Annotated in this window: 416 protein-coding genes, 3 tRNA genes, 1 other RNA gene and 1 pseudogene (2 of these 421 running past the window's edge); 176 read left to right on the top strand and 245 right to left on the bottom strand. The window is 69.0% G+C overall.

Annotation, left to right across the window (positions count from 1 at the left end):
* The 12 genes from AB4Z18_RS15995 to ffs form a co-directional block, all read right to left on the bottom strand.
* Window positions 1-881, bottom strand: partial view of a malate:quinone oxidoreductase gene (locus AB4Z18_RS15995; RefSeq protein ID WP_441783727.1) — the 5' portion only. 595 nt of this gene lie to the left of the window's left edge; 881 of the gene's 1,476 nt are visible here — the first part of the coding sequence; the start codon lies at window positions 879-881; its stop codon lies beyond the left edge, outside the window.
* A gap of 118 nt (window positions 882-999) precedes the next feature.
* A complete protein-coding gene (locus AB4Z18_RS15990; RefSeq protein ID WP_441783726.1) occupies window positions 1,000-2,085 on the bottom strand; it encodes an aspartate-semialdehyde dehydrogenase in 1,086 nt (361 codons plus the stop codon).
* A 74-nt stretch (window positions 2,086-2,159) separates the two neighbouring features.
* Window positions 2,160-3,446 carry an aspartate kinase gene (locus tag AB4Z18_RS15985; protein WP_441784016.1) on the bottom strand — a complete coding sequence of 429 codons (1,287 nt, stop codon included), beginning with the start codon at window positions 3,444-3,446 and terminating at the stop codon, window positions 2,160-2,162.
* A gap of 120 nt (window positions 3,447-3,566) precedes the next feature.
* A complete protein-coding gene (gene recR, locus AB4Z18_RS15980; RefSeq protein WP_441783725.1) occupies window positions 3,567-4,163 on the bottom strand; it encodes a recombination mediator RecR in 597 nt (198 codons plus the stop codon).
* A gap of 4 nt (window positions 4,164-4,167) precedes the next feature.
* Window positions 4,168-6,564: a DNA polymerase III subunit gamma and tau gene (locus tag AB4Z18_RS15975; RefSeq protein WP_441783724.1), complete on the bottom strand. Its 2,397-nt coding sequence runs from the start codon at window positions 6,562-6,564 to the stop codon at window positions 4,168-4,170.
* 48 nt (window positions 6,565-6,612) lie between these two features.
* Entirely contained in the window at window positions 6,613-7,860 is a 1,248-nt protein-coding gene (locus AB4Z18_RS15970) for an acyl-CoA thioesterase/BAAT N-terminal domain-containing protein (RefSeq protein WP_441783723.1), read from the bottom strand.
* A complete protein-coding gene (locus AB4Z18_RS15965; protein WP_441783722.1) occupies window positions 7,857-9,131 on the bottom strand; it encodes an acyl-CoA thioesterase/BAAT N-terminal domain-containing protein in 1,275 nt (424 codons plus the stop codon). Before AB4Z18_RS15965 ends, AB4Z18_RS15970 begins: the two co-directional genes overlap by 4 nt.
* Before the next feature lie 26 nt (window positions 9,132-9,157).
* Window positions 9,158-10,474, bottom strand: a complete 1,317-nt coding sequence (locus tag AB4Z18_RS15960; RefSeq protein ID WP_441783721.1) for an acyl-CoA thioesterase/BAAT N-terminal domain-containing protein — start codon at window positions 10,472-10,474, stop codon at window positions 9,158-9,160.
* 49 nt (window positions 10,475-10,523) lie between these two features.
* Window positions 10,524-11,759 (bottom strand): acetate/propionate family kinase, encoded by a 1,236-nt coding sequence (locus AB4Z18_RS15955; RefSeq protein ID WP_441783720.1) that lies wholly within the window; start codon window positions 11,757-11,759, stop codon window positions 10,524-10,526.
* Window positions 11,756-13,891: a phosphate acetyltransferase gene (pta, locus tag AB4Z18_RS15950; protein WP_441783719.1), complete on the bottom strand. Its 2,136-nt coding sequence runs from the start codon at window positions 13,889-13,891 to the stop codon at window positions 11,756-11,758. The genes AB4Z18_RS15955 and pta overlap by 4 nt, the downstream gene beginning before the upstream one ends.
* A gap of 1 nt (window position 13,892) precedes the next feature.
* Window positions 13,893-15,251 (bottom strand): DUF1254 domain-containing protein, encoded by a 1,359-nt coding sequence (locus tag AB4Z18_RS15945; protein WP_441783718.1) that lies wholly within the window; start codon window positions 15,249-15,251, stop codon window positions 13,893-13,895.
* 113 nt (window positions 15,252-15,364) lie between these two features.
* Window positions 15,365-15,461: signal recognition particle sRNA small type (gene ffs / locus AB4Z18_RS15940), an RNA gene on the bottom strand.
* Between the two features lie 104 nt (window positions 15,462-15,565).
* Here ffs and AB4Z18_RS15935 point away from each other — a divergent pair.
* The 4 genes from AB4Z18_RS15935 (at window position 15,566) to AB4Z18_RS15920 (ending at window position 17,723) form a co-directional block, all read left to right on the top strand.
* A tRNA-Ser gene (locus tag AB4Z18_RS15935) sits at window positions 15,566-15,653 on the top strand.
* Between the two features lie 106 nt (window positions 15,654-15,759).
* Window positions 15,760-16,263: a hypothetical protein gene (locus AB4Z18_RS15930; protein ID WP_441783717.1), complete on the top strand. Its 504-nt coding sequence runs from the start codon at window positions 15,760-15,762 to the stop codon at window positions 16,261-16,263.
* A gap of 33 nt (window positions 16,264-16,296) precedes the next feature.
* Window positions 16,297-16,737, top strand: a complete 441-nt coding sequence (locus tag AB4Z18_RS15925) for a MerR family transcriptional regulator (protein ID WP_441783716.1) — start codon at window positions 16,297-16,299, stop codon at window positions 16,735-16,737.
* Complete coding sequence (locus tag AB4Z18_RS15920; protein WP_441783715.1) at window positions 16,734-17,723, top strand: NAD-dependent epimerase/dehydratase family protein; 990 nt, start codon at window positions 16,734-16,736, stop codon at window positions 17,721-17,723. The genes AB4Z18_RS15925 and AB4Z18_RS15920 overlap by 4 nt, the downstream gene beginning before the upstream one ends.
* Window positions 17,724-17,738: 15 nt before the next feature.
* Here the strand turns inward: AB4Z18_RS15920 and AB4Z18_RS15915 are convergent, their stop codons facing one another.
* Entirely contained in the window at window positions 17,739-18,863 is a 1,125-nt protein-coding gene (locus AB4Z18_RS15915) for an L-dopachrome tautomerase-related protein (RefSeq protein ID WP_441783714.1), read from the bottom strand.
* 109 nt (window positions 18,864-18,972) lie between these two features.
* Window positions 18,973-20,082, bottom strand: a complete 1,110-nt coding sequence (locus tag AB4Z18_RS15910; protein WP_441783713.1) for a GNAT family N-acetyltransferase — start codon at window positions 20,080-20,082, stop codon at window positions 18,973-18,975.
* A gap of 126 nt (window positions 20,083-20,208) precedes the next feature.
* Between AB4Z18_RS15910 and AB4Z18_RS15905 the strand changes: the two genes are divergently transcribed.
* The 9 genes from AB4Z18_RS15905 to AB4Z18_RS15865 all read left to right on the top strand — a co-directional run bounded on the left by AB4Z18_RS15905 (window position 20,209) and on the right by AB4Z18_RS15865 (window position 31,670).
* Window positions 20,209-21,390: a flavin-containing monooxygenase gene (locus AB4Z18_RS15905; RefSeq protein ID WP_441783712.1), complete on the top strand. Its 1,182-nt coding sequence runs from the start codon at window positions 20,209-20,211 to the stop codon at window positions 21,388-21,390.
* Window positions 21,387-22,622 (top strand): glycoside hydrolase family 27 protein, encoded by a 1,236-nt coding sequence (locus AB4Z18_RS15900; RefSeq protein ID WP_441783711.1) that lies wholly within the window; start codon window positions 21,387-21,389, stop codon window positions 22,620-22,622. Before AB4Z18_RS15905 ends, AB4Z18_RS15900 begins: the two co-directional genes overlap by 4 nt.
* A gap of 121 nt (window positions 22,623-22,743) precedes the next feature.
* The gene (locus tag AB4Z18_RS15895; RefSeq protein WP_441783710.1) at window positions 22,744-24,138 is read left to right on the top strand and encodes a purine-cytosine permease family protein; all 1,395 of its coding nucleotides are present in this window, start codon (window positions 22,744-22,746) and stop codon (window positions 24,136-24,138) included.
* A gap of 41 nt (window positions 24,139-24,179) precedes the next feature.
* On the top strand, window positions 24,180-25,733 hold the full coding sequence (locus AB4Z18_RS15890) for a hydantoinase/oxoprolinase N-terminal domain-containing protein (protein ID WP_441783709.1): 1,554 nt from the start codon (window positions 24,180-24,182) through the stop codon (window positions 25,731-25,733).
* On the top strand, window positions 25,730-26,824 hold the full coding sequence (locus tag AB4Z18_RS15885) for a DUF917 domain-containing protein (RefSeq protein WP_441783708.1): 1,095 nt from the start codon (window positions 25,730-25,732) through the stop codon (window positions 26,822-26,824). Before AB4Z18_RS15890 ends, AB4Z18_RS15885 begins: the two co-directional genes overlap by 4 nt.
* Window positions 26,821-27,939 carry a DUF917 domain-containing protein gene (locus tag AB4Z18_RS15880; RefSeq protein ID WP_441783707.1) on the top strand — a complete coding sequence of 373 codons (1,119 nt, stop codon included), beginning with the start codon at window positions 26,821-26,823 and terminating at the stop codon, window positions 27,937-27,939. Before AB4Z18_RS15885 ends, AB4Z18_RS15880 begins: the two co-directional genes overlap by 4 nt.
* A 53-nt stretch (window positions 27,940-27,992) precedes the next feature.
* A complete protein-coding gene (locus AB4Z18_RS15875) occupies window positions 27,993-29,021 on the top strand; it encodes a DUF917 domain-containing protein (RefSeq protein WP_441783706.1) in 1,029 nt (342 codons plus the stop codon).
* Window positions 29,018-30,532 (top strand): PucR family transcriptional regulator, encoded by a 1,515-nt coding sequence (locus tag AB4Z18_RS15870; protein ID WP_441783705.1) that lies wholly within the window; start codon window positions 29,018-29,020, stop codon window positions 30,530-30,532. The genes AB4Z18_RS15875 and AB4Z18_RS15870 overlap by 4 nt, the downstream gene beginning before the upstream one ends.
* A 169-nt stretch (window positions 30,533-30,701) precedes the next feature.
* The gene (locus AB4Z18_RS15865) at window positions 30,702-31,670 is read left to right on the top strand and encodes an FAD-dependent oxidoreductase (protein ID WP_441783704.1); all 969 of its coding nucleotides are present in this window, start codon (window positions 30,702-30,704) and stop codon (window positions 31,668-31,670) included.
* A gap of 38 nt (window positions 31,671-31,708) precedes the next feature.
* Here AB4Z18_RS15865 and AB4Z18_RS15860 read toward each other — a convergent pair whose 3' ends face one another.
* The gene (locus AB4Z18_RS15860) at window positions 31,709-32,734 is read right to left on the bottom strand and encodes an LCP family protein (protein WP_441783703.1); all 1,026 of its coding nucleotides are present in this window, start codon (window positions 32,732-32,734) and stop codon (window positions 31,709-31,711) included.
* A 219-nt stretch (window positions 32,735-32,953) separates the two neighbouring features.
* Between AB4Z18_RS15860 and AB4Z18_RS15855 the strand changes: the two genes are divergently transcribed.
* The 5 genes from AB4Z18_RS15855 (at window position 32,954) to AB4Z18_RS15835 (ending at window position 37,762) form a co-directional block, all read left to right on the top strand.
* A complete protein-coding gene (locus AB4Z18_RS15855; protein ID WP_441783702.1) occupies window positions 32,954-33,553 on the top strand; it encodes a hypothetical protein in 600 nt (199 codons plus the stop codon).
* 118 nt (window positions 33,554-33,671) lie between these two features.
* A complete protein-coding gene (locus tag AB4Z18_RS15850; RefSeq protein WP_441783701.1) occupies window positions 33,672-34,415 on the top strand; it encodes a YcnI family copper-binding membrane protein in 744 nt (247 codons plus the stop codon).
* A 2-nt stretch (window positions 34,416-34,417) separates the two neighbouring features.
* Complete coding sequence (locus AB4Z18_RS15845) at window positions 34,418-35,071, top strand: copper resistance CopC family protein (protein WP_441783700.1); 654 nt, start codon at window positions 34,418-34,420, stop codon at window positions 35,069-35,071.
* A gap of 151 nt (window positions 35,072-35,222) precedes the next feature.
* Window positions 35,223-37,226, top strand: coding sequence for a DUF6777 domain-containing protein (locus AB4Z18_RS15840; protein WP_441783699.1), 2,004 nt, complete (start codon window positions 35,223-35,225; stop codon window positions 37,224-37,226).
* A 32-nt stretch (window positions 37,227-37,258) separates the two neighbouring features.
* Window positions 37,259-37,762 carry a hypothetical protein gene (locus AB4Z18_RS15835; protein ID WP_441783698.1) on the top strand — a complete coding sequence of 168 codons (504 nt, stop codon included), beginning with the start codon at window positions 37,259-37,261 and terminating at the stop codon, window positions 37,760-37,762.
* A 22-nt stretch (window positions 37,763-37,784) separates the two neighbouring features.
* Here the strand turns inward: AB4Z18_RS15835 and AB4Z18_RS15830 are convergent, their stop codons facing one another.
* The gene (locus AB4Z18_RS15830) at window positions 37,785-38,459 is read right to left on the bottom strand and encodes a winged helix-turn-helix transcriptional regulator (protein ID WP_441783697.1); all 675 of its coding nucleotides are present in this window, start codon (window positions 38,457-38,459) and stop codon (window positions 37,785-37,787) included.
* Window positions 38,460-38,538: 79 nt separating this feature from the next.
* On the opposite strand from AB4Z18_RS15830, the gene AB4Z18_RS15825 reads away from it, so the two are divergent.
* The 7 genes from AB4Z18_RS15825 (at window position 38,539) to AB4Z18_RS15795 (ending at window position 44,159) form a co-directional block, all read left to right on the top strand.
* Complete coding sequence (locus tag AB4Z18_RS15825; protein WP_441783696.1) at window positions 38,539-40,044, top strand: MDR family MFS transporter; 1,506 nt, start codon at window positions 38,539-38,541, stop codon at window positions 40,042-40,044.
* A gap of 281 nt (window positions 40,045-40,325) precedes the next feature.
* Entirely contained in the window at window positions 40,326-40,622 is a 297-nt protein-coding gene (locus AB4Z18_RS15820) for a DUF2277 domain-containing protein (RefSeq protein ID WP_441783695.1), read from the top strand.
* An 80-nt stretch (window positions 40,623-40,702) separates the two neighbouring features.
* Window positions 40,703-41,269, top strand: coding sequence for a VOC family protein (locus AB4Z18_RS15815; protein WP_441783694.1), 567 nt, complete (start codon window positions 40,703-40,705; stop codon window positions 41,267-41,269).
* Window positions 41,270-41,278: 9 nt separating this feature from the next.
* Window positions 41,279-41,728, top strand: coding sequence for an iron chaperone (locus AB4Z18_RS15810; RefSeq protein ID WP_441783693.1), 450 nt, complete (start codon window positions 41,279-41,281; stop codon window positions 41,726-41,728).
* 103 nt (window positions 41,729-41,831) lie between these two features.
* Complete coding sequence (locus AB4Z18_RS15805) at window positions 41,832-42,398, top strand: hypothetical protein (RefSeq protein WP_441783692.1); 567 nt, start codon at window positions 41,832-41,834, stop codon at window positions 42,396-42,398.
* Window positions 42,399-42,501: 103 nt separating this feature from the next.
* Window positions 42,502-43,332: a helix-turn-helix domain-containing protein gene (locus AB4Z18_RS15800; RefSeq protein ID WP_441783691.1), complete on the top strand. Its 831-nt coding sequence runs from the start codon at window positions 42,502-42,504 to the stop codon at window positions 43,330-43,332.
* Entirely contained in the window at window positions 43,329-44,159 is an 831-nt protein-coding gene (locus AB4Z18_RS15795) for an aminoglycoside phosphotransferase family protein (protein WP_441783690.1), read from the top strand. The genes AB4Z18_RS15800 and AB4Z18_RS15795 overlap by 4 nt, the downstream gene beginning before the upstream one ends.
* Window positions 44,160-44,174: 15 nt before the next feature.
* Here the strand turns inward: AB4Z18_RS15795 and AB4Z18_RS15790 are convergent, their stop codons facing one another.
* The 13 genes from AB4Z18_RS15790 to AB4Z18_RS15730 form a co-directional block, all read right to left on the bottom strand.
* Window positions 44,175-46,085 carry a helicase HerA-like domain-containing protein gene (locus AB4Z18_RS15790; protein ID WP_441783689.1) on the bottom strand — a complete coding sequence of 637 codons (1,911 nt, stop codon included), beginning with the start codon at window positions 46,083-46,085 and terminating at the stop codon, window positions 44,175-44,177.
* A 10-nt stretch (window positions 46,086-46,095) separates the two neighbouring features.
* Window positions 46,096-46,815 (bottom strand): phosphatase PAP2 family protein, encoded by a 720-nt coding sequence (locus AB4Z18_RS15785; RefSeq protein ID WP_441783688.1) that lies wholly within the window; start codon window positions 46,813-46,815, stop codon window positions 46,096-46,098.
* Between the two features lie 62 nt (window positions 46,816-46,877).
* On the bottom strand, window positions 46,878-48,107 hold the full coding sequence (locus AB4Z18_RS15780) for a multidrug effflux MFS transporter (protein WP_441783687.1): 1,230 nt from the start codon (window positions 48,105-48,107) through the stop codon (window positions 46,878-46,880).
* Window positions 48,108-48,317: 210 nt separating this feature from the next.
* A complete protein-coding gene (locus AB4Z18_RS15775) occupies window positions 48,318-49,496 on the bottom strand; it encodes an ROK family transcriptional regulator (RefSeq protein ID WP_441783686.1) in 1,179 nt (392 codons plus the stop codon).
* Between the two features lie 85 nt (window positions 49,497-49,581).
* The gene (gene yicI / locus AB4Z18_RS15770; protein WP_441783685.1) at window positions 49,582-51,828 is read right to left on the bottom strand and encodes an alpha-xylosidase; all 2,247 of its coding nucleotides are present in this window, start codon (window positions 51,826-51,828) and stop codon (window positions 49,582-49,584) included.
* Window positions 51,829-51,844: 16 nt separating this feature from the next.
* Complete coding sequence (locus AB4Z18_RS15765) at window positions 51,845-52,741, bottom strand: carbohydrate ABC transporter permease (protein ID WP_441783684.1); 897 nt, start codon at window positions 52,739-52,741, stop codon at window positions 51,845-51,847.
* Entirely contained in the window at window positions 52,741-53,721 is a 981-nt protein-coding gene (locus AB4Z18_RS15760) for a carbohydrate ABC transporter permease (RefSeq protein ID WP_441783683.1), read from the bottom strand. The genes AB4Z18_RS15765 and AB4Z18_RS15760 overlap by 1 nt, the downstream gene beginning before the upstream one ends.
* Before the next feature lie 112 nt (window positions 53,722-53,833).
* Window positions 53,834-55,144, bottom strand: a complete 1,311-nt coding sequence (locus tag AB4Z18_RS15755) for an ABC transporter substrate-binding protein (RefSeq protein WP_441783682.1) — start codon at window positions 55,142-55,144, stop codon at window positions 53,834-53,836.
* A gap of 196 nt (window positions 55,145-55,340) precedes the next feature.
* Window positions 55,341-56,540: an ROK family transcriptional regulator gene (locus AB4Z18_RS15750; protein WP_441783681.1), complete on the bottom strand. Its 1,200-nt coding sequence runs from the start codon at window positions 56,538-56,540 to the stop codon at window positions 55,341-55,343.
* A 34-nt stretch (window positions 56,541-56,574) separates the two neighbouring features.
* Window positions 56,575-57,672, bottom strand: a complete 1,098-nt coding sequence (locus tag AB4Z18_RS15745) for a Gfo/Idh/MocA family protein (protein WP_441783680.1) — start codon at window positions 57,670-57,672, stop codon at window positions 56,575-56,577.
* A complete protein-coding gene (locus AB4Z18_RS15740) occupies window positions 57,657-58,349 on the bottom strand; it encodes a ThuA domain-containing protein (protein ID WP_441783679.1) in 693 nt (230 codons plus the stop codon). The genes AB4Z18_RS15745 and AB4Z18_RS15740 overlap by 16 nt, the downstream gene beginning before the upstream one ends.
* The gene (locus AB4Z18_RS15735) at window positions 58,346-59,551 is read right to left on the bottom strand and encodes a Gfo/Idh/MocA family protein (protein WP_441783678.1); all 1,206 of its coding nucleotides are present in this window, start codon (window positions 59,549-59,551) and stop codon (window positions 58,346-58,348) included. Before AB4Z18_RS15735 ends, AB4Z18_RS15740 begins: the two co-directional genes overlap by 4 nt.
* Before the next feature lie 88 nt (window positions 59,552-59,639).
* A complete protein-coding gene (locus AB4Z18_RS15730; RefSeq protein ID WP_441783677.1) occupies window positions 59,640-60,665 on the bottom strand; it encodes a LacI family DNA-binding transcriptional regulator in 1,026 nt (341 codons plus the stop codon).
* A 134-nt stretch (window positions 60,666-60,799) separates the two neighbouring features.
* Here AB4Z18_RS15730 and AB4Z18_RS15725 point away from each other — a divergent pair, with 134 nt between their 5' ends.
* Window positions 60,800-61,771, top strand: coding sequence for an acetylxylan esterase (locus tag AB4Z18_RS15725; RefSeq protein WP_441783676.1), 972 nt, complete (start codon window positions 60,800-60,802; stop codon window positions 61,769-61,771).
* A gap of 40 nt (window positions 61,772-61,811) precedes the next feature.
* Here AB4Z18_RS15725 and AB4Z18_RS15720 read toward each other — a convergent pair whose 3' ends face one another.
* On the bottom strand, window positions 61,812-62,183 hold the full coding sequence (locus AB4Z18_RS15720; protein ID WP_441783675.1) for a DUF805 domain-containing protein: 372 nt from the start codon (window positions 62,181-62,183) through the stop codon (window positions 61,812-61,814).
* 367 nt (window positions 62,184-62,550) lie between these two features.
* Entirely contained in the window at window positions 62,551-63,549 is a 999-nt protein-coding gene (locus AB4Z18_RS15715) for a LacI family DNA-binding transcriptional regulator (protein WP_441783674.1), read from the bottom strand.
* A gap of 111 nt (window positions 63,550-63,660) precedes the next feature.
* Between AB4Z18_RS15715 and AB4Z18_RS15710 the strand changes: the two genes are divergently transcribed.
* From AB4Z18_RS15710 to AB4Z18_RS15685, 6 genes are all read left to right on the top strand, one after another.
* Window positions 63,661-64,950, top strand: coding sequence for an extracellular solute-binding protein (locus tag AB4Z18_RS15710; protein ID WP_441783673.1), 1,290 nt, complete (start codon window positions 63,661-63,663; stop codon window positions 64,948-64,950).
* An 11-nt stretch (window positions 64,951-64,961) separates the two neighbouring features.
* A complete protein-coding gene (locus AB4Z18_RS15705) occupies window positions 64,962-65,996 on the top strand; it encodes a carbohydrate ABC transporter permease (protein ID WP_441783672.1) in 1,035 nt (344 codons plus the stop codon).
* A complete protein-coding gene (locus tag AB4Z18_RS15700) occupies window positions 65,993-66,889 on the top strand; it encodes a carbohydrate ABC transporter permease (RefSeq protein ID WP_441783671.1) in 897 nt (298 codons plus the stop codon). The genes AB4Z18_RS15705 and AB4Z18_RS15700 overlap by 4 nt, the downstream gene beginning before the upstream one ends.
* A 32-nt stretch (window positions 66,890-66,921) precedes the next feature.
* Entirely contained in the window at window positions 66,922-69,246 is a 2,325-nt protein-coding gene (locus tag AB4Z18_RS15695; RefSeq protein ID WP_441783670.1) for a beta-glucosidase, read from the top strand.
* Window positions 69,247-69,326: 80 nt separating this feature from the next.
* Window positions 69,327-70,517, top strand: a complete 1,191-nt coding sequence (gene xylA, locus AB4Z18_RS15690) for a xylose isomerase (RefSeq protein ID WP_441783669.1) — start codon at window positions 69,327-69,329, stop codon at window positions 70,515-70,517.
* A 103-nt stretch (window positions 70,518-70,620) separates the two neighbouring features.
* Window positions 70,621-72,051, top strand: a complete 1,431-nt coding sequence (locus AB4Z18_RS15685) for a xylulokinase (protein ID WP_441783668.1) — start codon at window positions 70,621-70,623, stop codon at window positions 72,049-72,051.
* A 107-nt stretch (window positions 72,052-72,158) separates the two neighbouring features.
* On the opposite strand, the gene AB4Z18_RS15680 is transcribed toward AB4Z18_RS15685, so the two are convergent.
* The gene (locus AB4Z18_RS15680; protein WP_441783667.1) at window positions 72,159-72,650 is read right to left on the bottom strand and encodes a gluconokinase; all 492 of its coding nucleotides are present in this window, start codon (window positions 72,648-72,650) and stop codon (window positions 72,159-72,161) included.
* Complete coding sequence (locus AB4Z18_RS15675) at window positions 72,647-74,059, bottom strand: GntP family permease (protein ID WP_441783666.1); 1,413 nt, start codon at window positions 74,057-74,059, stop codon at window positions 72,647-72,649. Before AB4Z18_RS15675 ends, AB4Z18_RS15680 begins: the two co-directional genes overlap by 4 nt.
* 142 nt (window positions 74,060-74,201) lie before the next feature.
* Between AB4Z18_RS15675 and AB4Z18_RS15670 the strand changes: the two genes are divergently transcribed.
* Window positions 74,202-74,894, top strand: coding sequence for a FadR/GntR family transcriptional regulator (locus AB4Z18_RS15670; RefSeq protein ID WP_441783665.1), 693 nt, complete (start codon window positions 74,202-74,204; stop codon window positions 74,892-74,894).
* A 48-nt stretch (window positions 74,895-74,942) separates the two neighbouring features.
* On the opposite strand, the gene AB4Z18_RS15665 is transcribed toward AB4Z18_RS15670, so the two are convergent.
* The 5 genes from AB4Z18_RS15665 to AB4Z18_RS15645 all read right to left on the bottom strand — a co-directional run bounded on the left by AB4Z18_RS15665 (window position 74,943) and on the right by AB4Z18_RS15645 (window position 82,238).
* A complete protein-coding gene (locus tag AB4Z18_RS15665; RefSeq protein ID WP_441783664.1) occupies window positions 74,943-76,331 on the bottom strand; it encodes an MFS transporter in 1,389 nt (462 codons plus the stop codon).
* A gap of 79 nt (window positions 76,332-76,410) precedes the next feature.
* The gene (locus AB4Z18_RS15660; RefSeq protein WP_441783663.1) at window positions 76,411-77,421 is read right to left on the bottom strand and encodes a LacI family DNA-binding transcriptional regulator; all 1,011 of its coding nucleotides are present in this window, start codon (window positions 77,419-77,421) and stop codon (window positions 76,411-76,413) included.
* A 68-nt stretch (window positions 77,422-77,489) separates the two neighbouring features.
* Complete coding sequence (locus AB4Z18_RS15655; protein WP_441783662.1) at window positions 77,490-78,830, bottom strand: APC family permease; 1,341 nt, start codon at window positions 78,828-78,830, stop codon at window positions 77,490-77,492.
* A gap of 49 nt (window positions 78,831-78,879) precedes the next feature.
* Window positions 78,880-80,949 carry an ArnT family glycosyltransferase gene (locus AB4Z18_RS15650; RefSeq protein WP_441783661.1) on the bottom strand — a complete coding sequence of 690 codons (2,070 nt, stop codon included), beginning with the start codon at window positions 80,947-80,949 and terminating at the stop codon, window positions 78,880-78,882.
* A complete protein-coding gene (locus AB4Z18_RS15645; protein WP_441783660.1) occupies window positions 80,946-82,238 on the bottom strand; it encodes a glycosyltransferase in 1,293 nt (430 codons plus the stop codon). Before AB4Z18_RS15645 ends, AB4Z18_RS15650 begins: the two co-directional genes overlap by 4 nt.
* Before the next feature lie 153 nt (window positions 82,239-82,391).
* Here AB4Z18_RS15645 and AB4Z18_RS15640 point away from each other — a divergent pair, with 153 nt between their 5' ends.
* The 3 genes from AB4Z18_RS15640 to AB4Z18_RS15630 all read left to right on the top strand — a co-directional run bounded on the left by AB4Z18_RS15640 (window position 82,392) and on the right by AB4Z18_RS15630 (window position 84,498).
* Complete coding sequence (locus tag AB4Z18_RS15640; protein ID WP_441783659.1) at window positions 82,392-83,978, top strand: Na+/H+ antiporter; 1,587 nt, start codon at window positions 82,392-82,394, stop codon at window positions 83,976-83,978.
* A 70-nt stretch (window positions 83,979-84,048) separates the two neighbouring features.
* Window positions 84,049-84,210: a hypothetical protein gene (locus AB4Z18_RS15635; protein WP_441783658.1), complete on the top strand. Its 162-nt coding sequence runs from the start codon at window positions 84,049-84,051 to the stop codon at window positions 84,208-84,210.
* A gap of 81 nt (window positions 84,211-84,291) precedes the next feature.
* Window positions 84,292-84,498 (top strand): hypothetical protein, encoded by a 207-nt coding sequence (locus AB4Z18_RS15630; RefSeq protein ID WP_441783657.1) that lies wholly within the window; start codon window positions 84,292-84,294, stop codon window positions 84,496-84,498.
* Between the two features lie 32 nt (window positions 84,499-84,530).
* On the opposite strand, the gene AB4Z18_RS15625 is transcribed toward AB4Z18_RS15630, so the two are convergent.
* Both AB4Z18_RS15625 and AB4Z18_RS15620 read right to left on the bottom strand, forming a co-directional pair.
* Complete coding sequence (locus tag AB4Z18_RS15625; RefSeq protein ID WP_441783656.1) at window positions 84,531-84,800, bottom strand: hypothetical protein; 270 nt, start codon at window positions 84,798-84,800, stop codon at window positions 84,531-84,533.
* A gap of 85 nt (window positions 84,801-84,885) precedes the next feature.
* The gene (locus tag AB4Z18_RS15620) at window positions 84,886-85,998 is read right to left on the bottom strand and encodes a glutamate--cysteine ligase (RefSeq protein ID WP_441783655.1); all 1,113 of its coding nucleotides are present in this window, start codon (window positions 85,996-85,998) and stop codon (window positions 84,886-84,888) included.
* A 222-nt stretch (window positions 85,999-86,220) separates the two neighbouring features.
* Between AB4Z18_RS15620 and AB4Z18_RS15615 the strand changes: the two genes are divergently transcribed.
* A complete protein-coding gene (locus tag AB4Z18_RS15615; protein ID WP_441783654.1) occupies window positions 86,221-86,475 on the top strand; it encodes a hypothetical protein in 255 nt (84 codons plus the stop codon).
* Window positions 86,476-86,489: 14 nt separating this feature from the next.
* Here AB4Z18_RS15615 and AB4Z18_RS15610 read toward each other — a convergent pair whose 3' ends face one another.
* The 3 genes from AB4Z18_RS15610 to AB4Z18_RS15600 are packed head-to-tail and all read right to left on the bottom strand — an operon-like array spanning window position 86,490 to window position 89,475.
* Window positions 86,490-86,909 (bottom strand): VOC family protein, encoded by a 420-nt coding sequence (locus AB4Z18_RS15610; protein ID WP_441783653.1) that lies wholly within the window; start codon window positions 86,907-86,909, stop codon window positions 86,490-86,492.
* A gap of 20 nt (window positions 86,910-86,929) precedes the next feature.
* The gene (locus tag AB4Z18_RS15605) at window positions 86,930-88,075 is read right to left on the bottom strand and encodes a cystathionine gamma-synthase (protein WP_441783652.1); all 1,146 of its coding nucleotides are present in this window, start codon (window positions 88,073-88,075) and stop codon (window positions 86,930-86,932) included.
* 35 nt (window positions 88,076-88,110) lie between these two features.
* A complete protein-coding gene (locus tag AB4Z18_RS15600; protein WP_441783651.1) occupies window positions 88,111-89,475 on the bottom strand; it encodes a cystathionine beta-synthase in 1,365 nt (454 codons plus the stop codon).
* A 65-nt stretch (window positions 89,476-89,540) separates the two neighbouring features.
* On the opposite strand from AB4Z18_RS15600, the gene AB4Z18_RS15595 reads away from it, so the two are divergent.
* Entirely contained in the window at window positions 89,541-90,212 is a 672-nt protein-coding gene (locus AB4Z18_RS15595) for a metal-dependent transcriptional regulator (RefSeq protein WP_441783650.1), read from the top strand.
* 30 nt (window positions 90,213-90,242) lie between these two features.
* Here AB4Z18_RS15595 and AB4Z18_RS15590 read toward each other — a convergent pair whose 3' ends face one another.
* From AB4Z18_RS15590 to AB4Z18_RS15580, 3 genes are all read right to left on the bottom strand, one after another.
* Complete coding sequence (locus AB4Z18_RS15590; RefSeq protein ID WP_441783649.1) at window positions 90,243-91,487, bottom strand: Nramp family divalent metal transporter; 1,245 nt, start codon at window positions 91,485-91,487, stop codon at window positions 90,243-90,245.
* 331 nt (window positions 91,488-91,818) lie between these two features.
* Window positions 91,819-92,172, bottom strand: a complete 354-nt coding sequence (locus AB4Z18_RS15585; protein WP_441783648.1) for a nuclear transport factor 2 family protein — start codon at window positions 92,170-92,172, stop codon at window positions 91,819-91,821.
* 33 nt (window positions 92,173-92,205) lie between these two features.
* Window positions 92,206-94,095 (bottom strand): ABC transporter ATP-binding protein, encoded by a 1,890-nt coding sequence (locus AB4Z18_RS15580; RefSeq protein ID WP_441783647.1) that lies wholly within the window; start codon window positions 94,093-94,095, stop codon window positions 92,206-92,208.
* Between the two features lie 154 nt (window positions 94,096-94,249).
* Here AB4Z18_RS15580 and AB4Z18_RS15575 point away from each other — a divergent pair, with 154 nt between their 5' ends.
* From AB4Z18_RS15575 to AB4Z18_RS15555, 5 genes are all read left to right on the top strand, one after another.
* A complete protein-coding gene (locus AB4Z18_RS15575) occupies window positions 94,250-95,536 on the top strand; it encodes an ABC transporter substrate-binding protein (RefSeq protein WP_441783646.1) in 1,287 nt (428 codons plus the stop codon).
* Window positions 95,537-95,619: 83 nt separating this feature from the next.
* Window positions 95,620-96,660, top strand: coding sequence for a carbohydrate ABC transporter permease (locus AB4Z18_RS15570; protein WP_441783645.1), 1,041 nt, complete (start codon window positions 95,620-95,622; stop codon window positions 96,658-96,660).
* Window positions 96,660-97,574: a carbohydrate ABC transporter permease gene (locus tag AB4Z18_RS15565; RefSeq protein ID WP_441783644.1), complete on the top strand. Its 915-nt coding sequence runs from the start codon at window positions 96,660-96,662 to the stop codon at window positions 97,572-97,574. Before AB4Z18_RS15570 ends, AB4Z18_RS15565 begins: the two co-directional genes overlap by 1 nt.
* A gap of 4 nt (window positions 97,575-97,578) precedes the next feature.
* Window positions 97,579-97,818, top strand: coding sequence for a hypothetical protein (locus AB4Z18_RS15560; protein ID WP_441783643.1), 240 nt, complete (start codon window positions 97,579-97,581; stop codon window positions 97,816-97,818).
* A 14-nt stretch (window positions 97,819-97,832) separates the two neighbouring features.
* Window positions 97,833-98,843, top strand: coding sequence for a LacI family DNA-binding transcriptional regulator (locus AB4Z18_RS15555; RefSeq protein ID WP_441783642.1), 1,011 nt, complete (start codon window positions 97,833-97,835; stop codon window positions 98,841-98,843).
* 197 nt (window positions 98,844-99,040) lie between these two features.
* On the opposite strand, the gene AB4Z18_RS15550 is transcribed toward AB4Z18_RS15555, so the two are convergent.
* The 4 genes from AB4Z18_RS15550 to AB4Z18_RS15535 all read right to left on the bottom strand — a co-directional run bounded on the left by AB4Z18_RS15550 (window position 99,041) and on the right by AB4Z18_RS15535 (window position 102,243).
* Window positions 99,041-100,279: an MFS transporter gene (locus AB4Z18_RS15550; RefSeq protein WP_441783641.1), complete on the bottom strand. Its 1,239-nt coding sequence runs from the start codon at window positions 100,277-100,279 to the stop codon at window positions 99,041-99,043.
* Between the two features lie 61 nt (window positions 100,280-100,340).
* Window positions 100,341-100,805, bottom strand: a complete 465-nt coding sequence (locus AB4Z18_RS15545; protein WP_441783640.1) for a MarR family winged helix-turn-helix transcriptional regulator — start codon at window positions 100,803-100,805, stop codon at window positions 100,341-100,343.
* Window positions 100,806-100,836: 31 nt separating this feature from the next.
* Entirely contained in the window at window positions 100,837-101,484 is a 648-nt protein-coding gene (locus tag AB4Z18_RS15540) for a methyltransferase domain-containing protein (protein ID WP_441783639.1), read from the bottom strand.
* Window positions 101,485-101,493: 9 nt separating this feature from the next.
* A complete protein-coding gene (locus tag AB4Z18_RS15535; protein WP_441783638.1) occupies window positions 101,494-102,243 on the bottom strand; it encodes an SDR family oxidoreductase in 750 nt (249 codons plus the stop codon).
* A gap of 80 nt (window positions 102,244-102,323) precedes the next feature.
* On the opposite strand from AB4Z18_RS15535, the gene AB4Z18_RS15530 reads away from it, so the two are divergent.
* Window positions 102,324-103,196 carry a sigma-70 family RNA polymerase sigma factor gene (locus AB4Z18_RS15530; protein WP_441783637.1) on the top strand — a complete coding sequence of 291 codons (873 nt, stop codon included), beginning with the start codon at window positions 102,324-102,326 and terminating at the stop codon, window positions 103,194-103,196.
* A gap of 62 nt (window positions 103,197-103,258) precedes the next feature.
* Here AB4Z18_RS15530 and AB4Z18_RS15525 read toward each other — a convergent pair whose 3' ends face one another.
* The 7 genes from AB4Z18_RS15525 to AB4Z18_RS15495 form a co-directional block, all read right to left on the bottom strand.
* On the bottom strand, window positions 103,259-103,402 hold the full coding sequence (locus AB4Z18_RS15525) for a hypothetical protein (protein WP_441783636.1): 144 nt from the start codon (window positions 103,400-103,402) through the stop codon (window positions 103,259-103,261).
* A 235-nt stretch (window positions 103,403-103,637) separates the two neighbouring features.
* Window positions 103,638-104,024 (bottom strand): 50S ribosomal protein L7/L12, encoded by a 387-nt coding sequence (gene rplL / locus AB4Z18_RS15520; RefSeq protein WP_441783635.1) that lies wholly within the window; start codon window positions 104,022-104,024, stop codon window positions 103,638-103,640.
* A gap of 54 nt (window positions 104,025-104,078) precedes the next feature.
* Complete coding sequence (rplJ, locus tag AB4Z18_RS15515; RefSeq protein WP_441783634.1) at window positions 104,079-104,594, bottom strand: 50S ribosomal protein L10; 516 nt, start codon at window positions 104,592-104,594, stop codon at window positions 104,079-104,081.
* Window positions 104,595-104,817: 223 nt separating this feature from the next.
* Window positions 104,818-106,416: an ATP-binding protein gene (locus AB4Z18_RS15510; protein WP_441783633.1), complete on the bottom strand. Its 1,599-nt coding sequence runs from the start codon at window positions 106,414-106,416 to the stop codon at window positions 104,818-104,820.
* Complete coding sequence (locus AB4Z18_RS15505) at window positions 106,413-107,186, bottom strand: response regulator transcription factor (protein WP_441783632.1); 774 nt, start codon at window positions 107,184-107,186, stop codon at window positions 106,413-106,415. Before AB4Z18_RS15505 ends, AB4Z18_RS15510 begins: the two co-directional genes overlap by 4 nt.
* A gap of 55 nt (window positions 107,187-107,241) precedes the next feature.
* A complete protein-coding gene (locus tag AB4Z18_RS15500) occupies window positions 107,242-108,138 on the bottom strand; it encodes an RNA polymerase sigma-70 factor (protein ID WP_441783631.1) in 897 nt (298 codons plus the stop codon).
* A complete protein-coding gene (locus AB4Z18_RS15495) occupies window positions 108,135-109,400 on the bottom strand; it encodes an NAD(P)/FAD-dependent oxidoreductase (RefSeq protein ID WP_441783630.1) in 1,266 nt (421 codons plus the stop codon). Before AB4Z18_RS15495 ends, AB4Z18_RS15500 begins: the two co-directional genes overlap by 4 nt.
* Window positions 109,401-109,515: 115 nt before the next feature.
* Here AB4Z18_RS15495 and AB4Z18_RS15490 point away from each other — a divergent pair, with 115 nt between their 5' ends.
* Together AB4Z18_RS15490 and AB4Z18_RS15485 are read left to right on the top strand one after the other, a co-directional pair.
* Complete coding sequence (locus tag AB4Z18_RS15490) at window positions 109,516-111,057, top strand: ABC transporter permease (protein WP_441783629.1); 1,542 nt, start codon at window positions 109,516-109,518, stop codon at window positions 111,055-111,057.
* 28 nt (window positions 111,058-111,085) lie between these two features.
* On the top strand, window positions 111,086-111,757 hold the full coding sequence (locus tag AB4Z18_RS15485) for an ABC transporter ATP-binding protein (RefSeq protein ID WP_441783628.1): 672 nt from the start codon (window positions 111,086-111,088) through the stop codon (window positions 111,755-111,757).
* 22 nt (window positions 111,758-111,779) lie between these two features.
* On the opposite strand, the gene AB4Z18_RS15480 is transcribed toward AB4Z18_RS15485, so the two are convergent.
* A complete protein-coding gene (locus AB4Z18_RS15480; RefSeq protein ID WP_441783627.1) occupies window positions 111,780-112,376 on the bottom strand; it encodes a pentapeptide repeat-containing protein in 597 nt (198 codons plus the stop codon).
* Between the two features lie 71 nt (window positions 112,377-112,447).
* On the opposite strand from AB4Z18_RS15480, the gene AB4Z18_RS15475 reads away from it, so the two are divergent.
* The 4 genes from AB4Z18_RS15475 (at window position 112,448) to AB4Z18_RS15460 (ending at window position 115,435) form a co-directional block, all read left to right on the top strand.
* Complete coding sequence (locus AB4Z18_RS15475; RefSeq protein ID WP_441783626.1) at window positions 112,448-112,999, top strand: isochorismatase family protein; 552 nt, start codon at window positions 112,448-112,450, stop codon at window positions 112,997-112,999.
* Between the two features lie 50 nt (window positions 113,000-113,049).
* Window positions 113,050-114,027, top strand: coding sequence for an RNA polymerase subunit sigma-70 (locus tag AB4Z18_RS15470; protein ID WP_441783625.1), 978 nt, complete (start codon window positions 113,050-113,052; stop codon window positions 114,025-114,027).
* A gap of 79 nt (window positions 114,028-114,106) precedes the next feature.
* Complete coding sequence (locus AB4Z18_RS15465) at window positions 114,107-114,700, top strand: dihydrofolate reductase family protein (protein WP_441783624.1); 594 nt, start codon at window positions 114,107-114,109, stop codon at window positions 114,698-114,700.
* Window positions 114,701-114,760: 60 nt separating this feature from the next.
* Window positions 114,761-115,435 carry a DedA family protein gene (locus tag AB4Z18_RS15460; protein ID WP_441783623.1) on the top strand — a complete coding sequence of 225 codons (675 nt, stop codon included), beginning with the start codon at window positions 114,761-114,763 and terminating at the stop codon, window positions 115,433-115,435.
* On the opposite strand, the gene AB4Z18_RS15455 is transcribed toward AB4Z18_RS15460, so the two are convergent.
* Window positions 115,405-116,367, bottom strand: a complete 963-nt coding sequence (locus AB4Z18_RS15455) for a helix-turn-helix transcriptional regulator (protein WP_441783622.1) — start codon at window positions 116,365-116,367, stop codon at window positions 115,405-115,407. The genes AB4Z18_RS15460 and AB4Z18_RS15455 overlap by 31 nt on opposite strands.
* Window positions 116,368-116,462: 95 nt before the next feature.
* Here AB4Z18_RS15455 and AB4Z18_RS15450 point away from each other — a divergent pair, with 95 nt between their 5' ends.
* Window positions 116,463-116,948, top strand: coding sequence for a VOC family protein (locus AB4Z18_RS15450; protein ID WP_441783621.1), 486 nt, complete (start codon window positions 116,463-116,465; stop codon window positions 116,946-116,948).
* Between the two features lie 16 nt (window positions 116,949-116,964).
* Here the strand turns inward: AB4Z18_RS15450 and AB4Z18_RS15445 are convergent, their stop codons facing one another.
* The 4 genes from AB4Z18_RS15445 to AB4Z18_RS15430 are packed head-to-tail and all read right to left on the bottom strand — an operon-like array spanning window position 116,965 to window position 120,964.
* Window positions 116,965-117,993: a sugar phosphate isomerase/epimerase family protein gene (locus tag AB4Z18_RS15445; protein ID WP_441783620.1), complete on the bottom strand. Its 1,029-nt coding sequence runs from the start codon at window positions 117,991-117,993 to the stop codon at window positions 116,965-116,967.
* The gene (locus AB4Z18_RS15440; protein ID WP_441783619.1) at window positions 117,990-119,135 is read right to left on the bottom strand and encodes a Gfo/Idh/MocA family protein; all 1,146 of its coding nucleotides are present in this window, start codon (window positions 119,133-119,135) and stop codon (window positions 117,990-117,992) included. Before AB4Z18_RS15440 ends, AB4Z18_RS15445 begins: the two co-directional genes overlap by 4 nt.
* A 12-nt stretch (window positions 119,136-119,147) precedes the next feature.
* Complete coding sequence (locus AB4Z18_RS15435; protein WP_441783618.1) at window positions 119,148-120,245, bottom strand: Gfo/Idh/MocA family protein; 1,098 nt, start codon at window positions 120,243-120,245, stop codon at window positions 119,148-119,150.
* Window positions 120,242-120,964, bottom strand: coding sequence for a sugar phosphate isomerase/epimerase family protein (locus tag AB4Z18_RS15430; protein ID WP_441784015.1), 723 nt, complete (start codon window positions 120,962-120,964; stop codon window positions 120,242-120,244). The genes AB4Z18_RS15435 and AB4Z18_RS15430 overlap by 4 nt, the downstream gene beginning before the upstream one ends.
* 167 nt (window positions 120,965-121,131) lie before the next feature.
* Between AB4Z18_RS15430 and AB4Z18_RS15425 the strand changes: the two genes are divergently transcribed.
* From AB4Z18_RS15425 to AB4Z18_RS15405, 5 genes are all read left to right on the top strand, one after another.
* A complete protein-coding gene (locus tag AB4Z18_RS15425; protein ID WP_441783617.1) occupies window positions 121,132-122,322 on the top strand; it encodes an ROK family protein in 1,191 nt (396 codons plus the stop codon).
* A gap of 66 nt (window positions 122,323-122,388) precedes the next feature.
* Window positions 122,389-123,531 carry a Gfo/Idh/MocA family protein gene (locus tag AB4Z18_RS15420; RefSeq protein WP_441783616.1) on the top strand — a complete coding sequence of 381 codons (1,143 nt, stop codon included), beginning with the start codon at window positions 122,389-122,391 and terminating at the stop codon, window positions 123,529-123,531.
* 3 nt (window positions 123,532-123,534) lie between these two features.
* On the top strand, window positions 123,535-124,263 hold the full coding sequence (locus AB4Z18_RS15415) for a ThuA domain-containing protein (protein WP_441783615.1): 729 nt from the start codon (window positions 123,535-123,537) through the stop codon (window positions 124,261-124,263).
* Between the two features lie 28 nt (window positions 124,264-124,291).
* The gene (locus AB4Z18_RS15410) at window positions 124,292-125,335 is read left to right on the top strand and encodes a Gfo/Idh/MocA family protein (RefSeq protein WP_441783614.1); all 1,044 of its coding nucleotides are present in this window, start codon (window positions 124,292-124,294) and stop codon (window positions 125,333-125,335) included.
* Window positions 125,332-126,186 carry a YqaJ viral recombinase family protein gene (locus AB4Z18_RS15405; protein ID WP_441783613.1) on the top strand — a complete coding sequence of 285 codons (855 nt, stop codon included), beginning with the start codon at window positions 125,332-125,334 and terminating at the stop codon, window positions 126,184-126,186. Before AB4Z18_RS15410 ends, AB4Z18_RS15405 begins: the two co-directional genes overlap by 4 nt.
* Before the next feature lie 50 nt (window positions 126,187-126,236).
* Here the strand turns inward: AB4Z18_RS15405 and AB4Z18_RS15400 are convergent.
* A pseudogene (locus AB4Z18_RS15400) lies at window positions 126,237-126,677 on the bottom strand (DUF998 domain-containing protein); the annotation flags it as partial.
* A 382-nt stretch (window positions 126,678-127,059) separates the two neighbouring features.
* Here AB4Z18_RS15400 and AB4Z18_RS15395 point away from each other — a divergent pair.
* Entirely contained in the window at window positions 127,060-128,028 is a 969-nt protein-coding gene (locus AB4Z18_RS15395; protein WP_441783612.1) for an NADP-dependent oxidoreductase, read from the top strand.
* A gap of 12 nt (window positions 128,029-128,040) precedes the next feature.
* Here AB4Z18_RS15395 and AB4Z18_RS15390 read toward each other — a convergent pair whose 3' ends face one another.
* From AB4Z18_RS15390 to AB4Z18_RS15350, 9 genes are all read right to left on the bottom strand, one after another.
* Window positions 128,041-128,586, bottom strand: coding sequence for a GNAT family N-acetyltransferase (locus tag AB4Z18_RS15390; protein WP_441783611.1), 546 nt, complete (start codon window positions 128,584-128,586; stop codon window positions 128,041-128,043).
* Between the two features lie 118 nt (window positions 128,587-128,704).
* On the bottom strand, window positions 128,705-130,699 hold the full coding sequence (locus tag AB4Z18_RS15385) for a S53 family peptidase (protein ID WP_441783610.1): 1,995 nt from the start codon (window positions 130,697-130,699) through the stop codon (window positions 128,705-128,707).
* Window positions 130,700-130,938: 239 nt separating this feature from the next.
* A complete protein-coding gene (gene rplA, locus AB4Z18_RS15380; RefSeq protein ID WP_441783609.1) occupies window positions 130,939-131,628 on the bottom strand; it encodes a 50S ribosomal protein L1 in 690 nt (229 codons plus the stop codon).
* A 72-nt stretch (window positions 131,629-131,700) separates the two neighbouring features.
* Entirely contained in the window at window positions 131,701-132,132 is a 432-nt protein-coding gene (gene rplK, locus AB4Z18_RS15375) for a 50S ribosomal protein L11 (RefSeq protein ID WP_285114089.1), read from the bottom strand.
* Window positions 132,133-132,253: 121 nt separating this feature from the next.
* Complete coding sequence (gene nusG, locus AB4Z18_RS15370) at window positions 132,254-133,174, bottom strand: transcription termination/antitermination protein NusG (protein WP_441783608.1); 921 nt, start codon at window positions 133,172-133,174, stop codon at window positions 132,254-132,256.
* Between the two features lie 53 nt (window positions 133,175-133,227).
* Window positions 133,228-133,500: a preprotein translocase subunit SecE gene (gene secE / locus AB4Z18_RS15365; RefSeq protein ID WP_441783607.1), complete on the bottom strand. Its 273-nt coding sequence runs from the start codon at window positions 133,498-133,500 to the stop codon at window positions 133,228-133,230.
* A gap of 43 nt (window positions 133,501-133,543) precedes the next feature.
* Window positions 133,544-133,616 (bottom strand) — tRNA-Trp (locus AB4Z18_RS15360).
* 199 nt (window positions 133,617-133,815) lie between these two features.
* A complete protein-coding gene (locus tag AB4Z18_RS15355) occupies window positions 133,816-134,490 on the bottom strand; it encodes a LuxR C-terminal-related transcriptional regulator (protein WP_441783606.1) in 675 nt (224 codons plus the stop codon).
* Window positions 134,487-135,713 carry an ATP-binding protein gene (locus AB4Z18_RS15350; RefSeq protein ID WP_441783605.1) on the bottom strand — a complete coding sequence of 409 codons (1,227 nt, stop codon included), beginning with the start codon at window positions 135,711-135,713 and terminating at the stop codon, window positions 134,487-134,489. The genes AB4Z18_RS15355 and AB4Z18_RS15350 overlap by 4 nt, the downstream gene beginning before the upstream one ends.
* Window positions 135,714-135,828: 115 nt before the next feature.
* On the opposite strand from AB4Z18_RS15350, the gene AB4Z18_RS15345 reads away from it, so the two are divergent.
* The 3 genes from AB4Z18_RS15345 to AB4Z18_RS15335 all read left to right on the top strand — a co-directional run bounded on the left by AB4Z18_RS15345 (window position 135,829) and on the right by AB4Z18_RS15335 (window position 139,611).
* Window positions 135,829-137,085: a PspC domain-containing protein gene (locus AB4Z18_RS15345; protein ID WP_441783604.1), complete on the top strand. Its 1,257-nt coding sequence runs from the start codon at window positions 135,829-135,831 to the stop codon at window positions 137,083-137,085.
* 28 nt (window positions 137,086-137,113) lie between these two features.
* Complete coding sequence (locus AB4Z18_RS15340) at window positions 137,114-137,422, top strand: hypothetical protein (RefSeq protein WP_441783603.1); 309 nt, start codon at window positions 137,114-137,116, stop codon at window positions 137,420-137,422.
* 98 nt (window positions 137,423-137,520) lie between these two features.
* Window positions 137,521-139,611, top strand: coding sequence for a RecQ family ATP-dependent DNA helicase (locus AB4Z18_RS15335; RefSeq protein ID WP_441783602.1), 2,091 nt, complete (start codon window positions 137,521-137,523; stop codon window positions 139,609-139,611).
* Window positions 139,612-139,686: 75 nt separating this feature from the next.
* On the opposite strand, the gene AB4Z18_RS15330 is transcribed toward AB4Z18_RS15335, so the two are convergent.
* From AB4Z18_RS15330 to AB4Z18_RS15305, 6 genes are all read right to left on the bottom strand, one after another.
* Window positions 139,687-140,508 (bottom strand): hypothetical protein, encoded by an 822-nt coding sequence (locus tag AB4Z18_RS15330; protein WP_441783601.1) that lies wholly within the window; start codon window positions 140,506-140,508, stop codon window positions 139,687-139,689.
* A gap of 122 nt (window positions 140,509-140,630) precedes the next feature.
* On the bottom strand, window positions 140,631-141,770 hold the full coding sequence (locus AB4Z18_RS15325) for a UDP-N-acetylmuramate dehydrogenase (protein ID WP_441783600.1): 1,140 nt from the start codon (window positions 141,768-141,770) through the stop codon (window positions 140,631-140,633).
* Window positions 141,767-142,192 carry a MaoC family dehydratase gene (locus tag AB4Z18_RS15320; protein WP_441783599.1) on the bottom strand — a complete coding sequence of 142 codons (426 nt, stop codon included), beginning with the start codon at window positions 142,190-142,192 and terminating at the stop codon, window positions 141,767-141,769. Before AB4Z18_RS15320 ends, AB4Z18_RS15325 begins: the two co-directional genes overlap by 4 nt.
* Complete coding sequence (locus AB4Z18_RS15315; protein ID WP_441783598.1) at window positions 142,192-142,638, bottom strand: FAS1-like dehydratase domain-containing protein; 447 nt, start codon at window positions 142,636-142,638, stop codon at window positions 142,192-142,194. Before AB4Z18_RS15315 ends, AB4Z18_RS15320 begins: the two co-directional genes overlap by 1 nt.
* A gap of 597 nt (window positions 142,639-143,235) precedes the next feature.
* Complete coding sequence (locus AB4Z18_RS15310; RefSeq protein WP_441783597.1) at window positions 143,236-143,892, bottom strand: HAD family hydrolase; 657 nt, start codon at window positions 143,890-143,892, stop codon at window positions 143,236-143,238.
* Entirely contained in the window at window positions 143,885-145,129 is a 1,245-nt protein-coding gene (locus AB4Z18_RS15305; protein WP_441783596.1) for an ROK family protein, read from the bottom strand. Before AB4Z18_RS15305 ends, AB4Z18_RS15310 begins: the two co-directional genes overlap by 8 nt.
* Before the next feature lie 118 nt (window positions 145,130-145,247).
* Between AB4Z18_RS15305 and AB4Z18_RS15300 the strand changes: the two genes are divergently transcribed.
* The 5 genes from AB4Z18_RS15300 to AB4Z18_RS15280 are packed head-to-tail and all read left to right on the top strand — an operon-like array spanning window position 145,248 to window position 149,793.
* Window positions 145,248-146,249 carry an SIS domain-containing protein gene (locus tag AB4Z18_RS15300; RefSeq protein WP_441783595.1) on the top strand — a complete coding sequence of 334 codons (1,002 nt, stop codon included), beginning with the start codon at window positions 145,248-145,250 and terminating at the stop codon, window positions 146,247-146,249.
* Window positions 146,239-147,165 (top strand): ROK family protein, encoded by a 927-nt coding sequence (locus AB4Z18_RS15295; protein ID WP_441783594.1) that lies wholly within the window; start codon window positions 146,239-146,241, stop codon window positions 147,163-147,165. The genes AB4Z18_RS15300 and AB4Z18_RS15295 overlap by 11 nt, the downstream gene beginning before the upstream one ends.
* Window positions 147,162-148,049 carry an amino acid ABC transporter permease gene (locus AB4Z18_RS15290; protein WP_441783593.1) on the top strand — a complete coding sequence of 296 codons (888 nt, stop codon included), beginning with the start codon at window positions 147,162-147,164 and terminating at the stop codon, window positions 148,047-148,049. The genes AB4Z18_RS15295 and AB4Z18_RS15290 overlap by 4 nt, the downstream gene beginning before the upstream one ends.
* Complete coding sequence (locus AB4Z18_RS15285) at window positions 148,046-148,825, top strand: amino acid ABC transporter ATP-binding protein (RefSeq protein WP_441783592.1); 780 nt, start codon at window positions 148,046-148,048, stop codon at window positions 148,823-148,825. Before AB4Z18_RS15290 ends, AB4Z18_RS15285 begins: the two co-directional genes overlap by 4 nt.
* A complete protein-coding gene (locus AB4Z18_RS15280) occupies window positions 148,822-149,793 on the top strand; it encodes an ABC transporter substrate-binding protein (protein WP_441783591.1) in 972 nt (323 codons plus the stop codon). The genes AB4Z18_RS15285 and AB4Z18_RS15280 overlap by 4 nt, the downstream gene beginning before the upstream one ends.
* 108 nt (window positions 149,794-149,901) lie before the next feature.
* Here AB4Z18_RS15280 and AB4Z18_RS15275 read toward each other — a convergent pair whose 3' ends face one another.
* From AB4Z18_RS15275 to AB4Z18_RS15255, 5 genes are read right to left on the bottom strand one after another with little or no spacing between them, the layout of a single operon-like run.
* On the bottom strand, window positions 149,902-150,678 hold the full coding sequence (locus AB4Z18_RS15275; protein WP_441783590.1) for an amino acid ABC transporter ATP-binding protein: 777 nt from the start codon (window positions 150,676-150,678) through the stop codon (window positions 149,902-149,904).
* On the bottom strand, window positions 150,675-151,655 hold the full coding sequence (locus AB4Z18_RS15270; RefSeq protein WP_441783589.1) for an amino acid ABC transporter permease: 981 nt from the start codon (window positions 151,653-151,655) through the stop codon (window positions 150,675-150,677). Before AB4Z18_RS15270 ends, AB4Z18_RS15275 begins: the two co-directional genes overlap by 4 nt.
* A complete protein-coding gene (locus AB4Z18_RS15265; protein ID WP_441783588.1) occupies window positions 151,652-152,593 on the bottom strand; it encodes an ABC transporter substrate-binding protein in 942 nt (313 codons plus the stop codon). The genes AB4Z18_RS15270 and AB4Z18_RS15265 overlap by 4 nt, the downstream gene beginning before the upstream one ends.
* A 2-nt stretch (window positions 152,594-152,595) precedes the next feature.
* On the bottom strand, window positions 152,596-153,528 hold the full coding sequence (locus AB4Z18_RS15260) for an N-acetylglucosamine kinase (RefSeq protein WP_441783587.1): 933 nt from the start codon (window positions 153,526-153,528) through the stop codon (window positions 152,596-152,598).
* Complete coding sequence (locus AB4Z18_RS15255; RefSeq protein ID WP_441783586.1) at window positions 153,525-154,556, bottom strand: SIS domain-containing protein; 1,032 nt, start codon at window positions 154,554-154,556, stop codon at window positions 153,525-153,527. The genes AB4Z18_RS15260 and AB4Z18_RS15255 overlap by 4 nt, the downstream gene beginning before the upstream one ends.
* 129 nt (window positions 154,557-154,685) lie before the next feature.
* Here AB4Z18_RS15255 and AB4Z18_RS15250 point away from each other — a divergent pair, with 129 nt between their 5' ends.
* Window positions 154,686-155,888 (top strand): ROK family protein, encoded by a 1,203-nt coding sequence (locus tag AB4Z18_RS15250; protein ID WP_441783585.1) that lies wholly within the window; start codon window positions 154,686-154,688, stop codon window positions 155,886-155,888.
* Between the two features lie 25 nt (window positions 155,889-155,913).
* Here AB4Z18_RS15250 and AB4Z18_RS15245 read toward each other — a convergent pair whose 3' ends face one another.
* From AB4Z18_RS15245 to AB4Z18_RS15225, 5 genes are all read right to left on the bottom strand, one after another.
* Window positions 155,914-157,011: a glycoside hydrolase family 172 protein gene (locus tag AB4Z18_RS15245; RefSeq protein WP_441783584.1), complete on the bottom strand. Its 1,098-nt coding sequence runs from the start codon at window positions 157,009-157,011 to the stop codon at window positions 155,914-155,916.
* A 28-nt stretch (window positions 157,012-157,039) separates the two neighbouring features.
* A complete protein-coding gene (locus AB4Z18_RS15240) occupies window positions 157,040-157,942 on the bottom strand; it encodes a carbohydrate ABC transporter permease (RefSeq protein ID WP_441783583.1) in 903 nt (300 codons plus the stop codon).
* Complete coding sequence (locus AB4Z18_RS15235; protein ID WP_441783582.1) at window positions 157,939-158,868, bottom strand: carbohydrate ABC transporter permease; 930 nt, start codon at window positions 158,866-158,868, stop codon at window positions 157,939-157,941. The genes AB4Z18_RS15240 and AB4Z18_RS15235 overlap by 4 nt, the downstream gene beginning before the upstream one ends.
* 73 nt (window positions 158,869-158,941) lie before the next feature.
* Window positions 158,942-160,276, bottom strand: a complete 1,335-nt coding sequence (locus AB4Z18_RS15230) for an ABC transporter substrate-binding protein (protein ID WP_441783581.1) — start codon at window positions 160,274-160,276, stop codon at window positions 158,942-158,944.
* A gap of 119 nt (window positions 160,277-160,395) precedes the next feature.
* Entirely contained in the window at window positions 160,396-161,430 is a 1,035-nt protein-coding gene (locus tag AB4Z18_RS15225; protein WP_441783580.1) for a LacI family DNA-binding transcriptional regulator, read from the bottom strand.
* Window positions 161,431-161,661: 231 nt separating this feature from the next.
* Between AB4Z18_RS15225 and AB4Z18_RS15220 the strand changes: the two genes are divergently transcribed.
* The 10 genes from AB4Z18_RS15220 (at window position 161,662) to AB4Z18_RS15175 (ending at window position 174,148) form a co-directional block, all read left to right on the top strand.
* The gene (locus tag AB4Z18_RS15220; RefSeq protein ID WP_441783579.1) at window positions 161,662-162,663 is read left to right on the top strand and encodes a LacI family DNA-binding transcriptional regulator; all 1,002 of its coding nucleotides are present in this window, start codon (window positions 161,662-161,664) and stop codon (window positions 162,661-162,663) included.
* A gap of 38 nt (window positions 162,664-162,701) precedes the next feature.
* Entirely contained in the window at window positions 162,702-164,369 is a 1,668-nt protein-coding gene (locus AB4Z18_RS15215; RefSeq protein WP_441783578.1) for an ABC transporter substrate-binding protein, read from the top strand.
* Between the two features lie 84 nt (window positions 164,370-164,453).
* Window positions 164,454-165,857, top strand: coding sequence for a GH32 C-terminal domain-containing protein (locus AB4Z18_RS15210; RefSeq protein ID WP_441783577.1), 1,404 nt, complete (start codon window positions 164,454-164,456; stop codon window positions 165,855-165,857).
* On the top strand, window positions 165,854-166,960 hold the full coding sequence (locus tag AB4Z18_RS15205) for a glycoside hydrolase family 172 protein (RefSeq protein WP_441783576.1): 1,107 nt from the start codon (window positions 165,854-165,856) through the stop codon (window positions 166,958-166,960). Before AB4Z18_RS15210 ends, AB4Z18_RS15205 begins: the two co-directional genes overlap by 4 nt.
* Complete coding sequence (locus AB4Z18_RS15200; RefSeq protein WP_441783575.1) at window positions 166,957-167,934, top strand: ABC transporter permease; 978 nt, start codon at window positions 166,957-166,959, stop codon at window positions 167,932-167,934. Before AB4Z18_RS15205 ends, AB4Z18_RS15200 begins: the two co-directional genes overlap by 4 nt.
* Window positions 167,935-167,938: 4 nt before the next feature.
* Window positions 167,939-168,883, top strand: coding sequence for an ABC transporter permease (locus tag AB4Z18_RS15195; protein ID WP_441783574.1), 945 nt, complete (start codon window positions 167,939-167,941; stop codon window positions 168,881-168,883).
* On the top strand, window positions 168,880-170,700 hold the full coding sequence (locus AB4Z18_RS15190) for a dipeptide ABC transporter ATP-binding protein (protein WP_441783573.1): 1,821 nt from the start codon (window positions 168,880-168,882) through the stop codon (window positions 170,698-170,700). The genes AB4Z18_RS15195 and AB4Z18_RS15190 overlap by 4 nt, the downstream gene beginning before the upstream one ends.
* Window positions 170,697-172,175: a glycoside hydrolase family 32 protein gene (locus tag AB4Z18_RS15185; protein ID WP_441783572.1), complete on the top strand. Its 1,479-nt coding sequence runs from the start codon at window positions 170,697-170,699 to the stop codon at window positions 172,173-172,175. The genes AB4Z18_RS15190 and AB4Z18_RS15185 overlap by 4 nt, the downstream gene beginning before the upstream one ends.
* A gap of 9 nt (window positions 172,176-172,184) precedes the next feature.
* Window positions 172,185-173,210, top strand: a complete 1,026-nt coding sequence (locus AB4Z18_RS15180; RefSeq protein WP_441783571.1) for an aldo/keto reductase — start codon at window positions 172,185-172,187, stop codon at window positions 173,208-173,210.
* Window positions 173,207-174,148 carry a carbohydrate kinase family protein gene (locus AB4Z18_RS15175; RefSeq protein ID WP_441783570.1) on the top strand — a complete coding sequence of 314 codons (942 nt, stop codon included), beginning with the start codon at window positions 173,207-173,209 and terminating at the stop codon, window positions 174,146-174,148. The genes AB4Z18_RS15180 and AB4Z18_RS15175 overlap by 4 nt, the downstream gene beginning before the upstream one ends.
* 78 nt (window positions 174,149-174,226) lie before the next feature.
* On the opposite strand, the gene AB4Z18_RS15170 is transcribed toward AB4Z18_RS15175, so the two are convergent.
* The 3 genes from AB4Z18_RS15170 to AB4Z18_RS15160 all read right to left on the bottom strand — a co-directional run bounded on the left by AB4Z18_RS15170 (window position 174,227) and on the right by AB4Z18_RS15160 (window position 176,632).
* Window positions 174,227-175,030, bottom strand: a complete 804-nt coding sequence (locus AB4Z18_RS15170) for an SDR family NAD(P)-dependent oxidoreductase (RefSeq protein WP_441783569.1) — start codon at window positions 175,028-175,030, stop codon at window positions 174,227-174,229.
* Window positions 175,031-175,062: 32 nt separating this feature from the next.
* Window positions 175,063-175,734: an SDR family NAD(P)-dependent oxidoreductase gene (locus tag AB4Z18_RS15165; protein WP_441783568.1), complete on the bottom strand. Its 672-nt coding sequence runs from the start codon at window positions 175,732-175,734 to the stop codon at window positions 175,063-175,065.
* 76 nt (window positions 175,735-175,810) lie between these two features.
* Window positions 175,811-176,632 carry a helix-turn-helix transcriptional regulator gene (locus AB4Z18_RS15160; protein ID WP_441783567.1) on the bottom strand — a complete coding sequence of 274 codons (822 nt, stop codon included), beginning with the start codon at window positions 176,630-176,632 and terminating at the stop codon, window positions 175,811-175,813.
* A gap of 169 nt (window positions 176,633-176,801) precedes the next feature.
* Here AB4Z18_RS15160 and AB4Z18_RS15155 point away from each other — a divergent pair, with 169 nt between their 5' ends.
* Together AB4Z18_RS15155 and AB4Z18_RS15150 are read left to right on the top strand one after the other, a co-directional pair.
* Window positions 176,802-176,981 carry a hypothetical protein gene (locus tag AB4Z18_RS15155; RefSeq protein ID WP_441783566.1) on the top strand — a complete coding sequence of 60 codons (180 nt, stop codon included), beginning with the start codon at window positions 176,802-176,804 and terminating at the stop codon, window positions 176,979-176,981.
* A 3-nt stretch (window positions 176,982-176,984) separates the two neighbouring features.
* Window positions 176,985-178,040, top strand: a complete 1,056-nt coding sequence (locus tag AB4Z18_RS15150) for an MFS transporter (RefSeq protein ID WP_441784014.1) — start codon at window positions 176,985-176,987, stop codon at window positions 178,038-178,040.
* A 111-nt stretch (window positions 178,041-178,151) separates the two neighbouring features.
* Here AB4Z18_RS15150 and AB4Z18_RS15145 read toward each other — a convergent pair whose 3' ends face one another.
* From AB4Z18_RS15145 to AB4Z18_RS15135, 3 genes are read right to left on the bottom strand one after another with little or no spacing between them, the layout of a single operon-like run.
* The gene (locus AB4Z18_RS15145) at window positions 178,152-179,033 is read right to left on the bottom strand and encodes a helix-turn-helix domain-containing protein (protein ID WP_441783565.1); all 882 of its coding nucleotides are present in this window, start codon (window positions 179,031-179,033) and stop codon (window positions 178,152-178,154) included.
* A 49-nt stretch (window positions 179,034-179,082) separates the two neighbouring features.
* Entirely contained in the window at window positions 179,083-179,703 is a 621-nt protein-coding gene (locus tag AB4Z18_RS15140) for a GNAT family N-acetyltransferase (protein ID WP_441783564.1), read from the bottom strand.
* 59 nt (window positions 179,704-179,762) lie between these two features.
* A complete protein-coding gene (locus tag AB4Z18_RS15135; protein WP_441783563.1) occupies window positions 179,763-180,713 on the bottom strand; it encodes a quinone oxidoreductase family protein in 951 nt (316 codons plus the stop codon).
* Window positions 180,714-180,782: 69 nt separating this feature from the next.
* Between AB4Z18_RS15135 and AB4Z18_RS15130 the strand changes: the two genes are divergently transcribed.
* Both AB4Z18_RS15130 and AB4Z18_RS15125 read left to right on the top strand, forming a co-directional pair.
* Window positions 180,783-181,226, top strand: a complete 444-nt coding sequence (locus AB4Z18_RS15130; RefSeq protein WP_441783562.1) for a MarR family winged helix-turn-helix transcriptional regulator — start codon at window positions 180,783-180,785, stop codon at window positions 181,224-181,226.
* A gap of 68 nt (window positions 181,227-181,294) precedes the next feature.
* A complete protein-coding gene (locus AB4Z18_RS15125) occupies window positions 181,295-182,077 on the top strand; it encodes a FadR/GntR family transcriptional regulator (RefSeq protein ID WP_441783561.1) in 783 nt (260 codons plus the stop codon).
* Here AB4Z18_RS15125 and AB4Z18_RS15120 read toward each other — a convergent pair.
* The 10 genes from AB4Z18_RS15120 to AB4Z18_RS15075 form a co-directional block, all read right to left on the bottom strand.
* Window positions 182,062-182,895 (bottom strand): amidohydrolase family protein, encoded by an 834-nt coding sequence (locus AB4Z18_RS15120; protein ID WP_441783560.1) that lies wholly within the window; start codon window positions 182,893-182,895, stop codon window positions 182,062-182,064. The two genes, AB4Z18_RS15125 and AB4Z18_RS15120, sit on opposite strands and share 16 nt — an antisense overlap.
* A complete protein-coding gene (locus tag AB4Z18_RS15115; RefSeq protein WP_441783559.1) occupies window positions 182,892-183,230 on the bottom strand; it encodes an L-rhamnose mutarotase in 339 nt (112 codons plus the stop codon). Before AB4Z18_RS15115 ends, AB4Z18_RS15120 begins: the two co-directional genes overlap by 4 nt.
* The gene (locus tag AB4Z18_RS15110; RefSeq protein ID WP_441783558.1) at window positions 183,227-184,405 is read right to left on the bottom strand and encodes a mandelate racemase/muconate lactonizing enzyme family protein; all 1,179 of its coding nucleotides are present in this window, start codon (window positions 184,403-184,405) and stop codon (window positions 183,227-183,229) included. Before AB4Z18_RS15110 ends, AB4Z18_RS15115 begins: the two co-directional genes overlap by 4 nt.
* Before the next feature lie 28 nt (window positions 184,406-184,433).
* Window positions 184,434-185,336, bottom strand: a complete 903-nt coding sequence (locus AB4Z18_RS15105; RefSeq protein ID WP_441783557.1) for a carbohydrate ABC transporter permease — start codon at window positions 185,334-185,336, stop codon at window positions 184,434-184,436.
* A 2-nt stretch (window positions 185,337-185,338) separates the two neighbouring features.
* Window positions 185,339-186,280 (bottom strand): carbohydrate ABC transporter permease, encoded by a 942-nt coding sequence (locus AB4Z18_RS15100; RefSeq protein WP_441783556.1) that lies wholly within the window; start codon window positions 186,278-186,280, stop codon window positions 185,339-185,341.
* A gap of 1 nt (window position 186,281) precedes the next feature.
* A complete protein-coding gene (locus tag AB4Z18_RS15095) occupies window positions 186,282-187,655 on the bottom strand; it encodes an ABC transporter substrate-binding protein (protein WP_441783555.1) in 1,374 nt (457 codons plus the stop codon).
* 99 nt (window positions 187,656-187,754) lie between these two features.
* Window positions 187,755-188,705, bottom strand: coding sequence for a sugar kinase (locus AB4Z18_RS15090; RefSeq protein ID WP_441783554.1), 951 nt, complete (start codon window positions 188,703-188,705; stop codon window positions 187,755-187,757).
* The gene (eda, locus tag AB4Z18_RS15085) at window positions 188,702-189,316 is read right to left on the bottom strand and encodes a bifunctional 4-hydroxy-2-oxoglutarate aldolase/2-dehydro-3-deoxy-phosphogluconate aldolase (RefSeq protein ID WP_441783553.1); all 615 of its coding nucleotides are present in this window, start codon (window positions 189,314-189,316) and stop codon (window positions 188,702-188,704) included. The genes AB4Z18_RS15090 and eda overlap by 4 nt, the downstream gene beginning before the upstream one ends.
* A complete protein-coding gene (locus tag AB4Z18_RS15080; RefSeq protein WP_441783552.1) occupies window positions 189,313-190,074 on the bottom strand; it encodes an SDR family oxidoreductase in 762 nt (253 codons plus the stop codon). Before AB4Z18_RS15080 ends, eda begins: the two co-directional genes overlap by 4 nt.
* A complete protein-coding gene (locus AB4Z18_RS15075; protein ID WP_441783551.1) occupies window positions 190,071-191,087 on the bottom strand; it encodes a zinc-dependent alcohol dehydrogenase in 1,017 nt (338 codons plus the stop codon). Before AB4Z18_RS15075 ends, AB4Z18_RS15080 begins: the two co-directional genes overlap by 4 nt.
* A 77-nt stretch (window positions 191,088-191,164) precedes the next feature.
* Here AB4Z18_RS15075 and AB4Z18_RS15070 point away from each other — a divergent pair, with 77 nt between their 5' ends.
* A complete protein-coding gene (locus tag AB4Z18_RS15070) occupies window positions 191,165-192,169 on the top strand; it encodes an aldo/keto reductase (RefSeq protein ID WP_441783550.1) in 1,005 nt (334 codons plus the stop codon).
* A gap of 152 nt (window positions 192,170-192,321) precedes the next feature.
* Complete coding sequence (locus tag AB4Z18_RS15065) at window positions 192,322-194,937, top strand: right-handed parallel beta-helix repeat-containing protein (RefSeq protein WP_441783549.1); 2,616 nt, start codon at window positions 192,322-192,324, stop codon at window positions 194,935-194,937.
* A gap of 89 nt (window positions 194,938-195,026) precedes the next feature.
* Here the strand turns inward: AB4Z18_RS15065 and AB4Z18_RS15060 are convergent, their stop codons facing one another.
* Window positions 195,027-196,007 (bottom strand): aldo/keto reductase, encoded by a 981-nt coding sequence (locus AB4Z18_RS15060; RefSeq protein WP_441783548.1) that lies wholly within the window; start codon window positions 196,005-196,007, stop codon window positions 195,027-195,029.
* 102 nt (window positions 196,008-196,109) lie between these two features.
* Between AB4Z18_RS15060 and AB4Z18_RS15055 the strand changes: the two genes are divergently transcribed.
* Entirely contained in the window at window positions 196,110-196,985 is an 876-nt protein-coding gene (locus AB4Z18_RS15055; protein WP_441783547.1) for a helix-turn-helix domain-containing protein, read from the top strand.
* A gap of 26 nt (window positions 196,986-197,011) precedes the next feature.
* Here AB4Z18_RS15055 and AB4Z18_RS15050 read toward each other — a convergent pair whose 3' ends face one another.
* A complete protein-coding gene (locus AB4Z18_RS15050) occupies window positions 197,012-197,908 on the bottom strand; it encodes a DUF5996 family protein (RefSeq protein ID WP_441783546.1) in 897 nt (298 codons plus the stop codon).
* Window positions 197,909-197,941: 33 nt separating this feature from the next.
* Here AB4Z18_RS15050 and AB4Z18_RS15045 point away from each other — a divergent pair, with 33 nt between their 5' ends.
* From AB4Z18_RS15045 to AB4Z18_RS15035, 3 genes are all read left to right on the top strand, one after another.
* Entirely contained in the window at window positions 197,942-198,643 is a 702-nt protein-coding gene (locus tag AB4Z18_RS15045; RefSeq protein ID WP_441783545.1) for a YoaK family protein, read from the top strand.
* 10 nt (window positions 198,644-198,653) lie between these two features.
* Complete coding sequence (locus AB4Z18_RS15040) at window positions 198,654-199,646, top strand: class I mannose-6-phosphate isomerase (RefSeq protein WP_441783544.1); 993 nt, start codon at window positions 198,654-198,656, stop codon at window positions 199,644-199,646.
* A 92-nt stretch (window positions 199,647-199,738) separates the two neighbouring features.
* Window positions 199,739-200,230 carry a GIY-YIG nuclease family protein gene (locus AB4Z18_RS15035; RefSeq protein WP_441784013.1) on the top strand — a complete coding sequence of 164 codons (492 nt, stop codon included), beginning with the start codon at window positions 199,739-199,741 and terminating at the stop codon, window positions 200,228-200,230.
* A gap of 220 nt (window positions 200,231-200,450) precedes the next feature.
* Here AB4Z18_RS15035 and AB4Z18_RS15030 read toward each other — a convergent pair whose 3' ends face one another.
* Window positions 200,451-202,031, bottom strand: coding sequence for an MFS transporter (locus tag AB4Z18_RS15030; protein WP_441783543.1), 1,581 nt, complete (start codon window positions 202,029-202,031; stop codon window positions 200,451-200,453).
* Window positions 202,032-202,186: 155 nt separating this feature from the next.
* On the opposite strand from AB4Z18_RS15030, the gene AB4Z18_RS15025 reads away from it, so the two are divergent.
* The 4 genes from AB4Z18_RS15025 to AB4Z18_RS15010 all read left to right on the top strand — a co-directional run bounded on the left by AB4Z18_RS15025 (window position 202,187) and on the right by AB4Z18_RS15010 (window position 206,800).
* On the top strand, window positions 202,187-202,753 hold the full coding sequence (locus AB4Z18_RS15025) for a TetR/AcrR family transcriptional regulator (RefSeq protein ID WP_441783542.1): 567 nt from the start codon (window positions 202,187-202,189) through the stop codon (window positions 202,751-202,753).
* A gap of 38 nt (window positions 202,754-202,791) precedes the next feature.
* Window positions 202,792-204,519, top strand: coding sequence for a cation:proton antiporter (locus tag AB4Z18_RS15020; RefSeq protein ID WP_441783541.1), 1,728 nt, complete (start codon window positions 202,792-202,794; stop codon window positions 204,517-204,519).
* A 306-nt stretch (window positions 204,520-204,825) separates the two neighbouring features.
* Window positions 204,826-205,260 carry a Fur family transcriptional regulator gene (locus AB4Z18_RS15015; RefSeq protein WP_441783540.1) on the top strand — a complete coding sequence of 145 codons (435 nt, stop codon included), beginning with the start codon at window positions 204,826-204,828 and terminating at the stop codon, window positions 205,258-205,260.
* A gap of 46 nt (window positions 205,261-205,306) precedes the next feature.
* Complete coding sequence (locus AB4Z18_RS15010) at window positions 205,307-206,800, top strand: catalase (RefSeq protein ID WP_441783539.1); 1,494 nt, start codon at window positions 205,307-205,309, stop codon at window positions 206,798-206,800.
* Between the two features lie 68 nt (window positions 206,801-206,868).
* Here AB4Z18_RS15010 and AB4Z18_RS15005 read toward each other — a convergent pair whose 3' ends face one another.
* Complete coding sequence (locus AB4Z18_RS15005; protein WP_441783538.1) at window positions 206,869-207,561, bottom strand: PhzF family phenazine biosynthesis protein; 693 nt, start codon at window positions 207,559-207,561, stop codon at window positions 206,869-206,871.
* 62 nt (window positions 207,562-207,623) lie between these two features.
* On the opposite strand from AB4Z18_RS15005, the gene AB4Z18_RS15000 reads away from it, so the two are divergent.
* Window positions 207,624-207,848, top strand: coding sequence for a three-helix bundle dimerization domain-containing protein (locus AB4Z18_RS15000; protein ID WP_441783537.1), 225 nt, complete (start codon window positions 207,624-207,626; stop codon window positions 207,846-207,848).
* 30 nt (window positions 207,849-207,878) lie between these two features.
* Here the strand turns inward: AB4Z18_RS15000 and AB4Z18_RS14995 are convergent, their stop codons facing one another.
* Window positions 207,879-209,369 carry an NAD-dependent succinate-semialdehyde dehydrogenase gene (locus tag AB4Z18_RS14995; protein WP_441783536.1) on the bottom strand — a complete coding sequence of 497 codons (1,491 nt, stop codon included), beginning with the start codon at window positions 209,367-209,369 and terminating at the stop codon, window positions 207,879-207,881.
* A complete protein-coding gene (gene gabT / locus AB4Z18_RS14990; protein WP_441783535.1) occupies window positions 209,366-210,727 on the bottom strand; it encodes a 4-aminobutyrate--2-oxoglutarate transaminase in 1,362 nt (453 codons plus the stop codon). The genes AB4Z18_RS14995 and gabT overlap by 4 nt, the downstream gene beginning before the upstream one ends.
* 91 nt (window positions 210,728-210,818) lie before the next feature.
* Here gabT and AB4Z18_RS14985 point away from each other — a divergent pair, with 91 nt between their 5' ends.
* The 6 genes from AB4Z18_RS14985 (at window position 210,819) to AB4Z18_RS14960 (ending at window position 216,140) form a co-directional block, all read left to right on the top strand.
* Window positions 210,819-212,270 (top strand): PucR family transcriptional regulator, encoded by a 1,452-nt coding sequence (locus AB4Z18_RS14985; protein WP_441783534.1) that lies wholly within the window; start codon window positions 210,819-210,821, stop codon window positions 212,268-212,270.
* A 157-nt stretch (window positions 212,271-212,427) separates the two neighbouring features.
* Complete coding sequence (locus AB4Z18_RS14980) at window positions 212,428-213,360, top strand: aldose 1-epimerase family protein (RefSeq protein ID WP_441783533.1); 933 nt, start codon at window positions 212,428-212,430, stop codon at window positions 213,358-213,360.
* 444 nt (window positions 213,361-213,804) lie between these two features.
* Window positions 213,805-214,200, top strand: a complete 396-nt coding sequence (locus AB4Z18_RS14975) for a hypothetical protein (RefSeq protein WP_441783532.1) — start codon at window positions 213,805-213,807, stop codon at window positions 214,198-214,200.
* Window positions 214,197-215,426 (top strand): hypothetical protein, encoded by a 1,230-nt coding sequence (locus AB4Z18_RS14970; protein ID WP_441783531.1) that lies wholly within the window; start codon window positions 214,197-214,199, stop codon window positions 215,424-215,426. The genes AB4Z18_RS14975 and AB4Z18_RS14970 overlap by 4 nt, the downstream gene beginning before the upstream one ends.
* Window positions 215,427-215,442: 16 nt before the next feature.
* The gene (locus AB4Z18_RS14965) at window positions 215,443-215,808 is read left to right on the top strand and encodes a hypothetical protein (protein WP_441783530.1); all 366 of its coding nucleotides are present in this window, start codon (window positions 215,443-215,445) and stop codon (window positions 215,806-215,808) included.
* On the top strand, window positions 215,805-216,140 hold the full coding sequence (locus tag AB4Z18_RS14960; RefSeq protein ID WP_441783529.1) for a hypothetical protein: 336 nt from the start codon (window positions 215,805-215,807) through the stop codon (window positions 216,138-216,140). Before AB4Z18_RS14965 ends, AB4Z18_RS14960 begins: the two co-directional genes overlap by 4 nt.
* Window positions 216,141-216,176: 36 nt before the next feature.
* On the opposite strand, the gene AB4Z18_RS14955 is transcribed toward AB4Z18_RS14960, so the two are convergent.
* The 6 genes from AB4Z18_RS14955 to AB4Z18_RS14930 form a co-directional block, all read right to left on the bottom strand.
* Entirely contained in the window at window positions 216,177-217,781 is a 1,605-nt protein-coding gene (locus AB4Z18_RS14955; protein WP_441783528.1) for an alpha-amylase family glycosyl hydrolase, read from the bottom strand.
* 34 nt (window positions 217,782-217,815) lie between these two features.
* Entirely contained in the window at window positions 217,816-218,826 is a 1,011-nt protein-coding gene (locus AB4Z18_RS14950) for a LacI family DNA-binding transcriptional regulator (RefSeq protein WP_441783527.1), read from the bottom strand.
* A gap of 52 nt (window positions 218,827-218,878) precedes the next feature.
* Window positions 218,879-219,736, bottom strand: a complete 858-nt coding sequence (locus AB4Z18_RS14945; protein WP_441783526.1) for a carbohydrate ABC transporter permease — start codon at window positions 219,734-219,736, stop codon at window positions 218,879-218,881.
* Window positions 219,733-220,671, bottom strand: a complete 939-nt coding sequence (locus AB4Z18_RS14940; protein ID WP_441783525.1) for a carbohydrate ABC transporter permease — start codon at window positions 220,669-220,671, stop codon at window positions 219,733-219,735. The genes AB4Z18_RS14945 and AB4Z18_RS14940 overlap by 4 nt, the downstream gene beginning before the upstream one ends.
* A gap of 85 nt (window positions 220,672-220,756) precedes the next feature.
* Window positions 220,757-222,079, bottom strand: coding sequence for an ABC transporter substrate-binding protein (locus AB4Z18_RS14935; protein WP_441783524.1), 1,323 nt, complete (start codon window positions 222,077-222,079; stop codon window positions 220,757-220,759).
* A gap of 37 nt (window positions 222,080-222,116) precedes the next feature.
* A complete protein-coding gene (locus tag AB4Z18_RS14930; protein ID WP_441783523.1) occupies window positions 222,117-224,252 on the bottom strand; it encodes a glycoside hydrolase family 36 protein in 2,136 nt (711 codons plus the stop codon).
* A 243-nt stretch (window positions 224,253-224,495) separates the two neighbouring features.
* Between AB4Z18_RS14930 and AB4Z18_RS14925 the strand changes: the two genes are divergently transcribed.
* On the top strand, window positions 224,496-227,204 hold the full coding sequence (locus AB4Z18_RS14925) for a CBM35 domain-containing protein (RefSeq protein ID WP_441783522.1): 2,709 nt from the start codon (window positions 224,496-224,498) through the stop codon (window positions 227,202-227,204).
* 53 nt (window positions 227,205-227,257) lie between these two features.
* On the opposite strand, the gene AB4Z18_RS14920 is transcribed toward AB4Z18_RS14925, so the two are convergent.
* The 3 genes from AB4Z18_RS14920 to AB4Z18_RS14910 form a co-directional block, all read right to left on the bottom strand.
* Complete coding sequence (locus tag AB4Z18_RS14920; protein WP_441783521.1) at window positions 227,258-228,031, bottom strand: isocitrate lyase/PEP mutase family protein; 774 nt, start codon at window positions 228,029-228,031, stop codon at window positions 227,258-227,260.
* A 63-nt stretch (window positions 228,032-228,094) separates the two neighbouring features.
* Window positions 228,095-228,469: a DUF2255 family protein gene (locus AB4Z18_RS14915; protein WP_441783520.1), complete on the bottom strand. Its 375-nt coding sequence runs from the start codon at window positions 228,467-228,469 to the stop codon at window positions 228,095-228,097.
* Window positions 228,466-229,356, bottom strand: coding sequence for a helix-turn-helix transcriptional regulator (locus AB4Z18_RS14910; protein WP_441783519.1), 891 nt, complete (start codon window positions 229,354-229,356; stop codon window positions 228,466-228,468). The genes AB4Z18_RS14915 and AB4Z18_RS14910 overlap by 4 nt, the downstream gene beginning before the upstream one ends.
* Window positions 229,357-229,497: 141 nt before the next feature.
* Between AB4Z18_RS14910 and AB4Z18_RS14905 the strand changes: the two genes are divergently transcribed.
* Genes AB4Z18_RS14905 through AB4Z18_RS14895 form a run of 3 tightly spaced genes read left to right on the top strand, consistent with a single transcriptional unit; the run spans window position 229,498 to window position 231,310 of the window.
* Window positions 229,498-230,520: a zinc-dependent alcohol dehydrogenase family protein gene (locus AB4Z18_RS14905; RefSeq protein ID WP_441783518.1), complete on the top strand. Its 1,023-nt coding sequence runs from the start codon at window positions 229,498-229,500 to the stop codon at window positions 230,518-230,520.
* Window positions 230,521-230,570: 50 nt separating this feature from the next.
* Window positions 230,571-230,978 carry a (R)-mandelonitrile lyase gene (locus tag AB4Z18_RS14900; RefSeq protein ID WP_441783517.1) on the top strand — a complete coding sequence of 136 codons (408 nt, stop codon included), beginning with the start codon at window positions 230,571-230,573 and terminating at the stop codon, window positions 230,976-230,978.
* On the top strand, window positions 230,975-231,310 hold the full coding sequence (locus tag AB4Z18_RS14895) for a carboxymuconolactone decarboxylase family protein (protein WP_441783516.1): 336 nt from the start codon (window positions 230,975-230,977) through the stop codon (window positions 231,308-231,310). The genes AB4Z18_RS14900 and AB4Z18_RS14895 overlap by 4 nt, the downstream gene beginning before the upstream one ends.
* A 192-nt stretch (window positions 231,311-231,502) precedes the next feature.
* On the opposite strand, the gene AB4Z18_RS14890 is transcribed toward AB4Z18_RS14895, so the two are convergent.
* From AB4Z18_RS14890 to chvE, 4 genes are all read right to left on the bottom strand, one after another.
* Window positions 231,503-232,420: an NADP-dependent oxidoreductase gene (locus AB4Z18_RS14890; RefSeq protein ID WP_441783515.1), complete on the bottom strand. Its 918-nt coding sequence runs from the start codon at window positions 232,418-232,420 to the stop codon at window positions 231,503-231,505.
* A 57-nt stretch (window positions 232,421-232,477) separates the two neighbouring features.
* Window positions 232,478-233,653 carry a multiple monosaccharide ABC transporter permease gene (mmsB, locus tag AB4Z18_RS14885; RefSeq protein ID WP_441783514.1) on the bottom strand — a complete coding sequence of 392 codons (1,176 nt, stop codon included), beginning with the start codon at window positions 233,651-233,653 and terminating at the stop codon, window positions 232,478-232,480.
* Entirely contained in the window at window positions 233,650-235,194 is a 1,545-nt protein-coding gene (gene mmsA, locus AB4Z18_RS14880; protein WP_441783513.1) for a multiple monosaccharide ABC transporter ATP-binding protein, read from the bottom strand. The genes mmsB and mmsA overlap by 4 nt, the downstream gene beginning before the upstream one ends.
* Before the next feature lie 68 nt (window positions 235,195-235,262).
* On the bottom strand, window positions 235,263-236,390 hold the full coding sequence (chvE, locus tag AB4Z18_RS14875) for a multiple monosaccharide ABC transporter substrate-binding protein (protein WP_441783512.1): 1,128 nt from the start codon (window positions 236,388-236,390) through the stop codon (window positions 235,263-235,265).
* A gap of 254 nt (window positions 236,391-236,644) precedes the next feature.
* Between chvE and AB4Z18_RS14870 the strand changes: the two genes are divergently transcribed.
* Window positions 236,645-237,736: a LacI family DNA-binding transcriptional regulator gene (locus tag AB4Z18_RS14870; protein WP_441783511.1), complete on the top strand. Its 1,092-nt coding sequence runs from the start codon at window positions 236,645-236,647 to the stop codon at window positions 237,734-237,736.
* Between the two features lie 224 nt (window positions 237,737-237,960).
* Here the strand turns inward: AB4Z18_RS14870 and AB4Z18_RS14865 are convergent, their stop codons facing one another.
* From AB4Z18_RS14865 to AB4Z18_RS14850, 4 genes are read right to left on the bottom strand one after another with little or no spacing between them, the layout of a single operon-like run.
* Window positions 237,961-240,063 carry a beta-galactosidase gene (locus AB4Z18_RS14865; protein WP_441783510.1) on the bottom strand — a complete coding sequence of 701 codons (2,103 nt, stop codon included), beginning with the start codon at window positions 240,061-240,063 and terminating at the stop codon, window positions 237,961-237,963.
* Window positions 240,064-240,077: 14 nt separating this feature from the next.
* Window positions 240,078-240,974: a carbohydrate ABC transporter permease gene (locus AB4Z18_RS14860; protein ID WP_441783509.1), complete on the bottom strand. Its 897-nt coding sequence runs from the start codon at window positions 240,972-240,974 to the stop codon at window positions 240,078-240,080.
* 17 nt (window positions 240,975-240,991) lie between these two features.
* Entirely contained in the window at window positions 240,992-241,933 is a 942-nt protein-coding gene (locus AB4Z18_RS14855; RefSeq protein ID WP_441783508.1) for a carbohydrate ABC transporter permease, read from the bottom strand.
* A complete protein-coding gene (locus AB4Z18_RS14850; RefSeq protein WP_441783507.1) occupies window positions 241,930-243,261 on the bottom strand; it encodes an ABC transporter substrate-binding protein in 1,332 nt (443 codons plus the stop codon). The genes AB4Z18_RS14855 and AB4Z18_RS14850 overlap by 4 nt, the downstream gene beginning before the upstream one ends.
* A 199-nt stretch (window positions 243,262-243,460) precedes the next feature.
* On the opposite strand from AB4Z18_RS14850, the gene AB4Z18_RS14845 reads away from it, so the two are divergent.
* On the top strand, window positions 243,461-244,090 hold the full coding sequence (locus AB4Z18_RS14845; RefSeq protein WP_441783506.1) for a TetR family transcriptional regulator: 630 nt from the start codon (window positions 243,461-243,463) through the stop codon (window positions 244,088-244,090).
* A gap of 7 nt (window positions 244,091-244,097) precedes the next feature.
* On the opposite strand, the gene AB4Z18_RS14840 is transcribed toward AB4Z18_RS14845, so the two are convergent.
* From AB4Z18_RS14840 to uidA, 6 genes are read right to left on the bottom strand one after another with little or no spacing between them, the layout of a single operon-like run.
* A complete protein-coding gene (locus tag AB4Z18_RS14840; RefSeq protein ID WP_441783505.1) occupies window positions 244,098-244,931 on the bottom strand; it encodes an SDR family NAD(P)-dependent oxidoreductase in 834 nt (277 codons plus the stop codon).
* 43 nt (window positions 244,932-244,974) lie between these two features.
* Window positions 244,975-246,600, bottom strand: coding sequence for a hypothetical protein (locus AB4Z18_RS14835; RefSeq protein ID WP_441783504.1), 1,626 nt, complete (start codon window positions 246,598-246,600; stop codon window positions 244,975-244,977).
* Complete coding sequence (locus AB4Z18_RS14830) at window positions 246,597-247,145, bottom strand: gluconokinase (RefSeq protein WP_441783503.1); 549 nt, start codon at window positions 247,143-247,145, stop codon at window positions 246,597-246,599. The genes AB4Z18_RS14835 and AB4Z18_RS14830 overlap by 4 nt, the downstream gene beginning before the upstream one ends.
* Window positions 247,135-248,508, bottom strand: a complete 1,374-nt coding sequence (locus AB4Z18_RS14825) for an MFS transporter (protein WP_441783502.1) — start codon at window positions 248,506-248,508, stop codon at window positions 247,135-247,137. Before AB4Z18_RS14825 ends, AB4Z18_RS14830 begins: the two co-directional genes overlap by 11 nt.
* A gap of 49 nt (window positions 248,509-248,557) precedes the next feature.
* A complete protein-coding gene (manD, locus tag AB4Z18_RS14820; RefSeq protein ID WP_441783501.1) occupies window positions 248,558-249,796 on the bottom strand; it encodes a D-mannonate dehydratase ManD in 1,239 nt (412 codons plus the stop codon).
* Window positions 249,793-251,625, bottom strand: coding sequence for a beta-glucuronidase (uidA, locus tag AB4Z18_RS14815; RefSeq protein ID WP_441783500.1), 1,833 nt, complete (start codon window positions 251,623-251,625; stop codon window positions 249,793-249,795). The genes manD and uidA overlap by 4 nt, the downstream gene beginning before the upstream one ends.
* 125 nt (window positions 251,626-251,750) lie before the next feature.
* Here uidA and AB4Z18_RS14810 point away from each other — a divergent pair, with 125 nt between their 5' ends.
* Window positions 251,751-254,387 carry a family 78 glycoside hydrolase catalytic domain gene (locus tag AB4Z18_RS14810; RefSeq protein ID WP_441783499.1) on the top strand — a complete coding sequence of 879 codons (2,637 nt, stop codon included), beginning with the start codon at window positions 251,751-251,753 and terminating at the stop codon, window positions 254,385-254,387.
* A 436-nt stretch (window positions 254,388-254,823) separates the two neighbouring features.
* On the opposite strand, the gene AB4Z18_RS14805 is transcribed toward AB4Z18_RS14810, so the two are convergent.
* The 3 genes from AB4Z18_RS14805 to uxaC are packed head-to-tail and all read right to left on the bottom strand — an operon-like array spanning window position 254,824 to window position 258,799.
* A complete protein-coding gene (locus tag AB4Z18_RS14805; protein WP_441783498.1) occupies window positions 254,824-256,041 on the bottom strand; it encodes a glycoside hydrolase family 1 protein in 1,218 nt (405 codons plus the stop codon).
* Window positions 256,038-257,408: a mannitol dehydrogenase family protein gene (locus AB4Z18_RS14800; RefSeq protein ID WP_441783497.1), complete on the bottom strand. Its 1,371-nt coding sequence runs from the start codon at window positions 257,406-257,408 to the stop codon at window positions 256,038-256,040. Before AB4Z18_RS14800 ends, AB4Z18_RS14805 begins: the two co-directional genes overlap by 4 nt.
* A complete protein-coding gene (uxaC, locus tag AB4Z18_RS14795; RefSeq protein ID WP_441783496.1) occupies window positions 257,405-258,799 on the bottom strand; it encodes a glucuronate isomerase in 1,395 nt (464 codons plus the stop codon). Before uxaC ends, AB4Z18_RS14800 begins: the two co-directional genes overlap by 4 nt.
* A 182-nt stretch (window positions 258,800-258,981) precedes the next feature.
* Between uxaC and AB4Z18_RS14790 the strand changes: the two genes are divergently transcribed.
* On the top strand, window positions 258,982-260,007 hold the full coding sequence (locus AB4Z18_RS14790; protein WP_441783495.1) for a LacI family DNA-binding transcriptional regulator: 1,026 nt from the start codon (window positions 258,982-258,984) through the stop codon (window positions 260,005-260,007).
* Window positions 260,008-260,059: 52 nt separating this feature from the next.
* Window positions 260,060-262,015, top strand: a complete 1,956-nt coding sequence (locus AB4Z18_RS14785; protein WP_441783494.1) for a potassium transporter Kup — start codon at window positions 260,060-260,062, stop codon at window positions 262,013-262,015.
* Between the two features lie 6 nt (window positions 262,016-262,021).
* Here the strand turns inward: AB4Z18_RS14785 and AB4Z18_RS14780 are convergent, their stop codons facing one another.
* The gene (locus AB4Z18_RS14780; RefSeq protein WP_441783493.1) at window positions 262,022-262,954 is read right to left on the bottom strand and encodes an NADP-dependent oxidoreductase; all 933 of its coding nucleotides are present in this window, start codon (window positions 262,952-262,954) and stop codon (window positions 262,022-262,024) included.
* A gap of 91 nt (window positions 262,955-263,045) precedes the next feature.
* Between AB4Z18_RS14780 and AB4Z18_RS14775 the strand changes: the two genes are divergently transcribed.
* From AB4Z18_RS14775 to AB4Z18_RS14760, 4 genes are all read left to right on the top strand, one after another.
* Window positions 263,046-263,546, top strand: a complete 501-nt coding sequence (locus AB4Z18_RS14775; RefSeq protein WP_441783492.1) for a MarR family winged helix-turn-helix transcriptional regulator — start codon at window positions 263,046-263,048, stop codon at window positions 263,544-263,546.
* Window positions 263,543-264,091: an RBBP9/YdeN family alpha/beta hydrolase gene (locus tag AB4Z18_RS14770; protein WP_441783491.1), complete on the top strand. Its 549-nt coding sequence runs from the start codon at window positions 263,543-263,545 to the stop codon at window positions 264,089-264,091. Before AB4Z18_RS14775 ends, AB4Z18_RS14770 begins: the two co-directional genes overlap by 4 nt.
* Window positions 264,092-264,364: 273 nt before the next feature.
* Window positions 264,365-264,958 (top strand): hypothetical protein, encoded by a 594-nt coding sequence (locus tag AB4Z18_RS14765; RefSeq protein WP_441783490.1) that lies wholly within the window; start codon window positions 264,365-264,367, stop codon window positions 264,956-264,958.
* A 177-nt stretch (window positions 264,959-265,135) separates the two neighbouring features.
* The gene (locus AB4Z18_RS14760; RefSeq protein WP_441783489.1) at window positions 265,136-265,735 is read left to right on the top strand and encodes a nuclear transport factor 2 family protein; all 600 of its coding nucleotides are present in this window, start codon (window positions 265,136-265,138) and stop codon (window positions 265,733-265,735) included.
* A gap of 164 nt (window positions 265,736-265,899) precedes the next feature.
* Here AB4Z18_RS14760 and AB4Z18_RS14755 read toward each other — a convergent pair whose 3' ends face one another.
* Entirely contained in the window at window positions 265,900-266,769 is an 870-nt protein-coding gene (locus AB4Z18_RS14755; RefSeq protein WP_441783488.1) for an SDR family oxidoreductase, read from the bottom strand.
* Window positions 266,770-266,862: 93 nt separating this feature from the next.
* On the opposite strand from AB4Z18_RS14755, the gene AB4Z18_RS14750 reads away from it, so the two are divergent.
* A complete protein-coding gene (locus tag AB4Z18_RS14750; protein WP_441783487.1) occupies window positions 266,863-267,264 on the top strand; it encodes a winged helix-turn-helix transcriptional regulator in 402 nt (133 codons plus the stop codon).
* Between the two features lie 28 nt (window positions 267,265-267,292).
* Here the strand turns inward: AB4Z18_RS14750 and AB4Z18_RS14745 are convergent, their stop codons facing one another.
* From AB4Z18_RS14745 to AB4Z18_RS14735, 3 genes are read right to left on the bottom strand one after another with little or no spacing between them, the layout of a single operon-like run.
* Window positions 267,293-267,892: a DUF1349 domain-containing protein gene (locus tag AB4Z18_RS14745; protein WP_441783486.1), complete on the bottom strand. Its 600-nt coding sequence runs from the start codon at window positions 267,890-267,892 to the stop codon at window positions 267,293-267,295.
* Window positions 267,893-267,937: 45 nt separating this feature from the next.
* Window positions 267,938-269,566 (bottom strand): amidohydrolase, encoded by a 1,629-nt coding sequence (locus AB4Z18_RS14740; protein WP_441783485.1) that lies wholly within the window; start codon window positions 269,564-269,566, stop codon window positions 267,938-267,940.
* Window positions 269,563-270,993 carry a purine-cytosine permease family protein gene (locus tag AB4Z18_RS14735; RefSeq protein WP_441783484.1) on the bottom strand — a complete coding sequence of 477 codons (1,431 nt, stop codon included), beginning with the start codon at window positions 270,991-270,993 and terminating at the stop codon, window positions 269,563-269,565. Before AB4Z18_RS14735 ends, AB4Z18_RS14740 begins: the two co-directional genes overlap by 4 nt.
* A gap of 84 nt (window positions 270,994-271,077) precedes the next feature.
* On the opposite strand from AB4Z18_RS14735, the gene AB4Z18_RS14730 reads away from it, so the two are divergent.
* The gene (locus AB4Z18_RS14730) at window positions 271,078-271,707 is read left to right on the top strand and encodes a TetR family transcriptional regulator (protein WP_441783483.1); all 630 of its coding nucleotides are present in this window, start codon (window positions 271,078-271,080) and stop codon (window positions 271,705-271,707) included.
* A 17-nt stretch (window positions 271,708-271,724) separates the two neighbouring features.
* Here the strand turns inward: AB4Z18_RS14730 and AB4Z18_RS14725 are convergent, their stop codons facing one another.
* Window positions 271,725-272,768, bottom strand: coding sequence for an aldo/keto reductase (locus AB4Z18_RS14725; protein ID WP_441783482.1), 1,044 nt, complete (start codon window positions 272,766-272,768; stop codon window positions 271,725-271,727).
* Window positions 272,769-272,926: 158 nt separating this feature from the next.
* Between AB4Z18_RS14725 and AB4Z18_RS14720 the strand changes: the two genes are divergently transcribed.
* A complete protein-coding gene (locus AB4Z18_RS14720) occupies window positions 272,927-273,841 on the top strand; it encodes an AraC family transcriptional regulator N-terminal domain-containing protein (RefSeq protein WP_441783481.1) in 915 nt (304 codons plus the stop codon).
* A 24-nt stretch (window positions 273,842-273,865) separates the two neighbouring features.
* Here AB4Z18_RS14720 and AB4Z18_RS14715 read toward each other — a convergent pair whose 3' ends face one another.
* On the bottom strand, window positions 273,866-274,585 hold the full coding sequence (locus tag AB4Z18_RS14715; protein ID WP_441783480.1) for an SDR family oxidoreductase: 720 nt from the start codon (window positions 274,583-274,585) through the stop codon (window positions 273,866-273,868).
* A 116-nt stretch (window positions 274,586-274,701) separates the two neighbouring features.
* Here AB4Z18_RS14715 and AB4Z18_RS14710 point away from each other — a divergent pair, with 116 nt between their 5' ends.
* Window positions 274,702-275,568 carry a LysR family transcriptional regulator gene (locus AB4Z18_RS14710; RefSeq protein ID WP_441783479.1) on the top strand — a complete coding sequence of 289 codons (867 nt, stop codon included), beginning with the start codon at window positions 274,702-274,704 and terminating at the stop codon, window positions 275,566-275,568.
* A 10-nt stretch (window positions 275,569-275,578) separates the two neighbouring features.
* Here the strand turns inward: AB4Z18_RS14710 and AB4Z18_RS14705 are convergent, their stop codons facing one another.
* The 11 genes from AB4Z18_RS14705 to AB4Z18_RS14655 form a co-directional block, all read right to left on the bottom strand.
* A complete protein-coding gene (locus AB4Z18_RS14705) occupies window positions 275,579-277,576 on the bottom strand; it encodes a beta-galactosidase (protein WP_441783478.1) in 1,998 nt (665 codons plus the stop codon).
* Window positions 277,573-278,514: a carbohydrate ABC transporter permease gene (locus tag AB4Z18_RS14700; RefSeq protein ID WP_441783477.1), complete on the bottom strand. Its 942-nt coding sequence runs from the start codon at window positions 278,512-278,514 to the stop codon at window positions 277,573-277,575. The genes AB4Z18_RS14705 and AB4Z18_RS14700 overlap by 4 nt, the downstream gene beginning before the upstream one ends.
* Entirely contained in the window at window positions 278,507-279,460 is a 954-nt protein-coding gene (locus AB4Z18_RS14695; protein WP_441783476.1) for a carbohydrate ABC transporter permease, read from the bottom strand. The genes AB4Z18_RS14700 and AB4Z18_RS14695 overlap by 8 nt, the downstream gene beginning before the upstream one ends.
* 72 nt (window positions 279,461-279,532) lie before the next feature.
* Window positions 279,533-280,891 (bottom strand): ABC transporter substrate-binding protein, encoded by a 1,359-nt coding sequence (locus AB4Z18_RS14690; protein ID WP_441783475.1) that lies wholly within the window; start codon window positions 280,889-280,891, stop codon window positions 279,533-279,535.
* Between the two features lie 28 nt (window positions 280,892-280,919).
* Window positions 280,920-283,031, bottom strand: coding sequence for a beta-galactosidase (locus AB4Z18_RS14685; RefSeq protein ID WP_441783474.1), 2,112 nt, complete (start codon window positions 283,029-283,031; stop codon window positions 280,920-280,922).
* A gap of 132 nt (window positions 283,032-283,163) precedes the next feature.
* Entirely contained in the window at window positions 283,164-284,162 is a 999-nt protein-coding gene (locus AB4Z18_RS14680; RefSeq protein ID WP_441783473.1) for a LacI family DNA-binding transcriptional regulator, read from the bottom strand.
* A 37-nt stretch (window positions 284,163-284,199) separates the two neighbouring features.
* Window positions 284,200-284,973: an SDR family NAD(P)-dependent oxidoreductase gene (locus AB4Z18_RS14675; RefSeq protein ID WP_441783472.1), complete on the bottom strand. Its 774-nt coding sequence runs from the start codon at window positions 284,971-284,973 to the stop codon at window positions 284,200-284,202.
* Between the two features lie 55 nt (window positions 284,974-285,028).
* Window positions 285,029-285,265 (bottom strand): hypothetical protein, encoded by a 237-nt coding sequence (locus tag AB4Z18_RS14670; protein WP_441783471.1) that lies wholly within the window; start codon window positions 285,263-285,265, stop codon window positions 285,029-285,031.
* Window positions 285,266-285,378: 113 nt separating this feature from the next.
* On the bottom strand, window positions 285,379-285,795 hold the full coding sequence (gene panD / locus AB4Z18_RS14665; RefSeq protein WP_441783470.1) for an aspartate 1-decarboxylase: 417 nt from the start codon (window positions 285,793-285,795) through the stop codon (window positions 285,379-285,381).
* A gap of 146 nt (window positions 285,796-285,941) precedes the next feature.
* On the bottom strand, window positions 285,942-286,952 hold the full coding sequence (locus AB4Z18_RS14660) for an aldo/keto reductase family protein (protein WP_441783469.1): 1,011 nt from the start codon (window positions 286,950-286,952) through the stop codon (window positions 285,942-285,944).
* A 178-nt stretch (window positions 286,953-287,130) separates the two neighbouring features.
* Entirely contained in the window at window positions 287,131-290,490 is a 3,360-nt protein-coding gene (locus AB4Z18_RS14655; RefSeq protein WP_441783468.1) for an RICIN domain-containing protein, read from the bottom strand.
* Between the two features lie 292 nt (window positions 290,491-290,782).
* On the opposite strand from AB4Z18_RS14655, the gene AB4Z18_RS14650 reads away from it, so the two are divergent.
* The 7 genes from AB4Z18_RS14650 (at window position 290,783) to AB4Z18_RS14620 (ending at window position 300,330) form a co-directional block, all read left to right on the top strand.
* On the top strand, window positions 290,783-291,799 hold the full coding sequence (locus tag AB4Z18_RS14650) for a LacI family DNA-binding transcriptional regulator (protein ID WP_441783467.1): 1,017 nt from the start codon (window positions 290,783-290,785) through the stop codon (window positions 291,797-291,799).
* A gap of 731 nt (window positions 291,800-292,530) precedes the next feature.
* On the top strand, window positions 292,531-293,538 hold the full coding sequence (locus AB4Z18_RS14645) for a LacI family DNA-binding transcriptional regulator (protein WP_441783466.1): 1,008 nt from the start codon (window positions 292,531-292,533) through the stop codon (window positions 293,536-293,538).
* Between the two features lie 85 nt (window positions 293,539-293,623).
* Window positions 293,624-294,874, top strand: a complete 1,251-nt coding sequence (locus AB4Z18_RS14640; RefSeq protein WP_441783465.1) for a sugar ABC transporter substrate-binding protein — start codon at window positions 293,624-293,626, stop codon at window positions 294,872-294,874.
* Between the two features lie 32 nt (window positions 294,875-294,906).
* Window positions 294,907-295,875, top strand: a complete 969-nt coding sequence (locus tag AB4Z18_RS14635; protein WP_441783464.1) for a carbohydrate ABC transporter permease — start codon at window positions 294,907-294,909, stop codon at window positions 295,873-295,875.
* Window positions 295,872-296,690, top strand: coding sequence for a carbohydrate ABC transporter permease (locus tag AB4Z18_RS14630; RefSeq protein ID WP_441783463.1), 819 nt, complete (start codon window positions 295,872-295,874; stop codon window positions 296,688-296,690). The genes AB4Z18_RS14635 and AB4Z18_RS14630 overlap by 4 nt, the downstream gene beginning before the upstream one ends.
* A gap of 2 nt (window positions 296,691-296,692) precedes the next feature.
* A complete protein-coding gene (locus AB4Z18_RS14625) occupies window positions 296,693-298,414 on the top strand; it encodes an amylo-alpha-1,6-glucosidase (RefSeq protein WP_441783462.1) in 1,722 nt (573 codons plus the stop codon).
* Complete coding sequence (locus AB4Z18_RS14620) at window positions 298,411-300,330, top strand: glycoside hydrolase family 127 protein (protein WP_441783461.1); 1,920 nt, start codon at window positions 298,411-298,413, stop codon at window positions 300,328-300,330. Before AB4Z18_RS14625 ends, AB4Z18_RS14620 begins: the two co-directional genes overlap by 4 nt.
* Here AB4Z18_RS14620 and AB4Z18_RS14615 read toward each other — a convergent pair.
* The gene (locus tag AB4Z18_RS14615; RefSeq protein WP_441783460.1) at window positions 300,327-300,794 is read right to left on the bottom strand and encodes an MSMEG_6728 family protein; all 468 of its coding nucleotides are present in this window, start codon (window positions 300,792-300,794) and stop codon (window positions 300,327-300,329) included. The two genes, AB4Z18_RS14620 and AB4Z18_RS14615, sit on opposite strands and share 4 nt — an antisense overlap.
* A 23-nt stretch (window positions 300,795-300,817) precedes the next feature.
* On the bottom strand, window positions 300,818-301,444 hold the full coding sequence (locus AB4Z18_RS14610) for a TetR/AcrR family transcriptional regulator (protein ID WP_441783459.1): 627 nt from the start codon (window positions 301,442-301,444) through the stop codon (window positions 300,818-300,820).
* A gap of 71 nt (window positions 301,445-301,515) precedes the next feature.
* Here AB4Z18_RS14610 and AB4Z18_RS14605 point away from each other — a divergent pair, with 71 nt between their 5' ends.
* The 3 genes from AB4Z18_RS14605 to AB4Z18_RS14595 all read left to right on the top strand — a co-directional run bounded on the left by AB4Z18_RS14605 (window position 301,516) and on the right by AB4Z18_RS14595 (window position 304,392).
* Window positions 301,516-303,060 carry an MFS transporter gene (locus tag AB4Z18_RS14605; RefSeq protein WP_441783458.1) on the top strand — a complete coding sequence of 515 codons (1,545 nt, stop codon included), beginning with the start codon at window positions 301,516-301,518 and terminating at the stop codon, window positions 303,058-303,060.
* A 417-nt stretch (window positions 303,061-303,477) separates the two neighbouring features.
* Window positions 303,478-304,233, top strand: coding sequence for a hypothetical protein (locus AB4Z18_RS14600; protein WP_441783457.1), 756 nt, complete (start codon window positions 303,478-303,480; stop codon window positions 304,231-304,233).
* 9 nt (window positions 304,234-304,242) lie between these two features.
* Window positions 304,243-304,392: a hypothetical protein gene (locus AB4Z18_RS14595; RefSeq protein ID WP_441783456.1), complete on the top strand. Its 150-nt coding sequence runs from the start codon at window positions 304,243-304,245 to the stop codon at window positions 304,390-304,392.
* Window positions 304,393-304,849: 457 nt separating this feature from the next.
* Here AB4Z18_RS14595 and AB4Z18_RS14590 read toward each other — a convergent pair whose 3' ends face one another.
* The 5 genes from AB4Z18_RS14590 to AB4Z18_RS14570 all read right to left on the bottom strand — a co-directional run bounded on the left by AB4Z18_RS14590 (window position 304,850) and on the right by AB4Z18_RS14570 (window position 310,247).
* Window positions 304,850-305,248 (bottom strand): hypothetical protein, encoded by a 399-nt coding sequence (locus tag AB4Z18_RS14590; RefSeq protein WP_441783455.1) that lies wholly within the window; start codon window positions 305,246-305,248, stop codon window positions 304,850-304,852.
* Window positions 305,249-305,327: 79 nt separating this feature from the next.
* On the bottom strand, window positions 305,328-307,106 hold the full coding sequence (locus tag AB4Z18_RS14585; RefSeq protein ID WP_441783454.1) for a DEAD/DEAH box helicase: 1,779 nt from the start codon (window positions 307,104-307,106) through the stop codon (window positions 305,328-305,330).
* Between the two features lie 36 nt (window positions 307,107-307,142).
* Window positions 307,143-309,056 carry a Na+/H+ antiporter NhaA gene (locus tag AB4Z18_RS14580; protein WP_441783453.1) on the bottom strand — a complete coding sequence of 638 codons (1,914 nt, stop codon included), beginning with the start codon at window positions 309,054-309,056 and terminating at the stop codon, window positions 307,143-307,145.
* A 1-nt stretch (window position 309,057) separates the two neighbouring features.
* Window positions 309,058-309,525 carry a GNAT family N-acetyltransferase gene (locus AB4Z18_RS14575; RefSeq protein ID WP_441783452.1) on the bottom strand — a complete coding sequence of 156 codons (468 nt, stop codon included), beginning with the start codon at window positions 309,523-309,525 and terminating at the stop codon, window positions 309,058-309,060.
* Window positions 309,526-309,614: 89 nt separating this feature from the next.
* Window positions 309,615-310,247: a TetR/AcrR family transcriptional regulator C-terminal domain-containing protein gene (locus AB4Z18_RS14570; RefSeq protein ID WP_441783451.1), complete on the bottom strand. Its 633-nt coding sequence runs from the start codon at window positions 310,245-310,247 to the stop codon at window positions 309,615-309,617.
* 86 nt (window positions 310,248-310,333) lie between these two features.
* Here AB4Z18_RS14570 and AB4Z18_RS14565 point away from each other — a divergent pair, with 86 nt between their 5' ends.
* Window positions 310,334-310,525 (top strand): DUF7489 domain-containing protein, encoded by a 192-nt coding sequence (locus AB4Z18_RS14565; RefSeq protein ID WP_441783450.1) that lies wholly within the window; start codon window positions 310,334-310,336, stop codon window positions 310,523-310,525.
* Complete coding sequence (locus AB4Z18_RS14560) at window positions 310,522-311,118, top strand: dihydrofolate reductase family protein (RefSeq protein WP_441783449.1); 597 nt, start codon at window positions 310,522-310,524, stop codon at window positions 311,116-311,118. The genes AB4Z18_RS14565 and AB4Z18_RS14560 overlap by 4 nt, the downstream gene beginning before the upstream one ends.
* Here AB4Z18_RS14560 and AB4Z18_RS14555 read toward each other — a convergent pair.
* Both AB4Z18_RS14555 and nirD read right to left on the bottom strand, forming a co-directional pair.
* Window positions 311,081-311,830, bottom strand: a complete 750-nt coding sequence (locus AB4Z18_RS14555) for a sirohydrochlorin chelatase (RefSeq protein ID WP_441783448.1) — start codon at window positions 311,828-311,830, stop codon at window positions 311,081-311,083. The two genes, AB4Z18_RS14560 and AB4Z18_RS14555, sit on opposite strands and share 38 nt — an antisense overlap.
* A complete protein-coding gene (gene nirD / locus AB4Z18_RS14550) occupies window positions 311,827-312,198 on the bottom strand; it encodes a nitrite reductase small subunit NirD (RefSeq protein ID WP_441783447.1) in 372 nt (123 codons plus the stop codon). Before nirD ends, AB4Z18_RS14555 begins: the two co-directional genes overlap by 4 nt.
* A 220-nt stretch (window positions 312,199-312,418) precedes the next feature.
* On the opposite strand from nirD, the gene nirB reads away from it, so the two are divergent.
* From nirB to AB4Z18_RS14515, 7 genes are all read left to right on the top strand, one after another.
* Entirely contained in the window at window positions 312,419-315,007 is a 2,589-nt protein-coding gene (gene nirB / locus AB4Z18_RS14545) for a nitrite reductase large subunit NirB (RefSeq protein ID WP_441783446.1), read from the top strand.
* Complete coding sequence (gene cobA, locus AB4Z18_RS14540) at window positions 315,004-315,783, top strand: uroporphyrinogen-III C-methyltransferase (RefSeq protein WP_441783445.1); 780 nt, start codon at window positions 315,004-315,006, stop codon at window positions 315,781-315,783. The genes nirB and cobA overlap by 4 nt, the downstream gene beginning before the upstream one ends.
* 1 nt (window position 315,784) lies before the next feature.
* Window positions 315,785-316,915 (top strand): uroporphyrinogen-III synthase, encoded by a 1,131-nt coding sequence (locus AB4Z18_RS14535; protein WP_441783444.1) that lies wholly within the window; start codon window positions 315,785-315,787, stop codon window positions 316,913-316,915.
* Window positions 316,916-317,204: 289 nt separating this feature from the next.
* Window positions 317,205-317,498, top strand: coding sequence for a hypothetical protein (locus AB4Z18_RS14530; protein WP_441783443.1), 294 nt, complete (start codon window positions 317,205-317,207; stop codon window positions 317,496-317,498).
* Window positions 317,495-318,724 carry a hypothetical protein gene (locus AB4Z18_RS14525; protein WP_441783442.1) on the top strand — a complete coding sequence of 410 codons (1,230 nt, stop codon included), beginning with the start codon at window positions 317,495-317,497 and terminating at the stop codon, window positions 318,722-318,724. The genes AB4Z18_RS14530 and AB4Z18_RS14525 overlap by 4 nt, the downstream gene beginning before the upstream one ends.
* 22 nt (window positions 318,725-318,746) lie before the next feature.
* The gene (locus tag AB4Z18_RS14520) at window positions 318,747-319,103 is read left to right on the top strand and encodes a hypothetical protein (RefSeq protein ID WP_441783441.1); all 357 of its coding nucleotides are present in this window, start codon (window positions 318,747-318,749) and stop codon (window positions 319,101-319,103) included.
* Entirely contained in the window at window positions 319,100-319,450 is a 351-nt protein-coding gene (locus AB4Z18_RS14515) for a hypothetical protein (RefSeq protein WP_441783440.1), read from the top strand. Before AB4Z18_RS14520 ends, AB4Z18_RS14515 begins: the two co-directional genes overlap by 4 nt.
* A gap of 1 nt (window position 319,451) precedes the next feature.
* Here the strand turns inward: AB4Z18_RS14515 and AB4Z18_RS14510 are convergent, their stop codons facing one another.
* Genes AB4Z18_RS14510 through AB4Z18_RS14500 form a run of 3 tightly spaced genes read right to left on the bottom strand, consistent with a single transcriptional unit; the run spans window position 319,452 to window position 324,579 of the window.
* Window positions 319,452-321,059: an FAD-dependent oxidoreductase gene (locus AB4Z18_RS14510; protein WP_441783439.1), complete on the bottom strand. Its 1,608-nt coding sequence runs from the start codon at window positions 321,057-321,059 to the stop codon at window positions 319,452-319,454.
* On the bottom strand, window positions 321,056-323,155 hold the full coding sequence (locus AB4Z18_RS14505) for a molybdopterin oxidoreductase family protein (RefSeq protein WP_441783438.1): 2,100 nt from the start codon (window positions 323,153-323,155) through the stop codon (window positions 321,056-321,058). Before AB4Z18_RS14505 ends, AB4Z18_RS14510 begins: the two co-directional genes overlap by 4 nt.
* A gap of 14 nt (window positions 323,156-323,169) precedes the next feature.
* Window positions 323,170-324,579: an MFS transporter gene (locus AB4Z18_RS14500; RefSeq protein ID WP_441783437.1), complete on the bottom strand. Its 1,410-nt coding sequence runs from the start codon at window positions 324,577-324,579 to the stop codon at window positions 323,170-323,172.
* A 220-nt stretch (window positions 324,580-324,799) separates the two neighbouring features.
* Between AB4Z18_RS14500 and AB4Z18_RS14495 the strand changes: the two genes are divergently transcribed.
* Window positions 324,800-326,035 (top strand): molybdopterin molybdotransferase MoeA, encoded by a 1,236-nt coding sequence (locus tag AB4Z18_RS14495; RefSeq protein WP_441783436.1) that lies wholly within the window; start codon window positions 324,800-324,802, stop codon window positions 326,033-326,035.
* Between the two features lie 21 nt (window positions 326,036-326,056).
* On the opposite strand, the gene AB4Z18_RS14490 is transcribed toward AB4Z18_RS14495, so the two are convergent.
* The gene (locus tag AB4Z18_RS14490) at window positions 326,057-327,133 is read right to left on the bottom strand and encodes a fatty acid desaturase family protein (RefSeq protein WP_441783435.1); all 1,077 of its coding nucleotides are present in this window, start codon (window positions 327,131-327,133) and stop codon (window positions 326,057-326,059) included.
* Window positions 327,134-327,255: 122 nt separating this feature from the next.
* On the opposite strand from AB4Z18_RS14490, the gene AB4Z18_RS14485 reads away from it, so the two are divergent.
* Together AB4Z18_RS14485 and AB4Z18_RS14480 are read left to right on the top strand one after the other, a co-directional pair.
* The gene (locus AB4Z18_RS14485) at window positions 327,256-327,585 is read left to right on the top strand and encodes a hypothetical protein (RefSeq protein WP_441783434.1); all 330 of its coding nucleotides are present in this window, start codon (window positions 327,256-327,258) and stop codon (window positions 327,583-327,585) included.
* 37 nt (window positions 327,586-327,622) lie between these two features.
* Window positions 327,623-327,976 (top strand): DUF7882 family protein, encoded by a 354-nt coding sequence (locus tag AB4Z18_RS14480; protein ID WP_441783433.1) that lies wholly within the window; start codon window positions 327,623-327,625, stop codon window positions 327,974-327,976.
* Here AB4Z18_RS14480 and AB4Z18_RS14475 read toward each other — a convergent pair.
* Both AB4Z18_RS14475 and AB4Z18_RS14470 read right to left on the bottom strand, forming a co-directional pair.
* Window positions 327,973-329,862 (bottom strand): alkyl/aryl-sulfatase, encoded by a 1,890-nt coding sequence (locus AB4Z18_RS14475; RefSeq protein WP_441783432.1) that lies wholly within the window; start codon window positions 329,860-329,862, stop codon window positions 327,973-327,975. The genes AB4Z18_RS14480 and AB4Z18_RS14475 overlap by 4 nt on opposite strands.
* An 84-nt stretch (window positions 329,863-329,946) precedes the next feature.
* Window positions 329,947-330,915 carry a zinc-binding dehydrogenase gene (locus tag AB4Z18_RS14470; protein ID WP_441783431.1) on the bottom strand — a complete coding sequence of 323 codons (969 nt, stop codon included), beginning with the start codon at window positions 330,913-330,915 and terminating at the stop codon, window positions 329,947-329,949.
* 82 nt (window positions 330,916-330,997) lie between these two features.
* On the opposite strand from AB4Z18_RS14470, the gene AB4Z18_RS14465 reads away from it, so the two are divergent.
* From AB4Z18_RS14465 to AB4Z18_RS14435, 7 genes are all read left to right on the top strand, one after another.
* The gene (locus AB4Z18_RS14465) at window positions 330,998-331,582 is read left to right on the top strand and encodes a TetR/AcrR family transcriptional regulator (protein WP_441783430.1); all 585 of its coding nucleotides are present in this window, start codon (window positions 330,998-331,000) and stop codon (window positions 331,580-331,582) included.
* A gap of 167 nt (window positions 331,583-331,749) precedes the next feature.
* Complete coding sequence (locus tag AB4Z18_RS14460) at window positions 331,750-332,076, top strand: DUF7882 family protein (RefSeq protein ID WP_441783429.1); 327 nt, start codon at window positions 331,750-331,752, stop codon at window positions 332,074-332,076.
* Between the two features lie 85 nt (window positions 332,077-332,161).
* Window positions 332,162-333,541, top strand: coding sequence for a ferredoxin reductase family protein (locus AB4Z18_RS14455; RefSeq protein ID WP_441783428.1), 1,380 nt, complete (start codon window positions 332,162-332,164; stop codon window positions 333,539-333,541).
* Window positions 333,538-334,056, top strand: coding sequence for an FMN-binding protein (locus AB4Z18_RS14450; protein ID WP_441783427.1), 519 nt, complete (start codon window positions 333,538-333,540; stop codon window positions 334,054-334,056). The genes AB4Z18_RS14455 and AB4Z18_RS14450 overlap by 4 nt, the downstream gene beginning before the upstream one ends.
* A 29-nt stretch (window positions 334,057-334,085) precedes the next feature.
* Entirely contained in the window at window positions 334,086-334,811 is a 726-nt protein-coding gene (locus AB4Z18_RS14445) for an FAD:protein FMN transferase (RefSeq protein ID WP_441783426.1), read from the top strand.
* A gap of 47 nt (window positions 334,812-334,858) precedes the next feature.
* Window positions 334,859-335,527 carry a response regulator transcription factor gene (locus tag AB4Z18_RS14440; protein ID WP_441783425.1) on the top strand — a complete coding sequence of 223 codons (669 nt, stop codon included), beginning with the start codon at window positions 334,859-334,861 and terminating at the stop codon, window positions 335,525-335,527.
* A complete protein-coding gene (locus tag AB4Z18_RS14435) occupies window positions 335,524-336,738 on the top strand; it encodes a sensor histidine kinase (protein WP_441783424.1) in 1,215 nt (404 codons plus the stop codon). The genes AB4Z18_RS14440 and AB4Z18_RS14435 overlap by 4 nt, the downstream gene beginning before the upstream one ends.
* Before the next feature lie 249 nt (window positions 336,739-336,987).
* Here the strand turns inward: AB4Z18_RS14435 and AB4Z18_RS14430 are convergent, their stop codons facing one another.
* The 7 genes from AB4Z18_RS14430 to AB4Z18_RS14400 all read right to left on the bottom strand — a co-directional run bounded on the left by AB4Z18_RS14430 (window position 336,988) and on the right by AB4Z18_RS14400 (window position 344,216).
* Window positions 336,988-338,217: an ABC transporter permease gene (locus AB4Z18_RS14430; protein ID WP_441783423.1), complete on the bottom strand. Its 1,230-nt coding sequence runs from the start codon at window positions 338,215-338,217 to the stop codon at window positions 336,988-336,990.
* Window positions 338,214-338,912, bottom strand: a complete 699-nt coding sequence (locus AB4Z18_RS14425) for an ABC transporter ATP-binding protein (RefSeq protein ID WP_441783422.1) — start codon at window positions 338,910-338,912, stop codon at window positions 338,214-338,216. The genes AB4Z18_RS14430 and AB4Z18_RS14425 overlap by 4 nt, the downstream gene beginning before the upstream one ends.
* Complete coding sequence (locus tag AB4Z18_RS14420) at window positions 338,912-339,940, bottom strand: hypothetical protein (RefSeq protein ID WP_441783421.1); 1,029 nt, start codon at window positions 339,938-339,940, stop codon at window positions 338,912-338,914. Before AB4Z18_RS14420 ends, AB4Z18_RS14425 begins: the two co-directional genes overlap by 1 nt.
* Window positions 339,941-339,975: 35 nt before the next feature.
* Window positions 339,976-341,256, bottom strand: coding sequence for an FAD-binding oxidoreductase (locus tag AB4Z18_RS14415; protein WP_441783420.1), 1,281 nt, complete (start codon window positions 341,254-341,256; stop codon window positions 339,976-339,978).
* A gap of 9 nt (window positions 341,257-341,265) precedes the next feature.
* A complete protein-coding gene (locus tag AB4Z18_RS14410) occupies window positions 341,266-342,033 on the bottom strand; it encodes an SDR family oxidoreductase (RefSeq protein ID WP_441783419.1) in 768 nt (255 codons plus the stop codon).
* Entirely contained in the window at window positions 342,030-342,521 is a 492-nt protein-coding gene (locus AB4Z18_RS14405; protein WP_441783418.1) for a MarR family winged helix-turn-helix transcriptional regulator, read from the bottom strand. The genes AB4Z18_RS14410 and AB4Z18_RS14405 overlap by 4 nt, the downstream gene beginning before the upstream one ends.
* A gap of 228 nt (window positions 342,522-342,749) precedes the next feature.
* Window positions 342,750-344,216 (bottom strand): MDR family MFS transporter, encoded by a 1,467-nt coding sequence (locus AB4Z18_RS14400; protein WP_441783417.1) that lies wholly within the window; start codon window positions 344,214-344,216, stop codon window positions 342,750-342,752.
* A gap of 228 nt (window positions 344,217-344,444) precedes the next feature.
* Here AB4Z18_RS14400 and AB4Z18_RS14395 point away from each other — a divergent pair, with 228 nt between their 5' ends.
* A complete protein-coding gene (locus tag AB4Z18_RS14395; RefSeq protein ID WP_441783416.1) occupies window positions 344,445-345,563 on the top strand; it encodes an epoxide hydrolase family protein in 1,119 nt (372 codons plus the stop codon).
* Between the two features lie 13 nt (window positions 345,564-345,576).
* Here AB4Z18_RS14395 and AB4Z18_RS14390 read toward each other — a convergent pair whose 3' ends face one another.
* The gene (locus AB4Z18_RS14390) at window positions 345,577-346,218 is read right to left on the bottom strand and encodes a TetR/AcrR family transcriptional regulator (protein ID WP_441783415.1); all 642 of its coding nucleotides are present in this window, start codon (window positions 346,216-346,218) and stop codon (window positions 345,577-345,579) included.
* 84 nt (window positions 346,219-346,302) lie between these two features.
* On the opposite strand from AB4Z18_RS14390, the gene AB4Z18_RS14385 reads away from it, so the two are divergent.
* Entirely contained in the window at window positions 346,303-347,049 is a 747-nt protein-coding gene (locus AB4Z18_RS14385; protein WP_441783414.1) for an SDR family NAD(P)-dependent oxidoreductase, read from the top strand.
* Window positions 347,050-347,115: 66 nt separating this feature from the next.
* Here AB4Z18_RS14385 and AB4Z18_RS14380 read toward each other — a convergent pair whose 3' ends face one another.
* Entirely contained in the window at window positions 347,116-347,601 is a 486-nt protein-coding gene (locus AB4Z18_RS14380; protein WP_441783413.1) for an SRPBCC family protein, read from the bottom strand.
* A gap of 115 nt (window positions 347,602-347,716) precedes the next feature.
* On the opposite strand from AB4Z18_RS14380, the gene AB4Z18_RS14375 reads away from it, so the two are divergent.
* Window positions 347,717-348,469, top strand: coding sequence for an SDR family oxidoreductase (locus tag AB4Z18_RS14375; protein WP_441783412.1), 753 nt, complete (start codon window positions 347,717-347,719; stop codon window positions 348,467-348,469).
* A gap of 32 nt (window positions 348,470-348,501) precedes the next feature.
* Window positions 348,502-349,239: an SDR family oxidoreductase gene (locus AB4Z18_RS14370; RefSeq protein ID WP_441783411.1), complete on the top strand. Its 738-nt coding sequence runs from the start codon at window positions 348,502-348,504 to the stop codon at window positions 349,237-349,239.
* Window positions 349,240-349,274: 35 nt separating this feature from the next.
* Here the strand turns inward: AB4Z18_RS14370 and AB4Z18_RS14365 are convergent, their stop codons facing one another.
* From AB4Z18_RS14365 to alr, 4 genes are read right to left on the bottom strand one after another with little or no spacing between them, the layout of a single operon-like run.
* Window positions 349,275-350,372 (bottom strand): CapA family protein, encoded by a 1,098-nt coding sequence (locus AB4Z18_RS14365; protein WP_441783410.1) that lies wholly within the window; start codon window positions 350,370-350,372, stop codon window positions 349,275-349,277.
* On the bottom strand, window positions 350,372-351,478 hold the full coding sequence (locus AB4Z18_RS14360; RefSeq protein WP_441784012.1) for an acyltransferase family protein: 1,107 nt from the start codon (window positions 351,476-351,478) through the stop codon (window positions 350,372-350,374). The genes AB4Z18_RS14365 and AB4Z18_RS14360 overlap by 1 nt, the downstream gene beginning before the upstream one ends.
* A gap of 8 nt (window positions 351,479-351,486) precedes the next feature.
* A complete protein-coding gene (locus tag AB4Z18_RS14355; protein WP_441783409.1) occupies window positions 351,487-352,485 on the bottom strand; it encodes a D-alanine--D-alanine ligase family protein in 999 nt (332 codons plus the stop codon).
* Window positions 352,478-353,620 (bottom strand): alanine racemase, encoded by a 1,143-nt coding sequence (gene alr, locus AB4Z18_RS14350; protein WP_441783408.1) that lies wholly within the window; start codon window positions 353,618-353,620, stop codon window positions 352,478-352,480. The genes AB4Z18_RS14355 and alr overlap by 8 nt, the downstream gene beginning before the upstream one ends.
* A gap of 193 nt (window positions 353,621-353,813) precedes the next feature.
* Between alr and AB4Z18_RS14345 the strand changes: the two genes are divergently transcribed.
* Both AB4Z18_RS14345 and AB4Z18_RS14340 read left to right on the top strand, forming a co-directional pair.
* Window positions 353,814-354,428 (top strand): MBL fold metallo-hydrolase, encoded by a 615-nt coding sequence (locus AB4Z18_RS14345; protein WP_441783407.1) that lies wholly within the window; start codon window positions 353,814-353,816, stop codon window positions 354,426-354,428.
* 206 nt (window positions 354,429-354,634) lie between these two features.
* A complete protein-coding gene (locus AB4Z18_RS14340) occupies window positions 354,635-356,743 on the top strand; it encodes an NPCBM/NEW2 domain-containing protein (RefSeq protein ID WP_441783406.1) in 2,109 nt (702 codons plus the stop codon).
* Between the two features lie 53 nt (window positions 356,744-356,796).
* Here AB4Z18_RS14340 and AB4Z18_RS14335 read toward each other — a convergent pair whose 3' ends face one another.
* From AB4Z18_RS14335 to AB4Z18_RS14315, 5 genes are read right to left on the bottom strand one after another with little or no spacing between them, the layout of a single operon-like run.
* Window positions 356,797-357,711, bottom strand: coding sequence for an aldose epimerase family protein (locus AB4Z18_RS14335; protein WP_441783405.1), 915 nt, complete (start codon window positions 357,709-357,711; stop codon window positions 356,797-356,799).
* Window positions 357,695-359,833, bottom strand: coding sequence for an alpha-galactosidase (locus AB4Z18_RS14330; RefSeq protein ID WP_441783404.1), 2,139 nt, complete (start codon window positions 359,831-359,833; stop codon window positions 357,695-357,697). The genes AB4Z18_RS14335 and AB4Z18_RS14330 overlap by 17 nt, the downstream gene beginning before the upstream one ends.
* A gap of 5 nt (window positions 359,834-359,838) precedes the next feature.
* On the bottom strand, window positions 359,839-360,732 hold the full coding sequence (locus AB4Z18_RS14325; RefSeq protein WP_441783403.1) for a carbohydrate ABC transporter permease: 894 nt from the start codon (window positions 360,730-360,732) through the stop codon (window positions 359,839-359,841).
* Entirely contained in the window at window positions 360,729-361,634 is a 906-nt protein-coding gene (locus AB4Z18_RS14320; RefSeq protein ID WP_441783402.1) for a carbohydrate ABC transporter permease, read from the bottom strand. Before AB4Z18_RS14320 ends, AB4Z18_RS14325 begins: the two co-directional genes overlap by 4 nt.
* The gene (locus tag AB4Z18_RS14315; protein ID WP_441783401.1) at window positions 361,631-362,920 is read right to left on the bottom strand and encodes an ABC transporter substrate-binding protein; all 1,290 of its coding nucleotides are present in this window, start codon (window positions 362,918-362,920) and stop codon (window positions 361,631-361,633) included. The genes AB4Z18_RS14320 and AB4Z18_RS14315 overlap by 4 nt, the downstream gene beginning before the upstream one ends.
* Before the next feature lie 114 nt (window positions 362,921-363,034).
* Between AB4Z18_RS14315 and AB4Z18_RS14310 the strand changes: the two genes are divergently transcribed.
* Window positions 363,035-363,943, top strand: coding sequence for an AraC family transcriptional regulator (locus AB4Z18_RS14310; RefSeq protein ID WP_441783400.1), 909 nt, complete (start codon window positions 363,035-363,037; stop codon window positions 363,941-363,943).
* Here AB4Z18_RS14310 and AB4Z18_RS14305 read toward each other — a convergent pair whose 3' ends face one another.
* On the bottom strand, window positions 363,944-367,330 hold the full coding sequence (locus tag AB4Z18_RS14305; RefSeq protein WP_441783399.1) for a DUF5107 domain-containing protein: 3,387 nt from the start codon (window positions 367,328-367,330) through the stop codon (window positions 363,944-363,946). It abuts the gene before it with no gap.
* A gap of 193 nt (window positions 367,331-367,523) precedes the next feature.
* On the opposite strand from AB4Z18_RS14305, the gene AB4Z18_RS14300 reads away from it, so the two are divergent.
* Together AB4Z18_RS14300 and AB4Z18_RS14295 are read left to right on the top strand one after the other, a co-directional pair.
* Window positions 367,524-367,967 carry a DUF6325 family protein gene (locus AB4Z18_RS14300; RefSeq protein ID WP_441783398.1) on the top strand — a complete coding sequence of 148 codons (444 nt, stop codon included), beginning with the start codon at window positions 367,524-367,526 and terminating at the stop codon, window positions 367,965-367,967.
* Window positions 367,968-367,983: 16 nt separating this feature from the next.
* On the top strand, window positions 367,984-368,190 hold the full coding sequence (locus AB4Z18_RS14295) for a hypothetical protein (RefSeq protein ID WP_441783397.1): 207 nt from the start codon (window positions 367,984-367,986) through the stop codon (window positions 368,188-368,190).
* A gap of 23 nt (window positions 368,191-368,213) precedes the next feature.
* Here the strand turns inward: AB4Z18_RS14295 and AB4Z18_RS14290 are convergent, their stop codons facing one another.
* Window positions 368,214-370,802 (bottom strand): LuxR C-terminal-related transcriptional regulator, encoded by a 2,589-nt coding sequence (locus AB4Z18_RS14290; RefSeq protein WP_441783396.1) that lies wholly within the window; start codon window positions 370,800-370,802, stop codon window positions 368,214-368,216.
* 123 nt (window positions 370,803-370,925) lie between these two features.
* Between AB4Z18_RS14290 and AB4Z18_RS14285 the strand changes: the two genes are divergently transcribed.
* Window positions 370,926-371,177: a hypothetical protein gene (locus AB4Z18_RS14285; protein ID WP_441783395.1), complete on the top strand. Its 252-nt coding sequence runs from the start codon at window positions 370,926-370,928 to the stop codon at window positions 371,175-371,177.
* Between the two features lie 30 nt (window positions 371,178-371,207).
* Here AB4Z18_RS14285 and AB4Z18_RS14280 read toward each other — a convergent pair whose 3' ends face one another.
* The 3 genes from AB4Z18_RS14280 to AB4Z18_RS14270 form a co-directional block, all read right to left on the bottom strand.
* Window positions 371,208-373,577, bottom strand: coding sequence for a sulfatase-like hydrolase/transferase (locus AB4Z18_RS14280; RefSeq protein WP_441783394.1), 2,370 nt, complete (start codon window positions 373,575-373,577; stop codon window positions 371,208-371,210).
* Between the two features lie 129 nt (window positions 373,578-373,706).
* Complete coding sequence (locus AB4Z18_RS14275; protein WP_441783393.1) at window positions 373,707-374,594, bottom strand: formylglycine-generating enzyme family protein; 888 nt, start codon at window positions 374,592-374,594, stop codon at window positions 373,707-373,709.
* A gap of 95 nt (window positions 374,595-374,689) precedes the next feature.
* Entirely contained in the window at window positions 374,690-375,643 is a 954-nt protein-coding gene (locus AB4Z18_RS14270; RefSeq protein WP_441783392.1) for an SDR family oxidoreductase, read from the bottom strand.
* A gap of 77 nt (window positions 375,644-375,720) precedes the next feature.
* On the opposite strand from AB4Z18_RS14270, the gene AB4Z18_RS14265 reads away from it, so the two are divergent.
* Window positions 375,721-376,368 (top strand): TetR/AcrR family transcriptional regulator, encoded by a 648-nt coding sequence (locus tag AB4Z18_RS14265; RefSeq protein WP_441783391.1) that lies wholly within the window; start codon window positions 375,721-375,723, stop codon window positions 376,366-376,368.
* A gap of 8 nt (window positions 376,369-376,376) precedes the next feature.
* On the opposite strand, the gene AB4Z18_RS14260 is transcribed toward AB4Z18_RS14265, so the two are convergent.
* Complete coding sequence (locus AB4Z18_RS14260) at window positions 376,377-376,841, bottom strand: MarR family winged helix-turn-helix transcriptional regulator (protein WP_441783390.1); 465 nt, start codon at window positions 376,839-376,841, stop codon at window positions 376,377-376,379.
* A gap of 55 nt (window positions 376,842-376,896) precedes the next feature.
* Between AB4Z18_RS14260 and AB4Z18_RS14255 the strand changes: the two genes are divergently transcribed.
* Complete coding sequence (locus AB4Z18_RS14255) at window positions 376,897-377,805, top strand: alpha/beta hydrolase (RefSeq protein WP_441783389.1); 909 nt, start codon at window positions 376,897-376,899, stop codon at window positions 377,803-377,805.
* On the opposite strand, the gene AB4Z18_RS14250 is transcribed toward AB4Z18_RS14255, so the two are convergent.
* Window positions 377,789-378,226 carry a MarR family winged helix-turn-helix transcriptional regulator gene (locus AB4Z18_RS14250; RefSeq protein ID WP_441783388.1) on the bottom strand — a complete coding sequence of 146 codons (438 nt, stop codon included), beginning with the start codon at window positions 378,224-378,226 and terminating at the stop codon, window positions 377,789-377,791. The two genes, AB4Z18_RS14255 and AB4Z18_RS14250, sit on opposite strands and share 17 nt — an antisense overlap.
* Window positions 378,227-378,276: 50 nt before the next feature.
* Here AB4Z18_RS14250 and AB4Z18_RS14245 point away from each other — a divergent pair, with 50 nt between their 5' ends.
* A complete protein-coding gene (locus AB4Z18_RS14245) occupies window positions 378,277-379,053 on the top strand; it encodes an alpha/beta fold hydrolase (protein WP_441783387.1) in 777 nt (258 codons plus the stop codon).
* Here AB4Z18_RS14245 and AB4Z18_RS14240 read toward each other — a convergent pair.
* On the bottom strand, window positions 379,050-379,799 hold the full coding sequence (locus AB4Z18_RS14240; RefSeq protein ID WP_441783386.1) for a sugar phosphate isomerase/epimerase family protein: 750 nt from the start codon (window positions 379,797-379,799) through the stop codon (window positions 379,050-379,052). The genes AB4Z18_RS14245 and AB4Z18_RS14240 overlap by 4 nt on opposite strands.
* A 99-nt stretch (window positions 379,800-379,898) precedes the next feature.
* Here AB4Z18_RS14240 and AB4Z18_RS14235 point away from each other — a divergent pair, with 99 nt between their 5' ends.
* A complete protein-coding gene (locus tag AB4Z18_RS14235) occupies window positions 379,899-380,516 on the top strand; it encodes a M23 family metallopeptidase (protein WP_441783385.1) in 618 nt (205 codons plus the stop codon).
* An 82-nt stretch (window positions 380,517-380,598) separates the two neighbouring features.
* Window positions 380,599-381,180: a dihydrofolate reductase family protein gene (locus tag AB4Z18_RS14230; RefSeq protein ID WP_441783384.1), complete on the top strand. Its 582-nt coding sequence runs from the start codon at window positions 380,599-380,601 to the stop codon at window positions 381,178-381,180.
* Between the two features lie 13 nt (window positions 381,181-381,193).
* On the opposite strand, the gene AB4Z18_RS14225 is transcribed toward AB4Z18_RS14230, so the two are convergent.
* On the bottom strand, window positions 381,194-382,222 hold the full coding sequence (locus AB4Z18_RS14225; RefSeq protein ID WP_441783383.1) for an NAD(P)-dependent alcohol dehydrogenase: 1,029 nt from the start codon (window positions 382,220-382,222) through the stop codon (window positions 381,194-381,196).
* Between the two features lie 88 nt (window positions 382,223-382,310).
* On the opposite strand from AB4Z18_RS14225, the gene AB4Z18_RS14220 reads away from it, so the two are divergent.
* The 3 genes from AB4Z18_RS14220 (at window position 382,311) to AB4Z18_RS14210 (ending at window position 385,217) form a co-directional block, all read left to right on the top strand.
* The gene (locus AB4Z18_RS14220) at window positions 382,311-382,988 is read left to right on the top strand and encodes a TetR/AcrR family transcriptional regulator (RefSeq protein ID WP_441783382.1); all 678 of its coding nucleotides are present in this window, start codon (window positions 382,311-382,313) and stop codon (window positions 382,986-382,988) included.
* 99 nt (window positions 382,989-383,087) lie between these two features.
* Window positions 383,088-384,317, top strand: a complete 1,230-nt coding sequence (locus tag AB4Z18_RS14215) for a hypothetical protein (protein WP_441783381.1) — start codon at window positions 383,088-383,090, stop codon at window positions 384,315-384,317.
* 15 nt (window positions 384,318-384,332) lie between these two features.
* Entirely contained in the window at window positions 384,333-385,217 is an 885-nt protein-coding gene (locus AB4Z18_RS14210) for a PhzF family phenazine biosynthesis protein (RefSeq protein ID WP_441783380.1), read from the top strand.
* Between the two features lie 16 nt (window positions 385,218-385,233).
* Here the strand turns inward: AB4Z18_RS14210 and AB4Z18_RS14205 are convergent, their stop codons facing one another.
* The 12 genes from AB4Z18_RS14205 to AB4Z18_RS14150 all read right to left on the bottom strand — a co-directional run bounded on the left by AB4Z18_RS14205 (window position 385,234) and on the right by AB4Z18_RS14150 (window position 397,452).
* A complete protein-coding gene (locus tag AB4Z18_RS14205; RefSeq protein WP_441783379.1) occupies window positions 385,234-385,716 on the bottom strand; it encodes a hypothetical protein in 483 nt (160 codons plus the stop codon).
* The gene (locus AB4Z18_RS14200; RefSeq protein WP_441783378.1) at window positions 385,700-386,434 is read right to left on the bottom strand and encodes an alpha/beta fold hydrolase; all 735 of its coding nucleotides are present in this window, start codon (window positions 386,432-386,434) and stop codon (window positions 385,700-385,702) included. Before AB4Z18_RS14200 ends, AB4Z18_RS14205 begins: the two co-directional genes overlap by 17 nt.
* Before the next feature lie 82 nt (window positions 386,435-386,516).
* Window positions 386,517-387,590, bottom strand: a complete 1,074-nt coding sequence (locus tag AB4Z18_RS14195; protein WP_441784011.1) for a DNA glycosylase AlkZ-like family protein — start codon at window positions 387,588-387,590, stop codon at window positions 386,517-386,519.
* Between the two features lie 92 nt (window positions 387,591-387,682).
* A complete protein-coding gene (locus AB4Z18_RS14190; RefSeq protein WP_441783377.1) occupies window positions 387,683-388,123 on the bottom strand; it encodes a VOC family protein in 441 nt (146 codons plus the stop codon).
* Between the two features lie 62 nt (window positions 388,124-388,185).
* Window positions 388,186-389,091, bottom strand: coding sequence for an NAD(P)-dependent oxidoreductase (locus tag AB4Z18_RS14185; RefSeq protein ID WP_441783376.1), 906 nt, complete (start codon window positions 389,089-389,091; stop codon window positions 388,186-388,188).
* Between the two features lie 28 nt (window positions 389,092-389,119).
* Window positions 389,120-390,139 (bottom strand): LacI family DNA-binding transcriptional regulator, encoded by a 1,020-nt coding sequence (locus AB4Z18_RS14180; protein ID WP_441783375.1) that lies wholly within the window; start codon window positions 390,137-390,139, stop codon window positions 389,120-389,122.
* Window positions 390,140-390,152: 13 nt separating this feature from the next.
* Window positions 390,153-391,697, bottom strand: a complete 1,545-nt coding sequence (locus AB4Z18_RS14175; protein ID WP_441783374.1) for a sugar ABC transporter ATP-binding protein — start codon at window positions 391,695-391,697, stop codon at window positions 390,153-390,155.
* Between the two features lie 61 nt (window positions 391,698-391,758).
* Window positions 391,759-392,778, bottom strand: a complete 1,020-nt coding sequence (locus AB4Z18_RS14170; protein WP_441783373.1) for an ABC transporter permease subunit — start codon at window positions 392,776-392,778, stop codon at window positions 391,759-391,761.
* A complete protein-coding gene (locus AB4Z18_RS14165) occupies window positions 392,775-393,821 on the bottom strand; it encodes an ABC transporter permease (RefSeq protein WP_441783372.1) in 1,047 nt (348 codons plus the stop codon). The genes AB4Z18_RS14170 and AB4Z18_RS14165 overlap by 4 nt, the downstream gene beginning before the upstream one ends.
* On the bottom strand, window positions 393,818-395,311 hold the full coding sequence (locus AB4Z18_RS14160; protein WP_441784010.1) for a sugar ABC transporter ATP-binding protein: 1,494 nt from the start codon (window positions 395,309-395,311) through the stop codon (window positions 393,818-393,820). The genes AB4Z18_RS14165 and AB4Z18_RS14160 overlap by 4 nt, the downstream gene beginning before the upstream one ends.
* Before the next feature lie 92 nt (window positions 395,312-395,403).
* The gene (locus tag AB4Z18_RS14155) at window positions 395,404-396,381 is read right to left on the bottom strand and encodes an ABC transporter substrate-binding protein (protein ID WP_441783371.1); all 978 of its coding nucleotides are present in this window, start codon (window positions 396,379-396,381) and stop codon (window positions 395,404-395,406) included.
* Between the two features lie 237 nt (window positions 396,382-396,618).
* Complete coding sequence (locus tag AB4Z18_RS14150; RefSeq protein WP_441783370.1) at window positions 396,619-397,452, bottom strand: helix-turn-helix transcriptional regulator; 834 nt, start codon at window positions 397,450-397,452, stop codon at window positions 396,619-396,621.
* Window positions 397,453-397,555: 103 nt separating this feature from the next.
* Here AB4Z18_RS14150 and AB4Z18_RS14145 point away from each other — a divergent pair, with 103 nt between their 5' ends.
* A complete protein-coding gene (locus AB4Z18_RS14145) occupies window positions 397,556-398,236 on the top strand; it encodes an SDR family NAD(P)-dependent oxidoreductase (RefSeq protein WP_441783369.1) in 681 nt (226 codons plus the stop codon).
* An 11-nt stretch (window positions 398,237-398,247) separates the two neighbouring features.
* Here the strand turns inward: AB4Z18_RS14145 and AB4Z18_RS14140 are convergent, their stop codons facing one another.
* The 8 genes from AB4Z18_RS14140 to AB4Z18_RS14105 are packed head-to-tail and all read right to left on the bottom strand — an operon-like array spanning window position 398,248 to window position 411,854.
* Window positions 398,248-400,470 (bottom strand): alpha-galactosidase, encoded by a 2,223-nt coding sequence (locus tag AB4Z18_RS14140; RefSeq protein ID WP_441783368.1) that lies wholly within the window; start codon window positions 400,468-400,470, stop codon window positions 398,248-398,250.
* Window positions 400,471-400,504: 34 nt separating this feature from the next.
* Window positions 400,505-403,639, bottom strand: coding sequence for a glycoside hydrolase family 2 TIM barrel-domain containing protein (locus AB4Z18_RS14135; protein WP_441783367.1), 3,135 nt, complete (start codon window positions 403,637-403,639; stop codon window positions 400,505-400,507).
* A 10-nt stretch (window positions 403,640-403,649) separates the two neighbouring features.
* Window positions 403,650-406,673, bottom strand: a complete 3,024-nt coding sequence (locus AB4Z18_RS14130; RefSeq protein ID WP_441783366.1) for an alpha-mannosidase — start codon at window positions 406,671-406,673, stop codon at window positions 403,650-403,652.
* 2 nt (window positions 406,674-406,675) lie between these two features.
* Complete coding sequence (locus AB4Z18_RS14125) at window positions 406,676-407,491, bottom strand: ThuA domain-containing protein (RefSeq protein ID WP_441783365.1); 816 nt, start codon at window positions 407,489-407,491, stop codon at window positions 406,676-406,678.
* A complete protein-coding gene (locus AB4Z18_RS14120) occupies window positions 407,488-408,651 on the bottom strand; it encodes a Gfo/Idh/MocA family protein (protein WP_441783364.1) in 1,164 nt (387 codons plus the stop codon). Before AB4Z18_RS14120 ends, AB4Z18_RS14125 begins: the two co-directional genes overlap by 4 nt.
* An 8-nt stretch (window positions 408,652-408,659) precedes the next feature.
* On the bottom strand, window positions 408,660-409,568 hold the full coding sequence (locus tag AB4Z18_RS14115) for a carbohydrate ABC transporter permease (RefSeq protein WP_441783363.1): 909 nt from the start codon (window positions 409,566-409,568) through the stop codon (window positions 408,660-408,662).
* Window position 409,569: 1 nt separating this feature from the next.
* Window positions 409,570-410,514, bottom strand: a complete 945-nt coding sequence (locus AB4Z18_RS14110; protein ID WP_441783362.1) for a carbohydrate ABC transporter permease — start codon at window positions 410,512-410,514, stop codon at window positions 409,570-409,572.
* Entirely contained in the window at window positions 410,514-411,854 is a 1,341-nt protein-coding gene (locus AB4Z18_RS14105) for an ABC transporter substrate-binding protein (protein ID WP_441783361.1), read from the bottom strand. The genes AB4Z18_RS14110 and AB4Z18_RS14105 overlap by 1 nt, the downstream gene beginning before the upstream one ends.
* Before the next feature lie 242 nt (window positions 411,855-412,096).
* Here AB4Z18_RS14105 and AB4Z18_RS14100 point away from each other — a divergent pair, with 242 nt between their 5' ends.
* From AB4Z18_RS14100 to iolD, 6 genes are read left to right on the top strand one after another with little or no spacing between them, the layout of a single operon-like run.
* Window positions 412,097-413,308: an ROK family transcriptional regulator gene (locus tag AB4Z18_RS14100; protein WP_441783360.1), complete on the top strand. Its 1,212-nt coding sequence runs from the start codon at window positions 412,097-412,099 to the stop codon at window positions 413,306-413,308.
* Window positions 413,309-413,345: 37 nt separating this feature from the next.
* Window positions 413,346-414,320: a 5-dehydro-2-deoxygluconokinase gene (gene iolC, locus AB4Z18_RS14095; protein WP_441783359.1), complete on the top strand. Its 975-nt coding sequence runs from the start codon at window positions 413,346-413,348 to the stop codon at window positions 414,318-414,320.
* Complete coding sequence (locus AB4Z18_RS14090; protein WP_441783358.1) at window positions 414,307-415,287, top strand: class I fructose-bisphosphate aldolase; 981 nt, start codon at window positions 414,307-414,309, stop codon at window positions 415,285-415,287. The genes iolC and AB4Z18_RS14090 overlap by 14 nt, the downstream gene beginning before the upstream one ends.
* Window positions 415,284-416,789, top strand: coding sequence for a CoA-acylating methylmalonate-semialdehyde dehydrogenase (locus AB4Z18_RS14085; RefSeq protein ID WP_441783357.1), 1,506 nt, complete (start codon window positions 415,284-415,286; stop codon window positions 416,787-416,789). Before AB4Z18_RS14090 ends, AB4Z18_RS14085 begins: the two co-directional genes overlap by 4 nt.
* Before the next feature lie 4 nt (window positions 416,790-416,793).
* On the top strand, window positions 416,794-417,711 hold the full coding sequence (gene iolB / locus AB4Z18_RS14080; protein WP_441783356.1) for a 5-deoxy-glucuronate isomerase: 918 nt from the start codon (window positions 416,794-416,796) through the stop codon (window positions 417,709-417,711).
* On the top strand, window positions 417,708-419,603 hold the full coding sequence (gene iolD / locus AB4Z18_RS14075; RefSeq protein WP_441783355.1) for a 3D-(3,5/4)-trihydroxycyclohexane-1,2-dione acylhydrolase (decyclizing): 1,896 nt from the start codon (window positions 417,708-417,710) through the stop codon (window positions 419,601-419,603). The genes iolB and iolD overlap by 4 nt, the downstream gene beginning before the upstream one ends.
* Window positions 419,604-419,630: 27 nt before the next feature.
* On the opposite strand, the gene AB4Z18_RS14070 is transcribed toward iolD, so the two are convergent.
* The 3 genes from AB4Z18_RS14070 to AB4Z18_RS14060 all read right to left on the bottom strand — a co-directional run bounded on the left by AB4Z18_RS14070 (window position 419,631) and on the right by AB4Z18_RS14060 (window position 422,055).
* The gene (locus AB4Z18_RS14070; protein ID WP_441783354.1) at window positions 419,631-420,392 is read right to left on the bottom strand and encodes a GntR family transcriptional regulator; all 762 of its coding nucleotides are present in this window, start codon (window positions 420,390-420,392) and stop codon (window positions 419,631-419,633) included.
* A 67-nt stretch (window positions 420,393-420,459) separates the two neighbouring features.
* Window positions 420,460-421,326, bottom strand: coding sequence for an NAD-dependent epimerase/dehydratase family protein (locus AB4Z18_RS14065; protein WP_441783353.1), 867 nt, complete (start codon window positions 421,324-421,326; stop codon window positions 420,460-420,462).
* 132 nt (window positions 421,327-421,458) lie between these two features.
* Complete coding sequence (locus tag AB4Z18_RS14060; RefSeq protein ID WP_441783352.1) at window positions 421,459-422,055, bottom strand: TetR family transcriptional regulator; 597 nt, start codon at window positions 422,053-422,055, stop codon at window positions 421,459-421,461.
* 85 nt (window positions 422,056-422,140) lie between these two features.
* Here AB4Z18_RS14060 and AB4Z18_RS14055 point away from each other — a divergent pair, with 85 nt between their 5' ends.
* Complete coding sequence (locus AB4Z18_RS14055) at window positions 422,141-422,899, top strand: SDR family NAD(P)-dependent oxidoreductase (protein WP_441783351.1); 759 nt, start codon at window positions 422,141-422,143, stop codon at window positions 422,897-422,899.
* Between the two features lie 21 nt (window positions 422,900-422,920).
* Here the strand turns inward: AB4Z18_RS14055 and AB4Z18_RS14050 are convergent, their stop codons facing one another.
* A complete protein-coding gene (locus AB4Z18_RS14050; protein WP_441783350.1) occupies window positions 422,921-423,496 on the bottom strand; it encodes a TetR/AcrR family transcriptional regulator in 576 nt (191 codons plus the stop codon).
* A gap of 55 nt (window positions 423,497-423,551) precedes the next feature.
* Here AB4Z18_RS14050 and AB4Z18_RS14045 point away from each other — a divergent pair, with 55 nt between their 5' ends.
* Window positions 423,552-424,412 (top strand): SDR family oxidoreductase, encoded by an 861-nt coding sequence (locus AB4Z18_RS14045; protein ID WP_441783349.1) that lies wholly within the window; start codon window positions 423,552-423,554, stop codon window positions 424,410-424,412.
* Between the two features lie 16 nt (window positions 424,413-424,428).
* Here AB4Z18_RS14045 and AB4Z18_RS14040 read toward each other — a convergent pair whose 3' ends face one another.
* The 9 genes from AB4Z18_RS14040 to AB4Z18_RS14000 all read right to left on the bottom strand — a co-directional run bounded on the left by AB4Z18_RS14040 (window position 424,429) and on the right by AB4Z18_RS14000 (window position 434,309).
* Window positions 424,429-425,070 carry a hypothetical protein gene (locus tag AB4Z18_RS14040; RefSeq protein ID WP_441783348.1) on the bottom strand — a complete coding sequence of 214 codons (642 nt, stop codon included), beginning with the start codon at window positions 425,068-425,070 and terminating at the stop codon, window positions 424,429-424,431.
* A 47-nt stretch (window positions 425,071-425,117) separates the two neighbouring features.
* Window positions 425,118-426,311, bottom strand: a complete 1,194-nt coding sequence (locus AB4Z18_RS14035) for a Gfo/Idh/MocA family protein (protein WP_441783347.1) — start codon at window positions 426,309-426,311, stop codon at window positions 425,118-425,120.
* Window positions 426,308-427,273 (bottom strand): BadF/BadG/BcrA/BcrD ATPase family protein, encoded by a 966-nt coding sequence (locus tag AB4Z18_RS14030; protein WP_441783346.1) that lies wholly within the window; start codon window positions 427,271-427,273, stop codon window positions 426,308-426,310. The genes AB4Z18_RS14035 and AB4Z18_RS14030 overlap by 4 nt, the downstream gene beginning before the upstream one ends.
* Complete coding sequence (locus AB4Z18_RS14025; protein ID WP_441783345.1) at window positions 427,270-428,439, bottom strand: SIS domain-containing protein; 1,170 nt, start codon at window positions 428,437-428,439, stop codon at window positions 427,270-427,272. Before AB4Z18_RS14025 ends, AB4Z18_RS14030 begins: the two co-directional genes overlap by 4 nt.
* Entirely contained in the window at window positions 428,432-429,745 is a 1,314-nt protein-coding gene (locus AB4Z18_RS14020) for a D-tagatose-bisphosphate aldolase, class II, non-catalytic subunit (RefSeq protein ID WP_441783344.1), read from the bottom strand. Before AB4Z18_RS14020 ends, AB4Z18_RS14025 begins: the two co-directional genes overlap by 8 nt.
* Window positions 429,746-429,851: 106 nt before the next feature.
* Entirely contained in the window at window positions 429,852-431,186 is a 1,335-nt protein-coding gene (locus AB4Z18_RS14015; RefSeq protein WP_441783343.1) for a family 4 glycosyl hydrolase, read from the bottom strand.
* Window positions 431,187-431,200: 14 nt separating this feature from the next.
* Window positions 431,201-432,034 carry a carbohydrate ABC transporter permease gene (locus tag AB4Z18_RS14010; RefSeq protein WP_441783342.1) on the bottom strand — a complete coding sequence of 278 codons (834 nt, stop codon included), beginning with the start codon at window positions 432,032-432,034 and terminating at the stop codon, window positions 431,201-431,203.
* Entirely contained in the window at window positions 432,034-432,984 is a 951-nt protein-coding gene (locus AB4Z18_RS14005) for a carbohydrate ABC transporter permease (protein ID WP_441783341.1), read from the bottom strand. Before AB4Z18_RS14005 ends, AB4Z18_RS14010 begins: the two co-directional genes overlap by 1 nt.
* Complete coding sequence (locus AB4Z18_RS14000) at window positions 432,981-434,309, bottom strand: ABC transporter substrate-binding protein (protein WP_441783340.1); 1,329 nt, start codon at window positions 434,307-434,309, stop codon at window positions 432,981-432,983. The genes AB4Z18_RS14005 and AB4Z18_RS14000 overlap by 4 nt, the downstream gene beginning before the upstream one ends.
* A 72-nt stretch (window positions 434,310-434,381) precedes the next feature.
* Between AB4Z18_RS14000 and AB4Z18_RS13995 the strand changes: the two genes are divergently transcribed.
* The 3 genes from AB4Z18_RS13995 to AB4Z18_RS13985 all read left to right on the top strand — a co-directional run bounded on the left by AB4Z18_RS13995 (window position 434,382) and on the right by AB4Z18_RS13985 (window position 437,313).
* Window positions 434,382-435,263, top strand: coding sequence for a DeoR/GlpR family DNA-binding transcription regulator (locus AB4Z18_RS13995; protein ID WP_441783339.1), 882 nt, complete (start codon window positions 434,382-434,384; stop codon window positions 435,261-435,263).
* Window positions 435,264-435,348: 85 nt separating this feature from the next.
* On the top strand, window positions 435,349-436,647 hold the full coding sequence (gene melA / locus AB4Z18_RS13990; protein ID WP_441783338.1) for an alpha-galactosidase: 1,299 nt from the start codon (window positions 435,349-435,351) through the stop codon (window positions 436,645-436,647).
* A 9-nt stretch (window positions 436,648-436,656) separates the two neighbouring features.
* Window positions 436,657-437,313: an NADPH-dependent F420 reductase gene (locus AB4Z18_RS13985; RefSeq protein WP_441783337.1), complete on the top strand. Its 657-nt coding sequence runs from the start codon at window positions 436,657-436,659 to the stop codon at window positions 437,311-437,313.
* A 17-nt stretch (window positions 437,314-437,330) separates the two neighbouring features.
* Here the strand turns inward: AB4Z18_RS13985 and AB4Z18_RS13980 are convergent, their stop codons facing one another.
* Genes AB4Z18_RS13980 through AB4Z18_RS13950 form a run of 7 tightly spaced genes read right to left on the bottom strand, consistent with a single transcriptional unit; the run spans window position 437,331 to window position 444,173 of the window.
* The gene (locus tag AB4Z18_RS13980; RefSeq protein WP_441783336.1) at window positions 437,331-437,966 is read right to left on the bottom strand and encodes an alkylhydroperoxidase domain protein; all 636 of its coding nucleotides are present in this window, start codon (window positions 437,964-437,966) and stop codon (window positions 437,331-437,333) included.
* On the bottom strand, window positions 437,963-438,559 hold the full coding sequence (locus AB4Z18_RS13975) for a CMD domain protein (RefSeq protein WP_441783335.1): 597 nt from the start codon (window positions 438,557-438,559) through the stop codon (window positions 437,963-437,965). The genes AB4Z18_RS13980 and AB4Z18_RS13975 overlap by 4 nt, the downstream gene beginning before the upstream one ends.
* A 28-nt stretch (window positions 438,560-438,587) precedes the next feature.
* Entirely contained in the window at window positions 438,588-439,613 is a 1,026-nt protein-coding gene (locus AB4Z18_RS13970) for a putative FMN-dependent luciferase-like monooxygenase (RefSeq protein ID WP_441783334.1), read from the bottom strand.
* Window positions 439,610-440,338, bottom strand: a complete 729-nt coding sequence (locus AB4Z18_RS13965) for an ABC transporter ATP-binding protein (protein WP_441783333.1) — start codon at window positions 440,336-440,338, stop codon at window positions 439,610-439,612. Before AB4Z18_RS13965 ends, AB4Z18_RS13970 begins: the two co-directional genes overlap by 4 nt.
* Window positions 440,335-441,192 (bottom strand): ABC transporter ATP-binding protein, encoded by an 858-nt coding sequence (locus AB4Z18_RS13960; RefSeq protein ID WP_441783332.1) that lies wholly within the window; start codon window positions 441,190-441,192, stop codon window positions 440,335-440,337. Before AB4Z18_RS13960 ends, AB4Z18_RS13965 begins: the two co-directional genes overlap by 4 nt.
* Window positions 441,189-442,991 (bottom strand): ABC transporter permease, encoded by a 1,803-nt coding sequence (locus AB4Z18_RS13955; RefSeq protein WP_441783331.1) that lies wholly within the window; start codon window positions 442,989-442,991, stop codon window positions 441,189-441,191. The genes AB4Z18_RS13960 and AB4Z18_RS13955 overlap by 4 nt, the downstream gene beginning before the upstream one ends.
* Window positions 442,992-443,012: 21 nt before the next feature.
* Complete coding sequence (locus tag AB4Z18_RS13950; protein WP_441783330.1) at window positions 443,013-444,173, bottom strand: ABC transporter substrate-binding protein; 1,161 nt, start codon at window positions 444,171-444,173, stop codon at window positions 443,013-443,015.
* Window positions 444,174-444,391: 218 nt separating this feature from the next.
* Between AB4Z18_RS13950 and AB4Z18_RS13945 the strand changes: the two genes are divergently transcribed.
* On the top strand, window positions 444,392-445,573 hold the full coding sequence (locus tag AB4Z18_RS13945; RefSeq protein ID WP_441783329.1) for a MalY/PatB family protein: 1,182 nt from the start codon (window positions 444,392-444,394) through the stop codon (window positions 445,571-445,573).
* Here AB4Z18_RS13945 and AB4Z18_RS13940 read toward each other — a convergent pair.
* The 7 genes from AB4Z18_RS13940 to AB4Z18_RS13910 all read right to left on the bottom strand — a co-directional run bounded on the left by AB4Z18_RS13940 (window position 445,554) and on the right by AB4Z18_RS13910 (window position 454,791).
* Window positions 445,554-446,852, bottom strand: coding sequence for an O-acetylhomoserine aminocarboxypropyltransferase/cysteine synthase family protein (locus AB4Z18_RS13940; protein ID WP_441783328.1), 1,299 nt, complete (start codon window positions 446,850-446,852; stop codon window positions 445,554-445,556). The genes AB4Z18_RS13945 and AB4Z18_RS13940 overlap by 20 nt on opposite strands.
* 58 nt (window positions 446,853-446,910) lie before the next feature.
* Window positions 446,911-449,214, bottom strand: a complete 2,304-nt coding sequence (locus AB4Z18_RS13935; protein ID WP_441783327.1) for a glycoside hydrolase family 3 N-terminal domain-containing protein — start codon at window positions 449,212-449,214, stop codon at window positions 446,911-446,913.
* Window positions 449,211-450,290 (bottom strand): ABC transporter permease, encoded by a 1,080-nt coding sequence (locus AB4Z18_RS13930; protein ID WP_441783326.1) that lies wholly within the window; start codon window positions 450,288-450,290, stop codon window positions 449,211-449,213. The genes AB4Z18_RS13935 and AB4Z18_RS13930 overlap by 4 nt, the downstream gene beginning before the upstream one ends.
* Before the next feature lie 2 nt (window positions 450,291-450,292).
* Window positions 450,293-451,384 carry an ABC transporter permease gene (locus AB4Z18_RS13925; RefSeq protein WP_441783325.1) on the bottom strand — a complete coding sequence of 364 codons (1,092 nt, stop codon included), beginning with the start codon at window positions 451,382-451,384 and terminating at the stop codon, window positions 450,293-450,295.
* The gene (locus tag AB4Z18_RS13920) at window positions 451,381-452,193 is read right to left on the bottom strand and encodes an ABC transporter ATP-binding protein (protein ID WP_441783324.1); all 813 of its coding nucleotides are present in this window, start codon (window positions 452,191-452,193) and stop codon (window positions 451,381-451,383) included. The genes AB4Z18_RS13925 and AB4Z18_RS13920 overlap by 4 nt, the downstream gene beginning before the upstream one ends.
* A complete protein-coding gene (locus AB4Z18_RS13915) occupies window positions 452,190-453,014 on the bottom strand; it encodes an ABC transporter ATP-binding protein (RefSeq protein WP_441783323.1) in 825 nt (274 codons plus the stop codon). Before AB4Z18_RS13915 ends, AB4Z18_RS13920 begins: the two co-directional genes overlap by 4 nt.
* Window positions 453,015-453,111: 97 nt before the next feature.
* Entirely contained in the window at window positions 453,112-454,791 is a 1,680-nt protein-coding gene (locus tag AB4Z18_RS13910; RefSeq protein WP_441783322.1) for an ABC transporter substrate-binding protein, read from the bottom strand.
* Between the two features lie 149 nt (window positions 454,792-454,940).
* Here AB4Z18_RS13910 and AB4Z18_RS13905 point away from each other — a divergent pair, with 149 nt between their 5' ends.
* Window positions 454,941-455,603 (top strand): TetR/AcrR family transcriptional regulator, encoded by a 663-nt coding sequence (locus tag AB4Z18_RS13905; protein ID WP_441783321.1) that lies wholly within the window; start codon window positions 454,941-454,943, stop codon window positions 455,601-455,603.
* Window positions 455,604-455,682: 79 nt separating this feature from the next.
* Here the strand turns inward: AB4Z18_RS13905 and AB4Z18_RS13900 are convergent.
* Window positions 455,683-455,756 (bottom strand) — tRNA-Met (locus tag AB4Z18_RS13900).
* 65 nt (window positions 455,757-455,821) lie between these two features.
* On the opposite strand from AB4Z18_RS13900, the gene AB4Z18_RS13895 reads away from it, so the two are divergent.
* Window positions 455,822-455,920 carry the 5' portion of a hypothetical protein gene (locus AB4Z18_RS13895; RefSeq protein ID WP_441783320.1) on the top strand. 48 nt of this gene lie beyond the right edge of the window, so the window shows 99 of its 147 coding nt (coding positions 1-99); the start codon lies at window positions 455,822-455,824; its stop codon lies beyond the right edge, outside the window.

Raw genomic sequence — 455,920 nt, 5'->3', positions numbered from 1 at the left:
GGAGCGCCGACGGCGGCCTTGCCGTAGACCTTGGCCTGGTGCAGCGCGACCAGCTTCGGGTCGGTAGTGCGCAGGAACTGGCCGGAGATCGGGAACCCGCCGAAACCCTTGATCTCCGGGATGCCGGACTTCTGGAGCAGGTGCAGCGCTCCGCCGCCGGCGCCCACGAAGACGAACCGAGCGGTCGCGACGTGCGACGTGTGGCCGACCTCGTGGCGGACCGAGAGCCGCCAGAGGCCGTCCTTGGTTCGCTTGATGCTGCGGACGCTGTGGTTGAGGGCGAGTTCGGCGCCATTCTCGACCAGGTTGTCGATGAGGGAGCGGGTCAGCGCACCGAAGTCGACGTCGGTGCCCGAGGTCTGGCGGGTGGCGGCGATGCGCTGCCGGGGGTTGCGCTTCTTCGTCAGCAGCGGCGTCCACTCGCCGATCACCGCCGGGTCCTCCGAGTACTCCATGCCGGCGAACAGCGGCTGGTCCTTCAGCGCCTCGTAGCGCTTGCGAAGGTAGCGGACGTTGTCGCGCCCACGCACGAACGTCATGTGCGGCGTGGAGTTGATGAAGGTCTGCGGCTCGGGGAGATCGCCCGCCGCGACCAGGCTCGCCCAGAATTGGCGACTGAGCTGGAACTGCTCGTTGATGCTGATCGCCTTGTCCGGGTCGACGGTGCCGTCGGAGGCCTCAGGCATGTAGTTCAGCTCGCAGAGGGCAGCGTGGCCGGTGCCCGCGTTGTTCCACGGGTTCGACGACTCCTGGGCGACTTCGCCCAAGCGCTCGTAGATGCGGATGCTCCAGTCGGGCTGCACACGCTGGATCATTGCCCCCAGAGTGGCACTCATGATGCCGCCGCCGATGAGGACGACGTCGATGGGAGAATTGCTCACCCGACAATCCTATGATGCGCCGGCACGCCGGGGGTCCTGGCCGCGTCCGCCCACGCGCGCGAGCGGGAAGTTGTCTCGATATCGAGACAACTAGCGCGTCGCGGGTCGCGGGTGCGGATCAGGCGGTGACGGGGTTCGACAACCGCTCGGCGACGAGCTCGGCGATCTGAACGGCGTTGAGCGCTGCACCCTTGCGGAGGTTGTCGTTGCTGATGAAGAGAGCGATGCCGCGGCCCTCCGGCGCTCCCTCGTCGGCGCGGATGCGGCCGACGAAGCTCGGGTCGCTCCCCGCCGCCTGCAGCGGAGTCGGGACGTCGGTCAGTTCAACGCCCGGTGCGTCCGCCAGCAGCTCAGCGACACGCTCAGGACTGATCGGCCGCGCGAACTCGGCGTTGATCGAGAGCGAGTGGCCCGTGAAGACCGGGACGCGCACACAGGTGCCGCTCACCAGGAGCTCGGGGACACCGAGGATCTTCCGCGACTCATTGCGCAGCTTCTTCTCCTCGTCGGTTTCGTTGAGCCCGTCGTCGACGATCGAGCCGGCGAGCGGGATGACGTCGAACGCGATCGGGCGGACGTACTTGACCGGCGCGGGAAGCGTTACGGCCGAGCCGTCGTGGACCAGGTCGAGGAGGTGCTCGTCGGCGACCGCCGCACGCGCCTGCTCGGCCAGCTCTTCCGCTCCGGCGAGTCCGGAGCCGGACACGGCCTGGTAGGTGCTCACGATGAGCCGCGTCAGACCGGCCTCGTCGTGCAGGGGCTTCAGGACGGGCATGGCCGCCATGGTGGTGCAGTTCGGGTTGGCGATGATGCCCTTGCGCGCCTCGGCGATGGCGTCAGGGTTCACCTCGGAGACCACGAGCGGGACGTCGGGGTCCATGCGCCAGCCGCTGGAGTTGTCGATCACGATGGCGCCCGCCTCGGCGAACCGCGGGGCGTGCGCCTTCGAGCCGGTCGCCCCGGCCGAGAACAGGGCGATGTCGATGCCGGAGACGTCGGCCGTCGCGACATCCTCGACCGTGATCTCCTGGCCCTTGAACGGCAGGGTCGTGCCCGCCGAGCGGGAGGAGGCGAAGAAGCGGATGCTCTTCACCGGGAAGGCGCGCTCCTCCAGCAGGCGGCGCATGACGCTGCCCACCTGGCCGGTCGCGCCGACGACGGCCAGCCGCACGCCGTTGCTGTCGAAATCAGTGAACTGGCTCATGTCAGCCCCTTCGGGTCGTTTGGAGAGGTGAACCGGCTGAGCCCGGCGACCATTCCCCAGAGGTGTGGATCGGCCTAGCGACCGGTGCCCGCGTAGACAACGGCCTTCTCGTCGCCGTCGAGCCCGAACGCGGTGTGGACCACCCGGGCGGCTTCCGCGACCGTGTCGGCGCGCGTCACGACCGAGATGCGGATCTCGCTCGTCGAGATCATCTCGATGTTGATGCCTGCGTCGAACAGCGCCTCGAAGAGCTTGGCTGAGACGCCGGAGTTGGTGCGCATCCCTGCGCCGACCAGGGCCAGCTTGCCGATCTGGTCGTCGTACTGGAGCGACTGGTAGCCGACCTCGTCGCGCTCCGCGGTCAGGGCGGTCAGCACGCGCTGGCCCTCCGACTTCGGCAGCGTGAAGGAGATGTCGGTGAGGCTCGTCGCCGCAGCGGAGACGTTCTGCACGATCATGTCGACGTTGGCGTTGGCCTTCGCCACGATCTTGAAGATCTGCGCAGCCTTGCCGGGGACGTCGGGAACACCGACGACGGTGATCTTGGCCTCGCTCAGATCGGTGGCCACGCCGGAGATGATGGGCTCTTCCACGGTTCCATCCTTCTTGGCGGCCTCGGCGGCCGCGGCTTCGTTGAGCACGTAGGTGCCCTCTTTGTTCGAGAACGACGAGCGGACGTGCAGCGTCACGTTGTGGCGGCGCGCATACTCGACCGCGCGGATGTGCAGCACCTTCGCACCGGCGGCCGCGAGCTCCAGCATCTCTTCGCTGGTGATGCGGTCGATCTTGCGCGCGAGCGGCACCTGCCGCGGGTCGGAGGTGAACACGCCGTCGACGTCGGTGTAGATCTCGCAGACCTCGGCGTTCAGTGCCGCCGCGAGGGCGACCGCCGTCGTGTCCGATCCGCCGCGGCCGAGGGTGGTGATGTCGCGCGACTCGCGGCTGAAGCCCTGGAAGCCGGCGACGATCGCGATCGCGCCCTCGCTCAGCGCATCCTGGATGCGGCCGGGCGTGACGTCGACGATGCGGGCGGAGCCGTGCTGCGCGTCGGTGATCATGCCCGCCTGGCTGCCTGTGAACGACCGGGCGTCGTAGCCCATGCTCTTGATCGCCATCGCGAGCAGCGCCATCGAGATGCGCTCCCCCGCCGTGAGCAGCATGTCGAGCTCGCGCGGCGCCGGGATGGGCGTGACCTCATGTGCGAGATCGAGCAGTTCGTCCGTCGTGTCGCCCATCGCGGAGACGGCGACGACGACCTCGTTGCCGGCCTTGCGCGTCTCGACGATGCGCTTCGCGACGCGCTTGATGCTCTCAGCTGTCGCGACGGACGAACCGCCGAACTTCTGGACGATGAGGGCCACGGACACTCCTGAACTCACGGGCTTCCCATCCTACCGGCCGGGATATCACCGTTCCTTCATGTGACAACGGCCTGTGGAGAACGCCCGATCGGTGGAGAAAAGCGCCGGAGTCGAGCAGGGTCAGGAGACCTGACGACGCCCCTCGAAGGCGCGGCCGAGGGTGACCTCATCGGCGTATTCGAGGTCGCCGCCCACGGGGAGGCCCGAGGCCAGCCGCGTCACGCGGAGCTCGAGCGTGGTGAGCAGGCGGCTCAGGTAGGTCGCGGTCGCCTCGCCCTCGAGGTTCGGGTCGGTGGCGATGATGACCTCCTGCACGGTGCCGTCGGCGAGGCGCTGCATGAGCTGACGGATGCGCAGGTCGTCAGGGCCGACGCCGTCGATCGGGCTGATCGCACCGCCGAGCACGTGATAGAGGCCACGGAACTCGCGTGTGCGCTCGATCGCCACGACATCCTTCGCCTCCTCCACCACGCAGATCAGCGTCGGGGTGCGGCGCGGGTCGCGGCAGATGGAGCAGGTCGCCTGCTCGGAGACGTTGCCGCAGATCTCGCAGAAGCGGACCTTGTCGCGCACTTCGAGCAGCACCTCGGCCAGGCGCGTGACGTCGAACGTCTCGGTCTGCAGGATGTGGAACGCGATGCGCTGGGCGGACTTCGGGCCGATGCCCGGCAGTCGCCCGAGCTCGTCGATCAGCTCCTGGACGATTCCTTCGTACACCGGGCTACCTCATTCCCGGGGTCGGAGGCGCGGGCTGCTCCTCGATGAAGGTGGCGCCGAGGATCTCACGCACCACGGCCTCCCCGTAGCGCTGGGGCTGCTGGAAGGTGGGCGTGCGGGAGCCTGCGGCGGGTGTCGCCGTGGGGCGAGACGACCGGGCGGCGGGTTGCGCGGCCGCGGGCTGAGCGGCCGGTGCGACCACTCGGGCCGGCGCGGCAGGACCGTCATTCCAGCCATCGGTCGGCTCGTCCGGAACCGGCGGCTCGAACGGGGGCTCCGTCTCGGGCGGCGGGACGTCGTCGAAAGGCGGCTCGTCGGTTGCAGGGGCCGGGGAGGGAGCAGTCCGCTCGACGGCCGCCGGAGTGGGCTCGGCCGGGCGCTCCATCGTCGCCACTGCGGCGGTCGCGACTTCCGCAGCAGGCTCGGCCGTCGTGGACGGGATGCTCACCGTTGCCCACTCGGTCACCAGCGCGGCCGGGGAACCGACGGAGGTGGTGTCCTCCGTCCGGGTGGCCGGGGTCTCGCGCCGGGCCGGCGTCGCGGCGGGCGTCGTCGCCTCGGCGGGCGCTGACGCCGTCGCCGGGGAAGCCGATGGCTCGGCGCCCGGCCAGGTCTCGGCGGTCGGTGCGGTCGGAGCACCGGCCGACGGTCGGGGAGATCCGCCGGACCCGCCGGCCGAGTCGGCCCGGGCGATGAACTTCACGCGGATGCCGAGGACGTCGACGATCGCCTGCCGGAGGTACTCACTGACCCCGAGCGATCCGCCCGCGTCGGGCTGCCGGAAGCTCTGCACGTCGTTGTCGCTCGGGAAGGAGAGCGACAGCACGTCTCCGCTCAACGACCGCACCTGTGCCGTGAACACGACCATCCACGCGCTGCGCTTGGCGCGCTGCACGGCGTCGAGGATCTGCGGCCACGCATCCTTGACCTGCTGCGTGGTCACCGGCCCGACCGGGGCGGCGGTCGCCGCCGAGGGTGCCCCAGAGGTGGATGCGTCAGAGCTGGATGCGACCGAGCCGGATGCGTCAGAGCTGGACGCGACCGGCGTCGCGAGCTCGTCGGCCGGCGGTGTCGCCACCGGCTCTGGCGAAGGCGCGACCGGCGCGGCGGAAGCGGGCGCAACGGACGGTTCCGCAGACGGAGCAGCCGCCGCAGCAGGCGCGACGGGCTCTCGCTTGGCGGGCGCCGCAGGCGCGCGCGGCGGCACGGATACGGCGGGCGCCTCGACGGCATCGCTCACGCCGACCCTGCGCTCCAGCCGCTCCACGCGCGCCAGCGCACCCCGCTCGCTCTCGTCGCTCGACGGCACCAGCACGCGGGCGATCATCAGTTCCAGGTGAAGGCGCGGTGACGTCGCGCCCGTCATCTCGGTGAGGGCCGCGTTCACGATGTCGGCGGCCCGGCTCAGCTCGGCAGCGCCGAACTTCATGGCCTGCACGCCCATCCGGTCCAGTTCGTCCTGCGGGACTCCGCGCAGCACGGCTGCCGCACCCTCGACACTCGTCGCGGCGACCACGATGAGGTCGCGGAGCCGTTCGAGGAGGTCTTCGACGAACCGCCGTGGGTCCTGTCCGGTCTGGATGACGCGGTCGACCGCGGCGAAGGCGCCCGCCGCATCCCGAGCCGAGATGGCGTCGATCACGTCGTCGAGCAGCGCCGCGTGCGTGTACCCGAGGAGAGCGACTGCGCGCTCATACACGATCGCGTCGCCCTCCGACCCGGCCATCAGCTGGTCGAGCAGCGACAGGGTGTCGCGCGGCGAACCGCCGCCCGCACGGACCACGAGCGGGAGGACGCCCGGCGCGACGGTCATGCCCTCGCTGTCGCACAGCGACTGCACGTACTCGAGCATCTGGGCCGGAGGCACGAGTCGGAACGGGTAGTGGTGCGTGCGCGAGCGGATCGTGCCGATGACCTTCTCGGGCTCGGTGGTCGCGAAGATGAACTTCACGTGCTCCGGCGGCTCCTCGACGATTTTGAGCAGCGCGTTGAAGCCCTGCGGCGTCACCATGTGCGCCTCGTCGAGGATGAAGATCTTGTACCGATCGCGGGCGGGCGCGAAGATGGCGCGCTCCCGGATGTCGCGCGCGTCGTCGACGCCGTTGTGGCTGGCCGCGTCGATCTCGACCACGTCGAGGGAACCGCTGCCGTCGCGGCTCAGCTCGATGCAGCTCGAGCACTTGCCGCACGGGGTGTCGGTGGGGCCCTCCGCGCAGTTCAGGCAGCGGGCCAGGATGCGCGCGGACGTCGTCTTGCCGCAGCCGCGCGGACCCGAGAAGAGGTAGGCGTGGTTGACCCGGTTGGTGCGCAGCGCGGTCATCAGCGGATCCGTCACCTGGGACTGACCGATCATCTCGGCGAAGGTGTCTGGCCGATAGCGGCGATACAGGGCGGTTACCACTTACTCATGCTACTTGTCGCCGCCGACATTCGGTTGGGGGCGGGGTCCTCAAGGTCCCCGGACATTCAGCGCCCGCCCGATCGCCGACCACAGCGCCACGCGGGCGTCTTCCGTGGGCTGTGCCTGCGGCGCGGGCGGCAGATCGAGCGGCGTGTACGGCGGGAGGTAGAAGGTGTGCGTCGCGCGCGGCGCCCGCACGTACGCGTCGCCGCCGCGCGCCGGACGCACGCCGGCCGCGGCCTCCAGCCAGCGGCATCCGTTGCCCAGCTGCTCGTCCTGACCCGCGCATCCCAGCACCACCGGCCCGGAGATGCGATCAAGCGAGAGAACCGCGGCCGGCGTCACCTCCCTCGTGCCGCTCACGCACGGCACCCAGGCCCCGCCGACCGTCACCGCCGGCCCGGGGACGGGCGACGGGCACACGAGCCCGGTCGTGCCCGCCGGCGCGATCGCGCCGTACACCAGCTCGGGATGCGCGACCGCAGTCCAGAGCGCCAGCTGCGCTCCCCGCGAGGTGCCGAACACGAAGACCCGTCGCGCATCCACCCCTGGCTGAGACCGCAGCCAGTTGAGGGCTGCCACGACCCGCTCGGCCGGCAGCGTGCGTACGGGTCCCAGCTGCCCCGCCGAGCCGTAGGTGGAGAGCGCGAGCGCCGGATATCCCATCGCCGAGAGGGTGGATGCGGCCAGCACTCCCGTCTGCACATCCGGCTCGGTGCCGTCGAACACCAGGACGGCCGGCCGGAGGGCTCCGACCGCCGACGCCGGCTGGAAGTAGTCGCCGGTGATGCCGTCGTCGAACACCGCGCGCGACGGGGCGACCGACGACAGCCCGATGCGGTGCAGTCGCCGCGCCGCGACCCTCCGGCCGTCGACGATCGCATCCAGGTCGACGGTCACGGTCGCGCCGCCCCACTGCTGCGGCGACGTCGCCTCAGCGCCCTGGTCGCTGCGCAGGGACCAGAACAGCCCCATGCCGTCCGCCCCCGCGAACGGCGCCTCCACCGGAACCTCGCGGTCGAGGTCGACGACGCCGGTGGACGGCACGACGTAGACCGCCTGCGAGCTCCACGTGTCCGGCTTCGCCCCTGGCGGCGTCGCCGGGCGTGCGCTCGCTCGCACCGTCACCCTCCCGCCGGGCGGCAGCGACACGAGCCGCAGGTGGACCGGCTCCCACACTCCGCTCGGCTCCTCGGTCACCTCGATGCGCGGCCCTCCGACGCTCGGCGGCGCGCTGCAGGCCGCGAGCGCGACCAGCACCGCCGTGAGCACCGCTCCCGCCACGCTGCGCCTCACGGCCGGATCGCCCCCGTCAGCTTCGCGATGACGGTCTGCCAGAAGGCGACGCGCGCGGCCTCGGTCGCCTGCGCGGTCGCCGGCGGCAGGTCGCTGAGGCCGATCGGGAGCTGCGGCGGCGTGGTGATGTCGTGCCCGGCACCGTCCGCGTACAGGAATGCGTCGCCGTCGGCGCGACCGCGCACCTCCTCGCCCGCCCGAGTCCAGTCGCACGCCGTCGGGAGGAGCCGGTCGGCGAGCCCGCACGCCAGCACGAGCGGACCCGAGATGCGCTGCAGCGGCAGGATGTCCGTCCCGGCGATCGTGCGCTCCGGGTTGGCGCACGGCAGCGCCCGCCCGTGTTCGATGAGGAGCGGGCTGCCGGCCGCGCTGGTGCACTGCAGGGCCGTCGCCCCTGCGGCCGCGAAAGCGCCGTGGATGCGGTATGGGTCGTTGGCAGCGAACCAGAGCGCGAGCGACGAGGCGCGGCCCGTGCCGTAGACGAACACCCTCCCCTCGTCCACGACCGGGAGGGAAGCGAACCAGGTGAGTACGGCGTCGAACGTCTCCACCGAGAGCGCGGCGGAGCCGGGGATCCGACCGGCCGGAACGAACGCGGGCAGCACGAACACGGGGAACCCGGCGGTGGCGATCATCCGTGCGGCGAAGGCGCCAGAGGCACCACCGTCGTCGCCGTCGATGATGATGACGCCCGGCCGGAGATTCACCGGCGTCGGGTTCGAGTCGATCAGCGTGCCGACCCGGGCGGTGGGCGCGAGGCCGGACGCCTCGGGGTCGCCGGTCGCCTGCAGGTCGCTGCCGGTCACATCCCGGGCGACCGTCCCTGCCGCCAGCGGCGCCCGGTGCAGCACGTCGGAGGCGACCATCCGGCCCTCCTGCTCGGCGGAGAATCGGATGTTCAGGCCGCGGAACACCCACTGCTCCTCGAGTTGCTGCTGACTCAGCGACGGGCCCGTCATGCTCCACAGGAGGCCCGAGCCGTCCGGCTGCGCGTACGGCGCGGCGAGCGGCTCCTCGGTCCACAGCTGCACCCGCCCGCTCGGAGGGACTGCGTACACGGCACGGGATGACCACCAGCCCGCGGCCGTGTGAGCCCGCGCGGTGAGCACCACGGGCTCACCCGGCTGCAGGCCCGCCACCTGGATGCCGACCGGTTCGGTGATGCCGTCCCCGAACCGGCTCAACACGAACCGGGCGCCTCCCCCGCCGGTCGGCGCGCAGCCGGAGACCAGGAGGGCCAGCAGCACGACGAGCACGGAGGCCCGCAGCATCCGTCGCCCACCCCTCGACGGCCGGGTCATTCGAGCACCGCCCGCAGGATGGCCCGGCCGACCGCGTTCCAGAAGGCGATGCGGGCCTTCTCGGTCGGCTGCCCACCGGCGGCAGGAAGGGCGAGCGGCAGCCCGGGAGGCACCGACACGGGATGCGTGGCGCCCTCCGCATAGATCGTCACGTCGCCGATCCGAGGGCCCCGCGTCGCGGCGAGCGCGCGCTGCCAGGCGCAGGCGTTCGTCAGCACGTCATCCCGGACCCCGCAGGCGAGGACGACCGGACCGGAGACGCCGTCGACCGGCGGGATGGAGGACGGGACGACGGTTCCGGCGTCCGCCAGGCAGGGCAGCCCGGTCGAGTCTTCGAAGGCCGGCGCGATGCGTGCGGCGGGGAGGCAGAGCAGCGCGGGGCTGCCCCCGGCGACGAACAGCCCGTGGACCAGCGACGGGAAGCGGGTGGCCGCCCAGACGGCGAGCTGCTCGGCCACCCCGGTGCCGTAGACGAAGACGCGGTCGTGCTCGATGTCCGGACGCGCCTGGAGCCAGTCGAACACCGCCTGCACGGTGGTGTCCGAGATGATGCCGGTCGAGCGGATGCCGTCCGCCGCCGCAGGCACTGGAACGCGCAGCACGGACGCACCGAACGCGGCGATGAGCGGCGCGGTGTAGTCGGCCGACGCCCCCGGCGTCGGGTCGTCGAACATCAGCACGGCCGGCACCCGGGGCCTCTCCAGGCTGGCCGCGCTGTAGAACGTGCCGAGGGGGACGTCCTCGTGCGTCTGCCGGGGCAGCCGCGGGTCGATCGCCGGTCGCAGGTCGCGGGTGTAGATCGTGCGGACGGCCAGGGATGCGGCGAGCCCCGACAGCTCGAACCGCCGGGAGGCGACCACCCGGTCGCCCTGCGAAGCTCGCACCGTCACATGGGTCGTCTCCCGCATCCACTGGCGTGCCGCCGCCGGATCGGGGAGTCGTGGTCCGCGCAGGGACCAGAACAGTCCGGCCGAATCGGGCTCGGTGAAAGGGGCGAACTGCGGCCGGGCGCTCGCCAGGTCGAGCGTTCCGGACGCGGGAACGGTGTAGGTGGCGGCCGACGTCCACGACCCTCGGGAGGTGGTCAGTTCCGAGGTCAGCCGGAGACGCGCGCCCGGCTCGGCGCCGACCAGCTCCAGCGGCACCGGCCAGAGCACGGCCGAGTAGCGGACCAGCGGCGGCGTCTCGAAGTGGGGTCCGGCGCCCTGCCCGACGGAACTGCACCCCGTAAGAACGGCGGTCGCAAGAAGCAGGGATGCGCTGACAGCCGCCATGAGTCGGGCGAAGGGCGCACGGGCGGGCGGTCGCGGCATCCCGTGCCGTTCGCCTGTGCCGCGCCATCGCCGCATGGCTCCGCTCCCGTCAGCCTCCGCTGGTCGCCGTGGTTCCCGTCCCGCTGCTTCCAGTGTCGCCCCGGACGGCCTGCAACGACTGTCGGGAGATCTCTAGCTCCTCGTTCGTCGGCACCACCAGCACCGTCACGGCGGAGTCGTCGGTGGAGATGACGCGCGCCTCGCGCGACGAGCCGGCGTTCCGCTCGGGGTCGAGCCGGATGCCGAACACCTCCAGTCCGGTCAGGACCTCGGCACGCAAGGGCACGCTGTTCTCGCCCACGCCCGCGGTGAAAGTCAGCACATCGAGGCCGCCGAGCGCAGCCGTGTACGCGCCGATGTAGTGCTTGAGGCGGTGGACCGTCACATCCAGCGCCAGCCTGGCCGACTCGTCGCCGCTGTCGGCCGCCTTGCGCACGTCGCGCATGTCACCGCGGCCCGAAAGACCGAGCAGGCCGCTCCGCCGGTTCAGCAGCTCGTCGAGATCGTCGGTGGAGAGGTGCGCCCGCCGGGCGAGGTGGATGAGCACCGCCGGGTCGAGGTCGCCCGAGCGGGTGCCCATCACGAGGCCTTCCAGCGGCGTCATGCCCATCGAGGTGTCGACGGACCGGCCGCCGTCGATCGCGCACGCCGACGCTCCGTTGCCCAGGTGCAGGACGATCTGGCGCAGCTCGCCGAGCGGACGGCCGAGGAAGGCGGCAGCCGTCTCGGACACGTACTTGTGCGACGTGCCGTGGAAGCCGTACCGGCGGACCCGGTGCCGCTCTGCCAGACCGGCGTCGATCGCGTACGTGTAGGCGGCCGGCGACAGCGTCTGGTGGAACGCCGTGTCGAAGACGGCGACGTGCGGGACGTCCGGGAACGCCCGCTTCGCCGCGCGGATGCCCTCCAGGTTCGCCGGGTTGTGCAGCGGTGCCAGGTCGGAGAGGTCCTCGATGTTGATCTCGACGAGCGGGGTGATGATGGTCGGCTCGAAGAAGCGCTTGCCGCCGTGCACCACCCGGTGGCCCACGGCATCAAGCGGGTTCTCGTCGAGGCTCGGCCCCTCGGCGGCGAACGCGTCGAGCATCGCCCGGAATCCGGCGGTGTGGTCCGGGATCTCGAGCGTGCGCTCGGTCGTGCCGTTCGGTCCTCGGTGCTCGGTGCGACCGCTGGCCTCGCCGATCCGCTCCACCAGGCCCGACGCGAGCGACTCCTCGGTGTCGCTGTCGATCAGCTGGTACTTGAACGACGACGATCCGCTGTTGACGACCAGGACGGCGCTCATGACAGCGCCGCCTGGATCGCCGTGATGGCCACGGTGTTGACGATGTCGTCCACCGTCGCACCGCGGGACAGGTCGTTGATCGGCTTGCGCAACCCTTGCAGGACCGGGCCGATCGCGACGGCGCCGGCGCTCCGCTGCACCGCTTTATACGTGTTGTTGCCGGTGTTGAGGTCCGGGAAGATGAACACGGTGGCGCGCCCGGCCACCTCCGACCCGGGCATCTTGGCCGCGCCGACCGCCGCATCCGCCGCCGCGTCGTACTGGATGGGCCCGGCCACCGCGAGCTCCGGCGCGCGCTCCCGCACGAGCTCGGTCGCGGTGCGCACCTTCTCCACATCGGCGCCTGCGCCCGAGTCGCCCGTCGAGTACGACAGCATGGCGACGCGGGGCTCGATCCCGAACTGGTCGGCCGTCTTCGCCGACGAGATCGCGATGTCGGCGAGCTGCTCCGACGTGGGGTCCGGGATGACGGCGCAATCCCCGTAGACGAGCACGCGGTCGGCGAGTGCCATCAGGAACACGCTCGACACAACGGAGACCCCGGGTGTCGTCTTGATGATCTCGAAGGCGGGCCGGATGGTGTGAGCCGTCGTGTGGGCGGCGCCCGACACCATCCCGTCGGCGAGTCCCAGGTGGACCATCATCGTGCCGAAGTAGGACGCGTCGGTGACCGTGTCCGACGCCTGGTCGACCGTGATGCCCTTGTGGGCGCGCAGGCGTGCGTACTCGGTCGCGAACCGCAGCCGCAGCACGTCGTCGAACGGGCTGACCACCTCCGCGCCCGACAGGTCGAGCCCCAGCTCGATCGCCCGCGACCGCACCTCGAACGGCTCGCCGAGGATGGTCAGTCGGGCCACCCCACGCGCCAGCAGCGTGTGCGCGGCGCGCAGGATGCGGTCGTCCTCGCCCTCCGGGAGCACGATGTGCTTCTTCGCGGCGCGAGCCCGCTCGATCAGGTCGTACTCGAACATCAGCGGGGTGACCACGTCGTGGCGAGACACATTGAGGCGCGCGAGCAGCGCGGCCGCGTCGACGTGCCGCTCGAACAGCGCGAGGGCGGTGTCGTACTTGCGCTGGGAGTCGGCGGCGAGCCGGCCCCTCGCGTGCGTGATCCTGACCACGGTCTCGTAGGTGTCGAGGCCGGTCCGCACGATCGGCAGCGGCGAGCGGAGGCCCGCGAGCAGGCGCTCGATCGGCTCCGGGAGGTCGAACCCGCCGTTGAGGACGATGCCGGCGATCGACGGGAACGTTCCCGACGCGTTCGCCATCAACACCGCGAGCAGCACCTCGGTGCGGTCGCCGGGGACGACGACCACCGCGCCGTCCACCAGCCGGGGCAGCACGTTGTTCATCGACATTCCGGCGACGACGACGCCGAGCGCCTCCCGTGCCAGCAGCGCCTCCTCGCCCGCCAGCAGGGTCGCTCCGGTCTCCTCCATGATCGAGCGGATGCTCGGGGCGACCAGGAACGGGTCCTCCGGGATCGCCCACACCGGCGGCCGGTCGGAGCTCCCCGCAGCGACGGCGGCGGCACCGACGACCGAGCCGACGGCCGTGACGATCTCCTCCAGCATCCCGCCGTCCGACCGATTGGCGACGACCGCGAGCAGGCTCGCGTGCTCAGCCCGCAGCTCGGCGACGGCGATCTCGGCGAGTTGACGCAGCTCCTCGGCCGAGCGCGGGTCCGCCTGGCCGAGCCGTTCGCCGAAGCCCTGGCCGATCCGTCCGCCCAGCACCAGCAGCACCGGCGCTCCCAGGTTTGCGGCGATGCGGGCGTTGTAGCCGAGCTCGGTGGGGCTGCCCACGTCCGTGTAGTCGGAGCCGAGGATCACGACCGTGTCGCAGCGCGCCTCCACTGCCCGGAACCGCCGCACGATCTCGCCGAGGGCGACGTCGGCATCCGCGTGGACATCCTCGTACGTGACGCCCAGGGCCTCCTCGTAGGTGATGTCCGCGGTGTTCCGCTGCAGCAGCAGCTCGAGCACGTAGTCGCGCTCGTCCGTCGACCGCGCGATCGGACGGAAAACGCCGACACGGCCGACCGAGTGCCGGAGCGACTCGAGCACGCCGAGCGCGATCGTCGACTTGCCCGTGTGTCCCTCGGCGGAGGTGATGTAGATGGAGCGGGCCACGTCAGGCGATCCGCTCGATCGCCGGGATCGCGTACTGCCCGTCGAGCACGTCATCGCCCGGGAGGTACAGCCTCAGGATGGGGCGGAAACCGCCGGCGGGCGCAGGAAGCCAGTTGGCCGCCGCCTTCTCGTCGTCAGGTCGGGTGGCGCTCATCGTGATGGTCAGTCCTCCGTCGTCGTCGTACACGAGCCCGCGGGTCCGGTCACCCACCGAGTAGCGGTCGATGGGGTTCCGGACCAGGTAGTAGTGCGGAAGGTCGTACATGGTCAGCGACCAGAACGCCTTCACCGGCGGCGTCGGGCTCAGCCGCAGCCGGTAGGTGTGCTCACCGTTCAACGGCTCGCCGTCCGCATCCTCGTAGGTCATGAAGTAGGCGGCCTCGTACGCGTGGTTGCCCCACAGCCCGCCGAGCGCGGCGGCGGCGCGCTGGGCGTACCGGGTGCGCCGGTCGCTCAGCTTCCACTCGGGGGCGTCGATCGCGCCGAGTTCGAAGAAGTCGAGGTTGTAGTCGAACACGTGGAGGTTCACCAGCCAGTGGTCGACCAGCGCGCCGGAGGTGCGGAGCGCGGATTCGAGCGCCTCCTTGCCGAGCGTGTAGCCGGCGACGAGCGCCTCGCGGACACCCTCCGGCTGCTCGCCGATCGTGTAGGGGCTGACGAGGCCGAGCGGAGCGTACGACTCGAGCGCCGCCCGGTCGCGCTCCGCCGGCGGAAACGCCTGCGACCAGACGCGCAGCTTCTCGAAGAAGTCGAGCGCCTCGCCCTCACTGGGGCCGACAGCGGGGACTCCCTCGGGCGTCGCTGCGTCCGTACTCAGCGGCGTCAGGGTGAGCGCATCCTGCAGTGCCCGCACGGCGGGAAGATCGTCGGCGCCGTCAACGGCCCAGCGGCCCACGATGGTGGCGACGCGGGTCGGGAAGCGGATGGTGCGCACCGTCGCATCCACGTCGACGTCCGTGCCGGTGTCGCCCTCGCCCTCGCTCTCGGCGTCCGGCGGGAGCAGCAGGAACTCGCCCGCCGCTCCCCCGGTCGCGCGAGTCCCGAGGTACGCGAAGTTGTTGCTCCAGGCGTCGACGAACTGCAGCACGTAATAACGGTCGCCCGCCTCGGGCACGCTCAGCCGCACCGGTCCGGCACCGAGGTCGACCTGAGCGATCGAATAGACGGTGTCATTGTTGATCGACACGAACTCGTCATCCGGGCCAGAGAGCTCCCGCGCGTGCCCGAAGGCGTTGAACGGCGTCGGAGGGATCGCACCGACCCCGTCCTCAGCGAAGCGCACCACCTGCTCCAGGTCGAACACCAGGGGAAACCCGACGACGTACGCCTCAGTCGCCAGTTCGGTCAGTTGCTCGGACACTGCGACACCCGTCCATCCGTGATCCAGGGAAGGCTGGAATCATTCTACAAGACGTAGAAGACCCGGCGTTGCTGGCCACAATATACGCGGTGCGGATGACGCGCGGCTGGACATGAGAAGACTCCCCACGCACCCGCCAGAGCCCGGTTACCCTTGCTGCGTTTCCGCCCTGGGGGAGTTGGCCTGGATGGCGCCACGTGGGGAGCCGGAAACCAGTGTAGCGGGTGCGGCCGAGAGGTGCGTGCGCTCGGGCCCCCCGAGGATCAAGTAGGATACTGTGAGCCGCCGGCCGCGACAGCGGAAGGCGAGCCCAAGGAGAATTCGCCTAGTGGCCTATGGCGCACGCTTGGAAAGCGTGTTGGGTGCAAGCCCTCGGGGGTTCGAATCCCCCATTCTCCGCCATTTTTCCTCGCCCGATATTTCGCATCGCGGGACGTTGCCCGCGTACCGGGGACCGCGTCTCTCGCCTGATCTGGTGCCGTGCCGCCGTGGCTGAGAGGATGCGGGGATGCGAGAAGGCGAACTCGATATCGTGAGCGGGCCGCAGCTGGAGCGGCGTCCTGAAGTTCCCACTCTTGGCATCCGCGAGACCGTACCGTTTCGTACGATGCTCTCCAACCGAGACCGATTGCTTGCCGAACTGATCGAGTGGCTGGCAGACCACGACGTTGAACCGGACGGGCCCTTCTTTCTGCGCCTCCACGTTGTGGACATGTCCGATCTCATGGACATCGAGGTCGGAGTCGTCGGTGCGGCCACTTCCCTCGACGCGAGGGTTCGGCCGGGGGCACTTCCCGCCGGAGACTACGCCGTGCTGGCATATCGGGCTAAGTCGATGGCAGCGAACCGCTTGCTGCATCGCTGGGTGCAGGAACAGGGACTCGTTCTGGATACACGACCAGACGCTCACGGCGAAGCGTTCGCTTCTCGATGCGAGATCTATCTGACGGACCCTCGCACGGAGAAGCGGAAGACGAGATGGGTTGTCGAGCTGGCATTCCTGACCGCTTGACTTCAAGCGCTTGAAGTCTGTTCTGATGGGGACATGACCACGTTGACCATCCAGGACGTCTCCCGACAGAGCGGGCTGAGCGAGCCGACGCTGCGCTACTACGAGGACGTCGGACTGCTCGGCCCCATCGCCCGCGACGACCGCAGCGGCCACCGGCGGTACGCCGAGGGCGACCTCGACGCCGCCCAGGTGCTCGCCTGCCTGCGCGCCATGGGCGTCGGGATCGAGGATATGCGCACATATCAGGCGAACCGTCGGCGCGGGCGCGAAGCGGCCGGTGAACAACGCGACATCCTGCTGCGTCACGCCGAACGCGTCGAGGAGCAGATCGCCACGCTCCGTGTGCACCTCGAATACCTACGGGTGAAAGCCGCCCTCTGGGATGCGCGCGACCAGGCGGACACCGCCGCCGAGGCTCAGGCGCACGCCGAGCTCGAATCCATCCTTCCCCGACTCGAGGAGACGTTCCGATGACCACAACCAACCCGACCATCCTCGTGACCGGCGGGACCGGCTACCTCGCCACGCGTCTTCTCGCCGATCTGCTCGCGTCCGGCGCCGCCGTCCGCACCACCGTCCGCTCGCCCGACCGCGCGGACGAGGTCCGCGAGGCCGTCCGCCGGGCGGGCGTCGACGACGCCGGTCTGTCGTTCGTCGCCGCATCCCTCACCGATGACGACGGCTGGGACGACGCACTCGCGGGCATCGCGGAGGTGCACCACACCGCCTCGCCGATGATCCAGACCACGGAGCCGCACGAGGTCGTCGTCCCCGCTCGCGACGGCGCCCTCCGAGTACTCCGCGCCGCACGGGATGCCGGAGCGCGACGCGTCGTGCTCACGTCATCTTTCGCCGCCGTCGGATATTCGCCCAAGCCCGTCCGCGACTACGACGAGAGCGACTGGACCGACCCCTCCATCCCCGGCCTCCCTGCCTACCCGCTCTCGAAGGCGGTCGCCGAGCGCGCCGCGTGGGACTTCATCGAGCGGGAGGGCGCAGGCCTAGAGCTGGTCGCCCTCAATCCGACGTGGATCGCCGGCCCGACCCTGACCGCCTCCGCGCGCTCGTCCCTCGCCCTGTTCACCGGGATGCTCGACGGCACGATGACGGCCGTCCCCAGGCAGCGCTTCGGCATAGCGGATGTGCGGGACGTCTCGGCGGCCCACCTTGCCGCCATGCACACCCCGGCCGCCGCAGGCAACCGCTACCTGGTACTCGCCGACGGTCCGACGATGACCTTCCTCGATGTGGCCAACGTGCTGCGAGCGCAGCTCGGCGACCTTGCTGCCGATGCCCCCACCGAGGAGCTGCCCGGAGACGAGCCGGCGCCACTCGTCATCCACAACGAGCGCGCGAAAAGAGAGCTGGGCCTCCGCCCGCGCCCCGCCGTCGAAACGATCGTCCAGACCGCCGAGAGCCTGCGCGACCTCGGGCTGCTGGCGGACCGCTCCCTCCGGTAGGCAGCCTCAGACCGGTTAGCGGAGCAGAACCGGCCCGGCGTCGATCTTCACCCGGAACAGGGAGTACGGATACTCCCGCAGGTCTTCGCCGCCCTGATACTTGGCCTGCCGCTGCAGCTGATTGGCCGTCACGTATAGATACCCGTCGGTCGCCACCGACATCGTGTCGGGCCAGAGCAACCGCGGGTCGTGCACGAGCGTCTCCATGGTGCCGTCGGGGAGGCGCCGTAGTACCGCGTTGTGCTCCCAGTTGGTGGAATAGAACCGCCCCTGGTCGTCCGTCTCCAGGCCGTCGGCGGCCCCTCCCTTGTCGCCTTCGTCGCGCACGAGCTCGGAGACCCGGGAGTCGGGGAGGTCGCGGTCCCGCAGCGCCTCGGTCGGCACGCTGTACCAGCGTCGCGACAGCAGCGGGCAGTACCAGAGCCGCTCCCCGTCGGCGGAGATCGCGATGCCGTCGGAGCCCATGGTCACCGGCTTCGGCGGGCAATCGGCCGGCCGCTCGGCGAAGACCCGCCCCTCCACCACCGGTGTCAGCTCGGGCGGGGTGAGTGCCTTGGTGGAGGGATGGTCGTGCAGCCTGCGCCACGCCTCCCCGCTCTCCAGGTCGACCACGATGATGCCGTTCGGACCCTGGTCCGACGAGTCCGTGATGTAGGCGACACCGTGCCGCAGGTCGAACCTCACGTCGTTGACGTACGTGGTGGGCAGGGCGACATCGGGTTCGAACACGATGGCCTTCGCCACGGTGTCGGTCTGTAGGTCGACGCAGACGAGCTTCGGGCCTCCCCGCTTCACCGGCTGCATCAGCGGACTGCCGGTGTCGAGGATCCAGAGCCGATCGGCGGGGTCGACGACGATGCTCTGCACCGACACCAGCCGTTCGGGATCGTCATCTCCCCGCGGCTGGTTGATCTCCTCGCTGGGGAAGGGGACCGGATGCCCGCCCTTCAGCTCCACCACCGTCGCCGGCACCTCGTCGCCCCACTTGGGGAAGTTCACGAAGATGCGGCCCGTGTGCGAGACGCTCACGCCGGTCGGCATGGGGCCATCGTCGAAGCTGTGGACGAGCTCGAGCACACCGGTGGGCGTGTCGACGGGATACGCGGCCACTGCGGGGTTGGTGTCGTGCGGATCGGTCATGGATTCCTCCTTCGTTCGCTGTCGCACCCACCCGACGCGGCCCGCCACGGCGCGTCAAGGGGTGCCGGCCGATCCGGCGACGTATCGCCGGATCGGGACAGTGGACGCGTCAGGCGAGGTCTTTGCGCCAGCTCGCGCTGTAGCTGACGGGACGGAAGCCGACCTCCTCGTTCACGTCGAGCATCGGGCGGTTGTCCTCGGCATTCATCGTCTCGACGCTGCGAGCCCCCGGGAACCGGGCAGCGAGTTCGAGCAGGTTGGTGAGCTTCAACAGCATCCCGAGTCGATGGCCCCGGTGGTCGGCGAGAACCAGGGTGTCCAGCTGGTCCACCGGGCGCTCGAGGTTGGGCGGCACATCCAGGTCCGTGTATCCGGCCGGCAACCCCGTGGCCTCGTGGATCGCAATGGTCGTGAGCACGGTGCGGGGACTTTCTTCCCAGAGGTCGTCGACCGATCGCACGCGGTCCGCAGTCCACACGTCCTCGGTCTGCACGATGCCGGCGTTGGGTGTGTCGGTGCTCATCCGGGTGCGCATGAGGGCGAGGTCGTCCAGGCGTGCATCGGGCGTACGGCCCTGCCAGCTCTCCGTCCGATATCCCTGAGCCGCGGCAGTCGCTGTGGCGAGAAGGGACGACAGCCGTCCTGGATCCAGTGGCAGAGGGATCCTGCTCAGGCGTCCCACCTGCTCGAGCGAGAAACCGTACCGCTGGAGGAACCGCGTTGAGGCCAGAGCGAGCGGTACGGTCCCGAAACCGGTGGGAGCCGCGACGCTTGCGCCTCCCACTCCCGCGGGGAAATCGATCTGCGTCTGGATGATCGTGCGCCCAAGGTGCAGCGCCTGCCGCTCGAGCTGTTCGTAGAGCGCCGGGCCGATGCCGCGGCCGCGGAACTCGGGGAGCACTCCGACCGCTCCCCAGCATTCGCGCGCGCCCACCGGCAACGCCAGATTGCCTCGCCCGACGACACGTCCGCCGACCTTGGCGACGAGCCCCCACATCGGATGGGTCTCGTCCTTCCAATTCGGCAGAAGTTCCGCCGCGGCCGAGCTGTGGTCGATCGAGTCCCCCTGATCCGAGCCTCGCAGTTCGGCTTCGATCACGGATCTGACCTCGGCCAGTCCGATGAAATCCGCGGCGTCAGGGGAATCGAGCCGGTCGGGCACGACCACTTCGGAGATCGTGAAAGTCGGATGAGTGCTGATGTGATGTGACGTAGACATACAGAAGTCCTTCGCGTACGCAGGATCGATCACCTCACCTACGGCGTAGGGAGGACGGACAATCGCTGCTAGCGGATCACGGGGGCAGTCTTCCACAGCGCGCTCGGAGCAGGCAAGGTTGCTTCCGTGAGCGACGACGCCCTCCCTTCTCGGATTCGCACGGTGGTCATCGGGGCCGGCCCCGGCGGCCTGGCCGCCGCCGCTGAGTTGAGGCGTGCGGGCGTCGAGGCTGTCGTCATCGACAAAGCCGACCGGGTCGGCGCGAGCTGGGCCGGCCACTACGACCGTCTCCACCTGCACACGTCGCGCGGCCTCTCCGGGCTGCCCGGCTTCCGTATCCCCCGCCGCTACGGTCGCTGGGTCGCGCGCGACGACGTGCTTCTCTACCTCGACCAGTACGCCGCCGTGCACGACCTCGACGTCCGGTTGGGAGTTACGGCTACGTCCGTCGAGCGCGCCGAGGGCGACTGGCGGGTCCCCTGGAGTCGAGGCGGCGAGCACGGCGTCATTGCGGCGGACACCGTCGTCGTCGCGACGGGCTACAACCACAGCCCCAAGACCTCCGGCTGGCCCGGGCTCGGCGCGTACACGGGCACGGTCCTGCATTCGAGCGCATACCGGAATCCCGAGTCCCTCGGCGCCCGCGACGTGCTCGTCGTCGGACCCGGCAACAGCGGAGCGGAGATCGCTGCCGACCTCGCTGAGGCGGGTGCCACTGTCTCATTGGCGGTGCGCACACCTCCGAACATCGTGCGCCGCGCGGTGGTCGGCATCCCCAGCCAGGCCCTCATCCTGTCGATGGCGCCATTACCCCTGAAGGTGCAGGACGCGCTCGCCGGCGCGCTGCAACGCGTGGCCGTCGGCGACCTGCGCGCGTACGGCATCCCGAAGCCACCGCGCGGGATCGCCACCCAGCAGGCCCGCGACGATGTCACGCCGACCCTCGACGTCGGTCTGCTGCGCGCCCTCAAGGCCCGTCGTGTCACGGTGGTGGCGGCGGTCTCGAGGTTCACCCCGGATGCCGTCGTGCTCGCCGACGGCACCGAGCTGCGCCCCGACGCGGTCGTGCTCGCGACCGGGTTCCGCCGCGGCCTCGAGCCGCTGGTCGGCGAGCTCGGCGTCCTCGCCCCCAACGGTCGTCCGCTGGTCAACGCGGAGGAGCAACTGCCCGCGCATCCCGGCCTCTTCTTCCTCGGGTACTCGAATCCCCTGACCGGCAACCTTCGCCAGCTCGGAATCGACGCCAGGAAGATCGCGATCGTGATTTCGCGCGCGTCCACGAGGCAAGGGGCGAAGCTAGGGCCGTGACACTTCTCCGGCTGAAGCGGTCGATCTCGCTCGCGATCATCGCGGTGATCACCGCGAGCCTGGTGCAGGCGTGCGCCTGGTCGGAGGCGGCACCCGCGTCGACCGGGAGTGCCGGCGCCCGAGCGGCCGCCACTCCCCCGATGGGCTGGAACAGCTGGAACCATTTCGGATGCTCCGTCACCGAAGACGACGTGATGTCCGCGGCACGCGCTCTCGTGGATGACGGTCTCCTGGCGGCGGGCTATCGGTACGTGAATCTCGACGACTGCTGGCAAGCATCCCACCGGACCAGCACCGGTGAGCTCACCGCGGACCCGCTGCGGTTCCCCCACGGGATCGCCGCGCTGAGCGCGTACGTTCATGGGCTCGGCCTGAAATTCGGCCTCTACGCCACTCCGGGCCGCTACACCTGCGGGAATCTGTACAACGACTATCCGGGCCGGCTGGGCAGTCTGGGCCAAGAGCAGACCGACGCTCGAACGTTCGCGCGCTGGAAGGTGGACTACCTCAAGTACGACTGGTGCAAAGCCGACCACGACGGCGTGCACGCTCAGCACGCTTTCACACTGATGCGGGGAGCGCTCGACGACACCGGACGCGCCATCGTCTTCAGCATCCACACCGTTCCCGAAGTGCCCGTGTCCTCGTGGAGGGCCGGCACCGCCGACCTCTGGCGCACCACCCGAGACATCAAGGACGACTGGGCGTCGATGATCTCGATCGCCCGAACCAACCTGGCTCTGGCCCGCTTCGCCGGCCCCGGCCACTGGAACGACCCGGACATGCTCGAAGTGGGCAACGGCGGGATGACGGAGCCGGAATACCGCACCCATTTCAGCCTGTGGTGCATGATGGCGGCGCCGCTCCTCCTCGGCAACGACCTCGGACACATGGACCCTGCCACCCTTCGGCTGGTCGCCAACCGTGCCGCCATCGCGGTGGATCAGGACCCTCTCGGCAGCCAGGGGCACGTCGTGGAGCAGGGCCGCTCGCACTCGGTGATCGTGAAGCCGCTGGCCGACGGGGATGTGGCGCTCTCGATCACGAACGAGTCCGCATCCGTGCAGGCAGTGTCCCTGGTCCAGGGAGAACTCGGCCTGCCGAATGTCCCAACGCGGGTCCTCGACATCTGGACGGGAGAGAGCCGCTCCTGGACGACCGGGCCCCTGACCACGACGGTGATGCCGCACGACACCGCCATGTACCGACTCTCGGGCGCGTCTCGACACTGAAGCGCTGTGCGGACCGCACAGCACGCCCGCAATCTCGTGCGCATTGCACATTCCAAGGACATACGGGGGTGATTACGGTTTTCGCAACCGTCCCCTTTCCCACCCGTCAGAAGGACTCCCAATGGCACGCACAGCTCATGCCGACGACTTCGCCCTCTCCCGTGTGACCCCCGACGCGCGCAAGCCGTGGTTCGGGATCGCGGTGCAGCGCTTCGGCCAGGTCTCGGCTCTCTCGCAGTTCCTGCTCGGGGCGACCCTGGGCTACAGCATGACGTTCGGGGAGGCGGCACTCGCCCTCCTCCTCGGCTCGATCATCCTCGAGGTGCTCATGTGCATCGTCGGCGTCATCGGGCAGAAAGAGGGGCTGAACACTGCTCTCCTCGCCCGCTGGACCGGCTTCGGCGAGATCGGCGCCTCCCTCGTCGGCCTGGCGATCGGGATCAGCCTCATCGGCTGGTTCGGCATCCAGTCCGCGATCTCGGCCCAGTCGCTGAACGTCCTCATGCCGGGCGTGATGCCGACGTGGCTGTGGAGCCTCCTCTTCGGCCTGGCCGTCACCGCCATCGTCGCGTATGGATTCGTCGGGATGCAGTGGCTCGCCAACATCACCGTCCCGCTCTTCCTCATCCTCGTCGGGTGGTCGATCATCAGCGAGCTGAGCAAGCACTCGCTCGGCGAACTGATCACCTCGCCCGCCCCCGGCCCGACGATGTCGGTCTGGCAGGGAACGGGGATCGTGGCCGGCGGCCTCATCGTCGGCGCGATCATCACCGCCGACATGACCCGGTTCAACCGCAGCCGGGCGGATGTCGTGAAGCAGACCGTGCTCGGCGTGACGCTCGGCGAATTCGTCATCGGCCTGGCCGGGGTGCTGCTCGCCCACGCGGCTGCCAGCGGCGACATCGTCGCGATCGTGACGTCGTCGATCGGCTTCGTCGGCCTGATCATCGTCATCACGGGCACGCTCAAGATCAACGACTGGAACCTGTACTCCTCGACGCTCGGGCTCGTGAACTTCATCTCCACGGCGTTCTCGAAGAACCTGCACCGCGTGACCACGACGATCGTGCTGGGCATCGTCGGCTCCGTGCTGGCGGCAGCGGGCATCCTCGCCCAGTTCACCGGCTTCCTCACGATCCTCGGCGTCGCCTTCCCGCCCATCGCCGGCATCATGGTCGCGGAGTACTTCTTCGTCCGCCGGTGGCGGGGCGACCTCGACTCCACCCGAGCCAGCGGGCGCCTGCCCGAGCACGCGCCGCGCATCGTGCCCGTGACCCTCGCGGTGTGGCTGGTCTCGTCGGTCGTGGGCTACTTCGTAACCTGGGGCATCCCTGCGATCTGGTCGCTGCTGCTCTCGGTCGTGCTGTACACGGCCGCCGGCAAGCTCGGCTGGGTCCGGGGCGTCGGCCGGGCGACCACCATCCAGCCGCCGGCCGATGCGACCATCGCCGAGAGCGGCTCGACGGCACCCGCGGCCGACGGACCCACCGGACCCGGGGCCCTCGCCTCCAACTGACACCACCCCTCGAACAGCACCACCACAGAAAGCGACACAGAATGCATATCGGCATCGACGTCGGCGGCACCAACACCGACGCGGTCCTCATGGACGGCCGCACCACCCTGGCCGGGGTGAAGAACTCGACCAGCCCGGATGTCACCAGTGGCATCGTGAGCGCGATCGAGGCGCTGCGGGAGGCGCAGGACTTCCGGGGCGATGAGATCCACGCGGTGATGATCGGCACGACGCACTTCATCAACGCGCTCGTCGAGGCCAAGCGGCTGGCGCCCACGGCGGCACTCCGTCTCGGCCTGCCGGCGACCAGGGCCCTTCCCCCGCTGGTGGACTGGCCGGAGTCGCTGATCGCCGCGATCGGCGGACGAGGCTACCTGGCGCACGGTGGCTACGAGTTCGACGGCCGCCCGATCTCGCCCATCGACGTCGCGGAGCTCAAGGGCATCGCGGCGGACATGGCGGCGAACGGCGTGCGCTCGGTTGCGATCTCCTCCGTCTTCTCGCCGGTGAACCACGACGTGGAGACGCAGGCAGCGGCCATCCTCGCCGACGAGCTGGGCGACGGTGTGGCCATCTCGCTGTCGCACGAGATCGGGCGCATCGGCCTGCTCGAGCGCGAGAACGCGACCATCATCAACGCGGCACTGCGCGAGCTGGCCTCCGAGATCGTCGACGGCCTCACCTCCGCAGTGCGCGCGCAAGGGATCGACGCGCCTATCTTCCTCAGCCAGAACGACGGAACGCTGATGGATGAGGACTACGTGCGCCTCTATCCGGTCGCCACCTTCGCGTCCGGACCGACCAACTCGATGCGCGGAGCCGCACTCACCAGCGGACTGGAGACCTGCGCGGTCGTCGACATCGGCGGCACGACGGCCGACATCGGCCTCCTGGTGAACGGCTTCCCCCGCGAGACGGCCAACGAGGTCAAGGTGGCCGGCGTCCGCACCAACTTCCGGATGCCGGACGTGCTCTCGATCGGCATCGGTGGAGGCTCCATCGTGAACACCGAGACGGCGGAGGTCGGGCCGGAGTCGGTGGGGTACCGGCTGACCAGCGAGGCCCTGGTGTTCGGCGGCTCCACGCTCACGGCGACCGATATCGCGGTGGCAGCGGGCCGAGCCGTGGTGGGCGACCCCGCCCGGGTCGCCCATCTCGACCCCGCGTTCGTGCAGCGCGTCCTGGACCGCATCGCCGAGCGCGTGGCGGAGGCCGTAGACCGGATGCGCACCTCCCCTGACCCCATCCCCGTCGTCGCGGTGGGCGGCGGATCCATCCTGCTGCCGGATGAGTTGCCGATCTTCGGCGCCGTTCACCGGCCCGAGAACTATGCCGTCGCCAACGCGATCGGCGCATCCATCGCACAGGTCGGGGGCGAGATCGACAAGGTCTACGCCATCGAGCCCGGCCGCCGCGAAGAGGCCATCGCCGCCGTTCGGGCGGAAGCGGTGGACAAGGCGATCGCGGCCGGCGCCTCCCCCACGTCGGTCGCGATCGTCGACTTCGACGAGGTGCCCATCCCCTACCTGCCCGGCAACGCGACCCGCATCCGGGTCAAGGCGGTCGGCGACCTGGCGATGGAGGTGCGGGTATGAGCTGGACGCTGACCCCCGAGCTGATCGGCGAGCTGGCGCGCGGAGCCGCGGTGCTGGGCACCGGAGGCGGCGGCGACCCTTACATCGGATCGCTGCTCGCCAAGCAGGCACTCGCCGAGCACGGACCCGTGACGGTCGTCTCCCTCGACGAGGTGCCCGACGACGCGCTGGTGCTCACCGTGGCGATGATGGGCGCTCCGACCGTCATGGTCGAGAAGCTGCCCAGCCTGGACGAGGTGATCGCGCCCGTCCACGCGCTCGGCACCTACCTCGGCCGGCCGGTGACGCATGTGGCGTGCGCCGAGATCGGTGGGGTCAACTCGACCATCCCGGTCGCCGCGGCCGCCGCGCTCGGACTGCCGCTGATCGACGCGGACGGCATGGGCCGTGCGTTCCCCGAACTGCAGATGGTGCTTCCGACCCTGTACGGCGTCACCGCGTCCCCGCTCGCATTCGGCGACGAGAAGGGCAACGTCGGCGTGCTGAACACCGTGGACAACCACTGGACCGAGCGCATCGCCCGCGTAGCGTGCGTCGAGATGGGCTGCTCCATCATGATCTCGGGCTTCCCGATGAGCGGCGCCGTCGCCCGCGAGGCCCTGGTGCCCGGTTCTCTGCAGCACTGCCTGTCCATCGGGTCCGGGATCACGGCGGCGCGTGCGGCCAAGACGGACCCGGTCTCCGAAACCGTCGAACTGCTCGGCGGCCGGGAATTCTTCTCGGGCAAGGTTGTGGATGTGGAGCGCGGCACCACCGCCGGGTTCGCCCGCGGTCGCGCCGCCATCGAAGGGACTGAGGCGACGCTCGACCTCGCCTTCCAGAACGAGCACCTGATCGCACGATCGGGCGACGAGGTGTTCGTCACCACGCCCGACCTCATCATCGTGCTCGACGCGGAGAGCGGAGAGCCGATCACCACCGAAGGCCTGCGCTACGGGCAGCGGGTGCGAGTGATCGCCGCCCCCAGCGATCCGCGCTGGCACAGTGCCGAGGCCCTCGCCATGGTGGGTCCCGGCTACTTCGGGTACGATCTGCCGTCTCACCGCTTCGACGGCACGCCGGAGCGCATCCTCGAGGGGGTGGACGCGTGAGCTGGACGCTGACGGCGGCCGACCTCCCCGACCTCGCCCGCGGGGCGACCCTTCTCGGGACGGGCGGAGGCGGCGACCCGTATATCGGGCAGATGCTCGTCGCCCGCGTCCTGCAGGATCGGGGCCTGCAGGGCATCAGCATCCTCGACCCGGACGACCTCGCCGACGACATGTTCGTCATCCCGACGGCCCAGATGGGCGCGCCGACCGTGATGATCGAGAAGATCCCGGCAGGCACCGAGCCGACATTGGCCTTGCGGACCCTGGAGGCGCATCTCGGCCGGCGCGCGGACGCCACCATGCCGATCGAGTGCGGCGGAATCAACTCGATGATCCCCCTGATCGTCGCGGCGGAGACCGGACTTCCGGTCGTGGATGCGGACGGCATGGGCCGCGCATTCCCCGAGCTCTCGATGGAGACCTTCGCCGTCTACGGGGTTCACGGGTCGCCGCTGGCCTTGGCGGGAGAGCGCGGAGAGACCGTCGTGATCGACACCGGCGACGACGACCGGCAGATGGAGTGGCTGGCGCGCGGCGTCACCATCCGGCTCGGCGGCGTCGGGCACATCGCGGAGTACGCGATGAGCGGCGCCGATGTGAAGCGCACCGCTGTGCCGCGCACCCTCTCGATGGCGCTCGCCCTCGGCCGGGCTATCCGGGAGGCGCGGGAGGAGCACCGCTCCCCGTTCGAGGCGATCGCGCGGACCCTCTCGACCACCCTGTACCCGGAGGTCCGGGAGCTCTTCGCCGGGAAGGTCACGGACGTGGAGCGCCGCACCACGGAGGGCTTCGCCAAAGGACGCGCCACGATTTCTTCACTGGATGGCTCGGGCTCGGGCGCCGCGCTCGAGATCCGCTTCCAGAACGAGAACCTCACCGCCCACCGCGACGGCCGGCTCGTCGCGATCGTGCCGGATCTGATCTGCGTCACCGACATCGAGTCGGGGGAACCGATCACCACGGAGGGTCTGCGCTATGGACAGCGTGTCCGCGTTCTCGGCATCTCGACGCCGGAGATGATGCGGACGCCCGCGGCACTCGCCGCCTTCGGTCCGCGCGCCTTCGGGCTGAGCGAGGAGTTCATCCCGGTCGAGACGTCTCAGGCGCTGGTCTGACGCTGTCGCCCCGGCCGTCTCCGCCTAGTCTCTGTCCGCCTAGTCTGGGGGGCATGAGAACTCTCGGCCCGGAGAGCCTCACGGCTCTCGCCCGGGGATTCTCCCTGCTCGGTTCCGGGGGCGGCGGCGCGACCACGATGCTGGAGCTCATGGTCCAGGATGCCCCGGTCTGGCCGATCAGCCTGCGGGAGCCCCACGAGTTCGAGCCGTCCACCCCCTGCGTCGCTGTGGCCTTCGCCGGCTCGACCTATCTGCTCACCGAGCGCCTCCCGGCCGCTGACGCGTTCGGGCCGCTGCTGGCCGCAGCGGAGCGGTGGACGGGCGTGCGCGCCAGCGCGGTCTGCGGCCTCGAGGGTGCCGGGATGAATGGGCTCAGTCCGCTGCTCCTGGCGGATCGCCTGGACCTCGTGGATGCGGATCTCATGGGCCGCGCGCTCCCCCGGCTGGATCAGGTCTCGCTGCTGGTGGACGACCTCCCGGGCGTGGTGACGGTCTGCGACACGGGCGGCGGGGTCGTGGTGATCGACACGGCTCGGCGGGCGGATGTCGAGAGCCAGGTGCGCTCCGCCATCGTGCAGGCCGGCGGCGCTGGAGCGGTGCTGATCGCCGGCTTCACGGTCGGCGACCTCGCGGCGCACGGGGTGCTCGGCACCGTGACACGTGCTCTCGGGCTCGGTCTGGCCGCAGCCGACCGGACCCTCCCGCCTGCCGCTCTTGCGGAGGCGCTCGACGCGCGACTGCTCGGCACCGGCCGGGTGACCGGCGTCGAGGCGTCGGTCGAGGATCCGTACGTGAGCGCCATTCAGCTGGACGACGACGACGGCGCACTGCTGCGGCTGGTCGCCCGCTCCGAACTGCTGGCCGTGATGCGCGACGGCCGAACCACTGCCGCGAGCCCGGAGATCATCGTCGCGCTCGATTCGGTGTCGGGCGACGTGCTGCAGGTCGACGAGATCACCCTCGCCCGCAATGTGATCGTGCTGGCACTGGAGGCCCCGACCTGGTGGACTTCCTCCCCCGACCGCGAATGGCACATTACCCCGGCCGGGTTCGGACTGGCCGGGCTGGAGGTGGACGCGTGAGCGACGGGCTCGACCTCGGCGCGCTGTTCGCGCATCCCGCGAACGGCGGACTGCGCGGCGTCGCCGGAGCGGAGCCATCGATCATCTGGCGCGAGCTGGTCGTCGCCGCCGTCGAGGGCGGACTCCCGGACCGAGGCGACGGGAGGCTCGCGGTCCTCACCGTCCCGCCGCCCGCCACGCCGTGGCAGCAGGACGCCTTGGTGCGGCGGGTGCGCGACCGCGGGTACCGCGGGCTGGTGCTCCCCGAAGCGGAGGGGTTCGGCGCCGGGACGCGCTCGCTCGCCGTCCGCCTGGGTCTCGCCCTCCTCAGCGCGACGGACCCGATGGCACTGGCCCGGGCCGGGTGGGAGCTCCGTGAGGGGCGGGATGCCCTGACGCTCGGGTATGTCCGTCGCGTCGCGCAGTCGATCGAGTACCACGCGGACAACCTCGCGGACCTCCTGCGGCACCTCTCCGCCAGCGTCGGCCACGGCGTCGCCCTTATCGATGCGGAAGGGGTACTGCTGGAGGCGGGCGGGCCGCTTCCTCCCGCCGTCCATGCCGCCGTCGACTTCGGCCCGTGGATCAGCACGGTCGAGCTGCCGGAGGGCTCCGCCGCCTCCGTCCGGGTGGACAGCCCCAGCCGGGCGGGCCTGCGCCTGGCCGTCTTCGGGAAGGGTCTCGGCGTCGTGCAGCTGAGCGCCCTCGCTGTGGCGGCCGAGGTTGCCATGCCCGCGGTCGCCGCGCGCATCCTCATCGACGAGGTCGCCGATGTGAACGACGCGGCCGTCGCCTCCGGCCTGTTGCGCGACTTCCTGGAGCTTCGCGACAGCCGCGACTCCGAACTGGAACAGCGGATGCTGGAGCGCGGTTGGCGGACGTCGGGATACCACCTCGGCTTCCGGCTGGTCGGCCGCTCCCGCGTCGACACGCTCCAGCTGCTGCGATTGGTCGCCCGCGAGCTGACGTCGCTGCCCGTCGACTCCCACGCCGCAACCAGCGGTCGCGGTGTGACAGGGTGGCTCAGCTTCTCGACGCCTCCCCCACCGAGCCGCGTCGAGGAGAGCGTGCGTGCGCTGCTCGCGGTGCACTCGGCCGCACGCCGGGTCTTCAACGTCGCGACCGGGGTCGGGACGCTGGAAGGCGGCGCCACCGGGCTCGTCGCCACGATCGACGGCGCCGCGGACGCCGCCCGCATCGCCGCCGGACGCTCGGCGACCGGCTACTTCGTGCGGATCGATGCGCTCGGCCTGGAGCAGCTGCTGCTGTCATGGACCGAGAGCGACACGTTCGTCCCGGCGGCCGAATCCCTGCTGGCCCCGCTGATCGCGCGCGGACCCGAGCTCGTCGAAACGCTCGCGGCCTACCTCGATCATGAGTCGGGTGTGGCCGCGACCGCTCAGGCGCTCGGCCTCCACCGCAACACCGTCTCCACGCGTGTCCTCCGCGCCCAGGAGCTGCTCGGACTGGACCTCGGCGACCCGGAGACGCGCCTTGCCGTGCACCTCGCGTGCCGGGCCCTGCGCCGTTGACGCTTGGGTGTGAATGCGAGAGGCCGACGGTAGAGCCGGGCGAGCGGGAGCAGATGCTCCAGCTAGGGATGCCGGCCAGCGGACACCAGCCGCGAGAGGGTGCTGACGGCGATGCCCGAGGCTGGCACCCTTCGTTGTCAATCCAACGCGGATCCCTCACGATGAACCCATGAACAGCACTCAGAGCGACGTCGACACCGACGTGGTCGTCGTGGGTGGTGGACCGGCCGGCCTCAGCGCCGCGCTTTCGCTTGGCCGCGCACGTCGACACGTCCTGGTCGTGGACCAGGCGCGACCACGCAACAGGACGGCGCCCCACATGCACGGCGTGCTGGGGCACGACGGACTCCCGCCCCTGGAACTGCTCGAGAAGGGGCGGAGGGAGCTCGCAGGCTACGGCGTCCGCGTGGTCGTCGACGACGTCGCCTCGGCGCGAGCGGGCGAGGAGGGCGTCGAGGTCACGACGGCCTCCGGTGTCATGCGGGCGCGTCACCTCATCGTGGCGACCGGCCTGACCGACGAGTTGCCCGAGATCCCGGGCCTGCGCGAGCAGTGGGGCACAGGGGCCGTGGTGTGCCCGTACTGCGACGGCTGGGAGCATCGCGAGCACGTCATCGGCGTTGTCGCCACATCACCGCAGAGCGTCGGGCAGGCGCAGCTGCTTCGCCAATGGTCGGATCGCGTCGTCTACTTCCCCAACGTCGTCGGTGAACCCGATGAACCAGAGGCGGACGCCCTCACGCGTCGCGACATCCGGGTGGAACGGGGTGCCGTCGCGGAGTTGGTGACCGCGAACGGCCGGCTCGAGGGCATTCGCCTCGAACAGCGGACCGTGCCCGTGGACGTGGTCTTCACCGGTCCCACCCTCAGGCCCAATGACGCCCTCCTTCGCTCACTGGGCGCGGCGACGACGAATGGTCCCGCCGGCTCGTGGATCGCCGCCGACCGGGACGGACGAACCTCCGTTCCCCGGGTGTGGGCGGTCGGGAATGTCGTCGACCCGCGCGCGAACGTCTCCGTCTCGCTCGGGCTCGGCTCGCTGACCGCCGGTGCGGTGAACGCCGACCTCGTCCAGGAGGACATCAGCCGCGCGCCCGCGGCGGAACCGACGTCTCGGGCGTCCGTGGACCCTCGCTGACGGTCTCGAGGAGCGGGGAAGGTAGCCGTGACCGATCGCTACTTCGCGAAGTCCGCGAGCGTGTCGTTCGCCAGAGACGTCCGAAGCTGCGCGAGGGCAGCCTGGTCGACGTTCACGATGGACTGGCCGTCGGCCGATGTGCCGGTCCCCGCGGTCGGAAGGGTGAACGTGTGGATGCTCGAGAGGCCGGAGAGCCGCATGCTGGCGGCCAGCCCGAGCATCGTCTGCAGCCCGAAGCCCTGGTCCACGCTCACGTAGGAGCCGGTGGTGGCCGCGAAGGAGGTGAGCTTTCCCGGATCGGTGAGCAGTGCAGAGCTCACGAGTTTGGAGCCGAAGGCGCGCATCAGGGCTTGCTGGTTGGCCACCCGCTGGTAGTCCGCGGTGGGGAACGCATACCGCTCCCGGGAGAAGGCGAGGGCCTGGTCGCCGTCGAGGTGGTTCATTCCCTTGACGAAGCTGTAGTGCGGCGATTTGACGGTGGTGAAGGCGATGGGATTGTCCACATCCACCCCTCCGATCGCGTTCGTCATGTCCTTGAGGCCGGTGAAGTCGATGATTGCGACGTGGTCGATGCGCGTTCCGAGCAGTTGCTCCACCGTCTGGACCACGAGCGGAGTGCCGCCCCACGCGAGCGCGGCGTTGATCTTGGCCGTCCCGTTTCCGGGGATCGGCACCCACAGGTCGCGCATGATCGACATGACGTAGACATTGCGGCGGTCGGCATCGACGTGCACGAGCATCATCGTGTCCGCACGCTGATTGGAGACGCCGGTCTCACCGACACCCGTGGGCGCTCCGCGCGAGTCCGACCCGAGAAGCAGGATGTTCATCGCACCGGTCGAGGTGACCGCCGGGCGCGTTGCGGCCGCCGGGAAGGCACGCTGGATGTGCGTGACGTGCGAGTCGAACGACGACGCGACGGAACCGGCGTAGATCGCCCCGCCGCCCACGACCACTGCGACCACCGCCGCTACGGCGATGACGACGGCGGCCAATGCGACGAACCACCAGTGGTGGTGGCCCCGCGGCGTGTGGCGGTTGTGGTGAACGGCGTAGGAGACCATGACCCTCGCCCTCCTTCGCGTCTGATCGGGGACGCATCGTCAGGTGTTGAGGTGAGCTTTGCTCATCTATTAGTTAGCGTACGACTGTTTCTGGGATTTTGTCCGTGCTTTGGAGGACATATTTGTACCCCAGTTCGCGGGCCAACGTCGGCGGGACGATCGGCCGCTGGCGACGATCCGGGTCGATAGACTCGGTGCCATCCCCTATCCCGGAGTGACATGTCATCGCGCGGCGTTCGTGTAGCTCGCGGTCTGGCCGCGGCCGGATTCGCGACCTTCGTCGCTGCGCTGTTCCACGTCGCCGGGGGCGGCCTGCCGCCGAGTGCCCTGGCTGTGACGGTCAGCCTCACCTTCTCGGGGCTGGCGTGCATCGCCCTCGCAGGAAAGCGCTCTTCCTGGTGGCGGCTCATCGCCTCGGTCGCCGTCAGCCAGTTCCTGTTCCACGCGCTGTTCGTCCTGAGCCCGTCCGGTCACTTCGCCGGGGCGGCCGGCCACCTCCACACGGGTGCGCATCTGACGCTGGTGCCGGGACCAGCCATGCCGATGAGCCCGGACGGCGCCGGCATGTGGGGTTCGCACGTCGTGGCAGCGGCGCTGACGATCGCAGCCATCCGGTATGGGGAGCGTTCGTTCCGCGCGGTGTGCGAGTTCACCGCGTTCCAGCTGCGCCACCTGTTCAGCGGCGCCCGCATCGGCCCGGTCCGAGTGCTGTCGCGCCGTTCGCGCATCGACACCGTTCCGGTGACCCTGCCCGCTCCAGCGGTGCTGCTCGGGCGGCTCCGGCATCGCGGTCCGCCCGCTGCGGGGTCCCCGGCCTGAGCCTGCGGGCTCGAGGCGGGAGAAGAGTTCCGAACCGAGTTCATCCATCGGTCGACTCGGTGTTCTCACCCCTTGCGTACCCGGCCGCTCGACGCGGCCGAGAATCGGATCATCACTCATGAACAAGCGTTTCCTGACGCGCGCGGCTGTCGCCTCCGCCGCCGCTGTTGCCCTCGCCCTCTCCGCTCCGCTGGCTGCCAGCGCGCACGTCCGGGTGGACCCGGATCAAGCTGCGACGGGCAGCTACGCCACCCTCACCTTCAAGGTGCCCACCGAGTCGGCCACAGCCGGCACGGTCAAGCTGGAGGTCGACCTGCCCACCGACACCCCGCTGGGTTCCGTCTCCTACCAGCCTCTGGCGGGATGGACGACTCAGGTGGTCACCGAGAAGCTCGCCAAGCCCGTCAAGACCGACGACGGCACCGTCACCGAGGCACCGACGAAGGTGATCTGGACGGCGGACTCCGGCGTGCAGATCGCCCCGGGCCAGTTCCAGCAGTTCGTCATCTCCGCCGGAGCCATGCCCGACACGGGCAGCATCCTGCTTCCGACCCACCAGTACTACTCGGACGGAACGGTCGTGGACTGGGATGAGAAGACCCCGGCGTCGGGCAAGGAGCCGGAGCACCCGGCGCCGACCGTGTACATCAAGGACGCTCCCCCGGCCGGAGAGGGCACCCTGGCGACGCCGAGCGTGACGGCGGCGCCTGCCGCCGCATCCACGTCGTCGAATTCGAGCGCGAGCGACGCGGTCGCCATCGGGCTGGGGATCGCGGGGCTGGCGCTCGGCGCGATCGCGCTGGTGCTCGCCGTGTTCGCGGTCACGCGTCGTGGCCGGGTAGCCCCGAGCGCGAAGAAGTAGCCGTGCTCGCGTCGGTTCACCCGTCGCGGTTCGGTCGAAGCGTGCTCCTCGCCGCCCTCGGGGCGGCGGTCGTCGGCGTGCTGGCGTTGGCCCCCGCGGCCAGCGCCAGCGCGCACGACTACCTAGTGGAGAGCTCACCGGCCGCAAACTCGACCCAGACGACGCCGCTGAAGACGGTGTCGCTGACCTTCAACGACCGCGTTCTCGACCTGTCCGGCGACGGTTCGTCGGCGCTCGTGCAGGTCATCGGTCCCGAGCGGAAGCACTTCGAGACGGGCTGCGCATCCATTCTCGACCGCACCGTGAGCGCGCCGGTTGCCCTGGGCGCCGCCGGCACCTACGAAGTGACGTGGCAGATCGTCTCGGCCGACGGGCACACCGTGTCCGGCTCCTTCGGGTTCAGCTACGCTCCGCCGGCCGGAACGACCCCGGCCGACGGCCAGGCGAGCCCGCCGGCCTGCGGAGGTGGCGGGTCGTCGGCAGCGGGAGTGCCGACCGCGGCATCCACGCCGGCATCCGATGGGGACGGGCTGGGTCTCGTGATCGGTATCGGAATCGGTATCGGTCTGCTCGCGATCGCCGGCGTCGTCGCGGTGCTTCTGACCGCACGCCGTAGCACCCGCGGGTCGTCCCAGGCGCCGGCCGCCGACGACTGACTCCAACGGGTGAGCCGACGGTCGCGTCTTCTGGCGCGACCGTCGGCATCCACAGCGTGGTCAGGATGCATCTGTTGCAGCACCGTAGAGATGAGCTATCCTCACGTCATGCCGCGCAGAGGCCGGCCGGTGAACGGCAGGCGAGAGTGAGATGCCGGCGCCGCAACCGCGAAGACGCCGCACCTGGTGGATCGCGGGATCAGCGGGCGCCGCTGTCCTGATCGTGGTCGTCGCGGTCGTGGCCGGTGTAGCCATCGGGCGTTCCTCCGGCACAGGTCCGGTCGCACTCATTCCGGCGACCGAAGCGGGGCCGAATCCCTTCACCGCATCGGCCGCCAGCGAAAGCCTCCCCGCGCTCTCCGATTCGATCGCAGGCAAGAGCGCCCAGCTGCGCACCGGCATGCCGGTCGCCGAAGACACCCACATCCCTGTCGCACAAGGAACGACGCCCGGTCTGTATGGGGGCAGCGGCGAGCGGCAGGTGTGCGATCCGGAGAAGCTCGCCGGTTTCCTGAAGGCGAATCCCGCCAAAGCGAAAGCCTGGGCCGGCGTCCTCGGAATCTCTCCCTCGACAATAGAGACATACCTGACCACACTGACGCCCGTGCTGCTGAACAACGACACGCTGGTCCAGAACCACGGCTATCGTGCCGGCAAGTCGACGTCCTTCCCCGCCGTGCTGCAGGCCGGTACGGCAGTGCTGGTCGATGCACGAGGTGTTCCTCGCGTCAAATGCAACTGCGGAAACCCGTTGAGCGAGCCAACCCTCGTTACCCCACCCACACCATCCGGTGCACCATGGGCGGGCTACTCCGCCGGCTCGGTCGTCGCAGTGCGACCCGGCACCGCTTCGGGCACCCTGTCCCTCGTGGATGTGTCGAGCGGCACGCTCTACCAACAACCGACAGGTGCGAGTTCATCGGTGTGGGTCGCCACCACCTACAGTTCTTCGGCGGGGATCGGCCTCACGGACCAGTCCGATGTCTGGACCAGCCGCGACGGCGCCACGTGGACCCGGGTCTCCACGGTGCCGGGTGCCTTCCTCGTCGGCCTCGCATGGGGTGCCGGGCGTTGGGTGGCGGTGGCGCAGCACGGAGACAGCTCAGCGATCTCCTCCGACATCGTCACCAGCAGCGACCTGAAGACCTGGACCGTCGCCACCACGGTCGCCGGCAGGCTGCGGAGCATCGCCTACGGCGACGGGCGCTTCGAAGCGGTAGGCGAACCGAACGGGACCGAGGATTACAGCCAGGGCCTGCCCGCCCCGAGCGGGACGGCGATCGTCTACACCAGCCAGGACGGGATCGACTGGTTGGAGCCCTCGACTGTCCCGACGGACGGCGTGGACGGCTTCCAGTCGATCGCCTACGGCGACGGCCGATGGAATGCGGTGGCCGGCAACACCATGGCTGCTCCGACGGCCGTCTACGGAAGCAGGGACGGCCAGACGTGGACACTTTCGAGCAGCTTCCCGGATCAGGTCGGAAGCGATCTCGCCTACGGATCCGGCCTCTGGCTGCTCGGCGCCGATTCGGACCGCCCCTTCGACGCCCAGACGAACGGCCCGGCCGACAACGACGTCATCCTCGACCGCACCAGCAACGGTACGGAGTGGACGACCTCCACGCCCGCCGCGCTCCGGCACCAACTCGTCTACGCGCTGGCGTTCGGCGGCGGGCGATGGCTGATCGGGACGGAGGACGCGACCCTGCCGAACCCCGGAAACTCGGTCGTGACGTCTCGGATCTCGGCGAGCGCCGACGGGAAGGCCTGGTCGTCGACCGGCCGGCTCGAGGGCCCCATCGCGGCGCTCGCCTACGGGAAGGCGGTTTTGGCAGCTCCCCCGGCGGCGGCCGGTTCGACCGCGTCCGCCACCCCCGGCGCTTCCGGCGCGACTCCGAGCGCGACCGACTGCACGGCCGACGCGCTCCAAGCGGCGTTGACCACCGCGGGATCGACCGGCACGATCGGGACCGGTTTCCTGTGCAGCGGCAGCTGGGCGACAGCCCCGGTCATCCACACGGACACCAAGTCCGAGACGACCGCTGTCTTCGAGTGGACAACCGGCAGGTGGAACGTTCGCGACCGCACCACCGTGTGCTCCGGGGGCACGCTTCCGCCCGATATCGTTCAGCCGGCGTGCAACAGCAACTGACCAATCGCCGCCGGGTGGGGTAGCTTTCCGGGATGACGGTGACCTCGGTGCACTGGCTGTTCATCGCGCTTCACGCGGGGTTCGCGGTGGCCGGATTCGCGCTGGGCTGTGCCGTGCTCATCCGGATACCCACTTCGGTGACTTCGCGCCGCGTCGCGTGGTTCGGCTGGTGCGTGATCGCGGCAATGGTCCTGCTCGTCACGCTGGTGGCCGTCGACTGGGCCCGGCTCACCTCCACCAAGCAGATCGCCTTCGGGATACTCTCGCTCCTGGCGGTCTACATGATCGTACGTGTCGCCCAAGCGCGTCGAGCTCTGGTCAGGCAACGGACCGGGTGGCGCAAGGCCTTCATCGGTCACGTCGGCTTCGTCATGATCTCGCTGTTCGACGGGTTCTGCATCGTGAGCGCCATCGACCTGCGACTGCCGCCCGCGGCCATCGTCGGGGTCGCCGTTCTCGGTGTCGTCGTCGGTGTCGTCGTGATCCGGGCGCTGGTGCGCCGGGACGCCGCAGGCGAGAATGTCCGGGCGGCCTAGGGCCGCTCCGGCAGAGACGCGGTCAGGCGCCGGCAGGGACGTTGGGGCTGTACGGCACCCGCAGGCTGTCGGCGAAGCGGGCGAAGAGGGATGCATCGCCCTCGAGCTGTACGGCGCCTGAGGCCACGGCCGTGTCCGCATCCAGCTCTCCGGCGAGCAGGTCGCGGATCTCGGGACCTGCTATGACGACGAGGTCGGGCGCCTCTGCGGCGCCCGGCCCGACCGTGATGACGCCGTCGTGCATGAGCACGTGCGCCTCGATGTCGCCGACGCGAACCGTGTACGCAGTGTCCCAGTCCGCAGGGACCACGCCGTCTCCGGCGGCCACGCGCAGGGCTGCGGTGATGGATGCGGTGGTCACGATCTCGCCCTCACGGGGCGTCCGCATCCCACCGGCGCCCCAGCGCGAGAGCGCATCCAGAGCCGGACGCAGTTCCTCGCCGCGCGGCGTGAGCACGTAGACGACAGCGCGCTCACCAGCGGTGGGGGCCAGTCGCGCGATCAGGCCCTCCTCCTCCAGCTCCTTCAGGCGTGATGCCAGCGTGTTCGTCGGGATGCCGGGCAGGCCGGTGACCAGCTCCGAGTAGCGACGGGGTCCGACGCTGAGGTCGCGCAGGATCAGCAGCGTCCAGCGCTGGCCCACGATCTCCGCTGCGCGCGCCAGTCCGCAGAACTGGCCGTAATGCTGGTTCGTCATGAATCTCACTTTACCACTTGACTTCATTAATTGCAGTGTGCTTTATTTTTTGAAGTAGACAGAACCGAAGGAGACCGACATGACCGACACCATCGACCAGGCGGAGCTCACCGTCGAGCGAGCACCGGCCCCGGATGCCGCCCGCAACCGCACCGCGCTCGCCCTGCTTCTCGCCGCCGTCTTCGTCGTGTTCCTGAACGAGACGATGATGGGTGTCGCGCTCCCGCGCATCCAAGAGGCCCTCCACATCGACGCCACCCAGGGCCAGTGGCTGACGACGGCCTTCGCGCTCACCATGGCCGTGGTCATCCCGATCACCGGCTGGCTGATGCAGCGTCTCAACACCCGGCCTGTCTTCGCCGTCGCGATGTCGAGCTTCACGATCGGCACGCTCGTCGCCGCGCTCTCGCCGACGTTCGAGATGCTCGTCGTCGGCCGTGTCATCCAGGCGGTCGGCACGGCGATCATGATGCCCCTGATGATGACCACGGTGATGACGATCGTCGCCGCCGAGCAGCGCGGCCGTGTCATGGGGCGCGTCTCGATCGTCATGTCGGTCGCGCCCGCGGTCGGTCCGATCGTGTCGGGCGCGCTCATCCAGGTCCTGCCGTGGCAGGGGCTGTTCTGGGTGATGCTGCCAATCGCCGTCACGATGCTCGCGATCGGGCTGCGCAAGGTGCCGAACGTCTCGGAGACCCGGAAGGTCCGGCTCGACACGCTCTCGGTCATCCTCTCGGCCCTCGCGTTCTCCGCTCTCGTCTTCGGCCTCAGCCAGATCGGCGCGGCCGCCGTCGGCGAGGCGGCCGTGCAGCCATGGATTCCGATCGTCGTCGGGCTGATCACGTTGGGCTTCTTCGGCTGGCGACAGGTCGTGCTGCAGCGCACGGATTCGGCTCTGCTGGATCTGCGGACCTTCCGCTCCCGCGACTTCGCCGTCTCCATCGCCATGATGACGGTCGCGATGGTGTCGCTGTTCGGCGCGTTCATCGTCCTCCCCCAGTTCGCCCGGTACACGCTCGGCCTCGAGCCGCTCTGGGTGGGCGCGATCCTGCTGCCGGGAGGCCTGCTCATGGGTCTCGCGGGTCCGACCGTCGGCAAGCTCTACGACCGCTTCGGTCCGCGGCCGCTGGTCGTGCCTGGCTCGATCGGCCTCGCCGTCTCGCTCTGGACGTTCGCGCTGGCCCTCGGCGAAGGCTCGTCCTGGGTGGTGCTGCTCGGTGCGCACGTGCTGCTGATGCTGTCGCTCGCGTTCCTGTTCACGCCCGCCTTCAGCTCCTCCCTCGGCTCGCTCCCGCCGAAGCTGTACTCGCACGGCAGCGCCACCATCGCCACGCTGCAGCAGGTCGCGGGCGCCGCCGGAACGGCGATCTTCGTCGCTCTCTACGCCACGGGCGTCGCCGGAACCGGGGACGCGAACCCCGATCTCCCGTCCGCCGCGGCCGCGGCCGAGGGCTCGCATCTCGCGTTCCTCGCCGGCGGCATCCTGTCGCTCGCGGTGATCGTGCTCGCGCTGTTCGTCCGCAAGCCCGGCGTGCCGGCGGACATTGCGGAGTCTGCCGAGCCCGCTGAGCAGCCGGTGCAGTAAGCCCGACTGCGCCCTGCGGGTCCTGTTTTCAGGAGCGCGTGTCTCGGCCCTGTATTCAGGAGATCGGGCGAGGTCGGTGAAGCTATGTCCTGAATACAGGGCATAGCTTCACCTCTGCGCGCGATTCTCCTGAATACAGGACGCGGAAAGCGGCGACGTCCTGAATACAGGGGCCGCCGAGCGGGACGGTGCACTGAGCCCGACCACCCCCTGCGCGCCACGTCCGGCCGGACACTCGCGCAGGGGGTGCGTCGCGTGCGCAACCGGGTTATCGTCGCCACATGTGCCGCAACATCCGCTGCCTTCACAATTTCGAGCCGCCGACGACGGAGGACGAGGTGCGCGAGGCCGCGCTCCAGTTCGTCCGCAAGGTCAGCGGATCCACGCACCCCTCCCGCGCGAACACCCCCGCCTTCGAGCAGGCGATCGACGAGATCGCTGAAGCGACCAGGCGGATGCTCGACCAGCTGGTCACCAACGCACCGCCCAAGAGCCGCGAGCTCGAGGCGGTCAAGGGACGCCAACGGCACGAGAAGCGGATGGAGCGCGAGGTGAGGATTCGCACCGCCTCGGCCTGAGTTGAGCCGCGGTCCCGATAGCGGACGAGAACTGACCGCATTCCGTTCGATGCTGGAGGTATCAACGGAAGGGGACCTCAATGGGACTGCACGCACCGGACGGGTACACCGACGTCGCCGCCTGGGTGGTCAACGACGACACCGGCGCATTCCTGGACTTCGTCACCGCAGCGTTCGAGGGCGAGGAGCTCGCCCGCGTCCCTGTCGAGGACGGCACCATCGGCCACGCGGAGATCCGCGTCGGCGACACCGTGCTGCTCGCCTTCGACCGCCGCCCCGACTGGCCGGCGATGCCCTCGCTTCTGCGGGTGTTCGTCCGGGATGCGGATCAAGCCATGACACGAGCGGTCGAACTCGGCGCTCGGGTCGTCACGCCACTCGCCGACAGTGCGTTCGGGCAGCGCGGCGGCCGCGTGCGCGACCCGTTCGGCAACATCTGGTGGGTGATCGCACAGACCGAGGCCGTCGGCGAGGAGGAGATGTGGCGACGGCTGCAGGACCCGCTGTACGCCGAGCAGATGCGGATCGCGCAGGAGACCCTCGACGCGGAACTCAGCCGCGGCGGTTCCCGAGGCGGGTGGAGCAGCGCGCCCGTCGCTCCGAACGGAGCAGTTTCGGAGAAGCCAGCGGGAGGGGCAGAGCCCTAACGTGTGGGTATGACGAAGTCGAACGAGAACACGACCACTGCTCCGGCCTTCACCGACGAGGAGCGCGCCGCTATGAAGGAGCGCTCGAAGGAGGTCAAGACCTCCCGGCGCGGCAAGGGCTCGCGTGAGCAAGACACTGCCGACCTGCTCGCGAAGATCGCCGAGCTCCCGGAGCACGACCGCCGGCTGGCGGAGCGCATCCACTCGATCGTCACCGAGACGGTCCCGGAGGCGTGGCCGAAGCTCTGGTACGGGCAGCCGGCGTACGCGATCGACGGCAAGACGGTGTGCTTCTTCCAGCCGTCGTCGAAGTTCAAGACCCGGTACTCGACCCTCGGGTTCAACGACCCGGCGAAGCTCGACGACGGGAGCATGTGGCCGGTCGCCTTCGCGATCGTCGAGCTGACCGAGCAGGACGAGCAGCGCATCCGCGAACTGGTCGGTCGCGCAGCAGGCTGACGCTGGTCGCGCGCTGCGGCGTGCGTTCGCGTCCGCGCCCCACGAACGGGTGTCCCCCAAAATGCCGCTACCGGGCGCCCCGATGATCGGTCAGGCTCATGAGGTGAGTGAGCAGACCGACGTGGACAGGGATGCGGGATCAACCCGCGAGACCGTCCTGCGCCCGCACCGTCACCTGTTCATGCGCGGGATCGTGGCCGTCCTCGCCCTCACCACCCCTGTCTTCGCGGTGGTCTACTGGCTGACCATCCCGTCGAACGCCTGGCCGTTCGTGCTGGTCGCCCACCTCGTGGTGATCGCGGCGACCGTCATCGGCGTCGCGTCGTTCCTGAACACGACGATCATCGTGAGCCGTGCCGGCGTTCGTGAACGCGGGTTCTTCGGTCGGACGGTGCGGGTCGTGCCGGGTGAGGCGGGCGCCGTCATCCTCGTGCAGGTCTACGAGGGCAGCACGCTCGATGTGCTGCCCCAGCTTTTCGTGGCGTCGCGCCAGGGCAGGCTGCTGATCCGCATGCGGGGCCAGTTCTGGTCGGTCGAGGACATGGAGCGGGTCGCGGAAGAACTGGATGTGCCCGTCACCCGGCCGGAGGAGCCGATGACCCTCAACCAGCTGCGGCGCGCCTGGCCGCGCCTGCTGTACTGGTTCGAACGCATCCCGTTCGATCGCTGACGCACTGACGCGCTGACGCACTGACGCGCTGACGCACTGACGCACTGACGCTCTGGCACCGTGACTCTCTGGCGGCCGCGTTCCGTCGTGGCAGGATGGCTGCGTGACCACCCGCAGCGACGCCGAGCCGCGCAGCAAGGGGCTGCTCACTCCTGAGCGGGCGATGCCCGGTGTGGGCGACGCGCCCGTGACCATCACGCGACGGGCACCGGGTGAGGCAGCCGCGGCGTTCGTCCGCCACTACTGGATGCCGCGCTGGCAGCTGCTGGCCGACGGCAGCCTGCGACAGGACGTCCTCGAGTACCCCACCGCGAACCTCGTCGTGGAGGCCGACTCGGCCGCCCTGTACCGTGCGCACCGCGGCCTGACCTCGCGCACATTGGAGGGTTCGGGATGGGCGTTCGGCGTCCTCCTGAATTCAGGAGTCGCACGCGGGTGGGCTGGCGCCTCTGTGCGCACGCTGCCCTCCGCCCTGCCGCTCGACCGGCTGCCGCTCGCCGGGACGGCGGGGATGGTCGCAGCAATCCGTGGTCGCATGGCGCAGGGCGACGAGTCCGGCGCCGTCGAAGCTTTCGAGAGCTGGCTGAGCGGTCTGCCCGAGCCGGACGACGACGCCCGGCTGGTCGACCGCATCGTCGCCGCGGTCGAAGCCGACCGCTCGCTGCTCCGCGTCGAGCAGCTGGCGGAGCGCTTCGGGCTCGGCATCCGCCACCTGCAGCGGCTCGTCGCCGGTCACATCGGGTTCGGCCCCAAATGGCTGATCCAGCGGTACCGGCTGCAGGAGGCGGCGGCCGCCCTGCGCTCGGCCGATCCGCCGCAGCTCGCCGCCCTCGCCGCCGAACTCGGCTACGCCGACCAGGCGCACTTCAGCCGCGAATTCGTCGCGGTCATCGGCTCCACCCCGGGCGGTTACGCCGGGATGGGGCGGTCGTGACCGGTGCGGATGCGGCGCTCGCGCCCTGGCGCGAACGCTGGCGCCTCGAGGCCGACGGCGACGCGTTCGTCACGCCGTCGAGCATCCTCCAGCCCGTGCGCCGCGACGACGAGCCTCTCTTCCTCAAGGTCGCGACCTCGCACGAGGAACGCGCGGGCAACACGGTGCTCGCCTGGTGGAGTGGCCGCGGCGCGGCCGGCGCGATCGAGCACGAGGGCGACGCCGTGCTGCTGGAACGTGCGGGCGGACTGCGCGACCTCGCCGCACTCGCCCGGAGCGGTGCGGCCGGCGACGACGCGGCGACGCGCATCCTGTGCCGCACCGGCCTACGCCTGCATACCGCGGGTTCCGGACCGAGACCCGAGGGCCTGTTCAGCCTGAGGCGGTGGTTCCGGGACCTGCTCGACGAGAGCCATCATCCGGTAGGAGCCTCGGCCCTCTATGCCGACGCCACGACCGTGGCGGAGGACCTGCTCGCGCATCCCGCCGGCGACGTGGTGCTGCACGGGGATCTGCACCACGGCAACGTGCTCGACTTCGGGTCGCGCGGCTGGCTGGCGATCGACCCGAAACCGCTGCACGGCGATCCCGGATTCGACGTGGCGAACATCCTCTGCAATCCGGATGCGGCGATCGCGCTCGCGCCCGGGCGGCTGGAGCGGACGGTCATCGTCGTATCGGACGAGACCGGGATGCCGGTGCGCCGCGTGCTGCAGTGGACGTTCGCGTGGAGTGCGCTCTCCGCGATCTGGTCGGAGCAGGATGGCACGGACGCCTCGCCGGCGGCCGGCATCGCGCAGCGCGCGCGGGCGCTGCTGACCGGCTGAGCGCGACGCCGAACCCTACCGCCGGCGCCGCGTCCCGAAGATGCCCTCGACGACGCTGCCGAGGATGTCGCGCGTCGCCTTCGAGCCGAGCACCTGCTCCAGCACGGTCTTGTCGCTCCGGGATGAGGACGAGGACGAGGTGCGTCGCGCTGTCGTGCGCGGAGCCGTCTGGCGCAGGATGCGCTCGTACTCCTTCTGCGCCTTCTCCGCCGCCTTCGCCGCGTCCGCGTCCGCCTTCGCCGCCGCCTTCGCGGCTTCTGCGTCCGCCTTGGCCTTCTCGGCGGCGGCCGTAGCGGCGCTCGCCTCGGCCGCTGCCGCATCCAGCTTGCGCCCGAGCATCTCGCGGGCCGAGTCACGGTCGAGCGCTGTTCCGTACTTCGCCTGCAGCGGCGACGCGGCGACCGTCGCTTCCACCTGCTGCTCCGGCGCGGGCGACATCGACCCTTGCGGCGCGCGGAGCCGAGTCCAAGCCACCGGCGTCGGCGCTCCCTTCTCGCTCATGACGGTGACCACCGCCTCCCCGGTCCCGAGCGACTGCAGCACCTGTGCCAGGTCGTAACCGGAGGTGGGATACGTGGACACGGTCGCCTTCAGCGCCTTGGCGTCGTCAGGCGTGAAAGCGCGGAGCTGGTGCTGGATGCGGGAGCCGAGCTGGGCGAGCACGTCCGACGGCACATCCTTGGGCGTCTGCGTGACGAAGAAGATGCCGACGCCCTTCGACCGGATCAGGCGCACCGTCTGCGTGATGGACGCCAGGAAGTCCTTCGACGCATCCCGGAACAGCAGGTGCGCCTCGTCGAAGAAGAACACGAGCTTGGGCCTGTCCAGGTCGCCCACCTCTGGCAGGTCGTTGAACAGGTCGGCGAGCAACCACATCAGGAACGTGGAGAACACCGCCGGCTTGTCCTGCACGCCCGGCACTTCCAGCAAGCTGACGATCCCGGTGCCGTCGGGCGCCAGCCGCAGGAACTCGGCTGTGTCGATCTCCGGCTCGCCGAAGAACGCCTCAGCGCCCTGGTCGGCGAACGCGATCAGCTCGCGCAGGATGACGCCGACGGTCGCAGCGGACAGGCCGCCGAGCCCCGCGAGCTCCTGCTTCCCTTCGTCGCCCGCGAGATACGTGAGCAGCGCGCGGAGGTCGGCCAGATCGAGCAGGGGAAGACCCTCCTGCTCGGCGTAGTGGAACACCAGCCCGAGGCTCGACTCCTGCGTCTCATTGAATCCGAGCACTTTCGACAGGAGCAACGGCCCGAAGCCGGCGACGGTCGCCCGGACCGGGATGCCACGGCCGACGCCTCCCAGCGAGAAGAACTCGGTGGTTGCGGCGTGCGGCATCCAGTCCTGACCGATGCCGCGGGTGCGCTCCAGGAGCTTGTCGTTCGCTTCGCCCGGCGTAGCGATTCCCGACAAGTCGCCCTTGATGTCGGCGGCGAAGACGGGGACGCCTGCCGCCGCGAGCTGCTCGGCCAGCACCTGGAGCGTCTTGGTCTTGCCTGTCCCGGTCGCGCCCGCGACCAGGCCGTGCCGGTTCGTCATGCCGATCGGGATGCGGATCGGTACGTCGCTGGGCGCGTCACCGTTCACCAGCGCGCCCAGCTCGAGGACCGCGCCGTCGAAGGCGTATCCGGCGCGCACCGCATCCACTTGGGCCGGATCGAGGGGGGCGTTGAGCGTCGTCGACTCCGTGGTCGGTGCAGGCGCCACGGGTGTCGCCCGGTGCGCGGCCGTTGCCTGTTCGTCGGCCGCCTGCTCCGCCGCCGCCCGCGCCGCCTCGGCCCGGGCTTCCGCGGCCCGAGCCTCCGCCGCGGCAGACGCCTCTTGCGCCTTCCGCACCGCCTCCGCTGCCTCGGCCTGCAGCCGCTCGGCCTCCTCGGCCGCCGCCTGGGCCTCAGCCTGCGCTGTCGCCAGCGCATCCGCGTCGCTCATGCGGCACACTCTACTGGCGCGCGGTACGGGCCATGAAGAACGGATGCGGTTCCGCCGCCTCGTGCGCCAACCGGTGGGCGAGCGGCGTCCAGACGATGACGGCGATGGCCGCGCCCAGCAGGAGACCGCCGATCGTGTCGCTGATCCAGTGCGCCCCCAGGTAGGTGCGACTCGCGGCCATCAGGAGTGCCCAGGCGACCCCGAGAACCCATACCCAGACACGCGGGAAGAGGATACCGAGGACCACGACCATGGTGGCCGCGTTGGCTGTATGCCCCGACGGGAATGAACCGGTGTCGGCATGCACGAGGATCTCCGTCGGGCGCGCTCGTCCCACGGTGTGTTTGATCAGTTGCACGCAGATCACGGACACGATGCTGGCGATGGCGAAGAACGCGGCGCCCCAGGGTCGCCGGAAGGCGAGGAGCGCCAAGAAGATGAGCAGCGGGATCACGATGGATCCGAAGATGGTCCCACCCGCGTAGTTGAAGAACAGCGCCGGGCCCAGCCACAACGGCGAGCGGTGCTCGACGATCTCGCCCATCCACTCGCGGTCGACGGCGAACGGCTCCCCCGGGCGAAGGGCGAGGATGACGCCGAGGCCGACGACGAGCAGCACGGCGACCGACCGGGCGATGACCGGCCACCTCCGGGTGACGCGAGCGGCCTTGACGACGTCGTGGCCCTCGGCGTCCTCCGGTGGGACGGCGGCGGGATGCGGTTCGGTCATGCCGTCAACGTACCCGTCGCGGCATGCGCCTACTAGGGACGGCCCCGTGCTTGAGGAAACGCTCAGTGCGCGAGTTCGGGGACCGTACGCGGACGGACGACGATCCACAGCGACGCGATCGAGATCAGGGCGCAGATCGCCATGACCGTGCCCATGGGCGCTGCGCTTCCCACGCCCAGGATGCCGACGATCGGCGAGACGATGCCGGCGATACCGAAGTTGAGGGCCCCCAGCAGGCTGGCGGCGGTTCCCGCCTCGTGCCCGTGGCCGGCCAGGGCGAGCACCTGGACGCAGGGGAAGCCGAAGCCGCACGCGGCGATGAAGAACCAGAGCGGGATGACGATGCCAAGGAGTCCGACGTGCGCCTGGTCGAGCGCGACGATCGTCGCAGAGGACAGGAACATCACGATGGTCGAGCAAGCCAGGATCCACTGCGGTCCGACGTACTTGGTGAGGCGCGCGGCCGACTGGACGCCGATGATGATGCCGATCGAGTTGATCGCGAACAGCAGTCCGTACTCCTGTGCGTTGAAGTGGTAGATCTCCTGGAAGATGAACGAGCTCGACGACAGGTAGGAGAACAGTCCGGTGAAGTTGGCGGCTCCGACGATCGCGATGCCGACGAAGACGCGGTCGCTGAGCACGTTCTTGTAGCGCTGCCCGACGGTGGAATGCCCGGCGTCATGGCGCCGTGCCTTAGGAAGCGTCTCCACGATCCACAGGGCGACGCAGATGATGACGAAGAGGCCGTACACGGCGAGGACGACGAAGATGCCCCGCCACGGCATGACCAACAGCAGCGTGGAGCCGAGCACCGGCGCGAGCACCGGCGCCAGGCCGTTGACCAGGGCGAGGCGGCTCAGCATCCGCACCAGGGGGCGGCCGCCGAAGAGGTCGCGGACCATGGCCATCGCGACGACACCGCCGGCCGCTGCGCCGATGCCCTGGAGCGCACGGCCGACGCCCAGCAGCTCGACGTTGGGCGCGATCGCGGCGGCCAGGCAGGCGATGATGTGCACGCCGGTCGCCACCATGAGCGGGGTGCGGCGACCGATCTTGTCCGACCAGGGCCCGACGAGCAGCTGACCGACGCCGAAGCCGATCGTCGTGGCCGTCAGCGTGAGCTGGATCGCCGCGGTCGACACATTGAAGTCGCCCTGCAGCGTCGGCAGCGCCGGCAGGTAGGTGTCGATCGTGAACGGACCCAGTGCGGTCAGGGCGCCCAGGATGAGGATGTAGGCGAGGCGCTGGCGGCCGGAGAGCGAGTCTCCGGGATGCACGACGGTGGTCACGAGAGGGGTCCTTGGCAGATCGGGGCGGTGAGGGGGCCGCGTCCGCCGTTGGACGCACGAGCGCCACCTCGACGGGTGGCGCGGAAGCAGCACGACCTCGAATCGATTCGATTGACCGGCTACAAGGATCCTATACGCACCTGGCCCGGAATGTGAACGTGCGCATTCGTATTGCGGCCATCGCACCGACCTCGACCTGCATCGCGGCCGTCAGGATGCCGGCGAGGCCAGCAGCGGACCGAACGCCAGCTCCGCCGCACCGATCATGAGGATGTCGGAGCCCAGCCCCGCACGCACGATCGCAAGCCGCTCCGCGCTCGCGGCGAGCGCCTGCTCCCCCACCAGCCGCGGCAGCCGCTCCGGGTCGAGCGCGTGCAGCGCCCCGAGGAACCCACCCAGCACGATCAACTCCGGGTCGAAGACGTTCGTCGCGGTGCGGAGGGCGGTGGCAAGGAACCCGATCTGACGCTCCACCTCGCCGACGACGTCCGCGTCACCCGCGGCGACGGCCGTCGCGAGGGCTCGGTCCAGCTCCTCCGGGTCGGCGGCGTCCATCCCGAGCACACGCAGCAGTGCGCTCTGACTCACCTCGGTCTCCAGGCAGCCGATCGCGCCGCAATGGCAGCGGACGCCCGCCGAGTTGACAAGCGTGTGGCCGAGCTCGCCGGCGTACCCGCTGATGCCGGTGAGCGGTGCACCGCTGACGATGACGCCCGCGCCGATTCCCGACGCGCCGCCGTTCAGGTAGACCAGGTCGCTCGCGCCGCGGCCCGCGCCGAAGAGGCGCTCAGCGTTGGCGCCGAGGCTCGCATCGTTGGCTGCGAGCACCGGATAGCCTGTGGCCGCGGCGAGGTCGGCCGCGAACGGCTCCTCCGCCCACTCCAGATGCGGTGCGAGCCGGACCACGCCGTCGCTCTCACGGACGAGGCCAGGGACAGCCACGCCGATCCCGACCACCCGAGTCAGCCCGGCAAGGTGCGGGCGCAAGCCGTCGATGACGGCGGCCGCGATGGCCACGGCTTCGGCGGCGGTCGGGATGCGGCCGGTCGGATAGCGCACGCGGCGGTGGACGGTCGCATCCAGTCCGACGACCCCGACGGTCACCGCGTCGATCTCCGGGTTCAGCGCGATCGCGACGACGCGTCCATCCGGTGCGACCAGCGGAGACGGACGGCCGACGCGATTGCTCAGCCCCGGCTCGCGCTCCTGCACGAGACCGAGCTCGACGAGTTCGCCGACGAGAGCGCCGACCGTGGAGCGGTTCAGGCCCGTCGCCGTGGTCAGCGCCGAGCGGGCCAGCGGCCCCTCGCGGTGGACGAGGCCGAGCACGGTGGCAAGGTTGTGCCGCCGCACCGTGTCGAGGTTCGTCCCCGTCGCCCTGCCGTCCATTTTCCCCGTAACTGTACCGTCGAGTCGGGCTCCCAGTGGTGCAGGCGCCAGGCGAGCACCCGCACCACCGGCAGCGGGACCGGATTCAGTCGAGCGTCGCCGTGCCCGACACCGATCCCGCCGTGCGGCCGCTCACGGCGTCCCGGAGCGTGAAGGGATGCGCGACCGGACCGGTCGCGGTGAGCGATCCGCCCGAACGCGTCACGGTGTACTCCCCGACCTCGCCCTCGGGCGTCGTCACCGTCACCGTCTTCTCGCCGTCCGGCCCCGGATACACCGCGAGGGTCAGCCCGTCGCGGTAGTCGTAGTCCGGACGGTCGTCGCGCCCGCCGATGGGGAGCACCGCCCCTTCGCGCACATACAGCGGGAGGCTGTCGAAGCCGTGCGCCTCGCGCAGCCAGCGTCCGCCCTCGACCGTGCGACCGGAGAAGTACTCGGTCCAGGTGCCCGCGGGCAGGTAGAACTCGACCTCCGACGGCGAGAACACGGGTGCTACCAGGAGGTCGGCGCCGAGCATGTACTGCCGGTCGAGGTAGTCGGTCGCCAGGTCACCGGCGAACTCGAGCTGCATCGGCCGCATCACCGGCGTCCCGGAGGTGTGCGCCTCCTGTCCTGCGGCGAAGAGATACGGCATGAGCCGCAGCTTCAGCTTCGTGAAGAGGCGCGTGACCTCGACAGCCTCCTCATCGAACGCCCACGGCACCCGGTACGAGTCGCTGCCGTGCAGGCGGGAGTGGCTCGACAGCAGTCCGAACGCCGTCCAGCGCTTGAAGACGCCCGGGTCGGGCGTTCCCTCGAACCCGCCGATGTCGTGGCTCCAGAAGCCGAAGCCGCTGAGCGCCAGCGACAGTCCGCCGCGCAGCGTCTCGGCCATCGACTCATAGCTGGAGGTGTTGTCGCCGCCCCAGTGCACCGGCAACTGCTGGCCGCCGGTCGTCGCCGAGCGGGCGAACAGCACGGCCTCGCCCTCGCCCTTCGCCTCCTGCAGCACCTCGAAGACGGCCTCGTTGTAGAGCTGCGTATACAGGTTGTGCATGCGCTCCGGGGAAGAGCCGTCGAAGTACTCCACCTCCAGCGGGATGCGCTCACCGAAGTCCGTCTTGAAGCAGTCGACGCCCTGGGCGACGAGCGCCCGCAGCTTGTGCTGGTACCAGCGGGTCGCGTCCGGATTCGTGAAGTCGACCAGGCCCATCCCGGCCTGCCAGAGGTCCCACTGCCAGACGTCGCCGTTCGCGCGCTTCACCAGATATCCGGCGTCTGCGGCCTCGGCGAACAGCGGCGAGCGCTGACCGATGTACGGATTGAGCCAGACGCAGACACGGAGGTCCTTCTCGTGCAGGCGCGCGAGCATCCCCTCCGGGTCCGGGAAGGTGCGCGGATCCCACTCGAAGTCGCACCAGTTGAACTCCCGCATCCAGAAGCAGTCGAAGTGGAACACCGAGAGCGGGAGGTCGCGCTCCGCCATCCCGTCGATGAAGGAGGTGACGGTCTCCTCGTCGTAGGCGGTCGTGAAGCTCGTCGACAGCCAGAGCCCGTACGACCAGGCCGGCACGGAGGCGGGGCGGCCGGTCAGCGCCGTGTACCGCTCCAGGATCTCCTTCGGCGTCGGGCCGTAGATCAGGTAGTACTCCAGGCTCTCCCCCGGCACCGAAAACTGCACGCGCTCGACGGACTCCGAGCCGATCTCGTACGAGACGTGACCCGGATGGTTCACGAGCACCCCGTAGCCGCGGTTCGTGAGATAGAAGGGGACGTTCTTGTAGGCCTGCTCGCTGGAGGTGCCGCCGTCCGCGTTCCAGACGTCGACCACCTGGCCGTTCTTCACCAGGGGGCCGAAGCGCTCCCCCAGGCCGTAGACGAGCTCGCCGACGCCGAGCGCGAGCTGCTCGTGCATGTACGTGCCGTCGCCGGCGACGGTCATGTGCCCGAGGGACTTGTGACCGCTGGAGGTGAGCACCCGGTCGCCCGCCGAGAAGGTCAGCGACCACGGCGCGCCGCGCTTCACCGTGGCGGTGAGGCCGCCGGTGGTCAGCACGCCCGCCTCGTCGTCGACGGACACGGCCGCGTGCCCCTCCTCCACCCGGAGGTCGAACCCACGCTGCGGCCGGACCCCCTGCCAGTGGTCGACCTTCACGCCGACGATCCCGGGAAGCGGAGAACTGAGGGTGACGGTCAGGGTCGGGCGGTTGAGGGTGTCGCCGCGGCGCTCGATGACCTTGGCGGGCGCGGTGATCGTGAGGGTGCCGTCGCCGGCGGCCACGTCGTACGCCTCCTGGGCGTAGATCGGCGTGACGCCGTCGCGCAGCATCCAGAAACCATCGGTGAACTTCATGAAGGGGATGCTCCGGTTATTTGACCGCGCCGGCGGTGATGCCGCGGGTCAGGGTGCGCTGGAAGATGAGGAAGAAGATGAGCGTGGGGATGAGGCCGAGGAGCGCCGATGCGGATGTGGTGGTCACATCCATCAGGCGGTCGCCCTGCAGCGCGCTGATCGCCACCGGCACGGTCTGGTTGTCGTTGGACACCAGGAAGGTCAGCGGGATCAGGAACTCGTTCCACGTCCAGATGAAGAAGAAGATGAGCAGGACACTCAGCGTCGGGCGCGAAATCGGCACGACGACCCGCCACAGGATGCGCCAGCGTCCCGCACCGTCGAGGGATGCGGCCTCTAGCACCTCCTTCGGGAAGGTGCCGTAGACGCTCGAGAGCAGATACGTGCCGAACGCGCTCTGGATCACCGTGAAGATGATGATGACCGCCCACACGTTGTCGTACAGGCCGACCTGCTTGAACATGAAGTACAGCGGGTAGAGCAGGGCCTCCTGCGGCAGCATGTTCGCCAGCAGGAAGAGCACGATGATCCAGGTGCGCGCCTTCACGCGGCCGATGCCCAGCGCGTACGCGTTCAGCACGGAGAGCACGACCGAGAGGATCGCGACCATGCCGGCGATGAAGAACGAGTTCCACAGCTTCTCCGGGAAGTTCACCCGGTTCCAGAAGTTGACGATCCCGTCGGTGTAGAACGACGTCGGCAGCTGCAGCGGACCGCCCGCGTTGTAGTCCGCCGGGCTCTTGAACGAGTTCAGCAGGATGAGCAGGAACGGGAACGCGATGGCGACCCCGATCACGATGGCGACGATCAGGATGACCCAGTCGGTCACGGTCTTGCGCGGCTTCTGCCGCTTGAGCCGGCGCGGCTCGGTCGTCGTCGTCGGGGCGCTGGGTCGGGTGAGGGTGGTCGACATCAGATCTCGTTCTCCCTGCGCTCGGCGCGGTTCTGGGCGATGATGAAGAGGATGGAGACGGCGATGATGACCACCGTCAGCGCGGTCGCGATCGTGGCGCCGTATCCCACCTGCTGGCTCTGGAAGAACTCGCTGTACGAGTAGACGCTGGGCACCATCGTCGCGTTGCCCGGGCCGCCCCGGGTGAGCGTGTAGACGGGTCCGAAGACCTTGAGCGCCGCAATGGTGCAGGTCAGCGTGACCACGAAGATCTCCGGCCGGATGATGGATACGGTGATCGAGCGGAAGCGCTGCAGCCAGTTGGCCCCATCCAGCTCTGCCGCCTCGTACAGCTCAGGGTCGACCCGCTGCAGGGCCGCCATGAAGATGACGACCGGGTAGCCGAGCTGCACCCACACCATCACCGCCATGATCGAGGCGAGCGCCGTATCCGGGCTGCCCAGCCAGTTGTGGGCGAACTGCCCGAGGCCGACCGCCTGCAGCATGGTGTTCAGCGCGCCGTTGTCGGGGCGGAGGATCCAGCCGATCACGATCGCCGCGATGACGACGGGCAGGATCTGCGGGAGGTAGTAGGTGGCCCGCAGGAAGCTGGCCAGCTTGCCGCCGAACTTCTTGCCGATCAGGTCGAAAAGCATGGCGGCGAGGATCAGGCCGACGAGCGTCGGGATGACGACCATCGCGATGACCATCGCGATCGAGTTGCCGAACGAGGTCCAGAACTTGTCATCGCCGAACAGGCGGACCCAGTTGTTGAGCCCGATGAATTTCGGCGGACGGATGCCGCGGTAGCTGGTGAAGCTGAGGTAGATGTTCCACAGCAGTGGCACCAGGACGATCACCGTCAGCAGGACGAATCCCGGCAGCAGGTACCACCAGAACCGGCCGTGGCCGCCTCCGGGCATCAGCGAGTCGCTGCGTCCGCGCTGCCTGCGCCGCTGCGGCGCCCGCTCCTGCGGCGCCGCCACGCTCACGTCGACCATGCGTTGCTCCTAACGTTCTCCCGCCGCCATCCGCTCCGGGCTTTTTCGGGCCGACACGCGGGTCGGGGGGCGAAAAAGTCCGGAGCTGACGGCTTGGGGCTGGGGACTTCTGTTACTGGTTGACGATCTCGTCTACGCCGGACTGGTACTCGGAGCCGAGTTCCTTGTTGACGGCGGCGGGATCCTTCGTGCCGTTGATGAGCTCCTGCAGGCCGGCGTTGAGCTGGTCGTAGAAGGTGGGCGTCGGCCAGTCGGGGTAGTACGCGATGCCGTCCTCACCCGTGAGGGTGTTGAAGTTCGCGATGAGCTCCTTCGACTTCTCGTCCGTGATGTCGCTGGTCTTCGCCGCGACCGGAACGCCGCCGTTGTTGCCGATCAGCGCCTGGATCTTCGGGGTCATCGTGATGTCGATGAACTTCTCCGCGAGGCCCTTGTTCTTCGCCTTCTCCGGGACGACCCACATGTTGCCGGCCGATCCGGGCGACAGCTTCGTGCCGGGGAACAGGAACGTGCCCCACTGGTAGTCCTTGATCTCGGTCTGGAAGCGGCCGTACCACCAGCTGCCGGAGAAGAAGATCGGGTACTTGCCCGAGATGAACGACGTGCCGGCGTCTTCGGCCTTGAGGCCCGAGGCGTCCTTGGAGATGTAGCCCTTCTGCACCCAGTCGTCCACGGTCTTGGTGGCGCCGGAGAGCTCACTGCCCTGCCAGTTCACCTTGCCCTTGTAGAGCTGGTAGTCGTCGACGAACTTGCGGTCGGCCTTGTTGAGCGCGAGCTGGTACCAGAGCTGGCCGAGCGGGTACTCCGCCGCAGATTCGGCGAGCGGCGTGACGCCGGCGTCCTTGAACTTCTGCAGGGCGGCGACGAACTCCTCGTAGGTCTTGGGGACCTCGACGCCGTACTTCGTGAACATGTCCTTGTTGTAGTAGACCTCGACGTACTCGCCGTAGTTCGGGATGCCGTACCAGGAGCCCGAGCCCATGATGCCCTTGTCGTCGTACTTGGCCGTGGTCTGCAGGCTCGGGGCGAGCTTCTTGTCCCAGCCGTACTTCTTGACGGCGTCGTCGAGGTTGGAGAGCAGGCCCTGGCTGGCGAGGAGGCCGGCGGTCGCGTTGCCCTTGTTGTACTCGAGGATGTCGGGTGCCTGGTCGGAGTTGAGGACCTGGGAGGCCGTCGAGCGGATCTGCTCGAACGCCTTCGCCTCGAACTTCACCTTGGCGCCGGTCTCGGACTCGAACTCCTTGATGGCCTCGTTCCAGGCTTTGCCCATGGCGGAGTCTTCGCTCTCGAAGTGCCACAGCGTGAGGGTCTTGCCTTTTCCGTCAGTGCTGTCGGACGACGAGCCGGACGTGCCCGAGCAGCCGGCGAGCAGCAGCGCACCGGCGGCCAGAACGGCGCCGATCGCGAGGTGCCTCTTGCGCATCTGTTACCTCCTTGTAGTGGAGTGGACGCGCGTCTGCAGGCCTCGCAGCCACTCCGATGCAATTTGTTGACGATCACAACATAAGTGAGGCTGAGGCCGATTGCAAGTTGTTTTTTGGATGTGGAGCCCGGCTACCGCTGGAGCGGCGGGTTAGTTCGGACCGGCAACAATCACAGCGCCCAGCCCGGCGAAAAGCTCAGGCCGCGAGGGCCCGCGCCGGATCGGCGATCAGCTCGGAGAAGACCAGTTCGGCCGCGCCGATCAGCAACTGGTCGGATCCCAGTTCCGCCTCGGCCACCGAAACGCCCTCCCGCGAGGAGTGGACGACGTCGGCCAAGAGGTCCGGAGCGCCGTGCGCCCGCGCGCCCCGGTACAGCGCCGCAAGGAAACCGCCCAGCACCAGCGACGACGGATTGAAGACGTTGACGGCGTTACGCGCCGCGACCTGCATCAGCGCGTAGTCCCGCTGGATGACCGAGAGAGCCGCCGGGTCGTCCGTGGCGACGAGGCGGTCGCCGAGCGAACCGGCCTCCGTCGACGTCAACCCGACCGAAGCGAGAAGCTCCGCCTGGGTGACCTCGGCCTCCAGGCACCCCCGCGATCCGCAGGAGCAGTGCCGGCCATCGGAGCGGACGAACGTGTGCCCGAACTCCCCCGCGTACCCCGCGGCGCCGGTCAGCAGCCGTCCGCCGCCGACCGCCCCTCCGCCGATTCCCGAGGCGCCGCCGATCATGTACACGAGGTCGTCGACCCCACGGCCGGCGCCGAATGCGCCCTCCGCCCGAAGGCCCAGTACGGCCGCATTCGCGGCCCACACCCGGTACCCGGTCGCCTCCGCGAGCATGCGCCCGAGGGGCTCGTTCACCCAGCCGAAGTGGGTCGCCTCCCGGACCATGCCGTCCGACAGGCGCACCTGCCCGGGAACCGCGACGCCGAGTCCGGCCACGCGGATCGTCGTCTCGCCCGCGAGCATCCCCGCGATCCCCGCCGACGCGAGCGTCACCGTCTCCGCCGCCGATCGCGCCGAAGCGGTCTCGATGCGGACGCGCTTGAGCACCCGGCCACCCAGGCCGACGAGACCGACGATGATCGCATCCACCTCGGGGTTCACGGCGACCGCCGCGACGTTGTCCGAGGCGCGCACGACGGGGCTCGGCCGGCCGGCGCGACCGCCGCCGGGCGCCTCGTCGACGTCGACCAGCCCGAGGGCCGCCAGTTCGGTGACCAGATCGCCCACCGTGGAGCGGTTCAGCCCGGTCAGCCGGGTCAGGTCGCTGCGCGACAGCGCGCCTTCGCGATGGACGAGCCCCAGTATGGTCGCGAGGTTGCTGCGGCGCAGCGCATCCGTCGCCCCGCCCGAGGAGGGGCGGACCGTGCTCAGGTCGGGTGCGGACATGCAATGACCATAACGCGCGTCGTGCTGTCCCTCGTCACCAGGTCTCGGGTCGCGCCCCCAGCGGCACCGGCGCCGGCCTCTCGACCGTCGACGTCAGCTCCACCACCGTGTGCGTCGCACCGGCGCACAGGACGGACTCCATGATCTCCAGCACGTGGAAGGCCAGCTCGCCGGAGGCCCGATGCGGCCGACCGGTCTCGATCGCGCGCGCCATGTCGGCCAGGCCGTAGCCGCGGCCAGCGTCCGCGTACCCCGCGGCGACCGGCACCTCGCGGAACTCGCGGTCCGCAGCAGTGGCGACCTCGACGGGATCCGAGAACATGTTCGGGTCCGGGACGGCGATGGTCCCGTCCGTGCCGTACACCTCGAACTTCGGCGTGCGCGTCGCCCAGACCTCGAACGACACGGTGACGGTCGAGACGACCCCGGAGGCGTGCTCCAGGATGGCGGTGACGTGCGTGTCCACATCCACCGGGATGGTGGATCCGGCCAGCGGGCCGGTCGCGACCGTCCGCTCACGGGTCGAACGACCGGTGGTTCCCGAGACGCGGACAACCGGACCGAAGAAGCTGACGAGGCTGGTCAGGTAGTACGGACCCATGTCGAAGAGCGGGCCGCCGCCGGGCTGGTAGTAGAAGGCGGGCGCGGGATGCCACAGCTCGTGGCCGGGCGCACTCCATGCGACCGCGGCCGCTACCGGGTCGCCGATGCGCCCCTCGTCGAGCAGCGCGAGGGCCGTCTGCACGCCGGTTCCGAGCACGGTGTCTGGAGCGCTACCGACGCGCAGGCCCAGCGCGGCGGCGCGTTCGAGCACCGGCCGCGCCTCCGCGGTCGAGAGGGCCAGCGGCTTCTCGCCGTACACGTGCTTGCCCGCGGCGAGCGCCCGCAGCGCGATGTCGGCGTGCGCCTTCGGAATGGTCAGGTTGAGCACCGCATCCACTCGCGGGTCGGCGAGCAGGTCGTCCACCGAGAGGGCGACGACACCCTGCTCGTCAGCGACGGCCGACGCGCGGTCGAGGTCGAGGTCGGCGACCGCGGCAAGTCGCAGGTTCGGCAACTGAGGGAAGTGCTCGAAGTATTGCCGGCTGATGACGCCGACTCCGATCACGCCGATGTTCAGCGGGACGCCCACAGCATCCCCCTCTCGATGATGGTGCGGACGGGCTGGCTCTCGACGATCTCGAGCCGGTGGCCGGGGGCCGAGACGAAGATGCGGCCCTTGCCCCACTGGCGGGTCCAGATGGCGGGCGCGGTCACCGGGCGGTTCCACGCATCGAACGGACGCGCTTCCTGCGTGGTCGTCGCCAGCACGTCGTTGTACTCGTCGCTGAGCACCCAGTACTGCTCGGTGACGAGGTCGAAGTCCTCGATCCCAGCGGTGATGGGATGCGTCTTGCCGTACTCGGTGATGTGCACGGTGTACGGGATGTAGTTGTCCGACTGGTCGCCGACACGCTCGGCCGGATCCTTGCCCGCGTGGTGGGCGAACTGGCCGCCGATCATGTGCAGATAGTCGGCGTTGTTGCGGTACGAGTCGGCGATTCCGCCGTGCCATCCGGCCATCCCTGTGCCGTTCAGGACCGCGCGCTGCAGGCCCCGGAACTCATCCGACTCGATGGTGTTCATGGTGTTGACCTGCACGACGAGGTCGACGGAGTCCATGACGGCGTCGTCCGCGTACACGGCCGAGCCCTCCTCGACCCGCACGTCGAAGCCGTTCTCGCGGAGGAACGGAATGAAGAGTTCCGTCGTCTCGACGGGCATGTGCCCGTCCCATCCTCCGCGGACGATCAGTGCCTGCTTGCTCATGCTTCCTTCCGGGTTGCGGGGATCGCGGTCCAGGCGCTGCCGGTGGCCGCGCTGCGCTCGACGGCGTCGAGGACGCGCTGGATGTGGAGGCCGTCGGCGAACGACGGCTCGGGGTCGGTGCCCTCCCCGATGGCGGTGACGAAGTCGACGACCTCGTGGCTGAACGCGTGCTCGTAGCCGATGGCATGACCGGTCGGCCACCAGTTCGCCATGTAGGGATGCTCGGGCTCGGTGACGATGATGCGGGTGAACCCCTGCTCGCCCGCCGGGGCGGTTGCGTCGTAGAACTGGAGCTCGTTCATCTCCTCCAGGTCGAACGCGATGGCCCCGAGTGAGCCGCTCAGCTCGATCCGCAGGGCGTTCTTGCGGCCGGTCGCGTAGCGGGTCGCCTCGAAGGCGCCGATCGCGCCGTCGGCGGCTCCCCCGTCCAACCGGGCGGTGAACCAGGCGGCGTCGTCGACCGTGACGTGGCCGCGCTCGGCCGAGGCCGTACCGGAGAGCCCGACGCCCTCGCCGAGCAGCGGACGCTCCTCCACGAAGGTGGTCAGCGTCCCGGAGACGCCGCTCAGGCTCGAACCGGTGAGATGCTCGACCAGGTCGATAGCGTGCGCGCCGATGTCGCCGAGGGAGCCGGACCCCGCGGACGCCTTGTCGAGCCGCCACGTCATGGGGCCGTCCTCGTCACGCAGCCAGTCCTGGAGGTAGAGGGCCCTGACCTGGCGGATCCGGCCGAGGCGTCCCTCCTGCACCAGGGATCGGGCGAAGCCGATCGCAGGGACCCGACGGTAGCTGAAGCCGACCATCGAGCGGATCCCGCGCGCGGCTGCCCGCTCGGCTGCAGCGGTCATCGCCTCGGCCTCGGCGACCGTGTTCGCGAGCGGCTTCTCGCAGAGGACGTGCTTGCCCGCATCCAGCGCCGCGATGGCGATCTCGGCGTGGCTGTCGCCCGGCGTGCAGATGTCGATCACGTCGATGTCGGGGTCCTCGACCACCGCGCGCCAGTCGGTCTCGGCGCGCTGCCAGCCGAACCGGCGGCGGGCATCCTCGACGCGTGCGGCGTCGCGGCCGACGATCACATCCATCATGGGCTCGGCAGGAAGGTCGAAGAAGCGGGGGGCGGTGCGCCAACCCTGGGAATGGGCGGCGCCCATGAACCCGTAGCCGATCATGGCGACCCTCAGCTGCGGCTTGTCGTCGGTCATCGTCGTCCTCACGTCTGCTGTACCCGTGCGACGGTAGTTCGGTATCCCGGAGGCGGGCAAGTTTCTTGAGGTGGTTGGAAAACTTTCTCTAGGCGGTCGGTGCCGCAGGCGTGGCCGGCGGGGCCGTCGATCCGCGCTCGATCAGGGTGGTCGCCAGTTCCAGCCGGGTGTTGTCGACCTCGCCCGCGCGAAGCCGCAGCGCCAGCTTGGTCGCCTCCTCCGCCATCTTCTGCAGCGGCTGGTGGATGGTCGTCAGCGGCGGGCGCGCCCACGCGGCTGACGGCGCGTCGTCGAACCCGACGACCGAGAGGTCGCGCGGCACATCGAGTCCGAGAGCGAACGCGGCGTCGTAGACGCCGAGCGCCTGCATGTCGTTGCCGCACACGATCGCGGTGGGGCGCTCGGCGGCCTCCAGCAGCCGCCGCGCCTCCTGCTCGCCGGCCGCGCGGGAGAAGGCAGCGCTGCGGACGGCGCCGGGCGCGACCGGGATGCCCGCCTCCTGCAGCGCCGAGTGATAGCCGGCGATTCGTGCCCGAGAGCACATGAGCTCCTCAGGACCCCCGATGGCGGCGATCCGGCGGTGGCCGAGCGCCAGCAGATGACGGGTCGCCGTCACCCCGCCCGCCCAGTTGGTCGCGCCGATGGCGGGGACCTCCGGTGGAGGATCGCCCGCGGGGTCGACGACCACGAACGGGATGTTGCGGGTGCGCAGCTGACGGCGGTGGTCGGCTGTCAGGTTCGAGAACTGCAGCACGATCGCGATCGGTTTGCGCCGGAGGACGCCGGTGATCAGGTGGTCTCCGACCGCGTGATAGTCGCCGATCGTGGAGAGCGTCATCGACAGGCCGTTCTCGCGGGTCACTCGCTCGACACCGCGGATGACCTCCACCGACCATTCGCTGGCCAGGTTCTCGATGACCAGCTCGACCGCATCACCGCGTTCCGCATCCACCCCGCGGCGTGCATACCCCGAGTCGTGCAGCAGCTCCTCGACCCGGCGACGTGTCACCGACGAGACGCCGGGGCGGCCGTTCAGCACCTTCGACACCGTGGACAGCGAGACGGACGCCTCACGGGCGATCGCCTCCAGCGTCGGTCGAGCGGGAGCGGGCATGCAGCCACTGTCGCACATGCGACGGCGCTCACCCTCACGTGCTCGTGGTTGCTGTGCCACAATGACGCCCAGCCGCCTCCGATCCACCGCGATCCACTGCGACGCACTCGAAAGCCGTTCTGAAAGCGAGTCCGATGCCGCTCACCGACCTGACCCACGCCGAATTGCTCACCTTCCGCCCGGAAGTGCAGGAGCCGGCCGATTTCGACCAGTTCTGGGCGCGGACGATCGCCCAGGCCCGGGCGGCAGGCGGAGTCCCGGAGCTGACCCCCGCCGACTCGCCCGTGACGCAGCTCCTCATCGACGATCTGGTCTTCCCCGGGTTCGGCGGGGAGCCTGTGCGCGCCTGGGTGTCACGCCCGCTGAATGCCGCCGGGCCGCTGCCCGCCGTGGTGCAGTACCAGGGCTACGGCGGCGGCCGCGGACTTCCCGGCGAGAACGTGGTGTGGGCGCTCGCCGGATACGTGCACGTGTTCGTCGACACGCGCGGCCAGGGCAGCGGTTGGGGCAGCGGCGGCGACACTCCCGACCCGCACGGGTCGGGACCGGCGACGCCCGGAGTGATGACCCGCGGCATCCACTCGCCGGAGACGTACTACTACCGGCGGGTGTTCACGGATGCGGTGCGCGCGGTCGACGCGGCCCGGGCGCTGCCGTTCGTAGATGGCGATCGGATCGCCGTGACCGGCGGGAGCCAGGGCGGCGGGATCGCGCTCGCGGCCGCTGCGCTGGCCGGCGGCGTCGCGGCGGCGATGCCCGACGTCGCGTTCCTCTGCGCGTACCGGCGGGGCGCGGAGGTCGCGGCGGGAGGTCCGTTCCTCGAGCTCGCGACCTACCTGTCGGTGCACCGGGACGAGGTCGCCGACGTCTTCCGGACGCTCAGCTACTTCGACGGTGTCAACTTCGCCCGACGCATCCACGCGCCCTCGCTGTTCTCGGTCGCGCTCATGGACACGGTGGTGCCGCCGTCGACGACGTTCGCCGCGTACAACCACCTCGCGGCGTCCGACCGCGCGATCGAGGTCTACCCGTTCAACGACCACGAAGGCGGCGGCGGCGCGCACTGGCGGGCGCAGGCGGCGTGGCTGGCGGCGCGGTTCGGGTGACGCGGGCGTCCTGTTTTCAGGAACCGGTTGCGTCCTGTTTTCAGGACGGGGCCTGGCCGGCGGTCTGGGTGCTCACACGGTCGCGCGCGGGCTGCGCCCAGAACACGATGAGCACGATCACGCCCGCGATCGGCACCAGCAGCCAGAAGATGTGACCCCAGCCGTACCCCGCGTCGCGCAGCCGTCGGACGCCCACAGCGAGCGTCGGCAACAGCACCGCGATGCCCCACAGGCTCGACAGGATGGCGCCGAGCGACGACGTCTCGCCGATGCGGATGACGCCGAACACGTTCAGGGCGCTCGCGACGAGGACGTAGAACAGCATCCACCACCAGAATTCGGGGCGCGACGCACGTCCTCCGAACTCCGCATACTTCCGGAGTACGGTCCCGATCGCCTCGCCGAACGTCATGGCGCCAGTGTAGGGCGCGCCGCGCGCCCCCTGTATTCAGGATTTTCGCGCGACGGATCGGCGTCGAGGGGTGAGTTGTTGCGCGTATCCCGCGCGAGTTGCGACAACTGCTCGCACCTCGGCGGCGTCCTCTCCCGAATTCAGGACTCTCCCGGGTGTGCGTTGCGCCATGCCCTGAGTTCAGGGGATAGCTGCACGCGGGCACGCGAGAGTCCTGAATACAGGAGCGACGACCTTCCGGTAGCCAGCGATCGCCCACGAGGGGTGAGTTGTTGCGCGTATCCCGCGCGAGTTGCGACAACTACTCGCACCTCGGCGGCGGGGCGGTCCTGAAAGGCGGGGCGGTCCTGAAAACAGGACCAGCGCATCAGGCAGGCGCCGCCGTCGTGGCGCGACGCACCAGCCGCGTCGGCAGCCGCAAGTGGATGCGCTCCGGCGTCTCCCCGCCCATCAGCGAGACCAGCAGGTCGGCCGCCGCCGCGCCGAGGCTCTGCATCGGCTGCCGCACGGTCGTCAGCGGCGGGTTGTACTGCGACGCCTCCGGGACGTCGTCGAACCCGATCACCGACAGGTCGCGCGGCACATCCAGCCCCAGCTCCGCGGCCACCTCCATGACCGCGATCGCCGAGATGTCGTTGGCGGCGAAGACGGCCGTCGGCCGGTCCGCCCGGGAGAGCAGGGGCAGCGCGACCTCCCGCACGGTGTCGTGCTCGTAGCGGCCGACGGCCACCAGGGACGGATCGAAGGGGATGCCCGCCTCGCCGAGCGCGCGGCGGTACCCCGCGTCGCGCAGGTTCGACGACCGCAGGTCGGGACGCCCGGCGACGAAGGCGATCCGCCGGTGTCCGAGCCCGATCAGGTACGCGGTGGCGTTGCGCGCGCCGCCGAAGCTGTCCGACTCCACCGTCGGCACGTCGGCGCGACCCGTGTGCGGATCGATGGCCACGATGGGCACGTCGGCATTCGCCTTCACGACGGTCGGCGTCACCATGATCACCCCGTCGATCAGCGTTCCGCTGAGGCGGCTGAGGGAGCGCCGCTCCCATCCTTCGCTCGACGGCTGCCGAGATCCGCTGTACGCGAGGAGGTCGTAGCGGGAATCGTGGAGGGCCGCGCCGACGCCTTTGAGGATCTCGGCAGAGAACGGTTCGAAGTCGGCGACGAGCACCCCGATCACGCCGGTCCGGCGCGATCGCATGCTGCTGGCGACGAGGCTCGATTCGTACCCGAGCTCCTGAACCACCTGCAGAACGCGCTCCACCGTGGAGGTCGCCACGCCGTAGCGGCCGTTCACCGCTTTGGACACAGTCGCGACGGAAACGCCGGCCGCTTCGGCCACGTCATTGATCGTCGGACGCCGTCCCATGGAGACAAACCATAGCGTAGAAAAGGTTTTCGAAAACGTTTGACACCGGTCGGGAGCGCTTGCGACACTTCCGTCGTCCCCACCTCAACGAAGAGAACAGGTTGGAATCACATGAAAGGCACCAAGCTCCTCACCGGGGCCGCCGTCGTGATGGCCGGCGCGCTCGCCCTCACCGGGTGTAGCGGCGGCTCCGACAGCTCCAGCAGCAACGGCAAGGTCAGCATGACCCTCTGGCAGAACTCGACAACTGGCCCCGGCCAGCAGTTCTGGAAAGACGCCGTCGCCGCTTTCGAGAAGGCGAACCCGAACGTCACCATCAAGGTCCAGTCCATCCAGAACGAAGACCTGGACGGCAAACTGCAGACCGCACTCAACTCCGGCGACGCACCCGACATCTTCCTGCAGCGAGGCGGCGGAAAGATGGCGGCGATGGTCAACGCCGGCCAGTTGATGGACATCACCGGCAAGGTGTCGTCCGAGACCAAGAAGAACATCTCCGAGGGATCCTTCAAGGCGGAGACCTACCAGGACAAGGTGTGGGCGATGCCCATCGCCGTGCTGCCGGGCGGGCTCTTCCACAGCCAGGACCTGTTCAAGGCCGCCGGCATCACCGAGGCACCGAAGACGATCGACGACCTGAACGCCGACGTCACCAAGCTGAAGGCCACCGGGGTCGCCCCGATCGCCCTCGGCGCCAAGGACGCCTGGCCGGCCGCCCACTGGTTCTACTGGTTCGCTCTGCGTGAGTGCGCCGGCTCGACCATGGAGAAGACCGCTGACTCCAAGTCGTTCAGCGACGGATGCTGGCTGAAGGCCGCTGAGGACCTGCAGAAGTTCTCGGACACCAAGCCCTTCAACGATGGCTTCCTCACCACCTCCGCCCAGCAGGGCGCGGGCAGCTCGGCCGGCCTCGTCGCGAACCACAAGGCCGCGATGGAGCTCATGGGCGCCTGGGACCCGGGAGTCATCGCGTCCCTCACCCCCGACCAGAAGCCCCTGCCCGACCTCGGCTTCTACCCCTTCCCCGAGGTTTCCGGCGGCAAGGGCGAGCCTGGCTCGATCATGGGTGGCGTCGACGGGTACTCGTGCTCGGTCAAGGCTCCGAAGGAGTGCGCCGACTTCCTGAACTTCATCGCCACCACCCCGCAGCAGGAGGCCTACTACAAGGCCTTCAACGCTCCGCCGGTGAACTCCGAGGCGCAGAAGGTTGTCACCGAGCCTTACCTGAAGGATGTGCTGAAGGCCTACAACGCCGCCCCGTACGTCTCGCAGTGGCTCGACACGGTCCTCGGACAGAACGTCGGCAACGCGCTCAACGTTGCGGTCGTCGACATGCTGGCCGGCAAGAGCGACCCGAAGCAGCTCATCCAGGCGGCAAACGACGCCGCTAAGAAGGGCTGAGGACTGAGCTCGTGAGCAACACCCGCGAGAACACGTCCACCGGCGTCAAGCCGCAGTCGGACCTCGCGCAGCACGACGGGAGCGGCGCAGTCGCGTCGCTCCCGTCGCGGCCGCGCCGCAAGCGCACCGGCTGGGCGATGCGCCTGGAGATCCTGCTCCTTGCCGGCCCTGCGGCGATCGTCTTCCTGGCGTTCGTGATCTTCCCGGTCGTGATCGCCGCCTACTACGGATTCTTCCGCTGGCAGGGCTACGGACCGGCGACGGATTTCGTCGGACTGCAGAACTACGTCACCATCCTTGAGGACTCCGCCTTCCAGCAGGCGCTGATGCACAACGGGCTGATCGTGATCGGCTCGCTGGTCCTGCAGGGGCCGGTCGCCATCCTGCTGGCCCTCCTGCTCAACCGCAAGATGCGCGGACAGTCCATCATCCGCGTCCTGATCTTCGTGCCATACGTCATCGCCGAGGTCGTCGTCGGCACCGGCTGGAGCCTGATGCTCGCCACGAACGGCGCGCTGAACGGGTTCCTGAAGAACATCGGCATGGGCTTCCTCGCCCACGACTGGCTGTCCGACCCGAGCATCGCCATCTGGACGCTGCTGGCCATCCTGACCTGGAAGTACGTCGGCTTCGCCGTCATCCTCTTCCTCGCCGGGCTCCAGGGCATCCCCGAGGAGCTGTACGAGGCGGCCGCGCTCGACGGGGCGTCCTACTGGCAGATCCAGCGCCGAATCTCGCTTCCGCTGCTCGGCCCGACGCTGCGGATCTGGGCGTTCCTATCGATCATCGGAGCGCTGCAGCTGTTCGACCTCGTCTACATCATCTGGGGCCAGTACGTGGCCTCGACCGCCGGCACCTCGACCATGGCGACATACATGGTCGCCAACGGCCGCAACGCCGGCAACTTCGGCTACGGAAACGCCGTCGCCGTCGTGATCTTCCTGATCTCCCTCATCGTCGCGCTGTTCTACCAGCGGTTCGTGCTCCGGCGCGACACCGAGGGCGCGATCACGGGTGACAGGCGCAGAGGAAGGAAGAACCGATGAGCGCGTTCGTCGTCATCCCGGACGCTCCCGACGCCCCCGGCGTCCTGAAGGCCCCGGATCGCAAGAAGGCGAAGTCGCTGCCCTGGGGTTCCCCCAGCGTCTACTTCATCGCCCTCGTCGTGATCGCGCTGATGCTGACCCCGATCGTGTACATCGTGCTCGGCGGCTTCCGCACCAATTCGCAGATCACGGTGGACCCAGCCGGGTTCCCCAACCCGTGGAACGTGCAGAACTACATCGGCGTCCTCACCGGCGGAACCTTCTGGGCCGAGGTCGGGAACTCGACGATCGTCGCGGTCGTCACCACGATCGGCGTCATCATCCTCGGGCTCATGGCCAGCTACGTGCTCGCCCGCTACCGCTTCCGCGGCCGCGGCATCCTGTACGCGCTGTTCGCCGCCGGCTTGATGTTCCCGATCACGGTGGCCATCACGCCGCTGTACATCGTGGTGCGGAACCTGGGCCTGATGAACTCGCTGGTCGGCGTCATCCTGCCGCAGATCGCGTTCGCGCTGCCGACGACGATCATCATCCTGGTGCCGTTCCTTCGGGCGATTCCGGATGAGATCCAGGAGGCCGCGTTCATCGACGGCTGCAGCCGGCTCGGCTTCTTCTGGCGGATGGTGCTGCGGCTGTCGATGCCCGGCGTCATCACCGTGGGCATCCTGGCCTTCATCGCGAGCTGGAACAGCTACCTGCTGCCCCTCTTCCTCCTCAACAACGAGGCGACGTTCACGCTGCCGCTCGGAGTGCAGGCGTTCTCGTCGCAGTACTCCGTCGACACAGCCAAGGTGCTCGCGTTCACGTCGCTGTCCATGATCCCGGCGCTGATCTTCTTCAGCCTGTTCGAACGCCGCATCGTCGGCGGGCTGACCGGCGCCGTCAAGGGCTGACGCCCGACCATCTCGAGAAGTGTGAGATCGACATGACCGAATCCCTTCCGCGCCCTTTCGCGCCCTCCGACCGTGTCCGCGGGATCCTCGCCGACATGACGCTGGATGAGAAGCTCGCCCAGCTGGTCGGCTTCTGGGTCGACAAGGGCGACGAGCTGGTGGCGCCGATGGCCGGCGAGATGGGCAACCCGGGCGCCTACGCGGATGTCACCGCGCACGGTCTCGGGCAGCTCACGCGGGTCTACGGCACCCGGCCGGTCGACCCCGCCGAGCGCGCAGCCTGGCTGTGGGCCGAGCAGCGCCGCCTGAAGGAGGAGACGCGGCTCGGCATCCCGGCGCTCGTGCACGAGGAGTGCCTGACCGGGCTCGCCGCGTGGAAGGCCGCGACCTTCCCCACTCCGCTGGCGTGGGGCGCGTCGTTCGACCCGGAGCTCGTGGAGCAGATGGCCGCCCTGATCGGTCTCTCGATGCGCGAGCTGGGCATCCACCAGGGTCTTGCGCCGGTGCTGGATGTGATCCGCGATCCGCGCTGGGGCCGCGTCGACGAGTGCATCGCCGAAGACCCGTACGTGGTCGGAACGCTCGGCACCGCGTACGTGCGCGGGCTGCAGGGTGCTGGCGTCCACGCGACGCTGAAGCACTTCGTCGGGTACTCAGCGTCGCAGGCCGGACGCAACCACGCCCCGGTGCACGCCGGACCGCGCGAGGTGCGCGACACCCTGCTGCCGCCGTTCGAGATGGCGCTGCGGGATGGCGGGGTGCGGTCGGTCATGAACTCGTACGCCGAGATCGACGGCGTCCCCGTCGGGGCGAGCCCCGAGTACCTGACCGGCATCCTCCGCGACGAGTGGGGATTTACGGGAACGGTGGTCTCCGACTACTTCTCCGTCGCGTTCCTGCACACGATGCACGGCGTCGCCGCCGACCTCGGCGAGGCGGCGGAGCTGGCCCTCGAGGCCGGGATCGATGTGGAGCTGCCCACCGGCGACGCCTTCCTCGAGCCGCTCGCCTCCCGCATCCGCTCGGGTGAAGTGGATGAGGCACTGGTCGACCGCGCGGTGCTGCGCGTGCTTGCGCAGAAGGAGGAGCTCGGGCTGCTGGATGCGACCTTCGACGAGCCGCCGACCTCCATCGACCTGGACACGCCCGCGCATCGGGATGTGGCGCTCCGCCTGGCGGAGGAGTCGCTCGTCCTGCTGACCAACGACGGCACCCTGCCCCTGGCGGGCGCACCGAAGCGGATCGCCGTACTCGGCCCGAACTCGGACGCGCCTGAAGCCCTGATGGGCTGCTACTCGTTCGCGAACCACGTGCTCGCGCACCACCCGGAGGTGCCGCTCGGGTTCGAGCTGCCCTCGGTGCTGGAGGCGGTGCGGGAGGAGTTCTCGTCGGCGACGGTCTCGCACGAGCGCGGCTGCGCCGTCGAGGGCGACGACCGATCCGGCATCCCCGCAGCCGTCGCCGCGGCGAGCGCCGCCGATGTCGCAGTGGTCGTCGTCGGTGACCGCGCCGGCCTGTTCGGCCGCGGAACCGTCGGCGAAGGAAACGATGTCGAGAGTCTGGAGCTTCCGGGCATCCAGCGCGAACTGGTCGAGCGGGTCGTCGCGACCGGCACCCCGGTCGTGCTCGTCGTACTCTCCGGCCGTCCCTACGCGATCGCTTGGGCGGTCGAGGGCGTGACCGCCCCTGCGGCAGTGCTGCAGGCGTTCTTCCCGGGCGAGGAGGGCGGACGCGCCCTCGCCGCCGTGCTCTCGGGTCGCGTGTCGCCCTCCGGACACCTCCCGGTGTCGCTCCCCCGTTCGGCGGGCGCGCAGCCGTACTCCTACCTGCACCCTGTACTGGGCGGTCCGAACGAGATCACCAGTGCGGACAGCACACCGGTGCTGCCGTTCGGGCACGGGCTCTCGTACACGAGCTTCGAGCACACCGAGCTCACTGTGGAGCGGGAGGTCGCGGCCGGCGGGACGTTCAGCGCGAGCGTGCGCGTCCGGAACACCGGCGACCGGCCGGGAACCGACCTGGTGCAGCTGTACGCGCGGGATGTGCACGCCAGTGTGACGCGCCCCGTCGCCCAGCTGCTGGGTTACCGTCGCGTCGAGTTGCAGCCCGGCGAGGAGGCGATCGTGCGCTTCGCGGTGCCGACCACTCGCCTGGCGTTCTCTGACCGGTCGTTGCGTCGCATCGTGGAGCCGGGACTGGTCGAGATCTGGGCCGGCCCTTCGTGCGACCTGCGCGAGACGTCCGACGAACTGACCATCACCGGCCCGGTGCATTACGTCACCGCATCCGACGCCCGCCTCGTGACCTCGGAGGTCGAGGCGGCTAGCGTGGGTGCCGTCTTCACCGACGCGCTCTGAACCGGGACTCGCGCACGACGCGAGACTGCTGTATAAGTTTATTGAAACAACAAATCACCGACGACGCTGAAGGAAACACCATGAGCCTCACCCCCACCCGCGCCGACAAGTTCTCGTTCGGTCTGTGGACCATCGGCTACAACGGCACCGACCCGTTCGGCGGCCCCACCCGTCCCCAGCTCGACGTGGTCGAGGCCGTACACAAGCTCGACGAGCTCGGCGCCTACGGCCTCACCTTCCACGACGACGACCTGTTCGCCTTCGGCTCGACCGACGCCGAGCGCCAGAAGCAGATCGACCGGCTCAAGCAGGCCCTCGCCGACACCGGCATCATCGTGCCGATGGTCACCACCAACCTGTTCAGCGCTCCGGTCTTCAAGGACGGCGGCTTCACCTCCAACGACCGCGCCGTGCGCCGCTTCGCGCTCCGCAAGGTGCTCCGCAACATCGACCTGGCCGCCGAGCTCGGCGCCAAGACGTTCGTGATGTGGGGCGGTCGTGAGGGCGCCGAGTACGACGCCGCCAAGGACATCCGCTCGGCCCTGGAGCGCTACCGCGAGGCCGTCAACCTGCTCGGCGACTACGTCACCGACAAGGGCTACGACATCCGCTTCGCCATCGAGCCGAAGCCCAACGAGCCGCGCGGCGACATCCTACTCCCGACGCTCGGACACGCGCTCGCCTTCATCGAGTCGCTGGAGCGCCCCGAGCTCGTCGGCCTCAACCCCGAGGTCGGCCACGAGCAGATGGCCGGGCTGAACTTCGCCGCAGGCATCGCCCAGGCGCTGTATCACGGCAAGCTCTACCACATCGACCTCAACGGGCAGCGCGGCATCAAGTACGACCAGGACCTCGTCTTCGGTCACGGCGACCTGCAGAACGCGTTCGCGCTCGTCGACCTGCTCGAGAACGGCGGCCCCGACGGAGGCCCGGCCTACGACGGCCCGCGCCACTTCGACTACAAGCCGTCGCGCACCGAGGACATCACCGGCGTGTGGGAGTCGGCCGCTGCCAACATGCGCACCTACCTGCTGCTGAAGGAGCGGGCGAAGGCGTTCCGCGCCGACCCCGAGGTGCAGGAGCAGCTGGAGGCGTCGCGCGTCATCGAGCTGACCCGTCCGACGCTGGGTGAGGGCGAGTCGTACGACGACCTGCTCGCCGACCGCAGCGCGTACGAGGACTTCGACGCGAGCGCGTACTTCGGCGGCAAGGGCTTCGGCTTCGTCCGCCTGCAGCAGCTCGCCCTGGAGCACCTGCTCGGAGCACGCTGACCCACATCCCCTCTCCCATTTCCGCGAGGTGCTCGTAGGTGCTCCCCCGACCGGCGTGTCGGCGGCACCTGCGAGCACCTCGATTCTCTGAAAGGACACCCGCGTGACACTGGTCGCCGGCGTCGACTCCTCGACCCAGAGCTGCAAGGTGGTCGTCCGCGACCTCGAGACGGGGGCGCTCGTGCGCTCGGGGCGCGCCGTGCATCCCGACGGCACCGAGGTCGACCCCGCCGCCTGGTGGTCCGCGCTGCAGGAGGCCCTGGACGCGGCCGGCGGGCTCGACGATGTGGCGGCGATCTCGGTCGCCGGCCAGCAGCACGGGATGGTGGTGCTGGATGCGGACGGCCGCGTCATCCGCGACGCCCTGCTCTGGAACGACACCCGCTCGGCGCAGGCGGCCCGCGACCTGATCGACGAGGTGGGGGCGGACGAGTACGCCGCCCGCGTCGGCGTGGTGCCGGTCGCCTCCTTCACGGCCACCAAGCTGCGCTGGCTGCGCGACGCCGAACCGGAGAACGCCGCGCGCGTCGCGGCCGTCGCCCTCCCCCACGACTGGCTCACCTGGCGCCTGCGCGGCTACGGCCCGGCTGGCGAGAGCGAGCTGGGTCCGGACCTCGACGCGCTGACCACCGACCGCTCCGACGCCAGCGGCACGGCGTACTGGGGCGCGGCGACCGGCGCATACGACTTCGACCTGTTCCAGCGAGCGCTCGGCCGGCCGGGCAGGGAGGCCGGCTCGCCCGCTGACGGGTCGGTCGTCGTGCCGCGCGTGCTGGGCCCCTCCGAGGCAGCTGGGCGCACGCCGTCCGGCGTGCTGGTCGGCCCCGGCGCCGGCGACAACGCAGGAGCCGCCCTCGGGCTCGGCGCCGCGGAAGGCGACGTGGTCGTCTCGATCGGCACCTCGGGGACCGTCTTCGCGGTCACGGATGCGCCGATCGCGGACGCCACCGGAACCGTCGCCGGCTTCGCCGACGCGTCAGGCGTCTCCCTACCCCTGATCGCCACCCTCAACGCGGCCCGGGTGCTCGGCTCCGTCGCCGGACTGCTCTCGGTCGACCACGACGGTCTCTCCGCCCTGGCGCTCTCCGCGGAGCCGGGGTCGAGCGGCGTGGTGCTCATCCCCTACTTCGAGGGCGAGCGGACGCCGAACCTCCCCGACGCGAAGGCCGCGATCCACGGCCTCACCCTCGCCTCGACGACGCCGGCCAACCTGGCGCGCGCGGCGATCGAGGGGATGCTGTGCGGCCTGGCCGACGGGCTGGATGCGGTGCGCTCCGTCGGTGTCCGTGAGCGGCGCATCCTGCTCATCGGCGGTGCGGCGCAGAACCCGGCCGTGGCGCAGGTGGCCGCGCAGGTCTTCGATGCGCCGGTCGAGGTGCCGGTGCCGGGCGAGTACGTCGCCGACGGCGGCGCCGTGCAGGCCGCCTGGGCGCTGACGGGCTCGCGCCCGTCGTGGACCGTCGAGACCTCGGCCGCCCTCCCGGTCGACACCCGCTCCGTCATCCGCACCCAGTACGCCGCCGCGCGCCCCTGACCCGGCACCCCTGTCTCTCCCTCCCCAAGCCAACAGCTCCTGAGTTTTTCCGCCGACGCGCCGCGTGTCGCGGGAAAAACTCAGGAGCAGTTGGCTTGGGTCGGGGGTTAGAGGGCGGCGGCGGCGCGGGCGGCCAGGGCGGCGGGCGTCTCGGCGATGTCGAGGGTGAGGTGGTGCTCGTCGGGCCCCGGCGGCTCCAGGAGGTCGAGCTGCGACTGCAGCATCCCGGACTTCATGAAGTGGTGCTCGCGCGACGCCAGGCGCTCGGCCAGCAGGCCTGACGAGCCGGTCAGGTGCAGGAACACCACCTCGTCGCGGCGCAGCACGTCGCGGTAGCGCCGCGCCAGGGCGGAGCAGGCGATGACGACCGAGCGGCCGGCCTGCAGGCGCTCGTCCATCCATGCCGCCACGGCGGCGAGCCAGGGCGCGCGGTCGTCGTCGGTGAGCGGGATGCCCGCCCCCATGCGCTCGACGTTCGCCGCCGGGTGCAGGGCGTCGCCCTCCAGCAGCTCCCAGTCCAGGCGCTCAGCGAGCAGCTCGGCGACGGTCGACTTGCCGCACCCCGCCACCCCCATCACGACGACCGCGCGGGCGCTCACCCCAGGCCGCCCACGAACAGGCTCAGCAGCAGCACGCCGGTCAGCCCGACGAGCGAGATCAGGCACTCGAGCACCGTCCAGCTCTTCAGCGTCTGCGGGATGCTCAAGCCCAGGTACTCCTTCACCAGCCAGAACCCGGCGTCGTTCACGTGCGAGAAGAACACCGAACCTGCGCCGATCGCGAGCACCATGAGGGAGACCATCGGCGTCGACAGGTGCTCGGTGAGCGGCAGCAGGATCCCGGCGGCGGTGACAGTCGCGACCGTTGCGGACCCGGTGGCGACGCGGATGAGCGCCGCGACCGTCCACGCGAGCAGCAGCACGACGATGCCGCTGGCGCCCGTCGCCCAGCCCGCGATGACCTGCCCGATGCCGGTGTCGACGAGGACCTGCTTGAAGCCGCCGCCGGCGCCGACGATGAAGATGATCCCGGCGATGGGCGGAAGCGACGCTCCGAGGCTGGTCGAGATCGCCTTGCGGTCCATCCCGCCGCCGACTCCGAGCAGCAGCAGACCGGCGAGGACGGCGACGGTCAGCGCGATGACCGGCGTGCCGAGGAAGTCGAGCACGACCTTCCACACCGGCGAGGCGGTCGGCGAGGCGATGTCCGCGACAGCCTTGCCCAGCATGAGCACGACCGGCAGCAGGATGCTGACGAGCGCCGCCGCGAAGCTCGGGCGCCGACGGGTCTCACCCTCTTCGGGGACGAACAGCGCGGGGACGCCGACCGGAACCCACTTCGCCGCCAGTCGGCTGAAGAGCGGTCCCGCGATGGCGATGGTCGGGATGGCGACGATCACGCCGAAGGCGAGGGTCAGCCCGAGGTTGGCGCCGAGGGCGCCGATCGCGACGAGCGGTCCGGGATGCGGCGGCACGAGGCCGTGCATGGCGGACAGACCGGCGATGGTCGGAAGCGCGATCCGCATCAGCGGGAGCCCGGACCGGCGCGTCACCAGGATGATGACCGGCATGAGGAGCACGAGGCCGACTTCGAAGAACATCGGCAGGCCGATGATCGCTCCGACCGCGCCCATCGTCCACGGAAGCAAACGTGCGCTGGTCCGCGACACGAGCGTGTCGACGATACGGTCGGCACCGCCCGAGTCGGCCAGCAGCTTGCCGTACATCGCGCCGAGGCCGATGAGCACGCCGACGCTGCCCATCGTGTTGCCGAAGCCGGTGATGAAGCTGGCGACCGCGGCATCCGCCGCCATCCCGCCTGCAATGCCGGCGACCAGGGAGCCGAGCAGGAGCGAAAGGAAGGGGTGCAGCTTGAGCCAGGTGATGAGCACCACGATCACGGCGATGCCGGCGATCGCGGCGATGATGAGCTGCCCCTCGGGGGCTGTCGGTTGGGGTGTTGGTGCGGGGGCCGCTGCGGTCAGCAGCGTGAGCATCGATGTAGTCATGAACGTCCTCGGTCGTGATGCGGGTAGGGCACGAACACTCTAGGAATAAATCTGATTTGTGTCTAATCAATGAACGTATTAGCTGACGTATCGCTGCGGCGAGCCGCTTTGACCTGACGTGTCCAGCCGCCGATAATGAGGTGTGACCCAGCCAGCGCCCGGCTCCCTGCACGAGCAGGCCATCGCGTCGCTGGGCGCCCGCATCGTCTCCGGCGACATCCCGGTCGGGACGGTCCTGACGCCCGAGGGGCTGGGCATCTCCCGTACCGTGCTCCGCGAGTGCATCCGCGTGCTCGAGTCGCTGGGCCTCGTTCAAGCCCGCCGCCGTCGCGGCACGGTGGTCATGCCCGCCGGCCAGTGGCAGGCGCTCGATCCGCGCATCCTGGGCTGGCGTCTGGCAGGGCCGGACCGTCTCGACGCGCTGGGCGACCTCAGCGAGTTGCGGCTCGCCGTCGAACCCGTCGCCGCGCGGCTGGCGAGTTCGCGGGCGACACCCGACCAGTGCGGCGCCCTCACGGCGGCGATCGTCGGGATGTCGGCGACGCAGCGCTCCGCCGACCGGGACGAGTACCTGGCACACGACCGCGACTTCCACCGGATCCTGCTGGAGGCATCCGGCAACCCCGTGTTCGCGGCGCTCAACAGCGCGGTGGCGGAAGCGCTCAACGGACGGACAGCCCACGCCCTCATGCCCCACAACGCCAACCCGGAGGCGATACGGCTGCACGAGGAGGTCGCCGCGGCCGTCCGCCGGGGGGACGCGGCCGCCGCGGAGGATGGGATGCGGGCCATCGTCGAGGAGGCGGACGCCGCGGTGCAGCGGCTGGCGCGCTGACCCGGCGCTCGTAGAGTCAGACGCGGCCGCGCGTCCCGCGGCCGCCCCTCAGCGACGCCGCAACCGCGGACCGATGACCCAGGCCGCCAGACACAGCACCGCAGCGACGGCGAACGCCCCGGCGAACGGCCAGCCGCCGGGAAGCCCGCGCAAGGCCGCGAACACGATCGCCGTCGCGGCCAGAGCCACCGCGGATCCGGTGGCGTCGGCGATGGACAGCGCCGAACTGTTGAAGCCCTGATCGTCAGGGTTCGAATACTCGAGAGTGAGGACACCGAGCCGGGGGTACAGGATGCCCATGCCGGCCCCGGCGAACGCCCAGCCGACGACGACGACCGCCGGGTTGAGGTGCCACACGGCCGTGGCGATGAGGGAGGCGAGCGCGATCGTCAGACCGAGTGCGCCGAGCCGGGCGGCCATCCCGTTACCGATCCCCGGGAACCGGCCCTGCACCCACGACGCGCCCGACCACGTCAGCCCGGCCGCGGTCAGCGCGAGCCCGGCGATCGCCGCCGACAGTCCGTACTGGGTGACCATGATCAGCGGGACGTAGACCTCGGAGGCGAAGAACGTGCCCGCGACGACGGCGCGCATCAGGATCACGCTGGGCAGTCCTCGGCGGGCGAGCAGCGTTCCGCGCGGGATCAGCGGCCGGATGGCGAAGACGGCCACCGCCGCGGCCAGAACCGGCACGATCCACTGCACCGGACCGGTGGCCTCCGCCGCGAGTGTGAGCGCCAGCACGGCGCACGCCAGCAGCACCGCCCAGAGCAGCCGGCCGACCCGGAACGGACCGCCGTCCCCGTGCGGGAGCACTCCGCGCATGACCGGGACCACCATGAGCATCGCGAGGGCCACTAACGCGACCACGCCCAGGAAGACCCACCGCCAGCCGACCGTCTCGCTGAGAATGCCGGCGATGAACGGGCCGATCAGCGACGGGATCACCCACGCCGCTGCGAAGCCGGCGAAGATCCGTGGATGCAGCACCGGCGGATAGACGCGGGCGACGATCACGTACAGCACGACCGTCAGCGCTCCGCCCCCGAGACCGTGCACCAGCCGCCCCGCGACGAACACGCCCATCGTCGGGGCGGTCCCGGCGACGAGGAGCCCCGCGGCGAACAGGACGACCGACGCGATCAGAGCGGCTCGCGGACTGCCGCGGTCTGCCCAGGCGCCCGCCGACACCATCCCGACCACGCTGACCGCGAGTGGGCCGGCGAAGGCGAACGCGTAGAGCGCGGCGCCGTCGAGCTCGCGGCTGACCGTCGGCATGATCGTCGTCACGGCCAGCGCCTCGAACGCGGCCAGCATGATCAGGAGGCACATCCCTATGCTCGTCCAGCGGTACCGCGGGCTCAGCACGCCGCCCGGCGGCGCGAGGTCGGGGGATGCGGAGGCCGCGGACACCGAATCCAGGTCGCGCGAGCTCATGGGGAACAGCCTAGGCCGCGCCACCGACGTCAGCAGGGGCGCCTCAGGTGCGCGGGGCGCCTCAGGCGCGCGGGGCGCCTCAGTCCCGCGGGGCGGTGGAGGCGCGCACGATGAGGTCCGGCAGCAGGCTGACGGCTTTCGGCTCCAAGCCGCCCTCGATCTCGGAGACCAGGCTCTCGACACTGCGTCGCCCCAGGTCGGTGAAATCCTGCAGGACCGTCGTGAGCGGCGGCCAGAAATGGGCGGCCTCCGGGATGTCGTCGAAGCCGACGACGCTGACGTCGCCGGGGATGCTCCTGCCGAGCTCATGCGCCGCGTGGTACAGCCCGAGCGCCATCTGGTCGTTGGAGGTGAAGACGGCCGTCACGCCCGGATCGCGGAGCACCCCCAGCCCGACGCGGTAGCCGGACTCCGCCGTCCAATCCCCCTCGGCGGCGGGCTCCGGCTCGAGTCCCGCTGCGGCCAGCTCGGCGCGGTAGCCGTGGACGCGCGCCTGGGCCTCGAACCACTCGAGCGGTCCGGAGATGTGGGCGATCCGGCGGTGTCCGAGCGAGACCAGGTGACGGGTGGCCGCCCGCGCGCCGGCCACCTGGTCCACGGTCAGCTCGCGCTGAACGGTCGACGGCCCGCCCTGCAGGGTCACGTAGGGGACGTCGAGGGCGGCGGTCTCGAGCTGCTCGATCACCACCTCCTGCGGCGCGATCACCACGATGCCCTCGACGGACTGGGCGAGCAAGTGGTCGAGGCCGGCCGCGATCGAGTCGCCGCTCAGGTCGGCAAGCTGCGACACCGCGACGTAGTAGCCGGCCGCACGTCCGGCATCCTGGATCGCGTTGATGCTGGACACCGGACCGTAGAGGGCGGCGGCCGAGGTGGAGAGCACACCGATCGTTCGCGAGCGGGCCGTCACCAGGGCCCGGGCGGCGCGGTTGGGGCGGTAGTGAAGCTGTGCCATCGCGTCGCGAACCCGCTGCCGCGTGGACTCCCGGATGTTGGCGTGCCCGTTGATCACGCGGGAGACGGTCTGGTGCGAGACGCCCGCAAGCGCCGCGACGTCACGCATGCTGGCGGCGCGCGCATGCTCGGTCACTGCGCCCCCTCTCTGCGTCGCGGCCGTCCGGCCGCGCGATCACGGCCCCGGCGCCGCGACTGCCCCCATTATGCGGGATCGCGCTGCGTGCCCCGCGTTGTGCGCCGCGCGATGACACCGACCACGAGCGCGATGAGAGCGACGCCCGCCGGGAAGACGAGGTGCCATCCCGCCAGCACCAGGAGCCCCGCCGCCAGCACACAGGAGATCAGCGCCATCCACCATCCGGCCGAGCGGACGGGGAGTAACCGGAGTGCCGAAGCGACCCCCAAGCCGTAGACGGCTGCCGCGATGCTGGTGTGCACGAGGATGAACGGCGGCAGGTCGCCACCCGCCAGCACGACGACCGAGTAGAGCGCCATGACGACCGCGGAGAGCAGCAGCCCCCGCCGCGCGACCGCCCCGTTCTCCACACCGCGGCCGAACCAGGCGGGCAGGTCGCCATCGCGTCCCATCGCCGCCCCGAGCTTGCTGAAGGCGGCGAGGTAGGCGTTGAAGACTCCGGTCACGACGATCGCGGCGATGACCGCGACCACCACACCGCCGCCGGAGCCCGTCGCGACCTCGACGAGGTCGAGCAGCGGGACTGCGCTCGACGCGGCGCCGTCACCGAGCACGGCGACGGTGACGGTCTGGATGGCGAGGTAGGCCACCGACACGATCACCAGGGCGAGGACGGTGGCGCGCGGGATGTCCCGGCGCGGGTTGCGGAACTCGCCACCGATCCCGGCAACCGCCTCCCACCCGGCGAACGCCCAGATGTAGAGGCTCATCGCGAGGCCTACGCCGCCCCAACCATGCGGGAGCAGGGGCTCCAGGTTCTGCGGATGCGCATGCGGTGCGGCCGCCGCGAGGACGAATACGAGCACGGCGATCAGCGCACCGGAGAGCACGAGCTGGACCGACGCGGCGAACCGGACGCCGAAGGCGGTGACCACGATCGGGATCACCATCAGCCCGACCGCGATGAGGGTGGTGCTGACTGCGTCGCCGCCGATCACAGCGACGACGTAGCGCGCCGTCATCAGGGCGGCGATCGGAGCACCGATCGGGGTGCCGAAGAAGAACCAGTAGCCGATGATGCGCGCGGCGTCCGGCCCGAAGGCCCGCCGGGCGAAGGTGGCAACGCCTCCCGCGTCCGGATGCCGCCGGGCGAGGGCGGCGAAGGTGGCCGCCAGCGGGATGGAGATGAGCGCCAGCGCCGCGACCGCGATGATCGCGCCGGGGCCTGCCGCCGCGGCGGCGAGGGCGGGCAGCACCAGGATGCCGGTGCCGAGCACTGCGGCGATGTACAGCGCCGCTCCGCCGGCGACCCCAAGGCGCCCGTGCGGCGCCTGTGGCACCCGCGGATCGGGCAGCTCGGGCTCCGGACCGGGGGCGCGCGTGGTCGAGGGCCCGCGTTCCGTCATGGTCTCATGATGGCGCGGACCCCCGACATCGGCGAGGTGGTGCGAGCGGTCACTGCGTCAGGTCGTAGACCGTCACCCCGTCCACCGTCTGCGCGGTGAACGTGTCCGCCACCCAGGCCGCGATCGCACTCGACGCACTGCTGCCGCCATTCGCCTGACCGCCTACGCCTCCCGCGATGAAGTAGTGGATGCGCCCGTCGGCCACGTACTGCTTGAACTGCGCCAGTGTGGGCGACGGGTCCGAGCCGTTGAAGCCGCCGATCGGCATGACGGCCTGCTGCGTCGCCAGCTGGTAGCCGGCGGCGGAGTTCGATCCGACGGCGGCGGCCACCCAGGTGTAGTCCGAGGCGTCCGTCGCGAGCAGCGCCGCCAGCTTCGAGCCGACAGTCCCCGCCCCGAGCAGCGAGCCCATGCCGCCGCCCGCGGCAGCGCCCGTCCCGCCGGTCGCCGTACCCGCTCCAGGCGCCGCTCCCGCCCCCGGCGCACCGTTCGGCGGCGTGCCGCCTGCCGCACCCGTCCCCCCGGGCGCGTTCGCCCCGCCCGGGGCACCACCGCCGAAGCCCCGTCCCCCGCCGGGCCCGCCCATAGCGCCCGCGACGGTGGGCCCGGCGGTCACGATCGAGCCGGTGTGCGCGGTGGTCACCGTTTGCAGGGTGTACGCCAGCGGCCCGAGCAGTGCCGCGACGAGGGTGACCCCGATGGTGACCGCCGCCAGCGTCCGGCGCGGCGGGAGCAGCAGCAGCGCCGCCGCGATGACCGACGCCACCAGGACCACGACCTTCAGCCATGGGAGCCAGTCGGCCGCCCGATCCAGCAGCACCCAGGCCCACACGCCCGTCCCGAGCACGGTGGCGGCGGAGAGGATGCGGACCGCAAGGAGCCGACGCGCGCCCCATGCAGCCGCGGCACCGATCGCGACCGTCCCGGCCAGGGCCGGCGCAAGGGCGACCGTGTAGTACGCGTGGAAGATGCCCGCCATGAAGCTGAAAGCGACGGCGGTGACGACCAGCCAGCCGCCGAAGAGCAGCAGCGTGGCGCGCCGGCCATCGGCGCGGGGTCTCCGCCGGCCGAGAACGAGCGCCAGCGCGAAGAGCACGAGGGCCGCGGGCAGCAGCCACGAGATCTGGCCGCCGACTTCGTTCTCGAACATGCGCAGGATGCCGGTCGAGCCCCACATCCCACCGCCCGCCGTGGCGCCGCCTCCGCCGGTCACCGAGCCGGTCTCGTTGCCGGTCAGCCGTCCGAGCCCGTTGTAGCCGAAGGTCAGTTCGAGGAAACTGTTCGTCTGCGATCCGCCGATGTACGGGCGCATCGACGCCGGCACGAGCTCCACGATCGCCACCCACCAGCCGGCCGAGACGATCACCGCGCCGAGGGCCGCGAACAGGTGACCGAAGCGCTTCCGCCACGACAGCGGCGCCGCCGCCAGGTAGACCCCGGCGAGCACGGGCAGGATGAGGAAGGCCTGCAGCTGCTTGGTGAGGAAACCGAAGCCGACTGCCACCCCGGCCCACACGACCCAGCGGATCCGGCCGCTCTCGATGCCCCGGAGGGTCAGGTAGGTGGCGAGCGTCAGCAGCAGAACGAGCAGTGCGTCCGGGTTGTTGAACCGGAACATCAGCGCCGCCACCGGGGTGATCGCGAGCACACTGCCCGCGAGCAGGGCGGTACGCGCGGTGAAGTGACGACGGACCGTCGCGTATACCAGTCCGACGGTCGCGACGCCCATCAGCGCCTCCGGCACGAGGATGCTCCACGAGCTCAACCCGAACAGCCGGACCGAGAGCGCCATGATCCAGAGGCTCGCGGGCGGCTTGTCGACGGTGATGGAGTTGGCCGCGTCGCTGGAGCCGTAGAAGAACGCCTCCCAGTTCACGCCGCCCGCCTGCACAGCGGCGGAGTAGAAGGAGTTGGCGTATCCGCTGGCCGCGAGGTCCCAGAGGTAGAGGAGCGCCGTCATGGCCAGCAGGACGAGCAGAGCGGGTCGCTCCCAGGCGGCGGCGCTTTCTCGCCCGCGGACAAGCTGACGGAGCGCGCCACGCAGGCGGCCCGGAGGTGCAGCCGTGTTCCGGGAGGTCGGAGGGGCGGCGGGGGTGACGGTAGTGGACATGGCGATCACTCGCTTTCGGTGGAGGTCAGGGACACAGGCGTGGGTTCGGTCGAACGGGGAGGCGCCGGCCGACGCTCCGCCGGATGCCCGGCCGCGGCCGATCGCGGCGGTCTGCGGAACACCCACAGCCGCAGCAGTACGAACCGGATCAGGGTGGCCGCCAGGTTGGCGGCCGTCAGCACGAGGAGTTGCACGTGGGCGGAGGCGTGCGGAGCCGCGGCATGGAGGACCGCGAGCGACCCGCTGGTGAGCGCCCAGGCGATACCGAAGACGACGAGGCCCTGAAACTGGTGCCGCACCATCCCGGGCCCGTTCACGCCGAACGTGAATCGCCGATTCGCCCCGGTGTTGGCCACCGCGGTGATGAGCAGCGCCGCCAGGTTGGCGACCTGCGCGGTCAGTATGCCCTGGAGGAGGAGGTAGAGCAGGGCGTACGCGGCGGTGGAGAGCACCCCGATCACGCCGAACCGGAGCACCTGCCCGAAGAAGCCGGGAGGCGTCGGCGGCGCGAACGGCCGCCGACCGAGCTCCGCGTACACGGCTTCGAGCGGGATGCGCCCCCGGGCCAGGTTGGTGCCGACCCGCAGCATCCCCTTCATGTCGTCGGTGGCGGTGCGCACGATGTCCACCGAGCTGTCCGGGTCGTCGACCCAGTCGACCGGGATCTCGTGGATGCGCAGCCCGGCACGCTCGGCGAGGATGAGCAGCTCGGTGTCGAAGAACCAGCCGTCGTCCTCGACCAGCGGGAGGAGGCGCTGGGCGACATCCCGGCGGATCGCCTTGAATCCGCACTGAGCATCGCTGAAGCCGACCGACATCGCCCGCCGCAACAGCAGGTTGTAGCTGCGCGAGATGAACTCGCGCTTGCCTCCGCGGGCCACGCGGGAACTGCGGCCGAGCCGGGTGCCGATCGCGAGGTCCGAGTGGCCGGAGAGCAGCGGCGCGACCAGCGGGGGAAGCGCGGCGAGGTCGGTGGAGAGGTCTTCGTCGAGGTAGACGAGCACCTCGGCGTGCGACTCGCCCCACACCTGCTTGAGGGCGCGCCCGCGCCCTTTCAGAGGCAGGTGCACGGCGACGACGTTCGGCAGCTCCGTCGCGAGCGCGTCGGCGAGCGCGGGCGTCGCGTCGGTGCTGGCGTTGTCCGCGATCGTGATGCGCCAGCTGTAGCGCAGCGCACCGGAGAGGTAGTCGTGCAGCCGGCGGATGGACGTGTCGAGCGTCGCCTGCTCGCTGTAGACGGGCACGACGACGTCGAGCGCCAGAGGCAGCGTCGGTGGGTGGGAGGGTTCGTGCGTCATGCCGACACCCTCGCGTCGTTACCTCTTCGTGACCTTTTCCGTATCTATGCGCCCCGCATGCCTTTCCCGCGGGATTCCTATGCCCTGCACATCCGCCCCCTGAGGGTTACGGCCCACCCGCCACCGCGGGAGGATGTGTCAGAAGGAGGTCCAGTGCTCGGACTCGAACTCGTGGTCGTGATCGGCGTCACCACGCTGTTGACGAAGGTCATCGCCCGCAAGACCGGGATCGCCCAGCCGCTGCTCCTGGTCGGCATCGGCATCCTGATCGGCCTGATCCCGCTCTTCGGGAAGGTCGAGCTCGCGCCGGAGGTGGTGCTGTTCCTGTTCCTTCCCGCGATCCTCTACTGGGAGAGCCTCACCACCTCGCTGCGGGAGATCAAGTCGAACCTGCGCGGCATCATCCTGATGAGCACGCTGCTCGTCGTCCTCACTGCTGCCGTGGTCGCCGTGCTTGCCCACGCGCTCGGGCTGCCATGGGGTCCGGCGTGGGTCCTGGGCGCAGCCATCGCTCCGACCGACGCCACCGCGATGACGTCATTCACTCACGCTCTGCCGCGGAGGAACGTGACGATCCTGCGCGCCGAGAGCCTGGTGAACGACGGGACCGCCCTGGTCCTCTGGTCGCTGGCGGTCGGCTTCACCGTCGGCGATGCGGATGTGAGCTTCGGAGGCGTGACCGTCACCTTCCTGATCGCGTACCTCGGCGCAGCAGCGGTCGGCGCACTCGTCGCCTGGCTCGCGATCCAGGCGCGCAAGCGGATGCGCGACGCCATCACGCAGAACATCGCGATGTTGCTGACGCCCTTCGTCGCCTACCTGCTGGCGGAGTTCATCCACGCGTCAGGGGTGCTCGCTGTTGTGGTGGCGGGCCTCATCATCAGCCAGGTCGGTCCGCGGATCGGCGTGGCCGAGGGACGGCGACAGTCGGACGCTTTCTGGTCGTTCTCCACGTTCCTCCTGAACGCGAGCCTGTTCGTCCTCGTCGGCATCGAGCTGCCGCGTTCGACGACGGAGCTGGCGACCCGCGACCTCGGGATGGGACTGGTCGCCATCGTCGCCGTCACCCTCGCGATCGTCGGGGTGCGGTTCGCCTTCCAGTTCGGCTCGGTCTTCCTGATCCGCCTCCTCGACCGTCGCCCCCAGCAGAAGGCGCGGCGGATGAGCAGCCGCTGGCGGGTCGTCAGCAGCTTGTCCGGTTTCCGCGGCGCCGTCTCGCTGGCCGCCGCCCTGGCCGTGCCCGCCACCATCGGTTCCGGTCAACCCTTCCCCGAGCGGGACTTCATCGTCTTCGTCACCACCGGTGTGATCGTGGTGACGCTCGTGGTCCAGGGCCTCATCCTGCCGTCGGTGGTGCGGTGGGCGAAGCTCCCGGCCGACGAGTCGGTCGGGCACGAGCTGCGGCTCGCCGAGACGAGCGCGACCCGGGCCGCCCTTGACGAGCTCCCGGAGCTCGCCCGCCGGCTGGGCGTCGATCCCGAGCTCAGCGAACGCATCCAGGGCGAATTCGAGGAGCACCTGGAACTGCTCGACGCCGAGGACGAGTCGAAGGAGGGCGACGACGCCGTCGAGCGCAGCCGTCAGGACACCGAACTGCGCCTCGCGCTGCTGAACTGCAAGCGCGAGGAAGTCCTCCGCTTGCGGGACGAGGGCGAAATCGACGACATCGTGCTGCGGGATGTGCAGCGCCGGCTCGACGTGGAGGAGGTCCGGCTGACCGGCCGCGAGCCCGGCGAGTGAGGCCGGCCCTTTCCCGCGCCCGACCAGCCGTCTACCATCGCGCTCAGAGCATCCACGGAAGGGGCGCACCATGAGCGACGCCAAGGAGAACTGGCCGGAGACCGCTTCGGGCGAGCCGGTCGACACCGACGCCATCGCCGAGGGAGGGGACACGGGGCCGTACGACGCGGACGGCGTCTTCGAGCCGGAGCACGATGAATACGATCCGCTGGAGGACGACAGCGGCAACTGATCCGCCGCACCTCTTGTCCCCCGGTCGTGTACCCCGCTAGGGTCATGCCTAGACAGGCCGCACCAGGGGAGGAAGTGCAGCGTGACGACATTCGAAGCACCGATCGGGAACGTTCCGAAGGCGGGCCAGGACGTGCACTTGGTGCGCTGGATCCGTTCGGCAGACGGCTGGACCAGTCAGACACTGTTGTGCACCTACCTGGGCTGCACTCCGGATCACTGGATCGTGGACTCGCGCGGCGAGCAGGTCTCGCTCGCCCGTGACGAGTGGTCGCAGTTCGCTTTCTGAGCGCGCCGCTGGATGCCGACCCCGGTCGGCCGTCAGAGTCCCGCCTGCCCGGCGAGCACCTCCACAGCGACCCGCCAGTCGGACGCGGGGATGCCGTCGCCGGCCTCCTCCTCGCCCGGAAGCCGGGCCACGAACGCCGGCCACAGCTCGCCGGTGCTGTGCACCTCCTCGATGAGCCCGAGGTACTCGCCCCCGTAGTACACCTCCCAGGCCGCGGTCGCGGTCGGGCTGTACATGAGCGTCAGCGGCAGCGAGCCGTAGGTGTAGACGGCGTGCTGGTGGGCGAGCTCCTTCTCCGTCATGACCGCAGAATAGGCGCGATCCAGCACGCACGGAAGGGCGCGTGAACCTGCATGACCGGCGTCCGCCACAACCGTTGCCCGGGCGTCATGCGACGACTTGGTCGTCGTCCTCCGACTGCTCGTGCGTGGCAGCCACGGCGAGCGCGACGACATCACGAATCCGCCCGCGCTTGCCGAATGCTGCACGCTGACGGCCCGCACCGCCGCCGGTCGCGTGGATGCGCGCCAGACCCTTGCGGACCAGGGCCAGGTCGCCGTTCGCCTCCAGCGCCGCCCAGGTGTGCGCGAGCAGCGCATCCACCGCCTCCACCGCGGAGACCTCGAGCCAGGTGACGGGATGCGGCAGCGAGCCGGCGACGCCGGTCAGCGCGGCCTGCCATTCGGCGAGGCGTAGGGCGGCGGAGGGGACGGGCGCGGGTTCGACACCCGCACGCCACTCGTCGGCGGCGGTATCGACCAGGGCGCGCACCAGCGCGGCGATCACCGCGGCGTCCCGGGCATCGAGGCAGACATCGGCGACGCGGATCTCGACCGTCGGCTGCTTGTGCGAGACGCGCGCGTCGAGGTACAGCATCCCCGTGTCGAGGATGACGCCGGTGTCGACGAGCAGACGCTCGAAGCGGTCGTACGCCTCCACCGAGCCGAAGACGTCGGTGGGGCCCGCGCTCTGCCACTGGTGCCACGCGGCGAAACGGTAGCTCGCGTGACCGGTGTCCGCCCCAGCGAAGTACGGCGAGTTCGCGCTCAGCGCGAGGAGCGTCGGAAGCCAGGTGCGGATGCGGTCGATGACCCCGACCCCTTCGTCGCGCGAGTCGATGCCGACGTGCACGTGGTAGCCGCAGACGAGCGTCCCCCGCGCGGTGAGCCCGTAGCGCTCGATCATCTTCGCGTACCGCGGATCGTCCGTGACGTGCGGCCGCAGCCGCGTCGGCGACATCCCCACCGCGATCGCGCGCGCCCCGTGGAGCTGCGCCAGGCTGTCGGCGAGCTCCCGTCCGCCGACGATGTCGAGCAGGAGGTCGCGGGTCGCCAACTGCGGACGCGTCTGCGTCTCGATCATCTCCTGATTGAACTCTGCGCTGACCGACGGACCGTCGATCACCGGCGGTGCGTCCGCGAGCACGAGCGGGGCAACGGGCGACGCCACGCCCCGCGCGTCGACCAGGAGAAGCTCCTCCTCCACCCCGAAAGTCCTCACCCTTCAACTATCGGTGAGGCGCGGCGAGCGGACAATACCCGGATCGCCGTGAATGTTCCGTATGCGGCTCGGGAATCCGAAAGCCGATCCGTTGCGGCATAGGCCGCGCGAACGGCGATAGGCGTCGTATACCATTTGCCGCGCGCCGAACCATGTCCTATAACTGACTCTGCGGCGCAAGAAATCGTCGCAGCGCACCGGAGCGAGACACGAGGAGTCGCCATGTGGGATACGAAGGCCCGGATCCCCTTCGATGCGTCACTCCTCACCGAGCGCAGCGACCCGGCGGCGCGCGATCGGCTCCTGACTCTCATCGCTGAGCGCCCCGGCATCACCGTGGACGAGTTGCACGCCCTGCGGCTGCCCGGCCTCTTCGCCGACCTGCGCGCCTTTCACCGCGACGGCGTCATCCGCACCTCGACCGAGCCGCCGCGCTTCTTCGAGCGCGGCACCCGCATCTACCCCGCCCTCGACTGACGGGAGGCGGGCGCTCACGCCACGGTGAGCGAGCCGTCCTCCGCGATCGTCCACCCCGGGTTGTACGCGACCTCCCAGACGTGGCCGTCGGGGTCGGCGAAGTACCCCGAGTAGCCGCCCCAGAACACGCGCTCCGCCGGTTTCAGGATGCGCGCACCGGCCGCCTCCGCCTGCTCCAGCACCCGGTCGACCTCCGCCTCCGAGCGCTGGTTGCAGGCGAGGGTGATGCCGCTGAACGTGCCGTCGATCGGCAGCCGCGCATCCTCCGCCAGATCATCCCGGCCGAACAGGCCGAACGCCATCCCGGGCAGCTGGTAGAACACCACGCCCTCTGGCGCGTCGGCCGGTTGCCAGCCGAGGCCGCCCTCGTAGAAGGTGCGGGAGCGGTCGAGGTCGGCGACGCCGAGGGTCACGAGGCTGATGCGTTGGTCCATGCGCCCGAGGCTAGCGCCGACTACCGACGGAGGGCCTGCTGCACGTCCTCCAGCAGGTCGTCGACATCCTCGATGCCGACCGACAGCCGCACGATGTTGTCGGGCACCTCGAGCGGCGTCCCGCGGACCGAGGCGTGCGTCATCTCCGACGGGTAGCCGATCAGCGACTCGACGCCGCCGAGCGACTCCGCGAGCTGGAAGACGCTGGTCGACTCCGCGAACCGGCGCGCCGCCTGAGCACCGCCGGCCAGCGCGACCGACAGCATCCCGCCGAAGCCGCTCATCTGGCGTGCGGCGAGTTCGTGGCCGGGGTGATCCGGCAGGCCCGGGTAGTACACGGTCTCGATCGCAGGGTCGCCGACGAGCGCCTCGGCGATGGCCTGCGCGTTGGCGCTGTGCTGGCGCACCCGCACCTGCAGCGTCTTGATCCCCCGCGTGGTGAGCCACGCATCCATCGGGGAAGACACCGCGCCCGCCGCGAACTGGAGGAACTGCGCCTTCTCGGCCAGCTCCTCGTCGGCGAAGATCAGGGCGCCGCCGATCACGTCGGAGTGGCCGCCCAGGTACTTCGTGGTCGAGTGGACCACCACGTCCGCGCCGAACGACAGCGGCTGCTGCAGGGCCGGCGAGGCGAACGTGTTGTCGACGACGACGACCGCGCCGACCGCGTGGCCGAGCTCCACGAGGGCCGCGATGTCGCTGATCTTCATCAGCGGGTTGCTCGGCGTCTCGATCCACAGCATCCGCGTGCCATCGGTTCCGAGCGCCGCACGCACCGCGTCGAGGTCGGCCAGGTCGACCGTCGTGTTGCGGATGCCCCACTCGCTGTGGATGCGGTCGATCAACCGGTGCGTGCCGCCATACGCGTCGTTGCCGAGCACGATGTGGTCGCCGGAGCGGAGCGCGGCGCGCAGCAGCGCGTCCTCCGCGGCGAGCCCGGAGGCGAAGGACAGCGCACGCACGCCGCCCTCGAGCGACGCCAGCAGCGTCTCCAGCGAGGTCCGCGTCGGGTTGCCCCCGCGACTGTATTCGTATCCGCCGCGCAAGCCGCCGATGCCGTCCTGGACGTAGGTCGAGGTCTGGTAGATCGGCGGGATGATCGCGCCGGTCGTCGGGTCGAACTCCTGACCCTCGTGGATGGCGCGCGTCGCGAAACCGTGTGTCATTGTCGTCTTCCTGTGTGGCCGTCGTGCCGGCGGCGTCAGTCGCTGAAGTAGTTGAGGAGGTCCTGCCGGGTGAGCACCGCGACGGGCTTGCCGCCGTCGGTCACCAGCAGGGCGTTGGTCGTGGCGAGCGCGGCGCGCGCGGCCGTCACCGGCTCGTTCACCCCGATGAGCCCGAGCGGCTCGCCCAGGTGCTTGCCCACCGAGTCACTCATCTCGGCGTGCCCGCTGAACACGGCATCCACCAGCGAGCGCTCGTCGAGCGCCCCGGCGACCTCGCCCATGACGACCGGCGGTTCGGCCGTCAGGACGACGAGCTGCGAGACGCCGTAGGTGTTCATCGTCTGGATGGCGTCGCGCACCGTCTCGGACGGGTGCGTGTGGACCAGGTCCGGCAGCGCGCCGCTCTTCGTCTTGATGATGTCGTGCACCGTCGACTCGTCGGGGACCTCACTGAAGCCGTAGGACTGCATCCACCGGTCGTTGAAGATCTTCGCCAGGTAGCCGCGGCCGCCGTCCGGGAGGATCACGACGACGATGTCGTCAGGCCCGAGGTCTTTCGCCGCGCGCAGGGCCGCCTCGACGGCCATGCCGCTGGAGCCGCCGACGAGGATGCCCTCCTCGCGTGCGAGCCGCCGGGTCATGCGGAAGGCGTCGGCGTCGCTGACGGCGATCACCTCATCCACCACCGTCGGGTCGTACGCGCCCGGCCAGAAGTCCTCGCCGACGCCCTCGACGAGGTACGGACGCCCGGTGCCCCCCGAGTAGACGGAGCCTTCGGGGTCGGCGCCGATGATCCGCACGCCGCCCTCCGACACCTCCTTGAGGAAGCGCCCGGTGCCGGTGATGGTGCCGCCGGTGCCGACGCCTGCGACCAGGTGCGTGATCCGACCGTCGGTGTCGCGCCAGATCTCCGGACCGGTGGTCTCGTAATGGCTGCGCGGACCGTTCGGGTTGAAGTACTGGTTGGGCTTGAACGCCCCCGGGATCTCCGCCGTCAGACGGTCCGAGACCGAGTAGTAGGAGTCGGGATGGTCGGGCGGCACCGACGTGGGCGTCACCACGACCTCCGCGCCGTAGGCCGTGAGGACGTTGATCTTGTCCTCGCCGACCTTGTCGGGGAGGACGAACACGCACCGGTACCCGCGCTGCTGCGCGACCAGGGCGAGCCCGACTCCGGTGTTGCCGCTCGTCGGTTCCACGATGGTGCCGCCGGGCTTCAACAGCCCGTCGCGCTCCGCAGCGTCGATGATGCGGGAGGCGATGCGGTCCTTCGACGAACCTCCGGGGTTCAGGTACTCGAGTTTGACGAGCACCGTCGCCGCGATCCCGTCGGTCAGCCTGTTGAGCTTCACGAGCGGGGTGTCGCCGACCAAGTCGATAATGGTCTCTGCGTACTTCACCCGACCCACCTTAACAGCGCCGGTCGGCCAGGACGACTGTGTGACGGCCGCCCTAGAATCGCGTCATGCCGGTGTCCGACCTGTCCTCCGTCGCGCAGGACTACCTGAAGATCATCTGGTCGGCGACGGAATGGTCCGACGGGCCGGTGACGGTCAAGCTGCTGTCCGAGCGGATGGGTGTGCGCGCGGCGACCGTTTCGGACGGCGTCCGGCGCCTCTCTGAGCAGGGGCTCGTGGAGCACGAACGGTACGGCGGCGTCGCCCTGACTGAGGCCGGTCGGCGCCACGCGGTCGCGATGGTGCGGCGGCACCGCCTGATCGAGACGTTCCTGGTGCAGGAGCTCGGCTACGGCTGGGACGAGGTGCATGACGAAGCGGAGGTGCTGGAGCACGCCGTGTCGGACGAACTGGTGGAGCGGATGGACCGCAGGCTCGGCTTCCCCGCGCGCGATCCGCACGGCGACCCCATCCCGACCTCCGATGGCACGCCGCGGCGTCCGGACGCGATGCCGCTGCTGGAGGCGGAGGCGGGCGCGCCGGTGACGGTCGTCCGCATCTCGGACTCCGACCCGGCCGTGCTGCGTCTGCTCCGCGACCTCGGCATCGGCCTCGACACCGCTGTGACGGTCGAGGCACACGGCCCGTCCACCGGCCCCGTGACGGTGCACGTCGGTGGTGCGACGGTGTCGCTGAGCGAGACCGCGGCCGGCGCCGTGTGGGTCGCGGCGCACCTGTGACGCGACGCCGCCGTCACGGCGGAGGGGACCTCAGGCGCCCGAAATCGTCAGCACGACGAGGGCGAGGTTCAGCACCACGACCAGCGCCGCCACGGTTCCGCCGAGGATGCGCACCCACAGCCGATCGGCGGACTCCCCCATCACCGCGCGTGACGCGGTGAGCCGGAGGAGCGGGATCATGGCGAACGGGATGCCGAGGCTCAGGAACACCTGCGACAGCACCAGCGCCCAGGTCGGGTCGACACCGAGGGCCAGGATGGCGATCGCCGGGATGAGCGTGACGACCCGCCGGACCAGCAGCGGGACCCGGAACTTCAGCAGGCCGCCCATGATCGTGGCCCCCGCGTAGCTTCCGACGGAGGTCGACGCCAACCCCGAGGCGAGAAGCCCGACGGCGAAGACCACCCCGACCGCAGGTCCCAGGGCGGAGGAGATCGCGGCGTGGGCGCCCTCGATGGTGTCGGTCCCGTCGACGCCGCGCAGGGCGGACGCCGCGACGAGCAGCATCGCGATGTTGACGGCGCCGGCGAGGACCAGCGCGAGCACCACATCCACTCGGGTCGCCCGCAGGAGGGTGCGGATGCGGCCGCCGTCCCCTGGGGCGCCGTGACGGTCGCGCGCGAGGGCCGAATGCAGGTAGATCGCGTGCGGCATGACCGTCGCGCCCAGCATGCTCGCCGCGAGCAGCACCGTCGGGGCGCCGTCGAATCGCGGGACGAGTCCGCCGACGGCTTCCGCCCAGTTCACCGGGCTGACGAACAGTCCGGCGAGGAAGCCGATGGCGATGACGGCCAGGAGCCCCAGGATGACGGCCTCGAACGGACGCTGGCCGCGGCGGGACTGGAGCGACAGGATCGCGATGGCGACGACGCCGACGATGAGGCCGCCGAGGGGCAGCGGGAGTCCGAAGAGCAGGTTGAGGGCGATGGCGCCACCGATGACCTCGGCGATGTCGGTCGCGGCCGCGACCAGTTCGGCTTGCACCCAGTACGCGCGGCGGGTTCCGGTGCCGAGCCGCTCGCCCAGCAACTCGGGAAGGCTGCGGCCGGTGACGATGCCGAGCTTCGCCGACTGGTACTGCACGAAGACGGCGATCGCGTTCGCTGCGACCAGGACCCAGACGAGCAGGTAGCCGTACCGCGCGCCGGCGGTCAGGTTCGCGGCGACATTGCCGGGGTCGACGTAGGCGATGGCGGCGACGAAGGCGGGGCCGAGGAGCAGGAGCAGACGCGCCGGCGCGGCGCGGGACGGGCGCTCACGGACCTCGACGCTCATCGCACCTCCCGGACCGGAAAGTTAGACCGGCCTAACTCTCCAGGAGTCTAACCCCGCCGAGGCTGTGGTGGGAGTGGCGGAGGCTGTGCCCGGCGTCCTGTTTTCAGGAGATCGCGCAGGACCGGTGAGGCTATGTCCTGTTTTCAGGAGATAGCTTCACGCAATCTCCCCAAAGTCCTGAAAACAGGACCCGGGCTCGGGGATTCGCCGAGAAGGGGGTGCCCCCGTATTCAGGAACTGGGGTGACGGAGGTGCAGCCAGGTCCTGAAAACAGGGCATAGCTGCACGTCATGGCGCCGAAGTCCTGAAAACAGGACCGGCAGGACCGGGGTCAGCTCGCGAGCAGCGTCCGCAGCGACGCGATGCGCCCGTCACGCACCTCGACCACATCCACCCCTCGCGCGACCGGCTCGCCCTCCGGGCCGAACGTCCAGGCCAGCGCCCCAGACGCCGCCCCGAGATACACGGGTCCGGCGTCGGCGAACACGAACGACGACGGTGCGCCGTCGATCAGGCCGGCGGCCTTCGCCTCCAACGCATCCCATCCCGTCACCTCGCCCTCGGGGTCGGCGAACACGACGTCCTCGGTGTAGGTCCGTTCGATGGCCGCGCGGCGCGAGCCGGGGTCGCGGTTGCCGAAGACCTCGAGCAGGTTGGCAGTCAAGAGTTCGGTGATCGTCGGCACAGGGGTCCCTTCATCGTTCCAGTGACAGGTGCGTCACTCCTCCACGACAGCGCTCTCGGACTGCTCACGGTAGAGGCGCGAGTACACGCCGCCCTCCTCGAGCAGCTCCCGGTGCGTGCCGCGCTCAACGACCTGCCCGTGGTCGATCACGAAGATGACGTCGGCGGCGACGATGGTGGAGAGCCGGTGGGCGATGGCGATCGTCGTGCGCCCACTGGATGCGGTGTCCAGCGCCTGCTGCACGACCCGTTCCGAGATGGTGTCGAGAGCGCTCGTCGCCTCGTCGAGGATGAGCACCTCGGGGTCCTTCAGCAGCACCCGCGCGATCGCGATGCGCTGCTTCTCGCCGCCGGAGAGCCGGTAGCCACGCTCCCCCACGATCGTGTCGTAGCCGTCGGGGAAGCTGTCGATCGTCTCGTGGATGTTGGCGCGCTTGGCCGCATCCTCGAGCTCCTCCTGTGTCGCGTCGGGCCGGGCGTACCGCAGGTTCTCGGCGATGGTCGCGTGAAACAGGTACGTCTCCTGGCTCACCACCCCGATGTGCGACACGAGCGAGTCCTGCTGAAGCTCCCGCAGGTCGGTGTCGCCGAACAGGATGCGGCCGCTGGTCGCGTCGTAGAACCGCGGGATGAGGTACGACACCGTGGTCTTGCCCGCGCCACTGGGGCCGACGAACGCCGCGAACTCGCCCGGCTCGATGACGAAGGAGACGTCGTCGAGGGTGTTGCGCTCGCCCTCGCGGGCATCCGGGTAGCGGAAGACCACGTGGTCGAACTCGATGCGGCCGAGGTCGCGGGCGGGGTCGACGGGGACGGCGTCGGGCCGGTCGGCGATGGCCGGCTTCAGGTCGAGGTACTCGAAGATGCGGGCGAACAGCGCGCTTGAGGTCTGCAGGTCGAGCGAGACCCGCATCAGCGCGAGCAGCGGGAACAGGAGGCGCGCCTGCACGGTGGTGAACGCCACGATGGTTCCGGCGGAGATGTCCGCCGCGCCGCCGAGTATCAGCCAGCCGGACACGAGGTACACGATGGCGGGGATCGACGACAGGAAGATGTTCACCATGGCGAAGAACCACTGTCCGCTCATCGCCTGCGACACCTGCAGCCGGATCTGGTTGCGGTTCTCGCCGGAGTAGCGCTCCACCTCGGTGCCCTGACGGTTGAAGCTCTTGGACAGCAGGATGCCGGAGACGCTCAGCGTCTCCTGCGTGATCGCCGTCATGTCCGAGAGCGACTCCTGCGTCTTCGTCGCGATCCGCGCACGCACCTGCCCGACGCGCCGCTGGGCGATGACCAGGATGGGCATGAGCACCACAGCGACGATCGTGAGCTGCCAGTTGAGCAGGAGCATGGCGACCAGGGCGGCGATCACGGTGACCGTGTTGCCCAGGATGCTCGAGATCGTGTTGGTGAGGACGTTCGCGACACCGCCGACATCATTCTGGAGCCGCGATTGGATGATGCCGGTCTTGGTATGCGTGAAGAAGCTGAGCTCCATCGACTGCAGGTGCGAGAACAGCCGCACGCGCAGCGCACCCATCACCTTGTTGCCCACCGACGCCGTCAGGTAGGTCTGCCACACCCCGAGCAGAGCGGAGGAGACGAAGACGACCAGCATGATCACGACGATCTCGACCAGCACCGGGAGGTTCGGCTCGCCGCCCGGCGGGAAGAGCCCGTCGTCGAATGCGCGCTCCGTCAGCAGCGGAGGGATGACGGTGAGCGCCGCCCCCGCGAGCACCAGCACCATCGTGACGATGATCGCCGAACGGTGCGACGCGAACAGCTCCACGATGCGGCGGAACAGGTGCGGGATCTTCGGCGCGCTCGCGTTGAGCGCGCGCTGCGCGTCCGCATCCCCGCCGCTGACGCGCCCCCGGCCGCCGCCGCCTCCGGCTGCAGCCATGCCGCGCATCCCGCTCATGGACTCAAGCGTAACCCCCTTGGAGGGGTCGACCGACGTGACGCAACCGTGATGCAAGCGCTTGACGTAAACGCTTGCATACGGCGCGAGCGTGGGGGTACCGTGATCGCGGGCGCACACCTGCGCCCGCACCAAGAGCTCAACGAGGAGTGAAATGAAAGCAGCACGTCTCTCCGTGATCGCCGGGGTGGCCCTCGCAGGCCTCGCGCTGGCGGGATGTACTGGTGGCGGCGGGTCGGGTAGTAGTGGTGGCGGCGACGCCAACTCCAACACCGACAGCAAGGGCCCCATCACCTACGTGCAGGGCAAGGACAACTCGAACGTGGTCCGTCCCCTGATCGAGAAGTGGAACAAGGCCCACCCGGACGAGAAGGTCACCTTCAAGGAGCAGACCGACCAGGCCGACCAGCAGCACGACGACCTCGTGCAGCACTTCCAGGCCAAGGACGCCAACTACGACGTCGTCGATGTCGACGTCGTGTGGACCGCCGAGTTCGCCGCGAAGGGCTGGCTCCAGCCGCTGACCGGCAAGTTCAAGATGGACAACTCGTCGCTTCTGGAGCCCACCGTCAAGTCGGGAACGTACAACGGCACGCAGTACGCGGCGCCGCAGACCTCCGACGGCGGCATCCTGTACTACCGCAAGGACCTGGTCTCCACGCCGCCGAAGACGTGGGATGACATGCTCAAGGACTGCGACATCGCCAAGGCGAAGGGCATCGGCTGCTACGCCGGCCAGTTCGCCCAGTACGAGGGCCTCACCGTGAACGCCGCCGAGGCGATCAACACCAACGGCGGCACCATCGTCGGCGAGGACGGCAAGAAGGTCACCGTCGACAGCTCCGAGGCGAAGGCGGGTCTGACTCGCCTGGTGGACGGCTTCAAGAACGGGCAGATCCCGGCCGAGGCCATCACCTACCAGGAGGAGCAGGGTCGTCAGTCGTTCGAGGCCGGCAAGCTCATGTTCCTGCGCAACTGGCCGTACGTGTACAACCTGGCCAAGACGGACGGTTCGTCCACGGTGAAGGACACCTTCGGGATCGCGCCGCTTCCGGGCGTCACTGCGGACAAGCCGGGCGTCTCGAGCCTGGGCGGTCACAACGCGGCGATCAGCGTGTACTCCAAGCACAAGGCCACCGCATTCGAGTTCCTGAAGTTCCTGCAGAGCGAAGACACGCAGAAGTTCTTCGTGACGCAGGGCTCGCTCGCGCCGGTCGTGGCTTCGCTGTACGACGACGCGTCGCTGAACAGCCAGCTGCCGTACCTGTCCACGCTGAAGACGTCGATCGCCAACGGGGTACCCCGTCCGGTGTCGCCGTTCTACCCGGCCATCACCAAGGCCGTGCAGGACAACGCGTACGCCGCCCTCAAGGGCGACAAGTCGGTCGACCAGGCGCTGAAGGACATGGCGACGGCGATCAACACCGCCAGCGCCGGCTGACCCCGGCCTGAAACGGTTGCCGGGCGGCGGGAACTCTCCCGCCGCCCGGCCCTATCCCTTCCGACAAGCATCCGGAGGCACACATGTCAACGTCGAACGTCGTCGCCCCCTCATCCACCCAGACCGGCAAGAACGGCAAGACGCCGATCCGCGCGGGAGCCAAGAGGCAGCGCGCCCAGCAGAGTCGCTGGGCCTTCTATCTGATCATCCCCACCCTGATCCTCCTGGCCATCGTCATCGGCTACCCCGTGGTCAGCGCCATCGTCATGTCCTTCCAGAAGGACGCCGGCCTCGACCCCGCCACCGGACTGTTCGTCCAGGGCGGCTTCGCCGGGTTCCAGAACTACGCCCACTGGCTGTTCCAGCAGTGCCAAGGGCCGAACGGCACCACGATCTCGTGCCCGCCCGGTAACCTCGGCTCGACCTTCTGGAGCGCCGTCTTCGTCACGTTCTTCTTCACCGTGACCACCGTCATCCTCGAGACCGGCCTCGGCCTCTGGTTCGCGCTGATCATGAACCGCGCGTTCCGCGGCCGCGGCTTCGTCCGTGCGGCCATCCTGATCCCGTGGGCCATCCCGACCGCCGTCACCGCGAAGCTGTGGTTCTTCATCTTCTCGGTCGCCGGTGTCGCTAACGCCGTTCTCGGAGCCCACATCCTGTGGACCTCGGACGAGTGGGCATCCCGCTTCGCGGTGATCATCGCGGACACCTGGAAGACGACCCCCTTCATGGCGCTGCTGATCCTCGCCGGACTGCAGATCATCCCGGAGGACGTGTACGAGGCCGCGAAGGTCGACGGCGCCAGCACCTGGCAGCGGTTCTGGCGCGTCACGATGCCGCTCCTGAAGCCCGCGCTGATGGTCGCCATCCTGTTCCGTGTTCTGGATGCCCTCCGCATCTACGACCTGCCGCAGATCCTCACCGGCGGCGGAGGCGGTACAGGCCATGCCACGACGACCCTGTCGATCCTGGTGGTCGATCAGATCAGGCAGGGCTTCAACAGCGCTGCCGCCCTCTCGACCATCACGTTCATCATCATCTTCCTGATCGCCTTCATCTTCGTCCGATTGCTTGGAACGAATGTCGTGCGAACACAGGAGACTCAGCAGAAGGGGGCGAAGTGATGACCGCCGTCGCCGGACAGGCAGCAGCGACCGCCGAGGCGGGAGCGCTCCCCCGTACCCAGACCAGGAACCGCACGAAGCAGCGTCGCCGCAACGCCGGGCTGCGCACCGGCATCCAGGCACTCGTGATCGTGCTGTGGTGCCTGCTCCCCTTCTATTGGATGGTCGTCACCTCGTTCCGCGAGGTGGGCTTCACCAGCGACAACACGCCGTGGTTCACCCACGTGACGCTCGACAACTACGCGACGGCACTGTCGACGCAGCTGGGCAACAACCTGCCCGGCGCGCTGCTGAACTCGCTCTTCATCGGCGTCTGCGTCACGGCGATCTCGCTGGTGGTCGGCATCTTCGCCTCCTACGCGCTGGCGCGGCTCGACTTCAAGTTCAAGGGCATCGTGCTCGGCATCATCCTCGCAGCGTCCATGTTCCCGGGCGTCGCGCTGATCACGCCGCTCTTCCAGCTGTTCACGAACATCGGCTGGATGGGCACCTACCAGGCGCTGATCATCCCGGAGATCTCGTTCGCACTTCCGCTGACGGTCTACACGCTGAACTCGTTCTTCCGCGAGATGCCGTGGGACCTGGAGGAGGCGGCACGGATCGACGGGTGCACGCAGGCGCAGGCATTCCGGAAGATCATCCTCCCGCTCGCAGCTCCTGCCGTGTTCACGACGGCGATCCTGGCGTTCATCTCGTCCTGGAACGAGTTCCTGATCTCCAGTCAGCTGTCGAGCGACCGGACGCAGCCGGTCACCGTGGCCATCGCCTCCTTCACCGGCAGCCAGCCGCACCAGGAGCCGTACACCGCGATCATGGCCGCTGGGACGATCGTCACGGTGCCACTGATCATCCTGGTGCTGATCTTCCAGCGCCGGATCGTCGCTGGGCTCACCGCCGGCGGCGTGAAGGGCTGATCACATGCGCTGGAGCGATTCCCGTGAAGTGGTCGACGTGGGCCTCGGCTTCGTCGGGTTCTTCGGACTCGCTTTCCTGGGGATCACGCTCTTCTGCGAGCTGACCGGGCAGCCCGCCCTCGGGTGGGCGCTCACCCTGCTGGTCCTCGTGCTCGCCTTCATCGGCCTCCTGCAGTTGCGCCGTCGCATCATCGCGCGGCGGCAGGAGGCCGAGGAGGCGCAGCTCGAGCACCAGGATTTGTGAACCGGGGTCCCGATATGGCGGGTATCGAGGAGGTTGCGCGCGCAACCGGGGTCTCGACGGCCACCGTCTCGCGTGCGCTGCGCGGCCTCCCGAACGTCTCGGACAAGACGCGGGCGGCTGTGCGGCGGGCGGCCGACGAGCTGGGCTACGTCGCCTCGTCGAGTGCTTCCGGGCTGGCCAGTGGACGCACGCTGGCGATGGGCGTCGTCGTCCCATCGGTGAGTCGCTGGTTCTACACGCAGGTGCTGGAGGGGGTGGATGCGGAGCTGCGCGGCGTCGGCTACGACATGATCCTGTTCAACCTCGGCGGCCATCGCGGCGACCGGGAACGCGTCTTCCACCGCAGCATCCTCCGCAAGCGAACGGACGCGCTGCTGGCGCTCTGCCTCGACTTCACGACGGGTGAGCGCGAGCAGCTCGCGACGCTCGGGCACCCGACGATCGTGGTCGGCGGCCCGGTGAAGGGCCTCCGCAGCGTGGGCATCGACGAGACCTCGACCGCGTACACGGCGACCTCGCATCTCATCTCGCTGGGACACACGGACATCGCCCACCTCGGCGGCGAGGACGAAGAGGGCCTGAACAGCCAGGTCCCGATCGGCCGGTTGCACGGGTTCAAGGATGCGATGCGGGACGCGGGGCTGCCCGTGCGGCCCGAGTGGGTCATCCCCGGCGGATTCTCGCTTCCGGAGAGCCGCGCGGCGATGAACCGGCTGCTCGAACGGCCCGGCCCGTTGCCGACCGCCGTCTTCGCGGGCTCCGACGAGATGGCGTTCGGCGCCATCCTGGCCGCAGGCGACCACGGCCTCCGGGTTCCGGATGACCTCTCCGTCATCGGCATCGACGATCACGACTACGCGGCCGGCTTCGGCCTCACGACCATGGCGCAGGATCCGTTCGAGCAGGGGGCGACCGCCGCGCGCATCCTGCTGGACGAACTCGGCGGCGCGGAACCCGCGACGCGTTCGGTCCGCTCCCCCGTCAGCCTGGTGGTCCGATCGTCGACGGCGCCACCGCGCAGATGATGCGAGAAAACGCTCTCACGTTCTGAGAGAATAGGTGTCGCGATCATCCGGTTGAGCGCGCCTTTCGGGTAGGCACGACCAACTGATGGGGTCGTCCGTCGGGCTATCGGGGCCCACATGACGGGAGGAGCCGCCCTGGCTAGGACAGGGCGGCTCTTCGAACCGGCGGCGGTGTTTCCCGCCTCAGTGGTAGCGGGTCAGTCGGCGTCGGCCAGGCTGAGCACCTCGGCCTCCTGCTGCGCCGTCTCGGTGGGCGCATCCACTCGCTTCAGGTGCTTGTGGCCGATGACGATGAGCGCGGCAGCGATCAGCACCGAAATGGCTCCACCGTAGAACGGCATGGCCGGCCCGACGACAGCCGCGAGCACGGTGGCGGCAGGCGGGGCGACGGCGCCGCCGAGGAACCGCACGCCCGAGTACGCGCTTGATGCGACGGAACGCGGCAGGTCGGTCGCCTCCATGACGCACTCGGTGAGCACGGTGTTCAGGATGCCGAGGAGGAGTCCACCGACGATCACGCAGACGATGAGAGCGGCAAGCGACGAGACCAGCAGCCCGGCGGCCAGCAGGTCGAGGGCGAGGAGGGGCATCACCAGCCACAGCACGCGCGTGCGCGGCAGCCGGGAGGTCAGCAGCGGAGCGACCCAGACCGAGGTCAGAGCCAGCCCGACTCCCCAGCCGAAGAAGATGAGGCCGAGCGTGATGGCATCCTCGACGCCCAGGCTCGCGAGCGCGAACGGGGTGTAGGCCAGCAGCGCGAAGAAGCCGATGTTGTAGAACAGTGCAGCGGCGGCGAGGAAGCCCAGCGCAGGCTTGGCGAGCGCGCGGAACGGCGCGGACAGCCGCGTCGGGGTGGGCTTCTCCGGGTTCTTCCGCAGCAGCACCACGATCGCGACGAATCCGATCGCCATGAGGGTGGCGGTGCCGAAGAACGGTCCGCGCCAGCTCCAGCTTCCGAGAAGTCCACCGAGCAGCGGTCCGATCGCGATGCCGAGCCCGAGCGCCGCCTCGTACAGGATGATCGCAGCCGATGTTCCGCCGGACGCCGCACCGACGATGGTCGCCAGAGCGGTCGAGATGAACAGCGCGTTGCCGAGCCCCCAGCCCGCGCGGAAGCCGATGATCGACTCGACGTTCTGCGAGAGGCCGGCCGCGAGGGCGAAGACGACGATCAGCGCGAGGCCGATCAGCAGCGTCTTCTTGGCGCCGATGCGGCTCGAGATGTAGCTGGTGAAGAACATCGCGATGCCGGTGATCAGCAGGTAGCTGGTGAAGAGCATCTCGGTCTCGGTCGGCGTCGCCTGCAGGCTGTGCGCGATCGCAGGGAGGATGGGGTCGACCAGGCCGATGCCCATGAAGGCGATGACGGAGGCGAAGGCGACGGCCCAGACGGCGGTCGGCTGTTTGAGGATGCTGGTGGGGCGTTCGTGGGACATGGAGGGGTGACGGCTCCTTGAGCGATCGGTGTGCGGGAAGTGGATGTGGAGGGGGCGCGGGTCAGCGAGTGCCGGCGAGCGCGGCGGAGGCCGCCGCGGAGAGGTCGACGCGTGAGCCGATGATCTCGACAGCGGCGCGCATGGCGGCGAGCTCGTCGTCCGACAGGTCCGAGAACATCGGGACCAGGGCGGTGGACAGTTCGTCGCGCCAGGTCTGCAGTGCGTCGGCGCCTTTGGCGGTGATGGCGATCTGCCACGCGCGGGCGTCGTCGGTGTCGGCGATGCGCTTGACCCACTCGGCGTCGACGAGGTTGCGGACCAGCTTGGTCATCGTCGGCTGCGACACCCGGCTCTGCGCCGCGAGCTCGCCGAGGCGCATCGGCCCGACGGTCTGCAGCACGCTGAGGGTGCGCCAGGTCGCGGGCGATTCGGTGCTGCCCGTCACGCGCGCGGCGAGGCGGGTGAGGCGATGGGCGGCCACGACCAGGTCGCCCAGGATCTGACGAAGTTCGGGAGTCTCTGGCATGCTCCCATTATATATAGCTTGCCTATGTTTATCAAACGCGCTGCGCGAGGACGTAGCTCTGCGGCGACTTCTCCGGGCCGACCGGCTGCCGGATGAATTCGGCGCGCAGCGCGAAGCCCGCCTCGCGCAACCGGTCGCGCACCCGCTCCGGCCGCTGCCGACGGGTGTGCAGGTCGAGGTCGTGCCCGTACGCGTGCGTCAGGTGGACGACATCCTCGCCCACCTGGAATGCCAGCAGCAGACGCCCGCCCGGCCGGACGACGCGCGCGAACTCGGCGTAGAGCTCCCCCTGCCTCTCCTCCGGGGTGTGGATGACGGCGTACCAGGCGAGCGCGCCTGCGAGCTCCGCATCCCGGAACGGCAGGTCGGCCATCGACCCGACCTCGAAACGCACCCCGGGATGATCCCGGCGGGCGACGTCCACCATCCGCGGCGACAGGTCGACACCGACCACGTCCATCCCGAGTCCCGCCAGGTGGCCGGCGATGCGCCCGGGCCCGCAGCCCAGGTCGCCGACGAGGCCGCCACCGTCGCGCCGCACCTGCTCGGAGAACACGCCCAGCATCGCGCGGTCGTACTCGCTGCCGGCGAGGTCGTCACGCAGCAGGTCGGCGTAGTCCTCGGCGACGGTGTCGTAGGCGAGGCGGGTGGCGGTCACATCGTCCGGTTCTGTGGTCACGGTCGGAGTCTAGGGTCGGCGGACGAAGTCCGACCAGGTGCGTTCGCCGCGCACCGCCGACGCATCAGCGAGGTTGTCCCCCTCTCGGTAGGCTCGCCCGATGGCGCCGGCCAGCGGCACACGCACCGTCGAACGGGGACGTCCGGCGAAGGCCGCCACCAGGGCTGCGACGTCGAGCACCTCCGGACCGGCGAGGTCGGGCACGCGCCCCGCGGGTCTAGACAGCGCGAGCTCCGCGAGCCGGGCGGCCACCTCCGCCCGGTGCACCGGCTCGAACCGCAGCCCCCGCGGCGCAGGGGTGATCGGCAGACGAGAGAGCCCGCGGACCAGCGGGAGCACGAACTCGTGCAGCTGGGACACGGCGAGGATGCTCCACGGCACACCCGACTCCTCGATGATCCGCTCGGCCTCCGCCTTCGCCCGGAAGTACCCGATCGGCATGCGCGCAGCGCCCACCACCGAGATGAGGATGAGGTGCCCTGTCCCGGCACGTCGTGCCGCCTCGGCCACGTTCCGTGCGGCCCGGTCGTCGCCTCGCGCGCCGCCGGCCAGGTGCAGCACCGTCCCTGCGCCGGCGAAGGCGGCATCCAGTCCGCGGCACTCGACGGTGTCGCCCTCGAGCTGCTGCACACCAGGGTCGTCCGTCGCCTGAGGGTGACGCGACAGCACCCGCACCTCGCGCCCCGCCGCACGGAGCAGCGGAACCACCTCGCGTCCGATCCTCCCCGTTCCCCCGGTCACCAGGATGGTGTCGTTCATGGTCGTTCTCCATTCGACGTGTCACACGAGCCGCCTCCGGCTCGTCGATAGGGTGACGACCGGAAGGGACGGGATGTGACATGACCGACACGGAAGCGATCGCGGAGCGGTTCCAGGACGCGCGGCCCCGGCTGATGGCGATCGCCACTCGGCTGCTCTCCTCGCGAGCGGATGCGGAAGACGCGGTGCAGGAGACGTGGCTACGCCTGAGCCGAGCCGACGCCGGCACGATCGAGAACGTCGACGCGTGGCTCACCACCGTCGTCTCCCGGGTGTGCCTCGACCAGCTGAAATCGCCCCGGCGCACGCGGGAGCGGTCGTGGGAGGTGACGCCGTGGGACGAGCCGGCGTCGACTCTCGGCGACCCCGCCGCGGAGGCGGAACGCGGTGACACCATCGCGGCCGCCCTGCTGCTCGTCCTGGACTCGCTCAGCCCGGCAGAGCGGATCGCCTTCGTGCTCCACGATGTCTTCGGACGGCCGTTCGAGGAGGTGGCGGATGCGCTGGGTCGCTCGCCGCAGGCGGCCCGCCAGCTCGCCTCGCGGGCGCGCCGCCGCCTGCACGGCTCCCCGGAACCGGCGCGACCGGACCCCCGTCGGGCCCGGCCCCTCGTCGACGCGTGGCTGGCCGCCGCTCAGCACGGCGACATCGACCGGCTCCTCACGCTCCTGGATGAGGATGCCGTGCTTCACGCCGACTATGGAACGACGCAGCAGGACGTGCTCGGCGCCACGCAGATCGCCGCGCAGGCCGTGCTGTCCGCGCGGCTGGCTGCGCACTCCACGCCGGTCCTGATCGGAGGGCGCCCGGGTGTTGCCGCCGTGCTGTCCGGCCGAGTCGTGTCGGTCATGGCGTTCGACATCGCCGACGAACGGATCATCGGGCTCGACGTGCTCGCCGATCCCGACCGCCTCCGCGAACTGGGCGTCGCCCGGGTGCTCGGCCTCGACTGACGACGAAACGACGGACGACGAAACGCCCCCGGCCGGGTCGGCCGAGGGCGTTTCGGGGAGTGTTACCGCAGGTACCTGTCGTAGAGCAGGGTCCTGCGGCACAGATCCGGCGGGTGGCAGCCGCTGTCGCGGTCCTCCCCGTGGAGCATCGCGTGGCCGAAGCCGCGCAGTGCGGAGGCGTAGGCACGCCATTTGCTGGTACTCATCGTGGATTCTTCTTCCGGTTGTGCGTCCTTGCACACCGATGCACGCTTGCGGGCGCGATCGGACGCGTGGATGGGTGAGCATCCGCGTCCGTGCGCCGTTAAACGCACGGAGGGCGTCGCCCCGTTGCGGGGGCGACACCCTCCGCAACGCGGACACTCTCAAATAGGGAGGAGTCCGCGTCGCGATCAGACGGCTGTCAGCCTGTCAGTAAGAAGAGCCCCGATGGGGCGCTGATTACTTAAGGGTGACGGTGGCGCCAGCCTCTTCGAGCTGAGCCTTCGCCTTCTCTGCGGTCTCCTTGTTGGCGCCCTCGAGCACGTTGCTCGGTGCACCGTCAACGAGGGCCTTCGCCTCACCGAGGCCGAGGCTGGTGAGGGCGCGCACCTCCTTGATGACCTGGATCTTCTTGTCACCAGCAGCCTCGAGGACGACGTCGAAGGAGTCCTTCTCCTCGACCTCTTCCGCGGGGGCGGCAGCGCCGGCACCGGCCGCAGCAACGGCGACGGGGGCGGCGGCGGTGACCTCGAAGGTCTCCTCGAACTTCTTCACGAACTCGCTGAGCTCAATGAGCGTGAGCTCCTTGAACGCGTCGAGCAGCTCCTCAGTCGTAAGCTTCGCCATTTTTCTCTCCTTAGTGTGTGTGGTTACTCACCGCTGATCTGGGTCCGTATGGACTCAGGCAGCGGACTCCTGCTTCTCACGCAGCGCGTCGACCGTGCGAACGGCCTTCGACAGCGGTGCGTTGAACAGATATGCGGCTCCGAACAGCGAGGCCTTGAAGGCGCCGGCCAGCTTGGCCAGCAGAACCTCACGGGACTCGAGGTCGGCGAGCTTGCCTACCTCTTCTGCGGTCAGCGGGTTACCGTCGAAGTAACCGCCCTTGACCACAAGCAGAGGGTTTGCCTTGGCGAAGTCACGCAGCGACTTCGCGACGGCGACAGGGTCACCGTGCACGAAGGCGATCGCGGACGGCCCTGCGAGCTCCTCGTCAAAAGACGAGATTCCCGCATTGTTGGCCGCGATCTTGGTCAGCGTGTTCTTCACCACGGCGTAGGTCGCGTGCTCACTGATCGACGTGCGCAGCTGCTTGAGCTGAGCGACAGTGAGACCGCGGTACTCGGTCAGCAGAACGGCGGCAGAGTTCTCGAACAGGTTCTCGAGCTCGGCAACCGTGGCTTCCTTGTTCGCCATGGCCTACTCCTCAATCTTCTTCGTCGCACACCGCGGGAGCGGTGTGCCACCAGAACCCGCTGGGCAAAGAAAAAAGCTCCGGCGCAGAGGCACGGAGCTGGAGGCCGAGAAACTGTGAGTCACAGTGACTGCGGAACTTGCTTCATACACCTGCGCGGGCCCCACCTGAGTGGATCTTCGGTCATGCACGCATGACAACCAGCGGTCTTTGGCTCCGTACAGGTTACGGGATGCGCGGTGCCTCGCGCAAATCGGGCTCGGAACCGACCCCAGGCAGGGTCTCGGCGGCGGTCCCTGCCGCGACCGGCAGGAGCGGAAGCGACACCGTGAACACCGTATTGCCCGGCTCACTGCTGACCGCGACGTCTCCGCCGTGCGCCTGCACCACCGCATCCACGATCGCGAGACCCAGGCCGGTGGATCCGGTGGCCCGGTTACGGGAGCCGTCGCCGCGGGCGAACCGCTCGAACAGCGTGCTCTGGAGGTGCTCCGGGATGCCCGGGCCGTCGTCCGCGACGGTGATCACCGCGCGCTGGGCCTCCGCATCCACTCGGAGCCCGGCGGTGACGCGAGTCCCCTCGGGGGTGTGGACGCGCGCATTCGCGAGCAGATTCATGAGCACCTGGTGGAGGCGCGGGGCGTCGCCGACGACCTCGACCGGCTCGTCCGGCAGCTCCAGCGTCCACTCATGGTCGGGGCCTGCGGCGTGCGCGTCGCTGAGCGCATCCACGAGGAGGAGCGAGAGGTCGACCGGGTCGCGGTCGAGTTCGCGGCCCTCGTCGAGGCGGGCGAGCAGCAGGAGGTCCTCGACCAGGGAGGTCATGCGGGTCGCCTCGGACTCGATCCGGCCGAGCGAATGCGTGACATCCGGCGGCAGCTCGTGCGGCGCCCGCCGGGTCAGTTCCGCGTAGCCGCGGATCGACGCGAGCGGCGTGCGCAGCTCGTGGCTCGCGTCGGCGACGAATTGGCGTACCTTCTGCTCGCTGGCCTGCCGGGCGGTCAGCGCCGAGGCGACATGGCCGAGCATCCGGTTGAGCGCCGACCCCACCTTGCCGACCTCCGTGTGCGGGTCGGTGTCCTCCTCGGGCACTCGGACGCTGAGCGCGACGTCGCCGCGGTCGAGCGGGAGCGAGGACACCTGCTCGGCCGTGCTCGCCACCCGCTCCAACGGACGCATGGCGAGACGCACCACGACGCTTGCGAGGAGGAAGGCGAAGACGAGACCGGCGAGTGTGACCAGGATGATCACGAGCGTGAGCTGCGCGACCGTCGCATTCACATCACTCAGGGGCAGTCCGATGATGACGCTGTCGCCGTTGGAGAGCTCGGCGGCGGCGATCCGGTACGAGCCGAGCGAAGGGCCCAGATCGATCGTGCGGGGGTGTCCGTCGGACGGCAGACCGAGCAGCGCAGTGGTCGCGATCGGCACCCGCTGCGGTGCGACCGGTTGGTCGGGCGAGGTGCTCTGGGGGCGCTCCGAGAGGATCACGGGGTAGAGCAGCATGTCCCCGCTGCGGATGACACCGAACGTCCCGGTCTGCTGGCCAGGGGTCTGCACGATGCCGATGACGTCCGGCCCGGTGGGCTGGTCTCCGTAGATCCGGTCGGCCGCGTGCTGACCGCGCTCGAGCGCGGACGTGAGCTGCCCATCCAATCGCTGCATCAGGTAGTTCTGCAGCGCGAAGACGCTGACGGTGCCGATCACGGCTCCGAGGACGGCGAGCATCGCCACCACCACGAGCACCACGCGGCTGCGCAGCGTCCAGGAGCGGAACGGGCGGATGCGAGGGAACCGGCTGCCCGCTGAGCGGGCGGTGGTCACTGCGCGGCCTTCACCATGTAGCCCGCGCCGCGGACCGTGTGGATCATCGGGGCGCGGCCGGCGTCGATCTTCTTGCGCAGGTAAGAGATGTACAGCTCGACGACGCTCGACGAACCGCCGAAGTCGTAGCTCCACACCCGGTCGAGGATCTGCGCCTTGCTCAGCACGCGTCGGGGGTTGCGCATGAGGAAGCGCAGCAGCTCGAACTCGGTGGCGGTGAGCTGGATGAGGTCGCCGTCACGGTGCACCTCGTAGCTGTCCTCGTCGAGCACGAGGTCGCCGACGATGAGGACCGGGTCGTCGTGGTCGGCGACGGCAGCGCGGGAGCGGCGCAGCAGCCCGCGAAGGCGGGCGACGAGCTCCTCGAGGCTGAACGGCTTCGTGACGTAGTCGTCGCCTCCGGCGGTGAGGCCGGCGATGCGGTCGTCCAGCGAGTCCTTCGCGGTGAGGAAGAGGACGGGCGCCTCGTTGCCGTCGGCGCGCATCCGGTTCAGCACCTGCAGCCCGTCGATGTCGGGCAACATGATGTCGAGCACCACCACGTCCGGCTTGAACTCGCGCGAGAACTGAAGCGCCTGCTGCCCGTTCGAGGCGGTCTTGACGTCCCAGTCCTCGTAGTGGAGCGCCATCGCGAGCAGGTCCGTCAGCGTGGCCTCGTCATCCACGACGAGGACACGGATGGAGCTGCCGTCCGCCCGGCGCAGAAGCGTGCGGGGCTGGCTGCTGGACGTGGGGCTGGCGGCACGGGCGTTGATGGTCACCTTTCTCATTATGAGGTGCGGGATGGATGCTGTCTTTGCGCAACCTATGAACTGTCTGAGCGCCTCAGCGCAGCGCCAGCGTGACCTCTTCGGTGAGGCGGGTGAGCTTTTCCGGGTTGCGGACGAAGTACAGGCCGGTGATGCGACCGTCCTGGATGCGCGCGGTGAGAACACCGTCGAGCTCGCCCCCGACGCTGAGCGCCAGCGCCGGGTTGCCGTTCACGACGGTGGCCTCGGCGGTCACCACGGCTCCGGCCTTGCGCATGCCTCCGACGATGAACCGCGCCACCTTGTCGGCGCCGACGATCGGGCGCAGTGCCGCCTGTTTGACTCCCCCGCCGTCGCTCATCAGCACGACGTCCGGTGCCAGCACGTCGAGGATCGCCTGGGGGTCACCGGTCTCCACCGCCACGCGGAACCCGTCGAGGGCGGCACGCGCCTCGGCTGCGGTCACGGCCACGCGCGGACGCCGCGCCTCGACGTGCGCGCGAGCCCGATGGGCGATCTGGCGCACGGCCGCCGGCGTCTTATCGAGCGTCGCTGAGATCTCGTCGAACTCGAAGCCGAAGATGTCGCGCAGCACGAAGACGGCCCGCTCCGTCGGACCGAGCGTCTCCAGCACCACCATCAACGCCAGGGACACGCTCTCAGCGAGCTCCACATCGTCCGCCACGTCGGGCGTCGTGAGCAGAGGCTCCGGAAGCCACGGTCCGACGTACGACTCCCGCCGCCGCTGCGCGCTGCGCAGCCGGTTGAGCGCGAGGCGCGTCGCGATGCGGACGAGGTACGCCCTCGGTTCCCGCACGTCGGCCTGGTCCACCTTCACCCAGCGCAGCCACGTCTCCTGGAGCACGTCCTCCGCGTCCGCGGCCGAACCCAAGATCTCGTAGGCGACTGTGAAGAGGAGATTGCGGTGGGCGACGAAGGCCGCGGTCGCCGCATCCGGCTTCTTCGCGCTCATGACCGCCCCGCTCCCCCGCTCGACACTGCGCTGCTGGTAGCGAGCATACGGCGTCGCTGCGGATCGCCGAAGGCCGCGGGGAGTCGCGTCGACCCCGGGTGCCGCGCCTCCAGGGAGAGCTGCTCGATCGTCCCCCAGCACACCAGCTGCTTCACCGCAGCACCGGCTCTGCCGCCGATGTGCACCCGCGTCGCGCGGTCGTCCCGGTGCTCGAACTGGAAGACACCGTGCTTCCGGCCGAGGCTGATGCAGAGGCCGACGAAGCCCATCACGAACGGCGCCGGCCGTTCCCCGGCGATCCGCCGGAGCACCGTGTCGGCCGAGTGGCCCCCGAGCGGCCCGGCCGCCTGGCAGCTCATCCGCAGCGGACGGCCCGAGGGTGCCGCCGAGTCGCCGGCGGCGACGATGCGGTCGTCGTCCACACTGGTGAGCGTCTCGTCGGTCAGCAGACGGCCCAGGGCGTCCGTGCTCAGCCCGCTGCGGCGGGCGAGCGCGGGGACGCCGAAGCCGGCGGCCCAGATCGTGACGGCGCTGGGGCGCGTGCTGCCGTCGGCGAGCTCGACCGCATCCCGCCGCACCGACACGACGCGCGATCCCGGGCCGTCGAGCACCGTCGCGCCGAGGGATGCCAGAGAACGGGCGACGGAACGGCGTCCGCGCGAATGCAGCGAGGGCCCGAGCGGACCGCCGCACAGGAGGGTCACATCCCGCCCCTGCTCGGCGAGCTCGGCGGCCACTTCGATGCCCAGCGGGCCACCGCCGACGACCGTGACGGGTGCCGCCGGCCCGGCCGCGGCGAGCGCATCCCGCAGCCGCTCGGCCTCACCGAACTCCGCGACGGGTAGCGCGTGCTCCGCAGCGCCCGGCACGTCGGGAGCGGCGCGCCTGCTGCCGGCCGCGTAGACCAGGTAGTCGTAGCCGAGCGTCTCACCTGACGACAGGGTGACCCGCCGCTCGGGTGCGTCGATGCGGTCGGCGGTGTCGACGACGAGGCGGACCTCCGGGGCCAACACCTTCTCGAACTCGAGAGTCGCGTCATCCGATCCCGCGACCAGCTGATGAAGCCGGATGCGCTCCACGAAGATCGGCCGCGGGTTCACCAGGGTGACGCTCACGCCGTCCTGACCCGTGAGCCGGTTGGCCGCGGCCACGCCCGCATAGCCTCCGCCGATGACGACGACGTGCGCCGTGTGCTCCATAGGACTGTCCTTCCGCTCGATGTGCTCGACCTTCAGACACCGGCCGACCGGATCCTGTGACATCCCGAGCCTTGCGGGATCGGTACACGGCGCATGCATAGGTTCGCCACAGCGCCCCGAAAACGGTGGTCCTTAACCTCCCGCAAGAAGTTCATCCGACAGCACAGTTTGGAAGCCAATGTTCGGGACCTACCTGCGGCGCGAGCTGCTCAACCGCCGCAAGCAGACGATCATCATCGCGATCGGCATGGCGCTCGCGATCGCCCTCGTCATCATCGTGAACGCCGTCTCCGCGGGCGTGCGCCAAGCCCAGGAGAGCGTCCTGCAATCCGTCTACGGCGTCGGCACCGACATCACGGTCAGTCAGCCGGCCACCACCCAGAACGCCACGACGCAGCAGGGAGCCGGCGGCGGTCCGCGCTTCGACTTCGGCGCCCAGGCCGGCACCGACACGGGCACCGCCCGGCAGGTGAACACGTCGCGCCTGGAGCCGACCCGAGGCGCGACCGTGATGGACGCATCCACCCTTGCAACCGTGCAGAAGGTCGACAAGGTGGCCGCTGCCGCCTCGGTGCTCTCCCTCACCAACACCAGCTTCAGCGGGACGCTGCCGAACTTCCAGCAGCTGCGACAGGAGCGCGAGAGCGGCCAGGCGGCACAGCCGACCGCGCCGCCGACCGGCGGTTCCGACGGGGCGGGCGGCAGCTCGTTCACCGTGGACTCGTTCTCCGTGCTCGGGCTGGAGCCGGGCGGAAAGTCGGTCGGTCCTCTCGCCTCGGTGACCCTGACGGGCGGCCGGAGCTTCACCGCAGCAGACGCGGGCAAGGACGTCGTGGTGCTGGACGCCAGCTACGCCAAGACCGCGAGCAAGGCGGTCGGCGACACGATCACCATCGGCGGCACGGACTTCTCGGTGATCGGCATCGTCACAGCGACAGGCTCGGACGCCACCACGGCGGCCAACGCGTACATCCCGCTGGATGTGGCGCAGAAGCTCTCCGGGCAGACCGGCAAGATCTCGTCGGTCTACGTGAAGGCCGCCTCCTCCGGCGACATCGCCCAGCTCAAGACCGACCTCACGAAGACGGTCTCCGGCGCCACGGTGAGCACGCAGGCGGACCTCGCCTCCACCGTGTCCGGCTCGCTCGGCAGCGCGGGTGAGCTCATCGCGAACCTCGGGACCTGGCTCTCGGTGATCGTGCTCGCCGCCGCGTTCCTCATCGCCATCCTCTTCACCATCTCCGGCGTCACCCGACGCACCCGCGAGTTCGGCACCCTGAAGGCGATCGGCTGGTCCAACCGCCGCATCGTGGGGCAGGTCGCCGGCGAGTCGGTCGTGCAGGGTGTCATCGGCGGCGTGATCGGCGTCGTGATCGGCCTCCTCGGAGTGTTCGTCGTGAACCTGATCTCGCCCACCCTGACCGGCAGCATCGGACGTGGCTTCGCCGATGCTGCCGGTCGGGCAGGCACCGGCACGGCCGGCGGGACCGGCGGCGCGACCGGAACGGGGACCGGCGGCGGTTTCGGCGGCGGGGCCTTCGGAGCGGCCCGGGAGGCCGCCACCACGTCGGCGAACATCGCACTGCATGCGCCGGTGACCCTCTGGATCATCGTCGGCGCGGTCGCCCTCGCCGTCCTCGGCGGACTGCTCGCCGGCGCCATCGGCGGGTGGCGCGCCGCCCGCCTCCGCCCCGCGGCAGCCCTGCGCTCCGTCGCCTGAACCGCTTCACAAACCTTAAGGAGTCACCGTGTACACCCTCGCCGATGTCACCAAGAAGTACACCCAGTCCAAGCGCCAGGTGGTCGCCCTCGACGATGTCAGCCTGGAGATCCCGGACGGCCAGCTGGTCGCCATCCAGGGCCCCACCGGCGGCGGCAAGTCGACCCTGCTCCAGATGCTCGGGGCGCTCGACCGCCCGACCTCGGGTTCGGTGCAGCTCGGGGCGGACAGTCTCTCGCAACAGCGCGACGGGAAGCTGGCGAAGATCCGCGCGAAGGAGATCGGCTTCGTCTTCCAGGGCTTCAACCTCATCCCGACGCTCACGGCTCAGGAGAACGTCGAGACGGCGCTCGCCCCCCTCGGCGTGAGTGCCGCCGATCGCAAGCGGCGTGCGGCCGAAGCCCTCGCCTCCGTCGGGCTCGCCGACCGCGGCAACCACCTCCCGTCGGAGCTGTCCGGCGGCCAGCAGCAGCGCGTCGCGATCGCCCGGGCTCTGGTGAAGGATCCGGAGGTGCTGCTCGCCGACGAGCCCACCGGCAACCTGGACGAAGAGACCCGCGACGAGATCATGGACCTATTGGAGGGGCTGTGGCGCGACCGCGGCCTCACGGTGATCATCGTCACGCACGACACCGCGGTCGCGAAGCGCGCCCAGCGCCGGCTGCACATCAAGCACGGCCGGGTGCAGGACGTGGCGTAGGTGTCAGGCCGGCCTGCAGCGGTCAGGGCGTAGGCACGACGACCATCCCGAGCGCCTCGGCCAGCACGACGGCCTGACGCTCGTCGATCACCGTTCCCCGCAGGACCACCTCGGTCGGGTCGACGCCGGTCAGGTCGCTCCCCACGATGCTTGCGGCACTGAAGTCGGCCGCGGTCAGGGTGGCGGCGCTCAGGTCGCATCCCTCGAACCGCGCCTCCTGGCACCGGGCGCCTGACAGGTCGGCCTCCCGGAAGCGCACGCCCTCGAACCGCGCACCGCGAAGCTCGGCCCGGCCGAACCCGGTGAACGACCAGTTGCCGCCTTCCACTTTCAGCAGAGCGAACTCGCACCCGTGGAAGGTGCTGCCGGTCAGCTTGCAGCGCCGGAACGTCGCGTCGAAGAAGTTGCACGTCTCGAACCGGCAGTTCACGAACGCCGACTCCGTGTGCTCGCTCACGTTGAACCGCACGCGCCGGAAGACGCACTCGGTGAAGGTCGCGCCGGAGCTCTGAAGCTCCGTCATGTCGACGTCGTCGAACACGACCCCGGTGTATTCGACGCGGTCGAGCTCGCGTCCGTACCAGTCCTCGCCCTTGATGGCGTCGTCTGCGCTCGTCACCCGCCGAGCCTAGCCCGGCCCTGTCCCTGGTGCAGCCGGCGCGGGTAGCATCGCACGCGGGGAGGGTGGCGATGACGACACTGGATGGGCGGACGGAGACCGCGCTGCTCGTGATCGACGTGCAGAACGGCGTGATCGGCGGCGCACACCGACGGGATGAGGTGGTCGCGACGATCGGCTCGCTCGTCGATCGAGCTCGCGCCGATGGCGTGCCCGTGGTGTGGATCCAGCACTCCGACGAGAACATCGTCGAGGGCAGCGCCGACTGGGAGTACGTCGACGAGCTGCAGCGCGCCGACACCGAGGCGCTTGTCCCGAAGCGCTACGCCGACGCCTTCGAAGACACGTCGCTGGAGGCGGTGCTCGCAGACGCGGGTGTCGGCCGGATCGTCGTGACGGGCTCCCAGACGGATGAATGCATCCGCTCGACCATCCACGGCGGGCTGGTCCGCGGCTACGACGTCAGCCTCGTCGGCGATGCGCACACGACCGAGGACCTCAGCGAGTGGGGCGCGCCCACGCCCGACCTCGTCATCGCCCACACCAACCTGTACTGGTCGAATCAGCGCGCACCGGGCCGGGTCGCCGAGGTCGTCGACGCCGCCGACGTCGCCTTCCGCTGAAGCGAGACCCCTCTTGCGCGGCGGCGCACCGGCCGGGAGGATGCGTCCCGATGCCCACCACCGACGCCACCGCTCTCCTCGACCGCGCCCGGTCGGGCGACGATCGTGCCTTCGCCCAGCTCGTGACCCCTCATCGCCGGGAGCTCGAGTTGCACTGCTACCGCATCCTCGGGTCCCGGAGCGAGGCGGAGGACGCGGTTCAGGATGCCCTGCTCGCCGCGTGGCGCGGTCTCGCCGGCTTCGAGGGCCGTAGCTCCCTCCGCGCCTGGCTGTATAGCATCGCCACGCGCGCCAGCCTTCGGGCGGCCGAGCGGCGACCGCCCCGGATGCTCTCCTGGGATGTCTCCCCGGCGCGCGACCCACTGGGCGACCTCGGCGAGCCGGACTCGTCCACCTCCTGGCTGGAGCCGTGGATCGGCCGATCGGACGACCCGGCCGATCTCGCCGCCCGACGGGAGACCGTGTCGCTCGCGTTCCTCGCCGCCCTCCAGCGCCTGCCGCCCAACCAGCGGGCCGTGCTGATCCTCCGAGATGTGCTCGACTTCTCGGCGGCCGACACCGCCGCTGCGTTGGAGACCAGCGTCGCGTCGGTGACCAGTGCCCTGCAGCGGGCCAGGGCGACTCTGGCCGTTCGGGCCGAGATCGAGTCGGATGCCGCTGCCGGGCCCGACCAGGACCGCATCGTGGAGCAGTTCGTCGCCGCCTTCGAGGCGGCCGACGTCGAGGGGATCGTCTCATTGCTCGCCAAGGACGTGCGATTCACGATGCCGCCACTTCTGGCGTGGTTCGACGGGGCCCGCGATGTCGGCGCCTTCTTCGCACACCGCTCGCTGGTGACACCGTGGAGGGTGCGCCGCCGCGTGACGGTGAACGGCCTCCCGGCTCTCCTGGCCGATCAGCGGATGGCGGACGGCTGGCGACCGGGAGCGCTCATGGTGCTCAGCGTGCACGGTGGCCGGATCGTGTGGATCGCCTCGTTCCTCGATCCGGCGATCCTCGTTTCCGAGGATGTGTCCGCGGACCGATGAGTTTCCGCCGCCGGGCGTCTCTCATCAGGTGAAGGCAGCTCCGCCGACACCGAAAAGGCTCCCACCGAAAGGACAGCACATGCGCTCACTCATCGTCTCCACTGCCGTCACCCTCGACGGATTCGCCGCCGGCCCCGGGGGCAACCCGCTCGTACTGAACCTCGATGCGGCGTTCGACGCGCACAACCTCGAGCTGATGCGCGGCGCGGGCACCATCCTGCTCGGCCGGGCCTCGTTCGAACTGTTCAGCTCGTTCTGGCCGCTCGTCGCCGATGCGCCCGAGGACCCGGCCAACCCTGCGCTCAGCGAGGTGAATCGGGAGTTCAGCCGCCGCTACCGCGAGATGCCGAAGCTCGTCGTGAGTGACGGCTACGAGGTTCCGGCTGAGAACCCCTGGCACGGGACGACGCAGGTGGTGCGCGGCGGCGACCTTCGTCGCACGCTTGAGGCGGAGAAAGCCGGCAGCGGCGGCGACATCGTGGTGTTCGCCAGTCATGTGCTCTGGAATGGGCTCCTCGCCGACGGCCTCGTCGACCGCCTGGACCTCGTGGTGGGACCGGATGCCATCGGGGAGGGCGAGCCGGCGTTCATTCGTCCCGTCCGGCTCTCGCCTCTCGACAGCCGAGTGCTTCCGGACTCCCGCAACGTCCTCAACCGCTACGTCCCCGCGTGAGGCTGCCCTCTTGAGGGCAGCGACCGGCTCACGCACGGGGTCGCCCGATACGCTCGGAGCATGGCCCACGACCTCGCGAACTTCCTCGGCGATGTCGGCCCCTTGTTCTTCTACGTGGCGGTCTGGGGCCTGGTGTTCGCCGGGACCGGGCTCTTCGTCGGCGTCTTCATCCCGTTCATCACCGGCGACTCCCTGCTGTTCGGTGCGGGCATCCTGACCGGGACCAATCCGGAGCTCTCCATCTGGGTGCTCGCCATCGGGGTCGGCGTCGCGGCCGTGCTCGGCGACCAGGTCGGCTTCTGGCTCGGGCGACGCCTGGGGCGTCCGTACCTGACGAGGCGCGGCGGCCGGTGGGTGCAGGCGGGCGTTCGGCGAGCCGAGCGGTTCTACGAGCTGTTCGGCTGGTGGTCCGTGGTGATCAGCCGGTACATCCCCTGGGGTCGGGTGTTCATCCCGCCGATCGCCGGGATCAGTGCCATGCGGTACTGGAGGTTCCTCACGGCGAACATCGTGGGCGCGCTCAGCTGGGGCGTGCTGATCACCGTGATCGGCTACTTCGCGGCGGTGAACCCGAACGTGCGGCCCCTGGCCTACATCGTCGCCGGCGTCGTCATCGTGGCGTCGATCGTCGCCGGGATCCGCGCCTGGGTGCTCGACCGCCGGTCACGGGCGGGTGTCGTCGACGCCGGCGACGGGGCTGATCGTCACGACGGCGCCGGCGGCGACGCCGACTGAGCCGACCGCAGTCGTTCGGCGAGCACGGCCGCCGCCTCGGCAAGCGGCTGCGGACCGACGACCTCGAACGGCGCGTCGAAGCGGGTGAGCGACGCGAGCACGCCCATCCACGACCAGGAGCCGACGACGAGGCGGCTGCGGCCATCCCCTAGGTCGGTGACGTCGCCGTCCTCGATCCAGGGCCGCACCTCTCGGGCGGAGAGCTGGATGACGACCTCGCCGACGCACGGCCAGCGGTCCTCCTCGGCCGAGCCCTTGAAGCGGGCCGCGACGAAGCCGACGGCGTCCCCACTGGGGATGGCTCGGGGCGCGAACCTCGGTCCGGCCGGAGTGCGCGGGACGAGCCGATCGAGGCGGAACACCCGCCAGTCGGCGCGGTCGAGGTCCCAGGCGACGAGGTACCAGCGGGCGTCCCGCGCAACCAGACCGTGAGGTTCGGCGCGACGTGGCGGACCGTCGACGTCTCCGTAGCCGAAGCGCAGCACCAAGCGCCTGGTGACCGCGTCGCTGACCGCCTCGAGCACCGCCGCATCCACTCGTGCGCCCGCATCCGCTCGCTCGAACCGGATGCCGTCCACGCGCTGACGCAGGCGTGACGGCATGACCTGCCGCACGGTGGCCAGCGCCCGGGCGGCCGCCTCGTCGATCCCCGCCCCGGAGGCGCCGGCATTCTGCAGCGCTATCGACACGGCGACCGCTTGCTCCTCGTCGAACAGCAAGGGCGGAAGTTCGGACCCGGCGGCGAGCCGATAGCCTCCCGCGGGACCCTTGATCGCGTCGATCCGGTAGCCCAGCTCCCGTAGCCGGTCGACGTCGCGCCGCACCGTTCGGGTACTGATCCCGAGCCGGTCGGCGAGCGCCGAGCCGGCCCACTCCCGGCGCGCCTGCAGCAGCGACAGCATCGAGAGCATGCGCGACGAGGTTCCGGACATGGAAGAAGTCTGCCGCAGGTAGAGGACCGAAACCGTCCTCTTCTCCTGTGACCCTGACTGTGCCGGGATGGACCCGGCGACGAGAAAGGATCACGATGACCATCACGACCACGACCCACCTGAACTTCCGCGGCGGCGAGGCGCGGGAGGCGCTCGACTTCTACGCGTCGGTGTTCGACGGAGAGGCGACTGCGGCCACCTATGAGGACTTCGGGATGCCCGCCGAACTGCCCGATGCACGGAATGTCGTGTTCGGCCAGGCGTCGTCAGCGGACGGGTTCCGCCTGATGGCATACGACGTGCCCGTGCCCGCGGCCCCGACCGAGGCCGACGGCCGGCCAGCCGCTGACACGCAGGCGCATCAGAGCGGGCCCACGCGACGGGAGAACGGCGTCACGATCACCGAGCAGCCGTTCTTCGTCAGCGTGCGCGGCACGTCCCTCGACGAGGTATCCCGCTACTGGGAGCGGCTCACCGTCGGCGCCACCATCATCGAGCCGCTGGCGGCATCCGCCTGGTCGGCGGGGTTCGGGATGCTGACGGACCGCTTCGGCGTCACCTGGATTCTCGACGTGGCGTGACCGCCGGGAGCCGCCGTCAGCCCTGGTTGCTGAAAGCGGCGTCGAAGGATGCGGTGGGCTGCTTCCAGAGCAGCGAACGGATGTAGCCGACCGCCTCCTTGGCGCCGTGCAGGCGATCCATGCCCGCGTCCTCCCACTCGATCGAAATCGGGCCGGTGTAGCCGATGGACTCGAGCGCGCGGAACGCGTCCTCCCAGGGCACGTCCCCGTGTCCGGTGGAGACGAAGTCCCAGCCGCGGCGCGGGTCGCCCCAGGGCAGGTGCGACCCGAGCACGCCGGCACGCCCGTTCTTGGGGCGCAGGCGCGTGTCCTTGCAGTCGACGTGGTAGATGCGGTCCTGGAAGTCGACGATGAACCCGACCGGGTCGATGTCCTGCCACATCATGTGCGACGGGTCCCAGTTGAAGCCGAAGGCCTCCCGGTGGTCGATCGCCTCGAGGGTGCGCACGCTCGTCCAGTAGTCGTACGCGATCTCGGACGGATGCACCTCGTGCGCGAAGCGGACGCCCTCGCCGTCGAACACGTCGAGGATGGGGTTCCAGCGGTCGGCGAAGTCCTGGTAGCCGCGGTCGAACACCTCGGCGGGGACGGGCGGGAACTGGGCGACGTACGGCCAGATGCTGGAGCCGGTGAAGCCCACCACGGTGTCGACCCCGAGCTTCCGGGCCACCTTCGCGGTCAGCTTGAGCTCTTCTGCGGCACGCTGACGGACGCCTTCGGGATCGCCGTCGCCCCACACCTTGGAGCCGACGATCGCCTGATGACGGAAGTCGATCGGGTCATCGCAGACGGCCTGCCCCTTGAGGTGGTTGGAGATCGCCCAGACCTTGAGCCCGTACTTGTCGAGGATATCGAGGCGGCCCTGCAGGTACGCGTCGTCCTCGGCTGCGCGCCAGACGTCGAGGTGCTCGCCGGAGCACGCGATCTCGAGACCGTCGTACCCCCAGTCGCTCGCGTACTTAGCCACCTCCTCCAGCGTGAGGTCAGCCCACTGGCCGGTGAACAGGGTGACCGGGTGCGTGCGACCCGACTCGGCGTCCGTCATTCGTTGGTTCCCATCTCGATCCAGGTGCCCGACTCGGCCGAGTCGATCACGGCGTCGGTGATCCGGACGGCGCGCAGGCCATCCGTGAAGCGCGGCAGCCCCTCGGGGCTCTCGCCCGCGACCGCCGCATAGCTGTCCGCGACGAACGCGTTGAAAGCGTCCTGGTAGCCCTGCGCGTGGCCCGAGGGGACGACGCAGAGACGCGCGGCGTCGTCGCTCAGCTGGTCGGCATCCCGAGGGATCAGGAGGCTGCCCTTACGGCGGCCCACCCAAAGCGTCTCGGGCTGCTCCTGATCGAAGGCCACGCTTTCGGAGCTGCCCGCGATCTCGAGCCACAACCGGTTCTTGCGACCCGGTGCCACCTGCGAGACCAGCAGCGTACCGAGGGCGCCGGAGCGCGTCTCGATGACCACCGCGACCGCGTCTTCCGTGGTGATGCCGGCGTGCGACGCCCGCTCGGCGAAGACCGTGCGCTTCGTGGCGGACACCCGGCTCACGCGGTCGCCGCTGACGAACTCGACGAGATCGACCAAGTGCGAACCGATGTCGGCGAACGCACGCGACCGGCCGCCCTGCGCCGAGTCGACCCGCCAGTTGTCGTCGTCCGTGCCGAGCAGCCAGTCCTGCAGGTACGACGCGTTGATGCTCAGCACCCGACCGGCTTGCCCGGAGGCGAAACGCGCGCGCGCCTCGCGCACCATCGGATGGAACCGGTACACGAACGGGACCGTCGCCGTGCGGCCTTCCGCGTCGGCGACGAGCCGCTCGGCGTCGGCCACGGTGGTCGCTAGCGGCTTCTCACAGATGACGTCTTTGCCTGCGGCCAGGACGGCTGACGCCTGGTCGGCATGGAGGGCGTTCGGCGTGGTGACGTGCACCACATCGACCGTGTCGTCGGCGAGGAGGTCGTCGAGCGAGCCGTAGGCGCGGCCGATTCCCAGCCGTTCGGCGGCAGCCTGTGAGCGCTCAGGACTCGACGAGACGATCCCCGCCAGCTCCGCACGCGCCGCGCGGGCCGCACGCGAGTGCACCTCCGCCATGAATCCGCCGCCGACGATGGCGACCCGGAGGCGTGCCCCCGCCGAGCTTCCTTCGCGGCGCGTGAGTCCGCCGCTGGTGGCCGCCGCGTTTCCGTCTGTCATGTCGCCCGCCCGTTACGCGAGCGTCGCCGCGCGCGGGTTCCAGTCTTCAGGAAGCGCTGGGGCGACCTCTACGGTGCTCTCGACCTCGACCGGAGTCCGCGACTCCCCCGCCTCGATCGTCGACACCATGACGTCGAGCACGTGGTATGCCTGCTCGCCGGAGGCGCGCTCCGGTACACCGGCACGAATCGCGCGCGCCAACTCCACCACGCCGATGCCGCGCGTATCGGTGGTGCCGGTCGAGGGCAGCGTCTCGATGCCGTCGGCGCCATGCACCAGAAGTTCCCCCTCGAAGGTGTTCGGGTCGGGCACCACCAGGGTTCCGTCAAGGCCCGCGACCTCGAACTGCGTCCGGCCGAGCTTCGAGTCGAAACTGAACACCGACTGCGCCGTCTGACCGCTCTCGAACTCGAAGAGCGCGCTCACGTGCGTCGGCACCGTCACAGCGAACTCCTCGCCCGCACGCGGACCGGAGCCGATCACGCGGGTCTCGCGGGCGCGGGAGGCGGTTGCGCTGACCCGGGCGACCGGCCCGAAGATCTGCACGAGCGCCGTCAGGTAGTACGGTCCGATGTCGAACAGCGGGCCGGCTCCCTCCTGGAAGAGGAAGTCGGGGTTGGGATGCCACGACTCGGGGCCGGGGCTCTGCAGCAGCGTCAGCGCGGTCAGCGGCGCTCCGATGTCACCATTCTCGATAAGGCGCCGGGCCGACTGGATGCCCGAGCCGAGGAACGTGTCGGGCGCCGTGGCCACCCGCAGGCCCTTGGCATGTGCGGCATCGAGCAGCGCACGGCCGCTGGCGCGGTCGAGCGAGAAGGGCTTCTCGCTCCAGACGTTCTTGCCCGCCTCGAGCGCCCGCAGCGCCACCTCGACGTGCACCTTCGGGAGGGTCAGATTGACGACGATCTCGATACCGTCGTCCGCCAGGAGCTCCTCGACCGTGCCGGAACCGGCCACGCCAAACTTCTCGGCCTGGGCCTTCGCGCGCTCCAGGTCGATGTCGGCGACGAAGCGGACGTCGAGATCGGGGAACGCGGTGAGGTTCTTGAGATATTCGTTGCTGATGACACCGGCGCCGATGACGCCGACTCCGACCGGCCCGCCGCTCATGCGAGGCCCTTGGAGGTGAGGAAGGCGAAGCTGTCGGCGACGGCCTCGAAGCGGTCGCCGCGCGAGTCGTCGAGCTCGATGACGCGCAGCGCGTCGGGCGCGGCGGCGATGATCTGCTCGATAGGGAGCGAGCCCTGCCCGACCGCCACCTGATCCTTGGTCTCGGTGGTACCGGGGCCGTCCTTGATGTGGAGGGCGACCACCCGGTCGCCGAGCTTCGGAAGGAACTGGACCGGGTCGGCGCCACCGACCGCCACCCAGTAGGTGTCCACCTCGAGCACGACCTCCGGGGCCAGCTTGCCGGCGAAGAACTCGAGCGCGGTCGCACCCTCGATGGTGCTCTCGATCTCGTGCGCGTGGTTGTGGTACCCGACACGCACGCCGTGACGGGCGGCGACCTCGGCGGCCGCGTTGAGCTGCTCGGCGATCTGGGCCACATCATCCGCCGTCTGCCAGCGGTCCGGCGCCACGAACGGGTCGATCACCGTCTGGATGCCCAGCTCCTTCGCGGCGCCGAAGACCTCGTCGAGGTCGCCGCCGATGAAGCCCTGGTGGGTCGTGGGCGCAGCGAGGCCCGCCTCGGCGAGGCCCTGACGAAGCGCGTCACCGAAAGAAAGGAACGCGAAGGGCTCGACCTGGGTGAACCCGATCTCTGCGATGCGCTTGAGCGTGCCGACCGTGTCTTCGGTCAGGAGTTCGCGGACCGTGTACAGCTGCACGGAGACTTTTGACGTCGACACTGTTCTCCTCGTCGAGTTCTGGGAATTGGGAGCCGCCGAAGGGCGTGTCTCCATTCAAACGGCACTTCTGCCGGAAGTCAATCAAAAGTCGCACGTTCGGAAAAGAACTTTGAGCGTCCCGACGGCACTGTGGTTCAATACCCTCTATGACCGACAGCGCGCGAGACTCGGTGCTCGTCGCCGCAGACGCCGCGGAGCTGCTGGCGATCCTGCGCGACGGCATCCCGCGAACGCGCGCGCAGCTGGCCGAGTTGACCGGGATGGCACGCTCGACGATCGCCTCCCGGATCGACACGCTGACCGCCGCAGGCCTCGTCGCCCCCGCTGGCGACGACGTTTCCTCCGGGGGCCGGCCGCCCTCCCGCATCCGCTTCAGTCCGGAGTCGCGCGTGATCGTCGCGATCGACCTCGGCGCCACCCACGGCGTCGTGGCCCTCGCCGATCTCGCAGGCAACATCACCGCGAGCGCCTCCCGCCGCCTGCGAATCGCCGACGGCCCGCAGCCCGTGCTCGACTGGGCAATCGAGACCGCGTCTGAGCTCTACATCGCCAGCGGCAGGCAGCCGGAGGAGCTCATCGGTGTCGGCGTCGGCGTGCCGGGACCGGTGGAGCACTCCACGGGCCTGCCCGTGAACCCGCCGATCATGCCCGGCTGGGATCGCTTCGACATTCCGGCGTACATCCGCCGGGTGTTCGATGTCCCCGTGCTCGTCGACAACGATGTGAACCTGCTGGCCCTCGGCGAGCAGGCTTTGATGTGGCCGGATGAGACGGACCTGCTGTTCGTCAAGGTCGCCACCGGAGTCGGCGCCGGCATCATCAGCGGCGGCCGGCTGCAGCGCGGCGCCCTCGGTTCGGCCGGAGACCTCGGCCATGTGCGGGTGCCGTTCGGCAGCGACACCCCGAGCCATGGCGAGCAGGATGCGGACCTCGAATCGCTGGTGAGCGGACCGGCCATCGCCCGAGCCCTCGCGCAGGCGGGGCTTCCGGCGGAGACGAGCGACGACGTCGTGGCCCTCGCGCTGACCGGCAATCCGGCCGTCCAGAACGCGATCCGGCAGGCCGGCCGCGACCTCGGTGCGGTGGTCGCCACCTGCGTCAACCTCCTGAATCCGTCGATGATCGTCGTCGGCGGCAGCCTCTCCCGCGTCGGCGAACAACTGCTCGCCGGGATGCGCGAGGTCGTCTACCAGCGGTCCACTCCCCTGGCGACGCAGCATCTCACCATCACCCAGTCGCGCTCCGGCGAGACGGGCGGCGTGATCGGTGCGGCCATCATGGTCGTGCAGCGCGCCCTCGATCCGGAGGCGGGCACCCCGCGGTCGCTGTTCCGCTGACCGTCGGCGGTTCCCCTCCCCCACATCCACCATCGAATCGATTCGAATCCACCTGAAAGGAATGCCGTGAGCACGACCAGCGAATCCCCCGCCCGTCCCCTCCGGGCCGGAGTGATCGGCCTCGGCTGGGCCGGCCAGCAGCACATGGCGGCGTACGACGCCCTCCCCGGCGTCGAGCTCGTTGCCATCGCCGGGATGGAGGACGGCCCGCGCGCCGAACTCGGTAAGACGTACGGGCTCACCCGCCTGCACCGCGACTGGAAGGACCTCGTCGCCGAGGGCGACCTCGACATCGTCAGCGTCGCCGTCCCCACCTTCCTGCACGCCCCCATCGCCGTCGGAGCACTCGACGCCGGCATCCACGTGCTCAGTGAGAAGCCGATCGCACGCACGGCGGCCGAGGCGCAGACGATGGTGGATGCGGCCCACCGCGCCGGCCGCGTCCTCGAAGTCGCCTTCAACCACCGCCGCCGCGGAGACATCGAGGCCCTGAAGGCGGCGATCGACGACGGCCAGATCGGCCGGCCGTACCACGCGCGCGCCGTCTGGCTGCGCCGCGCCGGCATCCCCGCGCTCGGAAGCTGGTTCACCAACCGCGAGATGGCCGGCGGCGGCCCGCTGATCGACATCGGCGTCCACGTGCTCGACTACGCCCTGCACCTGTTCGGCGAACCGCGCGTGGAGGCCGTCTCGGCGGTCACCCACTCGGAGCTCGGAGTGCGCGGGCGCGGTGGGGCCGTCTCCGACAAGCAGCACGTCGGATCCGAGTACGAGGTCGAAGACCTGGCGAGCCTCCTGCTGCGCCTGGAGGGCGGCGGCTCGATCGTCATCGAGACCAGCTGGGCGGCATACCGGCCCGCGGGCGACGAGTTCGGGATCACGCTCTACGGCACCGAGGGCGGAGCGGACCTCCGCGTCGTCGACTACGCACCCTCGGGCGAACTGACCATCTTCACCGGCGACGGGGAGCAGAGCGAGGACATCACGGTCACGGCCGACCCCGGACGCGGCCACCTCGCCGTGGTGGAGACGTTCCTCGAGCACGTCGCCGACCCGGCGGCCTGGTCGAATTGGGACGGATCCCTCGCCCTCGATCGGGCGCGCGTCATCGACGCGGCCTACGAATCGGCCCGGATCGGCGCGGAGGTCCGGCTGTCCGCCGCGACCGACGCCGCCAACGAGCCGGCCACCGCCACGAAAGGAGCATGACCCATGGCACTGAACGTCACCGTCTGGAACGAGGGCGTCCACGAGGCGACCCAGCCCGAGATCGCCGCGATCTACCCGCACGGCATCCACGGCGCCATCGCCGAGGGGCTGAGCGAGCTGCTCGGCGACGAGGTCGCCGTCCGCACCGCCACCCTCGACGACCCGGAGCACGGACTCAGCGAGCAGGTGCTGGAGCAGACCGACGTGCTGCTGTGGTGGGGCCACATCGCCCACGACCGGGTGTCGGACGACGTGGTCGAGCGCGTCCGCCGACACGTCCTCAGCGGGATGGGACTGATCGTCCTCCATTCCGGACACTTCTCGAAGATCTTCATCCGGATGCTCGGCACGACGTGCTCGCTGCGCTGGCGCAACCCCGAGGGCGGCGAGCGGGAGCTCGTCTGGAACGTGAACCCGACGCATCCCATCGCGGAGGGCGTCGAGCAGCCCATCGTGATCGACGCGCAGGAGATGTACGGGGAGTTCTTCGACATCCCCGCCCCGGACGACCTGGTCTTCATCAGCTCGTTCACCGGCGGGGAGGTCTTCCGGTCGGGCGTGACCTTCACGCGCGGCCGCGGGAAGATCTTCTACTTCAGCCCGGGCGACCAGGAGTACCCGGTCTACTTCCACCCGCAGGTGCGGCGCGTGCTGGCCAACGGCGTGAAGTGGGCCGCTCCCGTCGCGGGCGCGCGGCGGGCACCCGAAGTCTCCAACCCGCAGCCCGTCTGAGCCCGCACGACCCGAGGAGACCGACCGCATGACCGACGCACTGACCTCGCTTCCCGAGCCGCGGCATCCCGACCCCGCCGACGCCCCGCCTCTTCGCTGGGGCGTGCTCGGCCCCGGCGGGATCGCCGCCGACTTCACCGATGCGCTGCACCGGCACTCGCGCCAGCGGGTCGTCGCCGCCGGCTCGCGGTCCGCCGAGCGCGCAGCCGCCTTCGCCGCCGCTCATGGCGTGGAGCGGTCGCACGGTTCGTACGAGGCCCTCGTCGCCGATCCCGAGGTCGACGTCGTGTACGTCGCGACGCCGCACAGCGAGCACCTCGAGCACGCGCTGCTCGCGATCGCCGCCGGCAAGAACGTCCTCATCGAGAAGCCGATGGCCGTGACCGCCGCCCAGGCGCGGCAGATCGTGGCAGCGGCCCGAGGGGCCGGGGTCTTCGCGATGGAGGCCATGTGGACGCGCTACCTGCCGCAGACCGACATCGCCCGGCAACTGCTCGAACGGGATGCGCTGGGCGAGGTCCGGGTGGTCACGGCCGACTTCGGCGGCCGCGCCGCCTACGACCCGTCGAGCCGCCTGTGGAACCCGGAGCTCGCGGGCGGCGCCCTCCTCGACCTCGGTGTGTACACCGTGTCGTGGGCGTCGTTCGCGATCGGCGCCCCGGCGGGCATCATCGCCAGCGGCACGCTCGCGCCGACCGGCGTGGACGACCAGGCGGCGCTCGTGCTCTCATCGGCGAGCGGCGCACACGCGCTCCTCAGCACGACCCTGCGCGCGGGCACACCCTCCCTCGCGACGATCTGCGGCAGCGAGGGCCGCATCGAGACCGACAGCCCGTTCTGGGGACCGAGCGGCCTGCGCGTATTCCGCGCCGACGGCACACTCGCCGCGCACTGGCGCGACCCCTACGGCCGGCCGTACCGCGACGGGATGGCGTACGAGGCGGCAGCGCTCGCCCGCTACGTCGCCGAGGGCCGGACCGAGTCACCGGTGCATCCGCTGGCCGAGGCGGTCGACACGCTCGCAACCATCGACGAGGCGCGCAGGCAACTCGGGGCGACGCGCGTGGAGTGACGGCGATGGTCGGCGGGAGGCGGCACAATGGAGAGGTGCTCGACTCCGCTCCATACCGCAACGCCGATCTGTACCGGCCGGGCGTGCTCGCGGATCTGAGTCCCGCTCGACCCGCCCCGGTGCCCGTGATTCCGGCGGTCCCCGGCCAGACCGGGCACCTCGCCCGCGTCGTCGCGCGGTCGAGCGACCGGGTCGGCTGGCTGCGGGCGCGCAGCCGGGGCATCACCGCGACCGACGTCGCGAAGCTCACCAGCCCGCGCTCGCTTCGTGCGGCCGTTTACGACAAGCTGCACGGCACCGGTTTCAGCGGCAACAGCTACACCCAGCACGGACGCTCCCGCGAGCCGGAGATCGCCGCCTGGGTCGCGGCGACGCACGGCATCGAGCCGTCCGACTACCTGTTCCACGCCGAGCGCGACCGTCGCCACCTCGCGACACCGGATGGTCTGATCGCTCGCACGGGCGGCCGGATCGAGCTGTGCGAGATCAAGACCACCAACAAGCCGTTCCGCAGCATCCCCCGCCCGTACCTCCGCCAGATCTGGTGGCAGCAGTACGTGCTGGGCGCCGAGCGCACCCTGTTCGTCTGGGAGCAGCACGACGGCTTCGTCCCGCTCCGCGATGAGCCGGAGTGCCGCTGGGTGGACCGTGACGAGGCGGAGATCGCCAAGCTGGTCGCGCTGGCAGCCGACCTGATCGAGCTGTTGCGTCAGGCCACTTCGGCGGGAGCACCTGCCGGGGCTGTACCCGCCGCCGCGACACCGGCGCCCGCCTCGGCTGCAGCGACGCCCGTGTCCCCTCCGGCCGCATCCACGATCCCCACCGGGATGCGCGTCAGCGCCACGGCGTAGACCGCGATCCAGGCGACGGCTACGGTCGTCCCGATCAGCTCGAGCCATGCTCCGACGTCGGCCCCCACACGGACGATCGCGAGCAGCCCTCCGACGATGGTGATGACGGCGACAGCGCCGCAGCTCACCCGGGAGAGCCGTGACAGGCGCGGGAGCCCGCGGCTGAATCCGACCTGCAGCATGGCGAGGCACGCGGCGGCGAACCCGACGACGGCCGAGACGGTGTGGACGAGATCCTGGATGGTCGACTTGGGGTCGACGATCGGGACCGGGCAGTACGCGGTGCAGGTGACCTGCGACGCCAGTACGAAGCACAGTGCGGCGAAGCCGAGCGTGATCGCCGGCGCCCAGCGGCGGAGGACCGGCGCCGACGAGCGCACATGCCCGCTCGCCAGCGCGATCGAGAACCCGCCCGCCGCGATCAGCAGCAGAGCGAGAGCGAACGGGCCGGCCGTCGCGGCGCCCCTGGCCCCGAGTTCGCTGACGTACACCGGGTACGGGACGGTCAGCCGCGCTGCCCAGATGATGGTGAGCCCGCCGAGCACGCACACGGTGCCCAGCGCCAGGAGGACCGGCACCGCACGCTGCCAGCCGCGCGCCGGCAGCGGGACGCCGAAGGGCTCGCGGGCGATCTGCAGCAGTCGTCGCACCTGTGGCTCCCTCGGGTCCGCCCGTCGTCGTGTTCGTACCCTCGGCTCGGGCAGGCCCGGGTCGAAGCAGCTTACCCAACGCAACCCTGGGAAACGTCCTGGGGGTATGCGAAACAGACTGTTCACATGCAGTGACCCGGCCGTAACACCGGTGAATCATCGGCAGGCTTGACTGAAGGTCGGCCCCGCCGCCGCAGGCAGGCCACCGACGAGGGGACGACGAATGCCGAAGACCATGCGGGCCGCGCTGCTGGACTCCCCCGGAGAGCCCGAGGTGCTGCGCATCGGCGAGACCGCGTACCCCGACCGCGTCAACGCGGAGTTCCTCGTCAAAGTGGTCGCCTCCAGTGTCAATCCCATCGACGCGAAGACGCGGGCCGGTCGCGGGGTGTTCGGCGCCATCCACACCCTGCCGGCAGTGCTCGGCCACGACTTCAGCGGGGTCGTGGTGGAGTCGCCGTTCAGCGCGCATCCCATCCGCCCGGGCGACGAGGTGTTCGGGATGGTGATGGTCCCCCGGCTCGGCGGCAGCTACGCCGAATACGTCTCGGTGCCGTCGCTCAGCGTCGTGCGGAAGCCCGCGACGCTCAGTCACATCGAGGCCGCCGCCGTACCGCTCGCCGCTCTGACCGCGTGGGGCATGGTCGTCGAGGTGGCGAAGGCGCACGAAGGCCAGCGGATGCTCATCCACGCGGGCAGCGGAGGCGTCGGCCACTTCGCCGTGCAGTTCGCGTCGTACTTCGGCGCGCACGTCATCGCGACGGCGTCCGGCTCGAAGGCGTCCTGGCTCCGCTCGCTGGGCGCATCGGAGGTGATCGACCACACGACCACGCGCTTCGAGGACGTGGTGCACGACGCCGACGTGGTCATCGACCTGGTCGGCAACGTGCACGACGACACCGGCACGCGGTCGCTCTCGGTGCTCCGCCACGGCGGTCTCATCGTGAACGTCCCGACCGGCAGCTGGCCGGGCTTCGCGGAGGACGCAGCAGCCGCGGGGGTTCGGGGCACGGACTACAAGGTCGCGCCGGACGGCAGCACCCTCGCCGTCATCGCGCGGTTGCTCGAGGCGGGGAACGTGCGCGTGCACGTCGACCAGATCTTCGCCCTGGAGCAGATCGCCGAGGCGCATCGTGCCATCGAGGGCGGCCACACCCGCGGCAAGATCGCGCTCAAGGTCGCAGAGGGCTGACCGACTGACCGGCTACCCGGCCGGGGTCAGCGCACGCTCCATCACCCAGTCGTCCTCGTACCGGTCGCCGACCAGAAAGCGCTTGCTGCCCACCCGCTCGAACCCATGCTTGCCGTAGAAGCGCTGGGCGCGGCCGTTCTCCTCGTTGACCCCCAGCCACATCCCCTGGGCGCCGACCTCCGCGCCGACCCGCAGACTCTCCGCCATGAGCCGTCCCGCCACACCCTCGCCGTGGTGGCCGGGCAGCACGTAGCACTTGCTCAGCTCGGCGGTCGGCCGGGCGCGCAGGCACGCGCGCACATCGTCATCGGCCGGCTCGCCCAGGTTGACCATGGTGTAGCCGATGGCGGACCCGTCCGAATCCTCGGCCACCAGTAGCCGACGGGATGCGTCGGCCAGGTACTCGACGAAACGCTGCTCGGAGAGCACGGAGGCGATGAACGCCGCCTTCGCCTCCTCCGTGGTGTGCGGCGGGCAGGCGAGCGGGAAGGTCGCGGCGGCGACCGCCGCGAGGGCCGCGGCGTCGCCGGCAGCGGCCGGGCGGATGGTGACGGTCACCAGCCCAGCCTAGCCAGCGCATCCACCCGCCAGCGACGAGCCCTCCGCGCTGCACGCAGCGGACCGGCCGCCTCCGATCGGGAGACGGCCGGTCCGTGGTGCGGAGAGCGGGAGTCGGCTAGTGCCGGCCCTGCGCCACCCAGCTGAGCAGGTCGAACGAGACACCGCCGAGGCCGGTGACGTCGTCGTATCCCTTCGCCGTCTTCAGCGAGGTGTCCTGATCCATCGACACCAGGTAGGTGTTGCCGCTGATCTTGCTGGTGTACACCAGCGCCTGCGTCGGGTTCTGCGGCAGCACGTCGCGGAACGCGTTCGGCAGGATGCGCTTCACGCCGTACAGCGTCGGGTTCGCGAACCCGATGGTGGCGTGGGTCGCCTGCTGCACGATCGCGATCTGCGCGGCGACGATCGGCGAGGCCAGCGACGTGCCGCCGTAGGTCTCGTTGATGTAGTCGCCGGTCTCCAGCGTCGTGTCGTCAATGATCGGGCGGATGCCGATCAGGAACCCGGTGTACGGGTCGGCCAGCGCCGCCACGTCCGGCGAGACGCGCTTGCCGTTCGCCAGGGCCGCAGGGACGATCCCGCGCTGGTAGTCGGGCTGCGCGAACACGGCGCTCACCCCGCCGCCGGCGCCGCCGACGAACCGGGTTCCGGGCAGCGGCTGGGCGTAGCTCAGCGTGCCGTCCGCGTTCTTGACGATCTGGTCGAACTGGTCGCCCCAGCCGGTCTCCCACGCGATCTTGCCGTTCTTGTCGATCCCGGTGCTCGTGCCGCCGACCGAGGTCACCCACGGCGAGGACGCCGGGAAGTCCGGGGACGGGTAGCCGAGGTTTGCGACCTCGTCACCGTTGTCACCGCTCGAGAAGTACAGGCCGATGCCCTCGCCTGCCGCCTGGAGCTGCAGGTTCACCTCGCCCTGGATCACGTCGGCCGGAACCGCTTCACCCACGTTGCCGTAGCTGTTGCTGACGATGTTGGCAAGCTTGTTGTCGAGGATCTTCGACATCGCGACGTCGAGGCCGCCACCGCAGTTGAAGCCTCCGACATACAGGATGCGCGCCCCGGGAGCGATGCCGTGCACCGACTCCACGTCGAGCGTCTGCTCACCCTGCCATCCACTGGGGTACTGGCACAGTGCCTGGTCGACGAACTCGCTCGGGCTCGGAACGAGCTGCTGGTAGCTGGAGTTGGTCAGGCCGGGCTCGCCGTTCTGCTGCGAGTAGCTGTTGACGTCCTTGACGATGGTCGGGCTGGCGTACGCGTCGATGATCGCGACCGTCTGTCCGGAGCCGTTGATGCCACGCTTGCCAAGGTCGGTCAGACCGTAGGCGCTGCGGAGCTGCTGCGGCGTGTAACCGCAGTTGTAGGTGCTGTACTGCGTGTTGCCGTTGTACGCAGGCGGCACCGTCACCGTGTGCTCGCCGACATAGTGCGAGCAGGGCGTGTCGATCACCGGTGCGGCGGCCGCCTTGCGCGAGAGCTGCGGCGTGCCCGAGGGTCCGAGGTCGCCCTGCTTGATCGAGTCAGGGCGGGTCAGGGTGCGCGACTGCTCGATGCTGACACCGGACACCTTGGCGCCGATCGACGTCGGCAGCGACGGCGCGGAGGCCGGAGCGACGAGCTGACGGCCCGCGTAGCTGAACGAGTGCAGCGACGTGCCGAAGATCGATCCGAGCTGATCAGGGGTACCGCGGAACACCACGTACTGGCGACTGTCCGGAACGGCGGAGATGGTCAGTCCGGCCGCCTTCAGGAAGCTGACGACCGCATCCGAGTCGGCCTTCGACGGCGAGAACCGGTTGATCCACTGCTTCGGGGTGAGGGCCTTGCGGTACCCGCGATCGAGCGGGTTCGAGACGGCTTTCGCGAGAGCCTCCGCGCCGCGCTGATCGCGCAGCGGCAGGTAGATCTCGCCCTCGACCGTCTCGTCGGCTGGGGCGGCGCCTGCGTCGTTCGCCGCGGTCGCCCACGAGGGGACGGAGCCGGCGTAGGTCACGCGGTCGGCAGCGTTCGCCGCCGACGCACCCGCCAATGACAAAGCCACCACGGCAGACGTGGTGGCGATGATTCCGAGGGCCCTCTTGTGAAGGGATCCCGTGGTGCGATGTGCCATGAATGTCATCCTTAGCTCGGACGGACTCTACTGTGAGCCATCGCGCTCGGAGCGCGATAGAAGCGACCCTAGACCGCGCTGTTCTACCACCACAAGAGGGGGTAGAACCTTCTGTTGCGATGCTTTGCAGAGGTGAACGATCCTCACCGGCCGCAGGACTCGTCCGCCCGGGGAAAACGCCGACGGGGCCGGGACCGGCAAGCGGTCCCGACCCCGTCGGGAGTGTTCGTGAAACGAACTCAGATGGCGTTGACGTCCAGCGGGATGCCCGGGCCGAACGTGGTCGACACGGCGCCCTTCTGGATGTAACGGCCCTTCGAAGCGGACGGCTTCAGACGCACGACCTCTTCGAGAGCGGTCGTGATGTTGTCGTTCAGCTGCTCAGCGGTGAAGCCCGCCTTGCCCACGACGAAGTGCACGTTGGAGTGCTTGTCGACGCGGAACTCGATCTTTCCGCCCTTGATGTCGGAGACGGCCTTGGCCACATCCGGGGTGACCGTTCCGGTCTTCGGGTTCGGCATCAGACCACGCGGGCCGAGCACCTTGCCCAGACGACCGACCTGGCCCATGAGCTCCGGGGTGGAGACGGCCGAGTCGAAGTCGGTGTACCCGCCGGCGACCTTCTCGATCAGCTCGGCGCCGCCGACCTCGTCCGCGCCGGCGGCGATGGCCGCCTCAGCGGCCGGGCCGGTCGCGAACACGATGACGCGGGCGGTCTTGCCCGTACCGTGAGGAAGAATGACGGTACCGCGGACCATCTGGTCCGCCTTGCGCGGGTCCACGCCCAGCTTCAGCGCGACCTCGACGGTCGAGTTGAACTTGGCGGAACCGGTCTCCTTCGCCAGAGCGACGGCCTCTTCGGGGGTGTAGAACTTTCCGGCCTCGATCTTCTCGGCCGCGGCCCGGTAGGCCTTTGACTTCTGTGCCATGTGATTTCTCCTAACGAGAATGTGGTGCGAGCCTGGCCGGCTCTTCCACGAGATGTCCTGAGGGGGTCGGGCTTACGCCTCGACCGTGATGCCCATCGAGCGGGCGGTGCCTGCGATGATCTTCGACGCCGCGTCGATGTCGTTGGCGTTGAGGTCGACCATCTTCTGCTCGGCGATCTGGCGCACCTGCTCCTGGGTCAGCTTTCCGACCTTGTTGGTGTGCGGGACGCCGGAGCCCTTGGGGACTCCTGCAGCCTTCTTGATCAGCTCGGCCGCCGGCGGCGTCTTCAGGACGAACGTGAACGAACGGTCCTCGTAGACGGTGATCTCGACGGGGATGACGTTGCCGCGCTGCGACTCGGTCGCCGCGTTGTACGCCTTGCAGAACTCCATGATGTTCACGCCGTGCTGACCCAGGGCCGGGCCGATGGGCGGGGCCGGGTTGGCGGCGCCGGCGTTGATCTGAAGTTTGATCAGACCGGTGACCTTCTTCTTCGGTGCCATGTCTCTTCCTTCTTTGTGTGTTCGAGCGGCTCAGGCGGCAGCCCTCGTCGCTCTCCCGGTTTCTCGGCCCTTCCGAGACCCGGTGTTCTTGGGAAAACAGTGGGGACGCTCTGGATGTTCCCTAGAGCTTCGTGACCTGGTCGAAGCTGAGCTCGACCGGCGTCTCGCGCTCGAACAGGGAGACGAGCACGGTGAGCTTGCCGCTCTCCGGCTTGATCTCGCTGATGGAGCCGGGGAGGCCCGCGAACGAGCCCTCCTTGATGGTGATGGTCTCGCCGATCTCGAAGTCGACCTCGGCGGGGATGACGCGCGCGGTGGTCTTCTGACCCTTCGCGGCACCCTTGGCGGGGGCTGCCTCGACCTGCACGAGGCTCTTCAGCATCGAGAAGGCCTCTTCGAAACGCAGCGGGGTCGGGTTGTGGGCGTTGCCGACGAACCCGGTGACACCCGGGGTGTGGCGGACGACCGACCAGCTGTCCTCGTTGAGGTCCATGCGAACCAGGACGTAGCCGGGGATGCGCACGCGGTTGACCATCTTGCGCTGGCCGTTCTTGATCTCGACCACGTCCTCCATGGGGACCTGCACCTCGTAGATGTAGTCCTCCATGTTCATCGAGACCATGCGGTTCTCGATGTTGGACTTCACGCGGCGCTCGAAGCCCGCGTACGAGTGGATGACGTACCACTTGCCGAGCTTGGCGCGCAGTTCTGCGCGGAACTCCTCGTACGGGTCGGTGGAGACCTCTTCCTCGTCCTCGACGGCTTCGAGCGCCGCAACGGCCTCGTCTTCGCTGTTGACCTCGAGGGCCTCGTCGACCGCACGGTCGGCTTCGGGGTCCACGGCCTCCGCCATGGCGTCGAGGACTGCGTCGAGATCGATCTCGGTGCCGTCGTCGGCCACGACGTGCAGCGCTTCGTGCTCGGCGGAGTCGGACGCCTCGTCCTCGCTGGCGAGGACGTTGCCGGTCTGCGCCTCGTCGTCCTCGGAGGACTGCTCAGCAGCGGGCGCCCAGTCCACGTCGTCGCGATTCGTCTCAGACACTGAATTCATTCCATTTCTTGTCGGGGAGGCCGGTGCGGCCTGATCGACGTCGTCTACTTCGGGTTTCCGAACACCCAGACGACACCCATGCCGAACACCCAGTCAAGGAGTGACACGAGAGCCATCATGATCACCACGAAGACGAGTACGACGCCGGTGTAGCTGAACAGCTCTTTGCGGGTCGGCGTGACGACCTTCTTGAGCTCGCCGATGACCTGCCGGATGAACAGGGCGATCCGCGCGAAGGGGTTGCGCCGTTCAGCGCGGTCCTTCTTCGCGTTGGCGACGATCTCCTCGCTCGGCTCGTCGATTACCTTTCGGGCCACCTCGTTACACCTTTCGTGGATCGGCACCAGTGGTGCCGACTTGCAGGGCGGACAGGAATCGAACCTGCAACCTGCGGTTTTGGAGACCGCTGCTCTGCCAATTGAGCTACCGCCCTAAGGAAGCGAACCACCGGCTTCCTGCGCTGGCTCCTAAAGGCTAACCGATCGCGCATCCGAACGTGCTGCGGATGCCCGGCCGGAGCGAGGCAGTGCTGCCATCGCCACACCGAAAAAGGGCGCAAAAAAGCTTGGCAGATTCAACCACCGCGTCAAGTGTACGGGACGCAGCAGCCCGGCCGCAAAGCGGTCACGTCGCTACAGGAGTTTGCGCTCCAGCGCCCACGCCGTCAGCTCGTGCCGGGACGACAGCTGCAGCTTGCGGAGCACCGCGGAGACGTGCGTCTCGACCGTCTTGATCGAGATGAACAGCTCGGCGGCGACCTCCTTGTAGGCATACCCCCGGGCGATCAGACGCATCACCTCACGCTCGCGGGCCGAGAGGCGGTCGAGCTCGTCGGTGGATTCGGCCTGCTCGCCCGAGGGGGCGCCGAAGGCGTCAAGGACGAAGCCGGCGAGGCGCGGGGAGAACACGGCGTCACCGCCCGCGACGGCGACGACGGCGTCGCTCACCTGCCCACCGGAGCTGCCCTTGGTGAGGTAGCCGCGGGCGCCGGCGCGGATCACACCCACCACATCCTCGGCGGCGTCCGACACGCTGAGCGCCAGGAACCGGGTCGACGTCGTCTCCGCGGCCGTGCGGCGGACCACCTCGGCTCCGCCGCCTCCCGAACCTCCCGGGAGGTGCACGTCGAGGAGCACCACGTCGGGGCGCGTCGCCAGCACGGTCGCTACCGCGGCATCCACATCGGCGGCCTCGCCCACCACCTCGAGCCGCCCGTCGAGGTCTGCGCGCAGCCCGGAACGGAAGATGGAGTGGTCGTCCACGATCACGACCGTGACGGGACGGCCTGCGCCTGCGGGTTCGCTCATGTCGTCGTCTCGCTCGCGATGTCGATGGTCAGCTGGATCTCGGTGCCGCTCTCCCGCGCCGATACGGTCGCCTGACCGCCGGCACGGCGCATGCGGCCGATGATCGATTCTCTGACACCGAGCCGCCCTTCGGGAAGGGAGCCGAGGTCGAAGCCCGGTCCGCGGTCGCGCACGAACACATCCACCCGGTCGCCGGCGTGCTCGACGTAGACGGACACGTCTCCGCCGGCATGGCGGGCCGCGTTCAGCATCGCTTCGCGGGCGGCCGCCCCCAGTTCCGAGGGCGCGCGGCGAACGGGCTCCCCCACCGAGACGATGTCGAAGTGGACGGCGTGCTCGACCTCCAGCGCCGCGGCGACCTCGCGAAGCTCGGCGGCGAGGTCGCGCTCCTGGGCGTCGGTGGCCGCACGGGCGTCCGTGAACAGCCACTCCCGCAGCTCGCGCTCCTGCGCCCGCGCGATGCGGCCGACCTCGCTCGACGCGCCCGCGCGGTTCTGGATGAGCGCGAGCGTCTGCAGTACAGAGTCATGGAGGTGCGCCGCCATCTCGGCGCGCTGCTCCTCCTTGATGCGCGCGGTGCGCTCGGAGATGAGCTCCCGCCACAGCCGGAGGCCCCACGGTGCCACCAGCACGGCCGCACCGGCGAACGTGGTGATCAGGATGCCCACCCACAGCATCCCGGACCCACCGACGTTCTGCGTGAGGGCGAGGGCCAGCGCTACCGCGACGAGGAAGGCGCCGCACGAGATCCGGAAGGCGGACGGCGAGAGGGGTGCGAAGGCGGCGGGCTCCTCATCCGCAAGCTGCTCCCAGGCGACAGCGACCACGAGCAGCGCCGCGCAGGCCGCGAGGGCGCCGAAGGCCGGCCCGAGCGCCCCGCCCGCGGCGAGCACCACCGCGGCGATGCCGGCCGCGGCGCCCGCGCCCGCGAGCACCCAGGGCACGTTCACGCGGCGGCGCACGCCGTCGGCCGGGTCGTCGGCGGACGGCGGCCGCAGGGGCGTCAGAGCCCAGAGCCACAGGTAGAGCAGGATGCCGGCCCCTCCGAGGAAGGCCGAACCGACGAAGATCCAGCGCACGGCGGCGACCGGCCAGCCCAGGTGGTCGGCGAGCGCGACGCTCACGCCGCCGACCGCGCACGACCGCGGGCGCGCCAGCGGCGGGCGCTGGGCTCCCGGCCGCTGGGCGCTGGTCCGGGGACCGGCGGGTGCTGTCGACGACATAGCCACGATCCAAGCAGACCCCGACCCGACCCGCACGAGGAGAGCGGCACAATCAGGGTCCGGTCAGGGGTTCACCGGATACCCGGGCCGCCCGTGCGCCGCCAGGATGACGAACATGTCACAGAACGATTCGACTCCCCCGCTGGGTACGCCGGCGAACCCGTACGGCGGTCCGCAGACCGGATTCTCCGGCCGCGGAACCCGATTCTTCGACTGGATGCGCAGCCTCGGCGTCGTTCGCGCCGACGGCTGGCTCGGCGGCGTGTCCGCGGGCGTGGCGTACCGGCTCGGCATCGATCCCCTGATCGTGCGCGGGATCATCGTGGTGGCCGGCATCCTCGGCGCTCCGGTGCTGCTGCTGTACGCGGCGGCGTGGGTGCTGCTCCCGGATCGCGAGGGGCGCATCCACCTGCAGCAGCTGTTCGACGGCGACTTCCAGCCGCCCATCGTCGCCATCGGCGTCATGGTGCTGCTGTCGCTGCTGCCGTGGACGAGCGGGGGTTGGTGGGCGGTCGGTCCGTTCTGGGATCTGCCCGCCTGGGGCGACGTGATCGGCCGGGTGGTGTGGACGCTGGTCGTGATCGGGGCCGTGGTCGCCTTGATCGTGGTGGCGGTGCGGAACTCGGACGCGCGTGCCGCGAGGGGCGGGATGCCGATGGGCAGTCCGACGACGGGGAGCGGCGGGGCGGCGGCGAGCGCTGGGACGGCGGATGCTGCTTCGGCGGCGAACGCTGCTTCGGCGACCCCGACGACGACGGTTACGCCGACGACGGCTGACGCGCAGACGGCGTCGGCGGCCACAGTACCGCCGGAGCCGGTGCTCGACATCGCTGCGGAACCGGCGGCTCCTCCCGCGCCAAAGCTCGGCGCCTCCCCCGACGAGGTCGCGGACTGGCAGCAGCGCCAGGCGCAGTGGCGTGCTGAGCACGCGGCGTGGAAGCAGCGGCTCGCGGCCGACATGCGCGCGGTGAAGGCTCAGCGGTCGGCCGAACTCCGCACCCAAGTCAGCGTGGCGACGGCCGAAGCGGCCGCGCGGCGTGAGGCCTACCGGGCGGCCAATCCTCGCGTCGGTGCCGCCATCGGCTGGCTGACCGTGGGCCTCGCCCTGGTGGCGGGATCCCTGGCCGCGATCGTGTGGCCGCAGCTGGCCGATGTCGGCCGCTACACCACAGCCGCGGGGCTCGCGGCGGCGACCCTCGTCGTCGGAGTCGTCGTGCTCATCGCCGGGATCGCGCGCCGCCGCAGCGGCTTCCTCATCTTCCTCGGGATCCTGCTCGCCGTACTGACCGGTGCCGCTCTGTTCCTCGCGGGGGACGGCGTCGCCGGCATCAACATCACCACCGAGGGCCTTCCGGTCCTCTTCCAGCGCTGACACCTGAGAACGAGCAGGAGACCTCACCATGACCGAGCCGCAGCTCTCGTCCAACACCGCCCCTCTGTACCCCGCATCCGCTTCCACCGGGCCCTCCAGCCCTGCGCCCGTGCGCTGGGGTGGAGTCGTCTGGGGCATCCTGCTGACGCTCTTCGCCGCCGGAACGCTCTTCGTGCTTTCGTCGTCCGAACGGACCGCGAACGTCGCGTCGTGGCTCGGATCGCTGACGGCTCCATCGGCGTGGGCGCTCGGGGCCGCACTGCTCGGCCTCGTCATCGTCGTCTCGGCGCTGCTCGGCGGGATCCGCTCCGCGCAGCGTCGCCGTGTGCGTCTCTGAGCCGGAGCCGATCCGCTCACAGCTGCCGCGGGTGCGGGTTCCTCCACAGTTCCCGCCGCCGTGGAGCGGGCGTCGGGCGTCCCTGAGACGATGGCTCCATGACCACAGCAACCGATGCCCTCAGCAGTCTCCGCGCCCTCGTCGGGCGACCGGAGGCCGAATTCCACGACGGGCAGTTCGAGGCGATCAGTGCTCTGGTCGACGATCATCGGCGAGCGCTGGTGGTGCAACGGACGGGCTGGGGCAAGTCGGCCGTGTACTTCGTGGCCACGATGCTCCTGCGGGCGCGCGGGGCCGGGCCGACCATCCTCGTGTCTCCTCTTCTCGCCCTCATGCGCGACCAGGTGGCCGCGGCCGAGCGCGCGGGCGTCCGGGCGGTGACGATCAACTCGGCCAACCGGCACGAATGGGAAGAGGTGGCGGCGAAGCTCCGCGATGACGCTGTGGATGTGCTGCTCGTCTCGCCCGAGCGGCTGAACAATCCGGAGTTCCGCGATACGCAGCTTCCCGCGCTCGTCGACCGCAGCGGCCTGCTCGTGGTCGACGAGGCGCACTGCATCTCCGACTGGGGCCACGACTTCCGACCCGACTACCGACGGCTGCGCGACCTCATCGCTCTCCTGCCGGAGGGAGTGCCCGTGCTGGCGACCACGGCCACGGCGAACGAGCGCGTCGTCGCCGATGTGGTGGAGCAGCTCGGCACCGGTCGCGAAGCCGACGTGCTGACGATCCGCGGTCCGCTCGCGCGCCGGTCTCTGCGCCTCGGGGTGCTCCCCCTTCCGGATGCCACGAGTCGGCTGGCCTGGCTCGCCGGCCACCTGGGCGACCTCCCGGGCAGCGGGATCGTCTACACGCTGACGGTTTCGGCGGCGGAGGACACCGCACGGGTGCTCCGGAGAGCCGGCCACGAAGCGCATGCGTACACGGGGCAGACCGACACCGCCGAACGCGAAGACCTCGAAGGGCGACTCAAGCGCAACGAGGTGAAAGTGCTCGTCGCGACCAGCGCCCTCGGCATGGGATTCGACAAGCCCGATCTCGGTTTCGTGGTCCACCTCGGGGCGCCGTCGTCTCCGGTGGCGTATTACCAGCAGGTGGGTCGCGCGGGCCGGGCCACGGACAACGCGGACGTGCTGCTGCTTCCCGGTCCGGAAGACCAGGCGATCTGGCGCTACTTCGCCACCGCATCCATGCCCTCCCGGGAGAAGGCGGCCGCCGTGCTGGAGGCACTCGGTTCAGCGCCCGTGTCGACGCGCGTCCTCGAGAGCCGTGTCGACCTGCGTGCGTCGACGCTCGAGTTGCTGCTGAAGGTGCTGGACGTCGACGGAGCGGTCCGTCGTGTGAGCGGCGGTTGGGTGGCGACCGGCTCTCCGTGGGAGTACGACGAGGAGCGCTACCGGCGCATCGCCGCCGCCCGGGAAGCCGAGCAGCAGTCGATGCTCGAGTACGAATCGACCGACGGCTGCCGGATGGAGTTCCTGCAGCGCGCCCTCGACGATCCGGACGCCGGTCCGTGCGGACGGTGCGACAACTGTGCCGGCGTCTGGTACCCGTCGGAGATCGACGGCGGCACCGCGAGCGAGGTCGGATCGCTGCTCGACCGCGTCGGGGTCGAGATCGAGCCGCGCAAGCTCTGGCCGACCGGGGCCGACTCGCTCGGCGTGCCCGTCCGGGGCAAGCTCCGCCCCGAGCAGCAGCTGCGGTCGGGGCGCGCGCTGGCCCGGCTCACGGATCTCGGGTGGGGTGGGCGCCTGCGCGAACTGTTCGCCGACGACGCACCGGACCAGGCCGTGCCGCCCGCCGTCCTCGACGCCTGTGTGCGGGTCCTCGCCGACTGGGACTGGGATGCGCGGCCCGGCGCGGTCGCGGCGATGCCGTCGCGTCGCCGCCCGCTGTTCGTGGAGTCGCTCGCCCGCGGGCTCGCGGGGGTGGGCCGGCTACCGTTCGCCGGCACGCTCGGCTGGCGCAGCGGGCCGCCGAGCGGCGCTCCTGGCGGCAACAGCGCCTTCCGGCTGGCGTCGGTGTGGGATCACTTCTCCGCCGACGGCCTGGAACTCCCGGTCGGCGTTCCTGTGTTGCTCGTGGATGACCTCGTCGACAGTCGGTGGACCGTCACGGTTGCGGGGCAGGAACTCGTGCGCGCGGGGGCGAGCGCTGTGCTGCCGTTCGCCGCAGCGCTCCGCAGCTGAGGGGCCGGCCACGTGCCGCGCCCTGTGCGGCGCGGATGCGGGTGCGCGCACGCTCTAGGCGCGCACCCGCACTGCTCAAATGAAGTCGCCGCCTCCGCCGAAGTCACCGCCGCCGCCGAAACCGCCCCAGTCGCCGCCACCGCCTCCGAAGTCGTTGCCGCCCCAGCCGTCGCCGCCGGACCCGGCGCCGCCGCCGTCCCAGCCGCCCGCGTCGACGGAGCCGTCTCCACCGGATGCGTTCTCGACACCCGAGCCGCCGTCGCCGCCCTGATCGCCGCCGGAGCCGCTGTCGCCGCCCTGGTCGCCGTTCTGGTCGTTCGTGTTCTGGTTGTCGCCGTTCTGGTCGCCCGAACCGTCCGCTTGGTTGTCGCCGGGGCCCGGCAAGAAGGTGCTCACGAGCGCGGACCCGATGACGTACCCGGCCACGCTTCCGAGAAGGGAACTCGCGAACATCCCGCCGAGGCCAGGGCCGCCGTACCCGCCGCGGCCTGCGCCGCCGCCGAGTGCGCGCTCGAGGGTCCCGGGCTGACGGAGCTCCGAGCGGGTGGCCGCCTGCGCGAGCGAGCGCGGGTCGTCGCCGCGCGGCTGCTCGCCCGCGGGGGCGCTCTCGCTCAGCTGCTGGAACAGCAGGCGCCGCTGATCCGGCGACAACCGGGCGAAAGCCTCCTCGTGCACCTGCTCGATCGTCTCGGGCGGCGCTGTGCGAAGCAGGTAGCGGTAGCGCTCGACCGCGATCTCATCCTCACTGCGGGTCTGGCCGCCGGTGGGTGCTTGACCGGCGGCAGGCGCTCCGCCCGCGGGCGGCTGGCCGCCGTACGGCTGGTAGGCGGCGTTCTGCGTCTGAGAGCCGTTCGGGTGCGATTCCTCGCGTCCGAAAAGGCGGTCCAGGAATCCCATGTCGTTTCCTCCGGTCCGGCATGGCGCGAGCGCGCCGTGATGCGCCCAGCTTATGGAGCGCGACGTGAGAATACTCTCAGAGTTCGTCGAACGTCAGCCCTGCGTCCGCGGGGAGTCCGCCCTCAGAGTTCCAGTCCCACCAGCATGGGCTCGGGCTGCAGAACGACACCGAACTCGGCCTGGACGCGCGACTGGATGAACGTGGCCAGTTGCGCGACATCCGCTGCGCTGGCGCCCCCGCGGTTCACGATGGCGAGCGTGTGCTTCGACGAGATGGCCGCGCCGGAGCCAGGGAGCGAGAACCCGCGACGGATCCCTGCGTTCTCGATGAGCCAGGCCGCGCTGAGCTTGACCGTGTACTCCGCTGCAGCGAGCGGCGGCACGTCGAGCGGATACACACCGCCGGCCGGGATGCTGAAGACGGTGTCGGGCTCCAGCGGATCCTGCGGCCAACGCGGTGCATTGGCCGGCAGCGACCGTGCGAACTCCTCCGAGACGATCGGATTGGTGAAGAAGGATCCGGAGGAGACGGAGTCGGGGTCCGCCGGGTCCAGCACCATGCCCTTCGACGAACGCAGGGCGAGTACTGCACGCCGCAACTCGGCGACGGGAACGCGCGAGCCAAGGGGAACGCCGAGCGCGTCGGCGAGCTGGGCATACGCGACCGGCGCGCTCAGCGGCGCACCGATGTCGCCGAGCACCGTGTTGTCCGTGAGTTCCAGATCCACCGACAGCACTACTCCGCGCCGACCGCGCTTCAGAGTCGACGTCCGATATCCCAGACCCAGGTCGCGACGAGCGAGGTACACGACCTCACCGCTCTGGTCGTCCAAGAACTCGAGGCCGATGAGTGCCGACTCGATCTCCTGGCCGTACGCACCGATGTTCTGCACCGGCGCGGCGCCCGTCGATCCGGGGATGCCGGAGAGGGCTTCGATCCCCGACCAGCCGTTCCTCACGGTGAGCGCGACCAGGTCATCCCAGGGCTCGCCCGCTTCCACCCGCAGACGCACCCGCCCCTCGGGAGCGTCGAGCCGCTCGACCCCACGGGTGCGGATGTGGATGACGGTCCCGTCGAAACCCTCGTCGCTCGCGACCGTGTTGGACCCGCCGCCCAGCAGCAGCCAGTCCTCGCCGGTGTGGCGCGCCTCGAGGACGGCGTCCACGAGCACGTCGCGGCTCTCCGCCGGTACGAGTCGTTGCGGCACCCCGCCGACGCGGATGGTGGTCAGGTCGGCGAGCGCCGGGAACGTGTCGGTCATGCCAGCCGTACGCGGACCTGCGCCTTGCCGAGCACGGTCGAGCCGTCGAACGTGGTGGTCAGGTCGATGCGGGCGACGCGGGCCTCCGCATCCAGCTGCCCGACCTTCGCGGAGACGGTGACCGTCGCTCCGGTCGCCGGGTCGACGACGACGGGGCGGGTGAACCGCACCTGGTAGTCCTCGACGAGGGCAGGGTCGCCCGCCCAGTCGACGACCGGCTGCACCGAGAGACCCATGGTCAGCATCCCGTGCGCGATGACTCCGGGCAACCCGACCGAGGTGGCGACGTCGTCGCGGTAGTGGATGGGGTTGAAGTCGCCGGAGGCTCCCGCGTAGCGGACCAGCGCGTCGCGGCTGAGCTCGACCGTGCGCTCGGCGACCACGTCGCCGACGGACAGGCTGTCGAAGTCGGGAGCGGCCATCATTCGTCTCCTCGCACGACCAGGGTGGAGGTGGCGGTCACGACGTGCTGCCCGTCCGCGTCGACGATGGTCGACTCGGCGGTCACCATCGAGTGGGCACCGAGAGACTTGACCGAGGTGACCCGCAGGGTCGCGGTGAGCTCGTCGCCGGCCACCACCGGACGGGTGAACATGAAGCGCTGGTCGCCGTGCACCACGCGGGTGAAGTCGATGCCCGCATCCGGTTCGGCGAGCAGCTGGGCGAGCGTCGCCTCCTGCACGACCACCGGGAACGTGGGCGGCGCGACGAGGTCGGGGTGACCCGCGGCGCGCGCCGCGTCCACCTCGAAGGAGATCGGTGACGTCGCGAACACGGCCCGCGCGAACTCGCGGACCTTCTCGCGCCCGACGAGGTATGGCGGGGTCGGCGGGAACTCCCGCCCCTGCAGCTCTGGGTTCACTGGCACCCGACGATTCTACTGACCCCCGACTGGGCGCCCCCGGACGGCAGAAGACCCCGGAGGCCTTGCGGCCTCCGGGGTCTTCACGCTCGGTGCTAGCGCCTTACTGGCAGCTGTCGCACTGCAGCAGGTCCATCGGGTCGACGGGAACCGAGTAGCCGCCAACGCTGTCGTTTTCGTAGTCCATGATGGCCTCCCCTAGAAGTCTTGGTGAGCCGCGTTCCCGCGGTGTTCACCCACTATATAACCCGAATGACACGATTGTCATTCCACTAGATGTTGTGTTTTGGGGTTTTTTTCTTCTTCCCCCAAAACTAGGGGGAACCACCGACATCGACGGCTCGCACGAGTCCTGACATCCCCATCGCTATTGATGACATTTCTCGCTCGCCACCGGCCGGTTTGGCCACTAGCGGGCTGGTTGACACCGGGCCGGCGTGGGTCATCGCCGAAGCGGGCATCTTTCAAAGACGCGTTGCCTCGGGAGACTCACCGGCGTGTCGGGGACCGAGCTCCGTACTTGGCACCGGCGAAGAACGCGCGCCTCCACTGCCATAACGGCATAATCGCCATCCTCGAGAAGGCACCCACAGGTTGAGGGCGTCACAGCAATTGCGGCACCTCGTCCATCGACGTGAAAGTGATGGCGCCCGCGGCGCGGAGCGCCCGGCCCGGCGTAAGCCCGTCGACGAAGCCGAGCACCCGCATGCCGGCGGCGCGGGCGGCCCGCACTCCCGTCGAGGAGTCCTCGATGGCGACGCACGCCGAGGGCAGGACCCGCAGCATTCCGGCGGCCTTGAGGTAGACATCGGGTGCCGGCTTGCCATGCGGGACGTCCTGGGCGCTGACGATCCGTCCGTCGAAGTAGTCGAGAAGACCCACTCGCTGAAGGGAGCGCCGGATCCGCGGGTGCGCGCTGTTCGAAGCCACCGCTGTCGGTACCGTGAGTCCAGCCACCACCTCTTCCACGCCGGGGATCGCCCGCAGGTCCTCCCCCAGGGCACGCTCGTAGAGCGGGCGATACGGCTCTCTCCAATCCGCCGGCAGAGTTCCGACCAGCTGCTCCACTTCGGCGAGGTAGGCCGCCTCCGTCATGCCGACGAAGCGGGCGTGGATCTCCTCCAGCGTGAGCTCGACACCGAAATCCGCGAGCATGCGCTGGTCGATCGACACGATGGGCGCTTCGCTGTCGACGAGGACCCCGTCGCAGTCGAAGATCACCGCCGCCGTGCAGGACGTAACCCCCCTCTGCTCAGACAAGCGACGGGTCCTTGTCGCTGACGACGCTGGGGTGGGCGACCTCCGGAGCGGGCGACCACTCGCGGTGCCGTCGGGCGATCTCGAAGCCGAGACCCGGTCCGACCAGCCCGTCCAGTGCCATCTCCCGCGCCAGCGATACTGCGCCTGCAACTGTCGCGGAGTCGCGCAGCACTCCCGGCTCCAGCAGCACTGAGAGCCCCATGCGCGAGATGCGTTCCGCCACCCGTTCTGCGATCGCCGGGGCCTGACCGATTCCGCCACCCAGAATTACCTTGGTGGGGTTGGCGACGGCAACAAGAGCGGCGACGAGTAACGCCACACCGTCCGCCTGCCGATCGAGCACCTCCACCGCGGTGGGCGAGCCGTCGGCGGCTCGCGCGACGATGTCCTCCACCGACCGCGCCGGCGGCTCGCCTGCACCCCGGACGGCGTCGAAACGCTCGATCATCCCGGCCGCGTCGAGCGCATTCTCGGCGGACACGTACTCGCCGGGGTGCAAGGGCGACGGGAGGTAGCGCAGCTCACCCGCCTGGCCGCGGGAACCGCGCACGAGCCGGGCGTCGGAGACGATTCCGGCGCCAATGCCGACGCCGACCTGCAGATACGCGAAGTCGGGCTCCTCCTGTCCGGCGCCGCGGCGCAATTCCCCGAGCGCCGCGCAGTTCACGTTGTTCTCCGCGAAGAAGGCGGCCTCCTCCGGGATGCCCAGGCCGCCCAGAATGCGCTGCAGGTCGCCGGGGAACATCTCCCCCGGCTGCACCCGGTTCCAGTCCCGGAGTGTGGGCACCGCGCGGGACAGTGCGACGCAGGCGGCCAGCAGCCTCCGCCCCTCCTCGCTGACGCGCTCGATGAACCCGGCGATGGCCATCCGGGCGTCCTCGGTGAAGTCGGCGTTGGCGGTGTTGACCGGCTGACTCACCGCTACGTCCTCCTCATGGAGCACCTCGCCCCCCAGCGAGGTGGCGGCGAGCCTGATGTGGGTCGAACCGAAGTCGACGCCGAGCAGCCAGCCGGAGCGACGACCCAGGTCGTAGACGGAGGCCGCACGACCGGTGGGTCCCTGGTGCACGCTCGTCGGCTCCACGAGTTCCTCCGCGACGAGTTCCTCGACGGCAATCGAGATCGTCTGCTTCGACAGCTCCGTCGCCGCACTCAATTGCGGGCGGCTCGACGGCCCCATCGCCAGCAGCGCCGCCAGGGTCTTCCGCGCGCTTTCGCTCAATTCCGGCAGCGTCATCAGGGCTCCCCTCCCATCCAGCCACCTCTTGCGGCAACTTCGTTCGTTCGGCTACCATACTAAATCAGTTAGTTCGGTCGCTTGACGAACTAACCAGATATCGACCAGAAACGGAACAATGGACTTCGCTCAGCGCTTCTCCCACATCCCGTCCACCCTCGACGAGATCGCCGCCCGGCCGCTCTCCCCCGAGGCAGCCGAGCTCGCCCGTAGTGCGGGACGCGTCCGAATTGCCGCCATGGGCGGTTCGTACAACGCGTCGGTCGCCGCGGTCGAGCGCTTCCTGGAGCGCGGCATCGACGCCCGCGCCGAGCTCGCCTCGCACCTGGTTCACTCGAGCGCCGACACCATCGGCGCAGACGAGCTCGTCATCCTCATCTCCTACAGCGGCACCTCGGTCGAGACGATCCGCGCGGCCCAGGCGCTGAAGGAGCGCAACATCCGCACCCTGTGCATCACGAACGCGCCCGACAGCGAACTGGCCGAACTGTGCGATGCGACAGTCGACCAGGGGCTCACCGAGCTCACCCATACCCCGTTCGGCCCCTGGACGGCGACCTACCTCACGCTGTTCCGCATCGCCGCAGCCGCCGCCGGCGTGGACGCCATCCCCGCCGGCGATCTCGGCGCCGCGGCCGCCGCCGTGCTGTCCGCCGCAGACGGCATCCTGGCCCTGCAGCCCACCGCGCCGGCATATGCGGAGTTCTTCGGCCGCGGCGCCCTCGCGGCCACAGCCGTTCAGGCGACCCTCATCGTGCGCGAGATCGCGCGCGTTCCCGCCGCGGCGTGGGAATCGAGCACCTACCGTCACGGCCCCATCGAGGCCATCGCTCCTGAGCAGCTCTCGTTGGTGTTCGCCGCACGAGAGGGCCGTGCGGCCGATCTCGACGCCTCGTTCGCCGATGCCATTCGCGAAATCACCGGCCGAGTCGTCGTGGTCGGACCCGACGGCGCCGATGTGGCCGTCTCGATCGCCGACGAGTACCTCCCACTGGTGTCGCTCGTCGTGCCGTCAGTCCTCGCCTACGCCTGGGGCGAGCAGGCCGGCATCCCCGCGGGCGAGTTCCGGTACACCTCACACTCGATCACGGACGAGGCGGAACTGACCCGTGAGAACTGAGCACGCCTCCGGCATGGTGGGAGTCGACGTGGGCGGCACCAAGATCGCCGCCGGCTACATCGACGCCGCCGGCCGGCCCGTCGAGGTCGGCGTCCTGCCGACCACGCCGGGCGACGGCGCTGCCAACCTCGCCGCCGTCGCCGCACTCCTGGAGCGCCCCCAGCTCTCCGACGCACGGGTGGTGGGCGTCTCGATGGCGACCACCATCGACGCCGACGGCCGCCTCCGCGACCCTCACGGCTGGTTCGGCTGGCGCGGACTCGACCTCGAGCAGGCGCTGTCCGTCGACGGACGCACCCATATCGTCATCGCGGACGCCGAGGCCGGCGCCATCGGCGAGCACAGGTTCGGCGCCGCCCGTGGCACGACCCGTCCCCTGTATGTGACGGCGGGCACGGGCCTGGCCCACGCGTACATCGAGGCCGGGACGCCGTTGGAAGGCGCACACCGCTCGGCCTACTTCAGCGGCTACACCATCCCAGCCCGCTGCCCGTGGGAGCGCTGCGACGCGGCGAATGTCGAACGCATCTCGTCGGGCACCGCGATCGCGGAAGCATACTTCGGCGATGCCCGATCCGACGCCCGCCAGGTGTTCGCCGCCGCGGCAGCCGGAGACGAGCGGGGCGCCGACGTCATCGAGCACGCCGCCTGGCACCTCGGCGTCCTGCTGGCCGACCTGATGCTCATCTACGACCCCGAGGCGGTCGTCCTCGGCGGCGGACTCGGCAGCGGAGGCGCCGGCTACCTGGAGCGCGCGGACGCCATCGCCCGCGAGCACATCTCGGTCGAGCACACGCGCCGCATCCCGATCCTGCGCGCACAACTCGGTCCGGCCTCCTGCTGGGCGGGCGCAGCCGCCATCGCGGGCTCCCGCTCCCGAGCGACCGGCGAGACAGAAGGAGTGGTCCTGACATGACCGTCAACCGCACCGCCCCTGTGGCGATCCACCACGGGTCGACCGTCGAGGTCATCCCGCTCAAGCACTGGGGACGCCTGATCGGCGCGATCGTCGCGATCGCGGCCGTCGTCGCGCTGCTCTGGGTGTTCGCCACCAGCCGCAACGTGGACTGGGTCGCGGTCATCGCCTACCTACCGAACGCCGACATTCTTTCCGGGCTGCTGATCACCCTGGAGCTGACGGTGCTCGCCATGGTGCTGGGCGCCGCCCTCGGCACGGTTCTCGCCGTCATGCGCCTGTCGACGAACCCGGTACTCCGCTCGGTGTCCACCACCTACGTGTGGTTCGTGCGGAGCATCCCGCAGCTGGTGCAGATCTTGTTCTGGTTCAACATCGCGCTGTTCATCCCGACGCTGACCATCGGGGCCTGGTCCGTCTCCACCAACACCATCGTGACGCCGATCGTCGCCGCGACGCTGGGCCTCGGACTCAACGAGGCGGCATATATGTCGGAGATCGTGCGGGCCGGCATCCTCTCCATCGACCCGGGACAGCGCGAGGCCGCATCGGCGCTCGGCTACCGGCCCGGTCAGATCATGGGCCGGATCGTGCTGCCGCAGGCGATGCGGGTCATCATCCCGCCGTCGAGCAACGAGGTGATCGGGATGCTGAAGGCGACATCCCTGGTCTCGGTGATCGGCGCGGCCGATCTGCTCACCCGGGCGCAGTCGATCTCGTCCTCGAACTTCAAGGTCATCGAGCTCCTCTTCGTCGCGAGCTTCTGGTACATCGTGGCCACCACGCTCGCCAGCATCGGCCAGTACTACCTCGAGAAGCGGTTCGCCGCCGGCTCCCGTGCCGGCCGGCGCTCCGCCAAGCTCCGGACGGAGACCGAACAATGAGCATCCCCGACAAGGACGTCGTCGTCCAGGCGATCGGTGTCGAGAAGCGCTACGGCGACCACCACGTGCTCAAGGGCATCGACTTCGTCGCCCGGCGGGGCGAGGTGACGTGCATCCTCGGTGCGTCCGGCGGCGGTAAGTCGACCTTCCTGCGCTGCATCAACCACCTCGAGAGCATCGACGGCGGCGAGCTGCTCGTCGACGGCGAGCTGGTGGGGTACCGCGAGTTGAACGGCAAGCTCTACGAGATGCGGGAGCGGGAGACCGCGGAGCGGCGGGCGCGCATCGGCATGGTCTTCCAGCAGTTCAACCTGTTCGCCCACCTGAGCATCCTCGAGAACGTGGTTCAGCCGCAGCTGGTGGTCAAGAAGCGCTCGCGCTCCGAGGCCCGGGCCACCGCCGTCGAGCTGCTCCAGCGTGTCGGCCTCGGTGACAAGCTCTCGGCCTACCCCCGCGAGCTCTCCGGCGGCCAGCAGCAGCGGACGGCCATCGCCCGCACCCTGGCGATGAAGCCGGAGCTCATCCTGTTCGACGAGCCCACGTCCGCCCTGGACCCCGAACTCGTCGGCGAGGTCCTCGATGTGATGAGAGACCTCGCCGCATCGGGCATGACGATGATCGTCGTCACCCACGAGATCGGCTTCGCCCGCGAGGTGGCCGATCAGATCGCATTCTTCGACGATGGACGGCTCGTCGAAACCGCACCACCGCACGAGTTCCTCACCTCGCCGTCGACGGAGAGAGCCCGCAACTTCCTGAGAAAGGTCCTGTCATGACAACACGAAAACTTCACCCGCTCGCCCTCGCGGCGAGCGCCACCCTCGCGCTCCTCGCCCTCGCCGGCTGTAGCGCGCCGAGCGCGGGAGGAGCGGCCGGCACAGCGGGCGCGTCCTCCTCGTCCACCGACTGCACTGTCGAAGGGAAAAAGGTCGACCAGGTCGCGTCCCTGCGCTCGCAGGTGCCCGACTCCATCCTGTCCACCGGCCACCTCACCATCGCGACCGCCGGCGACGGGCCGCCCTACACCTACAAGGACGGTGGCAAGCTCGCCGGCCTCGAGATCGACCTGGGTCGCGCGATCGGCTGCACGCTCGGTCTCCCCGCCGACTTCAAGACCGTCGCCTTCGCCGGCATCCTCACCGGCATCCAGGGCGGCCGCTACGACCTCGGGATGTCGACCATCAGCGACACCTCCGAGCGCGAGAAAGTCATGAACTTCGTCAGCTACCAGACCGAGGGCACCGCGCTGGTCGTGGCCAAGGGCAACCCACACAAGGTCGACTCCATCGCCGATGCCTGCGGGCTCCGCGTCGCTGTCACCCAGGGCGGCATCACCCAGCAGCTGGTCGAGAAGCAGAACGCCCTCTGCTCGAGCAAGATGACCGTCACCCCGCTGCCTGCGGCGGCCGACGGCTACCTGGCCATCCGCAGCGGCCGTGCCGACGTCTTCCTCGACACGTTCGGCACCGCCATGTTCACCAGCGAGAACGGCAACGGAACCGGGGACCAGCTCGAGGTGGTGAAGGGCAAGCGCTACGGCGTCGGCTACCAGGCCATCGCGCTGCCGAAGAACGCGGACGGCACGAAGCTGACCAAGGCCATCGCGGCGACCGTCGACCACCTCATCGAGACCGGCGTCTACGGATCCCTGTACAAGGCGCGCGGCCTCGAACAGAACGAGATGAAGAAGGTAGCGATCAACGACGCGAAGAAGTACGAGAGCAGCTTCCTCGACCTCGACTGAGGCTTGAGCGCAGCGACCAGCGGGGCGGATCGATCGATCCGCCCCGCTGTGCTGTTCGCCCGGGTCGACAGCCGCAGCGAAGGTCGAGAAGGGCGCGGGCTGTGCTGCCTACGAGAACTTGCGCAGGAAAGCCTGTGTCCGGGAGTGCTGCGGTCGGTCGAACACCGCCGAGGGCGGCCCCTGTTCGACGATCACTCCGCCGTCCATCACGACGACACGGTCGGCGACGTCGCGGGCGAATCCCATTTCGTGCGTCACGACGATCATCGTCATCCCGTCGTTCGCCAAATCCCGCATGACATCCAGCACTTCACCGACGAGTTCGGGGTCGAGGGCGCTGGTGGGCTCGTCGAAGAGCATGAGCTTCGGCCGCATCGTGAGCGCACGGGCTATCGCGACACGCTGCTGCTGGCCGCCGGAGAGCTCGCCCGGGTACGCGTTCTCGCGTCCGGCCAACCCAACGCGCGCCAGCATCGCTGACGCACGCGGGGTCACCTCATCGCGAGGCTCGCGAGCCACGATGACCGGGCCTTCGAGGAGATTCTGGAGGACCGTGCGGTGGGGAAACAGGTTGAACTGCTGGAACACCATCCCCATCCCCGCGCGCTGGCGGGCGATCTCTTTCTCGGAACGCTCGACGAGATGATCGCCTCGCTCCTGATAGCCGACGATCTCACCGTCGACCACGATCCGGCCGGCACTGATCTTTTCCAGATGATTGACGCACCGCAGGAAGGTCGTCTTGCCCGATCCCGAGGAGCCGAGAAGACACACCACCTCGCCGGGGAACACATCCAGATCCAGCCCTTTGAGGACCGGCGTGATGCCGAAGTGCTTGTGGACTCCTGTCGCCGACACCATCGGCGTGCGAGAGGAAGTACTCATGTTCGGTCTCCACTTGTGATCGCGGTCGCAGCGGTCACCGGCTCCCGGGTCCCCGGCGGTTCGACGGCATGGACTCGCACCGCTTTGCGGAAGAACTCCATCACGGTGTTGGTCGGACCCGATGGTCCGCGCACCTGGTAGTGGCGCTCGATGCGCATCTGGATGATCGTCAAGATCGTGGTGACGATCAGGTACCACAGGCTCGCCACGATCAGGAGCGGGATGATCTGGTAGGTGCGCGCATAGATGATCTGTGCGCTGTACAGGAGTTCGGGCATCGCGAGCACACTGACGACGGACGTGGTCTTCAGCATGCCGATCGTCTCATTGCCGAGCGGCGGGATGATGACGCGCATGGCCTGCGGAAGGACGACGCGGCGCATGGTCACCAGCCGTGTCATCCCGATCGAAGCGGCGGCGTCCAACTGTCCCGCGGGTACGGACAGTATCCCGGCGCGGACGATCTCTGCCGTGTACGCGGCCTGGTTCAAGCCCAGGCCGAGCAGCGCGGCAGTGAAGGGAGAGATCACCGCGTTCGTGCCGACCTGGCCGAACAGGACGGACGTGAACGGGACACCCCAGCGCAGAGTCGGGTAGAGAGAGGAGAGATTGAACCAGAAGATCAGCTGCACGAGAAGCGGGGTTCCGCGAAAGAACCACACATACACGCCTGCTGCAGAGGCGACGATAGGGTTGTCCGCTCCTCGCATGACGGCGAGGAGCGTTCCCAGCGCTACGCCGCCCAGCATCGAGAAGAAGGTCAGCTCGATGGTCCACACCAGGCCCGACAGGATCTGCGGCGAGAAGAAGTACGCAGCAACGACATCCCACTGGAAATTCGGGTTCGTCACCAGCGCCTGCACCACCATCGCGGCGACGATCAGTACGATGACGCCCGCGATCCAGGATCCCGGCTTGAACCGTGCTCGCACTCGCAGAGGCGTGTACACCCCTGCCGTTCCGGCGGCAGAGCTCACGGCTGGTCCGCCTTGCCGCTCGTCGCCGGGTTCACATACGAGGTGGAGATCTTGCTCTTATCGAGCCCCCACTTCGCCAGGAGCTTCGCGTAGGTGCCGTCCTTGATCAGGGCGTTGACGGCGTCGGAGACAGAATCCGCCAGGCCCGTGCCCTTCTTCATGAAGTGGCCCTCGAGCCCGGCGCGGTAGATGGGTCCGACAACCACGAACTTCCCGTTCGACTGCTTCGCCTGGTAGGCCGACCCCGGGGTGTCGAGGAACGCCGCGTCGACGCGTCCGCTGCTCAACGCCAGGTTCAACGACGACGCATCGGGGAAGAGCGAGGTATCGATGGCCTTCTTGCCCTCGGCGGTGCACTTGGCACTCTGGTCGGCGAGGTCCTGCACCTGGAGCGAACCCTTGATCGCACCCGCCGGCCGGCCGCACAGCGAGCTGATGTCCTTGATCGTGCCCGCCGATTCCTTCTTGACGAGAAGGGATTCGCCGGAGCGGTCCACGCTGACGAAATCGACGACCTTCTCACGCTCGAGCGTGGGCGCTGCGGACGACGCGACGTAGTCGTAACGACCGTTCTGCACGCCCGGGAGCAGGGAGTCGAAGCCGCTGTTCACGAACTTCATCTTGATGCCCAGGACATTGCCGATCGCGTACGTGAGATCGACGTCGAATCCCTCGAAAGTCTGACCGTCGGCGCTCATGAACTCCTTCGGCGGCATGGTGGCGTCGGTACCCACGGTCAGCGTGCGGCCCCGGAAATCTGCGGGGACCGAATCCGCCAGATGCGCGACCGTGGCGACGGTGCCGATGCCGGCCACGGCGTTGAGGGATTTCGCCTCGTCCTTCGGACCGGCGGCGGACGTGCTGCAAGCCGACAACGCTGCCGCGATGCCGAACGCGACGAGCGCTACTGCCGCCGTCTTGCGAGGTGTGGTGTTCATGGTCATCCTTCGGGGTTGGAGTTGCTGGGGACGGGATACGGTGCGACCGCGATCGAACGTGCAAGCTCAAGAGCCCCGGTCACAGGAGACTCGGTGAGGATGGTTACTGAGGTACGTGGACTCGCCGCAAGGATGCGCGAGGCGATCCGCGCGGCATAGCTGCGCTGTGCGGAGGCGACGCCACCACCGATCACCAGGTTCTCGAGGGCGGCGCCCTTCTGTCCGACGGCGAGCACGAGCGCGGCGAGAGCATCGATCGCGTTCTCGAGGACCGTAGCGGCGACAGGCGATCCGTCTTCGGCCGCCGCGAAGATCGCCGGCGCCAACAGCGCCCACTGCTCGGCGCGGTCGAGCATCATCCGGTGCGACAACTCACCGACGGACTCCTGGCCGGAGGCGGCGATCAGGGCTCGCTCCAGAATCTGGTCGGGAACGCCGCCGTCGGCGGCGAGGAGCACAGCCCGCACGCCCTCGCGCACGAGGCCCGCCGCTCCCCCGTCGTCGCCCACCAACCAGCCCCAACCGCCGGCGTGCACTGTCCCGCCGTCCGGCCTGCTTCCGACCGCGATCGCGCCCGTGCCGACGATCAGTCCGACGGCATCCGGCCTGCCGGCTGCATGCGCGAGCAGACCGGCGTCATTGACCACACGGACGGGCACGTCCAGCCGGAGCGAGATCTCCTGGGCCAGGGCGGCGCACTGCTCATCCGTGTCACAACCGTGAGCTCCCACCGCCACAGCCTCGATGTGGCCCGTGACCGTGTCGGCGATCAGTCGCGTCAGCACACGCGCCTTGCCCGCCCAATCCTCGCCCCGCCAGCTGTCGGTCTGGACCACGACGTCCGTCACGACGAACCCCTCCGAACCGATGGCTCGGAGCGCGGTCTTGGATCCGCCTACGTCGATGCCGACGATGACGGCGTTCACGGCGCTCACACGGTACCGTCCACGACCTGCTGGACCGAGTCCACCTTGGTGTCGTAGCGCGTGAAGGCGCGCTCTTCGATGTCCTTGCCGATGGCTGCCGCAGTCAGCTGCACGAGCCGCTGGAGAAGCACGACCTCGACGTAGGCGCGTTGAGTGGCCGGCATGCGGGGGATGCGGACGATGGACGCGGGTGCACTCACGTCATCGTCGGCGATCAGCAGGATGGGGACCTCCTTCTCTGCCAGCTGTTCCGCGAGCAGTGCCTCCCGGCCCCCGCCGAGCAGGACGTGGCTCGTCGCAGGTCCTGCGCAGTCCATCGGGCCATGCAGGTAGGAACGCGTGTCCATCGCCATGGACGGCAGAGCCGGACCCTCCCGGAACAGAAGCCCTCCCTGCTCTGCCGCGGTCAGCTCTGCGGGACGGGCGACCACGTCGACGTACCCGCGCTCCGCGATCTCGGTTGCGAATCGTGCCAGCGTGCCCTCATTCGCCGCACAGATGTCCGCTGCGCGGGCCCCGATCCCCGCCCACGACGAATCATGGGGCTTCCCGGTCAGCCGCTCGACGAGGAGCCCGAGCGCGACGACCGTCGCGCTGAAGCCGATCGACGACATGCTGCTGTCGATCAGGTCACCGAGGCCGAGGACGCTCCCAGAGGCGGACGCCAGCGGCGAATCGGCCGCGTTGACGACCGCCAGCCGCATCTCGCGCGGGACCGTCAACAGCGCCTGGATGGTCTCCCTGCTGCGGCCTCCCTGCGAGATGCCGACGTACGCATCCGCAAGCGCGGCGGACTCGTCCGGGATGTCGGAGCACGCGGACCTCAGGGCGGTCACCCCGGCGGCTCGAAGTTCGTGCGTGGGTGTCGCGGCGGCCGCGTAGCTCGCGCCGATCCCGGCGAGCAGGATGCTTCGCCCGCGCAAGTGGTCGACGTGCCCTTGCTCGAACCAGTCCAGAACGGCCGGCGTCGCTCCGTCCACGACACGGGCCTGGGCGGCGACGCCCTCTTCGAACGTGAGCCACTTCTGGTGCGCCATACTTCTTCTTCCTCCATGCGTAAGCTGCTTTTTTAAAGTAGATTGCGTTAATAATGTGGACCGCGGCAGCACGCGTCAAGCCCTGAGCGCGGTTTTGGCAGAATTGAAGAAATCGAAGGGCGAGCACGGATGCAGACCGAACACGGGAGCGCGCTCTCGGATACCGAGCAAGCGGTCCTGGCCGCCGTTCTCAACGAGGGAGAAGCGACCCGCCCGGCCGTTCGTCAGCGGCTCGGTCTTTCCGCCCCCACCGTGGCCTCGGCGATGGTCAGATTGGCGGAAGTCGACCTGATCGCCGCCCTCAGCGCCAGACAAGGAGCCCTCGGCCGCGCCGCCACCGTCTACGGCGTGACATCCTCGGCTGGATGGACCCTCGGGCTCGACCTCGGATCCACCCAAGTGCACGCCCACGCACGCGGCCTGAACGGCCAGCGGATCTTCGAGTCCACCGTGACGTTGGCGCGGCAGGACGTCGACGACAAAGTTGCCGCCATCCGCACCCTGATGTCGCGCGTTCGGCGCGCCGTGAGCGACACGAACGGACCCCTATATACCGTCGGCATCGCCCTTCCACGGATCGTCTCCGACTACCTCGAGACCGGCGTCTCCGACTCGCACGGCACACCCGACATCGGTAGCCTCATCCACTCGGTGGGAGCCGACCCCGGGATTCCGATCCTCATCGAGAACAACGTGAACTGCGCCGCCCTGGCCGAGATGGACGGCGGTATCGCCCAGCGCACCGACGATTTCGGCTACCTGCAGATCGGAGTCGGAATCGGTGCCGGCATCGTCGCAGGAGGACGCGTCCTGCGGGGGGCCCACGGTGGAGCCGGCGAGCTGTCCGCGATACCGAACGGCTGGCCGGCGCGGCATGGGCAAGACCCGTTCGAGCTCGAGCGGTACCTCGGATCCGACGGGCTCCTCCGGCGATGCATCGGCGCGTGGACGGACGAGAGCGTCCCCGCCCCTCGAACGGTCCCCGAGCTTTTCAGCCTTGCAGGGCAGGGCCACGCCACGGCGATGCAGGTGATCGACCAGCACGCGGCCGACATCGGCCAGCTTGCCCTGACACTCGTGGCGGTGACCGACCCGGACCTCATCGTCCTGGGCGGCGGCGTAGGAAGAAACCCCGCCCTGACGCAGGGTGTTCGAGAAGTGGTTCGCCGGGTTCAGCCGCGGATCCGCGTCGAAGCCAGCGAACTCGGAGACACGGCGACCGTTGCCGGCGCAGCCGCACTGGCACTCGACCACGCACTGAGCGGCCTCCTGGGCCGTCACCATGAACGCCGCCTCGACATCAGGGCTTCCCACGTGGTCAACACGGCCTGACCGGGCCGGCAACGCGGCGGGACTTCTAGCGGGGAACGCGTCCCGCGGCGTCGGGCAGCTCCGGGAACGCTGTGTGCGGCTCGGTCTGGTACCAGTAGGCCACCGAGAACACGTCGTCGGTGCGCTCGAAGAGGCCCTTGTCCCAGACCCCGATCTGCTGCAGGGTGGCGCGGAAGTCGCTCTGGAACCAGACGGGGTCGGGCAGGTGCCACCGGTACACGGCATGCATCGGCGCGGTCGACTGGATGAAGGTGGCAGCGCCGGTCACATCCCGCGTGCTGAAAAAGGGGTACCCGCAGTAGGGCGCACTGAAGGTGAGCGGGACCGGTTCCGGATCCTTTCGCAGCTCATCCTGGAACGCCCAGGCGCCGCCGGCATAGTCCTCGAGACCCGTGCTGCACAGAGTGGGCAGGTCGGTGTCCCCGTCGACGAAGTACTTCACCTCGCCTTCCCCCCACCAGTAGCGCGAGAGGGCGGCCAGCCCGATGTAGGTGCCGAGGTAGCGGCCGCGGCCGGTCACGCCGTCCAGGATGACGTGGTCCTCCCCCAGCGCCGTTGTCCCGTTCGAGCGGCGCCACTGCGCGTGGAAGTACGGGGCGTCCGAGGGCACGTCATCGCCGACCGTGTAGTCGACCTGGAAGAACACGTGATCGATGGAGGCGGCATGCTCGCTGTCGAGCACGATGCGCGCCCTGCGGCGGAACGGCATGGGGAGGTACGAGTTCATGCCCCCGGTGGGTGCGACCACAATCGGCTCGGAGGTAACGAGTGCGCGCGCAGCGAAGCCGTTGCAGAAGAAGTCGCCGAGCGGCACCTCGACCGAAGGCCGCTCCTCGTCATCCCAATACATCCGCAGCACCAGGTCGCGCAGCACGAACGGCCCGCCCTCGGTGCGGTCGGGGACCGTGATCCATATGTGCCGGATCACGCCCGGCCCTTCGATGTCGGCCAACGTCAGCCTCTCGCCCGCCGGGAGCGGGAGGTACGCGCTGCCCTTCCGGCCTGGTCCGAGGTGGGAGCTCGCCGCCGCAGCGCTGGCGGGCTCACCGGTCGGGTTCTCGGCGTTGATGGATCGGGAGCTCACGCCTGCAGGGGCGACGAGGTCGGACAGGGTGGAAAGCACTGATTCTCCTTGGGTTCTGCGTGTGCGGTCACTTCACCGAGCCGACGGTCACGCCGCGGCTCAGTGTGCGTTGGAAGATGATGAAGAAGACGAGCGTCGGCAGCAGGGACAGCAGCGAGCCGGCGTTGAGCAGGGTGATGTCGATGGAGTTCTGGCCCTGCAGGGTCGCCAGGGCGATCGGGATCGTCTGCACGGACTGGTCGGACAGCAGGATCAGCGGGATGTAGAACTCGTTCCAGGTCCAGACGAAGAAGAACACCATCAGCACCGAGAGCGTCGGCCGCATCACGGGGTACACCACCGACCACAGGATGCGCCACCGACCGGCGCCGTCGAGGGCGGCCGCTTCGAGCAGCGAGGGCGGCAGCGTTGCCATCACGCTGGAGAGCAGGTAGGTGCCGAACGCCGCCTGCAGCACGGTGAAGACGATGATGACGCTCCACACGGTGTTGAAGGTGCCCGTCGCCTGCGCGCCATAGAACAGCGGATAGATCAGCGCCTCCTGCGGGAGCATCGTCGCCAGCAGGAAGACGGCGAGAAGTGCGGTGCTCCCGCGGACGCGTCCGACTCCGATCGCGTACGCGCTGAGCAGCGAGACCAGCGACCCGAGTACTGCCACCAGAGCCGAGATGAGCACGGAGTTCCACAGCGCACGCAGAAAGTCCACGCGGTCGAGATAGTTCTGGAGCGACTGCAGGCTCCACTCGGTGGGCAGCGCGAGCGGACCGTGCGCCGAATAGTCGCCACTGGTCTTGAACGCGTTCAGAACCAGCAGCACCAGCGGCGCCAGCATCACCAGCGCGATCAGCACTGCACCGCTGAGGATCACCCAACGCAGCGGACCGCGTCGCCGCTTCCGTCCCGCGGGGACGCGGTCCGTCGACCCCTGCACTCCTCGTGTCGTAGTCGGTTGTGGTGCGGTGGTGGTCATCCGGCGTTCTCCTCTCGGGCGCTTCGCCGCTGGAGCCAGAGCATGACGCCCGCGACGAGGAAGATGACGAGGGACATGGCTGTCGCGATTGCGGAGCCGTAGCCGACCTTGGAGAGTTCGAAGAAGTTCCGATACGAGTAGTACGAAGGCACGACCGTGGAACCCTCCGGACCTCCCCCTGTCAGGATGAGCACCGGCGCGAACACCTTCAGCGCGCCGACCGTCGCAGTGATGACCACGACGAATACCTCCGGGCGGATCTGGGGAACGGTGATCGCACGGAACCGTCGCCACCACCCGGCGCCGTCGAGAGAGGCGGCCTCATACAGTTCCGGGTCGACCCGTTGCAAGGCGGCCATGAAGATGACGACCGGGTAGCCGAGTTGCAGCCAGATCAGCATCAGCATGACCGCGTAGATCGCGATGCTCGGGTCGCCGAGCCAGTCCGGCGGGCTGGTCACCCCGATCGTCCGGATGACGCTGTTCAGGAGTCCGTTCTGTGTAGCCAGCACCCAGCTCCAGATGAAGCCGGCGACGGCGATCGGCAGGATCTGCGGCAGATAGTAGGTCGCCCGCAGGAACGCGGCGGTCTTTCCGCCGAACTCGCGGCCGATGTAGTCGAAGAGCATCGCCGCCAGCAGCAGCCCCAGAAGGGTGGGGATGACGACGATGCCGACGATCATGAAGATGGTGTTCTTGAAGGCGAGCCAGAACTGGGCGTCGTTCAGCAGGTCGACGTAGTTCTGCAGGCCGTTCCAGCGCATCGGGGCGATGCCGCCCTTCCACCGGAAGAGGCTGATGAACACGTTCACCCCGAACGGAAGGAGCACGATCAGGATCGTGCCTGCGATCATCGGGATGAGGTACGGCCAGTAGCCGGCGGTGCGCGGCCGGATGCGCCGGTCGAGAGGCGTGACAGTCGTCATGTGGTGGTCTCCGGATCCTTCTGCGGGAGAGGTGGATGCGGGAGCCCTGGGTTCCGCGGCTCCCGCATCCTGGTCAGCCCTGGTCGGTGGCCTTCTTGCCGTCGTCGTAGAACTTCTGCAGCTTGGCGATGTACTCGTCGGCCGTCTCGTTCTTGTTCGACATCGCGGACATGTTGGTCTGGATGAAGTCCAGGAAGCCGGGCACCGGGTAGTCGGGGTAGAAGGTGAGCGTGTCGTCCTTGACGATCTGGTCGAACCGCTCGGTGTAGGCGCGGGTCACCGGGTCGGTGATCTTCGACGAGTCGCCGGCCAGCGGGAGGCCGCCGAGCCCGCCGATCTTGTTCTGCACCTCCGGGCTCAGGGTGGTGTTGATCCAGTCGTAGGCGAGGTCTTTGTTCTTCGCCTTCGCCGGAACGCCCCACAGATGGCCGGACGAGCCCATCGACATGTTCGCCCCGGGCAGAGTGAAGTAGCCCCACGGGAAGTCCTTCTGATCCTTCACCCGGGAGAAGACGCCGTTGTTCCAGATCAGCATCCCCGTCTTTCCGCTGAGGAAGTTGACGTTCGCCTGCTCGAAGGTGAGACCGGCGAGGTCCGTGCCCAGGTAGCCCTTGTCGATCCAGTCCTGGAACTGCTGGGTGCCCTTCTTCCACGGGTCTGCGGAGAAATCGACCTTGCCCTTCAGGAACATGAAGTCGTCGATCTGCTTCCGGTCCGCATATGCGGACACCAGCGAGTACCAGACCCACATCTGGTTGAAGCCTTGGTTGGTGGACGCCGAGGAGGATACTGGGGTGATGCCCGCGGCCTGGAGCTTCTGCATGGCGGCCACGAACTCATCCATCGTCTTCGGCTCAGCGGTGATTCCGGCCTTCGCGAACAGGTCCTTGTTGTAGTACATCGTGACGTACTCGCCGATGTTCGGGATGCCGTACCAGTCGCCCGAACCCGCGCGGCCCTGCTCGTCGTACTTGGCGAACGACTGCATGCCGCCGGTCACCTTCTTGTCCCAGCCGAACTTCTTCACGGGATCGTTCAGCGAGGACAGCAGGCCCTGGCTGGCCAGCTGGCCGCCGTCCGCGTTGCCCTTGTTGAACTCGATGGCGTCGGGGACCTTGTTGCCACCCAGCAGGAGCTTCGCGTTCTTGCGGACCGCGTCGAAGCTCGTCGTCTGGAAGTCGACCTTCACATCGGGGTGCTTCTTCTTGAACAGTTCCAGCGCGAGCTGCCAGCCCTGGCCCTGCGCGCTCTTGGGGTCCTCGTACTGCAGGATCGTGAACGTCTTGCCGGCGTCTCCGCCGCCACCGCTGCTGCAGGCGACGAGCCCTGCAGCGGCGACGGCCATCGCCGCCGCTGCGGCCGCGAGCCGGGTCAGCCGGCGGCCGGTCTGCTTCCTGTTCGATTTCATGCGTTTGCTCCTTTGCATCGGGTGGTGAGGGGTGGTCGAGGCACGACGGCGCGAGGGCAGGCTCGCGCCACCGGTGCCTCCGGTGGTGGTGCGGGATGGTGGAACGAGGTGCCTCGGGATCAGCGGTCGGGAGGTGGACCTATCGATTCGCGAACGACGGGCGCGCATGGCATGAGGTAGCCTTCGCGGTCGGCGACACCCAGCGAGCCGTCGAGTCTCCCGAGGATCCGACGCACCGCCCACTCCCCCATCTCGCGGTGCGGAAGTTGGACGGTCGTGAGCCCCGGGTCGAGCGCTTCGGCGACGAATTCCTGATTGTCGAAGCCTGCCAGGGACAGGTCTCCGGGAATGCTGAGACCGAGTCGACGGGCCACTGCGTAGAAGCCCATCGCCGTCTGATCACTGAAACAGAACACCGCTGTGGGCGGGTCGTCGCGGTCCAGCAGCGCCCGGGCGGGCTCGATCGCGTAACCCGTGGCCGCGTACTCGGCGACGACCGTGAGGGTCGGATCGGGCCGGATCCCACCCTCCTCCAGAGCGCGGCGGTAGCCTCGCTGTCGCAATGTCGAGGCGATCGGATAGGCCGAGACGTTGCAGAAGCCGATCCTCGTGTGGCCGGCCTCCACGAGCATCCTGGTCGAGGTGTAGGCGCCGAGTTCCTCGTCCGGAACGACGTAGTCGACCGTCGGATGGGCGTCGTCCGCCGGCCGGCCGTCCAGGATGACGACCGGCATCGTCGGCGGAACGAGCGGGACGCCGACGACCCGGTGATAGTTCGAGGCCACGATCAGCGCCTCGATGTTCCGCTGCAGCAGGGACTGCACAGCGGGTGTCTGCACCTCGTCGTTGCCGGAGGTGTCGATCAGCATCAGCATGAAGCCGCTCTCCCACGCCGCCTGCTGCGCGCCGGCCAGCATATGTGTGGAGAAGGGCACGGTGGCGACCTGGTCCGAGACGACGCCGAGGGTACGACTCTGCTTGGTCTTCAGCGATCGCGCGAGCTGATTGGGGACGTAGCCGAGTTCGTCGGCAACCTGCCGGATGCGTTGCGCCACACCGGCATTGACGCGTCCTTCACCCCGGCCGCTCAGCACGAGGCTCACGCTGGACACGGACACACCGACGTGCGACGCGATGTCCTTCATCGTCAGCATCGGGGCTCCTTCGTCCGTCAATCGGTTGACTTCGACCAGTTGTCGGCACGCTAAGAGCGTCAAACGCGTTGACGCAAACGGCCGTTACCAACCTGTTATCGATGGTCGACGGGCCGTCCGACACGGCTGTGAGGCCGTCGAGAAGTTTTGTTGACGATCGGTTCTAACGCGTGTTAGTCTCCCACCGGACTCGCTTCTAACGCGAGTTAGTTACTCGAAAGGAACACCGCGATGACGCGCCCCGTGACCATGAGAGACGTCGCAAGCGCGCTTGGGGTGTCTCGGTCAGCGGTTTCCTTCGCGCTCAATAACGAGAATCAGGTTTCAGAGGAAACGCGCCGCCGCGTGCTCGAGAAAGCTGCCGAGCTCGGCTACCGCCCCAACGCTGGCGCGCGCGCCCTCGCGTCTCAAACCACCGGGCTTTACGGCCTTGTCACCGACATCATCACCACACCCTTTGCGGCGGACTTGATCGCCGGCGCCCAGGAGGCGTTCTGGCGTCAGGGGAAGTCCTTGATCATTGCGGGCACCAAGACGCCGGATCGACCTGATCGCCGGTCGCTGGAGATGATGCTGGAGCATCGTGTCGGTGGCGTGCTGATCGCGACGACGGTGAATCGAACTATCAAGGTCCCGGACGTGCTGGATGGCATTCCCATGGCTCTGGTGCACTGCACCGACGACAAGGGCCGCTACCCCTCCGTGTTGCCGGATGAATATGCCGGCGGCTACGAGGCCGGCTCGCTCCTCGTGAGCAACGGCCGACGCAGGATCGCGATGATCAACCTTCCGTCCGAGCTTCCCGCCGCTGCCGAACGTCGTGCCGGCTTCGAACAGGCGTTGAAAGATGCCGGCGTCAGCGTGGATCCGGCCCTGATCGTGACCGGCGGAAGCGAAGCCACGGATGGGTACGTGGCCGCCGCCGATCTGCTAGCGGGCGCCTCGGCCCCGGACGGTATCTTCTGCGCCAATGACCGACTTGCGATGGGTGCCTACGACGCACTTCGTGACGCTCATCTCAGCATCCCGCAGGATGTCGCCGTGGTCGGTTTCGACAATCAGGAGATCATCTCAAGCTTCCTTCGCCCGGCGCTGACGACGATTGCTCTCCCGTTCCGGGAGATGGGTCGGATCGGCGCTGAGCTCCTCATGAAGATGGAGCGCGGCGAGGAAGGCCCTCGCGAGCCGGTCGTGGTCAACTGCCCGACCGTGATCCGAGAGTCCACCCCCTAACAAGCAGCACATTCCCCTTCAAAGACGAAAGGCAATCAATGAAAACCACCCGCACGCGTCGCTTCTGGCGCGCGTTAGTAATGAGCGTTGCGCTCGCGGTGGGCGCAACCGGCGCCCTCGCAGCGTGCTCATCGACACCGACCAAGGGGACCAGCCAGACCCTGCGGATCGCGGCGATCGGCAACGCGTCGTTCGTCCGCAACTTCAACCCGTTCTCCCCCACCGCGTTGGGCATGACGACCCACGCCGTGTACGAGTCGATGATCGTCACCAACCTGGCCAAGGGAAACGTGGTTCCCTGGCTGGCCAAGTCCTACGAGTGGAGTTCGGACGGGCTGAGCCTGACGTTCAACCTGCAGCCCGATGCGACATGGTCCGACGGCCAGAAGCTCACCGCCGACGACGTCGTCTACACGTTCGGCCTGGCTCGCAAGGTCCTCGGCCCGACCACGTTCGACTACGTCTCGGATGTGAAGGCCAAGGACGACAGCACCGTGGTCTTCACCCTGAACCGGAAGTACACCCCGGGGCTCTACGAGCTGGGGCAGCAAGTCATCGTCCCGAAGCACATCTGGGAGTCCCAGAAGAATCCGTCCACCTGGCAGAACCCGAACCCCGTCGCATCCGGACCGTTCACCCAGGTGTCGAACTTCTCCGCACAGTCCTTCGACCTGTTGCGCAACCCGCACTACTGGCAGAAGGACAAGGCCAAGTACGCCGGCATCCGGCTGATCGCCTACTCGGGCAACGACGCGGCGAACATCGCCGGCATCAACGGCCAGCTCGACTGGGGTCTCGGCTACATCCAGGACGTTCAGAAGACCTACGTGGACAAGGATCCGAAGTACCGTGGTTACTGGTTCCCGCCGGTGGGCTCCACGATCGCTCTCACCCTGAACACCACCGTCGCCCCGTTCAACGACGTCAATGTTCGCAAGGCGATCAGCATGGCGATCGACCGCAACGAGGTCGTCAAGACCGGCATGAGCGGCTACGCCCACCCGGCGAACTGCAACGGCCTCAGCGATGCCTACAAGTCGTGGCTGGACCCGCAGGTCGCCGGCGACTGCACCTGGACGAAGGAAGACGTCGCAGCAGCCAACAAGCTGCTGGATGACTCCGGCTACCCGAAGGGCTCCGGCGGCATCCGCACGGACAAGAGCGGCAAGCCGATCAGCTTCACGATCGGTGTCGGCTCGGCCTCTACCGACTGGATCTCGGTCGCACAGGTCATCTCCCGCAACCTGAAGCAGATCGGTGTCGACGCCAAGCTGAACGTGAAGGACTGGTCGCAGATCAACACCGCGCTGTTCGGTGGAACGTTCACCGGCAACATCGCCTGGAGCCAGGCCGGCGTGACCCCGTTCGAGTACTACCGCAGCGCGATGTCGTGCCAGACCGTGAAGCCGGTCGGCGAGCAGACCTCGCAGAACTTCCAGCGCTACTGCAGCAAGGAAGCCGACGACCTGCTCAACCAGTTCGCCGCTGCGACCTCGGAAAGCGACCAGCACGCGATCATGAACAAGCTGCAGGCTCTCTACAACGAGCTCGCGCCGACGGTTCCGCTGTTCCCGGGTCCCGACTGGGGCATCTACAACAGCAAGAACTTCACCGGCTGGCCCAGCGAGAAGAACCCGTACGCGACTCTCTCCCCCGGTGAGTCCAGCACGGTGCTGGTGCTGACCAACCTCAAGCCGCGCGGCTGAATGAGCGGTGCCGCGGCCGCTCGTACCGGCCGCGGCACCCTGGCCATTCTTCTCCCCTTCTCTCACTCACGCAGAAAGACAACGATGACCCGCTTCTACAAGCCCGTCGGGGCTCGACTGGGAGACACCATCCCCTTCTTCTGGGACGGCGTGTTCCACGTCTTCTTCCTGAAGCGCTTCGCGGACGACACGCATGACCGGGTCGAAACCGACTGGTGTCACATCTCCACCACCGATTTCGTCGAGTTCGAGGATCACGGCGTCGCCATCCCCCGGGGGACCGCCTCCGATCCGGACTTCTCCGCCGCAACCGGCAGCGTCGTCCGCGTCGGCGACGAGTTCCACGCCTACTACACCGGCTTCCGCAAGTGGGATGGAAGCAGTGAGGGCCGCCATCAGACCGTCCTCCGCGCCCGCAGCACCGATCTCGTCGCCTGGACGAAGGATCCCGGCTTCGCGCTCGTGTCCGACGAGAAACACTTCAACGCCGACGAATGGCGCGACCCCTTCGTGTTCTTCGACACCGACGCACAGCGCTACCGGATGCTCGTCGCCAGTCAGACGCTCACAGGGCCGAGCCTCCGACGTGGTGCCTCGGTGCTGGCGGAGTCCGAGACGACCGACAGCTGGACCATCGACCCGGAACCGTTCTGGGCTCCCGGGATCTTCTCGATGCACGAATGCCCCGACCTGTTCCGCATGGGCGACTGGTGGTACCTGGTCTACTCGACGCTGACCGATCGCACCGTCACCCGCTACCGGATGAGCCGCTCCCTGGAAGGCCCCTGGGTCAGCCCGGCCGACGACGAACTGGACGGGTTGGGACTGTACGCGGCCAAGACGATCTCCGACGGCGACCGCCGTTACCTCGTGGGCTGGGGCACGAACAACATCGCGGGGCAGGACGGCGCCGGGTGGCTCTGGGGCGGCAACCTCATCGTGCATGAACTGGTCCAGGAAGCTGACGGCACGCTCTCCGTCCGCCAGCCTGAGATCACTCGCGCCGTTCAGGAATCCCGTGCGGAGTCGCGCATCCCGATCGCCGCAACACAGGTCGGATCGGCTCACGAGTTCGCGACGACCACGCTCCTGCAGATGCCGCACGCGGGCCTCGTCGACCTCACGCTCAGTGCAGAGCCCGAGACGAAAGCGTTCGGGATCGAACTGCGTGCCACAGCGGAACGGGACCACGGCTACTCCGTGACGTTCGAGCCTGAACTGAGGCGCGTCGTCGTCGACCGCCTCGACCGTTTCGGTGCCGACCGGCCCTACGACATCCGCCCGTACAGCGGGGCGACCCAGGTCCGCTTGAACGTCGAATTCGACGGCGAGCTGTACCTGATCTACATCAACGGCGAGCAGGCGATCACGCTACGTGGATACGACCGCACCGGAACAGAACTGGGCGTGTTCGCTTCGGAAGGCGAAATCGTCGTCTCCGACGCCGAGCTGATCGTCACCCAGAAGGACGAGGAGGTCCAGCGATGAACAGCGATTGGGTCGACAACATCCATGACGCGATCCAGCGTGGCGAGCAGTCCGCCTCGATCACCGCGGAGAACCCGACCGGGGCACGAGGAGCGGGCGGCCGCGAGGCGTCGGCGCTCGGTCCCGGGCGCAAAGGCCGACCGTGCATCACCCTGCCGGCGGGCGAGACTACCGAGCTGGCGAACATCGAGGGAGCCGGGTCCATCCGCCACATCTGGATGACCGTGGCCACCCACACGGAGGCGATCGGATTCGTGCTCCGCGACCTGGTGCTCCGCATGTACTGGGACGACGCCGACACTCCCGCCGTCGAAGTTCCCCTGGGCGATTTCTTCTGCAACGGCAACGGAGAACGCGCACTGGTCACCTCCGACCTGGTCGTCGTCGCGCCGACCGGCGGCATGAACGCCTACTTCACCATGCCGTTCCGCGACGGCGCCCGGATCACCGTCGAGAACCAGCACCCGGTCGATGTCGGCGGCCTGTTCTACCAGATCGACTTCGTCCGGACACCCGACCCGGCCACCGTCACCGACCTGCGTTTCCACGCCAGCTGGCGACGGGAGAATCCCACCACCCCTGGGCAGGACTTCACCATCCTCGAGACAGGGCAGGGGCAGGGCGCCTTTCTCGGCACCTACCTGAACATCGTCGCCCTCGAGCGGTATTGGTACGGCGAAGGCGAAGTCAAGTTCTTCATCGACGGTGACGACCCGTACCCGACGATCTGCGGAACCGGAGTCGAAGACTACTTCGGCGGGGCCTGGGCCTTCCAGGACCGGCTCTCCTCCGAGTCCGAACCCGAGGTTCTCACCTTCTCAGCGCCCTACTGCGGCTATCCCACGTTCTCGACCCGCGACACGTCCAAGCAGGCCCTCTACTACACGTCGATGGCGCCGGTGCACGGGATGTACCGCTGGCACGTGCAGGACCCGATCCTCTTCTCGGAGAACCTCCGGGTGACCGTCCAGCAGATCGGCCAGGTCGGAGCGGACATCGTGGAACGCTCCGACGACGTCTCCGCCGTCGCCTACTGGTACCACAACGCACCAGCAACCAACCGCACCCCTATCGCCTCACGAGAGCTAAGGAGGCCCCGATGATCTTCATCCTGCGCCGATTGGGTTACTACCTGATCGCATTCTGGGCATCCCTGACGCTGAATTTCCTGCTGCCACGACTGATGCCTGGCGACCCGGTCGGCCGGATGCTCTCCTCGATGAAGGGCACCCTCGACGACTCGCAGATCGCCGGCTACCGCCACCTGTTCGGGTTGGACAAGGCGCCGATCTGGCAGCAGTACTTCCGATACATCGGCGATGTCTTCACCGGCAACCTCGGAATCTCCATCTCGAAATTCCCGACGCCCGTGAGCACGGTCATCGGATCGCAGATCGGCTGGACCATCCTGCTCGGCGGCACCGCGCTGATCATCGCCGTCGTCGTCGGCAACCTGCTCGGTGTGTTCGCCGCGTGGCGTCGCGGCGGGGTGCTCGATTCGATGCTGCCGCCGATCCTGGTGTTCGTCGGATCGTTCCCGTACTTCTTCGTCGCCATGGCAGCCCTCTACCTGTTCGGTGCGGCCTTGGGCTGGTTCCCGATCGGCCAGGCCTTCACCCTCGGGACGACGCCAAGCTTCACCTGGGATTTCGTCGCCGACGTCGCCTACCATCTGGTGCTCCCGGCGGCGACGATCGTGATCGTCACCATCGGCGGCTGGATGCTCGGCATGCGCAACACCATGATCGCCACGGCGGCCGAGGACTACATCACCATGGCCCGGGCCAAGGGGCTCAAAGAGGGCCGCATCATGTTCCGCTACGCCGCACGCAACGCGATGCTGCCCTCGGTCACCTCGTTCGGCATGTCGATCGGATTCGTCGTCGGCGGCGCCCTCCTGACCGAGGTCGTGTTCGCCTATCCCGGGATCGGCTACCAACTGCTCACCGCCGTCCAGGCGTTGGACTATCCGCTGATGCAGGGCATCTTCCTGACGATCACCGGCGCTGTGCTGGTGGCCAATTTCTTCGTCGACATCGTGTACGTGCGGCTCGACCCGCGCGTACGAGTGAGGTGACATCATGACCATCCAGAACCAACTCCAACCCCTGGTCGACGAAGAGATCCAAGAATTCGAGACCACTCCTGACCGCACAACGCCCAGCCGGCGTCGTGGCAGCCTCTGGCATCGGCTGCTCCGCGACAAGAAGGCGGTCTTCGGCGCGATCGTGATCCTGATCTTCGTGGTCCTGGCGTTGATCGCACCGTTGATCTTCCCCGGCGACCCCACCAACCCGGTCGCCAACGGATCCAACCCTCCCTCGCCGCAGCACTGGCTGGGCACTACCTCCAAAGGTGAGGATGTCCTCGCGCTCACGGTGTGGGGATCCCGCAGCTCCCTGAGCATCGGCTTCGCCGTCGGCCTGGTCGCCACGATCGTCGGATTGCTGGTCGGCCTCGCCTCCGCCTACTTCGGCAAGGCGATGGATGACATCCTCTCGGTGGTCACCAACATCTTCCTGCTGATTCCCGGCCTCCCGCTGCTGATCATCCTCGCCGCGTTCCTCCCGCCCGGGCCCGGCACGATCGTCCTCGTCCTCGTCGTCACCGGCTGGGCGGGCTCCGCCCGCGTCATCCGCTCACAGGCGCTCTCCCTCCGCGGCAAAGACTTCATCGACGCCGCCATCGTCACCGGGGAACGACCGGGGTATGTCATGTTCCGCGAGATCCTCCCCAACATGGCCTCCGTCGTGATGAGCACCTTCCTCGCCTGCGTCATCTTCGGGATCGGCGCACAAGCGGGCCTCGAGTTCTTGGGTCTCGGGGACCTCGCCTCCGTCAGCTGGGGCACCAACCTCTACTGGTCGAACAACGAAGGCGCACTCATCACGGGCGCTTGGTGGACATTCGTCCCCGCCGGTACCTGTATCGCCTTGGTCGCGTTCGCTCTGGCGATGATGAACTACGCCGTCGATCAGATCACCAACCCCCGCCTGGGCCGACGTCGGAAGGCGAAGAAAGCATGACCGAGCACGACGTGATTCTGGATGTCCAGAACGTCTCCATCGCGTATGACACCGACAACGGGCCCTTCCTCGCCGTCGACGATGTCTCGTTCACCATCCGCCGCGGAGAAACCTTCGGGCTGGCAGGCGAGTCCGGCAGCGGCAAGTCGACCATCGCCAACGCCGTCCTCGGGCTCCTCGCCGGCGGTGAGATCACCTCGGGCCGGATCCTGTTCGAAGGAACCGACGTGTCCACGTTGGCGGGTGAGGAACTGCGCAACTTCCGCTGGAAGAGCGTGGCGATGGTGTTCCAGAGCGCCATGAACGCCCTCAATCCGGTGATGACCATCGGAGACCAGATCGTCGACGTGTTCACCACGCACACCGACCTGTCCCGACGTGAAGCGAAGGTCAAGGCCGCCGAACTGCTGACTCTGGTCGGGATCGATCCGAAACGCGTCAGCGCGTTTCCCCACCAGCTCTCGGGTGGGATGCGACAGCGTGCCGTGATCGCGACAGCGCTCGCCCTCAACCCGGCGCTGCTGATCATGGACGAGCCCACGACCGCGCTCGACGTGGTGGTGCAGCAGGAGATCATCCAGGAGATCCAGGATCTCCAGGAGAAGCTCGGTTTCGCCATCCTGTTCATCACCCACGACCTGTCGCTGATGGTCGAAGTCACGCAGAAGCTCGGTGTCATGAGAAAGGGTGAGCTGCTGGAGATGGGGCCCTCTCACGAGGTGTACCGCAATCCGCAGCACCCGTACACCAAGCAGCTCATCGCCGCTTTCCCACCCGTCAGCCGGACGACCGCTCCCCGGGGCGGGTCCACAGGTCGCAGCACGAAGACCGAAAGCGAAGCGGTGATCTCGGTACGTGGCCTGTACAAGGCCTTCCGCCAAGGCGGGCCCTTCTCGCGCACCGAGAACGTGGCCGTGAACGACGTCAACTTCGACCTGCATAAGGGAGAAATACTCGCCCTGGTCGGCGAGTCCGGGAGCGGGAAGAGCACAGTCGCGCGCATCCTGGCGCGGCTGGAGACCCCCAGCGCAGGGTCCATCCTGCTCGAGGGAACGGACGTCCTCCAAACCGAACCCAAGCGTGCTTCACGCCGCTACCGCGGAGCAGTGCAGATGGTGTTCCAGGACCCGTTCGGGTCGCTGAACCCCTCGCACCGCATCCGCCACTTCCTGGAACGGGCCGTCACCATCCATTCCGGGCGGAAGTCCCGGGCAGACATGGACGCCATCCTGTCCGAGCTGTTGACCTCGGTGGAGCTTGATGGGACCTTCCTGGACCGTTACCCGCACGAACTCTCGGGCGGCCAACGGCAGCGCATCTCCCTCGCCCGAGCACTGGCCGCAGAACCGCGCGTGATCCTTGCGGACGAGCCCACATCCATGCTCGACGTCTCGGTGCGGATGGGGGTGCTGCAACTGATGAAGAAGCTCCGCGATAACCGCGGCATCTCCATCCTGTACATCACCCACGACCTGGCTTCCGCCCGGTTCATCGCCGACAACACCATCGTCATGCTGCGCGGATCCTTCGTCGAAGGCGGAGCCAGCGCCGCCGTCATGGACGACCCGGTCCACCCCTACACCCAGTTGCTGGTCTCAGCGGCACCGGACCCCGAGCGGACCAGCCGCTACGAGAAGGACGAGCGCGCGAAAACCCGCGCCACCATCTCCGACCTGATCGCGAACCGCACGCCCACCGCGTGGGTCAAAGCAGTACGAACCAGCGCGGACCTCGACCGCACACAGATCAGCGCCGACCACTGGGTCGCCACCAGCGACCTCTCGGCAACCCAGACACCCTCAGGAGCACACACGTGACCGACCGCGCCCACGCGCCCCGCCGCCTCAGCTACGACGACGACCGCGCTCGTCCGCGCTACCACTTCGGCGCCCCGACCGGCTGGCTCAACGACCCCAACGGCCTCTCCCAATGGGACGGCACCTACCACCTCTTCTATCAGTTCAACCCAGACGCCCCCCGCCACGCGAACATCCTCTGGGGACATGCCACCAGCACCGATCTGGTTCGCTGGGAAGATCGTCCCATCGCCCTCACGCCGGACGCCGACGGTCCCGACCGCGACGGGTGCTGGTCCGGGGTCCTCGTGAACGACAACGGCACGCCGACCATCGTCTACTCCGCCCATGCCGACGACGCTCAGCTGCCCAGCATTGCGATCGGAGACAGCACCCTCGACACCTGGACCAAGGATCCGGCCAACCCCGTGATCGCCGGACCCCCCGCGGGCACCGACACGACCGCGTTCCGTGACCACTGCGTCTGGCGCGACGGAGACACCTGGTACCAGCTGATCGGCAGCGGATTCCGGGGCATCGGCGGCGCGGCGCTGCTGTACGAGTCCCCGGACCTCCGCAGCTGGACGTATCGGGGACCGATCCTCGTCGGCAATGCCTCCCAGGCAGAACCGATCTGGACGGGAACGATGTGGGAATGCGTCGACCTGTTCGAGCTCGACGGCACGCACATCCTCGTCGCATCCGTCTGGGATGAAGGGGACACCCACTACCCGATCTACTTCACCGGCAGCTACACCGACGGCGTGTTCACCCCCGATGTCGTGCGGCCGCTCGATCTCGGCCTGCGCCACTTCTATGCGCCCCAGAGCTTCCTCGACGACAGTGGCCGCCGCATCATCGTCGGCTGGATGCAGGAGGGACGCGACGACCAGCAGACCATGGATGCCGGATGGGCGGGCGTGCTCAGCGTCCCTCGCGTCCTCACCCTGACGCCGTCGGGGCGCCTCCATCACGCCCCCGTGCCGGAACTCACGCGCCTCCGCGGTGAGCACACCGGCGTCGCCGCGGGACCCGTGAGCACGGGCCAGGACCTCATCCTCGACGGCATCGGAGACGTCGTCGATCTGGAACTGCAGCTGACCGGCGAGCCCGGCACAACGCTGCAACTCGAGGTCCTCCGCAGTCCCGATGGCGCCGAGTCCACCATCCTCACCATCGACTGGGATCAGCGCACCATCGGCCTGGATCGCAGCGTCAGCTCCAACGACAGGACCGACACCACACCGCTCGGCGGTGACATCGAGATCCTCGACGGATCGCTGCACCTGCGAGTCCTGATCGACCGCTCCGCGATCGAGATCTTCGCCAATGGGACCCCGCTCGCCGCACGGGTGTACCCGACCCGGTCCGACGCCACTGGTCTCCGACTCCGCGCCGTCGACGGGAAGGCTCGTATCGACCGCTTCGACGTCTGGCAGCTGCACGCGGCCGGCCACGCAGACGAAGCCGACCTTTCCCTGACCGCCGAACTCTGAAAGAGCCCCATGCGCTACCGCACTCTCGGCAACTCGGGCACGATCGTCTCCGAACTCGCCCTCGGCACCATGACCTTCGGCGCTGAAAGCGACGAGAACGAGTCCACCGCCATGCTGAACCACTATCTGGACGCCGGCGGCAACTTCATCGACACCGCAGATGTGTACGCCGGCGGCCGCAGCGAAGAGATCATCGGCCAATGGATGAAGTCCAGTCCCGCGCGCGGGGACGCGGTCGTCCTGACCACCAAGGCCCGCTTCCCCACCGGTGACGGCCCTAACGATGTCGGCGTCTCTCGCCGGCACCTCGCCCGAGCGCTCGACGCCTCGCTCCAACGGCTCGGCGTCGACCACATCGATCTCTACCAACTCCATGCGTGGGAGCAGCTCACCCCCATCGAAGAGAGCCTGCGCTTCCTCGACGACGCCGTCCGGGCCGGCAAGATCAGCCACTACGGGTTCTCGAACTACACCGCTTGGCAGCTCACCAAGGCCACGGACCTCGCCGCCCGCAACGGCTATACGCCACCCGTGACCCTCCAGCCCCAGTACAACCTGCTCACCCGGGGCATTGAGCTGGAGATCGTCGATGCGGCACTCGACGCAGGTCTGGGGCTTCTGCCCTGGTCTCCATTGGCCGGAGGGTGGCTCACCGGTAAATACCGCCGCGGAGCCGAACCGACCGCCGGTAACCGCTACGCCAAACCGCAGGACCGCGCGGTCAGAGACCAACGGGACAACGACGAGCGGGTGTGGGAAGTGATTGCGACTCTCACCTCGATTGCCGACGCGCACTCCTCGGCCCCGGTTCAGGTCGCGCTCGCCTGGCTGCTCGCCAAGCCGGCAGTCACATCGGTCATCCTCGGCGCCCGGACCATCGACCAACTCGTCGACAACCTCGCGGCCACCGACGTCCACCTGAGCGAGGCGGAGCTGGCCGACCTGGACCGCGTCAGCGCGCCCCGTTTCGATGAGTACCCGTACAGCGCCTGGGCACGCCAGGACAGGCACCGACGCCTCGAAGGCGGACGATGACACCCGCATTCACCTCGCGTCCCGACGTCCTCGTCATCGGCGAAAGCGTGATGGACATCATCTCCGACGGGCTCGAGGAGCTCCATCGGCCCGGCGGCAGCCCCATGAACGTCGCTGTGGGCCTTGCCCGACTCGGCCATCGCACCGAACTGCTCACGCAGCTGGGCGACGACGCTGAAGGAGACGCGATCCGTCAACACCTGACCGACGCCGGGGTGACGATCCATCCCGGATCCATCACCGCCGCTCCGACGTCCACCGCCATCGCGACCCTTCAGGCCGACGGCTCGGCGAGCTACGAGTTCACCATCGAATGGAACCTGGCGGCGACGCACGTCGATCCGCCTCGCCTCCTTCACACCGGTTCGATCGGAGCCATCGTGGAGCCGGGAGCCCGCGAAGTCCGCCGCATCATCGAGCAGCAGGACCACGCCCTCATCAGCTTCGACCCCAATATCAGGCCAGCCATCATGGGGTCACGTGACCATGTCAGGCGACTCGTCGAAGGCCTCACCGCACACGCCCATGTCGTGAAGATGAGTGACGAAGACACCGCTTGGCTCTACCCCGGCGCAAGCACCAGGGCCGTGCTCGACGCGCTGATCGCGGCCGGCGTCGCACTCGCGATCGTCACCCTCGGCGCGGACGGATGCGCACTCATGACGCCGAACCTCTTCCTTCGCCTCCCAGCCGTACCCACAACCGTCGTCGACACCGTCGGGGCCGGCGACTCGTTCACCTCCGCACTGCTGAGCGAAATCCTCCGTCTGGACCTCGTGGAGACCGTGCGCGCGGGCGCGCTCAGCTCCACGCAGGCGTCCCGCCTCGCCCAGAGTGCTCTGAGTGCGGCAGCGATCACTGTCAGCCGGCAGGGAGCACAACCGCCGACCACGGACGATCTGGCCGATCCTGCCCAGTTGTCGGGCCGGATCGGATGAGGCCGCACAGGCCTCGGATATCGCCCGACCTTTCCGGGGGAACATCGGTGACCAAGAGCAGCCCTGGTTGAATCACGCCTACGCAGAAACACTCAGCTGTTTCCACTTCGCCCACTCGGCGAGCCTGCGCTCGTAGATTGCACTGGCGATCTCGACGGCCTGCGCGCCGAAGATGACGCGCAGTGGCGGCTCCTCGGTATCAGCCACAGCGAGCAGGGCTGTTGCAGCAGCGTCTGGTTTCCCGGCTGCTTGACCGCCGCGGCGCGCTGCCGCGGCTTCCCTGATGGGTTCGTATTCCGGCAGCGGTATGGAGTGACGTGAGGACGCGCTGGACCAGTCGGTCTCGTAGCCGCCCGGCTCGACGATCGTGACGGCGATACCGAAGGGCGCAACCTCGAGAGCGAGTGATTCCGAAAACGCTTCAAGCGCCCACTTCGAGGCGTTATACGCGCCGAGATTCGCAAATGCGCCGATTCCGCCGAGGCTGGAGATCTGGATGATGTGCCCATATCCCTGGGATCTCATGATGGGGACGGCCGCCTGGGAGACCCACAGCGCACCGAACACGTTCGTCTCGAACTGGTCTCGGATCTCCTGCTCGGAGAGCTCTTCGATAGTGCCGAAGTGGCCGTAGCCGGCGTTGTTGACGACCACATCCAGGCTGCCCATTATTGCCGTGGCCCTGTCGACGACTGCGGCGGCGGCGGCGTGCTGGGTGACATCAAGTGCGAAGGGATACAGCCGATCAGGGAATCGAACGCGAAGATCGTCAAGTGCACTGACGTCTCGCGCGGTCGCGGCGACAATATCCCCCCGGTCGAGGGCTGCCGTGGCGAATGCACGGCCGAGTCCGCGGCCGGCGCCAGTGATGAACCAGGTCATACTCATGGTCTTCTGTCTCTTTCTGTGTTGAGTCAGCGCAGCACGCTGAGCGATTCGGTGTGTGGACGGTTGAGGGCCCACAAGGCGTCTGCCACCTGGGCTGGTTCGTGAACCTGGCCCGGGCCGATCGCGCCGACGACGACGAGTTGGGCTACGACGATTCCCGACGGTGCCAGTGCCTCGTGGAGGAGGCTCACGTAAACCGTCTCGGCGGCGGTGGTTACAGCGCTGGCGGCGCGGCTCGCGGATGGATGGAGAGCTCCGCTGCCCGTCGTGAAGAGCAGGCTGCCCCTGCCGGAATCGAGCATCGCGGGCAGAACTTCTGCAACGGCGGCAGCGGCTCCCCCGACGTTGAGGGCCAACGACTCCGTGAGCTCCTCGGCTTGCGTCTCGAGAACCGGCTTGATCAGCTCGATGGCGGGCAACGGGCTGAAGCACAACGTCTCGATGGGTCCGATTCGGTCACCGATCGTCTGAATGGCAGCGCGAAGTTGCATCGGGTTCGTCGCATCCGCGCTGGCCCATGCTGCTTGGATTCCTTCAGAGTCGAGCGTGTGGGTGAGTTCGGTGAGACGAGCCGCGGAGCGTGAGATCAGACCGACAGCGCCCCCTGTCCGGCCGAAACGACGGGCGATGGCCAATTCCAAGCCGGGGCCCGCTCCCACGATCAACATCGCTGCACGAGGCGATTCCTGCTTCTTCATTCCTCAAGACTGCCGAGCGTTGCACGGCTAAGGAAGGTCGCAACGAACCCCGGTGTACGGCACCCCCCAGGGGCGGTCAGTCAGCCTGTGAGGAGGTGAGGGACCGACCGAGTCGGGCGAGGGCAGCAGCCGAGGTTGTTCCCGGTTCGGCCCGGTAGACGATCAATTCCTGCCCAGGCGCGCTGCGTACGTCGAAGGTCTGAATCTGTAGTTCGAGGTCGCCGACAACAGGATGCCGTAGTCGCTTCACGGCCAGGCGTCGCCCCCGAGCCAAATGATCGGACCACATCGACCGGAACTCCGGGCTTCCCGATTCGAGCCGCTGAAGCACATCTCGAATCCGCGTGTCGTCCGGTTGTGCGGCGTGGAGGAGCCGGAACCCAGCAACGGTGTTGGCAGCCGTCTCTGTCCAGTCTCGATACAGGGCGTGCGATGCGGAGTCGAGAAACATCGACTCGATGAGGTTCCTCCTCGGCGGGAATCCTAGGAAGAGCGCTTCAGCGAGGGAGTTTGCCGCAATGACGTCGAAGGCGTGCCCGAGCAAGACAGTCGGATACTCGGCCCACTCCGTCATCAATGCCCACAGGGTCGGATCGACCACGTTCGTCGTCGCGGGACCCCGCCTCGGTGTGAGCCGAGCCAACCGATAGAGATGAGCCAACCCGTGTTCGTCAAGCAGAAACGCCCTGCCCAGTGCATCGGCAACCTGCGCAGATGGGGAGAGCTCCCGTCCTTGCTCGAGCCGAGAGTAATAGTCAACGCTGACGCCGATGATTTGCGCAACTTCCTCGCGTCGCAGCCCCGCAACGCGCCGTCGACCGCCCACGGCAATGCCGACATCGGCCGGACTGGTGCGACTTCTGCTCGACTTGAGAAATTCGCCCAACTCTGAGGTCACGGCACAAACTTTAGCGTCCGGGCGTAGTCCGAATGTGAGAAGCGATCATTCTGAGCATCCTGAATTCAGGACGGGTGATCGTGCTCGCGCGCCGGGATTCCGGACGGAGGATCAGGCACCCCGGACGATCGGTTCGGCGCAGCCGCGTGCAGCCGACCACGATCGAAGGATGAGCGTCGAAACGTCCTCCCCCTCCGATACGTCGTCCGTCCCCGCGGTCTCCGCCGCGTCCGCCCGCTCCGCCGCCCCGACACCGGAGCGCCACGCATCCTGGGGCGGCGTGGTCGCCCTCATGGTGGGAGTCTTCGCGCTCGTCACCGGCGAGTTCCTCCCGGCGAGCCTGCTGTAGCCGATCGCCTCGGGGCTGGGCGTCAGCGAGGGAACGGCCGGGCAGGCGGTCACCGCGACGGCACTCATCGGTGTGATCGCGGGGCCGGCGATCGGGCCCCTGTTCCCCCGGCTCGACCGGCGCATCCTGCTTGTCGGGCTCGCGGTGCTCGCTGCGGTCTCGAACATCCTCGTTGCCGTGGCTCCGCAGTTCTGGCTGCTGCTGGTGGCTCGAGTGCTTCTCGGCGTCGCGATCTCCGGCTTCTGGTCCATGGCGGTCGCGGTCGCCGCGCAGCTGGTGCCCGCCGAGCATCTCGGACGGGCCATGATGATCGTCAACACGGGCGTTTCGCTGGCGACGGTGGTCGCCGTACCGCTCGGCGCCTTCCTCGGCGCCCTCTGGGGATGGCGCGCCGTCTTCCTCCTCGTCGCGGCGATGTCCGTCGCAGCCGCGGTGGCGCAGATCCTGCTTCTTCCGCGTGTGGCCCCGGCGAAGGGGTCCGGCGTGCGGACGCTCCTGGCCGCCGTGCGCGCGCCGGTCATGATCGTCGGGCTGCTGGGCATCGCGCTGCTCGCGGGCGGACACTTCGCCGGGTTCACCTACATCCGGTTGGGTGCCGCCGATATCCCGGGCCTCACCGCAGGCGGGCTGGCGATCCTGTTGGCGGCGTACGGCCTCGGCGGCTTCGCCGGCAACATCATCGCCGGAATCGTGTCCGACCGACGGCTGCGGACGGCCCTGGTCGTGATGCCGGCCGTGCTGGGAACTGCGGTGACGGTGTTCGCCCTGGTCCCCGACTTCGTGCCGCTCGCCTTCGCTGCCGTCGTGCTGTGGGGCTTCGCGTTCGGCGGCGTCCCGACGCTCGTGCAGACCTGGGCGGCTCGCGTGGAGCCGGAGCGGATGGAGGCCGCCGGCGGACTCGTCGTCGCGGCCTTCCAGCTGGCGATCGCGCTCGGTGCCGCGGTCGGCGGGGTGCTCGTCGACGGAGCAGGCGTGAAGGCGGCGCTGGTCACCGGGGGCGTGGTCGCCGTCCTCGGCGGTGTCCTGCTGGGCTCCGCACGGAGACGCAAGGCGCTCTAAACGGCGGAAGCAGCCGCCCTGCCGGGCAAGGGAAACCGGCAGGGCGGCTCGAGGACGATCGCACTGCGGGCACGCTCGCTCCTCACCGAGATAGACGAGGGATTCCGCTTGTTATGACGCCATCGCCGACTCGCGACGCCAGCTTGCCGGGCTGGTCCCGGTGTGGCGGCGGAAGGCGCGGCTGAAGGCGACGTCCGACCCGTACCCGAGCCGCAGCGCGACCTCGCCGACGCTGAGCCGGCCGTCACCCAACAGCTGCTTGGCCTGATCCATCCGGAGCCCGGTGAGATAGCGGCTCGGGGAGTCGCCGACGACTTCGCGGAAGCGTTCGGCGAACACGGTCCGCGAAGCGCTGGCCACGTGGGCCAGCCGATCCACCGTCCACTGCTCGCCCGGTGACTGCTGCATCGCAGCGAGGGCGCGTGCGATGTGCGGGTCGCTCACGCGCACCAGCCACTGGTCCGGCGCGCAGCCGTTCTCGGCCCAGGCCCGCACCGCCGCGGAGGCGATGATCGTCGCGATCCGGCTGGCCATCACGCAGGTGCCGGCGCGCATCCCGCCGTATTCGTGACTCAACGTCTCGATGAGGGGTCCCATGTGGGGTTCGCGCACCACGAAACCGCAGGCGACGAGCAGCTCGGGCAGCGCGAGGACGAACGGCACGCCGGCGGCGGTCGCCGCTTCCAGCTCACCGGAAGCGAGGACCGTCTCCTCCGTGGCGAGGATGCGGTGGGCGCCGGCCCGGGGCAGCATCAGGAAGTCGCCCGCAGCGAGCCGCAGCGGCGAGTCGCCGCCCGACACCTCGACCGCCCCCTCGACCACGTAGTGGAAGCGCACGTTCCCGCCGGGGATCGCCGCGAGAGCTCCGGCGACCAGCTCACGCCGGCTGAAGTCGAGCAGCGTCCACTCGAGCCGAGCCAGCATCCGCCCCAGCTCGCCGATGGTGGCCGGCTCGGGGGTCACCGCGCGAGTGACGGGGAGAGTCAGGGTCATGGAGTAGCGAACCGCCCAACGACGACGGTCATTCCCCCCGGCACGGTTCTCAGCCGAAGGCGAGAAAGGTCCCCGCTTTGCCCGGCTCCCGCAACTCGAACCTGAGCCGAAGGCCCGCCCCACGGAGCAGCTCCACCTGCTGCACGAACTGTTCGTTCGTGACGAAGACGAAACTGTGCACCGCCCACTCCTGGGCGAACCAGTTCCGGAGGGCGTCGAGCAGGCGCTCATCCATCCCCGTCCCCATCCTGCTTCGACGGACCCAGAAGTAGGCGACGACGTCGAGGTCGGCCCAGCGCTCTGGTCCGAGAGGAGTCACCGTGGACTTCGCGAGGAACGTGGCGCCCGGCGGAAAGACGTAGACGCATCCCAGGCACTCGTCGCCGTCCGGATCGAGCACCGTGAACGTGAACGCCCTTCCCTCGGCATGGCGCGCTTCCAGTCCGGCGAGGTCTTCGCGGTCCGCCTCCACGGTGAAGTCGTCATCCGGCCACGACGACTGCTCCCACAGCCGCAGATAGTCGCGCGACTCCATCACGGCGGCATGGTCCCTCTCCGCATCCTCCTCGGTGATCGGGCGGAGGACGAACTCCGCTGTCCGAAGCTGGATGGGCACGGGCCCCTTCGAGTAGACGGCCGTCATCCATGCCTCCTCTCGCGTGCGGGTCACGCCGAGGATAGGACAACCGGACTCCGGGCAGTAGTACGGGCCCGACCGAGCCGATCAGTTCACGGGATGACGACCGTCCGCTCGCCCCGGGCATCCGAGTGCTCCCACGCCTCCTCGATGTCGCTCAGCGCGACGACGCGGGGCCGGATCGCGAGAACGCCGGAGGCGACTGCCGCGGCGAGTTCCGGCAGCCGCGCCTTGCCGAGGTCGGCGGAGCCGAGCCCGCTTCCGCTGACGCGAAGCGCGTTCGACCGAAGCCACGCGCCGTCCAGAGTGATGGCAGGGCCGCCCATCCCCCCGACGTGCACCCAGTCGAGCAGCTGGGTGTGGTCGCGACGCGCGCTCAGGATCGCCAGCATGGCGCGCTCGGCCGGCGCACCCCACACATAGTCGAGAACGATGTCGACGTCCGCCGCGGCGTCCGCGATCGAGGTGGCGGTCGCCTCCTCATCGGAAGACAGCACCACCCGGTCGTCCGCTCCCTCCGCGAGCAACTGGTCGAGTCGTCCGGCGTCGCGTCCGGCCGCGATGACGCGCCCCGCCCCGAGGTGACGTGCCGCCTTGACGGCCATCGAGCCTGCGGCCCCGGTGGCGCCCAGAACGAGCACCGACTGCCCTTCGGCGAACGGCACCCGCGAGGTGAGGACGACCCAGGACGACATGGCGGGGTTCATGGATGCGGCCACGGTCGCCGGGTCCGCATCCTCAGGCAGCGCGACGGCCCTGCCCGGATCGATCAGGATGCGCTTCGCCATGGTGCCGCCGACACCGCCGACGTAGGCGAGCGAGCCATCCGCCCGCCGGACGACGCCGTCGATTCCGGGCACCAGAGGAAGCACGCCGGAGCTCGCATAGTGCCGCCCCGCGGCGATGCCCCTGGTGACCGGGTGGATGCCGACGGCGAGCACGTCGGCCAGTTCGCGCCCGGCTTCCGCGCGGGGTGCGGGGATGGAGCGGTACCGCGGTGATTCGCCGAACGACTCGACGAGGGCTGCTTCGATGGTGTCCACGAGACCTCCTGTTAGTACGTGTTACGCACTAATATAGTACGCGTTGCGGACTATCGCTAGACTGGGTTCATGAGCGAGGAAGATCACCGGACGGCGCTCGAGCTTCTCGCGCAGCTCTCCTTCGAGACGAGCGAGCGCCTGCAAGAACGGGCCGCCGAGGCCGGGATGTCCATGCAGCAGGCGCGCCTGCTCGGCATCCTGAGGGACCGCGAACCCACGATCAACGACCTCACCACGCACCTGCGGCTGGACAAGTCCAGCGTCAGCGGCCTGGTGATCCGCGCCGAACGCCGGGGACTGGTCAGCCGCATCCAGCACGAGAGCGACGGGCGCGCCGTGCGGGTCCGGTTGGAGCCTCCCGGTCGCGCGCTGATCGACGCGGCCAACGCGCGATTCGAAGAGGACATGCGCGAGTTCTTCACGACGCTGGACCATGCCGAGCGGACGCAGTGGACGGCCATGACCGCCCGGCTCCTCACCGCCGAAGCAGAACGGCGACGCTCCACTCTGTAAGGCCCTGGCCGCATGACGGACGTCGAACCCACGGCCATTGCCGACTGCCGCGCGCTAAGGTCATACCTATGACGCCAGACTCCACGGCCGCGACACGGCTCATCCCGCAGCGGCTGCCCGCCGAGCGGCTCGGAGTGGCGGTCGTCGCCGAGCTCGTCGAGATCATCGTGACCGGTCAGCTCAACGAGGGCGACCTCCTGCCGCCGGAAGGCCCGCTCAGCGAGCACTTCGGCGTGAGCCGGACCGTCCTCCGCGAGTCGGTGAAGCGCCTGGAGGAGAAGGGACTCGTCATCGTCTCCCAGGGACGCGGCACGCAGGTGCAGGCGCCCGGGTACTGGAACATGCTCGATCCGATCGTCCTCTCGGCCCTCATCGACAACGACGAGAGCCTCGGTGTGCTCGACGAGTTGACGGTCGTCCGCGCGAGCCTCGAATCGGCGATGGCGGGAGCTGTCGCCCGTTCCCACTCGTCGGAGGAGCTGCGCCGCCTCGAGAACGCGCTCACCGCGATGCGCGAGAGCGAGTCGGAGACCGACTCCTTCCGGCAGGCGGACGTGGTCTTCCACTACGCGCTGATGGAGATCTCGGGCAACCGGCTCGCCGAGAACATCGCCAAGCACCTGTACAAGCGCGCCGTCGAGTCCAGCCGCTACCAGGGCATCAACCCGCCGGATGCGGTCGCCCTGACGCTCGACGAGCATGCGGCGATCGTGGAGGCCATCGCGGGCAACGATCCGGCGGCAGCCGAGAAGGCGATGCACGACCACATCCACGTCTCGTGGGAGCGCCGACGCCTTCCCGACCACGCGCCCCGCACGCGCAAGAGCACGAAGGCTCAGGCCGCCGAGTAGACCCTCGCGGCCGTCCCGCCGAGGACGGCGTCGCGTTCCGCTGCCGAGAACCCGGCCGTGAGGATGTCGAACGCCTCCCGCCAGGCCGGGGCGCCGCCGCCCAGTTCGGCGAGCGGCCAGTCGGAGCCGTACAGCAGACGGTCCGTGCCGAAGGCATCGACGGCGACCTCGACGACCGACCGCAGGTCCTCCGCCGACCACTCGCCAGGCGCGAGGCCGGAGCTCAGGCCGGACACCTTGGCCGTCACGTTCGGCCGGCGCGCGAGCTCGCGGAGCCCTGCCTCCCAGCGCGCCGGGTCGGCGTCCTCCGCGAGCGGACCGCCGAGATGGTCCAGCACGAAACGGACGCCGTCGTGTCGGGCAGCCAGGTCTGCGGCCTGCCCGAGCTGCCAGTCGCGGATGACGAGGTCGAACGCGAGCCCCTCGCGACCGAGCGCCGCGAGACCCTGCGACACGTCATCCCGGAGCAGCCATTCGGGGTCCGGATCGATGTGCGCGAGATGCCGCACGCCGACGACCGGAACTGTGCCCGCCCGCACGCGGGCGAGCTGCGCAGCGACATCGCCGGTCAGGTCCACCCAGGCGACCAGCCCAGCCACGACGGCCGGGTCGGATCGCGAGAGCCGCTCGCTCTCCGCCAGGCTGTTGCTCGCCTGCACGAGAATCGCCCGGTCCATCCCGGTGGCCGCCAGCATCGCGCGCAGCTCGTCGCCGCCGAAATCGCGGTCGATCGCGGCCATCCTGGCCGGGTCGATCCAGTCCTGCGGATCGGTCCGGCGGTTCCAGAGGTGCACGTGAGCGTCGATGCGTCCCGTCATCGCTGGCGCCACACCTCGTCGATGGGCTGCCAGAGCGCCCCCGGGTCGCGCTCCTCGGCGATCCTGACCTGGCACGGGTCGGTGTGCGTCCACCACTCCTGCGACACCGGATCTTCGCCGATCCGGCGCAGGTCGGCTGCGTGATCCTCCCCGATGTACTCGTAGTGGGCGAAGAGGATGTCGCCGAAGACGAAGATGCTGTAGTTGCGGATGTTGCACTCCGTCAGCTTCGCCTCCACCCCGGGCCACACGGCGCGGTGGAGCTCGAGGTACTCCTCCCGCTTCTCCGGCCGAACCCCGACGACCAAGGCGAACCGTTGCGGCTCCCCGCTCACGAAACGGTCCTCACCGGCACGGTCGGGTCGTCGTTCACGTCCGGCTCGGCGACCAGGCGCAGCGCCGCCCGCTCGGGCCGGATATGCGGCCCGGTCGCAGGCGGAGCACCCTGGGCGCCTGCGGCCGTCAGCAGTGACTCGTCGACGATGATCCCGAGCCCCGGACGGTCGCCGAGGACGATGCCTCCGTCGTCGAACGTCTGGTCCACATCCAGCCCCCGGGGGAAGGCGAGGTCCTGCACCTCGTGCGTCAGGAGGTTCGGCACGGCGGCCGCCGCGTGCGCGATCGGGTTGGCGTTGTAGGCGACCGGGCTGACGGGCAGATCGTGCCCGTGCGCAAGGGTGGCGACACGGAGGAAGTGCGTGATCCCCCAGACGTTACCGACCTGGACGACGTCGACGGCATTGGCATCCAGGAGCGGACGGTACTGCTCCAACCCGGTGAGGTTCTCACCGCTGGCGACGGCCGCCTTGATCTTGCCGCGCAGCGCGGCCATCCCCGCCGCATCCCACCGGCGCAGCGGCTCCTCCACCCAGGTCAGGTCGAGGCGCTCTTCGATCGCGCCGACATACCTCGCCGCCTGTGCGTGGTTCCACGACTCGTTCACGTCGAACATGATCGCGGGATGCCGGGAGTTGCGGCTCAGCACATCCCGCATGATCTCCAGCCGCGGGAGGTCGCGGTCGAGATCGCGACCGCCCTTGAGCTTGCCCGCCTTGAATCCGCGGTCGGCGAACCGCCCGTACAGCTCGGCCAGCTCTTCGTCGGTCTGCCCGTACTCGAGCCCCGACGCGTAGCCGGGCACGAAGCGCTCACGGGCGCCGAGCGTCCGCCAGAGCGGTTCCTCCGCCGCCTTCGCCTTCAGATCCCAGAGCGCCATGTCGATGGCCCCGATCGTCCCGAAGGTGGAGCCGGAGTGGCCGGCCTTGAAGACCCAGTCGAGCATGCGGTCGTAGAGCGCGACGACCGCACGCGGGTCCTCGCCCTCGACCGCGGGGAAGACCCGGGCGATGTCATCGTGGGCGCCGAGCCCGACACCCTCCAGACCGCTGTCCGTCTCGAGGATGAGCACGGGGACGGGCGTCGTGTTGCCGACCTGGACCCCGTTGACGTCGCCGGTGACACGTCCCCAGTCGTGGACGGTGGTCAGGCTGCGGTAGCCGGTGATCTTCATGGGCGGTTCTCCTTCGGTGCGGGCGTGATCATTCCTTGGTTCCTCCCGCCGTCATGCCCGCGACGAGGAAGCGCTGGGAGAAGAGGAAGACGATGAGCACGGGGAGGATCGAGACGATGGTCGCCAGCGCCAGGGTGGGCAGCTGGACCGAGTCGGATCCCGCCGAGCTGGGGTTGAACGCGGGGGTCGCGGCGAGCAGCGACGTCAGGCCGACCTGGACGGGGTACCCGTCGCTCGAGGGCAGCATCACGAACGGCAGGAAGAAGTTGTTCCAGTTCTGCACGAAGCTGAAGAACGCGACCAGGGCGACGACCGGCGCGGCGAGCGGCAGCGCCACCCGGGCGAACACCTGGAACTCCGTGCAGCCGTCGATGCGTGCCGCGGCCAGGAGGTCCCGCGGGATGCTCGTCGAGAAGTAGATGTAGGTCAGGTATACGCCGAACGGGAAGAACGACATCGGCAGGATGACCGAGAGCGGGCTCCCGATCAGGCCGACCGTGTTGAGCTCCAAAAAGATCGGCAGCACCAGGGCGGTGCTCGGGATCAGCATGACCACCAGGGTCAGCACGAGAAGCGCCTTCCGCAGGCGGAACTCGGTGAGAGCCAGGGCGTATCCGGCCGGGATGCTCACCAGCAGGGTGATCACGAGCGCGCCGATGGAGTACAGCGCCGAGTTGCCGATCCACAGGGTGACGGCGCCGTCCTGGAAGCCGAACAGCTGGTTCCAGTTCGCCGTGAAGTCCGCCCACGATCCGATCGCGAACGGGTTGTCCACGATGAGCGCCTTGGACGACTTGGTGACGGCGAACAGCAGCCACACGATCGGGATGGCGAAGAACAGGACGAAGACGGCCAGGACGACGCCGGCGATGGTGCGGCCGCTCCACCCGCGGAGGCTCGCGCGGCGACGCTCGCCGGTGAGTGCAGTCATTGTCATTCCTTTTCGAAGAGGCCGCCGCGGGTGACGAACACCCAGGAGAGCAGAAGCGCGACGATCAGCAGGAGGAGCGAGATCGCGGCAGCGCCGTTGAAGTCGTTCTGCTGGAACGCGTACTGGTAGGCGAGCTGGTTCAGCGAGTAGTCGTTGGGCACCACCGCGTTGCTCGCCTGGCTGAGGAGTTGCGGTTCGACGAAGAGCTGCGTGCCCGCCGCCAGCGACATCACGCCCATGTAGGCGATCCACTTGCGCAGCATCGGCAGCTGGATGCGGATGGCGATCTGCGCGGCGTTCGCGCCGTCGATCCGCGCCGCCTCGAGGATGTCGGTGCTGATGTTGTTCAGCGCTCCGTACATGATGACGATCCAGCCGCCCGCGCCCGTCCAGAAGGCGATGATCGCGAAGATCGCCGGGAGGTTGCCGGGCTGGATGACCTGTACGAAGCTGTTCAGCCCCATCAGCCGGAGCAGCCCGCTCACCGGGCTCGCGGTCGGGTCGAGCACGAACAGCCAGAGCAGCACACTCGACGCACCCGCCAGGGCGCCGGGGAGGTAGTAGACGAAGCGGAGCGTCGTGCTGGCCCAGCGGACCCGGAGGGCGTGCACTACCAGCGCGAGCAGTACTACGAAGATCACCAGGCTGATCAGCCAGATCACGAGGTAGATGGTGACGTGGAGCACCGCCGGCCAGAACCGGAAGTCGGTGACGACCTTGATGAAGTTGTCGAAGCCGGCGAATCCGCCGTCGGCGTTGGTGAAGGCGAGCAGCACCGCGTAGAGCGCGGGGATGATGCCGAAGGCGATGGCGAGCAGGGCGTAGAGCGAGACGAAGACGTAGCCGATGGGCGTGCGTCCTGGCGCCCGGCTGCTCCGCCGGGCCGACCGCCGGCGCGCGGAGGCGCCGGCGGTCAGCTGGTCGCTCGGAGGAGCGAGGGTCATGTCAGTTCACCTTGTATCCGTCGACCTTGGCCTGGTTCTCGATCGCCTGCTGCCAGGTCGGGAGCAGCTCCTTGATCGTCTTGCCACCGGAGATGGCCGGGGTCATCGTCTTCGCCCAGACGGCCTCCTGGCTGAAGATGCCGTAGCCCCAGCCGTCCCACACCTGCGAGGCCGCGGTGGCGACGGGAGCAAGCGACGTGGCGAAGTACTTGCTCGCCTCCTGCTTCTCCACCCACTTCTTGGCGGCGGGAGCGTAGGCCGGGTATCCGGGAGCGACGTTCACCTGGTAGTCGTCGGAGGTCGTGACGAACTGCGCGAACTTCTCGGCGGCCTTCAGGTTCTTGGAGTGGCTGGAGATGAACCAGGTTCCGCCGCCGACGTTTCCGGTGACGGCCTTGTCCTCGCCCTTCCACGGCAGGGGCGCAGCCACACCGAGTTCACCGGCGGGCACGTTGAGCGACTGCGGGTTGTTGAAGATGGCGCCCGCGTACCACGCCGGGCCGGGCATCATCAGGACCTTGCCCGCGTAGCTCTTGACGAACTCCGGGGTGAAGACGCTGATCGCAGGCACGGTGCCGTTCTCGCGAAGGGTGTCGAGCAGGGATGCCGCACGTGCGCACTCGTCGCTGTCGGTCTTCACCGTGACGGACTTCGGCCCGGTGATGTCGTTGGCCTGGCACTTGCTGGCCCACATGAACACCTCGGGCGTCCACGCGTCTCCGGCGGTGCCGATGATGTAGCCGGGGTGCTCCTTGGCGACCTTCTCGCCGAGGGCCTGGTACTCCTCCCACGTCGTGGGGACGGTGTAGCCGAACTTGTCCAGCTGCGCCTTGTCGTACCAGAGCACCGCCTGCGCGAGGTCGTTGCGGAGGCAGTACACCTGCCCGTTCACGGTGCAGGGGTTGAGGGCGCCCTCGGTGAAGTTGTCGAGGGTGTCCTTGGGCACGAGGCCCTTGTCGAGAACGGCCGCGAACGCCTGCTTGCCGTTGCTCTTCTGGCTGGCCCAAGCGGCGTCGTTGTTCTGGCTGGAGAAGACCACGTCCGGCCAGCCGCTTCCGGCCCGGTCGAACAGCTGCATCTTCGTGCGGAACGAGTTGGACCCGTTCGCGGAGCCGTCGTAGGTGACGACCTTGATCTTGGTGTCCGGGTTCGCCTTCTCGAATGCCTTCGCCGCGGCCTGACGGTCCGCGTCCACCCAGACGGTGATCGTCGAGGAGGTGTCCTGCTTGGCTTCGGGAAAGCCGTACGACCCGTTCGCCGAGCTCCCACCGGTACTGCAACCGGTGAGGGCCAGGAGCGCCGTCGCGGCGCCAAGTGCGGCGACGGTCAGCACCGACGTACGGCGTGAACGCACCACAGTGTGGATTCCGACCATGAGATGTCCTTGTCTTGTCGACTTCGTTGACGACTCCGAGGAGGCGTGTTCTGACTATAGGGCATACGTATGATGTTTGCCAACAGCGCGTCGGGGCGGCTAGCGCGACACCGGATCGCCGTCGCCGAGCAGCTCCAGTTCCTCCGAACGAGGCATGCTTTCCCAGTCCCCCCAGCCCATGCACGCGAAGGCGCCACAGGCGTTGGCCGTGGTGAGGCAGTCGCCCAGGCTCTCGCCACGAAGGCGGCCGGCGAGAAAGCCCGCGACGAAGGCGTCGCCTGCGCCGACGGTGTCCACGACCGGGACGCGAAGAGCCGGATGCTCGACCAGCGCGCCCCCGTCGGAAGCGAGGCTGCCGAGCGCTCCGCGCTTGAGGACCGCCGTGGAGGGCCCCAGCTCCCGCATCCCCTCCACCGTCGCTGCGGCGTCGGCATCCGGCCGGCCGAGCAGCAGCGCCGCCTCGTCGTCGCCGGCGAAGATCACATCCGCCCTGGCCGCGATATCGCGGTACACCTCCGCCGGATCGCCGGTCGTCCACAGCGCGCTGCGGTGGTTCACGTCGAAGGAGACGGGGATGCCGTTCTCTCGTGCGATCTCGAGCACGCGGTGGACGGTCTCCCGCCCGGAGTCGGAGATCGACGCCGTGATGCCTGTGACGTGCACGAGCGCCGCGGTCTCGATCAACCGCCGATCGATGTCGCCGGGCTCGAGTCGGCTGCCGGCGCTGCCCGAGCGGTAGAACCAGACCTTCGTCGTGTGCGGAGTCCGCTTCTCTTTCACCATCAGGCCGGTGGGATGGTCGGCGTCCACGACCGGATGCGCATCCACCCCCTGGCCGAGGATGTCCCGCACCACCCGCCGCCCCAGGCCGTCGGCGCCGACCCGGCCCACCCACGCCGTCGCGATCCCGAGCCGGCTGAGGCCGATGGCGACGTTGCTGTCCGCTCCGCCTGTCCCGATCCGCGCCGTGTCGATGTCGGCGAGGCTTCCGACTTCCGCCGCGCGGAACAGCCCCATCGTCTCGCCGAAGGTGAGGACGTGGCCGCTCATGGTGCGGCCTCGACCGCCTGGACCGCGTGGCGGCAGAGCGACTCGATCGCCGCGAAGTCGCGCGCGGAGAGGGCGGCTCGCGGCACCATCCAGCTTCCGCCGACCGCGACGACCGACGGCAGGGCGAGGTACTCCGCGGCGCGCGCCGCGTCGATGCCGCCGGTCGGGACGAAACGGATCTCCGGGAACACGGAGGACAGCGCAGCGACCGCGGCGCGGCCTCCCGAGGCCTCGGCCGGGAAGAACTTCAGAGTGCGCAGCCCGAGAGCGCGGGCGCGCATGACCTCGGTGGCCGTGACGACGCCCGGCACCGCGGGCACGCCCCGCCGGGCGCAGACCGCGATGACCGCGTCGGCCAGCCCCGGGCTCACGACGAACGACGCTCCTGCGTCGATCGCGGCCTCCGCCTGGTCGGCCTCCAGCACGGTTCCTGCGCCCACCCGCAGCCCGGGCACCGCGCCCATCCTGCGCAGGGCGTCGAGGGCCGCGGGCGTTCGGAGGGTGACCTCGGCCTGCCGGATGCCTCCGGCGACGAGCGCACGGCCGAGGCTCTCGGCGGCGTCCGCGTCGTCGATCACGACGACCGGGAGGATCGGCTCGAATGCGATCATCGCCCGAGCCAGCCGCCGTCGACGGGCAGGATCGCTCCGGAGATGTAGCGCGCGGCGTCGGAGGCGAGGAAGACGGCCGCTCCCCCGATGTCCTCCGCGCTCCCCCAGCGGCCCGCCGGGATCCGGTCGAGGATGGCGCGCGACCGTTCCGGGTCGTCCTGGAGGGCCTGCGTGTTGTCCGTCGCGATGTAGCCCGGGGCGATGCCGTTCACGGTGACGCCGCGTCCCGCCCACTCGTTCGAGAGAGCGCGCACGAGACCTGCGACCCCCGATTTCGCCGCGGCGTAGCCCGGAACGGTGATGCCGCCCTGGAAGGACAGCAGCGACGCCGTGAAGACGATCCGGCCGCCGCCTTCCTGCAGCATCCGGCCGCCGAGCGCCTGGCTGAGCACGAACCCGCTGGTCAGGTCGACCTCGAGCACCTCGTCGAACCAGTCGAGGGGATGCTCGGCCGCGGGCGCGCGGCGGATCGTTCCCGCGTTGTTGACGAGGATGTCCACGGGTCGCTCCTGCGTCCCCAGACGCAAAGCCAGCTCTATCACTTGCGCACGGTCGGCGAAGTCGACCCGGTGGCCCTCGAAGCTCCGCCCCAACTCGCGCACCCGGTCGCCGATCGCGGACGACGCCGGGTCGAGCGTGGCCGATACCCCCACGATGTCCGCCCCGGCTTCGGCGAGCGCCTCGGCGATCGCGAACCCGATCCCGCGCTTGGCGCCGGTGACGACCGCGAGTCGGCCGGTGAGGTCGAATGCGGTCATCGTGCGACCTCCACGAGCAGCTTCATGGCCTGCCCGGCTTCGAGCGTCTCGAACGCCGACGCGACCTCGGGCAGAGGCACGACGCGGGTGATCAGGCGGTCGGCCGGGATCTCGCCCGCGGCGACCAGCTCGACGGCGCGCTCGAAGTCGCGACGCTCGTAGACCCGGGCGCCGAGGATGCGCAGCTCCCGCCAGAAGAGGCGGTGCAGGTCGATCGGGCGCGGCTGCGAGTGGATGGCGACCACCACGAGCGTGCCGCGAACCTTCGCCAGCGAGGTCGCCCCGAGCACTGCTGCCGCGGCGCCGGAGACCTCGAAGACGACGTCCGCCCCGGCCCCTCCGGTCCACTCCTCCACCCAGGCCACCTGGTCGACCGCCGACGGGTCGAGCGTGCGCAGCCCCATCTCCTCGGCAGCGGCCCGGCGATTGGGATCGATCTCGGCGACCACGACCTCCGCCCCGAACGCCGCGGCGACGGTGGCGATGAGGACCCCGATGGGGCCGGCGCCGATGACGACCGCCTTGTCGCCGGGCGCGAGTTCGGAACGGCGGACGTCGTGGACGGCCACCGCGACCGGCTCGACGAGCGCCGCATCCCGGAGCGAGACGCCGGAGGGGAGCCGGACGAGGGTCGACGCCGGCACGTTCCACAGCTCCTGCAGGGCGCCCGCGCTGTCGATGCCGATGAAGTCGAGGTTCTGACAGATGTGCTGGTTGCCGGCGAGGCAGGCCGGGCAGGTGCCGTCCCAGTCGAGCGGCATGACCGTCACGGCATCGCCGACCGCCCAGCCGTCGACCTCCGGCCCGAGTTCGACGATGGTCCCGGACATCTCGTGCCCGATGGTGGCGGGCATGGTGACCCGCGAATCCATGTCTCCGTGGAAGACGTGGAGGTCGGTCCCGCAGATGCCCACGTAGGCGACCGCGAGGCGCACCTCCCCGGGATTCAGGGGTTGTGGTTCGCGCTCCTCGATCGTGATCGTCCGGTCGCCTACATAGTTCGCCGCCAACATCGCCGGGGTGTCCCTTCTTCGAAACTCTCGTGGGTATCCAAACATAATACGTATGCTGAGTGGAATAGACTGCCGCAATGATTCAGCCCCTGCCCACCCGCGCCCTGCGCACCGGGACCGAGCTCACCGAACTCGGATTCGGAGCCGCGCAGCTCGGCAACCTCTTCCGCGAGACCACCGACGAGGAGTCGGCGGCGGCCGTGTCCACCGCCCTCGAGGGCGGGATCCGCTACCTCGACACGGCCCCGCACTACGGGTTGGGACTGTCCGAACGCCGCCTCGGCGCCGCGCTGAGGGAGGTTCCGCGCGACACGATCGCTCTCTCCTCGAAGGTCGGGCGGCTGCTCGTCGACAGCCCTGAAACAGCTGACCGGCTCGACGACGACGGGTTCCTCGTCCCGGCCGCGACCACGCGGGTCTGGGACTTCAGCCGCGACGGCATCCGCCGTTCGGTCGAGGAGTCGCTCGGGCGACTCGGCACCGATCACCTCGACATGGCCTACCTCCACGACCCCGACGAGCACTGGCAGGCGGCATCCACCACCGGCATCGACGCCCTGATCGAACTGCGGGACGCGGGGGTCGTCAGAGCCATCGGCGCGGGAATGAACCAGTCGACGATGCTCGCCGAGTTCGTCCGGCGCACCGACGTGGATGTCGTGATGGTCGCCGGCCGTTTCACCCTGCTCGACCAGTCGGCGCTCGACGATCTCCTGCCGCTGGCGCAGGAACGTGGGGTCGGGGTCGTCGCCGCGGCCGTGTACAACTCGGGGCTGCTGAGCAGCGAGACCGTCGACCGGACCGCAAAGTTCGACTACGGCACAGCTCCAGAGGCCGTCGTCGATCGCGCCGTCCGCGTCGCCGAGGTCTGCGCACGGCACGGGGTGAGCCTTCCGGCGGCTGCCATCCAGTACCCGCTGAGGCATCCCGCTGTCGTGTCGGTCGTGACGGGGATGCGCACCGCAGCACACGTGAACAGCACGATCGACCGCTACAGGGCGGCGATTCCCGAGTCGCTCTGGGAGGAACTGGACGCCTCCGGCCTTGCTCCCGACCCGGCTCGGACCGACGCGAGGCGCTGAGCGAACGCAAACGTCATACGTCTCTTGCTGTAAACGTCATACGTCTCTTGCTGTAAACGTCATACGTATGATAACTCTGTTGCGGGGGCATCGACGCTCCCCACGACAGGAAGCGATCCAACATGACATTGACGTCAGAAACGGGGCGTTCGATGACGAGGCGAAAGGGGAGGTCGGCACTGCTGGCACTCCTCGGCGCAGGCGTCGTCATCGCGTCGGCGCTCATCCCGCTCAAGGCGGAAGCCGCTCCATCGACCATCTTCTACGCAGCACCCGACGGTAAGGACGCCGGGCACTGCAGCCAGAGCATGCCGTGCTCGCTCGAACGCGCACAGCATGTCCTCCGTCCCTCCATCAAGCACGGGGATGTGACCGTCCAGCTCGCCGACGGCACCTACCGCCTCTCCAAGCCGCTGAGCTTCGATGCGGGCGACGGCGGAGGCACGAACACGGTCCACTGGACCGCCGCCCCGGGCGCCCACCCCGTCATCAGCGGAGCTTCGGACGTCACCGGATGGTCGCAGTCCGACGCAGGCGCCGGCATCTGGGAGGCCCCGACGCCCTCCGGGCTCGATACCCGGCAGCTCTACGTGAACGGCACCATCGCGCCCCGCGCGGCCATCCGGCTCGCCAACGCCGACGTCACCCCGACCGCCACGGGACTCACGATCAAGAACCCCGCCCTCGCCTCCCTGGCAAACCTGCCGGACCAGGGACGCATCGAGTTCGAGTCGCTCGGCGACTTCACCAACCGGTATTCGCCCGTACAGAGCATCAGCCCCACCGAGATCACCATGGCGCAGCCGGCCTGGGACAACAACACCTGGGGCTGGGACACCGTCCAAAGATCCTTCCTCGCCGGCCCCAGCTGGTACCTCGACAACTCGCTCGCCTTCCTCACGCAGACGAACCAGTGGTACATCGACCCGAGCGGCGGGAAGCTCTACTACAAGCCCGCCGCGGGCGTCGACCCGAACAAGCTCGACATCGAGTTGCCGCGCCTGCAGTCGCTGATCAGCATCGGCGGCACGTACGACAAGCCGGTCAGCGGACTGTCGTTCGAGGGCATCCAGTTCTCGGGAACCTCCTGGCTCGGCCCGTCCACCGACGGCTACGCCGACCAGCAGAACGGGCTGTTCTTGAAGGGGACGTACGACTACCGGCCCGCCGACGCGTTCACCAGCTGCTCCCGCGGCTGCGAGATGTTCGAGCGCGCGCGCACCAGCTGGTTCCAGGAGCCGTCAGCGGTCCAGGTCTCGGCGGCCAGCCACATCTCCTTCACCGGCAACACCTTCACCAACCTGGGCTCCACGGCGCTCGGCATCGGGAACGATGCCAACGCCACGGTCACCGGCGTCGGCTACGGAGCAAGCAGCATCGACGTGGTCGGCAACCGGTTCACGGAGGACAGCGGGCACGGTGTCGCCGTCGGCGGAGTACTGCCGGATGCGCACCACCCGAGCGATGTGCGGATGACCAACCAGGACATCCGCATCCAGGACAACACGATCGACCACGTGTCGGTGGACTACAAGGACAACAGCGGCATCCTGAGCACCTACGTGACGAACGCGCAGATCCTGCACAACGAGGTGTCCAACGTGCCGTACGACGGCATCGACACCGGCTACGGCTGGGGCATCAACGACGCGGGCGGCTCGAACGACTACGTCGACCGCGGCTACTACAAGTGGAACACCCTCTACACGACCCCGACGACGCTGAAGGACAACCGCGTCGAGGGCAACCTCGTGCACAACACGAAGGCCCGCTTCGCGGACGGCGGATCTGTGTACAACCTGTCCGCCAGCCCGGGCAGCGTCGTGGACAAGAACTACCTGTTCAACATCTCGGGAGTCGGCCTGTACCTCGATGAGGGATCGCGCTCGCTGACCTACGAGAACAACGTGGTGCAGGGCGGCTCGTTCGTCTTCACCAACGCCTCCAGCCTCCGGAACAACACCAGCGACAACACCATCCAGAACAACTGGTACAACTCCGGTGGCGTCTCGGCGCCTAACGCGGCCGCGCACAACAACAAGCTGATCAACAACGTCAAGGTCACCGGCGCGAACTGGCCGCAGGGTGCTCGAGACGTGATCTGCGCAGCCGGGGTGGCGCCTCAGTACCGCACCTCGCTCAACGCCAACCAGTTCGGCTTCACCGGGTGCCCGGTGACCGCGCCGGTGGGTGCCGGATTCGCCACGACCGGGGCCTCGGCCGTCAGCTCGTACTTCGGGCAGGCGGGCGGAGCGTTCGGGATCGCCGCGGCCGGAGCGGACGTGTGGGGCGCCGGCGGTCAGCACTCCGACCAGTTCGGCGCGATCTACAAGGACGACTCGTTCGGTTCGGCGTCGAGCGTCTCGGCCCGGGTGGTGTCGGTGAACGACGCCAACGCCTCCGCGAAGTCCGGTGTGATGGTCCGCAACGACATCACGAAGGCGGGCGCCTCCGCCGGCTACGCGGTCGTCGCGGTCACCGCCCGCAACGGGGTCGTCTTCGAGTGGGATGCGAACGGCGACGGCTACCTGGACTCGGAGGCGAAGGCCTCCGTGGACGTGTTCCGCCCGATCTGGGTGCAGCTGACCCGGAGCGGCTCGTCGTTCACCGCGTCGTACTCGTACGACGGCGCGAACTATGTGCCGATCGGGTCGCCGGTCGCGCTGGCCTCGGCCGCGGTGACGCAGGATGCGGGGCTCTTCTCGACCTCGCACGACGTCACGCAGTCGGCGATCAACCAGTTCGACGGGTTCACGATCACGCCGTGATCCGCTGAATCCTGGAGCGCTGAATCCTGGAGCGCTGACGACAGCGGGGGCGACGGGCCGAACGGTCCGTCGCCCTCCTTCGTTTCTGCTCACCGATCGATGGACGCCATGTTCTGCTCGTCGTGACGCGCTCCGGAGGCCGGGGTCAGCGCATCCAGCCGGGCGAGTTGGTCCGGCGTCAGTTCGATCGCGTCGGCGGCGATGTTCTCCTCGACGCGCGCCACCCGCCGTGTCCCGGGGATGGGAGCGATGTCGGTGCCGCGGGTGAGGAGCCAGGCGAGGGCGGTCTGGGCGGGCGTCGCTCCCGCTTCAGCGCCGATGCGTGTCACCTCGTCCACGATCGCCAGATTCCGGGTGAAGTTCTCGCCGACGAATCGTGGATTGGTCTTGCGCCAGTCGTCGTCGGCGAAGTCCTCTACGGTCCGGATCCGGCCGGTGAGCAGTCCGTGCCCGAGCGGCGAGTACGGCACGAAGCCGATGTTCAGCTCTCGGAGGAGAGGGAGGATCTCCTCCTCCACATCGCGCGTCCACAGCGAGTACTCGGTCTGGACAGCGGTCACGGGGTGGATGGCGTGGGCGCGACGAATGGTCGCAGGACCGGCTTCCGACAGGCCGAAGTGCAGGACCTTGCCCTCGGCGACCAGGTCCGCCACCGCCTGCGCGGTCTCCTCGATGGGCGTCTTGGGGTCGACGCGGTGCTGGTAGTACAGGTCGATGTGGTCGGTGCCGAGGCGCTTCAGAGAGCCCTCGACCGCGGCCTTGACGTTCGCCGCGCTGCTGTCTGTCGTGCCCGGGCCTCCCCCGGAGTGCGAGACCAGGCCGAACTTGGTGGCGACCACGACATCCTCGCGCCGACCGGCGATCGCCCTTCCGACCACCTCTTCGCTATGGAACGGGCCGTAGATCTCGGCGGTGTCGATGTGCGTGACACCCAGATCGAGAGCCCGGCGGATGGTGCGGATCGATTCGGTGTCGTCGAGGCCGCCTTCGGACGTGTACGTTCCGGCCATGGTCATCGCGCCGAGGCCGATGCGCGAGACGGTAAGGCCGCCAATGTGTGCGTTCTTCATGGGTACGAGTCAACGACCCCGCGTCCGTACGAGCCAGTCACGCTCGACAGGGTTAATGACGGTGACCCCCTCCCGAGCCCCGGTGTGACGTAGGTTCGTCACATGGATGCGCGAACCGACATCCGCGAGTTCTTGACGTCGCGCCGGGCCAGGCTGACGCCGGCCGATGTGGGCCTGCCGGATTTCGGAGGGCGCCGGCGGGTGCCAGGGCTCCGCCGCGAAGAAGTCTCCTTGCTCGCCGGGATCAGTGTCGAGTACTACGTCCGTCTCGAGCGCGGCAACGCGACCGGGATCTCGGACAGCGTGCTCGACGGCATCAGCCGGGCGCTCCGGCTCGATCGGGCCGAGCACGACCATTTCCGTGACCTGGTCCGTGCCGCGAATCTGGGGCCCCGGGCCGAGCGACGCCGCCCGGCCACCCGCGCGCAGCAGGTCGGCACGGGTACGCAGCGGCTGCTGGATGCGATGACGGCTTTTCCCGCGATCGTCCAGAACACGCGCATGGACATCGTGGCGAGCAACGCCCTGGGCCGCGCCCTCTTCTCTGAGCTCTTCGTGCCCGGGGAGCACACCGCGAACTTCCCGCGGTTCGTCTTCCTCGATCCACGCGCTCGTGTCGCCTACCGGGATTGGGACGACTCGGCGGAACAGCTCGTCGCCCTCCTGCGTGCAGCCTCCGGCCGCACTCCGTGGGATGCGGGGCTCCACGAACTGATCGACGAGCTGAACGACCGCAGTCCGGACTTCCAGAGACTCTGGCGTGCGCACGATGTGCGGGTGCATCTCGCGGGCATCAAGCGCTTCCGGCATCCCGAGGTCGGCGACCTCGACCTGTTCTACGAGGCGATGCAGCTCGCCACCGATCCCGGGCTCCAATTCGTCGGTTTCACGGCCGAGCCTGGCTCACCCTCCGACGACGGCCTCCGACTGCTCGGCAGCCTGGCGGCGTCGGCAGCGTCTGCCGATCGCCAGGTCTGAGCGCACGGTCTGGACGCGGAGCGCTCTCACGCTCGCCCGCGGGGCGCCCCCTGCGCCAGCGGCCACTCCCCCAGCCGGGCGGCCGCGGCGTAGGTGGCCTCCAGAAACTCCAGCACCAGCGCGTCCGGGTCCGGCGAGCGCCGCACCGTCTCGTACGGGAGCAGGAACTCGCCGAACTCCTCGCTGAAGAACGCGCCATCGGGCACCGGCGCCTCAGCGAATCCGGCGGGAGCCGGGTACGCGTAGGAGTAGTACGCGCCCTCCGCACCACCGCCCGGCCAGAATCCGGCGCTGCTGATCTCGTGCGAGTAGCCCTCGACCATCACGCGGTCCGGGCAGTTCGGTACGCCGCCGGGATGCGCGGGCGCCGTCCGCCCCGAGAACCGGGTGACCGCCAGATCCATCGCGCCCCAGAAGTAGTGCACCGGACTCACCTTGCCGACGAACCCGGAGCGGAAACGCTGCAACAGGCGCTGCGCGTCGATCAGCTGCCGCCAGAACGCCTGCGCCTGCTCGGGGACGTACGTGCAGTGCGTGGTGTCGTCCGCGAACGGGATCGCCACCTCCACCTCGTTCGGCACCGGGTGGATGGACACATCCACGCCCAGGCTGCCGAGCGCGGCGAGGGTCTCCTCGTAGAACTGCGCGACCGACTTCCCCGCCAGCGGGAAACTGTGCCGGCCGCCGTCGCTCGTGCGCAGCACCAGTTCGTGCTCGAGGAAGTCGAACTCGATGTCGAGGATCCCGCCCGCGACGGGTATCGGCCCGGTGCTTAGGCCCCGCGCGCTCAGGTACAGCGTGACGTGCCACCAGTGATTGACCGGCGGGGTCAGCGCCATCCGGATCTTGCCGACGACCTGCGTCCACAGATGGAGGGTGTCGCGGGTGGCCTGCCAGGAGGCGACGGTGAGCTCGGTCCGCACACGTGAGATCCTATCCAGCGCAGGAGGCGACGAATGGCAGAGATGGACAACCGGCAACGAGACATGACCTTGGTGCTGATGCTCGCGCTCACTTTCTCCACGGGGATCGTGGATGCGGTGGGCTACCTGGGGCTGGACAAGGTGTTCGCGGGCAACATGACCGGCAACGTGGTGATCCTCGGCATGGCCTTGGTGGGTGCAGAGGGGCTGCCGTGGGTGGGGCCGCTGATCGCGCTGGTCGCCTTCATGGCCGGCGCCGTCGTCGGTGGCCGTACCCTGCGGCGCGAGAGCACAGGCTGGAACACCCGGACCAGCTGGTCGTTCACCGCGGTGGCGGCCGCGCTGGCGGTGCTCACCACCGTGACGACGATCACGGGAGGCGTTCCCCCGAAGCCGTGGGAGCTGGCGATCACGACGCTGCTCGCGGCCGCGATGGGGTTCCAGGCGGCGGTCGCGCGGCATCTCGCCGTGAAGGATGTCACGACGGTCGTCGTCACCTCCACGATCACCGGACTCGCCGCGGACTCGGTGCTCGCCGGCGGCAGCGGCCAGCCGTGGCGGAGGCGCGCGGCCGCCGTCGTGCTCATCGCCGTCGGCGCGCTGGTCGGAGCGCTGCTGCTCCGGCTCGGCATCGCGTTCCCGCTCGGTCTCGCCACGGTCGTCACCGGGGCCGCGGCAGTCGTCGGGCACCTCGCGGCCCACGAGACGCGCGCCGCGCATCCGGTGCACGACTAGATTTCTGACCGTGAGCACTCCGACACCGATCCTTCTCGGCCCGAACCAGCCTCTCGACCGCCCCTACCGCGGCGGAGCAGGCATCGCCCGCTTCCGCGGTACCGCCCAGCCGAGCCCGTTCACGCCGGAGGACTTCGTCGGCTCCACCACGGAGGTCTTCGCGGGCCGGGGCGTCGGCCTCACCGTTCTCCCGGACGGCCGAACGCTGCGGGATGCCGTCGCCGCCGACCCGGTCTTCTTCCTGGGCGAGCGGCACGTCGAGCGGTTCGGCGCCCGCACGATGCTGCTCGTCAAGCTCCTGGACACCGCCGAACGGCTGTTCGTGCACTACCACCCGGACGACGCCTTCGCCGCGCGCCACCTCTCGAGCCCGCTCGGGAAGACGGAAGCGTGGGCGATCATCGACGCGGCTGACGACGCCTACGCATCCCTCGGCTTCCGGCGGCCGGTATCGCCCGACGAGGTGCGGGCCTGGTGGACGGGGCAGGACGCGGACGCCATGCTCGACGCGATGAACCGGGTGCCGTTGACCGCAGGCGACACCCTCCTGGTGCCCGCCGGCCTCGCCCACGCGATCGGTCCGGGCGTCACCCTCGTCGAGCTGCAGCAGCCCACCGACCTCTCGGTGCTGCTGGAACGACGCACCCTGACCGAGGCGGAGGCGCTGCTCGGGCTGGACTTCGACACCGCGGTCGGCGGACTTGTGCGCGAGGTCACGCCGGAGGAGCGCATCCACTCGCTGCGCCAGGGCCGGGGCGAGGAGACCCTGTTTCCGGCCGACGCCGACCCGTTCTTCGCGGCCGAGCGCATCGCGGTGGACGGCAGCCGCGAACTGGAGCCGTCCTTCTCGGTGCTGGTCGTGCTCGACGGCGAGGGCACGCTCGAGACGGACGCGCGATCGCTGCCCATGCGTCGCGGCGCGACCGTGCTGACCGCATACGGCGACGGACCGGTCGGCCTCAGCGGCCGGCTGGAGCTGATCCGCTGCCGGCCTCCGCGCTGAGCGGCGTCACCACTGTCACCGGCTCCGGTTACGCTGACCCGGTGACCAGCCCGTGCGCCGTCTGCGGGGCCTCTGCCCACGCCGGGGCTCCGATGGCGCTGTGCCTGCCGCACCTGCTGGAGGCCCATGACTGGGTCGACGGCGAGTTCGGCGTGACCGACGTTCTGCCGTCACCCTGCGCCTTCTGCGGATCGCGGCTTGGCGTGCGTTATCCGTCTGGCTGGCTGTGCGCCGTGTGCGAGTGGCGCGTCGGCGAGCCGCCGCCGGACGACACGACCATCACCCGGGTCGACGTCGTCTACTACCTCCGCTACCGCGACCGCATCAAGATCGGCACGACGGCGAACCCTGCGCAGCGGTTCGCCGCGCTCCCCCACGACGAGGTGCTGGCGTTCGAACGGGGCGACAGAATGCTCGAGCACCGCCGGCACGAGCAGTTCGCGCACCTGCGCATCCCGGGCACCGAGTGGTTCGAGACCGACGCGGCGCTACTGGAGCACGTCGAGCGCGTACGCGAGGGCGCCCGCGAGCCGTGGGCGTTACTGGCCCGCTGGCGCAGCGAGGCAGCGGCGCTCCACGGCTGAACACTGGTGATGCCATCGTCGGGGAAAGTGCCCCGCGTCTCCGACGGACCGCGGTGCCGGTGGAGATTCCGCGCAGAAAGGCTCGGATCTCCGACGATAGGCGGCGGATCTCCGACGATGACCATCACGTGAGGGCTGGACCCGGGGACGGTGAAGGCCCGGATCCGGCGAAGGCCCGGATCCGTGTGGATCCGGGCCTTCGTGAAACCGACGGGCGCGCTCAGGCGACCTCGAGGCTCTCGCGCCGGCCGCTGTGGACGGTGACTGGCAGCTCCCCGTCGACCTTCGCTGCGAGGCGCGCCATCTCGTCCGCCTCCGCCTCCGCAGAGGAGACCACAGCCATGACGATGGCGGGGGTGGCGGGCTCGAGGGTCTCCACCGATGCGGTGGCGACCAGTTCCTCGGCCTCAGCCACGGCCGAACGGCGAGCGGCCCGCATGATGCCGGCCGCGACGACCGTCACGATGCCCGCCGCGAACGCCAGGATGCCTGCGGTGGCGAAGCCCTCGGTGTAGCCGGACTCGGCCGGGAGACCGTCCGGCGCGATGGCTCCGGTGACCAGCGCGGTCATCACGGCCGCCCCGACCGCCGAGCCCACCGTGCGCAGGTTGGCGTTCATCCCGCTTGCGATGCCGGTCTGCGTGGCCGGCACGCTCTGCACGACGACGCTGGTGATCGCCGCGTAGATGAGGCCCAGGCCGAGGCCGAACACACCTGAGGCTGCAGCGACCGCCAGCAGGGAGCCGTGCATGAACGCGAGCGACAGGCTCGCCGCGCCCATGAGCACCGCCGAGACGACGATCTGCGCCCGGAACCCGATCCAGCGGGCGAGGGGGCCGCTCAGGAACCCGGTCACCGCCATGGTCACGAGCATCGGGAGCATCAGCATCCCCGACTCCGCCACGGACGCGCCCAGGCCGTAACCGGTGGAGGTGGGTGTCTGCACGAACCGCGGGAAGAAGGCGAACACCGCGAACATCGACGCGCCGATGAAGACGGCCGCCGCGTTCATCGACCAGACGCCCGGGTCGCGCATGAGCCGCATATCCACGAGTGGATGCCGCGAACGCAGCTCGACGAGGATCCAGGCCGCGAGGAGAATCGCCGCGAGGAGGAACAGGCCGATCACGACCGGAGAGGACCATCCCCACTGCGCGCCGGTGCTGAGCGGCAGCAGCAGCGCGATGAGCCAGCCGGAGAGCAGCAGGCCCGCCCACGGGTTCACGCCGCCGGTCGCCCGGGTGGGCGATTCGGGGATGAAGATGAGGGCAAGGACGGCCGCCGACACGGTGAGCGCGACAGGCAGCAGGAAGAGTCCACGCCAACTGAGCGCATCGGCCAGCGGGCCGGCGAGCACGGTGCCGAGGCCGCTGCCGATCGCGATGATCGACGCGATGGCGCCGATGGCGGAGGGCAGTCGACGGGCGGGGAACTCGTCGCGGATGATGCCGAAGGCGAGCGGGAACATTGCACCGCCGAGGCCCTGGATGACGCGGCCGGCGATGACGACGCCGATGGTCGGCGCTACGGCGGCGACCACGCTTCCGAGCGCGACGGCGAGGAGGGCGAGGACGAGGATGCGGCGCTTGCCGACCAGGTCGCCGACGCGACCGAGCAGCGGCGTTGCGACCGCGGCGGCGATGAGCCACGCGGTCATGGTCCAGGTGACACCCGCGGTGGTGGTGTGCAGGTCGGACTGGATGACGGGGAGGACGGGGACGACGAGCGACTGGAGGGTCGCGAAGGAACCGACGCTGAGCGCCAGGATGGCGAAGGTCAGTCCAGGGTGGGATCGAGACATTGTCGGGAGTTTTCCGTTTCTCGAGGTGATGCCGGAAAGGCGCTAGAATTGGAGGGAGGCTCCGTTCGGAGGGTTCCTCCGGTTAGCTCCTACAGTACCGGAGGCGGCCTCCGCTTCGCAACCCCGGCTTTCCCGACCCGAGAGGACCCATCGCCGTGACCGGCACCCAGACACCCGTCGTGGGCGTCGTCCGCCCCCAGCGGGCGGATGCGCGCCGCAACTTCGACGCGCTGCTCGCCGCCGCGCGCGAGGCGTTCGCAGCGCAGGGACCGAGCGCACCGCTCGAGGACATCGCTCGCCGCGCCGGCGTCGGGATCGGGACGCTGTACCGCAACTTCCCGACTCGGGATGCGCTGGTCGAGGCCGTCTACATCGACGAGGTCGCAGCGGTGGTCCGCGCTGCAGACGAGGCCGGATCGCTCGACCCGTGGGAGGCCGTCCAGGCGTGGCTCCGCCGCTTCGTGACCTACGTCGGCACCAAGCGCGCGCTGGTCGAGGGCCTCAACAAGGAGTCGCCGGTGCTGCTCAGCTGCCGCACCTCCCTGTACGACGCGGGCGAGCCGCTTCTTCAGCGCGCACAGGCGGCCGGCGAGCTCCGCGACGACGCCACGATCGGCGATGTCATCCGTATGGTCTCCGGCATCGCGGGCGTCGCCTTCGACGACGACGAACAGCGCGATCGCGTGATCGCCATGGCGATCGACGGGCTCCGCACCCGCTGAACCCGGCCGTCCGCGTGACCTCCCCGTAGGCTTGGGGAATGGAGCTGGGCGTCTATGCGGTGATCGCCGTGGCGGTCATCGTCGGCGTGGCCGCCTTCGCACGCAAGCTCGGCGTCGCGGCCCCGATCATCCTGGTGATCGTCGGAGTGACGCTCTCCTTCCTGCCCGGGGTGCCCGAGATCGAGGTGCCGCCGGAGATCATCCTGGATGGGCTGCTCCCGCCCATCCTGTACGCCGCGGCGATCAGCGTCCCGCTCACCGACTTCCGTCGCAACCTCGCGCCGATCGCCGGGCTCTCGGTGGTGCTCGTCGTGATCACCGCGTTCGCCTCGGGCTTCGTGCTCTTCACGATGCTGCCGGACCTGAACCTGGCGGCCGCGATCGCCCTCGGCGCGATCATCAGCCCGCCGGATGCCGTCGCGGCCACCTCGATCGGCCGGAAGCTCGGCCTTCCTCCGCGCCTGCTCACCGTGCTGGAAGGCGAGGGGCTGGTCAACGATGCGACGGCCCTCGTGCTGCTGCGCACGGCCCTGGCTGCGGCGCTCGGCACACTCGCCACGCCCTGGGCAGGTGTCGTCGACTTCTTCTCGGCCGTGATCATCGCGATCGTCGTCGGCCTCGTCGTCGGCTTCATCTCGGTCTGGGTGCGCTCGAAACTCAACGACCCCGTCCTCGACACGGCGCTGTCGGTCGTCGTGCCGTTCGCCGCGTTCGCCCCCACCGAAGCGCTGCACGGGTCGGGCGTGCTGGCCGTGGTGATCACCGGCCTCTACACCGGCCACGCGGCGCCGTCGCAGTTCAGCGCGCAGGCCCGCATCAGCGACCAGATCAACTGGCGCACGATCCAGTTCCTGCTCGAGAACGGCGTCTTCCTGCTGATCGGCCTCGAACTGCGCACTCTCGTCGCCGACGTGCAGAATCCGGAGATCCTGAGCGTCTGGAACGCCGTCGGCCTGGGGCTCATCGCCGTGGTGTCCCTCATCATCATCCGTTTCATCCTCATCGTGCCGCTGATCTACGGCTTGCGAAGACGCGCGGAGCTCGCTGAGCGCTCGGTGCTGCGGGAGTGGCTGATGATCAGCTTCTTCCGCGACCATCCCGTGCGCTACCGCTGGCAGGCGCTGCGGAAGCAACGGGCGGAGCAACGGTACCTCCGGCACCGCACCGACCTCGAGGAGTACCGCCAGGAGGCCATCGACTGGAAGGGCGGAGTGGTTCTCGGCTGGGCCGGGATGCGCGGCGTTGTCACGCTCGCGGCCGCGCAATCCCTGCCCTCCGACATCCCGTACCGTCCGCAGCTCATCCTGATCGCGTTCACGGTCGCGTTCGTCAGCCTCGTCGTGCAGGGAGGCACGCTTCCGTGGCTGATCCGCACCCTCGGGCTCCAAGGGGCGGATGCGAAGGAGGACCGTCGCCTGCTCGCACAACTGCTCGACGACCTGAGCGAGGCGGGGCTCGCCGTGCTCGACGATCCGGAGACGGCAGCCGGGGCCGCCACCCCGATCGACCCGGAGGTGGTCGAACGGGTGCGTCAGTCCTCCTATCTGCGTGCGGAGTCGGCGTGGGAGCGAACGCTGCTGAGCGACTCCCCGCAGGAGAGCAGGCCGCACCACATCTACCGGACCCTGCGGCTCGCGGTGGTCGACGCCGAGCGCACGCGCCTGCTGCTCGAGCGCGCCCGCGGCTCCTACCCCTCGCGCGTCCTGACCGAGGCGCAGTCGCTCCTCGACCTCGAGGAGACTCGGCTGCGGTCCCGTTCGCGCTGATCCCGCGGTCTCTCGTCATGACCGGCCGGCTCCTTCGTCTCTAGTGATGAGACCCGCGCAGGGGGCGGGAGGAAGGGGAATCATGGAGCTCACCGTGATTCGCAGCGAAGACCGGCGCCGCATGGTCGTGTCGGTCGAGGCGACAACAGAGACAGAGGCTCTCCAGACCATCGGCAAGGCCATGGGCCCGGTCACGCTGGCACTGAGGCAGCTCTCCGTCCGCAAGCGGCGCGGGCCCAGCGGAGACCAACACGCCCGACCTCCCGGTAATTTTAGTTATTCAAAATAACCGACTAGGGTCGAGCCATGGACACGGCACGGCTCGAAAGCATCCTGCGGGAGGCCGGCCTGAAAGCGACGAGAGGCCGGGTCGCCGTCCTCGAGACGCTGACCGCACGGCCGCACGCCGACGCGGAGACGGTCTTCCGCGCGTTGGGGCCGGTGCTTCCGGGCACCTCGATCCAGAACGTGCACAACGTCCTGGGCGACCTGACGGCCGCCGGGCTCGTGCGACGCATAGAGCCGGCCGGGTCGGCCGCTCTCTACGAGCGGCGGATCGGCGACAACCACCACCACGTGGTGTGCACCGGGTGCGGTGCCGTCGCCGACGTCGACTGCGTCGTGGGGCACGCGCCCTGCCTGCATCCGTCGGATGCGGGCGGGTTCGAGATCAGCACCGCCGAGGTCACGTTCTGGGGCCTGTGCCCGTCCTGCCAAGAGCGCACCGCGCTCGCTCAGTAATCCGAGCGCCCGCCATGGCGCGCGCTCAACCGACACCGGGAGAAGTATGTCCGACGACTACACCACCACCCAGACCGGAACGCCGGTCGCCAGCGACGCCCACTCGCTGACGGCAGGGCGCGACGGAGCCACCGCGCTGCACGACCGCTACCTCGTGGAGAAGCTCGCCCAGTTCAACCGGGAGCGCATCCCCGAGCGCATCGTGCACGCGAAGGGCGGTGGCGCGTTCGGCCGGTTCGTCGTGACGGGCGACGTGACCGCCTTCACCAAGGCGGCCGTCTTCCAGCCGGGCACCACGACCCGCACGCTGCAGCGCTTCTCGTCGGTCGCCGGTGAGCAGGGGTCGCCCGACACCTGGCGCGACGTGCGCGGCTTCTCGGTGAAGTTCTACACGACCGAGGGCAACTACGACATCGTCGGCAACAACACCCCGGTCTTCTTCATCCGCGACGGCATCAAGTTCCCCGACTTCATCCACTCACAGAAGCGCCTCCCCGGCTCAGGTCTCCGCGACGCCGACATGCAGTGGGACTTCTGGACGCTGTCGCCGGAGTCGGCCCACCAGGTGACCTACCTCATGGGCGACCGCGGCCTCCCGCGGTCGTGGCGCACCATGCCCGGCTACGGGTCGCACACCTACCAGTGGATCAACGCGGCCGGCGAGCGCTTCTGGGTGAAGTACCACTTCCACTCGCTGCAGGGCAACGAGGAGATCACTGGCGTCGAGGCGGAGAAGCTCGCGGGCGCCGACGCCGACTACTACCGGCGCGATCTGTACGAGGCGATCGAGCGCGGCGAGTTCCCGGCCTGGCGCGTCTCGGTGCAGGTGATGCCGTACGAGCACGCCAAGGACTACCGGTTCAACCCGTTCGACCTGACCAAGGTGTGGCCGCACAGCGACTACCCGCTGATCGAGGTCGGCATCCACACGCTGACCGAGAACCCGCAGAACTTCTTCGCCGAGATCGAGCAGGCCGCCTTCTCGCCGGCGAACACCGTGCCGGGCATCGACATCAGCCCGGACAAGATGCTCATGGCCCGCGTCTTCTCCTACCCGGACGCGCAGCGGTACCGCGTCGGCACCAACTACAACGAGCTGCCGGTCAACCGCCCGGTCGCCCCGGTCAACAACTACTCGCAAGATGGCGCCGGCCGTCACGGCTTCAAGCCGGCAGACGCGCCGGTGTACGCGCCGAACTCGTTCGGCGGGCCGGCTGCCCAGCCGGAGCGCGCGCGTGAGGGCTCGTGGGAGTCGGACGGTGCGCTGGTCCGCTCCGCGGCGACGCTCCACGCGGAGGACGACGACTTCGGTCAGGCCGGCACCCTCTACCGCGAGGTGTTCGACGACGCCGCCCGGGCGCGCTTCCTCGACACGATCGCCGGGGCGGTCGGCGGCGTGAAGCGCGAAGACATCCGCGAGCGCGCCATCCAGTACTGGACGAACGTAGATGCGGCCCTCGGTCGTGCGCTCCGCGACCGCCTGGAGTCGGGCGCGCAGACTCCCGACGAGGCCGCCGAATACGTCGGCGTCGCCGAGTAACGAAACCAGTTGACGCAACACGCCGTCATCGCCCTGGCGATGGCGGCGTGTTGCGTCAAGCAGACGGGCTAGAGGGTCGCTTCGATGGTGCGGTCGTAGACAGTCGTGCCGCCGACACGCACCCGACCATCGTCGAGCAGCTCCGTCTGGAGCTGGGACCCCTCGCCCTGCAGGATGCTGAGCGAGCGGCCCAGCCGGGCCGTCAGCGCGATCGCCGCGGCGCCGGTCGCCTCGTCCTCGATGATGCCCATCTCGGGGGCGAACATGCGGGAGCGCAGCGTGCCGGCCGCTTCGTCGATCCAGGCGTACGCGTAGTGCTGACCGGACGGGAAGGCGAAGGGGTCGAGTGCGTCGACGTCGTCCGGCGACTGGAGGAGCAGCCACTCGAACTCGGGCGCCCACTCCGGGCGGGCGGTGATCCAGGCGGTGTCGTCGTCGACCGTCACCTCGACATCCCCGGCGCGCTCGATGAGCACGTCGACCGGCGTGCGGCGATCCGAGAGCCACCACGCGGTGCCGACGCTGGGATGTCCGGCGAACGGCAGCTCTTTCGCGGGCGTGAAGATGCGGAGCGCCGCGTCGCGCGCGCTCTCATCCACCCCGTCGAGGAACACCGTCTCGCTGAACCCGAGGGCCGAGGCGATCTCCTGCTCCCGTGAGGCTGTCGCCTCGGAACTGCGCACGATGCCCAGCTCGTTGCCGTTGCGCCCGCTCTCGTCGGTGAACACCCGTACTACGACTACCTCGATGGTCTCGTCCATGCCCCCAGACTGCCAGAACCCACCCATACCGCGCGTTAACTATGCGGGTGCATAATCTCGGCATGACGACCGACGATCGCCAGAAGGCTGCAGAAGAGGACCTCGCCGTGGAACACGCTGCCGAACGGCTCGCCGACCGCTACCCCGGGGTGCCGCGCGAACGCATCGACGAGCTGGTCGAGAAGTACCACGAGGAGTTCGACGGGGCGCCCGTGCGCGACTTCGTCCCCGTGCTGATCGAGCACGACGTCAAGCGCGAGTTGAACGCGGAGAAGCGCGCCGACTGAATCAGATCGGCGCGCTCCCCGCTGCTCCGGTCAGGCCGGGATCAGCGTGTACTTGGTGCTCAGGTACTCGTGGATGCCCTCCAGGCCGCCCTCGCGGCCGAGGCCCGACTGCTTGACGCCGCCGAAGGGTGCGGCCGCGTTGGACACGAGACCTGTGTTGAGCCCCATCATCCCGGTGTCGATGCGGTCGATCATCCGCTGACCGCGGGCGAGGTCCGCCGTGAAGACGTAGCCGACCAGTCCGTACTCGGTGGAGTTGGCGGCAGCGATCGCCTCGTCCTCGGTCGAGAAGGTGCTGATGGCGAGGATCGGCCCGAAGATCTCCTCGCGGAGGAGGTCGCTGCCGGGCTGCACATCCACGATCACGGTCGGCTCGAAGAAGAACCCGTCGCCCTCGGGTGCGTTTCCGCCGGTGAGCACGCGTGCGCCGCGGGCCACCGCATCCTGAACCAGTGCCGACATGGATGCGACCGCGCGATCGTCGATCAGCGGGCCGATGGTCACGCCGTCGTCGGTGCCGCGACCGATCCGCAGCGCCTCGACCTTCTCGGTGACGCGCCGCGCGAACTCCTCGGCGACGGACTCGTGCACGAGGAACCGGTTGGCTGCGGTGCACGCCTGCCCGATGTTTCGGAACTTGGCGAGCATCGCTCCGTTGACCGCTGCATCCAGGTCGGCGTCCTCGAACACCACGAAGGGGGCGTTGCCGCCGAGCTCCATGGAGGTGCGGAGCACGTTCTGGCCTGCCTGCGCGAGCAGCGAGCGGCCCACCGGTGTGGAGCCGGTGAATGACAGTTTGCGCAGCCGGGGGTCGGCGATGATCGGCTCGGACACGGTCCGCGCGGTGCTCGTCGGCACCACGTTGACGACGCCTGCAGGAACGCCCGCGTCGGCGAGCAGCTGCGCGAAGAACAGAGTGGTCAGCGGCGTCAGCTCGGCCGGCTTGACCACGACGGTGCAGCCCGCGGCGAGCGCCGGGGCGATCTTGCGGGTCGCCATCGCGAGCGGGAAGTTCCACGGCGTGATCAGGTAGCACGGCCCGACCGGGCGCTGCGAGACGACCATGGTTCCGGTCCCCTCCGGGTTCTGCCCGAAGCGGCCCGAGATGCGCACGGCCTCCTCCGAGAACCAGCGCAGGAACTCGCCACCGTAGGTGACCTCGCCGTTGGCCTCGGCGAGGGGCTTGCCCATCTCCAGGGTCATCAGCAGGGCGAAATCGTCTCGGCGCTCCTGCAGCAGGTCGAACGCGCGGCGGAGGATCTCGGCACGGACGCGCGGCGGGGTGGCGGCCCACTCGTCGGCGGCGGCAACAGCAGCGTCGAGCGCGCGCATCCCGTCCTCCGGCGTCGCGTTCGCGATGCGCTTGATCACGCGGCCGGTGGCCGGATCCTGCACCTCGATCGGGTCGCGGCTCCCGGCCTCCCACTGTCCCGCGATGAAGAGTCCGTCGGGGACGCGGGAGAGCAGGTCGGCCTCGCGTGCGGCCGTGGTCGTGTCTGCGGTGGTGTCGACGATGGTCATGCGCCCGCCACCGCCTCCGCGACGACGTCGAGACCCTCGATGAGGAGGTGGTCCGGAATGCTCAGCGGCGGGAGGAAGCGGATGACGTTCCCGTAGGTGCCGCAGGTGAGCAGGATGACGCCGGCGGCGTGGGCGGCCGCAGCGACCTTCGAAGTGAGGGCCGCATCCGGCTCTCCCGTGGCGGGGTCCACGAGCTCGATTGCGACCATCGCGCCGCGTCCGCGCACCTCGGCGACGCGCGGGTCGGCGTCGCGCAGGGCACCGAGCTTCTCGAACAGGATGTCGCCGATCTGCCGGGCACGAGCGGACAGGTCCTCCTGCTCGTAGGTCTCGATCGTCGCGAGGGCGGCGACGCAGGCGAGCGGGTTGCCGCCGTAGGTGCCGCCGAGGCCGCCGACCTGCGGGGCGTCCATGATCTCCGCGCGGCCGGTGACAGCGGACAGCGGCAGGCCGCCGGCGATGCCCTTGGCGGTGACGATCAGGTCGGGGGTGATCCCGAACTGCTCGGAGGCGAACATGGTCCCGGTGCGGGCGAAGCCGGTCTGCACCTCGTCCGCGATGAAGACGACGCCGTTGGCGTTCGCCCACTGCTGCAGGGCCGGCAGGAAGCCGTCGGCGGGGACGATGAAGCCGCCCTCGCCCTGGATCGGCTCGATGATGAGCGCGGCCAGGTTGGCGGCGCCGATCTGCTTCTCGATCATCGAGATGGCACGCGCGGCAGCCTCGGCGCCCGAGAGGCCGCCGTCGCGCAGCGGGTAGCTGAGCGGTGCGCGGTAGATCTCGGGAGCGAACGGGCCGAACCCGTTCTTGTACGGCTGGTTCTTGGCGGTGAGGCCCATCGTGAGGTTCGTGCGGCCGTGATAGGCGTGGTCGAACGCGACGACGGCCTGCTTGCCGGTGTAGTGGCGCGCGATCTTGACCGCGTTCTCGACCGCCTCGGCGCCGGAGTTGAACAGGGCGCTGCGCTTGGCGAAGTCGCCGGGCGTGAGGCGGTTGAGCGCCTCCGCCACGTCGACGTAGGAGTCGTACGGCGCGATGGTGAAGCAGGTGTGCGTGAAGGCGGCGACCTGGGCGGTGACGGCCTCTACGACGCGGGGGGCGGAGTTGCCGACGCCGGTCACCGCGATGCCCGAGCCGAGGTCGATGAGGGAGTTACCGTCCACATCCACGAGCACGCCGCCGCCCGCGGCGACCGCGTACACCGGGATGGTGGTGCCGACGCCGGCCGCGACGGCCTGCGCCTTGCGCTCGGCGCGCTTGCGCGACTCCGGGCCGGGGATCGGGGTGACGAGCCGGCGCTCCTGCGGGAGCGAGGGTCCGCCGACGGGGGCGTCGATGGCGGTGTCGAGGATGGTCATGGTTCGAATGTAGGAACCCGACGCGTGATCAGGGCTGGACACGACGTACAATCACTCCGCCGGGGATCGACACCCTGGCGGATGGAGCCCCATGCCCGCGACTCTCACCCAGCTCCTGGCGCGAGCCGAGTTGGGCCTGCGCCTGCTGACACCGCCCACCGTCGGCGACCTGGACGCCCCGCTGGCCTGGGCGCACAGCTCCGACCTGCCGGACCCGACGCCGTTCCTCGCGGCCGGTCAGGTCCTGCTGCTGACCCAGCCGCCGGAGGACGTCGAGCCCTACGTCCGGCGGCTGGCGGACCATGGCATCGCCGCGCTGGGGTTCGGAACGGAGGTCGTCCGCGACGGGACGCCGGCAACGCTCGTCGAGGCGTGCTCGCGCCTCGGGCTGCCGCTCTTCGAGGTGCCGTACCGCACACCGTTCATCGCCGTGGCGCGCTTCGTCGCCGATCGCGTCGCCGCCGACGCATACGCCCGGAGCACCTGGGCGTTGCGGGCGTCGCGTGCGATCTCCCTCGCGGCGCTCCGACCGGATGCGCTGGGCGCTGTGCTCTCCGAGCTCTCGCGCCAGATCGAGCGGCCGGTAGCTCTCGTGGGCAGCGACGGCGCCGTCGGGCGCAGCTACCCCTCGGGTGCGCTCGATGCCCGCGCCCGCCGGGCTCTCGCGGAGGCGGCCGACCCGCTGCTGCGGAGCGGACGGCGGGCAGCGGGCACCGTCGGCACTGATGCCGGTCCGTTCGCCCTGCAGACGCTCGGTGCCGCCGGGCGCCTGCGCGGTGTCCTCGCCGTCGGATCGGAGGGACTGGATGCGCCCGCCCAGCAGGTCGTGACCGGCGTGGTCGCGCTCGCGGGCCTCGCGCTCGAGCAGTCGCGGGCGGCGGATGCGGCACGCGCGCGGCTGCGGACCGCCGTCTGGCGGGCGCTGCTGGCCGGCGACACGGCGGTCGCCGCGTCCATCGCCGAGCCGGTGCTGGGCGTGCTGCCCGCATCCCCGCTCCGGGTCGCGGTGCTGACCGGACCGGCCGTCGCCGCCGCGCTCGACTGGCTGGAGGCGAACTCCGACGGGTTCTTCGCCCGTGACGGTTCGGATCTCGTCGTGGTCGGCGACGACGCGGCCGCCACGGCACTCGCGAAGCGCTTCGAACTGCGCGGGGGAATCTCCTCCGACACCACACTGGATGCGCTCGGCGCGGCTCTCGAGCAGGCGCACGCGGCGCGCAGCCGGGCCTCGGCCGACGAGCCGGTCCCCTCGTTCGACGACGTCGCGTCGGCGGGCATGCTGGCGCTGCTGCACACACCGGACGCCCGCGCGGTCGCGGCGACCGCGCTGCAGCCGCTGGTCTCCTCCGATCCGTCGCTGCCGGGCGTGCTCCGCACCTGGCTCGACGCCGACGGCGTCTACGACGTGGCCGCCCGGCAGCTCGGCATCCACCGCCACACCCTGCGCGCCCGGGTGGCGGAGGCGGAACGCCTGCTGGGCCGCGACCTCGGCTCCTTCGCCGCCCGCGCCGACCTCTACGCCGCCCTCCGAGCCACCGCCTAGTTCCCTCCCGCATCCCGCTGTCCTGTTTTCAGGAGATCCGGCACTGCAGTGGTCGCTATGCCCTGTTTTGAGGACATAGCTGCACCATGAAGCCGCCATCTCCTGAAAACAGGACCGGGACTCGACGGTGGGCGCAGGGGTTGGAGACAATGGGCGGATGAACACACCCATCTCCGGAACCCACTTCGGCCTCACCGCGGGCGACTACCACGCGACCATCGCGTCCGTCGGTGCGACGCTTCGCACGCTGCAGTTCGACGGTCGCGACCTCGTCGTGCCGTTCGGCGCAGACGAGGTGCGCCCCGCTTTCCGGGGCGCAACACTCGCGCCGTGGCCGAACAGGGTCGTCGATGGGCGGTACGCGTTCGACGGTTTCGAGCAGCAGCTCGCGCTCACCGAGCCCACCCGGGGGCACGCCCTCCACGGCCTGGCCGCGTGGCTCGACTTCGCCGCCGTCGACCGCGCTGCGGACAGCGTGACGTTCGCGGCCACCATCGAGGCGCAGCAGGGCTACCCGCACCGCGTAGAGGTGAGCGTCGCCTTCACCCTCGACGAGGAGGGACTGCACACGACGGTCACCGGCACGAACACCGGCCCGACCCGCGCGCCGTGGGGCACCGGGCCGCATCCCTATCTGGTGGCGGGCGACGGACACGTCGATGACTGGACGCTGACCCTCCCCGCCGATGAGGTCCTCACGGTCACCGAAGACCGGCTCGTCCCCATCGGGCTGGTCGATGTCGCGACGGAGCGGGACGGCGTCTGGGACTTCCGCACCGCGCGGGTGATCGGCGACACCTTCATCGACCACGCGTTCACCGGGCTGCAGCGCACCGCAGACGGCGCCGCCACCGTCCGGGTGACCGCCCCCTCCGGGACCGGAGTGGAGCTGGTGTGGGGCGAGGACTGCCCGTGGGTGCAGATCCACACCGCCGACCAGCCGGTGCCCGAACTGAACCGTCTCGGCCTTGCCGTCGAGCCGATGACCTGCCCGCCGGACGCCTTCAACTCCGGCACGGACCTCGTCGTGCTGGAGCCCGGCGAATCGGCGTCGGCCTCCTGGACCATCCGCGCGGTGGCGGCAATCTAGCGCCCGATCTAGGCGGACAGCCAGGCGAAGCCGTACCCGCCGAGGGTCCGGCCGTCCCACCGCTCGGCGAGCACGTCCTGGACGTCCTCGTCGAGCTGCACCTCGACATCGTCCGCCGCCCGGTTGTGCGGGGTGAATCGAAACGAAGCTGCAGGCCAACGGCGGGTCGAACACGCCCGCGGGGTGGGTAGGCGAGACCTTCCGGCGCACGTGGCAGGGCTCGGCGAGGCATCGCTCCACGGGAGGCACCGTGGGCGCGCCACGGCGTCACCCCTCGCGCCTCTGGGCGGTGAGCTTAGCGACGGCACATTAGGGCTGTAGCGATTGTGTACGACTGGCGTCACGATGTGAGTCTCCGTTACGTCCTCATGGGTAGACGGGTTAGTGAACCCGTGGTCGTGCGCCTTCGCTAGGTCACGGAATGACATCGAATGAAGGAGTGCTGTGACGCTTGCCCGGGCTTTTGGTGTCCTCGTGCTGAGCGCCGCGCTCCTCGCGGGTTCGACGGGTTGCGCGATGAGAGGAATTGGCGGGATGAGTCAGACGACGGAGAAGACGAATCTGGAGTTGCAGAGGGAATCGGCACTGAAGTTTCGCAGCGAATGGTCGCAGGTCGAGATGATGCGATTCACACAGGAAGGTAGTAGGCCGGGGTTCGGCGCCCCCTGGAGCGTCAATGCTGTGGCCACCGTTGCTGGCGTGGAGTACCAGGTGATCATCGGACCGACCTCACATGGAGGATTCCCGACCGGGGATGTCCCGCCAGATGCTCCTGTGTTGCCCACACCTGAGCCGATGACGGTGATTTATAGCAATGGGACGTCGGAGGTGCTGCCATGACAACCGACGAGCAATACATGGATATTTCCACTGAGGTCTATGCAGTAGATCCGCTGAAGAGGAATCCTCCGTACACAGTCGGCAGTCGGTTCTCTGTCGGCAGCCGACCAAATAGACAACTGTACGAAGTAGTCGATGTCGAGACCAATCCGTTGAATGGTTTTCAGGCGGCGGCGGTTGCGCCGGTGGTGAACGATCGTGCTGATACGTCGCGGATCACGGTGGCGTTTGCGGGGACGAATCCGAATCATCGGGCGGATGTGCTTGCGGATGTGCAGTCGGTGGTGGGTGGTTTGCAGGGGCCGGGGACGCAGGTGGAGGACGCCAGGCTGTTCGCGGACCGGGTGAGCAAGAAGTATCAGGGCGCGTCGATGACGCTGACGGGGCATTCGCTGGGCGGGTTTCTGGCGTTGCTGGTCGGGGCGGAGAAGCACTGGTCGGCGACGACGTTCAACGGCCCTGATCCGTGGGAGTGGTTGTCGCCGGAGGCGAAGGCGTGGCTGCAGGCGGAGATCGCGGCCGGGCGTAACCCGTTGCGCAATTTCGTCAACGAGTGGGATGTGGTCGGGAACATCTACGCCAACCAGACCGGGGCTGCGATCTATGTGAAGGACCGCCCGGGCCGGGCTGCGTTCGACTATCACAACATCGAGAACCGTGAGGCCTTCAAGGTCAACCAGGACGGTTCGATCGCGGGCGCCGGGGCGAAAGCGCACAGTCTGAAAGAGATCGTGACGAACGTCCTGGACACGTGCGCGCCCGGCATGGCAGAGGCGCTCGGCCCTGCGCTCCTGGGACTGGTGGCAAGTCTGCGGAACCCCGGCTTCATGAAGAAGGTGGGCACGAATCTTGCCGGCCTGATCGTCGCTGTGAACACGGTGTCCGCGGTGAGTCTGGCGGCGAGCATCGCCGGCACGGCTCTCTCCCTGACCGAGATCAAGCTCGCGAACGGTCGGCTCATCCCCCGGATGGAGGAGGGGCTGCTCGCCGCACAGAACGCCGCCGCCATGCTGCCCTATATCACCAGCGCCGACATTGACGCCTGCGTGGACATGAACCGCCTGCGTGTGCACCACAACATCGACACAGAGGCGGTGCATGAGATCGACCGGCTGGTCGACGAGCAGATCGCCCGGGTCCACGAGATCGCTGACGGCATCAACCGCTCGGTCGTTCAGGCGGCAACCCAGGACGCCCAGTGGGCGCTCGCCTTCGGCACCCGGTAGACAGGAGAGAGCAGTAATGACGAGCCACGGCCACGACGACCCGGAATCGTTTCTGGAGAACCTGATGGACGAACTCAACCAGGAGGTTCAGAGCGGTGTGAAAGGCGCACAGGACTGGATCGAGGGTCAGATTCACGGTGTAGCGGTGGGGCTGTTGCACAGCATGCTGCCTCCGCTGGTCCACGGGAACAACGCGGCGGTTAAGACCAGCGAATCGACCACTGTGGTCGCGGCGTCAGGCGTGGTCGATATCACCCTCGGGTCGGCGGATTTCGGCAATGGGGTGCTCGCCGGCGCCGTCGCCGACAAGGTGAAGCAGGGCATCGACGGTCTCCGCCACAACAACGACTACACCCGCGGGGTGAACAGCATCGCATGGTGAATCACACATCCCTGGGAGACCTCGAGGATGCCCAGGATCAGGAGAGCCGGCACGCGAGGCAGCGGATCGAACTGGCCGAGGAGTACATCGCGTACTACCGCTCTCGGATCCATCAAGTGCAGGAGAGCTTCTACTCACTCAGCGCACACAATGGAGTCGCCGAAGATCCTCATTTCCGGGAAGAACTCCAGCGCGTCACCGCTCGGGTCGATGAGAATGTCGGCAGGGTCGGACGCAAGGTCGCGGAATTGGAAGAGGACCGCGAAGCGATGACGAGGCGGCACTCCGAGGAGCGCGAAAAGTACATCGCAGAACAGCGAAAGGACCAGTGAACACGGGGCTTCCTCCGCGCTCAAGCACCTGACCGCTCAGTCCGAGAGCCAGGCGAAGCCGTACCCGCCGAGGGTCCGGCCGTCCCACCGCTCGGCGAGGACGTCCTGGACGTCCTCGTCGAGCTGCACCTCGACGTCGTCCGCCGACAGGTTGTGCAGGGTGATCAGCCCGTCGCGCCGAAGGGCGAGCACGGAGGGCTGCCCCACGTCGAGCACCGTCCATCCCCCGGCGTCGGCGTGCTTGTCCCGTCGCACGTCGGAGATGCGACGCACGAGCGACAACAGCGAGTCCGGGTCCGCGGCCTGCGCCCGGACGTTCACCGTACCGGAGCCGAACGGCCCGCTTGCCTGCGCCGGCAGGGTGAGCGGCGAGGCCTCGGCCGAGGTGAAGCCGCCCCAGCGGGAGTCGTCCCACTGCATCGTGGTGCGCGCCGCACCGCGCCCCTCGATCGTGAGGTCGTCGCCGACCCCCAGCTCCTGCCCGGCCAGCAGCAGGGGCACGCCGGGGAGGGCGTACAGCAGGCTCACCGTCATCCGGAGTCGCTGCTGCGGCTGCATCATCGGCGCCCAGCCGCGACGGATGCCGCGCCCGTAGATCAGCATGGCCTCCTCCGGCGCGAAGTGGTCGAAGGCCTCCGCCCGTTCCGCGTCGGAGAGCTGCTGCAGGTCGATCTCGTCGGCGTTGTGCAGGAAGTTGAGCCGGGCGACCGGCGGGATGCTGTCATCCAGCCGGCTCAGCGCATCCACCACCGGCCGGGCCTCGCCCCGCGTGAGCGCCAGGACCACCGCATTGTTGAGCGTGAAGTCGATGACCGCCTCGAACCGGCCGTTCTCGACCAGCGCCGCCATCAGCTCCGGCGACTCGTCGGCCTCAGCGATCAGCGCGACGTCGTGCCGCACCTCCCGCAGCCGCGCGCGCAGGTGGTCGAAGAAGGAGCCGTCCTCCACATCGGTGTCCGGCCGGCCCTTGCCCTGCACGATCAGCAAGGCCGCGTCGATCCGGAAGCCGTCGACGCCCACCTCCAGCCAGAAGCTGAGCACCTTCACGATGGCCTCGAAGACGTCAGGGTCGGTGGCATTGAGGTCCGGCTGGAACGCATAGAACTGGTGGTGGAAGTAGCGGCCCGCGCGCTCGTCGAACCGCCAGACCTCGTCGTCCTCGCCAGGGAACATGGGATGGTCGCCCGGCTCGATCGAGTCGTCCTCGCTCCAGACGAAGAACCGGCCGGCCTCGCCGTCGGGGTCCTCCCGCGCGGCGAGGAACCACTCGTGCCGGTCGGACGTGTGGTGCAGGACGGCGTCGATGAGGACGCGCATCCCCCGCTCATGGGCAGCGGCGAGGAAGGCCCGCACATCGTCGAGGTCGCCGAACCGCGGGTCGACGGCCAGGTGGTCGTCGACGTCGTAGCCGTTGTCGCGCCGGGCGCTCGCGTAGAACGGCAGCAGCCAGATCCACGTCACCCCGAGCGACGCGAGGTAGTCGAGGTGCTGCATCGCCCCGGCGAAGTCGCCGAACCCGTCGCCGTCGCCGTCCGCGAACCGCGAGAGGTCGAGTCCGTAGACGAGTTCGCCGGGGTCGCCCGCCCAGCCGTTCTCCCATCCACGGGCAGGATCGTGCCGGACGTCAGGAGTTGTGTTCATGTCCCACTAATACGCCCCCGAGTCGACGCGCGGCTCAGGATGGCGGCGGCGCGGTGCTCTCGCGGATGACGACCGTGGGGCGCTCCGAGGAGAACTTCCGCACCCGGCCGCCGGCCATCACGCCTTCGAGCAGGTCGTAGGCGCGCGAGCCGAGGCCCACGAAATCCTGGTCGACGGTGGTCAGCGGCGGCGTCCACATGCGCGCGAGGGGATGGTCGTCGAAGCCGACGACGCTGACGTCGTCCGGCACCCGCTTGCCGCTCTCCACCAGTCCCCGGATGACGCCCATCGCGATCTCGTCATTGCCGCAGAACACCGCGGTCACCGCCGGATCCTCGGCGAGCGCTCGCCCGATCTCGCGGCCGGACTCCGGCTCCCACGTGGCGTCGATCGGCGTGGGGACGGGCGCCCCGTGCGCGACGAGCGCCCGCTTCCAGCCGGTCGTGCGGCCGTCCTCCTTGCGCGACGGCGGCACTCGGACGTGCTGGACGGTGGCATGGCCGAGCTCCAGCAGGTAACCGACGACCTCCTCGGCCGCGTCCGCCTCCGCGAGCACCGCCTGTGGGACGCCCGATTCGCGCACGCCCGAGATCGAGACGGTGGGGATCGACTTCGGGAGCCGGTGCAGGGCTGCGACGCCGGGCGGGTCGAACTTGAGCACGACGAGCCCGGCGATGGGCTGCTCGAGCACGAGCGACACGGCGGTGTCGATCGTCTCGTCGTCGGCCGACTCCACCACCGTGATCGTCACCGTGTAGCCGGCGGCACGCGCCCGCTCCTCGATGCCGCGGATGGTCTCGGCGTAGCCGTACCGGGAGGTGTTGCCCGCGATGACGGCGATCAGCTTCGGCTGCCGGGCGACCAGGGCACGCGCGGCCGCGGACGGCCGGAAATCGAGCTCCTGGATGGCCTGCATCACCCGCGACCGCTTCTCGTCGGAGACGTAGGCGGCACCGTTCAGGACGCGCGACACGGTCGGCACCGAGACCCCGGCCCGGCGCGCGACATCGCTGATCACGGGCGGTTTCGGCGCGTTGTTCGGCATCGCCCTCAGCATAGCCAGGTGCTCCGCAGGATCTTTCGACCGCTCCGCTGCATCATTTGACTGCCCCGCTGGTGATGCCGGAGATGATGCGGCGCTGCATCACCGTGAAGGTGATGAGCAGCGGCAGGCTCATCAGGATGATGTAGGCGAAGATCAGGTGCCAGTTCTGCAGGTACAGCCCCGCGCTCGCCACCTGGTACAGGTTGAGGGGGAGCGTGTCGAGGCGGCCGCCGATCACGAAGAGCGCGTAGAAGACGTCGTTCCAGATATACAGGCAGATCAGGATGGTCGCCGTCGCGAGCGTCGGAGTGAGCAGCGGCAGGATGACGCGGAAGAAGACCTTGACCGGGCCTGCGCCATCCACTCGTGCGGCCTCCTCCAGCTCGACCGGAATCGTCCGGACGAAGCCGGTCACGAAGAAGATCACGGTGGACATGTACATGCCCATGTAGACCCCGATCATGCCGACCGCGGTTCCGGCGAGGCCCAGCTGCCGCAGCAACAGGACGATCGTCACCACCGCGGGCGGCAGCACGATGCCGCTGATCCCCAGCGCGTACACGAAGGCGATGCCGCGACCGCGGCGCCGCCCCAGGATCCACGAGGCCATGGCGCCGAGGAGCAGCACCCCGAAGACCGACGGCACCATGATCAGGAGGCTGCCGAAGAACGCGGGAACCATCCGCCCCTGGTCGAGGACCGTGGCGAAGTTCTGCAGGAGGCGCCAACTGGTCGGCAGGGCGAGGCTCGGGTTGAGGGCTTCCGCCTGGTCCTTCCCGGCCGTCACGACGACGAGCCAGAACGGGACGCCGAGGAGGAGCACCACGAGCACGATCGCGAGGATCGGCTGGAGGATGCGCGACGGCTTCAATGCCCGCCGGCGACGACTAGTGGAGGCGAGCGCGCTCACAGCACGTTCTCCCTTCTGCGCAGCAAGTAGATGACGGGGAACGCGAGGATCGCCACCATCAGGAAGAGGGCCAGGCTCATCGTTGTCGCCTGGGCGAACAGTCCCTGCCCGAAGGTGCGGAAGATGAAGATGTTGAGGAGCTCCGTGGTACCGCCCGGCCCGCCGCCGGTGGTCGCCTGAACGATGTCGAACCCGTTCATCGACCCGAGCAGCGCCGTCGCCACGTTGAAGGTCACCGCGGGCGCGAGCAGCGGGAAGCGGATGGTGCGGAAGGTCGTCCACCAGCCCGCGCCGTCGAGGCGGGCCGCCTCGAGGATGTCCTCGTTGATGGTCTTGAGCCCTGCGAGGAAGATCAGCATCGAGAGCCCCATCCACTTCCACGCGTGGATGAGCGCGACGACCACGATGGTCCAGGTGGTGCTGCCCAGCCACGCGACGGTGACGTGCTGGCCGGTGAAGAAGCCGAGGATCTGGTTGAGCGCACCCTCCGGCTTCAGCATCGCCTGGAAGATGTAGCCGACCGCGAGTGCCGACATCACGACCGGCACGAAGAAGGCGACCCGCGCGAACCGGTTGATCGCGGTGTCGCGCTCCAGCACGAGCGCGAGAACAAGGCCGAAGAGGTTCTGGAACACGGCGACCAGCACCGCGTAGACGAGCGTGATGCGCAGATCGTTCAGGAGGCTGCCGTTGCTGAACAGCGACGCGAAGTTGTCGAAGCCGACGAAGCCGATGTCGCTGTGGAAGCTGGACCAGTTCGTGAACGCGTAGACGAAGTTGAAGATCGTCGGCACGAAGAAGAAGACGACCAGCACCAGCAGGGCGGGCACGAGGAACCAGGCGGGGTGGTCCTGGCGCCGACGCGGACGCGGGGTTCGCTGGCGGGCCGGCGGCGGCGCCGTGGTGGGCGCCGGCGGGGCGAGTTGTGCGGTCACGGTGTCTGCCTTCCTTCGTGATCGGCGGGTGCAAGAGGGCCGGGAACCGCCGGGGCGACGTCAGCGCCGCCCCGGCGTCCGGAGGTTAGAAGCCCTTCACTCCCTGGGCCTTGGCGAGCTGGGCGAACTGCGCCTGCGTCGCCTCCGCGACCTGGGCAGGGGTCTTGGTGCCCTGGATCATGTCGGCGAGGTTCAGGTACAGGTCCGGGTTCGCCACGGCGAGCGCCTGCATCGACCCGACCGAGCTGTCGAGCGAAGCGGCCACGTCGGTCAGGGCGGTCGGAACGGTGCTCGGGGTGTCGACGCCCTTGATGAGGGAGACGGTGGACTGCGCCTTCACGAAGTCCGCATACCCGTCGCCGAGCCAGTAGCTGAGGAACTGGCGTGCCGCAGCCTCCCGCTTGCTGTCACCGGTCTTGAACGCGACGAGAGCGTTCGACTGGTCGGGGATGTAGGTGCCGACGTTGCCCTTCGGCGAGATCGGGAAGAAGCCGATCTTCTTGTTCAGCTCCGCCGTGTTCGAGGTCGCCTGCAGCTCGCCGAAGAACGAGTTGACCTGCATCGCCATGGCGGCTTTGCCGCCCAGCAGCGCGGTCCCCTGGTCGACGAAGGTCGCCGTCTTGATGTCGGAGTTGAAGAGTCCCTGCTGGATCAGCTTCTGGTAGTTGTCGATGGCGCCCTGGATGGTCGGGTCGGTGAACTTCTCCTTGTTCTGGTTCACCTTGTCCCACAGACCGTCCTTGGCCGCGTCCGCCAGCTGGGCCTGCACCCACCACTGGGTGGCCCACTTGTCGCCGCCCATCTCGTAGAACGGGTCGACGCCCTTGGCCTTCAGCTGCTCGGCCAGGGCGATGAACTCGTCCCAGTTCTTCGGGGTCGTGGTGATGCCGTTCGCCGCGAAGACGTCCTTGTTGTAGTAGACGCCGATGACGGCCGGGGTGGTGACGAGCGCCGCGTAGCGGGTGCCGTCGAGCTTGCCGGTCATGTCGGCCAGGTTGCCCGTGTAGTTCTTCACCCAGGGAGCGCCTTCCAGCGACTGCAGGTTCTGGGTGGCGTTGAGGGCGGTGAGCTCGGAGGCGGTGGGCTGCCAGAAGGCGAGATCCGGCTTGTCACCGGTCGCCACCTTCGTCTGCACACCCTGCTCGTACGGGTCGGGGATGGTGACGACTTTGACCTTGGCACCGGTCGCCTTCTCGAAACCGGAGATGACGCTCTCCGGGGTCTTGTTCGAGTTCTGCGCGGCCCAGATGGTGAGGCTGACGCCGTCGAGTTTCGTGTCCTGTGCCGGCCACGACGCGCTGCCCGCGCCGCCGCCTCCGGAGCCGGGGTCGCTGCACCCCGACAGAACGAGCGCCGCGGCGGCCGCGATGGCCGCAATCGAGGCGGCTCCCTTCCAAGCGATCTTCATTGAACTGCTCTCCTTGTGTGACGTAGCGACGGTAGCGCTACTGGCTCGGTGTTGCGGAATGCGTTGCGGACGCGACGTTCGTCGCGGCCTCGAGGCGGAGAACGCGCGCGCCGACCTCGCCGAGGGGGCTGGCGACGTGGAGCTCTCCTGTACCCGCGTCCCAGTGGAACTGCCACTCGGGAAGGGATCGCGGGAAGACGGTGGTGACGGACACCTCGCGCCCGGCGAGGGCCGGAAGCGAGAGTGCGGTCTCCGGGGCCGATGGGTCCCGGTTCCAGACGGTGACGAGCGCGCCGCGGTCGACGGCGAGCCCGAGCGAGGTCCACGCGGCATCCCAGGTTGGGATGCCGAGGGGCCAGAACGGCGTGGATGCGGCAAGCTCGCCACGCAGCTCCTTGGCGACCGCCACGGCGTCGGACACCAGCGCGAGGCGCGCGTCGTCCATACGGGCGAGGTGACCGGACACGTAGTAGCGGCCGAGCATCCCTGTCGCGAGGCAGAAGGCGACTTCCTCCGGGGTCATCTCGGGCTGGGGATACGCCCAGCTGGCCGCCTGCTCGGGCAGCATGGCCGCCGGGGCGCTCGCGGCGATCGGCGGGTACTTGAGGAAGTCCTGCTGGTCGGAGGTCGACTGCATCTGCAGGCGCGACAGCATGGCGAAGTCGGAACGCATCGCGCCGGACGCGCAGTTCTCGAGCACGAGCCCGGGGTGCCGGTCGAGGACGCCGTCGAGCCAGTCGAGGTGGGCGCGGTTGTGCGCGAGGAGTCCGGCGCCGACGCTGTCCGCGTCGCGGTCCGTGCCGGGGCCCGGGTTGATGTTGTAGTCGAGTTTGAAGAAGCCGATGCCGAACTCCTCGATCAGCCGGTCGACCACCCCATCGAGGTGCTCGCGGGCCGCCGGGTGGCGGAGGTCGAGGTGGTAGCGGTGGTGCTCGACCACGCGCTCTCCCTTGCGCTGGAGGAACGCCTCGTCCGGCAGGCGCTGCGCCATCGGGCTGTTCACGCCGATGACCTCGGGCTCCAGCCAGAGCCCCGGCACCATCCCCGCGTCCCGGATGTGGTCGATCACCTCGGAGAGGCCGCCCGGGAAACGCGTGGTGCTCGGCGCCCACTCCCCGACCGTGTCCCACCATTCGCCGCTGTCGTCGTACCAGCCGGCGTCGATGCAGAACACCTCAGCGCCGGCCCGGGCCGCCACGTCGATCAGGGGCAGCAGCTTCTCGGTGGTGGGATCGCCGTTGAGCGTGTTCATGTAGTCGTTGAAAACGACCGGCATCGCAGTGTTGTCGGGATGCGCGCGGCGGCGGGCCCGGCGGTATGCGGTGAGCTGCCCGACCGCGGAGGTGACGTCGCGCGCCAGGGCCAGCGCAGCCGGGACGGTGGTGAACGAGTCGCCCGGTCGGAGTTCCTCGCTCCACTGGTGGTCCGTGTCGGTGGGGCCGGAGAGGGAGAGGTAGCCGCTCGCAGTGTCCTCGCCGAGTTCCCAGCGCCACGCTCCGTTGTGCTCGATCTGCCAGGCCCAGGCGGCGCCGAGCCGCGTCGAGCGGATCGCGGCGACCGGGAGGTGCTTGCCGGTGGACCAGGTCCCGGAGGAGATCACGCTGAACTCGCCACGGGGGTTGTGGTTCGTGAGGTGCTGCTCGAGGCGCGGGAAGCGGACGCCGTTCAGCGGCTCGCGCACCCACCGCCCCTCGCCCAGCCAGTCGCTCAGCGCGTGGTACACCTCCCATTCGCGGATGCTGCTCCGGCCGTTGCCGCCGAGGTAGAGGGCGAGCGAGGGGATGGAGCGCAGCACGACCGGCTCGGAACCGCCGTTGACGACGGTGGCGGTCGAGCGCAGGACGGAGAGCCCGTCGGTGAGCTCCAGCCGGAGCTCGATCGCGAGTCCGCTGGCGGCGTGCGCCAGCCGGAACCGCAGCTCGTCTCCGTGGTCGGTCCGTCCCTCGTCATGGCCGGCATAACGGAGGTCGTGGCCGATGGCCGTGTGGACGAGACGATCGCTGGCGAGGGAGTGCCCGTGGCTGACCGCGAGCACGTCGACGAGCGGGAGCCCCGGCGGCATCTCCAGCCGGAGACCGTCGGTTTCGATCGCGGCCACGCGCGGTGCGGAGTCGGGCGACCATTCGACCTCGACGGTCAGCGTCGCACTCCCCCAGCTCAGGCGCTCGGTCATCGGTCTCCTCGTCGTCGCGGATGGTCACGGCCGGTCGCCGCGTCGGTTCATGATAGCGCTATCAGAACGTTTTGCAACTCGATCCTGATAGCGCTATCAGATCAATGATCATATGACTTCGACCAGCTCTTGTGCCGAATGGCGAAATCGCTATCATGATAGCGGTTTCAGAAAATGCGCTCCACGGTGGAGACCCGACGCGAGCCCGGAACCGTCCAACCGATCCGTACGAAGGAGTACCGCGTGAACGGAACACCACGCAGGCACCGCCTGCGAAGCATCCTCCCGCCCTCGATCGCGCTCGCCGCGGGGCTCGCCCTCGCGTCGGGCGGCCTCTCCGCCCTCCCCGCCGCGGCCGCGGGAGTCGACCACCTCGGAGTCGACCTGTCGCAGACGACCGGCGCGTTCCGGGGCGGCGCCACCGGCACGCTCTACGGTCTCGGCGACGACGGGGTGCCCAGCCAGTCCGTCCTCGACGGCGCCCACATCACCAACACGTCGCAGAAGCCGCCGTTCGGCGCCCAGCACCCGAACGGCGACGCGCTCCAGGTCGAGTCGTCATTCTTCGCGGGCGGCGGGCAGGATCTGTACGTCTATGCGCAGGACATGTACCCCGACTGGCCGTACAACGCGGGCAAGCGTCCCGGCGACGCGAACGGCGACGGCGTGTGGGACTACCTTCCTGTGCTGAAGAAGGTCGTCGAGGATGTGGCGACCACATCCAAGCATCCGGAGAAGTACGTCTTCATCCCGTTCAATGAGCCGGACGGCGGCAACTGGTACCCGAACTGGTCCACGCAGAAGGACCAGTTCCTCGCCGACTGGTCGGCGGCCTACGACGTGATCCAGGCCGTGTATGCCGAGCACGGGCTGGGCCACGCGCGCGTGGGCGGCCCGGGCGACTCCGTCTGGCACGCCGACCGCAGCACCGACTTCCTGACCTACGCCAAGGCGCACTCCGAACTGCCCGACATCTTCATCTGGCACGAGCTGGGCACCAACAACCTGGCGACCTTCCGCGGGCACCACGACGAGTACACCGCGCTGCTCCAGCGGCTCGGCATCGCGCCCATCCCCGTCAACATCACCGAGTTCGGGATGCTGCGCGACATGGGCGTTCCCGGCCAGCTGGTGCAGTGGATCTCGATGTTCGAGAGCGAGAAGGTCGACGCTCAGACCGCCTACTGGAACTACGCGGGCAACCTCTCCGACAACTCCTCGCGCAACAACGGCGCGAACGGCGGCTGGTGGATGTTCAACTGGTACGGCGACCTCGCCGGCTCCCAGACCGCGCAGGTCACTCCCCCGCAGCTGAACAAGCCCGACACCCTGCAGGGTCTCGCCGCGCTCGACAGTGACGCCCGGACGGCGACCGTGCTCTTCGGCGGAGGCACCTCCGATGTGAGCGTCGACGTGAAGGGCCTGGACGCCTCCACCTTCGGCACCACCGTGGATGTCCGCGTGCGTGCCGATCGCCTGAACGGCGCCGAGGGCGCCTCGCTGCAGCCCCCGGTCATCCTCTCGACGACGGCGAAGGTCGACCACGGCACCATCTCGGTCACCGTTCCGAACAGCGACCGCTACTCGGCGTACCAGCTGCAGATCACCCCGCAGTCGACCGACCCGCAGCCGGTCGCCGCCGACCTGGTCAACAGCACAGAGGCCGAGAACGCGACGCTCTCGAACGCCACCGTCTACACCCAGGATCCGTCGCGCGAGTGGTCCTTCATGGCCTCCGGCGGCAAGGACGTCGGCTCGTTCAACCGCGCGGGGTCCTCGGCCACCTGGAATGTTACCGTTCCGACGACCGGCGACTACCGGCTCCAGGTGTTGAGCGGGACGAACGCGACGCCGGGCAAGCACGCCCTCTTCGTCGACGGCACGCTGAATCAGCTCGTGAAGTACTCGGCCGACCTCAACTGGGGCTACCGGGGCACGGCCGACGCGACCATCCACCTGTCCGCCGGAACGCACGCTCTCTCCCTTCGGGCCAGCGCGGACGGCACGGCGGTCCTGCCCGGCGCGGACATCACGCTCGACCGGTTCGACCTGTACGACGTCACCTCGGGTGAGCGTGCGACCTACCCGGCCGTCGACGCACGGCTGGCCGGTGGAGCGGCGCTGTCGTGGAAGCAGCCCGCAGCACGCGGCTACGCGTCGGTGAGCGGAGGCGGCAGCGCCACCTTCTTCGCCGCCACCGCGGAGACCGGGTACTACGACGTGACCACGCAGTTCGCGGCGACAGGGAAGGGCGGAACGCCCGTCCTCGTCGTCAACGGCCGCAGTGTCGCGCTTCCCGCATCCACGGGTCCGGGCGTCTTCGACGCCACCGTCCGGCTGTTCCTGCCGCAGGGCGTCAACGAGCTGTCCGTCCGCGCGGCGGCCGGCACTGTGCTCGTCGGGGACGTGTCGACGGTGCGCGGGGCGGAGCAGAAGGCGGCCGACGCGGATGCGTCGCTCGTCTTCCGCAGCGAGGCGGAGGCCCTGCCGCTGGCAGGGGCGGCAAAGGTGCAGACCGACCCGGCAAACTCGAACGGCTCGGCGGATGCGCAGGGCGTCGTGCGCGACGTCGGCTACCTCGGCAACGGTGCGGCCAACACCCTCACGGTGCCGCGGCCCAGCGGGTTCGCGGCGGGCGAGTATCAGCTGGTTCTTGGAGCGGCGAACGCCGATAAGTCGGCGGCGATCAACTACAACCCGCAGGTGATCAGCCGCTTCCTCGACGTGACCGAGGCCGGTGGCGCGACGACCCGCGCGGCCTTCCGCCACAACTACTCGTGGAACAGCTACTGGGACAAGACCGTCCCGCTGACGCTGACGACGGGTGGAGGCGCGCTCACGCTCGGCAACGCCACGGCGTACGGCCCGAACCTCGACACCGTCACGCTTGCGAAGTTCGTGGGCGGGTCGGCGTCGATCACCCGGCTCCAGACGGGGCTCGGAAACAAGTAGTCCCGCGCGAGGGCGCCGGAGGTTCGCCTCCGGCGCCCTCGTCGTGTCACGGGTCAGCGGTGCGTGCGCTGCGAGAAGTCGATCAGCCGCTGCTGCGACTCGGCGTACGAGGTCGCTGCCGGCACCTCCCGGCCGTCGCGGACCGCGGTCGCCACCCCGACCGCGGCGTCGATCGCGACGCGGTACGGCAGGGAGCCCGTGCTGACGCGCCGCACGCCCAGCTCCCCCAACTCGGTCAGGCTGAGCCCCGGCACGACGAGCACGTTCAGGGGGAGCGGGATGGATGCGGCCAGCTGCTCCAGCGTCGCGGGATCGGCTGCGCCGGGGACGAAGACCCCGTCGGCACCGGCGTCGGCGTACGCCTTCGCCCGGTCGCGGACCGCGTTCACCGTGGCCTCCTCATGGAACCAGTACGAGTCCACGCGCGCGTTGACGAAGACCTCGGGCGCCACCTTCTTGATGGCGGCGATCTTCGCAGCCGGGATGGCCGGGTCGACCAGGTGCCCGCCCGCGGAGTCCTCGAGATTCACACCCGCGACACCGAGACCGGCGACGAGGTCGGCGACCTCACTCGCATCGTCGCTGAAACCGTCCTCGATGTCAGCGGAGATGTACACCGGGAGTGCGGTGATCAACGCGACCAGGGCCAGCGTGGCCTCGCGGCTCGCCCCGTCGGAGTCGGGCCGGCCCGTCGAGGCGTTCACCCCGAAGCTGGTCGTTCCGACCGCCTCGAACCCGGCCTCGGCGAAGGCGATCGCGGAACCCACATCCCACGCGTTGGGCAGCAGGAGCGGCTGGTCGGCGGCGTGCAGCTCGCGGAACGACATCGTGCTCCCTTCCTGACCGGAGGATAGCGCTGCCCGACGGCGGCGGCACCCGTCATCCGGGGTTCAGCGCGGATCGACGCGAACGGTCGCCGCCCGCGTCTTCGCCGTCACCATCGGCGGGAAGTACGGGCTGTCGCCGTACTTCGCCTCGTAGGCGGCGTCCACGCGGTCGTTGACAGCGCCATCCTCGACCGGGGTGAAGACGACATCCTTCTGGATGCCGCCCGCGGTCACCCGGCCGGCGCCCTGCGCTCGCGCCGCCCGGTACCAGCGCGAGGCGGTGCCGTTGTAGGCGCGGACCCAGACGGTGTCGTCCACGACGACCGACCAGATCCAGGTCGGAGTGCCGAGCGTCGTCCCGTCCTCGCGAAACGGTGAGATGTGGAAGTCGTCGGAGGAGGCGATGGCGCGCAGCTCCTCGGGAGTCCAGCCGGTCATGCCTCCGAGATCCTCTCCGTCTGCTGGGCAACGGGATGCTCCGCCGCCCAGGACGCGAGCAGGCGCAGCTTCTGCGCCGAATCGGAGCCGGGCTCCGCGGTGTAGACGAGGACCACGTGCCCGGGTTCGGCGGTGACCGCCAGCTCCTCGAAGGCGAGAGTGACGTCGCCGACGATCGGGTGGTGGAAGCGCTTCGTGCCCGCGCCGTGGGTGCGCACGTTGTGCGCGCCCCAGAGCCGCCGGAAGGTGTCGCTGCGGGTGGACAGCTCCCCGACGAGTTCCTGCAGAGCCGGATTGTGCGGGTCGCGGCCCGCCTCGGCGCGCATGACGGCGACGCACATGTCGGCGAACAGGTCCCAGTCGGGATAGAAGTCGCGGGACGCCGGATCGAGGAACTGGAAGCGGGCGAAGTTCGGCGTGCGTCCGCCGTCTCCGATCATGGGCGCGTAGAACGCCCGCCCGAGCGCATTGAAGGCGATCACATCCGACTGGACGTTGCGGACGACGGCGATACCCTCGGTGACGGCCTCGAGCATCCACTGCAGGCTCGGCCGGGAGACGGGGTTGCGCGTGCTGCGTCGACGGGACCGCCCGGAGGTGGGGATGCCGTCGGCCGCGCGGGCGAGGTCGAGCAGGTGCGCGCGTTCGGCGTCGTCGAGCTGGAGCGCCTGCGACACGGCGTCGAGGACGGCGGCGGAGGCGCCCGAGATCGAGCCGCGCTCCAGCTTCGCGTAGTACTCGACGCTCACCCCGGCGAGCATGGCGACTTCGGAGCGGCGCAGGCCGCTGACGCGCCGACCGTCGCCGGCGGGGAGCCCCGCCATCTCGGGGCGGAGCCGCGCGCGCCTGCTCATCAGGAACTCGCGTACCTCTGCTCGGTTGTCCATGGCATCGAGAGTACGTCCGTGCGGCCGGTGGAGGGGTTCCCTCTCAGTACACGTCACACCAGTGCACGTCACACCAGTGACTCCCCCGCCCGCCGCCGAGCGGGTGTCATGGATGCGTACCCAAACGGAAGGACCTCGCACATGCGTGGAGTAGTCATGTACGCACCCCGGGACGTCCGCGTCGAAGAGCGTGACGACCCGACCATCCAGGAGCCCACGGACGCGATCATCCGCGTCCAAGCCGCCTGCATCTGCGGCTCAGACCTGTGGCCGTACCGGGGAACGGACCCGGTGGACCGGCCGACCCCCATGGGACACGAGTACGTGGGCGTCGTCGAGCAGGTCGGCGACGCCGTCTCGACCCTCTCCGTCGGCGATTTCGTCGTCGGCTCCTTCTTCGCCTCCGACAACACCTGCGAGATCTGCCAGGCCGGCTACCAGTCGCGCTGCGTCCACGCCGTCCCGATGGGCGCCATCGGCACGCAGGCGGAGAAGCTGCGCGTCCCGCTCGCCGACGGCACGCTCGTCGTCGTCCCTGGCGAACCCGACGAGAAGCAGGTTCGCGGTCTGCTCGCCGCCTCCGACGTGCTCGGCACGGGATGGTTCGCCGCCGTCGCCGCTGAAGCCGGGCCGGGGAAGACGGTCGCCGTGGTCGGCGACGGCGCGGTCGGGCTGCTCGGCGTGCTCGCCGCGAAGCAACTCGGCGCCGAGCGCATCATCGCCATGGGCCGCCACACCGACCGGCAGGCGCTCGCACGCCGCTTCGGCGCCACCGACATCGTCGAGGAGCGCGGCGACGCAGGCGTTCAGAAGATCAAGGAGCTCACCGACGGCCTCGGCGCCCACTCCGTCATCGAGGCCGTCGGCACGCAGGAGTCGATGATGCAGGCCATCCGCGCCTCCCGCCCCGGCGGACACGTCGGCTACGTCGGCGTCTCGCACGACGTCGAGCTGCCCGGCCTCGAGCTGTTCTTCTCCGGCGTGCACCTGCACGGCGGACCCGCGCCCGTGCGCCGGTTCCTCCCGGAGCTGATCGGGCTCATCATGGACGGCGAGATCGACCCCGGGCTCGTCTTCGACCTCACTCTTCCGCTGGAGGACGCGGCCGAAGGCTACCGGGCGATGGATGAGCGCCGCGCCACGAAGGTCCTGCTCACCCTGTGATCGGTCTGCCGTCTATCCACAGACGCGATTTCTGACAGAAAGGACGCGCGATGAACATCGAGCCCCGCATCCCCACCATCCTGAATCCGCCGGAGCAGTTCGCCGGCGAGGTCTGGGTGGACCCGATCGCCGGCCCGCACGAGGACGACCAGCGCATGACGGTCGCACTCGTGCGGTTCGCTCCCGGCGCCCGCACAGCGTGGCACAGCCACGCGCGCGGCCAGTACCTGCGGGTGACGGCCGGGGTCGCCCGTTTCGGCGACCGCGACGGCACCATCATCGAGGTGCATCCGGGCGAGACCCTGTATACGCCGCCCGGCCAGGACCACTGGCATGCCGCGGCGCCCGGCTGCTTCATGGAGCACATCGCGATGCTGGAGTCCGCGGACGACCCCGCGGAGACCACCACCTGGAAAGAGCACATCACCGACGACGAGTACGAAGGGCGCAGCGCATGAGCGACGAGACGACAGGATGGACGGGCGGGCAGCGCGCCTTCGGCGACTTCGCGCCGGGGCTCGTGCACTACACCGACCGGGTGCTCTTCGACGAGGTGTGGGAACGGCCCGAGCTGTCCAAGCGCGACCGGAGTCTCGTGACGGTGGCCGCGCTGCTGACCGGCGGGAACGTCGAGCAGCTGCGCTTCCACCTGGCGTTCGCGCGCGACAACGGCGCGACGGAGGCGGAACTGGTCGAGGCGATCACGCACCTCGCGTTCTACGCGGGCTGGCCGAAGGCCATGTCGGCGATGGCGGTCGCCAAGGAGGTCTTCGCGCCCGGCGGGGACTAGGGGGCCGGCGGGGCCCGTTTTCAGGACGCGTCGCCTGCGCGGCGTGCATCACGTGGGTGCAGGCCTGTTTTCAGGATAATCGGCTCCTCAGGTTCAGCTATGCCCTGTACTCAGGACATAGCTGCACGTCGCATCCCGGATCTCCTGAAAACAGGAGCGGCCGGTCCTGAAAACAGGAGCCGGAACCACGCGCTAGTCCTCCGCGACCCGGACTATCGTCTTGCCTCCGCCGCGCGGGCCGCTTCCGCTGAACGCCGCAGGCGCCTCGCTGAGCGGCACCTCCGCGCCGACGAACGTTCGGAGCTCTCCGCGGCGCACGCGCCCCACCAGCTCGACGAGCTCCGCCCGGCTCGGCTCCACCACGAAGAACACGGACCGCACGCCCACGCGCGAACCTTCGGGCGGCGCCGCGATCGAGATCAGCGTTCCACCCTCACGGACCAGCGCCGCGGCCTGCGCCCCCAGCTCTCCGCCGAGGACGTCGAAGACCACATCCACTTCGCCCACCTGCGCAAGGTCCGACACTTCGGCGAACGCATGTGCGCCCGCTTCTTCGGCGCGCGAACGATGCCCCGCCCGTCCGACGCCGATCACCCGAGCCCCCGCGGCCCGCGCCAACTGCACCACGACCGAGCCGACGCCGCCGGCCGCGCCGGTGACGAGGACGGTCTGCCCAGACTGCACCCCGCCGTGCAGGAAGAGTCCCTGCCAGGCGGTCAGTCCTGAGATCGGGAGGCTGGCTCCCGTCACGAAGTCGATGTCGGCGGGGAGCGGGGCGAGGTTCCGCGCCTCCACCGCGACGTACTCCGCGAGGGTGCCGTCGCGCGTCCAGTCGGCCAGCCCGAACACGCGCTGGCCGACCGTCAGGCCGGTCGTGCCGTACCCGAGCTCCGTCACCACTCCGGCGAGCTCGTGCCCGGGAACGGTGGGGGTGCGGTCGCGGCCGGCCCGGTCGGTCCAGGTGGCCGGCCACGACAGCTCCCCCGGCGTGAAACCGGCGGCGTGCACCCGCACGATGACGTCGTTCTCCGAGGCGTGGGGATGCGGACGCTCGTCGAGCCGCATCCCCGCGGCGCCCGCCGCAGCGTCGGACACAGTGATCGCTTTCATGGGACCTCCTCCGTCAGCCTCAGGCTTACCAAGATGGTCCCGCCGCGACAACCCGCCCTACTGCCCCACCGACCGCCGCTTGTTGTACACGTCGAAGGCGACGGCGGCGAGCAGCACCAGACCCTTGATGAGCAGCTGGTAGTCGCTGTCGATGCCGAGGATCGACATGCCGTTGTTGAGCACGCCGATGATCAGACCACCGATGATGGCGCCGGTGACCGTTCCGATTCCTCCGGTGACCGCCGCCCCACCGATGAAGACGGCGGAGATCGCATCCAGCTCGAAGCTCGTTCCGGCGCTCGGACTCGCCAGGTTGAGCCCCGCGGTGAACACCAGGCCCGCGACCGCGGACAGCACGCCCATGTTGACGAACAGCAGGAACGTGACGCGCTTGGTCTTGACGCCCGAGAGCGCCGCCGCCGCCAGGTTGCCGCCGATCGCGTAGATGTGCCGGCCGAAGACGGAGCCGTTCATGATCGCCGAGTAGCCGATGACCAGCACTGCCAGGATGATCAGCACGATCGGCGTGCCGTTGTAGCTGGCGAGCAGCACCGTCATGACGAGCACGAGCGCGATGAGGAACACGAGCTTGATGATGAACCACCACAGCGGCTCGTCCTCGAGGTCGTACTTGCGGCGCACGGCCCGTTGCCGCAGCGACGACGCCAGGATGGCGATGCTCGCGAGCAAACCCAGAATCATCGTGAGCGGCTCGTAGCCGGTGGTCCCGAACGCGGGCAGGAAGCCCGACCCGATCGCGCGGAACTCCTTCGGGAAGAACGAGATCTGCTGGTTGCCGAGCGCGATCTGTGCAGCCCCGCGGAAGGCCAGCATGCCGGCGAGCGTGACGATGAACGCCGGGATGCCGAAGTACGCGATCCAGAATCCCTGCCACGCGCCCACCAGCGCACCCAGCACCAGGCAGAACACGATGGCGAGCGGCCAGGGCAGATGCCAGTTCGAGATGAACACACCGGCCATGGCGCCGATGAACGCCACCACACTGCCGACCGACAGGTCGATGTGGCCGGCGATGATGACCATCACCATGCCGATCGCGAGGATCAGGATGTAGCTGTTCTGCACGATCAGGTTCGACACGTTGATCGGCGCCAGGGTGATGCCGCCTGTGGCGATCTGGAAGAAGACGACGATGGCGATCAGGGTGATGAACAGCCCGATCTGGCGCAGCTGCCCGGTCAGGTAGTTCAGGGCTTTGGTGAGCGGTTTCATGCGGTGTTCTTCTCGCGTTCCTGGGTCATGAATTGCATGAGGTATTCGGCGGTGGCCTTCTCGCGCGGGACGTCGGCGGTGATCCGGCCCTCGCTGAGGGTGTAGATGCGGTCGCAGATTCCGAGCAGCTCGGGCAGCTCGGAGGAGATGACGACGATGCCTTTCCCCTGGTCGGCGAGCCGGTCGATGATCGTGTAGATCTCGTACTTGGCGCCGACATCGATGCCACGGGTGGGCTCATCGAGGATGAGGACCTCCGGGTCGGAGTACATCCACTTCGACAGCACGACCTTCTGCTGGTTGCCGCCGGAGAGCTTGCCGGTGAGCGTCAGGACGTTGGGCGTCTTGATGTTCATGCTCTTGCGGTACTGCTCCGCGACCAGCGACTCCCGCTGCTCGTTGATGAAGCGGAACCAGTTGGCAAGCTTGTCGAGCGCGGCGATGGAGATGTTGCGCTGGATGTTGTCGATCAGGTTCAGCCCGAAGTGCTTGCGGTCCTCCGTGGAGTAGGCGATGCCGTTGGCGATGGCCTTGGACACTGTGCTCACCGAGATCGGCTCGCCGCGTTTGTACACGCGCCCGCTGATCCCGACGCCGTAGCTGCGGCCGAAGATGCTCATGGCGAGCTCCGTGCGTCCGGCGCCCATCAGGCCCGCGATGCCGACGATCTCTCCGGCGTGGACCTTGAAGCTCACGTTGTCGACGACCACGCGGTTGCGGTCGAGCGGGTGGTGCACGGTCCAGTCCTCGACGCGGAGCAGCTCCTCGCCGATGTGCGGCACATGATCGGGGAAGCGGCTGGCGACATCCCGGCCCACCATCCCCTTGATGATGCGCTCTTCGCTGGTGCCCTCCTTGCCCATCTCGAGCGTCTCGATCGTCCGTCCATCGCGGATGATGGTCACCCGGTCGGCGATCGCTTTGATCTCGTTGAGCTTGTGGCTGATGATGATCGACGTGATGCCGTGCTCCTGGAGCTGACGGATCAGGTCGAGAAGGTGCGCCGAGTCGTCGTCGTTGAGGGCGGCCGTCGGCTCGTCGAGGATGAGGATCTTGACCTCTTTGGACAGCGCCTTGGCGATCTCAACCAGCTGCTGCTTGCCGACCCCGATGTCCTTGATCTTGGTGATCGGGTTGTCGTGCAGGCCGACGCGCTTGAGCAGTTTCGCCGCTTCGAGGTTCGTCTCGTTCCAGTCGATGAAGCCGCGCTTCTGCCGCTCGTTGCCGAGGTAGATGTTCTCGGCGATCGACAGGTACGGCGACAGCGCCAGCTCCTGGTGGATGATGACGATGCCCGCCGCCTCCGAGTCGTTGATCGACCGGAACTCGACGGGTTCGCCGTTCATGACGATCTCGCCCTCGAAGGTGCCGTGCGGGTACACGCCCGACAGCACCTTCATCAGCGTGGACTTGCCCGCGCCGTTCTCGCCGCAGATCGCGTGGACCGATCCTTCCTCGACACTGATCGAGACGTCCTGCAGCGCTTTCACGCCGGGGAAGGATTTCGAGATGTTCCGCATCTCGAGAATCGTGTCAGCCATGGTCTCCCTTGCTCGCAGTGGTCCGGGCGGGCGCTGGATGCGCACCCGCCCGGACCGTCAGGCCGGCGCTACTTGAGGTCGGATTCCTTGTAGTAGCCGCTGTCGACCAGGATCTTCTGGTAGTTGTCCTTGGTGACGACCACGGGCTGGAACAGGTAGCTCGGGACGACCTTCACCTTGTTGTCGTAGCTCTTGGTGTCGTTGACCTCGGGCTTCTTGCCGGAGAGCAGGTCGTTCGCCATCTTGGCGGCCTCGTTCGCCAGCTGGCGGGTGTCCTTGTAGATGGTCGAGTACTGCGTGCCAGCGATGATCTGCTTCACGCTGGCGACCTCGGCATCCTGACCGGTGATGACCGGCAGCTTCTTGCCGCCGGAGCCGTAGCCGGCGCCTTCGAGGGCGCTGAGGATGCCGTCGGAGAGGCCGTCATAGGGCGACAGCACGCCCTGGACCTCGGTGCCGGTGGAGTACGACTTGGCGACCAGGTCCTGCATGCGGGCCTTGGCGGTCGCCGGATCCCAGCGCAGGATGGCGACCTGGTTGAAGTTGGTCTGGCCGCTCTTGACGACCAGCGTCCCGTCGGCGATGTACGGCTTCAGGGTGTCCATCGCGCCGTTGTAGAAGAACGTGGCGTTGTTGTCGTCCGGGCTGCCGGCGAACACCTCGATGTTGTACGGCCCCTTCTGCCCGGTCGGCTTGCCGTCGGCGTCGAGGACGCCGAGCCCGGTGAGCAGCGACTTGGCCTGGTAGACGCCGACCTTGTAGTTGTCGAACGACACGTAGTAGTCGACGTTCTTGTCGCCGGTCAGCAGGCGGTCGTACGAGATGACCTTGATGCCGGCCTTGGCCGCCGCGTCGAGCTGGTCGGTGAGCGACCCGCCGTCGATGGAGGCGATGATCAGCACTTTGGCACCCTTGGTGATCATCGTGTTGACCTGCTGCACCTGGGTCGGGATGTCGTTGTTGGCGTATTCGAGATCGACCTTGTAGCCGTTCTTCTGAAGGTCCGACTTGACCGCGTTCCCGTCCGCAATCCAGCGCTCGGACACCTTGGTGGGCATGGCGACGCCGACGAGGGCGCCCTTGTTGTCTCCGCTTCCCGTAGCGCTTCCGCCTCCGCGGCCTCCTCCTGAGCAGGCGGCGAGCGTCACCGCGACGCCGAGCGCTGCTACGGCGAGTGCGACTTTCCTGAACTTCACTGTGATTCCCTTCGAGCGTTGTGGCGACCGGCGCGCCCAGTGCGCACGGGCTCGCCGAGCTCGGAACGGTCTCGCGCCCGGCGACCAGCGTGCGACGGGGCGGTGCAGGAACGATCGCGGCTGTGCGATCCGGCTGCTGTCATGAGCGACTCCCTCGTCGTATGCTGGGCGGTACGCGATATATGTGACCGGTCCCAGAACGGGTTAGACGCTACGACCTGAGCCCGTGGTCAGTCAAGTGCTTCGCGGAAAATATGATGAGCACGTTCACCGAGTGCGGCAGCGCTGCCGCCCTCGCCGACGAGACAGGACGCATGGACAAGCGCGGACCCGAGGAGCAGCGCGCACTCTCGATCCGGGACATCGCCCGGCTCGCCGGAGTGTCGCGGCAGACGGTGTCCCGCGTGCTCAACGGCGAGCGCTACATCAAGGCCTCCACCGAGGCGCAGGTCCGAAAGGTGATCGAGGAGCACGCCTGGCGGCCCAACAGCGCCGCGCGCGCCCTGGCCACCTCCCGGTCGATGACGATCGGGCTGCTGGTCTCCGCCCGGTCGCACTACGGACCGTTCAGTGCCGCGACCGCGATCGACGAGGCGGCGCGCGCGCGCGGCTATGCCATCCTCTCGGCCACGCTGGCGCGGGAGGACGACGCCAGCATGTCGGAGGCGCTCGACGCCTTCGCTGCGCAGGGGGTGGATGGCGTGGTCGTCATCGCGCCGCAGCAGCGGGCCCACGAGGCGCTGCAGCGTGTGGCCGTCCGCTTGCCCTTCGTGAGCCTGCACTGGAAGGACGACGGCGATGGACGCGTGGCGGCGTTCGATCAGGAGGCGGGCGCCCGCCTGGCCACGCGTCACCTCATCGAGCTCGGCCACACGCGAATCGTGCACCTCGCGGGCCCGCAGGACTGGAACGAGGCGGAGGATCGGATGAACGGGTTCCTCGGCGAGTTGAACGACCACGACCTGCCCGTGACCGCTCCCCTGTTGGGCGACTGGTCGGCGGACCTCGGCTACGAGGTCGGCCTGAAGCTGCTCGACCATCCGGATTTCACGGCGGTGTTCGCCTCCAACGACCAGATGGCCCTCGGCCTCATGCACGCCGCCGCGGACCTGGGCCTCTCGGTGCCCGGCGACCTCAGCGTGGTTGGCTTCGACGACATCCCGGAGGCCAAGCACTTCGCGCCGCCGCTGACCACGATCCGCCAGGACTTCGGCTGGCTCGGGACGCAGGCGATCGACGTCCTGGTGTCCCAGATCGAGGGCGTCGAGCCGGTGGTGCCGATGGAGTACCCGATCCCGCAGCTGGTCGTGAGGGAGAGCACGGCGCCGCCGCGGCCGGGGCGGTGAAGCTGCTGCTCCTTCGCCCGCGCCGGCGTCCTGTTTTCAGGAGAATCGGCTCGGCGGGTTCAGCTATGCCCTGTGCTCAGGACATAGCGACACCTCCCACCCCGGATCTCCTGAAAACAGGAGCGGGGCGCGTGCTGAAAACCGGAAGGCCGCGTCCTGAAAACAGGAGCGGCACGTCCTGAAAACAGGAGCGGCGCGTCCTGAAAACAGGACTCGACCGGGCTCTACGCGTTCTGAGCCGACGCCCCGACGATCGGGGCGGTGGCCGGCGATCGCTCCCCCACGACGGATACGGCCACGACCGCGACATCGTGCTGGCCCAGCGTGATCCCGCGGGCGCTTGCGCCGCTCAGCACGTCGGTACCATCGACCTCGACGACGACCGGGCTGGCGCCGTGGTTGATGAGAAAGAGGAGGTCGCCCCGCCGCACCGATTCGACCGGGCCGCCGGTATCGCCCGAGAGCGGACGCTCGACGCGCACGCCACTCTCGGCGATGAGTCTCTCGACGAGCGCCGCCCTCCCGTCCCGGTCGAGGCGTGTGGCGAGATACCAGGCTGCGCCTTCGCCTCGGGCTTTCCGGGTCAGCGCCGGCCAACCGTCCAGCGCACCGCCCTCGAAGACCGCCTCGACCTCCGCATCATGGAGGTGCAGGGCTTCGGTCCACTCGGCACCCGTGCTGGTGCCGCCGGCAAAGACCCCACCCCGCACGCTCACCGTCGGCGCGATCGTGGCCGACTCCGCGACCGGGATCCCACCGGGCCGAGCCCAGGCGCCGGTCAGCGGCCAGAACTCCTCGATCCAGACGCCCAGCGTCGACTGCAGCTCACCGAGATAGCCGCCGAGACGCGCGCGGAGGTTCTCGTCGACGATTCCGGTCTGGTCCGTCACGAGCACGCTCGACCCCGAGCGGGCGGCCGCGTCGATCGCCGCGGCTTGTGCGTCGGTCGTGACGAACAGGCTCGGCACCACGACGATCGGGTAACCCGTGAGGTCGTCATCGCCGGGCACGAGGTCGACCGTCAGCCCGGCGTCCGTCAGCGCCGCATGCCACCGCGCGACCAGGGAGAGATACGACGAGGTCGCCGGAAGTCCCCGCTGCTCGATCGCCCACCAGCTGTCCCAGTCGAAGACGAGCACTGCGTTCGATCGGGTCTCCGTCCCCATCACGCCGCCCAGCGCCGCGAGCTCGGATCCCAGTTGCTCGACCTCTCGCCAGACGCGCGTCCCGGTGCCGGCGTGGGGCACCATCCCGGAGTGGAACTTCTCGGCACCGGATGCCGACTGCCTCCACTGGAAGAACAGGATGCCGTCCGCGCCCCGGGCGAGAGCCTGGTACGAGAGCGCCCGCATCTGCCCTGCGGCCTTGGGAGCGTTGGCGGGCCGCGTGTTGACGGCGCTCGTCGCCTGCTCCATCAGGATCCACGGCCGCCCGCCGCCCAGAGAGCGCATCAGGTCGCGCGCCATCGCGGCGGCACGCGGGGCGTCTGGATCTGCAGGGTCCGGGTAGAGGTCGTCGGCGATCACATCGACGTGAGGCGCCCACCGCCAGTAGTCGGCGCCGCGGAACAGCCCCATGAAATTGGTGGTGACCGGGATGTCCGGGGTCACCTCGCGCAGGATCGCCTTCTCCTCGAGGTAGCAGGCGAGCAGCTCGTCGGAACTGAACCGCTCGAAGTCGAGCGCCTGCGTGGGATTGCCGATCGCCGGTGTCGTCCGCGGCGGGAGGATCTCGTCGAACCTCCCGTAGGACTGCGACCAGAACGCCGTCCCCCACGCCTCGTTGAGAGCCCCGATCGTCCCGTACTTCTGCTCGAGCCAGCGCCGGAACGCTGCCGCCGACTCGTCGCAGTAGCACCGGGCGACGTGGCAGCCGTACTCGTTGTTGACGTGCCAGAGCACCACGGCAGGGTGCTTCCCGTAGCGCTCCGCGATGGCGCGGGCCAGCTTCCCCGCGCTCGCCCGGTACTGAGGCGAGCTCGGGCAGTACGCCTGCCGCGACCCCGGAGACAGCCGGACACCGTCCGCAGTCACCGGCAGTGACTCCGGGTACGCGCGGGAGAACCACGGCGGCGGCGAGGCCGTCGCCGTCGCGAGATCGACCGCGATCCCGTTCTCGTGAAGGAGGTCCAGGATGCTGTCGAGCCAGCCGAACTCGTAGCGGCCCTCCTCGGGCTCCAGCAGCGACCAGGCGAAGACGCCGACGGTGACGAGGTTCACCCCGGCGCGGCGCATGAGGTCGACATCCTCATCCCACACCGCCTCCGGCCACTGCTCGGGGTTGTAGTCGCCGCCGAACCAGGGCGAGCGGGCGAAAGCTGGATGCATGGAGGACGTGTTCCTTACTTGATGGCCCCGGCGCTGATGCCGTCGACGATCTGACGCTGTGCGAAGAGATAGAAGACGAGCACCGGCACGATGGAGATGAGGGTGGCGGCGAGCAGGATCTGCGGCTGCGGCGTCTCGGCGGAGACGAAGCTGGTCAGCCCACGTTGCACCGGCATCAGCGCGGTGTCGTTGAAGATGACGAGCGCCATGAGGTACTCGTTCCACACCGCGAACGCCTGGATGACGGCCACGGCCGCGAGTCCCGGCTTCGCCAGCGGGAGCATGATGCTGAAGAAGGTGCGCAGGGCGGACGCACCGTCGAGTGATGCCGCCTCCTCCAGGTCGCGGGGCTGCGACGCGAAGAAGCTGCGCATGATCAGCGTCGAGATCGGGATGCCCGAGGTGATCAGGATGAGGATGTATCCCTGCCGGGTGTTGGCGAGATCCAGGGTCAGCAGCACCTTGTACTGCGCGAGGAACATCGCCGGCGCCGGGATGATCATCACCGCGAGGATGAGCGCGGTGAAGATCGCCTTGCCCCGGAATTCGAGGCGGGCGAGCGCATAGCCGGCAAGGCTCGACACCAGCAGGATGCCCGCGACCGCGCAGAGCGTGTAGATGACGCTGTTCGTCAGGTATACGCCCAGGTTCCCTCTGACCCACGCGGTGGTGAAGTTCTGCCACTGCGGCACGGCGGGGAGGAGCGCATCCCCTTTGAGGAGCTCGGGCAGGGTCTGCATCGAGCCGGAGATCATCCACAGGATGGGGAAGATCGCGCTGAGGGCTCCGGCGACGAGGAGCGCGTACAGCGCCACCCGCCCGGGCCGGAGGGGACGCCGCGTCGCGCGGCTCTCAGCGGGGACCGCCTCACGGGCAGCCACGTAGCCGGTGGTGTTCGTGGTGGTCGTCATGGTGTCTCCCGTGTTGCTCAGTCGTTCGCACGCCGGCGCGAGACGCCGAGCTGCACCAGCGACAGGACGATGAGGGCGCCGCCGAAGATGACCGACATGGCAGCGGCCTGTCCGTAGTTGTTGTAGGTGAACGCCTGGGTGAAGATCTGCAGCGTGGGCACCATGGTCGTGTACCCGGGACCGCCGTTGGTCAGCACCTGGACCGTCCCGAAGATCTGCAGCGCGGCGAGCAGCGTCAGCAGGCTGACCACCGTGGTGACCGGCGCGAGCTGCGGCCAGGTGATGTACCGGAACTTCGCCCATCCTCGTGCGCCGTCGAGCTCGGCCGCCTCGTAGAGGTACTTCGGGATGTCCTGGAGACCGGCGAGGAAGAGGATGAAGCCGAACCCCCAGTGCAGCCAGAGGAAGACCGCGATGACCGCGAATAGCGCGACGTTCGGGTCGTTCAGCCAGTCGTGCTGGAGGAAGGGCAGCCCCATCCAGCCGAGGATCTTGTTCACGATCCCGGACCGCGGGTCGAGCATCGCAGAGAACACCATCCCGACGACCACGACCGACAGCACGCTGGGGAGGTAGTAGACGGTCCGGAAGAAGGTGCGTCCCTTGCGGATCGCGTTCACGGCGAGCGCCATGACGATGGCGACGCCGTTGCCCACGACGAACCCGACGACACCGAAGATGACGACGTTCTTCATCGACGCCCAGAAGGCGACGTTGCGGAACGCGGCCTGGTAGTTGAGCCAGCCGATCCACGGCGTGTCCGGGCTGACGCCGTCCCACGACTGGAAGCTGAGCAGGATCGACTCGACGAACGGCGCCAGGGTGAAGACGGCGATCAGGGCGATCGCCGGAGCCAGGAACAGGTAGCCGGCGAGCGCCGAGCGCCGGCCGATCCGGCGCCGCTTGCGCGGCGCTCCGAGGGAGCGCCGCGCAAGGGTGGTGCTGAGGGTGGTGGTCACTGGCTGGCGTCCTGTGCGCTCTGGACGTCGGCCAGCAGGTCCTTCACCGTGATCTGCCCGAGCACGAGGCTCTGCACGTCGCGGTTGATCGCATCCGTGACCTGGGCGCTGAACGTGTTGGGGATGACCTGCTGGTTCTTCGTGCCCTCGGCGAAGCCGGTGAGCGTGTCCGGCAGCTTCGCGCTCTTCAGGAGGGACGGGCTGGTCGGGATGATGTACGCCTCCTTCGCGAACACCTCCTGCTGCGCCGGCTCGGTGAGCCACTTCACGAAAGCGAGTGACGCCTGCACGTGCTCGCCGCGCGGGTTGATGACCGCACCCTTGCCGGGAACGCCCGGGGAGCGGGGCGAGTATTTGGCGTCGGACGCCTTCGGCAGCGACATCGAGAAGAACGAGGTGTAGTCCGGGGCCGTCTTGTGCGCGACCGAGACGCCCGGCGAGGCGTCGAAGATCGTTCCGACGCTGTGCTTGGTGAAGAAGTTCGTCTCGACGGTGGGGTTGTCGTTCTGACCGCCCGGGATGGCGTCACCCTGGATCGCCCCGGCCTTCTTGAGATCGGCGATCACCTGGAAGGCCTTGGCCCAGCCGTCGGAGGTCCACTTGTACTTTCCGGCGAAGGTGTCGTTGATCTGCTTGTCGGTCAGCCAGTTCGAGGCGAGGTACTGCACGAACTGCGGCGTGAGGGATGCGGCGACGGAGAAGCCACCGTTGGGGTTCTTGTTGCTGGCCGCCAGCTGCTTGATGAGGTCGGAGACCGTCTTCGGCGTCTTGGCGGCGTCGATACCCGAGTTCGCCGAGTCGGAGATGAGGCCGTACGCCTGGTTCTCCCAGTGGACGGTGTAGATGCCGGGCTTCACTCCGAGGTTGTTGCCCTGGGCGAACGTGGCGAGCTTGATGACCTCAGGGGTGAAGTTCTTGCTCCAGCCGGCCTTCAGCTCCTTGCTCAGGTCGAGCGCCCAGCCTGCCTTGTAGAAGGGCGCCATCGAGACGGGGTTGAACGACGAGTAGATGTCGGGCATCTGCTTCGACTGCGCGTCCGCCTGGAGCTTGGGCAGGTAGTCCACCGGGCCCGGGGTATCGACGGTGACCGTGACGCCGGTCTCGTCGCCGTACTTCTTGGCGAGCTCGTTCAGGACGACCTCTTGGCCACGGGACTGGTTGAGGAACGTCAGGTGGACGTCCTTCTCGGCGGTGGCGGTGGCCGTGGTGGCCGACGACCCGGAAGCGCTGCAGCCGCTGAGCAGCAGGGCGGCCGCGGCCAGTGCCGCGCTCGCAACGACGGCAGAGCGCCGTCGTAGGTTGTATCGATTCAACTCGCGTGAATGCATTGTCCTCACCTTTGAAAGACACCGGGGGGACGACCCTCGGCAGACCGGGAATGGGATGCAGGCCGTCCAGGGTGCTCGCGGCCCGACTGCTAACTCTGAGTCTCTAATAGAGTTTGCACTTGGATGGTAACCAGCACATCCGGCTCGTGTCAATTCTTAGGGAGCAATAGTTTTAAAGAATCTGGGCTATCGTGGCGGCATGGTGAAAACTGTCGCCGTGCGCGGGCCTCGTGGGAGCTACGCCAAGACCAAAGAGCGCCGGCGCGCCATCGCCGAGGCGGCCCTCGAGATCGTCCTCGAGAAGGGACACCGCTCCCTCATCACGGCGGACGTCGCACAGCGCGCAGGGCTCAGCGAGCCGGGCGTCCTCTACCACTACCCGACGAAGGACGACCTGCTGCTGGCCGCCCTCCGCCTGTCGGACGAGTACGAGTGGTCGACGATGCCGCTCGGCGAATCGGTGCGTCGCGCTCCTGCCCGCGCGGCGGAGAGCCTGCGACGCATCAACGTCGTCCGCCTGCACACGGCGATGTTCGGCGAGTCGAGCGACCCGGCGCATCCCGCGCACGAGTACTTCAAAGATCGCTGGCGCGCCGGAGACGAGCGGATGGTCGAGAGCATCGTCCGCCTGCAGCAGGCGGGCGTCGTCGATTCGTCCCTCGACCCCTATCGCGCGTCGCGCTGGATCCACACGGCCTGGGAGGGCCTGCAGCTGCAATGGCTGGCCGAACAGAACTTCGACATCGCCGCCGAACTGGGCTCGCTCATCGAGCGTGTCCTCGGAGCTCCGATGAGCGCGATCGAGCGGGCCGGCGACCGCGGCGCCTGACCGCGCCCTAGAGGGTCTCCCCCGCGTCGGCCAGCAGCGTGCTCCCGGTCATGATCAGGGAGAGGTCGCTTGCGGCGAACAGCACCACCCGGGCGATGTCATCCGGAGTGCCGAGCCGGCCGATCCTGCTCTGCGTCATCACATCCAGCGGCGGGATCTCGATTCCGGCTGCCGCCGCCTGCTCGGTCGCTGCCCGAGCCGCCGCGATGTTGCCCTCGGTCGGGACGAAGCTCGGAGCCACCCCGAGGACGCGCACGCCGAGCGGCGCGAGGTCGACGGCCAGCGACTTCGTCAGACCGCGCGCCGCGTGCTTGGAGCTGACGTACGCGGCCATCCCGGGGAACGCGACCTGGAAGCCGGCCGTCGAGATGATGTTGACGATGACTCCCCCGGAGCCGTCCGCGGCCATCCGGCGAGCGGCCTCCCGCGAGCCGAGCAACACTCCGCGCGCGTTGACCGCGAACACCCGGTCCCACAGCTCGTCCGGCATGTCGAGCACCGGAGCGTTAGGGAACAGGCCTGCGTTGTTGACCCAGATGTCGAGGCCGCCGAGTTCCCGGACGGCCAGGTCGGCTGCGGCCACGACCGAGTCGGTGTCGGACACGTCGGCGCGCGTCCCGATCGCGGTCACGCCGTAGCGCGCGGCCAGCTCGGCCGCTGCCGCCTTGGCCGGTTCCTCGTTCAGGTCGACGACGAGGACGTCCGCTCCCGCCTCCGCGAGGCGCTCGGCGATGGCCCTGCCGAGGCCTTGTGCGCCCCCGGTGACGACCGCCCGGCGGCCGCGGAGGGAGACGAGTTCGGCGATCGACGCGTTCGAGACGTCAGGGAAGGGATAGGGCATACGGACCTCCAGGTCGTGTGTCGGTGATCATCGGCGGAACGCGCTACTCGACCAGGTCCTCGACCCGCGCGACAGCGTCGCCGAACCGTGCGGAACCGAAGCTCTGCGGCCGTCCGTCCTCTGCGGTCCCGAACAGCAGCCGCGCGCCCTGCTGGACGCCGGACCAGGTCGCACGGAGACGCATCTCCCCGCTGACCTCGCCCTCCGCGACGAGGTCCGCTTCGTACACCGCACCGCTCGCCATCGACCCGCTCGAGCGCTCGTAGCCGTTGTAGACGGCCCTGCCGTCGTCGCTGAAGTCGACGTAGCGCGAGAACGCGGACCACGTCCCGTGCCCGTCCGACGACCGCTCGAACTCGAGGTGACCGGAGTGCGCACCGGCGATGCGCCCGGACGGCACGACCTCGATCCGGTGCCGCAACCGTTCGCGTGCATCCTCGCCCGCCACCGCGTACGGAGGGAGGCCGGGCGTCGCGACGACCGGCACGGCGGCCGCCGGCGCGTGCTCGGAAAGCCGGGCGACGCGGATCCTGAGCTCGGGATCGCCGCCCTCCCCCGAGCCTCGGCGCTGCTCCATCCACATCGTCCGCGTGCCATCGGGATGCCAGGACATCGGGGAGACGTAGACCCACGACGCGTCGCCGCTGTTCAGCGGGACGCCCAGGTACCCCGGCTCGGTCATCGACCGCTGGATATCGATCAGGACGGGCCCGATGTTCCCCGGCCGGAACCGCCGGACTCCGTCCACGGCGTAGACGTACAGCACCCAGGCGAGGTCCATCGTCACGAGCTGCGCGTGCGGGCGCGAGACGAGCCCGAGGAACGCCAGGTCGGTCTCTCGTGAGGCACGCCCGGTCATCACGATGCCCAGCCGCTCATCCGGCGAGAGGATGGTCGTCTCGTCGTACCCGGGAGTCCTCGTGATCGGCTCGATGTGCTCCGAGGTGAGGCTCTGGATGATGGAGTCGGTCAGTGCCCCGCCGCCGTCTCCGACGGACGAGATAGCGGCGCCGCCGCGGACGAACTGCTTGACCTCGCCGCCGAGCATCGGCCGCATCCTGAACCAGCCGTCGCGCGCCGGGTCGGGGACGACCGCCTCGCTGCTGCTGATGATCGCCGGCTCCTCGATCGTGTACCGGCCCGCACCGCGCTCCAGCCGGCCGAGCGCCACGACGGCCGACATGTCGGTCCGGAGGACCGTCCAGGCGATGTGCCGGTCGTCCGGCGAGACGATGATCTCCGACCAGTGGTGCGAGGTGAGCGGATCGGACGTCAGCTCCCACGGATACTCGACGCGCAGGAGCTCGACCGTCGTCGCGGTGCCGAGGTCCGGCGTCGCTTCGAGGACGTAGTCGCCGAGAAGCACCCGCCGGCCGTCGCTGAACGGCATGTGCCGGATGCCGTTCGCCGTCGGACTCTGCGGGATCGCTCCGGAGAAGATCTCGCGGAACTCCGTCCCGTCATCGTGGACGATGCCGACGCGGAACCAGTCGTCGTGGTCCCCAGGGCGGCGGAACAGCACGAAGACGTCTCCCGACGGCAGGTAGGTGGCGCTCGACAGCTGGACGCCGTCAGGCAGCGGAACCGTGGAGAGCTCGATCCGGCCGAAGGCGCTGTCCCGGGTCTCCGTGTCCCGCTCGTCGATCGCGGCGAGTGCTCCCTCTGTCATGCGAGCGCATCCTCTCGGGTGATTACCCAGTCGTAGATCCGTGCCGCCACGAGGTCCGGGGCGTCGTGGACCGAGAACACCGACCCCGTTTCGTCGGGCTCCAGCCTCTCCAGCGTCTGCAACTGCGAGGTGAGCAGCCCGGGCGGCATGAAGTGGTCGCTGCGAGCGCCGATCCGCTCTCCCAGGAGGTCGGCGCTGCCCTCCAGCTGGGCGAACGTCACCGGCCCCTCGGCGCTGCGGCGGATGGCATCCCGATACGTCCGTCGCAGCGCCGAGCAGGCGACGACGACGCCGCGACCCGACCGGAGCTCGGAGGCGACCGCCTCACCGACCCGGGCGAGCCACGGCCAGCGGTCGTCGTCGGTGAGCGGTGTCCCGCCGGCCATCTTGTCTTTGTTCGCCTGCGGGTGCAGGTCGTCGGCGTCGATGAACGGCAGGTGCAAGCGCTCGGCGAGCGCCCGTCCCACGGTCGTCTTGCCTGCGCCGGAGACGCCCATCACGACGATCGCTGACGCCGAGACGGCGTCCTGGGCCTCAGCGGACACTCTTCACCTTGGTGAAGATGATGAGCCCGCCGATGAGGGCGAAGACCGCGCCGATGAGGTACAGCGTCGTGTAGTTCTTGTCGGCGCCGACCGCCCCGATCGTGATGATCAGTGGCGCGATCAGAGGCGCGATCGCGCTCGGGATCTTCTGCGCGAACGCCACGACCGCGAGGTAGCGGCCGGCCTCGGCACGGCTCGGCAGCACGGCGAACACGATCGCCTGGTCCACCACACTGAACGCCGCGATGGCCAGCTGCATGAGCACCGATCCGACGACCAGCGGGACGATCGAGTGCGCGAACGCCTCGACGCAGGCGCCGGCCACGAACAGCAGAGCACCGATCAGCGTGAAGAGCTTGCGGCGTCCCAGCTTGTCCGAGAGGAAGCCGCCGAGGATCGCACCGCCGGTGGCGGCCAGCACGCCGATGATGCCGATCGCGGCGACGACACCCGCCACCTGCACCACCGGGATGCCGAGCCGCTGCGCGTAGAAGAAGGTGCCGAACGTGGTGTTGAAGTACAGCCCCATGAAGAAGATGAACCGGCCCAGCCAGTTCCAGCCGAAGTCCGGATACTTCCTCGGGTTGAAGACGTAACTGCTGAACAGCGCCTTGGCGCTCACGGTGTCGTTCCGGACGATGTCGCGCGAGCTGCCCTCCCGCTTGATCAGGACGAACGCGAGGATGAGCACGAGGCCCACCAGGGCGGGCACGAGGAAGAGCAGGAAGGTCGACTTCACGACCGCGTAGGCGACGCCGATGCCGATGACCGGGGCGATCTGCGTGGACACCCCGGTCAGGGCCGAGGCGCGTCCGCGCTGCTCCTCGGGCACTCGGTCGGCCAGCAGGGTCTGGATGCCCTGGCCCGCGGTCGCCCAGCCCAGCAGGCCGACCACCCAGCCGGCGCCGATGAGCAGGAGGTTCGGCGACACGGCGATGAACACCACCGCCAGGAGGCCCAGGATCGCTCCGCCCACGACGAACGGCGTCCGGCGCCCGAACGGCGAACGGAGCCGGTCGCTCCACACGCCGAGCAGCGGGCTGAGGACGAGGTACACCAGCTGCGCGGTCCCCGTGATGTAGCCGAGGACCTCCTCGTGGCCGGGATCGAGTTGGGACACCCGAACCGCGAGGGAGTAGGTGAGCGGGACCATCAGGGCGAGGCTGGCGCCGAAGTTCGCGACCGTGATCCAGAACAGGTAGCTGGCGCTCACCCGGCGGAGCGGCGGGGCGACCAGGTCGGGGCCGTTGATCTCCTGGTTCTGGGGACCGGCCGCCGGACCCGCCGAGGTGGGCAGGACCGTGGCGGCCTCGACCCTCACGGCACGCGAGGATTTCGTGTCGAGGTTGCTGTACTTGCGCATCGGGAATGACTCCTTCGTCAAACGCTGAAAAGGGGAGGGTGTTCGGGGGTTACCAGTCGTGGACGGTGCCGTCGGCGAGTCGGTTGTAGGGGAGGTAGGCGCGGACGTACGGGTACTTGCCGGCTTCGTCGACATCCAGCTCGACCCCGAGTCCCGGCTGGTCGCCGGGGTGCAGGAAGCCGTCCGTCCAGGTGAAGGACTGCTGGAAGACGCTGTCGGTCTTCTCGCCGTGCTTCATGTACTCCTGGATGCCGAAGTTGTGGATCGCGAGGCCGAGGTGCATGGCCGCGGCCATCCCGACCGGCGAGATGTCGGTCGGACCGTGCATCCCGGACTTGATCTGGTACTGGGAGGCGTAGTCGAGCACCTTCTTGAGGTGCGTGATGCCGCCGGTGTGGGTAACGGCCGAGCGGACGTAGTCGATGAGCTGCTCGCGGATGATCTGCTGGTAGTCCCAGACACTGTTGAAGATCTCGCCGATCGCGAGCGGCGTGGTGGTGTGCTGGCGGACGAGCCGCAGCGCCTCCTGGTTCTCGGCCGGCGTGCAGTCCTCCAGCCAGAACAGGTCGTACGGCTCGAGCGACTTGCCGAGCTGCGCAGCCTGGATCGGCGTCATCCGGTGGTGGCCGTCGTGCAGCAGCGGCAACTCCGGGCCGAACTCGTTGCGCACCGCCTCGAACACGGTCGGGATGTGGCGCAGGTAGGAGCGGGTGTCCCAGTCCTCCTCGTTCGGCAGTCCGCCGCGCTGCGCCGGCTCGTGGTCGTAGCGCACGCCCTGGTTGGCCTCGTAGGTGGCGTTGGAGGCGATCCCGTAGATCGACTTCAGCCCAGGGACGGCCGACTGGATGCGGATGGCGCGGTAGCCCTGCTCCTGGTGCTCGCGCACGCTGTCGAAGAGTTCGGGCAGGTCGCGACCGGAGGCGTGGCCGTACGCCAGTAGTCCGTTGCGCGAGGCTCCGCCGAGAAGCTGGTAGACCGGCATCCCAGCGGCTTTGCCCTTGATGTCCCAGAGGGCCATGTCGACCGACGCAATGGCCGCCATCGTCACAGGTCCCCGCCGCCAATATGCGCTGCGGTAGAGGAACTGCCAGGTGTCCTCGATGCGCGATGCGTCACGGCCGATCAGCAACGGGACGACATGCTCGCTCAGGTAGGCGACCACCGCCTGCTCGCGCCCGTTGAGCGTCGCGTCGCCGAGGCCCGTGAGCCCGTCCTCGGTGGTCAGCTTGAGGGTCACGAAGTTGCGGTCGGGGCTCGTGACGATGACTTCTGCCTTGTCGATGATCATGAGGGGTTCCCTTCGCTCGCTGCGGGTCGTTCTGCCGGGCCGTCCGGTTTCTTCCCCTCCAGACCGCGCCAGCGGTTGCGCACGGAGAAGGCCGCGCCCTTGGGCTTACGGTCGCGGGTGAAGACGCCCTTCTTGTTGCCGTCGACACGATGGATGCCGGGGCCGGTCATGAAGTCGGCGAAATTCCAGATGTGCTCGCCCACGAACTCGGGGATCCGGTCGAAGACCCGGTGGTAGGCGGCCAGCAGGTCGGACTGGTACTCCTCGGTCCACGGCATGTCCCACACGGAGTGCAGCCCGGGCTGCGTGTCGGCGCCGTACTCGGACATCATGATCGGCTTGCCGAAGCGCTGCACCCAGCCACGCAGCTCCTGCTCCAGCACGCTCTCCGCCGTGGCGAGGTCGCCGGTGAAGACGTACCAGCCGTAGTAACGGTTGATGGAGAGCACGTCGAAGAGGTCGCCGATCTTGTCGTTCGCAGGGGTGGCGAACATGACGGCGGCATACGTGAGCGGCCGGGTCGGGTCGAGCTCCCGGGCGAGGTCGACGAGGGGTTCGAAGTACTCCCGCGATCCGTCCTCGTTGGAGGCGGGCTCGTTGGCGATGCTCCACATGACCACGCTGGGGTGGTTCTTGTCGCGGGCGAGGAGTTCGCGCAGGTGCTGGGCGTGCACGTTCCTGGTCTCGCCGCCGAAGTTCTCCGGGGCGAAGGTGGGTGTCGGCGGGATCCCCGTCAGACCGCCCTGGACGCCGAGGTTGAGGCCGACCGCGGCGGTCTCGCCGATGACGACGATCCCGTGGCGGTCGGCGAAGTCGAGGACCTCTTCGGCGTACGGGTAGTGGCTGGTGCGGAACGAGTTGGCGCCTGTCCACTCCAGCAGCTGGAAGTCGTGCACCAGGTAGGCGTCGTCGTGACCCTTGCCCCGCACGGGAGTGTCCTCGTGCTTGCCGAAGCCGGTGAAGTAGAACGGTTCGCCGTTGATCAGGAAGTCGGTGCCGCGCACCTCCACGGTACGGACGCCGAAGGGCAGGATGTAACTGTCGACCGGCTCGCCGTTCCGTACGAGTTCGACCAGCAGGTCGTACAGGTACGCCGCTCCGGGCATCCAGAGGTGGACGTCGTCGATGCGGACGCTGCCCTCGGCGCCTTCCGCCGTCGCGACGGTGGCTCCGCTCTCGTCGAGGACGCGGAGTCGAACGTCCGCTGCTTCCGCTCCGGCCGTCTCGATCCGATAGTCGACGACGCCTGCCGAGCCGTCGATCCCGGTCACGACGGTGATGTCAGCCACGTACGCCTGCGGCGTGCTGTACAGCTTCACCGAGCGGGCGATGCCTGCGTAGTTGTAGAAGTCGTGGTGATATGTCTGCTTGAGCCGGCCGTCCGGCAGCGTGTCGACGGTCCCCGGCGGGATGGTGAGGTGCGTCAGTCGGTTGTCCACGGCGACCGTGAGGCGGAACTCCTCGCCGGGCGCGACGATGCCGGTGAGGTCGGCGTCGAACGGCGTGTAACCGCCGACGTGCTCGGCGACGAGCACGTCGTTCGCGTAGACCGTGGCGGCGTGCGTGACCGAGCCGAACCGGAGCACGATCCGCTCGCCGGCCCACCCGCGCGGCACCCGGACCTCACGCTGGTACCAGACGACGCCGACGTGATCGCGGATGGCCGGGTCCACGAAGAGGTCGTTGTAGCTGGCGGGAACGGGCGCTTCGAGCGAAGTGACGATGCGCGAGAGCCAGGGCTCCGCGCCGACGGCGGAGTCGAGCGCGAAGCGCCAGAGGCCGTCGAGGCTGACGACGTCGCGGGTGGGGGTGGTGCGGATGCTGAGCATGGTTCTCCTACGCGGCACTGCGGGGACAGTGGACTCAGTACACCAGGTTTTGCGAATTTCGGCAAGCGATTGCCATAATGATCCCGGCAGCAGGTTCGCGACGCGAAATGGAGGCGATGACGCCGATGACACAGACAGCTCCGACCGGGTTGCGGATCGACTCAGGGGGCGACGGTTTTCCCGTCTCCGAGCAGACGGCGCGCCTCTCCTGGCTGCCTGTTGCCGAAACCGCGACATACGAGATCGAGGCCTCGATCGATTCGGAAGTCCAGTTCCTCGCGACCACTAGCGAACACCGGTTCGTTGAGTGGCCCTGGCGCGACCTGCGAAGCGGCGAGCGCGTGCGCTGGCGGGTCCGCCGGCCCGGCGGACCGTGGAGCGAGGAGCACCTGTTCGAAGCGGGCCTCCTCGACGGCGACTGGACCGCCGAGTGGATCTCGCCAGCCGAACCCGACAACGGCAAGCCGGGGCAGCGTCCCGGTCACCTGTTGCGCGGCGAGGCCACGATCGAGGCCCCGGTGGTCTCGGCCCGGCTGTACGCGACGGCCCTCGGCGTCTACGAAGCCTTCGTCAACAGTGAGCGAGCCGGAACGTCGGAACTCTCCCCCGGCTCCACCTCGTACGACACGACCGTCTACGCCCAGGCGGCGGACGTGACCGACGCCCTCACGGTGGGTGCGAACCGCATCGAGATCCTGCTGACCGACGGCTGGTACCGCGGCCAGGTCGGTGCGTTCCACGCGCCGGCCGCCTGGGGCGAGCAGGTGGCGGCGCGGGCCGAACTGCATTTGGAGTTCGCGGACGGCAGCCGCCGGGTCATCGGCACCGACGGCAACTGGACCGAGTGGACCTCGCCCATCGTGCGCGCCGATCTGATGGACGGCCAGGCCACCGACCTGACCGTCGAGCCGCAGGCGATCGGCCCGGTCCGTACCGGCGTCGTGGCGGCGCCGCCGATCTCCTGGTCGCCCGCGCCGCCGGTGCGGCGGATCGAGGAACGTGCACCACGCTCCTTCGCCCGCGGTCCGTCGGGCGGCTGGATCGCCGACTTCGGACAGAACGCCTCCGGCTGGCTCCGCCTGACCGACCTCGGACCCCGCGGCACGCGCACCGTCCTCGAGCACGGCGAATACCTCGACCCGTCCGGCGACCTCGACATGTCGCACCTCGACTCGGAGCGGGCGGGCGATGGCCTGGTCGTCCTCGATCAGCGCGACGAGGTGGTCTCCGCGGGCGAGGTGGATGCGATCTTCGAGCCGCGGCACACCATCCACGGCTTCCAGTACGTCCGCATCACGCGTGACGAGCCACTCAGCGCAGACGCCGTGCGAATGCAGGTCGTCAACACCGATCTCGCCCCGATGGGAACCTTCCGGTGCAGCGACGACGATCTCAACCGCCTGCACGAGATCGCCGACTGGAGCTTCCGCGGCAACGCGGTCGACGTGCCGACCGACTGCCCGCAGCGCGAGCGCCTCGGCTGGACCGGCGACTATCAGGTCTTCGCGTCCACCGCCGTGCGACTGTTCGACGTCCACGGCTTCACCCGGAAGTGGCTGCGCTCCGTCCGCGACGACCAGTTGGACGACGGACGCATCGCGAACTTCTCCCCCGACGGTCGGCAGGTGAAGCACCATCCCGAACTTCAGGTCGCGCAGATGACCGGGTCGGCCGGGTGGGGCGACGCGATCGTGCACGTGCCCTGGGTGCTGTACGAGACCTACGGCGACCGCGGCGAGCTGGCGGCGAACTGGGACGCGATGGTGCGCTGGGTGGAGTGGGCGCTGGAGACCGCGCGGACGAAGCGCCACCCGTCGCGGGTTCAGCGCTCAGCCGAGCCGCTGCCGCACGAACAGTACCTCTGGGACGGCTCGTTCCACTGGGGCGAGTGGTGCGAGCCCAAGGTCCGCACGGCCGACGGAGCGCTCGTGGACCCGCTCAAGGACAACCCCCTGGCCTGGTTCACGGAGGACAAGGGCGAGGTGGGGACGGCCTTCTTGCACCGTTCGACATCGACCCTGGCGCGGATCGCCGCGGTGCTCGACCGAAGTGACGAGGCCTCGCGTTATTCGGCGCTTGCGGACCGCATCCGCGATGCCTGGCGGACCGAGTTCCTGGCCGCCGACGGACGGACGGCTACGGACACGCAGGCGTCGTACGTGCGCGCGCTCAGCTTCGGGCTCATCCCGGAGGAGCTCCGTACGGCGGCGGCCAACCGGCTGGTGACGTTGATCCGGGATGCCGGAACGCACCTCGGCACCGGCTTCCTCTCCACCGCCGACCTGCTCCCGATTCTGGCGGAGACCGGCCACAGCGACCTCGCGTACGAGCTGCTGTTCCAGCGGTCGTCGCCGTCGTGGCTCGGGATGATCGACCGCGGCGCGACGACGATCTGGGAGGACTGGGACGGCATCGACGAGGACGGCCGGGCGCACGAATCCCTGAACCACTACAGCAAGGGAGCGGTGATCCGCTTCCTGCACACCCGCTTGCTGGGGCTCGACCAGGCGCCGGGATCAGTGGCGTGGGAGTCGTTCGTCCTCCGTCCCGTCCCCGGTGGCGGGGTCGCTTGGGCGGAGGGGTCGTACACGACTCCGCAGGGTGTGCTTGAGGCCGCGTGGCGGATCGAGGACGGCACGCTGCGCATCAGCGGAAGGGTCCCGGAGGCGACCCGTGGCGTCGTCGTACTGCCCGACGGGCGCACGGTGGAAGTGGGGCCGGGAGCGTTCACGGTGTCTTCCGCTGTGTCGGCCGCCGCCTGACGATCGCTGCGTCCTCCGTACAGCGTGAGTGAGGCGCGCACGGTCCTGTTTTCAGGACGTGGGGCGGGTCGCTGGCGTCGTGGTCCTGTATTCAGGACGTGGGGCGGGTCGCTGGCGCCGCGGTCCTGTATTCAGGACGTGGGGCGCTGCACGTGCAGCCATGTCCTGAATACAGGGCATAGGCGCACGTCGCTCCCCCGATGTCCTGAAAACAGGACCCGCGGGGCAGGTTCGCGTGCGCCCAGGTCCTGAATACAGGGCCGGGTCTCCGCGAAACGGCATCGCCTCGGAGCGTCGGAGATCGGGCTCCGAATCTCCGACGGACCGCGGTGCGGAAGGAGATCACGGGCGAACCGGGCGGGATCTCCGACGGTAGCCCGCGGATGTCCGACGGTGGCGGGCGACCACGGAACCGCAACCGCCCGCCGCCCGCCCCTCAGGCGGCGTCGGCGCGCGCGTTCCGCCGAGCGACCTCGCCCAGCCAGCCGAGACTCGGCTTCGGCGTGCGCTGGAAGGTCTCCCGGTCGACCTCGACGAGACCGAACGTCGGCTCCCAGTGGCCCCACTCGTAGTTGTCGAGGAGGCTCCAGTGGAGGTAGCCGCGCACGTCGATCCCCTCGGCGATCGTCTGCCCCAGGTGGCCCAGCGCCTCGTCCGTGTAGGCGATGCGCCGGCTGTCGTCGTGGGTGGCGATGCCGTTCTCGGTGACGACGATGGGGACGCCGCCCGTGACCTCCGCGGTGTGCCGGACCGCGATCCCCAGCGCGTCCGGACGGTAGGCCGTCCCGACCAGGGTGTTGTCCGGATGGGCGGGATGCGGCTCGATGCCGTCGGCGTTCACCCACTGCGCCGAGTACGACTGCACGCCGACGAAGTCGTCGCCGCGCGAACCCTCGAGGTACAGGTCCTCCCAGATGTACTCGAGCTCGCGGCGCTTCTCCTCCCCGCCGGGGCGGGTCTCGAAGGCGCGGTTGGCGACGGTCCAGCCGACCTTGGCGCCCGTGCGCTCGCGCACGATGTCACGAACCGCGTGATGGGCCTCGACGAAGATCCGCCCGATCTCAGGCTTCGGCGCGGGAAGGGCCGGCCGTGGGCCGTCCGTGTCCACGGTCGGGCTCTGCCAGCCTTCCCCCTCCTGCTGCGCCTGCTGCATCAGGGCGGCCATCCCGGTCATCATCGCCAGCATGTTCGGTTCGTTCATGGTGGCGACCCATTCCACCCCGTCGAGGATGCTCGTCACGGTCTCAACGTAGGAGCGGAAGCGATCGATCGCACCCGGCGCCGTCCATCCCCCCTGCTCGGCGAACCAGCGGGGGTTGGTGAAGTGGTGGAGGGTCACGAACGGCGTCAGGCTGAAGTCGTTCGCCGTGTCGATCATGCGGCGATAGTGCGCCAGCTCAGCCCGGGAGATGAGGCCGGGCTCCGGCTCGATGCGCGCCCACTCGATCCCGAACCGGTAGCTGTTGAGGCCGGCCTCGGCGAGTAGCTGCATGTCTTCGCGGTAGCGGTGGTAGCTGTCGCAGGCGTCGCCGCTGCGCTCCATGCCGGGGACGCGTCCCTCGTTGGCCCAGAAGTCGCTGTTCAGGTTGTTGCCCTCGATCTGGTGCGGGGCGGTGGATGCTCCCCAGAGGAAGCCGTCGGGGAAGGTGTTCATCGGGTCAGGTCTGCTTTCTGCCGGTCGGCGGCGGTGAGGGTCGGCATGGTGTGAAGAACGGTGGCGACGAACGCGTCGTCGGCGGCGAGTTCGGGTGAAAGGGCGGCCAGCAGCTCCCGAGGGTCGACGTCCGGATGCTCCTGAAGCATCCAGGCCGCGATGGCTGCGGCGCACCCGGCGGCGGGACGCCCGGCGGCGCCTTCGGCCAGCGCTACGGGCACGACGCGCAAGCGCAGCTTGATGCGGGAGCCTTCCGCGATCTGCGCGAGGCGGTGCACGATCCGCGGGTTCGCGAAGCGTTCGGCCAGAGCGCGTCGGTACTCCGTCGTCTCGACGTCTCCGAGGTTCGCGGCGGCTTCGTCCCACAGCTGCTCGACCTGGCCGCGGCACGCGGGATCCGCGAACGCCTCGGCGACCGTCTCGTACCCGCGCAGGCGACCGGCGGAGGCGAGGAGCGTGTGTGCGCCGTTCAGCATCCACAGCTTGCGCGCCTCCCACGGCGTGATGTCGTCGACGAAGCGTGCGCCTGCTGCCTCCCACTGGGGGCGTCCGGACGGGAAGTCGCCGGAGAGCACCCAGTCGCCGAACGGCTCCGTGACGACCGGGGCTGCGTCGGACCATCCTGTCGCTGCAGCGACGAGGTCTCGGTCGGCCGGGTCGAGGCGCGGGGTGATCCGATCCACCGACGTGGAGACGAAGGATGCCCCGCTGGGCAACCATTCGGCGAGGGCCGCATCCACCTCGGTTGCCAGTCGTGTGAGCGCGCGGCGCACCAGCGGCCCGTTCTCGGGCAGGTTGTCGCACGGGACGATCGCGACGGCGGGTGCACCCTGCAGTCGCCGGGCGTTCAGGCCGAGCAGCAGGCGGCCGAGCACGGTCCGGGGAGAGGACGGAGCGGTCGACGGGTCGTCGAGCGCCTTGCGGAGGAGCAGGATGTCGGAGGCGGTGTCCGGGTCGCTCCCGTCGAGCTCGCCCAGCGCATCCACCCGGTACCCGGCCTCGGTGACCGTCAGCGTGATGACCGCGACCTCAGGCGAGGACACAGCCTCGAGGAAGCCCGCGAGGTCGTCGCCGGCGGACGCTTTCACGATGCTGCCGACGAGCTCGAACCGGTCCTCGAGCGGCCCGCGCTCGACCAGCGTGTAGACGCATCCCTGGGCCTCGAGCACCTCTGCCGCGTCCGGTCGCCGTCCGGTGAAGGCGGCGATCCCCCAGGCGTCGGCGTCCGCAGCGTGCGCGGTGTACCAGGCCTGGTGCGCGCGGTGGAACGCGCCGAGGCCCAGGTGCACGATGCGCACGGGAGGGACGGGCGAGGGATGCGGCAGCGCGTCGCGCGACAGGCGCGGGACGGTCGGATGCGCGGTCACAGCTTGAACACCCGCTTGGGCAACGGGCCGACCAGGTCGTCCGCGATGCGCTCGGCGGCGTCGAGCGCGATCCGGCCCTCTGCCACGTACCGGGCCAAGAATCCGGCATCCGCGCGACGGGCGGTGTCATGCCGCGCGGGGATCGAGAGGAAGGCGCGGGTGTCGTCGATGAACCCGGACCCCCGCGAGAATCCGGCCGTCTCGGTCACCGCGGACCGGAACCGGGCGATCGCGTCCGGCGCATCCAGGAACCACCAGGGGGCGCCGATGTGGACGCTGCGGTAGAAGCCGGCGAGCGGCGCCAGCTCACGGGAGTACACCGTCTCATCCACCGCGAACAGCACCAGGTGGAAGCCGTCACTGTTGCCGAACCGCTGCAGCAGCGGTCGGAGGCCGTGCACGAAGTCGGTGCGGGCGGGGATGTCGTGGCCGGTGTCCGGGCCGAACGCCTCGAACGTCGGCGCGTGATGGTTGCGGACGACGCCCGCGTGGACCGTCATGACGAGGCCGTCCTCGACACTCATGCGCGCCATCTGGAAGAGCATGTGACCGCGGAAGACACGGCGCCCACGTTCGTCTGCGGTACCGGATCGCACGGCGGCGAACAGCCGCTCCGCCTCGCCGGCGTCCAGGTCGACGGTCAGCGGCTCTTCGACGCCGTGATCGGCGGAGACCGCGCCGTGCTCGATGAAGTACTGACGGCGCTCCTCGAGCGCGGCGAGGTATCCGGCGAAGGTGCCCGGCCGCCCGGCCGCGGCGAGCAGCCGGTCGACCGCATCCCGGAAGCCGATGGTATCCGGGTCGAGATACCGGTCGGGCCGGAAGGTGGGCAGCACCCGGCCGCCGAGTCCCGACGCGCGGACCGCGTCGTGGAGCCGAAGGTCGTCGAGGGGGTCGTCGGTGGTCGCCAGCACCTCGATTCCGAACCGCTCGAAGAGGGCGCGCGGCCGGAAAGCCGGTTCCGCCAGGCGTGCGGCGATCGCGTCGTACACCCGGTCGGCGCTGGATGGCGTGAGCGGCTCCTCGATACCGAGAACGGTGTCCAGCTCCTCCTCCAGCCAGTAGCCGCTGGCGGTTCCGGCGAACAGGTGCCAGTGCTCGGCGAGCAGACGCCAGACGGCGCGCGGATCGGCGGGCGCGCCGACGCCGAGGCCGGGCAGGTCGACGCCGGAGGCGTGCAGCAGACGGGTGACGTAGTGGTCGTGAGTGACCAGGAGCTCCGCCGGGTCGCGGAACGCACGATCTGCAGCAAGCCACTGCACGGGCACGTGGCCGTGGGGCGAGACGATCGGCGCCTCGGCGACCCGCAGGTAGAGGTCGCGGGCGATCGCCCGCGTCGTCGGATCTACGGGCAGGAGGCGGTCGGGGTCGCGGCGTCGCGGCTGGAGCATGTCCCCATTCCACCGGTCGCGACTCCTTTTGTCAACCGGTTGCCGAAACGTCGAACAGGCGCGAGCGGATCCTCGGGCAGCAGGCCTCCTTTCGGGGGAGACGCCCCCCCGTTCGCGGTCGGCCCGATAGACTGTGCCAATCGGTTGCCTAATTCGGCAACGGCGTCGCGAAAGGAAGTCGGATGGCCGAAGCGGAGCCCGCTGCACCGGCACGCGTGAACGTCCGGCGACCTCCTGCCACCATCTACGACGTCGCCAAAGCGACCGGGGTGAGCCCCTCGACGGTGTCTCGCGCGCTCAACAAGCCCGGGCGGCTGAAGGCTGCAACCGAGCAGCGCATCCGGGATGCGGCCCAGGAGCTCGGCTATCGCATCAACCCGATGGCGCGGGCGCTCCCGACCGGCAAGACCGGGACGCTCGCGCTGCTCGTCTCGGACATCACGAACCCGGTGTACTTCGACCTGGTGCGCGGCGCCGAGCGGGTGGCGACGGCAAACGGCCTCACTCTGATCTTCGCGGAGTCGCAGGAGTCGCCCGAACTCGAGTTCGCCACCGCTCAACGCCTCCAGACCTCCGTCGACGGGCTGTTCCTCGTCGCCTCCCGCCTCGACGACGAACGCATCGTCGAACTCGCAGCGGTGAAGCCGCTCGTCCTCGCGAACCGTCTCGTGCCGGGCATCCCCACCGTGGTCCCCGACCCGCGCCCGGGGATCACCGCCGCCCTGGAGCAGTTGCGTGAGCGCGGACACCGACGCGTCGCCTACCTCGCGGGCCCGGAGGCCTCATGGATGAGCGAGGTGCGGTGGCGCACGCTATTCGCCTTCGCCGTCGAGCGCGAGCTGTCGATCGTCGAGATCGCCTCCGTCGCGCCGACCCGTGAGGGTGGAGCGGAGGCGCTCCCGCGCGTGCTCGCCGCGGATGTCAGCGCCGTCTTCGCCTACAACGACCTGCTGGCACTCGGCCTCCTCCGGGCGGCACGCGACCGGGGCCTCGAGGTTCCCGAGCGTCTCAGCGTCATCGGGTTCGATGACATCTTCGGAGCGGACCTGCCGACGCCCGCGCTGAGCACGATCAAGAGTCCGCTGCGGGAGGTCGGTGCGGAAGGCGTCCGGCGGCTGCTCGAGGAGATCGAGGGTGCCGTCGAGGGCGAGCCGCCCACCCTCCCGACGACGTACATCAGCCGCGAATCCGTCGCAGACCTCCTCTGACACCTCACCGGGCGCTCGACGGCGTACCGTTGCCAGAGTGCAAGGATCCCATGTGCCACCGGCGGCAGGTTCGGGTCACAAGACCGTGCCGAAGGCCGGAGTGCCCGCCCGGCCCGGCCATCCGCCCCGGATGCTGGCGGGAGCCGCGCTCGCCGCTCTCGGCGTCGTCTTCGGCGACATCGGCACCAGCCCGCTCTATGCGCTGAAGACCGTCTTCCTGCTGGATGGCGGGGCGGTGCGGGCCGAGCAGGACGATGTCTTCGGGGTGATCTCGCTGATGTTCTGGAGCGTCACGATCATCGTGTCGATCAAGTACCTGGGCATCCTGATGCGCGCCGATAACGACGGCGAAGGCGGTGTCATGGCGCTGGCGGCGCTCGCCCAGCGCCTGTACGCGAACAAAGCGGGCAAGGCCGGGGTGCTCCTCGTCATCGGGATCGTCGGCGTCGCGCTCTTCTACGGCGACTCGATCATCACGCCCGCGATCAGCGTCCTCTCCGCCGTCGAGGGCCTCCACGTCACCGTTCCGGCGATCTCGCACCTCGTCATCCCGATCGCCGTGGTCATCCTCGTCATCCTCTTCGCCGCTCAGCGGTTCGGGACCGGCAAGGTCGGCGTGCTCTTCGGCCCGGTCATGGTGCTCTGGTTCGCGGTGCTCGGCGTCGCCGGCGCCGCCATGGTCATCCAGTACCCCGCGGTGCTGCTCGGACTCTCGCCCACCTACGCGATCGTCTTCATCGTCGCGCACCCCGCGATCTCGTTCATCGCACTCGGAGCGGTCGTGCTGGTCATCACCGGCGCCGAAGCGCTCTACGCCGACATGGGTCACTTCGGGCGCTCGCCCATCCGCCGCGCCTGGTTCGTCCTCGTCCTCCCGGCCCTGACGCTCAACTACCTCGGCCAGGCGGCGCTCATCCTGCAGCACCCGGCTGCCAAAGCGAACCCGTTCTTCCTGCTGATCCCGGAGTGGGGGCGGCTGCCGGTCGTCATCCTGGCGACCGCGGCGACCGTCATCGCCAGCCAGGCGGTCATCTCGGGCGCCTTCTCGTTGTCACGCCAGGCGGTGTCGCTCGGCCTGCTGCCTCCCCTGACAATCCGGCAGACGTCCAAGCACGAGGGCGGCCAGATCTTCCTGCCGGCGATCAACGCCCTGCTGTTCATCGGAGTGATCGCCATCATGCTGGCCTTCGGCTCCTCCGAACGACTCTCGACCGCCTACGGGATCTCGGTCACGGGAGCGCTCGTCGTCGACACCCTGCTCCTCCTGCTCGTCTCCCGGCCGCTGTGGCACTGGGCGCCCTGGAAGATCGTGCTCGCGGCCGTCGCGTTCGGCGGTCTGGAGCTGGCGTTCCTCGCCGGCAACCTTTCCAAGGTGATCAACGGCGGGTGGGTGCCCCTGCTGATCGCCGCCGCGGTCATCCTTCTCATGACCACCTGGCGCCGCGGCCGTCAGCTTGTGCAGGCGGACCGCATCAGGAAGGAGGGATCGCTCGAGGAGTTCATCGAGGAGGTCCGAAAGGCGAACCTCCCACGCGTCCCCGGCATCGCCGTCTTCCCGCACCCCAACAAGGACACCACCCCGCTGGCGCTCCGGGCCAACGTCAAGCACAATCACGTGCTCCACGAGCACGTCGTGATCGTGTCGGTGAGCACTGCGCAGGTGCCGCACGTGCCCCCGAGCGAGGCGTTCACCTACGACGACCTCGGCTATGCCGACGACGGGATCGAGCACCTGAGCATCCGGTTCGGGTTCTCGGACAAGCCGGACATCCCCCGCGCGCTCCGTGCCGCCTGCCGAGCCGGCGTGCTGCCGATCGACCCGGCGGGGTTCACCCACGCCTCGTACTTCATCTCCCGTGGTGCCATCCGCACGACGAGGACGAAGGGGATGGTGCCCTGGCGCCGGTCGCTCTTCGTCGCACTCGCCCACAACGCAGCCGATCCGGCAGCCCGGTTCGGGCTGCCGGCGCTGCGGACGGTCACGATGGGGAGCGACGTCGAGATCTGACCGAGCTCACTCGGGGAGGACGATGACCTTTCCCGTGACACGGCCCGCGCCGGCCTCCGCATGGAGGGCGGGAAGGTCGGTGAGCGGGATGCGGCGGGTGACCTCGACGGTGAGCTCGCCGTCGTCGACGAGGGAGACCAGGCTGCTGAGGCGGTCGCGGTTCGGCTGCACGAAGACGGTCACGGCGCCCACTCCACGCCCTTCATCGCTCGGTGTCGCCATGAACGCGGTGGTGCTGACCACGGCTCCGCCATCACGGACCAGCGCGACGTACGCCGCGAACTGCTCGGGATCGATCGGCGCGAGGTTGAGCAGCACGTCGACGGGCTCATGGACTGCGCTGAGCAGGTCCGTGTCGGTGTGGTCGATGATCTCGTCGGCACCCGCCGCGCGCACCGCCTCTACGCTGCGCGGGCTCGCGGTCGCCACGACGTGCACACCGGACCGCTTTGCGAGCTGGATGGCGTACTTGCCCACGACCCCGCCGGCACCGACGATGAGCACGCGCTGCCCCGCCTCGAGGCGACCGTCGTCGAAGAGCGCCTGCCACGCGGTCAGGGCAACGGACGGCAGGGCTGCGGCATCGGCCAGCGGGATGCTCGTCGGAGCCGGCACCACCGCATCCGCCGCGGCGATCACGTACTCGGCCGCGCCGCCATCCCGCTCCATCGGGAGGAAGCCGATCACGGCATCGCCCACCGAGACGCCGTCGACACCCTCACCGACGGCGTCGATGGTGCCCGAGACGTCGTAGCCCGGAACGTGGGGCAGCGCGACCGGGATCGGCAGGAACCCGGCCCGCATCCCGGCATCTGCCGCATTGAACGCCGACGCCGCGACACGCAGCCGGACCTGCCCCGCTGCCGGCACAGGCCGCTCGACGTCCTCATACCGGAGCACTTCGGGGCCGCCCACCTCGTGGAATCGCACTGCCTTCATCATCTTTTCCTCTCGTCATTTGCTTCAAGTTCGAAGCAGTAAGGCGACGCTAGCATTACTTCGAACTTGAAGCAACCAGTAGGATGGGGACATGACGGAAACCCCCGCATCCCTGACGCCCACGCAGCTCAGGGCGTACTTCGCCTTCACCGAGGTGAGCAGCCTGCTCAAGCACGCCGTCGAGAAGCAGCTCCGCGATGCCGGGGGCCTCAGCTACGTCCAGTTCGAGCTCCTGGCACGCCTCGGGGATGCTCCCGGCGCGCGGGCGCGCATGACGGATCTCGCCGACGGCGTGGTGTACAGCCGGAGCGGGCTGACCTACCAGGCGCAGCTGCTGGAACAGCGCGGCCTCGTCACGCGCACGCCCTCACCCGACGACGAGCGCAGCACGGTTCTCACGCTCACCGACGCCGGCCGGTCCGTGCTCGCGGATGTGTTCCCCGGCCACATCGAGGCCCTGCACCAGCTGCTGTTCGCGACACTCTCCGCCGATGACGTCGACGATCTGGCCCGCATCCTCGGCCAGGCCGCCGACCACCTCCGCGCGAGCCCGCCGCGCTCGGCCGCGCCCCGCAGGCGGAAGGCGTCGTGAAGACTCCCCTGCGAACCATCACGGTGCCCGGCATCGGCGGTTCTGACGAACGGCACTGGCAGACGATCTGGGAACGGGAATCGACCGACATGCTCCGATTCGCCCCGCAGTCCTGGGATGAGCCGGATTTCGACGAGTGGTCGGGCGCTCTAGACCGCGCCGTCGGAACCGACCCCGTCGTCGTGGTGGCGCACAGCCTCGGCTGCCTCCTCGCCGTGCGGTGGGCCCACGCGAATCCGGATCGTGTGGCCGGACTCTTCCTGGTGGCTGCTCCCGACCCGGACGGCCCGAACTTCCCCCGACAAGGAACGTCGTTCGCGCGCGAACTGCAGGTGCGGCCACCGAGCCCGGGGGTCATCATCGCCAGCGAAGACGATCCCTACTGCACTCCGGAAAGATCCGCCGCCCTGGCGGCTTCGTGGGGTCTCCCGAGAATCTCCGTCGGAGAACACGGTCATCTGAACTCGGCCAGCGGACTCGGCTCCTGGTCCGAAGGCCGGAATCTGCTGACGGCGTTCGTGGCGGGCCTTCGCCGCGCGCATTGACGACGGCCGCCTCTTGCGTGGGAGGGCGCGAACCGACAAAGTGTGCCTGTGGTGCAGAGAATCCGTCCGGGCGCGCTGCTTGCGGCATCGGCGTTGGCGATGTCCGTCGGCCTCCTGCTCGCAGGATGCACCGGAACGACCTCGCCGCAGGTGCCTGGGCCCACTGTGAAGGCGGTCGCCGGGGGGACCCGTCCGGCTGCACCGACTCCGCCTGCCAGGACGGGGACGCCATACGCCGACGAGTTCCAATATCTCCCTCCGGCAGGAACCGTGATGGGCACAGGAAGGCTCGCCGACGTCGACGGCCACGCCACCGGTGACGTCACCGTCAGCGTCGCATCCGACCTGCGCTTCCAGGTCTCGATCACGGGATTCGCCACGGACGCCGGCCCGGGGTTGACCGCCGCGCTCAGCGTGGACCGGTTCGGCCCGACGGCGGGCCTGCCGACTGTGCCAGCGCAGGATGATCCGGTGGGCATCCTGCAGACCACCAGCGGCGACCAGCTGCTGCCCTTCGACTCCAGTGGTCGACGCGACCGCGGCAACCTGTCGTACTTCCACAGTGTGGAACTCGTGAGCGACGGCACCGTCTATGCCGCCGCCCCGATCACCTGGACGATTCCCGACTTCTATCCGGGGCTCACCCTGAAGGACTCCGGTCCGCGCCCGTTCGCGCGCGGCACGGTGATCTCCTACGAAGGTCAGCCAGCCGGCTACACGGTCTGGGGCAACGACAACTCCCAGGCCGTCGCCGCTCGATTCGGGATCACCCTGGATCAGCTGTTCTACCTCAACCCGCAGCTGCGGCGCGGCGACACGACCCTGCTTCGCGACACCCGCCTCAACCTCAGCGTCGCCTACCGCTGAGGGCGCATCCGATGTACGTGATCGACCTGTAGCGGCTCACCTTCACGCGGAGACCCCTGCAGGAGCTTCATCGCCGAGGGACGGGTTCTGGAGTGCCTTTCGGCATGCACCACCGGCCCCTAGCCTGAGGGTCGGGGCCGCCCTGGCCCGACTGAACCCCCGGAGAGGGGTGTCATCATGACTGACCGTCGAACGCTCCTGGCAGCGACCGCCGCCAGCGCGGGACTCGCGGTGCTGGGCACCGCAGGCGTCGCCGCCCACAACGACCCTGGGTACGGCTACGGGCCGCCCGGAGGCGCGCAGTCCGCGCTGGATCAGCTCGCGATCATCACCCGGATCAACTCCTACGGGTTCGACTACGACGCGGGCCGGATCGTCGCGTGGGCGACGTCGATGTTCACCGCCGACGTCGTGCTGAACAAGGAGCTGGCGGGCAACCCGATCGGGCAGCCGATCGTGGGCCGGGACGCGCTCATCGCGTACTCCACCCCGACAGCCGCCGCCTGGAAGAAGGCCGGCATCCAGCGGCGACACAGCGTGGCTAGCGTGCGGGTGCTCTCCCTGGCCCGGTCGAGTGCCACCGCCGACTGCTACATGGTGATCACCTCCACGCCGCCCACCCTCCAGACCGAGCTCGCAACGAGCGGGTTCTACCGATTCAACCTGGTGAAGCAGCGCGGCGCCTGGCTGATCAAGTCCTACATCCTGGGTCTGGATGGCATCCCGGGCAGCCCTCCGGGTACGGTCCGCAACCCGAACGAACTGTACGACGCCTGACGCGAGTCAGTGATACCGCCGCTGCGCGGGTTGCTTCACCGTCGTCAGTATCCGGTGATGACATTCGGCCTGAGTGAGGCCGAAGCGGAAGAGCGCATCCACCACCGCACCGACTTCGTTCTTTCCGTGGTGGTCGCTGACAGGACAGCGGGCGCGGAAGTGCATCAGGCTGCGGCTTCCTCGCGGGACTCGGCGAGGCCCTGCGCGAGCGGGGTCGTCGGGCGCCCGATCAGCTCTGCGAGGGTGCTGCGGGCGTCGGCGAGTTCGCCGTCGCGGATGTTGCCGTCGAGCGCCACGACGAAGCCGGCCGTACCCTCATCCAGTCCCGCCTCGGTGAGGATGCGCGTGTGCTCCTCCGGGGTGACCGACCGGTAGTGGACGTCGCGGCCGGCCAGTTCGCCGACGGTGGTGGCCAACTGGTCGAAGGTCCAGGCCGTGTCGCCGCTGAGCTCGTACACCGCGCCCTCGTGACCGGGGGTCATCAGGACGACCGCGGCCGCCTCGGCGTAATCCTTGCGGGACGCGCTGGCCACGCGCCCGTGACCGGCGCTGCCGACGATCTCGCCGGTCACAGCCGCCTGGTCGATCAGGTCGGTGTAGTTCTCGGTGTACCAGTTGTTGCGGAGGACGGTGACCGGCACGGACGAGGCGGCCAGGATCTCCTCGGTCGCCTTGTGCTCCGGCGCGAGCACGAGCGCTCCGTCGGTCGCGTGTGGTGCGCTCGTGTAGACGAGCCGGCCGACGCCGGCGGCCTCCGCGGCCTCGATCGCGTTGCGATGCTGCTGCACCCGCTTGCCGACCTCGGAGCCGGACACGAGCAGCACGGCGTCCGCACCGGCGAAGGCCGCCGTGAGCGTCTCGGGCTTCTCGAAGTCGATGACGACGGTCTCGACGCCCAGCGCGGCGAGCGGCGCCAGCCGTTCGGCGGAGCGGCCGGCGGCTCGGATGTCGGATGCGGCGACGCCGCGGGCGAGCAGGGAGTCGACGGTGAGGCGGCCGAGGTGGCCGGTGGCGCCGGTGACGACGATGGTCATGATGGGTTCCTTTCGATCGGACATGAACGGGAACCCGACCAACCGCGCTTTACTTCCCCGTCGCAGGTACCCACTTTTTGGTAAGTTACTTACGTGGACACCAGTTTTGCGTCTCTGAACGGGTTCGGCTTCACCGACGGCGTCCTCCCGTCGGCATGCCCGACGCGGATCGTTCTCAATCACGTGACCAGCACCTGGGGCGTGCTGGTCCTCGTCGCGCTCTCCCAGAGCGATCTCCGCTGGGGCGAGCTGCGCCGGACGGTGCAGGGCATCAGCGAGAAAATGCTCGCCCAGACGCTCCGCACGCTCGAGGCGGACGGCTTCGTGCTCCGAACGGCACAGCCCACCATCCCTCCAAGGGTGGACTACAGCCTCACCGCACGCGGGCACGAACTGGCCGAGCACCTGTTGCCCCTGATGTCCTGGATCGCGACCAACGCGGACGACATCCTCGGCGACGAGGACGTCGTTGACCTTGCCAGTCCGGCGAAGTGATGTGACCTCGCCCGGCGCCGCGACCGGGTTACTCGCCGTTGCGGAGGTCGGCCGGAACGGTGGTGCTGTATTCGATGGTGTCGAACTCTGCCACGCAGGTGTCCCCCATCGGCGCCTGCGCCAGGAAGCCGACATTCACGGGTCCGTCGAACGGAACCCGGAAGACGCGGACGAAGTCCCAGGTCCGGCCGTCCGCCGACGAGTGGAACGCCCATCCGGAGCCCAGCTTCGCGAGGCGGAGGAAGACGTGGTCGGCCGTGACGATGGTGGAGTTGCAGTCATCCGAGTAGCCGTTGGTGACGACGGAGACGACCATCGCCTGCCCCTGCGGGGAGAACTCGAAGCAGAGCTTGGCCCAGTGGTCCTTGTCGCCCCAGACGGCCAGCACCGCGGCGTCGAAGGTGCTCCGTGGAGGATGCACGCGGACGCGCGCACTGAGAGTGAAGTCCTGCGTCGGTACGAAACCGAGTGAGGTGGCGGCGTGCTGCTGCGGGCCGCCGAGCGCGTCGTTCGTCCAGTCAGTGCCGGCGGCGGCAGTGAGGATGAGGCGGTCGGGCGTCGGCCACTCCGCAACGCCTTCTCCGTTGGTCCAGGTCAGGGGCGGGAGGTTCTCGATCACAGAAGGCATGTGCTCAGGCTAGGGGTGATCAGTGCGCGAGCCTCGGCGGCAGGCCTAGCCGGTGTGGGCCGTCCGGCCGGCGACGATCGTCTCCACCACGCGCGCCTCCAGCAGGGACGCGGGTCCGCTCTCGAACACGTCGGTGTCGAGAACCGCCACGTCAGCCGCGTAACCCGGCGCGATACGGCCGCGCCAAGCGCCGTCGCCGACGGAGGACGCCGCATCCCGAGTCGCGTGGGCGATCGCGCGCTCCAGCGGCAGCGCGTACTGCGGCTGCGCGGCCGGCACTGAGGGGACCAGCGCGGAGGCGCGGGTGGACGCCACGTACATGTTCGCGAGCGCCTCGTGCGGCGCGGTCGGCGAATCCGTCGAAAAGGCCAGCAGCGCGCCGGCGTCCTCATACTCCGGCCAGGGGAAGGCCCGATCGACCCGGGAGTCGCCCAGCATCGCCACCCAGTTCTCGAAGATGGCCGGGTCGGCGTGCACCGGCTGCATCGACGCAGTCACCCCCAGGCGCGCCATCCGCTCCGCGGTCCCCGGGGCTGCGTACTCCAGGTGCTCGATGCGGTGCCGGCGCGGCCGGTCGCCGTTCTGCTCGATCGCGTGCTCGATCGCATCCAGGGCGATCTCGCTGGCGTAGTCGCCGATGGCGTGCTGGGCGATCTGCAGCCCCGCCGCATCCGCCGCCGCCACGACCGGCGCCAGCCTCTCCAGCGGCCAGATCGGATCGGCGTTCGAGCCGTTCGAGTAGGGCTGCCGCATCGCCGCCGTGCACGCGTCGATCACCCCGTCGAGGATGAGCTTGATCCCGACCACCCGCAACCAGGGTGTGGATGGTTCGGCGGCCAGGCGAGCGGCCTCCGCGATCTGGGCGAGGTTGGCCGCATCGTCGCCGGTGCTCGTGATCAGCCAGTGGGCGGCCACGCGGATCGGCAGCTCGCCGCCGCGTCGATCCTGCGCTCGCTGCAGGGCGGCCAGCCCGAACTCGTCCATGGCCATGTCGACCGCGCCGGTGACACCGGTCGCAAGGTACGCGGCGAGCGCCCGCTCCACCTGGGCGTCGCGGTCGGCGTCGGTGGTCGCCGCATCCCGCTGCGCCCAGGCGTACTGGGTCGCGGCTGTCTCCAGCAGCAGGCCGGTCGGGTGCCCTTGCGCGTCGCGCACGATCTCGCCGCCGATCGGGTCGGGGGTGTCGCGCGTGATGCCGAGCTCGGCCAGCGCCGCCGAGTTGACCCAGCAGGAGTGGTAGTCGTTCGCATCCAGGTAGACGGGGATGTCGGAGATCACGTCATCGATCATCGCCGCGGTCGGCGCACCGCCGGGCACCGCGTCGAACAGCCAGCCGCGCCCACGCAGCACCGTCGCGGCGGGGTCGGCGACCCGCGCCTCCAGAAGCAGGTTCCGGATGTCGTCGAGCGTCCGCGCGCCGGTCAGGTACACCTGCCCCAGCGCCGCACCCATCATCAGCAGGTGGGTGTGGGCGTCCGTGAACCCGGGGAGTACCAGCCGGCCGTCCAGGTCGACGACCCGCTCGGCGGCGGGCGACTCTTCGCCGCCTTCCCGGCCCACCCAGACGATCCGATCGCCGGTGACGGCGAAGGCGGTCGCCCAGCGGTTCTCCGCGTCAGAGTCGGCCGTGAAGATCCGGCCGTTCCGGTACAGCGTGTCAGCGAGCCCGGTCACGACCGGCCCTCCTTTCCGAGCCGCGTGCGACTCAACAGCAGATAGGCGCCGGCGGCGACCGCCATCCCGATCGGCACGGAGAGGTCCACGTGCCCGAGCGCCACTCCGATCGGGCCGGTCCAGACGTCCGTCGACAGGCACAGCGCGGTCGCCACACCACCGAGCAGGAGCGCCACGATTCCCGGGATGCTCCAGCCGCCGGAGTACCAGAAGCGACCGCTCCGACCGGTGTCGAACAGGTCGACGCTGTCGTACACGTAGTGCCGCTGGAGCACATCCACGACGAAGATGGCCATCGCCGGGCCCGAAACGATGACGAGGAACTGCAGCATCAGGTTCGCCGCCTCGAGCAGGCTGGACGACAGCACCAGGTAGATCGTCAGCGCCGTGCCGACCAGGCCGACGATGATCGCGGCGGGGATGCGCTTCAACCGGAACCCGATCGCCTGCAGGGCCATGCTGGAGGTGTACGTCGTCATCGCATTGAGCGCGATCGTATTCACGACGACGCCGACGACGAGCACCGGGCCGAGCCATCCCGGCAGCAGGTCGAAGAGGGCGACGTCGATCCCCGCATCGAACGCGGACGCCTTCAGGCCGGTGGCGAGGAGGACGCCGACGGCGGTGAAGACGATGAACGGCAGCGCCCCGCCGAACCCGGTCGCGGCCGCGATGTGCGACGGCTTCGTCGACCGCGGCAGGTAGCGGGCGATGTCCGGGCTGTTGATGAACGACAGCGGCGTGGAGGCGAGGATGGTGAACCCGATCGTGATCGCCGACCACAGCGGCACCCCACCGAGCGGCTCGGGTGCGGTGTACGCCCAGTCCACGGTCGGGAGGATGAACGCCGAGACGAGAACGAAGATCGCGAACAGCACCACGGCCATCACCGGGTAGATGCGGAGGATGAGCCCGTGCCCGAAGATCGCGACCAGGACGGTCACGGCCGAGACCACGATCGTCACCCCGATCGGCACCCACACCGGGTCATCGAGCCCGACGCGCCGCAGCAGGTCCGCGCCCATGAACGAGGAGGCGAGCCAGGTGAGGGAGAGGAAGACCGCGCCGATGAACCAGCCGACGAAGGCGACGAAGAGCTTGTTGCCGACGATCCCGTACATCGCCCGGGTCACCACCGAGCCGGAGGTGCCGGCGGCCGGCCCGCTCGCCGCGATCAGCCCCGGGAAGACCCAGAGCAGCGACGCGGCGAGGATGACGGCGAACGCCTGCCAGATCTCCAGGCCCAGCAGGATGAGCGTCGCCCCGATCGTGAAGTTCAGGATGCTGACGCCGGGCGCAGCCCATACGAAGAAGAGGTCGCGGGCACGGCCGTGCCGCTCGGAGTCGCTGATGACCTCGATGCCGCGGGTCTCGGGCTGCGTCGAGGCGTCCACGAAGTGCTCGGGGCCGGTCCGCGTCTCAGACATGGGGTTCCTCTCCTGACCCAGCTCCATCGCTGTTGGTCATGCGGCCAATAGGCTGTTGGTCAGTCATTCAATAGCATGGGACCCATGGAGTCAAGCGCGCCCCCTCCCCGCTCCCGCAAGCAGCCGGAGGAACGCCGGGAGGAGATTCTCGCGGCGGCGGCCGTGATCGCGCTCGACGAGGGCCTCGAGCGGATCACGCTTCGCGCGGTCGCAACCCGGCTCGGCGTGCGTCCCGGGCTGATCTCGCACTATTTCCCCGCCGCAGAAGACCTGGTCGACGAGGCCTTCGTGCGCGCTGCGACGATCGAGCGCGAGCGCTTCTTCCCGCGCGAAGGCACCGGCCTCGAACGGCTGGCGCACTTCGTCCACCACATCGAGACCGGCGCCTCGCTCCCCCTCGCGCGGCTGTGGCTGAACGCGCGCCACCTCTCCCGCTTCACCCCGTCGCTGGATGTGACCCTGACCGCCCAGGATGCCCTCGACCGCGCCCGGCTCCGGGCGATCATCGAGGACGGCATCGCCGAAGGCGACTTCGCCCCGGTGGACCCGGAGGGCGCGAGCATCCGCATCCTCATGGCCGTCGACGGTGGCGGCTCCTACGTCAACAGCACCGACGACCTGAGCCACCCGGCCCACGTCCGTTTCGTCGCGGACGTCTCCGAGTGGACGCTCGGCCTGCCGCCCGGGACGCTGAGGGCGGTCGCGGGCAGGTAGCGTGGCGGATAGCCGGATCAGACCTCCGCGACGAGTGCTGAGGCCTTCTCCTGCCGACGTCGCAGCGCGGGGTCCACGAGGGCGGGAGGTGTCGCGGCGTAGCTGTCGTCGTTGAGCTCCGTTCCGGGCGGGACGATCGCGTCGATCCGGTCGAGCACCTCGTCCGACAGCACGACGTCGGCCGCCGTCAGCAGTCCGTCGAGCTGCTCCTGCGTGCGCGGGCCGATGATCGCGGACGTGACTGCTGGATGCGAGGTCACGAACGCGATCGCCAGCTGGGGCATGGTGAGCCCGGCATCCGCCGCGACCTGCTGGAGTTCCTCCACCGCACGCGTCCGACGCCGACCCGCTTCCGTCTCGGGGTCGTACAGCGCGCCGCGCGTCTGTGCGCGGTGGCCCGTGTCGGGCCGCGGTCGCCCGGATAGCCACCCGCCGTGCAGCGGGCTGTAGGTGAGCACGCCCATCTCGTACTGCTGCGCGACCGGGAAGACCGCCCGCTCCGGCACCCGGCCCAGGATGGAGTACATCGGCTGCTCGCTGAGGAACCGGTGCATCCCGCCAGCCTGGGCCACCCACTGAGCCTCGACGATCTTCTCGGCGGCGAACGTGGACGCGCCGACCGCGAGCACCTTCCCGGACCGGATGAGGTCGTCGAGCGCGGTCAGCGTCTCAGTGAGTTCGGTGTTCCCGTCTAAGCGGTGCAACTGGTACAGGTCGATACGGTCGGTGCCCAGCCTCCGGAGGCTGTCCTCGACCGCGCGGACGATCCAGCGGCGCGATGCACCACCCGAATTCGGGTCGGCGCCCATCGGGAGGCCGAACTTGGTCGCCAGGACCACCTCGTCGCGGCGGGCCGCGATAGCTCGCCCGACGATGATCTCCGACTCGCCCGCCGAGTACACGTCGGCCGTGTCGACGAAATTGATGCCCGCGTCGAGCGCGCTGTTGATGACGCGCGCCGCGTCGTCGTGGTCACTGTTGCCCATCGCCCCGAACATCATCGTGCCGAGCGCGAGCTCGCTCACCGACCATCCCGTCGAACCGAAAATCCTGCGTCTCATCGTTTCTCCATCCCTTCGTGCGGATGCTTCCATCGCATCACCGGGGAGGGCCGAGCCCTATACCGATCCTCCGGAGGTCGTGCACGATCCTGCCAACGTGCGTGCAGATGCGGGCGCCGTGATTGCGTGGACGCGCGTCATGGTGCTTGTCTCGCCGTATGGCACAACTGGCCGACCTGCGCGATCTGATCATCCGGCACGCCCGCGGCGGCATCCGCCGGAACATCGTGGACGGCATCAGCCTCGGCGTCGTGAGGGACGGGACACCCCCGGCCGCGACCATGTCCGAACCGTCCGTGACCCTGGTCGCGGGCGGTCGCAAGCGCACGGCGGTGGGCGACCTGGAGTTCGTCTACGGCGCCGGCGAGTACCTGGTCGTCTCCATCGACCTTCCGGTGACGGGCCGGGTCGAGCACGCGACCCGTGACGACCCGTTCGTCGTGTTCAGCCTGGCCCTCCGGCCGGCGGTCATCGCCGCACTGCTGCTGGACACGGTCGATGTCGCACGACCGCCCGCCTTCACCGGTCTCGCTGTGGGCACAGCCGCCCCCGGTCTGGTCGACGCGGCGTGCCGGATGCTGAACCTGCTGGACGACCCGGCCGACCGTGCCGCCCTCGGCCCGGCCACCGAACGCGAGATCGTCTGGCGCCTGCTCACCGGGCCGCAAGGCGGCATCGTGCGGCAGATCGGTCTTGCCGACGGGAGCATCGCGCACATTTCACGGGCGATCGGCTGGATGCGCGAACACGTCGCCGATCCGGTCGCAGTGGCCGACCTGGCTCGGATCAGCGGGATGAGCGTGTCCACCTTCCACCGTCATTTCCGCGCAGCGACCTCGATGACTCCCCTGCAGTGGCAGAAGGCGTTGCGGCTGCGCGAAGCCCGAGGCCGGCTGCTCACGGGAGCGGTCGGAGTGGCCGAGGCGGGATACGCCGTCGGCTACGGCAGCCCGTCGCAGTTCAGCCGGGAGTACCGCCGCGCCTTCGGGCGTCCACCAGGGCAGGATGTACGCGAGCTACGGAACGACGACGCCCAGTCCCCTGTCCAGCACGCGGACGCCTGGATACCCTGAGCCCGAGCATCGAGGACCCGGGCGTCACACCAGGAGCGCCCCGCCGTCCACCGGGATGGACGCGCCCGTCATGAACGACTGGGTCATCGAGTACAAGAACGCGTGTGCGACGTCCTGGACCTCCCCGACCCGGCCGACCGGGAGGATGTCGGCCTGCTGCTGGTACATCGCCTCCTGGTCCTCCGTGCTCATCCCGCCCCAGAGGGGGCTGCGGACGATGCCGGGCTCGACCACGTTCACGCGGATCGGCGCCAGCTCGACGGCGAGGGCCCCGGCGAGGCTCGTGGTCGCACCGCACAGGCTGGACGCGACCGCCCAGCCGGCGCCGGGACGGGTGCGCGCCGAACCCGAGGTGAGGGTGATCGATCCGCCCGGGCGGATGTGCCGTGCCGCCGCGCTCGCGGCGTTCAGCGCGCCGAAGTACCGCACCTGGAAAAAGGTGCGCGCTTCGTCGATGTCGAGTCCTTCCAGCGGCAGGAGCCCGAGCGGCTCCCCGGCTGTGTAGACGAGGTGGTCGAACGCGCCGACCTCGGCGAAGAACGACTGCACGGCGGCGGAATCGAGGACGTCGAGGGTGCGGCCGGTGGCGCCGGCAGAGAGCTCGCCGAGCGCCGCGTCGATACTCGACTGCCGGCTGGAGGCGATCGCCACCTCCGCTCCTGCGTCGACCGCGGCGTGGGCTGTCGCCAAGCCGATTCCGGAGGTGCCACCGATGATGACGACGCGCTTGCCAGTGAGAGACATGGGGTTCCTTTCGTTGAGCCGCATCGAGCATCCCTCCGACGCATCGCGGCCGTCCAAGACCTCTTTCGTTCGGAATGACACCCAACGGGTATCAACGACCGTGCGATGCTTGTGGCGTGAACACCGACCTCGACCTCCGGAAGCTGCGGTACTTCGTCGCCGTCGCCGACGAGCTCAACTTCGGGCGCGCTGCCGAGGCGCTGATGATCGCGCAGCCGGTCCTCTCCCGGCAGATCCGGGCGTTCGAGGCGGAGCTCGGCGTGCAGCTGTTCGTGCGCGACACCCGCGGCACGGAGCTCACCGAGCCCGGTCGGCTGCTCTACCAGGAGGCGAAGTCGCTGCTGGCGTCAGCCTCGGCGGTGCGGCGCAGGGTGGCCATCGCCGCGCGAGGCGAGACCGAATTCACCGTCGGCTTCATGCCGGGCCTGATGGTCACCTCGGCTGTACGGGCCTTCCAGCGCACCCACCCGGATGTGACGATCCAGGTCATGCGCACCAGCTGGGACGACCAGGTCCGCGTGCTCCACGACGGCCGCGCGGACGTCAGTTACCTGCGGCGACCCTTCGACGGCGCGGGACTGGCGACCGAGCTGCTGTTCTCCGAACCGCGCGTGGTCGTGCTCCCGGCGGATCACGAGCTGGCAACCGCGTCGAGTGTGCTGATGGCCGACCTTGCGGGAGAACACCTGCTTCAGGATCCGGCCGCCGTGCCGGAGTGGGAGGCCATCGCGATCGAGATGCGGCGCCGGCCCGGCCGGGTTCGTCCACCCGGCCGGACTGTTGAGGAGAAACTCGAGCTGGTCGCGGTGGGCAACGGCATCGCGATCCTCCCGCTGTCGACCGCGCACTTCTACCGGCGGGACGACGTCGCCGTCGTTTCGGTGTCGGATCTGCCCCCGACCGACGTTCTCCTCGGATGGGATGGCGGCAGACGGTCCGCCCTCATCGACGCGTTCGTGGCCATCGCCCGCGACCCGAAGTAAGCCGGCCGAGTCAGGCCTCTGCGACGAGCGCCACCCCCTGCGCTCCCAAGCGGAGGCCCGACGCCGAGGCTCCGGTGAGGACGTCCGTGCCGGGCACGTCGATCGTCACGGCATCCTCGGAGTGGTTGATGGCCACCAGGATGCGGCCGCGGCGGACGAACTCGACTCCCGCGACGACCGGCAGCCGGTCGACGCGCGCTGAGGCGAGCACGCCCTCCAGCAGCGCGCCGAGGGGTCCGTCATCGAGCTGGGTGGCCACGTACCATGCGGTCCCGTCGCCCCGAGCGTGCCGGGTGACGGCGGCATGGCCGTCCAGTGCTCCGCCGTCGAAGACCGCCGCGACGCTGGCCGTCTCGACCCGGACGTACTCCGACCAGAGCGAGGCGGAGGCTTCGCCACCGACGGCCTCGCCGCGGACCCGGACAGCGGGAGGCTCGCCTCCGCCGAGTGCGGCCAGGTCCGGGGCCGCCGGCGGGGCGAACTCCTCCACCCAGACGCCCAGCGTCTGCTGGAGCGTGCCGAGGTAGCCGCCGGTGCGCACGTGCAGGTTCTTGTCGAGGATCCCGGTCAGGTAGCCGACGATGAGCGTGCCGCCCTGGCTCGCGTACGCATCCAGCGCATCCAGCTGTTCATCGCTTGCGACGAAGAGCGAGGGGACGACCACGACGCGGTAGCCCGCGAGGTCGCCGGTCGGTTGGACGAAGTCGACGGTCACGCCTGCTGCCGCGAGCCCCCGGTACCAGGCGAACACGCCCGCGAGGTACTGGATGGCCGTCGGGGAGGCCTTCTGCTCGATCGCCCACCACGAATCCCAGTCGAAAACGATCGCGACCTGCGCGGGCACCGGCTGACCGAGGAGACCGTCCTCGCCGGACAGCTCCCTCAGTTCGGTGCCGAGCTGCTCGACCTCGCGGAAGATCCGGGTGTCCGTACCGCCATGCGGCACCATCCCCGCGTGGAACTTCTCCGCCCCGGCGACGGCCTGCCGCCACTGGAAGAACAGGATGCCGTCGGCGCCCCGCCCGATGCTCTGGTACGACCACGCCCGCATCTGCCCGGGCGTCTTGGCCGCGTTGCGTTCGCGCCAGTTCACCGCACCGGGAGACTGCTCCATCAGCAGCCACGGCTTTCCCCCGCCGAGGGAGCGCATCAGGTCGCGCTGCATGGCGGCGTACGTCGGCGACAGCGGGTCGGCCGGATCCGGGTAGGAGTCGTCCGAGACGATGTCGACCTCCTGGGCCCACGCCCAGTAGTCGGCCGGCTTGAAGAAGCCCATGAAATTCGTCGTGATCGGGACCGTCGACCGCGACCGGATGATGTCGGCTTCGGCCCGGTAGCACGCGCGCAACTCGTCCGAGCTGAAGCGATCGAAATCGAGCAGCTGGGTCGGGTTCTGGAAGGTCGGAGCGGCACGCGGCGGGAAGACCTCGTCGAATCCGTCGTAGTGCTGCGACCAGAAGGCGGTCCCCCACGCGTCGTTCAACGCCTCGACCGTGCCGTACTTGGCCTCCAGCCAGGTGCGGAACGCTGCGGCCGAGACGTCGCAGTAGCAGTGGCTGACGTGGCATCCGTACTCGTTGTTGACGTGCCAGAGCTCAAGAGCCGGATGGTCGGCGTAGCGCTCGACGATCGCCGACACGAGACGCGCGGCGTACCGCCGGTAGACCGGCGAGCTCGGGCAGTACGCCTGCCGGCTGCCTGGCCAGAGCGTGACGCCCTGCGCCGTGACGGGGAGCATCTCGGGATGCTTCACCGCGAGCCAGGGCGGCGGCGAGGCCGTCGCCGTGGCGAGGTCCACCCGGACGCCGCCGGCGTGGAGCAGGTCGATCACCTCATCCAGCCAGGCGAAGTCGAACTCCCCGTCTCGCGGTTCGATGCGGGCCCAGGAGAAGATGCCCACCGAGACCAGGTTCACTCCGGCGCGGTTCATCAGCTCCACGTCCTCGCGCCAGACCTCCGCCGGCCACTGCTCGGGGTTGTAGTCGCCGCCGTAGTGGAATCCGCTCATTCTTTGACACTCCCGCTCGCTAGTCCGGTCGTCCAGTATCGCTGCAGGAACAGGAACGCGATGACCAGGGGGATGATGGACACGAGCGAACCCGTGATGACGACGGAGAACAGGGCCTGAGATCCGCCGCCGGCCGCGCTGGTGGCCTGCTGCTGGGCGAGGCCCACCGTGAGCGGGTACAGGTCGGAACTGTTCAGCATGATCAGCGGCAGGAAGTAGTTGTTCCACGTCCCGACGAGGGCGAACAGGAAGACGGTGACGATGCCGGGCCCGAGCAGCCGGAGACCGACCTGCCAGAAGATGCGGAACTCGCCGGCCCCATCCACTCGACCCGCCTCGATCATCGAATCCGGGATGGCGTCGGCCGCGTACACGCGCATCAGGAAGACGCCGAACGGGCTCACCAGCGACGGCACGATGACGGCCGCCGGCGTGTTCGTGATCCCGAGCTGGCTGAACATCAGGTACGTCGGGAGCGCCAGCGCCGTGAGCGGGATCATGATCGCGCCCAGCACCACGCTGAACATCAGGATCGCTCCGGGGAAGCGGTACTTCGCGAAGGCGTAACCGGCCATGGTGGCGAGCAGGGATGCGCCGATCGCGCTCACCAGGGCGTACACCAGCGTGTTGATCGCCCAGTGCACGTAGATGCCGTTCTGCGCCGTGAACACGGCGCCGATGTTCGTGAAGAGGTCGAACGTGCGGCCGAAGGCGAACCCGAACGTGCTGAACAGATCGGCGTTGCTCTTGGTCGACGCGATGAACAGCCAGACGATCGGCAGCACGAAGTAGAGCGCGCAGATCCACAGCATCACGGTGAGCAGAGTGCTCCGCTGCTTCTCCCGGTTGTAGGCGCGGGCCTGCCCGCGCGCACGGCGCCCGCGCGGCGTCGCCGCGGTGCCCGGCACCACCGGCTGGTCTGTCGCTGTCTCAGTCATTGCGGATCTCCCTGCGCTGGGCCGAAAGCTGCACCACGTAGGACACGATCGCGATCAGGATCCCGAGCAGGAACGCGATGGCGGCCGCGTAGTTGACGTCCTGGTTGGTGAAGGCGAGGTTGTACGCGTAGTAGTTGGGCGTGTAGCCGTTGTCGATGACGTTCGGCGCGAGCGCGTGCAGCAGGCTCGGCTCGTTGAACAGCTGGAACGTGCCGATGATCGAGAAGATCACCGTCAGGATGATCGCCGGCCGGATGCCCGGGATCTTGATGCTCCACGCCACCCGCCACTGGCTGGCCCCGTCGATCTCGGCCGCCTCGAACAGCTCGGTCGGGATCGAACGCAGAGCCGCGTACATGATGATCATGTTGTAGCCGACGAAGGCCCAGGTGACGATGTTCATCATCGAGCCGAGCATGTTCTGCGCGCTCAAGAGGTCGGGAGCGCCGAGGCCGATGCCGCGGAAGGCCTGGGCGATCGGGCCGAAGTCGTTTCCGTAGAGGTATCCCCACATCAGCGTGGCGACGACCCCGGGTACGGCGAACGGCAGGAAGATCAGCAGCCGCAGGGCGATCGATCCGCGCACCCGGCCGCTGTCGAGGGCGAGCGCGAAGAACAGCGAGAGCGCCAGCATGATCGGCACCTGGATGATCAGGAAGAGGCCCATCCGCCCGATGCCCGCCAGGAAGTCCGGGTCGGTGAACGCACGGATGTAGTTGGCGAACCAGGCGAACGTCTGGCCGCCGACGAGCTGGGTGGTGAACAGGCTCAGGTAGCCGGAGTAGAGCAGCGGCAGGAGCAGCATCACGACGAAGACGATCATGAACGGCGCGACGAACAGGTACGCCGCGAGGTTCAGCCGGCGCTGGTTGGCGCTCCGCCTGGGTCGTTGTCGCTCGGTGCGCTCTCGCGTTCGCACCCCGGCGGGTGCGACGGACTGGGTCATGATGAACTCCCTTGTTCGAACCTGTCGCGCTGCGGCCGGCGGCGGGACCCGATCCCGCCGCCGGCGCAGGTGTCACTTGTTGACGGAGAAGCCCTGCTGGGTCCCGTAGCTGACGAGGGCCTTCTGCCAGGCGTCGAGGCCTGCGGACAGGTCGCCCTTTGCGGCGAGCGCTTTACCCATCGTCTCGGTGTAGCTGGAGTAGGCGTAGTCCATGTAGGGCAGCCACTCGAACTTGGTGTCGACGGTGGTCGAGATCTTCGCGAACAGCTCGTTCACCTTCTGGCCTCCGTAGAACGGCGCCTGCTGATCGACGAAAGCCGGATCCTTCAAGGTCGAGTTCAACGTCGGGAACAGGAACTGCTTGTTCGCGAACATCAGCGTCGACTGCGGGTCGTTGTTGATGAACTTGGCCAGCTCGTACGCGGCGATCGGGTTCTTCGTGGTCTTCAGGACCGCGTCGGAGGATCCGCCCCAGTTGCCCGAGGCCGGCTTGGTTCCCGGCGTCTGCGGGAGTTCGGCTGCGCGCCACAGACCCGAGGTCTTGGCGGCCGTCCCCTGCAGGAAGACGGGCGCCCACGCGGCCGTCAGCCATCCGGCGTACTTGCCGTTCGCCAGACCCTGGTACCAGCTGTCGGTGAAGTCGGGGTCGGTGGAGACGTATCCCTTCTGGATGAGGTCCTGCCAGTACGCCGCGACCTTCTTCGCCTCGGCGCTGTTCACATCCACGGTGACGCCCTTCTTGCCGTCGTAGCCGAACGGCTTGACGCCGGCCTGCCAGAGGAGCCCGAGCATCTGGCCCGCCTGGCTGGACGCCAGGTTCGACATGAAGACACCGGTCTTCGACTTGACCGTCGCGGCGTCGGTCGCGTACTGGTCCCAGGTGGTGGGTGGCTCGGTGACGCCGGCCTTCTCCAGGATGTCCTTGCGGTACAGGTTCCCCATCGGGCCGGAGTCCTGCGGGACCGCGTAGACGCCGTCGTTCTGCTTGACCTGGTTCCACACCCAGGGCACGTACTGGTTCGCCAGGTCCCCGGCACCGTACGGCTTCAGGTTCAGGAGGCTGTCGGTGACGGTGAAGGACGAGATGTACTGGAACTCGACCTGGGCGACATCCGGAGCGCCCTTGCCTGCCTTCAGCGCCGTGCGGAGCTTCTGGTAGTGCGGTGCGCCCTGGCCGACGTTCTCGACGTTGACCTTGATCGCGGGGTACTTCTTCTCGAAGAGGGCGACCTCGTTCTTGATGTCCGGGACCCAGGTCCAGAACGTCAGCGTCGTCGGCGTCTTCATCGCCTTGTCGATGTCGGACTGCGAGACCGGCTTGGTGTCGCCGCTCGTCCCTCCACCGCCTCCGGTGCAACCGGTCAGCACCAGGGCCACGGCCAGCAGACCGGTCCCCAGCGCCATCGCTGCTCTCGGTGCTTTCTTCCTCATGAGCGTTCTCTTTCTCTCGGTGTTCCGGTCACGCCTGTGAACCGGCGGCCTCGAACACGGCGACGTCGCGCGGTTCGAGGGTGAAGCGGGATCCGGCGGCGTACCGCTCGCCGGTCTCGACGTGGATGCTGTCGACGGGCACGTCGACCTGGTGCGGCCGTCCGGACCAGTTGTGGACGAAGGTGACGGTCTTCTCGCCCGAGCGCCCGGTGCTGACCGTGACCGGCGACTGGGCATCCCAGGTGGATGCTGCCGTCTCGGGCACGAGCCAGCGCGCGAGGCTGCGTGCGAGCTCCCGGTTCGGGACGGTGCCGACGTAGGTGATCCGCCCCGCGCCGATGGACGCCGTCGTGATCGCGGCGTCGGCGCCCAGTTCCGTCGGCTCGTAGGAGACGACCGTCTCGGCGCCGTCGAGGTTGAGCACGTCGACCCAGGCGGTGGCCTGCGAACCCGGCTCCAGCTCGATGGCCGTGCCGGCCGTGCCGGTCGCCGTGACGTCCAGCGGCTCGGCCAGGTTGCTGTACTCGTCGTACCAGACGCCGGCCGCGTCGTGCAGGCGGTCCGGCGCGACGCCGCGGCGGGCGCGGGCCAGCTCGTCGCCGTAGCCGGTGCGGATGCCGAGCACCAGGTGGCCGCCCGCTTCGGCGTACGCCCGCAGCGCATCCAGCACCGCATCGTCGGCGACATACTCGGCAGCTGCGACGAGCACCGGATACCGCTCGACCAGGTCGGTCGCGGAGTGCTGGACGAACTGTCGTGTGTGCTGCACGCGTACCTGCGCGCCGGTCTCGCTGAACCCGCGGTAGAAGGCGTCGGCGATGCGGCCGTACGACTCCGGGTCGGGGCCGCCGTCGTCCGTCGCGAGAGGCGGATAGAACTCGAACGACCACTTGGTGTCGGTGGAGTGCAGCATGAGCACGTCCGCATCCGGCTCGAACCCGTCGAGGGCGCCGCCGATGCGCTTCAGGCTCGCGCCGAGCTCGGCGACCTCACGATAGATGCGGCCAGGCACCTGGCTGTGCGGCAGCACGCCGCCCCAGTAGGTCTCCACCCCGAAGTGCAGCGTGTGCCAGTGCCAGTACTCGACCATCCGGGCACCGCGGCTCACCAGCGCGAACGCCGCCTGCTTGATCTGCCCGGGATACGGGGGCTGGTTCTGCCAGGGCCCGCCGATCGACTGCGCATTCGTCTCGGTCACGAGGAAGCGCTCCTGCGCCGAGGAGAACGCCCGGTCGGCCCACTGGAACAGGGCCCACGGCCCGGTGTGCCACCACTGCGCCCGCCGCGGAAGGTCGACGTCGGCGGAGAGGCCGTCCTGCATCAGGTAGTACGGGTTGCCCGCGGTGATGTCGAGGGAGGCCACGAGCTCGTCGTCGGAGATCTGCGGCCGGGAGTACGAGATGCAGGTGGTGACGAACTGGTCATCTCTGGCGTACTCGCGGACGATCGCGGCCTGCCAGGCGATCAGGTCGGTGGCCTGCTCGCCCTGGAACCGGCGCCATTCGAGCTGGTACTGCGGCATCCGGTTGCCCCCGGGGCGCCAGAGCTCCGACCACTCGGCGATGCGGTGCGACCAGTAGACCAGACCCCACTCGTCGTTCAGCCGTTCGACGGTGCCGTAGCGTTCGCGCAGCCAGCCGACGAATGCCTGGAACGTGCTCTCGTTGTGCGGCAGGTTGTTGCCCGGCTCGTTGTCGACCTGGTAGCCGATGACGGCGGGATGGTCGGCGTAGCGGGCGACCACCTTCCGGATGATCCGCTCCGCGTACCAGCGGTACACGGGCACGGACTGGTCCATCTCCTGCCGCGCTCCCCATCCCATCGCGTGCCCGTCGCCGTCGACCGCCGCGATCTCCGGGTGGAGCGTCTGCAGCCACGGCGGGATGGCGTACGTGGGGGTGCCCAGGATGACGGCGATGCCCCGCGCGTGCGCGCCGTCGAGCACCGGCTGGAGCCAGTCGAGGTCGAACTCCCCGTTGCGCGGTTCCCACGTCGACCACACCGACTCGCCGACGCGGATCACGGTGAACCCGGCTTCGACCATCAGGTCGAGGTCGCGATCGAGCGTGCCCGCCTCCTGGTACTCGGCGTAGTAGGCGGCTCCGAAGAGCACGCCGGGGAACGGGGGGTTCTGGGTCATCGTCGACCTTTCGCATCGTCACGCTGTTATCGACAACATTTGCGTGGTGATTCTGGAATGTTGTCGACAACATTAGGTGGGTGCGATGCTACACAGACCGTCGCCCGGCGCACAAGCACCGAGACCGGATGGTTACCTTTCCGGTGCACGGACGGCCGTCGTCGACCCCCTGTGCACGAGTTCGGGGAGGCGGTAGCCGGGCACGTCAGCGACGTCCTCCCCCTCGATCTTCGCGATCAGCACGTTCATCAGATACGCGCCCTCGCCCTCGAAATCGAGCCGGATGGTGGTGAGCGACGGGAGGTGGAACCGCGACTCCGGTGCGTCGTCCATCCCGATCACGCTGACATCCTCCGGCACGCGCACACCGCGCTCCGCGAGCCCGAAGATCAGCCCGATGGCCATGCTGTCGTTGGCGAGCGCGACCGCGGTGACCCCGTCCGGCAGGTCGTGCGCCGCCCGATAGCCGGCCTCCGCCGACCAGTCGCCGTCGTGCTCCCAGACCACCTCGAGACCGCGCTCGGAGGCCACGTCCAGGAAACCCGTCCGCCGCTCGCCCGCTGCGATCCACACCTCTGGCCCGTTCACGAAGGCGACCCGGCGGTGACCGAGGTCGGCCAGATGGCCGGCGGCGAGCCTGCCGGGATGCGCACGCGGATTGGCGCCGAACGACGCCAGCCCCTCCCCCGAGTCGACGGAGATCGGAACGTCGATGTTGCGGTTCGCGACCGCGACGCGGACCGCGTTCGTCTGGGCGGTCGCGAAGACGCCGGCGATCTGGTGCTCCATGACGACGTCGAGCGCCGCATCCACCGAGTCCACGTCCTCGCCGTCCATCGACGCGATGTCGAGGACGTACCCGCGGCTGCGCGCCGCCGTCGTGGCGCCGGCGATGATGCGGCCGGGGCCGGACAGTTCCATGCGGTGCGCCAGGATGCCGATGCGGTTCGACTGCCGCGACCGCAGCCAGCGGGCTGCCCCGTTCGGCCGGTAGTTCAACTCGTCGATCGCGGCCTGGACCTTCGCCCGCGTCGTCGGGCGGATGCCCTCGAAACCGTTGAGGAAGCGGGTGACCGTCTGGTGCGAGACTCCCGCCTGACGTGCCACATCGTAGATGGTGGCGCGCTTCATGAACTGTAGTGTAGCCACCGCCGACGGCCGGGCTTCCTCACATCGTCTGCCGGAGGCCCCCGTCGATGACCACATCCGACCCCGTCAGGTTTCCCAGCAGCGGGCTCGCGAGCATGACGGTGAGCGCCGCGACCTCCTCCGGTGTCGTGAACCGTCCGGTCACCATCGACTCCTCGGCGCCGCGCTTCACCTGCGCCGGGTCACCGCCGCTGGCCGCCGCGACCGTCTGTGCGACCCCGCCGGCTCCCAGCCACAGATCCGTCGCGACGGGCCCGGGGCTGATCGAGTTGACCCGGATGCCGCGGTGCCCGACCTCCTTCGAGAGCGACTTCGTGAAGCTCAGGAGGGCGGCCTTCGCCGCGCTGTAGTCCATCACCAGTGGGTCGGCGAGGATCGCGTTCTCGGAGGCGATGTTCACGACGCATCCGCCGTCGGGGATGCGATCGAACAGCGCGCGGGTGGTCCGGACCGCGGCCAGGGCGTTCAGCTGGTACGTGTTCGACCACTGCTCGTCGGTGATGCTGGGGAATCCGCCGGGCCGCGGCGGAGCCGAACCGACGTTGTTCACCAGGATGTCGACCGGTCCGGAAAGCCGCGCCGCCACGGCGATGATGTCGTCGTCGCTGCTCAGGTCGGCCTCGAGGAGCTCGAATCCGCCCTCCTGCTGCAGCGCCGCCGTCTCGGGGGTGCTCCTTCGGGCGATGCCGGTCACTGTCGCCCCCTCCCGGATGAGGGCGCGGGCGATGGCCAGCCCGATCCCCCGGCTCGCTCCGGTGACGACTGCGCGCTTGCTGCTGAGTTCGAGATCCACGGCGCGAGACTAGGGGAGGCCGGTGGCCCGCGGCTAGGGCCGCCCCCACTTGACGTCACCAGCCGTGGGTGTTGAACCACTCCCGCGCCCGGAGCGCGTCGGCATCGGTCTCGGTCGCATCCGTCGTGTCGTGCTCGGCCAGCCGGCCGATCGCGTCGAGGTCGATGAAGCGCAGGCAGCGCTCGCACAGCGCGCGACCGTCCGGGAAGCCGTCGGGAAGCGTCTGGGCCGGCGTCCCCGGCTCCCCCGAGCCGGGACAGCGCGGCGGATCGGCGGACGTGTCGTTCCACATCGCCCCGTTATGACGGTGCAGCCCCGGGTGGCCCAGCGGCCGCGTGCAGCGGCGGCCCGCGTTGCGGCTGGGGCAGAAACGCGCGGGGGCGGGCGCAGGTGCGGCCTCCATGCCTACCGCGGCAGCGACAGCGGCGGGGCCTCGACGCCCTCCGTGAGCGCCGCCGCGGGGTCGTCGCCGACGGCGAGGATGCGGTTGCGCTCGTCCACGTGCACAACAGTGGGCGTGAACGTGCGCGCCTCCGCATCGTCGAGCTGCGCGTACGAGATCACGATGATCGTGTCTCCCACCTGCGCCAGGTGCGCCGCCGCGCCGTTGACACCGATCACGCCGCTGCCGCGCTCGCCCGCGATCAGGTAGGTCTCCAGGCGTGAGCCGTTGGTCACATCCACGACGGCCACCTGCTCCCCGGGCAGGAGATCCGCGGCCTCCATCAGCTCGAGGTCGACGGTCAGCGAGCCGACATAGTGGAGGTCGGCGTGCGTCACCGTGGCGCGGTGGATCTTCGACTTGAACATCGTTCGGAGCACGAACTCATCCAACCATCGCGGCGCCGCCGATGTTCCCCTGCTCTCGGCTCCCATCCCTTCGCAGATTCGGCACGAATGTCGACTTCGCGGGCGGCGAAGTCGACATTCGGCACGAATCGCGGGGGGTGGAGCGGAAGCGCGGCGCCTCAGGCCTCGCGGGTCTTCGGCGAGCGCGTGTGCGTGTGCGACGGGTCGCGCTCGATGGCGCCGCCCAGGACCTCGTCGATGCGGCCGAGCAGCTCGGCGGGGATCGTGACGCCGGAAGCCTTCACGTTCTCGACCACCTGCTCCGGACGGGAGGCTCCGATGATCGCCGTGGCGACGTTGTCGTTCTGCAGCACCCACGCGACGGCCAGCTGCGCCGGGGTCAGGCTGAGTTCCTGCGCGATCGGCGTGAGCTCCTGGACGCGCGTGAGCACGTCATCCGTCAGCCAACGCTTGACGGCACCCGCGCCGCCTTTCTCGTCGGTGGCGCGGCTGCCCTCGGGCAGGGGCGCACCCGGACGGTACTTGCCGCTGAGCACGCCCTGGGCGACCGGCGACCACACGATCTGCGAGATGCCGAGCTCCTTCGAGGTCGGCACGACCTGCTCCTCGATGACCCGCCACAGCGCCGAGTACTCCGGCTGGTTCGAGATGAGCTGGATGTGGAGCTCCTTCGCGAGCGCCGCACCGGCACGAAGCTGCTCGGCGGTCCACTCGCTGACACCGATGTACAGGGCCTTGCCCTGGCGCACGACGTCGGCGAACGCCTGCATGGTCTCTTCGAGCGGCGTCTCGTAGTCGAAGCGGTGCGCCTGGTACAGGTCGACGTAATCCGTCTGCAGACGCGACAGCGACCCGTCGATCGACTCGAGGATGTGCTTGCGCGACAGCCCGACGTCGTTGTGGCCCTTGGGTCCGGTCGGTCCGAACACCTTGGTGAAGATCTCCAGCGACTGCCGGCGCTCGCCCTTCAGCGCCTCGCCGAGCACCGTCTCCGCGGCCGTGTTGGCGTAGACGTCTGCCGTGTCGAAGGTGGTGATTCCGGCATCGAGCGCCGCGCGGACGCAGGCGGCGGCCGTGTCGTTCTCGACCTGCGAGCCGTGCGTCAGCCAATTGCCGTACGTGATCTCGGAGATCTTGAAGCCGGAGTTGCCGAGGTATCTGAACTGCACTGTCGTTCCCTTTCACACCGCTGGACGAGGTTCGTCAGGGGAATCGTAGGCACGATCGATTCAGCAACTCCAACAGCGGTTCGTTCTCGGATTCAGTCCCGCGATCGATGAAACGGACCGAGGACGCACGCAAGGGAGGCGCGGACCCGCTGGGCCCGCGCCTCCCCTGTCCCTTCGGCTACTTGGTGACCGTGACCGTCATCGTCTTGCTGCTGGTGGTGCCCGCAGCATTGGTGAAGTCGACCCGGTACACGTAGGTGCCCGTGGCCTTCCCCTGGACCGCGAGCGTCGCCGACTGCGCACCCGGCGTCTGCGCCACCAGGCTCCCCTGGCCGACGGCCACACCGTTCTCGTAGAACGTGTAGGAGGTCGCGTTGGTACCCCACCACATGTTCGCCGTGACGGTGTAGCTGCCGCCGCCGCCGCGGTTGTCGTTGCTCAGCACCGGCGTTCCGGGCGCGGCCTGCGTCACCGTGACGGTGGTGCTGGTGGTCGCCGTCGTCCCCGTGCTGTTCACGAGTTCGCCGGTGTAGACGTAGGTGCCGTCGGACTTGCCGTGCACCGGGATGGATACCTGCTGCGCACCGACGCCGCCGAAGGTGACCTGCTTGGTCGCGACCAGGGCGCCGTTCTCGTACAGCCGGTAGATGGACCCTTCCTCGCCCCACCACAGGTTCATGACGACGTTGTAGTCACCGTCCTTGAGGCCCGTGTCCCAGCCGTTGTCGTTCGACAGCACGGCCTTGCCCGGCTTGCTGGTGGACCCGTCCGGGACGGTCACCGGCGCACTCAGCTCCGACTTCGCACTCTCGCCGGCCGCGTTGACCGCCGCCACTGCGAACCGCGCAGTGTCGCCGGGCCACACGCCCGTGATCGTCGCACTCGTCGCATCCGCGGCGACCGTGGCGACCGGATCGGTCACACCCTCCCGGTAGACGCGGTAGCCGGTGATCGGCGTGCCGCCGTCGTCCGACGGAGCGCTCCAGGTCACCGTGACGGCCGACGCATCCGCCGTTGCCGCCACTGCGGAGGGGGCCGCGGACGCTGTCACCTGGTGCAGGGTCCAGAAGTGGTCAGCGGTTTGCGCATCCGTCGCCGAGGTGTTCGTCGTCGCGGAGGAGCCCGCCACGACCGTCCCGGTGCGTCCGCTGCCGGAGGAGTCGACCAGCGTCGTTCCCCCCGCCTCGTCGAACGCGTAGTGGACGACGTCGCCGCTGCCGGCCTGACCGGACGCCAGAGCGGCGACCTCGGCCGCGCTCAACGCCCGGCTGTAGATGTTCAGGTCGTCCACGGCCGCGTTCAGCGCCGGGTCGCCGCTGTACTGCGACTTGCCGATGTAGTTGCGCGTGCTCTGACCGAAGGCCGACGGGTGCACCGTCATGGACGCGTTGGTGGCGACCACCTGGCCGTTGACGTACAGGGTGCCCGTCGTTCCCGCGACGGTGACCGTGACAAGCGACCACTGGTTGAGCGGGAGGGTTTTGCTCGCGCTGTTCAGCCGTTGCTCACCCCCGCCGCCGCTGGTCGTGATGGCGTACCGCAGCTCGGTTCCGTCGTTGAGGGTCAGGAACATGCTGGCGTTGCTGCTCGAACCGATGTCGAACAGGCGCTGCCAGGTGGAGTTGCTCGCCGGGTTCACCCATGCCGAGACGGTGTAGTCCCCGGTCAGGCCACTGACGGCACCGGTCGGGAGGGTGGCGTACGCCGTGCTGTTGCAGAACGAGAGCGCCGACCCGATCTTGCCGGGCTGCCGGGGACCCGTGGCGGTGCACCCGGAGGTCACCGATCCGTCGGTCCACTGGACGACGCCCGCACCAGCCGCCTTGCTCATGCCGGCGACGGACAGGACGAGTCCGGTGCCGTAGTTCGCGAACCGGTAGTCGCCCTTCCCGTCCGGGACGACCTGCCAGAGCTGTTCGTCCGTCCCGCCGTCACCCCAGATCACCGCGGGTGCGCCGGTGGCGGTGGATGCGCCCTGGATGCCGAGCGCGAGTCCCGACGCCGGGTTCACCACCTTGTACAGGCCGGAACCCGCGGAGACGAGCTTCCACGTCTGGGTCGCGCTTCCGCCGGCAGCGGCCGTGTTCTGCACCGCCGCGGTACCGGACGCGGTGCCCGAGGACTGCGTGTCGAGAGCGAGCCCGCTGTTGACGTTCGAGATCGTGTACGTGCCCGAGAGGTCCACGGAGTCGCCGGCCGGGGTCACCACGATGTGGTAGCCGTACGCCGGGTTCATCACCACGGGAACCGTGATGGAGCCGTCATCGCCGACCTGGTAGTTCGTGGTCGAGATCGTCGTCGGTCCGGTCACGGCCGTTGTCCTGCCGTAGGACGGAGTGAACTCCACCTTGACGTTGACCTTGCTTCCCAGCTGGAGCTTGTCGAGGCCCGCGACGCGGATACCGGCTGCACCCGAGGTGCCTCCTGTGATCACGTCCACTTCCTTCTTGTCGGAGCTGACGGAGGCTGCCGCGTCGAAGTTGTTGTTGCCGGGCGGTGTCGTGGTCACCATGTCGCCGTTCATGCCGGCGTACCAGGTGTACAGCCAGTAGGCGCCGTTCGGCTTGCCTCCCTGACCGGTGAGGAGGTCGCCCAGCGCACCGGACTGGTTCCAGAATGCGAGCTCGGCGTTTCGGATGCCGAGCCGTTCGAACTTGGAGATGTAGCCCACGAGCGACCCGGGAATGCCCACCTCGGCCGGAGCCGCGTACTCCTCGATGTCGATCGGGCGGCGCTGGATGCCGAGCGCATCCTCCATCGCCTCCACCCTGGCCACATCACCGGCGATCTTCGACGACGAGATGAGCTCATGCCAGGCCATTACGTCGGGCACGGTGTCCGTCGCGACCGCGTTCTGCAGGAAGTTCTGCATGTCTCCGATGTTGTCGGAGAAGCTGGGCCCCTGGATCGGCGTGGTCGCGTCGAGGCTGCGGATCAGCCGGTAGGTGTGGGTCCAGAAGTCCTCGAAGGTGCCATTGGAGGCGAGCCAGGTGTTGTCCGACTCGTTCCACGGCGCGTACGCGGCGAGGTTCGTCATCCCGGATGCTTTCACCTGCTGGATCTGGGTCGTCACGACCTGGTCCCAGCTGCTCCAGGAGAACTGGTAGGGCCAGCCCGCGTAGTAGTCGGAGAGCCGGTCGACCACCTTCGCGCCGGCGGCGTTCGCCTTCTGCCAGGTCTGGCCGATGTCGCCGGAGCCCTGCTGGTGTCCGCCGATGGGCATCATCACGAATGTGTTCGGCTTGATGGCCTGCACGAGGGCGTCGGACGGCGTCGTCGCGTTCGCGAGGCCGTAGAGGGAGCCGGTCGCCACATGGCTCACGGGACGGAACGGCTGATCCGCCTGCACGACGAGCGTGTTCGCTGCGGTGGGGGCGGCATCCGCCGGAACCGCTGCGAGTGCGCCGCCGCCCACCACGAGCGCTGCGCCGGTCGCGGCGGCGACGACGGTGCGGAACGCCCCTCGACGGGGCGTGGGCGGATGGGATCCGCGGTCGGGGATCCGTATTGCGCGCCGGATCGAACGTGTTTCAGACATCGTTGTTCTCCATCGTTCTCGATCGGAAGGGCAGAATTCGGCGAGCGTCATCCCTGCCGCTCGAACCGCACCGGGATCGGCGGAACGCCCTGATGGATGCTCCGTCGCGTCGCGGCGCCGTCCGCCGTCTGCCTGAGTGCATCGTCTGTCGAACCGGTTCGACAGACGATGTGTGCAAGCTAGTCCCCCCGAACGTTTTTCGTCAAGGATTCCTGGCGAACCGATTCGACGCGCGCGCCGCGCTGGCGCGCTGAGGCGGCATGACAGAATCGACCCGTCGAGGAGGTACGACATGGCGGCCACGATCGGCGACGTCGCCCGGGCAGCCGGCGTCTCGCGCAGCACGGTCTCGTACGCGCTCTCCGGCAAGCGCGCGATCTCGGAGGAGACGCGGACGCGCATCCAGGCCGCCATCGAGCAGCTCGGCTTCACGCCGAACGCCGGCGCCCGCGCCCTCGCCACCGCGCAGACGAACGTCCTCGGCCTCTACCTACAGTTCCAGGAGGACGAGTTCGCGCCGGCGATGCTGCAGTACGTGCTGCCCGTGTCGACGACCGCCCGCGAGCACGGCTACGACCTGCTCATGGTCACGGACACCGACCTCGTCAGCGCCGTGCGGCGCACCACCTCCTCCGCGATGGTGGACGGCGTCGTCCTGCTCGACGTCACCTACGACGATGTGCGGCTCGACCCGCTGCGCGAGACGACCCAGCCGGCCGTGCTGATCGGCTACGCCCGCAACGGCGAGGGATTCGACTCCTACGACCTCGACTTCGGCGAGGCCGCGCGGCTGATCGTGGACCACCTGGCGGAACTCGGGCATCGCGACGCCCTGCTCATCACTCCGCCCCGCCACGTCTACGACCGCGGCGGTTCGTACGCCTGGCGGTTCCGCGACGCCGCGCTCGAGCGGGCCGCCCGCTACGGGATGCGGCTGGTGTCCCACTACGGCGAGTCGCGTCAGCCGCGGATCACAGAGTCGCTCGATGCCGCCTTCGAGACGTCGCCGGATGCGACCGCACTGGTGGTCCACAACGACGCCACCATCGCGGCGCTTCCCGCCTATCTGGACAAGCGGGGCGTCCGGGCGCCGGAGGACCTGTCGGTCGTTGGCGTCTTCTCGCAGGAGTTCGGGCAGGCGTTCTCGCTCCCGTACACCGCTGCGGAGACCTTGCCCGACCGGCTCGGCGAGGAGGCCGTGCGCCGCCTGATCCGCCGTATCTCCGACCCGGACGAGGCCGGCGCCCCACGCGCCCGCTTCATCGAGCCGACGCTGGTCGACCGCGGAAGCACGCGCCCGGTCCCCTGACCCGCCCCGCGCGGGCTGGCCACTTCGCCCGCTCGGCCACTTCGCCCGCTCGGCCACTTCGCCCGCCCGGCCGCTTCGCCCGCTCGGCCGCCTCGCCTGCCGCGCCGGGCACCCGGCCACCTCCGCCTCGCACCTCCACCTCGCGCTGCCCGCCGCGCCCCGCGCAGAGAAGGAAATTCGCACAGACAACCGCCGGATCTCCTTCAGTACTGCCAATAGAAGGAGATCCGACACCGGGTCTCCTTCGTTGCGCGGCGGACCGCAACCCCGTCTTTCGTGAGGTGCTCGCAGTTGCTGCCGACACGCCGTGGGCGAGCGCAACTACGAGCACCTCCAGCGGAGGTGAGAGCGGATCGGGCACCCCTCCACCTGCATCTGCTGACGCACTTGCGCCCGCTGCGGCTTTTGCACCCGCTGCGGCGCCGCACGTGCTGCCACATGCTGCTTACGCGCGGCTGCCCGCTGCGGCATTTGCACGTGCTGGCGGATGCTGCCTGCGCCCGGCTGCCCGCTGCCGGCGCGGCCCGCCGCGCCCCGCGCACCGGAGGAGATTCGAACCGCCAACAGTCGAATCTCCTTCAGCACTGCCAATCGACGGAGATTCGACGCCCGATCTCCTTCAGTACGCAAGCGCGCGCAAAAGTATCGAACCGCTTCGACTTGTGAACCCCTCCCAGAGTCGCTACAGTGATCGAACCGGTTCGACGATGAATGCTCCGAGGAGGCGCGCTGTGGCGATCACGATCACCGATGTGGCCCGCCACGCGGGAGTCTCCCCGAGCACCGTCTCCTACGCCCTCTCGGGCAAGCGCTCGATCTCCCCCGAGACCCGGGCCCGCATCGACGAGGCCGTCGCGGCCCTTGGCTTCACGGCGAACGCCGGCGCCCGGGCCCTCGCCACTTCGCAGACGATGGTCATCGGCCTGCTGACCCAGTTCCACCAGGACGAGTTCGCCCCCGCGATGCTCCAGTACGTGCTCCCGGTGTCGGACACCGCGCGCGAGCTGGGGTACGACATCCTGCTGGTCACCGAGACCGACGCGACCGCGGCCCTGCGCCGCGTGACCAGTGCCGGGATGGTCGACGGCGTCGTGCTGCTGGATGTCGTGCACGAGGATCCGCGCCTCGCGACCATGAGGGCGGCCGCCCAGCCCGGAGCCCTCGTCGGGCTGCCCAAGCAGACCGAAGGACTCGACGTCTTCGACCTCGACTTCGGCGAGTCCGCGCGCATCCTCGTCGACCACCTCTACGGCCTCGGCCACCGCGAGATCATCGTCGTCTCGCCGCCCAAGCACGTCTTCGAGCGCGGCGGCGCCTACGGCTGGCGGTTCCGGGATGCGGCGCTGGAGCGCGCGGCCCGGTACGGCATCCAGATCCACCCCTACTACGGCGAGGCGCAGCAGCCGGCCATCGGCCAGAGCATGAACGCGATCCTGGATGCGCGCCCCACCGCGACCGCGCTGATCGTGCACAACGACGCCACCATCGCGGCGCTGCCCTCCGTGCTGGCCACCCGCGGGATGCGGGTGCCCGAGGATCTCTCGGTGGCCAGCCTCTACTCCAAAGACTTCGGCCGAGCGTTCTCCCTGCCCTACACGGCGGTGGAGAGCTCGCCCGATCAGCTGGGCCAGAACGCGGTCCGGCAACTGGTGCGCCGGATCACGTCGCCGGAGCTCGCGGGAGCCCCGGTCACCCGGTTCATCGCACCGGAACTCACGATCCGCGGGAGCACCCGATGAACCCGAACACACACGCAGCGACCCATACCCAGCCCGGCGCTCCCCGGACGACACGACAGCAACGCACGATTCAAGGAGGAATACTGTGATCGCACACAAGCACGCGCGCCTCATCGGCGCCGCGATTCTCGCGACGGCCGTCATCGGCGGCGTCTCGGCATGTTCGGGCTCCGGCTCGAACTCGACCAGCAGCGCGGGCGGGACGTACGCGTTCTGGGACCCGTACCCCCAGTTCGACGCCTCCGCCGACTGGACCAAGCTCGTCGAGCAGTGTGGCACCGAGGCCGGCGTCACGGTCAAGCGCACCGGCTACGACACGAGCGACCTGACCAACAAGGCACTCCTGGCCGGCCAGCAGGGCAGCTCGCCGGACCTTCTGCTTGTCGACAACCCGGTCGTCTCGACCCTGGCCGAGGCGGGCATCCTGACCAGCACGTCGGAGAACAAGCTGGACACCTCCGACATCCAGAAGAACATCCTGGCGGCCGGTCAGCTCGACGGGAAGACCTACGGGGTCCCGATCGGCGCGAACACGCTGGCGCTCTATTACAACAAGGCCGTGCTCAGCGCCGCAGGCGTCGACGTGGCGAGCATCACCGACTGGGACAGCCTCACCGCGGCCCTCGCCAAGGTCACCGCCGCCGGTAAGAAGGGCATCACGTTCTCGGCGATCGGTACCGAGGAGGGCAGCTTCCAGTTCCTCCCCTGGTTCTGGGGCTCCGGGGCCGACCTGAAGCACCTCGACTCGGCCAAGGCCGTGCAGGCGCTCACGCTCTGGACGGACTGGGTGAAGAAGGGCTACGCCCCCAACTCGGTGATCAACAACACCCAGACCACGTCGTGGCAGGAGTTCGCAACCGGCGACTACGCGTTCGGTGAGAACGGCACCTGGCAGCTCGGGAACGTGAAGAAGGCCGGTATCGACTACGGCATCCTCACCATCCCCGCTGCCGACGGTTCCGCGGCGCCTGCGCCGACGGGCGGCGAGTTCATGACCCTCCCGGTCCAGAAGGACACCGCACGCTACGCGACCTCGAAGAAGATCGCGGACTGCCTCACCAGCACCAAGAGCTTCGTGAAGACGGACACGACCCTCTCCTACATCGCCCCCACCGAGGCGGCGCAGAAGGAGCAGGTCGCCGCGAACCCTGAGCTGAAGCCGTGGGTGGATGCTGTGGCCGCGGCGAAGGGCCGCACGAGCGACAACCTGGGCACCAAGTACCCGAAGATCTCGCAGCAGCTCTGGGGCGCGGTCCAGAATGCCCTCAGCGGTTCGCAGACGCCGGAAGCGGCGCTGAAGACCGCCCAGAGCGCGGCTGAGGCCGCGACGAAGTAACTTACCTGCACCTCCTTCGAAAGCACGGATCCATGACCACGACACAAGCAGCACCTCGCGGTGCTGTGCGGGGCGCGGACGGGGTGGCCCACACGGCCGCCCCGTCCAGGGCCCCGAAGCGCCGGTCGGGACAGTGGGCAGCCTGGGCATTCCTCGCCCCGGTGGTCCTCTACCTGATCGTCTTCTACGCCTTCCCGCTCTATCGCAACATCGAGCTCAGCGTCCGCGACTACACGGTGCGCTCCTTCGTGCAGGGGGATGCGCCCTTCGTCGGGCTGGACAACTACGTGAAGGTCTTCCAGAGCCCGACCTTCGCGCCGGCCATCCTGCACACGGGACTCTTCACCGTGATCTCGATCGCGTTCCAGTTCACGATCGGCATGGCACTCGCGGTCTTCTTCCACCAGAACTTCCGGCTCTCGGCCACGCTCCGCGCGCTGTTCCTCGTTCCGTGGCTGCTGCCGCTGATCGTGTCGGCGTCGACCTGGTCGTGGATGCTGAACAGCGACTCCGGCGTCGTGAACGCCCTGCTGGAGGCGGTCGGGCTCCCCGGGATCAACTGGCTGACCTCGCCTGACTGGGCGCTCACCAGTGTCATCATCGCGAACATCTGGATCGGGATCCCGTTCAACCTGGTGATCCTGTATTCAGGGCTTCAGAACATCCCGACCGAGCTCTACGAGGCCGCGTCCCTCGACGGCGCGAACGGCTGGCAGAAGTTCTGGCGGGTCACCTTCCCGCTGCTGCGGCCGGTCTCCGCCATTACGCTGCTCCTCGGCCTGATCTACACCCTGAAGGTCTTCGACATCATCTGGATCATGACCAGGGGCGGCCCCGGAACCTCGTCGACGACCCTGGCGACGTGGTCCTACCAGCTCGGGTTCGCCTCCACACTGCCCGACTTCAGCCCGGCAGCCGCCGTCGGCAACGTGCTGATCGTCATCGCCCTCGTCTTCGGCGTCATCTACATCCGCACCCAGCGAAAGCAGGATCTCGCATGAACGGCCGGCGGCCCTGGTGGAAGACCGTCGTGGGCATCCTGCTCACGGCGCTGATGCTCTTCCCGGTCTACTGGATGATCAACGTCTCGCTGACGCCGACGAACGAGATGCGCAAGAGCCCGCCGAACCTCTTCCCGGTGCACGCCACCTTCGAGGGGTACCAGGCGGTCCTCAGCCAGCAACTGCCCTATCTCGGCACGAGCCTCCTGATCGGGCTCGGCACGGTCGTCCTCACGGTGGCGCTCGCGGCTCCGGCGGCGTACTCGCTGGCCAAGCTGCGCCCGCGAGGTCGTGGAGCGCTCGGATTCGTGCTCCTGATCGCGCAGATGATCCCCGGCATCATCATGGCGATGGGCTTCTACGCCATCTACCTGAACCTGGGCATCCTCAACACGATCTGGGGACTGATCATCGCCGACTCGACGCTCGCCGTCCCGTTCGGTGTGCTGATCTTCACGGCCTTCATGACGGGCATCCCCGACGAACTGATGAGCGCGGCGAAGATCGACGGCGCGGGCACGTGGCGCACCTTCCGCTCGATCGTCCTGCCGGTGAGCCGCAACTCCATCGTCACGGTGTCGCTGTTCGCCTTCCTCTGGGCCTGGTCGGACTTCATCTTCTCGTCGACCTTGAACAGCGGCGGCACCCTGCAGACGATCACGCTCGGGATCTACAAGTACATCGGCAACAACAACCAGGAGTGGAACGCGATCATGGCGACCGCCGTCGTCGCGTCCATCCCGGCGGCTGTGCTGCTCGTGATCGCCCAGAAGTACGTCGCGGCGGGCGTCACGGCCGGAGCGGTGAAGGACTGATCATGCAGCACTTCGACGACTTCTCCTTCGACATCGCGGAGATCCCCTTCTCCCGGAGGGGCGCGTGGCTGGACCTGTCGCGGGTCACCGGCCTGCACACTCTCGCCGACGACATCCACCTGGTGACGCACACGGGCGGAATGCACGCCGTCTTCCGACTCGAGCCGCGGCTCGACGGACGCAGGGTGGATGCCGTGGTGCGGGCGACCCCGGCGGTCCTGAGCTGGAGTGTGCCCGGCGGCTCGGTAGAGGCGGTCTTCGGCGAGAGCGGCATCCGGTTCCGCGGGAACGGTCTCGGGCTGAGCTTCCTCGCCCCAGACGAGCTCACGCCGTTCACCGGGGGCTACCTGTTCGTGGACCCGCTCGACGATTCCGTCACTCTGACGAGCTACGAGTCGGGGCGGCGCTACCGGTTCACGACACTGACCGGTCAGCCGGAGGTCATCGGGTCGGAGCAGGTCGGGGTCGGCGAGCGTTCGCTGAGCTTCGGCTCGGACGCGCCGTGGGAGGTGCTCGTCGAGGAGATCGAGACGAGCGCTCCGCCGGTCAGCACCGCCGACGACTTCGACCGCGTGGCCGACGCCAGGCGCGCGGAGTTCCGGCAGTACTGCGACGGGCTGATCGACGGGGAAGCGACACCGACCGCGATCAAGGCCGCCTACGTCCTCTGGTCCGCCACGGTCGCTCCCGCCGGCTTCGTCACGCGGGAGGCCGTGCTGATGTCCAAGCACTGGATGGACAAGGTCTGGAGCTGGGATCACTGCTTCAACGCCCTCGCGCTCGCTCCGAGCGACCCGGATGCGGCGCTCGACCAGTTCCTGCTCCCGTTCGACCACCAGAACACGGTCGGCGCCCTGCCCGACTCGGTGACCCACTCGGAGGTGCTGTACAACTTCGTGAAGCCGCCCATCCACGGCTGGGCCTTCGCACAGCTCCGCGCACGGGCGGCTCGGCCGTACAGCGTCGGGCAGCTTCAGGAGGTCCACACGCGCCTGAGCGCCTGGACCCGGTTCTGGCTCGACTACCGCCGCAAGCCCGGCCACGCGCTGCCGTACTACCAGCACGGCAACGACAGCGGCTGGGACAACGCGACGACCTTCGACGAGGGCGGGGTGATCGAGGCGCCCGACCTGGCCGCCTTCCTCATCGTGCAGCTGCGGGTTCTCGCGGACCTCAGCGAGGAGCTCGGCCACCCGTCCGAGGAGTGGTCGACGGCCGAGCGCAAGCTCCGCTCCGCCCTGTTCGATCAGCTCTGGACGGGCGGCACGTTCGTCGCCCGGTCCGTCGCGACCGCCGAGGCCACCCTCGACAGCAGCCTCCTGAACTCCCTGCCGATCATTCTCGGCGAACAGTTGCCGCCCGAGGTCGTGGAACGGCTGGCCGCCTCGATCGGCGACCACCTCACCGAGTGGGGGCCCGCGACCGAGCCGGTCGGCTCACCGCTGTACGAGGACGACGGCTACTGGCGTGGTCCGATCTGGGCACCGGCGACGGTCCTGGTCGAGGACGGACTCCGGCGAGCGGGATGCGCTGAGCTGGCCGACCGGGTCTCCGCCTCATTCCAGGCCGTCTGCGAGAAATCCGGCTTCGCCGAGAACTTCGACGCCCGCAGCGGCGCGGGTCTCCGCGACCGCGCCTACAGCTGGACCGCCGCCGCCTACCTGACCCTCCGGGCCGACGCGCGGCAACGCGCGCTGGCCCCCGCCCTTGCAGGAGAACGATGACGGACACCCTCGACCTCACCCGCCTCGGCGGACCGGTCTCGCCCCGCGCCTCGGCCCTTCGTCCGCTCAGCCCGGCGGAGGTCCGCATCACCGGCGGATTCTGGCGGGAGAAGCAGGAGCTCAATGCGAGCGCAATCCTCGATCACTGCCTGACCTGGATGGAACGGATCGGCTGGATCGGCAACTTCGACCGGGCTGCGGCGGGCACGGTCGCGGAGCACCACGAGGGGATCGAGTTCGTCGACTCCGAGGTCTACAAGCTGCTCGAAGCTATGGCATGGGAGATCGGCCGGGCCGGCGACACCGGGCTCGACGCCGTGTACCGGGGGCTGGTCGAGCGGGTGGCCGCGGCTCAGGAGCCCGACGGTTACCTCCACACGTCGTTCGGCAGGGCCGGGCAGCGCCCGCGTTTCTCCGATCTGGAGTGGGGACACGAGCTCTACTGCTTCGGGCACCTGTTCCAGGCGGCCGTCGCGCGCATCCGGACCGGGTACGACGACACGATCGTCGAGGTCGCGCAGAGACTGGCCGACCACGTCTACCGCGAGTTCGGTCCCGAAGGACGGGATGAGCTCTGCGGACACCCGGAGATCGAGACCGCCCTGGTCGAGCTCGGCCGGGCGCTGCGCGAGCCGCGGTACGTAGAGCTTGCCCGCCTCTTCGTCGAGCGGCGTGGACGCCGACGGCTGAAGACCACCCTGTTCCAGGGAAGCGAGTACTTCCTCGACGACCAGCCCGTCCGCAGCGCCGACGTGCTGCGCGGACACGCCGTCCGGGCCATGTACCTCGCCGCGGGAGCGACGGATGTCGCCGCCGAGTTCGGCGACGACGAGCTGCTCGACGCCCTCCGGCGCCAGTGGGAGAACACCGTCGCGCGACGCACCTACCTGACCGGCGGGATCGGATCCCACCATCAGAACGAGGAGTTCGGGAGCGACCTGGAGCTCCCCGCCGACCGCGCCTACGCGGAGACGTGCGCCGCCATCGGCTCCGTCATGTTCAGCTGGAGGCTGCTGCTGCAGACCGGCGAGGCGAAGTACGCCGACCTGATCGAGCGGACCCTCCTCAATGCGGTCCTCGTGTCTCCCCGCGAGGACGGCCGCGCGTTCTACTACGCGAACACGCTCCACCAGCGCTTCGCCGGGTCGGTCCCGGACGAGGACGAGATCAGCGAGCGCGCCGAGTCGAGCATGCGGGCGCCCTGGTTCGAGGTCTCCTGCTGCCCCACGAACGTGGCCCGGACGCTCGCAAGCGTCGGCTCGTACATCGCCACGGCGACGCCGGACGGCGTGCAACTGCACCAGTTCGCCGACGCGGAGATCTCGACGGTCGTCGCGAGCGGCGCGCTGCGGCTGCGGGTGGAGAGCGGCGGCTACCCGTTCGCGGGCTCGCTGTCGGTGGAGGTCGAATCCGAGGGCGAGGCAGAGGTCGCCATCCGAATCCCCGGCTGGGCGCGGGGCGCGCGCATCCTGTTCGACGGGACGGAGGTGGCCGTCGCCGACGGGTACGCCCGCGTGCGCAACCGCTTCGCGCCCGGGAGCAGGATCGACGTCGAGCTTCCTCTGGAGGCGCGCCTCACCCATCCCGACCCCCGCATCGACGCTCTCCGCGGGACCGTCGCAGTGGAGCTCGGCCCGCTCGTGCTGTGCGTCGAGTCCACGGACCTCCCCGCCGGCGTCGACGTCGGTCGCGTCAGAATCGACACCGACGCACCACTGCAGACCACCGACGACGGCGCGTCCGTCCGGCTCCAGATCGCTCCGCAGCGGGAGTCGTCGTGGCCCTATGGCGACCATCCCGTAGCGGAGGCCGGCACCGAGATCACGGCTCGCCTCATCCCGTATCACCGCTGGGCGAACCGGGGCCCGAGCACGATGCGCGTCTTCCTGCCCGTCGCCGAGGGCGGAGCCGGCTAGACCTCGAGCAGCGGCGACCCGTCAGCCTCCCGGCTGGCACCGGGCCACATGTACGGCAGGTCGTCGGGCACGTCCGGGAACAGCGGACCGTAGAACTCCGGGTCCTTGCGCACCAGGTTGGACCGGTGACTACGGTGGAACTCGGGGTCGCCGATCCACGGCGGCAGCTCCAACTCGTCCTGGGCGAGGTAGACCACCTCCGGCGCGAACTGAAGCACCTGCGGACGCACGGTGTCGGCGTGGCCGAGTTCGATCCACGCGTCAACGGATTCGAGGGCGTACTTGGTCAGGGCCGGCACGTATCCCCGCCACATCTTCGCGACGGGATGATGCCGCCACCCGTACCCGGGAACCGTGATCGCGCGGAGTACCTGCAATGCTTCGACGCGCTGCTTCCCCATCCGGGCGCGGTCGAGGATGCGCACGCTCTCCGCGAAGGACGGATACGGGAGGAACGTCTGCACGCCCCACACCGTACGCGCGGGGTCTAGACGCGATCCGCCGCGGTCCGTCTGATGCCGACGGCGGGCAGCAGGATGTCGTCGATGATCCTCAGCAGGAACTCCCGGTCGACCGGCTTCCGCAGCACCAGCACCCGGTAGGCGGCCATCGACGGGGCGACGAGTGCGAGGTGCTCGATGTCGCAGTCGGCAGGGATCTCGCCGCGTTCCACCGCTCGGCGCAGGAACATGCGGTTGATGGATGCGCGCGGCTCGACGATCGCCGCGTTGACAGCCTCGGCGAGGTCCGGATTCTCGGCGAGCATCGAGACGAGGCCCGCCATCACCCGGAGCTTCTTCTCGGCGTCGACGATGGTGTGCGGCTTCATCATGGCGACGAGGTCACCGCGAAGGGTGCCGGTGTCGGGAAGCGCTGTCGACTCCACGTCGACCTTCTTCATGCAGGCGACCGCGTCGACGACCAACTCGGCCTTGGAGGCCCACCTCCGGTACACCGTCGCCTTGCCCGCTTTAGCGCGCGCGGCGACCATGTCGACCGTCATGCGGTCGTAGCCGGTCTCGGCGAGCACGTCGAGGGCGGCCTCGAGGATCTCGGGGTCGCGGGTGTGATCTCGCTTGCGCCCGAGCTTCGGTGCGAGGGCTTGTGTTTCCATCTCTGACAGTCTAGATGAATTCCTGAACAAAAGAGATCCGGAACTGCTCAGTTTCGTATAGGCTGACGCTCATGTCTCAGACCAACCCCTCCTCTACGACCGCGGCACCCGACGCGGGCGCGCCCTCGTCGCGGCGCTGGTGGACTCTCGTCACCGTCGCCCTGGCGCAGCTGATGGTCGTGCTCGACTCGACCGTCGTGAACATCGCCCTGCCGTCCGCGCAGGCCGACCTCGGCTTCTCGAACGCCGACCGCCAGTGGATCGTCACCGCCTACTCCCTCGCCTTCGGCAGCCTCCTGCTGTTCGGCGGCAGGGTCTCCGACCTGATCGGCCGCAAACGCGCCTTCATCATCGGCCTGATCGGATTCGCCGGCGCCTCCGCCCTTGGCGGCGCCGCGGGCACGTTCGAACTCCTGGTCGGCGCCCGCGCGCTCCAGGGCGCGTTCGGCGCGCTGCTCGCCCCGACCGCCCTCGCGGTGCTCACCACGACCTTCACAGTGCCGAAGGAGCGGGCGCGTGCGTTCGGCATCTTCGGCGCGATCGCGGGCGCAGGCGGCGCCGTCGGCCTGCTCCTCGGCGGCGTTCTCACCGAACAGCTCGACTGGCGCTGGAACCTCTACATCAACGTAGTCATCGCGCTGGTCGCGGTCGTCGGGGCGGTGCTCTTCGTCACCACTGTCCCGCGTACCGGGCCGCGTCCGAAGCTCGACGTGCCGGGCACCATCCTCGTGTCCGCAGCGCTGTTCTCCATCGTCTACGGCTTCTCGAATGCCGAATCCGAGGGATGGGACTCGCCGCTCTCGTGGGGCTTCCTCGCGGCCGGCGGGATCCTGCTGATCGCCTTCGTGATCTGGCAGCGTCGTGCCACGCACCCGCTCCTTCCGCTGCCGATCGTGCTCGACCGCAACCGGGGCGCGTCGTACAGCGCCATCCTGATCGCGGGCGCCGGGATGTTCGGCATCTTCCTGTTCGTGACGTACTACCTGCAGTCCACGCTGAAGTTCACGCCCATCCAGACCGGTCTCGGCTTCCTGCCGATGATCGTGATGCTCGTGCTCGCCGCGCAGCTTTCGACCAATATCTTCGTTCCGCGATTCGGGCCGAAGGTCATGGTGCCGATCGGCATGACGATCGCGGGAAGCGGCATGCTCTACCTGACGCACCTCGGTGTGACCGCGAACTACGCCGTCGACCTGCTGCCGCCGCTGATGATCCTCGGCTTCGGGATGGGCTCCACCATGCCGGCCGCGATCCAGACCGCGACGCTCGGGGTCGATCGCCGCTTCGCGGGCGTCGCCTCGGCGATGGTCAACACCAGCCAGCAGGTGGGCGGTTCCATCGGCACCGCGCTGCTGAACACGCTCGCGGCCACCGCGGCCGCCGACTACCTCGCGTCGCACCTGCCGCCCACGCCGCAGGTCGCGGCGGAGGCGGCCGTGCACAGCTACGCCACGGCGTACTGGTGGGGCGCGGCGTTCTTCGCCTTCGGCGCGGTGCTCACAGCGTTCCTCTACCGGCGCCGCGGCGCCACGCAGGCAGGCGCGGCGCCAGCAGGTTCGGCCGGTGACGGCGTCGCCGACACGTCGACCGCCCCGGAGCCGGTCGTCGCCCACTGAGGCAAGAAGAGGGGCGCGGATCACTCCGCGCCCCTCTTCGCTTCTCTAGTCGTCGCCCATCCGGTGAGAACGTGGCGGCCCGTAGGCACCAGTCCCGCGCCGTCGATCCCGCAGCGCGATAAACAGGTAGGCCCCGGCGACCGCCCCGGCCCAAAGTGTGGCCAGAAACAGTAGCCACCAGTTTGAAATGCCGCGAATGGCGTAAGTGACGCCGAGTGCACCGCACGCTGCGCGCGTCAGAGCTGGGGTTTACCGCGGCCGACTTTCGGTTCGCGTCACGATTCCACTCATCCTGCGTCCAAATGAATTAAGTAGGTGATCCAACGATGGGTGCCCGGGATGCAGACACGATCCTTTCGCTGCGGCGAGTCAGGAGCACACGACAGCACCGTCAACTCCTGAACAACGGGACACGACATGACGAAACGAATCACCCAGCTCTGCGCGATTGCTGCTATTACAGCGGCACTCACAGCAGCAACGTCTATCCCCGCCAACGCGGTGGAGAGTGCTGTAGTCGCCCACACCGGGGCTTCCCCAGCACCCACACCGCCGTCCGCGCAGAAGCTGCGCCAGATTGGTCGGCTCAAGCCTTCTCAGGCGAAATACTCTCAGAACAAGAACCTGGACCGTGCCCAGGCCCTCAAGCGGCTGGAGCAGGTGACAGATAAGTACACCAAAGTTGGTCAGGAACTGGCCCCGGCTGACGCGGAGTTCATTCGCCTCGCCGGGGCATTCACACCGGAAATGACGGCTGCGGAGGGGAATCAAGATGCCGCCCCGTCTATCAAGACAAGCGGTCTTATCGTGAAGAAGGCGGCCTCGCAGGGGTTCAACAAGACCTGCAAGCTCGGAAGCGCGTCGGGAACCGTCTCTGGTTTCCACACAATGAACTACAACGGAGTCATCTCGGGATCGTGGTCAACGTCGTTCAATGCAACCGGAAGCACCGCGGTGAATAAGGTTCGGGCCGCAGAACACGTCCGGATGTACGGGCTCATTGGCGCAAGCGGCATCGGAGTGGTTTACGCAGCTGACCCCAGTGCGACGGTCTCCGGACGAACCAACACCTTCGCTCGCAACTCGGGCTTTGCAGCCCTCGCCGCCTACTGGACCATGCAGTTCGACACGACGTTCTACACCCCCAGTTCGTCGTTCTCCTGCGCCGGATAGAATCACACGATGCTGACCGGGTTCGAGCCGCTACAGGCGCTCATCATCCTGATAGTCGTTGGCGCGATCATCACGGGAATTGTCTTCTGGTTCCGCTGGGTCGTGGGCAGCCGCGACAAGGCCGCCAAGGACCAGAAACGAGCTGGGTCCAGTAGGTAGCTGACCTCGCCGCACACCTCCCTGCGACGCCGCAGGCCGCGGTCGAGGTGGCCGTGCACAGTTACGCCACGGCGCCGTGCAAACGAGCACGGCGACCTCTGAGAGCAGGAAGAGGGGCGCGGATCACTCCGCGCCCCTCTTCGCTTCACTAGTCGTCGCCCATCCGGTGAGGACGTGGCGGCCCGTAGGCACCAGTCCCGCGCCGTCGATCCCGCAGCGCGATAAACAGGTGGGCCCCGGAGACAGCCCCGGCCCAAAGTGCGGCCAGAAACAGTAGCCACCAGTTTGAAATGCCGCGAATGGCGTAAGTGACGCCGAGTGCACCGCACGCTGCGCTGAGGATTCCCAACAGCACCGCGTGGATGATTCGAGGACTACCGAAAGCGAATCGAACCCAGCGGGAACGGCTACCCATGCTCATGCTCCATTCCGTCCAGGTATTGGTGAGCGACGCCTCTCAGTTCCGCTGCGAGTGGATCGCGGTGAGGCGAATGGCCGAGTTCAGATACGCGACCGCAAGAGACAGAGAGACGATTCCACTCACCCAACCCGTTAGTCCGCCGGTGAGCATCGCAGTGCTCGCCGAACCGATCGCCTGCACGAACAACCAGCCCACGAGCACAAAGCCGGCCGTGGGGTCCGCCGTCATACGCCACCACTGCCGCGGCGCATCGGACTCGTTCTCGCCCCGGAAGAGGCGAGTGAGGATCAGCACGAGCACCACGACGATCCCGCAGCTTGCTATCACCCCCCACCCTGAGTACGTGGTCAGCTCGACCGTTATCCCGACTATCACGGCGAGCGCAGAGCCCGCAGCGATCAGAGCCGCTTTCGTTGCACCGTTTCGGACTCGCATGACGTCACCACCCATGAGCGCCGCACGTTACGACGCTCACTGAGGTAGACGGCGCTTTCTCCGTGTTATGACGAGGACGTCAGCTGCGTCGCGGCTTCCGCGGCGGGCGGTCGTCGTAGCGCGGGGCGTCGCGGCGGGCGCCGGCGCCGCGGTCGGGCCGGAGCTCGATGAGCTTGCCGCTGATCCGCGTGCCGGAGAGACGCGCGAGCGTGTCGCCGGGAAGGTCGGCGGGCAGCTCGACCACCGAGAAGTCCGGCATGATCCGGATGTGCCCGAAGTCCTCGCGGCTCAGGCCGCCCTCGTTGGCGAGCGCGCCGACGATCTGGCGCGGCTCGACCTTCTGCCGCTTGCCGACCTCGATCCGGTACGCGGCCATGGGCTTGTCGCTCCGCGCGCGCCGGTCGGGCCGTTCTCCGCGGTCGCGCGTGCCGCGATCCGTGCGGCTGGACCGGTCGTCGCGCGAGTCGCGGTCGACGCGCTGCGAGAGCGCATCCTCGGGGCTCAGCAGCAGCGGCTCGTCGCCCTGCGCCACGATCGCGAGCGCCGCGGCGACATCCGCCTCGGGCACGTCATGGTGCTCGACGTAGTGGCCGATGATGTCGCGGAACCGGGAGACGCGGTCCTCCTGCGCCAGCGCGGCGGTGATCGCGTCGTCGAACCGGGTCAGCCGGGTGACGTTGACGTCGTCGACGCTCGGCAGCTGCATCTGGGTGAGCGGCTGGCGGGTGGCCTTCTCGATGGAGGTGAGCATGCGGCGCTCGCGCGGCGTCACGAAGCTGATGGCCGCGCCGCTGCGGCCGGCGCGGCCCGTGCGACCGATGCGGTGCACGTACGACTCGGTGTCGATGGGAAGGTCAAAGTTGACGACATGGCTGATGCGCTCGACGTCGAGTCCGCGCGCGGCGACGTCGGTGGCGACGAGGATGTCGAGCTTGCCCGACTTCAGTTGGTCGACCGTGCGCTCGCGCTGCGCCTGCGCGACGTCGCCGTTGATCGCGGCTGCTGAGTACCCGCGAGCCCGCAGCCGCTCCGCGAGCGTCTCCGTCTCGTTCTTGGTGCGGACGAAGACGATCATGCCCTCGAAGTTCTCGACCTCGAGGATGCGCGTGAGCGCATCCACCTTCTGCGGGTACGACACAACCAGGTAGCGCTGTGTGGTGTTCGCCGAAGTGGTCGTCTTCGACTTGACCGTGATCTCCTCAGGGTCGTTCAGGTACTTCTTCGAGATGCGCCGGATCTGAGGCGGCATCGTTGCCGAGAACAGCGCGACCTGCTTGTCGGAGGGCGTGTCGGCGAGGATCGTCTCGACGTCCTCCGCGAAGCCCATCTTGAGCATCTCGTCGGCCTCGTCGAGCACCAGGTACTTGAGCTGCGAGAGGTCGAGGGTGCCCTTGTCGAGGTGGTCCATGATGCGACCGGGAGTGCCCACGACGATGTGGACGCCGCGGCGCAGCGCCGAGAGCTGGACGCCGTATCCCTGGCCGCCGTAGACCGGGAGCAGGTGCACGCCCTTCAGGTGCGAGGCGTAGCTCTCGAACGCTTCTGCGACCTGGAGGGCCAGCTCGCGGGTGGGTGCGAGCACGAGCGCCTGCGGGGTCTTCTGCGACAGGTCGAGGCGCGACAGGATCGGCAGCGCGAACGCCGCCGTCTTGCCCGTGCCCGTCTGGGCGAGCCCGACGACGTCGCGGCCCTCCAGCAGCAGCGGGATGGTCGCCGCCTGGATGGCGGACGGGGTCTCGTATCCGACATCCTTCAGCGCCTTGAGCACGGGGCCGTCGAGTCCAAGATCGGAGAAGGTGGTGGTGGTGGTGTCGCTGGCGGTCTCCGCCTCGCTGTCCAGGGAATCAGACGGGGTCATCATCCAACGGTAGCCCCTGCGGGCCACGCAGCGCTCCTATCTGCCTCCGACGCCCCCGGCGACGGCTGTCCGCGCCGCATTGATCGCCTGCGACAGCGAGTCGATGTCGACCGCGCCCTCATGCCGCTGGCCGTTGATGAAGTAGGTGGGCGTGCCCGCCGCGCCGCTCTCCTCGGCCGACATGATGTCGGCACGGACCCGGTCGGCGTAGGTGTGCCTGCGCAGGTCCTCGATGAACCGTTCCGGGTCGATGCCGACCTGCTCCGCGTAGCCCTCCATGTCCCGCAGGGTCAGGTGGTGCTGGTTTTCAAAAAGGACGTCGTGCATCGGCCAGAACGCCCCCTGCGCGCCTGCGGCCTCGGCCGCCTCCGCTGCCAGCAACGCGTTGGGGTGCACGTCCGTCAGCGGGAGGTGCCGCCAGACGAGGGCCACATCCGGGTGCCGCTCCAGCAGTTCGCGCGCCGTCGGCTCGCCTCGCTTGCAGTAGCCGCACTCGAAGTCGCCGTACTCGACGAGCGTCACCCGCGCGTTGTCGGCGCCGCGGACGTGGTCGGTGCGCTGGTCGATGGGACGGAGCAGGTCGAGCGTCGGATTCGGCATACCGTTGAGGGCCACCGTCCGCCTGTTGGCCGGAATGAACCGCACGCACTGGAAGACCAGCCAGGTGAGGATCGCCGAGCCGATCACCGAGTAGAAGATCCCGATCTTCGCCTCCGCGAGCTCCGGCCCCGCCAGCGCGATGCTCGCGATCAGCAGGGACACGGTGAACCCGACGCCCGCCGCCGTGCCGCTACCCAGCACCGACAGCCAGCCGACCTGTGGATGGACGCGCCCGCGCGTCACCCTGCTCAGCAGCCACGCGCTCCCCAGCACCGAGATCGGTTTGCCGACCACGTAGCCGAGCACGATGCCGATCGTGATCGCGCTGACGGCCGAGCGGGCGAGGAGTTCCGGCGTGATCCTCACCCCGGCGTTGGCGAAGGCGAAGATCGGCACGACCACGTAGCTGGTCCACGGGCTCAGCCGGTACAGGATGCGCTCGTTCTCGGACAACGAGTCCGCCAGCCCGGCCGCCGCCGACCGCGCGAGTTCTGCGTTCGGGCTCTCGCGGTAGCTCCTGACGAGACCGGTCGCGCGCTCCAGGTCGGCTCGGAGCGGCACGTACGCGGTCGTCGCCAGGCCGATGGCGAGGCCGGCCACGACCGGGTCGATTCCGCTGACCAGAAGCGCCAGCCACATCCCGACTCCGAGGACGATCGCCAGGTTCCTGCCGAGGGTGCGGTCCATCCGTCGCACCACGATGATGCCGATGAACAAGACCACCGCGACGACGAGGGCCCACGGCGAGATCGGTCCGCTGTAGAGGACGGCGATGATGATCAGGGCGGCGACGTCGTCGACGACGAAGGCGGTGAGCAGGAACGTCCGGGTCCGCCTCGGCGCTCGACGCGCCAGCAGGGTGAGGATGCCGAGGGCGAGTGCCGTGTCCGTCGACATCGCGACGCCCCAGGCGCGGGCCGAGTCCATCCCCTGGTTGATGAGGAGGTAGATGCCGACGGGCAGGGCCATCCCGGCGAGCCCGACGGTGATCGGTAGGATCAGGCGTTTGCGTTCCCGCAGGTCGCCCAGGTCGAACTCCCTCCGCGCCTCGAGCCCGACCGCCAGGAAGAACAGCGTCATGAGTCCGCTGTTCACCCACGTGCGCAGGTCGTAGCTGATCTCCAACCGGCCGATGCTGATGCCGAGCGGCTGTTCCCAGAACTCGTCGTAGCCGCCGATGTTGGCCCACACCACAGCGAGGATGACGGCGACGACGAGCAGCACGGAGGCGAGCGCGCCCGCCCGGAGGATCCCGTGGAAGGTCCGCTTCGGGTGCACCATGACGGTGCGCTCCTGGTCGCCGGGCGCGGCGACCACCGCTGCGGGCGGCTCGGTCTGGGGTGCGGTCACGTCAGTTTCGGGCGACGAGGGAGTCGTACTCGTCGTGCTGCTCGATGAACGTCTTCACGATCGGACACTGCACCTTCACCTGCAGGCCCTCGGACCGGATGGCGTCGAGCACGCGCCGGATGAGCTCCGTCGCGACCCCCTGGCCGCGGAACTCCGGGTAGACGGAGGTGGCGATCAGCGTGACGACGTCGCCGTGACGCTGGTAGGTGATGCCGCCCACCAGTGTGTCCCCGCTGACCGCGTCGTAGCTCTCGGTCTCCGTGTTGTTCACGACGAAGAACTCGATCCCCGGCTCCGCCGGACCGCTCGCGGTCACCTCGTCGACCAGCACCCGCTGGTCTTCCGAGAGCGTGCCGGTCCCGTCGGGGTAGCCGGCCTCATCGGGGTACTCGATCGATCCGCTCGTCTCGTCCACCATGGCCATGCCTTCCTGCTCGAAGCGCTTGAACATCCCGTCGGGGATGCTCAACGCTATCCCCGCAGGCCTCCCCACCACCATCCATCGAGGTGCTCGTTGTTGCGCTTCTCCACGGCGTGTCGGGCGCGACAACGAGCACCTCACCGGAGAGGTTCCGAGGAGCCGGGAGCCAGCCCCCGGATCAGCGCGGCGAGCCCTGTCTCGAACTCGTGGTCCTGGCCGAGGGCGACGACCTGTCGGGCGCCGTCCATCAGTCGCGCTGCGGCGCTGTCCGAGCGCTCCGTCTGGATGACGATGTCCCCGCTGTCCCGGGCGGACTGCTGTTCGATCACTGAGCCGATCGTGTACCGAGCCACCGCGATGAGGGCGAGGATGGCGTCCGTGGTCGTGAAGCCCGCCGCCTCCAAGACGCCCACCTGAGCGATCGCCGTGTCGAGCTGCGGGCTCCGCGGCCCGGACGACGCGATCAGGCGCGCTCCGTCGCGGGTGCCCAGCATCGCTCTGCGGAGGCTCCGCGCGTTCCGGGCGACGAACACGTCCCAGCGTTCGCCGTCTGCGGGCAGACGGTCGGTGTGCCGCCGGGCGAGGATCTCGTTCGCGACGGCATCCAACAGTTCCGCTTTGCTGGCGAAGTGGTGATAGAGCGCGGGCTGGCGGATGCCGAGCCGCTCTGCGATCGCGCGCAGCGAGACGTCGTCGAGTCCGCGCTCGTCCAGGACCTCCAGCGCGGCCGCCACGATGGAAACCCGGTCGGTGCGCGAGGGGTACGGCATCACCACAGAATATCGCGGTTGGCACGTAAGGCTATCGTTGATAAGCTTCACGGCACTGAGTGGGGAACAGAGGGGAAGGGGAACGCATGGAATCCGAAGAGTCATGGACGGGCACGGTGGTCGAGAAGTCGCGGAAGCTGCTGGACGGCTCGAACCTCTACCGGCAGGTCATCGTCGAGACCGACGGCGGCACGACCAAGGAGATCCGAGTCGACCGGGCTGTCTGGAAGGACCTCGCGGTCGGGGATCGCGTGGATGCGAAGGGGAACAAATCATGAAGCTCACGGTCAGCCTCCAGGTCACCCTCGACGGCGTCGCCCAGGCGAACGGCGGCAACAACGAAGAGATGGATCCGGGGTTCACTCGTGGCGGCTGGGCGCTTCCGCTCAACGACGAGGACGCCGTGCAGTACATCCTTGAAACCTGGAGGCGGCCCGAGGCGTTCCTCCTCGGCCGCAAGACCTACAGCCTGTTCGACACCTACTGGGGCGCCCGCAGCGACGACGGCGGATTCGGCGAGGCGATCAGCTCCAAGCCGAAGTACCTGGTGTCCACGACCGTGGCTGACCCGACCTGGCAGCAGACGACGATCATCTCGGGCGACGTCGCGGCCCGCGTGCGCGAGCTCAAAGCCGAGCCCGGCGGCGAACTGCTCGTGGTGGGGAGCACTGCGCTCGCGAGATGGCTGCTCGAGAACGAGCTGGTCGACGAACTGAACCTGGTCCAATTTCCGGTGATCGTCGGCGAGGGCGAACGCGTCTTCCCGCAGCACGGGCTCGACTTCGCGCTCGACCTCGTCGACTCGCGCGTGTTCGGTACGGGGATCGTCTCTCTCACGTACCGCGTGGGCGGTCGTCCCCAGTACGCCTGACCGCGAACAGCATCGGAGGCGGGGCGGCCTCCGCGACGCGGGACAGCACGACCTCCACCAGCTCCGGCGGCGTCGATGTTGCTGTCAGCAGTGGTGCGGAGACCGCATCCGCTCCCGCGCGCTCCGCGAGCGTCGCGAAGTAGCCGGGCGCCAGCAGGTAGGTGGCGATGAGCACGCGGGCGCCGGGCTGCGCGGCGCGCGCGGTCGCCACGGCATCCGGAAGCGCGGGAGACGCGGCGGAGATGAAGCCGACGGTGACCGGGCGGCCGATGCGCTGCCCGAGCAGCTCGCCCATCGTGCGGCAGTCGGCAACTGCACGCTCGTCGGTGGAGCCGGCCGCGGCCAGGACGACGGCGTCGCCCTTGCGCATCCCGGCTTCTTCCAGCCGCTGCACCAGCACATCGGCCAGCCGCGTGTCGGGGCCGAGGGCGCCCGCGACCGTCGCGGGGAGGGGCGCGTCGGCCGCGCTTTCGGCGAGGTCGACGAACACGTGGTAACCGGCCGACAGCAGCAGCGGGACGATGACCGCACGATCCGCCAGGTCGGCGGCTGCGGCGAGCGCGGTGGGCACATCCGGCTGTTCGACATCGACGTGGCAGCCGAGCACCGGCTGGTCGAGGGCCGCATCCACTCGCTCGACCAGACAGCGCACGGCGGCCTGGCCCTCGGGTGACGAGGTGCCGTGGGAGGCGGCGACGACGGCCGTGGTCATGCGTCCTCGAGCTCGATCTCGATGAAGCCGCCGACGATGCGCGTGCGGAAGGTGCGGAGCGCGAGCGCGGGGTCGGTGAAGCACTCGCCGGTGCCGAGGTCGTAGACCTGCTTGTGCAGCGGGGAGGCGATGGTCGGGCGGTCGCCGCGTGACCCGACGATGCCGCGCGCCATCACCGGTGCGCCGCCGTCCGGGTCCTCCTGGGCGACCGCGTAGACCTCGCGCGGGCCGAGCAGGAACAGCGCGATCTGCCGCATGCGCAGCAGCACCGCCTCGCCCCAGGACGGCTCCAGATCGTCGACCTGGCAGGCGCGCACCCAGTCGGCGTGCCGGGAATCGGAACGGGGGGTGGTCTGCGTGATGGTCATGCACCGAGAGTAGGCAGCCGATGTTTCGGGCGGCGACGGTACCTGTTACTTCTGGGTGAACCGCGCCTCACAGCAGCGCCGGACCCGTGTGCGTCTCGTGTTAACGCGCGGTTACACCGACGAAATTCGGGGGAAACCGTGCGCCCGTACGCTCGAAAGGCACCGGGCGGGAGCCTCCCACCGGTGCGGCGGCAGCCGCCACACTCCGGAAGGGGCCCGCATGACGACCGGACGAACAGTGATCGTAGGGGGCGGGCCGGCCGCGCACCGCCTCGTGGATGCGCTGGTGTCGCGCGGCGGCGGGAACCGTTCCCTCGTGGTGCTGACCGAGGAGTCCTACCTCCCTTATGACCGCGTGCAGCTGAGCAAGCGCCTGGCCGATGGGACCATCGATCTGACCCTGGAGCCCGCGACGCACTGGGAGGACGCGGCCGTGGAGTTGCGCGTCGGTGAGGCCGCGACGGCGATCGACACGGCGGCCCGGACGGTGACCACCTCCACCGGTGCGGTGATCGGCTACGACGACCTCGTGCTCGCGACCGGCTCGTCGGCGCCCGTCCCCGAGATCCCCGGAGCGCACGCCAGCCGCGTGTACCGCACCATCGATGACGTGGATGCGCTGGTCGCCGAGGTCGCCAAGCTGAGCGAGGCGCTGGGCCGCGCACCCCGCGTCGCGGTCGCCGGCGGAGGGCTGCTCGGGCTGGAGGCGGCCGGGGGCGTCGCTGCGCTCGGTGCGGAAGCGGTCATCATCCACTCGGGCGGCTGGCTGATGTCGGCCCAGCTCGACGAGGGCGCTGGGCAAGCACTCGGCCGGCTCATCCGGTCGCGCGGAATCGACCTGCACCTCGGCACGCGACCCCGCGAGATCCTGCTCGACGACGACGGCCGCCCCACCGCCGTGCGCTGCGCGGACGGGCGGACGGTCCCCGCCGACATCGTCGTCTTCTCGATCGGCATCCGGGCGCGCGACGAGCTCGCCCGCGGCGCGGGCATCCTGACGGTGGAGCGTGGGGGCGTGGTGGTCGACGAGGCGTGCCGCACCTCCGACCCCTCCGTCTGGGCGATCGGCGAGGTCGCTGCCATCGACGGCCGCACGGTCGGCCTCGTGGCCCCTGCGAACGCCATGGCCGAGACCGTCGCCGACCGTCTGCTCGGCGGCGACGCCACCTTCACGACGGTCGACGATGCGACCAAGCTGAAGCTGTCCGGCGTGGATGTGGCGAGCTTCGGCGACGCCTTCGCCCGCGAGCCCGGAGCGCTGGAGATCGTCTACGCCGACCCGGCGCGGGGCCTCTACCAGAAGCTCGTGGTGAGCGACGACGCGAAGACGCTGCTCGGCGGGGTCTTCGTCGGCGACGCCTCCCCTTACTCGAGCCTGCGGCCGCTGCTCGGCCGTTCGCTCGATGCGGAACCGGCCGCCTACCTCTCCGCGGCCGGCGCCGAGCCGCCGGCGGGCGGGGCGCTGCCCGACGATGCCCTGGTCTGCTCTTGCAACAACGTGACCTCCGGGACCGTGCGCATGGCCGTGGAGGAGGGCTGCCACGACCTCGGCGAGCTGAAGGCGTGCACCCGCGCGGGCACGCAGTGCGGATCGTGCGTGCCGCTGGTGAAGAAGATCCTCGAGTCCGAGCTCACCCGGTCGGGTGCGACGGTGTCCCACGCCCTGTGCGAGCACTTCGAGCTGTCGCGTCAGGAGCTGTTCGAGTCCATCCGCGTACTGGGCCTGACCAGCTGGGAGGACACGGTCACCCGGCTCGGCCGCGGTCGCGGCTGCGACATCTGCAAGCCGGCCGTGGGCTCCATCCTGGCGAGCCAGCACAACGGGTATCCGCTCGACGGCGGGCGGGGCCAGCTGCAGGACACCAACGACCGCGCCCTCGCCAACATGCAGAAGGACGGCACCTACTCGGTCGTGCCGCGCATCCCGGGCGGAGAGATCACCCCGCAGAAGCTCGCCGTGATCGCGCAGGTGGCCACCGACTTCGGCCTGTACACGAAGATCACGGGCGGCCAGCGCATCGACATGTTCGGCGCGCGGCTGGAGCAGCTGCCCGAGATCTGGAAGGTCCTGGTGGAGGCCGGCTTCGAGTCCGGCCAGGCATACGGCAAGGCGCTGCGGAACGTGAAGAGCTGCGTCGGCTCGACCTGGTGCCGCTTCGGCGTGCAGGACGCGGTGCGCATGGCGGTCGACCTGGAGCTCCGCTACCGCGGCCTCCGCGCCCCGCACAAGTTCAAGTTCGGCGTCTCGGGATGCGCGCGCGAGTGCGCCGAGGCCCGCGGCAAGGACGTCGGCGTGATCGCCACCGACAAGGGATGGAACCTGTACGTCGGCGGCAACGGCGGCTTCCAGCCGGCGCACGCCCAGCTCCTCGCCTCGGACCTCGACGACGAGACCCTGGTGCGGTACATCGACCGCTACCTCATGTACTACATCCGCACCGCCGACCGCCTGCAGCGCACAGCCCGGTGGATGGAGGAGCTCGACGGCGGTGTCGACCACGTCCGCGAGGTGGTGGTCGAGGATTCGCTGGGTCTCGCCGACGAGCTGGAGGCCGCGATGGCGAAGCACATCGACACGTACGAGGACGAGTGGGCGGCGACGCTGCGCAACCCCGAGCGGCTGCGCCGGTTCCGCTCGTTCGTCAACGAGCCGGGGACGCCCGACCCGTCGATCGCCCGGGTCGAGGAGCGGGGCCAGCTGCGTCCGGCGACCGCGGAGGAACGAGCGGCGGGCGCTGTGCTCGTGGCCGGGACGACCATCCCGGTCCGTACGGCCGCCGCGACCGCGACCGAAGGAGCGACCCCATGAATGCGCGCACCGGAACCGTGACGCTCGTCGGCGGGGGGCCCGGCGACCCCGAGTTGCTGACCGTCGCCGCCGTCCGTGCCCTGGCGAAAGCCGACGTGGTGCTGTTCGACCGGCTCGCACCGCATGAGACCCTTGCCGAGCTTGCGCCGCGCGCTCGCCTGATCGACGTCGGGAAGCGGCCCGGCCACCATCCCATCCCGCAGGACGAGATCGAACGCATCCTCGTCGCGCACGCGCTGGAGGGTGCGGAGGTCGTACGGCTGAAGGGCGGCGACCCGTTCGTGTTCGGACGCGGCGGCGAGGAGGTGGAGGCGTGCCGGCGGGCGGGCGTCCCCGTCCGCGTCATCCCGGGCGTGACGAGCGCCATCTCGGTTCCGGCAGCCGCCGGCATCCCTGTCACCCACCGCAATACCAGCAGGATGTTCACAGTCGTCTCCGGGCATGCGCCGCTCTCCCCCGCCGAACTGGAGCACCTGGCCGGCCTCGGCGGAACCATCGTCATCCTCATGGGGATCACCAACCTGCCCTCCATCACGGCCGGTCTCGCCCGCTTCGGGATGGACCCGGGCATGCCGGTCGCCGTGATCGAGCAGGGATACTCCTCACGGCAGCGATCGACCTTCGGGAGCCTCTCCACGATCCTCACCGAGTCGGTCCGGGCGGGCGTCGGCTCGCCGGCCGTCGTCGTGATCGGCGAGGTCGTGCGTCTCGCCCGCGGCGGTGACGCGGATGCCGCGGCCGCCCTCAGCGATGCCGCCACCGTGACGGGACCCTGAGATGAGCGACGAGCGCCCGGGCGTCGCGGCGTTCCGGCCGGACCAGCTGGCCGGATTCCGGATCGGCGTCACCAGCGACCGCCGCTCGGCCGACCTCATCGACGCCTTCGAGCGCCGCGGTGCCAGCGTGCTGCATGCGCCCACCGTCCACATGCAGCACGCGGACGACGACGCTCCGGTCATCGCGGACACCGAAAGCATCATCGCCGCAGAGCCCCACGTGCTCCTGGCGACCACGAGCTACGGGATGCGCCGCTGGTTCGAGGTCGCCGACTCCGCCGGTCTCGGCGAGGGCCTGCAGCGCGTGCTCGCCGAGTCGACGATCCTCGTCCGCGGCCCCAAGGCGCGGGGTGCCGTGCGGGCCGCCGGCCTCGACGACGCCGGGATGAGCGACGAGGAGACCACCGCATCCCTCGTGGGCAAGGTGATCTCGGAGTACCCCGCGGGCATCACCGTGGCCGTGCAGCTGCACGGCCAGACCGACGAGGAGCAGCTGCAACGGCTGCGCGACGCCGGGAACCGGGTCATCACGGTGGCGCCCTACTCGTGGTCGGTCGCCGAGCACAGCGACGAACGCGTCATCCGGCTCGTCGACGCGATCGCCTCGCGCCAGCTCGACTGCGTGACCTTCACCAGCGCGCCGGCGGTCGACGGACTCTTCGTCGCGGCCCTCGCCCGCAACCGCTATCGCGAGGTGGTGGATGCGCTCGCAGGCGACGTGGTCGCCGCCGGTGTCGGGCCGGTCACGGTCGCCCCACTGGTCGCGGCCGGGATCACGCCGCTCCAGCCCGACCGGTTCCGGATGGGCGCGCTCATCCGGCTGGTCTGCGAGCACCTGGAGGCCCGGTCGACGCGCCGCGTCTCCACCCGGCACGGAGACGTCGAGCTGCGCGGCAGCCTCGCCATCGTCGGCGGTACCCCGGTGCGGCTCACGCCGACCTCGCTGTCGCTGTTCCGCGCACTCGTGGCGGCGAACGGCGCCGTCGTCTCGCGCAGGGAACTCTCCTTCGCGCTCGCAGAGGAGTACGACGAGCACGCGATGGAGGTGTCGCTCAGCCGGCTGCGGCAGAGCCTCGGAACGCCGGGCCTGGTCGCGACCGTCGTGAAGCGCGGATACCGCCTCGACGTCTGAGCGGCTTGCGCTCGCCCCGCTGGGCTCGTGCAGCTCCAGCGCGCCCGCCGATCTATTGCGGACACCGCCGCCGAGTTGGCTCCCGCGCTGGGATACCGTGCAGAAACACGAATTGTTCATGGATGATGCCATGATGCGAGCTTCATGCGGCCCCACGGCGTCGAGGGAGGGTGGCACCTGGATGCGCGAGTCAGGGAACAACCCCCGTAAGAGACTCTTGCTGAGCCCGGGCGTTGCAGTTGCAATCGTTGCGGCGTTGACCTCGTGTTCCTTATTTGGAGGAAACGCAATGAACCGGCAAGACACAACAGCGACGAACCTCGCTAACCAGAAGAAGGCGGCGCTGCTGTTCATCAGCGACTGGCCAGAGACCGAGCGGATCGGATACAACGAAGAAGGCGGCTTCAGTGGTGCTGGCGATTGGTCGGCGTGGGCGACGGTCACCATAGCGGGTAAGGACTACCAAGAAGACCTCGGGCTAAGCCTCGTGGGAGGAGATCCACTGCCCGCTCCCATCCCCAATTCGACTCCCGCACCAGTCCCTATCACCTTCAGCGACGGATCATCGGGGGTGTTGGGATGACGACGGCGGAAGAGTATGCAAGCATCGCGCAGGCGGCATATAGGGCGGATCCCTTATGGAAGACCCCGCCATATGCTTCAGGGCAGCGATTCCATCCTCCCGGCAAACCTGGGCAGATATTCGAGGTGGTCCCTCCGCCGCCGGTGCATGACCCGGTGACGGGTTTTCAGGCGATTACGGTGGTGCCGGTGGTGAACGGTGTGAGGGACTTTTCGCAGGTGTCCATCGCCTACGCGGGAACGAATCCGGGTCATCATGCCGATCTCAGCGCGGATGCGCAGATCGTGGTCGGTGGTCAGACCGGGTCGGCGACGCAGGCCGCCGAGGCGTTGGCGTATGCCAAACAGGTGATGGCGACGCATCCCGGGGCCCGGTTTGAGACGGTGGGGCACTCGCTGGGCGGTTACTTGGCGCAGTACGTCTCCGGCAAACTGCATGTCCCTTCCACAACCTTCAACGGTCCGGATGCCTGGGACTCGCTCTCGGACGAGGACAAGAAGTGGTATCGCGCGGAGGTCGCCGCGGGCAGGAAACCATGGTCGAGGTACCTGAACGAGTGGGACCTGATCGGCAACTACCCCGGCGACCCGAGCGGCTCGGCCATTCACGTGAAAGGTAAGCCGGGGCAGGAATTCTTCGACAATCACAACATTCCCACGGCCTTCGGCTTCGATCCCCGGGACGGCTCCGTGATGGGAGCGGGCGTCAAAGGCCGGAGCCTTGAGGCAATCAGTGAAAACACACTGAGTGGGCTACCGGAGGGTGTCCGTATCTACGTGGCTCCGCTACTGACGGGCGCGCTGGTACTGCTCCGAAATCCGGCAGTCGGGGCCGTGGCCGGGATGTTGGGCTCCGGGCTGACGGTGATGATGGACACGTTGGCGGCGTCCTCTATGGCGGCGAACTTCATCCAGCTGGAGGAACCGTTGCGGTCGATCAAAGCGGTCAACAGCGGCCTGATCCCACAGATGGAGCAGGGTTTGCGTGAGGCAAAGACCGCGGTCGCGATGATTCCGTTCATCACCGAGGCGGACATTGAAAACTGTGCGGCCATCAACCGGCTGCAGGTACATCACAACATCGACCAGAACGCCGTCGACGCCGTCAACCGACGGGTGGATGAGCACCTGGACACCGTCCACAAGCTAGCGGTCGGCATCGCCTCCGCCGCCCAGAACGCCCTCGCGCAGGACAAGCAATGGGCGTCCACTTATGCCGGGCTCTAGATCCGCAGAAAGAAGGCCTGGCATGCCAGACTTCGGCTCGAACGAAGCCAACCTCGCCTACCTAATCCAGCAATTCGGGAGCGGTCTGCACGACCTCGCCGACGGAGTGCACGACGGGATCGCGGCCCTGATCCACCACGAGGCGGTGGGAATGTTGAACTCGGTCCTGCCGCCCCTCGTCCACGCCAAGAACACGCTGGTCCGAACCGGAGGCTGGGTTCCGGTGGAAGCCCACACGATAGAGATCGGCGGGCGTCTGGCCGGAGTAACGGTCAGCAACGCCATCCTGTCCGGCCTGGTACAGAAAAAGGTCGAGGAAGGCGTCGGCACGATCACCGCCAACCTCGACTACACCCACGGAGTGAACACCATCACATGACCACTTACAGCAGTGTCGGCGAGCTCGAGGAGGCTCAGGACGACGCCACTCAAGCAGCGCGGGAGCGAATCGAGCACGCCGAGGAATTCGTCGACCACTACCGCACCCAGATGCGGCGCATGCAAGAAGACTTCTACCACCTCGCCGCCCGGGAAGGCGTCGCAGACGATCCCGGATTCAAGCAACAGCTCCAACGTGTCACCGAACGGACCGACGAAGAAGTACGCAGCGCCGCCCGGGTCATCGCCGGATTCGAAGAAGACCTCGAAACCATGACCAGCCAACACACCCGAGAACGCGAACAGTTCCTGCAGGAACGCCGCACGAACGACGACGACTCGCGCTGAGTTACTTCGGCACCACCTGGGCGGCCGCCAGGAGGCTCGCGATGCGTCCCTTGCAGCCGCCGCATCCCGTGCCGGCGCGCGTCTCGCGGCCGACGGCATCCACCGTGTCGCATCCGGATGCCGCCGCCTCGCCGATCCGGCCGGCCGTGACGCCGTTGCACCAGCAGACCGTGGCCGCAGGTCCCAGGGGGTCCTCGGCGGGGGCGCTTCCGGAGTCGGACGCATCCAGTCTCAGCAGTGCGGACGGCTCGGCGGCCAGTGCCCCGCCGCGCTCGAACAGGAGGGTCAGCTCGGCGCCAGCGTGCGGCAGCCCCACCGAGACGAATCCGGTGAGGGCGCCCTCCTGGACCACCGTCTTCAGGTAGGCCGCCCGGGCAGGGTCAAGCCAGACCGTCACCTCGGCGTCCGCGTCCCAGGGCTCGGCGGTGTGGTTCCCGCCCGCGACGACGTCGATGCCGGTCGCCTTCAGCATCACGGCGGCGGGTCGTTCCCGCAGCGCCACCGCGGCGTCCCGGCCGGCCGCGCCTCCGGCGGCCTCCGCGCGGAAGCGGCGGGCGAGCGCGGCCGCCTGACGCCATCCCGGGCCGATGAGTCCGCTCGGTGCGCCGGCGACCCGGCCGTCGGCATCCGCGTCGTCCGGCGACGCCACCTGTGCACAGTCGCCGATGGCGAACACGTCAGGGTCGGTCCAGGAGCGCAGCTCCTCGTCGACGAGGACGCCGGCGGAACAGGCGATCCCCGCCGCGAGCGCGAGCTCCACCCGCGGGCCCACACCGCAGGAGAGCACGAGCAGGTCGCCGGGGATGTACGTGCCGTCCGCGCATCCCACGCCGTCGAACACGCGTCCGCCGTCGTGGTCGCGGAAGCCGATGCTCTCGGCCCGCGCGTGTGCTGCCATCCCCACGCCTCGCGCCCGGGCGGCGCGGCTGAGCATCCGGCCGCCGGGCTCGTCCAGGTTGCGTGCCATCGGCGCCGAGCCGTGGTGGACGACGACGACCTCCGCGCCGTGCTCGGCGGCGAGCAGGGCGAACTCCATCCCGAGCACCCCAGCGCCGAGCACCACGATCGTGCCGCCTATGGCGACGACCGGGGCGACCGCTTCCGCGTCGCCGAGGTCGCGCAGGGCGACGACGCCTGCGGGGAGCGGGCGGGCGCCCTGGTCGAGCGCGGGCGTCGGCGCCGCTGAACGGTCACGGCGGGTGCTGTGCAAGCCGTCGAGGGTCGGGATGTTGGCGCGCGCACCCGTCGCGAGCACCAGCCGGTCATACGGCAGCTCGGCGCCTCCTTCGACGCTGTCTCCTTCGACGCTGTCTCCCTCGACCAGGACCCGCTGCCGGTCGCGGTCGATCGCCACCGCCACATCCCCCAGCCGGATCTCGACCCCTGCAGCTCGCGCCGCGTCCGTATCCGTCACGTCCAGCCGGTCCCGAGCCGCCGCGCCGACGGCGTACTCGGCGACCAGCACCCGGTTGTACGCGTCCTCGCGCTCGGCCCCGACGACCGTCAGGCTCGCCTCCCCGGCGGCGATCGCAGGTAGCAACTCCTCCACGAAACGCGCGCCGACCGGCCCGTAGCCGACCAGCACGACGCGCAGCGGTCTCCCTTTCATGCGGCCTCCTCCTGGTGCGCCCGCTCGACCGTCACGGCCGTGCGCTTGAACTCGGGCATCGCCGAGACCGGATCGACGGCCGCCTCGGTGAGCAGGTTCGCGCACTGACGCCCGGCGAAGTGGAAGGGCAGGAAGACGGTGTCGATCCGCATCCCGCCGGTCAGCTGTGCACGGGCCACGACCTCACCGCGGACGTTGTGGACGCGCACCGGGTCGCCGTCCGCGATCCCCAGCCGGGCGGCCGTCGCCGGGTGCAGTTCGGCACGCACCTCGGGCTGGGCGGACAGCAGCTCGGGCACCCGCCGCGTCTGCGCCCCGGACTGATAGTGCTCCAGCAGGCGCCCGGTGATCAGGGTCAATTCCCCCGGCCCGCGGCCGGTGTCGAGTTCCCTTGCCCGCACCGGGACCAGCCGCGCCCGCCCGTCGTCGTGACCGAAGCGGTCGAGGAACAGCCGGGGTGTCCCGCTGGAGCCGACCGGATACGGCCAGTGGGCGGCCTCGCCTCCTGCGAGTTGCGCATCCAGCAGGGCATGGCTCAGCCCGGAGTAGTCGGCGATCCCGCCGGCCGATGCCCGCGCGAGCTCATCGAAGACCTCCGCAGGGTCGGTGGGCCACGCCGAGGGGGCGTCGAGTCTTCGGGCGAGGTCGGCAAGGATGTCGAGCTCGCTCCGCACATCGGGCGGCGGGTCGAGCGCCCGCCGCCTGCGCAGCACGCGCCCCTCGAGGCTCGTCATCGTGCCCTCCTCCTCCGCCCACTGCGTCACCGGCAGCACCACATCGGCGAGCTCGGCCGTCTCGGACAGCACGAAGTCGCAGACGACCAGCAGGTCGAGAGCCTGCAGGCCGGTGCGGATCGCACCTGCGTCGGGACCCGAGACCACGACGTTCGATCCGTGCACGAGAAGGGCCCTCACGCCGCCCGCCCGACCGAGCATCCCGAGCAGTTCCACCGCCGGAACACCGGGGCCGGGGAGCGTGTCGGGGTCGACTCCCCAGACCGCGGCGACCGCGGCGCGCGCCTCCGGATCGGCGATCTTCCGGTAACCGGGCAGCTGGTCGCACTTCTGGCCGTGCTCCCGGCCGCCCTGCCCGTTGCCCTGGCCGGTAAGCGTCCCGTAACCCGATCCCGGCCGGCCGGGCAGCCCCAGCACGAGCGCGAGATTGATGGCGGCAGTCGCCGTGTCGGTGCCGTCGACGTGCTGCTCCACGCCGCGCCCCGTCAGGATGTACGTGCCGCGCCCGCGCGCCAGGCGGCGGGCGACTTCCCGCAGCTCTCCGACCGGGACACCGGTGTGCTCCTGCACGCGCTCCGGCCACCATGCGGCGACGCTGCGGCGCACCGCGTCGAAGCCCGTCGTCCGCTGTTCCAGGTAGGCAGTGTCGGCCAGCCCCTCGGCCAGCACGATGTGGGTGAGTCCGAGCAGCAGCGCCAGGTCGGTCCCCGGCGCGGGTTGCATGTGGATGCCGGCTCCGTCGGCCGTGAGCTGTGCGGTCTGCGAGCGGCGAGGGTCGACCACGACGAGACCCCCGGCCGCGCGGGCCCCCGCCAGGTGGCCGAGGAACGGCGGCATGGTGGCGGCCACGTTCGACCCGAGCAGCAGGATGGTGTCGGCGTCATCGAGGTCGGTAACGGGGAACGGCATCCCCCTGTCCACCCCGAACGCCCGGTTGCCGGCTGCCGCCGCCGAGGCCATGCAGAAGCGGCCGTTGTAGTCGATGCGGGAGGTGCCGAGGGCGAGCCGGGCGAATTTGCCGAGCAGGTACGCCTTCTCGTTGGTGAGCCCGCCGCCGCCGAAGACCCCGACCGCGTCCGCGCCGTCCTCCCGGCGGATGGCCGTCAGCTTTTCGGTCACCAGCTCCAGAGCTTCATCCCAGCTCGCCGGCCGCAGCTCGCCCCCGCGGCGGATCAGCGGTGTGGTCAGCCGCCCGGGCGTCGACAGCACCTCCGCCGACGTCCACCCCTTCTTGCAGAGCCCGCCGCGGTTGGTCGGGAACTGCCGTCCGGTGACCGCGACGGGCGTCGGCCCGCCCGGAGTGGGGGTGAGCGTCATCGCGCACTGCAGGGCGCAGTACGGGCAGTGCGTCTCAGCGGGCATCCGAGCGCTCCCTGCTAGATCCGCACCCCGCGGCGACGACCGTGCACCGCGACGCCGACAGTCACGGCGAGCAGCACGACGTACGCCCCGACGAACCACATCAGGCCCGTCTCGTAGCCGCCGGTGGACGTCTTCGAGAGTCCGAGCACCTGCGGGATGACGAAGCCTCCGTAGGCGCCGAACGCCGACACGATCCCGAGGGCCGCTGCCGCCGTCCGCTGGGCCGAGACGTCACCCGCGGAACTGTGGCCGTCGGCCGCGCCCGCACGGAGCGCGAACAGGGTGGGGATCATCCGGTAGGTCGCTCCGTTGCCGGCGCCGCTGGCCACGAACAGAACGAGGAAGAACGCCAGGAACAGCCAGAAGTTGTCGAGCGGCAGCGTGAGCACCACGGCGAGCGCGCCCAGGGCCATCACCACGAAGGCGGCGATCGTGATCGCGCTGCCGCCGAAGCGGTCGGCCAGCCGGCCGCCGAAGGGCCGGGCCAGGGAGCCGACGAGGGCGCCGAGGAAGGCGAGGGAGAGCGTCGTACCGGCGACGGGGAAGGAACTGAACGACGGGAACTGGTCGGCGATGAGCTTCGGGAAGACACCGGAGAAGCCGATGAACGACCCGAAGGTCCCGATGTAGAGGAGCGCCATCAGCCACAGCTCCGGGGCACGCAGTGCCGCCAGCGACGCCTTCAGGTCGGAGCGGGCGTTGGACAGGTTGTCCATCCGTCGCCAAGCCCCGACGATGGCCACGATGATCAGCGGCACCCAGATCAGTCCAGCGAGGGGCAGCTGAAGGGTCGCGCCGGCTCCGATCGTGATGACGATCGGCACGGCGAACTGCGCGACGGCGGCGCCCAGGTTGCCGCCTGCCGCGTTCAGGCCGAGCGCCCATCCCTTCTTCCGCTGCGGGTAGAAGAAGGTGATGTTCGCCATCGAGCTGGCGAAGTTCCCGCCGCCGAGGCCGGCCAGGGCCGCCACCAGCAGCATCACACCGAACGGGGTCTGCGGATTGGCCACGCAGATCGCGAGCCCGATGGCGGGGATGAGAAGCAGCGCGGCGGAGATCATCGTCCAGTTGCGGCCGCCGAACTTCGGCACCATGAACGTGTACGGGAAGCGCAGGGTCGCACCCACCAGGCTCGGCATCGAGATCAGCCAGAACGTCTGGGCGGTGTCGAAACTGAATCCTGCTGCGGGCAGCGAGACGACCACGATCGACCACAGCTGCCAGACGACGAAGCCGAGGAACTCGGCGAAGATCGACCAGCGCAGGTTCCGCTGCGCGATGGCCGCGCCGCCCTGCTGCCACTGGACCGGATCCTCGGCGTTCCAGCCCTCGATCCACCGCCCGGGGCGATGGACGAGTTCAGAGGTGGCGGTAGACGTATCGGCCGTGCCGGGCGCGGACGGGGCGGAGACGGTGCTGGTCATCGGGGACCTCCTGCGGGATGGAGCCGGTGGATGATGTGGTGCCACCACGCTAGGAACACCGTGTTTCGGCGGGACACGCGCGACGTGAAAGGGGCGTAACGAACACCTCTCGTGCGGTCCCCGGCGGTGTGAGGGGAACGTAATCCGGGGTGACGCAACGGCAACGGCGCAGTCACGGCGGCGGCCTAGCGTGGGCTCATCGACACCTGAGGAGGTCGGGATGGACCAGCTCGCCTGCACCGTCGCCGAGTACCGGGAGGCCGTCGTCGCCCTGGTGCGGCCGCTCCCGATCGAGCACGTCGCCCTGATCGACGGCGTTGGCCGGGTCACCGCGACCGACGTGGCCGCCCTGCAACCCGTGCCCCTGTTCGACAACTCCGCGATGGATGGGTACGCCGTCCGGTCGGCGGACGTCGCGGGCGCCACCCCGTCGCATCCCGCGCGGCTGACCGTGGTGGACCGGGTGCCGGCCGGGCACCGCCGCGCGCATCCACTCCGCCCGGGAGAGGCGGTGCGCATCATGACCGGGGCGCCCGTCCCCGAGGGGGCCGACGTGGTCATCCCGGTCGAGCTCTCGACGCCCGGCCGGTTCACCGACGACCCGACCGTCGAGGTGTGGCCGCCCGCCAAGCCGAACATCCGGTGGGCGGGGGAAGACGTGTCGACCGGAGAGGCGCTCATCCCGCGTGGCACGACGCTGACGGCACGGGCCCTCGCGCTTCTGGCGGCCACCGGTCACCGGACGGTCGCTGTCCGGCGGCGCCCGCGCGTGGCCGTGCTGTCCTCCGGCGACGAGCTGAGCGACGGCGTGACCGACCTTCCCGACGCGTCGGCTGGAACCATCCCCGACTCCAACGCCGTGTACCTCTGCGCCGCCGTACGCGCCGTGGGCGGCGAGGTCACGGGTATCCACCGGGCGGCCGATGCCCCCGGCGAGGTCGAGGCCGCCCTCGAGGAGGCCTGCCGTGACGCCGATCTGATCGTCTCCACCGGCGGCCTCGGAGCGGGGACGCATGACGTCCTCGGGCGCACGGTCGCCGGCTCACCCGGCGGTGTGCTGACCCGCGTCGCCATGCGCCCGGGCAGACCGCAGGCGCACGGCAGCTGGAACGGAGTGCCGTGGATCGCCCTCCCCGGCACGCCGACCGCCGCGTTCGTCTCGTTCGAGGCGTTCGTGCGGCCGGCTCTCGAGCGGCTCTCGGGCATCCTTCACACCCAGGCACTCCTGGCCGAGACGGTGTCGACGGGATGGTCCGGTTCGGCGGGGACGGTGCGCTTCGTCCCGCTGTCGGTCACCCAGCGCGGCGACGGGGTGACGGTGGCGCCCGCCGACGAGCCCGCCCGCGCCGCACACGCACTGTCGGCGATGTTCTCGGCGCCGCTCATCGGGGTCGTCGCCGCCGAGATCGGGGATGTGCTCGCCGGTCAGCTGCTTCCCGTGATCGAGCCGGCCTGACGACCGATCCCGACGCTGGCGCTACTCCGTCGTCGACGAGATCTGCCGCAACTCCAGCAGAGGGCAGCTGAAGGGGTCCCGATCACCGAGGCCGACGCTGTTGATGTGCCGCGTCACGATCGCGTACGAGCTCAGCAGCCCGGTCTCGGTGTACGGCACTTTCTGCGCCTCGCAGTACGCGCGGATCATCGGCGCCGCCCTCCGAAGATGCGGGCGCGGCATGGACGGGAACAGGTGGTGCTCGATCTGATAGTTGAGGCCGCCCATCAGGAAGTCGAGCGTCCGATTGCCGCGGATGTTGCGGCTCATCAGCACCTGCCTCCGCAGGAAGTCCAGCTTCATGTCGTGCGGCACCAGGGGCATCCCCTTGTGGTTGGGCGCGAAGGACATCCCCATGTAGAAGCCGAACAGGCCGAGCTGGACGGCCAGAAACGCGGCCGCGATCCCGGGTGAGAGGACGAGGAAGACCAGCGTCAGGTAGCCGACGATGCGGACGGTGAGGAAGGCGATCTCCACCGGCCGCCGCTGCAGATGCCCGCGCGTGACCACCCGCCGGACGCTCGACGCGTGGAGCGACAGACCTTCCAACAGCAGGATGGGGAAGAAGAACCACCCCTGGTGGCCGATCAGCCACCGCACCAGGTCCGAACGCGCCGCCGCCGCCCGGTCGGGAGTGAAGGCCACCACCGGGAGGTCGAGATCGGGATCGACCCCTTCCTGGTTCGGATTGGCGTGGTGCCGCGTGTGCTTGTGCTGCCACCAGCCGTAGCTCATCCCGACGAAGAGGTCGCCGACGAGGAGGCTCGTCCAGTCGTTCCACCGGCCGGATCGGAAGATCTGCCGGTGCGCCGCGTCGTGTCCGAGGAAGGCGATCTGCGTGAACACGAAGGCGAACACCGCCGCGGTGATCAGCTGCCACCAGCTGTCGCCGATCAGCACGAACGCCGCCACCGTCGCGGCGGTGACGATCGGGACCAGCGCCAGCTTCGTCCAGTAGTACCCGTAGCGTCGGCGCAGCAGCCCCGACTCGCGGATGACGGTGGCGAGCCCGGCGTAGCCGCCGTCACGCCGGCTCGAAAGCCCCGATGGTTCAGTCATGGCGGCCCGCCTCTGATCGAGTCGCATCGAGGTCCGGGACGCTGTGCGAGCGATTTTACGCCGCGGATGCTCACACCGGGGTATCCCTAGAAAAATCGGGAAAACGGTGTCAATGATGTGGCATGAAGAAGTTGTACTACGCAGGGGGATACATCTTTCTCGACGACGACGTGTGCGAGGCGTTGGTCATGTACGCCAAGGCACTCGCCGACGTCGGGAAGTCCGATCTGGTCACCGTCCCCGCCCTCTCCGATGAGGGGATGCAGGGCCGCACCCGCTTGCTCATCGGTCCGGCCAGTCAGCTCTTCTCGGCGGCCGCCCTCGACCGCGGCGTCGACCTGACAGACGCCGAGGCGACGCGATCCATGCGGGAGAAGACGGCACGGTTGCAGCCGTCCCGGCCGGTGTTCGAGGAGACCGCCGACTACACGAACGACGGCTTCGGCGAATAGGCCGGCCGCAGCAGCCCGCAGCGAGGAGACAACGAAGATGGGAACCCTGTTCTACGGCGCCGGCCGGCTGGCGATCGCGTTCGAGGACCGGGTCCTCGCGCACCTCCAGATTGCGGTCGGCACCAAGCTCCGCCGCCAGGAGACGTTCATGTTGAACTGGCGGGACAACGAGACCGTGGGGGACGGCCGCAGCGCCGTGTGGATCGGGCCGCACACCGACCTGCACTTCAAGTACTCCGGCAGCCGTTTTCCCGAGATCAACCGGGAGTGGGTGAACGCGCTCGTCGTGTCCGCATCCACACCCCTCGGCCTGCAGCTTTTGGACGAGGGGAGCCTGGATGCGCCCCCGACCACCAAACCGGGCTCGAACAACGGCAATTTCGCCAGCTAGGGTACGACGATCTCGAAGTTCGGGTCGCCCGGGTCGAGCACGCTCGTCAACTGTGCCAGCACTCCGGCGTCGCCCTCCAGGGTGATCCCTGGCGATGCGGTGTCGCCCGCCGTCAGGGCGAGGAAGCGCGGACGCGTTGTGGTGACGCGCAGCTGCGCGGCATCGGCCGGCTCCTTCTCGACAGAGACGAGGACGCCGTTGCGCAGGGTCACCCGGAAACTGCGCTGAAGGTCGGTGAACGTGATGTCGATCGCGAGGTCCAGATCCCACGCCTTCGGCCCGTCGATCTGGATGGCGATCGCGTCGAAGATCTGCTCCGGCGAGAGCTGGGCAAGCAGTGTGGGTGCGTTGGTGGAGATCGGGCTGCCGAAGTTGCCCTCGCGCAACTCTGTCGCGCCGGACAGGTAGAAGTTGCGCCAGGTGGCGTTCTCGGCCCCGTAACCGAGTTGCTCGTATGTGTCGGCCAGCAAATCCTTGGCCTCTGCGTTCTGTGGGTCTGCGTGCTGTGGGTCGGCGAATACCGCCGTGTCGAGCAGCGTCGCGGCCCAGCGGAAGTCGCCCGCGTCGTAGGCGGCTCGGGCCCCCTCGATGAGCTTCCCGACGCCGCCGACGAGCGCGGCCCAGCGTTCGGCCTGCTCCGTCGGCGGATGTGGCCAGAGCCGGGACGGGTTGCCGTCGAAGAACCCCATGTACCGCTGGTAGATGGCGCGCACGTTGTGCGACACGGATCCGTAGTAGCCGTGCGTGCTCCACTCCTTCTCGAGCGCCGGCGGCAGCTGGAACGTCTCGGCGATCTCGGCGCCGTTGTAGCCCTGGTTCAGCTGCCGGAGGGTCTGGTCGTGCAGGTAGCCGTACAGATCACGCTGGACCGCCAGGAAGTGCAGGATGCGGTCGGTTCCCCAGGTGGGCCAGTGGTGGGAGGCGAACAGCACATCCGACCGACTGCCGTACCGTTCGATCGCTTCGGTCAGGTACTGCGACCAGATGTGCGGGTCGCGCACGAGGGCACCACGCAGGGTCAATAGGTTGTGCAGGTTGTGGGTCGCGTTCTCGGCCATGCACAGCGCCCGGAAGCGCGGGAGGTAGAAGTGCATCTCCGCCGGCGCTTCGGTGTTCGGTGCCAGCTGGAACTCGAACTCCACGCCGTCGATGGTGTGCGTCTCGCCCGTGCTCGTGATCTCCAGCGTCGGCGTCAGGATGCCCGGCGTCCCGATGGAGTTGGTCTGGCCGAGGCCCGCGCCGACCTGTCCTTTCGGCCCGCGGGGCAGAACCGCCCCGTACATGTACGCCGCCCGGCGGGCCATCGCGGTGCCGGCGTACACGTTCTCCTCGATGGCGTGCGTGACGAAGCCCTCCGGAGCGATGATCTGCACCTCCCCCGACTCCACGGTCTCCGGAGTGACGATGCCCAGTACGCCCCCGAAATGGTCGATGTGCGAGTGGGTGTGGATGACGGCGACGACACGGCGGTCGCCACGATGTTTCCGATACAGCGCGAGCGCCGCGGCCGCGGTCTCCTCTGACACCAGCGGGTCCACCACGATCACGCCCGTGTCCCCCTCGATCAGGGACATCACGGAGAGGTCCAGGCCGCGCACCTGATAGAGCCCCTCGACGACCTCGAACAGGCCGTTGCGCTGGATCAGCCTCCCCTGCCGCCACAGGCTCGGATTGACGGAGTCCGGAGCGTCGCCAGTGATGAAGTCGATCGCCGACGCGTCGAAGACGACCGTGCCGTCCGCGTCGGTGATCGCCGGCTCGTCGAGGGTCCCCAGGAACCCGCGATCGGCGTCCTCGAAGTCGGCCACATCCTGGAAGATGCTGCGATCCAGCCACGCACGGTTCGCTGCGACGATGGATTCGGTCGGGTCGTTCTGCTTCGGCACGGTCGTGCTCCTCACCGGGGCGGCACCCCACAGGGCAGAGACTGCACCCCGGGAGCGGGACGCGGCTAGGGCCGACCGTGTCGCCTAGCGAGCGGTCGGGACGAGGACGATACGGCCGAACACGCTGCCGTCGTCCATCCTGCGATGCGCCTCCGGTGCCTCCTCGAGCGGCAGGATCTCGTCGACCACCGCGCTGAGCTCGCCTCGGGCGGCCAGCCGCAGCAGCTCTTCCCGAGCCTGGTTGCGCTCCGCGACCGGGATCGTGGCGAGGCTGAACGTCGCGAACGAACGGGACTGCTGAAAAGAGCGCAGCAGCGTCAGGCCGAAGTCCGGCGGAGGGAATCCGGCGACCGCGCCGACGAGGACGAACCGGCCGTTGGGCGCGAGCCGGTCGAGGAAGGCCGGAACCTCCGCTCCCCCGGCGATGTCGATGATCACATCGAAGACGTCCGGTGCCTCCCCGTCACCCTGTCCCGCCCGGTCCAGGATGTGCGTCGCGCCCCGCTCGCGAAGCCGCCGGCCGCGCTCCGAGGACGCGGTGGTGGCCGCGACAGCGCTCGCGCCGCCTCGAACCGCCAGCTCGATCGCGGCGATGCCGATGCTTCCCGCCGCGCCGCGCACCAGCACCGACTCGCCCGACCGGAATCGCGCGTGCGCAAGCGCGAAGTGCGCGACCGTGGCGGCGCTCCCCAGGGTGGCCGCGTCGCTGGACGAGAGCCCCGACGGGATGACCGACAGATCGTCGACGTGCGCCACGGCGAACTCGGCGTAGCCGCCCGAGATCCCGGTGAACGCCCACACGCGTCTGCCGATCCAAGAGTCGTCGACGCCTGCACCCACGGAGACCACCGTTCCGGCCACCTCGCTGCCGGGGATCATCCCGGCTGCGGAGACCGAGCCGACCGTGCCGCGACGGATCACCGCATCCACGCCGCCGACGCCGATCGCCTCGGTCCTGATGAGCACGTGGCCCGGCGGCACAACGGGCGTCTCCCGCTCCACCACGCGCATCCCGCTCGCGTCTCCGAACTCCTCGATGATGACTGCCCTCACGACTACTCCCTCTTCTTCCGAACGCCGGTGCTACCCTCGCACGGTAGTGGACGCCTGCGTCCGCTTGGAGGAAGTGGAACAAATGACCCCGGAAGTGACTCGGCTGCGCTCCGACGCGCAGGAGAACCGCGATCGAATCCTCGCCGCAGCGGCCGCACTGTTCGCCGAGCGGGGCCTCGACGTCGGGATGCGCGACATCGCACGCCGTGCGGACGTCGGCCCGGCGACGCTCTACCGCCGATTCCCGACCCGGCAGGGGCTGATCGATGAAGCGTTCGCGATCGAGTTCCGGACCTGCCGGCGGATCGTCGAAGAAGGATGCGCCGATCCCGACGCGTGGAGCGGCTTCACCGGCACCGTCCAGCGCCTGATCGTGCTGAACGTCCGCAACCGGGGGTTCGTGGATGCGCTGGTCTCCTCGGCACCGTCCGCCGCCATCGCGCAGCACCGGCGGGAGCTGCTCGGGCTGCTGGGCGGGCTCGCCCGGCGCGCGCAGCACGAGGGGATGCTCCGGGCCGACTTCGCGATCGACGACCTCGTCGTCATCCTGGCGGCCGGCCGGGGGCTGACGGCGGCCCGGCCGGACCTACTGCCCGCCGTCGCGCGCCGCTTCGCCGACCTCGCGATCGACGCGTTCCGCGGTCGGCCGGACGACCCCGCGGCATAGCAGTCGCGCGCGCCCGTCGCAGATTTGGCAGGGTCCGAAACGCGCTGCAGAGCGCACAATAGGAGTGTCGCGACAAGGACGTCGCGGCGCTCCGCTGCGGTCCCGGACCCCGACCGCGCAGAGCGATGGGGCCAACATACGCGCGGGGCCGGACGGGAGCAGGACCCATGGGCGTGTTAGTTTATGGGGGTCACCAGGAGATCGAGATCGACGATCGGATGCTGGCCCACCTGCAGATCGTGATCGGATCCAAACTGCGACGGCGCGAGGGGTTCTTCGTGTCCTGGGCGGGAGCCGCGGGAGCCGACTGCGGCCGGGTCACCATCTGGGTGGATCCGGCCATCACCCTGGTGTTCCGGTACAACGCCGTCACGCCGGGGGGAATCGATCGCGAATGGCTGGAGACGCTGATGGCGGCCTCCAACAGCAACCACGGACTCCTCATGACGGAGCAGTCCGCCCCCCTTGCGGCTGAAACGATCGGCGTCACCTAGGGATCGCGCTGTTTCATATCAGCCTCATAGGCGGCTCCCACCTCACGTAAGAATTCACAAAGAATGCGTCTGCATCGTGGGATACATGGATCAGACGTTGAGCGTGACCGCGCCGGCCCGACGGGTGCGCACCCCCAGCCGTGGCGCCGGGCGGCGGAGCGGAGCCCGGGCGGTGCGCGCGACATTGGCGATCGGCGTCGTCGTCGTTCTGGGGATGTGGTGGTTCGCGGTCCCGGCGGGGTTCGCTGCGACCCCTGCGAATGCCCTGACCTCTCTCGGCGAGGTCAGCGGGATGGTCGGCGGCTTCCTCGTCTGCGCCCAGGTGCTGCTGATCGCCCGCGTGCCGTGGTTCGAGACAGCGGTCGGGCTCGACAAGCTGGTTTCCTGGCACCGCTCGCTCGGGGCCTCCGTCCTCTTCCTCATCGTCGCCCACGTGCTGTTCCTGGTGCTGGGTGGGGAGCTCCTCGACAAGAACCCGCCGTGGAACGAGTTCGTGTCCATCCTTCAGTCGTATCCCGACATGCTGACCGCCCTCATCGGTACGATCGCGTTCCTCGTCGTGGGGCTCAGCAGCGCCCGGCTGATCCGCACGAAGCTGTCGTACGAGGTCTGGTACTGGCTGCACGTCACCACCTACGTCTCGATCTTCCTCACCTTCTTCCACCAGCTGAGCGGCGGCGCCCATTTCGTCTCTGCTCCGGTCAATCGCATCCTGTGGATCGCGCTGTACCTCGGCACGGCGGCCGCCGTGCTGACCTGGCGGTTCATCCTGCCCACCCTCGACGCTTGGCGAGGCCGGATGCGCGTGGCCGCCGTCGTGTCGGAGAGCGAAGGCGTCAACAGCGTGTGGCTGACCGGCCCGCGCATCGAGCAGCTCGGCGTGCGGGCGGGCAACTTCCTCCTGTTCCGCTTCCTCAGCTGGGGTCACCTGGGCACCGCCCACCCCTACTCGGTCTCCGCCGTGCCCGCGAACGGCCACCTCCGCATCACCGTCGGTTCGATCGGCGACCACTCGAGCCGCCTCCCCTCACTCAAGACCGGCTCCCTGGTCTTCGCCGAGGGACCATTCGGCCGTTTCACCGCCGACAGGGCGAGCCGGGAGCGCATCCTGCTGATCGCGGGCGGTGCGGGGATCGGGCCGATCCGCGCCCTCGCCGAGGAGCTGGTCCGGCGCGGCGCCCGACCGGTCGTCCTGTACCGCGCGCGCTCGGCGCGGCACCTCGCCCTCCTCGGTGAGCTGCAGGCGATGCCCGGCGTGACGGTGATCCCCCTGGTCGGCCGTCGCTCCGAACTGGGTTACGACCCGCTCGACGTCGAGCCGTTGCGCCACCTCATTCCGGACCTCCACAACTGGGAGGCCTTCATCTGCGGGCCGGAGGGGATGGGCCAGCGGGCCGTGGCGTCCCTCCGGGCACTCCGGATGCCGAACCGTTTCATCCACCGAGAAGAACTGAGCATGTCATGAGCAGCACACCCTGGCGGGGAACCGTCCTCTTCACTGCGATCGTCGTCGTCATGGGCGCCACCGTCGGCCTGAAACTGTACGGCGTCGGCCAGGATGCGGTGGCCGCCTCCACCTCGGTCCATTCGACGACGACCAGCGGCACGACCTCGGACACGTCGAGCGGCGGCTCGACCACGACGGCCACCCCCGACCCGTCCGCATCCGCATCCGCCACCCCGTCGCCCTCAGCTTCCGCGTCGACTGCGTCCACCACCGTCACCGGCTCGGCCGTCGACACCCGGTACGGCGCTGTGCAGGTGGAGGTGACCTTCTCCGGTAACACGATCACCGCGGTGAAGACGGTCCAATCGCCCGACCGCGACGGACGCGACATCGAGATCAACGACCAGGCGCTGCCCATCCTCGAGCAGGAGGTGCTCGCCTCGCAGTCGGCGAACATCGACACGGTGTCCGGAGCGACCTACACCTCCGAGGGCTACATCCAGTCGGTCCAGTCGGCGATCGACCAGCGATGAGGTTCCTGGAGACGGTGATGGGCATCCCCATGTCGATCGACATTCGTGACGACGTGGATGGGACGGAGGCCGCCGAGCGCGCCTTCCGCGTGCTGCGCGAGGCCGACCGACGCTTCAGCGCCTACCGCCCGGACAGCGAGCTGAGTCGCGCCAACGCTTCCGCGGGTGTCGGTGCCGACGTCGCGCACAGCGCGGACTTCCGCGAGGTCGTCGCCATCGGGGAGGAGGCGTGCCGCGCCTCCGGAGGCGCGTTCCGCATCCGCCGACCGGACGGCACCTGGGATCTGGACGGCGTCGTCAAGGGATGGGCCGCCGCTCGCGCCGCACGGGAACTGCGCTCCGCGGGCCTGCGCGACTTCTGCCTGAACGCCGGCGGCGACGTGGTGGTCTCGGGAAACCCCGAACCGGGGATGCCGTGGAGTGTCGGCATCCGTTCGCCCCACGACGCGACCGCGATGCTGGCCGTCCTGGCGCTCAGCGACGCGGGCGTGGCGACATCGGGCGCCTACGAACGCGGGGAGCACATCGTAGACGGCCGCGACGGAACACCGGCCCACGGGCTGCTCAGCGCGACCGTCGTGGCGGACGACCTGACCACCGCGGACGTGCTCGCGACCACCGTGTTCGCGATGGGGCCGGGCGGCATCGATCACGCGCTGGCCGCCGGAGCACGCGGCGTCCTCGCGGTGGATGCGGCCGGGCGCCTGCTCGGAGCCGGAGAGCTGACGTTCGCACGGCCGGCGACCACGCGGTGAAGGAGGCCGCCCCTGTGGAGGGATCACCCGGCTCCTATACTGCGAACGTGACCGGAAACCTGCGTGTGCTGGTCGCCGAAGACGACAGCCGCCTTGCGAGCATGCTGAGCGCGCTCCTGGAATCCGAAGGTTTCGACGTGGAGCTCGCGCGAGACGGCCAGCGCGCCCTCCACCTCGGCCTCACCGCCGAGTTCGACGCCATCGTGCTCGACCGGGGCCTACCCGCGGTGGAAGGGCTGGATGTGCTGCGCCGTCTGCGCGACGACGGGGTCACGACGCCCGTCCTGGTGCTGTCCGCGCTGGGCACCGCCCCCGACCGGGTCGACGGGCTGAACGCCGGCGCGGAGGACTACCTGGCCAAGCCGTTCGACATCGACGAACTGGTCGCCCGTGTCCGCGGGCTGACTCGGCGCGCGGCCGCGGTGGTGCCCGTCGTCCGCTTCCCCGGCGGGCGGCTCGACACCGGCAGCCGCACGGTCACGCTCGACGACGGCTCGCGGTCCGTCCTGTCCGAACGCGAGTCCGCTCTTCTGGAGGTGCTGGCCCGGCGCCCGGGGCAGGTGTTCTCCCGCGCGCTCCTCCTGGACGAGGTCTTCGCGGCGGCGGACGACCCTGGGGTGGTGGACACGTACGTGCATCACCTGCGCCGGAAGTTCGGCCGTTCGCTCGTCGACACGGTCCGCGGCGTCGGCTATCGGATGGGCGCGCTGCGGTGAGCCGCGCCGACGATCGCGAGCTGCGTTCCGCATCCCTTCGGCTGGCGGCCCAGTTCGCCGTGATCATCGTGGGGCTCTTCGTCGCACTCGGCGTGGTCGTGTACAGCGTCGTCGCCGCCGGGCAGGTCGAAGCCGCGCGGCGAGCGCTCTCCGACGCGTCGATGGTCGACTCGACGCACGACGCGCCGCGCGATCTGCTCGTCACGGTCGTCACGCCGCAAGGCCGCGACAGCTCCCCCAACATGCCCGCCGGCCTCCCGGATGAGGCCGCCCTCGATCAGGTGGCGCGCGAGGGCGGGTCCGTCTCCGGAACCGTGGAGGCCGGCGGACAGCGCTACCTGACCGTGACGGATGTTCGCCACGGCAAGGTGGTGCAAATCGCGTACGGCCTCGGCGAGCAGCAGGAGGAACTGAGCCGGCTGGTGCTCGCGCTGGTGATCAGCGGCCTGATCGCCACCATCGCGGCTGCCGGAATCGGGCTGGTGCTCGCGCGGCGGTCCATCCGGCCGCTGGCGGATGCGCTCGCGCTGCAGCGCAGGTTCGTCGCGGATGCGGGCCACGAGCTCCGCACCCCGCTGACCCTACTGAGCACGCGCGCCCAGCTGCTCCGGCGCCACGTGGTGTCGGCGCCGGGCGGAGCCTCCGACGACGAAGTCCGCTCGGGCCTCGATGAGATCGTCGACGACAGCCGAGCGCTCACCGAGATCGTGCAGGACCTCCTGACCGCCGCCGACCCCCGCCAGACCGCGGAAAGCGAAGGCGTCGACCTCGGCGCGCTGGCGGCGACGGTCGCGCGCTCGGCGGAAGGGCGGGCGGCAGATCGCGGGCTCTCCATCGCGGTCGAAGCCCAGCCGGACGCGCTCGTCACCGGCACACCGGTGTCGCTTCGGCGGATGATCGTAGCGCTGGTCGACAACGCGCTGGACCACGCGGCGTCCGAGGTACGGCTGACGGTCTCCGCGTCCCAGGACCGCGTCGTCCTCTCCGTCCACGACGACGGTCCCGGCTTCTCCGCCGGGGTGGCGGACGGCGCGTTCGAGCGCTTCGCGACCGCGCGCGCCGCGCAGCCGGGCGATGACCGCGCGCGGCACTACGGGCTGGGGCTGGCGCTGGTGGCGGAGGTGGTGAGCCGGCACCACGGGACGGTCGAGGCGACGAATCCGAGTGGAGGGGGCGCCGCCGTCACCGTGCGGCTCCCCCGCCGGCACTGAACCGGATCGGCACGCGGCAACCGGCTCGCGTGGTGGCTCCGCTCCTGTATTCAGGACTTCGTGCCGCCTCCGGTCCTGTATTCAGGACTCCGTGCGCTGCCCGGGTCCTGTTTTCAGGAGAATGGCGGGCCGAGGTGAAGCTATGTCCTCTTTTCAGGACATAGCTTCACCCATGGCTCCAGATCTCCTGAATACAGGAGCGGGCCGCGGTCCTGAAAACAGGACCGTGCAGGCCGCGCAGGCGGTCCGTCAGAACCGGATCGCGTCGATCGGTCGCACGCGGATCGCCACCATCGCCGGGAGCACTCCGGCGAGCGCACCGACACCGATCGCCACGAGCATCCCGAACGCGGCGGCCGAGAGCGGGAAGGCCGGCACATCCTGAAGCCCCTGCTGATGCAGGAACCCGGCCACGATCGGGTTCTCGAGCGCGAGGATCGCGACCATGACCCCGATCACGCCAGCAACGGCCGTCGCGACGACGCTCTCCATCATCACCCCGGCGAACACACGTCCCGCGGTGGCGCCGAAGCTGCGGCGGATCCCGATCTCACGGATCCGCGCCCGGACCGTCACCATCGAGATGTTGAGGAGGCCGAGAGCGCCGAGCAGGAGGATCAGTCCCGCCGCCGCGCCGCCTACGATCTTGAGGAACAGCAGCGGATCGGGTCCGTCGAATGACGCGTAGTCCTGCCGGTTCACCTGCACAGTGCCGCCGTTTCCGATCGCGTGCGACAAGTCCGACGCCAGGCGGTCGGACAGCTGTGCTGAGATCGGCTCCGGAACCCACGCGAAGTACTGCGTCGACCCCGACACGTTCGCGGCCGAACCCGGCGGCACCAGCGCTTGGTACGCGTCGAACAGCATCCAGAGCTGTGCTGAGTGCTCATCCCCGCCGGCCGCGACGCCGATGATGACGGCATCCACCGAACTCGGGCTGATCAGGTGGAGAACGGGATGCGTCCGCACATCGGGTGAACCCAGCAGCCTCCAGAGTCCCTCGTTGATGACGACCGCGGGCACGAGCCGGTCGGCGTCCCCGCTGGAGAACCATGACCCGGAGACGATGCGGGTGCGGAACATGACGCCGTAGTCCGGGTCGACCGTCTGCCCGTTCAGATTCGCGTCGACAGGGACCCCGCGGGCGACGGGCTGCGCGAAGCCCTGCCGGCTCCAGTAGCGGACCTTGTAGCGCGCGAGCTCGTCCCGGACCTGAGCGCTGAAGGTGTCGTCCGACACCAGTTGCTGTCCGTCGTTCGAGTACGGCGGGCTGATGTTGAGCATCGCCGGACGCCCCTGCCCGCGTTCCAACCCTTCGACGACGCCCTGCTGCGCGACCGCCGAAATCGCCGCGATAGCCGTGAGCGCCATGATCGCGACGGCCACGCCGACGATGGACATCAGCACGCGGGCGCGGTAGACCCGGAACTCCGACCAGGCCTCGACCAGGATGCCGCACAGGGTCGTGATCGCCTTCACCGGACGGCCTCCGGCTGCTCTGCGTGCAGAATCCCGCCATCGAGCCGGAACCGCCGGTCCGCGAGTGCGGCGATCGCGGGATCGTGGGTGATGGTGACGAGCGCCGACTGGGTGTCGTGGGCGACGGAGTCGAGCAACTGCATGACGGACTGTCCGGTCTGGACGTCGAGAGCGCCGGTCGGCTCGTCCGCGAGGATCACCCGGGGGTTGCGGACGAGCGCACGAGCGATGGCGACGCGCTGCTGCTCGCCTCCGGAGAGGCGGCTCGGCATCCACTCGGCTCGATTCGCCAGCCCGACCCGGTCGAGCATCTCCAGCGCGAGGCGTCGACGACGCCAGAACCGGCGGGGCTCCGCATAGAGCAGCGGGGTCGCAACGTTCTCGACGGCCGTACGACCGGGAAGCAGGTTGAACTGCTGGAAGATGAACCCGACCTCACGGCCGCGCCGGCGATCGCGGTCGGCGGATGACATGCGTCGCACCGGCACGCCATCGAAGGTGATACTCCCATCCGTCGGTTCGTCCAGCAGCCCCAGGATGTTGAGGAGGGTCGACTTGCCGGAACCGCTGCGGCCGACGATCGAGACGTGCTCGCCCGCGTCGACCACCAGGTCCACGCCGCTCAGGATGCGCAACGGCTCGTCGTCGGGGATCGGCACGACGCGCGTGACGCCCTCCAGTTCGAGGAGCGGCATCAGCCGCCCAGGCCGTTCATCGCGGCGGCGGCCTGCTCGTCGGATTTCGACGGCACGAACTCGAGGATCTCCTCGCCCTCTTTCAGGCCGGAGACGATCTGCACATTCCGGCCGTCGAAGATGCCGAGTTCGACTTTCACGGGCTTGGGGGCGCCTCCGCCCGCCGCCGGACGGTAGATTGTGCCGGCAGTGCCGCTGCCCTCCACCGCTGTCGCGGGAACGACGAGCGCATCGGCGGCGGCCCCCGCACTGATCGTGAGTTTGGCCGCGAGACCGCCGAACACAGTCACGCCCGCGGGCACCGCGCAGCGCACACTGGGGCCGGTGCTCGAACCGGAACCCGATGCCGATGGACCCGTGGTCCCGGGTGCGTCGCCGGACGGTTCCGGCGATGGCCCCGCGGCGGCGCCTGCCAGCGGAGCGTTGATCGTCAGACCCGTGCACGTGAAGGGAGCCGGCCCGCCCGCAATGGTGACCGTCGCCTCGGTCGGCTTGGTGAGGAGACGGTACTGCTCGACCGGGGCGATCGTCCCAGTGACGTTGAAGGTCGGCGGTGCGACCTGCGCGATCGTGTCGCCCACGGCGACCTGCTGTCCGACGAGAACGGTCAACGCCGACAGCGTCCCTGCCGCGCCCGCGCTGATGGTCACCTTCTCGTACAGCGGTGTGCCGTCGGCCGCTGCGGTCGCCAGTGGATGCTTCACCACGACGACCGCGGTGCCGGCGTCGACCGCCGCACCGACCGCGACGTCGACCTTCGAGACCTCACCCGCGGTGGTCGCGCGCACGGGCGCCGCCGCATCCGGGTACACCGTCGCATCCAGGCTGATGTCATTGCGGATCGACCCCGTCTGCACGGTCGTGATCGGATCGCTCACTTCGGCCGTCGGCACGATGCCGTCGGTTCCCGACGTAGCACCGTTGAAGAACGCGAGCTTGACCAGGGCGACGGCGATCGCAGCGAACACCACGATGCGGAGGATGGGGAGGACCCAGCGGCGCACGACGCCCGGGGAGGAGACACTCATGCGCTCAGTCTGGCCGAGACGCGGTGCCGGGCTCGTCATCCGAAGGAACGATGTCGCGCGTCCAGGGCGAAGTTCTGATCGAAGATCCCGTCCGGATCCCACCGAGCCTTCAGGGTGCGCAAGCGGGCCAGCGTCTCCGGAGGGAAGGCATCCTGCACTCGTTCCGGGGCGTGGTCCGATTCGAAGCTCAGATAGAGCCCGTCTATCAGCTCCCTGCTCTCCGTCCAGGCCGCATCGAGTCGCCGGACACCGCCCGTCGAGACCGCGGTCACTGAGAAGTTCTGGTGGCGGTGCGCGTACGCGGTCGCCGACACAGGGACGTCGTTGATGGCCCCGCCGACGGAACGGAGCTGGATCATGTCCGCTCCACCCCCGCGGGCGAGCGACGCCAGGCGCGAGGAGAGCCGGCTGTCCAGGTGGTCGGCGAGTCCGGTGCGGGTGACGGCGGTCTGGGCTCCGGAATGGACGGCGCCGGACGCCGGGAGGATGTCTGCGTAAGGCGTGGACTGCGCCCGCTGACCGACCACCTGGGCGAGCCGGGTGAACGGCTCGAGGGCGCGAACCGCCGTCTCGGTGTCGGTGCCGGCGAAGACGACCGTCGCCTGGGCGAAGGTCGGTTCGCCGCCGAAGAGGTACAGGAACGCGGAGATCTCGCGCGGGGCGCTCTCGACCGTCGCGCCCCACCGCTCGAGGAAGCCTGCCGTGTCCGCGATGGAGTAGGCGAAGGAGGCGTGGATGACCGAGGCGTCGGTCGAGGCGCGGAAGCGGAACCGGGTCACGATGCCGAAGTTCGCCCCGGCACCGCGGACTGCCCAGAACAGGTCGGGGTCCTCCGAAGCGGACAGCCAGCGGACCGTCCCGTCCGCTGTCACGATCTCGGCGCCCACGAGGGCATCGATGGTCAGCCCGTGCGCGCGTCCCATCAGGCCGATGCCACCGGTGGTCGCGAGGCCGCCCACTCCGACGTCACCGGAGTCGCCGGAACTGATGGCGAGCCCCCACGGCCGCAGTGCGGAGGCGACGCCGCCCCACCGGGCGCCGGGGCCCACCTCCACAACGCGGTCGTCGATCCGTTCGATCGTGGTGAGGGCGCCGAGGTCGATGACCGTCCCTCCCTGGTTGGTCGAAATGCTGCTGATGCCGTGACCGCCGCTGCGGACCGAGAACGGGCCGCCCTCCCGCCGCGCGAAGGCGAGCGCCTCCGGAACCTCTGCGGCCACGCGCGGGCGGACGACCGCCGCAGGCGAACCGGTGGCGCTGTAGACGTGTCGGACGAGTTCGTAGCGGTCGTCGCCGGGCCGGATGATGTCGAGCATGCGGCAGCCTCAGAGCTCGGGCGCGTCGGCCTGCGGGCCGGTGCGCTTGTCGACGAAGTACTGGACGGGGGTGTCCGAGAGCGGACTCGTCCCGGTGATGAGCTCGGCGAGGTGGACGCCGATCTCTTCGCCGTCGATCCAGCGGAGGTCGTCTATCCCGGCGAGACGGCGCGCGCGGGTGCGCACCACCCCGAGGATCACCTCGTAGACCCGGGCGCCGCGGCACGCCATCTCCGCCGCGATCGTGCGGGTCATCGACTTCGTGGCCGCAGCGGTGAGTGCGACCCCGCCCCCGCCAGGGAACGCGATGTCGGCGCTGAGCCCATTGAGCTGGATCAGCGCGCCGTCACGGGAGATGAGGGGATACAGCGCGCGGTAGGCGCGGAACACCGCGGTCTGGTTCTCCGCGACCAGGGTGTCCCACTCGGCGTCCGTAAGAGCGAGGAGCGGCTTGCGACCCTGGTCGCCCCAGGAGGCGATGGTGACGATCACGGCGTCGAATCCTCCGTACTCGCCTCGGAGCGCCTGGACCGTGTCGTCGAACTCCGGCGACAGCGCGTCGAGGGTGGTCGTGCGAAGGCTGTCGTCGCCGAGGCGCGCGGCGAACTCAGCGGCGCGGGAGGCGTTTCTGCTGGTCGCGACGACGGTCGCTCCGCGGGCGAGGAGGGCGCGGACCACGCCCTCCCCGACGCCACCCACGCCGCCGACCACCAGGATGGTCGCGGTCCGGAGGTCCTGTGCCGGGGCTGCCCAGCTCGGCTCGGTGATCGTGCTCATGACTCCTTCTTCTCTGTATCGGTGTCCGCGTCTGCCGTCCTGCGGACATGGCGCAGGAGGCTGTCGAGTGCCTTCTCCAGACCGTCCAGCTCGTCGCCGGTGAGGCCGTCGGCGAACCAGCGGCGAGCGGAGTCCAGATGGGGCCCGATAGCTCGCCGATACTGGTCATGGCCCGCCGGGGTGAGGCTGGACAGCGTCGCCCGCCCATCCTCGCCGCCGGCCGGGCGGGTCGCGACGAGCCCTCGCTTCTCGAGACGGCGCAGCTGGTGGGCGAGACGGCTGGAGTCCCAGCCGATCGCCCGGGCGCACTGCGCGGGGCGGACGCCCTCCTCGCCGCTGGAGTGGAGGTGGGCGAGGACGGTGAACTCGGCGTCGGAGAGCTTCGCGTCGTTCCAGAGATCACGGCCGACTTCGCGGCGCAGGGCGTCCATCACGAGCTGAAGCGTCTCCCAGGTGTGGAGTTGCTGAGGCGACATTCTTGCTGACACATCAGCAATCTTGCCGGATTGCTGACGCGTCAGCAAGATGTTTCGCCTCAGGCGGAACTGCGAGGACTCTCTCGTCAATGCGGGACGCATCCTGTTTTCAGGAGGATCGGGGCCCGAGGTGAAGCTATGTCCCATATTCAGGACATAGCTTCACCAGCCTTGCCGGATGTCCTGAATACAGGAGCGCGACGCACGCTCCTGAAAACAGGACCCGCCCACGAGCGGCTCCTACTCCCGGTCCGTCTCCGCCGTCGCGGCGGGCCGTCGCACGAAGAACGAGCCGACGACCAACAGGAGCGAGAGCGAGGCCCCGGCGACGAAGGCCGCCCGCACACCCGCTTCGACGCCCTCCGTCGCCGTTCCCCCACCCGCGACGGCGCTCGCACCGACCGCCGAGAGGATGGTGATGAAGACCGCCGTCCCGATCGCTCCGGCGAGCTGCTGGTTCGTCCCGATCACCGCCGACCCGTACGAGTAGAGCCGCGGCGGCAACGCTCCGAGTGCGGAAGTGAACAGCGGCGTGAAGGTCAGCGCCAGCCCGAGTGACAGCCCCACGTGGACCAACACGATCATCCCGACCGGGGTGGCGTGGTTCACCGTGGTGAGGATCCACAGCACGGAGCTGACGATGATCGTGCCCGGGATGATGAGCGGGGACGGTCCCCGCTTGTCGTAAATCCGGCCGACCACTGGGCCCAGCAGCCCCATCAGCAGGCTCCCCGGAAGCAGCACGAGTCCACTGGCGAGGGGAGCGAGACCGAGCACGGTCTGCATATAGAGGGGCAGCAGGATGAGCGTGCCGAACAGTGCCGCCATCGCGACGCCCATCATGGCGACGGACAGGGTGAAGGTGCGAGCGCGGAACACCCGCAGGTCGAGCAGCGCCCGGTCGTCCCGCTGCAGTACGAGCTGACGCCAGATGAATCCACCGAGCGCGAGAGCCCCGCCGACGATGGGGATCCAGAACGGAATGCCGACGTGACCCTGCTCTGCCTCCGCGATACTGCTGAAACCGTAGATCAGCCCGGCGAACGCGAACGCCGACAGGATGACCGACAAGACATCGAGCGGTACCTTCCTCGGCTCGTTCACGTTCGGGATGCGCAGGGCGCCGAGCAGCAGGGCGCCGACGGCAAACGGCAGCACCAGGAGGAAGATCCACCTCCACCCGGCGACACTGAGGATCGCGCCGGCGACGGTGGGGCCGACGGCCGGCGCGACCGACATGACGATGGAGATGTTGCCCATCGTCTTTCCCCGCGAGGACGCCGGCACCAGCGTCATCACCGTCGTCATCAGCAACGGCATCATGATCGCGGTGCCGCCGGCCTGCACCACGCGGCCGGTGACCAGGAGGCCGAAACCGGGCGCGGTCGCGCAGATCACAGTACCCAGGGTGAACAGGCCCATCGCGGCGACGAAGACGGTCCGGGTCTTCAGGCGCTGCAGCAGGAACCCGGTGGTCGGGATGACCACGGCGGTGGTCAACAGGAAGGCGGTGGTCAGCCATTGGCCGACGCTCGGTTGGATGCCGAGATCCTTCATGAGGTCGGGAAGAGCGACGTTCATGACGGTCTCGTTGAGGATCACCACGAAGGCGGAGATCAGCAGAAGCGAGATGACGAGGCGGTTACGAGCGGAGTGATCGGTGTGCTGAGCGGGTGTCGAGTTGGATGTGGTCCGGGTCTCGGACAAGCGGTCTCCTTGCATAGCGGTTGACGTCGTCGCCCGTCCGGCGCGCATGCCGTCAGGACAACGGCGGCCATTCTGCACGCTGCCGGGGGTCTTGCGGCAAGCCCCCCAGTGAGCTATAGATTGAAAATGCGGGGGGATGCGTCTCCCCGTTTTCTGCGCCATACCGTCGCCACATCGTCGCCACACACTCGCCACACCGTCCCGCGCCACTCGCGCGGAAGGAGCAGCGTGACCGTTTCCCCGTTCCGCGTGCAGGTCTCCGACGACGTGCTCGCCGACTTGCGGCAGAGACTCGAGCGGACCCGCTATCTGCCCAGTGCCGGCCGCACGGGACGTCCCGCCGGCCTCGGCGGCGAACGGCTGCGCGGCCTGGTCGAGCTCTGGCAGGGGTTCGACTGGCAGGCCGAGGAGACGCGGCTCAACTCCGTCGAGCAGTTCACCGCCGACGTCCGCGGACACCGTCTGCACTTCGCCCGCGTGCGACCGACCCGGCCCGCGACCACCGTCGTCCCTCTGCTCCTGCTGCACGGCTGGCCCAGCGCATTCACCGAGTACCTTCCGCTGGCAGACGCTATCGCCCGGGAGGCCACCGACCAACTCGCCTTCGACATCGTCATCCCGTCCCTTCCCGGGTTCGCCTTCTCAGAACTGCCGGAGGGTCCGCTCACCCGGGTGGCCATCGCCGAGGACCTCCACGCACTGATGACGGACGTCCTCGGCTTCCCTCGGTACGGCGCCTTCGGAGGCGACATCGGCGGAGGCGCCGCCACCTGGCTCGGAGCGACGCATCCCGAATCGGTGATCGGGCTGCAGCTGCTGCACCCGCCGTTCCCCACTGACGAGACACCGCAGACAGCCGAGGAGAAGGCGTTCTTCGACGCGCTCGCCGAGTACGACGAATCGGACGGCGGCTACAGCGAGATCATGGGCACGCGTCCCGACACGATCGCCGCCGCCCTCGGCGACTCACCCGCCGGGCTCCTGGCGTGGATCGCCGACAAGTGGGACGACTGGGCGGACGGCGGCCTGGATGTCATCGACCCGGCAGAACTGTTCCGCGTCGCCATGCTCTATTGGGTGACCGGCAGCATCGGCACCTCCTTCCAGCAGTACGCGGATTGGTCCTTCAACGAACCGCGGCCGCCGATCACTGCTCCGGTCGGGATCCTGCTCAGCCGCGAACCCTTCCTCGACGGTTACCCGCGCTCCCTGGTGGAGCGGGCGGTCACCGACCTCCGCGCGTTCGAGGTGCCGGAGACCGGCGGCCACTTCATGGGAGCGGAGCAACCCGGCCCCACCGCCGAGGCGATCCGCCGCTTCTTCGGATCGCTGGTGGTCGAGGCCTAGGTGATGAACACGGTCACCGGTCGCTTGCCGGCCGAAGTGTCGAGAGGTACGCGATGGAAGCGTCGATCGCGATCCGGACCGCGCTCGAGTCGCGCCGGGTCTGGCTGAGCAGCAGACCCCCCTGGAGCCCGGCGAGGATGCTCACCGCCAGCGCGTCCACGTCGGCATCGGCGCGAAGCTCGCCCCGGTCGCGCATCGCGGAGAGGCCATCGCGGAGGAGCCGCTCCCACTCGGCGAACGAGTCCGCCAGCGCCCCCCGCGCGATCGGGTCCGACTCTGCGAGACCGCTCGCCAGCGACCCGAGGGGGCACCCGCCGATGCAGTTCTGGGCATCGAGCATCCCGACCACCATGTCGCGCCATTCGGCGAGTGCCGTAAAACTGTCCAATCGTTCCAGCACGGCACGATGCGGTCCGAGCACCGACTGCGTCTGGTGGTCGATGACAGCGAGCAGCAGTGCGTTCTTGTCGGTGAAGTAGTGGTAGAGCTGGGACGCGCTGACGTGGGCCGCCGCTTGGATCTCTTCCAGCGTCGCGCCCTCCAGCCCCTGCTCGACGATGAGCCGGGCCGCCGTTTCGACGATTCGCTGCCGTGTGGCGAGCCCCTTGGGCGTGAAAGTGCGCTCACCGTCTGCGGCACTTCTTCGGCTATCCATGCCACCACCGTAGCTGTTTTGTAGTTGCTACTCCATTTTTACCTGGCCACGATTGCAGTATTCACTCCAATCGAAGGGACCGACATGAACGACTACGCAGGCAAGACGGCGCTGGTGACGGGGGCGACCAGCGGAATAGGACGCGAGACGGCCACCAAGCTCGCCGCGGCGGGAGCGCACGTCATCGTCAGCGGACGCGATCTGCAGCGCGGCGAAAGCACGGTCGCGGCGATCCGGGACGCTGGCGGGCGAGCGGACTTCGTGGCCGGCGACCTCAGCGACGCGGACAGCGTGCGCCACCTCGCCGCTCGCGCCCTGGAGCTGGCCGGAGGACGCATCGACGTGCTGGTCAACAACGCAGGCATCTTCCCGTTCGGGCCGACGGCCGAGACGCAGGAAAGCGACATCGACGCGGTCGCCGCCGTCAACATCAAGGCGCCCTTCCTCCTGGTCGCCGCCCTCGCCCCGGGGATGGCCTCTCGCGGCAACGGAGCGATCGTGAACGTGACCACGATGGTGGCCAGCTTCGGGATGTCCGGCATGGCCCTCTACGGATCGAGCAAGGCGGCGTTGCAGCTGCTGACCAAGGCCTGGGCAGCGGAGTTCGGCCCGAGCGGCGTGCGCGTCAACGCCGTGAGCCCCGGCCCGACCCGCACGGAGGGCACCGCTGCCATGGGCGAGGGCCTCGACCAGCTGGCCGCGACCACTCCCGCCGGACGGCCGGGCCAGGCCGCCGATGTCGCGGACGCGATCGTGTTCCTCACCTCGGATGCCGCACAGAACATCCATGGCGCCGTCCTGCCGGTCGACGGCGGCCGGATCGCCGTGTGACGCTTCGTACGACGAATCGCGTGGCGGCTACAGCGAGGTCGTGGGCACTCGTCCGGCCCGACCCGTTCAGAATCGGCCGGGAAGCGCGTTCGAGGTGTCCGTGATCGTGCCGGTCTCGAGCACCTGCTTCAGCCGGTTGAGATTGGACCGGACCTCCTGGGCGGGATGCTTCCGCGCAACCCGCAGAGCAACCCGCGGAAGGAAGCCGTTCGGCATGGTGAGCTGCTCCCGCACTCGCGTCGACGAGCCGCGCGCCTCGAAGGTGTAACGCCACGTGGTGACGCGGCCTGCGGTCTTCGTGCGATAGCTGAATGCGGCGTCCGGCTCGTCCTCCACGATCTCCGAGACCCAGTGCGTCCGCATCCCGAACGGCAGACCGACCGTCCAGCGCGATCGGAGTGGCGTGAGAACCTCGACCGCGAGCACGTCCCCGAGGAACCGCGGCATGTTCGCCGGGTCGCGGAGAAACGCGTACACCTCGCCGATCGGCCGGCGGATGTCGGCCTCGGCGACGATGCTGGACGAACGGGAACCCGCGGCGCGGCCGGTCACGCGACGAGTGTAGCGCTGCCTGTTGACGCGCAGCAGGCGCGAGATCGACAGTAGCGGCAGAGGGTCGAAGGCGACGCTGCGCCGGGTCTAGCGTCGCAGGGCCGAGGAGATCGAGATGAAGATCGTCGTCGCAGGGGGAACAGGTCTCGTGGGGGCGGCAGTCGTCGACAAGCTGAGGGCCGCCGGCCATGACGCGGTGGCGGCGTCCCGACGGACCGGGGTGAATCTGTACACCGCCGATGGCCTAGCTGATGCGCTGGAAGGGGCGCAGGTGGTGGTGGATGCGTCGAACTCGCGATACACCGACTACCCCGGTGCACTCGACTTCTTCGAGACCGCGACGCTGAATCTGCTGACGCTCGGTGCCGCCGCAGGCGTCCGCCATCATGTCGTCCTCTCCGTCGTCGGCAGCGAAAAGCTCGCGAGTTCCGGTGGGCTCTACTTCCAGGCCAAAGCGGAGCAGGAGCGGTTGGTGGCCGAGTCGGGCATGCCGTACTCGATCGTCCACTCGACGCAGTTCTTCGAGTTCGTGCGCGCCATCGCAGACTCCGCGAGCGACGCTCACGTGGCGCGGGTCGCCGAGGCGCTCGTCCAACCGATCGCAGCAGAGGATGCGGCGTCGGCCGTTGTGGAAACGGCGACCGGCGCACCGACGCAGCGGGTGGTCGAGGTGGCCGGTCCTGACCAGTTCCGGCTCGGGGATCTGGTGGAGCTCGAGCTCCGCTGGGCGCACGACCCGCGGGAGGTCCGCGCGGACACGGAGGGTGAGTACTTCGGGGCGCGGCTCGGAGCGCACGATCTCCTTCCCTCCCCTGACGCCACCCTGTACTGGTCGCACTTCACCGACTGGCTGGACAGGCGAACCTGACGGCCGCTTCACACTCGACGAGGAGAAAAAGCATGAGCGACAACGAGACCCGTGTAGCGATCGTGACGGGTGGATCGGGCGGCATCGGCGGTGCCGTCGCCCGCCGGTTGGCACGGGACGGCATGGCCGCCGCGGTCCACTACTCCGGCAACGAGACCCGCGCCCGGGGCGTCCTGGAGGACATCGAAGCCGAGGGCGGCCGCGGCCTGGTGCTGCGCGCGGATATCGCCGATGAGACCGCGATGTCGGCTCTCTTCGACACGGTGGAGGGCGAATTCGGCGGTGTGGACGTGGTGGTGAACACCGCCGGCATCATGCTGCTCGCCCCGCTCGCCGACCTCGACATGGACGACCTGGACAGGATGCACCGGATCAACATCCGCGGCGCATTCGTCGTGACCCAGCAGGCGGCTCGCCGGGTGCGCCGCGGCGGGGCCATCGTCAACTTCTCGAGCTCGGTGGTGCGTCTGCAGTTCCCCTCCTATGCCGGTTACGCCGCGAGTAAGGGGGCGGTGAACGCGATGACGCTCATCCTGGCTCGCGAGCTCCGCGGCAAGGACATCACCGTCAACGTCGTCGCGCCCGGACCGACCGCGACCGACCTGTTCCTCGACGGGAAGGACGAGCAGACGGTCGAGGGACTCGCCAAGCTGGCGCCCCTCGAGCGGCTCGGTACCCCGGACGACATCGCTGAGACCGTCAGCTACCTGGCCGGCCCCGCGAGGTGGGTCAACGGCCAGGTTCTCTACGTCAACGGCGGTATCGCCTGAGCGTGCGCGCCCGAGCGATCGCTCCCGGCCGGCGGCTACGGCGTCGGCGTCCGCGTCGGCGGCGCGATCGTGCCATCCGCGGCGATGGACGGCGCGGTCTTCGGGAGGTCGCGCCGGCTGAAGTCGTCCACCAGCCGTGCTGCCCGGGTCTGCGGGTCCGGTTGCGGTACACCTGTCGAGTGCTCGAAGTGCACCGAGCGCATCCGGCCGCTGACAAAACGCCCGCGCGAGTCCAGGGTGACGTCGAGGTAGACGCCGTACCGCGTCTCCGGCTCGGCGCCGAAGACCCCGCCCCCGCCGAAGTTGCCGAGGCTGTACGCGATGAGCCGTCCGCGGTAGAACTCCGCACCGCGCAGCGTGTGCGGCCCGTGGCCGAGGACGATATCGGCACCGGCGTCGACCGCGGCGTGCGAGAACGCCAGGACATCGCCCCGGTTCTCGCCGTACATGCGTTCCGTCCCGGGGGCGACGACGCTCGCATCCGGTCCCTCAGCACCCATGTGCGCCTGCACGATGACGACATCGGCCGAGGCGGCCGCCGCGGCGACTACGCGGCGCACGTGCCGGAGGTCGGTGACCGGGTTGGTGCCGCGGTACGGTGCGAAGCCGACCATGGCGACGGTGGTGCCGCCGATTCGCGTGCAGACGATCTCGTCCCGGCGGCCGACCGCACGGATGCCGTTCGCCGCGAGGTTCGCCCGCGTGTTCGCGTAGCCGTCGTCGCCGAAGTCGCCGGTGTGGTTGTTCGCCATGTTGAGGAGGTTGAAGCCGGCGAAGTACCGCGCGGTGGACGGTTCGCTGCGGAAGGCCAGGCAGTCCGAGTCGGAACCGCACTTGTCGTACCCGGTGTCACGTGAGATCACCTGCTCGAGGTTGCCCGTCACGAGATCTTGGGTGAACCACGGCCGTACGGCGTCGAAGTATCCGGCGCCATCGTCCTTCTGCACGCCGTGGCCGACGTCGTGGATCAGCAGGTCGCCGGTAGCGCCGATGCTGACTTCGCCGGGATGGGCGGCGGGCACGGTCGGCGTGTCAGCTCCGCACCCCGGGATGGCGGTGGCGCGGGTCGCAACGACCCCGCAGGCGACCAGCAGGATCACCGCGGCGGCCGTCCGCCAGGGAACGCCGCGCATCACAGCTCGCCGCCGACCGGGGATGCCTCGCCGACCGGCGCCGTCTCGGGCCTCCGGATCCGCCGCCGCGGCAGGTCGAAGAGCCACGTCAGGCCATCCCGGACCAGGATCCGGTCGAGCAGCACGCACACAGGGACCAGCAGCGCCGTGGTCGCGATCGGCAGAAGGGCCGCCGCCGCAAGCTGCACGCCGGGTCGCGCGGTCGCGAGCAGATCGGACAGCGGCAGGTCGATGAGGGCAAGTAGCGGCATGTGCAGCAGGTAGATCGGCAGGGTGCGCCGGCCCAGCCAGGCGAGGCCCGGACCTAGGGCACGGATCCGTGCGAGCTGCGTCGCCGCCGCCAGTCCCATCGCGCAGCCCAGCACCGATACCAGCGGCCAGACGCCCGGCGTCTCCTCGGTTCCGGTGAGCCGCATCGCCCCGAACCCGACCGCGTAGACCAGCACGGCCAGGACGGCCCACCACGGCGTGACCCGGGCGAGCAGGCCGTGCAGTTGCGGGGCGAAAAAGGCCCCGAGGAGGAAGAAGGTGACGTTGTAGAGCAGCGAACCCCGGTTGCTCACGATCTCGACGTAACCGGCGGACACCGCAACCGAGAGTGCTGCGGCGAGGCTCACAAGGAGCCACCTCGGCAGGCGGGAGAGCGCCTTGGCCAGGACGAAGTAGAGGGCCAATGCGTACAGGTACCAGGTGTCCGGCGGGCTGATCGTGACCGACTCGACGAACTGCGACACACTGCGCGGCACGAGCGTGGGGAAGTCGGGGAACGCCCATAGCGCCACCATGTGGATGAGCGACCACAGCAGGTAGAGGTACAGGAATCGGACGACGCGGGGTCGGAGGACCTGGGCCCAGGGGCGCGCGAGGGCGTTCGCGGCGAAATAGCCGGAGACCAGCAGAAAGAGCGGCATCAGGAACGGCCAGATGGCGTCGCCGACGAGTCCCCAGCCGCCCGGGATGGGCACGCCGAGTTGCCAGTCGAGCTGCAGGTAGCTCTTCATGATGACGTGCCAGAGCACCACGAGCAGGATGAGCACCCCTTTGAGTGCGTCCCCCCACGCTTCTCGACTCGTGGCGCGCGTCCTGGCGCTTGCCGTAGCGCCCAGCGCGGCGGTCAGAGCGTCACCGGACTCGGCGTGGACATGGCGGGGGTGGATGCGACGGCGGCGTCGAGCAGCGCGGCGACCAACTCCACGTAGCCCATCCCGGTTGCCGCGTACATGCGGGGCACTTGGGAGTGCTCGGTGAAGCCCGGCGTCGTGTTCACCTCGTTGAGGACCACGCCGCCTGGGGTGACGAAGAAGTCGAAGCGCGCGACTCCCGCGCATCCCAGCGCTTCGTAGAGAGCGCGTGCCGCGGAGTCGATCGCCGCCGCCTCATCTTCGGTGAGGTGCGCGGGCACGGTGAAGGCGGCCGTCCCGTCGTACTTCTGCGCACGGTCGAACACGCCGCCGTCTGCGACCCCGATCTCGAGAGTCGCGCCGGCCCGGAGGTCGCCAGCTCGGTCGCGGAACAGGGCGACGTCGACCTCGCGTCCGCGGACGAACGCCTCGACGAGCGGGATGCCGCCCGCCAGTCGGGCATGGTCGATGGCCGCTCCCAGCTCGGAGACGCTTCGGACCAGCGAGACCCCGTTGCTCGACCCTCCCGTCGTCGGCTTGACCACGTAGGGCGGCTCCCCCTCGATCGAGACGGCATCCGCCGAGTCGCGCACGAGCATTCCCCGGGCGGTGCGCAGGCCCAGGGCCGCCGCCACGAGTTTGGTGACCCACTTGTCCATGCCGAGGGCTCCCGCCCGGACCGGCGAACCCACGAAGGGCACCCCGGTCAGGCCTAGCAGACCGGCGATGGAGCCGTCCTCGCCGTTGACACCGTGCAGCACAGGAAAGGCGACGTCGCACGTCGTCAGGAGCGCGACCGCCTCACCGGGTGACAGGGCCGGGTCGTCGCCGTGGTGCCATCCGCCGGCTCGGTCGATCGTGAGCGCGACGGCCTCGAGGCCGAGCGACCGGACCGCGCGCGCGACCGCGGCCGCAGATGCGACGGACACGTCGTGCTCGTCGTTCGCTCCCCCGCCGATCACCGCGACTCGCTGTACGGGTTGGTTATGCATGCATTGCCTCCTGGGGGCTGGTCGGGGATGTCGTCGTGCGGTGGATTCGGGCGACGCGCGTTCCGATCCGGGTCACGATCTCGTGCTCGATGGTGTTCGCCCACCGCGCCCACTCGGCAGCGGTCGGCTCGCCGTCCCCGCCCGGCCCGAACACGGTCACCGGTTCCCCCGGCGGGATGCGGTCGTCCCCGGTGTCTGCGACCACCATGTCCATCGAGAAGCGCCCGACGAGCGGACGACGACGGCCGCGAACGAGCACCTCGGCGCGCCCGGAAGCCGACCGGGGCAGCCCGTCGCCGTAGCCGATCGGGAGCAGAGCGAGGTTCGTGCCGCGTTCTGCGACGAAGTCGAGGCCGTAGCCCACGCCGGTCCCCGCCCGGGCCTCTCGGGAGGTGACGACGCGGGTGGTGAGCGACAGAGCCCGCCGGAGCCGGTCGGACACCCCTGACGGATCGATGCCGTACAGTCCCGCACCGATGCGGTGCAGGTCGAAGCCCCTGCCGACGCCGGTGACGGTCGCGGCGGTCGCGGCGAGATGCGTGACCGACGGTGCCAGGCCGCGACGTCGGGCGGTCCGCACTGCGTTGGCGAAGACCAGGCGCTCACGCTGGTTCTGCGGGTGCTCGGGCCGGTCGGCGCACGACATGTGACCCATCACGCCGACCACGTGCACGGAACCCAGCCGCTGCAACTCGGAGGCGATCGTGCAGAGAGCCGACCACTCCTCAGCAGGGCAGCCGTCCCGTCCCATACCGACGTCGATGTGCAGATGAACGCGGGCGCGCGATCCGACGCGTACGGCCGCGCGGCTGACAGCCATGAGCAGGGGCGTGCTCGACACGGCGAGGTCGATGTCGGCGACGACGGCGGACTCGAAGTCGGCGTCGACCGGATTGAGCCAGCTCAGGATCGGCGAACGCACACCCGAGGCCCGGAGGTCGAGTGCCTCGGCGACCGAGGTGACGCCGATGGAGGACGCGCCGGACTCCAGGACCGAACGGGCCACGGCACCGTGCCCGAAGGCGTCCGCCTTGAGCACGGCCATCACCCGTCCGCCGGTGAGGTCGGCGAAGTACGCAGTGTTCGCGCGGATCGCGTCGTCGTGGACCAGGAGCTGGGAGGGGGAATCCGTCATCCGGCCAGCGCGCCCGTGATGGCCGGTCCGGAGGTCGAGGTGTGCATGCCTCCAGGCTTCGGCATCCCGGCGGCAGGGTCGTCCCTCGCCCGTCGAGACCGTGTCGTTCGCAAGACGGTGGTGATGTCATCCCTGCGGAGGACGCGGCGGTTAGGCCTGACCGCGCCGCACCGCGCGTAGGTACAGTGTCCCCATGATCGTGACGCCCGTACAGGTCGCCAGCCTTCTCGCGGGCGAGGAGCGATTGCCCGTCGTCGTCCACGTCATCGAGCATCCGGATGGGCGCATCCTGGTCGACACGGGGATGACGAGCCTCCACCCCGCCGTCGCCGACATGGATCCGCTCCTCGAGCCACTGACGGAGCACGACGAGCTCGACCTCGACAGCATCACCGCGGTCGTCAACACCCACCTGCATTTCGACCACTGCGGCGGCAATCACCTCTTCGCCGGCCGCCCGGTCTACGTGCAGCGCCAGGAACTCGAGGACGCCCGAACGCTGGAGGACTACACGATCCCCGAGTGGGTGGATGCGCCCGGCATGACGTACGAGCCCGTCGACGGGGAATTCGAGCTGCTCCCGGGCATCCGTCTGGTTCCCGCGCCGGGCCACACCCGCGGTTCGCAGATCGTCGTCATCGAGACGGACGACCGCCCGATCGTCATCGCCGGCGACACGGCGGTGTGGTTCGGTGAGCTCGACGACCCGACGACGGACGGCCAGCGGCTCATCCGCGCGCTCGACCCGCAGCAGGTGTGGCTCGCCCACGCAAGCGCCCCGTGGCAACCCGACCGTGCGGATGACTAGCGTCCCCTAGCCGGGGAACACGTCCCGCGGCGTCCTGCGGCGTCCTGCGCAAACCACCGTTACCGACTCATTGTCGCGCCGCAAGTGACCGCGGCCGTCGACTTGTCCAGGTATTCCGTGGTTCGCGCCTGTTGAGGCGGGCTTCCGTCGCGGTGTCATGAAAAGGCCCCGGCGGACGCCGGGTGACGACGAAGTCAGGAGCTTTGATGTTGACCAAACGCCTATTGGGGCTCGGCGTCGCGGCGCTGCTCGGCCTCACAGCGGTGACGGCGTCGGCGTTGCCGGCGACGGCCGCACCACGGCCGTCCGCAGCGACCGAGAAGACGTCGCCCGCTTCTCCACCCGCCATGCTGAGCGCAACACCGTACGCGGGATGGAACACGTATTTCGGGCTGGGCGGGGACTACACGGCGGCGCAGGTGCTCGAGGTCGCCGACCGCCTGAAGTCCAGCGGCCTTGCCAAGGCGGGATACGACATCGTGTGGCTGGACGGCGGCTGGCAGGCCTCCACTCCGCGCGGCGACGATGGTCTGCTGCAGGGCGACCCGACGCGGTTCCCCGACGGGATGGCCGCCCTCGCCGCCGCGATCCACGCCAAGGGGTTGAAGGCCGGGATCTACACCGACGCCGGCCCGTACATCCCCGGGTCGTGCGGTCTCGGCAGTTACGGTCACTACCAGACCGACGCCGACACGTTCGCCAAGTGGGGCTATGACGCCGTCAAGGTCGACTTCCTCTGCGGGATCGCCGCGAACCTCGACCCCAAGACCGTCTACACCCAGTTCGCGGACGCGTTGCGGCACAACAGCAGCGGTCGGCCGATCATCTTCAATCTCTGCAACCCGGTCACGTCGCCCGACTGGGGCAACTATCCCGAGTCGCAACAGTCGACCAACACCTGGAGCTACGCTCCCGCGATCGCACAGTCATGGCGCACCTACACGGACGTCGGATTCGTAAACTCCATCAAATACAGCGACGTGCTGCGCAACTTCGACGCCAATGCGCGTCACCCGGAGGCCGCTGGACCCGGACACTGGAACGACCCTGACTACCTGGGCCCGCAGCTCGGGATGACCGACGAGGAGTTCCGTTCGCAGATGGCTCTGTGGTCGATGTCGGCCGCTCCGCTGGTCGTCGGGAGCGACCCCCGCACCTTCAGCGACGCGACCGTCGCCGCACTGACCAACCCTGATCTCCTGGCGATCGACCGGGATCCGCTCGGCAAGCAGGCAGTTCGTGTCGGGCCGGCCGGGACGACGGAGACCTGGACCAAGCCGCTCGCAGACGGGTCCACCGCGGTCGCCCTGGTCAACCGCGGCGACGCGGCGGCCGAGATCGCGACGACCGCTTCAGCCGTCGGCCTCGCGGCCACGCGCGTGGAGGTGAAGGACGCGTGGACTCACGCTGTCAGCGAGAGCAAGGATGCGATCCGCTCCGCGGTTCCGGCCCATGGCGTCTCCGTGCTGATCGTGAGCAAGAGCACGGGGATTCCGCAGAGCCCCCGGGTCGTCGTCGGAGCTCCGACCGTCACGGCGGTGAACGGCACGGCCATCGCCCCTACCGGCAACCTCCTCGCTGCCGCGGGCTCGACGCTGGATGTCACCGTCACCGTCCGCAACGACGGCACCACGCCGGTCGCCGCGCCGAAGACAGCGCTGACCGCACCGGACGGATGGAAGACCGTGCCCACCGGGAAGCAACCGCTGCTGATCCTCCCCGGACGCACCGCCGATGCGACCTTCACGGTCACCGTCCCCGCGTCGGCGGCCACGGGCTCCTCCGCGATCGGCGCATCCGTCCGCTTCACGGGTCTCCGCGGACAGGTCACGGTGGCCTCTCCGGCCTCGACGGTGACGGTCGCCCCGGCGCCGCCGTCGGGTGCGGATCAGCCGCTGTCGCACCAGCCGTGGATCTCCGCCACCAGTGGATGGATGACGCCGGCGGTCGATGAGAGCGTCGGGGGCGGCAACCCGATCCGAGTCGCCGGCACCACCTACGCCACCGGGCTCGGAGTGGCCAGCCCGTCCGACATCCGCTACTACATCGGCGGCGTGTGCAGCCGCCTGACCGGGAGCGTCGGCATCGATGACGTCGTGAACAACGTCGGCCCCGATGGAGGAACGGCCACCTTCTCCCTCGTCGCGGACGGGAAGACCGTGTGGGACAGCGGGACCGTCGCTCGAGGCACGGCGGTCCCCTTCGACGTCAACCTCGCCGGTGCGCGTGAGCTCGTCCTGCACGTCGGGGATGCCGGCGACGGCGGCTACAACGACCGCGCCGACTGGGCGGCGCCGCTGATCAGCTGCAGCTGAGCCGCAGAGCAAGCGGGGCGCGGGGTCGCAGACCTCGCGCCCCGCTTGCGCGTTCAGCGGAGGTTGATACCCCACGCGAGCACCCAGCGAGACGCCGGCGCCAACCACTCGAGGTCGACGCCGGAATTGAGGGCATCCGGGGGTGCGGTCATCGGCTCGAGCGCAACGGCGACGTGCGCGCGTGGCGTGCGGGGCAGCCGGTCGGTGACGTACACCTGGGCCCAGCGGAAGCGGGCATCGGCCCACACTTCCGCGGTCCGACCCGTCGACCGGTCGGTCAACCGCTGCGTGACCCGACCGTCGGTCGCCCTCAGAGCGGTATAGGCGGCATGGGCCGGAGCCTCGGTGAGGGGTGTCGGAGTCCGGAGATCGTAACTCGTCCCCGAGACGGCCTGCTGTTCGAGCGGCAGATTGTCGTCGCCGAGGCGCAGAGTGCGCTCCGCGTCGACCTGCAGGAGGAGGTCGACCGTCTTCGCCTCTCCCACCCTCAGGTACGGGTGGACGCCGATGCCGACCGGCGCAGGCCGATCGCTGCGGTTCAGGACGGCGATGGTCGATGCGACCCCGGTCCGGGTCAGGCGATAGGAGACGGTGACGGCCAGGTCGAACGGATAGCCCGGCGCACCGCGCACCGTGGTCGTGAGCTGCACCGCGCCGGCCTCCCGCCCCAGGACCGCGAATGACGTCCTCGCGACCAGGCCGTGCAGGGCGTTGCCCGCCTCCGGCTCGGTCACATCCAGCTGCTGAAGGTCGCCGTCGAGCATCCATCGACCTCCCCGGACCCGGTTCGGCCAAGGGACGAGCACGGCGCCGGAGGACCCCACCGGCCCGTCCGGCGACCCGGCCACCAGATCGAGGCCGTCGACTCGGAGCTGCTGAAGGCTCGCCCCGACGGGCGACACGAGCGCCTCGACGACACGGTCGCCGAAGCGCTGAAACAGAGGGATGGGATCAGACGGCGCGGACATGAAGGAGCACGGAGCGGTCCGGATCGAGCGAGGGCGGCTCGACGCCGACCAGCCTCAGAACACGGCCCGAGAGGGTCACCTCGCCCGACATCCACGGCGGCTGCGCCCCGGGCGGCCTCTGTCCCTGAGGAAAGACGGCGGTCACCGTGTACGTCCGCGCATCGTCGAGGCCCGGCAGCCCTACCCGTCCCACCGGCCAGGTCCGCGGCCGCTCCGTGATCGAGAAGGCGTACAGCGCCTCATCCGCTCCCTCGCTGACGACACCCTCGAGCCGCGCTGCGGTCTCGGTGAGGTCGGCGTGGACACTCGTGCCCGTGTGGAGGAGGTCACGGTGCTGCTTGTGGAACGCGATCCAGCCGGCGAGGTCCCGCTTGGTCTCCTCATCGGCGGTGAGCAGGTTCAACTCGACCCCGAGGTGACCCCAGATCGCCTTCTCCGCGCGATACGACAGCGGATGCGACCGGTGCGTAGTGTGCGACTCCTCGGCCCCGATGTGCGTGCCCTGCAGCTCCGGCGGCACGACGAGTCCCGTCCACCGCTGGATCTCCAGGCGCTCGTGCGGGTCGTTGCAATCGCTCGGCCAGACTCGCTGCGTGCGTTCGAGGACTCCGAGGTCGATCCGCCCGCCACCGCTCGCACACGACTCGATCTCGAGCCCAGGATGGAGCCGGCCGAGTTCGTCCATCAGGCGGTAGGCGGCGAGAGTCTGCTGACGCAGCCCGGGGCGGCCCGAGGGGGTGTGGCCCGCATCCAGCAGGTACCGGTTGTGGTCCCACTTCACGTACGCGATCCCGACCTCGGCGATGAGCGTGGTCATGCGTTCGAGCACGTACGCGTATGCCTCCGGATGGCCGAGGTCCAGCACATGCTGATGCCGGGACGGCAGCCCCGGGCCGTGGCCCGCGTCGAAGATCCAGTCGGGATGCTCGGCAGCCAGCCGCGAATCGAGGTTGACCATCTCGGGTTCGAACCAGAGCCCGAAGTCCATGCCCAGCTCGCGGACACGGTCGGCCAGCGGTTTCAGCCCGTCAGGCCATCGTTCCTGGTCGACGACCCAGTCGCCGAGGGAGCTGGTGTCGTCGCGACGCCCCAGGAACCACCCGTCGTCCACCACGAAGCGCTCGGCGCCGATGGCGGCGGCCTCCTCAGCGAAGCGGGCGAGCGCATCGGGGTCGTGGTCGAAGTAGACCGCCTCCCAGGTGTTGACCAGTACGGGGCGCGGACCGGTGGGATGCGCGGCGGACGCCCGAAGGTGCCTGTGGAACCGCGCGGCGAGGTCGTCGAGGCCGTTTCCCCACGAGCCGTACTGCCACGGCGTGAGGTACTCCTCCCCCTCCGACAGCTCCACCTCGCCCGCAGCGAGGCCTTCCACGCCGGACAACCGGCGGATGTTCGCCGGGCTGCGCTCGGCGGCCAGGGTGTGGTTGCCGCTCCAGGCCAGGTGGGTCGCCCACACGCGGCCCGAGCGGAACCCGAACCCGGGCTCGCCGGCAGCCAGCAACAGGGTGTGCTCGAGGCCCGGCTTGCCGCCGCGGGAGGCACGCACCCACTCCCCCACGTCGAACCGCCGCCGCTGCGGGACGCGCTCCAGCGACCAGCGACCGGTCAGATCCAGAAGCTCGTCGGCGTCCGCCGGGACCGGCAGGGCGAGTTCGAGCCCGTCGACGCGGAAGACCTCGTCGCGGTCGTTTCGCAGGCGGGCGCGCTGGCGGACCAGGCCGCTCACGGCGAGAACCTCCAGTTCGAGGGTGAGCGACAGCCCGTACGCCTGGTCATGCGCGGCCACGGTGAGGGCCATGCCGTCGGCGGACGTCCGCAGGTCCGCGGCCGTCGTCAGGAACTCCGGCGCCCAGCGGCGGCCGTTCGAGTCGCCGGTCAGGCCGGGTCGGCCCAGCCATCCCTCGTGCAGCTGGCCGAGCACGGGCACGGGCTGCGGATACGTGACGGCGCTGTCGCCGACCGCCGGCCGGGCGCTGAGGGCGATGTGCTTCAGCTCCTCCGCGCCGAGGTCGCCGAGGTCTTCGCCCCAGTGCAGGATCCGCGGGAGGCGATGCTGATCGAGCAGGACGACGACGCTCGTGCCGCCCGCCCTGAGGTGGATCTGATCCGTGTCCACGAGCATGTGTTCTATTTCACCGATCCGAGGGCGAGGCCCCCGATGAAGCTGCGCTGGAAGAGCAGGAAGACGATGGTCGAGGGGACGGCCGCCACGACGGTCGCTGCCGCGATGACCGACCAACTGGAGACGTACTGTCCCTGCAGGGAGAGAACCGCCGCCGTGATCGGCAGCTTCTCCGACGTCTGGAGCAGAGTGATCGACCACAGCAAGTCGTTGAACACCCAGGTGAACGACAGGGCGCCGAGCGCGGCCAGCGCCGGCCGGGTCAGCGGGAGGATGACCTGCACGAAGATCCGCGTGGTGCTGGCGCCGTCGAGTGTCGCCGCCTCCTGCAACTCGTTCGGGATGGTGCGCATGAAGCCGTACAGGACGAACGTGTAGAAACCGATTCCGAAGGCGACCTGCACGGCGATCAGGGCGCCGAGGGTGTCGTACACGTTGAGTTGCTGCGTCAGCCGCGCGACCGGGATGAGCAGCATCTGCACCGGCAGCAGGTTGCCCGCCAGCATCAGCAGCAGGATGGTCCGCCGGAACGGGATACGGAAGCGGCTCAAGCCGAACGCCGCGGCGGCGGAGAGCAGGAGGGTGAGCACGACGGTCGGGATGGTGACGATCATGCTGTTGACCAGCGCCTGGAACAGGCCGCCCTGGTTCCACGCCTGGACATAGGTGGACAGCGTGAAGGTGCGCGGGATGCTGGCGATTCCGTTGGCGGAGATGTCGTCGAAGGTGCGGAACGACGTGATGAGCACCACGAGGATCGGCGCGAACCAGGCCAGGGAGATGAGGATGCCGCTGGTGTGGAAGCCGACGGTGGCGGCTGTTCTGCGGCTGCTGCGGCGGCGGACGGCGGTCCGTGCCGGCGCGGCGGCTGTGCGTGTTCGAGAGGCGGTGACGGTCACGATTCCTTCTCCTCGGAGAGTGCTCGCACGAGGTAGGACACGATGACCGCGATCGCGAGGACGAAGATGACCACCGCGATCGCGGATGCGTACCCCAGCGCGCGAGAGCCGAAGGCGGTGGAGAACATGTACGTGCTCAGCAGCTCGGTCGAATGGTAGGGCCCACCGCGGGTCATCGCCCAGACGATGTCGAAGGAGCGCAGCGAGTCGATGATCAGCACCGAAAGCACGACGAGGTTGACGCTCCGCAACTGCGGCATCGTGACATGGCGGAAACGCTGCCACGCCGAAGCCCCGTCGACACGGGCGGCCTCCTGGACCGCCGGGTCGAGCGCCTTGAGCCCCGCGATGAACAGCACCATCACGTACCCGATCTCCCGCCACAGAGCAGCGACGATGACGGCGTACAGTGCCGTGCTCGAATCGCCGAGCCAGACGTGCGTCCAGCTGTGCAGGCCGACGGCGTCGAGGACGTTGTTGAGCACGCCGTTGGGCTGGAAGAACGCTCCCCAGATGAGAGCGGTCACGACCAGCGAGAAGACGATGGGGAGGAAGAGCGCGGTGCGATAGATCCCCACGCCACGGCGCTCCGACTGGAACAGGAGCGCGACGCCGAGGCCGGCGACGAACGAGATCCCGCCGAACAGCACGATCCAGATCGCCGTGTTCTTCAGGGCGGTCATGAAGATGGGATCCGAGAACAGGTCGACGTAGTTCTGCACGCCGATCGCTGTGGCCGGCCCCACGCCGTTCCAGTGCAGGAACGACAGGCTGATCCCCTGGAACGCCGGCCAGAACACGCCGACCGCCTCGATGAGGAACGGGACGAGGACGAGCGCGAACACGATCGGCGGCGGAATGGAGATCCGCCGCCGATCGCGAACAGAGGTGAGAGTCGTCACGAAGTCGCCCGGATCTTCTTCGCCGCGGCGTCCCAGTCCTTGAGGATCTGGTCGATGTTCTCCGGGTGTGCGAAGAAGCTGGTCATCGCCGTGTCGGCCGGGGTCTGCTGGGCGTCGCCAGCGTCCCGGTTGTAGAACTGCGTGATCTGCTTGGCCGACTCGAGCATCTCCTTGCCCTGCTTGGACAGCGCATCGAGCTTCAGCGTCGCCTTCGTGTTCGCCGGCAGGTACGTGCCCTGCTGGCTCTTGGCGAGGTCGCTCTGGCCCTCAGGACCTGCGACGTAGTCGAGGAACTTCTTCGTCAGGTTCGGCTTGTCGGTCTTCGAGCTCGCGATGAATCCATCCGTCGGTCCTTCTTCGGCCACCGGGACCTTCGGGTCGACGATCGGGAACTGGAAGAACGCGAGGTCGCTCTGCTTGTCGGCGGGAACCGACGGCTGCGCCCAGGCGCCGAGCAGGTACATGGCGACCTTGCCCTGCGAGAAGTCGCTCATCGCCTGGTTCTGCGTGGTTCCGAGCACAGCAGGGTCGAAGTACGGGAGCACCTGCTTGAGAGCGGCGAACACCTTCTTCACCTCAGGGCTGTCGTACTTCTCCTTGCCGGAGAGCAGCTTCAGGTGGAAGTCGGCGCCGTTGATGCGGAGGTCGAGGTAGTCGAACCACGCCGACGCGAGCCACGCGTTGTCACTCAGGCCGGCCGTGAGCGGCGTGACGCCCTGGCTCTTGATCTTCTCCGAAGCCGCGAGGAACTCATCCCACGTCTTCGGCGGCGTGATGCCCAGCTTCTCGAAGTCGCTCTTGAAGTAGTAGACGCCCCACCAGTAGTAGCCGGTCGGAACGAACACCTCCTTGCCGGAGGAGTCCTGGCTGAGGCTCTTCAGTGCGTCGGGAAAGTCGCCTCCGCTGTTCTTCCAGACGCTGGAGAGGTCGAGCAGCTGGTTCTGGTCGGCGAAGTCGCGCGTGGCCTGACCCGCGTACCAGGTGTAGACGTCCGGCGGGTTCTTCGCGGTCAGGTAGGACGGCAGCTGCTGGTTGAAGGTGTTGGTCGGGATGGTGTTCACCTTGACCTGGCCCTCGCCCTTGGCGTTGAAGTTCTTGACCAGCTGGTCGAGCCCGCCCTTTTCGGCGTCGGTGAAACGAGACTGGAGGATCAGCGGGCCGGATGCGTCCGGGCCGCTCTTGGTCTGCTGCGCTTCCCCGGAGGTGGCGACACATCCCGCGAGGAGCGCGGTGGCGGCGACGGTGCTGCCGAGCGCCGCCAGCCATCGGGTGGTCTTTCGGGTCATCTTCGACTCCATTTCGTGAGTGATCGCTAGGGACGCTCGGCCGAAGGATGATCTTAGGGCCGAACGTGATCCACGGTATGTCGCCGCGGTGCGCCGCCGTAGCAGAAACCGGCGATGTATCTGGACATTCCGATGGTCATGGCCCACAATCGTCGGGTGCTCATCCCCGACGGCTTCCCGGGCCAGCGAATGCTGGTGCTTCCCCGCCCCCGCGTGCGCGAATTCCTCAACCAGCCCGGAACGGCCCGACTTGTCGTGACCGACTGCGGATATTTCCCCCGCGCGGATTCGCACGGTCGCCGCCGGACCGTCCCGATCGGCCAGACCGTCGTGATGGCGTGCGTCGACGGCTCCGGTTGGTGCGAGACCGAAGCTGGACGATTCCCCGTGCAGCACGGTCAGGTCGTCGTGCTTCCCCCACGTCAGCCACACGCCTACGGGGCCGACGCCCACGATCCATGGACGTTGTGGTGGTTCCATGCCGCCAGCCCCGAGGTGGAGGCGTTCCTGGCGTCCGCCGGCATGTCCGGCGACAACCCCGTCCGCCGGCCACGCGACCTCTACCCGATCGTCTCGCTCATGTCGGAGGTGCTCTCGTGGATGGAACGCGACACGACCAACACCAGCCTGAACGCGGCCGCCGGCGCAGCGTGGCACGCACTGACGCTGCTCGCCTCGGAACGATCGCGATCCGACGACGCCGGTGACGTGATCGAGCATGCCACCGAATATCTGCGCGCCCACATCGCCGACCGGGTCACCGTCCCGGAGCTGGCGGCGATGGCCAGCCTCAGCGCGTCGCATTTCAGCGCCCTCTTCAAGCGTCACGTCGGCTACCCGGTACTGCAGTATCAGACGATGTTGCGCATGAGCCGCGCCCGCGAGCTTCTGGACACCACCTCCGCGACGGTCGCGGCGATCGCCGCGGAGGTGGGATACCCGGACTCGTTCTACTTCGCACGTCAGTTCAAGAAGGTGCACGGCATGACCGCCCGGGAGTACCGCGATCAGCACAAGGGCTGATCAGACGGCGAACGCTGCCTCCGCCTCGCCCAGCAGACTCCGGGCCAGAGTATTCGCCGGATCGCGTGCCTCCAGGCCGCTCAGGAGCGACTGGGCGGCGGTCCGGTCGCTGGCGAGGAGGGCGAGTTCGGCATCGATCAGGGTGACCAGATCGCGGTGGGCCTGCTCGATGTCCTCCCGGAAGATCAGCATGCTCGGGAGCGAGGTCGCGAAGTAGTCGATGCTGACGCGTGCACCCCGTCTCTCCTCGACGTAGGCGGCCAGCTCGGTTGTGAGCCGTTCCGCACGCCCCGTGTCCCCGAGCCGCTGAGCGGCCAGCACCGAGTAGTACGTCATGGGCGAATGCGGGACAGCGGTCATCGTCGTGAAGTCTCCGCCGCTGTGCGCCGCCTCCCGCCAGGCCGCTTCGGCCTCTGCGCGGTTCCCCGCCTCCTGGTTCGCGTCGCCGTACGCGAGCAGCAGATCGGACCGGTTCGCCAGTGGATGCGGCGCCTCCCCGAGCGTCGCCGGCACCTCCAGCGCCGAGGCCAGCGCGTCGACGGCACGCTGGGGGTCGCCGAGCGACAGTGCCTGAGCAGCCACCGCCCTTTGTGCAAGCGTCCACACCCGGATCGCCTCCCCCTCGCCGCCCTCCCAGGGGCTGAACCGCCGGGAGGCGAGCACGGCTACCGCTTCATCGTGGCTCCCGGTGAGGACCAGCAGCTCCGCGTACGCCAGAGCGAGGTCGTCGCGTTCCGCGATGAGCTGTGGGGCGTCGGCAAGCTGATCCAGTCGCTGTTGCGGTGGGACGCCGACCCTGCGGGCCAGCTGATCCGCTTCATAACGCAGCTTCGCATCCCCGGGCGCGACCTCGACGGCACGCCGGTACAGCGCTGTCGCCTTCTCCGGGGACCCCTCGACGTTGTACGCGGCCAGGCCGAGGCCGCGAAGCGCGACGGCATCATTCGGATCCCCCGCGACCGCCGCTTCGAGGTGACGGATCGCGTCCGCGTACCGGCGGTGGAAATACAGCCAGTGGCCGAGGAGGGCGTGCGCGCGTGGATCGCCGGTGGCGGCGATGCGGCGCTCGAGCAGGGCCGCATCCCCGAGGCCGCCGGCGAAGCACCCGGCAACAGAAACCTCACGCGCGCTCTGCAGGGCGATCGCGCTCTCGGCCTCGTGGCCGAGTTCCTCCAGGATCTCGGCGCGGCTGTAGTGGAGGAGCGGGAGCGGGTTTCCCGCACCAGGGACAGGGTGGTCGGTGGCGGCGGTCACCGCGGCGTCGAGTAGCCGCAGCGCATCCTCCGCCCGTCCGAGCGATCCGTACTCGGCGGCGACATCGCGGAGCGTCTGGGCGTCCGTCGCGGGCTGCGCCCCGGCGAGATCGTTCAGCCACGCGTCGAGGGGATCCAGAGCCCGGGCGACGTTGAGCACCAGCTCCGCTTCCGAGGAGCGTCCCAGCTCCCGCAGCGCGACCGCTCGCACGGCTGCGAGCTGGAGATTGTCCGCATCCAGGCGTGCGGCATCCTCCGCCAGACGCAGAGCGTCGGCCCAGCGCCCGGCCCGGGCGGCGATCCGCGCACGAGCGAGGCCCGATGGTGCGCGCCATGCATAGTTCCAGGCCGCCTTGGCGAACGCGGCGTCCGCATCCCGATCGCGTCCCTGCTCGGCCAGCACGAGCCCGAGCAGATACGACGCCTCGCCGTCGACCGGGTTCGGGTTCCTCCGCATCTGACGCTGCAGAGCGGCGCGGAGGTGCGTTTCGGTCTCGTCGAGGCGTCCGGCACCGAAACGGGCCGACGCCAGCGCCACGTGAGAGCGGGAGTCGCCGGGATCGCGTCGAAGAGCCTCCTCCCAGTACGGCTCCGGCGAGCGCGTCGCATGTCGGTACTGGGCGAGGTGCACTCCGGTCAGGTACAGCTCGTCGATGGAGTCGATCTCCGCAGGCGCCGGCGGCTCGGTCGCCGTCTCCACGCCGTCGGGGGCGGCGTCGCGGAAACGGGTCGAGGCACGGAGCAGCTCGACGCCGTCGGCCGACGCGACCAGTTCGAGGTCGCCTTCCGTCTCCACGCTGACCGTCGCGCGCGCCGGACGGCCGGGAGCCACGGCCACCCGGCGCTGCCACAGCACCCTCCCGGCGTCGTCGAGAAGTGCAAGGTCCAGCTCTTCGCGCACCGTCGTGACAGCGACGCCGACGTTCGCCGTGCGGGTGTCCGTGTCGCCGAGGGCGGTGAGGCTGAGCGCCACCTCCGTCGAGGCTTGAGTGAGGGGGCCGATGTCGTGGTACGGGAACCAGTACTGACTGAAGGTCTTGGTCTCCCCGGGCGCCAGGTAGGAGAAGTCCGGCTGGTTGTCGGTATAGACACCGGCCATGAGCTCGACGTAGGCGCTGCGATCGTCGCTGAGGTTGGCATCCCAGGCCCAGCCGAAGGGTGAGTTGCCCCAGGTCCACTGCTTCTTGCCCGGTGCGATGTGATGGTCGGCGACGTGGGCGAAGCCGAGAGCAGTGGAGTGGTCGTACCCGCCGAAGAAGTCGTCCTCGCTTGCGACGCACATGTACGACGTGGGCACGGGGATGTTGCGGTACCAGTCCAGCCGGTCGGCGGCGGCGGCGACGAACGCCGGGTTGTCTCGATCCGCCCGGGCCGGGTAGTCGATTCCGTAATAGGGACGGTCGGCAGCGGGGAATGCTGTCACCGCGCGCTTCGCATGGTCGGCGACCATGTGCACGTCCGCCGGAAAGAAGGACTGGTACTGGTCGTGCACGCGGACAGCGACGTTGGCCCACCAGAGGAACGTCTGGGTGAGGGCCGTTCGATTGAACAGCCGCACCCGCGCCTCGAGCACGGCGCTGCCGGGCCGCAGTCGGATGCCGTGCATGCCCTTCATTCGCGCGAACGGGTCATGGTCGGAGCACCAGACCGTCACGGAGCCGTCGTCCTCCCGTTCGATCGTCCAGTCCATGGGGAGGAACGTGCCCGGTCGGTGGTGCTGCGGCCAATTGAACTCGATGCCACCCGAGATCCACGGTCCCGCGAGCCCGACCAGCGCAGGCTTGATGACATCGTTCCGGTAGAAGAAGTCCTGGCCGGTGGTCTTGTCGACCGCGATGTGCACCCGACCCCCGAGCTCCGGCAGGATCACCAGACGCAGGTACTCGTTCTCCAGATGGACGGCCTGCCAGGAGCGCATCCTCGCCTCATGGCTCACCGATTCGATGAAGGGGAGCGGGTAGACCCGTCCCGACGAGCCTTGATACACCCGGGAGTCCAGGAAAGCAGGCAGCCGTCCCGGCTCCCCTGGCTCATAGGTGGGGACATCGACGGGTTCGCTCCACGCAGCGGCGGCAGCGTCGCGCTGATCCGCCGGCACAGGAGGGAGCGGAAAACGGGGCTGGGGTTGCGACATAAGCAGGACCCTATGCGGGCCGCGCCGTCGGGAGAATATGCGTTCCCACGCATCACCTGGACAATCCTCTGGTGGGCGAGCAGTTCGAGGACCCATATCACCCCCGAGGGACGATGTCGGTCGAGCACCGCACGGACAGACTGATTCGCAGGGCTCGCACGATGCGGGCGCGAGCACGAGCGGAGGATACGTCATGACGGATGCTGAGTTGGACACACTGGGGCCGGTCGATTTCGTGATCGTCGAGTTTCCGGCGGGCGAGGCGAACTTCTCGGGCGAGATGGCCGCCGAGCTGGTCCGGCTCGTCGAGGAGGAGACCATCCGGCTGATCGACGTGCTGATCCTCACCAAGTCGGAGGACGGATCCATCGACGCCATCGAGCTCGAAGACGTCGAGCAGCTCGGGCCGCTGGCGCGACTCGAAGGCGAGCTGGCCGAGCTCCTCGCCGAGGATGACGTCGAACGGCTCGCCGCAGCGATGGAGCCCGGAAGCGTGGCCGGCGTCCTGGTGTACGAGAACACGTGGGCGGCGCCCTTCGCCTCGGCCGCCCGTCGAGCCGGCGGCCAGCTGATCGCGAACGGCCGCATCCCCATCCAAGCGATCGCGGCATCGATCGCCGCGGACCAGCAAGCCTGACAGAACGGAGAGTCACATGTTGAGAGCAGCACGCGCAGGCCGCGTCGGTGTCGTCGGAGCACCCGTTGCACGAGCCGCGGTCGTCGGAGCCGCCGTCACGCCAGGGCGATCGCCCGTCGCCAAAGCGGCGGTCGTCGGTGCGGCGGTCACACCAGGGCGGTCACCCGTCGCCAAAGCCGCCGTCGTCGGAGCGGTGGTGACGCCCGGCCGTCGACGGATCTAACCGCCGGGGAGTGCCGTCGGCGACTACGTGACTCCGGCGCGGGCCGGGTCGACGTCCTTCAGCAGCCCCAACTCCCGTGCCCGCGCGATCGCGGCATCCCGTCCGACCACGTCGAGCTTTCGGTAGATGTGCGCCATGTGCGTCTTGACGGTGTTCACCGAGACGAAGCACCGACGGGCGAGATCGGCGTTCGTCAGGCGGCTCGGCAGGTACGCGAGCAGCTCCAGCTCGCGGGCGGTGAGCGGATCCGGCAGACGGCTGGTCGGCTCGTGGAGGGCATAGAACCGTGAGACGACGTCGCCCCGGAAGCCGTCGGAGTCGTCCGGGAGTCGTTGGATGAGCGCGATGACGGCGGCGCCCGCACGTACAAAGGGGTGCACCAGCTGTTCGGTCGCCACAGCATCCAGGGCATCCTCCAGGAGGGCGCGCGCCTGAGAGTGCCGCCCTTCCAGGTCGGCGAGCCACGCGCGCAGCGCGCCGGCCTCCGCGATCCGGGCGGGTGAGGGCGCATCGGGAAGACCGGTGCTGTCCAGGGCGATACGGGCAGCGTCCACATCCCCACCCGCCAGCAGCCCGGCGACGTCTTCGAAGGCCGAGAACGACCACGTCGACGGCGGCTCGGGTGCCCGGGGATGACCGGCCGTGCGACGTCGACGGTGTTCGATTCCCCGCAGGAGGTCACTCACGACCGGCGGCGGCCCGCCGACCGGCGGGATCGCTGCGACGTCCGTACCCTGCGGATCGATGAGCCGGGATGCCGCATGCGCGATCCACAGCAGTTGCGTGCGGTTGTTCGAGGAGGCGCGCACGTGCCCCTCGTGAAGAGCAAGTGCGCCGGACTCGGGCCGGCCCCGCTGGATCGCGACGAGCGCGCGGCCGAGGTAGGCATCCGCCGTGGAGGGATGCGACAGCAGGGCCAACTCCCGCGCCAGGTCCAGCGCTTCGTCGGCGGACCCGGCCGCCGCGGTCAGCCGCCCCGCCAGAGCGTCGGCGATCGCCAGCGAACCGAGCCCGTGGATGCGGTACGGCGCATAGCTGGCCCCCTGTGAGACGAGGGCGCTGTGCAGGTTTCGGGCGGCTTCGTCGAGATCACCCAGAAAGAGCTGCGCGCGACCCATCGAGATCAACGCGATCGTTCGCAGGTGGGGCAGCGATGTGATCTCCAGCAGATCCACTGTGTGCGGATCGCCCGCTTCATCCGCGGCCGCAAGCATCTGGAGCCCATCCTCGAGATAGCGCTCCGCCGGCGGGTGGAACTGCACCCCCGACGCCGCGTACGCCCGGGCGATGAGCTGGGTTCCGAGCGGCACATCGGGCCGACCGATCACGCTTCGCAGCAGGCTCTCGCCGATCGCTGCGCGCCCCGACATCCCCTCCACCATGCCCCGCAGCACCACGGCGTCCGGACGCGACTCGATGACCTCCTGCGGGACGGTCGCCAACCACCGGGCCACGGTCGCCGTCTCTCCGTGCTCGTACACTCCGCGCCCCCTGCTGAGGATGAGCTCGAGAGCATCGATCCACGCGCGCGCGGCGAGGAGGCATTCGATGGCGTCGCCGACGGCGCCACGCGCATGATGCCAGTCCGAAGCGATCCGCAGCAGCCGGGCCTCCGCACCCGGATCCGAGGCACGCAGCCGCAGGCGCAGCAGGTCGCGGAAGAGGTGATGGAAACGGTAGCGGCCCTCGCCCCCGGGTACCGGGACGACGAACAGCGACTCCCGCTCCAGGTCGCCCAGGAATCCGGCTCCGTCTTCCAGCCCGGTCACCGTCTCGACCAGTCCGGCGGAGAGTTCATCCAGCACGGAGAGATCGAGGAGCGCTTGCCGCCGGTCCGCCGGCAGCGCATCCAGCACCTCTTCGCTGAGGTAGTCGATGGCCAGCCGGTCGCTCTCCTCCAGAGCCTCGACCAATTCGGAGTCGTCGGCGTGGATCCGCAGCCTCAGTCCCGCCAGCTGCACCCCCGCCGCCCAGCCTTCCGTACGACGGACGACTGCCGCGGCGGTCACCTCGTCGACCCGCCGGCGCGAGACCCGCTCCAGCACTCCCGTCGCGGATTCCCCGGAGAAGGCCAGCTGCGCCCCCCGGATCTCGACGAGCCCGTGATGCAGCCGATGCCGGCTCCAGCCCAGGCCCAGATCCACCCGCGAAGAGAAGACGAAGTGGATGCGCGGCGGCAGCATGTCCACCAACCGCCAGAGATCGCCGATGACATCGGCGTTCGTCACCCGGTGCAGGTCGTCGAACACCACGACCAGATCGTCGGTGAGGTCGGCGAACGCCGCGGCGAGCGCCTCGATCAGAGGATCGCCGAGCCCGCCCGCGGCGTTCCCCAGTGGTGCGTCCAGAGCGCTGAACGACGAGTCGATGCTCGCGAGTTCTTCCACGAGCCGCCGAGCCAACCGCACGGCATCGTTGTCCGCCGCGCTGAGCTCCAGCCACCGGACGTGGACGTCGCGCAGGCTTCCCGCCCACTGCGCCAGCAGCACCGTCTTCCCCGAGCCCGCCGGAGCCACGACGAGAATCAGCGGGCCCTCGGCACCGACATCGAGCAGGTCACGCAGCTGCGGCCTGTCGACGGCATGAGAAGGAACAGTGGGGAGCACCGTCATGATCGGCTTTCTCGCGGTATGCCGGGAATCATCCCATGTGGATGACGGTGTGGCGACCCTCACGGAGTTGACTGTTCCCGACGCCGCTCCCGCCGAGACCCTGCGGCCGAGGAGGTCGTCACGGTGACCGCACACATCGTCGAGATCGTCGTCCGCGGGGGGCTGAGTTCCGAGCTCATCGCGGCGCTCGACGGGTTCCGTGTCCGCAGCGATCCTCCGGGCATGACGTGCATAACCGGTGCCGTGCCCGATCAGTCCATGCTCATCGGCATCCTGGACATGTTCGATGGGCTGAACATCGAGGTCGTCTCCGTCAACCGCGTCGGAGAGGCGTCACCCGCCCAGGATGACGCCCCACCGCAGCCCGCTTCTTAGCCCTCAGGGATCACTCGGAGCGACGGTTCGTCACTGTCGGGCCATCGCAATACGGAACCGTTCATCGGGATCCACGAAGTGATCGTTGTCATCCGCCCCGAGGTCGAGCTGCACCCAGGCGAGCTTGCCGGTGAAGCGACTCGTCGCTGCCGTGTAGTCCGGGCTGACGGTGGTGCCCGACTCGAAACCGATGTCCGTCGTCTCGTCGGCCGAGAAGATCATCGCCTGGGTCGCGGCGACGCGTCCGGTGCCGACCGCTTCGCCGTCGAGGTACAGGGTCACGTCGCCGCCCTTGGCCAGTCCTCCGCCGTCGTAGGCGAACTCCATGCGCACCTGGTGCGTGCCCTCCGGAACCGGCGTATCGGCTCGCGTGGCGAACTCGTGGATGCCCAGCACGTTGTAGAGGAACGTCGGTCGGTTTTCGTGGAGGTACAGCGTCCACCCCCCGAACCGTCCCCCTTGAGCGATCAGGACACCGTTGGCGCCTCCTGCCGGAACGGTGATCTCGGCTGTCACCGAGAACGACTTGTTCTTGATGCTCACGACGCTGTTCTCGGAGAGCCGGCCCATTCCGGGGAAGAACAGCTGCGTGTCGCCGTGGATCAGCGTCGGCCGCCCCGCGATGTCGGGGTTGACCCGGTCGGCGGTGCGATCGTCCAAGGGCAGCACGTTGTACTTGACCGCTTCGATCAGCCAGAGCCGTTGCAGGTAGTGCAGGCGATCAGGATGCTCGGCCGACAGGTCGCGAGCCTGGCTGTAGTCGCCGCCGGCGCCGTCGTAGAGCTCCCACACGTCGTCGTCGAACGCGATGGTGCCGCCGCCCACCATGTCCCACGGCGTGCGGTGCTTCGTGACGGCGCTCCAGCCCTGGTGGTAGATCCCGCGGTTGCCGAACATCTCGAAGTACTGGAGGTCGTGCCGCTCGGCCGCATCCGGCTGGTCGAAGGTGTACAGCATGCTCGTGCCCTCGATCGGCGCCTGCTGGACGCCGTTCACCATCACCGGCTCGGGCAGCCCTGCCGCCTCGAGGATGGTCGGAGCGATGTCGATCACATGCGTGAACTGCGAGCGCAGTCCACCCGGCTCCGCGATCCCCTTCGGCCAGTGCACCACCGTCCCGTTCCGGGTGCCGCCCCAGTGGGAGGCCACCTGCTTGGTCCACTGGAAGGGGGTGTCCATCGCCCAGGCCCAGCCGACCGCGTAGTGGTTGTACGAGCTCGGCGTGCCGAACTCATCCATCTTGGACAGCATGAATTCGGGCGTCTCCAGGGCGGCCATGCCGTTGAAGTTGGCCATCTCGTTGAAGGCACCGTTCAGGGTTCCCTCGGCCGAGGCTCCGTTGTCGCCGACGATGTAATAGATGAGGGTGTCCTCGAGGATCCCCAGATCCTCGATTGCGTCGACGATGCGGCCGATGTGGTGGTCGGTGTGCTCGAGGAAGCCCGCGTAGACCTCCATCTCGCGCTCGAGCACCGGCTTGAGTTCGTCGGGCATCTCGTCCCAGGAGGGGATCTCCGCATGTCGCGGGGTCAGCTCGGCATCGGCCGGGATCACACCCAGCTCCTTCTGCCGCGCGAACGTGGCCTCACGCTGCGCGTCCCACCCCTCCGCGAAGGCACCCTTGTACTTGTCCGCCCACTCCCGGGGAACATGGTGCGGCGCGTGCGTCGCGCCCGGCGCGAAGTAGACGAAGAACGGGCGCTGCGGAGCGAGTGCCTTCTGCGTACGGATCCAGCCGATGGCGTGATCCGCGAGGTCCTCCGTGAGGTGGTATCCCTCCTCGGGAGTCGCCGGCGGCTCGACCGCCGTGGTGCCCTCGTACAGCGCCGGGTCCCACTGGTTGTTCTCCCCGCCGATGAAACCGTAGAACGTCTCGAAACCGCCGCCGGCGGAGGGCCAGGCATCGAACGGGCCGATCGGCGAGGACTGCCAGACCGGCACCTCATGACACTTGCCGAACTGCGCCGTGGAATAGCCGTTGAGCTTGAGTGTCATGGCGAGCGGCGCCTTGGTGTTCGGCCGGAGCGAGCTCTGCCCCGGTGCCGAGGTCGCCGTCTCGGTGATGCTGCCCATCCCGACCGAGTGGTGATTCCGACCGGTCAGCAGCGCCTGCCGTGATGGGGCGCATAGAGCCGTGGTGTGGAAGCGGTTGTAACGCAACCCGCCTCGGGAGAGGCGTTCCAGCGTCGGCGTGCTGCACGGCCCGCCGAAGGTGCTGGAGGCGCCGAATCCCACGTCATCCACCAGCACGATCAGGACGTTCGGCGCACCCTCCGGGGGCAGCAGCGGTGAGATCGGCGGGAACGACGTCTGAGGATCCTTGGCGTCATACGTTGTCAGCCCGGGCCGGGGGCGGTCGGGGACGGGCAACATCGTCCTGGCGTTCTCATCGACGGTCATGATGGTGCTCCCCCACTGCCCTCGCGGACGCTCTCGCGGATGCTCTCGGATGCTCTCGCTCTCGACGCTAGGGAAGTCGGGCGGCCGCGGACTCACCCCGGGCGGGTGATCTCTCGCGACTCCGACGCGTCAGCGTGCGCAGCGGAAGCCGATGTGCGTGGCCGCGCTGTCCTCGGTCTGCGAGCTCCGTGCCGCCGGCCTATAGCGCAAGCAGTACTCGGGGGCGCAGAGGTGCGACCCGCCTTTCAATACCCGACGTGGCGCTTCGGAACCGCCCGACAGGAGGTTCGTGCGCGAGCCGGCATCCACTGCCACCGAACCCGGCGGGACATGCCTGGGCGACCACGGGCTCGCCGTCCACTCCCACACATTGCCGATCAGGTCGAACGCCCCGTAGCCATTGGGCGGGAATGATGCGACCGGCGAGGTCCCCTGCCACCCGAGCGCACCATCGTTGCGGAAGGGAAATGCGCCGTGCCAGGTGTTCGCCATCACCCTGCCGTCCGGTTCGCGCTCGTCGCCCCACGCGTAGCGTGCGCCGACGTGCCCTCCCCGTGCGGCCCATTCCCATTCCGCTTCGTCAGGCAGGCGTTTGCCCCTCCATGTCGCATACGCGAGCGCGTCGGCGTACGCGACGGCGACCACAGGATGCTGCAGACGCTCCCCAATCGACGAGCCGGGACCCTCCGGCTCGCGCCAGTACGCTCCCGGCTGCCAGCGCCACCACGCACGCCAGTCACTCAGGTCGACGGGGCCGTCCGTCGGCGTGAACACCAGCGCACCGGGCACCAGCGCTGCGGGGTCGGCGCCGGGGAACTCCGCGGGGTCGAGGGGACGCTCCGCGACGGTGACGTACGCGGTGGCCGCCACGAACTCGGCGAACTCCTCGTTCGTGACCGGAGCGACGTCGAGCTCGAACGGGTCGACGGGTCGGTCATGGACCGGCCCTTCCTCCCGGTAGAACTCCTCCGACCCCATCCGAAGCGTTCCGCCGGGCACCGAGATCATCTCACTCATGCGCTGCCCCCTCGAGGATGATGCTGGCACGATCGCGCGCTACTGGCGATTCATGACCACTCGAAGGCGCTCCTCCGGCGTGATGAAGTGCGGGGCTACAGCCGGTTCCCTTCGGCGTCAGCGCGAGAGGTAGTGGACGAGGGTCGCTCGCCCGCGATGCCCGGAAGCCGCGTGTCGGTGAGCTCCTCCGCGAGGCGCCACAGCGGCTCGCGCACGCCCTCACGCCTGGCGCTCCGGGGCAGCCGTGCGATCCTCTTGGTCGGCCCCACGAGGCCTAGCCGGGACGGACCGTAGTAGGCGCCCTGCTCCGCGGCCGGGTCCGCCGCGGCGAACAGCAGCGGCTCGGCGCCCTGCTCCACGCCCTGAGAAGGCAGCAGTGTGCGCCGGATCGGAGGGCGGTCGCGACCGTCGAGGTTGCGTCCGGAGGTCTGCAGGTTGGTGCGGGTGTAGCCGGGATGCGCGGCCGTGCTGCGAAGGCTCCAACCCCGCTCGGTGGCGACTTCGGCCAGGGTGGTCGCGAAGAGGAGATCGGCCAGCTTGGACTGCGCGTACGCCCTGCTGGCGCTGTAGCTGGTGCTCCATTGGGGATCATCGAACCGGATCCGCCCGAAGTTCGCGGTGCCGCTCGACATGGTGGCGACGCGAGGCGACTCGGCCTTCAGGAGCACCGGGAGCAGCAGGAGCGTCAGCGCGAAGGGGCCGAGGAAGTTGGTGCCGAACTGGAGCTCGAACCCGTCCGACGTCGTGATGCGCGTGGGCGGGATCATCACGCCGGCGTTGTTCACGAGGGTGTCGAGCCGGTCGATGCTGCGGGCGAACGCTCGGACGCTGGACAGGTCGGCGAGGTCGAGCTGCCGCACCTCGACGACGGCGGCTGGGTGCCGAGCGACGATCTCCGCCCTGGCCTTCTCGCCCTTTTCTAGGCTGCGGACGGCCAGGACGACCTCTGCGCCGGCCGCGGCCAGCCGCTCGGCCGCCTCTCGGCCGGTGCCGCTGTTCGCGCCCGTCACGACGACGCGTCGACCGGTCTGGTCGGGAACTGTGTACATGGCTTCCTCCGTTATAATAGACCGTCGGTCTGTTTAGAGCGAACGTAACAGACTGACGGTCTTTAAGCGAGGTGCGCATGACATCCACAGGTTTCTCCCGAGCTCGCAGCGAGGAGCAGCGCGCCGCTCGGGCCGCGGCCATCCTCGCGACCGCCGACCAGATGCTCTCGGAGATGCGGGTCGCCGACATCACCCTGAACGAACTCGCGCGCCGGGTCGGACTCGCCAAGTCCAATGTGCTGCGCTACTTCCCGTCACGTGAGGCCGTGCTGCTCCAGCTCCTCGACCGGGAGACCCGCGGCTGGCTGGAGGACGTCGAAGCACGCCTGCAGTCGCCGTCGCACCAGCAGCTTCCCGAGGCGATCGCTGCGGCCGCCTCGGCCCGGCCCATTTTCTGCGACCTCGTCGCCAGCTCTGCCGGGGTCCTGGAACACAACGTCTCGGGCGACGTGGCCGCGGACCACAAGCGCGCGTCCCTCGAAACGAGCGACCGCCTGGCGAGGCTCGCCGGCTTCGACGGTCTCGACTCCCGCGCCGGATTGCTCTTCGTCGCCTCGGTCATGCTCAGTATCGGCGGGGCATGGGCCACATCCCAGCCCAGCGAGGGGATGAGCGCCGCCTACGCCGAACATCCCGAGTTCCGCCCCTTCCGGGTCGACTTCGAGACGGCTCTGCGTGAACTCGTCGCCACCGCGCTGGCCGGGATCCGTGCGCGCGGCCTCTGACCCGGTGATCAGCCGACGGGGAGCCCCGCACCCTCCTTCTCGAGTGACGATCGGAGAGCGGACAGCACGGCAGTGACCTCCCGGAGCTGAGCGCTCGGGACATCGATCATGGCTGCGAGACGTTGCACGAAGACATCCTCGGCGTCGTCGACCAGACGCGCTCCGTCGGCAGTGAGGCTGACCAGCGACGATCGGCCGTCTTCCGGATTGGGGTGCCGCCGCGCCCACCCGCGGTCCACGAGCCGGTCGACCCCTTTGCTGATCGCACCAACGCCCGCGGCGAAGTTCTCGGCGATGTCGACGACCCGTGCGCCCGGGTGCTCGCGCAGATAGCGCAGGAACTCGAATTGCGATGTGGCCAATCCATGCTCCGCCCGGAGCCGCTCGCCGACCGCGTTGTACAAGCGTGTCTCGCACCGGACGAGGTCATCGAAGAAGGCCGTCAGGTCCGAACTTGCGGAAGTATATGCCACGGCATACAGTCTAAGGACTATATGCCGTGGCATGTAGTTTCTGGAGGGAGATCGCATGAGCGCAGAACAACGACGGAGCCTCGACGCGCAACTGAGGACAGCAGCAGGCGAGCAGGAGCCGCCCCCCTCGATCGAAGAGATGCGATCAGGATTCGCGGCTCTGATGGGCGCCTTCCCCCTCCCCTCGGGCGTGAGCCGGGCCCCGACTTCACTGGGCGACCGGCCCGCCGTGCGCGTCGAGCCGGAGCATCCGGCGCAGGCAGGGACCATCCTGTACTTCCACGGCGGATCGTTCATCCTCGGTTCGCCTGCCACCGCGATGAGCATCACGGCACAACTCGTGCGCCGCACCGGCATCCGGGCGATCTCCCTCGACTACCGACTCGCTCCGGAGCATCCTTTCCCAGCCGCGATCCACGACGGTCTCGCCGCGTACCGCGAGTTGCTCGCATCCGGAGTGGCGCCGGAGTCCATCGTCTTCGCCGGCGATTCCGCAGGCGGCGGGCTCAGCATCACCACCGCTCTCGCGGTCCGGGATGCGGGACTTCCACTACCCGCTGCGATCGTCGCATTCTCCCCCGGCCTCGACCACACGCGATCGGGTGAGAGCATGCAGTCGAAGGAGGGAATCGACCCGTTCTTCACGCGAGAGGCCATGCGCCGGACCGGGGAGCTGTACCTCGCCGGCCAGGACCCGGCTCAGCCGCTCCTCTCCCCCGCCGTTCATGCCGACCTTCGTGGGCTGCCGCCACTGCTGCTGCAGGTGGGGACGAATGAGCTGCTCCTCGACGACTCCGTCCGCCTTGCCGATCGTGCGCGTGACGCCGGCGTCGATGTGATCCTGGATGTCACCGCGGGCGTCCCGCACGTCTTCCAGGCCTACGTCGACGATCTGGACGAGGCCGCAGAAGCGTTGGATCGCGCCGCCCTGTTCATCCGCCAGCGAGTCACCGGCCGGGGCTGACGGCCGCAGGCGCGTTCTCGGTCAGCAGCTGGAGCGTGCGCAGCAGTTCGCTGCGCTGCTTTTCGTCGAGTGGCGCGAAGAGCTCCTCGAGCACACCGCGTGCCAGGTCGTGACCGTCCTGCAGCGCGGCTCGGCCCGATTCGGTGAGCGCGTACTCGAGTCGACGGCCGCGACCCGCAGCGCGGGAGATGAGGCCCCGATCCTCCAGCCGGTTCGCGAGGGCTCCGAACGACTGGTCGCTCTGGAACGTCGCCACGGCGAGGTCATGTCCGGATGCGCCCGGCATCCGCTCGATGGCCCGCAGCGCGTCCCACTGCACCAGGGTGATGCCGACATCGCGCAGGGCCGCGTCCATCGTGCGGTGGTTGCGGTACTGCGCGCGCTTGACCGCCTGCCCGAGCACTTCCAGGTTCGTCGTCATGGTGCTATCGTATCAACACTCGTATATAAACATGTTTAGATAGGAACGTCATGATCTCAGTGCTCCCCGAAGACCTGCCGATGATCCAGGCCGGCGACCCCACCGCGCGCACCGCGCTGGTTCTGCACGGCGGCGGCGGACCGCAGACCGTCGCCCCGATCGTGGGGCACCTCTCGGCCACGATGCATGTCCTTGCACCGACGCATCCCGGCTGGGACGGCACGACCCGCCCCGAGTCCATCGCCTCCGTCGCCGACCTCGCCCGGGCCTACCTCTCCTGGCTCCTCGACCAGCGGGAGCTCGATGTCGTCCTCATCGGCTCGTCGATCGGCGGGTGGATCGCGCTCGAGATGGCGGTGCAGGCAGCGGCCGACGATCGATTCGCCGGGATCATCGGCGCCGTCATCGACATCGACGGCGTCGGCGCCCTGGTCGAAGGCGAGCCGATCGCGGACTTCTTCGCTCTCGACGCCCGCGGTCTCGCCGAAGTCGCCTGGCACGACCCGGAGCGCGGGTACCTCGACCCGGCCCGGTTCACGGACGAGCAGCGCGCGGTGCAGCAGGGGAACGGACGCACCATGGCCGTCATCGCCGGCACGGGCATGAGCGACGCCACCCTCCTGGACCGCCTCAGCGCGGTGAACGTCCCGACCCTCGCGGTGTGGGGCGCGAGCGACGGGATCGTCACTCCCGCGTACGGGCGCGCTGTCGCCAGCGGGATTCCCGGAGCACAGTTCGTCGAGATCCCGGCGGCCGGACACCTCCCCCACCTGGAAGCTCCGGAAGCGACCTGGGCCGCGATCGACCCGTTCCTGGCTCGCGCCTAGCGGGCCCCGCGTTCCGCCAGGAGCTCCACCAGCCGAGCTCGGCTCCGGATGACCGCATCGAGCGTCGGGCCGCGGAATTCGTCGAGCCCGATCACCAGCGGAGCAGTCGGCGGGACGAGCGAGAGGAAGCCCGGCCAGTCGAGCTGGCCGTCGCCCACTGCGACCTGATCCTCGTTCGCACCGTCGAGCGGCCCGTCCTTCAGGTGGACGGCGAACACCTTGTCGCCGAGGGCACCGATCGTCGACGGCACGTCCACCCCGGCGATCGTGGCCCAGTACGGATCGAACTCGACCCCGATCGACGGTCCGACGCGCTCCATCAGCGCAACCAGAGCCGGCCGACCCTCGACCGTGACCCGGAGGTCGTCGTCGTGGTTGTGGAACGCCACCCGCATGCCCAGCGGGGCGGCCAGCTGCGCCGCCCGCTCGAGGTCGTCGGCTATGCGCCGAACGCCATCGGGCGCGTGCCAGCGTTCGGCCGGGAAGGAGGGATGCATCACGAGCGTCGCCCCGGCCTCCGCCGCGGCAGCGATGGTGCGGGGCAGCTCGTCGCCGACGAGCTCGCCGTGCACGGTCGGCGTGGTGATGCCGGTGCGCGCGAGCGCCGGAGCGAGAGCGGGCAAGGTCCGCGAGATATGGAACGGTTCCACGTGCGTGAAGCCGGCGTCCGCAAGTCTGTCGATGACGGCATCCCAGCCGAGCTCATCGATCTCTTCGCGAACGCTCCACAGTTGTACGGAGATCATCGGTGCAATTGTGGTTCACGACGACACCGTGTCGACGCCGCCGGGCCGTATGAACGGAACATTGGGCTCCCCAGGGCGATGGCTGTGAAGGGGGATCGTATGGCTGCCTGGCTTGAGATCGAGTACCCGTTTCGTGGTCGCTGGCTCGTGCAGAACAGCCCCGCCGATCGAGTGCCCAGTCACGGCACGGCGCTGTTCGCGAGTGCGTACGCGATCGATTTCGTGCCCGTCGATGCCACGGGGCGCACCACTCCCCTCACGCTCGGTTCGCTTGTGCGGCCCGAACCTCCCGAACGGTTTCGCGGGTTCGGGCGCGAACTGCTCGCGCCCGTCGGGGGAATTGTGACGCGTACGCACGACGCGGAACCCGACCACCTGGCGTATCGCGGAGTGTCTTCGATCTCCTATGCGCTCACCCAGAGGCGTCGTGTGCAGGCGGGATGGGCGGCGCTGGCCGGAAACCACGTGTTCATCGAGACCGACGGCATCCTGATCGCCCTGTGCCACCTCCAACGCGGCAGCCTGACAGCGCGGTCTGGACAGCGCGTTCACGTGGGTGACGCGATTGCCCGCTGCGGCAACTCGGGCAACAGCACCGAGCCGCACGTCCATGTCCAGGCCATCGATGACCCGGATGTCCGCCGCGCCAACGCCGTACGCCTCACCTTCGCCGGCTCGATCCCGCACAACGGAGACGTCATCGACGCCGGCGTGTAGCGCGGGCTCCGGTGCGGACGGACCTCTTACAAGAGCCGACACCGGCACGCTAGCTTGGGGGCATCCCAGCAGAGGAGGGCCCGTGGGCGCGGTGGTCATGTACAGCTCGGTGTCCGTCGACGGCTTCATCGCGGACGCGGACGACCAGCCCGGACCGCTGTTCGACTGGCTGATGAGCGGTGACGTCCCGTTGGACGAGAGCGGCGTGCTGAAGGTCTCACAGGCGTCCTACGACTACACCCGCCCGTACTGGGATCGGATCGGCGTGACCGTCGTCGGCCGCCACGTGTTCGACCTGACGGACGGCTGGGACGGCACGCCTCCGAGCGGAGTGGAGCACGTGGTCGTCGTCACCCACCGCCCCGCGCCCGAGGGCTGGGACCCGGAGGCACCGTTCCATTTCGTGGACGGCATCGAGGCGGCCGTGACGAAGGCTCAAGAGCTTGCGGGCGAACGGATTGTCGAGGTCGCCGCCGGCGATATCGGTGGCCAGGCACTCGCCGCGGGCCTGATCGATGAAGTGCGGATGGATGTCATCCCCGTCGTTTTCGGGTCCGGCAAGCGCTACTTCGGGTCGGTCGACGCGCAGCACCTGCTGGAGGATCCGGACGCGGTGATTCTGGGCGACCGGGTGCTCCACCTGCGCTATCCGGTGCGCCATTGAGCCGCTCGCGAAATCAGACGGTGATGACGATCTTGCCCTGCGCCTTCCCTGCTTCGAGGTAGCGCATCGCATCCGGAGCACTTTCGAGCGGAAACGTCGCGTCGACCCTCGCAGTGATGGTGCCCGCCGCGAGAAGCTCGCCGAGATCGTCGAGATCGGCCGTCGATTGTGTGCCGATCAGCATGAGCAGACGCTGACGGATGAACGGGCTGAGGGCGAGGGCTCGTGCCTGTCTGCTCATCCCGACCCAGTCGCCGGCATTCTCACCGCCGACCAGCACCGCCACACCGGAGAGGGTGAGCGCCCGGCGAAGCCGCCCGAGTGGGGCGTTTCCGCCGATGTCGAGGATGACGTCGTAGCGCTGGCCGCTCTCCGTGGATCCGGTGCGGGTGTAGTCGGTGACGTGGTCGGCACCGAGCTCCCGCACGAACGGGACTTTCGACGTGCTGCACGTGCCGGTGACCTCGGCTCCGGCGGCTTTGGCGAGTTGCACGGCGAAGCTGCCGACGCCCCCTGAGGCGCCGATGACCAGTACCGTCTGGCCGGCGGTCAGGCCGGCTCGCCGGATGGCCTGCATGGCGGTGATGGCCGAGATCGGAGCGGATGCGGCGTCCGTGAAGCTGACGCCCGCCGGCTTGTGCGCAAGTCGGGATTCCGACGCCACCGCGTACTCGGCGAAGGAGCCCTTGGCCACTCCGAACACCTCGTCGCCGACTGAGAACCGGGTGGTTCCGTCACCGACCTCGACGACGGTGCCTGCCACATCCTGACCCGCGACCGGCTGCTTCGGGCCTCTCATCCCGAATGCCGGCCGCATCGCATACGGCTTGCCCGTCATCACGTGCCACGTGTTGCGGCCGAGGCCGGCGGCGCGGACCTGCACCAGCACCTCGCCGGTGGCGGGGGTCGGACGCGGCATCGTCCGGAGTTCCAGGACGTCGGCGGAGCCGTATCGTTCCTGCGCGATCGCACGCATCGAGACCTTGGGGTGCGATCCGTCCGGCTGGTCAGCGGCGCTGACCGGGTTGCTGAGGGATGACATGACGCTCCTTTCCGGTCGGCGAGCTGCCGTTCCGTACTTAGTACGAAACTGTATCGTACTAAGTACCAAAACGCGATAGGGTAAACACATGACTGCAGAAGAGGCCACCGACCACGCTGCAGCGCCAGGCCGGCTGAGCCGGGAACGCGTTCTGCGCGCGGCCATCGCCATCGCCGGGGAGACCGGGATCGCGTCGCTGACGATCCGGTCTCTCGCCGAACGCCTCGGCGTGAAGCCGATGTCCGTCTACTACTACGTGAAGAACAAGAGCGAGATCCTGGACGGCATCGTCGATCTGGTGTTCGCAGAGATCGAACTGCCGTCGCTCGACGGCGAGTGGTCGAGGGAGCTGCATGCGTGGGCGCTCTCGGCACGTCACGTGCTCGCCCGCAACTCCTGGGCGATCACTCTGCTGGAGTCACGGTCCACGCCCGGGCCGGCGACGCTCCGCCACCACGACCGGATCATCGGCGTGCTGCGCGGCGCCGGATTCTCCGTGGCCACGACCGCGCACGCCTACGCTCTCCTCGACAGCTACGTCTACGGATTCGCGCTCCAGGAGGCGGCGCTCCCCTTCGACTCGAGCACAGCAACCGAGGTCGCCGAGTCGATCATGCAGCCGTTCGAACCGGGCGAATACCCGAACCTCGTCGAACTGGCGACCGAGCACGTCTTCCAGCCCGGCTACGACTTCGGCAACGAGTTCGACTTCGGCATCAGCCTGATCCTCGACGGGCTGGCGAAAGCGCTGGCGTCCGGCGGGTAGGGCACGTGCCGGCCGACGGCTGTGCGCGTGTGACGTTCCTTACGCTCCGTGACATCGACGCGTGACGGGGCGCTGGGGACGTGCGTAACGTGCGGGCCCATGGCTTCCTCCACGACCCTCGCCCCGACCCGTTTCCGTACACCGCTGGACGGTCTCGACCCCGTCATCGACGACCTCGCGGCCGAGCTGCGGGACACGACAGCGCAGCGGGAGCGGGACCGTCAGCTGCTGCATGAGCCGGTCCGCCGGCTGATCGACGCGGGCTTCGGGGGCGTACGCGTGCCGGTCGCTCAGGGCGGCCTCGGCGGGTCGCTCGAGGACCTCTTCGAGCGGCTGGTGCACCTGGCGTCCATCGACCCGAACCTCGCGCACGTGTTCCGCGGGCACATCGGATTCGTCGAGAGCCTGCACGTCGACGAGCGCCGGGAGTGGGCGGACCGCTGGCTCGCACGAGCTGCCGACGGGATCCTCGTCGGCAACGCCCAGTCGGAGCGGAGTGCCACCGCCGATGTCGCGGCCACGGTCGCCCGTACGCCCGACGGACTCCGCCTCTCCGGGACCAAGTACTACACGACCGGCAGCATCTACTCGGACTGGATCCTCTTGACCGCACAGCTCGACGACGAGCGCGTCAACGTCCTCGCCGACGCGTCGCATCCCGGTGTGGCGTCGGTCGACGACTGGGACGGATTCGGCCAGCCGCTGACCGGGAGCGGGACGACCGTGTTCGACGGCGTGCCCGTGGACCACTCCGACATCATCCGGTGGAGCGACGAGGACGACGGCGCCGGAGAATACGTGGCGGCAGTGTTCCAGTTGACCCTCCTGGCCGTCCTGGCGGGGATCGCGACCGCCGCCCTGCGCGACACGGTCGCGTTCGTCCGTCCTCGTCGCCGCATCTTCGGCTTCGCCTCCGAGGCGCGCCCGCGCGACGACGCGCTCGTTCACCAGGTCGTCGGCCAGCTCAGCAGCGCGGCGGACGCCTCCCGCCGGCTGGTTCTCTCCGCTGCGCGAGAGCTGGACGACCTGCGCTCGCGCAGCGATAGACGGGAGGCCTTCCGGGACTCGGCGCTCAGCGTGTTCCGCGTGCAGCAGATCGTGCCGAAGATCGTCCTGGATGCGACCACCGAGCTGTTCGAGGTCGGCGGCGCCAGCGCGGTCGGCAACGGGTTCGCCCTCGACCGGCACTGGCGCAACGCCCGCACCCTCTCCTCGCACAACCCGGCGCGTCAGCGTGCTCGCGCCATCGGCGAGTACGAGCTCAACGGGACCTTCGCGACGTGGGGACGGGAGCACACCCCGGTGAGCGTGCAGCCGACGGCCGAATAGGGCCAGAATCACGCTATGACCGTCCCGTTCTTCTGGGTGGACGTCTTCGCCGAACGGCCGTTGACCGGAAACCCGCTCTCGCTCGTGCCGGACGCCGACGACCTCGACGAGGCGATCATGCGCGCCATCGCCCGCGAGTTCAATCAGTCCGAGACGACGTTCCTCCTCCAGCCGACGCACCCGCGGGCTGACGTGCGGCTGCGATCCTTCACACCGGACGGCGTGGAGGTCTTCGGCGCCGGCCACAATGCGATGGGTGCGTGGCTCTGGCTGGGCGAGTCGGATCGCCTCCCGGCGGACCGGCAGACGTTCGTCCAGGAGATCGGCGAAGACCTGCTCGAGGTGCGGCTGAGCCGGGATGACGACGGCCGCGTCCGGGTCACGATGGATCAGTCGCGGCCCGAGTTCGGGGCGCGGCTGACCGACTCTCGACCCCTCGCCGCCGCGCTCGGCGTCCCCGCAACCGCACTCGACACTCGCCGCCTTCCCGAGGTTGCCTCCACCGGGGCGGCTCACCTCCTCGTCCGGTTGGCGTCAGCGGACGGCGTGGATGGCTCACGACCGGATCCGGGCGCCCTGAAAGTCGTCCTCGCCGAGGCCAGCGCAGAGGGCTGCTACCTGTACACGACCGCCGTCCCGCCCGACAGCTCGGCGCTCGCTTACGCGCGGTTCTTCAACCCGACCGTCGGGATCGGGGAGGACGCGGCCACCGGAACGGCGGCCGGGCCCCTGGTGGCGCTGCTCGTCCGCGACGGTCTCGCACCGGCGGGCGTGCCGGTCATCATCGAGCAGGGGCGCGCAATGGGACGGCCGAGCCGGATCACCGTGACCGCCGACGACGAGCGCGTGGCGATCTCCGGCGCGGGCGTCATCACCGGGTCCGGGGTGCTCAACCTCTGAACGGGTGCGCTCACCGCTACTCGTCCGGCCGCACCAGGACCAGCCACGCGCCGACGCCGCCACCGACGATTCCCACAATGGCAGCGAGCGCGAGCAGGAACAGCGCCCACGTCAGCCCGAACAGCAGCCCCACCGCACAGAGCGCGATGAGCACCACGGTGGTCACGTCCGGGTTGAGACGGTCGAGGGTCTTCTCCAGTCGCTGTCTCTCCGGGATGCGCCGGGCCCGGCTTCCCAGCGCCCACAGCGACGCTGCCAGACCGACGGCGAGTGCGAGCAACTCGACGCCCAGCGCCCACAGCGTGGGGTTCGGGAGTGCAGTGAGGATGGCGGCGATCAGGAGCCCGAGGAAGATGGCGAGGATCTGCGCCACCCGGGCGCGCAGACGGTGCGAGTGGGCGATCGCGTCGGCGCGGATCGACACGGCGACGAAGAGCAACCCGACGAGCGCTCCCATGGAGCCGCCGAGGATGACCGCGAAGTCAGTCCAGCGCTCCATGCACCCGCCCCGCCTCGCCGACGCTCTGGACGGCCTCGACGGCCTGGAGGATGAGGTCCGCGATGTCGCGCGGATGCGTGACGATCGAGAGGTGGCCGGAGGGCAGCTCGATCGTGCGGGCTCGCATCCTGTCGGCCAGGAACCGTTCGAGGTCCGGCGAGGTCGTGTGGTCCTGTTGGGAGACCGCATACCAGCACGGCTTCTGGCGCCAGGCTGCGGCCGTCGTACGTGACGCGAACAGCGTCTGCGCGATCGGACCCTGCACCGCGTAGAGCACCTCGGCCCGTTCCTTCTCGACACCGTTGGCGAAGTGCTCCACGAAGGCAGAGTGCGTGAGCCGGCCGAACCCGTCGGTGAAGACGAGCCCGGCAGACGCCGGAGGAGCCGGATACCGGCCCGCGAGTGCCGTGTAATCCTCCCCGACGTCAGGCGCACGCGCGGCGACGTAGACCAGGGCACGGACGGTGTCGTGTGCTCCCGCCTCGGTGATCACCGTCCCCGCCCAGGAGTGCCCGGCGAGGACGACGGGACCGCCGGCGAGCTCGACGGCCCGCCGCGTCGCGGCCACGTCTTCCGCAAGAGAGGTGAGCGGATTCTGCACCGCGGTCACCGGGATGCCGGCCTGCAGCAGCAATTCGATGACGTCTGACCACGACGAGCCGTCCGCATACGCGCCGTGCACGAGCACGACGCTCACACTGGGGGATCCGTTGTCCATGTCCGACCTTCCGCTGAGCACGACGAGGGTTGTGCCAACATGCCCGATCGAGGCATCCCGCGGCTAGTGCTTTTCCGTGGCGTCACCACTCCGGGACGTCGACGCCCAGCCATCGACCCAGGTCCGCGATCTCGGCGCGAACCATGTCGTGCTCGTCCTCGTCGAACGGCAGGAACTCGTGGACCGCCGTCACCCTCAGCTCTTCGCGATCGGTGTCGACCTCGGCGTCGAGCATGCCCACGAAGCGATCGCCCATCAGGATCGGATGGGCGAAGTATCCGTACTTCCGCTGCGGCTTCGGCTTGAACTGCTCGAGCACGTAATCGAATTCGAAGAGCTCGCGCAGCCGCGGGCGATCGAACAGCATGCCGTCGTACGGGCTGAGGAACGCGGCCCGACCGACCGCATCGTTCTCCAGCGCCGTAAGTGCCTCGGGATCGACGCGCCACTTCTGGTGCATCCCCTCGATCACCGCCGGCTCGCCCGCCTCCCCGACCGGCGTCCACGGAGATTTCTGCTTGGCGATGCCCGCCGCTTGCAGCCTCCGCTCGTTCAGCATCCGCTCCGCCTCGTCATATGCGTATTCAGGCATATCCTTCGGGTAAACGCGCTCGGCGAGATCCCAACGCCGGTGGCGCCCCTCGCGTCCGACGATCGCGACCTCCCCTTGCCGCAGCAGGAAGTCGAGCATGTGCACCACCTGGTTGGGCCCGTACCAGCCGTCCGGCGGCCGGACCACCTGGGCGGTATCGGGGATCTCGCTCGCAAGCAACGGGCCCTCCGCGCGCAATCGCGCCAGGACGTCGGTGCGGAAGGCATCGTTCGCCTCCAGCCACTGGCGGCTGCTCTCCCGGCGCGGCCAGCGCCGCATGGCCGGCAGCATCAGCGGCAGCAGGCTCACCGGACGGAAGGCTCCGTCGAACTCGAACAGCAACCGGTCCGCTTCGACGGTCTTCGCGAGCTGGCCCCTGTCGTAGCCCGAGCCGATCCGCGACCACAGGATGGTGTGCTCCGCGGGCGCGATGGTGGCCGTCGGGTCGATCTTTACGGCGCCGAGCTGCTCGGCGATCCCGACGACGTCGTCAGGACGGTCCGCCTCCAGCAGCTGCGCCTGCACCGCGATGCGGCGAGCCTCATCGCGGGTGAGCTGGTGCATGACGGGCCTCACCCACCCGACGCTACCGGAGGACCGGCCGCTGGTGAGAGGGCCTGCTCACGTCTTCTTGGAGGGTCACCGTGCCTGCCCGCTCACCACGTCGAGGCGAGATCCTGCCGCAGCCCGAGCGTCGTGCCGTCGGACAGTCGCACCGCCGCCAGCCGGGATCCGGGCACGTCCACGATGCCGGTGTCCGGGTCGCCGTTGGTGACGGGAGCGGTCCCCAGGACCTCCAGACGACCTCCCTTCACCTCCCCGAGCCCGTCGGCGCCGGCCGCGATCAAGTCGCGGCGCGCAGCTTCGATGTCCGCCGTGTTGAGAAAGACGAGCGGTGCATCCGTCCACGGCAACGACGTGAGCCCGATCTCCGTGTCCGCTGTCTTGAACACGGCGAAGTCGGCCTCCCCCGCCTGGCGCTCCACACCACTGCTCGAATATGCCGGCCCGCCGTCGAAAACGGTCGACCACGCGGCGACGCTCGCCGCGAAGTCCGTGACCGGGAAGACGATCGTGGCGACCTCTGGATTCTGCATGATGGTCCTTTCACCCTCGATGAAGAACCAGTCAAACCGAGATTGCGGCCAGGTAACGTCCTCTACCGCAAGTACCGCCCGGCCAGTTCTTCGATCAATCGCGCTCCCAGCAACTCGCCCGGAACGGGGCCGAAGCGGGCGAGAGCTTGCCGGTGGAGGTCGGCGGACGCATCCAGCATCGGGGATGCGGTGGAGGTCGATCGGGCGAGGGCGGCGACGGTACCGAGCTCCTCGACCACCCGGTCGATGCCGAAGCTCGCCAGATAGTCGCCTTCGAACATGCGCGGAAGGTGCTGCGTCAGCGCCGTGCTGCTTCCGGCACTATCGGCGAGAAGCGCCTGGAGGTGCTGGGGCGCCAGACCCTGGGCCTGACCGATGAGCAGGGCTTCCGTGGCAGCGACCGCGTTCGCGAACCACAGGGCGTTCGCCAGAAGTTTCACCGTGGGCCCGTCGCTCGGGTTCGGGCCGCACACCCTGATCCCGCCGTCAGGGGACAGCTCTCGCAGGATCGGCTCAGCACGGGCTACCGGATCGGACGAGCCGCCCACGTAGAAGACCAACGTCCCGGCGGCGGCGTCGGCGGGGCCTCCGCCCATCGGCGCTGCGACCGCCTCGATCCCCCGCTCAGCGGCTTCGGTTGCGAGGTCGGCGACCCTGACCGGATCTCCCGAGGTGAGGTCGAGCCAGAGCGCACCGCTGCGCAACGCAGGGAGCGCCTCGTTCATGACGGCCCCGGCCTCATCCGGCCCGGGAAGCACGGTGATGAACACGTCGCTCACCTGCGCGACCGCGGCGACCGAATCCATCCACACCCCGCCTGCCCCGCTCACGACCTCCCGCCGGGTGGGATCGGTGTCGAACGCCGCGACCGGACCCGACGGCGTCAGCCGCGCGAGCACGCCGGAACCCATCCGGCCGACGCCGACCATGCCGATGCGCGCCGGGGGCGCGGAAGCGTTGGCTGTCACCGTTTCACAGTGCCACAGACCGGGGAGGCTAGCGCGACGGAGCGCTGGTCGACTCGCGCAGCACCAGCCGGGTAGGGATCGGGATGGATTCCGCGACTGTCTCGTGCTCCTCGAGGGCGATGAGCACCTGCTGCATCGTCAACGCCCCCAACGACGCGAAATCCTGACGGATCGTGGTGAGCGGAGGGACGAAGTACGCCGCCTCGGGCACGTCGTCGAATCCCACGACGCTGATGTCGTCGGGCACCCGGAGCCCGCGGGCACGCAACGCAGCCATGAGTCCGATGGCCATCTGGTCATTGGCGACGAACACCGCGGAGGTCGTCTCCGCGCTCAGCCGCATCCCGAATTCGTGCCCGCTTGCCGCCGACCAGTCGCCGTGGCTGAGCTCGGTCGCGACCAGGCGCGCCTCGGCGAGCTCGTCGCGCCATCCCCGCTCGCGCTCGAGGGCGTCCGGGGAGACCGCTGGGCCGGCCAGATGCGCGATGTTGCGGTGGCCCAGCTCCACGAGATGGCGGACCGCCTCGCGCGCACCGCGGTACTGGTCGATGGATACGGTGAGCGGTCCGCGATGCTGGCCCGCAGCGACCGCGACGATCGGGACACCGGCCTCGAGGCTCCGAACCACGTCGAGCTGGGCGACATCCTCGGCGATGAGCACCACGGCCTCCACTCGCTCGCGCAGCAGCGACTCCACCAGTCCGCGGATCGAGCTGACGTCCGCCGAGACGGAGGTGACGCTGATGACGCTGTAGCGGGCCTCGCGCGCCGCCTCGTTGAAGTGGATGGCGATGGACGACGGCCCGAAATCGGCGCTTCCCGGCGTGATCAGGCCGATCATCCGGGTCCGCCGCGTCACCAGTGCGCGAGCCGCGGGGGACGGCGTGTACCGGAGCTGCTTGATGGCCTGCTCCACGCGCTGACGGGTCGCCGGCCTCACCCCGGGCACATCGTTGAGCACGCGGGACACGGTCTGGTGCGAGACGCTGGCCAGGCGTGCGACATCGAAGATGTTCGCCACCTTCGCCGGTCTGTCCTCGGCGCTCACCTCTGCGTCCGCCTCATGCGAGGTCGCCGTCGGTCTGCTCGTCGTCCGGGTCCGCGCTGGCGACGAGGGCCAGGAGGGATTCGAAGCTCACGTCGTCGGAGTCGAGGGTGGCGATGACCTCACGGTCGCGGAGGACGATGATCCGGTGGCCGACGCGCAGCACCTCCTCCAGCTCTGCGGAGATGAAGAGGACGGTCATCCCGGACTCCGCCAGCTCGCTGACGAGCCGCTGGATCTCCACTTTCGCCCCAACGTCGATGCCGCGGGTCGGCTCGTCGAGGGCCAGGATCCGAGGGGACAGGGCGAGCAGCCGGGCGAGCATGACCTTCTGCTGGTTGCCGCCGGAGAGAGAGCCGGCAGCGCGCTCGGGGTCGGCCGGGCGGATGTCGAGCGCCTCGATCCAGCTCGCGGTGAGCTCGTCCTGGCGTGCGCGAGGGATGCGGCGCAGCCAGCCCCGCTCGGCCTGCAGGGCCAGCGTGATGTTCTCGCGGACGGTCAACTCCCCGATGATGCCCTCGAGCTTGCGGTTCTCGGACGAGTAGGCGATCCCCGCACGCAGTCCGTCCCGCGGTCCGGAAAGGCGGGCGGGAGCCCCGCCGACCAGGATGGCTCCCCCGTCGATGCCGTCGATCCCGGCTAGGAGACGGGCGAGTTCGGTCCGGCCGGAGCCGAGGAGCCCCGCGAGTCCGACCACCTCTCCTTCGTACAGGTCTACGTCCGCGGGTTTCAGCATGCCGCGCCGTTCGATCCGGTTCGCCGAGAGCACCGGGGTCGCCCCCTCGACGCTGGGCTGGGTCTCGGGTCGCACCTCCACGCTCTCGAGCTCGGCCGCCTCGCGCCCCAGCATCTTCTGCACGAGGTCGATGCGCAGCAGCTCCGTCGTCAGGTATTCGCCGACCAGCTCACCGTTGCGGAGCACGGTCACCCGGTCGCAGATCTCGTACACCTGCTCGAGGAAGTGCGAGACGAAGAGGATGGCGACGCCGCGCGATCGCAGCTCGCGGATGACGCGGAACAGCTCCGTCACCTCGTCCTGGTCGAGGCTCGACGTCGGTTCGTCGAGCACCAGCACCTTGAGGTCGGCGGAGACCGCGCGGGCGATGGCCACCAGCTGCTGCACCGCGAGAGAATACGAGCCGAGGGGGCTGGCGGGGTCGATGTCGAGGCCGAGACTGCCGAGCGCATCCCGCGCGTCGGATCGCATCCGTCCCCAGTCGATGCCTCCCCGCCGGCGCGGCTCGCGCCCGAGCATGATGTTCTCGGCGACGGTCAGGTTCGGCAGCAGGTCCACCTCTTGGTAGACCGTGCGGATGCCGGCCTTCTGGGCCTGCCGGGGGTTCGAGAACGTGCGCGGCACGCCATCCAGTCGCACGACACCGGAGTCGAGCCGGATGACGCCGGTGATCGCCCGGATCAGGGTCGACTTCCCGGCCCCGTTCTCCCCCATCAGCGAGTGGACCTCGCCGGGGAACATCCGGAAGTCCACGTTCGAGAGCGCCGCGTCGCCCGCGAACCGCACGGATGCGCCGCTGACCTCCACGACCGGGTCGACATGCATCGTCGCCTCGCGCTCCTTGTCCGCCCTGGGTGACGCTGTCCACACTACTATCGGCCGGTGCTCACTTCCTGCTGGTCCGGGCGACGATGAGGCGCTGGACGACGACGAACGCGAGCAGCAGGATGCCGATCGTGATCCGAGTCCACGACGCGTCGGCGCCGAGGAACGTGATGGACACCTTGATGACGCCGTAGACCAGCACGCCGACCAGCGAGCCGATGACGTAGCCGCTCCCGCCGGTGAGCAGTGTGCCCCCGATGACGACGGCTGCGATCGTGTCGAGCTCCGTGCCGATGCCGTTGAGGCTGTAGCCCGCAGCGGTGTACGACGTGAACAGGAGGCCCGCGATCCCGGCGCACGTCCCGCTGATCACATACACGAGGACGCGCGTGCGTGCGACCGGGAGACCCATCAGCAGAGCGGACTGCTGGTTGCCGCCGACAGCGTAGACCGTGCGGCCGAAGCGGGTGTAGCCGAGCACCCAGATGGCCACCGCCACGACGAGCAGGGCGATGATGACCGTCGGCGTGATGTACCAGCCGCCGGCTCCCAGCTTCGTCGACTGCAGCCACAGCACCGCCGGCTCTTTGACCTGGATCGCCTCGAGGCTGACGACGAAGCACAGGCCACGCGCGAGGAACATGGCGGCGAGCGACGCGATGAAGGGCTGCACGTCGAAGTAGTGGACCATGATGCCGATGGTCAGACCGAAGAGGGCTCCGGCCGCGATCATGAGCGGTATCACCAGGGGCGTCGGGATGCCGGCGGCGAGCATCTTCGCCGCCAGAATCCCAGTGAACGCCATCACCGCACCGACGGAGAGGTCGATCCCGCCGCTCAGGATGACGAAGGTCATTCCGGCCGCGAGCACGATCAGGTACGCGTTGTCGACGAACAGCGAAGACAGGATGCGCGGGGTGACGAAGGTCCCGAAATACAGCTGCCCGGCGGCGAGCATCAGGATGAGGATGGTCACCGCGGCGAGGACCGGCGCCCACGACGCCTTGTTCCTCAGCCGGTGCCGCCAGCTGGGCGTGACGCGGACGGTGCGGGTCGGTTCGAGGATCGGGGTGGCGCTCATGCCGCGCTCCTTTCGGTTTCGGCGGGCGATACGGCGATACGGGGCTGCGGTGGTCGCAACCGTCCGAGCCAGGCGCGCACCCGCCGCGACTGCGAGAGGCAGACGATGATGACGACGATCGCCTTGAAGACAGGCGTGACCGCCGGCGGCACCCCGAGGAACGTGATGGTAGAGGTCAGCGTCTGCAGGATGAAGACGCCGATCACCGTGCCCGCGAGCGAGAACTTGCCGCCGGCGAGCGACGTGCCGCCGAGCACCACCGCGAGGATGGCGTCCAGCTCGATGTTCAGGCCGGCGTTGTTCGCATCCGCGGCCATGATGTTGGAGCTGTAGAGGATGCCGGCGATGCCGGCGAGCAGGCCGCTGAGGCCGTACAGGCTCCAGACGATGCCGCGCGACCGGACCCCGGCCAGGCGGCTCGCCGACGGGTTGATGCCGACGGACTCCGTCAGCACGCCGAGCGCTGTCCGGCGCACGAGGAGGCTGATCACGATGATCGCCCCGATCGACACGATGAAGGCGAAGGGGAGCCCGAAGACGTACCCCTGAGAGATGTACGCGTACGGAGTGCTCGTGATGGTCGTGATGAAGCCGCCGGTGATCAGCAGCGCGATGCCCCGCCCCGCCAGCATCAGCACCAGCGTCGCGATGATCGGTTGGATGCCGAGCACCGCCACGAGGAAGCCGTTCCAGAGCCCGAACAGCAGCCCGATCACGACGGCGGTGAGAATCGCCGTGCTCACCGTCCCGAGGCTGCTCGGCGAATCGGAGCCCTTGATGATCGTCAGCGCCACCGCGCCCGCGATCGCCATCTGGGCGCCGACCGACAGGTCGATACCCCGCGTCGCGATCACCAGTGTCATGCCGAGAGCGATGAGCATCAGCGGCGCGCTGTTGCGCAGGATGTCGATGAGCGACCCGTAGAGCTCACCGTCCTTGACGGTGATGCTGAGGAAGCTCGGGCGCGAGATCGTGTTCAGCACGATCAGCGCCAGGAGCGCCCCGATCGGCCAGACCAGCCGATGCTTGAAGATCGTCCTCATGCTGCGCCCTCCTTGGCGATCAGTGCGACGATGTCGTCGACATCCGGGTGACTCTCATTGTCCAGTTCGGCGATCTTGCGACGATCCCTCATGACTACCACCCGCTGCGAGAGGCGCACCACTTCATCCAGTTCGGACGAGATGAAGATGAGAGCGAGACCGCCCGAGGCGAGCTCGACGATGAGCCGCTGGATCTCCGCCTTCGCCCCGATGTCGATGCCGCGGGTCGGCTCGTCGAGGATGAGCAGCTGAGGGTCGGTGGCCAGCCAGCGCCCGAGCAGCACCTTCTGCTGGTTCCCGCCCGACAGGTTGCGGATCAGCGCGTGCGGATTGGCCGGCCGGATCCCGAGGGACTCCATGTATTTACCGACGATCCGCGTCTGCTCCGCCTTCGGCACCCTCCTCAGCCACCCGCGCTTCGCCTGCACGCCCAGGATGAGGTTCTCGGCGACGGTGAGGTCGGCGATGATCCCTTCTTCCCTGCGGTCCTCCGACGAGAAGGCGATGCGCTGGTCGACGGCATGGCGCGGGCTGGTCAGTCGCGCAGCCGACCCTCGGACCGAGACGCGGCCGTGGTCGGCGCGGTCGGCGCCGTACACGAGTCGCGCCAGTTCTGTGCGCCCGGAGCCGAGCAGGCCGGCGATGCCGACCACTTCGCCGTCGTAGACCGCCAGGTCGAACGGCTCGACCGAGCCCTTCCGGCCGAGCAGCGTGGCGCTCAGCACCGGAGCGCCCTCGCGGTCCACCTGCCGGTCGGCCGACCGCCCGATGGATTCGAACTCGGCCAGTTCCCGGCCGAGCATGGCCGCGATCAGCTCGGTGCGGCCGATCGCGCCGACGGCGTACTCGCCGATGAGCCGACCGTTGCGCAGCACGGTGAGCCGGTCAGAAATCTCGTAGATCTGGTCGAGGAAGTGCGAGACGAAGAGGATGGCGACGCCGCGATCGCGCAGCGCCCGCATCACCGCGAACAGCTGCTCGACCTCGAACCGGTCGAGGCTCGACGTCGGTTCGTCGAGGACGAGGACCTTGCAGTCGACGACCACGGCCCGGCTGATGGCGACCAGCTGCTGCACGGCGAGGGAGTGCGACGAGAGCGGCGAACGCGGATCGATGTCGAGGCCCAGCTCCCCGAGGAAGCGCGACGCCTCCTTGTGAGTGGCCCGCCAGTCCACACCGAAGTGTCCGCGCTTCTCGTTGCCGAGCATCACGTTCTCGCCCACCGACAGGTTGGAGCAGAGGTTGACCTCTTGATAGACGGTGGCGATGCCCGCGGCCTGGGCGTCGGCCGTTCCGGCGAACGTCCGGGTCTCCCCGTCGACGGCGATGCGCCCGCTATCGATCGGGTACACGCCGGTCAGCGCCTTGATCAGGGTGGACTTGCCGGCCCCGTTCTCGCCGAGCAGCGAATGGATCTCCCCCGGGCGCAAGGTGAAGTCGACCTGGTCGAGCGCTTTCACCCCGGGGAATGAGATGGAGATCTCTCGCATCTCGACGACATTGTCGGTCACGTCCTGGACCCTACTTTCTTGATCGAGAAGGCCACGGGACGCGATCGCGCCCCGTGGCCCGGCTCATCCGGTCAGTACTTGCGTGTCGGCAGCGCTTCCTTGGCGGCCGCCTGGTCGAACGCGAGGTCCTTCGCGGTGTAGGCCTTCTCGACCTTCTTCCCGTCGATCACGTCCTTGACCACCGTCGCGACCTGCTCGCCGAGCAGCGGGTTGCACTCCACGACGTAGTTGAACTGGCCGTCGGCCAGGGCGGTGAGGCCGTCCTTGGTGCCATCGATCGTGACGATCTTGATGTCCTGGCCGGGCGTCAGTCCCGCAGACTTGATGGCGTCGAGCGCTCCGAGCCCCATGTCGTCGTTCTGCGCGAAGAGCAGGTTGATCTTCTTGCCGTACTTCTGCAGGAAGCCCTCCATGACCGTCTTGCCATCGGCACGCGTGAAGTTGCCCGTCTGCGAGTCCAGCGTGGTGATGGATGTGCCGCCGATGCTGGACGAGAAGCCCTTGGCACGGTCGATCGCGGGGGCCGAACCGGTCGTCCCCTCGAGCACGACCATGTTCGTCGGGGTGCTGCCGACCGCCTTCGCAGCCCAGCTGCCGGCCGTCTCGCCTTCCTTCTTGAAGTCGTCGCCGATCCAGCTGGCGTAGAGACTCGGGTCGGCGTCGATGGTGCGGTCCTCGAGGATCACGGGGATGTTCGCGTCCTTCGCCTCCTTGAGGACGTCGTCCCAGCCGGTCGTGACGACGGCGGCGATCACGATCGCGTCGACGCCCTGGTTGATGAAGCTGTGGACGGCGGCGATCTGGTTCTCGGGCTTGTTGTCGGCCGCGTTGAAGATCAGCTTGAAGCCGTTCTTCGACGAGAAGGCCTCCTTCATGGACTGGGTGTTGGCCGCCCGCCAACCGCTCTCCGAGCCGGTCTGCGCGAAGCCGACGGTGATGACCTTGTCGCCACCGCCCCCGCCCGCTCCACCGGCTCCACCCGCCGAGCAGCCGGTCAGTGCGACGGCCATGAGTCCGAGGGCGGCGATAGCGCCCGCAAGTTTCTTCATTCCAAACCTCCTTGTTCGGGTACCGGACGTCGCCGGCCACAGTGCCTGCGAATCGGGATCCGAAGCAGGATGGTCGCAATGTTAGCCTTCACATTGGGGCCAGGAGCAACACTGTCGTGGTAACGATCTGGTAACGGCGGCTAGCCGATAGGCAAGGGAACTGGGCACATTTGCGTGCCCTCGATCGCTCCTGCTGCCCAAATGTGAGGGATCACAACGACTGCGGACCGGCAGCCGTCACACACTCAACGTCTGAAGACCGGTCACCCGCAGCAGGTCGAGTCGCGCCTCATCCGCACTGCCCGCAGCGACCGTGTAGACGACGATCCGCAGATCGCTGCCGGGCACCGCGAGCACGTCGCAGTCCACCGTGATCGGGCCGGCCGGCGTGCCCGTCACGGTCTTGCGGCTCGACCGATGCTCCGCGACGCGTGCCTCGGCCCAGCGGCGCTCGAACTCCGGCGACTCGGCGCGCAGCCGCGTCACGAGGTGCGCGAGGCCGGAGTCGTCCGGGTAGCGTCCCACCGCTGAGCGCAGGTCGGCGGCGAGGTCGCTCGCGAATTCCTCCGCATGCTGGGCGTCGTACTCGATGCCGTCGTGATCCGAGGTGAAGTGCCGCCAGACCAGGTTGCGCTCGATGCCGACGAAGCGGGACGGGTCGCCGTTCACCGCTGCCCAGAGCGGGTTCCACAGCAGGATGTCGTGGCTCGCCGTGAAGACGGCCATCGGCACGTCGCTCAGCCGGTCGACGATGCGCTGGACGCCGGGGCCGATGTGGCGGGGGACCATCCCGCGCGACGGGGGTGCCGCCCCGGCGACCCGGTAGAGGTGGTCGCGTTCGCCGTCCGTGAGCCGCAGCGCCACGGCCAGCGCTCCCAGCAGCTGCGGGGAAGGATTCGTCGCGCGCCCCTGCTCGAGGCGCACGATGTAGTCGACGCTGATACCGGCGAGGGCGGCCAGTTCTTCACGCCGGAGGCCGGGCGCGCGGCGGTGTCCACCGACGGGGAGGCCGACGTCCGCCGGAGTGACCCGCGCGCGCCACGACCGAAGCACACTCGCGAACTCACTCATGAGATCCATCCTCCTCCAGAGGGGCCGGCCCAGAGTGGTACTGCCGGTCCCACCGTCGAGGAGTGCCTGGGAGATCGGGCGGTTCGGGCGCAGGCTCTAAGGCATGACAACCACACTGATCACCGGGGCAAACAAGAGCCTCGGCCTCGAAACCGCCCGCCGCCTCATCGAAGCGGGTCACACCGTCTTCGCCGGAATGCGGGACACCGCCGGCGGCGACGCGGCGCGCGCGCTCGGCGCGCATCCTGTGCAGTTGGATGTCACCGACCAGGCCAGCGTGGATGCCGCGATCAGGAGCCTGCCGCACCTCGACGTCCTCGTCAACAACGCGGGCATCCTGGGCAGCTCGCACGGCGTCGACGACCTCACACCGGCCGCCATGGCCGACGTGCTCGAGACGAATGTGGTCGGCATCGTCCGCGTCACTCAGGCCGCCCTCCCCCTGCTTCGGGAGTCGGCCAACCCGGTCATCGTGAACGTCGCCTCGGGTGTCGGCTGGCCGCGCTTCCTGACCGCGGAGGACCACGACGAGTTCCCGGTGCGCGGCATCCCGTACGCCGCGTCGAAGGCAGCGGTCATCGCGCTGACCGTGCAGTACGCGAAGAACCTGCCCGACTTCCGGGTGAACGTGAGCGACCCCGGCTACACCGCGACCGACTTCAACCGGCACAGCGGCCACCAGACCGTCACCGAGGGGACCGACGCGACTGTGGCGCTCGCACTGCTGGGCGCCGACGGACCGACCGGCGAGTTCCACAATCGGCACGGCCGGATCGAGTACTGAGCCCTCGTCCGTCAGGCCGTGGTGACGTGGAGAATGACCACTCGCTCGGGGAGCGACCGCGGGATCTGGAGGCCGGCCACGGCGAGCGCCCGACCGCTGAGCACCACTCCTGACCCGTCCCCGTACCACTGGGGTTCGGCGCGGCCGCGGTCGGGCGTGCCGACGATCACGGGAGCCACGCGGTAGCGCTTGTCGGGGTCGAGGCCCGGCAGCGTGAACCGGCCGTGCGGAGATTCGTCCGATCGGCCCACGAAGGCGAGGAACATGAGCGCCTCCGTCTTGTCGGCGGCGACCGCTCCATACAGCTGGAAGGCTGGATCGATCTCGTCTGCGCGCACGAGGTCACCGCTGTGCATCAGGGCACGGTGCTGCTTGTAGAACTCGACCCACTGGGCGAGGTCGTGGATGTCCCGCTCACTCGCTCGCGCAAGGTCCCATTCGATGCCGAAGTGGCCGAACACGGCCGTTCCCGCTCGGAAGGAGAGCTCGTGGGCGCGCCCCGTCGTGTGGTTCACTCCTGAGCCGACGTGCGATCCGAGAAGCTCGGCCGGGAGGAGCTGCATCGTCCAGCGGTTCATCTGCTGGCGCTCGAGCGGATCGACGCAGTCGCTGACCCAGACGCGGTCGGTCCGTTCCAGGACCCCGAGGTCGACTCGGCCCCCGCCCGAGGAGCACGATTCGATCTCGAGCCCGGGAAAACGACGCTTCAGCTCGTCCATCAGCCGGTAAGCGGCGAGCGTCTGTTCGTGCACGCCGGCCGCGCCCGTCGGGAACGTACCCGCGTCGATCAGGTCGCGGTTGTGATCCCACTTGATGTAAGCGATGTCGTACTCGGTGAGGATGCTCGTCATCCGGTCGAGGACGTGCTCGTAGGCCTGAGGGATCCCCAGGTTCAGGACCTGCTGGTTCCGGGACCGGATCGGGAGGCGGCCACCGGTCTGCATGATCCACTCGGGATGCGCCCGAGCCAGCTCGCTGTCCTCGTTGACCATCTCCGGTTCGAACCAGAGCCCGAACTCCATACCCAGGCCCCGGACGTGGTCGACGAGGGGGCCGAGACCATCGGGCCAGACGTCGGCGTCCACGGTCCAGTCGCCCAGTCCCCGGGTGTCGTCCCGGCGACCCGCGAACCAGCCGTCGTCGAGGACATAGCGCTCGACGCCGACCCCCGCCGCACGATCGGCGAGGCCGATCAGCCGGTCCAGGTCGTGGTCGAAGTAGACGGCCTCCCAGACGTTGAGCGTGACCGGGCGAGGCCGGGACGGGTGTGTCCCGCGCGCTCGCAGGAAGCGGTGGAAGCGGTGCGCCTGATCATCCAGCCCATTGCCGTAGGCGCCGTAGAGCCACGGCCCGCGGTAACTCGCGCCCTCATCGAGCAGGATCTCGCCCGGGAGCAGCAACTCGCCCCCGCCGACCACCTGCGATCCTGTGGAGAGGCGCTCCGCGTAGTGCCGGTGATTGCCGCTGAAGGCGACGTGGACGCCCCAGACCTCTCCGTGCTCGAACCCGAAACCGGGCGTGCCGACGCTGAGGACCGTGGCTGCGTCCGAACCGGTGCGACCCTTCCGGCCTTCGCGTTCGTGAGTACCGACGACGAGTTCGCTGCGCTGCGGGATGCGCTCCTTGCTCCAGCGGCCGGCGAAGTCCAGGATCTCGCGGGCGCGCGCTGGAAGCGGGAAGGCGATGTTCAGTTCGGTCAGCGCGTAGATGCCCTGCCCGAGGTTGCTCACGGTCGCACGGGCACGGAGCAGCCCGCTCGCCAGGAGTTCGAACTCCAGCGTGAGACCCAGCCCCGCCACGTGATCCCGTGCGTGGAACGTGACGATGGCCGGGCCCGCTTCCACGAGGCGCCCGTCGCGTCGCGGCTGGGTGCCGTCGGCGGTGACGATGGCGACGGACGCGACCGTGAACAGCGGCGACCAGCCGGCACCGCTCCGGTGGCCCGCGAGGCCGGGCCGGCCTTCCCACCCGGCGTGGTGCTCAGGAAGGATGGCCACCCGCACGGCCTGATCGACCACGTTCCCGGTGTCGGGCTCCTGGGCGGCGGCGGCCAGCGCGCTTACGCTCTCGGTGGTCTGAGGACCGAGCGATGCTCCCCAGTGCACGACCGAGGGCAGCCGTGCCGTCGTGGCGTCGAGGACGACACTGACGCCCCCGGCGCTGAGGTGCAGCAGCAGATCCGGCGAGAACTCCGTCCGGTCTGAATCCGGAAAGGCTGGGGTGATCTCCGGCACGGAATCTCCATCGTCGAGGTGCATGGTCAGCGTGTCACAGGGCCGCGAATCGGAAGGCGAGCGAACGGGCTTCGGGACGCAGGAGGGCATCCGGCCAGACGTCGGGGCCGCAGGCGCGCGATCCGAGTCCGTTCTGAGCGGCGTCGAGATAAAGATACGTCGCAACCCGGGCGGGCAGCTCGTGCTGATGAGTTGCTACGCCCACCTCCTCGGCAGTGTGACGCGCGAGGGTGAAGCCCGGTCCTCGGCCGCGCGCATCCTGTTCCGCATCGATCCGGAGCCATTCACTTCCCCGCGCGAGGAGGTCGAGCCGTCGCAGATCGCTGCGGTGGCCGCTCTCCTGCGGCCACGCGTACGGAACGGTCAGCTGGTCGATCTCGGCCCGATAGCGACCGACGAGCACACCCCTCCGCGAGTCCGGATACGACTCCCCCGGCCCCGTGCCGAACCATTCCGCCTCATCGACCTCGAGCGGCAGGTCGAAACGGACTCCGAGACGCGGCCAGACGATGTTCCACCGGGAGCTCGGGATCAGCTGCACGCTGAGCCGCACCGTGGTTCCGTCCGTCTCCCACGATTCGTGGAGCGTCACAGCGACACGGGTGTCGGCAGCGGCCCAGCGGGTTCGCCGTTCGAGCGTGTCAGTGGTCCTCGTGACGTCGAGGACGCGAGAACTCAGCCGGTCGAGCCCTGCCTCGCGCCAGAGCGACGCGTACGAAGGCCCGGGGACCCCCAGCCCGCGCCCCTCCATCGGGTCGCTGACGTCGTAACTCCCCATGTGCGATCCGCCGTCGTTGTCGGTCGGAGCGCGCCACAGCTGCAGGCGCGGGCCGGTGACGGGCGTACCGGCGAGGGCGATCAGCCGCCCGTCCGCGAACTCGGCCGGGCCGAGTGCGTAGCGTCCCGCGACCTCCAACGGCTGCCGGCGGCCGGGACGGCTCGCTGCGGCCGGCGCCGCATCCGAGACTGCCACCGGGCGCCCGGGCGGCAGAGGTGCCTGCGAGGCGGCGAGCGCGTGGCCCGCCGCCGCCCACAGCGTGTCGGCCGCGAGCGCCGCCGTGACGGTGAACCAGACCTCCCCAGCGCCCCTGCGGAGAAGCTCCTCATCGAGGAGGACTTCGACGACGACGGATTCGCCCGCGGGCAGCGGTCGACCGTCAGGATCCGCGACGTCGAGCACTCCAGCGACGATCGTCGCTCCGTCCCGCTCGATCCGCCAGGGAAAGACCAGGTCGCCGGCGTCCGCCGAGTGACGCAGGTTGCTGACCGTCACTCTCACGTTCTGCTCGGCGACATCGATGGCGAAGCGGATGGGCGCCGTCACAGCGGCGAACTCCACCAGTCCCGGCGTCGGCGTGCCGTCGGACATCACCATGCCGTCCATGCAGAAGTGGCCGTCGTGCACTCCGCTATCGCCGAAGTCTCCGCCGTACCCGAAGAACTCGACTCCGTCGGGTGTGCGGGTACGGATGCCGTGGTCGCGCCATTCCCACACGAACCCACCGTGGAGACGGGGGAACCGGTCCACCAGGTTCTCGTAGGTTTCAATCCCACCCGGGCCGTTACCCATCGCATGCACGTACTCGCAGAGGAGGAACGGCTTGGTGCGCTGGCGTGCGGATTGCGCCCCGGATGCGTTCAGAAGCAGCGATGTCGAGTCGCTGCCGATGCTCTCGACCTCGGCGATGGAGGCGTACATCCGCGAGTAGACATCGGTGTAATCGCCGGCGTGATCGCCTTCGTAGTGGACCGGCCGCTCAGGATCGCGTGCATGGACCCACTCCGCCATCGCCGCGAGGTTCGCGCCGGTACCGGACTCGTTTCCGAGCGACCACATCACGATGCTGGGATGGTTCTTGTCCCGTTCGACCGTGCGCTCGATGCGGTCGAGGTAGGTCGCCCGCCAGGCCGGATCCTCGCTCGGGTTGCCCATCCATTCGTCGGTGCCCGGCTCGAACTGGCTCCCGCCGTGGTGAAACGCGTGCGTTTCGATGTCGCACTCCAGCATCACCCAGAAGCCGAGCTCATCGGCGAGATCGAGCACTCGAGGATGCGGCGGGTAGTGCGCCGTGCGGATCGCGTTCACGTTGTGGCGTTTCATCAACTCGAGGTCGCGCCGGACGAACTCCTCGTCGAATCCACGACCCAGGTCCGGATGGGTCTCGTGCCGGTTCATCCCGTGCAGCACGACCCGCCGCCCGTTGACGAGGAAACGGTCGCCCACGATCTCGACCGTCCGGAACCCCAGCCGCAGCGCGATCGTCTCGGCGCCGTCCCGGCTGACCACGGTCGCGTCGTACAGCCGGGGGCTCTCCGCCGTCCACGGCTGGACTTCCCCGATCCGGATCGGCGTGACAGCTGAGGCATCGGCCCATTCGACTTCGATGCCGAGGTCGGGGACCAGGAGCCGCACCGGGAAGGCCGCGTCCTCCGCGCGGAGCTCCGTCTCCAGGACTCCGGCGCCGTTCCGCTGGTCGTATCCCGCCCGCACCCACAGGTCCTCGATCCCGCCGAGCGGACGCGCCTGCAGCGTCACGTCCCGGTAGATGCCCGGCAACCACCACTGGTCCTGGTCCTCGATGTAGGTGGACGCGGACCACTGGTGCACGCGCACGGCGAGGGTGTTGAGACCCTCCCTGAGCGCCTCCGTCACGTCCAACTCCTGCGCCAGTCGCGACCCGGTGCCGACGCCGATCTCTGTTCCGTTCAGCCAGACCCGGTAGCGGGACTCGACCCCGTCGAAGCGCAGCACGACCGCCTCGTAGACGTCCCGGTCCAGCCACCCCGAGGGCAGCGAGAACGTACGACGGTGGTCACCGGTCGGATTCTCGTCGGGTGAGAACGGTGGATCCTGCGGGAACGGCAACTGCACGTTGGTGTACTGCGGCGAACCGTACCGACCCTCCCCGTGCAGCACCCAGTGGCTGGGGACGGGCAGGTCGTCCCAGCCCGAGTCATCGAACGCCGGGTCTGCGAACGACTCCGGCCCCTCACCCGCGGGCAGGGCGTCGGGCGCTCCCAGGCTGCCGGGGACCCCGGTCAGGAGGCGGAACCGCCAATCGCCGTTCAGCGAGATGGTCGGCGCATCCGAGTGCAGCCACGATCGGGCCGCGCGACGTCGGCCCCGTCCGGGGCCGACGTCGTTGAGGTAGTGAACCGTCTCCTGCATATGTCTTCCTTCACTCCGCGGCGCGCGGCGCGCGGAATCTCACGGTCAGTAGCTCGAACGGGCGCAGATCCAGCTCGAGCCGACGCTGCGACGACGAGAGGATGGCGGCCGTCTCGACGGGACGCTCCAGCAGGTCGGTCGCCTCCACCGCATCCCAGTCGATCGAGGTCGTCACCGTCGCCGACGAACGGTCGCCGTGCGCCTCGTACAGCCGCACCACGAGGTCACCGCTGCCGTCCTCCGCCAGCTTGACCGCCTCGACGATCACGGCCGGGTCGGAGACCGAGATCAGCGGCGCCACCGGCGTGCCGCGCGTCGGTCGCGGCGGCAGGCTCTGCCGGTAGCCGTCCTCGATCGCCTCGGGGATGCCCCCGGGGCGCAGACTCACCGTGAAGCTGTGCGCACCCTGGTCGGCGCCCGGGTCCGGATAGAGCGGCGCCCGCAGCAGTGACAGTCTGGCCATCGCCATCGGTCGTCCGGAGGGCGCCGCCACGGTGCGGATGTCGTGGCCATAGACCACGTCATTGGCGATCGCGACACCCCAGGCCGGCTCCCCCACCTGGACCCAGCGATGCGCGACAGTCTCGAACCGTGCGGCATCCCACGAAGTATTGCGGTGGATGGGGCGGTGCAGATGGCCGAACTGGATCTCGGATGCCGCTCGCTCGGCTCGCACGTCGAGCGGGAAAGCGAGCTTGAGCAGCTTCTGCGACTCGTGCCAGTCGATCTCGAACCCGAAATCGACGCGACCGTCGACCAGCCGGATCCGCAGCTCCAGAGTCGACCCGCCGAATTCGTGCCGGACGGCCACCGCGTCTCCGTCGATGCGCACCGTCACGGGCTCGAGAAGTTCTCGTCCGGAGCGCTGGTCCTCCTCATTGATGTCCCAGGCGTCCCATTCGCGCGGGGTGTCACGCAGAAGCTGCAGCACCCCGCCGGCCATCCCCTCGGGCAGCACCTCGCGGTCGGCGACCAGATCCCGTACCGAGACGAGCGTGCCCCTCGTGTCGACGGCGATCCGGAGCGCGTTGTCTTCGAGCACGAACACGTCCGCTTCGGCGCGTGGCGCGGCGGCCTCAGGAGCAGACGCCTGCCCGATCCCCATCGCCGGGACGCTGTGCTGCGCGAGCGGCCCTGAGTTGGCAGCAAGCAGGGCGTCCCCGTCGCCGGCGAGCGCGCCGAGGGACGAATCGATGATCCCACCGAGGATCGCCGCGACCCGTTCGTAGGCCGCCTCGGCGTCCTGGTGCACCCAGGCGATGGAGCTGCCCGGCAGGATGTCGTGGAACTGCTGGAGCAGCACGGTGCGCCAGGCATCCTGCAGTTCCGCATAGGGGTACGGCGTGCCGCGAAGGATGGCTGCCGTCGCGGCCCACAGCTCCGCCTGCCGCAGCAGCGCCTCGCTGTGCCGGTTACCGCGCTTGGTCGCCTGCTGCGAGACGAGCGTGCCGCGGTGCAGTTCGAGGTACAGCTCGCCGACCCAGACGGGCGGGTTCGTGAGTTCGGCCTCGGCGGCCGCGAAGAACGACTGCGGATCGGACAGCACTACCCGGGGCGATCCCTCGAGGTCACGCTTGCGGGCGGCCTGGGCGAGCATCTCGCGTGTGGGACCCCCTCCGCCGTCGCCCCAGCCGAACAAGCCGAGCACCTCGCGCGCCGAACCCTTCTCGCTGAACGTCCGCTCGGTGCGCGCCAGATCGAGCGCCCCGAGATCGGAGTTGTAGGTGTCGGCCGGTGGAAGGTGCGTGAACACCCGCGACCCGTCGATGCCCTCCCACTGGAAGCTCGAGAAGGGGATCCGGTTGGTCTCGTTCCACGACGGCTTCTGGGTCACGAAATACCGCGCCCCGGCCGCGCGCGCGATCTGAGGGAGCGAAGCGCTGTACCCGAAGGAGTCGGGAAGCCAGACCTCGTCGCTCTCGACCCCGAACTCCTCAAGGAAGAACTGCTTGCCCATCACGAACTGGCGGGCCAGCGCCTCGCCGCCGGGCATGTTCGTGTCGGACTCGACCCACATCCCGCCGACCGGCCGGATGCGCCCAGCAGCCACCGCGGTGCGCACCCGCTCGAACAGCTCAGGCTGGCTGTCTTTCAGCCAGGCGTACTGCTGGGCGGAGGACGCCGCGAAGACGAACTCCGGGTCGCGTTCGATGAGGTCGAGCACGTTCGCGAACGTCCGGGCGACCTTCCGGACCGTTTCGCGCGTCGGCCACAGCCAGGCGCAGTCGATGTGCGCGTGGCCGACGGCGGAGACCCGGAGGGCACTGGATGCGGCGGGCGCGGCGAGCACCGCGGCGAGCGCGTCCCGTCCGGCGGCGGCCGTTCCGGGCACGTCGTCGGGGTCCATCACGTCGACCATCCGCTCCAGCGCGTGCACGATCTGCGCGCGCCTGGCGCCGTCCCGGGGCAACACCTCGACGAGACCATCGAGCGCGACGACGTCCTGCAACAGCTCCCACACCGCGAGGTCGCGCCGGGCGATCTCGAGCCGCGCCAGCCGGTAGATCGGGTCCTCGCCCGCGGTGGCCTTGTCGCCGAGCGGCGTCGGCTCATACTCGTACGGCACCTGGATCATCGGGTTCGCCGCCGCCTCCAGCAGCAGCCGGAACGAACCGGCGGGGAGGGGCACCCACGCGTTGAAGGGCTCGATCGCCTTCACGATCGAGCCGTCGGGACGGTACGCCGTCGCCTCAGCCTGGAAGCCGGGCTGCTCCCCAGTGAATCCGAGGTCGACAACGAGCTCCGTCTCATCGGTCGGCCAGTCGGCGGGGACCTCGCCGCGGACGTCGAACCAGACCGTGTCCCATGGCCGCCCCCAGGCGGCACCCACCTTGACGGGCTCGAACGGCCGGTTCACCGCCTCCGCGAACGGCACCGGCTCCCCGTCGACCTGCCACCGGGCGATGGAGACGGGGCGCGACTCGCGGTAGAGGGCCGGCTGGATGCGGAACCGGGTGAACCGGCGCACGCGCTGCATGGCGAGCGTCTCGGCATCCAGCCGCGACCGTCCGTTCGGGTTGAACTCCTCTGCCACGCTCAGCTCTCCCGCGACGCGATGGGCTCGCGGGTGTAGTAGTCGACGAGGCCGTCGGGCGACGGCAGCACCGGACGGTCGAACTCGCCCGTGAGGTACATCGGCGTCACGACGTAGGGCTCGCGCGCCCGCTCGGGACGCGCCCAGCGGACGCCGTTCGCGATCACGCGCTGCACTTCGGGCTGGTGATAGACCGGGAACACCTCGTCCCCCGGGCTGAAGTAGAAGACGCGTCCGTAGCCGCGGCGGTAGGTCACACCGCTCCGGAACACCTCGCCGCCCGAGAAGCTGCTGATGAACACGAGCTCGTCGGGCTCAGGGATGTCGAAGAACTCTCCGTACATCTCCTGCCCCGGGATCACGATCGGCTGGGGCACGCCTTCCGCGATGGGATGCCGCGGCGAAATGGTCCACACCAGCTCACGGTCGGCGTCGTTGCGCCAGCGCAGGCTGCAGGTCGTCCCCATGAGCCGGCGGAAGATCTTCGAGTGGTGCCCGGAGTGCAGGACGATGATGCCCATCCCCTCGAGTACATGGCGGTGGATGCGGTCGACGACCTCGTCATCCACTTCATCGTGCGCCGTGTGGCCCCACCAGAGCAGCACGTCGGTCTCCGCGAGCGTCTCCTCGGTCATGCCGTGCTCGGGCTCGTCGAGCACGCGGGTGGACACGGTCACGTCCTCTCCCAGCAGCGACCTGATCCCGTCGGCGATGGTGGTGTGCATGCCGTCCGGGTAGATACCCCGGACGACGGGGTTCACCTGCTCGTGGCGGTTCTCGCCCCAGACGACGACTCGGATCGGTTGGGTACTGGTCATCGGGCGCCTCCTGACGCGATCGTGGCCGGAGCGGAACCCCAGGCCGGTGTTGCGATACCGTCGGCAGCGCTGTTCCATGAGGTGAGCAGGGCGGCGACGTCGTCGCTCCGCTCGTCGGCGATGGCCTGGGCGAGCGATTCCTCGAGCAGCTCGGCGACGACGACCCGCTCGCCGCCGCGCTCACTGCTCCGGATCGCGCCCTCGACCATCGCGAGGCTGAGCACGTTCGCCCGCACCTCGTTCTGCGGGGTGGTGCCGGACCGCAGGGCCGAGACGAACTCCTCCAGGGATCCCTCGATCCCCTCGCGGCCGTCCGGGATCTCGATTCCGACGCCCTCGGCCTCCACCCGCACGACATCGTCGCCGTCCCAGGCCGCGGCCCCGCCCTCGGCGTAGACGCGCCAGTCGGCGTTCCACGAGGTCTGCAGGCCCGGCGTGCACCGGCTGCCGGCGTAGACGAAGCGCGCACCGGAGGCGAGTTCGAACTCGGCAGAGGCCGCCGCATCTCCGGCGAACCAGCTCCATGCCGGATTCCACGAACTGCACCGCACCGCGACCGGCTCGTCACCGGTCAGGTAGCGCAGCTGGTCGAAGTGGTGGATGGACATGTCCACGAGCAGTGGATGCGCCATCAGCTCCCGGAAACCGGGCTCGTGGTCGGCGTGGAAGAACTGCGCGTTGACCGTCGCGAGCGGCCCGAGTCGGCCGACGGCTCCGCGGAACGCCGTCAGGTGGTTGAAGTACCGGCGGGACTGGCTCACCATCAGCAGTTCCCCCGTGACGTCCGCGAGGGCGATCTGGCGGAGCGCCTCGGCGACCGTCGGGGCGAGAGGCTTCTCGCACAGCACCGGCAAGCCTGCGCGGAGCGCCTGCTCGTTCACGACGCGGTGGGCCTGCGGCACGGTCACGTTGATGACGGCCTCGGCTCCGGCACGCTCGGCGACCTCGGCGACGGAGGCACCCACCACGACGTCGTCGAGGCCCGCGGAGGCCGCCGTCGAGGTGGCGAGTGCGACGTCGAGGTCGACGACGCCGACCGGGACGGCGTGGGGCGACCGCGCGAGCATCCTGATCCACTCGCCGCCCATGGCGCCGGCGCCGACGACGACGACAGGCAGACGGCCGTCCGACGGGCTGCTGCCCTCGGTGGAGTCGTTCATCGGAGAGGTCATCCTTTCACCGCGCCGCCGAGGCTGGAGCGGAGGAGGTGCTTGCGCACGAAGACGTAGAGGATGGCGGGCGGCGCCACATAGACGATGGCACTGGCAGCCAGCAGGCCCCAGTCCACCTGGTTGTGCTCGCTGAACGCCCGGAACAGACCGATCGACAGCGGGTACAGCTCCTGGCTCTGCAGCATCACCAGAGGCGTGAGGAAGTCGCCCCAGACGTTCATGAACGTCAGCATCGCGGCGGCGCCGAGACCAGGACCGACCAGCGGGAGGACGACCCGCCAGATCGCCTGGAAGCGGGTATTGCCGTCCACCCAGGCCGCTTCCTCGAGTTCGATCGGCACCGCGGAGATGGTGCCCTTCAGCAGCCACAGCGTGATCGGGAGCTGCAGCACCGCCTCGACCAGGATCAGCCCGAACAGGGTGTTCGTGAGCTGGAGGTTCACCATGATCAGGTAGAGCGGGACGATCGTTGCCGGAGCCGGGATGACCCGGATCAGCAGGATGCCGTACATGAAAGTGCGGCGACCGGGGAACGAGAAGCGGGCGAGGGCGTAGCCTCCCGCGACGCCCAGGACGAGGTTCAGCACGGTCGCGCCGATGCCGATGATGAGGCTGTTGATGAGCAGCTGCGGCGTCCCCGAGTTCGTGAAGAAGCGCACGAAGTTGTCGAACGACAGCGCGGGGAGCTGAACGTTCGGGCCGGCGTGGCCGTCGATGGAGCTGAGGATCACCCACGCGAACGGCACGAGGCAGAACAGCGCCAGGATCACGAGGAGCAGGTATCCGAGGACCCGCTGCACCCGGTCGACCGGAGTGAGGGGGCGCCTCCTGAAGCGGCGGCCCGGAGCGGCGGTTCCGGTGGCTGCCGCGTCCGGAGTCGCATTGCGACTGGTCAGAGTCGTCATCTCACACCTCGACTTTCGAGAGCCGCACGTAGACGATTCCCAGGACCAGGACGATCGCGAGGAGGATCATCGACGCGGCACTGCCGATGCCGACCTGCGAGAACTGCAGCGCGCGCTCGTAGATGTAGATCGCGGCAAGGCGGGTCTGGCCCGCCGGGCCGCCCTGGGTGAGGAAGTAGACCAGCCCGAACACGCCGACCGTGCTGATCGTCGTCAGCAGCAGGTACAGGAACACCGGGCCGCGGATGAGCGGGAGGGTCACGTAGCGGAACACATGCAGCGCCCTCGCGCCGTCGATGCGGGCGGCCTCGATCAACTCGACGGGCACATCTTCGAGCGCCGCCTGGAACATGATCATCGCGAAGGCGATGCCGCGCCAGATGTTGACGATGATGATCGACACCATCGGCACCACCTGGAGCCAGTCGGTGGGGCCGGCGCCGAAGATCCCGGTCAGTTGATTGAGTGTGCCCGCCGGGCCGTTGGAGAGCACGCTCGCCCAGGCTAGCGACGCCACCACCTCCGGAACCACCATGGGCATCAGGATCGCGGCGCCGAAGATGCCCTTGCCGCGCACCCACGGCCGGCTGAGCAGGATCGCCGCGACCATCCCGAGCACGGTCTGGCCGATGATCGCCGAGTAGAGCACGAACTGGCCGGTGTGACCGAGGGACGACAGGAAGTCGGCGCTGGTCAGCAGATACGAATAGTTGTCGAGGCCGACGAACTTCGGGTCGCGCGCGGCGAAGCCGGTGAGCTGGGTGTTCGTGAAGCTGAGGTAGATGCCGTAGACGGCGGGCACCACGATGAACAACAGGATCAGCGCGACACCCGGGCCCAGCAGGATCAGGAGCAGCGGCCAGGAGCGCCGTCTTCCGCGCCGCCGCGGCGACGGCGGCCGTGAGGCCGCCGCCGCCGAGACGGGTACGTCGGTGATCGAAGTCACTACTTCACCAGGTTGGGGCCGAGCAGGTCGGTGGCGTCCTTGACGAACGCCTCGTAGGCCTGCTTGCCGTCGGCCTTGCCGTTGAGGATCAGCTCGGTCGAGCTGGCGATCGCCTGGGCGATCTGGTCGGAACCGTCCCCGGTCGGCACGTAGACACTCGTGCTGAGGTCCTTGCCGGCCTGGATCAGCTTGGGCTCGTCGGCGTACGGCTTGACGTTCGCCAGGTCGTCGCGCGGCGCGGCTGCGCCGGAGGCGACCAGCTGGTCGGCCAGCGCCGTGCCGCTCGACAGGTACTGGGCGAGGAGCATCGCCTCGTCCTTGTGCTGCGACTTCGCCGGGGTGGCGTAGCCGAAGCCGAGTCCGCTCCAGCCGAAGGGCTTGTCACCGCTACGGAGCGCCGGGTACTGCCAGGTGTCGACCTTGGTGGTCAGGTCCGGGATGGGCGTTGCACCCTCGGGGCCCCAGTCGTACTTCCAGCCCCAGGTGCCCTGCGCCGCGACCTGGATCTTGCCGGCCGGGAACTTGTCGTACTTGGTGGGCTCCCACGGGTTCGGGTTCTCCAGGTCCTGCACCGGCAGGAGGCCCTTGGTGGTGAGCGTGCTGTACAGGTCGAATACCGCCGGGAACCCGCTGCTCTTGAGGTCCCACTTGCCCGACTTCAGGTTGTAGTAGTCCTTGTCGGTGCCACCGAGGATCGGCTGGAAGCCTTCGTTCCACGCGCCGCCGCCCCACGCCGTGCCGGCAGGGATCACGATGGGAGTGTCGCCCGTCTTCGCCTTCACCTGCTCGAGGCGCGAGATCAGGTCGTCCCACGTCTTGGGCTGGCTGGTGTCGATGCCCAGGGAGGTGAGGATGTCCTTGCGGTAGAAGAGGTTCTGGACACCGGTGTCGTGCACGAGGGCGTAGATGTGCCCGTCCTGGCGGACCATCGCCTTCTTGAACTGCGGGTAGTAATGGCTCCAGCCGCTCCACTTGTTCAGGTAGTCGTCGATCGGTGCGAGGTAGCCGGCGCCGGCGAATCCGGGAACCAGGCTGTCGCCCATGTCGATGAGGTCGGGCGCCTGGCCCGCGATGAGCTGCTGGGTGATCTTGGTCTTGAACTGGTCGTCGGTCAGAACATCGGCCACCAGCTTGACCTTGATGTCCTTGCCCTGCTTCTTCATCGCCGCCTCGAAGCCGGGGAGCAGCTTCTTCATCGAGTCGATACGGGTCTGCTGATACTCCATGACCGTGATGGTCGTGGGCCCACCGCTGTTGCTGCCGCCGGGTGAGCAGGCGCTCAGCCCGGCTACCGCGACGATGCTGACGGCGAGGGCGGCGATAACGCGGGTGCGCTTCATTGCGGTGCCTCTCCTGCTTGCCCCGTTGGCTACTTTGCCGAATCGATGGGACAAAGCTTTCGTCCGAATGTTAGGACATAGTTCTGATGTGCGTCAAGCGATTTTCCGCGCCGTATGCGACTCTTGCCGCGACGCCTTTGCCGATAACGCGGGTGTTTTGCCAGTGACTCTACTCGATAGAATAATCCGCAGGGACGGCAACGAAGGCCGACCCGGCCGAACGGTCGAAACGGGAGGGTGACATGCTTCGAGGCACGAACCTCCCCCGTCTGGCCGACTACAACCAGGCCGTCATCCTCGACCTGATCCGTCGCGATCCCGGCACCAGCAGGGCAGAGCTGCAGCGCAATTCGGGACTCGCCTCGCAGACCGTCTCGAACATCGCCCGGCGTTTGATCGACGCCGGGATGGTCGTCGAGAGCCCGCCGACCGAGGTGGTCCGCGGGCGGCCGAGCATCCCCCTGACCGTGAACGGCGACGGCGCCTTCGCCGTCGGCGTGCATATCGACCCCGCCCGCCTGACGCTGGTGCTGGTCGACGTCGCCGGTCAGGTGCGCCACCGCCAGCAGCTGCGCATCCCGCAGCCGTCCAGCCCCAACGACATGACCTCGCTCATCTCCGTCAGCACGGGTCGGCTGATCCGCGAGTTCGGGATCGACCGCGACCGAGTGCTGGGCCTCGGGATCGCCGCCCCCGGGCCGCTGGATGTCCGCACCGGCGTCGTACTGCGCCCTCCGCAGCTTCCCACCTGGCGCGATGTGCACCTGCGAGCCGATCTGCACGACGCCACCGGGATGCCGGTGCTGCTCGACAAGGACGTCACGGCGGCGGCCACGGCCGAGCTGCGCAGCTCGGCCAGCCCCGACTTCCTGTTCCTCTATCTCGGCTCCGGAGTCGGCGCCTCGGTCGTCTTCGGCGGCCAGGTGCTCCGCGGCGGCAGCAACAACATCGGCGAGATCGGTGACATCCTCGTCGACCCCACGGCGGAGGACCTCGGGTGGGGAGGGCGTCGCGGAGGACTCGCCGCGGCCTGCGTTCCCGAAGCACTGGTCATCCAGGCGGCGCAGGCCGGCGTGATCCCGTTGCCCGATCTGAACGATTACCTGGCGCTCGACGACGCCTGCACCACGCTGTCGCAGCTCGCCGCGGGCGGGAATCCGACGGCGTCCTTCATCTTGGAGCGCGCCGCACGCCGGGTCGCGGTCGGCGTCGGCGTGCTCGTCAATTTCCTCGATGTGCCCCGGGTGGTGCTCGGCGGCCCCATGTGGAACCGGCTCAGCGCCGTGTTCCTGCCCCTGGTCGAGGATGCGGTTCGCGACGAACTCGTCGTCCCGCGCGACTCGCTGGAGGTCGTCGGCTCGGCGCTGAGCGAGCAGATCGCCGCGCTGGGCGCGGCTGAACTGGTGATGGACCACTTCCTCGCTCCGCACGCCAGCGTCCTCCTGATGGAATGATTATGTTCTCTTGTCATTACATAGTAGGGTAAGCCGCGTGAAGCAGGAACTATCCGATGACGTCTATGACGTGCTGACCATGGGCCGGGTCGGTGTCGACCTCTACCCGCTGCAGGACGGCGTCGGACTCGAAGACGTCGACACCTTCGGCAAGTACCTTGGGGGCAGCGCGGCCAACGTGGCCGTGGCAGCTGCGCGCCACGGACGCAGTGCTGCGCTCATCTCGGGCACCGGCAGCGATCCTTTCGGCCGTTATGTGCACCGCGAACTGGGCCGCCTGGGAGTCTCGGACCGGTTCGTCGGCGTCGCCCCCGACCTCCCGACGCCGGTTACGTTCTGCGAGATCTTCCCTCCGGACCACTTCCCCATCTACTTCTATCGAAAGCCGAAAGCGCCTGACCTGGCCATCACCGCGGAGTCGCTCGACCTGGAGGCGATCGCCCGCGCCCGGATCTTCTGGGCGACGGTGACGGGGCTCAGTGAGGAGCCGAGCCGCGGCGCACAGCATCGCGCGTGGCAGGCCAGGAACCGACGCGAGTTCACCATCCTGGACCTCGACTACCGTGCGATCTTCTGGGATTCGCCCGCGCATGCGACGGAGGAGATCGGGCGGGCCCTCCCCCACGTCACGGTCGCCGTCGGCAATCGGGAGGAATGCGAGGTGGCGGTCGGTGAAACCGATCCGCTGCGGGCGGCGGATGCTCTGCTCGAGCGGGGGGTCGAACTCGCGATCGTGAAGCAGGGACCGAGAGGCGTTCTGGCGAAGACGCGAACCGAGACGGTGGAAGTCGCGCCGTTCCCGGTCGCGGTGGTGAACGGCCTCGGGGCCGGCGATGGTTTCGGTGGGGCGTTGTGCCACGGACTGCTCGAGGGCTGGGACCTCGAACGGATTCTTCGCTTCGCCAACGTCGCGGGTGCCATCGTGGCGTCACGCCGTGAGTGCTCCACCGCCATGCCGACCACGGCCGAGGTGGACGCCCTCCTGGTCGGGGACGCGCATGCTGAGCGTTGACGGTACGTCGCCGGTCGGAGCAGCGCGATTGAGCGAGTCGGACTTCGACCGCCTCCGTCGGACGCGGGCGGAGGACCCGGCGCGGTTGCGCGCGGTGCTCGCCTCCCGCCGGCGCCGTCCCCTGATCCATGGCGACGGCCGGCTCTTCATCGTCGCCGCAGACCACCCCGCGCGGGGTGCGCTCGGGATCCGCGGCGACGAGTTGGCGATGGCCGACCGCTACGACCTGCTCGACCGCCTGGCGACCGCGCTCAGCCGGCCGGGCGTGGACGGCGTGCTCGGCACTCCCGACATCATCGACGACCTGGCGCTCCTCGGCCTCCTCGACGACAAGGTCGTCGTCGGGTCGATGAACCGCGGGGGTCTCCGGCACGCGTCGTTCGAGATGGACGACCGCTTCACCGCGTACGACATCGCGGGAATCGTGCGGGACGGCCTGGATTTCGCCAAGACCCTGCTCCGTATCAATTTCGCCGACCCCGGTTCGGCCGCGACGATCGAGGCGAACGCACGAGCTGTCAACGAGGCCGCGCGGGCCGGGGTGCCGATCATGCTCGAGCCTTTCGTCAGCGACTGGGTGGACGGCAAGGTGGTCAACGACCTCAGCACCGACGCGGTCATCCGCTCCATCGCGATCGCCGCAGGACTCGGAACGAGTTCCGTCTACACCTGGTTGAAGCTGCCTGTGGTGCCCGATATGGAGCGCGTGATGGCTGCCACCACCATGCCGACCCTTCTGCTCGGCGGGGAAGCCCGGGCCGCGGAGGAAGAAGTCTTCGAGCTGTGGGAGGGCGCGCTGCGCCTGCCCGGGGTGCGCGGGCTGGTCGCGGGCCGAAGTCTCATCTATCCGTCCGACCACGACGTCGCCGCAGCCGTCGACAGGGCCGCCGCGCTCGTCCACACCTCCGCCGCGTCGTTGGCGGCGCCGGTTCTCACAAAGCCGGTTCTCACAAAGGAAGTGTCATGAAGACCAGTACTGCCATCGTGGTCCCGCACTGGATCGACGGCGCCGAGTCCCCGTCGTCGAGCGGCCGCACGAGCCCCGTCTACGACCCGGCGCTCGGCGTCGTGACCAAGGAGGTCGCCCTTGCGAATCGGGAGGAGATCGACGCGGCGATCGCGTCCGCCACGGCCGCATTCCCGGCGTGGCGCGACCTGTCGCTCGCCCGGCGCCAGCAGATCATGTTCAGATTCCGGGAGCTGCTGGACGGCCGGAAGGACGAACTGGCCCGGATCATCACCTCGGAGCACGGCAAGGTCCTGGCTGACGCGCTCGGCGAGATCTCGCGCGGCCAGGAGGTCGTCGAGTTCGCGACAGGCCTCGCACATCACCTGAAGGGCGAATACTCCGAGCAGGTCTCGACCGGCGTCGACGTGTACTCCACCCGTCAGCCGCTCGGCGTGGTCGCGGTCATCTCGCCGTTCAACTTTCCGGCGATGGTACCCATGTGGTTCTTCCCCGTGGCGATCGCCGCGGGCAACTGCGTCATCCTGAAGCCGTCGGAGAAAGACCCTTCGGCAGCGATCTGGCTGGCCCGGCTGTGGCAGGAGGCCGGGCTCCCCGACGGCGTCTTCACCGTGCTGAACGGTGACAAGGAGGCGGTCGACGGCCTCCTCACCCACCCGGATATCGCTTCGGTCTCGTTCGTGGGCTCGACGCCGATCGCCAAGTACGTCTACGAAACCGGAACAGCGCATGGCAAGCGGGTTCAGGCCCTGGGCGGCGCGAAGAACCACATGTTGGTGCTGCCGGATGCGGACCTCGACCTCGTGGCCGACAGCGCCATCAATGCCGGCTTCGGCTCCGCCGGCGAGCGTTGCATGGCGATCTCCGTCGTCGTGGCCGTCGAACCGGTCGCCGACGCGCTGATCGAGAAGATCACCGAAAGGATGGCCGGCTTGACCGTCGGCGACGGGCGCCGCTCCTGCGACATGGGCCCCCTCGTGACCGAGGCGCACCGCGACAAGGTGGCTTCGTACATCGACATCGCGGCGGAAGACGGCGCGACCATCGTCATCGATGGTCGCGAGGTCGAGGTCGACGGCGACGAGAACGGCTTCTGGCTCGGCCCGACGCTGATCGACGACGTCCCCACCACCTCGCGCGTCTACACCGAGGAGATCTTCGGACCGGTGCTCTCGATCGTCCGCGTGAAGAGCTTCGACGAAGGGGTGGACCTGATCAACTCGGGTGCATTCGGGAACGGGACCGCGATCTTCACGAACGACGGCGGCGCCGCCCGCCGATTCCAGAACCAGGTCCAGGTCGGCATGATCGGCATCAACGTGCCGATCCCGGTGCCTGTTGCGACGTTCTCGTTCGGCGGCTGGAAGGACTCGCTGTTCGGGGACACGAAAGCGCACGGCGCCGAGGGCGTTAAGTTCTTCACCCAGCAGAAGGCCATCACCTCGCGCTGGCTCGACCCGAGCCACGGCGGAATCAACCTCGGCTTCCCCGAGCACGACTGAGCCGATGACTCGCCGGAACGAATGGTTCTTCCCGCGCGGCGCGCTGGCGCGGGATGGCTGGGAATCCGTCGTCGACGGCCGTGTCGCCGGATGGCAGCACACGGGCCTGCGGATCGCGGAGCTCGCACCGGGCGACGTCCTGTCACTCGGGTCGGACGCGGTGGAGCGCCTCGTCGTTCCCCTCGGCGGCGGCTTCACCGTGAGCCACGACGACGGGGTCACGGAGCTGGCCGGGCGCTCCTCGGTGTTCGACGGCCCCACCGACGTCCTCTACCTATCGACGGGCTCGGCTGCGACGATCAACGGGCAGGGCCGCGTCGCCGTCGCAGAAGCTCCGGCGTCGGTCGCATACCCGACGCGTCGCATCGAACGCGACGAGGTGCCGGTGGAGTTGCGCGGGGCGGGCCGCTCGAGCCGCCAGGTCCACAATTTCGGCACCCCGCAGACTCTCGCTGCCGACCGCTTCATCGTGTGCGAGGTCATCACCCCGGCCGAGAACTGGTCGTCGTACCCTCCGCACAAGCACGACGTCCACGACGAGGGCGAGTCACGGCTCGAGGAGATCTACTACTTCGAGAGCGCGGTGTCCCGCTCCGTGCCGCCCGGACTCGCTCCCCAGGATGCCGACGCGTTCGGTTATCTGCGGACCTACTCCTCAGCCGCCGGCGAGATCGACACTCTCGCCGAGGTACGCACCGGCGACATCGGTCTCGTCCCGTACGGCTGGCATGGGCCATGCGTCGCCGCGCCCGGCTACGACCTCTACTACCTCAACGTGATGGCGGGGCCCGATCCGGAGCGTGTGTGGAACATCAGCGACGACCCGGCACACAGCTGGGTCCGCGGCACGTGGGACGGCCAGGACATCGATCCGCGGCTTCCCTACCTGTCACCGGACGACCGAACTGGAGAGAATCGATGACCACCCGCAGGATGACCGTCAGCCAGGCTCTCGTCGAATTCCTCGCCCACCAGTGGACCGTGGACGGCGACCACCGCGAGCGCACCATCGCGGGGACTTTCGGCATCTTCGGACACGGCAACGTCGCCGGCGTCGGCCAGGCGCTCAAGCAGCTGGACCACGATCAACCCGGCCTGATGCCGTACTACCAGGCGCGCAACGAGCAGGCCATGGTCCACCAGTCCGTGGGATACGCCCGGATGCGTCGACGTCTCGGAACGATGGCGAGTGCGGCGTCGGTGGGCCCTGGAGCCGCGAACATGCTGACCGGGGCCGCGCTGGCGACGGCGAACCGCCTTCCCGCGCTGCTCCTGCCGAGCGACACGTTCGCGACCCGCGTCGCCGATCCCGTGCTCCAGCAGCTCGAACTGCCTCACGACACCGGCGTGACCGTCAATGACGCCTTCCGTCCGCTGTCACGCTTCTTCGACCGCGTCCAGAGGCCCGAGCAGCTGTACTCGATCGCACTTCAGGCGATGCGCGTCCTGACCGACCCGGCGGAGACGGGAGCCGTGACGATCGCCCTCCCGGAGGACGTTCAGGCCGAGGCGCTCGACGTGCCGATCGCTTTCCTGCAGGACCGTGAGTGGCACCTTCGCCGACCACTGCCCGAGCGCGGGGCACTCGATCGCGCCGTCGCCGCCATCCGCTCCGCGTCCCGGCCGCTCATCGTCGCCGGCGGCGGTGTTCTCTACTCCGGAGCCGAGGACGCCCTTCGCGAGCTGGCCGAAGCGACGGGGATCCCGGTCGGCTCGACCCAGGCCGGCGGCGGCTCGCTGGTCTGGGACCATCCGCAGTATCTCGGTGGTGTTGGGGCGACCGGATCCATGCCCGCCAACCGGGCGGCGGCCGAGGCCGACGTGGTGATCGGAATCGGCACCCGGTACAGCGATTTCACCACCGCGAGCCGAACAGCGTTCCAGAACCCCGACGTCGTCTTCGTGAACATCAACGTCGCATCCTTCGACGCGTACAAGCACGGGTCCCAGCTTCCAGTGATAGCCGACGCGCGCGAGACTCTGCTCGCGCTTCGACGGGAGCTTGCCGGCTACCGCGTCGAGGACACGTTCGCGGCCGAACTCCGCCGCCTGACCTCCGAGTGGAATGCGACGGTCGACACGGCGTTCGCGGCGTCGGGCGCCGAGGTGCCCGGGCAGTCCGAGATCATCGGCGCCGTCCAGAGCGCGACCGACCCGCGAGACGTGGTCGTCCAAGCGGCCGGCTCGCTTCCCGGAGACCTGCACAAGCTGTGGCGCGTGCGGGATGCGCTGGGTTACCACGTCGAGTACGCCTTCTCGTGCATGGGCTACGAGATCGCCGGTGGGCTGGGCGTCAAGCGCGCGGCCCCCGACCGGGACGTCATCGTCATGGTCGGCGATGGCTCCTATCTGATGCTGCACACCGAACTCGTCACGGCGGTCGCCGAAGGGATCAAGATCATCGTCGTCCTCATCCAGAACCATGGCTATGCGTCGATCGGTCACCTCAGCGAGACCATCGGCTCGGAACGCTATGGCACGAGATATCGCCGGCAGGATGCGGAGCACGGCTTCGACGGAGCCGAGGTACTCCCGATCGACCTGGCGGCCAACGCGCGGAGCTACGGTGTGGACGTCATCGACGTGACTCCGGGCCGGGATGCCATCGATCGACTCCGCGCCGCGCTGGCCGAGGCGAAAGCCTCAGATCGTACGACGCTGATCCACATCAACAGCGACCCGCTCGACTACTCCCCCGACGGCGAAGGCTGGTGGGATGTGCCGGTCGCGGAAGCGTCCACGCTCGCGACCACCCACGAAGCACGCGAGCGCTACGAGGAAGCACGGGCGCACCAGCGGCCGCTGCTCGGCTGAGCGCGATTCAGCCCCGTCAGACCGCCGTCAGCGGTTGACCAGGGTGACTTCGAACGAATAGAGGTCCGGACGGTAGCAGTGCTGACCGAACTCGACGGCGCGACCCGAGTTGTCGAACGCGGTGCGGGACATCGTCAGCACGGCGCTCCCCCGCCGGATGTCGAGCAGGTCCGCCTCGCTCGCCGTCGCCTCCCGCGCGCCGATCCTCTGCTTCGCCACGCGCATCGTCACTCCACGGGCGCGCAGCAGTTGATACAGGCCGTGGGTGCGGAGGTCGGCCGTATCGAGGTCGGTGAAGTCTGTGGGCAGCGTGTTCTCGAGGATCGCGATCGGCACCCCGTCCGCCAGGCGCAGCCGCCTCACGTGGAGGGTCGGACTGCCGGGTTCGATGTCGAGGATCGTAGCCGCGCGCTCGTCGGCGGGAACGACCGCGGAGTCGAGGACAGTCGTCTCCGGCCTCTGCCCCGAGCTCTCCAGGTCTTCGTAGAGGCTGGTCAACTCGACGTTGCGCGTGACCCTTCCGTGTACGACCTGCGTGCCCACTCCTCGGCGGCGCACCAGCAGCCCCTTGTCGACGAGCTCCTGGATCGCCCGGCGGATCGTCGGGCGAGACAGCCCCAGCCGCATCGCGAGAGCGACCTCGTTCTCCAGGCGTGACCCCGCCGGCAGCGTCTCGTCGATGATCGCTTTTTCCAGACGATTCGCGACCTGGAAGTACATCGGGACGGGGCCCGAGCGTTCGAGATCCATGAACAAGTCAGTCGGAAGCGGGTGCTCCGCTTGAACCATCTGGGCCCCTCAGCGCTGGTAATGAGATTGTGTTAACAATGACGATCGTATTGTGGCAGATCATCGCTCACATCCGGGGGTGGATGAGGTGCTCTGCTTCGAAACCGAGCAGTTCGCGAGCACTGCTCGCGTCATACGCTCCGCGGAAGCCGTACTGATCCGCATCGAACGGCACCGCTGGATGCCACAGGCTCATGAGCTCACCGAGAGGCTCGTCGAGGAGAACGTCGTCGGCGAGGACGTTCACCACCGAGCATCCACGAACGGCGCCGTCGATCATGGCGCCGATCCCCAGCTCGATGGCGCGCGCGGCGTCGCGCACGTCGAGGTACGCCCACAGTTCCTTCGCCAATCGTGTCGTGGCATCGGCATCCGTACGGCGCGACTGGATGCTCTCCCTCGTGTCGGTGAAGGGGAAACGCATCGCCACGATCGGCAGACCCCAGCGCCGCGACGCCATGCGAGCGGCTGCCTCGTCGCATTCCTTGCTGAGCGCGTAGCCCTCGGTCGGCCGAAGCGGGTGGTCTTCATCGACCGGCAGGTACAGAGGATCCATCAGGTCGGCGCACCATGCCATCCCCAGGATCGAAATGCTGGATGCCATCACGACGGCTTTGACACCGTGTTCGCCGGCGGCCTCGAGCACGGTCATGGTCGTGATCGAGTTGGCGGTCAACAATTCGCGCGCGGTGTGCCCCAGCGGTGCGGGGATCGCTGCGAGGTGGACGACCGCGTCGATCCCCGGCATGACGGAGTCCATGAGGCGGGGGTCCGATGCGTCACCGATCACCTCGGTCGTCGCCCGCAGCAGGCCCGCTGCGTGCGGGGCGGATGCCGTGCGCTCGACGGCGAGCACGTCGTGGCCGGATCGCACGAGCCTGTCCACCGCGAACCGGCCGATGAGACCGGAGCCGCCGGTGACGAGAATCTTCACAACTGCCTTCTTTCTGGTCAGAGATTCTCTATCACTGGGCGCGCAGGACGACCACGTCGCCGCGCCGCGGCGCGCAGGAGACTATCGAGGGCGCCGCGCCAAGTGAGGATGCAGCGCCGGGCGCCTGCGCTCTCAGGTGCGGGATGGCGACGCGAGTCTCCGGGCTGCTTCGACGACGAACCGGCGACGTCGTGCGCACTCCTCCTGGTCGTTGGGCCCTGCGCCGGTGATCATCTCGGCGAGCTGCGGCACGGTCTGCCACCATGCGGCTAGGGCGATCAGCGCGAAGACGAGGTGAGCGGGATCGAGGCCAGGATCAAGTACGCCCTCCCTCTGGGCAGTCGCGAACCGTTCCACTTTCTCCTGATAGTGCATCGTGCGCCCGACCACGTCCGCGGGCGGGCCGTCCTGCAGCCCCTCCCACTGCAGCAGGCGGCCAAGCTCGGGGTGGGCCGCGTGGTAGTCGAACGTCGCGCCCGCGAATTCTCCGATGTCATCCAATCCGGCTCCGGTGAGGCGGACGGCAGCGGCGAGGCGCTCCAGCTCCGTCGCCAGCACGAGCTCCCAGAGCGCCTTCTTGTCGCCGAAGTAGCTGTAGAGCCGTTCCTTGTTCACCCCGGCACGGGCCGCGATAGCGCCGACGGTGGTGCCGTCGAAGCCCCGCGCGGCGAACTCGACCAGCGCAGCATCACGGAGTCGGCGACGCGTCCCCTCGGTGTCCCATGCCATGTCCCAAGAATACCAACGCCCCAGTTGGAGATTGTCCCCGAGCGCGCTAAAGTTCCAACCGTACCGTTGGAGTTGGGAGAGAGCCATGAATCAGATCGAACGTCTTCACGCCGAGATCCCTTCGCCCGCACCGAACTCGGTCGCGCTGGTCACCGGGGGAAACAGTGGCATCGGGTTCGCCATCGTGCAGCAACTTCTTGACCGCGGGGTGACCGTATGGATCGGCGCACGCGACCTCGAGAAAGGCCAGCTTGCGGTGAAGGAACTCGGCTCGAGTGCGCGCGTTGTGGAACTGGACGTCACCGATGCATCATCGGTCGCCGCCGCAGCGGAGCGGATTGGCGACCTGGACATCCTTGTCAACAACGCGGGGGTGAACCCGGGCCGAGAAGACATCACGGCCACCACGGTCGAGCAGTTGAGGACCGCTTACGAGACCAACGTCTTCGGCCTCATCGCCGTCACGCAGGGCTTCCTCCCCGCGCTCGGACGCTCGGCGCATCCTCGTATCGTCAACGTTTCGAGCGGTACCGGATCGCTGTTCTGGAACAGCAACCCCAATCCGCAGTTCGATTGGGAACAGGTCCAAGGCAGCGGCCTCGCCTACCGAAGCTCCAAGACTGCGGTCAACGCCGTCACCCTACTGACGGCTCAGGCGCTCGGCGACCGCTTCAAAGTCAACGCCCTCGCGCCGGGGCTGCGCCGGACGAACCTCATTGCCGGCATGTCCGTCGGCGGCGACCCCGCCGAAGCCGCCACAGGAGCGGTCCGCCTCGCGCTGCTCCCCGACGACGGTCCAACCGGAGCCCTGTGGTCCTGGGATGGCACCCGCGCCCCCTGGTAGCCGACGTCGGCAATCGGAGGGCTAGGCCGCGGCCTGTGGCATCGACTGAACGAGCATCGCGATGAGCGCATGCGGGCTCGTGTTCCACTTCGTTTGGGAAAGGTGTCCGCTGAGATCCACGCTTGCTATGCCGTGTGCGCTCGACATGAGGAGGGCGCCGAACCTCCGTGCATCTTCACCACCGACAACGTCCGCCACGATGGTGAGGAAGATGTCCTGAGACCATCCAGCGGCTTCCAGCACCGGCGCGGGATCGCTGGCCGGCGTTCCCCACATGAGGGCATAGAGGTGGGGCTGTGTCCGCGCGACGTCGAGAAGCGCCACCAATGCCGCCTCGAGCTTGGCGGTACTCGAACCGGGGCCATCGTGAACGGCAGTCAGTGTTTCGGCGACACGGGTCCATCCATCGACGACGAGTTGCGTCAGCAGATGCTCCTTGTCAGGGAAGTGTCCGTACGGGGCTCCCCGCGAGACCCCCGCGCGTGCGCTCACCGCCCGCAACGTGACTGCGCTCGGCCCGCCAGCGTCGAGAAGGTCAGCAGCGGCACGGAGGAGAGCGTCTCGCGTTGCCGCAGCGCTGTCGGCTCGAGTGACCATGCAGGAATCTTACTTGACAATGTCATCTGAACGCCGTCATAGTCTCCATATGACAATGTCACATAGAACTGAACTGATCGTCGTGTCCGGCGCTTCTACGGGAATGGGAGCGGCGACAGCGCACGAACTCGCCAAGCGCGGCTACCACGTCCTTGCGGGCGTGCGCCGACAAATCGACGCCGAGGCGATCCGAGAGGACGGCGTCGAACCGGTGATCCTCGACATCACCGCCCCTGAGCAGATCGAAGCACTCACCGAGCGCATCGCCGCCGACCCGGAGCGCCGTCAGTTGCGTGCGCTCGTCAACAATGCCGGCATCGCAGTCAACGCCCCCGTGGAGACGCTGCCCCTCGACCAGTGGCGTCGACAGTTCGACGTCAATCTCTTCGGGCACATTGCCGTCACCCAGGCCCTCTTGCCGTTCCTGCATGACAGCCGCGGCCGTGTGGTGAACATCAGCTCTCTGGGCGGGAAAGTCGCGATGCCCACCTACGGTGCGTACGCCGGGGCGAAGTACGCGCTTGAGGCAGTCAGCGACGCTCTCCGTCGGGAACTGGGGCCACACGGCGTCCAGGTAGTGGTCGTGGAGCCCGGCGGCGTACGTACCGAGATGATCGGCCACGGAATCGAGCGTGCTAAGGCCTTCGTAAAGGAGATGACACCCGTGAACCAGCGACGCTACGGAAGCCTCATGCAAGCGATCATCAACCAAGCTACAGCTTTCACCAAGAGTGGCGTGACGTCCCAGGCCGCGGCGACGGTCATCGCCGACGCGACCACCGTTCCGAAGCCGCGGACGCGCTACACCATTGGCCGAGACGCCGCGATGCTGACCCGTCTAGCCCGAATCCTCCCCGACACTGCGCTGGACCGCGTCAGCGCAGCAAATCTTCGACCGCACTACCCGAACGCCTGATCCGGGTCACGGGTCATCAGCGCGGGAGCAACGTCGCCAGCGGCTTGCTCCACACGCCCTCTCCGGTCAACGCCGTATAGGCGATGCGCTCGAGCGCCGTCGCGTGCGGGCGCAACGGAGCAGCCGCCACCCGCTCGGGCGTCGACCGGAACACGAACTTCGCGACGCTCAGTGCGCCATCCGAGTTCGAGGCGGTCGGTGGCACGTCGAAGCGCTCGATGAAGCGGCGCAGGTTGCTGGTCGCCGGAAGGTCATGGAGCCGGTCGTCGAACACCCAGCTCTCGCACACCAGAGGGGCGCCGTCGTGGAACCACTCGGCCGCCCGGGCGAACGCGTCGTCGACGGACTCCGGCGTCAGCGGGCCGGTCTCGGGAATGTGCACGTTGCGGCCGAACCGGCTGGGCACGACCTCGAATTGCAGGCGTCCCAGGGTGACGACCCGGCCCGTGAACACCGCCAGCAGCCAGTCGTCGTCGACCAGCTCGCCGTACAGCTCCAGCTTTCTGGGGATGTCGGCGAGCGAGGCCGCAGCGACAGGAGGAGGGAATCCCCGGGCGACGAGCGCAGCGACCGCCTCGTCGCTGAGGTCGTCCATCGCCGCCGCGAGCTCGTGCCGGTCGACACCGCGCAGAAGTCGCGGACGGCCGGACACGAGCATGCTGCGCAACGAATCGCGCGGTTCTGCCGTAGCCCCGGAAGCGCTCATCACGTGGGCTGGCCGGCGGCGAAGTACTCCACGAGGCCGGCATCGAGAGCGGGCACCGGCAGTGCGCTGCCGTCGCCCCGGAGGGAGAAGGTGGCGACCACACCCGTCGCGACGGCGTTCCGGGCGGCGACCGGGGATGTCTGCGTTTCGGCGCCGCTGCGTACGAACTCCAGAAACTCCGAGATCATGAGGGAATCCGCCCCGCTGTGGCCGCCGATCCCCTCGGACACCACGAACGTCTCGTCGGCCGGCGCCGCGCTCCCGTGTCTGCGATTCCAGAGCCCGACCTGCGACCCGGCATCGTCTCCGAAGTTCTCGATGCGCCCTTCGGTGCCGATGACGGTGTAGTTGCGCCAATAATCCGGGGTGAAGTGGCATTGCTGGTACGACGCAAGAACCCCGTTGTCGAGCACCATGTTGACCTGCGAGATGTCCTCGACGTCCATCACCGGGTTGAGACCTTCGAGTGCGGTGGGTGGCCAGTTGTCGAGGCTGAACCAGTCCTGCATGCGCTCCCCCGCCCGGTCCCGCCGGTCGTCGATCGCGCCGTAGACGCTCAGGGAACCGATCGCCTGTACCCGGCTCGAATAGCCACCGGCGAGCCAGTGGATGACATCCAGGTCGTGCGCTCCCTTCTGCAGCAGCAGCCCCACCGACTTCGACCGATCGGCGTGCCAGTCCTTGAAGTAGTAGTCCCCGCCGTTACCGACGAAGTGGCGGCACCAGACCGCCTTGACCTCGCCGATGCGGCCCTCCCGGATTAACTCGCGCATCAGCGTGATCACCGGCATGTGCCGCATGTTGTGGCCGACATACAGCCGCGAGCCGGTGCGATGGGCGGCTTCCAGAATGCGGTCGCAGTCGTCGATCGAGATCGCGAGCGGCTTCTCGCAGAATGCTGCCACGCCGGCTTCGAGCGCCGGGATGACGACGGCCGCGTGCTGGTCGTCCGGCGTCAGGACCATGACGGCGTCGAGGTCGAGAGCGAGCAGCTCGTCGAGGCTGTCGGTCACCGTAGCATCCGGAAATGCCTCGCGGAATTCGTCGCGCGACCGATCGCTCAGGTCGCAGAGGGCGACGACGACCGATCCCGCGCCCGGGCGGTGCGCCTCGCGCGCCACGCTGCCGCGGTTGCCGTATCCGACGACGCCGATCCTCAGGTCCACCGAGTCTCCTTCCGATCCCGTATTCATCGGCCGGGCAGCGCCCGGAGCGCATCCGCCGCCAGCGGGGCCCCCGATACCTTCGCGGCATAGAGTGCGGCCCCCACGTCCGGCTCATAGCGGGGTGCGCGCAGGTCGTACCCGGCGTGGAGGGTGTCCAGCTTGGCGGTGAACGCGGCGAGCACCAGGTCGGACCGGAACACGCCGCCCGAGTACGAGACGGCGACCTCGTCGCCCGATTCGTAGCCGAGTTGCCGGCGGGTGGCGTCGACCAGGCCGGCTAACTCCGCGCCGGCTGCGGCGAGGATGTCCGCGGCGACGCCGTCCCCCGCGGTCGCCGCCTCGGCGACGGTGCTGGACAGCGCCGCGATCCGGGTGCGCTCCTTCTGCCAGTCGGTGAGCACGAGCCCGATCAGATCGAGGTCGTCCGCGATTCCGGTGTGCTCCTTGATCAGGTCGTAGAGCGGGCCGCGTGGAAGGCGGCCGTCGCTCATCCTGGTGAAGGCGTTGAGGCCGTGCGAGGCGATCCAGTAGCCGGATCCCTCATCCCCGAAGAGCTCGCCCCAGCCGCCGACGCGGACACCCGACCCCTCCCGCTCGCCGTAGGTCATCGAACCGGTACCACCGACGACGTTTATGCCGTCGGTCGCGCCCAGGGAGCCCGCCCAGCCGCAAACCATGTCGTTGACGCAGACGTAGCGGTCCTGGCCGAGTGCGGCCAGAGGGACCGCGTCCAGCGTGTCCCGGTCGGTACTGACTTCCCCGTAGCCGGGCAGCCCGACCACAGTGAACGCAATCGCACCGGCCGGTATCCCGGCCTGCCGGCAGATGTCGTCCACACCGTCGGCGAGCGTCCGGGTCACGGCCTCGACGCCGAGACGGTAGTAGTCGCTGCTCGGCTGCCGGGACCGTGCCAGCACGGATCCCTGTGCATCGATGAGGACGAACGCCGTCTTGGTGCCCCCGCCGTCGATGCCAAGGAAGGGGCTCACGCGACCCCGCTCGCGGCTCCGTCGAGGGGGTGCAGCCGCACGCCCTTCACCACGCGGTTGACGTTGCCGCTCGGGAACGGATTGTCCGGTGTCGTCCCGACGCGCAGGGCGAACGAGAGTCCGAGGATCTGAGCGACGACGACATACACACTGGCGAGGAACGAATCGTTCACTTCGTGCAAGCCTTCGAACGCGACCAACTGGCCGGCCGCCGTGGTGACGCCGTCGGGTGCGACCGCGATGACGCGGGACGGATCCAGTGCGCTCCTCAGTTCTGCGAGGATGTCGAGGTCGTACCGGCGGGTGTAGGGGTCGGACGAGATGAAGACGACGACGAGGGTGCGCTCGTCCAATACGGACTTCGGGCCGTGCCGGAAGCCGAGGGCCGAGTCGTAGTAGCTCACGACCTGTCCGGCCGTGAGCTCCAGGAGCTTGAGGGCGGATTCACGCGCGAGTGCGGTGAGCGGCCCGCTGCCCAGGTAGACGACGCGATCGTACCGGTCATCGGCGAGCTCACTGATCTCATCCCAGCCGACCTCGACGATGCCGGCCGCGGCCGCGACGAGAGGCGCGACCTCCCTGGAGCCTCCGCCTCCCAGAACCAGGAGCACCGAAAGCAGCATCGAGGTGAAGCTCGACGTCATCGCGAAGCCCTGGTCGTTGGCGGCGGCGGGCATCAGCAGCACGTAGGACTTCTTGCGGCCCTGATGCTCCTGATTGAGCTGACCCGCCGGGTCGCACGTCACGATCAGGTGGCTCACGTCGCTGAGGGACTCGTCGGCGAGCCGTGTCGCTGCGACGCTCTCCGGACTGTTGCCGGAACGCGCGAATGAGATCAACAGGGTCGGGACGTCTTCAGCGAGGAACTCGCGGGGGTTGGAGACGAGGTCGGTCGTGGCGATCGCCTCGATGCGTCGTGACAGCAGGCGCGACAGCTCAGGCGCGGCGACTCCGCCGACGAACGCGGACGTCCCGGCGCCCGTGAGCACGATTCGCAGGTCGGATCGGTCGAGGAGCGGGGCGAGGAACGTGTCCACCTGGGCACGTTCCGCCTCGACGTTCGCCGCAGCCTCACGCCACACTTCGGGTTGTTGGCTGATCTCGCCGATGGTGAATTGAGCGCCAGTGATCTCGGCTCGTACGTTAGTCGGGCGTGTTTCAGACAAGGAGTTCCCTCTGGTTTCGTGCGGTGGTTGGACGTGTGGCGGTGGCGTACGGACGCAGGGCATCCCGGATCTTGTCGGTCACGAGTGAACGCGGCTCGGGATCGAGTTCTCCGGCACGGACGCGGACGTATTGGTCCGGCAGGAACTGGGCGATCAGTGGAAGCGGCAGTGTCCTGCCGGAGAGGTTGGCGTAGAGCACCGCTTCGGCGGACTCGATCGCGGGGTCGGGCCAGTAGTAGCGCAACCGGTCGCTGTAGCTGTAGCGGCGAGCGATGCGCTGCTCGTCCTCGTCGCCTTCGTAGTAGCTCTGCCAGTACCCGGGTTCTGCCAGCATGCGTTCCTCGATCACTCCGACGAGGTTCGAACGCCCAGCGGCCGGCACTAGTTCGTCTTCGATGGCCGCCAACGCGAACAGCGCCTCGCGCATCGCATAGGTGAGGCCCGGTCCGACCTTCAGGATGGCCCAGTGGTCTTCGACCAGTTCGGTCAGTCGCGACTCCAGCTGGTAGTCGGTGGAATGCGCCTCGAAGACCATCCCAGGTTCGTCATCGAGCACGGCACGCAGATCATGGGTGCGGTCGCGCTGGTAGTCGATGACCTGGAGGTGGTCGAACTCCACGCCGGGCTGCACGACCAGGGCGATGATCCGGGGCCACGCGCCCAGCACCCCGGCATCCGCAAAGGCCTCGCGGTGTCGTTCCAGTGTCCGCCGAGCCGCCTCGGGCGACGTGGGGGTCAATTCCGCCAGCGTCTCGTGCGCGCCGCCGGGCACCGGCACCTCTGTGCCGATCACATAGAGCTGGCGGCCCTCGATTCCGAGGCTCCGGGCTGTCTGCTCGGCGACACGGAGCAGCCGGGCGCTCCGTTCCGCGACGAGATCGTCTCCGAGCGGCACCGGATCGCCGCTGCACGACATGCTGCAGTCGAGGTGGATCTTCGTGTAGCCGGCCTCGACGTAGGCGGCGACGAGGGCGTCCGCGTTGGCGAGAGCTTCCGCAGCCGGTTGCCCCTGCCAGCGGTTGGGTCCGAGGTGATCGCCGCCGAGAACGATGCGGTCGCGGGGAAAGCCCCGCTGGTCCGCGATCGAGAACACGAGTTCCCGGAAGTCGGCCGGGCGCATCCCGGTGTAGCCGCCGAACTGGTCCACCTGGTTCGAGGTGGCCTCGATGAGGACGAGGCTCGAATCGGCCGCGGCCTGGGCGATAGCCGCTTCGAGGACGACCGGATGCGCGGAGCACACCGAGTAGACCCCGACCGGTTCACCGGCCTTGTGCCGCCGGATGGTCTCCCAGAATTGGTCGGTCATGCTGCTCCTTCAGAGCGTCGCGGGTCGGCCACCGACGGGTCGGAGGCGAGGAACGCCCTGATGCGGCCGGTGAAAGCGACATTGAGGGCAGTGGTCGTGGCGAGGCTCATGAGGCGAAGCGATCGTAGTGCGACGGGTCCGCCGCCACGGCGTCGTCGAGGATGCCGCGAGCGGTCTGCGCGTCCGGCACGAGAGGGTCGAGGGCGAGCGCCTGCAGGGCGAGCTCGCGTGCACCGCTGACGGCGGCCTGGACGGTGAGCTCCTGTTGCTGGGCTCGCGCCGTCAGCACGGCGGCAACCGCATCGGGGAGGCGGCCGACGGAGACGCCGTGGATGCCATGGGCGCCGACGACGGCAGGGACCTCGACGACGGCCTCCGGCGGCAGGTTCGTGATCACACCGGCGTTCGGCAGGTTGACGGCGAGTTCGACGTGTTCCTTCCCCGTCTGCAGCGCCTCGGCGATGGCCACCAGGCGTTCGGCCTCCTGGTTCCGGGCCGGTGCGAGAGGCTCGGTTCCTTCGGCCTGGGCGCGGAGCGAGTCCCACAGCCGGCCCTTCTCGTCGATGTACTCGCGCGTCATGTCCTGGCCGCCCTGAAGACCCCAGCCGAGGGCGCCATCGCCGCCGAGGGCGAGGTAGCCGGAGAAGAACTCGGACACATGGCGGTCGCCCGGAGCGGGGTACAGGCCGAAGGTCCGCATCAGATCCGCCGACACGGCAGAATGCACGCCTTCGCTGCGGGAGGTCTGAGCGTCCCGACCGCCGGCTCGCTCGCGCACCAACTCGCGCAGGCGCGGGTACAGATCCTGCGAACCGGATCGGATGTCGAGGAGCCAGCAGAGGTGGTTGAGCCCGGCGAACAGCGCGCTCACCGACGCCGGGTCGACACCGAGGTCGCCCGCGAGCGCTGCCTTGGTGTGCATCGTGCCGTGGCAGAGACCGACCGCATTCACCGGCGTGTGCTTGGTAACGGCCCGGACGTTCGCGGTGAGCGGGTTGCTGTAGTTGATCAGCTGCGCGCTCGGCGCCACATCGGCGATGTCCGTCGCGATCGCCAGCAGTTCCGGGATGTGACGAAGCGCCCGCAGTGTGCCCCCTGGCCCGACGCTGTCGCCGACGGTCTGGTGGATGCCGTAGGCCTCCGGGATGTCCAGATCGGCCCTCCAGCCGGCCGCAGACCCCACCGCGATGGTGGTGGCGACGAAACGGGCGTCGCGCAGCGCTTCCCGCCGATCCGCGACCGCTTCGACGGTCATGGTGGAGCCGGCCGCTTCGGCGATCCTGCGGCCCAGACGAGCCATCGTCTCGGCCGCTTCCGGGACCACATCGACCAGGCGCACGGCGACGCCGTCGAACGTGCGCGACCGGGCGAGGTCGTTCAGCAGACCCGGGGTGAACACGGTGCTCCCGGCACCGATGAGGACGAATGCCTCATGCGCCACGGCGCGCTCCTTGCTCACTTGACGCTCCCCGTGAGGAGTCCGCTGACGATGTACCTGTTGAGCAACACCGCGATCACGGCGGGGACAGCGACGGCGATCACGCCCGCGGCGCTCATCAGCGAGTACGGCACGGTGTGCCGGCCCTGGAGCGCCGCAATGACCACCGTGAGCGGCTGCGTCGACAGGTCGCTGGAGAGCACGAGCGGGAAGAGGAACTGCGCCCACGCCGAGAGGAACGTGATGATGGCCACCGAGACGATGCCCGGTCGGGCGAGCGGCAGCACCACGTGCCAGAGCACGCGCATCCTGCTCGCGCCGTCGACCTGACCGGCCTCTTCGAGCGCGATCGGCAGGCTGCTCATGTAGTTGTACATGATCCAGGTCGCCAGCGGCAGGAAGCCGGAGATGTACACCAGCACGATGCCCGTGTAGGTGTTGACCAGTCCCAGCCCCGACATCATCTGGTAGAGCGGGATCAGGGTGGCGTACGCGGGGAACGCCATCGTCGCCAGCACCGCATAGAACAGCACGTCGCGGCCCCGGAACTTCATGCGGGCGAACGCGTAGGCCGCCAGTGTCGCGAGCACGACGGTCACGATGGTCGCCGCGGTGCACTCGATGAAGATGTTGAGCATCGACCGCCGGACCGAGTCGGCCAGGTCGCCGCTCCCGCCGAGCAGCGTCATGTAGTTCGTCAGGGACGGGGTGGGCGGCAGGTAGTTCGCCGGCTTTGCGCTGATCTGCGCATCCGTCTGCAGGCTTGTGTTGAGCACCCAGTACAGCGGCGTCAGCGTCCAGATCAGGATGAAGGCGACGCCGATCGGGCGCGCTATGGAACGTCTTCTCATCAGAACTCCACGGGGCGGTAGACGAGTCTCACGACGCCCAGCGACACGATGAGCGTGGCGAGCGTGATCAACAGGGACAGCGCATAGCCCTGACCGAAGTCGAGGTTCTGGAAGCTGATGAAGTAGGTCTGCATCGTGACCGACGAGCCGGTCGCGGCCGCGCCGTTCAGCACGAAGGGCTGGTCGAACACATTGAGTGTCGCGATCACGGCCTGCACCATGGCGATGGCGATGCCCGGCCGCGCGAGCGGCAGCGTAATGCGGCGGAACATGTTGAACCCGGTGGCGCCGTCCAGAGAGGCGGCCTCGTAGAGCTCACCCGGGATGTTCTGCAGCGAGGCCAGCACCAGCAACGCCGACAGCGGCGTGATCTGCCAGACCTGCACGAGTTCGATCGCCAGGATGGTCACGAACTGGTTCTGGCCGAGGAAGACCTGGTAATGGTCGATCAGGTGCAGCGACGACAGCACACTGTTGAGCAGACCGTTGTTGCTGTCCCAGATGCCCGACCAGACGATGCCCTCCACGACGCCCGGGAGCGCCCACGGCAGAATCAGGATCGCGACGAGGACCGAGCGGCCGCGGAACGGCTTCTGCAGGGTCACCGCGAACAGAATGCCCAGCGCGGTCGAGAGCAGGACGCCGATGATGACGTACAGCGCCGTGTTGCCCATGCTCGCGACGACGGCGGGGTCGTTGAACAGCGCGACGAAGTTGTCGATCCCATTGAAGTGGTCGGGCGGATTCAGCGGCTGGATCTTGAAGAACGCCTCGACGAGCGTGATACCGGCCGGGACGAGGGCCAGGCCGATGATGAAGATCGCGAGCGGTGCGACCAGGCCGTAGGGCAGGAAGTCGAGGCGGCGGACGAGCCGCGATCGCGATCGGCCGGGGCCCGCCGCCGGCCGGGGCGGACCCGGTCGGCGGGGGGACTGGAGGTCGACGCTCAAGAGCCGTTCGCCAGCTTGGTGGCCTGCGCAGCGATGGCCTTGATCGCCGCGTCGACGCTGATGGTGCCGACGGCGGCGGAGTGCAGGTTCGTGCTGACAGACCGCGAGAACTCCGGGTACCAGGACGGCGCACCCGATGCGAAGACCGGCTTGGACTTCGACAGCAGCTCACTGAGCTCGGCACCCTGGGCCAGCTTGCCGTTCTCCGTGAGGATCTTCATGGCCGACAGCCGCGACGGGGTCGGGTAGTTCGGCATCACCTTGTCGGGACCGTTGGCCCCGGCGAAGTCGGCCTGGTTCTCGCTGGCGGTGATCCACTCGATGAACTTGGCCGCGGCGGCTGGGTACTTGGCCTGCTTGGGGATGCCGATGCCGTCCGGGTTACCGAGATTGCTCGTGGTCCCGTCGACGCCCGGGGTCGGGATGTAAGCGGTCTTGCCGACGACGTCGGACGAGGCGGGCACGTCGTACAGGCTGCCCACGTTGCCCGAGTAGTCGGAGAACGTCGAGGAGACGACGCCCTTGGCCATCAGGTTCTGCATGCCCTGGGAGTCGGTGACGTTGATGTTGCCGGCCGGGACGAGTCCGTCCTTCAGCGAGTCGACCATCCACTTGGCGGCCTTGTACCCGCCGGAGTCGGGGCTTGCGAACTGCGGCTTGCCCTTCGAGTCGAGCACCGTGCCGCCGAACGCCTCCGTCGCCTCGTACCAGTAGGTCGACAGACCCTCGGCCGCCGCGAACGGAATGTTGAGCGGAGTGGCGGAGACGCCCTTGGCCTTGATCTGCTTGAGGTCGTCTGTGTACTCGCTCATCGTGGTCGGCATCGTGCTGATGCCCGCCTGCGCGAACTGATCCTTGTTGACCGTCGTCACCATGTAGGAGGAGTCGAATGGGATGCCGATCACCTTTCCGCCGGACACGAACGAGCTGAGCTGCGGCATGTCCGACTTCAGCTTCTTGGTGTCGATGTAGTTGTCGATCGGATAGAACCAGTCCAGCCTGCTGAGCTGTCCGACGCGCGACCAGTCGACGTCGGTGACGTCGGCGAAGTACGTCTTCGAGGTCGCGGCTGCCGCGATCTTGGTCTGCAGGTTGTCCCAGTCGATGCTCGTCCACTTGACGGTGATGCCCGTGCTCTTGGTGAACGCGTCGAGGGCCGCCTTCGGTGGCGCGGGGTTCATCCATGCGACCGTGATGGTCACGCCCTTGGTCTGGTTCGATCCTCCGGCGGAACCGCCGCCGGTGCATCCGGTCAACGTGAGTCCGAGGGCGACGGCACCGGCGATGACGGCGTTTCGGGTATGGCGTCTGAGCTTGAGCGTCATTCTGCTCCTCCTTGGGCATAGGGAGCGTGTCAGCAACGATGCTGAGCGACACGCGATGCGAGCAACGATGACATGCGGTGCGCGCGGATTCAACAATTCGCGAGGGAAAAGCGCGCATTTCGGCCAAATGGACATTTTTGCCGCCACGAATTGATCGCACGCGCACTTCGGCTGCTCATTCGCTATAGTTCGACTGTGCAGCGCAAAGAACGTCTCCATCACATCGTTTCCGCCATCGTGGACAATCTCTCGATGGAAGTGCCCGAGCTCGCTGCACAGTTCGACGTCTCGGAGGCAACGATCCGGCGTGACCTCGAGCTGCTCGAAGAGCAACAGCTGGTGAGCCGCACGCGCGGAGGCGCTACGACCCACGTCGCGTTCAACGACCTCCCGCTCGGGTTCAAGACCTCGCAGGATCTGGACGAGAAGCGGCGGATCGCGCACAGCGCGCTCGCCTTCCTCGAAGGAGCCCGGGTCGTCGGCATGACCGGCGGGACGACCACGAACGAGTTCGCCAGGCAGCTGCTCACGCGCCGCGGCCTGACGGTCGTCACGAACGCGCTCAACATTGCGACAAGTCTGGTGACCAGTCCGGGCCTCCGGGTGTTCGCCGCCGGAGGCGAGGTCCGCAGCAGCAGCCAGGAGGTGGTCGGCCCGAGCGCCGAGGCGTTCCTGTCCGAGTACAACATCGACGTCTCGTTCCTCGGGGTGGACGGCGTGGACACCGAGGCGGGCTGCACGAACTACGACCCGATCGGCGCCCGGGTGAACGGGGTCATGCGCGCGCGCTCCCGCATGACGATCGTGCTGGCGGACGCCACCAAGATCGGCCGGGTCGCGCTGGCGAGCGTCTGCTCGATGGACGAAGTGGACGTGCTGATCACCGACTCCCGTGCGCCGCAGTCCGCGGTGGATGCCATCCAGCGTCGAGGGTGCCGCGTCATCTGCGCCTAGCCCTATCGCTGCGATAACGCGCAGAAAACTGCAGGTTTTGTGCATATTGTTTGTGCGAATAGCGCACTCGTGCAATATTGGCCGAATGGTCAAAGTAGCCTTCATCGGCGCCGGGAGCGTCGAGTTCACCCGCAACGTCGTCACCGATCTCTGCAGCTTCAGCGAGTTGCAGGGCGAGTTCGAACTGTCCCTCCACGACATCGACGCCGAACGCCTCGGCTACGCCGACGCGCTGGCGAAGCGGATCAGCGCCCAGCTGGGAGCGGATGCCCGCGTCACGTCAAGCCTCGATCGCCGGACGGCCGTGGCAGACGCCGACTACGTGGTCAACGAGATCCAGGTGGGCGGCTACGCCGCGACCCGCAAGGACTTCGACATCCCGGCGCGCTACGGCGTCCGCCAGACCATCGGCGACACGATCGGAATCGGCGGCATCTTCCGCGGACTCCGGACCATCCCAGTCCTCACCGGGATCGGTCAGGACCTCGCCGAGGTGGCCCCGGACGCCTACCTCCTCAATTACAGCAACCCAATGGCGATGCTCCCGTGGGCGGTCTCGGCCGGAACACCCTTCTCGCGTGTCGTCGGCCTCTGCCATTCCGTGCGCGACACCCACCACCTCCTCGCGGAGCTGGTCGGTGTGGCGGAGGACGAGATCACGTTCGAGACCGCCGGCTTCAACCATCAGGCGTTCGTCCTGCGGTTCGAGCGGGAAGGCGAGGATCTGTACCCGCGGCTGCGCGAAGCGATCGACGGCGACCCCGAGCTTCAGCGTCGCGTGCGCGTGGAGCTCTTCCGCCGGTTCGGATACTTCCCCACCGAGTCCAGCGAGCACAGCGCCGAGTACGTGCCCTGGCTCATGCACAGCGACGCCGCCATCGAGCGCTTCCGCATCCCCGTCGGCGAGTACCTCACCCGGTCGGAGCGGAACATCGAGGAGTTCGACGAGACCCTCGCCACCCTGCAGGCGGAGGGCGAACTGGATCTCCAGCCGACCTCCGAGATGGCCTCCGAGTTCATCCGCGCCCACGTCACCGGCAAGCCGGCGAGCCTGTACGTCAACGTGCAGAACGACGGACTCATCGAGAACCTCCCCGCAGAGTGCTGCATCGAGGTTCCCGGCGTCGTGGACAAGGATGGTCTGCACCCCCAGGCCGTCGGCGCCCTGCCCCCGCAGCTCGCCGCGCTCAACCGCACGTTCCTCAACGTCGTCGAGCTGACCGTCAAGGCCGTCCTCGAGGGCGACCGCGAGCACGTCTACCACGCTGCGCTGCTCGACCCGAACACCGCTGCTACTCTCGGCATCGACGACATCCGGAGCATGTGCGACGAGCTGCTGCAGGCGCACGGTGACCTCATCCCCGAGGCCCTCCGCCTTCCCTGACGGAGCAGAGTGAGAATAGGCATCCTCGGCACGGGGCCGATGACGACCGCACTCGGTGCCCGGCTCGTGCGAGCCGGGCACGAGGTCGTCATCGGCTCCCGTGAACAGGCACGCGCTCGGTCGCTGAGCGCGGACATCGGTGCCGCGGGCGCTGGGGACTACCGCTTCGCGGCGCGGGCGGACGTCGTGATCGTCGCACTGCGCGACACAGAGGTTCTGCAGATCGTTGAGTCCCTCGGCGACATCCTCGCCGGCAGCGTGGTGATCGATCTCAACAACCCGCTCGATCCTCCGTGGTTCGAGAGCCGGTACGCCGGAGCGGAGTCGCTCGCCGAACGGCTGGCGGGCGTCGCTCCGGGGGCCAGAGTCGTGAAGGCGTTCAACACGGTCTATGCCGAGTGGCTCGCCGACGGCGCTGAGGCGCGCTTCCCTGCAGTGCAGGTATTCCTGGCCTCGGACGACGAGGGCGCGAAAGACGCCGTCGCCGCGCTCGTCCGGCAGATCGGCGCGGAGCCTGTCGATGTCGGACCGCTCCGGACCGCACGGCAATTGGAGAGCCTGGCCGGATTGGAGGTCGCCCTGGTCGACCGCGGCTACGCGCCGTACGTCGGTTTCCGGCTGGTCGCCGGGCTCGATGCATCCCCGACGGCCGGGGCCACATCATGACGTTAGGTCGCTGAGCGCTACTCCTTCGGCGGCGTGGGCTCGCCGAGCGACAGCATGAGCCGGTTGGCCCAGTTGAAGAACGCGGCGCCATTGATGGCGTCGATGATCGCGACGTTGTCGAGGCCGGCCTCCCGGAGCGCCCGGATGTGGTCCGGACCGAAGTCGTTCGGGATCACGGTGAGGGCAACGGACGCGTCGATCACGGCGCGCCACTGCGGGTCGTCCTGCTCCGCGGCGGTGCCCTCATCGAGCAGGCGCTGCACGTCGTCGCGGCGCTTGGAGTGGTGACTGGCGAACCGGGAGTGCACCGACGCGCAGAAGATGCAGCCGTTGGTGCGCGAGGCGCTGGCCGCGGAGAGTTCACGGAGGGCGCGCGTCAGCCCGCCCTTCTCGTTGTAGAAGATGTCGTTGTCGGTGCGTGTGCGGGCGCCGAGGATCTCGGGGTCGCGGACCAGCAGCCTGAAGTATGGGCTGTTCGCACGTCCCTTGTCGACGAGGCCGTCGTAGTGCCGCTCGGTGAGGTCCTCCAGCGGCAACGGCTCGAGCCATGCCTCCCAGCCGAGTTCGGCCTGCGTGAAGGCGTTGGGCGCCTCGAACGTGTGCCGCACGACGTGCTCGGCGGCTACCTCTTCACTGACGATCTGCTCGCTCATGCGAGTTCTCCTTTCAACACGGTGAGACCGGCGACCACACGGAGCTGGAAGCTGAGGAAGGCGACGAGTTGCGACAGCGTGACGATGCCGGTGGTGGTCCATCCGGCGTCGAGCAGACGCTGCAGCGCGTCGGCGGAGGAGTCCCGCGGCCGGTAGACCAACAGATGCGTGTGGGCGAGCGCCGCGGCGAGACGCGCGCCCAGGGCGGCGGTCAGTGCGGCGCCTGGCTCCCAGAGCAAGCCGGCGACGTTCTCGACGGTCAGCGGCCCATCGGGGTAGTCGCCATACGGGCCGGAGGTCACCGCGCCCGGCAGGGCCGCGTCGAGCGCGGCGAGCGTGGCGCTGTCCTCGGCGGCGAGCAGGCCGCCGTAGAACTGGGCCGTAGGCGACTGCGAGAGCGCGACCGTCCAGTAGCCGAGGGCGAGTCGCTCGAGCCGTGTGACGTTCTCGGGCTCAGTCGCGTCGTCCGGCGCCCCGAACAGCGCCTCGAAGCTCGCCTGCGCGTTCGCTCGGGCGTTCGGCCGCTGGTCACGCAGCGCGTCGAGGGGGTCGCCGGGGGCGATTCCGACGAGCCGGTCGATGACATCCGTCACGGTAGTTCCTTTCGATCTGTCGAGCCGTTCAGGCCTGGTCGGGCGACCAGCCGAGGAGTTCGGGTGCGACGCGCGTCGCGATCAGTTCGAGCGAGCGCAGCACGGCCTCGTGCGGCGGATCGATCGGATGCGGCTGAAAGGCCACGTCGGTCGCCCGCGCGAGGATCGCGTCGGTCCGAAGTGTGACGAGCACCTGCTCGGGCGTGCCGACGTGGATGTCGAGCCAGGCCAGCAGCTCGGCATCGCTCACATCGCTGGGGAGTTTGACGCCCTGCGACGCGAGGAGTGCACGGCTGCGGTCGATGCCGCGACGGATCCACTCCTGCGCTTCGGCCTCGGTGTCGACGACGAGCGCCGAGCGCGAGGCGAGGATTCGAGGCCGCACGCCAGCAGGCAATGCTGCCAGGTAGGCGTCGACGATGGGGCCCTGCAGCTCGGGCGACGTAGGGCCTGCCCAGACCTGCCGAGGCTGAGTGCGCGAGAGCATGAGACCGTTGCCGCGGCGTCCGATCCGTTCCGCACCGGCGACCGAGAATGTCGCCTCCCAGATGGCGTCGAGCACGTCGGGGGCCGATGGGTAAAGCGCCCCGCCGTCGGTGGTCAACTCGTCGCCGCGCAGCGCGCGCACCAGCGTCTCGCGGTGGCGGTCGTAGACGGCCGCGCGGTCGGCGGAGTCGTGGCCGAAGGGCGGGAAGGACGAGGGGGTGCCGCCCGATCCGATCCCCAGTTCGAGCCGGCCATCAGAGAGCAGTTGCAGCACCGCCGCGTCCTCGGCCACCCGGAGCGACGCTTCGAGCGGCAGTGTCACGATGCCGGTTCCCAGGTGGATGCGCGACGTGCGCGCCGCCGCCTGGGCGAGCAGCACGAACGGTGACGGCAGGCCGCCCTCGTCCTGGTGGAAGTGGTGCTGGGCGACCCATACGCCGTCCAAGCCGAGCTCTTCGGCGCGCACGAATTGGTCGAGCGCGTTCCGGTAGCGCTGCAACGGTGTGCCGTCATCGAGCAGCCGAGTGAAGAATCCCAGCCGCGTGCGTCCTGCCGTCTCGTTGGTCACTCGTGGGCTGCCTTTCCGAGGTACGCCTCTTGGATCTGGGGGTCGTCGAGCAGTTCCCGCGCCGTGCCCTGCAGCACGATCGCGCCCGTCGCCAGTACGTAGCCTCGCGAGGCGATGGAGAGCGCCAGCTCGGCCTGCTGCTCGACGAACAGCACGGCGACGCCGAGGTCGCGGTTGATGCGGACGATCTCGTCGAGCACCTGGTCGACAAGTTTCGGCGAGAGCCCCATGGTGGGTTCATCCATGCAGATGAGCTTCGGCCGGCTCATCAGGGCGCGGGCGAAGGCGAGCATCTGCTGCTCGCCGCCGGACAGGGTGCCGGCCTGCTGCTTGCGGCGCTCCCCCAGGCGCGGGAAGTGCGTGCGCATCCGCTCGAGGTCTTCGGCCACGCCGGCTTTGTCGCGCCGGGTGTACGCGCCGGCGATGAGGTTCTCGTCGACCGTCATCTCGGGGAACACGCGGCGTGCCTCGGGTACCGAGGCGATGCCCGCCTTGACCCGTCGCCGCGTCGAAGCGTGGGTGATGTCCTCGCCGGCGAACCGGACGGTGCCTGACTTCGGTCGGACGAGCCCGAGGATGGTCTTCATCGTCGTGGATTTGCCGCTGGCGTTGCCGCCGAGCAGCGAGACGATCTCGCCTTCGCCCACCGTCAGGCTGTTTCCGCGTAGCGCGTGGAACGGGCCGTAGTAGACGTTCACGTCATCCAGTGCGAGCAGCTCGGTCATACCAGGTCCACCCCTCCGAGGCCGCGGCGGCGCCCGAGGTACGCCTCGATCACGGCCGGGTCGGTGCGCACGGCGTCCGGCGCTCCTTCGGCGATGATGCGACCGCCGTCCATGACGATGATCCGGTCCGACACCCGCATCACGAGGTCGAGCTTGTGCTCGACCAGCAGGATGGACTGACCGGCCGCCTTCAGCTCGAGCAGCTGCTCGAGCACCTCGGCGGTCTCGGACGGGTTCATCCCGGCCGTGGGCTCGTCGAGCACCAGCAGCTTCGGCTCGAGCGCGAGTGCCCGCGCGATCTCGGTGCGGCGCCGGTTGGCGTAGCTGAGCGAGTATGCGGGGTCGTCGCGGCGCGGGCCCAGCCGGGCCTCGAAGCGGTCGATCTCCGCCTCGACGGCCGCCTGGATGCGCTTCTGCTCCCGTCTCGACGCGGGCGTGCCGAAGATGGCGATGAAGAGTTCGGCCAGCAGCGGGATCCACCGCAGCAGGAACACATTCGACAGGGACCGGAACGGCCGGTTGGCCTGGAGCGTGGAGTGAAGCCCCACCTCGATGTTGTCCGCGACCGACAAGGTCGCGAACACCCGCCCGTTCTGGAACGTGCGCGCGATGCCGTGCTCCGCGATGCGTGCACTGTCGGCGCGGTCGATGCGTTCGCCCTCGAGGGTGATCGTCCCTCCGTTCGGTCGGAGCGCTCCCGTCACCAGGTTGAGCGTGGTGGTCTTGCCCGAACCGTTCGGCCCGATGATCGACACCACCTCGCCGCGCGCCACGGCGAACGAGATGCCGTCGACGGCCGCCAGTCCCTCGAAGTGCCGCTCCAGATTCTCGACGTTCAACAGTGTCTCGGTCATGAGTTCCTCACCAGGATCCCGCCCGGGCGGAACCTCACCACCAGGATGAGCACCAGGCCGTAGACGATGATCCGCAGCTCGGGCGTGAAGCGCAGCAGCTCCATCGCGCCGATGAGGATGATCGAGCCGACCACCGCGCCGTACGGGAGGCTGATCCCTCCCATGATCACGATGGTGACCACCAGGAGCGACATCAGCATCGTGAAGATGGTCGGGTCGATGTACGTGTACTGGTGCGCCAGCAGCGAGCCGCCGATCCCTGCGAAGAATCCCGAGACGGCGAAGGCGAGCGCCTTGTAGTTGCGCCCGCGCACGCCGGAGGCCAGAGCAGCCACCTCGTCGGACCCCACCGATGAGATCACTTTGCCCAGGTGCGAACCGCGGATGCGCCACATCACCAGCAGCGTCACCACCAGCACGCCGAAGTCGATCAGGTAGTAGGCCTGCGGCGAGTTGAGCGGGGTGCCGAACCAGTCGGGCACGGGAATGTTGTACAGACCCTGAGGCAGCACCAGCTGGATGACTGCGACGATCGCGATCCCGAGCCCCAGGGTGGCGATCGAAATGTAATGCCCCTTCACCCCCCAGATCGGCGAAGCGAGGATGGAGGCGACGACAGCCGCCACGATGCCCGCGATCGGCAGCGCGACCCAGAACGACACGTGCACGTACAGCGTGAGCAGCGCCGACGCGTACGCGCCGATCGCGATGGGGCCGGCCTGCCCGAGGGCCAGCACGCCCGCCTGGCCCGCCGTAACCGTGAAGCCGGCTCCGATGATCGCGTAGATCAGCACCTGCGTGCCGGTGGTCAGGACATAGTCGTCGGCGACCAGCGGTATCACTACACCCGCGAGCACGAACGCGGCCGGCCACACCCAGCGCGGGATGCGGAGCGGGCGCCCCTTGCCGAGGAACGTGCCCGTCAGCGGTTCCGTCGAGATCAGCGGGACCTTGCCCAGCAGCCCTCCCGGCCGAACGATCAGCACCACGATCAGGATGACGAAGACGATGATCTCGCGCGCCGTGTCGCCGAAGAAGTGGATGCCGAAGGCCTCCAGGATGCCGAGGACGAAACCGCCGATCACCGCACCGGCGAGCGACCCCAGGCCGCCCAGCGTCGCCGCGACGAACGCGGTGAGGCCGACGTCGAGCCCCGAGTTCGGATTCGCCACCCCGACGTACAGGGCGATGAAGACACCAGCCAGGCCGCCGAGCGCGGACGCGATCACGAACGAGACGTGCTGCACCTGGCCGACCGGGATGCCCATCTGGAGCGCGGCCTCCTGATCCTGCGCGGTGGCGCGGATGGCGCGGCCGACCTTGCCGTATTTGAGGAACAGCGACATCACCACCATCACGACAGCGGTGGTCCCCAGCATCACCAGGTCGGAGGTGCCGAACCGCATGTTGCCGATGTGCAGGTTCGAGGTCGGCAGCACGTCCGGGAACACCCGGAACTGGGCGGTGAAGGCGATCTGCGACGTGTTGTCGAGGATCTGCGCCACCGCGTAGGTGGAGAGCATGGCCGCCAGCGGTAGGAACTTGGCCAGCGGCCGGACCACCGTGATGTTGATGATCAGGCCGAGTAGGCCGCAGATGGCGAGCACCGCGAGCAGCGCCAGCCAGAACGGCAGGCCGATCTTGACGATGAAGAACCAGGAGAGCATCGCGCCGAGCCCGAAGAACGAGAACTGAGCGAAGTTGACGACGTTCATGACGCCGAAGACCAGAGAGATGCCGACTGCTCCGAGGGCGTAGACGTTCCCTCGGAGCAGGCCGGCGATCAGAGTATCGAGCATGATGTCAGTGCAAGCGGCCGATCAGCCCTTGTACGCGACCCACTTCCCGTCCTTCAGAATGCTCGGGGTGAGCTGCGGCGAGGCAACGCGACGGGTGGACTGGTCGAAGGTGATCTTGCCGTAGACGACGCTCGGCACATCCTTGACCTTCTTGAAGCCGGCGAGGATGCCCGCGCGGTCGGTGCCGCCGATCTTCGCGGCCTCGACCGCGACGTTCAGCGCGTCGTACGCGCCCGCCTCGAAGCCGGTGACATCGCTCTCCTGCGGGTACTTCTTCTTGAACGCCTTCACGAAGGCCTGCACCTCGGGAGCCGGGTTGGACTGCAGGAACTCAGCGCCGTTGATCGCGCCCTCCGCATCCTTCGTGCCGTCGAACGACTGCTCGTCCTGGCCGCCGTAGAAGGTCTTGTCGTAGCCGATCGCGCGCAGCTGGGTGACGATCTTCGCCGCGTCCGGGCCGTAGCCGATGTGGACGAAGGCGTCCGGCTTGCCCGCGACGGCCTTGGTCAGAGACGGCCGGTAGTCGTCGCTCGTGTCGAGCACGCCCTCGGCGTCGGTGATCTTGAGGCCGACCTTCTTGGCCTCGGCCTTGAAGGCGTCGAACGCAGGGATGCCCCAGTCCGCCGTGTTGAGGTACGTCACGCCGACGGAGTCGATGCCCTGCTTCTTGATGTAGTCGGCGGTCCAGGTGTAGGTCGCGCTCGTGGTGATGGACGTCGACCACTGGTACTGGGTGCCCTTGGCCGTGAAGTCCGGGTTCGAATTGTTGAAGCCGTACTGCACCAGCTTGCCCGCCGTGTAGATCGGGGAGGCCGGGATGGATGCTGCCGACGAGTAGTCGCCGAAGACCAGGCTGACGCTGTCGTCGCCGACGAACTTCTGCGCGACCGCGACGGACTGCTTGGGGTCGGACTGCGAGTCCTCGTACTTCAGCGCCACCGGGTGGCCGTCGATGCCGCCCTTGGCGTTGACCTGCTCGACCGCCAGGTCGAACGCTTCCTTGAACTGCTCGCCGTATTGCGCGTACTGGCCGGTCGTGGCCGCCGAGACACCGAAGTAGACGGTGCTCTTGCCGGACGAGCTGTCGGACGACGCCGCGGAACCGCCGGCGCACGCCGAGAGGCCGACGACGGTGAGCGCCGCAACCGAGGCTACGGCTGTGCTCCGGAGAAATCTGTTCATGGTGTGTCCTTCACATCAGGCTGGACGGATCGGGGGAACGGGTGCACGCCAGACGTTAGAACCGGGTTGCGCGGGAGCGCAGCCCGCGCCGTCACAATCGGTAGCCATGTTTCATCCGCGTCACAAAGTTTGCGAACGGCGCGAGTTTGTGGATGGCTTCGCTACGGTTTTTGACGGTCCGACTCGCGTCAGCGAGTGCGACGCGGCACGCTCTCTCCATGAGCTTCGGACCGGCACGCCCCTTGGAGCAGCTCTATGCCACCCGCTCGAGCATCAAGTGGCGCCGCTACCCGGCCGACGTGCTCCCTGTCTTCGTGGCGGAGATGGACTTCGACGTCGAGCCCTCGATCCTCGACCGCGTCGCCGAAACGCTGCGCCACTCGGACACCGGCTACCTCGACTCCGCCGGCCCCCTCGCTCCGGCGTTCGTGGCTTTCGCCCGCGAGGAGTGGGGCTGGGACGTCGACCCGGAGTGGGTGCACTTGGCCACCGACGTGACCGTCGGCGTTGTGGAGGCGCTACGACTGGCGATCCCCGCCGTGGGTGGGCACGTGGTGTTGACCCCGCCGGTCTATCCGCCGTTCTTCGAGATGGTGCACGAGGCCGATGCCGTCCCCGTCACCGTGCCCCTGCTCGAAGACGAGGGCTGGAGTCTCGACCTCCCCGGCATCGAAGCGGCGTTCGCGGCCGGCGCCGACGCGCTGCTGCTGTGCAACCCGCACAATCCGACCGGGCGATGTCACAGCCGCACGGTCTTGGAGGAGCTCGCTGCCCTCGCCGCCCGTTACGGCGTCTTCGTCGTCAGTGACGAAGTCCACGCCCCCCTCGCCCACCCGGGCACCGTCTTCACACCGTTCGCGCCGATCGCGCGGGCGGCCGGCGCCCCTTCCGTCACGGTCACCTCCGCGAGCAAGGCCTGGAACCTTGCGGGCCTGAAGTGCGCAGTCATCATCGCCGCCGACGAGCGCTCGGCGGCGCTGCTGACCGAGCTGCCCGAGGAGCTGGCGGCCCGCACCAGCATCCTCGGCCTGCACGCCAACCTGGCCGCGCTGTCCTGCCGGCCCTGGCGCGACGATCTGGTCGAGTTGCTCGTGGCCAACGTCGCCCTGCTCGAGGCCGAGCTCGCCATCCACGCCCCCGCCGTCCGCCTCGTCAAGCCGGATGCGGGCTACCTGGCCTGGCTCGACTTCCGGGGCACGGACCTCGGCGACGATCCCGCGCGCGTGCTCATCGACGAAGGACGCGTCGCGCTCAACTCGGGGCTGCCGTTCGGCGAGCCTGGCCGCGGCTTCGCCCGCATCAACCTGGCCTGCAATCCCGAAACCGTCGTCGAAGCGGTGCAACGGATCGCCGCCGGTCTGCGCTCAGCGAACCACAGGGTCAGCCCGCTGCCGCTCTGAGTCCGCGTTCGAGGTCATCGATGATGTCTCGCGGGCTCTCGATCCCAATGGAGAGACGGATCAGTCCGGGCGTGATCCCCGCCTCGAGCTGCTCGTCGGCGCTCAGCTTGGCGTGGATGGTGCTGCCCAGGTGGAGCGCCAGCGTTCGCACGTCGCCGATGTGCGTCATCGGCGAGATCAGCTCCAGAGCATCGATGAAGCGGCGCGCCGCCTCCCGCCCGCCCAGGTCGATCGACACGATCGATCCCGCCCCGTCGGGCAGGTAGCGGCGGGCGCGTTCGTAGTACGGGTTGGTGGGCAGTCCGGGATAGAACACGTGCGTCACTTCGGGCCTCGCCTCCAGCCACTCGGCGACGGCCCGGGCGTTGGCGACGTGACGCTGCATGCGCAGTGACAGCGTCTCAATGCCGTGCAGCAGCAGGAACGTGCTGGTCGGCGGCACGGTCGGGCCGTACTCGAGCACGATCACCGAGCGCACGTAGGCCAGGTACGCGCCCCGCCCGAAGCGGTCGACGAACGAGGCGGCTCCCGGGCGCGGCGCCTGCGTGAGCTGCGGGAACCGAGCCGCCTGGGCACTCCAGCCGAACCGCCCGGCGTCGACGATCGCTCCGCCGATCACGGACGCGTGCCCGGAAAGCCACTTCGAGGTCGAGTGGATGACGACGTCGGCGCCGTCTTCGATCGGCCGCCACAGGTACGGAGTGGGTACCGTGTTGTCGACGATCAGCGGCACCCCCGCCGCGTGCGCCAGTCCGGCGATCCGGGCGATGTCGACCACCTGGCCCAGCGGGTTCGGCAGCGTCTCGGTGTACACCGCCTTCGTCTCCGGCCGGAACCGCGTCGCCCACTCCTCGTCGTCCGCCTCGTCGGGTACGTACTCGAACTCGATGCCCTGCCGCTGCAGCACGCCACGGAACATCTCCCGGGTGCCCTCGTACAGCGACCGGGTAGCGAGGATGTGGTCGCCTGCACCCGCCAGAGCACTCAGCGCCGTGGCGATCGCCGCCTGACCGCTGGCCACTACGATGCCGTCGACGCCGCCCTCCAGGTCGGCGATCCGCTGACCGGCGACCGCGTTCGTGGGGTTCTCGTTGCGCGAGTACGCCCGGTACCCGCTCCGCCCCGCGAACCGCTCCTCGCCGTCGTCGAAAGAATCGAAGACGTACGCGGCCGTCTGATAGATGGGCGTCACCCGCGACTTGGTCTGGGAGTCGACCACCGCCCCCGCGTGGATCTGGCGGGTCTCGAAGTCGAGGGGACGTCGCGTCTCATCGGGCATGCCCGACACCCTAGTGAGAGCGAGGACCCCGCGCCAAGCGGGATGCGGTTCGCGGGTCCTACGCCGTCCCCAGGACCTCGAACCCGGCGGTGAGCAGCGCCGCCTCGCGGGAGGAGGGGCCGACCAGAAGTTCGAAGGCGCCCGCTTCCACTCGACGGGTTCCCGTCGCGTCCACGATCGAGCAGTCCCGCACGGGGAGTTCGAAGCGCACCCGACCCGTCTCGCCCGGTTCCAGTTCGACCTGACGGTAGGCCTTCAGCTCCTTGTCCGTCCAGCTGACGCTCGTGACCGTGTCCCGCACATAGACCTGGACCGTCTCGCGGACCGGTCGCCCGCCGGTGTTGATCACGCTGACCTCGGCGATGATGTCCTCGTGCGCGCCGAGCTGAGTGCGCGCGAGAGTCAGGTCGGCGTACTCCACGCTCGTGTACGACAGTCCCTCTCCGAACGCCCACGCGGGCTCCTGCGTGAGGTCGGCGTACCGGTCGCCGTGCTGCCCACGGATCTGGTTGTAGTACGTCGGCTGCTGGCCGACGTGCCGCGCGAAGGAGATCGGCAGACGCCCGGAGGGCTCGATCCGGCCTGCGAGGATCTCAGCGATCGCCTGACCGCCCAGCATGCCTGGGTTCGCGGCCCAGATCACCGCGGCGGCGGCGGCAACCGACGGCGGCAGGACGAGCGGCTTGGAGGCGAGGAGCACCACGACGACAGGTTTCCCTGTCGCGATCATCGCGTCGAGCAGGGCGATCTGTCCGCCGATCAATTCGAGCGTCGCCGTGGAGCGGCCCTCGCCGACCAGCTCGATCCTGTCACCCACCACGGCGATCACCACGTCGGACGCCTCGGCGGCGGCGACGGCTTCGTCGATCAGGACGGGATTCGGGTCGCACGGCACGACCACGTGGGGTCGCGGCTGCCCGTCGGGGAACGTCGCGCCCTGAGGATCGTCTTCCAGCGTGAGAATGTCGGCGCCCCTGGCGTGGAGGACACTCCAGCCGGGAATTGCACGAAGACCGTCGAGCACGGTGGTGATCATCTCGCGCGGCTGGCCGTCCAGCCATCCTGCCTGGCCCGATCCTCCGGCCCAGTCGCCGAGCTGGCTCTGCGCATCGTCGGCCAGCGGGCCGACGAGCGCGACACGGAGCGGGTCGGATACGAGCGGCGCCGAGTCGAGCGGCGCGGAGTCGAGCGGCAGCGTCCCGTCGTTCTCCAGCAGCACGATCGAACGTCGCGCGATCTCGAGGTTCAGCTCGGCGTGCGCCGCGCTGCCGACCACGGTATCCAGTTCGGCCGCGGGAAGACGGGGATTCTCGAACAGTCCGAGGTCGAACTTCAGCGTCAGGATCCGGGCTACGGCGGCGTCGAAGGCGTCCTCGCTGAGCATCCCCTGCGCGACCGCCTCGAGCGCGCCCTCGTAGAACTTCGGCGTCGTCATGACCATGTCGTTGCCGGCCTTCACCGCGGCGGCCGCGGCGTGCGCATAGTCGGGCTGGATCTTCTGCTCCCAGACCATCCGGCCGACGTTGTCCCAGTCGGTGATGAGCGTTCCCGTGTATCCCCACTCGCCGCGCAGCACCTCGCTGAGCAGCCAGTCGTTTACCGTGATCGGCACGCCGTCGGTGCTCTGGTAGCCGAGCATGAAGGTGCGGCATCCCTCGCGGGCCACTCGCTCGAACGGCGGCAGGAACCAGCTTCGGAGCTTGCGCCTGGAGATGTCGGCTTCGCTCGCGTCGCGGCCGCCCTGCGTCTCCGAGTACCCGGCGAAGTGCTTCGCCGTCGCGAGGATCGCCGTCGGATCGTCGAGCCCATCTCCCTGGTATCCGCGCACCATGGCGCTCGCGAGTTCACCGATGAGGAACGGGTCCTCGCCGAACGTCTCGCTGATCCGTCCCCAGCGGAGGTCGCGCGCGATGCACAGCACTGGCGAGAAGGTCCAGTGCACGCCGGTCACGGCGACCTCTTCGGCAGTGGCGCGGGCGACCCTCGCGATCAGGTCCGCATCCCACGACGCGGCCATGCCGAGCTGGGTCGGGTAGATGGTGGCACCGGGCCAGAACGAGTGCCCGTGGATGCAGTCCTCGCCGACGAGGAGCGGGATCCGGAGCCGGGTCTCGGCTGTGAGCCGATTCGCCTCCAGGATCCGTTCCGGAGAGGTGTGCAGGATGGAGCCGACGTGGCGCCGTAGGATGTGGTCCCGCAGGTCGTCGCGCGCGTCGAGCTGCAGCATCTGCCCGACCTTCTCCTCCACGCTCATCCGTTCGAGGAGATCCGCGACACGTTCGGCTGTCGTCAGCGACGGGTCCTGGTACGGCGGGGTTCCCGATGCCAGAACCGGGGATGCTGATGGCAGAGTCGAGGTCATTCAGTCGTGCTTTCCCGTGGATGTGCGGCCGGAGCGGTCGATTGCGGAGTCGCCCGCACCTGGGTGACGGCGGTGTTGATGTTGATGCCCTTGCGCTTCATCGCCCGAGCTCGCTCGCCGGCCGAGCGCAGACGAGGGTTGACGTATTCGTCGATGCCGAAGTTGATGAGCGACAGCGCCACCCCGAGCAGTGCGATGCACAGACCGGCGGGAACGTACCACCACCAGTAGTCCGGGAACGCGTTGTTCTGCTGCGCCCAGAACAGGATGGTTCCCCAGTTCAGGTTCGACACCGGGATGACGCCGATGAACGCGAGGGTCGTCAGCCCCAGGACGGCGGCCGTCATGGTGCCGACGAAACTCGACGCGATGATCGCCAGGAGGTTCGGGAGCATCTCGACCAGGATGATGCGGTGCAACGGTTCACCGTTCGCCCGCGCGGCCTGGATGAAGTCGCGGTTGCGCAACGACATGGTCTGCGCGCGCAGGACGCGCGCGCCCCAGGCCCAGCCGGTCAGGCCGAGCACGGCGGCGATGAGCCACAGCGGCGGATCCTCGAACTGCGAGGCGACGATGATCATCAGAGGCAGCCCGGGGATGACGAGGAACACGTTCGAGAGGGCCGACAGCGATTCGCTCTTCCAGCCGCGCAGGTAGCCGGCGGTCACTCCGATGACGATCGCGACCACCGTGGCCATGATCGTCGCCAGGAACCCGACGACGAGGACGCCGCGCGTTCCGTAGACGAGCTGGCTGAAGACGTCTTGGCCGATGTGCGTCGTGCCCAGGAGGTGCTTCAGCGAGGGCGGCTGAAGGGTCTCATCCAGATGCTGCGCGTTCGGGTCGTATGGCGCGATCCACGGAGCGAAGATCGCGACGAGCACGAACACCCCCATGATGATCAGGCCGGCCGCGGACTTGCGGTTGCTGAACATCGCGAGCGAGGCTTTCAGCTGCGACCAGAAGGTGACACTGGTGGGCCGCTGCCGGGAGGCGACCGCAACGGCCAGGGTTTCGGGGGCGCCGACGCCGGAGGGCTGGGCGAGCGTCTGGGATTCTTGGGCGGACGTTGTCATGGTCAGGCCTCCGTCTGACGGGTGCGAGGGTCGAGGATGGCGTAGGCGATGTCCGCGAGGATGTTCGCCACCAGCACAGCCAGGACCAGGACGAGGAAGATGCCCTGCATGAGCGCGTAGTCCTTCGCGCTGGTGGCGTTGAGCAGCAGCAAGCCGATGCCGGGGTACGAGAAGACCATCTCCATCACGATCGTGCCGCTGACGATGAAGCCGATGGCCAGGGCGAAGCTCTGAATCTGCGGGAGCACCGCGTTGCGGGCGGCGTAGCGCCAGAGCACGCGTCGATCGGGCATGCCCTTGGCCTGCGCGACCGTGATGTAGTCCTCATCGAGCACCGTGAGCATCATGTTGCGCATCCCGAGGACCCACCCGCCGAGTGAGACGATCACGATGGTGATCATCGGGAGCGCTCCGTGGGAGATGACCTGGGAGATGAAGTCCCCGTTCCATCCCGGCTCCACGCCCAATTCGTAGGCGTGCCCGGCGGGGAACCAGCCGAGCGTCGTCGAGAACACCGCGATCAGGATCAGCCCGACCCAGAAGTACGGCACCGTGCCGAGGAAGGTCGTCACGGGGACGAACACGTCCAGACGCCCGCCGCGCTTCCACCCGATCACGGCTCCCAGGCTCGTCCCGATCAGGAACGAGACCACCGTGGCGAAACCGACGAGCCCGAGCGTCCACGGCAGGGCCGAGGCGATCGCCTCCCCCACCGGTGCCATGCCCGTGGAGATGGAGACGCCCAGATTGCCGTGGAACAGCATGTTCCAGTAGTCGAGGTACTGCTGCCAGAGCGGCACCGACGTGTCCAGGCCGAACATGGCCCGGAGCGCCTTCTCCGCATCCGGGGTCAGCTGTCCCTGGCTTCGCGCCATATACGAGGAGACGGCATCGCCCTTCATCATGCGGGGCAGGAAGAAGTTGATCGTGATCGCCGCCCACAGGGTGAACGCGTAGAACGCCACGCGTCCGCCGATGAAACGCCAGGGCACGCGCCTGCCGCGGCGCTTGGTCCTGGTGGCCAACGTCCCGACCAGGGTCGGGTCGACCAGCGTCGGGTCGACGTGGTCCGTTGTCGTTGCCTCGGCGCTCACAGTGCACCTCCTGAACTCGATGCGGTCATCGCACCGAAGTGCGTCTCGGGGTCGGGGGACGCAGCACGGAGCTCGCGGGTGTACGGGTCCTGCGGGCGGAGGATGACATCGTCCGCCGGTCCGTGCTCGACGATCCTGCCCTGGTTGAGCACGATGATCTCGTCGCTGAAATGCCGCGCCGTCGCCAGGTCGTGGGTGATGTAGAGGACGCCGAGGCCTTCCTGGCTCTGCAATTCGGCGAGCAGATTCAGCACGCCGAGGCGGATCGACACGTCGAGCATCGACACCGGCTCGTCGGCGACCAGCAGCGCTGGGCGGGATGCCAGCGCGCGAGCGATCGCCACGCGCTGACGCTGACCGCCGGACAGCTCGTGCGGACGCCGGTCGATCACGGCATCCGCATCCAGCCGCACTCGCTGCAGCAGGCGCCGCACCTCGTCATCGATCTCCGCGCGCGGAACGACGTCGTCCAGACGCAGGGGTCGCTCGATGTGGTGGCGGATCGAGTGCGAGGGGTTCAGCGAGGCGAACGGATCCTGGAAGACCATCCGGAGCTGCTGGCGATACTTCCGCAGGCGCTTCCCGGATCGCGGGATCGGGCTGCCGTCCAGCAGCACCTCCCCACTGGTGGGGGTCTCGAGCTGCGTGAGGATCTTGGCGATCGTCGACTTGCCGCTGCCCGATTGGCCGACCAGCCCGATGGTCTGGCGCGGGCCGAGGGTGAAGCTGACGTCGTCCAGCGCCTTCAGCTGCCCTGCACCACGCACGTTGTAGATCTTGGTGACGTTCGTGAATTCGAGCGTGGTCATCGTACGACCACCCCTCTCTCGCCGGTGAGGCGCGGAAACGACTGGAGCAGCTTGCGCGTGTACTCATGCTGGGGATTCGTCCAGATCTGCTCCGCTTCGGCGAGCTCGACGATCTCGCCTTCGCGCATGATCGCGATGCGGTCGCTGATTTCCAGAAGCAGCGGGAGGTCGTGGGTGATGAAGACGACGGAGAAGCCGAAGTCGTGGCGGAGCTGGGAGATCTGCTTGAGGATCTCGCGCTGCACGAGCACGTCGAGCGCCGTCGTCGGCTCGTCCATGACCATCAGTTGCGGGCGGAGCGCAAGGGCCATGGCGATCATGACCCGCTGGCGCATGCCGCCCGAGAGCTCGTGGGGGAACGAGCGCCGGCGCTGTGCGCCCACCTTCACGATCTCCAGGAGGTCGATCACCTCAGAGCGACGCTGTGCACGGCTCATCTCCGGTCGGTGGACCAGGAACACGTCCTCCAGCTGCGACCCGATCGTCGCCACCGGATTGAGTGCGTTCATCGCTCCCTGGAAGACCATGGAGACCTTGTCCCAGCGGAAGCGACGCATCTCCTCCGCGTCGAGGGAGTTGATGTCGATGTCGTCGCCGCCTTCGTCGCGGAACACGACGCCGCCGCTGCTGATGACGGCCGGAGGCTTGAGGAGGCGCTGCACTCCGTAGGCGAGGGTGGTCTTCCCGCACCCGCTCTCGCCGGCGAGGCCGACGATTTCACCGCGCTTGATGTCGATGGTGACGTTCTTGACCGCCTCGACCGGCGGATCCACGTCGTACACGACCGAGAAGTCGCGCACAGAGAGAAGGGAGTCTGTCATGGGATGTCGCTTTCACGCCGTCCGCGGACCGCCCGGGGTGGACGCGGGCCGAGAAGCCCTCATCCACCCCGGACGCGCAGGGTGCTTACGTGCTTGCTTACTTGCCAGCCGGCTTGAGGTTCATGATCACCTGAACCGCCGAGGGCTGCGTCGGGTCAGCGGTCGCGTACTGGTTGCTCTCGCTGGGCCAGCCCGTGAACTTCCGGGTGTCGTACTCGGCCAGCTGCGGGTGGGTACCGATCGGGATCGCCGGGACGTCCTCCACGAAGATCTTCTGCAGCTTGTTCAGCGCTGCAGTCCGGGAGGCGTCGTCGGAGGCCTGTGCGTACTCCTTGAGCAGAGCGGTCGCCTCGGGGTTGTTGTACCGTCCGAAGTTGTCCGAGACCTTGCCGTCGGCGGCCTGGTCGATGTAGCTGCTGTTCATGACGTCGTCGTAGATGTGCCACGGGTTCGAGCCGGAGCCGGTCCAGTGCAGGACCGCATCGAAGCTTCCGGAGGCGACGTTGGCGAACCAGGTGTCGGCGTCGGGCGTTGCGACCTTCGCGTCGGCGCCGAGCGTGCTCTTGATCTGCGTTGCGACCAGCTGGATGCCGGTGACGTAGTCGTTCCAGCCCTGCGGGTCCTGCAGGGTGAACGAGACAGGCGAGCCGGACGGGTCGATCAGAGCGCCGTCCTTCCAGGTGTATCCCGCGTCGGTCAGCACCTTCTTGGCGCCGTCCACGTCGATCTTGAACGTCTGGTCCTTGTACTCGGGAGCGATGTACTGGTCGCCGGTCGGCTGGGGGATGCCGGTGACGTTGGTCAGTTCCGGCCCGGCATTGCTGCGCGCCTTCTCGGCGTGCGCCTTCCGGTCGATGACCATGTTGACCGCCTTGCGGAACGCGACGTTGTTGAACGGAGCCTTCGTGGTGTTGACCACGATCATGTCCGGGCTCAGCACGTTGGCACCCCAGAAGACGTTGTGCTTCGGGTCCTTGTCCACGTAGTTCTTCTGGTAATCGGTGATGAAGATCTGCGCCCAGTCCGTCTCACCACTCTGGAGAGCGCGGAGCAGACCCGTGTTGTCGTTGTACTCGAGGTACTTCAGTTCGGCCACCGGCGGCTTGCCGCCCCAGTAGTCGGAGCGGGCCTTGAGAACGACGCCCTGCGACGAGAACGTCTTGATCGTGTACGGGCCGGTGCCGACCGCGTTCTTCACCGCGTCCTTCGTCGGGTCCGCGATGCTCTTCCACTGGTGCTCGGGAACGATGGCGACCTGGAGCACGTCACCCTGCTTGACGAACTTCGACTCGCTGAAGTTCAGCACGACGTTGTCGCCGTCCTTCTTGACGTCTGTCAGCTTGAGGCCGCCCAGGTCGAGGGCCGGGGTGCTCTTGATCAGGTTGTACGTGAACACGATGTCGTCGGCGGTGAACGGTTTGCCGTCGCTCCACTTCACGTTCGCGCGCGGAGTGACCGTCAGCTGCGTGTAGTCGGAGTTCCAATTGACCTTCGAGGCGAGCCACGGGGTCGTCTCGTTCTTGCCGACCGGGTTGACGATCGCCAGGGGCTCGTACAGCATTCGGTCGTAGCCGAGCGACATGCCGGAACCGGTCGTGATGAACGGGTTGTTGATCTGGGTCGCCAGGATGGCCGCGCCATCGGGCTTCGCGACAGTGAGCGAGCCTCCGCTCGAGCTGGTCGCCCCGGACGACCCGTTCGACGCACAACCCGTCAGGGCCAGTGCGCTGATTGCTGCGATCGCGGACACCGTGACGAGCGTTTTTCTAAGCCTCATTGCTTCTCCTTCTGGCGGGCACATCCGTTGTGCCCCGTGGTGCGGGATGTCGGCTGACAGTAACTTGCTTACTGGTTAGAAAGCAAGCTGGGTCAGAGGTTACTGAGTGGTAAGCTCCGTCGCAAGAGGCACGAGACAGAGGATGGACGATGGCCACGACGGGCGGCAGCACCACTCCGCGCCCGGAGACCGAGCGCAAGCGCGAGAAAATCCTTCGGGCGGCGATCGAAACCTTCGGCACCAAGGGGTCCGCCAACGGCACCCTCGCCGACATCGCCGATCAGGTCGGGATGACGCATGCCGGCGTGCTGCACCACTTCGGCTCCAAGCAGAATCTGCTCCTCGAAGTGCTCGAGTTCCGCGACCAGGACGACGTCGCGCACCTCGAGGGCCGTCACATCCCCGGCGGTCCGGCCCTCTTCGCCCACCTGGTCGACACCGCGCTGCGCAACTCGCGGCGGCCAGGCATCGTGCAGGTCTACACGGTGCTCTCGTCAGAAGCGGTGACCGACGAGCACCCGGCGAAGACCTACTTCCAGGATCGTTACCGGACCCTGCGTATCGAGATCGTCGCGGCGTTCCGCGAGCTGTGCGCGCAGGAGAACGTGAGCGACCCCGACACGATCGACAAGGCCGCCGCATCCATTCTCGCCGTCATGGACGGGTTGCAGCTGCAGTGGCTGCTCGACCCCGAGGGCGTCGATCTCGCGAACGCGAGCGAGTTCGCCATCGAGGCGATCGTGAACGGTGTCCTGCACCCGGGACCGACGGTTTCGTCGTACGTCCGCACGACGACCTCCTCTGTCGAGTAAAACGCCGCGAGAACGAGGAAACGGCGGCCCGGTTGGGACCGCCGTCCTCAGTGTTGCTAGCACGTTGTTGCTAGGACTGTGGCCAGGGTGGGACTCGAACCCGCGACACCACGATTATGAGCCGTGTGCTCTAGTTGGCCTTACTGAGCCGCCGAATTCGACCACAGGATCCGCGGAATCTCGCGGATTACAAGGTCGCCAAGATCACCGTAATCACAATGACCCTCGAGCAGATGTGGGCAAAATGTGGGCAAGCTTCGCCGTCCCATATCGATCCCGCGAATGACGGGTCGGAGGTCGTGAGCGATCTCGCCGAT

The sequence above is a fragment of the Leifsonia sp. 2TAF2 genome (assembly GCF_052115085.1).
In the GTDB taxonomy this organism is placed as follows: Bacteria; Actinomycetota; Actinomycetes; order Actinomycetales; family Microbacteriaceae; genus Leifsonia.
This window is presented reverse-complemented; position numbering and strand designations above follow the sequence as displayed.

Coding starts and splice junctions, on each gene's coding strand:
- AB4Z18_RS15155 (WP_441783566.1), top strand. CDS start 176,802: ATGAGCGTCGAAACGTCCTCCCCCTCCGATACGTCGTCCGTCCCCGCG.
- AB4Z18_RS15000 (WP_441783537.1), top strand. CDS start 207,624: ATGACGACCGACGATCGCCAGAAGGCTGCAGAAGAGGACCTCGCCGTG.
- AB4Z18_RS13940 (WP_441783328.1), bottom strand. CDS start 446,852: ATGCCCGATGAGACGCGACGTCCCCTCGACTTCGAGACCCGCCAGATC.
- AB4Z18_RS15855 (WP_441783702.1), top strand. CDS start 32,954: ATGTCATCGCGCGGCGTTCGTGTAGCTCGCGGTCTGGCCGCGGCCGGA.
- AB4Z18_RS14085 (WP_441783357.1), top strand. CDS start 415,284: ATGAAGACCAGTACTGCCATCGTGGTCCCGCACTGGATCGACGGCGCC.
- AB4Z18_RS14500 (WP_441783437.1), bottom strand. CDS start 324,579: ATGACCAGCACCGTCTCCGCCCCGTCCGCGCCCGGCACGGCCGATACG.
- AB4Z18_RS15225 (WP_441783580.1), bottom strand. CDS start 161,430: ATGCTGACGATGAAGGACATCGCGTCGCACGTCGGTGTGTCCGTGTCC.
- AB4Z18_RS15555 (WP_441783642.1), top strand. CDS start 97,833: ATGGCGGGTATCGAGGAGGTTGCGCGCGCAACCGGGGTCTCGACGGCC.
- AB4Z18_RS15120 (WP_441783560.1), bottom strand. CDS start 182,895: ATGACGGGACGCATCGACGCTCACGTGCACCTCTGGAACCGCCGGACC.
- AB4Z18_RS14690 (WP_441783475.1), bottom strand. CDS start 280,891: ATGAGGAAGAAAGCACCGAGAGCAGCGATGGCGCTGGGGACCGGTCTG.
- AB4Z18_RS14900 (WP_441783517.1), top strand. CDS start 230,571: ATGAACATCGAGCCCCGCATCCCCACCATCCTGAATCCGCCGGAGCAG.
- AB4Z18_RS13930 (WP_441783326.1), bottom strand. CDS start 450,290: ATGACAACGTCCGCCCAAGAATCCCAGACGCTCGCCCAGCCCTCCGGC.
- AB4Z18_RS14595 (WP_441783456.1), top strand. CDS start 304,243: ATGCTGACCGGGTTCGAGCCGCTACAGGCGCTCATCATCCTGATAGTC.
- AB4Z18_RS14040 (WP_441783348.1), bottom strand. CDS start 425,070: ATGCTCGTGTCCGGCCGTCCGCGACTTCTGCGCGGTGTCGACCGGCAC.
- AB4Z18_RS14255 (WP_441783389.1), top strand. CDS start 376,897: ATGAGCGCAGAACAACGACGGAGCCTCGACGCGCAACTGAGGACAGCA.
- AB4Z18_RS15125 (WP_441783561.1), top strand. CDS start 181,295: ATGACGCCAGACTCCACGGCCGCGACACGGCTCATCCCGCAGCGGCTG.
- AB4Z18_RS15545 (WP_441783640.1), bottom strand. CDS start 100,805: ATGCCAGAGACTCCCGAACTTCGTCAGATCCTGGGCGACCTGGTCGTG.
- AB4Z18_RS14930 (WP_441783523.1), bottom strand. CDS start 224,252: ATGACCGAGCGCCTGAGCTGGGGGAGTGCGACGCTGACCGTCGAGGTC.
- AB4Z18_RS15330 (WP_441783601.1), bottom strand. CDS start 140,508: ATGGGATTCCTGGACCGCCTTTTCGGACGCGAGGAATCGCACCCGAAC.
- AB4Z18_RS15450 (WP_441783621.1), top strand. CDS start 116,463: ATGACCATCACGACCACGACCCACCTGAACTTCCGCGGCGGCGAGGCG.
- AB4Z18_RS15465 (WP_441783624.1), top strand. CDS start 114,107: ATGCGCTCACTCATCGTCTCCACTGCCGTCACCCTCGACGGATTCGCC.
- AB4Z18_RS14965 (WP_441783530.1), top strand. CDS start 215,443: ATGACGAGCCACGGCCACGACGACCCGGAATCGTTTCTGGAGAACCTG.
- iolB (WP_441783356.1), top strand. CDS start 416,794: ATGACTCGCCGGAACGAATGGTTCTTCCCGCGCGGCGCGCTGGCGCGG.
- AB4Z18_RS13905 (WP_441783321.1), top strand. CDS start 454,941: ATGGCCACGACGGGCGGCAGCACCACTCCGCGCCCGGAGACCGAGCGC.
- AB4Z18_RS14535 (WP_441783444.1), top strand. CDS start 315,785: ATGAGCGACGAGCGCCCGGGCGTCGCGGCGTTCCGGCCGGACCAGCTG.
- AB4Z18_RS15240 (WP_441783583.1), bottom strand. CDS start 157,942: ATGACCACCACCGCACCACAACCGACTACGACACGAGGAGTGCAGGGG.
- AB4Z18_RS14895 (WP_441783516.1), top strand. CDS start 230,975: ATGAGCGACGAGACGACAGGATGGACGGGCGGGCAGCGCGCCTTCGGC.
- AB4Z18_RS14335 (WP_441783405.1), bottom strand. CDS start 357,711: ATGTCCGCGCCGTCTGATCCCATCCCTCTGTTTCAGCGCTTCGGCGAC.
- AB4Z18_RS15925 (WP_441783716.1), top strand. CDS start 16,297: ATGACCACGTTGACCATCCAGGACGTCTCCCGACAGAGCGGGCTGAGC.
- AB4Z18_RS14145 (WP_441783369.1), top strand. CDS start 397,556: ATGACAACCACACTGATCACCGGGGCAAACAAGAGCCTCGGCCTCGAA.
- AB4Z18_RS14585 (WP_441783454.1), bottom strand. CDS start 307,106: ATGACCCCGTCTGATTCCCTGGACAGCGAGGCGGAGACCGCCAGCGAC.
- AB4Z18_RS13955 (WP_441783331.1), bottom strand. CDS start 442,991: ATGCTCGATACTCTGATCGCCGGCCTGCTCCGAGGGAACGTCTACGCC.
- AB4Z18_RS15960 (WP_441783721.1), bottom strand. CDS start 10,474: ATGCCGCGACCGCCCGCCCGTGCGCCCTTCGCCCGACTCATGGCGGCT.
- AB4Z18_RS15725 (WP_441783676.1), top strand. CDS start 60,800: ATGCCGCTCACCGACCTGACCCACGCCGAATTGCTCACCTTCCGCCCG.
- AB4Z18_RS14555 (WP_441783448.1), bottom strand. CDS start 311,830: ATGACCACGGCCGTCGTCGCCGCCTCCCACGGCACCTCGTCACCCGAG.
- AB4Z18_RS14170 (WP_441783373.1), bottom strand. CDS start 392,778: ATGAGCGCCACCCCGATCCTCGAACCGACCCGCACCGTCCGCGTCACG.
- AB4Z18_RS13910 (WP_441783322.1), bottom strand. CDS start 454,791: ATGAGGCTTAGAAAAACGCTCGTCACGGTGTCCGCGATCGCAGCAATC.
- AB4Z18_RS14605 (WP_441783458.1), top strand. CDS start 301,516: ATGTCTCAGACCAACCCCTCCTCTACGACCGCGGCACCCGACGCGGGC.
- AB4Z18_RS14610 (WP_441783459.1), bottom strand. CDS start 301,444: ATGGAAACACAAGCCCTCGCACCGAAGCTCGGGCGCAAGCGAGATCAC.
- AB4Z18_RS15060 (WP_441783548.1), bottom strand. CDS start 196,007: ATGAAGAACGCACACATTGGCGGCCTTACCGTCTCGCGCATCGGCCTC.
- AB4Z18_RS15200 (WP_441783575.1), top strand. CDS start 166,957: ATGATCTTCATCCTGCGCCGATTGGGTTACTACCTGATCGCATTCTGG.
- AB4Z18_RS15710 (WP_441783673.1), top strand. CDS start 63,661: ATGAAAGGCACCAAGCTCCTCACCGGGGCCGCCGTCGTGATGGCCGGC.
- AB4Z18_RS14485 (WP_441783434.1), top strand. CDS start 327,256: ATGAAGAAGTTGTACTACGCAGGGGGATACATCTTTCTCGACGACGAC.
- AB4Z18_RS15635 (WP_441783658.1), top strand. CDS start 84,049: ATGAGCGACGCCAAGGAGAACTGGCCGGAGACCGCTTCGGGCGAGCCG.
- AB4Z18_RS14510 (WP_441783439.1), bottom strand. CDS start 321,059: ATGAAAGGGAGACCGCTGCGCGTCGTGCTGGTCGGCTACGGGCCGGTC.
- AB4Z18_RS15565 (WP_441783644.1), top strand. CDS start 96,660: ATGACCGCCGTCGCCGGACAGGCAGCAGCGACCGCCGAGGCGGGAGCG.
- mmsA (WP_441783513.1), bottom strand. CDS start 235,194: ATGGCTGACACGATTCTCGAGATGCGGAACATCTCGAAATCCTTCCCC.
- AB4Z18_RS14315 (WP_441783401.1), bottom strand. CDS start 362,920: ATGACCCGAAAGACCACCCGATGGCTGGCGGCGCTCGGCAGCACCGTC.
- AB4Z18_RS15475 (WP_441783626.1), top strand. CDS start 112,448: ATGACGACACTGGATGGGCGGACGGAGACCGCGCTGCTCGTGATCGAC.
- AB4Z18_RS15830 (WP_441783697.1), bottom strand. CDS start 38,459: ATGACGAACCAGCATTACGGCCAGTTCTGCGGACTGGCGCGCGCAGCG.
- AB4Z18_RS15840 (WP_441783699.1), top strand. CDS start 35,223: ATGCCGGCGCCGCAACCGCGAAGACGCCGCACCTGGTGGATCGCGGGA.
- AB4Z18_RS15575 (WP_441783646.1), top strand. CDS start 94,250: ATGAAAGCAGCACGTCTCTCCGTGATCGCCGGGGTGGCCCTCGCAGGC.
- AB4Z18_RS15530 (WP_441783637.1), top strand. CDS start 102,324: ATGACCGACACGGAAGCGATCGCGGAGCGGTTCCAGGACGCGCGGCCC.
- alr (WP_441783408.1), bottom strand. CDS start 353,620: ATGACGGATTCCCCCTCCCAGCTCCTGGTCCACGACGACGCGATCCGC.
- AB4Z18_RS15860 (WP_441783703.1), bottom strand. CDS start 32,734: ATGGTCTCCTACGCCGTTCACCACAACCGCCACACGCCGCGGGGCCAC.
- AB4Z18_RS14340 (WP_441783406.1), top strand. CDS start 354,635: ATGTTGACCAAACGCCTATTGGGGCTCGGCGTCGCGGCGCTGCTCGGC.
- AB4Z18_RS14505 (WP_441783438.1), bottom strand. CDS start 323,155: ATGCCCGCTGAGACGCACTGCCCGTACTGCGCCCTGCAGTGCGCGATG.
- AB4Z18_RS14115 (WP_441783363.1), bottom strand. CDS start 409,568: ATGACGACTCTGACCAGTCGCAATGCGACTCCGGACGCGGCAGCCACC.
- AB4Z18_RS15340 (WP_441783603.1), top strand. CDS start 137,114: ATGACCGAGCCGCAGCTCTCGTCCAACACCGCCCCTCTGTACCCCGCA.
- rplL (WP_441783635.1), bottom strand. CDS start 104,024: ATGGCGAAGCTTACGACTGAGGAGCTGCTCGACGCGTTCAAGGAGCTC.
- AB4Z18_RS15335 (WP_441783602.1), top strand. CDS start 137,521: ATGACCACAGCAACCGATGCCCTCAGCAGTCTCCGCGCCCTCGTCGGG.
- AB4Z18_RS15010 (WP_441783539.1), top strand. CDS start 205,307: ATGTCCGACGACTACACCACCACCCAGACCGGAACGCCGGTCGCCAGC.
- AB4Z18_RS14840 (WP_441783505.1), bottom strand. CDS start 244,931: ATGCCCTATCCCTTCCCTGACGTCTCGAACGCGTCGATCGCCGAACTC.
- AB4Z18_RS14460 (WP_441783429.1), top strand. CDS start 331,750: ATGGGCGTGTTAGTTTATGGGGGTCACCAGGAGATCGAGATCGACGAT.
- AB4Z18_RS14390 (WP_441783415.1), bottom strand. CDS start 346,218: ATGGATAGCCGAAGAAGTGCCGCAGACGGTGAGCGCACTTTCACGCCC.
- AB4Z18_RS14450 (WP_441783427.1), top strand. CDS start 333,538: ATGAGCAGCACACCCTGGCGGGGAACCGTCCTCTTCACTGCGATCGTC.
- AB4Z18_RS15535 (WP_441783638.1), bottom strand. CDS start 102,243: ATGAACGACACCATCCTGGTGACCGGGGGAACGGGGAGGATCGGACGC.
- rplJ (WP_441783634.1), bottom strand. CDS start 104,594: ATGGCGAACAAGGAAGCCACGGTTGCCGAGCTCGAGAACCTGTTCGAG.
- AB4Z18_RS14695 (WP_441783476.1), bottom strand. CDS start 279,460: ATGACCCAGTCCGTCGCACCCGCCGGGGTGCGAACGCGAGAGCGCACC.
- AB4Z18_RS14345 (WP_441783407.1), top strand. CDS start 353,814: ATGATCGTGACGCCCGTACAGGTCGCCAGCCTTCTCGCGGGCGAGGAG.
- AB4Z18_RS15425 (WP_441783617.1), top strand. CDS start 121,132: ATGACCGACAGCGCGCGAGACTCGGTGCTCGTCGCCGCAGACGCCGCG.
- cobA (WP_441783445.1), top strand. CDS start 315,004: ATGAATGCGCGCACCGGAACCGTGACGCTCGTCGGCGGGGGGCCCGGC.
- AB4Z18_RS15645 (WP_441783660.1), bottom strand. CDS start 82,238: ATGACGCACGAACCCTCCCACCCACCGACGCTGCCTCTGGCGCTCGAC.
- AB4Z18_RS15385 (WP_441783610.1), bottom strand. CDS start 130,699: ATGGCACATCGCACCACGGGATCCCTTCACAAGAGGGCCCTCGGAATC.
- AB4Z18_RS13920 (WP_441783324.1), bottom strand. CDS start 452,193: ATGACCACGCTCGAATTCACGAACGTCACCAAGATCTACAACGTGCGT.
- eda (WP_441783553.1), bottom strand. CDS start 189,316: ATGATCGCATTCGAGCCGATCCTCCCGGTCGTCGTGATCGACGACGCG.
- AB4Z18_RS13950 (WP_441783330.1), bottom strand. CDS start 444,173: ATGAACAGATTTCTCCGGAGCACAGCCGTAGCCTCGGTTGCGGCGCTC.
- AB4Z18_RS14200 (WP_441783378.1), bottom strand. CDS start 386,434: ATGGACAACGGATCCCCCAGTGTGAGCGTCGTGCTCGTGCACGGCGCG.
- AB4Z18_RS15815 (WP_441783694.1), top strand. CDS start 40,703: ATGGGACTGCACGCACCGGACGGGTACACCGACGTCGCCGCCTGGGTG.
- AB4Z18_RS14480 (WP_441783433.1), top strand. CDS start 327,623: ATGGGAACCCTGTTCTACGGCGCCGGCCGGCTGGCGATCGCGTTCGAG.
- AB4Z18_RS15930 (WP_441783717.1), top strand. CDS start 15,760: ATGCGAGAAGGCGAACTCGATATCGTGAGCGGGCCGCAGCTGGAGCGG.
- AB4Z18_RS15180 (WP_441783571.1), top strand. CDS start 172,185: ATGCGCTACCGCACTCTCGGCAACTCGGGCACGATCGTCTCCGAACTC.
- AB4Z18_RS13935 (WP_441783327.1), bottom strand. CDS start 449,214: ATGACCTCGACTCTGCCATCAGCATCCCCGGTTCTGGCATCGGGAACC.
- AB4Z18_RS14720 (WP_441783481.1), top strand. CDS start 272,927: ATGGCACAACTGGCCGACCTGCGCGATCTGATCATCCGGCACGCCCGC.
- AB4Z18_RS14445 (WP_441783426.1), top strand. CDS start 334,086: ATGTCGATCGACATTCGTGACGACGTGGATGGGACGGAGGCCGCCGAG.
- AB4Z18_RS15325 (WP_441783600.1), bottom strand. CDS start 141,770: ATGACCGACACGTTCCCGGCGCTCGCCGACCTGACCACCATCCGCGTC.
- AB4Z18_RS15355 (WP_441783606.1), bottom strand. CDS start 134,490: ATGAGCGAACCCGCAGGCGCAGGCCGTCCCGTCACGGTCGTGATCGTG.
- AB4Z18_RS15235 (WP_441783582.1), bottom strand. CDS start 158,868: ATGACGACTGTCACGCCTCTCGACCGGCGCATCCGGCCGCGCACCGCC.
- AB4Z18_RS14455 (WP_441783428.1), top strand. CDS start 332,162: ATGGATCAGACGTTGAGCGTGACCGCGCCGGCCCGACGGGTGCGCACC.
- AB4Z18_RS15655 (WP_441783662.1), bottom strand. CDS start 78,830: ATGACGGAACGCGGGCCCTCGACCACGCGCGCCCCCGGTCCGGAGCCC.
- AB4Z18_RS14135 (WP_441783367.1), bottom strand. CDS start 403,639: ATGCAGGAGACGGTTCACTACCTCAACGACGTCGGCCCCGGACGGGGC.
- AB4Z18_RS15320 (WP_441783599.1), bottom strand. CDS start 142,192: ATGGCCGCTCCCGACTTCGACAGCCTGTCCGTCGGCGACGTGGTCGCC.
- AB4Z18_RS15610 (WP_441783653.1), bottom strand. CDS start 86,909: ATGGACCAACGCATCAGCCTCGTGACCCTCGGCGTCGCCGACCTCGAC.
- AB4Z18_RS15250 (WP_441783585.1), top strand. CDS start 154,686: ATGCAGACCGAACACGGGAGCGCGCTCTCGGATACCGAGCAAGCGGTC.
- AB4Z18_RS15255 (WP_441783586.1), bottom strand. CDS start 154,556: ATGGCGCACCAGAAGTGGCTCACGTTCGAAGAGGGCGTCGCCGCCCAG.
- AB4Z18_RS15395 (WP_441783612.1), top strand. CDS start 127,060: ATGCCGAAGACCATGCGGGCCGCGCTGCTGGACTCCCCCGGAGAGCCC.
- AB4Z18_RS14860 (WP_441783509.1), bottom strand. CDS start 240,974: ATGACGACCACCACGAACACCACCGGCTACGTGGCTGCCCGTGAGGCG.
- AB4Z18_RS14295 (WP_441783397.1), top strand. CDS start 367,984: ATGTTGAGAGCAGCACGCGCAGGCCGCGTCGGTGTCGTCGGAGCACCC.
- AB4Z18_RS15550 (WP_441783641.1), bottom strand. CDS start 100,279: ATGTCCCACGAACGCCCCACCAGCATCCTCAAACAGCCGACCGCCGTC.
- xylA (WP_441783669.1), top strand. CDS start 69,327: ATGAGCCTCACCCCCACCCGCGCCGACAAGTTCTCGTTCGGTCTGTGG.
- AB4Z18_RS15455 (WP_441783622.1), bottom strand. CDS start 116,367: ATGTCCGGAACCTCGTCGCGCATGCTCTCGATGCTGTCGCTGCTGCAG.
- AB4Z18_RS15195 (WP_441783574.1), top strand. CDS start 167,939: ATGACCATCCAGAACCAACTCCAACCCCTGGTCGACGAAGAGATCCAA.
- AB4Z18_RS14330 (WP_441783404.1), bottom strand. CDS start 359,833: ATGCTCGTGGACACGGATCAGATCCACCTCAGGGCGGGCGGCACGAGC.
- AB4Z18_RS14515 (WP_441783440.1), top strand. CDS start 319,100: ATGACCACTTACAGCAGTGTCGGCGAGCTCGAGGAGGCTCAGGACGAC.
- AB4Z18_RS14125 (WP_441783365.1), bottom strand. CDS start 407,491: ATGACCAGTACCCAACCGATCCGAGTCGTCGTCTGGGGCGAGAACCGC.
- AB4Z18_RS14735 (WP_441783484.1), bottom strand. CDS start 270,993: ATGTCTGAGACGCGGACCGGCCCCGAGCACTTCGTGGACGCCTCGACG.
- AB4Z18_RS15145 (WP_441783565.1), bottom strand. CDS start 179,033: ATGACCCTGACTCTCCCCGTCACTCGCGCGGTGACCCCCGAGCCGGCC.
- AB4Z18_RS14270 (WP_441783392.1), bottom strand. CDS start 375,643: ATGTACACAGTTCCCGACCAGACCGGTCGACGCGTCGTCGTGACGGGC.
- AB4Z18_RS15850 (WP_441783701.1), top strand. CDS start 33,672: ATGAACAAGCGTTTCCTGACGCGCGCGGCTGTCGCCTCCGCCGCCGCT.
- AB4Z18_RS15885 (WP_441783708.1), top strand. CDS start 25,730: ATGAGCTGGACGCTGACCCCCGAGCTGATCGGCGAGCTGGCGCGCGGA.
- AB4Z18_RS15755 (WP_441783682.1), bottom strand. CDS start 55,144: ATGCGCAAGAGGCACCTCGCGATCGGCGCCGTTCTGGCCGCCGGTGCG.
- AB4Z18_RS15020 (WP_441783541.1), top strand. CDS start 202,792: ATGGAGCTGGGCGTCTATGCGGTGATCGCCGTGGCGGTCATCGTCGGC.
- AB4Z18_RS14560 (WP_441783449.1), top strand. CDS start 310,522: ATGAAGCTCACGGTCAGCCTCCAGGTCACCCTCGACGGCGTCGCCCAG.
- AB4Z18_RS15095 (WP_441783555.1), bottom strand. CDS start 187,655: ATGGTCGGAATCCACACTGTGGTGCGTTCACGCCGTACGTCGGTGCTG.
- AB4Z18_RS14760 (WP_441783489.1), top strand. CDS start 265,136: ATGACTGACCGTCGAACGCTCCTGGCAGCGACCGCCGCCAGCGCGGGA.
- AB4Z18_RS14265 (WP_441783391.1), top strand. CDS start 375,721: ATGACATCCACAGGTTTCTCCCGAGCTCGCAGCGAGGAGCAGCGCGCC.
- AB4Z18_RS13980 (WP_441783336.1), bottom strand. CDS start 437,966: ATGAGCGAGCAGATCGTCAGTGAAGAGGTAGCCGCCGAGCACGTCGTG.
- AB4Z18_RS15175 (WP_441783570.1), top strand. CDS start 173,207: ATGACACCCGCATTCACCTCGCGTCCCGACGTCCTCGTCATCGGCGAA.
- AB4Z18_RS15345 (WP_441783604.1), top strand. CDS start 135,829: ATGTCACAGAACGATTCGACTCCCCCGCTGGGTACGCCGGCGAACCCG.
- AB4Z18_RS14525 (WP_441783442.1), top strand. CDS start 317,495: ATGACGACGGCGGAAGAGTATGCAAGCATCGCGCAGGCGGCATATAGG.
- AB4Z18_RS14105 (WP_441783361.1), bottom strand. CDS start 411,854: ATGAAGCGCACCCGCGTTATCGCCGCCCTCGCCGTCAGCATCGTCGCG.
- AB4Z18_RS15105 (WP_441783557.1), bottom strand. CDS start 185,336: ATGACTGCACTCACCGGCGAGCGTCGCCGCGCGAGCCTCCGCGGGTGG.
- AB4Z18_RS15495 (WP_441783630.1), bottom strand. CDS start 109,400: ATGTCACAGGATCCGGTCGGCCGGTGTCTGAAGGTCGAGCACATCGAG.
- AB4Z18_RS15460 (WP_441783623.1), top strand. CDS start 114,761: ATGGCCCACGACCTCGCGAACTTCCTCGGCGATGTCGGCCCCTTGTTC.
- AB4Z18_RS14635 (WP_441783464.1), top strand. CDS start 294,907: ATGACCACGACACAAGCAGCACCTCGCGGTGCTGTGCGGGGCGCGGAC.
- AB4Z18_RS14630 (WP_441783463.1), top strand. CDS start 295,872: ATGAACGGCCGGCGGCCCTGGTGGAAGACCGTCGTGGGCATCCTGCTC.
- AB4Z18_RS14915 (WP_441783520.1), bottom strand. CDS start 228,469: ATGACCGGCTGGACTCCCGAGGAGCTGCGCGCCATCGCCTCCTCCGAC.
- AB4Z18_RS15350 (WP_441783605.1), bottom strand. CDS start 135,713: ATGTCGTCGACAGCACCCGCCGGTCCCCGGACCAGCGCCCAGCGGCCG.
- AB4Z18_RS14050 (WP_441783350.1), bottom strand. CDS start 423,496: ATGGTCACTCGAGCCGACAGCGCTGCGGCAACGCGAGACGCTCTCCTC.
- AB4Z18_RS15055 (WP_441783547.1), top strand. CDS start 196,110: ATGGATGCGCGAACCGACATCCGCGAGTTCTTGACGTCGCGCCGGGCC.
- AB4Z18_RS15590 (WP_441783649.1), bottom strand. CDS start 91,487: ATGAGCGTCGAGGTCCGTGAGCGCCCGTCCCGCGCCGCGCCGGCGCGT.
- uxaC (WP_441783496.1), bottom strand. CDS start 258,799: ATGCTCCAGCCGCGACGCCGCGACCCCGACCGCCTCCTGCCCGTAGAT.
- AB4Z18_RS15100 (WP_441783556.1), bottom strand. CDS start 186,280: ATGACCCTCGCTCCTCCGAGCGACCAGCTGACCGCCGGCGCCTCCGCG.
- rplK (WP_285114089.1), bottom strand. CDS start 132,132: ATGGCACCGAAGAAGAAGGTCACCGGTCTGATCAAACTTCAGATCAAC.
- AB4Z18_RS14565 (WP_441783450.1), top strand. CDS start 310,334: ATGGAATCCGAAGAGTCATGGACGGGCACGGTGGTCGAGAAGTCGCGG.
- AB4Z18_RS14685 (WP_441783474.1), bottom strand. CDS start 283,031: ATGACCCAGAACCCCCCGTTCCCCGGCGTGCTCTTCGGAGCCGCCTAC.
- AB4Z18_RS15895 (WP_441783710.1), top strand. CDS start 22,744: ATGGCACGCACAGCTCATGCCGACGACTTCGCCCTCTCCCGTGTGACC.
- AB4Z18_RS14780 (WP_441783493.1), bottom strand. CDS start 262,954: ATGAAGGCAGTGCGATTCCACGAGGTGGGCGGCCCCGAAGTGCTCCGG.
- AB4Z18_RS15080 (WP_441783552.1), bottom strand. CDS start 190,074: ATGACCGCATTCGACCTCACCGGCCGACTCGCGGTCGTCACCGGCGCC.
- AB4Z18_RS14700 (WP_441783477.1), bottom strand. CDS start 278,514: ATGACTGAGACAGCGACAGACCAGCCGGTGGTGCCGGGCACCGCGGCG.
- AB4Z18_RS15760 (WP_441783683.1), bottom strand. CDS start 53,721: ATGGTCGACGTGAGCGTGGCGGCGCCGCAGGAGCGGGCGCCGCAGCGG.
- AB4Z18_RS14850 (WP_441783507.1), bottom strand. CDS start 243,261: ATGCATTCACGCGAGTTGAATCGATACAACCTACGACGGCGCTCTGCC.
- AB4Z18_RS14370 (WP_441783411.1), top strand. CDS start 348,502: ATGAGCGACAACGAGACCCGTGTAGCGATCGTGACGGGTGGATCGGGC.
- AB4Z18_RS14045 (WP_441783349.1), top strand. CDS start 423,552: ATGTCACATAGAACTGAACTGATCGTCGTGTCCGGCGCTTCTACGGGA.
- AB4Z18_RS14365 (WP_441783410.1), bottom strand. CDS start 350,372: ATGCGCGGCGTTCCCTGGCGGACGGCCGCCGCGGTGATCCTGCTGGTC.
- AB4Z18_RS14950 (WP_441783527.1), bottom strand. CDS start 218,826: ATGCCGAACAACGCGCCGAAACCGCCCGTGATCAGCGATGTCGCGCGC.
- AB4Z18_RS14995 (WP_441783536.1), bottom strand. CDS start 209,369: ATGACCATCGTCGACACCACCGCAGACACGACCACGGCCGCACGCGAG.
- AB4Z18_RS14090 (WP_441783358.1), top strand. CDS start 414,307: ATGCTGAGCGTTGACGGTACGTCGCCGGTCGGAGCAGCGCGATTGAGC.
- AB4Z18_RS15625 (WP_441783656.1), bottom strand. CDS start 84,800: ATGACGGAGAAGGAGCTCGCCCACCAGCACGCCGTCTACACCTACGGC.
- AB4Z18_RS14120 (WP_441783364.1), bottom strand. CDS start 408,651: ATGAACGACTCCACCGAGGGCAGCAGCCCGTCGGACGGCCGTCTGCCT.
- AB4Z18_RS14310 (WP_441783400.1), top strand. CDS start 363,035: ATGTATCTGGACATTCCGATGGTCATGGCCCACAATCGTCGGGTGCTC.
- AB4Z18_RS13915 (WP_441783323.1), bottom strand. CDS start 453,014: ATGACAGACTCCCTTCTCTCTGTGCGCGACTTCTCGGTCGTGTACGAC.
- AB4Z18_RS15130 (WP_441783562.1), top strand. CDS start 180,783: ATGAGCGAGGAAGATCACCGGACGGCGCTCGAGCTTCTCGCGCAGCTC.
- AB4Z18_RS15825 (WP_441783696.1), top strand. CDS start 38,539: ATGACCGACACCATCGACCAGGCGGAGCTCACCGTCGAGCGAGCACCG.
- yicI (WP_441783685.1), bottom strand. CDS start 51,828: ATGAAGTTCACCGATGGTTTCTGGATGCTGCGCGACGGCGTCACGCCG.
- AB4Z18_RS14385 (WP_441783414.1), top strand. CDS start 346,303: ATGAACGACTACGCAGGCAAGACGGCGCTGGTGACGGGGGCGACCAGC.
- AB4Z18_RS15965 (WP_441783722.1), bottom strand. CDS start 9,131: ATGCTGCGGGCCTCCGTGCTCGTCGTGCTGCTGGCCCTCCTGGTCTCC.
- AB4Z18_RS14420 (WP_441783421.1), bottom strand. CDS start 339,940: ATGAGTGTCTCCTCCCCGGGCGTCGTGCGCCGCTGGGTCCTCCCCATC.
- AB4Z18_RS14245 (WP_441783387.1), top strand. CDS start 378,277: ATGATCTCAGTGCTCCCCGAAGACCTGCCGATGATCCAGGCCGGCGAC.
- AB4Z18_RS15170 (WP_441783569.1), bottom strand. CDS start 175,030: ATGACCTGGTTCATCACTGGCGCCGGCCGCGGACTCGGCCGTGCATTC.
- AB4Z18_RS15440 (WP_441783619.1), bottom strand. CDS start 119,135: ATGACAGACGGAAACGCGGCGGCCACCAGCGGCGGACTCACGCGCCGC.
- AB4Z18_RS14070 (WP_441783354.1), bottom strand. CDS start 420,392: ATGGTTCAAGCGGAGCACCCGCTTCCGACTGACTTGTTCATGGATCTC.
- AB4Z18_RS14375 (WP_441783412.1), top strand. CDS start 347,717: ATGAAGATCGTCGTCGCAGGGGGAACAGGTCTCGTGGGGGCGGCAGTC.
- AB4Z18_RS15715 (WP_441783674.1), bottom strand. CDS start 63,549: ATGGGACGGCGTCCGACGATCAATGACGTGGCCGAAGCGGCCGGCGTT.
- AB4Z18_RS15065 (WP_441783549.1), top strand. CDS start 192,322: ATGACGAGGCGAAAGGGGAGGTCGGCACTGCTGGCACTCCTCGGCGCA.
- AB4Z18_RS15820 (WP_441783695.1), top strand. CDS start 40,326: ATGTGCCGCAACATCCGCTGCCTTCACAATTTCGAGCCGCCGACGACG.
- AB4Z18_RS14980 (WP_441783533.1), top strand. CDS start 212,428: ATGAACACACCCATCTCCGGAACCCACTTCGGCCTCACCGCGGGCGAC.
- AB4Z18_RS14655 (WP_441783468.1), bottom strand. CDS start 290,490: ATGTCTGAAACACGTTCGATCCGGCGCGCAATACGGATCCCCGACCGC.
- mmsB (WP_441783514.1), bottom strand. CDS start 233,653: ATGAAACCGCTCACCAAAGCCCTGAACTACCTGACCGGGCAGCTGCGC.
- AB4Z18_RS15490 (WP_441783629.1), top strand. CDS start 109,516: ATGTTCGGGACCTACCTGCGGCGCGAGCTGCTCAACCGCCGCAAGCAG.
- AB4Z18_RS15865 (WP_441783704.1), top strand. CDS start 30,702: ATGAACAGCACTCAGAGCGACGTCGACACCGACGTGGTCGTCGTGGGT.
- AB4Z18_RS15220 (WP_441783579.1), top strand. CDS start 161,662: ATGACGCGCCCCGTGACCATGAGAGACGTCGCAAGCGCGCTTGGGGTG.
- AB4Z18_RS15785 (WP_441783688.1), bottom strand. CDS start 46,815: ATGACCGAACCGCATCCCGCCGCCGTCCCACCGGAGGACGCCGAGGGC.
- AB4Z18_RS14465 (WP_441783430.1), top strand. CDS start 330,998: ATGACCCCGGAAGTGACTCGGCTGCGCTCCGACGCGCAGGAGAACCGC.
- AB4Z18_RS14240 (WP_441783386.1), bottom strand. CDS start 379,799: ATGATCTCCGTACAACTGTGGAGCGTTCGCGAAGAGATCGATGAGCTC.
- AB4Z18_RS15750 (WP_441783681.1), bottom strand. CDS start 56,540: ATGTCCGCACCCGACCTGAGCACGGTCCGCCCCTCCTCGGGCGGGGCG.
- AB4Z18_RS14210 (WP_441783380.1), top strand. CDS start 384,333: ATGACCGTCCCGTTCTTCTGGGTGGACGTCTTCGCCGAACGGCCGTTG.
- AB4Z18_RS14905 (WP_441783518.1), top strand. CDS start 229,498: ATGCGTGGAGTAGTCATGTACGCACCCCGGGACGTCCGCGTCGAAGAG.
- AB4Z18_RS15205 (WP_441783576.1), top strand. CDS start 165,854: ATGAACAGCGATTGGGTCGACAACATCCATGACGCGATCCAGCGTGGC.
- AB4Z18_RS14060 (WP_441783352.1), bottom strand. CDS start 422,055: ATGGCATGGGACACCGAGGGGACGCGTCGCCGACTCCGTGATGCTGCG.
- AB4Z18_RS15990 (WP_441783726.1), bottom strand. CDS start 2,085: ATGAGCCAGTTCACTGATTTCGACAGCAACGGCGTGCGGCTGGCCGTC.
- rplA (WP_441783609.1), bottom strand. CDS start 131,628: ATGGCACAGAAGTCAAAGGCCTACCGGGCCGCGGCCGAGAAGATCGAG.
- AB4Z18_RS14570 (WP_441783451.1), bottom strand. CDS start 310,247: ATGCCGTACCCCTCGCGCACCGACCGGGTTTCCATCGTGGCGGCCGCG.
- AB4Z18_RS14290 (WP_441783396.1), bottom strand. CDS start 370,802: ATGACGGTGCTCCCCACTGTTCCTTCTCATGCCGTCGACAGGCCGCAG.
- AB4Z18_RS15470 (WP_441783625.1), top strand. CDS start 113,050: ATGCCCACCACCGACGCCACCGCTCTCCTCGACCGCGCCCGGTCGGGC.
- AB4Z18_RS14810 (WP_441783499.1), top strand. CDS start 251,751: ATGACACAGACAGCTCCGACCGGGTTGCGGATCGACTCAGGGGGCGAC.
- AB4Z18_RS14625 (WP_441783462.1), top strand. CDS start 296,693: ATGCAGCACTTCGACGACTTCTCCTTCGACATCGCGGAGATCCCCTTC.
- AB4Z18_RS14235 (WP_441783385.1), top strand. CDS start 379,899: ATGGCTGCCTGGCTTGAGATCGAGTACCCGTTTCGTGGTCGCTGGCTC.
- AB4Z18_RS15210 (WP_441783577.1), top strand. CDS start 164,454: ATGACCCGCTTCTACAAGCCCGTCGGGGCTCGACTGGGAGACACCATC.
- AB4Z18_RS15435 (WP_441783618.1), bottom strand. CDS start 120,245: ATGAGCGGCGGGCCGGTCGGAGTCGGCGTCATCGGCGCCGGTGTCATC.
- manD (WP_441783501.1), bottom strand. CDS start 249,796: ATGATCATCGACAAGGCAGAAGTCATCGTCACGAGCCCCGACCGCAAC.
- AB4Z18_RS15505 (WP_441783632.1), bottom strand. CDS start 107,186: ATGAGAAAGGTGACCATCAACGCCCGTGCCGCCAGCCCCACGTCCAGC.
- AB4Z18_RS15275 (WP_441783590.1), bottom strand. CDS start 150,678: ATGAGTACTTCCTCTCGCACGCCGATGGTGTCGGCGACAGGAGTCCAC.
- gabT (WP_441783535.1), bottom strand. CDS start 210,727: ATGACCATCCTCGACACCGCCATCGACGCCCCCGTCGGCGGACCCTCG.
- AB4Z18_RS15075 (WP_441783551.1), bottom strand. CDS start 191,087: ATGTTGGCGGCGAACTATGTAGGCGACCGGACGATCACGATCGAGGAG.
- AB4Z18_RS15890 (WP_441783709.1), top strand. CDS start 24,180: ATGCATATCGGCATCGACGTCGGCGGCACCAACACCGACGCGGTCCTC.
- AB4Z18_RS15765 (WP_441783684.1), bottom strand. CDS start 52,741: ATGTCGACCACCCTCACCCGACCCAGCGCCCCGACGACGACGACCGAG.
- AB4Z18_RS14490 (WP_441783435.1), bottom strand. CDS start 327,133: ATGACTGAACCATCGGGGCTTTCGAGCCGGCGTGACGGCGGCTACGCC.
- AB4Z18_RS14160 (WP_441784010.1), bottom strand. CDS start 395,311: ATGCGAGAGATCTCCATCTCATTCCCCGGGGTGAAAGCGCTCGACCAG.
- AB4Z18_RS14985 (WP_441783534.1), top strand. CDS start 210,819: ATGCCCGCGACTCTCACCCAGCTCCTGGCGCGAGCCGAGTTGGGCCTG.
- AB4Z18_RS15675 (WP_441783666.1), bottom strand. CDS start 74,059: ATGACTACATCGATGCTCACGCTGCTGACCGCAGCGGCCCCCGCACCA.
- AB4Z18_RS15015 (WP_441783540.1), top strand. CDS start 204,826: ATGGACACGGCACGGCTCGAAAGCATCCTGCGGGAGGCCGGCCTGAAA.
- AB4Z18_RS14790 (WP_441783495.1), top strand. CDS start 258,982: ATGGCCGAAGCGGAGCCCGCTGCACCGGCACGCGTGAACGTCCGGCGA.
- AB4Z18_RS15665 (WP_441783664.1), bottom strand. CDS start 76,331: ATGAGCTCGCGCGACCTGGATTCGGTGTCCGCGGCCTCCGCATCCCCC.
- AB4Z18_RS14155 (WP_441783371.1), bottom strand. CDS start 396,381: ATGAAGAAACTTGCGGGCGCTATCGCCGCCCTCGGACTCATGGCCGTC.
- AB4Z18_RS15790 (WP_441783689.1), bottom strand. CDS start 46,085: ATGAGCGACGCGGATGCGCTGGCGACAGCGCAGGCTGAGGCCCAGGCG.
- AB4Z18_RS14035 (WP_441783347.1), bottom strand. CDS start 426,311: ATGAATACGGGATCGGAAGGAGACTCGGTGGACCTGAGGATCGGCGTC.
- AB4Z18_RS15165 (WP_441783568.1), bottom strand. CDS start 175,734: ATGAAGAAGCAGGAATCGCCTCGTGCAGCGATGTTGATCGTGGGAGCG.
- AB4Z18_RS14300 (WP_441783398.1), top strand. CDS start 367,524: ATGACGGATGCTGAGTTGGACACACTGGGGCCGGTCGATTTCGTGATC.
- AB4Z18_RS15910 (WP_441783713.1), bottom strand. CDS start 20,082: ATGTCTACGTCACATCACATCAGCACTCATCCGACTTTCACGATCTCC.
- AB4Z18_RS14000 (WP_441783340.1), bottom strand. CDS start 434,309: ATGACGCTCAAGCTCAGACGCCATACCCGAAACGCCGTCATCGCCGGT.
- AB4Z18_RS14220 (WP_441783382.1), top strand. CDS start 382,311: ATGACTGCAGAAGAGGCCACCGACCACGCTGCAGCGCCAGGCCGGCTG.
- AB4Z18_RS14705 (WP_441783478.1), bottom strand. CDS start 277,576: ATGAGCGGATTCCACTACGGCGGCGACTACAACCCCGAGCAGTGGCCG.
- AB4Z18_RS14825 (WP_441783502.1), bottom strand. CDS start 248,508: ATGCGCAAGTACAGCAACCTCGACACGAAATCCTCGCGTGCCGTGAGG.
- AB4Z18_RS14280 (WP_441783394.1), bottom strand. CDS start 373,577: ATGACCGTCGATGAGAACGCCAGGACGATGTTGCCCGTCCCCGACCGC.
- AB4Z18_RS14715 (WP_441783480.1), bottom strand. CDS start 274,585: ATGTCTCTCACTGGCAAGCGCGTCGTCATCATCGGTGGCACCTCCGGA.
- AB4Z18_RS15875 (WP_441783706.1), top strand. CDS start 27,993: ATGAGAACTCTCGGCCCGGAGAGCCTCACGGCTCTCGCCCGGGGATTC.
- AB4Z18_RS14225 (WP_441783383.1), bottom strand. CDS start 382,222: ATGTCATCCCTCAGCAACCCGGTCAGCGCCGCTGACCAGCCGGACGGA.
- AB4Z18_RS15445 (WP_441783620.1), bottom strand. CDS start 117,993: ATGACGGACGCCGAGTCGGGTCGCACGCACCCGGTCACCCTGTTCACC.
- AB4Z18_RS14355 (WP_441783409.1), bottom strand. CDS start 352,485: ATGCATAACCAACCCGTACAGCGAGTCGCGGTGATCGGCGGGGGAGCG.
- AB4Z18_RS14920 (WP_441783521.1), bottom strand. CDS start 228,031: ATGTCGTTCCGCGAGCTGCACGCCGCCGACCAGCCGCTCCTGCTGCCC.
- AB4Z18_RS15595 (WP_441783650.1), top strand. CDS start 89,541: ATGCCGGTGTCCGACCTGTCCTCCGTCGCGCAGGACTACCTGAAGATC.
- AB4Z18_RS15920 (WP_441783715.1), top strand. CDS start 16,734: ATGACCACAACCAACCCGACCATCCTCGTGACCGGCGGGACCGGCTAC.
- AB4Z18_RS15810 (WP_441783693.1), top strand. CDS start 41,279: ATGACGAAGTCGAACGAGAACACGACCACTGCTCCGGCCTTCACCGAC.
- AB4Z18_RS15560 (WP_441783643.1), top strand. CDS start 97,579: ATGCGCTGGAGCGATTCCCGTGAAGTGGTCGACGTGGGCCTCGGCTTC.
- AB4Z18_RS15915 (WP_441783714.1), bottom strand. CDS start 18,863: ATGACCGATCCGCACGACACCAACCCCGCAGTGGCCGCGTATCCCGTC.
- AB4Z18_RS13960 (WP_441783332.1), bottom strand. CDS start 441,192: ATGACCGAGACACTGTTGAACGTCGAGAATCTGGAGCGGCACTTCGAG.
- AB4Z18_RS14305 (WP_441783399.1), bottom strand. CDS start 367,330: ATGTCGCAACCCCAGCCCCGTTTTCCGCTCCCTCCTGTGCCGGCGGAT.
- AB4Z18_RS14725 (WP_441783482.1), bottom strand. CDS start 272,768: ATGAGACGCAGGATTTTCGGTTCGACGGGATGGTCGGTGAGCGAGCTC.
- AB4Z18_RS14745 (WP_441783486.1), bottom strand. CDS start 267,892: ATGCCTTCTGTGATCGAGAACCTCCCGCCCCTGACCTGGACCAACGGA.
- AB4Z18_RS14970 (WP_441783531.1), top strand. CDS start 214,197: ATGACAACCGACGAGCAATACATGGATATTTCCACTGAGGTCTATGCA.
- AB4Z18_RS14775 (WP_441783492.1), top strand. CDS start 263,046: ATGACGGAAACCCCCGCATCCCTGACGCCCACGCAGCTCAGGGCGTAC.
- AB4Z18_RS14670 (WP_441783471.1), bottom strand. CDS start 285,265: ATGTGGAACGACACGTCCGCCGATCCGCCGCGCTGTCCCGGCTCGGGG.
- AB4Z18_RS14600 (WP_441783457.1), top strand. CDS start 303,478: ATGACGAAACGAATCACCCAGCTCTGCGCGATTGCTGCTATTACAGCG.
- AB4Z18_RS15230 (WP_441783581.1), bottom strand. CDS start 160,276: ATGAAATCGAACAGGAAGCAGACCGGCCGCCGGCTGACCCGGCTCGCG.
- AB4Z18_RS15580 (WP_441783647.1), bottom strand. CDS start 94,095: ATGAGCGGGATGCGCGGCATGGCTGCAGCCGGAGGCGGCGGCGGCCGG.
- AB4Z18_RS15500 (WP_441783631.1), bottom strand. CDS start 108,138: ATGAGCGCGAAGAAGCCGGATGCGGCGACCGCGGCCTTCGTCGCCCAC.
- AB4Z18_RS14175 (WP_441783374.1), bottom strand. CDS start 391,697: ATGCATGTCGACCCGGTCGTGGAGGTCAGCGGCGCATCCGTGCGGTTC.
- AB4Z18_RS15265 (WP_441783588.1), bottom strand. CDS start 152,593: ATGAACACCACACCTCGCAAGACGGCGGCAGTAGCGCTCGTCGCGTTC.
- AB4Z18_RS14650 (WP_441783467.1), top strand. CDS start 290,783: ATGGCGGCCACGATCGGCGACGTCGCCCGGGCAGCCGGCGTCTCGCGC.
- AB4Z18_RS15410 (WP_441783614.1), top strand. CDS start 124,292: ATGACCGACGCACTGACCTCGCTTCCCGAGCCGCGGCATCCCGACCCC.
- AB4Z18_RS15835 (WP_441783698.1), top strand. CDS start 37,259: ATGACGGTGACCTCGGTGCACTGGCTGTTCATCGCGCTTCACGCGGGG.
- AB4Z18_RS14275 (WP_441783393.1), bottom strand. CDS start 374,594: ATGAGTGAGATGATCTCGGTGCCCGGCGGAACGCTTCGGATGGGGTCG.
- AB4Z18_RS14100 (WP_441783360.1), top strand. CDS start 412,097: ATGCTTCGAGGCACGAACCTCCCCCGTCTGGCCGACTACAACCAGGCC.
- nirD (WP_441783447.1), bottom strand. CDS start 312,198: ATGACCATCACGCAGACCACCCCCCGTTCCGATTCCCGGCACGCCGAC.
- AB4Z18_RS15415 (WP_441783615.1), top strand. CDS start 123,535: ATGGCACTGAACGTCACCGTCTGGAACGAGGGCGTCCACGAGGCGACC.
- nirB (WP_441783446.1), top strand. CDS start 312,419: ATGACGACCGGACGAACAGTGATCGTAGGGGGCGGGCCGGCCGCGCAC.
- AB4Z18_RS13965 (WP_441783333.1), bottom strand. CDS start 440,338: ATGACCGAGCTGCTCGCACTGGATGACGTGAACGTCTACTACGGCCCG.
- AB4Z18_RS14215 (WP_441783381.1), top strand. CDS start 383,088: ATGGCTTCCTCCACGACCCTCGCCCCGACCCGTTTCCGTACACCGCTG.
- AB4Z18_RS14410 (WP_441783419.1), bottom strand. CDS start 342,033: ATGAGCACGATCACCGAGCCGAGCTGGGCAGCCCCGGCACAGGACCTC.
- AB4Z18_RS14835 (WP_441783504.1), bottom strand. CDS start 246,600: ATGACAGAGGGAGCACTCGCCGCGATCGACGAGCGGGACACGGAGACC.
- AB4Z18_RS14190 (WP_441783377.1), bottom strand. CDS start 388,123: ATGCAGAATCCAGAGGTCGCCACGATCGTCTTCCCGGTCACGGACTTC.
- AB4Z18_RS14425 (WP_441783422.1), bottom strand. CDS start 338,912: ATGCCGCTCCTCGAACTGGAGGGCGTCACGCGCGTCGTGCCGATCCCC.
- AB4Z18_RS15190 (WP_441783573.1), top strand. CDS start 168,880: ATGACCGAGCACGACGTGATTCTGGATGTCCAGAACGTCTCCATCGCG.
- AB4Z18_RS14530 (WP_441783443.1), top strand. CDS start 317,205: ATGAACCGGCAAGACACAACAGCGACGAACCTCGCTAACCAGAAGAAG.
- AB4Z18_RS13995 (WP_441783339.1), top strand. CDS start 434,382: ATGCGGTGCGCGCGGATTCAACAATTCGCGAGGGAAAAGCGCGCATTT.
- AB4Z18_RS14890 (WP_441783515.1), bottom strand. CDS start 232,420: ATGAAAGCGATCACTGTGTCCGACGCTGCGGCGGGCGCCGCGGGGATG.
- AB4Z18_RS14935 (WP_441783524.1), bottom strand. CDS start 222,079: ATGAAGATCGCTTGGAAGGGAGCCGCCTCGATTGCGGCCATCGCGGCC.
- AB4Z18_RS14755 (WP_441783488.1), bottom strand. CDS start 266,769: ATGACCATCGTCGTCACCGGCGCCACCGGCCACCTCGGCCGCCTCACC.
- AB4Z18_RS14010 (WP_441783342.1), bottom strand. CDS start 432,034: ATGAGAAGACGTTCCATAGCGCGCCCGATCGGCGTCGCCTTCATCCTG.
- AB4Z18_RS14205 (WP_441783379.1), bottom strand. CDS start 385,716: ATGGAGCGCTGGACTGACTTCGCGGTCATCCTCGGCGGCTCCATGGGA.
- uidA (WP_441783500.1), bottom strand. CDS start 251,625: ATGCTCAGCATCCGCACCACCCCCACCCGCGACGTCGTCAGCCTCGAC.
- AB4Z18_RS14845 (WP_441783506.1), top strand. CDS start 243,461: ATGGTGAAAACTGTCGCCGTGCGCGGGCCTCGTGGGAGCTACGCCAAG.
- AB4Z18_RS15030 (WP_441783543.1), bottom strand. CDS start 202,031: ATGTCTCGATCCCACCCTGGACTGACCTTCGCCATCCTGGCGCTCAGC.
- AB4Z18_RS15955 (WP_441783720.1), bottom strand. CDS start 11,759: ATGAGCGCCGTCCTGGTCGTCAACAGCGGATCGTCGTCGTTCAAGTAC.
- AB4Z18_RS15720 (WP_441783675.1), bottom strand. CDS start 62,183: ATGACGTTCGGCGAGGCGATCGGGACCGTACTCCGGAAGTATGCGGAG.
- AB4Z18_RS14955 (WP_441783528.1), bottom strand. CDS start 217,781: ATGAACACAACTCCTGACGTCCGGCACGATCCTGCCCGTGGATGGGAG.
- AB4Z18_RS14805 (WP_441783498.1), bottom strand. CDS start 256,041: ATGAACACCTTCCCCGACGGCTTCCTCTGGGGAGCATCCACCGCCCCG.
- AB4Z18_RS15700 (WP_441783671.1), top strand. CDS start 65,993: ATGAGCGCGTTCGTCGTCATCCCGGACGCTCCCGACGCCCCCGGCGTC.
- AB4Z18_RS15730 (WP_441783677.1), bottom strand. CDS start 60,665: ATGCCCGCTCCCGCTCGACCGACGCTGGAGGCGATCGCCCGTGAGGCG.
- AB4Z18_RS14250 (WP_441783388.1), bottom strand. CDS start 378,226: ATGACGACGAACCTGGAAGTGCTCGGGCAGGCGGTCAAGCGCGCGCAG.
- iolD (WP_441783355.1), top strand. CDS start 417,708: ATGACCACCCGCAGGATGACCGTCAGCCAGGCTCTCGTCGAATTCCTC.
- AB4Z18_RS15045 (WP_441783545.1), top strand. CDS start 197,942: ATGGCAGAGATGGACAACCGGCAACGAGACATGACCTTGGTGCTGATG.
- AB4Z18_RS14165 (WP_441783372.1), bottom strand. CDS start 393,821: ATGAGGACGATCTTCAAGCATCGGCTGGTCTGGCCGATCGGGGCGCTC.
- AB4Z18_RS15285 (WP_441783592.1), top strand. CDS start 148,046: ATGAGCATCCCCGACAAGGACGTCGTCGTCCAGGCGATCGGTGTCGAG.
- AB4Z18_RS15615 (WP_441783654.1), top strand. CDS start 86,221: ATGTGGGATACGAAGGCCCGGATCCCCTTCGATGCGTCACTCCTCACC.
- melA (WP_441783338.1), top strand. CDS start 435,349: ATGGTCAAAGTAGCCTTCATCGGCGCCGGGAGCGTCGAGTTCACCCGC.
- AB4Z18_RS15525 (WP_441783636.1), bottom strand. CDS start 103,402: ATGAGTACCAGCAAATGGCGTGCCTACGCCTCCGCACTGCGCGGCTTC.
- AB4Z18_RS15070 (WP_441783550.1), top strand. CDS start 191,165: ATGATTCAGCCCCTGCCCACCCGCGCCCTGCGCACCGGGACCGAGCTC.
- AB4Z18_RS14730 (WP_441783483.1), top strand. CDS start 271,078: ATGGAGTCAAGCGCGCCCCCTCCCCGCTCCCGCAAGCAGCCGGAGGAA.
- AB4Z18_RS15740 (WP_441783679.1), bottom strand. CDS start 58,349: ATGAGCAAGCAGGCACTGATCGTCCGCGGAGGATGGGACGGGCACATG.
- AB4Z18_RS13945 (WP_441783329.1), top strand. CDS start 444,392: ATGAGCTTCGGACCGGCACGCCCCTTGGAGCAGCTCTATGCCACCCGC.
- AB4Z18_RS15775 (WP_441783686.1), bottom strand. CDS start 49,496: ATGGACGGCAGGGCGACGGGGACGAACCTCGACACGGTGCGGCGGCAC.
- AB4Z18_RS14680 (WP_441783473.1), bottom strand. CDS start 284,162: ATGAAGCGCGCCACCATCTACGATGTGGCACGTCAGGCGGGAGTCTCG.
- AB4Z18_RS15570 (WP_441783645.1), top strand. CDS start 95,620: ATGTCAACGTCGAACGTCGTCGCCCCCTCATCCACCCAGACCGGCAAG.
- AB4Z18_RS14590 (WP_441783455.1), bottom strand. CDS start 305,248: ATGCGAGTCCGAAACGGTGCAACGAAAGCGGCTCTGATCGCTGCGGGC.
- AB4Z18_RS14870 (WP_441783511.1), top strand. CDS start 236,645: ATGATGAGCACGTTCACCGAGTGCGGCAGCGCTGCCGCCCTCGCCGAC.
- AB4Z18_RS15035 (WP_441784013.1), top strand. CDS start 199,739: ATGGCGCTGTGCCTGCCGCACCTGCTGGAGGCCCATGACTGGGTCGAC.
- AB4Z18_RS15695 (WP_441783670.1), top strand. CDS start 66,922: ATGACCGAATCCCTTCCGCGCCCTTTCGCGCCCTCCGACCGTGTCCGC.
- AB4Z18_RS14865 (WP_441783510.1), bottom strand. CDS start 240,063: ATGCATCCAGCTTTCGCCCGCTCGCCCTGGTTCGGCGGCGACTACAAC.
- AB4Z18_RS15215 (WP_441783578.1), top strand. CDS start 162,702: ATGAAAACCACCCGCACGCGTCGCTTCTGGCGCGCGTTAGTAATGAGC.
- AB4Z18_RS15090 (WP_441783554.1), bottom strand. CDS start 188,705: ATGAGCGGCCACGTCCTCACCTTCGGCGAGACGATGGGGCTGTTCCGC.
- AB4Z18_RS15280 (WP_441783591.1), top strand. CDS start 148,822: ATGACAACACGAAAACTTCACCCGCTCGCCCTCGCGGCGAGCGCCACC.
- AB4Z18_RS14910 (WP_441783519.1), bottom strand. CDS start 229,356: ATGGACAACCGAGCAGAGGTACGCGAGTTCCTGATGAGCAGGCGCGCG.
- AB4Z18_RS15735 (WP_441783678.1), bottom strand. CDS start 59,551: ATGACCGACGACAAGCCGCAGCTGAGGGTCGCCATGATCGGCTACGGG.
- AB4Z18_RS14620 (WP_441783461.1), top strand. CDS start 298,411: ATGACGGACACCCTCGACCTCACCCGCCTCGGCGGACCGGTCTCGCCC.
- AB4Z18_RS14415 (WP_441783420.1), bottom strand. CDS start 341,256: ATGCTCGACATCATCCGGCCCGGCGACGACCGCTACGAACTCGTCCGA.
- AB4Z18_RS14055 (WP_441783351.1), top strand. CDS start 422,141: ATGAATCAGATCGAACGTCTTCACGCCGAGATCCCTTCGCCCGCACCG.
- AB4Z18_RS15605 (WP_441783652.1), bottom strand. CDS start 88,075: ATGACACACGGTTTCGCGACGCGCGCCATCCACGAGGGTCAGGAGTTC.
- AB4Z18_RS14020 (WP_441783344.1), bottom strand. CDS start 429,745: ATGACCGACCAATTCTGGGAGACCATCCGGCGGCACAAGGCCGGTGAA.
- AB4Z18_RS15005 (WP_441783538.1), bottom strand. CDS start 207,561: ATGGACGAGACCATCGAGGTAGTCGTAGTACGGGTGTTCACCGACGAG.
- AB4Z18_RS15300 (WP_441783595.1), top strand. CDS start 145,248: ATGGACTTCGCTCAGCGCTTCTCCCACATCCCGTCCACCCTCGACGAG.
- AB4Z18_RS15305 (WP_441783596.1), bottom strand. CDS start 145,129: ATGACGCTGCCGGAATTGAGCGAAAGCGCGCGGAAGACCCTGGCGGCG.
- AB4Z18_RS15290 (WP_441783593.1), top strand. CDS start 147,162: ATGACCGTCAACCGCACCGCCCCTGTGGCGATCCACCACGGGTCGACC.
- AB4Z18_RS14195 (WP_441784011.1), bottom strand. CDS start 387,590: ATGCACCAGCTCACCCGCGATGAGGCTCGCCGCATCGCGGTGCAGGCG.
- AB4Z18_RS14520 (WP_441783441.1), top strand. CDS start 318,747: ATGCCAGACTTCGGCTCGAACGAAGCCAACCTCGCCTACCTAATCCAG.
- AB4Z18_RS14765 (WP_441783490.1), top strand. CDS start 264,365: ATGGGCACAGGAAGGCTCGCCGACGTCGACGGCCACGCCACCGGTGAC.
- AB4Z18_RS15110 (WP_441783558.1), bottom strand. CDS start 184,405: ATGAAGATCACCGGCTACCGCAGCCTGACCACCGTCCACGACTGGGGA.
- AB4Z18_RS14150 (WP_441783370.1), bottom strand. CDS start 397,452: ATGAGTGAGTTCGCGAGTGTGCTTCGGTCGTGGCGCGCGCGGGTCACT.
- AB4Z18_RS14495 (WP_441783436.1), top strand. CDS start 324,800: ATGGACCAGCTCGCCTGCACCGTCGCCGAGTACCGGGAGGCCGTCGTC.